The following is a 457,656-nucleotide window of genomic DNA, read 5'->3' as shown; positions in this document are numbered from 1 at the left end:
TACGCTCACTTCGTCCGCAGCCCGCACGCCCATGCCAAGGTCAAGGGCATCAATTCCACCGAGGCCATGAAGATGCCCGGCGTGATCGCGGTGCTGACCGGGCAGCAGATCGTCGACGACAAGGTCGGCAACCTGATCTGCGGCTGGGCGATCACCTCGAAGGACGGTTCGCCGATGAAAATGGGCGCGTGGCCGGCGATGGCGCCGGAGACCGTGCGCTTCGTCGGACAGGCGGTCGCAGTCGTGATCGCCGAGACCAAGAACCAGGCCAAGGACGCGGCCGAAGCCGTCGTCGTCGATTACGAAGAGCTTCCCGCGGCGGCCGACATCAAGGCTGCGATCAAGCCGGGCGCGCCGCAGCTGCATCCCGAGGCCCCCGGCAACATCGTCTATGACTGGCACCTCGGGGACGAAGCCGCGGTCAAGGATGCCTTCAGCAAAGCCGCCAATGTGGTGACGCTCGACCTCACCAACAACCGCCTGGTGCCGAATGCGATGGAGCCGCGTGCGGCGGTCGCGCATTACGACCAGGCCGAGGAGCACTACACGCTCTACACCACGTCGCAGAACCCGCACGTCGCCCGCCTCGTGCTGTCGGCGTTCTACAACATCGCGCCCGAGCACAAGCTGCGCGTGATCGCGCCCGACGTCGGCGGCGGCTTCGGCTCCAAGATCTACATCTATCCGGAAGAGATGGTGGCGCTGTGGGCCTCGAAGAAGGTTAACCGTCCGGTGAAGTGGACCGGCGACCGCTCGGAAGCCTTCCTCACCGACGCGCATGGCCGCGACCATGTCTCGAAGGCGGAGATGGCGTTCGACAAGGACAACAAGATCCTTGGCCTGCGGGTGAAGACCCACGCCAATTTCGGCGCCTATATGTCGCTGTTCTCCTCGGCGGTGCCGACCTATCTCTACGCGACGCTGCTGTCGGGCCAGTACGTGATCCCGGCGATCTATGCCGAGGTGATCGGCGTCTACACCAACACCACGCCGGTCGACGCCTATCGCGGCGCGGGCCGCCCCGAGGCGAGCTACCTGATCGAGCGCATGATGGAGACGGCGGCGCGGCAGTTGAAAGTCGATCCGGCCGAGCTGCGCAAGAAGAACTTCATTACTTCGTTCCCGTATCAGACGCCGGTCATCATGGCGTACGACATCGGCGACTTCCACGCCTCGCTCGACGCTGCGATGAAGGCGATCGACTATGCCGGCTTCCCGGCCCGCAAGGCCAAGGCGAAAGCTGATGGCAAGCTGCGCGGCATCGGCGTCTCCTGCTACATCGAGGCCTGCGGCATCGCGCCGTCGAAGGCGGTGGGCAGTCTCGGCGCCGGCGTCGGCCTGTGGGAATCGGCGGAGATCCGCGTCAACCCGGTCGGCACCATCGAGGTGCTCACCGGGTCGCACAGCCACGGCCAGGGTCACGAGACGACGTTCTGCCAGATCATCGCGGAGCGGCTCGGCGTGCCGATCAGCCAGGTCTCGATCGTCCATGGCGACACCGACAAGGTGCAGTTCGGCATGGGCACCTACGGCTCGCGCTCGCTCGCGGTCGGCGGCACCGCGATCGTGAAGGCGATGGAGAAGGTCGAGGCCAAGGCCAAGAAGATCGCGGCCCACGCGCTCGAGGCGTCCGAGAGCGACATCGTGATCGAGAATGGCGAGTTCAAGGTCACCGGCACCGACAAGTCGATCGCGCTGCCGATGGTCGCGCTCGCCGCCTACACCGCGCACAATCTGCCCGACGGCATGGAGCCCGGCCTGAAGGAGACGGCGTTCTACGACCCGACCAACTTCACCTTCCCGGCCGGCGCCTATATCTGCGAGCTCGAGGTCGATCCGGCTACCGGCAAGACCTCCTTCGTCAACTTCGTGGCAGCGGACGATTTCGGCCGGCTGATCAACCCGATGATCGTCGAAGGCCAGGTTCACGGCGGCCTTGCCCAGGGCATCGGCCAGGCGCTGCTGGAAGGCGTGGTCTATGACGGCACCGGTCAGCTCGTGACCGCGTCCTTCATGGATTACACCATGCCGCGCGCCGACGATCTGCCGTCGTTCCAGCTCTCCCACACCACGACGCTGTGTCCGGGCAACCCGCTCGGCGTCAAGGGCTGCGGCGAAGCCGGCGCGATCGGCGCCTCGGCTGCCGTGATCAACGCGATCACGGACGCCATCGGCAACAACAAGCTGGAAATGCCGGCGACGCCCGATCGCGTCTGGCACGCCATTCACGGTTGAGGGAGGAAGAGCCATGTACGAGACCAATTATCATCGCGCTTCCTCGGTCGCCGACGCTGCCGCAACCTTCGCCAAAGGCGCGGAATCAAAATTCCTCGCCGGCGGGCAAACCCTGCTTCCCGTGATGAAGCAGCGCCTCGCGGCGCCGTCGGACGTGATCGATCTCTCCAAGGTGCAGGAGTTGATCGGCATCGAGGTGTCGGGCGACACCGTCACCATCAAGGCCGCGACGCCGCATTACGACGTGGCGCAAAGCGAGGCGGTGCAGAAAGCGATCCCGGCGCTGGCGCATCTGGCGTCGGGGATCGGCGATCCGGCCGTGCGCTATCGCGGCACGATCGGCGGCTCGCTCGCCAACAACGATCCGGCGGCGGACTACCCGGCGGCGGTGCTGGCGCTCGGCGCGACGGTCAAGACCAACAAGCGCTCGATTGCGGCGGATGACTTCTTCAGGGGCCTGTTCTCGACGGCACTCGAAGACGGCGAGATCATCACGCAGGTCGCATTCCCGGTCCCGGCCAAGGCGGGCTACGCGAAATTCCCGAATCCGGCCTCGCGCTTCGCGCTGACCGGCGTGTTCGTCGCCAAGACCAAATCGGGCGATGTCCGCGTCGCTGCGACCGGCGCGTCGCAGAGCGGCGTGATGCGGGTCGGGCCGATCGAGCAGGCGCTGAAGGCGAACTGGGCGGCCTCGGCGCTCGACAGCGTGACCATCCCGGCGAGCGGCCTGCTTGCCGACATCCACGGCTCGGCGGATTACCGCGCCAACCTCGTGAAGGTGATGGGACAGCGGGCCATGACCGCCGCGGGCTGATCAAGCAGTGCGCTTTAGCGCCTAAACACAAGTCTGCAACGGCGCGCAGCGATGCGCGTCGTTCGCGTTTTTACCGGCCGCATGAGGCAAAAGGTGCTTGCCACATCGCGCATTCGGCGAGACAATTTAGCTAATCAGCTAATTAAAAATACCGTCAGACGGGCGGCTGGGGAAACGCAGGAAGTTCGGCGCCAAGTCGGTCGTAGCCCAGCCGCATAACACCACCCAACCAACGGAACAACAAACGTGCTCGACAAGCCTGCCTCCCAAACCGCCGCTCGCACCTCGGGCCCGCTCACCGGCTTCCGCATCGTCGAATTCGCCGGCATCGGTCCCGGCCCGTTCGCCTGTATGCTGCTCGCCGACATGGGTGCCGAGGTCATCACGCTGGATCGGGTCGGCGCGGGCAAGAATCTGAAGGCGGTCGCAACCCGCGGCCGCAAGGTCATCGAGCTCGATCTCAAGAACAAGGCGGCGATCGCGGAAGTGCTCGAGCTGCTCGGCCATGCCGATGCGCTGATCGAAGGCTTCCGCCCCGGCGTGATGGAGCGCCTCGGCCTCGGCCCCGATGTCGTGCTCGCGCGCAATCCAAAACTGGTCTACGGCCGCATGACCGGCTGGGGCCAGGAAGGCCCGCTGGCGAATGCCGCCGGCCACGACATCAACTACATCTCGATCACCGGCGCACTGGCTGCGATCGGCACCAAAGAGAAGCCGGTGCCGCCGCTCAATCTGGTCGGCGATTTCGGCGGCGGCGCGCTCTACCTTGTGGTCGGCGTGCTCGCAGCACTCCTGGAAGCGCAGAAGTCCGGCAAGGGCCAGGTGGTCGATACCGCGATGTGCGATGGCGCGGCCTCGCTGATGTCGATGTTCTACGACATGGCCGCGCAGGGCCGCTGGAGCGGCGGCCGCGATCAGAATTTCCTCGACGGCGGCGCGCATTTCTACGGCGTCTACGAATGCTCCTGCGGCAACTTCATCTCGATCGGCTCGATCGAGCCGCAGTTCTACGCACTGCTGCGCAAGCATGCCGGCCTGACCGACGCCGACTTCGACGCCCAGATGGACCGCAAGGCCTGGCCGGCGCTTAAGGCGAAGCTGGAGAAGGTGTTCAAGAGCAAGTCGCGCGCCGACTGGTGCACGATCATGGAAGGCACCGACATCTGCTTCGCGCCGATCCTCACCATGGAGGAAGCACCGAAGCATCCGCACATGGCAGCCCGCCACGTGTTCGTCGAACGCCACGGCGTCACCCAGCCCGCCCCCGCGCCGCGCTTCTCGCGCACGCCGTCGGCGATCCGCGAGCCGGAGCTTGCGAGCATTGGCGAGGTGACGAGCGCATGGAAGGCGGGGAAATAGTCTCGCCGTCATTGCGAGGAGCGAAGCGACGAAGCAATCCAGGTCTCCGCAAGCGGTGAGATGGATTGCTTCGCTTCGCTCGCAATGACGAGGTCATGCGGCTCGGTCGCCGCTACGCCGCGTGATCGACCTTGAGCACGCCGCGGCGGATCTGGTCTTCCTCGATCGATTCGAACAGCGCCTTGAAGTTGCCCTCGCCGAAACCATCGTCGCCCTTGCGCTGGATGAATTCGAAGAAGATCGGCCCGATCGCATTAGCCGAGAAGATCTGCAGCAGCACCTTGGTCTGGCCGCCCTCGACCACGCCTTCGCCGTCGATCAGGATGCCGTTGCTCCGCAACCGCGCGACGTCCTCGCCATGCTTCGGCAGGCGGGTGTCGATCCGCTCGAAATAGGTGTCGGGTGGCGACGGCATGAACGGCAGGCCGTCCGCGCGCAATCTCTCGACCGTTGCGTGGATATCGCGCGCGCCGCAGGCGATGTGCTGGATGCCCTCGCCGTGATAGGTGTTGAGATATTCCTCGATCTGCCCGGAATCGCCGGCGTCCTCGTTGATCGGAATCCGGATCTTGCCGTCCGGGCTGGTCAGCGCGCGCGAGAACAGGCCCGACGCGCGGCCCTCGATGTCGAAGAAGCGGATCTGGCGGAAGTTGAACAGCTTTGCGTAGAAGCCGGTCCAGACATCCATGCGGCCGCGATGGACGTTGTGGGTGAGGTGATCGATGTAATACAGGCCGGAGCCGGCGGGGCGCGGGTTGGCGGCGCCTAGCCACTCGAACTCGGCATCATAGGCCGAGCCCTTGGCGCCGTAGCGGTCGACGAAATACAGCAGGCTGCCGCCGATGCCCTTGATCGCCGGCACATCGAGCGTCTTCTGCGCCGACGATACCTCGGCGGGCTCGGCGCCCAGCGCGATCGCACGCTCATAGGCGCGCCTCGCATCGACCACGCGGAACGCCATCGACGGCGCGCAGGGGCCGTGTGCGGCGACGAAGTCGAAGCCGTGGCTGCCGGGCTCCTCGTTGACGAGATAGTTGATGTCACCCTGGCGATAGACCGTGATGGCCTTGGTCTTGTGCCTGGCCACCGCGACAAAGCCCATCAGCTTGAACAAAGCGTGCAGCTCGCCGGGATTGGGGTGGGCGTATTCGACGAACTCGAAGCCGTCGGTGCCCATCGGGTTCTCGGTGCTGATTTCGGCCGGCGGCGCATCGTGCGGAAACGGACCCATGGCGGCAACTCCCTGATTTGTCCGGGACCAGTTTCCGTCACTTGCGGCGCAACGTGCGTGCAAAATGGACCTCGATTTGCTAAATTCGCGCACGATCCGTGCATGGAATGGATACTTAGCGCATGCCACAAGTCGACGCTTTCGACCTCAAAATGCTCGCTGCCCTGCAAGACGACGGCCGGTTGACCAACCAGCAGCTGGCCGATTTGGTCGGCCTGTCGGCCTCACAATGCTCGCGGCGGCGGATGCGGCTGGAGGAGGAGAAGGTGATCGCCGGCTACCACGCCGACCTCTCCGGCGAGGCGCTCGGCTTCGGGCTGATCGCCTTCATCCACATCACGCTGGCGACCCACTCGCCCGACAACGCCAAGCGGTTTCGCGAACTGGTCAACCGCGTCGACGACATCCAGGAAGCCTACGCGGTGACGGGAGACGCCGACTACGTGCTCAAGGTGATGCTGCGCGACCTCAAGAGCCTGTCCGACATCGTCAACAACGTGCTGATGCCGCACCAGAGCGTGGCCCATGTTCGCTCCTCGATCGTGCTCGACCGCCTGAAGGAGAGCACCAAGCTGCCGCTGAAATCGCTGCAGGCGTGATCCGGCGCGAATCGAGGGAATTTCGTCATTCGCTTTCGCGACACGATTTGCGATCATTCCGCCAACACCCGGCTAGAGAGACGACCATGGCGCTGCAGCTGCGACCGAACTGCGAATATTGCGACAAGGACCTGCCGCCGAGCGCGCTCGACGCACGAATCTGTTCGTACGAATGCACGTTCTGCGCGGATTGCGCCGAGACCAGGCTCGGCAATGTCTGTCCGAACTGCGGCGGCGGCTTCGCGCCACGGCCGATCCGCCCGGCCAAGCCGTGGCGGCCGGGCGTCTGCACCGTGAACCAGCCGCCGTCGGACCAGCGGGTGCATCTGAAGTACAGCGTCGAGGACTGCGCGACGCATACGGCGCGCTTGCGGGATATCAGGCCGGAGGAGCGGTGAGCTTCAGCTCGTCATTGCGAGCAAAGCGACGAAGCAATCCATGGTTCCGCGTAAGTGGAGCGATGGATTGCTTCGTCGCTTTGCTCCTCGCAATGACGGAGACGATTTACTCCGCCGCCGCGATGGTGCCTTCGACTTCGCCGAACCCGACACGGTAGCCGTCGCCCTGGCACCAGCCGCGCATCACCAGCGAATCGCCGTTTTCGAGGAACGAGCGCGTGACCCCGCTGGCGAGCTCGACCGGCTCGGTGCCGTTCCAGCTGATTTCGAGCAGACTGCCGCGCTGGTGCTTTTCCAGGCCGGAGATCGTGCCGCTCCCTAGGAGATCGCCGACATTCATCGCGCAGCCGGACGAGGCGTGATGCACGAGCTGCTGCACCGACGACCAGTACATGTATTTGAAGTTGGTGCTGCAGATCGTCTTGGCCTCGTTCATCGCACCCGCACGGAGCGCGACATCGAGCTGCATGTCGTAATTGTTCGGCTGGGTCTGCTTCAGGTAAGCCAACGGCTCCGGCTCCTGCTTCGGACCCGGCATCCGGAACGGCTCCAGCGCCTCGCGCGTCACCACCCACGGCGAGATCGAGGTTGCGAACGCCTTGGCCTGGAACGGGCCGAGCGGCACATACTCCCATTGCTGGATGTCGCGCGCGCTCCAGTCGTTGAGGATGACGAAGCCGAAGATCATCTCCTCAGCCTGTTTCTCGGTCAGCATCTCACCCATCGCCGATGCCTGTCCAACGACGACCCCCATCTCCAACTCGAAGTCGAGCCGCTTGCAGGGACCGAAGCTCGGCACCTCGGCGCTCGGCGGCTTCAGCTGGCCGCGCGGACGCCTCACCTTGGTGCCGCTGACCACGACGGTCGAGGCGCGACCGTTGTAGCCGATCGGCATGTGCAGCCAGTTCGGCTGCAGCGCGTTGTCCTTGCCGCGGAACATGACGCCGACATTGGTGGCGTGCTCCTTCGACGAATAGAAATCGGTATAGCCTGCAACGGCGAACGGCATGTGCAGCCTGACGTCGGCCATCGGCACCAGCGCCCGCGCGCGCAATTCCCTGTTGTCGCGCAGCTCAGGATGATCCGAGCGCAGCAGTTCGCTGATCCGCGCCCGCGTCGCCGACCACACCTTCGGCCCGAGCGCCATGAAGGCGTTGAGCGACGGCTGCGAGAATACGCCGAGCGGCCCGACATCGAGCCGCGAGTCCTGTTCGAGCTCCCAGAGGTCGAGCACATAATCGCCGATCGCAACGCCGACGCGCGGCGCAAGCCCGTCCTTCGACGAGAACACGCCATAGGGCAGGTTCTGGATCGGGAAGTCGGAGCTGGGCGCGACGTCGATGAAGGAGCGTAGCTTGGGGTCGTTGGGGTAGGGCATGGTTTCCTGCCGAAATGATTGACGCACTCTATCTCTCGTCATTCCGGGATGCGCCGTAAGGCGCAGGCCCGGAATCCATCAGGCCACATGTCGCGCGGAGCAATGGATTCCGGGCTCATCGCTTCGCGATGCCCGGAATGACGAAGACTGAATTCTACGGCTTGTTCGGATCGAACTTCTTCTCGAGGCCCTTCCAGCAATCCGCGTAATCATCCTGCAACATCGATGAGGTCGCGGCGTGCTGCGTCACGCGTTGCGGGAAACGGGTCTCGAACATGAAGGCCATGGTGCCGGTCAGCTTGACCGGCTTCAGCTCGCCGTTGCTGGCGTGCTCGAACGCTTCGCGGTCGGGGCCGTGCGGCAGCATGCAATTGTGCAGGCTGATGCCGCCGGGCACAAAGCCCTGCGGCTTGGCGTCGTAGACGCCGTAGATCAGGCCCATGAACTCCGACATGATGTTCATGTGGTACCACGGCGGACGGAAGGTGTTGTCGGCCACCAGCCAGCGCTCCGGGAAGATCACGAAGTCGATGTTCGCGGTGCCGGCGGTCTCCGACGGCGAGGTCAGCACCGTGAAGATCGACGGGTCGGGATGATCGAAGGCGATCGCGCCGACCGGCGAGAAGGTGCGCAGATCGTATTTGTAGGGCGCGTAATTGCCGTGCCAGGCGACCACGTCGATCGGCGAATGCGGCAACGTCGTCTTGAACAGCGAGCCGCCCCACTTCACGTAGAGCTCGGTCGGCGTGTCCTTGTCCTCGTAGGCGGCGACCGGCGTCAGGAAGTCGCGCGAATTGGCCAGGCAATTGGCGCCGATCGGGCCGCGCTCCGGCAGCGTGAAGGCGCCGCCGTAATTCTCGCAGAGATAACCGCGCGCCGGTCCGCCTGGAATTTCCACGCGGAATTTGACGCCGCGCGGGATCACCACGATCTCGCCCGGCTCGGCATCGATGCGACCGAACTCGGTGACGAAGCGCAGCTTGCCCTGCTGCAGCACGAACAGCAGCTCGCCGTCGGCATTGTAGAAATGCTGATCGACCATCGATTTGGTGATGAGATAGACATGCGCCGCCATGCCGGCCTGCGTATTGGCATCGCCCGCCGTGGTCATGGTCTGCACGCCCTGCAGGAAGGTCATGTCCTGTTTCGGGATCGGCGCGGGATCCCAGCGCAGTTGCGCGATCGGCATGTCGTATTCGTGACACGGCGCGGTGCGCCACAGCCCGCTATCTGCCTTGGCGAAACGGCCGGAGTGCCGCACCGACGGCCGGATGCGATACAGCCACGAGCGCTCATTGGTGCCGCGCGGCGCAGTGAACGGGGAGCCGGACAGCTGCTCGGCATAGAGCCCGTAGGCGCAGCGCTGCGGCGAGTTGCGCCCCATCGGCAACGCGCCGGGCAAGGCCTCGGTCTCGAAGCTGTTGCCGAAGCCGGACATGTAGCCCGGGGTGACTTGCCCCGAGCTGCGCACGATCTGATCAGGCGAGGTATTGATGTTCATGTCTATCCTCCTCCTTGCAGGGCGGCCCACATCTCCTGGTCGCGCTTGTCGGTCCAGATCACGGGATCGTCGATCCCGGACGCTTCGTCATAGGCACGGGAAACGTTGAACGGCAGGCAGTGCTCGTAGATCGCGAAATCAGAGAATTTCGGATCCATCACCTCGCGGGTCGCCGCCATCGATTCCTTCAAGCTGCGGCCCTTGGCGACGGAAGACTCCGCCGCACCGTAAAGCGTGGTGACGAAATCGCGGGTCATCGCGATCGCATCGCGCCCGGTCTCGAGGCCCTTCAGCGCATCGCCGCGGCCCGGCGCGATCGCCTTCGGATTGAAGGCGCGGATCTCGTTCAGGGTCGTCGGCCATTCGCGCAGATGCGCATCGCCGCAATAGCAGGCCGAGTGGTATTCAATCAGATCGCCCGAGAACATCACCTCGGCATCCGGCACCCAGGCGACGATGTCGCCCGAGGTGTGGCCGGCGCCGAGCTGCATCAGCCGCACCTCGCGCTTGCCGAGATAGATCGACATCTCGCCCTCGAATGTCAGCGTCGGCCAGGTCAGGCCGGGAATGCTGGCGGCATCCTGAAACAGCCGCGGGAAGCGGCCATATTCGGAATCCCAGTCCTGCTGGCCGCGTTCCTCGATCAGCCGATAGGTCTCTTGCGAGGCGACGATGCCCTGCGCGTGATAGGCGGATGCGCCGAGCACGCGCACCGCGTGATAGTGCGACAGCACGACGTACTTGATCGGCTTGTCGGTGACGGTCTTGACCCGCTCGATCACCTTGTTGGCCATCGCCGGCGTCGCCTGCGCGTCGAACACCAGGCAGCCGTCCTCGCCGACGATCACGGCGGTGTTGGGATCGCCCTCGGCGGTGAAGGCGTAGAGATCGGTGCCTATCTCGGAGAAGGTCACCTTCTTCTCCGCGAGATCCGTGGTCGATGCGAAACCTTTGGCCATCAGTTCATTCCTGTCCGTTTGATCAGTGCTGTTGCTGTTGCTGTTGTTGTTGTTGCTGCTGGCTCGCGTCGAGAAGCCGCCGCTTGGCCAGCGCGATCGCCTCGCGCAGCACGTCGAGATCGCCGATATGGTTGGCGAGTACCAGAACCAGCGCGGCATCGAGATCGGCGCTCTGCGCGTCGGAGAGGCCGCGATGCGCCTCGACGATGGCGCGGAAGGCGTCGTCGGGCTTTGCGAAGTTCGAACTGGTCGACAGCGCCATGATGGATCCTCAGCTCACGCCGGTTGCACGCGCCAGCGCCGCATCGAGTACCGGCCGCGCGGCGTTGCGGAAGCGTGCCGCAACATAACCATCCGGCCGCAGCAGATAGGCGGTGCCGGGCGCAGCGTCGTAGCGCTTGCCGGCAAGGCCTTGCGCGTCGACCAGCCCGCCCTCGCCGCCGACCCGGATGGAGCCGACACCGTCGGGCACATCGACATCAGCGCCATTGCCAAACTCCAGCAGGGTGAAACGCGTTCCCTGCTTGATGAAAACGTCGGTCAGATAGCTCGAACCGCCGCCCTGCTCGGTCACCGGCGCGTCCAGCATGGAGGCGCCCGGCGGCGGGCCGCCGCGCCAGTCGTCACGATCGCCGCTCGACAGCGGCGTGTCATAGATCGACGGCACCGACAGCCGCCCGCCATTGACCATGCGCTTGCCGAACTCGGTATCCTTGGCGAGCGACAGCACCGCCTGGCGCAGCCGCGCCTCCTGTCGCGTCACCGGCGCCATGAAATCGGTCGAGCGGGTGGACTCGCGGATGTTCTCGTCCGCCGCGGCACTGCGCTCGATGTGGTAGGTCTCGAGCAAGCCTTCCGGCGACAGCCGGCGCAGCACGCGATCGAGCTTCCACGCCAGATTCTCGGCATCCTCCAGCCCTGAATTGGCGCCGCGCGCACCGAACGGCGAGACCTGATGCGCGGAATCGCCGGCGAAGATCACCCGGCCATGGATGAACTTGGCCATCCGGCGGCACTGGAACTTGTAGAGCGAGATCCATTCGAACTCGAACTTGTCATGCCCCAGCATGCGCTCGATCCGCGGCCGAACATTCTCGGGCTGCTTCTCGGCTATGGGATCGGCATCGGGATTGAGCTGCAGATCGATCCGCCAGATGTCGTCCGGCTGCTTGTGCAGCAGCGCCGAGCGTCCGGCATGGAACGGCGGATCGAACCAGAACCAGCGTTCGGTCGGAAACGCCGCGGTCATCTTGACGTCGGCGATCAGGAATTGGTCCTCGAACACCTGGCCTGCGAACTCCGCACCGACCATCTGCCGCAGCGACGAGCGGGCGCCGTCGCAGGCGACGACGAAGGAGGCGTGGACGTGATAAGCGCCTTCGGGCGTGGCGATGGTCAGCGCGACGCCGTCATTGCGGCTCTCCAGCGCGATCACCTTGTTGCGCCAACGCAGATCGATGTCGGGCAGCTGCTCGACCCGGTCGACCAGATAGGCCTCGGCGTAGAACTGCTGCAGATTGATGAAGGCCGGTCGCTTGTGGCCCTCTTCGGGAAGCAGATCGAACTGGTAGAGCTGCGAGGCGCCGTGAAAGATCTTGCCGACGCTCCACACCACGCCCTTCTCGACCATGCGGTCGCCGACACCGAGGCGATCCCAGAACTCCAGCGAGCGCTTCGAGAAGCAGATCGCGCGCGAGCCCTCGCCGATCCGGTCGGCATCGTCGAGCAGCACCACGCGCTGGCCGCGCTGGGCGAGATCGATCGCGAGCGACAATCCAACCGGCCCGGCGCCGACCACGACAACCGGATGCTCCGCGACGTTGGCGGCCGACCGGTCCTGGTCGGGGTGGCGGCGATAGCCGAACTGGGTTTTGGCCTCTGCCGTGTTGGCTGCCATTGCGTGACCCTGGATGTTCCCTTGTACCGGCCCTCGTCTATGGCTCAGGCTGCGGCTTGTGTGACTGGCTTGCGACAGGACCTTGCGGGTCGGCCGCGAGCTTGCTAAATTAGTCTCACTTGCAACTATCTTAAACCCCCAGTCGAGCCCGCCGTCAACTCAAATTGGAGGAATTTTTGGTCAGGACCTCTGCAAGCCAGCCTCCAGCCCGGGCGCAGAGCGCCGTGGAAGTGGACGCGCACGACGATGCCGCGCCGGCGAAGAAGCGCCTCGACCTCTTCCACTTCATGCCATTCCGCCTGAACCGGCTGGCGGCTGAGGTGAGTTCGGCGCTGTCGAGCGAATACCAAGCGCGCTACGGCCTCGACATTCCGGAGTGGCGCGTGCTCGCGACGCTCGGCTTCCGCAGCGATCCCTGCAGCGCGCAATACATCGCGCATTGCACGCGCACGCACAAATCCACCATCAGCCGCGCCGTCTCGGCGCTGATGGAGCGCGAGATCGTCGAGCGCGTCGAGAACGCCGACGACCGCCGCGAATTCCGCCTGCGGCTGACCAAAAAGGGCCAAGCGCTGTACGAGGAGTTGATCCCGCGCCTGTTGCGCAAGGAGCAGGAGATATTGTCCTGCCTCTCCGCACAGGAGCGCCGCGACCTCGGCCGCCTGCTCGGAAAGGTCGAGAGCAGCCTCGAGCTGGTGCAGACCAGTGAAGAGGCCGACGCGAAGGACGTGTATTAGGACCCCTACCGGTCATTCCGGGGCTCGCGAAGCGAGAACCCGGAATCCATTGAGCCGCGGTCAACGCGGCCTGATGGATTCCGGGCTCGTGCTTCGCACGCCCCGGAATGACAGACGGAGGGAGTTACGCCCCCTCGATATGCTTCGCGATAACAGGGAAGTAGTATTCCTTCGACCCCTTGTCGATCGCCTCCTGCAGCACCGTGCCGATCAGCTCCGCCCCGCGAATCCTGATGCCGGCGTCGGCGGCGAGCTCCAGCGCGTAGGACAGATCCTTCAGCGCATATTCGGTCGAGAAGGCGCGCTCCGGAAACACGCCGGGCACGATCGCCTTCATGCCGTGGTTACGCAGCGCAAAACTGTCGGCCGAGCCCTTCTTCGACAGGGTGTCCAGCAGCAACTTCGGATCGACGCCATTGTGCTTGGCCACCGCGACAGCCTCGGCCAGCGCGTTCACCGTCTCGAACAGCACCATGTTGTTGAGGATCTTGGTCACCTGCCCGGCGCCGACATCGCCGCAATGGGTGACGTCGGTGGCAAAGCAGCGAATTAAGGGCTCGATCGCGGCATAGAGGGCGGGCACCGCGCCGACCATCACGCTGAGCGTGCCATCCTGCGCCGCCTGCCGGGTGCGCGCGATCGGCGCATCGGCCCAGGCCGCGCCCTTGGCCTGCAATTGCGCGGCGAAGTCGCGGGTCTGGCTGACGGATGACGTGCCGAGATCGACCACGATCTGGCCGGCCCGTGCGTTCTTCAAAATGCCGTCTTCCTCGAACACCGCGCGCACGTGCCTGGCGCTCGGCAGGCAGAGGAACAGCACGTCGCTCTGCTTGATGACATCGGCGACCGACGTCGCGCCCTCCGCGCCGTCAGCGCGGAGCCGCTGCAACGGCTCAGTCGCGAGGTCGAACACCACGACGCGCTTGCCGCTCTTCTTGACCAGGTTGCGGCAAATCGGCTCACCCATCACGCCGAGGCCGATGAACCCGAGAGTCTTGTAGTCAGTCATATCGTTGCTTCTTTTCACGTTTCTTGACGCGTTGCAGATGCGCTTGTCACCTCGCGAACGATCGCGACGGCGCCAGATGCAGCGCGAACGCATCGACCTTGTCGCTGGCGCGCGGATAGATCTCGCTGACGATCGGATCGTGACCTGGGATGAAGCGGTCGGGATGCCCGGCGAGCCGCTCGACGATCTCCCAGCCCTGCACCATGTCGCCGACATTGTAGACGATCGGGAACGGGCTCTTCTTGTGCAGGTTCGCATAGTAGTGCGCGGCATCGGACGCCAGCACCACCGGACCGCGCGCGGTCTCGACCCGCACCACCTGCAAGCCGTCGGAATGGCCGCCGACGCGATGCACGGTGACGCCGGGCGCGATCTCGCCGTCGCCGGAATGGAAGGTGACGCGCTCGCCATAGACGTGCCGCACCATCTGGGTGACATGCTCGACCGAGAACGGATGACGCAGCATGCCGCTGCACATGCAGCGGCCGGTCGCGTAGCTCATCTCGCGTTCCTGCAGATGGAATTTGGCATTCGGGAAGCGATCCAGGTTGCCGGCGTGGTCATAGTGCAGATGGGTGACGATCACGTCGCGGATCGCATCGGCGCTGACGCCGAAACCGGCCAGCGCATCGACCGGGTTGAGCGTCAGCTTGCGGGCGCGCACCTTGGCCTCCTCGGCGTTGAAGCCGGTGTCGACGAGGATATCGCGGCCGTGGCCGCGGATCAGCCAGACGAAATAATCCAGATCCTGCGCCGTCGTGTCGTGCGGATCGGGGACTAGGAAGTTGAGGTGGGGCGTGCGCGGCGACATCGTCGCATAACGCAAGGCGTAGATCTCGTAGGCGTTTCCCATCGGTTTCGCTCTTGTTTGCAGCCTTGTTGAATGGTTTGCCGTCCCGACCACAAAGCCATCGCCCCGCGCAAAGGTCAAACCGCGCGTCGTGCGACGAGCGCATGACAGGGCCGCCAAGCCACTGTGAGTGCAATCACATTATCAACGCGCAGGAACCGGCACCATCCCATGATGGCGATGGCCGCCATGACCGCATGCTGTTGCACTGCGGCCTCCCTGCGGTCACCTCGATAAGCGATGCGGTCGCAAGCCGTTGACGGGAGTTCGGCCGTGGCTTGATAATGGATTTTCGTGAGAAGCGTTTTCGAGCGAAGTGGCTACCGGTTCGCGTTAAGAAAGCGCGTCAAAACAAGAATCTAGAGCCCTCGTTCCGATTTCCATCGGAACGGAAAAGGCTCTAGAGTTAAGGTCCCCGCGGCGCAGGCTGGAAACGGCGCCGTTTCATTGCAATGCCGCGATCTGGATTTGCCGCGATTATGAAAATCCGCCTTGCCTTGCTCGCCACGCTGATTTTTTCGATCGCGTCGTCCACCCTGTCGTTCGCCGCCGGCGACCGTTTCGCGCTGGTGATCGGCAACGCCAAATATCCCGACGCCGACGCGCCGCTGAAGGAGCCGGTCAACGACGCGCGCGACGTCGCCGATGAACTCAAGCGCGACGGCTTCACGGTCGAGGTCGGCGAGAACCTGACCGGCGACGGCATGCGCCGCGCCTTCGACCGGCTCTATGGCAAGATCAAGCCCGGCTCGGTCGCGCTGGTCTTCTTCTCGGGTTACGGCATCCAGTCGAACCGGCAGAGCTACATGATCCCGATCGATGCGCAGATCTGGGCCGAGGCCGACGTGCGCCGCGACGGCTTCAGCCTGGAGACCGTGCTCGGCGAGATCAACAGCCGCGGTGCCGGCGTCAAAATCGCCTTGATCGACGCCTCCCGGCGCAACCCGTTCGAGCGCCGCTTCCGCAGCTTCTCGGCCGGGCTTGCGCCGGTGATCGCGCCGAACGGGACGCTCGTGATGTACTCGGCGGCGCTGTCGTCGGTCGTCTCCGACAATGGCAGCGACCACAGCCTGTTCGTGCGGGAACTCCTGAAGGAGATCCGCACCCCGGACCTGATGGCCGAGGAAACGCTGAACCGCACCCGCGTCGGCGTCACGCGGGCCTCGCGGCAGGAACAGGTGCCGTGGATCTCGTCGTCACTGGCCGAGGATTTCTCGTTCATTCCAGGCGGCGCAGCCACTTCAAGCGGTGCGCCGGGAGCGGCGAGCACTGCACCCACCCCCGCCGCATCGCCGTCAACCGAGGTGGCCACGGCTCCGCCGGTCGCGCCACCACCGGCCCCGCCCGCCGCAACGCCGACGCCAGCACCGGCGCCTCCCGCGGCAACGACACCGACGCCGGCGCCGCCCAAGCCCCCCGTCGCGACCGCCCCGGCCTCACCGCCACCCGCACCGAAGGGCCCCGAGATCGCGCTGCCGCCACCCGCGCCTCCGCCGCCGGTGGTGATCCAGCCGACACCGGCGCCGAGCAATTCGCCCGTGCTTGCCGACGATCCGACCATCAAGAGTCTGAGCGAGAAGCTGGACAAGAACCCGGACGACGGCGCCGCGCTGTATCGCCGCGGCCAGGTCTATGCCAGCAAGGGCGCTTACGAGCTCGCGGTGAAGGACTTCACCAATTCGCTGCGGCTGAACCCGAAGGATGTCGAGGCCTATAACAACCGCTGCTGGGTCCGCACCGTGATCGGCGACCTGCAGGCAGCGCTGAAGGACTGCAACGAGGCGCTGCGGCTGCGCCCGAATTTCGTCGATGCGCTCGACAGCCGCGGCCTGATGAATCTCAAGGGCGGGCAGAACAAGAACGCCATCGCCGATTTCGACGCCGCGCTGAAGATCAATCCGCGGCTGACCTCGTCGCTCTACGGGCGTGGCCTCGCCAAGAAGCGCAACGGCGCGGTCGCGGAAGGCGATCTCGACATCGCAAACGCCAAGGCGATGGACCCCAACATCGTCAAGGAATTCGCCGACTACGGCGTGCAGTGACCAATCGATCGCTGCCCGGCCGGGCTCGAACCGCCGCTGCAATTGCGCGACTAATCAGAGGGTGCGTGCCGGGCCAATGCCGGGCGAACTGAAGAGTTGCATGGAACCGCGCAAGCCTGCGCAGGAGGGACCGAAATGTTCAAGCCGTCGGCAAAGGCCGCGATCCTTTCAATCATGACCGCCGGCGCCGTGCTGTCGTTCGGCATGGCGGCCGCCCGCGCCGGTGACGACGTCACCGAGGACCAGATCATCAAGGCGCTGACGCCCGAGAAGAAGCCGCTGACCCGCGGCCTCTCGGTCGGCCCGCAGACCACCTCGCCCGGGCTGAACGCCGACCAGGCCAAATTCGTGCAGAGCGTCCGCGGCCGCGCCACCCGCTCGCTGTCCTCGACCGAGCGCGAGGAGATCGCGACCATCGTCCAAGACAAGCCGAAGATCGATCTCGAGATCAACTTCGACTACAACTCCGCCGATATCAGCGCCAAGTCGCTGCCCTCGGTGCAGGCGCTCGGCCGCGCCCTCACCAATCCAGACCTGAAGGGTTCGACCTTCGTGGTCGCCGGCCACACCGACGCCGCTGGCGGCGAGGACTACAATCAGGGGCTCTCCGAGCGCCGCGCCGACGCCATCAAGCGCTATTTGGTCGACAAATACGGCATCAACGGCACCGATCTCGTCACCGTCGGCTATGGCAAGAGCAAGCTGAAGGACCCCAGCCACCCCATGGCGGACGTCAACCGCCGCGTCCAGGTCGTGAACGTGGAAAACAAGGACACCGCGTCCAAGTGAAACTCGTCCCAATGATCTGGATGTGATGGCCGGTGGCGTGGCCGCTTTTTGAGGTTACAATGCGCCCCGCACCCCGGCGGGGCGCATTTGCTTGAGGGCAGAAGCCCGGAGCAGCCCACCGGTGACCCGCCTCACATGACGTCGCATGCTCAAGCAACACAATGCGAGCGGATGAGACTTCGACAGGCAGACACGGCGTGACAAGCTCTGGATTGATCAGGCGATGAATTTTTCCCGATACCTCAAGCCTGCGCTCGGCACGGTGTTTTTCATCGCGCTGGTCATCGCCTATTACGCCTTCGAGCACCGCTCCCCCCCGCAAGAGAAGGAAACGCCGGGCCAGGCGCTGGTGGTGGTGACGAAGTCGACCAATGCCTGCTTCTCCGACATGGTCCGCGTCACCGGCTTCATCGTGCCGCGCCGCGAGGCGCAGGTGAATGTCGACCAGGACGGCTCCAAGGTCACCGACGTCCTGGTCCGCGAGGGCGATACCGTGACCGAGAACCAGGAACTGGCGCGGCTGACCCCGCCGCCGCAGCAGGCCGCCCAGGCCAATGCCAAGCCGATCGTGCTGCGCGCGCCGGCGGCCGGCCTGATCACCGAGGTGCGCACCGCGCCCGGCGCGCCGGCCTCGCCGCAGGCTCCCCCGATGTTCAAGATCTCGATCGGCAACGAGATCGAGCTCGACGCCGAGGTGCCGGGCTTCCAGCTCCTCAAGCTCAATCCCGGCGCCAATGTCCGGATCAGCCGCGATGACGCGCCCGACATGGTCGGCAAGGTCCGCCAGATCTCGCCGCAGGTCGATCGCACCACGCAACTCGGCCATGTCCGCATCACCATCAACAACAATCCGACGCTGAAGGTCGGCATGTTCGCGCGCGCCAACATCGACGCCAAGCGTTCCTGCGGCGTCGCGGTGCCGCGCACCGCGATCGACCGCCTGACCTTGCAGGTCGTCAAGGACAACACGGTGGAGACCCGCAGGGTGCGCGTCGGGCTGACCTCCGACACCTCGACCGAAATCCTTGAAGGCCTCGACGTCGGCGAAATCGTCGTGGCCGATGCTGGCACCTCGCTGCATGACGGCGACCAGATCAAGACCATGTTCGCCGACGAACTCGATCGCACGCGATCACGGTAATTCGGACACTCTAATGGCTTTGAACATCTCGGCATGGTCGATCCGGAACCCGCTTCCCTCGATCGTCTTCTCGATCATCCTGCTCGTGCTGGGCTGGGTCTCCTTCACCAAGCTCGCGGTGACGCGGCTGCCGAGCGCCGACATTCCGGTGATCTCGGTCGCGGTCTCGCAGTTCGGCGCAGCACCCTCGGAACTTGAATCGCAGGTCACCAAGACCATCGAGGACGGCGTCTCCGGCGTCGAAGGCGTGCGCCATATCTCCTCCTCGATCACCGACGGCCTGTCGGTGACCACGATCCAGTTCGCGCTGGAGACCAACACCGACCGCGCACTCAACGACGTCAAGGACGCGGTGACGCGGGTGCGCGCCAACCTGCCGCAGAACGTCACCGAGCCGCTGATCCAGCGCGTCGACGTGATCGGCCTGCCGATCGTGACCTATGCCGCGATCTCGCCCGGCAAGACGCCGGAGCAGCTCTCCTATTTCGTCGACGACGTGGTCAAACGCGCGTTGCAGGGCGTGCGCGGCGTCGCCCAGGTCGAGCGCATCGGCGGTGTCGAGCGCGAGATCCTGGTCTCGCTCGATCCCGACAAGCTGCAGGCGGTGGGGCTGACCGCGGTCAATGTCAGCCAGATGCTGCGCGGCACCAATGTCGACGTCGCCGGCGGCCGCGCCGAGATCGGCAAGAACGACCAGGCGATCCGGACGCTCGCCGGCGCCAAGACGCTGAACGAACTCGCCGGCACCATGATTCCGCTGTTCGGCGGCGGCGAAATCCGGCTCGACGATCTCGGCACCGTCACCGATACCATCGCCGACCGCCGCACCTTCGCCCGCTTCAACGGCGAACCTGTGGTGGCTCTCGGCATCAAGCGCTCCAAGGGCGCCAGCGACGTGGTGGTCGCGGCCGCGGTGCAGAAGCGGATCGACGCCCTGAAAATTGCCTATCCCGACGTCGACCTCAAATTGATCGACACCTCGGTCGAGTTCACCAAGGGCAATTACGAGGCCGCGATCTCGACCTTGTTCGAGGGCGCGATCCTCGCCGTCATCATCGTGCTATTGTTCCTGCGCGACATCAGAGCCACGATCATTGCCGCGGTCTCGCTGCCGCTGTCGATCTTCCCAGCATTCTGGGCGATGGACCTGCTCGGCTTCTCGCTCAATTTGGTCTCGTTCCTCGCCATCACGCTGTCGACCGGCATCCTGGTCGACGACGCCATCGTCGAGATCGAGAACATCGTCCGCCACATGCGGATGGGCAAGACGCCTTATCGTGCCGCGCTCGAAGCCGCGGACGAGATCGGCCTCGCGGTGATCGCGATCTCGCTGACCATCATCGCGATCTTCGCCCCTGCAAGCTTCATGTCCGGCATCGCCGGGCAGTTCTTCAAGCAGTTCGGCATCACGGTGTCGGTGCAGGTGCTCTTCTCGCTGCTCGCCGCGCGCTTCGTGACGCCGATGCTGGCGGCCTATTTCCTCAAGCACCATGACCACGATGATCCGCCGCCCGGCCGCATCCTGCGCAGCTATCACAGCCTGGTCACCTGGTCGGTGAAACACCATTACATCACCGTGCTGCTCGGCTTCGCGGTGTTCGCCGCCTCGATCTGGAGCATCACGCTGCTGCCGCAGGGCTTCCTGCCGGCACAGGACACCGCGCGCTCGCTGCTCGCGATGGAGCTGCCGCCCGGCTCGCAGCTCGCCTACACTGAGAAGGTCACCGAGGAAATCGTGGCGCGGCTGCGCAAGCGGCCCGAGGTGAGGAGCGTGTTCGTCGACGGCGGCCGGGTGCCGCCCGGCATCCAGGAGGTGCGGCGCGCCGCGCTGATCATCAACTACACGCCGAAGGCCGACCGCAGGATCACCCAGCGCGAGCTGGAGCTGTCGATCGGCAAGGAGCTCGATAACGTCCCCGACATCAGGTTCTGGTTTCTCGACGAGAACGGCCTGCGCGCGATCTCGCTGGTCGTGACCGGCACCGACAGCAATATCGTGAACAACGTCGCCAGCGAGCTGGCGACGCAGATGAAGCGGATCCCGATCATCGCCAACGTGATCTCGGAGACCGCGCTCGACCGGCCCGAGCTGCGCATCCGTCCGCGCGCCGAGCTCGCCGCTCGGCTCGGCGTCTCGACCGAGAGCCTGTCGCAGACCATCCGGGTCGCCACCATCGGCGACGTCGGCCCCGCGCTGGCGAAATTCGACGCCGGCGAGCGCCAGGTCCCGATCCGCGTCCAACTCGAGGACAATGCGCGCAGCGATTTGCAGATGCTGGAGCAGCTGCGGGTGCCGCTCGGCCAGCGCGGCGAACGCGGCGGCGTGCCGCTGTCCGTCGTCGCCGACATCCAGCTCGACCAGGGCCCGACCAGCATCAACCGCTACGACCGCGAGCGGCAGGCCACCGTCGCCGCCGACCTGGTCGGCAATGCCGCGCTCGGCGACGCCACCAAGCTGATCTACGACCTGCCGGTCATGAAGAGCCTGCCGAAGGGCGTCAAGGTCAGCCCGTCCGGCGACGCCGAGAGCCTCGCCGAGCTGTCCGACGGCTTCGCCACCGCGATCACCGCCGGGTTGATGATGGTCTATGCCGTGCTGGTGCTGCTGTTCGGCACCTTCCTGCAGCCGATCACCATCTTGTTCTCGCTGCCGCTCTCGATCGGCGGCGCGATCGGCGCGCTGCTGTTGACCGGCAAGCAGCTCACCACGCCGGTGTTGGATCGGCATCCTGATGCTGATGGGCATCGTCACCAAGAACGCCATCATGCTGGTGGAGTTCGCGGTCGAGGCGATCCGCGACGGCAAGGCGCGCGAGGACGCCATGATCGACGCCGGCATGAAGCGCGCCCGCCCGATCGTGATGACCACGATCGCGATGGCCGCCGGCATGATGCCGTCAGCGCTGGCGTTCGGCGCCGGTGGCGAATTCCGCTCGCCGATGGCGCTCGCGGTGATCGGGGGCCTGATCTTCTCGACCGTGCTGTCGCTGGTGTTCGTGCCGGCGATGTTCATGGTGATGGACGACATCGGCGGCCTGATCTGGCGCCTCGGCAAGCGGCTGGTGGTCTCGCATGCCGACCACGAGCTCACGCCGAGCGAGCCGAAGCCCGACGACACCAAGCGGCAGGGCGGCCCGCCGAGCATGATATCGCCGGCGGCGGAATGAGCTTGGGTTCGCGGCGCGGCTAATACAGCCGCGTGCGATAGGCCTCTTCCATCGCCTTCTCGGCGACCTCGACCTCAACGGCGGCGGTCTGCTCGGCGATGATCCGGCCGAGCGTCGGGAAACTGTTGCGCTCGACCTGGGCAGCGGGATTCCAGAGCTTCGAGCGCATCAGCGCCTTGCCGCAATGGAAATAGGTCTCGTCGACATGCACCTTGAGACCGATGATCGGCGTGACGTTCTGCACGGTCAGCGGCGTCAGGAGATCCGGCTCCTGCGAGATCTCGGCCCGCCCGTTGATGCGCAGCGTCTCGTTGATGCCGGGCACCATGAAGATCAACCCGACCCCGGGCGAGGCGATGATATTGCCGAACGTGTCGACCCGGTTGTTGCCGCGCCGGTCCGGGATCAGCAGCGTCTTGTCGTCGAGCACCGAGACGAAGCCCGGCGCATCGCCGCGCGGACTGGCGTCGGCATGGCCGTTGCCGTCGCTGGAGGCAATGATGAGGAACGGCGACAGCGCGATGAAGTCGCGGCAGAATTTGTCGAGATGATGGAGGACCTTCTTCTCGGCGAGCGGGCTGACCTGCCCGAAATGCCCACGAAGATCCTGCTGCGACTTGACCGGCGGCTTGCCGCCCGCGTTCTGGCTGCTCATTGCGAACTCCCGTTTATGGCCCGTCTATACCACGTCAGCGCGGGAATTGATGCCGGCCGCCAGGGAGCGCGCATTGGCCGCGGCCGCGAGGCTCAGCGGTGCCCGGAATGCAAAACCCCTGCGGTCAACGGGAAAGACCGCAGGGGTTTGCAGGTGGATGGCGTGAGGCCAGCAAGGCTGGGTGTCACCCCAAGGACCGGCACCGCAATGAAAGCGATAGCGGCCTCGTCATGCAAGCACGTCTTTTAGGCAGCAGTGCGTCAACATTCGCAGGCAAAGCGCGCGAGAGACTCGAATTCTCGCGCACGTTGCATGCGTTCCGCCGGGCTTCTCGTTCGTCGCGCTCCTTGCGCGAACCGATTATTCGCTTCGTTCGAAAACCGTTTCTAATCGTTGCGTGCGACTGCCGTCAGCTTGGTCATGTTGTGCAGCATGATCCGGCCGCGCTGCAGGTCGACGATGCCGTCCTTGCGCCAGGTCTGCAGTTGCCGGTTGACGCTCTCGCGCGCCGCGCCGACGAAGATGCCGAGCTGCTCCTGCGAGATGTGCACCTCGGAACCGAAATCCTCGGCCAGCGCACACAGCCGGCGTGCGAGGCGCACCGGCAACGGCTGCAGCACGGATTCCTCCATCCGCTCGCTCTGCCAGCGGATGCGCTGGCACAGCAATTCGATCAGCCGGACCGCGACCTTCGGCTCGCGCTCGAGGAAGCCCAGGAAATCCTCCCGCCGCAGCACGAACAATTCGGTCGGCTCGCCCGCGGTCGCGTCCGCAGTGCGATCCTGGCCGTCGAGCACGGCGACTTCGCCGAACAGGTCGCCGGATCCCATGAAGTTGAGTGTGAGCCGGCTGCCGTCGGACGCACCGGTTTCGATCCGCATCTGGCCGCGGCGGACCCCAAACAGGGCATCGCCGGGATCTCCCTTCTGGAACAGCACCTCGCCGGTGGTGAGCTGCTGGGTGTGGCAGAGGCCCGAAAGCCGCTGCAGCTCGTCCGCACCGAGATCGGCGAACATCGGATTCATCTTCAGAATGACCGCAAATTCGGCCTGTTTGTTCATTGTACTGCCTTCCAAATCAATCCGAGCAGTCCCCGCTGCCCGGTTAGCAAAAATCACCCTCATAAGAGTGTGTTTGAGGTCACATAAGTTCATGCTGGTAACGGATTATTTTTCCCGGCATTGGAGCGAGACCCCGTTTGCGGGGTAATCTCGTGTGAACGGCCGTGTCCTTGCGCGGCGGAACCCCTGCTTGCCCGGCCTGGAACGACGACATGAGAGCACTGAGACTTGCCGGGGCTGCCGTTGCGGCCGTGGTCGTGATCCTCGCGCTGGTGGCCGTGATCGGGATCCCCGCTTCTTTCGTCACGTCTGCGATCACCGAGCGGGTCGAGCGGGAGACCGGCTACCAACTCACCATCAATGGCGGCGCCAAGGTCTCCCTCTGGCCGACGATCAATCTGACGCTGAACGACGTCGTGTTGCAGGACCCGCGGGGCCGCGAGTCCAATAACCGGTTCGCGGCCACCCGTGTCGACGCGGAGATGACGCTGTCGAGCCTGTGGTCGGGCCGGCCCGAGATCACCGACCTCGCGATCGAGAAGCCGGTGGTGAACCTGCCGCTGCAGCGCGAGCGCACCCGCGACCATCATCCGCCGGCGAAGTCGTCTGCGTCCGACAATGGCGGCATCACGATCCGGCACGTCGGCGTCACCGGCGGCACGGTCGTGTTCTCCAGTGTGCGCGACCGCGTCGAGAGCCGGATCGAGGCGCTCAACGCCGACGCGACCATCGGCGACGATCGCAGGATCGTCGTCACCGCGAACGCCCGCGCGAGCGACAGGCCGCTGAAGTTCGAGCTCCGCGCCACCGCGCCGCAAGGATCGCTGGACCATCAGAGCGTGCCGACCGAATTCAACATCGAGGCACCGGGCCTGTTGCCGGCAGCGATCAAGGCCAACGCGGAAGCACGTCTGAACGGCACGGTCGTGATGTTCAACGGCGTCTCCGGCACGCTCGGCGATGGCGGCTTCACCGGCTGGGCGTCGGTCGATTTCGCCAGCAACAAGCCGCTGGTGAAGCTCGATCTCGACTTCCAGCGCATCTCGATTGCGGTGCCGCCGGGCCAGCCCGACGCGGCGCAGCCATTGGGCACCAACAGCTGGAGCAACGCGTCGATCGATCTCAACGGCCTCAATTACGTCGACGCGCAAGCGCGCATCTCGACGCCGGAGCTCGTGATCGGCGGCGGCCGCTTTACGCAGGCGGCGATCGATGCGTCGGTCGACAGCGGCGTGCTGAAGGGCAGGCTCAGCAACCTCGGCGCCTATGAGGGCACCGCCGATGGCGACGTCACGATCGACGCGCGAACCGCGAACCCAACCTACGCGCTGCGGCTCGATCTCGCCGGCGTGCGCGCGCTGCCGGTGCTCAAGAGCCTCGCCGAGTTCGACAAGCTCGACGGCAAGATGCAGGCCAAGCTCGCATTGACCTCGCAGGGCACGAGCGAGCGCGCCATCGTCGGCAATCTCGGCGGCACCGCCTTCGTCGTGTTCCAGGACGGCAAGATCCTCGGCCTCAACGTCGCGCAGATGATCCGCAACCTCACCACCAGCCCCCTGTCGGGCTGGCAGCAGGGTGAGGAATTGTCGACCGATCTCAGCCAGCTCTCGGCCTCGTTCAAGGTCGACAAGGGCCAGGCCGTCACCACCGATCTCAATCTGATCGGCCCGCTGATGAAGATGACCGGGGTCGGCACCATCGACCTCAACACCCGCCAGATCGGATTCCGCGTCGAGCCGCAACTCGTGATGACCACCGAGGGCCAGGGCCGCGCCGGCAATCCGGTCGGCCTCGGCATCCCCGTGATGCTCGAGGGCCCCTGGGTGAGCCCGCGGATCTATCCGGAGATGCAGGGCATCCTGGACAATCCCCAGGCCGCCTATGCCAAGCTCAAGGAGATGGGCAAGGGCCTGTTCGGCGCCAACGGCCAGGGTCTGAGCCAACAGGGCCTGAGCCAGGGGCTCAACGGGCTGACCAACCTGCTCAACGGCGCGCAGGGCGGCGGTGGCGCCGGCACCGGCCAGACTCCAGGCGCCGGCCAAGGCAACCCGCTCGGCGGGCAACTCGGCGACACCATCGGGAACCTGCTGCAGCAGGGCCTTTCCACCCTCAACCAGGGCAACGCCTCGCGCCCGAGCCGCAGCCTGGCCAGGCCCGAGGCGGACGCGCCGCCGGCCGCCGATCAGCCCGCGCCGCCGTCCCCGCCGCCCGGCGACACCGCCGAGCAGCACGACAATCCGGCGATGAAGGACGTGCTGCGTCAGCTGTTCAATCGCTGATAGTCCCGGATATCCCCCGCCATTATCCGCGGCTAACCATGCGACCCAAGGCTCCGCTCTCCCCGTCCGATCCGTGCTAAACAGCGCCCAACACAGTGGCGCACCCGACGGATCGGAGGGCACGGACGAGGCGGGATGAACGGGGCTGCGGACAACGGCAAGAACTGGTTCCTGCGCGGCGGCCTGTTCGCCAAATACGTCCTCGCGCTGGTCGGCCTCGTCGTGTTCGTGCTCGCGGTCAACGGCGCGCTCGAGACCTGGATCAGCTATCGCGGCATCAAGAGCACGCTGATCGATGCGATGAGCGAGAAGGCGGATGCCACCGCCAAGCGCATCGAGCAGGCGATCTCCGATCTCGAACGCCAGATCTCCTGGGTGACCCGCGCCTCCTCCAACACCATCGAGCTGCGCCGCGCCGACTATGCCCAGCTGCTCGGCCAGGTGCCGGCGGTGAGCCAGCTCACCTTGATCAGCAGCCAGGGCCAGGAGCTGCTGCGGCTGTCGCGCCAGACCGTCACGGTGAACTCCAACACCGACCTCTCCCGCGACCTCCGCTTCATCGAGACGGTCAGCCGCGGCACCGCCTACGCGCCGGCGTATTTCCGCGACGGGCGGCCCTTCATGTCGATCGGCGAGCAGCATTCCGGCTTCAATGCCGGCGTCACCGTGGCCGAGATCGACCTGCGCTTCCTCAACGACTATTTCGGCGACTCCCAGGTCGGCCGTCTCGCCTATGCCTATGTCGTCGACGCCAGGGGCCGCGTGCTGGCGTCCTCGTCGAAGGGCCCGGAGATCGGCAAGGACCTCGCCGCATTGCCGCAGGTCGCAGCCGTGCTGTCGCGCAACGGCAGGCCGCTCGCCTCCGGCAGGGATGTCGACGGCAACGCGGTGCTGACGACTGCGACCGCGGCGCCCGACCTCGGCTGGCACGTGTTCTACGAGCAGCCGACCGCGCAGGCGCTGTCTCCGATCCGCGACCAGCTGGTGCGCATTGCGCTCCTGATCGCGCTCGGCCTCGTGGTCGCGATCATCGCCGGCACGATCCTGGCGCGGCGCATGCTGGTGCCGATCACGGCACTGCGCACCGGTGCGCGGCGGCTCGGCGCCGGCGATTTCGGCCATCGCATCGAGGTGAAGACCGCGGATGAGCTGGAGGAGCTCGCGGGGCAATTCAACAGCATGGCCTCGCAACTCGCCGAGACCTATTCCGACCTCGAAGGCAAGGTGAAGGAGCGCACCCGCGACCTGGAGGAAGCCAACGCCACCGTGCGCGAGCAGGCCGACAAGCTGCGCGAGCAGACCGAGCAGCTCAAGGACTGGAACAGGTCGCTGGAGCAGCGGGTCGAGACCCAGCTCGGCGAGCTCGAGCGCGTCCGCAGGCTCGAGCGCTTCCTGGCGCCGCAGGTGGCGCAGCTGATCGCCTCGTCGGACAATCCCGAGGGCCTGCTCGACAGCCACCGCCGTGAGGTCACGGTGGTGTTCTGCGACCTGCGCGGCTTCACCGCCTTCACCGAGGCGACCGAGCCCGAGGAGGCGATGAACGTGCTGCGCGAATATCACGCGGCGCTCGGCAAGCTGATCTTCAAATACGAAGGCACGCTCGACAAATATGCCGGCGACGGCGTGATGATCCTGTTCAACGCGCCGATCCAGCTCGCCGACCACACCGCACGCGCGGTGAAGATGGCGGTGGAGATGCGCGACACCGTCGGCCCCTTGACCGAGAAGTGGCGCAACCGCGGTCATAGTCTTGGCTTCGGCATCGGCATTGCGCTCGGCTACGCCACGCTCGGCCAGGTCGGCTTCGAGCAGCGGCTGGAATACGCCGCGATCGGCAGCGTCACCAACCTCGCCTCCCGCCTGTGCGGCGAGGCCAAGGCCGGCCAGATCGTGGTCAGCCGCCGCGTCTACGGCATGGTCGAAGCGTACGTCGAAGGCCGCGCCATCGACGACCTCGTGCTGAAGGGCTTCAACCATCCGATTTTGGCGGCGGAGATTCTGCGCTGGAAGGGCGAGCCAAGCGCGGAGGCGGCGGCGGAATAGCCAAAGCTCTTTCCCAACGTCGTCCCGGGCACCCACATAAGTCCCGTCATCCTGAGGAGGCGCGAAGCGCCGTCTCGAAGGATGCACGGCCCCGATGCGGCCGCAGCCGGGCCGTCGACCCTTCGAGACGGCCGCTGCGCGGCCTCCTCAGGGTAACGGTTCAACAGCGCACATCGCTGCAACCCGTTTGTCCTGATTCAACTATCAAACAGCTGAGGGAAACACACCCCCGCAGCCTCGCGACGCCACCGCGCCCGAGTCATGCGATCAACCACCCTCATCGAAATCGGAGGGCGCAGGGAAGGCCGGGCGCCGATCGCACCCGCGGGTCCCGTGCAACAAAAAGCACGGGAGGTAGGACCACAGGTGTAACCGGAAACATCCGGCCTTCCCTGCGCAATGGTTTACGGCTTATACGTGCTCGCCCCGGTGAGACTTGGCTTGTTTGTCACCGTCTTCGCAACGCGCATTGCGCAATCGGAAAAGACACCTACCGCTAGGGCGTCAGGTCTGCACGACTTCGCCGTCCGCCGACCAGCGCGCGTCGTCGTTCGCGCCGCCAGCGTCCATCGCATCCCGCCGCACGTTCGTGACGATCGCGATACGCCCCTCTTGCCGGGCGGGATGGGGGAAGTTGTACAGGTGAGTTGGGGGAGATGTCAAGGGAAATTCCGAAAATCAGAACGATGGCTTCACCGTTCGATCTAATGAACACACGCTAGCCGGATCACGCCAAAAGCGACGTTGGGCGGGCTTGCCGCGGACATGCGATTCTGGCTTAACCGTTGCAAGACAATCATTCGTCGCAATTGATCTTGCCTCTAGGGAGTAAGGCATCGCAAATGTCCGACCAAGTTTCGGTTCAGCGCAAGGGTGGAAAGATATGGAGCCATTTGAGAAACAAATGGCTTGAAGAAACTCCTGAGGAGACAGTACGTCAAGAATATCTAGTTGCGACACTCATCAAGGAGTACGGCTTCACTCTAGAGCAGATGGCCGAAGAGCTTGAGGTCACCGGCCGAGGATCAAGGAAGATGAGTTCGCCAACCTACTCCATCAGTGTCATAACGTCATTCGCAATCGAGAAAAACTCGATCCTGCGGCGGCCTTCGATGAGATCGCCAAGATTCTATTTGTAAAGGTCTTCGTTGAACGCGAGCTGCGCGCGAACACCCCTAGATTATGATTGATATTGTCGCCAGTTTTGAAGTCGCCAATAAATCTACTTTCGACTGTAAACATCACCATCTCATAGGCGTTGGACACACGTATACGATCCTCGCAATCAAGCTCTATCCAAGGTAGAACACCAATTCCGTGGAAATGGAAGCGTCAGTTTTGCTCGGGTGCGACTGCCGGCCTTTAGAGAACGATCGGCTGGTCACGCGGTCTCGTAGAGCCGCATTCCAATCACCACCCCGTGACCCCCACCCCCTCCGCAATCACGATCCCTCCCCAACGCACCCCTCCTAGGAATAACCCATCCCCCACCTCGCTCGCGTCATGACGGGCGCGCGCGAACGCGCGCGCCTTGCGACAACAAGAACAAGCAGGATGGTTTGATGACGGGATTGGATGGGACGCCGGCTTCGGCGTCAGTGATGGCGCTGCACTGCTCGCTGGGATCGGGACGGCAATGGACCAAGCTTGCGGGCGCGCTCGGCGGTGTGCCGTTCATGGTGCCGGACATTTCCGGCTATGGCGTCGCGGCCTGCGCCCGTTCACGAGTCGCGATCACGATGCTGGTGTCGAGGCAAATCATTCGTCGACGAACACGTTCGTATCAGGCTCAACCGGCACCTCGTCCGGGATACCGTCGGGCAGAAAATCCCTCGCCCCAAGCGAGTCGAGTTCGGCCCAGAATCTGTCGAAGTCGATCGGCGGCTTTTTGATCGGCTCAAGGATCACCTTGTCGCCGACCTTGCTCACCCGGACTTCGGTGCCCTCAAAGCGAAGCTCTTTTGGCAGGCGCACAGCCTGGCTGCCGCCGTGCATGAACAGTTGGGCGGTTGCGGTTGCGCTCATGATCCGCCTCCGTGATCTTGAAGGGAGCCAATGATGTTCTCCCTGAGCAGCGTATTGACCAACGAGCTTAGCGATACCCCTTGTGCCGCGGCCTGCGCCGTCAGGTGATCCAGCAGGTCCGGCTCCAGATGGATTGGCGGCACGAGGCGCGCTCCTGCCCGGGAGAACTTGCCGCGCACGGCGTCCGAGAAATCATACTCATCTCTCATCGGATCGCAGGTCCTCGTGGTCACCGGGATGCATATCACGACCAGCGGCAACTGGGCTAAGCAAATGGTGCCGGTTCCGCGAAGCACTCCGAGCCCGCCGCCCGGTCGGCCCGATACGTTCCACGATAGACCGTGCCCCCTCACCCGGATCGCATTTCGCTCCGCTCCATGCGCTCCGGCCTCTCCCACAGGGGGGACGCGAACGGAGCGGGCGGTCGCGGCGTGACCTCTCTGCTGGCTGGCTTCCCGGCCATCTGCTAATCAGGGGCCGCACATTGCTGGGAATGATCCGCCGATGACGCCGCGATTTCCGTACCGCACCGCCCTCGCCGCCTCCGCGCTGCTGCTGCTCGCAGCTTCTCCCACATCAGCCGCCGACGAGCCCGACTCCGTGCCGAAGGGCGCGGCGGTCACGGTGCTGAAGGCGTCGAAATTCTGCTTCGGCAACATCGTCGAGGTCACAGGCATCGTGCTGCCGCGCGACGAGCAGCAGATCCGGCCGGATCGTTTCGGCTTGAAGGTGGCGGAGGTGAATGCCGATCCCGGCGACACCGTCACCGCGGGCCAGGTGCTGGCGAAACTGACCGATGGCACCAATACCAGCAATGTCACGGCGCCCGTGGCGGGCACGATCTCGGCCTCATCGGCGATCGTCGGCAGCCCGGCCTCCGGCAAGGACGCGCTGTTCTCGATCATCACCAGAAGCGAATACGATCTGGTCGGCATGGTGCCGACCCGCGACATCGCCAAGCTGAAGACCGAGCAGACCGCAAAGCTGCGGATCCTCGGCGCCGGCGACGTCGACGGCAAGGTGCGGCGGATCGCGCCGACCGTCGAGCCGAACAGCCAGCTCGGCCAGGTGTTCGTGGCGATCGGCGGCACCAGGCGGCTGCTGGTGAATTCGAGCGGGCGGGCGCAGATCAAGACCGGGCAGAGCTGCGGCGTCGCGGTGCCGCTGACCGCGATCCTCTACTCCACCGCCGGCACCGTGGTGCAGGTGGTGCGCGGCGGCCGCGTCGAGACGCGGCGGGTCGAGACCGGGTTGATGTCGGCGGGACAGGTCGAGATCCGCGACGGCATCCAGGAAGGCGACATCGTCGTGGCCCGCGCCGGCGCGCTGCTGCGCGAGGGCGACCCGGTGCGGCCGGTGGGGGCAGCCGCGGAGGCGAAGTGAGAGGGGCGAATAGCGAATGGCGAATGGGGAGTAGCGAATAGCGGTTTGTAGCCCGGATGGAGCCAACCGGGCGCGCGTTCGCGCGACCCGTTGGCTCCATCCGGGCTACGAGATGTCCCCTATTCGCTACTCCCCATTCGCTATTCGCGGCATCACCCGCCGAGCTTGATGTCTTCCAGCAGCGAGGACGATACGCTCGGCACCTGCTCGCCTTCGCTCGCGCGGGAGATCGCGACGCGGGTCTTGTTGAACGCGGTCTCGGCCCCGGCCTGGGCGTTGAGGTTTTGGATCAGCTCGGAGACCAGCACGCTGTTGGCGCCCTTTGAGTCGTCGGCGACCTTGCCCGGCGTCGCCGAGCTGAGAACGATGGTGTTCTCCGGCGGGCTGATCGGCGCGAGGCCGTGCGAGAAGGCGCGGAAGCGGCGCTCATAGGGATTGCGTCTGGAGGCATCGAGCACGACGAGCTTGGCCTTGGCGCCGCGCTCCTTCATCGCGTCGAGCACGGACTCGACGCTGACGCCGGTGCGCTTGACGTCGGCTTCCTTCCAGATCGTGGCATCGACCGGGATCATGTAGCTCTCGCGGCCCACCTGCACGCCGTAGCCGCCGAAGAACAGCATCACGACGGTGTCGGGGCGGATCTTGGCCTTCATGCGCTCGACCGCGCGGAACATGTCGTCCCTGGTCGCGTCCTCGACCACGTCGACGTCGAAGCCTTCGCGGCGCAGCGCCGACGACAGCGTGCGGGCATCGTTGATCGGCTGGGCCAGCGGCGCGGCGGCGTCCGGGTAATGGCCGTTGCCGATGATCAGCGCGAGGCGGGAGGTGCCGGCCGGAATGCTGCCGGTCAGCTCGCCGGTCACGGCCTTGTCGCCACCCTTGGCGACATCGAGGGTGCGCTTGTTGAGCGCGGCATGGGCACCGATCGCCAGCGACACCGTGCCGGCCACCGCCACGCAGACGGCGATGGTGCGACGGGAAATCTGAAGCTGCCTAAGGTTCATAGCGTTCCTAGTCCCAATCCTTGTCCCGAAGGCGCTCGAACGAAATCGCGCCAGTTAGTCGCGTCAGTGACGGTCAGGTTTAATGGGGTTGAGCTGTGTGTGCCGTCGATTGATCTCAATTTGCGGCGCCGCAACAAACATTCCCTTAACCCGGACGGCCGGCCGGGGCAACCCGGTTTGCTGCATGCTGCCGCCCGGCACAGGGCATTGACGCCGTTAAGATCCCGTTACGTGATCTCGGTCACATTTGTATTTTGCAGGGATTCATGTAGCTTTCCAAAGGCTTGCGAGTTTGGGGGAGGACCGGAGGAAACACCGTCCGGGGCGGCGGCGTTAACCGGTTCCTTGAGAAAGGGATTCATGAGCCTTCACGAGATCGCCGGGGCCGTGTGCCGGTCGCTGACCGCCAGGAAGGACGGCCCGTCGCTGTACGACGTCTGCGACCCCATCTTGCAGGTCTATCGCGGCGGCGACGCCCATCTCGGGAAGTTCTACCGGACCGCGCTCGGCAATCCGCCGCTGCGTACGCTGCTCCGCCGCACCGGCCTGCCCGCACTGAAGGACCCCGACCGCCTTGCCGGCCTGCGCGCGGCGTTGACCGCGGCGCGCGATAGCGAGGCGCCGGACTGGGCCGCGATCGGCGCCCCCGTCGCGGACCTGATGGACGGCATCGGCGTGCGCCACCCCGCCCCGCCGGCCGCGGCGGCGCCGGGCCGCCCGCCGGCAATGGCCGAGATCGACCGCGTGATCCGCAAGACCGGCGCGCATCTGCTCGCCTCGTTCGGCAGGAACGGCTTCATCCCGACCTATGCCGCCTTCAACCTGATCGGCGATCCCGACCTGGGCGGGCGCGAGATGCTGATGGCGCTGACCGGGCTGAACGCGCGCGGTTACAAGAACTCGACCCTGCTGTTCGGCCTGGCGCGGATCTTCATCGCGCATTCGCCGGCGCGCGCGCTGATCAACCCGGCCTGGCGCGGCATCGCCGAGCCGATGTGGGAGCCGGTGCAGATCCGCCACCGCTCGGCCTATTACGACGCGTTCTTCACCGAGGCGCTGCTCGGCTTCGTCGAGACCGGCCTGGCGTCACCGGTCGAGGCTGGCACGGCGCGGCGCGCGATCGCCGACATGGTGGACTTCTGCCTCAAGACCAGCGCCGAGGAGGTGCCGTCGCATGACGGTTCCACGGTGAAGGTGATCACCGCGCTGGCGCCGGGCCGGCATCCGCGCTTCTCGCGGTTCTTCGCCCAGATCAAGCAGGACCTCGGCTTCGGCATCTATGTGCCGGACTGCGACACCACGGCATGCTCGTTCTCGGCGGCGACCCAAGCCGGCTCCGACGATCCGATCCTCGCGCAGCCGCTGCTCGACTTCTACCGCGGCTACCAGGTGCGCGCGGGCGCCAACGAGCCTGTTGTCACCGTGCCGCTGAACGACAACATCGATTACGAGGGCGGCGTCGTCACCTGGATCGACAATCTCAAGGGCGAGCGGCCCTATGGCAACGACCTCGACCCGACGCTGAACCTCGATATTCTCGAGGTCTCGTTCCGCAACCTCGCCCGCTGGCAGATCATCGAGACGCCGCAGCGGCTGGAGACGGTGCATCGCATCATCGCCTTCCAGAGGAATCTGGTCGAGAGCGGCGCGTTCAGGAATCCGCGCTCGCATATTTATTATTTGCCGGAGCTCTATTCGGCCTATTTCGGCCGCTGCTATGCCGCCTTCATCGCGCTGCCGCTGGCGGCGCAGCGCATCATCGATCCCGGCAACGTGTTCGCGCTGATCCGCGCCCGCGTGCTCGGCTATGTCCAGAGCGAGCTGATCACCCATGAGATGAACCCGTTCGACGCCGCGCTGGCGCTGATGGCGCTGGCGCATCTTAACGCCGAGGTCTCGAGCTTCACGCCGGCGCTGCACTGCATCGTGCAGGGGCTCGGCGAGGGCGGCCGCAAGGGCCCCTACAGAGCCTATGAATGGAACAAGATGAAGACGCCGACGCGCATCCTGGTCGGCGGGCCCGAAGTGACATCGGCGTTCGTGCTGATGGCCCTGGCGCTGGCGCGGAAGCGAATGGCGGGCGAATAGCGAATGGCGAAGAAAGCCACCCCTTCCCTATTCGCAATTCGCCACTCACCATTCGCCCCTGGATGACGCGAAGTTGACACTGGCGGAAACACGACAGCACTGGCAGGGTTGCCCAATTGCCCGCACAATCGTTGGGCACTGACCGATCAACGCCAAAGCCCTTTGAACGACAAGAACCTGGCCGGGAACGCCGATGCTGAAGACGCTGCTCACTGCTGGCCTGCTGCTGTCGCTGCCGACGCTGGCTGTGGCGGCCGACATCACCGGCGTGCCGAAGATCCGCGACGGCGACCAGCTCATGATCGGCAGCGTCAAGATTCGGCTCGGCGGCATCGATGCGCCGTCGACCGACCAGCTCTGCCTCAACACCAAGGGTGAGCGCTGGACCTGCGGCGTCGCCGCGCGCGACGAGCTGATCAAGCATGCCGGCAACAAGAGCTGGACCTGCCACGCCCGCTCGGTCGACCGCCGCGGCCGCACCGTCGCGCGCTGCGAGGTCGATGGTGAGGACATCCAGAAGTGGATGGTCGCGAATGGTTGGGCGCTGGCCTACACCCGCGTCTCGCATGACTACGAGCCGGACGAGAAGGCCGCGCGCGAGGCAAAAGCCGGGATGTGGCAGGGCGCGTTCATCGCACCGTGGGACTGGCGCGTGCGCAACAAGAAGACCATCGTGCTCGGCGCGGTGAAGCCGCCGGAGGGCGCCAATGCGATCCTGCTCGCCTCCGCCTCCGGGCCGGTTGCGCCCTCGCCCGATTGCACCATCAAGGGCAACGTCAACCGCTCCGGCGAATGCATCTTTCATCAGCCGACCAGCCGCTGGTACGCCAAGATCGAGATGAAGATCTCAAAGGGCACGCGCTGGTTCTGCTCGGTCGAGGAAGCCGAGGCCGCCGGCTGTCGCGAGACACGGCGCTAGCGCGCGCGACGCAGTGATCCGGAAGCGTGTGCCGTGACCGACGTCGAGATCGATCCACCTTCCACGCAGCGGCGCAGCCGCCTCCGGCAAGCGCAGATGCTGCTGCTGTTCGTGCTGGTCATCTATCTGATCGCGGCCTATCTGGTGCTGCCGGCGCTGTGGACGCATTACGAGCACCAGAAGGGCCTTGCCAATCTGCCGATGGTGACGCGTACCGCGCAGGGCATTCCCGGCGATCCGATGAATGTCGGGCTGATCGGCGACACCAGGGACGTGGTCTGCGCCATGCACGAGGCCGGCTGGTTTCCGGCCGATCCGGTGACACTGAAATCCTCGATCGAGATCGTCGGAAGCGTGCTGCTCGATCGCCCCTACAAGGATGCGCCGGTGAGCAGCCTGTTCTATCTCGGCCGCCGCGAGGACCTCGCCTTCGAGCGGCCGGTCGGATCGAGCGCCGATCGCCGCAACCATGTCCGGTTCTGGCGCGTGCTCGACCAGGGTCAGGAGAAGCGCCCGGTGTGGCTCGGTGCCGCGACGCTCGACCGCAGCGTCGGCGTCAGCCATTACACCGGCGCGGTGACCCATCATATCGGACCCGACCTGGACGCCGAGCGTGCGCTGCTCGCCACCGACCTCGAGTCCGCCGGCATGGTCACCGCGAAATATCAGGTGACCGGCATCGGTCCGACCTTCAACGGCCGCAATGGCGGCGGCGATCTCTATTACACCGATGGCGAGATCTGGGTGCTGCGGCTGGTCGAGGCCTGCAATAAGAACCACGGCGCGGTCGCGCAGATCCCGAGTCCCGCCGCGACCGAATTCAAGGACCAGATCTGGCGCGCGGTCGTGGAGTCGATCGGCAAATAGGCCGCTGCTACCCGGTTTTGGAAATGCTGGATTGCTCCGTCCGGCTCGCAATCGAAGCCGCAATGGAATATTGTCCCCGCTCGACCCCTCACACGCATGATTTGCGTTGCTTTACCCAAAAGGAACAGGACGATGACCGTTCGCGCGGGCCGGGAATTTCTGGCCATCCCCGGGCCCACCACGATGCCCGATCAGGTGCTGCAGGCGATGCACCGCCCAGCGCTCGACATCTACTCCAGCGAGATGCTCGAACTGACCGACGGCCTGCTGCGCGATCTCTCGAACCTGTTCGCGACCAAAGGCAAGTCCTACATCTACATCGCCAACGGCCACGGCGCCTGGGAAGCCACGCTCTCCAACGTGCTGTCGCGCGGCGACAAGGTGCTGGTGCTCGAAAGCGGGCGCTTCGCGATCGGCTGGGGCCAGGCCGCGGCCGCGATGGGCGCCGATGTCGAGGTGCTGAAGGGCGACTGGCGCCGCGCGATCCGCCCGGCCGAGGTCGAGGAGCGGCTGCGGCGCGACAAGGAGCACGCGATCAAGGCGATCCTCGCGGTGCAGGTCGATACTGCCTCCGGCGCCTATAACGACATCGAGGCGATCGGCAGGGCGATCAAGGCCGCCGGCCATCCCGCACTGTTCATGGTCGACACCGTCGCCTCGCTCGGCTGCATGCCGTTCGAGATGGACAAATGGTATGTCGACGTCGCGATGTCTGGCTCGCAGAAGGGCCTGATGACGCCGCCCGGCCTCGGCTTCGTCGCCGCCAGCGACCGCGCCTGGGACGCGCACAAGAAGGCCGATCTGCGCACGCCCTATTGGGACTGGACCGAGCGCGAAGGCTCTGAGCACTACCGCAAATATGCCGGCACCGCGCCGGTGCATCTGTTGTTCGCCTTGCGCGAGGCGATCAACATGCTGCACGCCGAAGGCCTGGAGAACGCCTTCGAACGGCACCGCCTGCTCGGCGAAGCGGTGCGCCGCGCGGTTGCGGTCTGGGGCGAGGGCCAGGTGCTCGGCTTCAACATCGCCGAGCCCACCGAGCGCTCCAACACGGTGACGACGGTGACCGTGAAGGGCGCCGACCCCGCCGCGATCCAGCGCTACGCCAAGGAGAAATGCGGCGTGGTGCTCGGCACCGGCATCGGCGATCTGCAGGGCCAGGCCTTCCGCATCGCGCATATGGGCCACGTCAACGCGCCGATGATCCTCGGCACGCTCGGCGTCATCGAGGTCGCACTCACCGCGCTGAACATCCCGCACGGCAAGGCCGGCGCCGACGCCGCCATCCAATGGCTCGGCGAGAACGTGAAGGCGTAAGGCCAAGGGATCGATGACTCGCATCTCAAACCCGTCATCCTGAGGAGGCCGCGGAGCGGCCGTCTCGAAGGATCGACGGCCCGGCTGACGCCGCGAGCGAATCGGAGTACGCCGGGATATCCGGGCCGTGCATCCTTCGAGACGCGCGCAAGCGCGCGCTCCTCAGGATGACGGGACGTCTTTCACGATGTGACAAGAGGCATCCAACGCGTGCTTGCTACTTGGCCGTCGCGACGTATGCTTGATTCAAGCGTACGCGAGCCAGAACCAACGCCATGGGCATCTACGTCTACATGCTTCGCTGCGCCGACAACTGTCGGCAGTGCAACGGGCGACGATCTCACGCCGCGCATCGAACAGCACAATGCGGGTGCGTTCCCCGGCTACACCTACAATCGCCGGCCGGTGGTTCTCGTCTGGTCGGAGTATTTCGACCGTATCACCGACGGCATCGCTGCGGAGCGCCAGATCAAGGGCTGGAACCGGGCGAAGAAAGAAGCGCTGATCAAATCGGATTGGGACACAATCAGCCAACTGGCGCGTCGTCGCAGCGCAACTGCTTCCCCGTCATCCTGAGGAGGCCGCAGAGCGGCCGTCTCGAAGGATCGACGGCCACGCTCCCGCGGCGAGTGAATCGGAGTACGCCGGGATATCCGGGCCGTGCATCCTTCGAGACGCCGCGCGTTGCGCGGCTCCTCAGGATGACGGGCCGAGGGAGACGCAACAAGGCCTAGCCACGACTTATTGAGCAGGCACTTCCACTTTTCGGCGCCGCGGATTTCCGCTTTACTGCCGGCAACAGCCGGGCACTGATCCCTGCAGCACAATAAAATGGAGGGATCGCTTGGCATCGGTGGGATTGCGCGGCCTGGTCAAGCGGTTTGGATCGTTCGTCGCGGTTGATGACGTCTCGCTCAAGATTGATCACGGCCAGCTGGTCTGCCTGCTCGGGCCGTCCGGCTGCGGCAAGACCACGACGCTGCGGCTGATCGCGGGCTTCCTCGAACCATCGGACGGCGAGATCCGCGTCGGCGACCGCGTGGTGTCCTCGAAGGCCCGCACGCTGCCGCCCGAGCAGCGCAACATGTCGATGATCTTCCAGAGCTACGCGCTGTGGCCGCACATGACGGTGGCCGAGAACATCGTCTATGGTTTGCGACTGCGCAAACTGGATCGCGACAGCATCGCCAAGAAACTCGCCGCGATCCTGGCGACGACCAAGTTGGAACCGCTGGCGCAGCGCTATCCCGGCGAACTGTCCGGCGGCCAGCAGCAACGCGTCGCGCTGGCGCGTGCGCTGATCGTCGGCCCGGAGACGCTGCTGCTCGACGAGCCCCTGTCCAATCTCGACGCCAATCTGCGCGAGGAGATGCGGTTCGAAATCCGTCGCCTGCATGACCAATATCGCTACACCACCGTCTACGTCACCCACGACCAGTCCGAGGCGATGACGACGGCCGACCTGATCGCGGTGATGAATGCCGGCAAGATCGACCAGCTCGGCAGCCCCGAAGACATCTATGCGCGGCCGGAATCCGAATTCGTCGCGCGCTTCATCGGCGCCGCCAATGTGATCAGGGGTATCGCGCGCGACGCGACCCATGTCGAGTTCGCGGGTGCCGTGCTCGAGGTGGTCGGCGCAAAATTAACCGCTGGCCAGAGCGCGCCGATCGCGATCCGCCAGCATGAGATCCAGCTCTCGACGCGCCCGCCCGCCGCCGCGCCAAACACGCTCAAGGCCGTCGTGACACGCCAGGTCTATCTCGGCATGAACCGCGACACCATGGTGGAAACCGCTGACGGCACCTCGCTGCGGGTGACCACGCCGACGGAGACCGCCGTCGAGAAGGGCCGCGAGGTCTGGCTGACATTGCCTCCCGAGCGCTGCCGCGCGCTCAAGCGATAACAACAAGAAACGGGCGAGGCGATGCGCAGACCGCTTTCCACGCGCGATGTCCTAAAGGCTCTGCGGCACTTGCCGCCGGCACGGTGTTCGCCTCGCCGGCGCGTGCCGCCCAGGCCGAGGGCAATTACGTGACCGAAGAGAGCAAGACGCGCGATGCGCGGTTGTTTCGGGTGTGAGCCATGAGGTCGCGCCATACCCACCCTCGTCATTCCGGGGCGCGCGCAGCGCGAGCCCGGAATCCATTTCTGAGCTTGCGCCTGTGGCCCGATGGATTCCGGGCTCATCGCTTCGCGATGCCCCGGAATGACGGGGAGGGAGTCTTGACATGACGACCACCACCTCCCTATCCCCCAAACCCCGCATCGACTGGACACGTCCGGTGCTATGGCTGTTCGCCGCGGTGCTGATCCTCCTCATCCTGCTGCCGCTGTCCTGGCTCGCGGTATTCGCCTTCACCGACAAGAACCGGCATCCGACGCTTGCAAACTTCGTCACGCTGTTCAGCAATCCCGATTTCCTCGATCCGCTGCTGACCACCGCCGTCATCGCCACCGCCTCGGCGCTGATCTGCTGCATCGTCGCTGCGCCGCTGAGCTGGCTGGTGTCGCGCACCGACATGCCGGGCCGGCAGACCATCCGCGCGCTGGTGACGGCCTCGTTCGTGACGCCGCCGTTCCTCGGCGCGGTCGCCTGGGAATTGCTGGCGGCGCCGAATTCGGGGCTCCTGAACCAGCTCTACCGGCTGTTCGCCGGCGAAGACGCCGATGCGCTGTTCAACATCTACTCGATGACCGGGATCATCTTCGTGATCTCCTGCTACACCTTCCCGTTCGTATTCGTGCTGGTGGCCAATGCGCTCGACACCATGCCGGGCGAGCTGGAAGACGCCTCAGCGATCCTCGGCGGCAATGCCTGGACCACCGCGCGGCGGGTGACGATTCCGCTCGCGCTGCCTGCGCTGGTCGCAGGCGCACTGATCGCCTTCCTGCAGGCAATGACGCTGTTCGGCTCGCCCGCGATCCTGGCGCTGCCGGCCGGCTTCCACACCATGACCACCAAGATCTGGAGCCTGTTCCAGTATCCGCCGAAGCTCGAACTCGCGGCCGCCGCCGCGGTGCCGCTGCTGGTGCTGACCATCCTGCTGTTGCAGGGCCAGAAGGCGCTGCTCGGCCGCCGCGGCTATTCGGTGATCGGTGGCAAATATGGCGCGCCGCGACGCGTGGAACTGCGCGGCTGGCGCTGGGCCGCGCTCGGCTTCTGCCTGCTGGTGCTGCTCAATCCGGTCTTCCTGCCCTATCTCGCGCTGCTCAACGCCGCGTTCTCGCCGAACGCCACCACGCTGGTGACGCCGTCCACGGCGACGCTGCACAACATCGTCTTCGTGTTCACCGAACTGTCGTCGACCCAGCTCGCGCTGAAGAACACCGTCATTCTCGGCACCGCGACCGCGACCATGGGCACCATTCTTGCGCTGGTGATCGCCTATGTCACGACGCGCAGGGTGATCGCCGGCCACCGTGTGCTCGGCTTCCTCGCCACCGCGCCGGTCGCGGTGCCCGGCATCGTGCTCGGCGTCGGGCTGTTCCTGAGCTACACGCGACCGCCCTTCGTGCTCTACGGCACGCTGTGGATCCTGCTGCTGGCGTTCCTCACCATCAATCTGCCCTCGGCCTACCAGCAATTGCAGGCGGCATTCGCGACCATTCATCCCGAGCTCGAGGAAGCCAGCCGCATCCTCGGCGCGACGCGGCTGCAGGCGCTGCGCCAGATCACGGCGCCGCTGCTGCGCACCGGCGTGATCGCGACCTGGTGCTTCATCTTCATCGGCGTGATGCGGGAACTGTCGGCCGCGATCGTGCTGTTCACCTCGCAGACGAAGGTGCTGTCGGTCCTGATCTACGATCTCAACGAAGGCGGCGACCTCGCCGCGATCGCGGTGCTCGGCATCGCGATGCTGGTGATCACCTTCGCCGTGGTGCTGGCGGTGAACCGGATCCCGATGTCCGGCGGCAATGCGGGTGCTAAGCTGCCGAACGGGTAGTTCGATCCATCCACATCGTCATTGCGAGGAGCGAAGCGACGAAGCAATCCATCTATCCATTCGGGGAAGGATGGATTGCTTCGCTCCGCTCGCAATGACGGGGATGGAGCGCAGCAACCCAATGAGCCCCAACCATCTGGCAATCGCCACATTCATCCCGATATAGTGCGGAACCCCGCATTATGAGGATCGAGTGACCAAATCCGCCACCACGACACCGCCCCCCGTCGCGCCGCGCCGGCCGCATTCCTTCACCACCCACGGCATCACGGTGACCGACGACTACGCGTGGATCAAGGATCCGAAGTGGCAGGAGGTGCTGCGCGATCCCTCGATCCTCGATCCCGATATCCGGAATTATCTCGAAGCCGAGAACGGCTACACCGACAGCCTGCTCGGCCATACCGACGCGTTGCAGAAGCGACTGGTCAAGGAGATGCGCGGGCGGATCAAGGAGGATGATTCCAGCGTTCCGTCGCCGGACGGCCCGTTCGCCTATTTCAGGAAATTCCGCGAGGGCGGTCAGCACGAGCTGTACTGCCGCACGCCGCGCGACGGCGGCGAGGCGCATGTCGTGCTCGACGGCGACGCGCTGGCAAAGGACCACAAATACTTCAAGTTCGGCGGCAGCCGGCATTCCAACGACCACCGGCTGCATGCCTGGAGTGCCGACACCAAGGGCTCCGAGTATTTCTCGATCCGCGTGCGCGACTGGGCCACCGGCGGCGATCTCGACGACCTCGTCGAGGAGACCGACGGCGGCGTGGTCTGGGCCTCAGATTCCAAGAGCTTCTTCTACGTCAAGCTCGACGACAATCACCGGCCGATGCAGGTGTGGCGCCACAGGCTCGGCACCAGGCAGGCCGACGACACCCTGATCTATGAGGAGCAGGATCCCGGCTGGTTCACCCATCTGCACGAGAGCGCCAGCGGCCGCTTCTGCGTGATCGCCGGCGGTGATCACGAAACCTCGGAGCAGCGGCTGATCGACCTTTCCAATCCCGACGCACCGCCGCGCCTGGTCGCGGCGCGCGAGGACGGTGTGCAATATTCGATCGCCGACCGCGGCGACGAGCTGTTCATCCTGACCAATGCCGACGACGCCATCGACTTCAAGGTCGTCACCGCGCCGCTCGCCACGCCCGAGCGCGCCAACTGGCGCGACCTGATCCCTTATCGAGAAGGTGTTTATGTGCTCGACGTCGAGCTCTATGCCGGCCACATGGTGCGGCTGGAGCGCGCCAACGCGCTGCCGGCGATCATCATCCGCGACCTCAGGACGGGCGAGGAGCACGCCATCGCCTTCGACGAGGCGGCCTATTCGCTCGACACCATGGGCGGCTACGAGTTCGACACCACCAATCTGCGCTTTGCCTATTCGTCGATGACGACGCCGTCGGAGGTCTACGACTACGACATGGCGACGCGGACACGGGTGTTGCGCAAGCGCCAGGAGATTCCGTCCGGCCACAACCCGGCGGATTATGTCACCACGCGCATCATGGCGACCTCGCATGACGGCGCGCAGGTGCCGGTCTCGATCCTGCATCGCAAGGATTTCGTGCGCGACGGCAAGGCGCCGCTGCTGCTCTATGGCTACGGCTCCTACGGCATGGCGATGCCGGCGTCGTTTGCGGCGAACCGGCTGTCGCTGGTCGACCGCGGCTTCGTCTATGCGATCGCGCATATCCGCGGCGGCGCCGACAAGGGCTGGGGCTGGTATCTCGACGGCAAGCGCGAGAAGAAGACCAATACGTTCGACGATTTCGCCGCCGCCGGGCGGGCGCTGATCGCGGCGAAGTACACCGGCGAGAAACGCATCGTCGGCCATGGCGGCTCGGCGGGCGGCATGCTGATGGGCGCGGTCGCCAACCGCGCCGGCGAACTGTTTGCCGGTATCGTCGCCGAGGTGCCGTTCGTCGACGTGCTCAACACCATGCTCGACGACACGCTGCCGCTGACGCCGCCGGAATGGCCGGAATGGGGCAACCCGATCGAGAGCGAGACGGATTTCCGCACCATCCTGTCCTATTCGCCCTACGACAATGTCGCAGCGAAGGATTATCCGGCGATCCTGGCGATGGGCGGGCTCACCGACCCGCGCGTGACCTATTGGGAGCCGGCGAAATGGATCGCGCGGCTGCGCGCCACCATGCGCGGCGGCGGCCCGGTCTTGCTGCGCACCAACATGGGCGCCGGCCACGGCGGCGCCTCCGGCCGCTTCAACCGGCTCGACGAGGTCGCGATCGTCTACGCGTTCGCACTGTGGGCGGTGGGAATGGCTGAGAGGGCGGAGGTGTAACAAAGGTCCCTCCCATCGTCGTCCTGGCGAAGGCCAGGACCCATAACCACAGGGAGGAGTTTGGTGAAGACCGCCTGTTGCGTGCTGTGGTACCGCGACCTCCGCGCTCGATAGATCACGCGGTATGGGTCCCGGCCTTCGCCGGGACGACGGCGGAGGGTGCGGCGGCGTCTACCGTCCCTTCGCCTTCCGCCACGCCGCAAAATCCGTCAGCGTCTGCTCGTCGGTCGCGGGATAAAGACCGAAGATGCCGCGGCCGTTCTGGACCTGCTCGGTGACGAAATCCTCGAACGCGGTCATCTCGAAGGTCTCGGCCGCGATCTCGTCGGCGAGATGCGCCGGAATCACGATGACGCCGTCGCTGTCGCCGAGGATCACGTCGCCGGGAAACACCGGCGCGTCGCCGCAGCCGATCGGCACGTTGATCTCGATCGCCTGGTGCAGGGTCAGATTGGTCGGCGCGCTCGGGCGGTGATGAAACGCGGGGAAGCCGAGCCGCGCGATCTCGGCCGAATCGCGGAAGCCGCCATCGGTGACGACACCGGCACAGCCGCGCTTCATCAGCCGCGTCACCAGGATCGCGCCGGCAGAGGCTGCGCGCGCATCCTTGCGGCTGTCCATGACAAGCACCGCGCCCGGCGGGCAGTCTTCGATCGCCTTGCGCTGCGGATGCGCGCGGTCGCGGAACACCTCGATCGTATTGAGGTCTTCGCGCGCCGGCATGTAGCGCAGCGTGAAGGCCTCGCCGACCATGGTCGGCTGATCCGGACCGAGAGGGTGAACATCCTGGATCATCTGGATGCGCAAGCCGCGCTTGAACAGCGCGGTCGCGACGGTGGCGGTGGAGACGGATTTCAGCCTGTTGCGGGTGGCGTCGCTGAGTTTTGGCATGGGTGCTCCTTCGTCATTCCGGGGCGCGCGCAGCGCGAGCCCGGAATCCATCGAGCCGCATGCGCCGTGGAGAAATGGGTTCCGGGTTCATGCTTCGCATGCCCCGGAACGACGGTTCAGTAGATCGACGGCTCGCCGACCGGCTTGCCGAACCCGGTCTCGAGGAAATCGAAGTCGCAGCCCTCATTGGCCTGCTTGATGTGCTTGGAGAACATCCAGCCATAGCCGCGCTCGAAGCGCTTCTCCGGCTGCTTCCATTCGGCGCGGCGCCTGGCGAGTTCCGCCTCGGGCACATCGAGATTGATGATGCGGGCAGCGACGTCGAGCGTGATGCGGTCGCCGTTCTTCACCAGCGCGAGCGGGCCGCCGATATAGGATTCCGGCGAGACGTGCAGGATGCAGGCGCCATAGCTGGTGCCGCTCATCCGCGCATCCGACAGCCGCACCATGTCGCGCACGCCCTGCTTCACGAGCTTGGTCGGGATCGGCAGCATGCCCCATTCCGGCATCCCCGGGCCGCCCTGCGGCCCGGCATTGCGCAGGATCAGGACATGATCGGCCGTGACGTCGAGATCGGGATCGTCGACCGCCTGCTTCATCGACGGATAATCGTCGAACACCAGCGCCGGCCCGGTATGCTTGAGGAAGCGCGGATCGCAGGCGGACGGCTTGATGACGCAACCGTCGGGCGCGAGATTGCCCTTCAGCACCGCGAGCGCACCCTCCTTGTAGATCGGGTTCTCGACCGTCCGGATCACGTCGTCATTGTGGACCTCGGCGCCGTCGATGTTCTCGCCGAGCGTCTTGCCTGTGACGGTCATGCAATCGAGATGCAGATGCGGCTTGATCCGGTTCATCAGGCCGGGCAGTCCGCCGGCGTAGAAGAAATCCTCCATCAGATAGTGGTCGCCGCTCGGCCGCACATTGGCGATCACCGGCACCTTGCGGCTCGCGATCTCGAAATCATCGAGCGAGATGTCCTGGCCGGCGCGGCGCGCCTGCGCAATGAGGTGAATGATGGCGTTGGTCGAGCAGCCCATCGCCATCGCGACCGCGATCGCGTTCTCGAAGGCTTTGCGGCTCTGGACCTTCTGCGGGGTGAGATCCTCCCACACCATCTCGACGATGCGGCGGCCGGCCTCGGAGCTCATGCGGATGTGGTTGGCGTCGGCGGCGGGGATCGACGAAGCACCCGGCAGCGTCATGCCGATGGCTTCGGCGATCGCGGTCATGGTCGAGGCCGTGCCCATGGTCATGCAGGTGCCGTAGCTGCGGGCGATGCCGGCCTCCATGTCGACCCAGTCCTTGTCGGAGATCTTCCCCGCACGCCGCTCGTCCCAGTACTTCCAGGCATCCGAGCCGGAGCCGAGCGTCTTGCCCTTCCAGTTGCCGCGCAACATCGGCCCCGCCGGCAGATAGATCGCCGGCAGGTTCATGCTGGTAGCGCCGAGCAAGAGCCCTGGCGTGGTCTTGTCGCAGCCGCCCATCAGCACCACGCCGTCGACCGGATGGCCGCGCAGCAGCTCCTCGGCATCCATCGCCAGCATGTTGCGGTAGAGCATCGTGGTCGGCTTCAACAGCGATTCCGACAGCGACAGCGCCGGCAGCTCCAGCGGAAAGCCGCCGGCCATCAGCACGCCACGCTTGACGTCGTCGACCCGGCTCTTGAAGTGCATGTGGCAGGGCTGCGCGTCCGACCAGGTGTTGATGATCGCGATCACCGGCCGGTCGCGCCATTCCTCCGGCGCGTAGCCCATCTGCATCGCGCGCGAACGATGCCCGAAGGCTCTGAGATCGTCGGGCGCAAACCAGCGTGCGCTGCGCAATTGATCCGGGGTCTTGTTCTGTTTCGTCATCGCCATGTCTCGATGCCATGTGTCTCGACTGTGCTCGCGCGCGGTCACGGCGCGCGTAGGCCCTGCGCCACGCATATACAGGATTTCCGGAGGTGTCGTCCCGCGCCAGGCGCAGACGTGCCGTTCGCCGAACGTGCGCTGCACAAACTCGGCGATATGACAATCAGGGCAAAACCGGCTTGGGCTTACTTCTGCTGCGCCGTCATCACGATGCGAACCAGATCGGCGGCGTTGCGCGCACCGAGCTTCTTCATGATGTTGGCGCGGTGATCTTCGATCGTGCGCGGGCTGATGCCGAGATGGCGTCCCGCCTCCTTGTTGGAGGCGCCGGCGGTGAATTGCTCGAGCACCTCGCGCTCGCGGCGGGTCAGCGGCTCGCGGCCCGGGAAGTGCAGCGCGGCGATGCGCGAGGCCGAGGTCTCGGCCTGCCGCCTGGTGTAGGCGTCGATCGCCTCATTCAAGCGGCTGACGATCTCATTGCCGCGGAACGGCTTCTCGATGAAATCGAGCGCGCCGTTCTTGATGGCGCTGACCGCCATCTGAATGTCGCCCTGACCGGAGATCATGAAGATCGGCGCCGGGTAGTCCTCGCCGTGCAGCTCCCGCAGGATATCGAGGCCGGATTTGCCGGGAATGTGGACGTCGAGCAGGATGCAGGCCGGGGTCCGGCTGCGCGCCACCGCGAGCAGCGCTGCACCGTCCGCAAAGCAGATCACCTTGTAGCCGGCGGTCGACAGGACCACGGAAAGCGTCTCGCGGACGGCGGGATCGTCGTCGACTACAAAGATTTCCCCGCGAGGAGCGCCATTCTCAACCATATGCATCGTCCATCAGTGGTGAAGCGTGCTGCCAGTCTGCACAAGACCTAACTCGACCATCTCGATCAATGGACCCGTATTTGTACGGGACGTCCGCTTAACGCACAAGTAGCACCGCGTTCCCTAAAACCGGGGGCAGTGGAGAAACATGCATGGAAAATGCAGCGGTGGACGGCGTTGCAATGTGCCTGGACGAGGGCAGTGATCCCTACAATCTGATCGTGACCGAGCTGGTCGCGCTGATCGGCCACGTCCAGGCGAGCCTGCGGCTGATCGAAGCCGCGATGGCGCGCGAGGCCCTGCTGGCCGAGCAGGACGGTGCTGCCGATATCGTCGTCCTTGACGACGTCACCCCGCGCTATGTCGCAGCCTCGACCGCCCTAAAGGCCAGCGGCACCGGCCTTGGCGCGGCACTCGACCGGCTGCGCGATTCAGGCGTGCCGAGACGCCTCCTGAACTGATGCCGGGCCGGCCAGCGCCGCTTCGTGGCATCGCGTAAAGTCGTCCCCAAGCCCGGATCATGTCTTCTTGAGGGTCAGGCCTTGAGCGTCAGGCTCTGGCCCGCTCTTCGTCGGCGGCCGAGCGCCGCTTGCTCGGCTTGCCCTTGAGGAAGCTGATGTCCATCTCGGTGCCGTTGACGCGGACCAGCTCGCAGCGGCGATAGGCAAGCCCGGTCGAGGACAGCAGCAGGAAGAACTCCTTCAGATTGAGCCCCTGAATGGAACCCTCGACCGTCAGCGACGCGTCGTTGTCGGAGATGGCGTTGAGCTGGCAATCGCGCCGCCAGGTTCCGTCGATGGCCATGATGCAGACATCGACGCCCCGGCTGAAGGTGACCCGCTCAACGGATTTGCCGTCCTCGGTCATCGCTCAATATCCGACCGCCATGGCCGGCCTCGGCATCGCAAGCGCCGGGCGCACGCCGCTCGGGCGGTACAGGCCACGGCGCTCGGGTATCGGCTTGAACGTGTCGGTGAGACCGACCACGGTTTCGGCGGCGCCGAGCACCAGGAAGCCGTCGGCCTCCATCTGCCGGGCAAGGCGGTTGAAGATGTTGATCTTGGTGTCCTGGTCGAAATAGATCAGCACGTTGCGGCAGAAGATCACGTCGAAGGTGCCGAGCTGGGAGAAATCGTGCAGCAGATTGAGCTGACGATGCTGCACCATCGAGCGCAACTCCGCATTGATCTGCCAGAGCTCACCCGACTGCTTGAAGTATTTGACCAGCAGCTGGATCGGCAACCCGCGCTGCACCTCGAACTGGCTGTAGATGCCGGCCTTCGATTTCTCCAGCACCTCCTGCGACAGATCGGTCGCGATGATCTCGACCCGCCAGCCCGCGAGCGCGGCGCCCATCTCCTTCAGGCACATCGCAAGCGAATAGGGCTCCTGGCCGGTCGAACCGGCGGCGCACCAGATCCGGACGCTGCGGCGCGCGGCGCGCGCCTTCAGCACGTCGGGCATGATGGTGTCGCGGAAATGGTCGAACGGCACCTTGTCGCGGAAGAAGAAGGTCTCGTTGGTGGTCATGGCTTCGACCACCTGGACGGTGTGGGTGGACGAGCCGGCCCGGATCTTGGCGACCAGGTCGGGGATGCCGGACAGGCCGCTCTTGCGCGCCAGCGGCAACAGGCGGCTCTCGATCAGATACTGCTTGTCCGCAGACAGATCGAGACCGGAATGGTCTTTCAGGAGCTTACGCAGATACTCGTAGTCGGGGGGCGTCACGGGAGCCTCGCAAGGGCAAAGAGTGAAACTGGGTGTCAGGCTTCGGCCGACGCATCGAGCGCCAGCAGACCCACTTCCTGGAATTTCGCGATCACGATGTCCTTGTCGAACGGCTTCATGATGTACTCATTGGCGCCGGCATGCAGCGCGCGCGAGATATGGTCGATGCCGTTCTCGGTGGTGCAGAACACCACTTTCGGTGCGTCACCGCCGGGCATGCGGCGGAGCTGCACGAGGAATTCGAAGCCGTCCATCACCGGCATGTTCCAGTCGAGCAGCACGGCGTCCGGCAGGGCGCGCTTGCAGGCCTCGAGCGCGACCGCGCCGTCCTCGGCCTCGATGACGGTGAACTCCATTCCTTCGAGGATGCGGCGCGCGATCTTTCGCACCACACCGGAATCGTCGACGACAAGACATGTCTTCATGGGTTGGCCTCCTTTGTAGAATCCGCCGTCTGTGCGGCGGAGCGTTACGCTGCAGCAGCTGTTTTGGGCACCAGTTCGAGCACGCGATCGACATCGAGGACGACCATGAGCTGGCCGTCGAGGCGGTGGACGCCGCCGGCGAGCTTGGCCATGCGGGGATCGAGGTTGACCGGATTGTCCTCGCGGCCGTCATCGGGCAGCCGCAGCACCTCGCCGATCTGGTCGATCAGCAGGCCATAGGATTCGCCGCGCTGGTCGACGCCGACCGCCATCGGCGGCTGGCCGTCATCGGCCTTCGGCAGCCCGAGCCGGGCGCGCATGTCGACCACGGTGACGATGCGGCCGCGCAGGTTGAGCACGCCGGCGATCTCGCTGGACGACAGCGGCACCCGCGTCAGCCGCTCCGGCATGAACACGTCCTGGACGCGCGAGATCGGCAGTCCGAACAGCTGGCCGCCGATGACGGCGGTGACGTATTCGGCGACCGCGCCTTCAGTTGTCTCGGTCTTGCTGGTCATTGGTGTGTTTCCCTCAAGCGGCCCGCCGCATCTCGGCGGTCTGCTCTTTCAGCGCCGCGATCAGCCCGGGACGGTCGAATTTTGCCACGTAGTCGTGGAAGCCGGCCTGCCGGCCGCGCTCGATCGCCGCCGGAGACACCATCGCCGACAGCGCGATGATCGGCAGCTGGTTCAGATTGTGGTCAGATCGGATGTTCTCGGCGAACTCAAAACCGTTCATCTCGGGCATCTCGATATCGGTCAGCACGACGTCGAACGCCTGCCCCGAGCGCAGCGCGGCAAGGCCCTCCTGGGCATTCGGCGCGGTCCTGACCTTGTAGCCGGCGGCCTTCAAGACCGGCGCCAGCATGTTGCGGAAGAACGCCGAGTCGTCGACCAGCAGCACCGACTGTGCCGAGGCCGACGGGCGCATCTCCTTGCGCGAGAACCAGTCGGCGAACGCCATCGGCAGGAAGTGGCCGACGTCGATTACCTCGGTGGCCTGGCCCTTGATCACGGCCGAGCCCAGAATGCCGTCCTGGGAGCCGGCGACCTCGATATTGAGCCGCTCCTCGACGATGTCGATGATCTCGTCGACCACGAGCCCCATCGAGCGGCCGTCATCGGCGAACACCAGGATCGGCTGCGCGCCCTGGCTCTGCACCTCGACCCCGGCCATCTGCACCAGCGGCATCAGCTGCTCGCGGTACTGCACCATGTAGCGGCCGTTGCTGAGCTCGATCTTGTCGGTTGCGATCTCCTCCAGCCGCGTGACGAGGCCGAGCGGCACCGCCTTGGGCTGCGAGGAGCCGGCGCGGAACACCAGCAGCGAAGTCAGCTGCTCGCCGCTTGCGGCGTGGGCATTGGCGCTGTCGTCGGCCATGTCATGGGCCGAGGAACCGGAGGCGCCCAAGGCCTTGGCAATTCCGTTGGGGTCGATGATCATGATCACGGCGCCATCGCCCAAAATGGTGTTGCCGGAGAACATGTCGATGTGCCGCAGTTTGGTGGACATCGGCTTGACCACGATCTCCTCGGTGTGGAACACGCCGTCGACCACGATGCCGAAGGTCTGGCTGCCGACTTGCGTGACCACGATGAAGCCGTTCTCGGCATCTGACGTGGTGGCGCCGTCGTCGATCTTCAGCAGCTTCTTGAGATGGATCAGCGGCAAGAGCTTGTTGCGCAGCCGCAGGACCGCGGTGTCCTTGATCCGCTCGATGCGGTGCTCGGAGTTGGCGCGGGCCCGCACCAGCTCGACCACGGAGAGCTGCGGGATCGCAAAACGGTCGCCGCCGGCTTCGACGATCAGCGCGGAGACGATCGCCAAGGTCAGCGGGATCTTGATGGTAACACTGGCGCCCTCGCCGGCCACGCTCTTGATGTCGATGGTGCCGCCGATCTGGTCGATATTGGTGCGCACCACGTCCATGCCGACGCCGCGGCCGGACACCGAGGTCACCTGCGCCGCGGTCGAGAAGCCCGGCGCGAAGATGAACTTGTGGATCTGGGCTTCGGTCATCTTCTCGAGCTCGGCCTCGGTGACGAGGCCGTTCTGGAGCGCCTTGGCCTTGATCCGCTCGGTGTTGAGCCCTCTGCCATTGTCGGCGATGCAGATGATGATGTGGCCGCCTTCGTGATAGGCGGAGAGGCGAATGGTGCCCTGCTCCGGCTTGCCGGCGGCGAGGCGCTCGGCGGTGGTCTCCAGGCCGTGGTCGGCGGAGTTGCGCACCATGTGCGTCAAGGGATCCTTGATCAGGTCGAGCACCTGGCGGTCGAGCTCGGTGTCGGCGCCGTGCATCTCCAGCTCGATCTGCTTGCCGAGTTCGCCGGAGAGATCGCGGACGATGCGCGGCAGCTTCTGCCAGGCATTGCCGATCGGCTGCATCCGCGTCTTCATGACGCCCTCCTGCAGCTCGGCGGTGACGTTGGAGAGCCGCTGCAGCGGCACCTTGAACTCGGTGTCCTCGTTGCGCCTGCTAATCTCCAGCAGCTGGTTGCGGGTCAAGACCAGCTCGGAGACCATGGTCATCAGGTGTTCGAGGGTGTCGACATTGACCCGGATCGACTGGTTGGCGATCTTGTCGCCTTCCTGGACGTCGGTCTCGGCGGCCGCCTTGCGGGCCGGCTTCTTGGCGGCCTCGGCCGGCTCGGCGGCGGGTGCGGCGGCCACCGGCTTGGCGGCCGGCGCCGGTGCCGGTACGGGCGCAGTCACTTCGGTCTCGGTCTCGCGGAAGGCGCGCTCGAGCTCGTCGAGCGAGACCTCGCCCGGACGCAAGGGGCGCTCCAGCGTCTGCACCACCAGCGTGCCTTCGGCCATCGCCGCCTGCACCGACGGGGCGTCGACCACCGGCACGTCTTCTTCGGCGACATCAGCAGCCGCCATTGCGGCCATGCCGCGCTCGACCATGGCCTCGAGCTGATCGATCAAATCGCGGTCGTTGCCCTCAGGCTCGGCTTCGGTTGCCTCGAGCCCGGCCAGAATCTCCTTGATGCGGTCGATCGAGGACAGGATCAGCGTCACGGCTTCGGCCTTCACCGGCATGCCGTCGCGGAATTTGCCCATCAAGGTCTCGCCGGCATGCGCCAGCGCTTCCAGCCGCGGCAGTCCGAGGAAGCCGCAGGTCCCCTTGATGGTGTGCACAAGGCGGAAGATATTATCCAGGATCTTCGCGTTGTTCGGATCCTGCTCGAACTGCACCAGCTGGTTGTCGACCGTATCCAGGCTCTCGCTGCTCTCCGTCAGGAACTCGCGCAACAGATCGTCCATGAATAGGTCCCCTCAAGGTGCTACGGAACGCTCGCCTCGCATCGATAACTTGGCCGGCTTCACAGCGACGTTAATTTTGCCGTCCGTGCAAATACGGACGATGAAGCGCTTCAAGCGACGATGCACATCACGACCAATCTCACCGGACAGGCCCTTACCACCCCGACGGGAAAGAGCCCGTTCCACCGGTCATCGCAATTTGAATCAAATGGAATCACGGTCCCGCTAAGCCGAGCGAAACGTTTGCGGCGCCGACATTCGCCGGCATCAAACGCGATCGCCTGCTGGTTGAAGCCGGCGGGATGGTTAAGCGCGGCTAAAACAAAGGCGGCGGAGTTTCCTCCGCCGCCTCGATACCAGTTGTCTGTTGCGGCTACGCTTAGCGGAGCAGCTGCAGAACGCTCTGCTGCGACTGGTTGGCCAGCGCCAGCGCGGACACCGCGATCGACTGGCGGGTCGACAGCGCCTGGCTGTTGGCCGCTTCCTCGTTGGTGTCGGCCAGCGTCAGGTTCGACGAGCCGGTCTGCAGCACGTTGATCAGGTTCTTCGAGAAGTCCTGGCGGATCTGCACGATCGACAGGTTCGAACCGAGGGTCGAAGCCTGGGTGCGCAGCAGGCCGCTGGCGTTGTTCAGCGTCTTCAGCGTGGCATTGGCCGAGGCGTTGTCGATGAAGTCCGTGCCGGCCACCAGCTTGGTGAGGTTGAGGCCGGAGGCGTCGAAGGTCACGCCCTGGATCTTCAGCGTCGAGGAGCCCGTCTCGTTGAAGGTCAGCTTGAGCTGGTCGCCATTGAGCAGGTTGATGCCGTTGTACGACGCGTCCTGGGCAGTCGTGGTGATCTGATCCAGGATGTTGTTGTACTGGTTGACCAGGTTGGCGCGGTTGGCGAGCCCGTTCGGATCCTGCACCGGGGCGCTGCCCGCGAGGCCGTTGAACAGCTTGCCGGAGGCCGCTGCCGTGCCACCGATCGTGCCGATGGTCGCGGAGGCAGCATCGTTGGTGGTGCTGATGGTGAGCGCACCGCTGGCGCTGAGCGACGCCTGCAGGTTGTTGGCCGACAGGGCGTTGTTCAGGTCGTTGAGCGACTTCACCTGGCCCGCACCGCTGCCGAATGTGATGTTGGTGGCGGTGCCGTTACCGGTCGCACCGATCGTCAGCGTCAGGCCGTTGAGCGGCGACGGCGTTGCGACGGTGCGTGCCGTGGTTCCGGCGGTAAGACCGAAGGCAGCCAGTCCCGCGCCGGAGATGTTGAGATCCTGGTTGATGCCGGTGCTGATCTGGAGCGCGCCAGCCGACACGGTGGAGGCGGTGGTCGCACCGGTGATGCCGTCGATCGCGGTGAGCAGGTCGCCGACCGTCAGGGTGCTGCCCGCGCCGGTGCCGAGGGTCACGTTGCCGGCCGAGTCGGTCGTCGACGTGGTCTGCGAGGTCGAGAACGAGATCGTCTTGCCGTTGACGTTGATCACACCGGTCGGGGTCGCCGCCAGGGTATCGGAGTTGGTCGCACTCACGAGCTTGGTCGCAGCCGTGATCGGCGCGGGAGTCGTGAGATTGTTGTTGACGACCGAACCAGCGAGGGTGGCGCTGCTGTAGGTGGCGGTGCCGCGGATATCGTCGGTGGTGGCGCCGGTGATCACGGCGGTCGTCACCTGCGACTTCGCGGAATAGCCGACTGCAGCCTGCAGGGCCTGGTTGGCGACCGACTTGGCGCTGTCGACGAGCTTCTGCAGCGAGGTGATGCCGGTGTTGGCGGCCTGCAGCACCTGCACGCCGTTGCCGATGCCGTCCAGCAGGTTGTTGATGTCGCTGGCGCGGTTGTCGAGCGACTGCGCCGTGAAGAAGTTGGTCGGATTGTCGAGAGCGGTGTTGACCTTCTTGCCGGTGGACAAGCGGTTCTGCGTGGTGGCGAGCAGATCGGCCGTCGACTGCAGCGAAAGCAGATTTTGACGAACCGATGCCGAGAGGACGATGCCGGACATACTGATACCCTTCTGGATGAACACGATTGACGCGACGCCGTAAATTTCGCACGGCGACCGCTGCCACACTGGTCCGTCCGCGCTACCCGTTCGTTAAAGGGCTGCTCCGTACAAATACCCAGAATGGCCTTGCCGGTAATTCTACGGTGTGACGATGTAGCGTTGCGCGGAGCGGCGCATATCCGCCGCCGGATCCGCCTCGCGACGACGAATTTGTCCTCGCATTTGCGTAACTTGCAGAATCCCGGCGCCGCCGATCGGACGCGTCGAATGCCGCAATCGCAATCATGTCGATGCGTGATCGGACACGCATAAGAGTTAATGAAAATCAACAAATGCGAGACAATGCCGCAACCCTATCGTCCGCGACGCCTGTCGATCGAATCGACGACTGCCGCAGAGGCCGATGCGACGCGGACCGTCTGCCTCCTAGCGGGTATAAGGTTCGCGCCACAACCTCTGAGGTTCGCACCACAACCCTTGTGCAATTAAACAGGCAAGCTATGGTCGCTGACCACGCGCCAAGAGTAGGTGATGCGAGACCATAGTGCTCCCGCCCTCGGCAGGAGCTCCAATGTCTGCGGTATCGTCCCCGCCCAATCGTCTGTTGCAAGCACTTCCCTCCGCGGAGTACGCGCAACTTCATCCCTTTCTCGAAACGGTCGACCTCACCAAGGAAGCGGTACTCGCCGAAGCCGGGGCACCGGTGCAGCGGGTCTACTTCCCGCATGGCGGCCTGGTCTCGATGATGGTCAATCTGTCCGACGGGCAATCTGTTGAGATTGCAACCATCGGTCGCGACGGCATCGTCGGCGCATCCGCCGCCCTGCATGACCGGCCGCTGCTCGCCGACGCGATCGTCGTGGTGCCGGGCACGGCCTCGATGCTGAGAGCGGAGGACTTCCGCGAGGCGGCAGATCACAGCGCGGATTTCCGGACCCTGGTCGCGCTCTACGAGCAGGCGCTGATGGCGCAGACGCAGCAATCGGTGGCATGCAACGTCTCGCATCCGGTGGAAGCACGGCTGTCACGCTGGCTGCTGCGTGCGCGCGATCTGTGCGGCAGCGAGGCATTGCGGTTGACCCAAGAGATGCTGGCCCAGATGATCGGCGTGCGGCGCAACGCGGTTTCGATCGTCGCGCATGGGTTCCAGCAGGCCGGCATCTTGCGCTACAGCCGCGGTCATATCGAAATCACCGATATCGACGGTCTGCGGAAGGCCGCGTGTGAGTGCTATGCGGCCGTCAAGGCGCACGCCGAACAATTGATCGGACCGGACGATTCCGGCCGCGGATAACGCCGCCTGCGGCGATTGGCATGTTCCTTATGGAACCAAGATATGTTTCCATTGGAACCGAGACGTGCCAGAATAAGTTGCAAGGACGTCCAGCTGCACGCATCAGCCCTGGTGACCAGAGACAAGCTTTGCCGGCAGGCAGGAGGTTGCTTTGGATAAGGTTCCGCGATCACCCAACGGATTCCTGTCGTCGCTCTCCGCGAACGATTTCGAGCTGATCCGGCCGCATCTGCGGACCACCGAGCTCGCCACCGATTCGGTGCTGGTCGAGGCCGACGAGTTGCTCCAGCTGACATATATGCCGCACAAGGGCGTGATCTCGCTGGTGGTCAAGCTCGGCCGAGGCGAGCGCGTCCAGGTCGCCATGGTCGGCCGCGACAGCATCTATGGTGCATTCGCGGGGCTTGGTGAGGCGCCCACGCTGAGCAGCGCCGTGGCCCTGGTGCCGGGCGTGACCTCCACGATCGAGGTCAAAGCCTTGCGGGCCGCCGCCGCGGCGAGTCCGACGTTGCGCGCGATGCTGATTCGGCATGGTCTCGCCGTCTATGCCCAAATCCAGCAGACCGCCGGGTGCAACGCCGTGCACACTGTGGAATCAAGATTGGCGCGATGCCTGCTGCAAACCCGCGATCTCTCCGGCAGCAACAAGATCGTCCTGACGCAGGAGATGATGGCGCAGATGATCGGCGCGCGCCGCAACAGCGTGTCGCTGGTCGCCCATACTTTGCAGCAGGCGAATTTCATCCACTACAGCCGCGGGCACATCGAGATCACCAACGCGGATGGCCTGAGCCGGACCGCGTGCGAATGCTACGCCACGGTCAAGGCGCAGTATGCGGGACTGCTGAGTTGCCAGGAGGTCGGCGGTTAGGGCCCGAACCGACGCCCGAGCCGTACTTCTACGGCGTGCGATTTTCACCGTCGGATAACGCTGAATCCCCACAGTCGCATGGACGCACGGGGGAGCCGATGTTCACTTACGAGACGACCGACCGGAAGGAAGCCCGGCGCTTCCGCATGGCCCAGTTCAACGGCCGAACCGCCACCGTCCGGTCGGCCGGCGCGACCGTCACCGGACGCGTCCGCGCGATTGTCGAAAGCAAGTCGGGCGCGACCGCCGCATGGGTGGTCACGATCGTTCCGGAGGAGCCGAAAGCGGCTGCCGCACCCGTGCGGCTCGCGCCGCGCCTGTGCTTCGCCGCCAAAGACGATTTTTGAAAACGGGTTCGGACGAAACCGGATTCACCGCTCAGGCGGAATGCAACAAAGCCTTGCGGACCAGATCCGCGGTGTTGCGCGCACCGAGCTTGCGCATGGCCTCGGCGCGATGGCTCTCGAAGGTGCGCGGGCTGATGTTCATCCGCAACGCGCCCTGCTTGTTGGAATAGCCATCGCTGATCAGGCTGAGCACCTCACGCTCGCGCTTGGTCAATGGTTTGCGGCCGGCTTCCGGCGCGAACATGACGTCCGGCGACCGTGAGCCTGCCGGCTTGTCGTCGCCCTGCGGCTTGAGGTCGGTAACCGGAACGACATTCGGATAGAGACTGGAAATCTGCTTCAGCATCGCAGACACCCGCTCGGTCTGCTCGAGCGCGTTCTCGATCACCTGGCGCAGATAGACGCCGTTGCCGGGCGCGTGCGCGAATTGCTGGCTGTGCTGTTTGAGCTCGTTCATATAGAGCAGCAGCGCCGTCACGGGCCCGTTGAACTGCCGGACGATCGCGGCACCGGCGTCCGGGCTCGGCTGGGGTCGCGGTGCAGCAGCCCCCTGGAGTTCGGCCGACTGGGTCTCGAGCGTCGCAGTTCCACCCGTCCATGTCGGGAGGCGCGCCTCGGCTCGATTGTCATGTTGCGTCATAAGTATGGTTTACCGAAGGTGAACTTGTGGCTGCGTTAACACGGGACTCCGTAGAACTACGGGTGACGCAACTGTGACCTCGGGCCCCGACCGGTCGAGGAGGCGCAGATTACCGCTGATTTGGCAACGAATCTCGCATATTTGAGTCGAATTACAGTATTCTTACGGGATGCAGGGCGCCGCCCGATTCCCGGGCGGCTTCACAGATCGACATTGACCATTATCGTTTGGCCGCCGCGTTCCAGCGCGGCCAGTGCGGCCGTGCTGTCGCCGCCCCGCGGACCGGAGGTCACGGGCGCCGGAGCCGCAGGAATTTCTGCAGGAACCGCCCCGAAAGAACGAACCTGAGCCACCAATACGCCATTCGCCGGGTCGTCATCGATCATCCCTCTGGGCATCGGGATGGCCTCGCCTTACCGCACGCTTGAGCGCGCGCATATGAGCCGGTTCACATCGGCCCAAGGCGGCAAGAGAGCAGCGAGTGACCCGCCGGGAGCAGCGGACGGCCATCCGCTCAGGTGAATGTCAATTTACAGCCCCGGCACGCGCCGCGATGATCGCCGCCTCTCGACCAACAACAAAGGGTGCGGCCATGAAGCGAGGGCGAAACGGGCGACACGGGTCCTGGATGGCGATTGCGGCGCTCGCCGCTGCACTGATGGCCGGCGCCGGTGCGCAGGCCGAGACGCCGCCGACCATCAACGCTGCACCGACACCTGACAACGCCGTCATGGTCACCATCTTCTTCAAGCACGATCAGTCACGCCCGCTCAGCGAACTCAACGCGCAGCTCGAACGGCAGGGCTTCTACAAAGCGTTCCCGCCCGACGGCGTCGAGGTCGTCAGCTGGTATGTGATGATGGGTGTCGGCCAGGTGGTGACGCTGCGGCTGCCGGCCTCGCGGCTGCGCGAGGTCAACCGTGTCATCGAGAACAGTGCCTGGGGTGCCTATCACACCGAATTCTATCCGACCTACGACTACAAGGCGGTCGGGATCGGCAATCACGACAAGGCGAAGCAGTAACCGATCGGATCAGGAGCTGCGACCGCACGCCGGCTCCGCCGAGAACCGGCTCACCATTGTGGATTCGATCCGCCGCCTAGGCGTGGGCGCGCGAGCGTTGGCTCAGCCGCTTGGCCAGGATCCGCAAATCCTCGGCACGCCCGCTGCACAGCAGACGCGTGAATTCGTCGGAATCGATGGAGGCAGGCGGGACGTCGGCCGAGCCGCGTGGGTCGCGGCGTAGCCAGGTCAATCGGAAGAGACGCTTGAGCATCTTCATGGTTGTTAGCCCCGATGAGCGTCACTGTTAAATCGCGGTAATGAAATTTGGTTCCGCTCCTTGTGGTCGGCCGGCGCAAAAATTGGTTCAGCGCAATCAGGCGAGCAGTGCCTTGCGCTTTTGCACCCGCGCAATGGAGCGTTGCACCGCGGCCCGATCCAGTGATCCGTCCTGCACTGCACCCGCGACTGCGGCGGCGATGCCGGCCATCTCCCGCTCCTGGTCGAGCAGATTATTGCCGATGCAGATCATGTCGAGGCCGGCGGCGATCGCCTGCAGGCTGGCCGCGCCTGTGCCGAGCGCCTTCTGCAAGCCCTGCATCTGCATGTCGTCGGTGATCAGCAGCGTCTCGGGCAGGCGGTGGCGAAGCCGGCCGATCCCGGCCGGCGACAACGTCATCGGATGCTGCGCGTCCCACTGGCGGACGATGGCGTGGCTGACCAGCACCGCGTCGCCATGGATCTGCGGCGCCAGCGCATAGAACAGCTCCTCCTGCTCCGGCCGCAGCGCATCGGAAATATCCATGAACTCCAGATGGGAATCGACGCACGCGCCGCCGATGCCGGGGTAATGCTTCAGGCAAAGGCCCACGCCCGCCTGCCGCGCCGCGGCGTCGACCAGGCGGGCGTGGGCCGCCACCTCGGCGATATCGGACGAATAGGACCGCTTGATCTTGCCGATGTTGGGATTGTCAGGGTTGAAATCGACGTCGATGACCGGCGCGAAATTGTAGCGGATGCCGAGCCGGCGCAGCTCACCATAGCTTGCGGCCAGGATGGCCTGCTTATCCGACGTGGCGAGCCGGTTGAAATCCTTCGCGCTCGGCAGCGGCTGAAAGCCCGGCCCCTCCTTGAGCCGGCGCACCAGGCCGCCCTCCTGGTCGATGAAGACCAGCGGCTGTGACGGCAGGCCTGCGATCTCGGCGCAGAGCGATTGCAGCTGCGCGGGCGAGGCGATGTTGTTGTCGTATTGCCGGGTCTGGCAGGAGTAATCGAACAGGATCACGCCACCGAGCCCGAACTGCGCGGCGAATTCGGTCAGCCAGGACGGAATGATCTTGCCGTGGAAGCCGAGGATGAAGAGTTCGCCGACGGACATGGCCGCTCCACTCCGACAGGCATGGAATCAGCCCGTACCGACGGAATAGCACGCCGCAGGGGGTCAAGAATATGACGCAGGCCGCGGGACCGCTGCGTTCGCCGTGCTCGCATCCCTATGTTAAGAGACGCCGGCACGCCAGATGGCGCATGCCACAACACAAGAAAGTTTCGGAAACCGCCCATGACCGCACCTTACGTCCCGCAAATGGCCCTTTACCGGCAATGGCTGAAGCAGACCCGCGGGCTCGAATTTGCGGATTTCGAGGCGATGCGGCGCTGGTCGGTCACCGATATCGACGGCTTCTGGCAGAGTGTCTGGGATTATTTCGACCTGCGCTCGCCGACGCCGCACACTGCGGTGCTGGCCGACCGCAAGATGCCGGGCGCGGTGTGGTTTCCCGGCGCTTCGGTGAATTATGCCCGCCAGGTCTTCCGCCATGTCGGGCCGGCGCATGCCGCCGGGCTGCCGGCGCTGATCGCGAGCGGCGAGGACGGCAAGCTCACGGAGACCAGCTGGCCCGAGCTCAAGCGCAAATCGGCGGCGCTGGCGTTGCATCTGAAGGCCAAGGGCGTCCGCGCCGGCGACCGGGTCGCGGCGTACCTGCCGAACATCCCGGAGACGATCATCGCCTTCCTCGCGACGGCGAGCTTGGGGGCGATCTGGAGCGTCTGCGCGCCCGACATGGCGGCGCCCGCGGTGATCGACCGCTTCAAGCAGATCGAGCCGAAGGTGCTGATCGCCTGCGACGCCGTGATCTATGCGGGCAGGCGCCATGATCGGCAGGGTGTGATCGCAGAGCTGCGGCGCGCGCTGCCGACCGTGCAGCATGTCATCCTGCACAGCGACGACGCTGTACCGTCGGAAACACGATTGTCGTCGATCCTCGCCGACCAGAGCGCGGAGATCGATGCCTTCGAGCCGGAATGGCTGCCGTTCGATCATCCGCTCTGGATCGTGTATTCCTCGGGCACCACGGGATTGCCGAAGCCGATCCTGCACAGCCATGGCGGCATCATCGTCGTGGCGCTGCCGCTGTCGACGCTGCACAACGACGTCGGCTGCAGCTACCATCCGAATTCGTTCGGCGAACGCTTCCACTGGTACTCGTCGACCGGCTGGATCATGTGGAATTGCCAGGCCAACGGCCTGCTCAACGGCACCACCTGCTGCATCTTCGACGGCAGCCCCGGCGGCACCAAAGACAAGCCGGACTGGACCACGCTGTGGCGCTTCGTCGCCGATGCCAAGGCGACCTTCTTCGGCGCCGGCGCGGCGTTCTTCGCCAATTGCACCAAGGCGGAGATCGATCTGGCCGCTGTCGGCGACCTCTCGGCCCTGCGCACGCTCGGCTCGACCGGCTCGCCGCTTTCAGCCGATACCCAAGCCTGGTTCAACGAACGCTTCGCCGCGCTTGCGCAGCGCAACGGCAACGCCGCGCAGGCCGAGATGTGGTGGGCCAATATTTCCGGCGGCACCGATTTCGCCGGCGCCTTCATCGGCGGCAATCGCGAATTGCCGCAGACGCCGGGCATCATGCAATGCCGCCTGCTCGGCTGCGCGGTGGACGCGTTCGACGAGCAGGGCCGCGCCGTGATCGACGAGGTCGGCGAGCTGGTCTGCACCGAGCCGCTGCCCTCGATGCCGCTGCGGTTCTGGAACGATCCCGACAATGCGCGCTATCTGTCGAGCTATTTCGAAACCTACCCCGACAATTTCGACGGCTCAGGCCGCGGCCCGGTGTGGCGGCACGGCGACTGGCTGAAAATCAATCCCGACGGCTCCTGCGTGATCTACGGTCGCAGCGATGCCACCATCAACCGCCATGGCTTGCGGATGGGCACCAGCGAGCTCTATTCGGCGATCGAAGCGCTGCCGGAGGTGCTGGATTCGCTGGTCGTCGACCTCGAATATCTCGGCCGCGACAGCTACATGCCGCTGTTCGTGGTGCTGCGCGACGGCGTTGCGCTGGATGCCGCGATGAAGGCGAAGATCAACAAGGCGGTGGAAGCCGGGCTGTCGCGCCGCTTCCTGCCCAACGACATCTTCGCGGTGGCGGAAATTCCGCGCACGCTGTCCGGCAAGAAGCAGGAGCTGCCGGTCAAGAAACTCCTGCTCGGCCATGCGATCGAAAAGGTGATCAACCGCGACGCGATGGCCAATCCCGGATGCCTCGACTGGTATCTCGACTTCGCAAAGACCTATCTCAGCAAGCGGGCCGGCGCGGCGTAACGCCGGCACAGGCCAAATGTGTTCAGGATCTAACGACATGCCATCACCCAGCTACATCGACCCGCTCAACGGTAAGCTCTACCCGCTGGACGTGCCGCGCTGGTGCTCCGACGAGGGCAAGCCGTTGCTCGTCACGCCGCTGCCGGGCATTTCCCGCGACGACGTCGAGCGCGGGACGCGGTCGCTGTGGCGTTACCGCGCGGCGCTGCCGGTCGAGATCAGGCAGCCGATCACGATGGGCGAAGGCTGCACCCCGGCGGTCGAGAAGCAATGGGACGATCTGCGGCCGCATTTCAAGCTCGAATGGTTCAATCCGACCGCGAGCTTCAAGGATCGCGGCACCACGGTGATGCTGTCCTTGCTGCGCCAGCTCGGCGTCGACGCGGTGCTGGAAGACTCGTCCGGCAATGGCGGCGCGTCCGTGTCGGCCTATGGCGCCGCCGGCGGCATGCGGGTCAAGATCCTGGCGCCCGCCACGACGTCGCCGATGAAGGTCGCGCAGATGCACGCCTTCGGCGCCGAGGTGCAGCTGGTCGAAGGCCCGCGCGAGGAATCCGAGGCTGAAGCGATCCGGCAGTCGAAGCAGATCTTCTACTCCAGCCACAACTGGCAGCCGTTCTTCCTGCAAGGCACCAAGTCGCTGGCCTACGAGATCTGGGAAGATTTTGGCTTCACCGCGCCCGACAATGTCGTCATGCCGGTCGGCGCCGGCAGCAGCCTGCTCGGCTGCTATATCGGCTTCAAGGAATTGCTGGCGGCCGGACAGATCAAAAAGCTGCCGCGTCTGTTCGGGGCGCAGCCGCTCAACTGCTCGCCGGTCGATGCCAGCTTTGCCGCCGGCGTCGACACGCCGGTCGATCGCGCGGTCCACAAAACCATCGCCGAGGGCACCGCGATCAGGCATCCGCTGCGGCTGAAGCAGATGATCGCGGCGCTTACGGAGAGCGGCGGCGGCACCGTCGCCATACCCGAAGACGGCATCGTCGCCGCGTTGAAGCGGCTGGCCTTGACCGGCCTGTTCGTCGAGCCGACCTCGGCCACGGCGGCGGCCGCACTCGACATCCTGAAGGCGCGCGGTGCGATCCGGCCCGCGGAGCGCACCGTCGTCATCATCAGCGGCACCGGGATCAAGGCCGCCGGGTTGATCACGGAGCTGTTGGGCAGCTAGTCAGCCTGCAATCCTGCAACGACTGCGCGCGCCGGCGTGGCGTGCGCCCGCCCGATATTGTCGAGGAACTGCCGCACGCTTTCCTGCCAGGTAAATGTGAGCGCGTGGGCGCGGCATTTCTCGCGCGGCACATGCAGCGCGCCAAGCGCGGCGCGGCGTAGATCGTGATCGAGACACCCGCAGCCCGATTGACCGATCACGTCGAGCGGCCCCATCGCCGGATAGGCCGCAACCGGCACGCCGCTGGCCAGCGCCTCCAGGATCACCATGCCGAACGTATCGGTCAGGCTCGGAAAAACCATGACGTCGGCCGACGCATAGGCATCGGCGAGCGCCCGGCCGGTCCGCGTGCCGAGGAAGTGCGCGTGCGGAAACCGAGCTTGCAGGCTGCAGCGCAGCGGCCCATCTCCGACCACGACTTTCGAGCCAGGCAAATCGAGACCGAGAAACGCATCGAGGTTCTTCTCGACCGCGACGCGGCCGACATAGAGGAACACCGGCGCCGGGAAAGCCAGCGGCCGTTCCGCGCGGGGGCAGAACAGCTCGGCATCGACGCCGCGCGACCACGGCATCAGCTTGCGGAAGCCATGCGCCTTCAGCGCCTGCTCGAGCGACGGCGAGCCGACCATGACGCCGTCGCCGCCATTGTGGAAACGCCGCAACGCCGCGTAGCTCCACCGCAGCGGCACCGGCAGCCGTGCCGCGAGATATTCGGGAAAGCGGGTGTGATAGCTGGTGGTGAACGGATAGCCCCGCGTGCGGCAGACATGACGGGCGATCCAGCCGATCGGGCCTTCGGTCGCGATGTGCACCGAGTCCGGACGCGCGGCCGCGATCGCGCGCGCGATGCGCCCGATCGACGGCAACGCCAGCCGGATCTCCGGATAGCCGAGCATCGGCACGGTGCGGAAATCGGCCGGCGTGAGGAAGCTGATCTCGGCGCCGAGCGATGGCGCTTCGCTGGCAAGATATTCCAGCGAACGCACCACGCCATTGATCTGCGGATGCCAGGCGTCGGTCGCCACCAGCACGCGCATCAGGCGATCGCCTCCGATGCCGCGGCGACACGTTGACGCGCGTGCGAGCCTGGCTGCAAGCGAAACGGCAGCATCCTCATGCGCCCTCCTCCACCGGCAAGCGCGAGGGTAGCGCGAGCGGCTCCGCGAGAGGCCGCGGCGCGCGCGAGCGCCTGTAGAGGCGGAATCCGAATAACAGCCCGACCTCCACGGCGATCAGGACGACGACGACCCAGAAGCCGAGGCTGACCGGATCATGGCCGCTGCCGCGCAGCGCATAGCCCAGAGTGAGGAACGGCATGTTCCAGACCACCGTACCGATCGCCGTCGCCAGCACGAAGGCGCGCGGTTCCAGCCGCAGCACGCCGGCGGGCAGCGCCAGATAGATCCGGACGGTGGGCAGGGTCTGACCAATCAGCGTCACCCAGAAATGATTGCCGCGATAGGCGTCGGTGAGCTGCCGGTAGAGCGACGGCCGCAACAGCACGAATTTGCCAAAGCGTGTCACCAAGCCATCGATGCGCCGCGAGCCGAGCGTGCGGCCGAGCCCGTACCAGCCGATCGCGCCGACGACGGATCCGACGCTGGTCGCCAGGATCGTCATCGCGAGCGTCGTGCCGTCGGAGACGGTCAGCCCGAGCAGCATCAGCAGCACATAGGACGGCAACAGCGGAATGAACTTCTCGGCGATGGCGAGGCAGCCGACGCCCACCAGGCCAAAATGCAGGAACATCGCGATCGTGCTCGACGTGTCCATCGCGACCTCGATCAGGCGTGGGGGTGGCGGCGGCTGATCCGATAGACGGACGCCGGCGGCAGGTTGCGGAACGTCTGCCCGATGCAGCTCGCTTGCAGATCGAGGCGATCCAGGATCGCATCGGCGACCGGACAGCGCGGACCATAGGTGATCTGGTAGAACGCCCCGTCGGAGCGGAGATAGCCGAAGGCGCCATCGAGGATCGCCGTGACCTTTTCGGGCGGCATGATGAGAAGCCCGAGGCCGCTCACGACCGCACCGACCGGCGCTCCCTCGAACAGCCTCTCCCGCTTCAGCCACGCCGCATCCATCCAGAGCACCCGCGCACCGGGAAAGCGGCGCTGCAGCAGCGGGATGAATTCGGAGCCGTACTCGACCAGCGTCAGGTCCCGCTGCCTCACGCCACGGCGAAGCAAGGCTTGGGTAAAGACGCCCGTGCCGGGACCGAGCTCGATCACCGGACCGGTGTCAGCCGTGATCTCCTGCGCCATCAGCGACGCGACCGCCGGCCCGGACGGCGCGACCGCGGCAACACGCCGCGGATTGCGCATCCAGGCGCGGAAGAACGGCAGGATGTCAGCGGCCGACATGCTGAGGCTCCCGCGTGTTGAGCGCGATGCCGGTCGCGCGGCAGAGGTCGGTTGGCAAAATCATTTCAGGTGTCTTTCGCATTGCAGATGCCGGTAGCGCCGCCTCCGTCTCATGCGAAGCTTGCGTCAACCTGTCGCGAATCTGCGCACCCGAAAAATTTCGGTCGGCGACGCATTTGAGCTGACAAACACGCAAGGTTGCCGCAATGAACGAGACATAAAGCCGGCAGATCGATTGCCGAGGCGATGCAGGAATAGAGACGAATGCGGGTGCTGTTGGTGGAGGACCAGCCGGACATGGTCGCGGCGCTGCGTGCGGCCCTCGCGCGCCACGACATGCTGGTCGATCATGCGCCGGATCTCCTGGAAGCCGAGGCGATTGCCGCGGCGGGAAGCTACGACGCGATCGTGCTCGACCGGCAATTGCCCGACGGCGACGGGCTGACGCTGATCCCGAAATTGCGCGCGAGCGGCAACGCCGTGCCGGTGCTGGTGCTGACCGCCCGCGGCGAGCTCGCCGACCGCATCTCGGGCCTCGACAGCGGCGCCGACGATTATCTCGGCAAACCATTTGCGTTCGAGGAGCTGTTGGCGCGGTTGCGGGCGTTGCTGCGCCGGCCCGCCAATGTGCAGCAGCACGCCGTGCGGATCGGCCGCCTGTCGTTCGACTTCACCCATCGCGAGGCCAGCGTCGATGGCCGTGCCCTGGAGATGCCGCGCCGCGAGCGGCTGGTGCTCGAGGCGCTGATGCATCGGATGGGGCGGATGGTGCAGCGCTCCGCGCTGATGGAGGCGGTCTACGGCCTCGACGATGACGTGCAGCCCAACGCGCTGGACAGCCATGTGTCGCGTCTGCGCCGCAGGCTTGCCGAGGCCGACGCCGGCGTCACGATCAACGGCGTTCGCGGCCTCGGCTATGTGCTGCGGGAGACACCGTGAGCGTGCTGCGGCCGCGATCGCTCACCTGGCGCCTGGTCGGGCGCCTGGCGGGCCTGCAGGCGATCGCGTTGACCCTCCTGATTCTGCTGATCGGCGCCGCCGCGATCGGCCTGCTGCGCGCCGGGCTTTTGATCGGCGAGTACGAAGGCAGCACGCTCGATACGCTGCGCGACGCCGTGATGCGCGATGAATCCGGCGGCGTGATGCTGCGCCAGACGCCGGAACTGGCCGCATTGCGCGCCGAGCACGCCGACCTCTGGTTCATCGTCCGCGATGCCGAAGGACGCCAGATCTCCGAAGGCGCGGTGCCGGCGCAGTTCGCGCCGATCGCCTCAGCGCTCGATCATGTCAGCGAGGCGCGGCTCAAATGGAACGCGGCGGAGGCGATGCGGCCCGCGGCTCTCGTCAAATGGGTCGACACATCGGCCGGACGGATCCAGATCCTGACCGGCACGTACGGCCAGCTTTCGATGTGGCGCGCGCTGGAGAGCACGCCGCTGCTGTTCCTCAACATGATCCTGCCGATCGTCGTGCTGATGACGCTGGCGACGCTGGTCGCAACTCCGTTCGTGGTGCGGCGGGCCATGACCGGCCTCGCCCAGGTCGCGGCGCAGGCCGAGCGCATCGACATCGACCAGCGCGGCGTGCAACTGCCGCTCGACAACGTCCCGGTCGAGATCACGCCGCTGGTCAAGGCGATCAATGCCGCGCTCGACCGGCTCGACCGGGGTTACGAGCGTCATCGCCGCTTCCTGGCCGACGCCGCGCACGAGCTGCGCACGCCGATCGCGATCCTCTCGACACGCGTCGCTTCATTGCAAGCCGGTCCGGAGAAGACCCATCTGCTCGAAGACGCCACAAGGCTGAGCGTGATGGCCGGTCAGCTATTGGACCTGCAACGGCTCGACCAGCGCACCGACACGTTCGGCCCGGTCAATCTCGTCGGCGTCGCGCGGCAGGTCGTGCTCGACATCGCACCGCTCGCTTTCGCGGCGGGATATGACATGTCCTTTGAGCAGGACGACGACGCGGTCGTGGTGACCGGCGACCAGACCGCGCTTGAGCGCGCCCTCACCAATCTCGTGCAGAATGCCATCGACCACGGGCAGCGCCGCGGCACGATCCTGGTTCGGGTGACGACAGCCGCGCGGATCGAGGTCTGCGACGACGGCGACGGTGTCCCGCCCGACGCGCGCGAGCAGATCCTGGAGCCGTTCCGCCGGCTGCATCCGGGTGGACGCGGCGCCGGCCTGGGCCTCGATCTGGTGCAGACCATCATGCGCCTGCACGGCGGCCGCATCGAGGTCGATCAGGCGCCGTCCGGCGGCGCCTGCATGCGCCTGGTATTCCCCGAGCTGCGGGGTTGAGCTCATACGGCCGGCGGGTTCAGGCGCGCGAAGCCCTCCTGGATGCGATAGGGGTAATATGGATAGGCCGGCATCATCGCGCTCGCTTTGTCGAGACGCGCGATCTGGTCCGGCGAGAGCGACCATCCGACCGCGCCGAGATTGTCGCGCAGCTGCGCCTCATCGCGCGCACCGATGATGACGGATGAAACGCTGGGGCGCGTGAGCAGCCAGCGAAGCGCGACCTGCGGCACGCTGCGGCCGGTCTCGGCGGCGACCATGTCCAGCGCATCCACGATCGCGTAGAGCTTCTCGTCGTCGACCGCCGGCCCGAACTGCGCCGTCTCATGCAAACGGCTGTTCGCCGGCAATGGCTTGCCGCGCCGGATCCTGCCGGTGAGCCGGCCCCAGCCGAGCGGGCTCCAGACCAGCGCGCCGACGCCCTGATCGAGCGCGAGCGGCATCAGCTCGGATTCATAGTCGCGGCCGACCAGCGAATAATAGACCTGGTGCGCCACATAGCGCGGCCAGCCGTGCCGCTCGGCGATGGCGAGCGATTTCATCAAATGCCAACCGGAGAAATTCGAGGCGCCGACATAACGCAGCTTGCCGGCGCGCACCAGCGTATCGAGCGTCGACAGCACCTCGTCGACCGGCGTGAAGGCGTCGAAGGCATGCAGCTGCAGCAGGTCGATATAGTCGGTACCAAGCCGGCGCAGCGCAGCGTCGACCGCCGCGACCAGGCGATATCGCGACGTGCCGGCATCGAGCGGGCCGTCGCCCATCGGCAGGCCGGTCTTGGTCGAGATCAAAACCTTGTCGCGGCGGCCCTTGATCGCGGCACCGAGGATTTCTTCCGACGCGCCGTTCGAATAGACATCAGCGGTGTCGAACAGATTGACGCCGGCCTCGAGACAGATGTCGATCAGCCGCCGCGCCTCGCTGGCGTCGCTGCGGCCCCAGGCCGAGAACAACGGTCCCTGGCCGCCGAAGGTGCCGGTGCCGAAGCTAAGCACCGGTACTTTGAGGCCGGAGGTGCCGAGATTGCGGTATTCCATGGTCATACTCCTTGTGATGCGGCTCATTCGGCCGGGCACTGCGCGGCCAGCACGGCCGGCCGGTCGAGGCGCAGGCTCCACAGCGCGAGCAGCAGTCCGACCGCGGTAATGATTGCGGCGACCAGCGGCAACGCGCCGAGCCCGAGGCCGCGATCGATGGTGACGCCGCCGGCCCAGGCGCCGAGCGCGTTGCCGAGATTGAAGGCTGCGATGTTCAGGCTGGAGGCCAGCGTCCGCCCTTCCGCGCCGGCGGACTCGAGCACGCGCAGCTGCAACGGCGCGACGGTCGCAAATGACGCGATGCCGAGCACGAACAGCAACGCCACGGCCAATGCCTTGATCGAGACCACCGCCACCAGCACGACGAGCACGGCGGCGAGGCCGCCGAGCGACACCAGCAGTGCACGCGCAAGTCCCTTGTCCGCGAGCTTCCCGCCGGCGACGTTGCCGATCGCAAGTCCGGCGCCGAACACCAGCAGGATCGGCGACACCGCGGCGTCGGAAAATCCGGTGAGCCGGGTCAGGATCGGCTGCACATAGGTGAACACCGCGAACAGCCCGCCGAAGCCGAACACCGTCATGGCAAGCCCGAGCAGCACCTGCGGGCGACCGAGCACGGCGAGCTCCTCGCGCAGCGGCGCCGGCTTGTCGTTGGCGCCGACATGACCGGGGACCAGCACCGCCAGCACGATGAACGCGATCACGCCGATCGCCGCCACCGCCCAGAATGCCGCGCGCCAACCGAGCATCAGGCCGAACCAGGCGCCAAAGGGAACACCGAGCAGGGTCGCGACCGTGAGGCCGATGAACATCGTCGAGATTGCCGACGCGCGCTTGTCCTCCGGGACGAGGCTGGTCGCGACCACCGAGCCGACGCCGAAGAAGGTACCGTGTGCCAGCGAGGTGAGGATGCGCGCCGCCATCAGGAGTTCGTAGTTCGGCGCCAGCGCGCAGGCGGCATTGCCGAGCGTAAAGATCGCCATCAGTGCCAGCAGCACCGCCTTGCGCGGCATCCGCCGCGTCCCGAGCGTCAGGATCGGCGCGCCGACGAACACGCCGAGCGCATAGCCGGAGATCAATAGGCCCGCCGCGGAGACCGAGACGTGCATGTCGGCGGCGACCTGCAGCAACAGCCCCATGATGAGGAATTCGGTGGTGCCGATGCCAAAGGCACCGGCGGTCAGGGCAAGGACTGCGAGAGGCATGTGTCGCTCCGGAAGGTGAAGATTCCGCAATGCGAGATAGCGGTCCAGGCGGGGAAGGACTAGAATGGCCGCAATCCAATCATTTGTGACTTGAATTCAAGATGGCCCGAACAGATACCAACCGCTCCGGCGAGATGGACGTGTTCGTCCGCGTGGTCGATCTCGGCGGCTTCACCGCGGCCGCGAACAGCCTGCGCCTGACGCCGTCCGGCGTCAGCAAGCTGGTGTCCCGGCTGGAGACCCGGCTCGGCACGCGCCTGGTCAACCGCACCACCCGCAAGCTGCAACTGACAGAGGAAGGCCAGGCCTTCTATCAGCGCGCCCAGCGTATCCTCGCCGACATCGACGAGGCCGAGCGCGAGGCCGCCTCCTGCGTGCCGCGCGGACATCTCACCGTGAACAGCAACATCCCGTTCGGCATGCTGCATGTGATGCCGCTGCTGCCGCGCTTCATGCGGGAGCATCCCGACATCACCCTCGACCTCGTGCTGACCGACACGCTGGTCGATCTGATGCAGGCGCGCGCCGACGTCGCGATCCGCGCCGGCCCGCTCGGCGCCTCACGGCTGATCGCGCGCAAGCTCGGCACCAGCCGGATGGCGGTGGTCGCCGCGCCCTCCTATCTCGCCCGCTTCGGCATGCCGAAGACCCCGGCCGACCTCGCCGCCCATCGCCGCATCGGCTGGACTTTTCCGCGCAGCATCCGCGGCTGGCCGTTCCGCCGCGCCGAAAAGATCGACGAGGCGTTGCCGCCGCCGGTCGCCCGCGCCAGCGACGGCGAGGCCGCGCGCCAGTTGACGCTCGGCGGCATCGGGGTGGCACGATTGGCACTGTTCCACATCGGCCCCGATATCGAGGCCGGGCGGCTGGTGCCGGTGCTGCAAAATCTCAATCCCGGCGACCGCGAGGACATCCACGCGGTCTATGTCGGGCACGCCGGTCCGCTGCCGGCGCGGGTGCGCGCCTTCATCGACTTTCTTGCGCAACACATCAGGGTCGGTGATCCGGCGCTGCGGCGTGGCGCGGATGGCAAATGGAAGATCGTGGGCGACAAGTGAGCATCCGATGACAAGCGAAACCCCGATCTTGCAGACGGTCACCGAGACGATCCGCATTGCCGCGCGGCCGGAACAGGTATGGGACGCGATCATGGCCGCCAATGCGGGCGAGACATGGCGCAATGCGCATTTCAAGACCGACTGGCAGATCGGCGCCCCGATCGAGATCGAGGCGGAGATCGGGGCGAAGCGCTATCGCGACAAGGGACGCGTGCTCCATGTCGAGCCGCCAATGCAGCTCGCATACGCCTATTGGTCAAAGGTCTCCGGCCTGCCCGATGTTCCGCAATCCTATGCGACTGTCACGATGACGCTCGCAACTGAGGGCGATGAGACATTGCTGACCGTCACCCAGCAGGTGCCGCCGTCGCCGGTTCGCCGCGGGGACGGATGGGAAATCGGACCTGAGTCCGGCGCGAAGCATGTCGCCTTCTATTGGCGCATGACACTTCCCCGCCTGAAGCAGGCGGTCGAGGAAAGACGCGCTGCGGAGTAGCACGGTCTAGTCTTACTACATCACAGGCGCTTTCCGCTGGTCCTGCGAGGCTATGAACGAATCCAGCCGTCATTGCGAGCGAAGCGAAGCAATCCATCTGTCCGGAAACGCGGTTGGATGGATTGCTTCGTCGCTATCGCTCCTCGCAATGACGACGGAGCCAGAATCGTGACGCAGCAAGACTAGACCCGCTTCAGCAAAAAGAGCTGCGTGACATAAGGAAACACCACCTCGTCGGCCTGACCGAGGCCGGCCTCGCGCAGGATATCGTCGGTCTTTCCCCGAAGCGCCGCCTTCTCCGCAGCGGGAAGATTGGCGACATAGCTGGTCGATGCGACGCGCTCGAACACGTCCTGGCGCGCCATCCGGTGCGGATGGTCCTGCACGATCTCCTTCTCGAGCACGAAGCGGGGATCCTTCAAGATCCAGCGCCAGCGTCCCGACCGTTGCCGCGGCGTATCTCCCGCGTATTCTTCAATCATGACGGACAACGCGTCGACCCACGGCGCGCGGTCATCCCTGTTGTTCCAGACCAGCGCAAGCGTTCCGCCGGGACGCAAAAGGCGCGCGATCTCGGCGACCGACGCCTCATTGTCGAACCAGTGGAACGCCTGGGCGCAGGTGACCAGATCGACGCTGCCGGTGTCGAGATCGATCGCGTCGGCATGCGTGTTGATGACCTCCACCCGCGCCTCCTTGGCCAGCCTGGCCGACATTTCCGCGACGGGCTCGACTGCGACCAGACGCGCGGTGGTGGGGAGATGCTGAAGCAGCAGGCGGGTGAACTTGCCGGTTCCGGCACCGAGGTCGACAACACAACCCGCGGACTGCAGCGGCAGCGCGGCGATGATCTCCGCAGGGTAGCTGGGCCGCCCCGCCTCATAGGCGGCGACAGCGACGCTGTAATTCCTGGCCGTAGGGTTCAGTGTCATGTGAGCTTCTCCTGCGAGCCGGCAAATCTGGCTGACGGTATAGAACAGTGCCTGCGCAGAACTGGAAGAGCGCGTCGATTCAAAATTCGCCGAAGCTTCGTCACCTTTGCGTCAGCGCGAGGCACCTGGCGTTGCTGCTTCTCGAACAACTGCGCGCAGTTTGAATGATCTTGCTTCGGCAAGCAGCGCAACTTTGCACGCCTGTGTTGCATCAACATCGCAGTTCCAGGTTGCAAGTTACCCATGATTGAACCACAGTTCCTGAAAGCGGACGTGGTCTGTTGCGCTTGCGCGGGACAAGCCCGGTGCCTCTTCCGCACTGGTGCAGCCATGCAGCGATCGCGGGCAATTTTCATCACAGCTATCGTCTACGCCGTGATCGGCGCGGTCATCGCGGGCGGCGGCATCTGGCTCGCCGCACTGGGTGGATCGATCTTCTACGTCATTCTCGGCATCGGCATTCTCGCCACCGCCGCGTTGTTGCTGGCGCAGCGCCGTCAGGCGCTCTGGCTGTTTGCGATCGTGCTGGTCGGCACGCTGGCATGGGCGGTTGCCGAGGTACGATTCGACTGGTGGCCGCTCGCGGCGCGCGGCGACGTCATCTTCCCGATGGCACTCTGGCTGCTGACGCCGGTGATCGTTCGCGGGCTCTCGCGACACCAGCCGGTGTCCTACGGGCGCGCGACCGCGCCGCTCTGGATCGGCGTGGTGGCGGCAGCCGCCGTGCTCGTCGTCGGACTGCTGTCGAGCTATCACGACATCAACGGCACGATTACCGAGGCCGGCGCGGCCGTGCAGCAAAGCGAAGCCGACCCGCAGCCGGATGGCGACTGGCGCGCCTATGGACGCACGCAGTTCGGACAACGTTACTCGCCGCTGAAGCAGATCACGCCCGACAATGTCGGCAAGCTCAAGGTCGCCTGGACTTTCCGCACCGGCGACGTGGCAACGCCGGAGGATTCCGGCGAGACGACCTTCGAGGTCACCCCGATCAAGGTGCGCGACACGCTCTATCTCTGCTCGCAACACCAGGTGCTGTTCGCGCTCGATGCCAAGACCGGCACGGAACGCTGGCGCTACGACCCCAAGCTCGTGCACAACAAGACCTTCCAGCACATGACCTGTCGCGGCGTCTCCTATCACGAGACTGCGGCCGGTGCCGTCGACTCCGGCGGCAGCCCGGCGCCGGCCGAATGCCCGCGCCGGATCTTCCTGCCGGTCAATGACGGCCGCATGATCGCGCTCGATGCCGACAGCGGCAAGCTGTGCGACGGCTTTGCCGATCACGGCATCCTCGACCTCCAGCAGGGCATGGGAATCAAGACCGCCGGCTTCTTCGAGCCGACCTCACCGCCTGTGGTCAGCGACAAGATCCTGGTCGTGGCCGCCGCGGTGATCGACAATTACGCGGTCGAGGTGCCGTCGGGCGTGATCCGCGGCTTCGATGTCTACACCGGCAAGCTGGTGTGGGCCTGGGACTCCGCCGCGGCCGACGAGAACGCGCTGCCGTCGCCGACGCGGCATTACACCAACGGCTCGCCGAACTCCTGGATCACCGCCTCGTTCGATCCGAAACTGAACCTGGTCTACATCCCGACCGGCAACAACGGACCTGATATCTGGGGCGGCAATCGCGATGCGCTGGTCGAGCGCTATTCGAGCTCGATCGTCGCGCTCGACGTCAACACCGGCAAGCGCGCCTGGTCGTACCAGACCGTGCATCATGACCTCTGGGACATGGACGTGCCCTCGCAGCCGAGCCTGGTCGATGTGACGACGGCCAAGGGCGTCGTTCCCGCGATCATCCAGCCGACCAAGGTCGGCAACATCTTCGTGCTCGACCGCAGGACCGGCGAATTGATCGTGCCGGCGCCGGAACGTCCGGTACCGCAAGGCGCCGCGCCCGGCGACCGCAGCGCGCCGACGCAGCCGTTCTCCGAGCTGACCTTCCGCCCCGAGGCAAAGCTGACCGGCGCCGACATGTGGGGCGGCACGATCTTCGACCAGTTGCTGTGCCGGATCATGTTCCACCGCTTGCGCTACGAGGGCACGTTCACGCCGCCGTCGTTGCAGGGCACGCTGGTCTTCCCGGGCAATCTCGGCATGTTCGAATGGGGCGGCATCGCCGTCGATCCCGTCAGGCAGATCGCGATCGCCAATCCGATGTCGCTGCCGTTTGCGTCAAAGCTCATTCCGCGCGGCCCGCAGAATCCACCGGCGCCGACCGCGGAGAAGCCGGTCGGCAGCGAGGTCGGGGTGCAGCCGATGTACGGCACGCCGTTCGGCGTCGATATTTCGAGCTTCCTGTCGCCGCTCTCCGTGCCGTGCTACCGGCCGCCATGGGGCTCGATGGCTGCGATCGACCTGAAGACGATGAAGATCGTCTGGCAGCATCCCAACGGCACGATCCGGGACACCACGCCGCTGCCGCTTCCGTTCAAGCTGGGCGTGCCGATGCTGGGCGGGCCGATCACCACCGCGGGCGGCGTCGCGTTCTACACCGGGACCTACGAGTACACGATCCGGGCCTACGACGTGCGTGACGGCAAGGTGCTGTGGGAAGATCGCCTGCCCGCCGGCGCGCAATCGACGCCGATGAGCTACGAGGCCGACGGCAAGCAATACATCGTCACCGCGGCCGGCGGCCACGGCTCGTTCGGCACCAAGCGCGGCGACTACGTCATCGCCTACGCATTGGGGGATTGAATCGCTTCATCGGGGCCGGGCTCTCTTCTCCTTCCCCTAAAACGGGGAAGGTCGGGATGGGTCAACCACAGGCAACGGTGCAAGTGGAGAGAGCAGATCCCCACCCGCTTTGCTCTGGCGGGCAAAGCGACCTCCCCTTTCCAAAGGGCGGTGGAACTGGCCCAACTCGGATAGCGTCGGCAAGGGTTGGCAAGTCCGGCCAAAGCCGCTAAAGGTCCGCCCCCTTTCACATCATATTCCGAGCATGACATGTCGAGCGCCCCGCCCGCCGTCTCGATTGGCGTCGATTTTGGCACCAGCAACACCGTGGTCGCGCTGTCCGATGCCGACGGCCGCGTTGAGGCCATCCGCTTCGACCATGGCGGCCGCACGCATAGCGTCTATGTGTCGGCGCTGTGCTTCTGGGAGGAGCGGCCCGGCGCCGGCCTGCATCCGCGCGCCGAGGGCGGCCCGTGGGCGATCGAGCAATTCCTCGAAGGGCGCACGATCCATCGCTTCATTCAGTCGTTCAAGACGTTTGCGGCAAGCTCGGCCTTCAACACCACGCAGATATTCCGGCAGCGCTACAAGTTCGAGGACCTGCTGGCGGCGTTCCTGCGCACGCTGACGCGCCATGCCGGCGACGGGTTCGATCTGGGCGCACCGACCATCATGGTCGGCCGCCCGGTGAAGTTCGCCGGCGGCAATCCCAACGACGAGCTCGCGATGCAGCGCTATCGCGCCGCGTTCGAGCGGCTCGGTGCCGGCCATGCGCGCTATGTCTACGAGCCGGTCGGCGCGGCGTTCTCCTTTGCGCGCAGCCTCGACCACGACGCCACCGTGCTGGTCGCCGATTTCGGCGGCGGCACCAGCGATTTCTCCGTGATGCGGTTCTCGCGCAAGGGCGGCGTGCTGCGCGCCGAACCGCTGGGACATTCCGGCATCGGCATCGCCGGTGACACTTTCGACTACCGCATCGTCGACCACATCGTCTCGCCGCGGCTCGGCAAGGGCACCAACTACCGCTCGTTCGACAAGGTGCTGCCGATCCCCAATCACTATTATTCGAGCCTCGCGCGCTGGCACCAGCTCGCGATGATGCGGGGCAATGGCGATTTGCGCGAATTGCAGCAGCTGGCGCGCACCGCGCTCGATCCGGCGCCGCTGAACGATTTCATCACCATCGTCGACCACGATCTCGGCTTCGCGCTGTACCGCGCCGTCTCCGATACCAAAGTCGCGCTGTCGAGCCACGACCGCGTCGAGTTCCGCTTTGCCCGCGCCGGCATCGATATCGGCGCGACCGTGACGCGCGACGATTTCGAATCCTGGATCGCCGACGATATCGAGCGGCTGGGCGCGACCGTCGACGAGGCGCTGGCGAAATCCGGCATCACCGCGCGCGATGTCGAGAAGGTGTTCTTGACCGGAGGCACCTCGTTCGTGCCGGCGGTGCAGCGCCTGTTCGCCGAGCGTTTTGGCGCAGCGCGGCTGACCTCGTCAGATCAATTCGAGTCGATCGCCTATGGTCTCGCCTTGATCGGCCACACGCCTGATCCCGATCGCTGGACCTTCGCCGAAGCGGCGTGACGCTTCGCTTCGCGCCTTGATCCCGGCTCAATGCGGGATTACATCCATTCGATCATCAATCCCCGAGGATGCTTACGACCATGGATTTCACCCGGACCGCAATGCCCATCAGCCTTGCCCACGGGGATTTCCATGCCAGCATCGATCACGCTCTCCCATCTGACCCTGTCCGCGCCTGACGGCCGGGTTCTCCTTTCCAACATCGATCTCAGCTTCGGACCCGAGCGGACCGGTCTCGTCGGCCGCAACGGCGTCGGCAAGACGACGCTGCTCGGCCTGATCGCAGGCCGGCGCGCGCCACACTCCGGCGCGGTCTCGGTGCAGGGACGTGTCGCGATGCTGCATCAGACGGTTCAGGTGCAGCCGGACCAATGCGTCATCGATCTGTTCGACGCGCGCGATGCGCTCACTGCACTGCGCCGTGCCGAGCAGGGCCTTGCGAGCACCGAGGAGCTTGCGGAGCTCGACTGGACGCTCGATACGCGCATCGCGGCTGCGCTCGCGCAGGTCGGACTGAGCGACGTGCTCGACGCGCCGCTGTCGATGCTGTCGGGCGGACAGGCCACCCGGGCGCGCCTCGCCGCGCTGACTTTTGCAGAACCCGACTTTCTGCTGCTCGACGAACCCACCAACAATCTCGACCGCCCGGGACGCCAGGCGGTGATCGACCTGCTCGCCGGGTGGCGGCATGGCGCCATCATCGTCAGCCACGACCGCGCGCTGCTCGAGACCATGGATGCGATCGTCGAGCTGACCTCGCTTGAAGCCAGACGCTACGGGGGCAACTGGAGCCAGTACCGTGCGCGCAAGGCCGTCGAGCTGTCGGCCGCACGCCACGATCTGGCGGATGCCGAGAAGCGCGTCGCCGAGATCGACCGCAAGGCAAGGGAAACCTCCGAACGGCAAGCGCGCAAGGACGGCACCGGCGCGAAGAAGCGCGCCAAGGGCGACATCCCGCGGATCGCTGCCGGACTGCGCCGGGATCGCAGCGAAGACACCGGCGGCGAGAAGGTCCGCCTCGCCGAGCGCCGGCGGACCCAGGCGCTCGAACTGGCCGCCACGACGCGCCAGCGCATCGAGGTGCTGCAACCTTTCTCGGTGCAACTGCCGTCGACGCAGCTGCCGGCGGGCAGGATGGTACTGCGGATCGAGGCGGCCGACGCCGGCTACGCCGCGGACGCGCCGATCCTGCGTGATCTCACCTTCTCGATCTCAGGTCCGGAGCGCGTCGCGATCACCGGCCCCAACGGCGCCGGCAAGACGACGCTGCTCAGGCTCGTCAGCGGCGAGCTGGCGGCGACGCGCGGCAGCGTCGAGGTGATGACCCGCTTTGCGATGTTCGATCAGGCGGTCAGCCTGCTCGATGCACAGGCCCCGATCCTGGATAATTTCCGCCGCATCAATCCGGAGACGAACGAGAACGCGTGCCGCGCGGCGCTGGCGCGCTTCATGTTCCGCGCGGATGCTGCCTTGCAGATCGTTGCGAGCCTCAGCGGCGGCCAGCTGCTGCGTGCCGGCCTCGCCTGTGTGCTGGGCGGCCCAACGCCGCCGCCGCTGTTGATCCTCGACGAGCCGACCAATCATCTGGATATCGAATCGATGGAAGCGGTCGAGGCCGGGCTGCGCGCCTATGACGGCGCGCTGCTGGTCGTCAGCCACGACGAAGCCTTCCTGGATGCGATCGCGATCACCCGCAGGTTCGAGCTCGGCACCCATCCCCGCCGACGATAGACGAGCCTCCCACCAAAATGGCGAAAACAACCCCATGCAAAGGAGTCCGCGGCGGCCGCGACTGATGGACCGGCGCGCTTCGCTGCCCCAGTGCGCGATTTCCTCGAGACACGCGGCCGGTACCTGGACCAGAAACCCTGCAATCCCTCGACAAGCCGTTCGGCACGAGGCTGTCACCCATGTCTTAGGTACGATCGGTTACCTATGTGTCCGGGCTGGACAGGGCGAAGGGTGGCGGAGAGGGAGGGATTCGAACCCCCGATAGGCTTGCACCTATGCCGCATTTCGAGTGCGGTGCATTCAACCACTCTGCCACCTCTCCAGTGGCCCGGGTGATTTGCGCCACCCGCGGTCGGGGCGTGTTCTAGGCGAGGTTGGCGGGACAGACAAGGCGCTGCAATAATATTTCCGTCACCGGCGCGCCACTCCACCGAAATGCCGGAGCGGCGCAAGAACGTGCGCGGAAACAACGCGCTAGCAGGACGGCTCTGGTTCGATCGGCGTGCAAGCGAGCCAGAGGCAGCAGGAGCGGACCATGGAGCATGTGACGATTCGAGCCAATGGCGCGGCGTTCCACGTCGCGCGGACCGGGAGCGGCAGGCCGCTGTTGCTGCTGCACGGCTGGCCGGAGTTCTGGCTGACCTGGGAGCCTGTCATGGCGCGGCTGGCCGACCGCTACACCCTGATTGCGCCCGACCTGCGCGGCTTCGGCGACAGCGACAAGCCGCAGGGGCCTTACGGTCCAGATCAGCATACCGACGACATGCTGGCGCTGCTGGATGGGCTCGGGATCGACAGAGCCGGCGTGGTCGGCCACGACGTCGGCGGCGCCGTGATGCAGCCACTCGCCCGCAAGGCGCCCGAGCGAATCGCCGGGCTGTTCCTGTTCGATTTCGTCTATCCCGGCATCGGCACACGAATGGCCGCGCCGGACCGGCTGAACCACATCTGGTACCAGTCGTTCCACCAGATGGAGATGGCGCCCGCGCTGGTCGGCACGAGCCGCGAGAGCTGCCGCACTTACATCGGCCATTTCCTGCACAACTGGACCCACCGCAAGGCCGCGTTCGACGACGTGCTCGAGGATTTCGCCGACAATTTCTTCAAGCCGGGCAACCTCGCCGGCGGCTTCGCGCATTACCGCGCCTCACACGCGGGCCGCGTGAAGATGATGCAGGGCGAGGCGCCGGCGCTGCCGCCGATCAATGTCCCGACCTGCATCCGCTGGGCCGAGCACGACCCGCTGTTTCCTTACTCATGGACCGACCGGCTGGGCGAGACCTTCTCCAATCTGGATCTGGAGATGTTTCCCGATGTCGGGCATTTCCCGCATCGCGAGGACCCCGATCGCGCGGCCGCCGAGATCGCCGGCTTCTTCGCGCGGATCAATTGGAAGTGAGAGAAGTGGTGGGACCGCCAGGACGCGACAAAAACTGGCGGTCCCGTGCCGCTTTTCAGTATTGCAGGCCGGGAAGTGCGGCTTCGCCGGTCGGCGGGAGCGACACGGTCCACGGTAGCGGCCGGTGTCGAAACGGCAACGCGAAGCCGATCTTAACCTAACCGGTCAACCTTACCGGGCGTCATCGGCACGCAGTGGCGCGACCCGTTTGGCCGGGAGCGTCGCCTGCCCGGATTGCGCGGAGCCTGTCACCGGGCGCGCATTCGCGCGACCCGTTGGCTCCATCCAGGCTACAGGCTAGCCGATCGACCTTACGCGCGATCGCACGAGCACGCGCCGGCTCAGGCCTCGGCCTTCTTGGCTTTTTTGGCCTTTTTCTCGTTCTTGTCGTCGTCCTTGTCCTCGGCCTTCTCGCTTTTGCCGTTGTCCTTCCTGCGATTGGTGAAGCGGGCATTGCCAAGCCCGGTCCCGATGGTCAGCACGCCCCAGCGCGCGACATCCTGCATGAACGGGACTTCGGACAGCCCCTGCACCACGCCGTCATTGTGCATGACGATCGCGGCATCATGATCGCCGATCTGCGGGATCGCCTCGACCAGATTCGCCGGCAGGTTGAATTTGCTGCTCTCCCAATTGCCGGGCAGGTTCTGCGCGCCCTTCTCGATTCCGCCGTCCTCCTTGATGACGCCGGGACAGGCGATACCGATGAATGGCGCGAGCTTGAGATTTTCCTTCTCGGCGGCGGCGATCAAGTCCTTCAGCATCTTCACCAGCCGCTTCACCGCGCCCTCGCGCGTCGGCTCGTCGTCGGCGTGGCGCCACAGGTCCGACTTCCAGACCGCCGCCTTGGAGAGATCGGGCGCCTTCTTCCAGCGCGTCTCGACGACGCCGCAACGGATATTGGTGCCGCCGATATCGACGGCGAGCACGCCGTCATGGGCCTCGAAGATCCACGAGGGCGCCAGATGCAGCGTGCCAATCAGGCCGGCGTCATCGGGATGAAAGCGGATCGGCGCCAGGTCGACCTTGAAGTCTTCCGACTTCAGGATGATGTCGGTGCGCGCGATGGCGAGCTCGCCGAGCCTGGAGTCGCGGAAGCCGCCGCCAACCACGATGCGCTCGGTCTTGGCCCAGGCCTTGGTGTTGAGGAAGCGCCGCGTCACATAGGCGAGCTCCTGGGCGAACTCCTCGATGGCGCTGTGCACGACCGCGGAGGCCTCGGTGTCGTCGCCGACCAGCATCTCGTCGAGCTTCTTCTTGCTGATCTTGTCCGACGGCTCGTCGCCGAACGGATCCTCGCCGGATTTGCGCAGCGGCTTGCGCCAGCGGTCGAGGATCTTGCGGAACGCGCCCTTGGAGGCGCGATCGCCGAGAAAGCCCTCGTCGTCCTTCAGCTCGATGTTGAAACTGTCGATATCGACGGATGGCAGCCGCGCGGCACCGTGGTGCGCGATGCCCGTGGTCAGTCCAGCCTCTTCTGCCATTCGTCCTTGCCTGCCCGAGAGATTTCCTCCACTAACCGCCGGGAACTCAAATGGTTGCTCTCCGCGCGGCGGAGCCGCCGGCAGCGCCGAGAGCTCCGGTCAAGGTGGCGAATTCGGGCAAAAAGCACGCCAAACCCTTCATCTTTGGCCGGTTTTTGCCCTGCTTTACCTTGACTCTCGGTGGTTTGCGGCTATAAGTCCGCCCATCCGGCGCGGGGATTTCTCGCGCCGATTGTTTTTGTGCGGGCCATTTGGGAATTCATTCCCTTTCGCGCGAAACACATAACCCATAGCGACTGAACAAAAAGCCGACCCGGACCATCGGTCCGAGGCCGGAACCGAACACGAAGGAATCAAACGATGTTCGCAGTCATCAAAACCGGCGGCCGGCAGTACCGCGTCGTTCCGAATGATGTACTCGAGATTGGCAAGATCGCCGGCGACGTCGGCACGATCGTGCAGCTAGGCGAAGTTCTGGTGCTCGGCGGTGACACGCCGGTGCTGGGAACGCCCACCGTGGCAGGCGCCACCGTTGCGGCCGAAGTGCTGCAGCACAAGCGCGGCGCCAAGGTGATCGCGTTCAAGAAGCGTCGCCGCAAGAATTCACGCCGCAAGCGCGGCTATCGCGACGAGCTCACGGTGCTTCGCATCACCGAGATCCTCGCCGATAACGCCAAGCCGACCATCGGCCCGCGGCCGAAGAAGGAAAAGGTCGCAGCGCCCGCCGATGGCGAGGACGCAGCACCGAAGGCGGCCAAGAAGAAGGCGCCCGCCGCGAAGAAGGCTCCGGCCAAGAAGGCCGCGGCCAAGGCTTAAGAAGAAGTGATCGTCGCGCTCTCAGATGTGAAGCGTGACAAAATGTGAAATGATTCCGTCAAGGAATTGATCTAGAGATCAAAGCGAAGTCGGAGACGAGCTATGGCTCACAAAAAAGCAGGCGGTTCATCGCGCAACGGACGTGATTCCAAGGGCAAACGCCTTGGCATCAAGGCGTTCGGCGGCGAGCGCGTGATCCCCGGAAACATCATCGCGCGTCAGCGCGGCACCACCTGGCATCCCGGCCTTAATGTCGGCATGGGCACCGATCATACCCTCTTCGCCAAGATCGAGGGTCATGTCGAGTTCCGTGCCAAAGCCAACGGCCGCACATTCGTATCGGTTATCCCGATGGCGGAAGCGGCCGAGTAGACGGTGGACACATACGAGTCCGCCGGGTCCTGTTGAACCGGCGGAGTCGCAAAGGGCTCCAAGGGGAGGCGGGATGACCGGCCTCCCCTTTTTGTTGCGCGCGATCCGGTTCGACCGCGCGTGACGTTCCAAGCGTTGCGTAACGATTTTCGCATCACAGGAGCTCGACATGCTGCAGGACATCCCGACGCCGACCTTGCGTGAGGCAAGAGCTTGCGTCCTCGAGACCGAACGGCTGACATTGCGCAAGCCGACGCTCGCGGACGTAAAAGCCATCGCACGCCTCGCCAATGACCGCCGCATCGCGGAGAACACCCGCCGCCTGCCGCATCCCTATACCCAGGACGACGCCATCGATTTCGTGCGCGCGCTCGGCGCCGGCGGACGCGAGACCGTTTTCCTGATCGAGAACAATCACACGCCGATCGGCATGGTCGGCATCGACTGGCGCGAGGAGACATCGGCCGAACTCGGCTACTGGCTCGGCGTCGATTATTGGGGCCAGGGCTTCGGCACCGAGGCCGCGCGCGCCGTGATCGACTACTTCTTCGAGGAGTTCGATCTCGACCAGCTGATCGCAGGCGCCCGCGTCGTCAACCCGTCGTCGCGCAACATCCTCGAGAAGTGCGGCTTCCAGTGGAGCGGCGTCGAGCTGCACCGCTTCGAGGCGCTGGGCTCATCGAGCCCGGTCGACGCCTTCCGCCTGTCACGCGGCGTCTGGACCTCGCTGAAGAGCTGGAACAACTCGACCCGGCGCGAGAGCTGAACACCAGCACATTGCGTAGGGTGGGCAAAGCGCGAGCGTGCCCACCCTCACGAGCACGATCGCGCCACAGGTCGTCGCCCCCGCGAACTCAGGGGACCCATCACCACAAATGGTCGTTGCTCGGCCGAGCTGTGGCTCCAGCGCAGGTGGTGGTTATCGGTCCCTGCTTTCGCAGGGACGACAGCTATTATGCGGGGACGCTTTTGCCCGCCGCGCACCATTACGCCGGCGGATTCACCGCGGAGTCGGTGCGTCCGAGCTGCTGCTCGCGCACGAAGATGTAGAGGCCGGCCGCGATGATGATGGCGGCGCCGACGATAGTGGCCCAGGACGGCACGTCGCCGAACACCACGAAGCCGAAGATCACCGCCCAGACGATCATCGAATACTGATACGGCACCACCACGCTGGCCGGCGCGAGCTTCAGCGAGCGATTCACGCAGAGCAGCGCCGCAACCGAGATGATGCCGGCGGTGAAGAACAGCACCAGGCTGCCGGCCGACGGCGTCACCCAGCCGAACGGCGAGAGCACCAGGCCCAGGATGAAGGTGCCGCCGAATTGCGACGTCGCCAGCACGATATCGGGCGTCGCGCGCAGCGAGCGCGTGATCAGCATCAGCACCGCAAACGACAGGCTGCCGCCGAGCGCGATCATCGCCGGCCAGCTGATGGTCTGCGCCGATGGCCTGAGCGCGATCAGCACGCCGCAAAAGCCGACCAGGATCGCGGTCCAGCGTCGCCAGCCGATCTGCTCGCCGAGCACGAGGCCCGACATCGCGGTGACGAAGATCGGCCCGGCCAAATAGTAGGTGATGACGTCGGCGAGCGGCAGATAGACCGTCGCCAGGAAGAACGCCGCGACCTCCAGCGTCGACAGCGTGACCCGCAGCAATTGCAGCCACGGCCGCTCCAGATGCAGGAAATCCGCGCGCCGCTGCCACACGATCGGCAGCAGCACGAGCAGCGCCGCGCAGGCGCGCAGCCACAACAATTGCCCGACCGAATAGGTGGCGACGATGAATTTGCCCATCGCGTCGCCGAACGAGAACATGAAGATCGACAGCAACATCAAGCCGATGCCGGCGAGCCGCGCCGATCGATCGTCGTAGGAGGACAGTTTTGCGAACAGGCTCATGGAGGGATTCCCGGGTCGTCCGGTTTAAGAGCCGTGGATGCCCGGGACAAGCCCGGGCATGACGAATTGAACGGATTGCCGCACCCGCATCGCTGCGATACCGGTAGCCGATCCCGGCAACAAAAAGAGCAGGAAACGCCGCATGAGCGAGTTCGACCCCACCCAGCATCGCATGGTCCCCGCGCAGCGCTGGTTCGAGGATTTCGTGCTCGGCGAGCGCTTCGTGATCCCGAGCCGGACCCAGACGTCGGCGGTGTTTGCCGCGTTCCAGACCGCGAGCGGCGACACCCATCCGATCCATTACGACGTCGAATATTGCCGCAACCGCGGCATGCCCGATTTGCTGGCGCACGGCTTCCAAACCCTGGTGCACACCGCGCCCGGCGCGGGGCTGTTTCCCTATGTCGTCGAGGAGTCGCTGGTCGGCTTCCTGGAGCAGTCGAGCAGGTTCCTGAAGCCGGTCTATGCCGGCGACACCATCTACCCGGCGCTGGAGGTGATCGAGCTGTCGCCCGGCAAGACGACGGGCGTCGTGACCTTGCGCTCGACCGTGCACAACCAGCGCCGCGAGCTGGTGCTGGAGGGCACGCAGAAATTCCTGGTCCGGAGGCGGCCTGCATCGCCGCCAAAGCGTGGTGATTTTGGCTGAGTCGGGCCGCAAACTCGTTTCGCCTCTCCCGCTTGCGGGGAAGGCCGACGCGCGTAGCGCGGCGGGTGGGGGCTCTCTCCACGATGGGATTCGCGGCAATACCCCCACCCCAGCCCTCCCCGCAAGCGGGAGAGGGAGCGCAGGGTGTTAGCGGCGCCAGTTCAACCTGACTTCGTCACGCCTCAGGGCCGCAAAAAGGCCCGAAAATTAAGGCTTTTCGCTGAAGTCGGCGCGCTTGCGGGTTGCCGCAGGGACCGGCCTGCCTTAACTAGTACCGATCATGAAATTCCTCGATGAAGCAAAGGTCTATATTCGCTCGGGCGACGGCGGCAATGGCTGCGTTGCGTTCCGGCGCGAGAAGTTCATCGAGTTCGGCGGCCCCTCCGGCGGCAATGGCGGCCGCGGCGGCGACATCATCATCGAGTCCGTCGACGGGCTGAACACGCTGATCGACTACCGCTACCAGCAGCACTTCAAGGCGCCGAAGGGCGGCAATGGCATGGGCAAGGACCGCCATGGCGCCAACGGCAAGTCGATCGTGCTGAAAGTGCCGGTCGGCACCCAGGTGTTCGACGAGGATCGCGAGACCCTGCTGCACGACTTCACCGAGCTCGGCGAGACCTTCGTGCTGGCTAAGGGCGGCAATGGCGGCTTCGGCAATGCGCATTTCAAATCCTCCACCAACCGCGCGCCGCGCAACGCCAATCCCGGCGCGCCCGGCGAAGAGCGCTGGATCTGGCTGCGGCTGAAGCTGATCGCCGATGCCGGCCTGGTCGGCCTGCCCAATGCCGGCAAATCGACTTTCCTGTCGGCGGTGAGCGCGGCGCGGCCGAAGATCGCCGACTATCCCTTCACCACGCTGCATCCGCAGCTCGGCGTCGTGAACTACGGCGGCCGCGAATTCGTGCTCGCCGACATCCCCGGCCTGATCGAGGGCGCGCATGAAGGCGCCGGTCTCGGCGACCGCTTCCTCGGCCATGTCGAGCGCTGCCGCGTGCTGCTGCACCTGATCGATGCGACCTGCGAGCATGCCGGCAAGGCCTACAAGACGGTGCGCACCGAGCTCGAAGCCTATGCAGGGCAGCTCGCCGACAAGATCGAGATCGTCGCGCTCAACAAGATCGATGCTGTGATGCCCGACGAGCTGAAGAAGCAGAAGGACCGCCTCAAGCGGGCCGCGAAGAAGACGCCGCTGCTGCTGTCGGGTGCGACCGGTGAAGGCGTGCAGGATGCGCTGCGTGCGCTGGTCGACGTGATCGGCGAGGCGCCGGTGTCCAACAAGGCCAAGGGCGGCCAGGCGGAGCCGTGGGCGACGCCGCTGCCGCCGCAGGGCTGAGCGGCGCGAGCCGAACGCCCTTTGGACTTTCCATGCCACTCGTGGCGCCTCTTGCTTCCACCTTCCTGCCAGACCGAACCCATGAAACGCCCCGCGCTCAAGAACTTTCGCCGCATCGTCGTCAAGGTCGGCTCGTCGCTGCTGGTCGACTCGCAGGCCGGCGAGTTGCGCGCATCCTGGCTCGCCGCGCTGGTCGAGGACATCGCAAAACTCCACAAGCGCGGCTGCGAGGTCATGGTGGTGTCGTCGGGCTCGATCGCGCTCGGCCGCAGCCGGCTGAAGTTGCCGCGCGGCCCGCTGAAGCTCGAGGAGAGCCAGGCTGCCGCAGCGGTTGGCCAGATCGCGCTGGCGCGGATCTGGTCGGAGGTGCTCGGCCATCACGGCATCGGGGCCGGGCAGATCCTGGTCACGTTGCAGGACACCGAGGAGCGTCGCCGCTACCTCAATGCACGCTCGACCATCGCCAAGCTGCTGGAATGGGGCGCGGTGCCCGTGATCAACGAGAACGACACCGTCGCCACGACGGAAATCCGCTACGGCGACAATGACCGCCTCGCCGCCCGCGTCGCCACCATGGCGAGCGCGGATCTCTTGATCCTGCTGTCCGATATCGACGGCCTCTACACCGCGCCGCCGGCGCTCGATCCCGACGCCAGACTGATCCCGGTGGTCGAAAGCATCACTGCGGAGATCGAGGGGATGGCGGGCTCGGCCGGCTCCGAGCTGTCGCGCGGCGGCATGACCACCAAGATCGAGGCCGCGAAGATCGCGACCACTGCCGGCACCCACATGCTGATTGCCTCCGGCAAGATCGAGCATCCCTTGCAGGCGATCGCCGACGGCGGCCGCTGCACCTGGTTTCTCACTCCGGCCAATCCCGTCACCGCGCGCAAGCGCTGGATCGCGGGCTCGCTCGAGCCGAAGGGCACGCTGACCATCGATGCCGGTGCGGTGGCCGCGCTGCGCGCCGGCAAGAGCCTGCTGCCGGCCGGTGTTGTCAGGGTCGACGGCCAGTTCGCTCGCGGCGATGCCGTGGTGGTGCGCGGCCCCGACACCCACGAGATCGGCCGCGGCCTGGTCGCCTACGACGCCGAGAACGCAGAGAAGATCATGGGCCGCTCCTCGCCCGACGTGATGACCATTCTGGGCATCAGCGGCCGGTCCGAGATGATCCATCGCGACGACCTCGTGATCGGCCCAGCCGGCGCGATCCCGGCCAAATAGGCCATTGGGCAGGCATTGTGTGGGCCATCGGCCGAGCGCGGCGGCCGGCCGCCCATCTGCCATGCCGGTTCCGCGCCTCGCCACCCCTCAATTGCCATGCTAGAACATGGCCTTAGAGCATGATCCGGAAAAGTGGGCACCGGTTTTCCGAAGAGATCATGCTCAAACAAGAGCTGGGACTTCCATGAGCGCCCCCCCGAAGGCGATCGACGGCAACGCCGATCTCACCGTCCTGATGACCGACCTCGCCGCCAAGGCGCGCGCCGCCGCGCGCGTGCTGGCGCTGGCGCCGGCGGAGCAGAAGAACCGGGCGCTCACCGCGATCGAACGCGCCATCCGCGCAAATGCGCCGGCCATCCTTGCCGCCAATGCCGAGGACGTCGCCGAAGCCCGCGCGGGCGGCATGACCTCGGCCTTCGTCGACCGCCTGACCCTGACGCAGGCGCGCGTCGACGGCATGGCCGATGGCGTTGCGACCGTGCGCGAGATCATCGATCCGGTCGGCGCCGTCACCGAAAGCTGGCAGCGTCCGAACGGCATGACGATCGAGCGCGTCCGGGTGCCGCTCGGCGTCATCGGCGTGATCTTCGAGAGCCGTCCCAATGTCGCCGCCGACGCCGGCGTGCTGTGCCTGAAGTCCGGCAACGCGGTGATCCTGCGCGGCGGCTCCGACAGTTTCCGCTCCTGCCGCGCGATCCATGACTGCCTGGTGCAGGGCCTGCGTGAGGCCGGCTTGCCCGAGGCCGCGATCGCCCTGGTGCCGACCCGTGACCGCGCCGCCGTCGGCCTGATGCTGACCGGATTGAACGGCGGCATCGACGTCATCGTGCCGCGCGGCGGCAAGAGCCTGGTCGCGCGCGTCGAGGCCGAGGCGCGCGTGCCGGTGTTCGCGCATCTCGAGGGCGTCAACCACATCTATGTCGATGCCACTGCGAAGCTCGACATGGCCAAGTCGGTCGTGCTCAACGCCAAGATGCGCCGCCCCGGCGTCTGCGGCGCCGTCGAGACCCTGCTGATCGATCGCAACGCCGCCGCGACGAAACTGAAGCCGCTGGTCGCGCTGCTGCTCGACGCCGGCTGCGAGGTGCGCGGCGACGACGTCGTGCAGGGCGCCGACGCGAGGGTGAAGCCCGCGTCCGACGAGGACTGGAACACCGAATATGAGGACGCGATCATCTCGGCGAAGATCGTCGACGGCCTCGATCAAGCGATTGCGCATATTCAAAATCACGGCTCGCATCACACCGATGCGATCGTGACCGAGGATGCCGCTGCCGCGCAGCGTTTCCTCAACGAGGTCGATTCGGCGATCGTGCTGCATAACGCCTCGACCCAGTTCGCCGACGGCGGCGAGTTCGGCTTCGGCGCCGAGATCGGCATTGCCACCGGCAAATTCCACGCCCGCGGCCCGGTCGGCGCCGAGCAGTTGACCAGCTTCAAATACCGCGTCCACGGCACCGGGCAGACACGGCCGTGATCATTGTCGCACGCACACGGTAGATCCTTGCAGCAAGCTTCCACCGTGCCGTTGTCCGCAGCCCAGGCGCTTCCGTTCTATACCAACGGCATGCGCATCGGGCTGCTTGGCGGCTCGTTCAATCCGCCGCACGCCGCGCATCGCGCCATCAGCCTGTTCGCGCTGAAGCGCTTGCAACTCGATCGCGTGTGGTGGCTGCTGACGCCGGGCAATCCGCTGAAGAACCATGACGGCCTGCATGCGCTTGCCGAACGTGCCGAAGCGGCGCGCCGCGTCGCCGACGATCCGCGCATCGACATCAGCTGTCTCGAAGCTGTCATTGGCACCCGCTACACTGTCGACACGATCATCCACTTGCGCCGTCGTGTCTCCGGCGTGCACTTCGTATGGATCATGGGCGCTGACAATCTCGCGCAATTCCATCGCTGGAAGGATTGGCGGCGCATCGCGTCCGATGTGCCGATTGCCGTGATCGACCGGCCGCCCCAGAGCTTTCGCGCCCTTGCCGCACCGGCGGCGCAGGCGCTCTCGCGCTATCGCATGCCCGAAAATCAGGCGACACGGCTGGCCGACCAGCAGGCGCCGGCCTGGGTGTTCCTGACAGGAATGAAATCCAATCTGTCTTCGACCGGTCTGCGGAACCCGGACGGGAGCTGGAGAACGGCGTGAAGCGCAAAAGGGTTACTGGAATATTGAAACCATTAACCCCACATGCGTAGTATGGTGTGTGGGTGCCGAGGATTCGGCCCCCGCGATACAGTGAAAGGAAATGGTCCCTGGCCACATCTGTATTGTCAAAGTCTGTTTTACCCAAGGTTCCAAAGACTGCGCGTAAAACATCGACGAAAACCGCGGCCTTGCAGGCGCAACCGGACGCCGACAAACCGGATGCCAACAAGACGCTGAGCCTGATCCTCTCCCGCCTCGAGGACATGAAAGCGGAAGAGACGGTCACCATCGACCTCCGCGGCAAATCCGCATATTCCGACTACATGATCGTCACCACCGGCCGGGTGAACCGGCACGTTGGCGCGATCGCGGAAAATGTGACGAAGAGCCTCAAGGAAAACGGGGTCAAGAACATCCATGTCGAGGGCTTGCCCAATTGCGACTGGGTGCTGATCGATTCCGGCGAGGTGATCGTGCACGTGTTCAGGCCTGAGGTGCGCGAGTTCTACAATCTCGAACGGTTGTGGACTCAGAACCCGGCGGTCGCGGCGGTCTAAGGGGTGTCGAAGCCGATGCGAATCGGCTGCAGCGCAGATAGTTTGCGCTGATGCGCCTTGTCGTGATCTGCATCGGCCGCCTGAAGCAGGGCCCTGAACGGGAGCTCGCGGAGCGGTACCGCGAGCGCTTCGAGGATATCGGCCGCAAGCTCGGCTTTCGCGGCCTGGAGATTCATGAGATTGCGGAGAGCCGCGCGCGCGACACGGCTGCGCGGATCGCGGAAGAAGCTGCGGCGATCGCGGCGCTGCTGCCGGACAAGCACATGCTGGTCGCGCTCGACGAACGCGGCAAGAGCATCGACAGCGCAAGCTTCGCGCAGCAGCTCGGCCGCTGGCGCGACGAGGGACAGCCGCATACGGCTTTCGTGATCGGCGGCGCGGACGGACTTTCGCCGGAATTGCAGCGCAAGGCTTCGTTGCGAATTGCATTCGGCTCCGCGACCTGGCCGCATCAAATGGTCCGCGTCATGCTTCTGGAACAGATTTATCGGGCCGCAACCATTTTGGCCGGCCACCCCTATCATCGCGCGTAAGGCGCGGTGGCCGACAGTCGAAAGCGCTGAACGCACGCGAATGCAGCACAAGCGGGACACAGTTTCGTATTTCGGCACCGCGCGCCGCTGGCTGCCGGAGGCTTTGTCGGTCGCAATCTTCGCCGCTCAGCTGTCAGCAGCGCACGCGCAAACGACATCACCTGCGCAGCAACCCGCGCCGCCGGCGCAGCAGGCCGCAACGGCGGAGACCTCGCCCGACGCCATCAAGCAGCGCGAGCAGGAGCTCGAGGCCGCGCGCGAACAGCAGCGCAAGGCGGCCGAGCAGCAGGAGAAGCTGAAGGCCGACATCGCGGCGATCGGCCAGGACCGCAGCAAGCTCAATCAGGAGCTGATCGACATTGCCGGCCAGGTGCGTGGCGTCGAGACCCGGATCGCGGATGCCGAGGCACGCCTGCAGCCGCTCGACGGCCGCGAGCGCGAGATCCGCAGCTCGCTCGATTCACGCCGCTCCGACGTGATCGAGGTGCTGGCCGCGCTGCAACGCGCCGGACGGCGCACGCCGCCGGCGCTGCTGGTGCGGCCGGAGGACGCGCTGCAATCGCTGCGCACCGCGATGCTGCTCGGCGCCGTGGTGCCGGAGCTGCGGGTCCGCGCCGAGAAGCTTGCCGCCGACCTCGGCGAACTGGTCGCGCTGCGCAAGACCATCTCCGCCGAGCGCGATGCGCTGGCGGCCGACCGCGACAAGCTCAGAGAAGACCAGACCCGGCTTGCGGCGCTGGTCGACGAACGGCAACGGCAGCAGAGCGCGGCGGAAAAGGACATGGAGGCGGAAGGCGCGCGCGCCGTCGCGCTGGCCAAGCAGGCCGACAGCCTGCAGAGCCTGATCGCCAAGATGGAGCAGGACCTCAAGAGCGCGGCCAAGGCCGCCGCCACGGCGAGCCTCCAGGGGGCGCCGGCGACGGTTAACGGCAAGCCGAATCTGGGAGCCCTGAAGGATCCCGCCCGCATGAGCCCGGCGGTCGCCTTCGCCTCGGCCAAGGGCCTGTTCTCGTATCCCGTGAATGGCACCAAGATTCGCGAATTTGGCGGTTCCGATGGCGCGGGAGGCGTACAAAAAGGCATTTCTTTGGCGGCCAAGCCGGGCGCGCAGGTCACAACCCCGTGTGACGGCTGGGTAGTTTACGCTGGTCCTTTCCGCAGCTATGGACAACTCTTGATCCTCAATGCCGGGGGCGGGTATCATGTCCTGATCGCCGGGATGGAGCGTATTTCGGTAAACATCGGCCAGTTTGTACTGACGGGGGAGCCGGTTGCGACCATGGGGTCGACGTCCCAGGTTGCATCCATTCTCGCGACCAATGCGAGCCAGCCAGTGCTCTATGTCGAGTTCCGGAAAGACGGCACTCCAATCGATCCAGGTCCATGGTGGGCCGCAAATGAAGGCGAAAAGGTTCGCGGATGATGCGCAAGACTTCGGTAATTCTCCTGAGCGCCGCCACCGGCGCGGCCCTGACGCTTTTCGTCACGCAGCCCCGCGCTGTGCTGATGGGATCGAGCGCGCGCGCCGCGACGTCGGACACCTACCGCCAGCTCAATCTGTTCGGCGACGTGTTCGAGCGGGTGCGCAGCGACTATGTCGAGAAGCCGGATGATTCCAAGCTGGTCGAATCCGCGATCTCGGGCATGCTGTCCGGCCTCGATCCGCATTCGAGCTACATGGACGCCAAGAGCTTCCGCGACATGCAGGTGCAGACCCGCGGCGAATTCGGCGGCCTCGGCATCGAAGTCACGATGGAAGACGGCCTGATCAAAGTGGTCTCGCCGATCGACGACACTCCGGCCTCGAAGGCCGGCATCATGGCCAACGACATCATCACCACCCTCGACGACGAAGCCGTGCAGGGCCTGACCCTGAACCAGGCCGTCGAGAAGATGCGCGGTCCGGTCAACACCAAGATCAAGCTCAAGATCATCCGCAAGGGCCAGGACAATCCGATCGACGTCACGCTGGTGCGCGACAACATCCGCGTCCGCTCGGTGCGCGCGCGCGTCGAGGCCGACGACATCGCCTATATCCGCATCACCACCTTCAACGAGCAGACCACCGAAGGCCTGAAGAAGGAGGTCGCCAATCTGCAGGGCCAGATCGGCGACAAGCTGAAGGGCTATATCATCGACCTCAGAAACAACCCCGGCGGCCTGCTGGAAGAAGCGGTCACCGTGTCCGACTCCTTCCTGGAGCGTGGTGAGATCGTCTCGACCCGCGGCCGCAATGCCGAGGAAACCCAGCGCCGCGCCGCCCATCCGGGCGACCTGACCAAGGGCAAGCCGGTCATCGTGCTGATCAACGGCGGCTCGGCCTCGGCGTCTGAGATCGTCGCGGGCGCGCTGCAGGACCACAAGCGGGCAACGCTGGTCGGCACCCGTTCGTTCGGCAAGGGCTCGGTGCAGACCATCATCCCACTCGGCTCGGGCAACGGCGCACTGCGCCTGACCACCGCGCGCTATTACACGCCGTCGGGCAAGTCGATCCAGGCCAAGGGCATCGTGCCCGATATCGAGGTGCTGCAGGACGTGCCGGAAGAGCTGAAGGCGCGCACCGATACCAAGGGCGAGGCCTCGCTGCGCGGCCATCTGAAGAACGATGGCGACGAGAAGACCGGTTCGCAGTCCTACGTCCCGCCGGATGCCAAGGACGACAAGGCGCTGAAAATGGCCGACGATCTGCTGCACGGCATCAAGTCGACCTCGAACGCCACGCCGGCACCGGCCGGTGACAAGGCGCCCGGCGACAAGGCCGCGGCCGACAAGCCGGCCAACAAGTCCGCGAACTAATCCGATCCGATCGATTCGGTGAACAGGGCGGCCCTCGGGCCGCCCTTTCTGCTTTCGGATGTCCACCCGTAACCGTGCTTTGACGGGGCGGCCGGTGCGCGGGAATGCACCGCATCGTGCTATCGTTCGCGCTGTTGATTCGGGGAGGGTCATGGCAGAAGCGGCCGACGAACTGAGCACGCCGCTTGGGCAGAAGACCGTGGGCAGGACGCGCTGTATCCGCCTGCCATTCACGGCGATGCAGGCGCTCGCCGTGCTGCTGGGCCTCGTGCTGGTCGGCTTCGCCGGCGTCGCGCTGTTCAACGACAACCCGCTCGGCGGCGAGCCGATGGCCCGGATCGCGCTCCGCAATGCGCCGCCCGCAGCCGGCGACGACAAGCACGCCCCGGCCGCCCAGCCGGCCGAGCCGGCGGTCAAATCCGCCGCCAAGGCGCCGGCCGCATCGAGCGACGCCAGAACGGTCACCATCATCGACGGCTCCAGCGGCAAGCGCCAGGATGTCGTGATCGGCGCCGGCGATCCGGGGGACAAGGCCGATGGCGAGGCATCTCCGGTCGCGATGGCCGGGGTCGACCCGCGCCTGTTGGAAAAGTCGCGCTACGGCATGATCCCGATGGTCGCCGACGGCCTGAAGCCGTTCACGGTCTATGCGGCCGAGGCCGACCGTGCCAAGGCGGCCCGGATGCCCGTGGTTGCCATCGTGGTCGGCGGCCTCGGCGTCGGCGCCGCCAAGACCGCCGACGCCATCATGAAGCTGCCGCCGGCCGTGACGCTGGCCTTCACGCCCTATGGCGTCGACCCCGGCAAGCTTGCGGAACGCGCCCGCGCCCAGCGCCACGAGATCCTGCTGCAGATCCCGATGGAGCCGTTCGACTATCCCGACAACGATCCGGGCCCGCAGACCCTGCTGACCACCCTGGGCAGCGAGCAGAACCTCGACCGGCTCTATTGGCATCTGAGCCGCCTGCAGGGCTATGCCGGGATCGCCAATTTCATGGGGGCGCGGTTCGTCGCGACCGATCTCGTGATGCAGCCGATCGTGCGCGAAGCGGCCAAGCGCGGCCTGAGCTGGTTCGACGATGGTTCCACCCCGCGCAGCGTGGCGCAGACGCTCTCCGCGGGCCAGTCGCTGCCGTTTGCCAAGGCCGATTTCGCCATCGACGCGGTGCCGACGTCGGCAGAAATCGACCGCGCACTGGTCAAGCTGGAAACCATCGCCAAGGAACGCGGCACCGCCGTGGGCGTCGCCTCGGCGCTGCCGGTCTCGATCGAGCGGCTCGGCGCCTGGCTCAAGACACTGGACTCCAAGGGCATCATGCTTGTGCCATTGACAACGGCGATGCTGAAATCAAAATCGGGCTAGAAGATCAATCTGTTGGTGCGACTTGAGACCTTGCCGGGGGGCCGGGTCTGGTGGCGCCGGGAACTGGGCGAGGTAGCGGCAGCATGGCACGTTATGAAGACCTGCCCTATCGAACCTGCGTCGGCATCATGCTGCTGAATACCGCCGGGCTGGTCTTCATCGGACGCCGCGCCGGCGGCATCGAGCATGTCGACGACGCCCATGTCTGGCAGATGCCGCAAGGCGGCGTCGATCCCGGCGAGGATACGTTTCAGGCGGCCAAGCGCGAGCTTTACGAGGAGACCAGCGTCAAATCGGTGGAGAAGCTCGGCGAGGTCGCGGACTGGCTGATCTACGACATCCCGCGCACCGTCGCCGGGCGCGCCTGGAAGGGCCGCTATCGCGGCCAGCGGCAGAAGTGGTTCGCGTTGCGCTTCACCGGCAAGGACAACGAGATCAACGTCGCCAACCCCGGCGGCGGCCACAAGGCCGAGTTCATCACCTGGCGCTGGGAGCCGATGAAGAATCTGCCGGAGCTGATTGTGCCGTTCAAGCGGCCGGTCTATGAGCGCGTCGTGAAGGAATTTGCCGCGCTGGCAGCCAAATAGACCCACGACGCAGCGCCGAAATGTCATCAGATAAGCCCTATCGGCCCAATGTGGGCATTGCGCTGTTCAACGCGGCCGGACGCGTGCTGATCGGCCACCGGATCAAGGACGACGGTCCGGAGATCGTGCTGCCCGGCCTCGACTGGCAGATGCCGCAGGGCGGCATCGACGACGGCGAGGATCCGCGCCAGGCCGTGATGCGCGAATTGTGGGAAGAGACCGGAGCGGTCAGCGCCGATTATCTCGGCGAGACCGACTGGATGACCTACGAATTCCCCGCCTATGACGGTCCGGCCTCGCACCGGCTGGCGAAATTCCGCGGCCAGCGGCAGAAATGGTTTGCGCTGCGCTTCACCGGACAAGACGCCGAGATCGATCCGTTGACGCCGCGCAACGGCCAGCCCGCCGAGTTCGATCAATGGCGCTGGGAGCGGCTCGACCGTGTCGCCGATCTGGTGGTGCCGTTCCGCCGCGACGTCTATCGCACGGTCGCGACCTGGTTCGCCGAATTCGCCGGCTGATCCGGCGGCGGAATCCGCCGCGCATCGCCCGGCGTCATGCCGTAGGTCGCGCGGAACACGCGATAGAAGGTCGCGATGCTGTCGAAGCCGCAGGAGAATGCGATCTCGTCGATGCCGCGCTCCCGCGTGGCATAGAGCAGCCGCCTCGCCTCTTTCAACCTCGCCGCCGTCAGCGTCCGCGCGAACGACAGGCCGGTCGGCTCGAATAGCGCATGCACTTGCCGCAGCGAAATGCCGAGCTCGGCGGCAACAGTGGCCGGCGAGAGCGAGGTGCGATGCAGATCGCGCAACAGGATTTCGCGCGCGGCGTGGAGGTAGCCGGCATGCAGCGCGGCCCGGACCTCATCCTGGCGCGGCCGCACGCGCCCGCGCGCGAGCAGCGCCAGGCGCACCATATGCGTGACCTCGGCAGTGAACTGGCCGGCTTGCGCCGGATGCTGCGTCATGGCGCGGAACATGGCGCCGACCAGCCGGGTCAGGCCCGCGCCCCGCGTCAGCATGACCGGCGGGGCATCCTCGATCCGCGCACCAAGGGCGAGGTCGGCGGTGACGGGGATCTTGAGGCTGAAGAAGTGGAAGCCATCGGTCCGGTCGGGCGTCGACGCAAACGGAAGATTGGAGTGGCCGAACACCAGATCCCCGTTGTCCACCCACTGAACACGATCGCGGCCGATATTCAGATGACCGGGGCCGCGCACCTGCCAGGCGAGTTGCAGGCTGTTGCTCGGGACGCGCGCGATATCGGACGACGTGCGGCTGACGCGATAGGACGACGCCGACATTTCCGCCAGCACGGCATCGCCGATCGGCGTCGCGGAAAAGCGCCCGCGGAAGTCGGGCCGTTTGTCGCGCTCGAGCTCGATGGTGACCCCGAACAGGCTCTTGCCGCGCACGTCGCACCAATGCTCGAAGCGGTCTTGCGGGCGGAGCGCGTCGGTGGAGAAAGTCAGCACTTCAGAATGACCCGTTACGTGGGAGAGACGTCGCGATGCTGCGAGGCCAGTTCGTCATCGCGCCGCAGCTTGTCATGTGTGCGTGATCCCTGCTGTAAGCTGCCTCACATTCGGATCATGTTCTAGTCTTGCTGAGGCACGATTCCTTCTCTTTCGCTCGCAATGACGGCAGGATTCGTTCAGAGCCTTTCGTGACCAAAAACCTCCATTGACGCAGTAAGATTAGTTCGGGCCGACCGTGAACGGGCCGATCGCGATGACATGGCAATCGCTGTCGCGCTTGACGCAGTCCGCTAGCGCGGCGTTGACCGCGCTTTGCTCGTTCTCCGCTTTCAGGCCCAGTCCGGGCCGTCCCTGGGTGCCGACCGCGACCGCATTCCAGCCGGTCGTCGCATCGGCAAGCTTGCGCACGACATCGCCGCGCTCGTTCGGCATGATGACCGAGCTGTCGGCGGGCTTGAAGAAGCCGGTCACGCGCAATGTGGCCGGGATCGGCACCACAAAGACGTCGTCGACCGCGACGATCGTGCACGGCACGCCCGCGACCGCGCCGCAGGCCTGCAGGTTGCGACGCGCGGATTCCTCCAGTGAATCGATGCCCGAATTGAAGAAGTAGTGGCCGCCCGGGCCGAGCGCGATGGTTCGCGTCTTGCGTCCCGGCACGAACAGGCTTTCGAGCCTTGCCCTGGCCGGCTCGCGCAGCAGCGGAACGTCCTTGGTCGTATACGGCTTCTCAACCAGCGCATCGCGCTTGACCCATGGCAAGGGCGGCACCGGCGGCAGGCCGTGGCTATACACGATCGTATTGCCGACGGCGTACAACTCGCATTTGCGCGGCGAGCCTGCATTGTCGGCGCGCTTCTGGCACAGGTCGAGCGCGGCCGTCTTCGCCGCGTCCTCGCTCGGCTGCGCCACGCTCCAGCCGACGAAACCATTGATGTTGAGGGCAAGCGCCTTGGAATCGCCCGCGGGCAGATATTCGGTCGCGAGCCCGTTGCGGGTGCGATCGCTGACAAAGGGTGTCATGCCGGCGACGAGCTTGTCGCCCGATGTGATCGATGGCGGCGGCTCGGACACTGGCGCGGCCAATGTGGGTGCCGGTGGGGGTTTGACAGACGGCGCCGCCGATGGCGACGGCGACGGTGCGACCAATGGTGCCGGTGCAGCCGAGACCAGGGACCCGGGCGCCGGCGTCGAGCTTGTCACGACCGCAGGCTTCGCCGCCGACGTTTCCAGCTTGGTGTAATACAGGAAGCCGCCGACGCCGATGGCGGCCAGCAGCACCAGCGTGATTGCGGCGGGCCACATCCAGGCCGGTGCGGCCGCACGCGCGGCCTTGGCCGGCTTCTTGACCTGGGGCGTCGCGTAGCTGCCGTCCTCGCGCCGCATCGCCACCATGTAGGCGTGCACGGGGGTCGGAATGTTCTTCACTTCCTGCGCGCCGATGTCGGCGAATTGCACCGACAGCTTGTTGGCGACCTGCTCATGGACCGCGCGCGACACGCAGATGCCGCCGACCTCGGCGAGGCCCTCGAGCCTTGCTGCGATGTTGACGCCATCGCCGAGCAGATCGCCGTCGCGCTCGACCACGTCGCCGATCGTGATACCGATCCGGAACGCCATCTGCCGGCTCGGCGGATAGGCCATGTTGCGCGTGCGCAGGCTTTCCTGGATGTCGATCGCGCAGCGCACGGCTTCGACGGCGCTGGGAAATTCCGCCAGCACCGCGTCACCCGCGGTGTTGAAGATGCGGCCACCGCCCTTGGCAATGAAATCGTCGGTGACCTGGCGGTAGGACGCGAGCCGCCGCAGCGTCTCTTCCTCATCCTCGGCAACCAGTCGACTATAGCCTGCAATATCGGCTGCGAAGATCGCTGCGATCTTGCGCTTCATGAGCACCAGCCCCGGAACCCGAATGTGCCGGGCAGCATGCCGCCAGACGCTCGCGGGTGCAATAAACATTCAATGCCCGCCGGGGCGCGGCGAGCGTTGAATCGTTCAAGGCTTGATCGATGAAGGCAGAAAGTGTGAGCGATTTCACAAAGCCGCGCCCGACTTGAGCGCATGGCGCGATCACAGATCAGCAATCGCCTTAAAGGGCGATGTGATTAGGTTGAACCGTCATCGCGCCTTGGTTTGTTGTCTAAGCATGATCTTTTCGGAAAACCGCTTCGCACTTTTCCGGATCATGCTTTAGTGCATCGCCGTCGCGTTGAGCTCGTGCTGGATGCTCTTGAAGTGGTCAAGCCGCTCGATCGCGTGGTCGAGCTCGGTGCCCTCGTGCTCGGCAAGCTTCTCTTCCATCTCCTTGATGGTCTCCGCGAACTTGGCGCGGTCGAGCTCCGCAATCGCGGTCGCGACGTCGGCGAGCACGGTGAGGCCCTTGTCCGACACTTCGGCGAGACCGCCGAGCACGATCACCTTCTCCTTCTTGCCGGCGGTCGTGATCGTCAGGATGCCCGGACGAACCGTGGCGACGACAGGCGCGTGGCCGGCGAGCACACCGAAATCACCCTCAACGCCGGGGACGTCGACCTGATCGACCTCGCCGGAGAAGGCGAGCTTTTCGGGAGAGACGAGATCGAAGTGGAAGGTGGCCATGGAGCGCCCGTAGTTCAGACTGGTTTCGACTGGTGAGAGGCGAATAGCGAATGGCGAGTAGCGAATGCGCTCGTCACTCTTTCCCTATTCGCCGCTCCCTATTCGCTATTCGCTAACTCAGGCGGCTTCGGCCGCCAGCTTCTTGCCCTTCTCGACGGCTTCTTCGATGGTGCCGACCATGTAGAACGCCGCTTCCGGCAGGTGGTCGTACTTGCCCTCGCAGAGGTCGCGGAAGCCCTTGATGGTGTCGGCGAGGTCGACGAACTTGCCCGGCGAGCCGGTGAAGATTTCGGCGACGTGGAACGGCTGCGACAGGAAGCGCTCGACCTTGCGGGCGCGGGCGACCGTCAGCTTGTCCTCTTCCGACAGTTCGTCCATGCCGAGAATGGCGATGATGTCCTGCAGCGACTTGTAGCGCTGGAGGATCTGCTGGACCATACGTGCGGTGTTGTAGTGCTCGTCGCCGACCACCAGCGCCGACAGCATGCGCGAGGTCGAGTCGAGCGGGTCCACCGCCGGATAGATGCCCTTTTCCGAGATCGCGCGCGACAGCACCGTGGTGGCGTCCAGATGCGCGAACGAGGTGGCGGGCGCCGGATCGGTCAGGTCGTCGGCCGGCACGTAGATCGCCTGCACCGAGGTGATCGAGCCCTTCTGGGTGGTGGTGATGCGCTCCTGCAGCGCGCCCATGTCGGTCGCCAGCGTCGGCTGATAACCCACGGCGCTCGGGATGCGGCCGAGCAGCGCCGACACTTCCGAACCCGCCTGGGTGAAGCGGAAGATATTGTCGACGAAGAACAGCACGTCCTGGCCCTGGTCGCGGAAATGCTCGGCGACCGTCAGACCGGTCAGGCCGACCCGGGCGCGGGCGCCCGGCGGCTCGTTCATCTGGCCGAACACCAGCGCGCACTTCGATTTCACGCTCGGATCCGGATTGTGCGGATCGGCGTTGACCTTCGATTCGATGAACTCGTGATAGAGATCGTTGCCCTCGCGGGTACGCTCGCCGACGCCGGCGAACACCGAGTAACCGCCGTGCGCCTTCGCGACGTTGTTGATCAGCTCCTGAATCAGCACGGTCTTGCCGACGCCGGCGCCGCCGAACAGGCCGATCTTGCCGCCCTTGGCGTACGGAGCAAGCAGGTCGACGACCTTGATGCCGGTGACGAGGATTTCGGCCTCGGTGGACTGATCGGTGTAGGTCGGCGCTTCCTGGTGGATGGCGCGCACGCCGTCGGACTTGATCGGACCGGCTTCGTCGATCGGCTCGCCGATCACGTTGATGATGCGGCCGAGCGTGCCTTCGCCGACCGGCACCCGGATCGGTTCGCCGGTGTCGGTCACTTCCTGGCCGCGCACCAGACCTTCGGTGATGTCCATCGCGATGGTACGGACGGTCGATTCACCGAGATGCTGGGCGACTTCGAGCACCAGGCGGTTGCCGCCGTTCTTGGTCTCGAGCGCGTTCAGAATCGCCGGAAGGTGGCCTTCGAACTGCACGTCGACCACGGCGCCCGTGACCTGGGTAACGCGACCGATCGGATTGGCTGCTGTAGCCATGGACTGTTCTCCTTCGAAAATCTGCCTTAGACCGCCTCAGCGCCGGAGATGATCTCGATCAGCTCCTTCGTGATCTGGGCCTGACGGGTTCGGTTGTAAATCAGGGTTTGCTTGCGAATCATCTCGCCGGCATTGCGGGTCGCGCTGTCCATCGCGCTCATCTGCGCGCCATAGAACGAGGCGTTGTTTTCGAGCAGCGCGCGGAACACCTGCACCGCGAGGTTGCGCGGCAGCAGGCTGCCGAGGATCTGATCCTCTTCCGGCTCGTATTCATAGGACGTGGAGGGAGCCGCGCCCGCGGCGGGCGCGGCGACCTCGAGCGGGATGATCTGCTGCGCGGTCGGGATCTGCGCGATCACCGACTGGAAGCGCGAATAGAACAGCGTGCAGACGTCGAACTCGCCGGCCTCGAACCGCGCCAGCACCTTGTTGGCGATGTCCTCGGCGTTGGCGAAGCCGATCTGGCGCACCGAACGCAGGTCGAGATGCTCGACAATCCGCTTCTCGAAGGTCCGCCGCAGCTGCTCGTAGCCCTTGCGGCCGACACAGAAGAATTTGACGTCCTTGCCCTGCGCGAGCAGCGACTGCGCCCGCTCGCGCGCCAGGCGCACGATGGCCGAGTTGAAGGCGCCGGACAGGCCGCGCTCGCCGGTGCAGACCAGCAGCAGGTGAACCTGGTCGTTGCCGGTGCCGGCGAGCAGCGCCGGTGCGCCCGGCGTGCCATTGGCCGCGGCGGCGATGTTGGAGATTACCGCATCCATCTTGGTGGCATAGGGCCGCGCCGCTTCGGCGGCGTTCTGCGCGCGGCGCAGCTTCGAGGCTGCGACCATCTGCATGGCCTTGGTGATCTTCTGCGTCGCCTTGGTCGAGGCGATGCGGACCCGCATGTCTTTTAGTGACGCCATTCTTCGTTCACCCCGGCGATCCGACCACAATGGTCAGATCGCAAGCCTCCGTTCGTCACGCCCGGCGGCGAGCCGGGCGACGCCCCATTCGTTATGCAAACGTCTTGGCGAAGCCGTCGACCGCCGCCTTCAGCTTGGCGGCGCTGTCGTCGGACAGATCGCGGCTGTCGCGGATCGCGTTGAGGATGTCGACGTGCTTGCCGCGCAACAGCGACAGCAGGCCATCCTCGAACGCCTTCACCTTGTTGAGCGGCAGCGCATCGAGATAGCCGTTGGTGCCCGCCCAGATCACGCAGACCTGCTCTTCCATCTTCAGCGGCGAGAACTGCGGCTGCTTCAGGAGCTCGGTCAAGCGCGAACCGCGGTTGAGCAGGCGCTGGGTGGACGCGTCGAGGTCGGAGCCGAACTGCGCGAACGCCGCCATTTCACGATACTGCGCGAGCTCGCCCTTGATCTTGCCGGCGACCTTCTTGGTCGCCTTGGTCTGCGCCGACGAACCGACGCGCGACACCGACAGACCGACGTTCACCGCCGGGCGGATGCCCTGGAAGAACAGGTCGGTTTCCAGGAATATCTGACCGTCGGTGATCGAAATCACGTTGGTCGGGATGTAGGCCGACACGTCGTTGGCCTGGGTTTCGATGACCGGCAGCGCGGTCAGCGAGCCCAAACCGTGCTCCTTGTTGAGCTTGGCCGCGCGCTCGAGCAGGCGGGAATGCAGATAGAACACGTCGCCCGGATAGGCTTCGCGGCCCGGCGGGCGGCGCAGCAGCAGCGACATCTGGCGGTAGGCGACGGCCTGCTTGGACAGATCGTCATAGATGATCACGGCGTGCATGCCGTTGTCGCGGAAGTATTCGCCCATCGTGCAGCCGGTGAACGGCGCAATGTACTGCATCGGCGCCGGGTCGGACGCGGTCGCCGCAACGACGATCGAGTATTCCAGCGCGCCCTGCTCTTCGAGCACCTTGACGAACTGGGCAACGGTGGAGCGCTTCTGGCCGACCGCGACATAGACGCAGTACAGCTTCTGGCTCTCGTCCGGCTGGGCGTTGAGCGGCTTCTGGTTCAGGATGGTGTCGAGCGCGATCGCGGTCTTGCCGGTCTGACGGTCGCCGATGATCAGCTCGCGCTGGCCGCGGCCGATCGGGATCAGCGCATCGATCGCCTTCAGGCCGGTGGCCATCGGCTCGTTGACCGACTTGCGCGGAATGATGCCGGGCGCCTTGACGTCGACGCGCTTGCGTTCGGTGGCTTGGATCGGGCCCTTGCCGTCGATCGGATTGCCGAGCGCATCGACGACGCGGCCGAGCAGGCCCTTGCCGACCGGCGCGTCCACGATGGCGCGGGTGCGCTTGACGGTCTGGCCTTCCTTGATCTCGCGGTCGGCGCCGAAGATCACGACGCCGACGTTGTCGGTTTCGAGGTTGAGCGCCATGCCGCGCGTGCCGTTCTCGAACTCGACCATTTCACCGGCCTGGACGTTGTCGAGACCGTAGACGCGGGCGATACCGTCACCGACCGACAGCACCTGGCCAACTTCGGTGACCTCGGCTTCCTGGCCGAAATTCTTGATCTGGTCCTTGAGGATCGCAGAAATTTCTGCGGCGCGGATGTCCATCAGCCTGCCTCTTTCATCGCGTTCTTGATCGAATTGAGTTTGGTGCGAAGCGAACTATCCACCATCCGGCTGCCGAGCTTGACCACCAGGCCACCAATAATGGAGGGATCGACCTTCACGTTGAGCGCGACGTCCTTGCCCGTCACTGATTTCAGTGCGGTCTTCAGGGCGTCGAGATTCTTGTCACTGAGCTGCTCGGCGACGGTGACGTCCGCAGTCGCCTCGCCCTTGAACTTCGCCACCAGCGCGCGATAGGCGCGGATCACATCGGCAATTGCGAACAGCCGGCGGTTGGCGGTGAGCACCTTGAGGAATTTGGCCGACGTGCCGGCGATGCCAGCCTTGTCGAGCACCACGGTCAGCGCCTTCAGCTGGGCGTCCGCGGAAAACACCGGGCTGCGGACGAGGCGCTTCAGATCGGCGCTCTCGTTGAGCATGGCCTCGAATTTGTCGAGGTCGGCCCGGACTTGATCGACGGATTGCTCGTCGCGCGCCAACTCGAACAGGGCCGTTGCGTAACGACCGGACACTCCCGAAACGGACGGATCTTCAGCAGCCACGAGCTCGCTCTTTTTTGCTGTCAAATTCGCAAGGGAAAAACCGTCGCCACCAAAGCAGCGCCTAGCGATCCAAGCCCTTGGAATTCAAGCGGGACTTCGATTTTCGACCGGCACAGGACATGCCGGGACCGTTAAAATCGCGGCTTTGCTAACATAGCAATCGCGCAGGTGCAACATGACGGCATCGTGAGAGCCGCCTTGTCGCACGCGGTTTTCGGTGACCGCAGCCGACCGCAAATCGGGACGAATTCGGCCCGCGGAAAATCGACCCAGCGACGCCCGATTTACATCTCGCGAATTTGTTCCATCGAATTTTGCATGGGCCTAGGGCCGAGCGCGCAAGGAACCCGCGACAGCCGTGATTTCCATTTGGCGAATACTTACCGAAAACTTACCACTGCATCGATATTCAGTATTCGTAAGTATAACATCGGTTAAAAATTGATTAAAGCACAAGCTTAGGCAACTTCGATCGAGTACCCCAAGGCGGTAACAAGATATTTCAGCCGGAGACATTCGGGATTTACTGCCTAATTCGTGCCTCAATGCGAAACCAAACGGCCTAGGTCAACGAAGGGACGGGGGTTCCACTTGCCGCGTTAGCGGCAATACTGTCTGAGGGTCTTATCAATGCTGAATATCAAGAAAGCAGCGGGCAACGTCACCCGCTCGCGTACGGCGCTTGCGTTTGTAGCCGCAACTGTTCTGGTCGGGGGCAGCGTGACCGAGGCGTCCGCGAAGTCCCGGCACCACCATCATCGCCACCATCACCACCATGCCCGCGCCGAAGGCTCGTCCTGGCGCGACGCCAACGCATCGGTCCAGTCGTCCGGCGGCCACACGTTCTCGGGGATGGCCTCCTTCTACGGCAATGAATCGGGAAGCCGCACCGCTTCCGGCCAGCGCTTCAACCAGAACGCCATGACCGCGGCCCACCGCTCGCTGCCGTTCGGCACCAAGCTCCGCGTCACCCATGGCGGCCGCAGCGTCGTCGTCACCATCAACGATCGTGGCCCGTTCATCCGCGGCCGCGTGCTCGACCTCTCCACCGGCGCAGCCCGGGCCATCGGCCTGACCGGTGCCGGCGTCGGCCGCGTCACGGCCGAGGTCATCTAACGCTTTCAGTAAGCGTTGCGTTGCGTACCGGCCGCGAGGCCTGCCTCGCGCCAAAGGGCCTGCCGTCGCGAATGACGGCAGGCTTTTTTTCGTCATTCCGGGGCGCGCGAAGCGCGAGCCCGGAATCCATTTGTCACCAACGTTGCGGCCTGATGGATTCCGGGCTCGTCGCTTCGCGCCGCCCCGGAATGACGGCTGTGAGAACTACAAAAAGCTCTGTGGATCGACGTCGACCTCGAGCTTCAGATTGCCGGTGGTCTTCGGACCGGCCTCCAGCCATTCGCGCAGATATTGCGACAGGTCGACATTGCGCAGCGACTTCACCAGCAGGCGAAAGCGGTAGCGGCCCTTGATGACGGCAAGCGGCGCCTCGGCGGGGCCGAGCACCTGAATCCGTTCGTCGAGCGGCGCCACCGCGGCGAGCTTGCGGGCAAAGCCTTCCGCCGTCGGGCGGTCGCCGGCGGAGATGATCAGGCTGGCCAGCCGGCCGAACGGCGGATAGCCGGTGCGCTCGCGGATCTCGATCTCGCTGGCGTAGAACGCCTCGCGGTCGTTGGCGATCAGGGCCTTGATGACCGGATGCTCCGGCTGGTGGGTCTGCAGATAGCCGACGCCGCGGCCCTGCTCGCGGCCGGCGCGGCCGACCACCTGGTTCAAAAGCTGGAACGTCCGCTCGGCGGCGCGCGGATCGCCGTTGCTCAGGCCGAGATCGGCATCGATGACACCGACGAGGTTGAGCCGCGGGAAGTTGTGCCCCTTCGCCACCAGCTGGGTGCCGATGATGATATCGACGCGGCCCTCGGCGATCTCGTTGAGCTCGCTGCGCATGGTCTCGATCGAGGTGATCAGGTCGCTCGACAGCACCATGGTGCGGGCCTCGGGGAAGATGTGAGCTGCCTCCTCCTGCAAGCGTTCGACGCCGGGACCGACCGCGACCAGCGATTCCTCGGCCGCGCAATGCGGACAGATGTTCGGGCGCGGCATCGAGAAGCCGCAGTGATGGCAGACCAGCCGCTGGCGAAACCGATGGTCGACCAGCCAGGCGTCGCAGATCGTGCAGGCGAAGCGGTGGCCGCAGGCCCGGCACAGCGTCAGAGGCGCATAGCCGCGGCGGTTGAGGAACAGCAGCGCCTGCTCGCGGCGCTCGATCGCGTGACGAATCTGCTCGGCCAGAACCGGCGAGATGAAGCGGCCGCGCGGCGGCGGCGCGCGCCGCATGTCGATCGCCTCGATATGCGGCATGTGCTGGCCGCCGAACCGCGACGGCAGCGCCACGCGCTGGTAGCGCCCCTTGCGCGCATTGACCTCGCTCTCGACCGACGGCGTCGCCGACGCCAGCACGATCGGGATTTTGGCGATATGGGCGCGAACCACCGCCATGTCGCGCGCGTGATAATGCGCGCCGTCATCCTGCTTGTAGGCCTGGTCGTGCTCCTCATCAACGATGATGAGGCCGAGCTCGGCATAGGGCAGGAACAGCGCCGAGCGGGCGCCGACCACGACCGGCGCCTTGCCCTCCGAGATCGCGGCCCAGTTGCGCGCGCGGGTGCGCGGCGTCAGCTCGGAATGCCATTCCAGCGGCCGCACGCCGAAACGCTGCGCGAAGCGGTCGAGGAACTGGCCGGTCAGCGCGATTTCCGGCATCAGGATCAGGGTCTGCTTGCCGCGGCGGATATTCTCGGCGATCGCCTCGAAATAGACCTCGGTCTTGCCCGATCCGGTGACGCCGTCGAGCAGCGCGACATGAAAGCTGCCGCTCGCCGCAAGCGTCCGCAGCACGTCGACCGCGCTGCGTTGCTCGCGCGAGAAATCCGGCTGCGCATAGGAGGGATCCGGAACCGGCGGCGCGGCTGGCGGCGGGCATCGCCTCGACCGTCAGCGTGCCCTCATCGACCAGGCCGTCGATCACGCCGGAACTGACGCCGGCCTCCCGCGCCGCGTCCGACTTGCCGTGCAGCAAGCGGTCCGACAGCACCTCGATCAGGCGCCGCCGCGCCGGTGTCAGGCGCCGCGGCGGCTCGCCGACCAGTCGCACACCGAGGCGCATCCGCTCCGGCCCGAGATTGTCGCCCATCCGCAGCGTCATCCGCAGCACCATGCCGCGCGCCGATAGCGTGTAGGTGGAGACCCAGTCGACGAGCTGGCGCAGCTCCGCCTTCAGCGGCGGAACATCGAGCTTCTCGCTGACGTCCTTGAGCCGGTTGTGCAGCCGCGGATCGGGCCTGGCGTTCTCGGCCCAGACCACGGCTATGACCTCGCGCGGTCCGAGCGGAACCGAGATCACGTCGCCGGGCGCGAGCTCCATGCCGCGCGGCACGCGGTAGGAATAGGTCTGGTTCAGCGCGACAGGCACCAGCACGTCGACGACGCCTGTCGTCGATGCGGAGGCCAAGCTGGGGCGCGTGGTGTGATCCATGAAATCGGAGCTTTTGAATCCGGACTTTGCACCGGGCTAGCACCGTCGTGCGGTCTTAGCGATCGGTAAACGAAGGCAGTGCGATATAATCAGGAGATTCGTAGCGCCAATAGCCCCTAACAGATGGCCCGGACCGATCAGCCCATCGCACCGCTCGAGCTCGACTGCGCCGATCCATCGGTGACGCAGGAGATGATGCGATGGCTGTCGCATCTGCGCGCCGAGCGGCGGCTGTCGCCGAAGACGCTCGAGGCCTACGCCCGCGACGTCAGGCAATGCCTGGCCTTCCTGGCCGAGCACTGGGGCGCGCGCGTGACGCTTGCGGCATTTTCCGCGCTCGAGGCGAGCGACGTCCGCGCCTTCATGGCGATGCGCCGTGCCGACGAGATCGGCGGCCGATCGCTGATGCGGGCGCTGGCCGGCCTGCGCTCGTTCGGACGTTTCCTGGAGCGCGAAGGCAAGGGCAAGGTCGGCGCTCTCTCAGCGATCCGCGCGCCGAAGGTGGCGAAGAGCCTGCCGAAACCGATCCACATGGAAGCCGCGAAGCGCTTTGCCGACGCGGACGAGCGTGCCGGCGAGGAGCGCGAGACCTGGATCCTGGTGCGTGACGCCGCCGTGATGGCGCTGCTCTATGGCTCGGGCCTGCGCATCTCGGAGGCGCTGGGGCTGAAGCGCCGCGACGTGCCGAAGCCGGGCGAGGGCGACGTGCTGGTCGTGACCGGCAAGGGCAACAAGACCCGCATGGTGCCGGTGTTGCACAACGTGCTGCAACTGATCGCGGACTACGCGGCGATCTGCCCGCACCAGCTCAGCCCGACCGGGCCGATGTTCGTCGGTGCGCGCGGCGGCCCGTTGAGCCCGCGCATCATCCAGCTCACCATGGAGCGGCTGCGCGGAGCGCTCGGCCTGCCCGACAGCGCCACGCCGCATGCGCTGCGGCACTCCTTCGCCACCCATCTCTTGAGCCGCGGCGGCGATTTGCGTGCGATCCAGGAATTGCTCGGCCACGCATCGCTGTCGACCACGCAGATCTACACCGGCATCGACAGCGAGCGCCTGCTCGAAGTCTATCGCTCCGCGCACCCGCGAGGCTGATCGCATCGCTGTCAGCTCAAAGTCAGGCGCAGGCCTCGCCTGCCGATCCGCCGTTCATCTTGCGCCGTTCATCTTCGTTCATACGGCTGCCACATACCGCGCGGCCCTTGCCTTGTGCGCCGCATTCGGCAATCGTGGCGCGGTCTCATCCGGAGGGGAATCATGAGCGCACATGAAAGTATGGAGCACGCGGAGCATGCCGAGCATGCGTCGGGCGAGAACAGGAAGATCGCGCTCCTGATCGCCGTGATCGCGCTCTGCCTGGCGCTGTCCGAGACGCTCGGCAAGGGCGCCCAGACCGAATCGATCAGCAAGAATGTCGAGGCCTCCAACCTCTGGGCCTTCTTCCAGGCCAAGAGCATTCGCCGCACCGCGGTGCAGACCGCCGCCGAGCAGGGCAAGCTGAACCTCGCCACCACCACCGACGAGGCGGCCAAGGCCGCGCTGCAGAAGCAGATCGACGACTGGCAGAAGACCGCGGCGCGCTACCGCTCGGAGCCGGAGACCGGCGAGGGTTCGGAGCAACTCTCCGAGCGCGCCAAGCACGCCGAGCATGAGCGCGACGAGGCCACCGCGAAGTATCATCACTTCGAGCTTGCCTCCGCCGCCTTCCAGATCGCGATCGTGCTGGCATCCGCAACTATCATCACCGGCATCGCCGCGCTGGCCTGGGTATCCGGCCTGGTGACGCTCGCCGGCGTCCTGATGACCGTGCTCGGTCTATTCCAGCCGCACCTGCTGCCTTTGCATTGAGGCGGACGAATCCGCTCTGTAACCGTCATCCTGAGGAGCCGCGAAGCGGCGTCTCGAAGGATGAATCGGCCACCGGCCGGGCCGTTCATCCTTCGAGACGCGCGCAAAAGCGCGCTCCTCAGGATGACGGGATTGAGAGCTATGCTCAAAGCACCTTGCTGGTCTGGTGCACGCTTTTGCGGAAGCGTGCGATCAGGCGCAGCGTGCGTGCGGTCCAACCCTCGCCGTCGCCGGTGATCATCTCGCGGATGCGCCGCTTGACCGGCTCGACCAGCGCGGTGGCCTTGGCGCGCAGCGCCATCACGAAATTATAGAGCGCCTCGAACCAGGGCATCTCCAGCAGCTTCGACCGCGTCACGTCGAACAGGAAGGCCGTGACGCCGACGCCGACGATCTTGGCGAACAGGATCAGCGAGACCGCACTGAACCAGTATTGATTCGCCAAGAGCCAGAGCCCGACCAGCTTCAGCGGAAACAACGGGATCAGCGGCACGACGAAGACGATCAGCGTCATCGCCGGCGACAGCGAATCGACCCGGTCGGCGAGCCATTGCTTGAGCGCATGCAGCGGAATCCACGCCACCACGCGGGCCACGATCGGCTCGAGGTGATCCCACAGCCAGGCCTCGATCAGGAAAATGATCGCAAGCAGGACCCAGAACGGCTGAAGCAGGCGGCGCAACATCGCTATGATCTTGAAGCGCGATGAATCATCGCGCTTCAGCTCCTCGTTTGAGCATGATCCTCTCGGAAAACCGCTTCACACTTTTCCGGATCACGCTCCAGCCGGCTCGCGCCGGACGTTCGATCACATATGGATGGCGCGCTTGCCCACCGCAAGCGCAGCTTCCTTGATCGCCTCGGAGCGGGTCGGATGGGCGTGGCAGGTGCGCGCCAGATCTTCGGCCGAACCGCCGAATTCCATCAGAACGCAGGCTTCATGGATCATTTCGCCGGCCTCGATGCCGACAATGTGCACGCCGAGCACCCGGTCGGTCTTCGCATCTGCGAGAACCTTCACGAAGCCGTCGGTGGTCTGGTTGACCTTGGAGCGGCCGTTCGCGGTGAACGGGAATTTGCCGACGGTATAGGCGACGCCGGCCTGCTTGAGGTCTTCCTCGGTCTTGCCGACCGACGACACTTCCGGGGTGGTATACACAACACCTGGAATGACGTCGTAGTTCACATGGCCGGCCTGGCCCGCGATGATCTCGGCGCAGGCCACGCCCTCGTCTTCCGCCTTGTGCGCGAGCATCGGCCCGGCCACGACGTCGCCGATCGCGTAGATGCCCTTCACATTGGTCGAGAAGTGCTGATCGATCGCGACGCGGCCGCGATTGTCGAGCGCAACGCCGGCTTCCTTCAGCCCGAGACCCTCGGTGTACGGCACGCGGCCGATGCAGACCAGCACGACGTCGGCCTCGATGGTCTCCGCGGCACCGCCGGCGGCCGGCTCGACCTTGGCCTGCAACGTCTTGCCAGACGTGTCGACCGAGGTGACCTTGGCGCCGAGCTTGAACGCAAAGCCCTGCTTCTCAAGGATGCGCTGGAATTGCTTGGCCACTTCGCCGTCCATGCCGGGCAGGATGCGGTCGAGGAATTCCACCACGGTGACCTTGGCACCGAGACGGTGCCAGACCGAGCCAAGCTCGAGCCCGATCACGCCGGCGCCCACGATCAAGAGGCTGCCCGGCACCTTCTCCAGCGACAGCGCGCCGGTCGACGACACGATGCGCTTCTCGTCGATCTCGATGCCCTTCAGCCGCGCGATGTCCGAGCCGGTGGCGATCACGATGTTCTTGGTCTCGACGGTCTCGGCCTTGCCGTCGCCGGAGACCTCGACCTTGCCGGCACCGAGGATCTTGCCGGTGCCCTTGAGCACGTCGATCTTGTTCTTCTTCATCAGGAACTCGACGCCCTTGACGTTGCCGTCGATGCCCTGCTGCTTGAAGTTCATCATCGCCGGCAGATCGAGCTTCGGCGCCGGGACGCTGACGCCCATCTTGGCGAAGGAGTGCCCGGCTTCCTCGAACATCTCGGAGGCGTGCAGCAGCGCCTTCGAGGGCATGCAGCCGACGTTGAGGCAGGTGCCGCCCAGCGTCGCGTTCTTCTCGACGACGGCAACCTTCATGCCGAGCTGTGCCGCGCGGATCGCGCAGACATATCCGCCGGGTCCGGTGCCGATGACGACGAGATCGTAAGAAGCCATGATGGACGGTCCTGTAGCTAAACTCTGTGACAGTTACGCGGGCGCGATCTTGTTGGCAGACCGGCGCCCGCTCTTGAATGTGGCCTAGCGACCGCCCGACACGTCGAGGATCGCGCTGGTGACGTAGGACGCCTCGTCCGAGATCAGCCAGACGATGGCGTTGGCGATTTCGTCCGCGGTGCCGACGCGCTTCATCGGCACCAGATGGGCCAGCCGATGCGCGCGATCAGGCTCGCCGCCGGCTGCATGGATGTCGGTATCGATCAGACCGGGACGAATTCCGGCGACGCGGATGCCTTCATTGGCGACTTCGTAGCCGAGGCCGATCGTGAAGGAATCGATCGCGCCCTTGGAGGCGGCATAATCGACATAGGTGTTGGGCGCGCCGAGCTTGGCCGCGACCGAGGACAGGTTGACGATGACGCCGCCCTTGCCGCCATGTTTGGTCGACAGCCGCTTCACCGCCTCGCGCGCGCACAGGATGCTGCCGGTGACGTTCACCGCCATCATCTGCTGGATGCGCTCGGCCGACATCTCGTCGACGCGCACGCCGCTCTTGCCGACGATGCCGGCATTGTTGACCAGCGCACCGAGCGTGCCGAAGCCATCCGCAGCCTTGAACAGCGCCAGGATGTCCTGCTCGCTGCCGACGTCGCACTTCACCGCGATCGCCTTGCCGTTCTTCGCTTCGATCGCGGCGACAACCTCGTTGGCCGCGGCCTGGTTCGTGGCGTAGCCGACCACGACGCGATAGCCGCGCGCGGCGGCAGCAAGCGCGGTAGCGCGGCCGATGCCGCGGCTGCCGCCGGTGATGACAACGACCTTATCCGTCACATTGATCCCCGATCATGAGCACCCAACAAATCGCGACGCCCGAGCCGGTCGGGCGTCGCGCGCGAACGACCTCAGAGATCCAGCACCAGGCGGGCCGGATCTTCCAGGCTCTCCTTGACGCGCACCAGGAAGGTGACCGCTTCCTTGCCGTCGATCACGCGGTGATCGTAGGACAGCGCCAGATACATCATCGGGCGCACCTCGATCTTGCCGCCGACCACCATCGGCCGCTCCTGGATCTTGTGCATGCCGAGGATGCCGGACTGCGGCGCGTTGAGGATCGGCGTCGACATCAGCGAGCCGTAGATGCCGCCATTGGTGATGGTGAAGGTGCCGCCCTGCATCTCGTCGATCTTGAGCTGACCGTCGCGGGCGCGGCGGCCGAAGTCGGCGATCGACTTCTCGATCTCGGCGATCGACTTGTGGTCGCAGTCGCGCACGACAGGCACGACGAGGCCACGGTCGGTGCCGACAGCAACGCCGATGTGGTAGTAGTTCTTGTAGATCAGGTCGGAGCCGTCGATCTCGGCGTTGACGGCCGGAATGTCCTTCAGCCCCTGCACCACCGCCTTGGTGAAGAAGCCCATGAAGCCGAGCTTCGAGCCGTGCTTCTTCTCGAACGTGTCCTTGTAGAGCGCGCGCAGCTTCATCACCTCGGTCATGTCGACCTCGTTGAAGGTGGTCAGCATGGCGGCGGTGTTCTGCACGTCCTTGAGGCGGCGCGCGATGGTCTGGCGCAGCCGGGTCATCTTGACCCGCTCCTCGCGCGCGGCATCGTCGGCCGGCGAGGGCGCACGGACCTGCACGGCGGCCGCCGGCTGGTTGACCGGCGTTGGCGCCGAGGCGGCCTTCTCGATCGCAGCGAGCATGTCGCCCTTGGTGACGCGGCCGTCCTTGCCGGAGCCCGGAACGGTGGAGGCATCGACGCCGCTTTCGGCCGACAGCTTGCGCACCGACGGCGCCAGCGGCGCGTCCGCCGGCGGAGCCTTGGGCGCGGCAGGCGCCGCCGCGGGAGCGGCGGCAGCGGGCGCGGCGGCAGCGGGCGCGGCGGCCTTGGCGGGAGCGGCGGCAGCAGCAGCCGGCTTGGCGGCAACAGCGCCGTCATTGATCTGGCCGAGCAGCGCGCCCACGGCGACGGTCTCGCCATCCTTGGCGATGATCTCGCCGAGCGTGCCGGCGACCGGCGCAGGCACCTCGATGGTGACCTTGTCGGTCTCCAGCTCCACCAACGGCTCGTCCACTGCGACGGCCTCACCGGCCTTCTTGAACCAGCGGCCGATGGTGGCCTCGGTCACGGATTCGCCGAGCGTTGGAACGCGAATTTCAGTCATGGTCTTTTCCTCGATAACCTTGCGGTCGAAAAATTTATCCGGCCACCACCCGCCAAAGCGGACGACCCGGTCCTCCGTGACGACAGCACCTGTGCTGAATGACGCGGATACCGGATGCCCCGCCCCGGTGCGCACTTGCGCACAGGGCGGGGCATGGCTGCAGTGAAGATCGTTAGTTCAGTGCGTCGTCGAGCAGCGCCTTGAGCTGCGCCAGGTGTTTCGACATCAGACCGGTGGCGGTCGCTGCCGATGCCGGACGGCCGGCATAGCGCGGACGCTTGTTAGCTGCGTTGACCTGGTTCAGCACCCATTCCAGATAGGGCTCGATGAAGTGCCAGGAGCCCATGTTGCGGGGCTCTTCCTGGCACCAGACCATCTCCGCGTTCTTGAAGCGGCCGAACTCCTGCACCAGCGCCTTGAGCGGCACCGGGTAGAGCTGCTCGATGCGCATCAGATAGATGTCGTCGATGCCGCGCTTCTCGCGCTCCTCGTACAGGTCGTAATAGACCTTGCCGGAGCACAGCACGACGCGACGGATCTTGTCGTCCGGCACCAGCTTGATCTTCTCGTCCGGCAGCATCTGCGCGTCATCGTACAGGATGCGGTGGAACGTGGCGTTCTTGCCGAGTTCGTCGAGCCGCGACACCGCGCGTTTGTGGCGCAGCAGCGACTTCGGCGTCATCAGGATCAGCGGCTTGCGGATCTCGCGATGCAGCTGGCGCCGCAGCACGTGGAAGTAGTTCGCCGGCGTGGTCGGATTGACCACCTGCATATTGTCCTCGGCGCACATCTGCAGATAGCGCTCGAGGCGCGCGGAGGAATGCTCCGGTCCCTGCCCCTCATAGCCGTGCGGCAGCAGGCAGACGAGGCCCGACATGCGCAGCCATTTGCGTTCGCCGGAGGAGATGAACTGGTCGAACACCACCTGGGCGCCGTTGGCGAAGTCGCCGAACTGGGCTTCCCAGAGCGCCAGCGCATTCGGCTCGGCCAGCGAGTAGCCGTATTCGAAGCCGAGCACCGCCTCTTCCGACAGCAGCGAGTTGATGACCTCGTAATGGCCGGTGTCTTCGCCGCCGAGATGGTTGAACGGCGTGTAGCGGCTCTCGTCCTCCTGGTCGATCAGCACCGAATGGCGCTGCGAGAAGGTGCCGCGCTCGGAATCCTGGCCGGACAGCCGCACATGATGGCCTTCCTGCAGCAGCGTGCAGAACGCCAGCGCCTCGCCGGTCGCCCAGTCGATCCCGATCCCGCTGTCGATCGCCTTGGCGCGGTTGTCGAGGAAACGCTGGATGGTGCGGTGGACGCGGAAGCCGTCCGGCACCTTGGTGATCTTGCGGCCGATGTCCTTGAGTACGGCAACATCGACGCCGGTGACGCCGCGGCGGGCGTCTTCTTCCTGATCGGCCGACTTGAACCCGGCCCACTTGCCGTCGAGCCAGTCGGCCTTGTTCGGCTTGTAGCCCGAGCCGGCTTCGAGCTCGGCATCGAGCCGCGCGCGCCAGTCGGCCTTGGCCTTCTCGACCTCGCCGTCGGTCAACACGCCGTCAGCGACCAGCCGCTTGGCGTAGATTTCCAGCGTCGTCGGGTGCGCGGCGATCTTCTTGTACATCACCGGCTGGGTGAACGCGGGCTCGTCGCCCTCGTTGTGGCCGTGGCGCCGGTAGCAGAACATGTCGATCACGACCGGCTTGTGGAATTTCTGCCGGAACTCGATCGCGACCTTGGCCGCGAACACCACGGCCTCCGGATCGTCGCCGTTGACGTGGAAGATCGGCGCATCGATCATCTTCGCGACGTCGGACGGATAGGGCGACGAGCGCGAGTAGCGCGGATAGGTAGTGAAGCCGATCTGGTTGTTGACGATGAAGTGCAGCGAGCCGCCGGTGCGATAGCCCTTCAGGTCGGACAGGCTGAAGCACTCCGCCACCACGCCCTGGCCCGCGAACGCCGCGTCGCCATGCATCAAAAGCGGCAACACCGAGATGCGCATGTCCGGCGGATCGCCGTGCTGGTCCTGCTTGGCGCGCACCTTGCCCATCACGACCGGATCGACGATCTCGAGATGCGACGGATTTGCGGTCAGCGACAGATGGATGCTGTTGCCGTCGAACTCGCGGTCCGAGGAGGCGCCGAGGTGATACTTGACGTCGCCGGAGCCTTCGACCGAGTCCGGGTTGGCCGAGCCGCCCTTGAATTCATGGAACAGGGCGCGGTGCGGCTTGCCCATCACCTGGGTCAGCACGTTGAGGCGGCCGCGATGCGGCATGCCGACCACGATCTCCTTCACGCCGAGATTGCCGCCGCGCTTGATGATCTGCTCCAGCGCCGGGATCAGCGATTCGCCGCCGTCGAGGCCGAAGCGCTTGGTGCCGGTGAACTTGGTGTCGCAGAACTTCTCGAAGCCGTCGGCCTCGATCAGCTTGTTGAGGATCGCGCGGCGTCCCTCGGGCGTGAAGCTGATCTCCTTGTCCGGACCCTCGATGCGCTCCTGGATCCACGCCTTCTGCGCGGCATTGGAGATGTGCATGAACTCGACGCCGAGCGTCTGGCAGTAGGTGCGCTCGCAGATCTGCACGATCTCGCGCAGCGTGCCGTATTCGAGGCCGAGCACGTGATCGAGGAAGATCTTGCGGTCGAAGTCGGCTTCGGTGAAGCCGTAGGAGCGCGGATCGAGCTCCTCGCGATCGCGCGGCGCCTCGATGCCGAGCGGATCGAGCTTGGCGTGGAAATGGCCGCGCATGCGGTAGGCGCGGATCAGCATCAAGGCGCGAACCGAATCGCGGGTCGCCTGATGCACGTCGGCGTCGGAAAGCTCGGTGCCCTTGGCCTGCGCTTTCGCCGCAAGCTTGGTGCCGACCGCCTTCTCGACCTGGGCCCAGTTGCCGTCGAGCGCCGAGGTCAGCTCGTCGCGCGGCGTCACCGGCCAGTTGGCGCGGCCCCACGAGGCCCCCTCGGCGTTCTTCTGCACGTCGGCCGGGGCGTCCTTCAGGCTCTTGAAGAAATCCTGCCATTCGGCGTCGACCGAGGATGGGTCCTGCTCGTAACGGGCATAGAGGTCGTCGATGTAGGCGGCGTTGGTGCCCTGCAGGAATGAGGAGAGTGCAAAAGCGGCGTTCGCGTCTTGGCGAGACATGGGGCAGTCCTGGTGATTTTTTCGGTTCGCGCGTAGGAGACGGCGCTGATGCCGGTCTGGAAGTGCGCCGGCTGGATGGGATATCCTTTACCCTATCTAGGACGGATATTCCTGCCTAAAAGAACTAAGAAATGAATATATTTTCAATTCTTATCGAGCGGCCGCCGCGCCGTTAACATGCTCAAATAGATGTGGTTCCGGACGGAAATCCCGCCGGAACCATGTCGTGATCCAGGTAAGTTCCGCGTGGCGGCGGTTACTTCAGCATCTCGGCGAGCGTATGCCCGAGCCGCGCCGGCGACGGCGAAACCTTGATGCCGGCCGCTTCCATCGCCGCAGTCTTGGAACCGGCGTCGCCTTTGCCGCCCGAGATGATCGCGCCGGCATGGCCCATGCGGCGGCCGGGAGGTGCGGTGACACCGGCAATGAAGCCGACCATCGGCTTCTTGCGGCCGCGCTTGGCCTCGTCCTTGAGGAACTGGGCGGCATCCTCCTCGGCGGAACCGCCGATCTCGCCGATCATGACGATCGATTTGGTGTTCTCGTCGGCCAGGAACATTTCCAGCACGTCGATGAATTCGGTACCCTTGACCGGGTCGCCGCCGATGCCGACTGCGGTGGTCTGTCCGAGGCCTTCCTGGGTGGTCTGGAACACCGCCTCATAGGTCAGGGTGCCGGAGCGGGAGACGATGCCGACCGAGCCGGGCTTGAAGATGTTGGCCGGCATGATGCCGATCTTGCATTCGCCGGCGGTCATCACACCGGGGCAGTTCGGCCCGATCAGCCGCGACTTCGAGCCGGACAGCGAGCGCTTCACGCGCACCATGTCGAGCACCGGGATGCCCTCGGTGATGCAGACGATCAGCGGGATCTCGGCGTCGATCGCCTCGCAGATCGCGTCCGCCGCGCCGGGCGGCGGCACATAGACCACGCTGGCATCCGCGCCGGTCTTGGCGCGCGCCTCGGCGACGGTGTCGAACACCGGCAGATTGAGATGGGTCGAGCCGCCTTTGCCGGGCGCAACGCCGCCGACCATCTTGGTGCCGTAAGCGATCGCCGCTTCCGAATGGAACGTGCCGTTCTTGCCGGTGAAGCCCTGACAGATGACCTTGGTGTTCTTGTCGATCAGAATGGACATGGTTCGAGATGCTTTCGCGAGACAGCGGTGAAGGGTTTAGTGGATACGCCGGTACACGCCGGTGAGCACGTCGGCCCACCCTTCCGCGTCAGGCGAGAACTGGATCTTCATGGTGTAGGTGTTGTCGTCGACGACCTCGTAGACGTGACGGGCATTGCCGCGCAGCGAGCCGCGCACCAGGATCAGCGACTTGCCCGCCCAGCCGCCGGAGGCCGGCGACGGCGGGTAGTAGCCGAGCGAATCGTGCCAGAACAACCGGTAGGCGCGATCCTCGCGGTCGTAGGTGAAGACGCCGTGGGTGGCGAAGCTCTCCTTGCCGTCGCGGGTCTGCACGCTGTCCTGGATCAGGTAGAAGCCGTTGAGCGCGATGCGCGCAACGACATGCGAGGTGGCCGGACCGCCCGCGGTCCAGCGCGACGGATAGACCATCTCTTCGCCGTTCCACTCGCCCGCGAAGACCGCAAGCTTGCGGTGTTCATCCAGCGGCGTCGGGGCGTCGAGATGATCGGCCATCGTTAGCCTCCCTTGACGGCTTTCACGATCTTCTGCGCGGCGTCGTCGAGATTGTCGGCAGCCAGGACATTGAGACCGCTGTCGCGGATGATCTTCTTGCCGAGCTCGACATTGGTGCCTTCAAGACGCACCACCAGCGGCACCTTGAGGCCGACCTGCTTCACCGCGGCGACCACGCCCTCGGCGATCACGTCGCACTTCATGATGCCGCCGAAGATGTTGACCAGGATGCCCTTCACGTTCGGATCGGCGGTGATGATCTTGAAGGCGGCTGCGACCTTCTCGACGCTGGCGCCGCCGCCGACGTCGAGGAAGTTCGCCGGCTCCATGCCGTACAGCTTGATGATGTCCATCGTCGCCATGGCGAGGCCGGCGCCGTTGACCATGCAGCCGATCGTACCGTCGAGCGCGACGTAGTTGAGGTCGTATTTCGACGCCTCGATCTCCTTGGCGTCTTCCTCGGTCTCGTCGCGCAGCGCGACCACGTCCGGGTGGCGGTACAGCGCGTTGCTGTCGAACGACACCTTGGCGTCGAGCACGCGGAGCTGGCTCTGCTTGGTGACGACGAGCGGATTGATCTCGAGCATCGCCATATCCTTGGCGACGAAGGCATTATAGAGCTGGGCCGTCAGCTTCTCGGCCTGCTTGGCGAGATCGCCCTTCAGCTTCAGCGCCTCGGCGACGGTGCGGCCGTGGTGCGGCATGATCCCGGTGGCGGGATCGACCGAGAAGGAGATGATCTTTTCCGGGGTCGAATGCGCGACGTCCTCGATGTTGACGCCGCCTTCGGTCGACACCACGAAGGAGATTTCCGAGGTCTCGCGATTGACCAGGATCGAGAGGTAGAACTCCTTGTCGATGTCGGAGCCTTCCTCGATGTAGAGGCGGTTGACCTGCTTGCCGTGCGGGCCGGTCTGCACCGTGACCAGCGTCGCGCCCGAGCATCTGCTTGGCGAATTCGTCGACCTCGGCGACCGATTTGGCGATGCGGACGCCGCCCTTGTCGCCGGCGGATGCTTCCTTGAACTTGCCCTTGCCGCGGCCGCCGGCATGGATCTGGCTCTTCACCACCCAGATCGGGCCGGGGAGCTGCTTGGCCGCCGCGTCGGCGTCTTCCGGCTTCAGCACCGCGACGCCACGCGAGATCGGCACGCCGAATTCGTGCAGCAGTGCCTTGGCCTGGTATTCATGGATATTCATGGAAAGAGGCTCCCAAACCCTCGTGCGCCGAACTTCGCGTCAGACTTGACGCTGGCATACCATATACCAAAGCGCGCGCAACTACAAAATCCGCCGGAATTTCATCACCTTGCGCCCGACAGGCGATCGAAATCGCCTATCGGGCGATTGCCGAACGCGATTACTTGCCGAGCAGATCGGGCGCGATCTTCTTGCAGGCGTCGACCAGGCCCTGCACCGCGCCGACCGACTTGTCGAACGCTTCGCGGTCCTTGCCGGCAAGCTCGATCTCGACGACGCGCTCGACACCCTTGGAGCCGATCACGGTGGGCACGCCGACATACATGTCCTTCACGCCGTACTCGCCGTTGAGATAGGCGGCGCAGGGCAGCACGCGCTTCTTGTCCTTCAGATAGCTCTCGGCCATCGCGATCGCGGATGCGGCCGGCGCGTAGAAGGCCGAACCGGTCTTGAGCAGATTGACGATCTCGGCGCCGCCGTTGCGGGTGCGGTCGACGATCTCGTCGATGCGCGCCTGCGAGGTCCAGCCCATCTTGACGAGGTCGGGCAGCGGAATGCCGGCAACCGTCGAGTAGCGGGTCAGCGGCACCATGGTGTCGCCGTGGCCGCCGAGCACGAAGGCGGTGACGTCTTCGACCGAGACGTTGAATTCGTCGGCCAGGAAATAGCGGAAGCGCGCGGAGTCGAGCACGCCGGCCATGCCGACCACCTTCTTGTGCGGCAGGCCCGAGGCCTTCTGCAACGCCCAGACCATCGCGTCCAGCGGGTTGGTGATGCAGATGACGAAGGCGTCCGGCGCGTACTTCTTGATGCCGGCGCCGACCTGCTCCATGACCTTGAGGTTGATCGAGAGGAGATCGTCGCGGCTCATGCCGGGCTTGCGCGGCACGCCGGCGGTGACGATGCAGACCTTGGCGCCGTCGAGCGCTTCATAGGAATTGGCGCCGACCAGGTTGGAGTCGAAGCCGTCGACCGGCGACGACTGCGCGATGTCGAGTGCCTTGCCCTGCGGCACGCCCTCGGCGATATCGAACAGCACGACGTCTCCGAGCTCCTTGAGGCCGACGAGGTGCGCCAGCGTTCCGCCGATCTGTCCGGAGCCAATCAGTGCAATCTTGTCGCGTGCCATGGGAAATCAGTCCTTTGAACTGGTGCAGGAGGGAGGGAAGTCGGTTGCAAGGGTGGTTATCCCTTTCGAATGATCCATTCAAGTCGGCCTGCAAGTCGCGGGCCTGCCCCGATTGCGGACCCTGCCTGCAATTCGATCAGGCATGCCAGCAGCATCCTCCCGGAGACACGAAAAGTTGCTCCGAACCGGGCCACGCGCAAGAGCGAATTTCGAGCTGGATTTCAGGTCTCGACCAGCCCGGTCGTCGCGCCGCTTGCGGAAGAATCCTTCCGGCCGTGCGGCAGCGCCAAATAGGATTCCGAGCTCATTTCGATCAGGCGCGAGGCCGTGCGCTTGAACTCCATCGCCTCGACGCCGTCGTCGGCAAGGTACAGCGACACCGGATCGGCTGCCGCCGAGGCCATCAGCTTCACGGCATTGTCATAGAGCGTGTCGATCAGCGAGATGAAGCGCTTGGCGGCGTTGCGCTCGGCGTAGTCCATCACCGGAACGTGGTCGATCAGGATGGTGTGGTAGTCGTGCGCCAGCCTCAGATAGTCGGAGGCGGCAAGCGGCTTCTCGCAGATCTCGGCAAAGCTGAACCGCGCGACGCCGTGCGACGAGCACGGCACGTGCAGCACACGTCCCTTGATCGCGATGTCGCGCGCCTTGCACGGCGCATTGCCGGTCATCTTGCGCCAGGCCGCGTCGAGCTCGGCATCGGCGGCTTGATCCGCCGGCACCAGCCACATCTTGACGCCGAACAGTTTTTCCAGCCGGAAATCGGTGCGCGCATCGAGCCGCAGCACGTCCATATGGTCGGAGATCTGCGCGATGAACGGCAGGAACAGCGCGCGATTGAGGCCGCCCTTGTAGAGATCCTCAGGCGCGACGTTCGAGGTCGCGACCACGACGGTGCCGAGATCGAACAGCCTCGCGAACAGCCGCCCGAGGATCATCGCGTCCGCGATGTCGGTGACGTGGAATTCGTCGAAGCAGAGCAGCCAGGCCTCGTCGAAGATCGCCTGCGCGGTGAGCGCGATCACGTCGCCGTCTGCAATCTCGCCGCGCGCGATCTGCTGACGATAGCCGTAGATCCGCTCATGTGCCTCGGCCATGAATTCGTGGAAATGCGCGCGGCGCTTGTGCTCGACCGGGCTCTGCTGGAAGAACAGATCCATCAGCATGGTCTTGCCGCGGCCGACCTCGCCATGGACGTAGAGACCGCGCGGCGGCTTGTCGTCCTTGTCGCCGCCGAACAGCCGGCCGAACAGGCCCTGCTTGCGCTGCGGCTTGTAGCTCGCGAGCCGCTCCTCCAGCGCGCCGAACGCATCGGCAGCGCGGGCCTGCGCGGGATCAGCCTCGATCGCGCCGGAGGCGACCAGGGCTTTGTAGTGCTCGAGAAAGGAACTGGGCGAGGTGGACAGCATGGGCCCACCTTACGGCCCTACTGCGCGACAAATTGCAAGCCGTGAATTGTGCCATTGGGGTATGCAAGCGCGAACCCTTGCATACCACGGCCGGCCACACGGCCTTGCCAGGTGCCTGGCACCACGATCTGCGAGCCCTTACGCGCAGAGGTCGTAGGAATCCTCGACCACGTAAGGGCCGCCGCCTGTCGACGCGCGCGACGAGAACAGCACGAAGCGGTCCGCCATGAAGCTGCGGCTCGGGAAGTAGCCGCGCACCGACAGATAGTCCGCGACGTCCCGGCTCGATGCATCATGCAGACGCGCGAGCGTGACATGTGGCGTGAATTTCCTGCCCTCGGGATCGAGCCCCATCCGCTGCATCATCCGCTCGAGCTCGGCTTGCAGTTCGATCAACGGCCGGCTGGGCTCGACGGCGGCAACCACCGCGCGCGGCTTGCGTCCGCCGAAGCTCGACAGGCCCTGCAATTTGACCTCGAACGGTTTGCGGTTCACCCGAAACAGCATCGTCGCGATCTCGTTGGCCCAGAGGCCGTCGATATCGCCGATGAAGCGCAGGGTGACGTGATAATTTTCGGGATCGATCCAGCGAGCGCCGGGAAGGCCACCACGCAAGCTGGAGAGGGATTGGCCGATATCGGCCGGAATTTCCAGACCAGTGAACAGACGCGGCATCGCTTTAATCCTCGATGCTTGGCGCGGGTTTTGGGAGCCCGCACCCTGTAACAAGCCCGGCGACGAATCACCGATGCCTATTTGTACCCGAGATATGTGACTCTGCGAAGCATGACCCGTTAACAGCTCGTAAACCTACGGACCCGACACGGCGCACTGCCTGCGTTTCAACTGCGTTGCCCGGATAATGCGCCGAGAAGTGCCTCCACCGTGGGCAGGATATTCTTCACAACGATGTCCACACCTTCCGCCGTCGGATGCATGCCGTCGGCCTGGTTGAACTTCTGATTAGCAGCAACGCCATCGAGGAAGAACGGATAAAGCGGTACGCCGAGGGATTTCGCCAAATCCGGATAGATCGCGTTGAACTTCGCTGCATACTCACTGCCATAGTTCGGCGGCGCAAGCATGCCGCACAAGAGCACGGCAATCTTGCGCGCCTGCAACTTTGTGATGATGTCGGAGAGCGCGGCACGCGTCACCGCGGGATCGATGCCGCGCAGGGCATCATTGGCACCGAGTTCGACGATCACCGCATCGGTTCCATCGGCGACCGACCAGTCGAGCCGCTCGCGGCCGCCGGAGGCGGTATCGCCGGACACCCCCGCATTGGTCATATCGACCTTTATCCCCTTGGCTTCCAAGGCTTTTTGCAGCCGAACCGGAAATGCCGCCGGGCCCGGGAGACCGTAACCGGCGCTCAGGGAATCGCCCAGGACCACCATCTTGATCGGTTTCACGGAGCCTTGCGCCGGGCCTTTGTCGGCTCCGTCCCCAGATCCCGGCGTCTGCGCGCTTGCCGCCGTCATCAAGCCCATAAGCAACACGAGTATGTGCACGACAATTCTCAACCGGCCCTCGACCGCAGCTGCGGAAGTGCCATATGACCGAACCATGGACAGTCTCATCGCATCCTCTTCACTGACCGACGTCGAGCCGGACACCATTGCCGTCAGGAACGTCAATCTCTCGCTCGGCACCGGCGCGGCACGGGTTCATATCCTGAAAGATATCAGCCTTCGTGTGGCAGCGGGCGAGGCGATCGGCCTGATCGGCCCGTCGGGCTCGGGCAAGTCGACCTTGCTGATGGTGATGGCGGGGCTTGAACGTCCTGACAGCGGAGAAGTGGTCGTCGACGGCACCTCGTTCAATGCCCTCGATGAAGATGCGCTGGCGCGCTTCCGCGGCCGCCAGGTCGGCATCGTGTTCCAGTCGTTCCATCTGATCCCGACCATGACGGCGCTGGAGAATGTCGCGGTGCCGCTCGAACTTGCCGGCAATCCCGATGCGGCTGCGCGCGCCGCGCAGGAGCTGCAATCGGTCGGGCTCGGCGAACGGCTGCATCACTATCCGACGCAGCTCTCCGGCGGCGAGCAGCAGCGCGTCGCGATCGCGCGCGCGCTGGCGCCGGATCCCGCGATCCTGGTCGCCGACGAGCCGACCGGAAATCTCGACGAGGCGACGGGCAAGCAGATCGTCGATCTGCTGTTCACCAAGCACGCCGAGCGCGGCATGACGTTGGTGCTGGTGACGCATGACCTCGCGCTCGCGCAGCGCTGCGATCGCGTGGTGCGGCTGCGCTCCGGCCGCATCGACGGACAATCCGCCACATGAGCATTGCGTCCGACGTCGCGGTGCAAGTCCGTACCCAGGGCCGCGCGTCGTCGCTTGCCTTCCGTTATGCGCTGCGCGAACTGCGCGGCGGCCTGCGCGGGTTCTATGTCTTCATCGCCTGCATCGCGCTCGGCGTGATGGCGATCGCCGGTGTCGGCTCGGTCGCCGCGAGCCTCGGCGACGGCCTGTCGCGCGAGGGCCGCACGCTGCTCGGCGGCGACGTCGCGTTCTCGCTGATCTCGCGCGAGGCCAAGCCCGACGAAGTCGCGTATCTGCGCACCCGCGGCGAGGTCTCGGTTGCGGCCACGCTGCGCGCGATGGCCCGCAGTGGCGACGGCAAGCTGGCGCTGGTCGAGCTCAAGGCGGTCGACGGCAAATATCCGATGCTCGGCGAGCTGACGCTCGAGCCCGGCATGCCTATCGCCGATCTGCTCGCCGAGCGCGACGGCGTTTTTGGCGCGGCTGCCGATTCGACTTTGCTGGCGCGGCTCGACCTCAAGCTCGGCGACCGCGTCACCATCGGCAGCGCGACCTACCAGATCCGCAGCGTGGTGGCGGCCGAGCCCGACAAGCTCGCCGGCGGCGTCGGGCTCGGTCCGCGCTTCCTGATCAGCGAAGCCAGCCTGCGCGCCACCGACCTGCTGCAACCCGGCAGCCTGGTACGCTGGATCTACCGGGTGAAGCTGCCCGACGGCGCCAACGACGATCGCGCCACCACCGCGCTGATCGACGGCGCGCGGGCCGCGGCGCCGGAGGCCGGCTGGGAGGTCCGCAGCCGCAGCAACGCCTCGCCGCAGCTCGAACGCACCATCAACCGCTTCACCCAGTTCCTGACCCTGGTCGGCCTTGCCGCCCTGCTGGTCGGCGGCGTCGGCGTCGCCAACGCAGTGAAAAGCCATATCGACCGCCGCCGCGACGTGATCGCCTCGTTCAAGGCGCTCGGCGCCACCGGCCGCGACGTCTTCACGATCTACTGCACCCAGGTCGTGGTGCTGGCCGGAATCGGCTCGGTGATCGGGCTTGCGCTCGGCGCCGCGCTGCCTTTCGTCATCGTCGGCCTGTTCGGCAAGCTGCTGCCGCTGCCGGTGGTGCCGGCGCTGCATCCCGACGAGCTCGCGCTCTCCTTCATCTATGGCCAGCTCACTGCGCTGGCGTTCGGGCTGTGGCCGCTCGGCAGGGTCCACGACGTGCCGGTCGCCGCGCTGTTCCGGGAAACCGTCACCAGCGAGTGGCATCGCCCGCGCTGGAGCTATCTCGCGCTGATGGCCGTGGTGATCGCATTGCTGATCGGCGTTGCGATCGGGCTGGCCTATGACAAGCGGGTCGCCACCGTGTTCGTCGCCTCGTCGATCGCAGTGTTCCTGCTGCTGCGCGGCATCGCCGAGATCCTGATGGCGGTGGCGCGGCGGCTGCCGCGCAGCCGCATCACCATGCTGCGGCTCGCGATCGCCAACATCCACCGGCCGGGCGCGCTGACGCCTTCGGTCGTGCTGTCGCTTGGGCTCGGGCTCGCGGTGCTCGTCACCATCACCCAGATCGACGGCAATCTGCGCCGGCAATTCCTGGCCGCGCTGCCGGAGCGGGCGCCGTCGTTCTTCTTCATCGACATCCCCTCCACCGAGGCCGACCGCTTTGCCGCCTTCCTGGGTCAGATCGCCGCCGGCTCAACCGTCGAGGACGTGCCGATGCTGCGCGGGCGCATCGTCGCCGCGCGCGGCGTCAAGGCCGATCAGCTCAAGTCGTCGGTCGATTCGGAATGGGTGCTGCAAAGCGACCGCGGCCTCACCTATACCGGCGAGATTCCCAAGGGCTCGAAGATCGTCGAGGGCGAATGGTGGGGCCCGGACTACAGCGGACCTCCGCTGGTCTCGATGGAGAAGAAGATCGCCGACGGCCTCTCCCTGCAGATCGGCGACGAGGTCGTGGTCAACGTGCTCGGCCGCGACGTGCCGGCGAAGATCGCCAATCTGCGCAACATCGACTGGCAGGGCCTCGGCATCAACTTCGTGCTGGTGTTCTCGCCGAACGCCTTCAAGGGCGCGCCGCACAGCCACGTCGCCACCCTGACGGAGCCGCATGCAAGCTCGACCCAGGCGGGCGCTGACGACGATGCGCGCATCATCAAGCAGGTCGCCGATGCGTTTCCGATGGTGACGAGCGTGCGGGTCCGCGAGGCGCTGGAGACGGTCGGCAGCGTCGTCAGCAACCTCGTGCTGGCGATCCGCGGCGCCAGCGCCGTGACGCTGATCTCGGCGATCCTGGTGCTGGGCGGCGCGCTCGCGGCCGGGCACCGTCACCGGGTCTATGATGCCGTGATCCTCAAGACGCTCGGCGCGACGCGGCCGCGATTGCTCGGCGCTTACGCGCTGGAGTATCTGATGATCGGTTTTGCAACCGCGATCTTCGGCGTCATCGCCGGTTCGGTCGCGGCCTGGCTGATCGTGACGCGGCTGATGACGCTGAGCTTCATCTGGCAGGCCGGCAGCGCCGCGCTGGTCGTGCTCGCCGCGCTGGTCGTCACGGTCGGGCTTGGGCTGGCCGGCACGCTGCTCGCGCTGAACCAGAAACCGGCCTCGGTGCTGCGGAATTTGTGACAATATGTAGCGGCGAAAGCGCCGTTTTTGCCTATCATGCTAGGCCAGAGCGACATTCGGCCGCGCGTGGAAGCTTGCGTCGGATGTGTTAATTTCCCACATACCAAACGGGTCGGATGGCCGGCTGAATGACACGGAATTAATGTTCCGCAAACCGAGCCATCTGAGATAGATTTACGACCGGCGCCGCAAATCCCTTGCGCTCCACCGGGACCAACCACGGGAATTCGACCATGTCGGACCTAGACCGCAATTACGCTTCTCCTTTCGGCCGGGCCGCCGGGCGCATTGACGCTGCGGCCGTCGACGCCGGTCTGCGCGCCTACATGCTGCGCATCTACAACTACATGAGCATCGGCCTTGCCATCACCGGCCTGGCCGCGCTCGGCGTCTACATGGGCGCGGTGACCACCGACCAGTCGGCCGCGGTCGCCAAGTTCGGCAACGCCTATCTGACGCAGTTCGGCTACGCGATGTTCGTGAGCCCGCTGAAGTGGCTGTTCATCCTCGCTCCCTTGGCGATGGTGTTCGTCATCTCGGCCGGCATCAACCGCTTGCAGCCCGCGACCGCCCAGCTCCTGTTCTGGGTGTTCTCGGCGCTGATGGGCCTGTCGCTGTCGTCGATCTTCCTGGTGTACACGCACACCTCGATCGTGCGCGTGTTCTTCATCACCGCGGCGACGTTCGGTGCGCTGAGCCTGTACGGCTACACCACCAAGCGTGACATGAGCGGCATGGGCTCGTTCCTGTTCATGGGCCTGATCGGCATCATCATCGCGAGCCTGGTCAACCTGTTCCTGGCGAGCTCGGCGCTGCAGTTCATCGTCTCGGTGGTCGGCGTGCTGGTGTTCGCGGGCCTCACCGCCTGGGACACCCAGCGGCTGAAGAACGACTACATCTACGGTTACGCCTCGCAGGGTGGCGTGATGGCAGAGCGTGCGGCGATCACGGGTGCGCTGTCGCTCTACCTGAACTTCATCAACCTGTTCACGCTGCTCTTGCAGCTGCTCGGCCAGCGCGATTAACCACCTCGAGCAAGGCAACCGATCGAAGCCCCGGCCATCTGGCCGGGGCTTTTCTTTTCGGCGGGCCGAATGGCGTAGCCCGGATGGAGCGGAGCGCAATCCGGGACTCCTCCATCCGCGGTTACAACGGCCCCGGATTGCGCTCCGCTTCATCCGGGCTACGAAGCCGCGGCCTTGCCACGCCTACACCAGCGACAGCTTGCGGTCGATCGCGAGCAGCACACGTTCGAGTTCATGGCCACGGCGCAGGATCAGACCGGTCGCCGAAATCACGCTGTACATGCCTTGCTTGCGCGCCAGCCGGGGATCCTTCTCGATCCGGTAGATCGGCATTTCCGACGCACGCCGGAACACCGAGAACACGGCGCGGTCCTTCAGAAAGTCGATCGCGTAGTCGCGCCACTCGCCGTCGGCGACCATGCGGCCGTAGAGATTGAGGATGCGGTTGAGCTCAAGTCGATTGAATGTCACGCGGTTGGGCTGGGGGGTCGCGGCGACGGGACGCGCCGCGGCGCGACTCCCGCTCGGATCAGTGTCCTCCGAGATCAAACTCATCGAGCGCCTCCTGTCATCTCGGTGACGGCGGAACCCGAATGCCGTCCACCCTTCGGGATCGTCACGAGAGTGACATGATTGCGCTAAGCGATGGGCCCTGCAAGGGGCCATTCGCAACGCAACCAGGCCTTAACCACTATTGGACGCAACGGATTGTCCGAAAAACCAGAGAGTCACGGGAACGTTAGCGGAATCATATTGCTGCCCCACTTCCGCCAATCGCCCGCCCCGCTGCCTTGCGAAAATAAAATCCTGCGTTGGCCCGGTCCTTTCGGTTCCGGATTCCTCAGCCCCCAGCCCCCCGGGGCCGTCGGGATCGGGCCTGTTCGCAGGGGAGTCAAATCCCAACACTGGGCCAACGAAAGTTGGTCCTTTTTGTTTTTGGGACCTACGGCATAGCGCACGATCGAGACGCAGGCGCAAAGCCTCGCGTCCTTCCTTTCAGCACATCACTGGATGCACGTTCGCTGTCGCTCGGCTGCGCGACAAACCATGCGACGCAAGCGCGCCCCGTGAAGCTTAGTGAAGCGAGGTGAACGCGGCGCCGAGCATCGGGCCCGGCTTGTCGCGATTGCCGTCCTGGACGTACACCGCCGCGGCATCGACGCCCTCGCGCGTGATGTTCTCCAGCGGCACCGTCCAGCTCCCGGACGACCCGTTCCAGTCACCGACCTTGAGGAGGTTGCGCACCACATTGTGGTAGGTGATCTCGCGGCCGCGGTTCTCGCCGCGCGCGATCGAGATCGGCACCGACTTCGAGATCGAGCAGATCCAGACTTCGCCGCGCGATGCGGCGGGCGACTTCGATGCCGCGACCGACACGTTGATCTGCTTGCCGGTCAGCGTCATCGTCACCGGCACCGACATCACGCTGCCGCCCTTCTCGGTATCCTTGATCGCGCTCTCGATGCCGGCGCGATCGCTGCCGATCACATGCGCGGAGCCGTTGATCACGGCCTGCGGCGTGTAGACATCGCGATCGCCGCGCATATGCGAATAGGCCTTCTGACGCGCGCTGAACCGGGAGTCGGCCAGCGTATCCTTCCAGCCGAGATAGTCCCAGTAGTCGATCGGCATGCTGAGCGCGATGACGTTGGGGTCCTTCGCAAGATCACCGATGATCTTGTCCGCGGGCGGGCAGGACGAGCATCCCTGCGAGGTGAAGAGTTCGACGACAGCACGCGGATCGGCGTGAGCGGGGCGGATGATTGCGACGATCGCGCAGATACCGAGCGCACTGGACCATCGCGAGATAGAATTATAGGCCATCATCGCTGTCATACTGCGAACCAGTCGTGATGATTTCCATCCGTAATTGTACGGAGCATGAAGTCTGTCCCTGAACTTGCGTGCCCCAAAACGCGAGAAAGCGGCCTTTTCATAGGCCGCCTTCTTTTTGGTCGCTACTCACTAAGCGGTGAGCCACCGATCACAAATCCGCGTTGAGGCATGGTCCCTCGCGGCAAACGCGAGGGGTTTGCGCGGAGACCAGACTCCAACAAACGGCCCTTAGGCCGCGAGTTTGCGCAGCACGTAGTGCAGGATGCCGCCGTTGCGATAGTAATCGAGCTCGTCCAGCGTATCGATGCGGCAGAGCAGCGGGACATCCTTCTTGGCCCCGTCGGCGGAGACGATCTCGGCGGTCAGCGTCTGGCGCGGCTTGAGATCGCCCTGCAGGCCGCGGATCGTGACCTTCTCGTCGCCCTTGAGGCCGAGCGAGGACCACGACGTGCCGTCCTGGAAGGTGAGCGGCAGCACACCCATGCCGACCAGGTTGGAGCGGTGGATGCGCTCGAAGCTCTGGCAGATCACCGCACGCACGCCGAGCAGGCGGGTGCCCTTGGCGGCCCAGTCGCGCGACGAGCCGTTGCCGTACTCGGCGCCGGCGAACACCACCAGCGGCACGCCCTCGGCCTGATACTTCATCGCGGCGTCGTAGATCGACATCTGCTCGCCGTCCGGCCAGTGCTTGGTCAGGCCGCCTTCCGGAATATTGCCGTCGGCGCCCTTCAGCATGAAGTTCTTGATGCGGATGTTGGCGAAGGTGCCGCGCATCATCACTTCATGGTTGCCGCGCCGCGTGCCGTACTGGTTGAAGTCGGCGGGGCGCACCTGGTGCTCGCTGAGGAACTTGCCGGCGGGCGAGGTCAGCTTGATCGAACCGGCCGGCGAGATGTGGTCGGTGGTGATCTTATCGCCGAACATCGCCAGGATGCGGGCGTCGACCACGTCGGTGACCGGATCCGGCTGCTTCTTCATCCCTTCGAAATAGGGCGGGTTCTGCACATAGGTCGAACCCATGTTCCAGCGATAGGTCTCGCTTTCGGTGGTCTTGATCTTGCGCCAGTTGGTATCGCCCTTGAACACGTCGGCGTACTTCTTCTTGAAGATCGTCGCGGTGACGTACTTCTTCATGAAGGCGTTGATCTCCTTGGCGGTCGGCCAGATGTCCTTGAGGAACACCGGCTTGCCGTCCTTGCCGATGCCGATCGGCTCGACCGCGAGGTCCTTGGTCACGGTGCCGGCGAGCGCATGCGCGACCACCAGCGGCGGCGAGGCGAGGTAGTTCGCCTGCACGTCCGGCGAGACGCGGCCTTCGAAGTTGCGGTTGCCGGAGAGCACGGCGGCGGCGACGATGCCATTCTCGTTGATCGACTTCGAGATGTCTTCCGGCAGCGGCCCGGAATTGCCGATGCAGGTCGTGCAGCCGAAGCCGACCAGGTTGAAGCCGACCTTGTCGAGATCGGCCTGCAGGCCGGAATTGGCAAGATATTCCGCCACCACCTGGCTGCCCGGCGCGAGCGAGGTCTTCACCCACGGCTTGGCCTTCAGGCCCTTGGCGGCCGCCTTGCGCGCGAGCAGGCCGGCGCCGATCAGCACGCTCGGGTTCGAGGTGTTGGTGCAGGAGGTGATTGCGGCGATCACGACATCGCCATGGCCGAGATCGAAGTTGCGGCCCTCGACCGCGAAGCGCTTCGATTCACCCTCGGGCTTCTTGTACTCGTTGACCAGCGCGGTCGCGAAACCGGTCGACACCGCCGGCAGCGCGATCCGGCCTTCGGGGCGCTTCGGTCCGGCCATCGACGGCACGACGTCGGCGAGGTCGAGCGTCAGCGTGGTGGTGAATACCGGATCGGCCGACTTGGCGGTGCGGAACAGGCCCTGCGCCTTGGCGTAGGCCTGCACCAGCTTGACGCGATCAGCCTTGCGGCCGGAGGTCTTCAGGTAATCGATGGTCGCGGCATCGACCGGGAAGAAGCCGCAGGTCGCGCCATATTCGGGCGCCATGTTGCCGATGGTCGCCTTGTCCGCGACCGAGAGATAGTCGAGGCCGGGGCCGAAGAACTCGACGAACTTGCCGACCACGCCGAGCTTGCGCAGCATCTGGGTGACGGTCAGCACCAGGTCGGTCGCGGTGACGCCTTCCTTGAGCTGGCCCTTGAGCTTGAAGCCGACCACCTCGGGCAGCAGCATCGACAGCGGCTGGCCAAGCATGCAGGCTTCCGCCTCGATGCCGCCGACGCCCCAGCCGAGCACGGCGAGGCCGTTGACCATCGTGGTGTGCGAATCGGTGCCGACGAGCGAGTCCGGATAGGCGACCTCGAAGGTGCCGGTCTTCTTGCCGACCGTCATCTTCTCCTTCTTGGTCCACACCGTCTGCGCGAGATATTCGAGATTGACCTGGTGGCAGATGCCGGTGCCGGGCGGCACCACCGAGAAGTTCGAGAACGCCTTCTGGCCCCACTTCAGGAACTCGTAGCGCTCCTGGTTCTGCTTGTATTCCTCGGTGACGTTCTTCGCGAACGCCTTGTTGTCACCGAAGAAGTTGACGATCACCGAGTGATCGATCACGAGATCGACCGGCACCAGCGGGTTGATCTTCTCGGCATCGCCGCCGAGGTTCTGCATCGCGTTGCGCATCGCCGCGAGATCGACCACGGCCGGAACGCCGGTGAAGTCCTGCATCAGCACGCGCGCCGGACGGAATGCGATTTCATGCTCGAGCTGGCGCTTCTTCAGCCACTTCGACACCGCAACGATGTCGTCCTTCTTGACGGTGCGGCCGTCCTCGTTGCGCAGCAGGTTCTCCAGCAGAACCTTCATCGAATACGGCAGCTTCGAAATCCCCTTCAGTCCGTTCTTCTCTGCCTGGGGCAGGCTGTAATAGACGTAGGACTTGCCGCCGACCTTCATGGTCTTGCGGCATTTGAAGCTGTCGAGCGAGGTCATGCGAGGAATCCCAATTTTCAGTTATACCCGGCAGGGGTAACTACGAGGGTAACTAAACACCGGCGACCAACACGGGCCAAGGGATGGCCTGGATGGCTTGCGGCCGCCGATTGTGTGTGCTGCATCAAGTTCCGGGCTTATAGAACCTTTCTAGAAGCACCGCCACACCGACAAGCGTGCGACAGCGTTGCGCGACCCAAAAATTCTCACGCGGTAGCGAAAGATTTCAGAGGGCTGTGACAAGACAAACCATGCAGCTCTCCGGACGAAATCTGAAATGCGTGCGCGGCGGACGCGAGGTGTTTTCCGGCCTCGACCTGTCGGCTGCGGCCGGCGAGGCGCTCGCCATCACCGGCCCCAACGGCGCCGGCAAGACCTCGCTGCTGCGCGTGCTCGCCGGGCTCCTGGTTCCGGCCGAGGGTTCGGTCGCGCTCGAAGGCGGCGACGCCGAGCTCAGCCTGCCCGAGCAGGCCCACTATCTCGGCCACCGCGACGCCCTTAAGCCGGCGCTGAGTGTTGCGGAAAATCTTTCCTTCTGGCGGGAATTCCTCGGCGGCGAGACGCAGGATGCCGGCCGCTGCCTTGCCGCCGTGGCGCTCGACCACGCCGCGCATCTGCCGGCGGCGTATCTTTCCGCCGGCCAGCGCCGCCGCCTGTCGATCGCCCGCCTGCTCTCGGTGCGGCGGCCGGTCTGGCTGCTGGACGAGCCGACCTCGGCGCTCGATGCCGCCGGACAGACGCTGTTCGTCGGCCTGATGCGCGACCATCTCGCCAGCGGCGGTCTGATCGTCGCGGCGACCCATCTGCCGCTCGGCATCGATGCGCGCGACCTGCGGATGGGAGGCGCGACATGAACCCGCTGTACTTCTCAACGCTGAGCTCCGGTCTCTCCGTTCCCTCCCCCCTTGCGGGCGAGGGCATAGGCCGCCTTTGGCGGCCGTTGACTGAAAGGACGCCGAAGCAAAGCTTCGGCTATGGAGCGGGGTGCCACACGACGGACTCTATCGATGTGCGCTTCAACGACGCACGGCCGAGATTGCGAAAGCAGCACTCCCAACAATCCTCTCGCCCGGGGCCACCCCTCTCCCCCGCCCTCCCCCGCAAGGGGGGAGGGAGCGCAGCGAGTACGCGGCGAGATTTCGGGAGCTTCCTGCAGAGTGGATTTCTTACATGACCGCGCTGGGCGCATTGATCCGCCGCGATATCCGGATCGCGCTGCGTGTCGGCGGCGGTGCGCTGATCGGGGTGCTGTTCTTCCTCACCGTCACGGTGCTGATGCCGTTCGCGGTGGGGCCGGATTTGGCGCTGCTGTCGCGGCTCGGCCCTGCCATCCTCTGGCTCGGCGCACTGCTGGCGAGCCTGCTCACCCTCGACCGGCTGTTCACGGCCGACCACGAGGACGGCTCGCTCGACCTGATCGTGATGAGCCGGACGCCGCTGGAACTCGCCTGCGCGGCCAAAGCGCTGGCGCATTGGCTTGCCGCCGGCCTGCCGCTGATCATCGCAACCCCGGTGCTCGGCTTGCTGCTCAATCTCGACGGCACGGCGACGCTGGCGGTTGCCGCCACGCTGCTGGCGGGAACACCGGCGCTGACTTTCACTGGCATGATCGGCGCGGCCCTGGCGGTGACGCTGCATCGCGGCGGACTGCTGCTGGCGGTGCTGGTGCTGCCGCTGTCGATCCCGGTGCTGATCTTCGGCGTCGCGGCCTCGCAGGCGGCGCTCTCGGGTCCCCTCCCCTTTGAAACACCGTTCTCGATCCTGTGCGCGCTGTCGCTGGCGAGCCTCGTGATCGGCCCGTTTGCCGCTGCCGCGAGCCTCCGGCACGGGCTGGACTGATCAAATCTCGCCGAGGGGAATTCGGCCAATTGCCTCGTTCACAGCGGACGACTATCAGGGTGCCATGAAGCTGACCGAGACGCTGACCGACCTTGCCAATCCGACCAGGTTTCTGGCACTGACCGCGCGCATCCTGCCGTGGCTCGCCGGCGCGACCGCGCTGCTGCTCGCGATCGGGCTCTACCAGTCGGCGATGGCGCCCGACGACTATCAGCAGGGCGCCACGGTCAAGATCATGTTCATCCATGTCCCGAATGCGTGGCTGTCGATGTTCGTCTGGGGCGTCATGAGCGTGGCTGCGCTCGGCACCCTGGTGTGGCGCCATCCGCTGGCCGACGTCGCCGCGAAAGCCGCAGCCCCGATCGGCGCCGCCTTCACCTTCCTGGCGCTCGTCACCGGCTCGCTGTGGGGCCGGCCGATGTGGGGCACTTATTGGGAGTGGGATGCGCGGCTGACCTCGGTCTTGATCCTATTCCTGATGTATCTCGGCCTGATCGCGCTGTGGCGTGCGGTCGAAGACCCGTCGCGCGCGGCACGGGCGGCGGCGGTGCTAACCCTGGTCGGCGCCATCAACATTCCGATCATCAAATTCTCGGTCGATTGGTGGAACACGCTGCATCAGCCGGCCTCGGTGTTTCGCGCCGGCGGCCCGACCCTCGACAAGGCGTTCCTGTGGCCGCTTTTGGTGATGGCGATCGCGTTTTCACTGCTGTTCATCACGTTGCATCTGGCGGCGATGCGCAACGAGATCCTGCGCCGGCGCGTGCGCAGCCTGCAGATGATCCAGGCGAGCCGCGTCTCGTTCGCGAGCGAAGCAGGTGCCGGCTCGCGCGACGGAAGCGCGCCCAAGGGAGCGGCGTGACGCGATGTCGCTTGGTCCCTACGCCTCCTTCATCGTGACGTCTTATGCGCTGGTCGCAGCCGTCGTGCTGCTGTTGATCGTCTGGATCGTCGCCGACTATCGCCGCCAGCAGACCCGCCTCAGGGAGATCGAGGCCAGCGGCATCACCCGCCGCTCCGGCCGCAGCGCGGCGGACATCAGATGAGCGAGCAGGCGACCGACAGCCCGCCGCAAGCCCGCCGCCTGCTGGTGGTGCTACCGCTGCTGATCTTCCTGGGGCTGGCAGCCCTGTTCCTGCTGCGGCTCTACGGCGGCGATCCCTCGAAAATTCCGTCGGCGCTGATCGGCCGGCCGGCGCCGCAGACCGCGCTGCCGGCGCTCGACGGGCTGGTGAAGGACGGCGCACCGGTCCCCGGTCTCGATCCCGCCGCGTTCAAGGGCAAGGTCTCGGTCGTTAACGTCTGGGCGTCGTGGTGCGTGCCCTGCCATGACGAGGCCCCGCTGCTGACCGAGCTCGGCCGCGACAAGCGCTTCCAGATCATCGGCATCAACTACAAGGACTCGCCCGAGAACGCGCGACGCTTCCTCGGCCGCTACGGCAACCCGTTCGGCATCGTCGGTGTCGACGGCAACGGCCGCGCCTCGATCGAATGGGGCGTCTACGGCGTGCCCGAGACTTTCCTGGTCGGACGCGAGGGCACGATCGTCTACAAGCTGGTCGGGCCGGTCACCCCTGACAACGTCAACACCGTGCTGAAGGCCGAGATCGAGAAGGCGCTGCACGCCGGACAGTAAGCGCATCGTCATTCAGCGATGCTGTGAACCGCTGGTGAATGACGAGGAGAAATACCTGCGGCAAAATACTTCGTCGCATTTATCCGCGGTTCATTTCGCGGCCACGGCAACGCCACGAACGCAACCCCAACTCAGCAGCGTTGACATCAACGTTCCTCTGGAGGGGACATATGCGCAAGACCACGCTCGCTTCACTTCTCACCACCGCGCTCACGCTCGGCATGCTGACGGCGACGCCGTCGATGGCCCAGAGCGTTCAGCCGGCCACGCCCGCCACCAAGTCGGACGTCAACAAGATGGCTCCCGCGCCGAAGGCTGTGACGCCCGACGCCAAGACGACCGGGATGGCCAAGGACGACCTGCTCGACGTCAACAGCGCCACCGCCGACCAGCTCGACGCGCTGCCCGGCGTCGGCAAGACCTATTCGGCCGCGATCATCAAGGGCCGTCCCTACAAGGGCAAGGATGAACTGGTGCAGAAGCAGATCCTGCCGCAGGCGACCTACGACAAGATCAAGGACAAGATCATCGCCAAGCAGAAGAGCTGAACGCTGAACAGTTGATCTCCGAGACCTCGAACGCAGCGCGGCGCAATCGCCCGCGCTGCGTTTCGATCTACTTCCGCAGGTCGCCGGCGTCCGCTTCGCTGGTTTCCAGCGAGACCGGCTCGAGGTGATAGCGCTTGGTCAGCGGCATCTGCGCGATGGCGAAGATCATGGTCAGCGGCGTCACGCCGAACACCTTGAAGTTCACCCAGAAATCCGTGGTCTGGGTGCGCCAGACGATCTCGTTGAGAACAGCCATGCCGGCGAAGAACAGCGCCCAGCGCATGGTGAGGATGCGCCAGCCCTGCGGCGTCAAATTGAACATCTGGTCGAACATCACGGCGATGAAGGAGCGGCCGAACAGCAGCCCGCCGCCGAGCACCGCTGCGAACAGGCCGTAGATGATGGTCGGCTTGACCTTGATGAAGGTCTCGTCGTGCAGCACCAGCGTCAGGGTGCCGAACACCAGCACGATCGCGCCGGTCACCAGCGCCATGATCGGCACATGCCTGGTCACCACATAGGATGCGATCATCGCCGCGACGATCGCGACCATGAAAGCACCGGTCGCGACGAACAGATGGTACTTGGCGTTCGCCACGAAGAACACGAGCAGCGGCCCGAGTTCGGTCGCAAGCTTGAACAGCGGATGCGGCTGGGTCTTGTCCATCAATCTAGTTCTCGATCCCGGCAATCGCCTTGGCAAAATCCTTCGCCGTGAAGGGCGCGAGGTCCTCGACGCCTTCGCCGACGCCGATGAAATGCACCGGCAGTCTGTGCTTCTCCGATAGCGCGACCAGGATGCCGCCGCGCGCGGTGCCGTCAAGCTTGGTCATCACGAGGCCGGTCACGCCAGCCGTACGATGAAACGCCTCGACCTGCGACAGCGCATTTTGTCCCACCGTGGCGTCGAGCACGAGCAGCACCGCGTGCGGCGCCGAGGCATCGACCTTCTTGATCACGCGCACGACCTTCTCGAGCTCGTTCATCAACTCGGACTTGTTCTGCAGCCGGCCGGCAGTGTCGATCAAGAGCACGTCGCGCCCCTGCTCCTTGGCCGCGGTCAGCGCGCTGAAGGCAAGGCTCGCGGAATCGGAGCCCTGGGCACCGGCAATGACCGGCGACTTGGTGCGCTCGCCCCAGACCTTGAGCTGCTCGATCGCCGCGGCGCGGAAGGTGTCGCCGGCGGCGAGCATCACCTTGCGGCCCTCGGCGGCGAATTTCGCCGACAGCTTGCCGATCGTCGTGGTCTTGCCGGAGCCGTTGACCCCGACCACCAGGATGACGAACGGCTGCTTCGAGCCATCGATCTCGAGCGGCTTCGCCACCGGCGCCAGCACCTTCTCGACCTCGGTCGCAACCACGTCCTTGACCTCGTCGGCGGAGATCGCCTTGTCGTAGCGGCCCTTGCCGACCGCCTCCGCGATGCGGACCGCGACATCGGTCCCGAGATCGGCGCGCAGCAGCACATCCTCGATGTCATCGAGCATGGCCGAATCGAGCTTGCGCTTGGTGACGAGGTCGGCAACCGCGGTCCCGATCGAACTCGAGGTCCGCTTCAGGCCGCCTTTCAGCCGCTGCCACCAGCTCTGTTTGGGAGTTCCCGCAGTGGTATCGTTCATGGCGCGGACGTGTTAGCCGTTTCGGCTCACAAACGAAAGTCTCGACGAATTGATCGATGTTCACCAATTGACCGCGGAAGAAATCCTTGCGCGGGTGCTCCACCGCGACGGGCTGATGCTGGTGATCGACAAGCCGGCCGGCCTGCCGGTGCATCGCGGCCCCAAGGGCGGCCCCAATCTGGAGGCCTCGTTCGACGCGCTGCGGTTCGGGCTGCCACGACCGCCGGTGCTGGCGCATCGGCTCGACAAGGACACCTCCGGCTGCCTCGTCCTGGGACGCCACCGCAAGGCGACCGCCTCGCTCGGGCTGTTGTTCAAGCACAGCAAGATTGCGAAGACCTATTGGACCGTGGTCGAGGGCGGCCCCCACCGAGGACGAAGGCACCATCGACATGCCGCTCGGCCGGCTCAACGCCGAGCGCGGCTGGTGGCAGAAGCCGGACCCGGACGGCCAGAAGGCGATCACGAACTGGAAGGTGCTGGGGCGCGGCGATGGTCTCGCCTGGCTCGCGATGGAGCCGGTCACCGGCCGCACCCATCAGCTGCGGGTGCATTCCTCGGCGATGGGCTGGCCGATCGTCGGCGACAATATCTATGGCAACGGCCCGCGTTTCGGCGAGCCGACCCTGCATCTGCATTCCCGCGAGATCGGCATCCCGATCTCCCGCAACAAGGACCCGGTGCATGTCGTCGCGCCGGCGCCCGAACATATGCAGGCGCGGCTCAAGGCCTGCGGCTGGAACGGGCAATGACCACCGTGATTTTACGGACCATTATCCTTTACGGAACATTCAGCCCGATCCGCTAGTCCTGCAGGCGGCTTAGAAAAAGCGCGCCGCGACGGGCTCAGGACGAGCAATGCTGAATGATGGGCAAGCAATTGTCGACGAGGTCGAGGCTGCGATACGCGCCGGCTCCGCCGCGAAATGCATCACCACGGCCAAGCGCGTCACCAGCCTCTTCCTCGCATCCGCCGGCAGCTTCAACAGCGAGCAGGTCGAGCTGTTCGACAACGTGCTCGATCGCCTGGTGAAGACCATCGAGTTGCGCGCGCTCGCCGACATCAGCGCCCGGATGGCGCTCACCGACATCAGCGAGCAGCTCGCGCCGATCGCCCAGGCCCCGCCCGCGCTCATTCGCCGTCTCGCGAGCAATGAGGAGATCAGGATCGCCCGGCCGGTCCTGCAGGAATCCTCGCGGCTCGGCGCGGACGACCTGGTCGAGATCGCGCGGACCAAGAGCGAGCAGCATCTGCTCGCCGTCGCCGGCCGCTGGTGGTTGAAGGAAGTCGTCACCGACGCGCTGTTGGCCCGCAGCTTTGCCAGCGTCAGTCATCGTCTCGTCACCAATCCCGGCGCCAAGCTGTCGCCGGGCGGCTTTGCGGTCATCCTGGCGCAGGCCGAGCACGATCCCGTGCTCGCGGTGCAGACCGGCGTCCGCGCCGACCTGCCCTCGGAGCTCCGCCTTCAACTGCTGCGCGATGCAACCGAAGAGGTTCGCGGTCGTTTGCTGGAACGCGCCCCGCCCTATCTGTTCGAGGAGATCCGGAACGCGATCGCCGCGGTCGCAGCCGGCGTCGAGCGCGACATGTCGCAGGTGCGCGATTTCACCGCGGCGAAGCGCCACATCGCGAAGCTCAGGGATGGCGGCGATCTCAACGAGGCCGCCCTGCTCGGCTTCGCCAGACAGCGAAGATATGAGGAGACCATCGTTGCGCTGGCGGAGCTTGCGCCGTCGAGCATCGAGGTGATCCGCTCGCTGATGCAGAGCCTGCGCAGTGAAGGCCTGCTGGTACCGTGCCGCGCCGCGGGCCTGAGTTGGGAGACCACCGCCGCGGTGATGGAATGCCGCTACACGACCGGCTCCATGGGACTGGTCGAGCTCGCCAAAGCCAAGAGCCAGTTCACGAAACTGACCCGCGAAAATGCCGATCGCCTGCTGCGGTTCTGGCAAGTCCGCGGCGCACACCCTCCGAAGCCCGGCGGACGCGCGCATTGAAGGCGTCGCGCGCGAGGGCGCGACTTGATTTCGATTCAACCTGTCAGACAGGGTATTGGGTGTCATTACCCGAAAGCGGGTGATCCAGTATTCCAGAGACAGGGGTACCGAGCCGAGCGGCCGCGGCGCACTCGGAGACGGCAGCACCCCAGCATTCCGCGCCGTCGTACCGGAACGACGATGCGCGGAAGTGCAGCCGCAGTCACGACGTGATCAAAGGCGCGCGATGCAACCAAGTGTTGGTTTGCAGCTGGTCGAGGACGAAGCTCGCGACGTCGTCGCGCGATACGGTTCCGCCATGGAAGCCGGAGAGATCCGTCAGAGCGCGAACCGAACCACTGCCGGGCTTGTTGTTCAGGACGGAGGGAACGCACCAGAACCCAATCGAGGCCGCTGTCCCTGACAATGGCTTCCTGGCGGTTCTTGTCGGCGTACACGTTCTTCAGCAGCAGCGGGAAGATCGCCTTGTCGAACAGGAAGCCGCCGTGCCCGGCACTATCGCCGGCACCAATGCCCGTAATGAGAACCAAGCGAGACACCCGCTCGGCTTTCATCGCCTTGACGAGCGCACGTGTCGCGGTCGAGAGCAGCGTCACCTCGCCGAATGGGCTCGCCGGCGTGCCGAGCGCGCTGATCACGGCGTCCTGGTCCTTGAGCGCGGCGCGCAACACGGCTTCATCGCGAGCGTCTCCGATGACCAGCCTGGCACCTTCGAGATGACGCGCTTTGTCGGGCGATCGCACCAGTGCGGTGACCTCGTGACCGCGGGCTTGCGCCCGGCCGACGATCCGGCGTCCGGTGCCGCCGGTCGCGCCGAGCACCAGTATTTTCGAGGGGGAAGTCTTTGGGCTGTCGTTGATGGGATTGTTCATGGCTGCCTCCGTGGCTGACGGGACGCCTCCAGTGAGGCTGTCCCGCCGTTGAATGACTGGCGATGATCAGAGCTTGCCCTCCGCGAGCAGTTCGCGGGTCCGCTTCAGCGTCGAGAGCAGCGCGGCCTTGTAGCCCTTGTCGCCGTCGAACTGCGTCTGCTCGGCCTGCTCTTCCGGACCGAAGGGCTGCTTCCCGCGCAACCCGATGTAGCAATAGAACCGCAGCTGCAACGCGCCGGTCTCGTCCTCGAACACCTCGTTGACGATGGCGCCTTCGCGCGGGCCTGCGGCCTGGAAGAAGGTGACCTTCTTCTCGGGTTCGAAGACGACGATCTCGCGCAGGTCATCGCCGGCGATGGTCGCTTCACGCACAATGTGCGTCGCGCTTTCCTCCACGACTTCGCAGCGGGTGCAGAGATTGGGCGGCAGAAACAGCCGAGCGTCCATCGCCTTGCGAACCAGCCCGGTCCAGATCTGGGCGCGGGTCAGCGGAGTCACGTCCCCCGGATTCACCGGGACGGTGGCAGTCGAATGGATCATGGCCTCATCCTTGATTGTCGTGATGGGGTGGTGTCGCCGCCCTCAGGCGGCGGCCGTGATCTCGGCAACGAAGTCGCGATACGATCGCAGCGGCCGGCCGAGCAGCGTGGTCAGACGCTCGACGTCGCCAGCCTCGGGCAGCATCCCGTCCGTGAGGAAGCGCTCGCTCATCAACCGCATGTCGAACGCCATCCAGCTCGGCATGAACTGCCGGAGGTTCTTCTCGAAAGCGGCGGTATCGTCGCCGGGATAGGCGATCGTTCGACCGAGCACGTCCGACCAGATGGCGGCGGCCTTCGCGCCGGTCAGCGTGTCGGGACCGACCAGGTTGATCCGGTCGAGCGGCGTATTGGAGGCCTCGCGGCGGATGAGCTCGATGGCGGCGATCTCGCCGATGTCGCGCGCATCGATCATGGCGAGACCCTTGCTGCCGATCGGCATCGGGTAGACGCCATATCCGGTCACCACGTCCTTGATCGTGAGCTCGTTGCTCATGAAGTAAGCGGGGCGCAGGATCGTGGCGTTGAAGCCCATCTGCTCGATCATCCGCTCGATGCCGAACTTGCCGGCGAAGTGCGGCACATTCACGTAGACGTCGCTGTGGATCACCGAGAGATAGACGAGCCGCTCGACTCCCGCCTCGCGCGCCACGTTGAGCGCAATCAGCGCCTGGGTGAATTCGTCAGGCACCACGGCGTTGAGCAGAAACAGCGTCGAGATACCCGCGAATGCGCCGCGCAGCGAGTCGACGTCGAGCAGGTCGCCCTTCGCGGCGGCGACGCCGGCCGGGAGGCTTGCCTTGGCCGGGTCGCGCACCAGGGCGCGCACGTCGGCGCCGCGCTTGACGAGGTGTTCGACGACGCTGCGGCCGACCGTTCCGGTGGCACCGGTCACGAGGATGGTCATTGGGTCACTCCAGTTGGGGGTTGGTCAGCACCCCGGAAATTAGTGATCCACATTCGGATCGATAGACGCTATGTTTGGACAGACCGTCCCACTGGTGGAACACATGGATCTGCTCGCGCTCGCCGATTTCAATCTGGTCGCCCGCCACGGCGGGTTCGGAAAGGCCGCCCGGGCCTCCGGACGCCCGAAGGCCACCCTGTCCCGCCGGGTCTCCGAGCTGGAGAGCAGCCTCGACTTGCGCCTGTTCGAGCGGGGAACGCACGCATTGAAGCTCACCGAGGAGGGACGCGCGCTTCATGAACGGAGCGGCGCCTTGCTCGCGGAGCTCGACGAGACCGCCTCCGCGATCGCCTCCGGCGCGGACAAGCCGCGGGGCAGGTTGCGGATCAGTGCACCTTTGCTGTTTTCGCAGACCGCGATGGGCAAGCTGGCGGCCGCGTTCGCGCTGAAATATCCCGAGGTGCGGCTCGAGATCACCACGGAAGACCGCGCCGTCGACATGATCGAGGAAGGCTACGACCTCGTGATCCGGGTCAATCCGGACCCGGACGAAAGCCTCGTCGGACGGATATTTATGCGCGATCGGCTGGTGGTCGTGGCGAGCCCCGCTCTCGTCCGTCCGACGGCGGATGTCGCTGTTCCGACCGTGGCGCGCGGGGTAAGCGACCTGGACGCCAGCTGGGACGCGGTGGCGCAGGGACGCAATCTGCGGATCAAGACCAGACCGGCGCTTCGCCTGTCGTCTCTCATCATGGTCCGCGATGCGGTGCGCGCAGGCGTTGGCGCTGCGCGGCTTCCCATCTCGCTCGTCAGCCGTGACCTGGCCGCCGGCAAGCTCGTCCACTGGGGCGACGTCGACGGACCGGACATCGCGCTCTGGACGCTGTATCCCTCACGCCGGCTGTTGAGCGCTCGGGTCTCCGCATTCCTTGAGTTTCTGAAGCAAGCCTTCCCCTCGGGGACCCCCGAGGAGCTAGCGGCTTTCATCGACTGAACAGATGGTCATTACTCCTGATCGGTCGTGTCGCGGCGCACCCCGACGAGACGTGCACCGTCATGGCCGGTCACGGCGAGCCGGCGCACCATGCCCGCCACGTCATCGTCGATCGCGACCGGCAGGAAATGTTCGGTGCGGCCCTGCGTGTCGCTCTCGATCAGCACCTCGCGTACGGCGCCGATCTCCGCCGCAAGCCGCCGCGCCAGCGCGGCGTCGCCGGCCGCGCGCAGCCGCTTGGCGCGCTCCCGGATCGTGCCGCCTGGGACCTGCGGCATCCGTGCGGCGGGCGTGCCCGGACGTGGCGAATAGGGAAACACGTGCAGGAAGGTGAGATCGCATTCGTCGACCAGGTCGAGCGAGCGCGAAAACATCTCGTCGGACTCGGTCGGAAAGCCCGCGATGATGTCGGCGCCGAAGGCGATGTCCGGCCGCAGCCGGCGAACCTGCGCGCAGAAATCGATCGCGTCCTTTCGTGAATGCCGGCGCTTCATCCGCTTCAGGATCATGTCGTCGCCGGATTGCAGCGACAGATGCAGATGCGGCATCAGCCGTGCGTCGTTGGCGATGACATCGAGCAGATCACGATCGGCCTCGACCGAATCGATCGACGAGATGCGCAGCCGCTTCAGCTCCGGCACGTGGCGCAGGATCTGCCGGGTCAACTGGCCGAGCTTCGGCGCGCCAGGCAGGTCGGCGCCATAGCTCGTGAGATCGACGCCGGTCAGCACGATCTCGGCATGGCCGCGCTCGACCAGCGCACGGACCTGATCGACCACCGCGCCCATCGGCACCGAGCGCGAATTGCCGCGGCCATAGGGGATGATGCAGAAGGTGCAGCGATGGTCGCAGCCGTTCTGCACCTGCACGAACACCCGCGGCAGGCCGCGCGCAAAGCCGTCGAGCAGGTGCGGCGCCATTTCCGTCACCGCCATGATGTCGGCGACCGCGATCTTCTCGCTGGCGCCGAGATCGAACGCGGCGCGTGTCGCGCGCCAGGCGTCACCGCGCGTCTTCTCGTCATTGCCGACGACGCGGTCGACCTCGGCCATGTCGGCGAACATCCGGCTTTGCGTCTGCGCCGCGCAGCCGGTGACCACGATGCGCGCCGTGGGCCGCTCGCGCTTCAGCTTGCGGATCGACTGCCGGGCCTGCGCCACCGCCTCATTGGTGACGGCGCAGCTGTTGATGACGATGGTGTCGGAAAGTCCCGCCTGTTCCGCCTCGCGGCGGATCACCTCGGATTCGAATGCGTTGAGGCGGCAGCCAAAGGTGACGACGTCGACGCCCATAGTTCTTCGTTTGAGCATGATCTCTTCGGAAAACCGGTTTCCACTTTTCCGGATCATGCTCTAAGCGACGCTGGCGAACAGCGCCGGATCGAAGCGGCCCTCATATTCGAAATCGGCGGTGCCGGTCATCAGCACGTGATCGTCGCGCTCGCGCCACTCGATGCCGAGCTTGCCGCCAGGTAGCGTGATCTCGACGACCCGATTGGCGCGCTTCAGCCGCGCCGCGGCGACCGCCGTGGCGCAGGCCGCCGAGCCACAGGCCCTGGTGAGGCCGGCGCCGCGCTCCCAGGTGCGGATCGTGATGTGGTCGCGATCGACGATATGGGCGAGCGTGATGTTGGCTCGCTCCGGGAAGATCGGATGGTTCTCCAGCAGCGGGCCGAAACGTTCGAGGTCGTAAGCATTGACGTCATCGACCCAGAACACCGCATGCGGATTGCCCATCGAGACCACCGAGGGCGAATGCAGCACCGGATTGTCGATCGGCCCGACCTGCAGCTCGATGTAGCGGGTATCGCGAAATTCCTCAGCCAGCGGAATGTCCTGCCAGCCGAACTTCGGCGCGCCCATGTCGACGGTGTAAAGATCGGGCGCCGGGCCCTGCCAGCAATTGAGCAGCCCGGCGCGGGTCTGGAACGTCGCTGTGGTCTGGCCGGTCTTCTCGAAGATCCGCCGCACCACGCAGCGCATGCCGTTGCCGCAGGCCCCGGCCTCCGAGCCGTCATTGTTGTAGATCGTGATGTACGCTTCGGTACCGTCGAGCCGCGGCGGCTGCAGCACCATCAGCTGGTCATAGGGCGCCCCGGCCGGCAACGCCACCGCGCGCGCCTCCGCCGCCGAGACGACTGCCCGACCTGGTGCCTCTAAATCGCGCAGGTCGACGACGACGATCTCGTTGCCGATGCCGTTCATCTTGGCGAATGCGTGATTGGCGAGCGCGCTCATCGATTTTCCCAAATTCTGCCCGGTTATATGGCGAGTGAAGGCCAGTTAGCCAGCCTGAATAGCCCCATGACACATCTGTCATGGGACGAATGCAGAACTTGCGTGTTAGGACTAGCGCACCTCGCGGACCGCGCGCCGGGACAATCGAGCGGCCGTCTGAGGACGGGGATGGAGAAGACCGAATGAACCGTATCAACACGCTCCGCGCGGCCGTGCTCGCGCTGCTCCCTTTGACCGCTATCGCACTGGCAAGCCCGGCACCTGCCCAGTCCCCGGCGGCCTCGCCCGCCCCGGCGGCAAGCCCGAGCCCGATGCCCACCCCAGCGCCATCGGCAACGCCGGTGCCCCCGCCGGCCGAGACCAAGTCGCCCGCCGACAGCCCGGCCGCGTCGCAATCCCCCACACCGCCGCCGGCCGCCCCGGTGCAGACCGCCGATCCGTTCGGCGAGCCGTTCACGCTGGAGCCGAAGAAAGTTGTCATGCTGAAGGGCACGGCCAACTGGGATTCCGCGTTCGACGCATTGATCGAGGCGTTCAAGCAGCTCACCGCCCTGCTCGACAAGGATGGTGTCAAGGCCGCGGGCAATCCGATGATCGTCTACACCTCGACCGACGACACCGGCTTCACCTTCATCGCCGAAGTCCCGGTCGACCAGGACCTGAAGAACCTCGGCAAGAACATCAGCATGGGCAATTCGCCGGACGGCAAGGCGCTGAAATTCGTCCATCGCGGGTCCTACGACAACATGGACAACACCTATGAGGCGATCACCAATCACCTCGACGACAAGAAGCTCGAAGCCAAGGACACCTTCATCGAGGAATACATCACCGATCCCTTGAAGACCGCCGAAGACAAGCTTGTGATCAACGTCTACGTCCCCCTGAAGTGAGCCAGATGACCTATCGCCTCCCCCTCGGCCTTCCTTGCGCTGCCACCCTGATTGCGACCACGCTGCTGGCTGCGCCGGCATTCGCCGACAACGACTTTCCGCCGGCGATCTCGGTCACCGGCGAGGCGACCGTGTCGGCGGCGCCCGACCAGGCGCAACTCGACGCGGGCGTCACCACCGACGGCAAGACCGCACGCGAGGCCACCGAAGCCAACAATGTGACGATGGGCAAGGTGCTGGCGGCGCTGAAGGGCGCAGGGATCGCGGAGAAGGATTATCAGACCTCGCGGCTGTCGCTGCAGCCGCAATTCGCCAACCGCACGCCGTCGTCGACCAACGCGCCGCCCAGCATCGTCGGCTATCACGCCAGCAATCGCGTCACGATCCGGCTGAACGATGTCAGCAAGGTCGCCGGTGTGATCGACGTGCTGGTGGGTGCCGGCGCCAATGATATCGGCGGGCTGAACTTCTCGGTGACGCAGGCCTCGAAGCTGCTCGACGAAGCGCGTGAGAAGGCGGTCGCCGACGCCCGCCGCAAGGCGGAAATCTACGCCAAGGCCGCCGGTGTCACGCTCGGCGCGCCGTTGAACATCGCGGAGGTCGGCTCGGCGCCGGTGCCGGTGTTCCGTGCCAAGATGGCCACCGCAGGCTTTGCCGCACCGACGCCGGTGGCGCAGGGCGAGGAAACGCTGACGGTCAATGTCAGCGTCTCCTGGGCGATCAAGGAGAAGTAGAGCCACAGGCGTAGCCCGGATGGAGCGAAGCGCAATCCGGGGCCGATCTCTCCGCGGATAGTCCCCCCGGATTTCGCTTCGCTCCATCCGGGCTATTCTTCTGCTAGATCTCGAACACCTGCCCCGGCTTCAACGCGACGAATGTCTCCCGCGGCACTTTTGCCGCATCTAACGCCTCGCCCAGCGCGATCGCGGGCGCGTCGATCGCCTCGTCGGTCAACTGGAATGTGCCGTGGTGATGCGCCAGCGCTTGCGCCGCGCCGCAATCGGCCAGCGCCTTCACCGCATCCTCCGGGTTCATGTGCTGGTCCTGCATGAACCAGCGCGGCTCGTAGGCGCCGATCGGCAGGATTGCGAGCCGCAACGGGCCGTGCGCTTCGGCCACCCTGCGGAAATGCCCCCCGTCGCCATAGCCGGAATCGCCGACGATGTAGAGCTTGCCGGCCGGCGTCTCCAGCACAAAGCTCGCCCATAGCGCCTTGTTGCGATCGAACAGGCCGCGCGCCGACCAGTGCCGCGTCGGCACCAGCGTCACCGCAAGACCGCCTCCAAGCTCGACGCGCTGATGCCAGTCGAACGCCTCGGCCTTGATCGCAGCATCGGCCGCGCGCATCGTGACGTCGTTGCCGAGCGGCGTGATCACGCGCGGCGCAAAGGAAGCAGCGAGCTTCGACAACGTCGCGACGTCGAGATGGTCGTAGTGGCCGTGCGACACCAGCACGACGTCGATCTTAGGCAGCTTGTCGAACGCGATGCCGGGATCGTTGTGCCGCTTCGGACCGGCGAAGCTGAACGGCGAGGCGCGCAGCGACCACACCGGGTCGAACAGGATGTTGAGGCCCGCGGTCTGGATCAGCCAACTGGCATGACCGACGAAACAGAACCGGGCCTTGTCGCCATCGACCCGCGGCGGCGGCGTGTCGGCAAAGGGGCTCGGCGCCCATTCCGGCCACTCGGCGCGCTTGCGGCCGCCGCCGAACTGCCAGCGCAGCACCTCGCCAAGCGATTTCGGCGGCGATCCATCCGGATCGAAGAAATGCAGGCCGTCGAAATGATCGGAGACGGGGCCGTCATAGGTTTTCATCAGGGACATCCAGATCGAGGGCACGCCGAGCGCGGCGGCGGCTCCGGTCAAGGTTGCAAGCAGATGGGCAAGCGGGTTCCCAAACAGGAGGCAGGCTCCGGTTATATGGGTGGCCGCCGCGGATTCGGAACCAAGCCAGCAAATCGACGCAATTTCAGTATGTTAATGACTATGTTCGGCAACTCGCGGCGAAACTTTCCTTGACTTTGCCGCCCCGGCAGCGTTTAACGCCGCGACTTTCTCGGAAAGCTCCGTCTTTTCGACCCGCCCACTGGTCCCGGAGGCCAGAGGCCAACGCCCGACAGCGCGATGCGCCCTCGGGCGCGAAAGTGTTTGGACCATCGTCTTGGCACGCCGTCTTGGCACTGTGCCAAGGCGGACTATGTGGTCATCACCCGCGAAAGCGGGTGATCCAGTATTCCAGAGCAGCTCGGATTGAACCGAGAGGCCGCGGCGTACGGGATACCCCGCTTTCGCGGGCTATGACGGGAAGCGAATGTAGCGAGCGCCGACCGGCGCAACGAAGGACAACGGCATTGTTCGACAATCTGTCGGAACGGCTTGGTGGCATTCTCGATCGTCTGACGGGGCGCGGCGCGCTGACCGAAAAGGACGTCGATGCCGCGATGCGCGAGGTGCGCCGCGCGCTGCTCGAGGCCGACGTCGCGCTCGAGGTGGTCCGCAGCTTCATCGACCGGGTCCGCGAGCAGGCGATCGGCGCCACCGTCGTCAAGTCGGTGACCCCCGGCCAGATGGTGGTGAAGATCGTCCATGACGAGCTGGTCGCCACGCTCGGTTCCGACGGCCAGACCATCGATATCAATTCCGTGCCGCCGGTGCCGATCATGATGGTCGGCCTGCAAGGCTCCGGCAAGACCACCACCACCGCGAAGCTGGCCCGCCGCATGGTCCAGCGCGACAAGCGCAAGGTGCTGATGGCCTCGCTCGACGTCTACCGCCCCGCGGCGATGGAGCAGCTCGCGGTGCTCGGCCGCGACCTCGACATTCCGACCCTGCCGATCGTCGCCGGCCAGATGCCGCCACAGATCGCGCGGCGCGCGCTGGAAGCCGGCAAGCTCGGCGGCTACGACGTCGTGCTGCTCGACACCGCCGGCCGCACCACGCTCGACGAAGACATGATGAAGGAGGCGGCCGAGATCAAAGCCGCCGCCAACCCGCATGAAGTGCTGCTGGTCGCCGATAGTCTGACCGGCCAGGACGCGGTCAACCTCGCACGCTCGTTCGACGAGCGCGTCGGTCTCACCGGCATCGTGCTGACCCGCGTCGACGGCGACGGCCGCGGCGGCGCCGCGCTGTCGATGCGCGCGGTCACCGGCAAGCCGATCAAGCTGCTCGGCACCGGCGAAAAGACCGACGCGCTGGAAGACTTCCATCCCAACCGCATCGCCGGCCGCATCCTCGGCATGGGCGACGTCGTTTCGCTGGTCGAGAAGGCCGCTGCGAACATCGACGCCGAGAAGGCCGCGCGCACCGCCGAGCGCATGCGCAAGGGTCAGTTCGACCTCAACGACATGCGCGAGCAGCTGCAGCAGATGGCCAATATGGGCGGCATCGGCGGCCTGATGGGCATGATGCCCGGCATCTCCAAGATGAAGAACCAGATCGCGGCCGCCGGGATTGACGACAAGATCATCAAGCGCCAGGTCGCGATCATCGATTCGATGACGCGGCAGGAGCGCAAGAACCCGGACCTCCTGAAAGCCAGCCGCAAGAAGCGCATCGCGGCCGGCGCCGGCCAGAGCGTCGAGCACGTCAACAAGCTCCTGAAGATGCACCGGAACATGGCCGACATGATGAAGGCGATGGGAAGCGGCAAGCGCGGCCCGCTGGCCGGCATCGCACAGGCGATGGGCTTTGGCGGCGGCATGAAGCCGCCCTCGGCCGAGGAGATGAAGGCGCTGGCCGAGAAGATGCAGGGCGGCGCCGGCGGCGGTCTGCCCAATTTGCCGAAGGATTTGCCCGCAGGGCTGCGCGGCGGCCTGCCGAACGTGCCGGGCCTGACCGGGCTTTCCGGCAAGCCGATGCTGCCGGGGCTCGGCGGCTTCCCGGGCAAGAAGAAATGACCCTCTTTCGTCATTGCGAGGAACGAAGCGACGAAGCAATCCACGCCTCCATGTGCGGGGCTATGGATTGCTTCGCTGCGCTCGCAATGACGGCGTAACTGACCAACACAGACTTCAAACCAACACTTAAGGAGAACTAAATGTCCGTTGTTATCCGCCTCGCTCGCGCAGGCACCAAGAAGCGTCCGGTCTATCACGTCGTCGTCGCCGACTCGCGCTTCCCGCGCGATGGCCGCTTCATCGAGCGTCTCGGCCACTTCAACCCGCTGCTGCCGAAGGACAACGAGGCTCGCCTCAAGCTCGACATGGACAAGGTGAAGGCCTGGCTCGCCAAGGGCGCGCAGCCGTCGGATCGCGTGACCCGCTTCCTCGATGCCGCCGGGGTCAAGAAGCGCACGCCGCGCAACAACCCGGAGAAGGCCGTGCCGCGCAAGGAGCGCAAGGCGCAGGCCGAAGCCGCCGCCAAGGCATAAGCTGAACGGCTGCTGCGGTGGCTGCACCGGTCTGTGTCGCCCGTATCGGCGCTGCGCATGGCGTGCGCGGCGCCGTCCGGCTATGGACCTTCACCGAAGACCCGCTGGCCGTGAAGGATTACGGGCCGCTGATGACCAAGGACGGCACGCGCCAGTTCGAGGTCACGCATGCGCGCGAGGCCAAGGACCATCTGGTGGTGACGCTGAAGGGCGTCGCCACGCGCGATGATGCCGAGCGGCTGAACGGTCTCGAGCTCTACATTCCGCGCGACCGGCTGCCGGCCACCGACGACGGCGAGTACTACCACACCGATTTGATCGGGCTCGCCGCAGTGACGACCGCAGAGCAGCCGCTCGGCAAGGTGATCGCGATCCATAATTTCGGCGCCGGCGACATCATCGAGATCGCCCCGCCGCAGGGCGCGACGATGCTGCTGCCGTTCACCAATGCAGTGGTGCCGACGGTCGACATTGTCGGCGGCCGCGTCGTGATCGAGCTGCCGCAGGAAATCGACGGCGAAGATCCGTCGGCCGCCTGACCTGAAAATACTCTTCAGCCTGTCATCCGGCCCTGTTGCTCGAGCCAGTCGCAGAACACCGCGCTGTGCGGATCGTTGCTGCGGCCCGCCGGGAAGTAAGCGAAGTAGCTGCGCGCCGGCAGGCTGATATCCGGAAACGGCGTCACGAGGCGTCCCGCCGCGAGATCGTCCGCGATCAGCGCGGTCGGTCCCATCGCGACGCCGAGCCCATCGAGCGCGGCCTGGATCGTCAGATAGAAATGATCGAAGGTCAGCGCGGCCTTGGGCTCCAGCGCGGAATGCCCGGCCTCGGTGAGCCAGTCGCGCCACAGCCGCGGCATCGACGTGACATGCAGCAGCGTATGCCTCGCGAGATCCGCGACCTCATGCAGCGGCAGTTGCGCTGCCAGCGATGGACTGCACACCGGCAGTCGCCGCTCCGAGACCAGGAAACGCGACGAGAAGCCGTGAAACGTATCGGGCCCGCCGCGGATCACGACGTCGAAAGTGTCGGGCAGCGCATCCACCGGATCGTTCGACGTGCTCAGGCGCACCTCGATATCGGGATGCTCGGCGCGAAACCGGCTCATCCGCGGCAGCAGCCAGCGCAGGCTGAAAGTCGCGAGCGCATTGACCTGGAGCACCGCCACCGTCGCGTCGCTGCGTCGCGCGCGATGCTGCTGGACGGCCGCCGAGATCCGGTCGAGCGCCGGCGCGAATTCCGCCAGCAGCGCCGCGCCCGCCGGCGTCAGCACCACGCGCCGCACCGACCGCCGGAACAGCGCCGGCGCGCCCAGCCATTCCTCGAGCAGCCGGATCTGCTGGCTGACGGCGCCATGAGTCACGCTGAGCTCGGCGGCGGCTTCCTTGAAGCTGCCGAGCCGCGCGGCGGCTTCGAAGGCGCGCACCGCATTGAGCGGCGGCAGGCTGCGGCGGGGGACGAACATGAATTCCTCCATACCAGATTTTCTAACGCATCGCTGGATTATTACTGATTTGTGACAGCGGCTGATCGGGCGCATATTGCGCAGCAAGACACTCACATATCTCCACTTTTCGGAAGACTCCTCGAATGCAACGCCGTCCTGGCTTTAGATTTTCTCGATATAGGTGGCCGCAATGAGCGTAGCGGCGAAAGCCGGCACGCCCCGCCCCGACCGCGCCCGGGCGACGCGGACGCTGACGGTGACCGGGCTCAACCACGCCCTGCACGACGGCTACACCGATCTGATCTACGTGCTGCTGCCGATCTGGCAGGCCGAATTCGCGCTGGGCTACGGACTCCTGGCGCTGCTGCGCGGGCTCTATGCCGGCGCCATGGCGGGCTTGCAGATTCCGGTCGGGCGCATCGCGGAGCGGATCGACGGCAAGATCATCCTGATCGCCGGCACGGCGCTGTCGGCGCTCGGCTACATGTTCGCCGGATTGTCCGGCGGCGTCATCGGACTTGGCCTCGCGCTCGCATTGTCCGGCGCCGGCTCGAGCACGCAGCATCCGATCGCATCCGCCGCGGTGTCGCGCGCCTATGGCGCCGGCGCACGCGGGCCGCTCGGCATCTACAATTTCACCGGCGATCTCGGCAAGGCGGCGATCCCGGCGCTGACCTCGATCCTGCTCGTGATCATGTCATGGCGGCACACGCTGCTGGTGATCGCCCTGGCAGGCTTGCTGGTCGCGATCTGCATCGCGTTCTGGATGCCCTCGGTCGGCAAGGGCGCCGAGCACAAGGCCGCCGGGGCTTCACGCCACGACGGCGACGGCAGTGGTTTTCCCTGGCTGCTCGCGATCGGCATTCTCGACACCGCGGTGAGGATGGGTTTTCTCACCTTCCTGCCGTTCCTGTTGCGCGACAAGGGCGCCGCGCTGCCGACCAACGGCCTCGCGCTGGCGCTGGTCTTCATCGGCGGCGCCGCCGGAAAATTCACCTGTGGCTGGCTCGGCCAACGCGTCGGCACGCTGCGCACCGTGCTGATCACCGAAGGCGGCACGGCAGCGCTGATCGTGGCCGTGCTGCTGTTGCCGCTGGCGCCGGCCATCGTGCTGCTGCCGCTGCTCGGCGTGATGCTCAACGGCACCTCCTCGGTGCTCTACGGCACGGTGCCCGAGCTGACGCCGGAGCATCAGACCGAGCGCGCTTTCGCGCTGTTCTATACCGGGACCATCGGATCGGGCGCGATCGCGCCTGTCCTCTACGGCCTGCTCGGCGACGCGCTCGGCCCGACGCTTGCCACCACGGCAACCGCGCTCACGGCACTGGCGATCTGTCCGCTTGCAATGGTCCTCGCCCGGCATCTCGCCGACGAAGCGACGGCGTGACGCCGCACATGCCCAAGCCCGTAGCCCGGATGAAGCCAACGGGTCGCGCGAATGCGCGCCCGATGACAGGCTCCGCGCAATCCGGGACCGCTGCTTGTTGCTTGCGTGACCCCGGATTGCGCTTCGCTCCATCCGGGCTACTTAAGCATTGGTCTCACGGAGCATCCCAATGACAAGCACGCATAAGGCCTGGCGGCTGCACGCCCACAACGATCTTCGCTTCAAGGATGTCGCAACGCCCAAGCCCGCGCCCGATGGCGTCGTGGTGCGGATCGAGGCCGGCATGGTGCTGTCCTATACCAACAGACTGCTCTCCGGCGCGCTGCCCTACAGCCTGCCGCCGATGCCGTTCGTGCCGGGCACCAACGCGATCGCGCGCGTCGTCGCCACCGGCGACAACGTCACGCATGTGCAAAGCGGCGACCGCGTATTCCTCAGCCCGCATCTGCGCGGCGACGTGCCGGATCGCGATCCGCCGCAAATCCTGATCGGCCTCACCGCCACGGTGACGACGCCGGAGGCGCTGGCGTTGCAGGCGCGCTGGCGCGACGGCGTGTTCGCGGAGATCGCGCACTGGCCGGCCGCCTGCGTCACGCCGCTCGCCAATCTCGACGACCGACCCGCGACCGAGCTGATCGGGCTCGCCAAACTGATCGTGCCGTTCGGCGGCTTGCAACGCAGCGGCCTGCGCGGCGGCCAGACGATCATCGTCAACGGCGCCACCGGCTATTTCGGCTCGGGCGGCGTGATGCTCGCGGTCGCGATGGGCGCGGGCCGCGTCGTCGCCGTCGGACGCAAGCAGGCCGCGCTCGACCAGTTGCGCGACGCATTCGGCCCGCGCGTCATTCCTGCCCTCGTCACCGGCGATTCCACAGCCGACCTTCAGATCATCCGCCGCGCGGCCGGCGGCAGCGCCGATGTCGCGCTCGACCTGCTCGGCGCCGCCAGCAGCACGTCCACCACGCTGTCGTCGCTGCGCGCGCTCCGGCGCGGCGGCCGGATGGTGCTGATGGGCAGCGCCGAAGTGCCGCTCGAGCTCTCGTTCCGTGAGATGCTGGCCAACGACTGGGAGGTGGTCGGGCAGTTCATGTACGACCGCACCGCGCCGGGCCAACTCGCCGGCCTCGCCGCCGAAGGCCTGCTGGATCTGCGCAAGATCAGCGTCGCGGCCTTTGCGCTCGCCGACTTCCGCCGCGCGGTCGACGCCGCCGCGATGATGCAGAGCCTCGACCTCACGGCCGTGGTGCCGTAACCAGAGGCATGACACCGCAAGAGACCCCAGCCCAGACGGCACACTGGCGCGCCACCGTGCTGACCCTGTTCCCGGAGATGTTTCCGGGGCCGCTTGGCGTGAGCCTGGCCGGCAAGGCGCTGGCCACGGGCCTTTGGGCGCTGGAGGCGCGCGACATCCGGGCGTCGGCGACCGACAGGCATCGCAGCGTCGATGACACCCCGGCCGGCGGCGGCCCCGGCATGGTGCTGCGGGCCGATGTGCTGGCGGCAGCGATCGACGCCGCTGCCGTCGCACCTGACCGCCCGCGCCTGCTGATGAGCCCGCGCGGTCGGCCATTGAGCCAGGGCCAGGTCGCACAGCTTGCGGCCGGGCCCGGCCCCCTGATCGTCTGCGGGCGCTTCGAGGGTATCGACCAGCGGGTGATCGAGGCCAGAGGCCTCGAGGAGGTCTCGATCGGCGATTATGTGCTGTCCGGCGGCGAAATCGCCGCGATGGCGCTGATCGACGCCTGCGTCCGCCTGCTGCCGGGGGTGATGGGCAAATTGGCCTCGGGAACCGAGGAGAGTTTCTCCGAAGGACTACTGGAATACCCCCAATACACCCGTCCGCAGGAGTTCGAGGGCCGCCAGATCCCGGAAATCCTGATTTCCGGCGATCACGCCAAGGTCGCGGCCTGGCGGCTGGCCCAATCCGAGGCCCTGACGGCGGCCCGCAGGCCCGATCTCTGGGCCCGGAAGGCCGGCCAAAAAGCCGCTCCGCGCCGGACAAAAAACACGACAGACGGGTGACAAACCCTGCGCTTTGCCTTATAGGCACGGCCTAATCCGCACACGCGCAGGATAGATGGACGTTTGCGCAGCCCCCATACAGGCTGGGCGCGCCGCCGATGGAGATTTCGATGAACCTTATTCAGCAGCTCGAAAAAGAGCAGTTCGACAAGCTCGCCGCCACCAAGACCATTCCGGAATTCGGTCCCGGCGACACCGTCATCGTCAACGTGAAGGTTGTCGAAGGCGAGCGCACCCGCGTGCAGGCCTATGAAGGCGTTTGCATCGGCCGTTCCGGCCAGGGCCTCAACGAGAGCTTCACCGTGCGCAAGATCTCCTATGGCGAAGGCGTCGAGCGCGTCTTCCCGGTGATGTCGCCGATGATCGACTCGATCAAGGTCGTGCGTCGCGGTAAGGTGCGTCGCGCCAAGCTGTATTACCTGCGCAACCTGCGCGGCAAGTCGGCCCGCATCGTCGAGAAGCAGGACCGCCAGACCGCCGTCGGCGAGTAATCCATCCCGCAAGGGTTTTGACGAAAAGCGCGGGGCTGGCCCCGCGCTTTTTTGTTGCGGCATACCTATCTGATGGACAGGCCCGCGCATCGATCGATTGTCGCGGGCGCGAGCCCTGTGTTAGAAATTTAGAATGGTTCCGGATCAAGCAAGCCAGCGCTGCCCAAGTCAGATCTGCCAGCGCGTCGTGATCGACGATCGCTCGCGGCTGCCCGGCCGCTTCTTCGGGCGCTTTGCGACATCGGCAACGTCTGAGCTTAGACGCGCAGCGTAACGCTGCCTGGACGCTGTCGCCTGCTCGCGCGCTTGAGGCGCGCTCTACACCATTCACCACTGAATTTCTTCTGGAGCTGAAGCTCATGTCCAAACCGACCACGCTGTACGACAAGATCTGGAACGACCATCTGGTCCACGAGGCAGAGGACGGCACCTGCCTGCTCTACATCGATCGCCACCTGGTGCACGAAGTGACCTCGCCGCAGGCGTTCGAGGGGCTGCGCGCCGCCGGCCGCAAGGTGCACGCGCCCGAGAAGACGCTCGCCGTCGTCGACCACAACATCCCGACCACGGATCGCTCCAAGCCCAATCCCGACCCCGAGAGCATCGAGCAGATGCGGGTGATGGCGGAGAACGCCAAGGAATTCGGCATCGAATATTACAACGAGTTCGACAAGCGGCAGGGCATCGTCCACGTCATCGGCCCGGAGCAGGGTTTTACGCTGCCCGGCACCACCATCGTCTGTGGTGACAGCCACACCTCGACGCATGGCGCGTTCGGTGCGCTCGCGCACGGCATCGGCACCTCCGAGGTCGAGCACGTGCTGGCGACGCAGACGCTGATCCAGAAGAAGGCCAAGAACATGCGCGCGATCGTCGACGGCAAATTGCCCGAAGGCGTGACCGGCAAGGACATCATCCTGGCGATCATCGGCGAGATCGGCACCGCCGGCGGCACCGGCTACGTGCTGGAATATGCCGGCGAGGCGATCCGTGCCCTCAGCATGGAAGGCCGCATGACGGTCTGCAACATGTCGATCGAAGGCGGCGCGCGCGCCGGTCTCGTTGCACCCGACCAGAAGGCGTTCGACTTCCTGCGCGACCGTCCGAAGTCCCCGAAGGGCGCCGCCTGGGATGCCGCGATGCGCTACTGGGAGACGCTGCGCTCCGACGAGGGCGCGCATTTCGACCACGAGCTGCGGCTGGACGCTGCAAAACTGCCGCCGATTGTCACCTGGGGCACGAGCCCTGAGGACGTCATCTCGGTGACCGGCTTCGTGCCCGACCCCGACAAGATCGAGGACGAGGCCAAGCGGCTCTCCAAGCACCGCGCGCTGAAATACATGGGCCTGACCGCCGGCACCAAGATCACCGACATCAAGCTCGACCGCGTCTTCATCGGCTCCTGCACCAACGGCCGCATCGAGGATCTGCGCGCCGCCGCCAAGATCGCCGAGGGCAAGACCGTCAACGCCAACGTCAATGCGATGATCGTGCCGGGCTCGGGCATCGTGAAGGAGCAGGCGGAAGCCGAAGGCCTCGACAAGATCTTCGTCAAGGCCGGCTTCGAATGGCGCGAGCCGGGCTGCTCGATGTGCCTGGCGATGAACCCGGACAAGCTGAAGCCGGAAGAGCGCTGCGCCTCGACCTCGAACCGCAACTTCGAGGGCCGTCAGGGCTTCAAGGGCCGCACCCATCTGGTGTCGCCCGCGATGGCCGCGGCGGCCGCGATCGCCGGCCACTTCGTCGACGTCCGCGACTGGCGGTAAGGCAAGCACCAGATTCTTTTTGACGCGTTTTCTTCACGCGAACCGGGGCCACTTCGCTCGAAAACGCTATTGCTTCGCCTCAAGCTCGAGCCGTTTCGGAAACGGCTCGTTAACGGGACGCACGCACACTGCCTCCTTGCGAAAACAAGTCTTCGCAAGGAGCGCCTGCCGTGGCCGATAAACCCGAATTCGTCGACATGATCAGGGAGGCGACGCGGCAGAAGCGCCGCCGCGCTGCGCCACGCATCATCGATCCGCTTCCCGAGGTGAAGGAAACCTCGCGCCTCAGCCACTGGCCGCCGGACCGCTGGACGCAATGGCGGATGGAAAACCTGACGCCGTGGAAGATCAAACCCTGGAAGCTGAAGAACTGGGACTAGAGCCTTTCCCGTTCCGACAGAATCGGAACGGGGCTCTAGAATCTTGTGTTGGCGCGTTTTCCTCACGCGAACCGGTATCCACTTCGCTCGAAAACGCTCCAGCGCGCCCGCGACGCGGGGCGTCACCTAGGGCGCGTACTCATAAATTCGTCAGTTCCGCTTTTGAACAGTCCGCTCGGACCGATCAGTTCACTCCAACCAGCGCCTTACAGACCTCCCGGCTGGCCTCTTGGAATAATTTGACGGCACCTCCGGCCCGTCGCCCCTTCAAGGTGATTGAGGCTATCGGGGCGGAAGTATCGCCAAGATCGACGTTCAGCGCGCGCAGCCATGCGCTACTCGATCGCATTCTGAGTATCTGCATGGGCAATAGGGTTATAAACCGGCTGCTCGCCAACAGATTCAACCGCATGTAGATTGAGATCGTGGTGACGGTCGTTGGCGGAAGCGGCAGGTTATGTCGCCGAAACAGCTCGGCGCCGGTACGCCCCAAAAAAGTATCGGGTGGCGAGAGCGTCCATTGCTCTTGCATAATGTCTGCGAGCTTCAACTTCTTGCTCGATCGCAGCAGCGGATGCCGTCGCTCCGCCATCACCGCGAGGGAGGATTTAAACAGCACCTCCGCGGACAAATCGTCGGCAGCCGGCAACGGCGACCAGCGCGTTATGGCCAAATCAAGCATTCTCTGGCGCAAAGCGTGCTCCAGCGCATCCCGATCACCTATCGTGATATGATACCTGATGCCTGGATATCTGCGGACGAGATGTCCGATAATTTCTGTAACGATAGCGGTGACCGGCTCGGTTGTACCGATCGCAATGAGCCCTTGCGCCGGATCTGACCTTTGCACAATGTCGGTAACACCTAGCTTTATTTCGTCGAAGACGACGCGCGTCCTATCGACAAGAAGGCGACCGCACTCGGTGAGTTCAACTCCGCGCGAAGTGCGATCCAGCAGCGTAGCTCCGACGGCATGCTCCATATCGGTGATAGCTTTGGAAATCGCCGGCTGCGACAACCCGAGACGGCGAGACGCCTTGGCCATGCTACCGACCTCTGCGACGGTCTGCAGCGTATGCAGATCCTTGAGGCGCAGGCGCCGGCCGATGCTTTCGTGCCACTGCATGGGTATTCACCTCACGTTATAGCCCGATAGGAAAATGCGATTTCGGGTTATAGCGTTGTTGCTTCAGAATAGCGAGATGGAAAGCCGGCCGGATCATCTCATTGCTGTCCCAAGCACATGGAGAACGCCATGCAGCTTTACTCGCGTCGCGCCATACTGGCCGGATTTTCGGCTCTGGCTGTTCCGCTACCCGTTATTGCTGCCGACCAGCCGCTGAAGATCGTGTTTCCATTCGCGCCTGGTGGGTCGGGAGATTCGATCGCCCGGCTGTTTGCCGAGCAGCTTCATACCAGGTTCGGCAAGGTGGCGATTGTAGGGAACCTTGCTGGCGCTGGCGGGCGCATCGGCGCCCAGGCAGTCAAGAATGCCGCACCCGGAGAGGAGGCAGTGCTGTTTGCTTCCGCTTCGCAATTCACGCTTCAGCCGCATCTCTTCAGGAGCCTGGGATACGATGCAGACCGCGACTTTGTGCCCCTTTCGCAGGCGATGACGGTCGATCTGGCTCTGGCGGTCAGCGGGAAGCTGCCCATCCATTCAGCGCATGAGCTCATCGACTGGATCAAGGCCAATCCCGCACAGGCCGTGTACGGCTCGCCCGGAGCAGGTACAGCACCTCATTTCATCTGCGGCGAGTTTGGCCGGATCACAGGCCTTAACATGCGCCACACGCCGTACAAGGGTACGCCTGCTGCCCTCCCGGATGTGCTGGCCGGCCGGGTCCCGATGTATATGGCGTTTCTTTCTGAACTCCTGGAGCAACATGGGAGCGGTGGCATACGCATCATTGCCACCGCGGCCGCTGCGCGGTCTTCCTTCCTGCCCCAGACTGCAACTCTGAAGGAGAGCGGGATCGATATCGACGCGGCCGGGTGGTTCGCATTCTATGCGCCTGCCCATTCCTCGCGTCAGTTCGTTGAGCGCCTGGGAAAGGAGATCGTTGCAATCGCAAGCGATCCCGAAATGCGCGCAAAGATTCATGCCATGGGATGCGAGCCGACAGGAACGACATCGGACGAACTTAAACATATCCAGCGCACCGAGTTCGAACGCTGGGGACCGATCGTCAAGGCGTCGGGATTCCCGATCGAAGACTAGGGCGGCACATGACCACCAATCCACCCGAACGGTTGTTGGACCTTGTTCAATCGCACCGCGTGACCGCAGTGATCTATGTCGCTGCCCGGCTGGGGCTCGCCGAGTTGCTGCGCGACGGACCACGAACGGTCGACGAACTCGCGAGTCGAACCCACACGGACCGGGACGCGCTTGCGCGCTTGCTCGTCGCTCTCTCGACCGTCGGCATCTGCTCCCGCGTCGGCGAACGCCGCTACTTGCTAACCGAACTGGGGACGGGACTCGACGGTGCTGCGGGACGATCATTCAAGAACTGGGTCATTTTTGAAGGCTCCATGCTGACCAAGAGGTGGGATGGTCTCCTGGATTCGATCATGTCGGGCAAGACGGCTTCCCAGCTTCAGGACGTCGAGGACAATTTCGACTTGATGGCGCGCTCGCCAGAGCATGTGCGGATATTCAATGAAGCCATGACAGACCTGACACGGCTGGTCACGCACGATCTACTTGAGGCCTACGACTTTGGCGCGATCTCCCACTTGACGGATGTCGGAGGCGGCTCGGGGGAGCTCATGGGCGCGGTGGCGAGGGCATATCCAGCCATCAAAGGAACGGTCTTCGATCTGCCGAGGTGCGCCGACGCCGCCAATCAGTGCTTCGAGCGCCTCGGCATCTCCGACCGCGTCGGCTTCGTTGCAGGCGATTTCTTTCACGTGGTGCCTGCAGTGGCCGATGCGATCATCTTGAAAAGCATTATTCACGACTGGGATGATGAGCGCAGCCGCATCATTTTGGGAAACTGCCGCAAAGCACTTCCCCAAAAAGGCAGACTGCTATTAGTCGAACGTGCGATGCCGGAATTGCCCGGCACCGATGACGCGGGCAGGTCGTGCGCGATGAGCGATTTAAACATGCTGCGCGGACCAGGTGGACGGGAACGGACGGAAAGGGAATATTGTCGGCTCCTGACCGAGAGTGGCTTCCGTCCCATCGCGGTTCTCCGCGCCGGCCGCTTTAATCTGACCGAGTCGCGGCTTTGTTGAGACTTGGAAGTGGTTTACTTTGCTCGCTTCCAAGTCACATCGACATTCTCTCCGCTCGGAGGGCGAATGGTCAGTGTGAGTTGATCCCCAGTGATCGCAACGAAGCGCTTCTGATCTGAGCCGTTCCAGTTGGGAAAGGAGCTACCTTCAACATGGATTGCGATGCTACGGTCTGCTTCATTCACGGTGTACGTCCCGAAGTAGGTCTGGGTCCCATTAGCTGTTGTTTCATTCTCTTCCGGAGTACCGTGCCAAAGCGCATTGCTTTTGTATTTGGCGCGGTCTGGACGCATGACCGTGATGATGTACCGCCCACCTGCATCAAAAATGGCCATACCCGCTGGGTTCTCTCCGAATTGCCGTAAGGGGGTGCCATCATTTTTCTTCTGCTCCCAGGACGCCACGATCCATGTCCCGACGAGGCCTTCTTTCATCGATGGCTGCTGACCGGCGCTATTTGCATGCATGGACAGCCCGAAAGCCGCGACCATGCACGCTCCGAGAACTCTACGGTGCTTCCTCATGTCTCATCCGCCTTTCAAGTCGCCAAATTACAGGAATCTAGGCTTGTGAGGGACTGGTTTCCTCGGGTCATTTTCGACGCATTTGGCAGAAATTGAGAACTGGTTGATGTCCGCTCCTATCCATAAGCGCCGTACCAGGAGCGGGCCAGGATCGTTGCGCCTGGCCCGACTGCCGTGATTCAAACTCCTGAACTGGAGGCTCGAATCATGCGCTACTCGCGGACCATGAATGGAATGCCATCAAGCCGATGCTACCGAACAAGCCGCGTGGCGTTCGTCGGGTGAATGACAGACGGGTCCTGAATGGCATCTTCTGGGTCCTCCGATCAGGAGCACCTTGGCGTGATCTGCCAACGGCGTTTGGCCCATACACCACTTGCTACAACCGCTTCGTCAGGTGGCGGCGGTCCGGTGTTTGGGGCCGCATCATAGAAGCGCTTGCCGCTGCTCATGATGCCGCTGTTCAGATGATCGACACCATTGTCCGCGTGCATCAGCATGGAGCCTGCATCACTAGGAATCAGCGCCAATCGATGGGAAGGTCCCGCGGCGGGTTGACGAGCAAAATCCATGCGGTGGTCGATGGCAATGGTCTGCCAATAAGGCTGGCGCTGAGCCCGGGTGAAGCCCATGACGTTCGACTTGCCGGAAAACTGCTGTCTCGTCTACTGGGTCGTCATGGCATCGGCCGCAGATTTCGCCGCGGGCACGGTGCGCGGGCTCGCCAGCGACAGCGCTTCGGCGCGCTGCTGCGAAGTGATCGACAACGCGAAGACCGCAGCCGCCGCAACACCGAGCCGGCGCAGCAATCCACGCCGCTGATAGCTCTCCCTCATCACAGAACCTCCCTGACAACAGCAACGACAGCCGCGCAGCATCGCAGCCGGTCTCATTGCGTTGATTGCAGTCGCTCCCGGCATGACGCTAGAAACCGGCGAGTGAATGCGCCATGAACACGCACACCAAACGGTGCGGCGAAAAGTCCGGGAGGGAGTTCAGTGACCGTCTATGTGATCGTGCAACTGAAGATGACCGATCGCGCCGCCTATGATCGCTATCAGGCGCGCTTCTTCGACGTGTTCAGGAAGTTCAACGGACGACTGCTGTCGGCCGACGAACACCCTGCGGTGCTTGAAGGCAGCTGGGATCGCGACAAGCTGGTGCTGATGTCGTTCCCCGACGAAGCCGCCTTCCGCGCCTGGTCGGAATCACCCGACTACGTCGAAATCTCCAGGGATCGCAAAGCAGGCGCGCAGGGCATCGTGCTGCTCGCGAAGGGCTTCGCACCTTGATGCCGGCGGCCGGTTCCAGCGTGAACCCTTTGCTAAGGGTTGCTGGCTAGGGTTAACCGACAATCAATCAGAAAATTCAGGACTTCTTCCGTTTCCACGGCACGGCCGCCCAGGCCAGGCCGTGGCATCGTGTCCTCACATATGGCTGGTCGGCCGGGTGGGCCGATGGATTTCAGCAGCCTTATCGTGGGACCAGAAATGACCCTCAAGTTTCAGAATTTGCCGATCATCGCCAAGATCGCAGTGCCCGCGGCCATTGTCGCCCTGGTCGCGATCGGCATCGTTGTCGAGGCCTCGCTGGCTCTCAGCCATCTGGCGGTGACCGCCTCCGACCTCGTCGACGGCAACGCCCGCCGCGTCGAGTACAGCCTCGAGGCAGAGAGCAATTTCAACAGCGCAGCCGTGAGCGAGAAGAACGTCATCCTCTCTGCCTCCGACCGCAGGGCGACCGACTCCAATATCGAAGCCTACACCAAGGCGACGGACGCGACGCTCGCAGCCGTCGACCGCCTGGCGTCCGTGACGTCAGACGCCGCACAGCAACAGCTGATCGAGACGCTGCGCCGCGCGGTCAAGGACCGCCGCGAGGCAAGTGCCAAGGTGTTCGAGCTGGTGACCGCGGACAAGGTAGAGGACGCCTTCGCCTATTCGCGCAATGTCGCGGCCAAGCATCGCCAGACCGCGATGGAGGCGGTCGCCAGCCTGATATCAGCCAATGTGAAGGACATGCAGGCCGCGCGTGACCAGGGCGTCGCCTCCGCCGACCAGACCCGGCTCGTGCTGCTGTTCGGCGCCGCGGCCGGGCTGCTCTGTGGCTTCACCATCCTGGCCTGGATCGCATTCAGCCAGATCGCGCGGCCGCTGTCGCGCATGACGGAGGAGATGGCGAAGCTCGCCGAGGGTGATCTCGACATCACTGTTGCCGGCGACGACAGGAGCGACGAGGTCGGTGGTCTCGCCAAATCGCTGCGCGTATTCAAGGAGAATGCGATCACGGCGCGCCGCCTCGAAGCCGAGCAGCGCGAGGAGCAGTTGCACAAGGAGGCCCGGCAGCGCGCGGTCGAAGGTCACATCGCGACCTTCGACAACCAGATCTCCGAGGCGCTCAATGCCCTGACCGCGGCCTCGACCGAGATGCACGCCACGGCTGGCAGCATGTCGGCAACCGCGGAGGAAACCAGCCGGCAGGCGACCTTCGTCGCCACCGCCTCCAACGAGGCCTCGGCCAATGTCCAGACCGTTGCGGTTGCGACCGAGGAGCTGCACGCCTCGATCAGCGAGATCACGCGCCAGGTGACGCACGCGGCCGAGACGGCAAGAGCGGCGGTGGACGAGACCGACCGCACCAACGCGACCATCGAGAGCCTTGCCGCGGCGGCACAGCGGATCGGCGAAGTGGTCTCACTGATCCAGAACATCGCGTCACAGACCAATCTGCTGGCACTGAACGCAACGATCGAAGCCGCCCGCGCCGGCGATTCCGGAAAGGGCTTTGCGGTCGTCGCCAATGAGGTGAAGGCGCTCGCCACCCAGACCGCCAAGGCGACCGAGGACATCTCCTCGCAGATCGCCGCGATCCAGCAGGAAACCGGCCACGCTGTCGACGCGATCAGGACGATCGGCGGCACCATCGGGCGCATGAGCGAAATCGCGGCCGCAATCTCCGCGGCCGTCGAGCAGCAGAGCGCCGCAACCCGCGATATCGCGAAGAACATCCAGGAAGTCTCGCGAGGCACCAGCGAGGTGTCGGCAAATGTCGGCAGCGTCAACGAGGCCGCTACCGAAACCGGATCGGCGGCTACCCAGGTGCTGACGGCCGCCGACGATCTCAGTCATCAATCGGCAACGTTGCGCGGCAACGTCAATGCCTTCCTGGACAAGATCCGCGCGGCCTGACCGGGTCAGGCCGCATCAGTTCGCGAAGCGGCGCGCGCGGAGCCTCACCAGAACGGGCCGAACCCGAAGCCGAAGGTGAAGGGCGCCGGCGCAGCATACGGATACGGCCGATAGTCATACGGCCGCCCGTAATAATAGGAGTTGTACGGCCGATAGTAGGAATAGGGCTGGTAGTATGGCCGGTAACCGCGGTGATCGTGGCGGCGATGGGCGTGGCGATGATGGCGCTGCGCGCTGAAGTCGGTCGCCTGGCCCGCCTGCCGCTGCGGGGTCGCGGCCTGCGCCTTGCCTGAAGCCGCCGCGGTTGCCGATGCCGGCGCCGTCAATGCCAATGCACACGCGAGCGCCGCGACACCGATCCATCTCATCATGATCAACTCCTGCAGATTGCGATCAATCTCATCTGGCGCGCGCGAATCTGCCGGTTTGATGGCTGATAATGACGACAGGCCCGCTGCTCACGGGCCTGTGTCTCGACTGCGCTGATACGTCGCGCGATCAGCGGCGCCAATGGCGACGATGGCCCCAGCCACGGTGATGTCCGCGATGCCAGCCACGATGCCAGCCGCGACCATAGCGTACCTGCGTGGTCTGGCTCGCGTTGTCCTGAACCGTTGCGGCGGTGCCCGGCGTGGCGAGCGACATCGCGCTCGCGCGCTCGGCCGGCGCCGCCAAAACCAGCACGGCACCGACGGCCGCAAGCCCCAGAACCTTCATCACCTTCATGAGTTGTCTCCTTGATCCCTTGAGGTCACGTCTTGCAACGACGATTGGAGTTTCGAATCGACCCCCGTTGCCGCGACGCAGATCGCTAGCAGAATGCGGACGACGTGAATGGGAAGTGAATGACTGCGCCACGATCATGAATGCCGCTGGCGCGCACAGGTTCCGATTGACCGCGTCATTTTTCGCGCAGACGCGCGAAACCCGGCATAGACTATGGTCGTATCTCGCGTGCTCTCTGTTGCAGGAGATTGCCGTGACACAGACAGGCACACGCCGGCGGTTGCTTCGAGCCGGCGTTGCGACGTTCGTTGGTTCCATCACGCTGGCCGATGTCGCGCTCGCTTCGCAAGGACCAGGCGGCGGCATGGGAACGGCAAGCCATCTCACGCAATTGCTGATGGCAGTTGTGGTCTATGGAACGTCAGGTGTTGTCGCGGTTGCCGCGATGATCGGTGCGGCACGTCGGCGGGCGCGCAGCTAGCCTGGCCGCCAGAAGCAATTCATGCGCGGCGTGATCACCGTGCCGCTCGGCCGGTGCTCCTGCACATAGGTCGCGGTGCATTCGCGCACAGCGTTCGGACCGGGATTGTAGCGCGGGATCACATCCGGTTCCCAATGATCGGGCCGCGACCGGTAGACCGGCACGCGCCTCAGGCGGCGGCGCTCGGCGACGCGCTGATGCGCAACGGGTGCCGGCTCACCTATCCGCGCTTCGGCTGCCGCGCTCTGCGCGCGCGCCTCTCCTGCCGAGAGCGAGAACCCGACTGATGCCGCCAACAGCGCTGCCGCCACGATCCGTTTCATCACGCCACCCAAGCCCCAATCTTGAGCCCCTATTATTGGGCAGCACGGTCTCCCATCGCATCGCCAAGGTCAACTGCGCTGGCGTGGCCTGAGGCACTCGCGCTAAAGGAGTGGCATGTGGACCACAGAAAAAGCCCCCTCGCTCGCCGAGATGGAGGCCATGGCGCACGAGGTTTTCGAGCGCCTGCCCGCGACGTTCCGGGCCCTCTGCGAGGGCCTGATCATCCGTGTCGACGACTTCCCGACCGACGAGGTGCTCGACGAGATGCAGGCCGAAAGCGAGTTCGACCTGCTCGGCCTGTTTCACGGCATCGGCCTGCCGCAGCAGAGCCATGGCGACGTGGCCCGGCTGCCCAACCTGGTGTGGCTCTACCGCCGGCCGATCCTGGACTACTGGGCCGAGCACGACGAGACCCTGGGCCATATCGTCCGCCACGTGCTGATCCATGAGATTGGCCACCATTTCGGCCTCTCGGACGCCGATATGGAGGCGATTGAGGCCGATGCGGGCTAGCCCTGCAGAAATCGCCCTTTTACCGCTGTCACATTCGCGATAGATATCCGGCCCTACCCCCACTTTTGGCCCGGAAGAGCACCGATGGACAAGTTCACCACGCTGGAAGGCGTCGCGGCACCGCTGAAGATCATCAATGTCGACACCGACATGATCATTCCGAAGCAGTACCTCAAGACCATCAAGCGCACCGGCCTTGGCAAGGGGCTTTTTTCCGAGCAGCGCTACAAGGATGACGGCAGCGAGAACCCGGATTTCGTGCTCAACCAGCCCGCCTATCGCAGCGCGAAGGTGCTGGTCGCCGGCGACAATTTCGGCTGCGGCTCGAGCCGCGAGCACGCGCCTTGGGCGTTGCTCGACTTCGGTATCCGCTGCGTGATCTCGACCTCGTTCGGCGACATCTTCTACAACAACTGCTTCAAGAACGGCATCCTGCCGATCCGCGTGTCGCAGGAAGACCTCGACAAGCTGTTCGACGATGCCGAGCGCGGCGCCAACGCGACGCTGACCATCGACCTCCCCAACCAGGAGATCCGCGGTCCCGACGGCGGCAAGGTCAAGTTCGAGATCGACCCGTTCCGCAAGCACTGCCTGATCAACGGCCTCGACGACATCGGCCTGACGCTGGAAAAGAAAACGTCGATCGACAGCTACGAGGCCAAGCTTAGGGAACGTGCCTGGGCCTGAGGCTCGGCGTATCGTCGCGCCCCGGTGCCCTCAGGCGCCGGGGCTTTTCTTTGCCAAGTCGCTTTCTCACAAACCTGCTGATGACTGACGCGCATGCTGCCTGACATCGTCACCTTCTGGCACGGCTCGATGGACGCGCTGCGCCAGACCTGCCTGCGCTCGCAGCTGGCGGCAGGCCACAAGGTGACCGTCTACAGCTTCGATCCGATTCCCGGCCTGCCCGACGGCGTCGGCAACGCCGAGGCCGAAGCGGTGTTGCCGCACGCGTTCTCCGAGAAGCTGCGTCCGGCCGAGCGCGACGGCTCTTGGCGCGACTGGACCATCCTGCAATTCAGCGACTTCTTCCGGATGCGGCTGATGGCGCAGCGCGCCGGCGTCTGGCTCGACGCCGATGTGCTGTTACTCAAGCCGGTCGCGATCGACCCGGCCAAGCCCTATTTCGCCTGGGAACGGCCGCGGCAGCTCGGCAACTCCGTGCTGTATCTGCCGCCGGACGATCCGATCGTGCGCGCCTTCGAAGCGCTGATGAAACAGGACGAGCTGACGCCGGACTGGCTGGCGCTGCGTCACCGCCTGACATTTGCGATGCGCAAGCTGCGCGGCAAATCCCACCGCCTCTCCGACATCCGCATCGCGATCTACGGCCCCGCCGCGCTCACCGCGCTGGCGCGCCGCGAAGGCGAGTTGCAATACGCGCTGCCGAAGCAATCGTTCTACGCAGTGCATGCCGAGCCGAGACTGTTCTTCGAGCCGTCGGATTTTTCGAAGTACCTGAACGATCCCGCAATCATCGGCCTGCACATTTCGCCGAAAGGCCGCGGCAAGGAGGCGCCGATCCCGGGCAGCCTCTATGCGTGGGCGGCGGAGAAGTTTGCGGCGTGATGCAACTGCTGCACCCTCTCCCCTTGTGGGAGAGGGTGGCTTCGCGAAGCGACGCCGGGTGAAGGGTTCTCTCCACACGGGCGATTTCGCAAGCGGAGAGAACCCCTCATCCGGCGCTTCGCGCCACCTTCTCCCACAAGGGGAGAAGGGAAGAATCTTCGCTGAATCAATGTCCCATCGCCGCGATCGCGTCCGCGATCGCGATGGTGCGCTTCGCCATCTCGGCGTGCAGCCGCTCCACCATGCGGCCCTCGAGCTGGATCGCGCCGCGCGAGGCGTTTTCCGGCAGTTGGAAGGCGGCGATGATCTTGCGGGCCTCAGTGACCTCGGCCTCCGGCGGCGTGAAGATCGCGTTGCAGGCATCGATGTGACTCGGATGGATCAGCGTCTTGCCGTCGAAGCCGAGATCGCGGCCCTGCGCGCACTCCTCGGCGAAGCCGTCGACATTGCTGATGTCGCCATAGGGCCCATCGAGGATCTCGAGCCCATGCGCGCGGGTCGCCAGGATGCAATGCGTGATCATCGGGATCATCGCCGCGCGCCCCGGCCTCATCCGGATCCGGGTTTCGCGCGCAATGTCGTTCGGCCCGAACACGAAGCCGGCGAGCCGGGTCTCGGAATCCTTCGACGCGGCCGCGAGCTTGTCGGCATCGAGCACCGCGCGCGCGGTCTCGATCATGGCCCAGACCCGGATCGAGGCCGGGGCATTGATATCGCTCAGGCGATCGGCGACGGCGTTGAGATCGTCGACGGTGGAAATCTTGGGAACCAGGATGCCGTCCGGCTGCGCCTTGCCGGCCATCGCGATGTCGTCGACCCACCAGGGCGTGTCGAGCGCGTTGATGCGGATCAGCACCTCGCGCTTGCCAAAGCCTTTGGCGGCAACCGCCTTGGCGATCTGCTCGCGGGCCACCGCCTTGGCGTCGGGCGCAACGGAATCTTCCAGATCGAGGATGATGCCGTCGGCCGGCAGCGTGCGGGCCTTCTCCAGCGCCCGTGCATTCGATCCCGGCATGAACAACAGGCTGCGGCGCGGACGGGTCATCGGCATTCTCCTCGGGGCTTCGGCTCTGCCGGTCCAAGTTTTGGGCATCGGCCGGGAACCATTTCAACGCTGCCGTATCATTTCAGGCCGTACCCCGAAAGTCTTGTTCCCGTCACCGGCATGTGGTTAGCCAGAGGCCATGAAATTCTTTCCGAAGCAGTTGATCGACGGCTACCGGACCTTCGCGACCCAGCGGCTGCCGACTGAACAGTCGCGCTACAAGGACCTGTCGGAGCGCGGCCAGTCTCCCGAGACCATGGTGATCGGGTGCTGCGATTCCCGCGTCTCGCCGGAAGTGATCTTCGATGCCGGCCCCGGCGAATTGTTCGTGGTGCGCAACATCGCCAATCTGGTTCCGGTCTATCAGCCGGACAGCAACGCTCACGGCGTCTCGGCGGCGCTGGAATACGCCGTGACGGTGCTGAAGGTGAAGAACATCGTGGTGCTGGGCCATGCCCAGTGCGGCGGCATCCGCGCCTTCGTCGACAAGATCAAGCCGCTGACGCCGGGCGACTTCATCGGCAAATGGATGCAGATGTTCATCAAGCCGGGCGAGGTCGTCGAGCAGCGCGCGCATGAGAGCATGCAGGATTTCGTCACCCGCATCGAGAAGGCCGCGGTGTTCCGCTCGCTGGAGAATTTGATGACCTTCCCGTTCGTGCGCGAACGGGTCGAGAGCGGCGAGATGCAGTTGCACGGCGCCTATTTCGGCGTCGCCGAGGGCTCGCTGTTCGTGCTCGACAGGGTCGCGAAGGAATTCATCAGCGTGCGGGAAGCCCTTCAAAAGAGCGAATAGCGAATGGCGAGTGGCGAATAGGGAAGCCCTACTCGCCATTCGCTACGCACAATTCGCGAGCTTCATTCGTGATCGTTGCCCCAGCGATCGGAGATCGCGAGCAAGAGCGCCGAGATCACGAACACCAGGTGCACGGCGACCAACCAGGTCATCCGCGTCGCATCGAACGCGGAATCGATGTTCAGGAACGCTTCCAGCACATGGATCGCGGAGATCGCGACGATCGAGGCCAAAAGCTTCTGCTTCAGCCCGGCAAAATCGATCTTGGTGATCCAGATCGGCCAGTTCGGATTGCCCGACGTGTCGATGCGCGAGACGAAGTTCTCGTAGCCCGAGAACACCACGATCAGGATGAGATTGGCGACCAGCGTGACGTCGATCAGCGCCAGTGCATCGAGGATGACTTCGGTTGATTTGTAGCCGGACGCATGCAGCACGAACTCCCAGAGCATGCGCGCGAATTTCAGCAGCAGCACCGCCAGCGCCACGACCAAGCCGACATAGAACGGCGCCATCAGCCAGCGGCTGTTGAACAGCACATATTCGAAGCCGCGCATGAAGCGCGGCGTCGCGGGGTTGGATGGGACGGGAGCCGACTGTTCCGACATGGTTAGGCCCCCGTTGGTCCGCGCCGCTCAGGCCGCCTTCTGCTTCGCGGTGATCAGCTTGCGGTTGATCAGCACCTCGGCGATCTGCACGGCATTGAGCGCCGCGCCCTTGCGCAGATTGTCCGAGACGCACCAGAACGCCAGGCCGTTCTCCACCGTCGCGTCCTCGCGGATGCGGCTGATATAGGTGGCGTCCTCGCCGGCCGCCTCATAGGGCGTGACGTAGCCACCCGGCTCGTGCTTGTCGATCACCAGGCAGCCCGGCGCATTGCGCAGGATGTTGCGCGCCTCGTCCGCGGTGATCGGACTGGCGAACTCGACATTGACCGCTTCGGAGTGGCCGACAAAGACAGGCACGCGCACGCAGGTCGCGGTCAGCTTGATCTTGGGATCAAGGATCTTCTTGGTCTCCGCCATCATCTTCCACTCTTCCTTGGTGAAGCCGTCTTCCATGAAGACGTCGATCTGCGGAATGACGTTGAAGGCGATGCGCTTGGGAAACTTCTTATTGATCAGCTCGTCATTGGTGTAGACGGCCTTGGTCTGCGAGAACAATTCGTCCATCGCATCCTTGCCGGCGCCCGACACCGATTGATAGGTCGAGACCACGACGCGCGTGATCGTCGCCTTGTCGTGCAACGGCTTCAGCGCGACGACGAGCTGCGCGGTCGAGCAGTTCGGATTGGCGATGATGTTCTTCTTGGTGAAGCCGGCGGCGGCATCCGCGTTCACTTCCGGCACGATCAGCGGCACGTCCGGATCCATGCGCCAGGCCGACGAATTGTCGATCACGACCGCACCGGCCGCGCCGATCCTGGGCGACCATTCCTTGGAGACCGAGCCGCCGGCGGACATCAGGCAGATGTCGATGTCGGAGAAATCATAATGCTCGAGCGCCTTCACCTTCAGGGTGCGGTCGCCGTAGGAGACCTCGATGCCGACGCTGCGGCGCGAGGCCAGCACGACGACCTCGTCGGCGGGGAATTTGCGCTCGTCGAGAATGTTGAGCATTTCGCGCCCGACATTGCCGGTCGCACCGACCACCGCGACTTTGTAACCCATCGTTCACTCTCCGACGAAAAATGCCCGCTTCCCCGCTGTCAGCGGAAAGGGAAGAGGCAGCGCTTCTATGCGAGAAACCCGGTCAACACAACGTTGCGTAGCTTTGAGCGTTTTGATGCGTTTATTCCGGGCCGATCCGGCCGCACCCCATCATACGAGAATTCCGTCAGCGCTGACGAGCTTCGTCGACGAGGTGTACGCCACGCTCTCCGGGCTGTTCGCCTATGCCGCCGCGCTTGCGCTGTTCGCGGTCCTCGGCGTTTATCTATGGAAGCGGCTGCCTGATACAACGGCGATGGCGGCCCCCGCCGCCGGCTGGAGCATGGCTGCCCGCACGGCCCCCGGCTTTGCTGTGAGCAAGCTCGATCCACGAGATAAAACAGCAACTTACGAAATCTACCGGCACCCCGAGGGCGGCCGCAAGGACGTCTTCCGCTGGACCGATGCCGACGGTGCGCCGGCGGCCGAGCTGGAGATCTATCGCCCCGGCGGCGAGGCCCTGGGACCCGCGGTGACCGAGATCGCCGGCCGGCTCGACCCGGGCGGCAGTCGCGAGCTCGAGGCCGCCGGGATCGTCGACAGCAAGTTCGGCAGCGTCACCCTGCTGCGCCCGGCGCGGCAGGATGGCAGCCGCGCCTGCCTCGGCTTCCTCGAGCAGGCCGACGCGCCTGACCTGCGGATTTCCGGCTGGACCTGCCAGGGCGACAGCCTGCCGGCTCAGCGCGCCGCCGTCGTTTGCATGCTGAACCGCCTGACCCTTCTGGCCGCAGGCAATGACGCGCGGCTTGCCGCGCTGTTCGCCCATGCCGAACTGCGCCGCACCGACTGCGTTACCTCCGGCCCGCCGGCGCTCTCGGCCGACTGGGTCGTAGGCAGCCAGAACCCGCTGCTGCGCGGTGCGCTTTGATGGCGACACCGTGGCAAGGCACTGGTTTTCATGAAACTTTTGCGCTTGGACACGCATTATCTCGGCCGGTGTGGCGCAATTGACCTAGTGACGGCCTCCCCACCATGGCTACAATGTGTTCCAAGTGATTTTGGCTGATACGCCAGCCCCTGACGGGGGCCGTAATGACGAGGATGCGATGACCTTGAATTTCCCTGCCGCGAACAAGCTCGTGGTGTTGCTTGCCGCGGCTGCCGTCACCGCAACCGCCTTCGGAATGACCGCGGCCAGCGCGCAGCAGACCCCGAGCAAGCGCAAGCAGCAAGAGCAGTATGACCGCGACGGCCGCCGCTATTACGGCACGCAGGGCCCGAACCGGGTCTATCAGCAGGGCCCGCGTACCCGCGTCTACGTCACCACGCGCTCGTGGCTGGACGCCGGCACCGAAGTGCTGCCGGGCGACCGCAAGTTCAACGACTACGCCTATCCGCCTGATGTCGGTTATCCCTCGTTCGGACGCGAGAACAACAACCGCCCGATCGATCGCCAGCCGCTCAGTCCGCCGTCCGACCTCGGCGGCTATCCGCGGACCTTCCCGCTGTACTGAGAATTGGCGCACCGCCGATACGAAAATGCCCGGCTCCGGCCGGGCATTTTTTTGATCGCCGTCATTCCGGGGCTCGCCAACGGGTCGCGCGAACGCGCGCCCGATGACAGGCTCCGCGAGAGCCCGGAATCCATCAGGCCGCAGAGGCGCCGGTGAAATGGATTCCGGGCTCGTGCTTCGCACGCCCCGGAATGACGGGTGTCAAATTTATGCGTGCAGCTTCTGCAATTCCTTCAGGATCGCTTCGCCCATCTGCGCGGTGCTGACGGGCGTGGTGCCGGCCGACTTGATGTCGGCGGTGCGCAGGCCGGCGGCGAGCACGGCCGCGATCGCGGCGTCGACCTTGTCGGCGAGATCGCCCATGCCGAACGAATAGCGCAGCGCCATGCCGAACGAGGCGATCATCGCGATCGGATTGGCAAGACCCTTGCCCGCGATATCGGGCGCCGACCCGTGCACGGGTTCATACAGCGCCTTGCGCTCCTTGGTCTTGGCGTCCTCCTTGCCGAGCGAAGCCGACGGCAGCAGGCCAAGCGAGCCGGTCAGCATCGCCGCGATGTCCGACAGCATGTCGCCGAACAGATTGTCGGTGACGATGACGTCGAACTGCTTCGGCGTCTTGACCAGGTTCATGCCGCCGGAATCGGCGAGCTGATGCTCCAGCGTGATGTCCTTGTATTCGCGCGCGTGGACCTGGGTCATCACCTCGTTCCAGAGCACGCCCGACTTCATGACGTTGCGCTTCTCCATCGAGGTCACCTTGTTCTTGCGCTTGCGCGCCAGTTCGAAGGCGACGCGGCCGATGCGCTCGATCTCGAAGGTGTCGTAGACCTGGGTGTCGATCGCGCGCTTCTGGCCGTTGCCGAGATCGGTGATGGTCTTCGGCTCGCCGAAATAGACGCCGCCGGTGAGCTCGCGCACGATCATGATGTCGAGGCCCTCGACCACCTCGCGCTTGAGGCTCGAGGCATCGGCCAGCGCCGGGTAGCACACCGCCGGACGCAGATTGGCGAACAGGGCAAGATCCTTGCGCAGCCGCAGCAGGCCGGCCTCGGGACGCACCTCATAGGGCACAGAGTCCCACTTCGGACCGCCGACCGCGCCGAAGATCACGGCGTCGGCCGCATTGGCCTTGGCCATGTCGCCCTCGGAGATCGACACCTTGTGCGCGTCATAGGCGGAGCCGCCGACCAGGCCCTGCTCGGTCTCGAACTTGGCGATGCCCTGCGCATTCAGCCAGTCGATCAGGCGCTGCACCTCGGCCATCACTTCGGGGCCGATGCCGTCGCCGGGGAGGAGCAGCAGTTTGTGGGTCGCCATGGTCGTTACCTCATTCAATCGGGCATGCCCGCCATCGTCAGGCGCGAGTGCTAAAACGCCCCGCACCGATTGGCAAGGTACCCGGCAGAGGGCCAAAATGGGGCTTGAGCGAGCCAAACCGCGCCTCAAGAAGCCGACAAGACGGACCTCATGACCGCAGCCATCGTCTACGCCTTCGCCTCGGCCATTTTCCTCGGTGCCGGGGTGGTGCTGGCGCAGCTTGGGCTGCGCACCGTCGAGCCGCTGTCCGGCGCCGCGATCAGCGTGCCCTCCTTCACCCTGCTGTTCCTGGTGCTGTCGCCGCTGATCCTGCATGGCGAGCCGGTGGTCTGGCGAGCCTTGCCGATCTTCATGGCGATCGGCCTGTTCTTCCCGGCCTCGCTGACCTTGCTGACCTTCGCCTCGAACCGGGCGCTCGGGCCGGTCATCACCTCGACGCTCGGCAATCTGGCGCCGCTGTTTGCGGTCACCGCCGCGGTGGTGCTGCTGCACGAGCCGCTGCTGCCGCAGCAGCTCTTAGGCCTCGTCGTCGCGGTGGCCGGCGCGGCCATCATCACCGTGACCCGGCCGCGCGACCTCGGGCATTGGCGGAGCTGGGCGCTGCTGCTGCCGCTCGCAAGCGCGCTGGTGCGCGGCATCGTGCCGCCGATCGCCAAGCTCGGGCTTGCGATCTGGCCGAGCCCGCTATGGGCCTGCCTGGTCGGCTATGTGATGTCCTCGCTGGTGGTGCTCACCGTGCAGCGGATCCGCAAGGGCAGCTTCATGGTGCAGGCGCCGCGCGAGGGCCGGCTCTGGTTCATGCTCACCGGCATCAGCAACGGGCTCAGCGCGCTCAGCCTGTTCGCCGCGGTCGGCAACGGGCCGATCACGCTGGTAGCTCCGCTCGCCGCGATCTACCCGCTGGTCACCGTGGCGATGAGCGCCGTCATGCTCAAGCATGTCGAGATCACGCCACGGATCGTCGCCGGAACCCTGCTGACCGTGATCGGCGTCGCGCTGGTCCTGATCGCCTGATTGCCCGATACGCAAGACAGTGTTGCTGCCTCCGGCGCTGGGCAGGAGCGCCGCGGCCTGCCACAATGGCTGTATTGCCGGAGTGAATTGTGAGAGCCCCCGCCCCGTCCTACCCGCATCCCGCGCGGCTGATCCTGATTCTGTCGCTTGCACCGACCGTCGGTCTCGGCATCGGCCGTTTCGCCTATTCGCTGGTGCTGCCCGACATGCGCGAGCAGCTGGCCTGGTCGTATTCGGCCGCCGGCTTTATGAACACGATCAATGCCGCCGGCTATCTGGTCGGCGCATTGTTCGCCTCGCGCCTGATCCAGCGCTTCGGGCTCGCCGCATCGGTGCGCTGGTCGACGCTGGCCTGCGCGCTGTCGCTGGCGCTGTGCGCCATCTCGGGCAATTTCGCCGTGCTGAGCTTTGCCCGCCTGCTGGTCGGCTTCGCCGCCGCGATCGGCTTTGTCGGCGGCGGCGCGCTGGCGGCGACGATCGCGCAATCGCGCCCGGACCGCGCCAACTTCCTGCTCAGCCTGTTCTATGCCGGACCGGGCGTCGGCATCCTGGCATCGGGCCTGATCGCGCCGTTCGTGTTGCAGGGCTTTGGCGCCGGCTCGTGGTGGATCGTGTGGTGGGCGATGACCTTGCTCTCCGCAATCATGATCGTGCCGTTGTGGCTTGCGCCATTGCACGCCAATGCAATCGCCGGCGGCATCGTCCGCACCAAATTCGCCGTGATGCCGGTCCTGATCTACCTCGCCGCCTATTTCCTGTTCGGCGCCGGCTACATCGCCTACATGACCTTCATGATCGCCTATGTCCGCGACGGTGGCGGCGGCGCGGTGGCACAGAGTGCGTTCTGGAGCCTGATCGGCGTCAGCGCCTTCGTCACGCCATGGGTCTGGCGGCGGGTGCTGGCGCTCGACCGCGGCGGGCTCGCCACCACGATCATCCTCGGCGTCAACGCACTCGGCGCGGCGCTGCCGATCTTCGGCCATTCGCCGCTGCTGCTGGCGATCTCGGCGCTGGTGTTCGGCGTCGCGTTCTTCGCCGTGGTCGGCTCGACCACCGCGTTCGTGCGCCTCAACTACCCGGCTGAAGCCTGGCCGACCGCAATCGCGGCGATGACCATTGCCTTCGGCATCGGCCAGACGCTCGGGCCGATCGTGGTCGGCGCGATCACCGACGCGGTGGGCAGCCTGTCATTTGCGTTGAACGTCTCGGCCGCGATGCTTGTGGTGGGGGCGGTGCTGTCGGCGTTTCAGAGGAAGGTGGGGCGGTAGTCCTCCGTCGTCATTCCGGGGCTCGCTAAGCGAGAGCCCGGAATCCATCGTAACGCAACACATGCGGCCAAATGGATTCCAGGCTCGCGCCAAGAGGCGCGCCCCGGAATGACGAGGGGAGAGTTCAGCTTCCACTAAACGAATTATACCCCTGGTCTTCCCAGTAGCCGCCCTTGTAGTCGTTGGTGACTTCCATCGAGAGCACGTATTTCGGGTTCTTGAAGCCGAGTTTCGTGGGCACCCGGATCTTCATCGGGAAGCCGTAGGCGCGCGGCAGGATCTCGTCGCCGAACTTGAACGTCATCTGGGTCTGCGGGTGCAGCGCCGTGCGCATGTCCAGCGGCGAGTTGTAGCCGTCCTTGTCCGCGCACTGGAACCAGACATATTTGGCGCGGGTGTCGGCACCGACCAGCTTGAGGAAGTCGCGCAACGGCGTGCCGGTCCAGCTGCCGATTGCGCTCCAGCCCTCGACGCAGATATGCCGCGTCACCTGCTTGACCTGCGGCAGCTTGTACAATTCGTCGAGCGTCCACGACTTCTTGTTCTCGACCAGCCCGCGCACCTCGAGCTTCCAGTCGGCGCCCGCAATCTCAGGCGCATCGTCGAGATCGTAATAGGCATTGAACGGAAACGGCTTGGTGATCATGCTCTCGGGAAAGGTCGGAGCCAGCGCGTCCGGATTGAACATCCAGGCCTGCACTGCGTCGTTGAACTTGGAGACATGCTTCAGCAGTTCCTCCGCCGACGACGAATCGACCACGTCGCAGCCGGTCAACAGCGTCAGCGCGCCGAGGCTGGTGCCCGCCGTGATGAAGCGGCGGCGCGTCAGCTCCGGCATCGTCTTCACTGCGTCGCGCACGAGCAGCTTCTTGTCGACACCGGGGATCAGGAGCTTGCGGAGACGACCCATGACAATCCTCCTACAGCATGATCCGGAAAAGTGCGAAGCGGTTTTCCGAAAAGATCATGCTCAAACAATAAGAAGCTAAGGCGCGATGACGATTCATCGCGCTTTAGCGCCCGATAATCATGGCGCGCAGGCTCTTCGGCACCAGCAGCGCAAGCGCGACATGGATCACCAGGAAGGCGACGATCAGCGCCATGCAGGTGAAGTGAACATAACGGGCGAAATCGTAGCCGCCGAACAGCGAGACCAGCCAATGCAATTGCACCGGCTTCCACATCGACAGGCCGGACAGCACGATGACGACACCGACGATGATGATGCCGGCATAGAGCAGCTTCTGCACCGAATTGTACTTGCTGAGATCGTCATGCGACAGCTTGAAGGTCAGCGCCGCCCTAGTGTCGGCAATCACGCCGCCGGGAGTGATCGGCAGCAGTTTCTTGCGGAAGCGGCCGGTGGCGAAGCCGAGCGCCAGGTAGACCAGGCCGTTGATCATCAAGAGCCACATCGCGGCGAAATGCCAGAGCAGCGCGCCGCCGAGCCAGCCGCCGAGCGTGATGCTGCGCGAGAAACTGAAGCCAAACAGCGGCGAGGCGTTGTAGATCTGCCAGCCGGACATGATCATCAGGATCATCGCGACAGCGTTGATCCAGTGCACCATGCGGACCCAGACCGGCTGGATCACCTTCGCGGGCGTTGCGGTCTCTGCCTGGTGGTCGCTGACGGCAAGGCTCGTCATGGAAATTCTCTGCTCATGGTCGTTACCGGCTTATACGCCGGGAACCGGGGTTGCGTTACGGGGGCACGCCTCATCAGTTTGATATACGCCACCCGATCTGGTCACAAAAATGCGAGCCGGAGCGAGGCTCCGGCTCGCGATTTTTGAAAGCGCGCAGGGACTAAATCGGGGCCGCCGGGTGTTACGTCGCCGGCATCAGCACGGTGTCGACCACATGGATGACGCCGTTCGACTGGTTGACGTTGGAGATCGTCACCATCGAGGTGCCACCCTTGGCGTCGACGATCCAGACCTTGCCGTCCTGGTGCTTCACGGTCAGTTCCTCGCCCTCGGCAGTCTTCAGCTTCTTGCCGTCGGTGAGGTCGGAGGCCTCGAACTTGCCGGGCACCACATGGTAGGTGAGGATCTTGGTCAGCGTCGCCTTGTTCTCGGGCTTGACCAGATTGTCGACGGTTCCGGGCGGCAGCTTGCCGAACGCCGCATTGGTCGGCGCGAACACCGTGAACGGGCCCTTGCCTTCCAGCGTGCCGACCAGGCCCGCGGCCTTCACCGCAGCGACCAGAGTGGTGTGGTCCTTCGAATTGACGGCGTTCTGGACGATGTTCTTCGACGGGAACATCGCCGCGCCGCCGACCATCACGGTCTTCTCCTCGGCACGGACCGGCGCCACGACGGTGGCGGTGATCGCGATGGCACTGAAGGCGGCGGCAGCGAGAGTGGCAATACGCTTCGACATGGTTTCGTCTCCCGATGGGTAATCGAGCCGACGCATCCGCGCCGGCGATGAAGGGACAACAACGGCACGGATGGGTTTGATGAAAGCGCCGTCGTTGGCCTGAGCTACGGGAGGTTTTCGGCGCGGTTTCCGGAATAATTCTTTGTGATTCCTGAAACCAGCTGCGGCGCGCTGCGTACACGCGACGCGGTCGCGCATTCCATTCAGCGGAATGGACGGGTGCGATGCCGCGAGCAATTTGCTTGCCGCCACCGCGCGATTGGTTCAGCCTGAGCTTGCAGGCTGCTTCGCAGAGAGCGGCTGCGGGGAGTCAATCATGAGCAGCATCACGGCTGACGGCCATGCCATGCCTGCGGTGAACGATGCAGGCACCGACATCGGCCCGCTCGAGCAGCAACACCTGCAATACGCCAACTACCGCGCCGTCGCCGGCGGCACCGAGCTCACCAAAACCCATTGGCACATCGCCACCGCCAACGCGCTCGGCTGGGGCTTTGACGGCATGGACGGCGTGATCTTCGCGCTGATCTCGCCGATGGTGATCAAGGAATTCGCGCTGACCTTGCCGGAATATCGCTCCGGCATGCAGATCGCATTGTTCGTCGGCATCGCCGGGCTTTATTTCTGGCCGTGGCTCGCCGACCGCTACGGCCGCCGCACGCTGCTCGCGGTCAACATCGCGCTGTTCTCGCTGCTGATGCCGGTCGCGGCGATGTCGCCGACCTTCGCGGTGTTCGTGATCGCACGCTCGCTCTTGTTCTTTGCGCTCAACGGCGAATGGTCGCTCGGCTCGATGCTGGTGGCGGAGACCTGGCCGGCGCGGTTGCGTGGACGCGTCATCAGCATCACCCGCTCGGCCTGGTGCCTCGGCGCCACCTCCGCAGGCGCGATCACCGGGCTGATCGCCGCCAACTATGGCTGGCGCATCGCCGTGATGGTGCCCGGCGTGATCGCGCTGCTTGCGATCTATATCCGCTCCACCTGCCCGGAATCGCCCTATTGGGTGCGGTCACAGGACCGCAAGCGGCGCATCGCCGAGACACTGGCGCGCGGCGGCACGGTTAGCGACGACGACCGCACCTGGTTCGGCAAGGCCAAATCGGTCGGCATCCGCCAGGTCTTCATGCCCGACGTGCTGCCCTCGACATTGGTCGCGCTGTTCGTGGCCTGTGCCTCGACCTGCATCTACGGCACGGTCGGCGCCTGGATGCCGCTCTACCTCTCGACCGAGAAGCACTGGTCGACCACCGAATACAGCCTGTTCTATGTGTTCTACGGCCTGTGCGGCTTCGTCGGCCTGTGCCTGGTCGGCTGGCTGATCGACAAGATCGGCCGCCGCCGCACCTTCATCATTGCGTTGATCGAGGGCGCGGTCTTCATGACGCTCTGGGTCTATTCCGAGGACCGCGTGCTGCTGTGGACGTTCGGACTGCTTTGGTGCCTCGGCTTCCTCGGCTTCTGGGGCCCGAGCACGACGCTGACGGCGGAAATCTTCCCGACCCGGATCCGCGGCGCCGCCAACGGCGTGGTCTGGGCGATCGCCTATCTGGTCGGTTTCGTGCTGTTCCCCTTCGTCTCGATCGCGCTGCAGCAGCACACCGGCTCGTTCGCGCTGGCGTTCCTCTGCATCCCCGTGCTGATGCTCGCGATGGCGGTCGGCGTGGTCCTGTTCGTGCCGGAACATTCCGGGAAAGAGCTGAACGAGATCAGCGAGTGATCCGTCACGATTTGTAGCCCGGATGGAGCGCAGCGAAATCCGGGACAGCCTCTCCGCAAGAGACCGCCCCGGATTGCGCTTCGCTCCATCCGGACTACGACGTGACCGCCGCCTAATCCCGGTTCGCCGGCGTCTGGATGAACCCGCGATTATGCGTCGGGCTGATCAGGATCTCGTTCATGCAGACCCGCGCCGGCATGCTGGCGACGAAGGCGATGGTGCGGCCGCAATCCTCGGGCTGCAGCATCTTGGCCTGCTCGGCCTCGCTCGGCACCACCGGCCGCTGCTTCAGGATCGGGGTGGCGACCTCGCCCGGCGACAGGCAGCAGGCGCGCAGGCCGTTGACGCATTCGTCCATGTTGAAGGAATGGGTCAGCGCCAGCACCGCGTGCTTGGTGGTGGTGTAGGCCGGGCCCGGCATCTTCGAGATGTGGCGGCCGGCCCAGGAGGCGACGTTGATGATGCAGCCGTCCTGCTGCTTGCGCATGGTCGGCAGCACCGCGCGCATGCAATACAGCACGCCGTTGAGGTTGACCTCGACGAGCTTGTCCCAGCCTTCCAGTTCCATATCGGCCCAGCTGCGTTTCGGCACGTTGATGCCCGCGCTGTTGACCAAAAGATCGATGCGGCCGTGCCTGGCGACGATCGCCTCTGCCGCCTTGTTGACCTCGGCCTTGTTGCTGACGTCGAGCGGGATCGCCTCGGCCGTGCCGCCCTTTTTTGTGATGTTGGCCACGACGCGGTCGAGCTCTTGCTTGCGGCGGCCGGAGACCACCACCGTCCAGCCGTCCGCGGCCAGGAATTCCGCCCCGGATTCGCCGATTCCGGTGCCGCCGCCTGTGACCCAGGCCACGCGTTTCCCATGATTTGTCATGCAAACTGTCTCCGTTGCTTTCCGAAGGGCGTTTTTGCTAATCCAGCCGGACTCTTACCGGCTCTTTCGCCCCTCAGGGGATGTTGCATGAACACGACCGCCAACGCCAATCTGTTTTCCCGCCTGTTCGACGGCCTCGACGACCCCAACCGGCTCGCGATCGAGCAGCTCGACGACAGCCGCATCACCTATGGCGATTTGATCGCGCGGGCGGGCCAGATCGCGAATGTGCTGGTTGAGCGCGGCGTCAAGCCGGGCGACCGCGTCGCGGCGCAGACCGAGAAATCGGTGTCGGCGCTGGTGCTGTATCTCGCCACCGTGCGCGCCGGCGGTGTCTATTTGCCGCTCAACACCGCCTACACGCTGAACGAACTCGAATACTTCATCACGGACGCCGAGCCGGCGCTGGTGGTCTGCGACCCCGCCAAGCTCGAAGGCATCAGGGCAATCGCGGCCAAGGTCGGCGCCAGGGTCGAGACGCTCGATCCGACCGGCAAGGGCTCGCTGACCGAGGCCGCCGACAAAGCGGCGAAGGAATTCGCGACCGTCCCGCGGGCAAACAACGATCTCGCCGCGATCCTCTACACCTCGGGCACCACCGGCCGCTCCAAGGGGGCGATGCTCTCGCACGACAATCTGGCGTCGAACTCGTATTCGCTGGTCGATTACTGGCGCTTCACCGACAAGGACGTGCTGATCCACGCACTGCCGATCTATCACACCCACGGCCTGTTCGTGGCCAGCAACGTGACGCTGTTCGCGCGCGCCGCGATGATCTTCCTGCCGAAGTTCGATCCGGACCTGATCATCAAGCTGATGGCCCGCGCCACCGTGATGATGGGCGTGCCGACCTTCTACACCCGCCTGTTGCAGAACCCCGGCCTGAACAAGGACGCGACAAAGCACATGCGGCTGTTCATCTCGGGCTCCGCGCCGCTGCTCGCGGACACCCATCGCGAATGGTCTGCCCGCACCGGCCACGCCGTGCTCGAGCGCTACGGCATGACCGAGACCAACATGAACACGAGCAATCCCTATGACGGCGACCGCGTGCCCGGCGCGGTCGGCTTCGCGCTGCCCGGCGTCTCGGTGCGGGTCACCGATCCAGAGAGCGGCAAGGAGCTTCCTCGCGAGACCATCGGCATGATCGAGGTCAAGGGCCCGAACGTATTCCAGGGCTATTGGCGGATGCCGGAGAAGACCAAGGCCGAATTCCGCGGCGACGGCTTCTTCATCACCGGCGACCTCGGCAAGATCGACGACAAGGGCTACGTCCACATCCTCGGCCGCGGCAAGGATCTGGTGATCTCGGGCGGCTTCAACGTCTACCCGAAGGAGATCGAGAGCGAGATCGACGCCATGCCGGGCGTGGTCGAATCCGCCGTGATCGGCGTGCCGCATGCCGATTTCGGCGAAGGCGTCACCGCCGTGCTGGTTTGCAGCAAGGGCGCCGATGTCAGCGAAGCCTCGGTGCTGAAGGCGCTCGACGGCCGGCTGGCCAAGTTCAAGATGCCCAAGCGCGTCTTCGTGGTCGACGAATTGCCGCGCAACGCGATGGGCAAGGTGCAGAAGAATATCTTGCGGGATACGTATAAGGATATTTATTCGAAGTGATTTCCGTAGCCCGGATGAAGCGAAGCGAAATCCGGGAGCGGTCTATCCTCTGCAAGAATCCCGGATTGCGCTTCGCTCCATCCGGGCTACGCACCGCCCGACAGGCTGATCACGAATCGGCCGCCGACGATGAAGAGATAGGCCCCGAACGCCACCTCCAGCGCGCGCTTCGACAGCGCGTGCGCGACCTTGACGCCGAGCGGTGCGGTGACCAGCGTGGTCGGCATCACCAGGAGCGCGCCGATCAGCGAGACATAGCCGAGCGCAAACGGCAATTGCAGCGCGGCGACGTCGGGGAAGCGCGCGGCGGCGGGCCAGCCGGCATAGACGTAACCCAGCGCGCCGGGGATCGAGATCAAGACCGCGAGCGCGGACGAGGTCGCGACCGCCTGATGGATCGGCCGGCCGTAGAAGGTCATCAGCAGATTGGCGAACAGCCCGCCGCCGATGCCCATCAGAGTCGACAGCAGGCCGACGAAGAAGCCATAGATGCGCATCAGAAAACCCCTCGGCACGTCGTCGCCGAACTTCCAGGTCTCGCGCGCCAACAGCAGCCGCGCCGCCGCCGACCAGGCCACCATCACGAACACGATCTTGAACAGCCGCTCCGGCGCGAAGCGCGCGGTGACGCTGCCGGCGGCGACGCCGATCACGATCGGCAGCCACCAGCGCTTCAGGATCTCCATGTCGACCGCACCGCGGCGGTAATGGGCACGGAACGAGCTCAGCGAGGTCGGGATGATGATCGCGAGCGAGGTGCCGATGCAGAGCGGCATCCGAACTTCCAAGGGCACGCCGGCGAGGCGAAAGCATTCGTAGAACACCGGCACCAGGATCGCGCCGCCACCGATGCCGAACAGGCCGGCGAGGAAGCCGGACAGCGCGCCGACCGCGATTAGCAGCAGCGCAAGCTCGAGCAATTCCCTGGGATCGAGGCCGGCCATCATGTCCTTCATCTGTGTTCGGCGCGCGGCCGCAGCCGTGCCGTGGCGCCGCCTCGAGAGAGCAATAGCCGCTTTTCGGATTCGGGAGTATCTATGCTGTTGCGCAGGCTCTGTTGCGAAATGCGGAAGGATCGGGCTTGGACCAGCTTGCGGCAATGGCAGCCTTTGTCCGCGCGGTTGAGACCGGCAGCCTGTCGGCGGCGGCACGGTCGCTGCCGAGCTCGCTGACCTCGGTCAGCCGCCAGATCAGCGCGCTTGAAGAGCATTTCGGTACCCGCCTGTTGCTGCGCACCACCCGCCAGCTCGCGCTGACCGATGACGGCCGGATCCTCTATGAGCGGGCGAAATCGGTTCTCGGCGAGATCAAGGAGATCGAGGCGGCGCTGGCCCGCGATCCGCAGCAGCCGTCGGGCCGGATCAGGCTGAGCTCGCCGAGCCTGATCGGACGGCTCGTGATCGCGCCCTTGCTGGTCGAGTTTCTGCGCCGCTATCCGGCACTGTCGGTCGACCTGCTGTTGATCGATCGCGCCGTCGACATGATCGAGGAGGACATCCATCTGGCCATTCGGATCGGCCGGCTGCGCGACTCGCAGCTCGTCACCCGCAAGCTCACCGATCTGCAGATGATCGTGTGTGCATCACCGAATTATCTGGCCCGGCACGGCGAGCCGCGAACGCCGAGCGATCTTGCGACGCATGACTGCCTGGTGTTTTCCGATTCGCCTGGCAGCGCGGAGTGGCGCTTTGCCGATGGATCGAAGACGGGCCGCAAATTCCGCATATCCGGTCGGCTCTGGATGAATAGCCTCGACGCGCTGGTTGCTGCGGCGCGGGATGGTGCTGGCATCGTCCGTGTGCCGTCGTGGCAGGTACAGTCCGATCTCTTGAACGGCCGGCTGCAACGCCTGCTGATCGACCATGAGCCGGCGCCGACGCCGTTGCATTTGATGCTTCAGCCGGCGCGCCTCGCATCGCCTAAGATCAGGGCATTCGTCGATTATCTGGTGGAACAATGGGGCAGGATCGACGCCTTTCGGACGCCGGAAGGCGGCATCTGACCAGCCGGCGAACGGTCGTGAATATCCATTCACTTCTTAGTTCACTCGACCTTGCATCTGGTATACCACACTGCGGATCAATCAGAATTCGGCAACTCTAACAATGAACTTCGGTTCGAGCGAAGGCTATTTGGCCGTTGCGCGGGGTGAGTCTAGTCCGTAAATAGAACTCCTCTACCGCGTTCCCCGATGGGCCGGGCGCGGTCCCTCACATCATAAAGCCCGCCGATGACCGCCAGGATCGAACGACCGCTTTCACCCCATTTGCAGACCTACCGGTGGACGCTGACGATGGCGCTGTCCATCGTTCACCGTGCCACAGGTGTGGCACTCTATTTCGGCACCCTGCTGCTGGCCTGGTGGCTGATCGCCGCCGCCTCCGGCCCGACCGCCTATGCCAACGTCCAGGCCTTCACCGGCAGCGCGATCGGCAAGCTGATCGTGTTCGGCTATACATGGGCGCTGATGCACCATCTGTGCAGCGGCATCCGGCATTTCGTCTGGGACCTCGGCTACGGCTTCAAGGCCAATGAGCGCGAAGCCCTGACCTGGGGCGCGCTGGTCGCCGGCATCGCGCTGACCGTGCTGGTCTGGATCATTGCCTACGCGGTTGGAGGTGGACGATGAGCGGCCCCTCCTCGATGCGCACGCCGCTGGAACGCGTTCGCGGCCTCGGCTCGGCGCACACCGGCACCGGCGATTTCTGGCGCCAGCGCCTCACCGCGGTCGCGATGACGCTGCTGATCGTCCCCGTCATCGTCGTGATGATCATGCTGGTCGGCCGCAACCACGCCGGCGCGGCGCAGATCCTCGGCTCGATCCCGATCGCCATCATCCTCTTGCTCTTCATCGTCGCCAGCGTCTGGCACATGAAGATCGGCATGCAGGTCGTGATCGAGGACTACATCCACAACGAGAAGCTGAAGATCGCCAGCGTGATGGCGAACAACTTCTTCTGCGTCGCGGTCGCATTGGCCTCGATCTACGCAATCCTCAAATTGTCGTCGGGAGTTTGACCCATGGCCACTCAAGGTTTGGCCGCTGAAAGTAACGGCAAGGCCACCAACGGCAGTGGCCCTGCCAGCAATGGCAAGGCCTACCCGATCCAGGACCACACCTACGACGTCGTCGTGGTCGGCGCCGGCGGCGCCGGCCTGCGCGCGGTGGTCGGCTGCTCGGAAGCGGGCCTGCGCACGGCCTGCATCACCAAGGTATTTCCGACCCGCTCGCACACCGTTGCGGCGCAGGGCGGCATCTCGGCCTCGCTCGGCAACATGCATCCGGACGACTGGCGCTGGCACATGTACGACACCGTGAAGGGATCGGACTGGCTCGGCGACCAGGACGCGATCGAATACATGGTGCGCAACGCGCCCGACGCGGTCTACGAGCTCGAGCATTGGGGCGTGCCGTTCTCGCGCACCGAGGACGGCAAGATCTATCAGCGCCCGTTCGGCGGCATGACCATGGATTACGGCAAGGGCCAGGCGCAGCGCACCTGCGCCGCGGCCGACCGCACCGGCCACGCCATGCTGCACACGATGTATGGCCAGTCGCTGCGCCACTCGGCCGAGTTCTTCATCGAATTCTTCGCCATCGACCTGATCATGGACGACCAGGGCGTCTGCCGCGGCGTGATCGCGCTCAAGCTCGATGACGGCACGCTGCATCGCTTCCGCGCCCAGACCACGATTCTGGCGACCGGCGGCTATGGCCGCGCTTACGCCTCCTGCACCTCGGCGCACACCTGCACCGGCGACGGCGGCGGCATGGTGCTGCGCGCCGGCCTGCCGCTGCAGGATATGGAGTTTGTCCAGTTCCATCCGACCGGCATCTACGGCTCGGGCTGCCTCGTCACCGAAGGCGCCCGCGGCGAAGGCGGCTACCTCGTCAACTCCGAAGGCGAGCGCTTCATGGAGCGCTACGCGCCGTCGGCCAAGGACCTCGCCTCGCGCGACGTCGTCTCGCGTGCGATGACGATCGAGATCCGCGAAGGCCGCGGCGTCGGCAAGAAGAAGGACCACATCTTCCTGCACCTCGACCACCTCGATCCGAAGGTGCTGCATGAGCGGCTGCCGGGCATCTCCGAATCGGCGAGAATCTTCGCCAATGTCGACGTCACCCGCGAGCCGATTCCGATCGTGCCGACCGTGCACTACAACATGGGCGGCATTGCCACGAACTATCACGCCGAGGTGCTGACCAAGCGCAACGGCGACGACAACTCGGTGGTGCCGGGCCTGATGGCGATCGGCGAGGCCGCCTGCGTCTCGGTGCACGGCGCCAACCGCCTCGGCTCCAACTCGCTGATCGACCTCGTGGTGTTCGGCCGCGCCGCGGCGCTGCGCCTCGCCGACAAGCTGACGGCGAACGCCAAGCAGCCGGAACTGCCGAAGGACTCGGCCGACCGCGCGCTCGGCCGGCTCGACCACTTCCGTCACGCCTCCGGCGGCACGCCGACCGCGAAGCTGCGCGACAGCATGCAGCATGTGATGCAGAACAATTGCGCGGTGTTCCGCACCGGCGAGGTGCTGCAGGAAGGCCAGAACCTGATCCACAAGGTCTATGGCGGCGTCGGCGACATCTCGGTCTCGGACCGCTCGCTGGTGTGGAATTCCGACCTGGTCGAGACGCTGGAATTCGACAATCTGATCGTGCAGGCGGTCGTGACGATGGATTCGGCCGCGAACCGCACCGAGAGCCGCGGCGCACATGCGCGCGAGGATTTCTCGGCGCGCGACGACAAGAACTGGATGAAGCACACGCTGACCTGGATCGATCCGGCCGGCAAGACCACGATCGATTACCGTCCCGTCCACGACTACACGATGACCAACGATGTGCAGTACATCCCGCCGAAGGCGCGGGTTTACTGAGAACGAAGGCGAGCAAGCATGGTTGAATTCGCACTTCCGAAGAATTCGAAGATTTCCGGCGGCAAGACCTGGCCGAAGCCGGCCGGCGCCACCGAGACCCGCGAATTCCGGGTGTATCGCTGGAATCCGGACGACGGCAAGAATCCGAGTGTCGACACCTACTATGTCGACACCAATGATTGCGGTCCGATGGTGCTGGACGGTCTGATCTGGATCAAGAACCACATCGACCCGACGCTGACCTTCCGCCGCTCCTGCCGCGAGGGCGTCTGCGGTTCCTGCGCGATGAACATCGACGGCCAGAACACGCTGGCCTGCACCAAGTCGATGCACGATGTCGGCGCCGGCGGCGCGGTGAAAGTCAATCCGCTGCCGCACCAGCCGGTGGTCAAGGACCTGGTCCCCGACCTCACCAATTTCTACGCCCAGTATGCCTCGATCGAGCCGTGGCTGAAGACCACGACGCCGACGCCGCAGAAGGAGTGGAGGCAGAGCCACGAGGACCGCGAGAAGCTCGACGGTCTCTACGAGTGCATCCTGTGCGCCTGCTGCTCGACCTCGTGCCCGAGCTATTGGTGGAACAGCGAACGCTTCCTCGGCCCCGCCGCGCTGCTGCAGGCAACGCGCTGGGTCACCGATTCCCGCGACGAAGCGACCGGCGAGCGGCTCGACAATCTCGAGGATCCGTTCCGCCTCTATCGCTGCCACACCATCATGAACTGCGCCAAGGCGTGCCCGAAGGGTCTCAATCCCTCGGAAGCGATCGCCGAGCTCAAGTTCAAGATGGTCGAACGCCAGATCTGATCCGACACCGCCGCGGCTGGCGCTGGTATCAGTGGCCAGCCGCCGGCCGGATCAGGATATCCGCGCCGACCGCATCGGCGCCGGGCCGATCGAGGTCGAGCACGACGTCGACGATGCTGTGATCCTCCGGATCCATCGTGACGGTGAAGCCGAGATCGCGGCACATCCCGATCATGGTGGTGTTCTCGGTCAAGACCTGGCCGGACAGGCGCTTCAGTCCCTCCGACCGCGCATAGTGGATCAGGAGCTGCATCAGCGCCCAGCCGAGGCCTTTGCCCTTCAGATCGGACTGCAGCAGGATCGCGTATTCGGCGTTCTGGTACAGCGAATCCGAATGCAGCCGGACCGCGCCCATCATCTCGCCGGTCGCCGGATCGAGCGCCACGAAGGCCATCGCGCGCGCATAGTCGAGCTGGGTCAGGCGCGCGATGAAGGCGTGCGAGAATTCCTTCATCGCGTGGAAGAAGCGCAGCCTGAGATCCTCGGCGGTGACGCGCTTGAAGAAATCGGCGACCATCGGCTCGTCCTCGGGACGCATCGGACGCACCGTGACATGCGAGCCGTCGCGCAGCGCCAGCTCACCTTCCCACTGTGACGGATAGGGCCTGACCGCGAGCGAGCCTGGTGTGGCCGGCAAACAGCCGCGTCGGCTTGCGAATCGCCACCCGCGCATCGAGCGCCAGCACGCCGCTCTCGTCGGCCAGCATCGGATTGATATCGAGCTCGGCGACCTCGGGAATGTCGGCGGCCATCTGCGCCAGCTTGACCAGAGTGAGCGGCACCACGTCGGCCGGGACGGCCGGCACATCGCCATAGCCGCCGAGCAGCCGCGACACGCGGGTGCGCCCGATCAGTTCACGGGCGAGATTCATGTCGAGCGGCGGCAGCGCCAGCACCTTGTCGTTGATCACCTCGACCGCCGGACCGCCGCGGCCGAACACGATCACCGGGCCGAAGGTCGGATCGTCGGCGATGCCGAGGATCAGCTCGCGCGCCGCACGCCGCACGATCATCGGCTGGATCGTCACGCCTTGCAGCGTCGCGTCCGGCCGCGCGCTGCGTGCCCGTTCCATCACGGTCCTGACGGCCTCGACGACGCTGTCGCTGGTGCGCAGGTCGCGGATCACCCCGCCGACATCGGAGGCGTGCCGGATGTCGCGCGAAAACACCCTGACCACGATCGCGTGCCCCGCGGCGAGGAACGGCGCAGCCTTCGCGGCGGCGTCCTCGGCACTGTCGGCGACGAGGGTCGTCACGATCGGAATGCGATAGGCCTCGAACAGCGCGACGATCTCGGCCGGATCGAGCCAGGCGCGTCCCTCCGACAACGCCTTCACGACGACGTGCCGCGCCGCCGGGGTCTCGGGCGTGAACACCGATGCGACGCCGGGCGGCGTCGCGGCGAGCGCGGTGGAGGCCTCGCGGTAGCGCACCAGATACATGAAGGCGCGAACCGCATCATCCTCGGTCGGGAAATGCGGAATCCGCGCCGCCTCGAAGATCGCGCCGGTGCGCTCGTCGGCGCCGACCCAGGCCGCCAGCACCAGGGCCGCGACGGCGCTGCGCCTGGTCCTGCGGTCGCGCACGCACTGCGCCACCGCTTCGGCAATGCCCACGGCCGGCGCCACCGCGGTCTCGACATTGGCGACCAGCACCGCGTCGCTGTTGGCGTCATCGAGCAGGGCGTTGAGCGCCACCACGTAGCGGACGGCATCGGCATCGCCGGCGATGTCGACCGGATTGGCGCAGGACCAGCCCGGCGGCAGCATCTGGTCGAGCCGTTCGATGGTCTCCGTCGTCAGCGTCGCCGGAACGCCGCCGAGCTCGGCCAGCCGGTCGGTCGCGAGGATACCAAGGCCGCCGCCATTGGTCAGGATCGCAAGCCGGTTGCCGCGCGGCACGAAACCGCGGCCGAGCAGCTCGGCGCAATCGAACAGCTGGCGCAGGTCGTAGACCCGCAACATGCCCGCGCGGCGGAACGCGGCGTCATAGACCGCATCCGAGCCGGCCAGCGCGCCGGTGTGGGTCACGGCGGCCTTTGCGCCCGGCGCCATCCGCCCAGATTTGACGACGATGACCGGCTTCATGCGCGCCGCGGCACGCGCTGCCGACATGAACTTGCGCGCGTCCTTGACCGCTTCGAGATAGATCAGGATCGCGCTGGTGTGATCGTCGAGCGCGAAATAATCCAGGAGGTCGGCGACGTCGACGTCGAGCTGGTCGCCGATCGACGCGATGCCGGAGAAGCCAAGCCGCCGCTCCGCCGCCCATTCGATCATCGCCGACGCGACCGCGCCGGACTGCGAGATCAGCGCGACATGTCCGTCGGATGGCTGATGCGAGGCGAAGCTCGCATTGAGCTTGGCGCGCGGCACCATGATGCCGAGGCCATTCGGTCCGATCAGGCGCATGCCGTATCGCCGCGCGGCCTGGCCCGCGATCTCCGCGAGCGAACCCGCGCCGTGGCCGAGACCGGCCGACAGGATCGCCGCGCCGGCAACGCCGGCGTGAGCTGCCTCCGCGACGATCTCCGGGACCGCCGCGGCAGCCGCGCTGATGACAATGAGGTCAGGCACGAACGGCAGTGACGTCAGGTCGGGAACGGTCGGCTGCCCATCGACCTCGGCATAGTGCCGGTTGACGACGCCGAGCTTGCCGGCAAAGCCGCTCGCCTTGATGTTCCTGAGCACCGCCGCGCCGAGCGACGACGGGCGTGGACTGCCGCCGACCACCGCGATGCTTCGCGGCGCAAATACCCGCTCCAGGCCGTAGGTCGACATTGCATGGTCTCGCAGGGAGCGCGTGATGCGCTTCGGATGAACTCTACTTCCTCGTTCGACCCATTGTAACCGCTGCGACCTCTGGCCCGTATGACGGAACCCAATACGCCGTCTAATGGAGGCCCAGCGCCTGCGCCAGATTGAAGGTCAGGAAACTCGCGGCATAGGCCAGCACGAGCATGTAGAGGAACGTCACCACCATCCACTTCGCGCCGCCGGTCTCGCGGCGGATCACCGCGAGCGTCGAGGCGCATTGCGGGGCGAAGATGTACCAGACCAGCATCGACAGCGCGGTCGCCAGCGTCCATTTCTGCGCCAGCACCTGGCCGATCGCATCCGCCGCTTCCTTGCCGCCCTCGATCGAATAGACGGTGCCGAGCGCCGCGACCGCGACCTCGCGCGCCGCCATGCCCGGGATCAGCGCCACCGCGATCTGCCAGTTGAAGCCGATCGGCCGCAGCAGCGGCTCGAGCGTATGGCCGATCATCGCCGCGAAGCTGTAGTTGATCGCGGGCCCCTCGGCGCCGGCCGGCGCCTGCGGGAACGAGGCCAGGAACCAGATCAGCACCATCATCGAGAGGATCGTGGTGCCGGCGCGATACAGGAACATCTTGGCGCGATTGAGCACGCCGATCGCAATGCTCTTCAGCCGCGGCACCTTGTAGTCGGGCAATTCGAGCATGAACGGCGCCGGCGCATGGTCGCGCCACAGGAAGAATTTCGCGATCGCCGACACCGTCAGCGCGCTGATGATGCCCGCGGCATACAGCCCGAACATCACGAGGCCCTGCAGATTGACGAAGCCCCACAGCGTGGTTGCCGGAACGAACGCCGAGATGATCAGGGTGTAGACCGGAATCCGCGCCGAGCAGGTCATCAGCGGCGCGATCAGGATCGTGGTCAGGCGGTCGCGCCGGTTGTCGATCACCCGCGTCGCCATGATGCCGGGAATCGCGCAGGCGAAGCTCGACAGCAGCGGAATGAAGGCGCGGCCGTGCAGTCCGGCGCCGCCCATGATGCGATCCATCAGGAACGCGGCGCGCGCCATGTAGCCGAAGTCTTCCAAGAGCAGGATGAACAGGAAGATGATGATGATCTGCGGCAGGAACACGATGACGCTGCCGACGCCGGAGATCAGGCCGTTCTGCAGGAAGCTCTGCAACAGGCCCCAGCTTTCCGGCAGCAAATCATGGATCAATTGCCCGAGCGCCGAGAAGCCGTCCGACAGCAATTCCATCGCCGGCTGCGCCCAGGTGAACACCGCCTGGAACATCACGAACAGGATCACGGCCAGGACCACGAGACCCCAGACCGGATGCAGCACGACCGAATCGATCCGGCTGGTCAGCGTGTCCGGCTTGGTCGGCAGCGTCACCGCCGCCGCGATGATGCGGTCGGCCTCGCGCTGCGCGGCCTTGAGATCGGCGATCGTCGGCGTCGTCCACTCGCTGGCCGACGCCTCATGCGACCGCGCCAGGAATTCGTCGGTCCGCTTCAACAGCTCGTCGACGCCGCCCTTGCGCACCGCGACCGAGGTCACGATCGGCAAGCCCAGCTCCTGCGACATCCGATCGAGATCGATCGTGACGCCGCGGCGCCTCGCGATGTCGATCATGTTGAGCACCAGCATCATCGGCCGGCCGACGCGCTTCAGCTCGAGCACCAGCCGCAAGGTCAGCCGCAGATTGGTGGCGTCGGCGACGCAGAGCACCAGATCAGGCACCGCCTCGCCGTCGAAGCGACCGAGCACGATGTCGCGGGTGATCTCCTCGTCCGGGCTGCGGCCGCGCAGCGAATAGGTGCCGGGCAGATCGAGCACGGTGACGCTGCGGCCCTCCGGCGTGACGAAGCCGCCGGATTTGCGCTCGACCGTGACGCCCGGATAGTTGGCGACCTTCTGGCGGCTGCCGGTCAGGCTGTTGAACAGCGACGTCTTGCCGGTGTTCGGGGCACCGACCAGCGCCAGGCGCAGGGATGCGGTGGTCATTCGACGATCACGGCCATGGCTTCGCTCCGGCGCAGCGCAATCGTGATGTTGTCGACGCGCACCGCGATCGGATCCCGCCGGATCGTGCCTTCATGCAGGATTTCCACGCGCGCGCCTTCCACAAACCCCATCTCGACCAGGCGCTGCTCCAGCTCCTGCGGTGAAAGCGATGAGCCCGTCACGAGCGCATCGAGCCTGATGATCTTGCCGACAAAACCGCGATCCGCATGTCCGAGCCGGGTATCCGGGAAATTGCCGTGGGAGCTGTTTGGATCGCCTGTCATGCGGCCTGTTTTTCAGCAGGTAGTCACAGGGTCAAGCATTTGCCCGTGAGAGGTTTTAGAACTCCTAAAAACAGCGCCCCGGCACGCCATCCCGCCCGATTTTGCGCTTGACGGGCGGCGGTGTGCTAACGAGGTCGTGATGGCGCCGAGCAGCACCCGCCCTCCGCCGCGGATGTAAGCCGGCACGCACTTGATCGATCCCGGTTGGCCTCCGGTAACCTTGACTTGTCGCCGGGAGGCGAAGCAGCCCCAGCGCCGCGCGCCAGGACAGGGATTCGCTTCCTCCGGCGCAACGGTTTGCGTTAATGTTGCTGCGGAGCCGGAGCGCCCGTGCAGACCGCACACCGCAATTCGCTGAGACTGCTGCAATGGATGATGGCCGCCTCGCTGGCCCTTCCGCTGGCGCTGTTCGCGTTTGCCTCCGCGATGTCCTGGATCTCGACCAGCGACGCCGCCGACCAGGAGATCCAGCGCACGCTCGACGTCGCCCATGAGCACGCGCTCAAGGTGTTCGAGACCATCGACCGCGGCCTCGCCGAAGTCACCGAGGTGATCCGCGGCATGAGCGACGCCGACATCGCCGCACGCGAGAAGAGCCTGCACCAGCGGTTGCGCGCGGTCGCCGAGGCGCTGCCCCAGGTGAAATCGGTCTGGGTGTTCGATGCCAACGGCCGGGCCCTGGTCAACAGCCTGGTGGAGCCAGCCCCCGACGTCGATTTCTCGGACCGGGACTACTTCCGGATCCATGCCGAAGGCGACATCGGCACCTATATCGGCGAGGTGCTGACGCCGCGGCCGCCCTATCTGGGTGCCCGGTTCTTCAGCGTCGGCCGGCGCCGCAACAACGAGGACGGCAGCTTTGGCGGCGTGATCCAGGCCTCCGTGCTGCCGGAATATTTCGAGACTTTCTACGGCAAGATCGGCCGCGAGCCGGGCAGTTTCCTGGCGCTGATCCGGACCGACGGCGCGGTGCTGGCGCACTTTCCCGTCATCGACCACCCCACCCGGTTCGAGCCGAGCGGACCGCTCGGGCAGCAGCTCGTCGCCCATCCGCAGTCCGGGACCATGACGATTCAGTCGCCGGCCGACGGCATTGAGCGGCGCATGCGCTATGAGCGGCTGGCCGAATACCCGATCTATGTCAGTGCCGGCCTCGAAACCGCGGCGATCCGCTCGCGCTGGGTGTCGACCATGGCCCAGCACCTGGTCTTCGGCATTCCGGCCACCGCCCTGCTGTTCGGCCTGCTCGCGCTCGCCTACCGGCGCACCCAGCGCCTGGAGGAAGAGGCCAACCGGCGCATCGAGGCCGAGGAGGCGCTGCGCCATGGCCAGCGGCTGGAGGCGCTCGGGCAGCTCACCGGCGGCGTCGCGCATGACTTCAACAACCTGCTCACCGTGATCCGCGCCTCGGTCGACATGCTGCGGCGGCCGGACTTGCCGGAGCCGCGGCGGCAGCGCTACATCGATGCGATCTCCAATACCGTGAACCGCGCCGCCAAGCTGACCAACCAGCTGCTGGCATTCGCGCGCCGGCAAACCCTCAAGCCCGAGGTGTTCGACGCCAGCCAGAACGTCCGCACCCTGAGCGAGATGATCACCACCCTGATCGGCTCGCGGGTCGAGATCACCGCCCAGGTGCCGGACGAGACCTGCCTGGTCAATGCCGATGCCGGCCAGTTCGAGACCGCCATCATCAACATGGCAGTGAACGCGCGCGACGCCATGGACGGCGTCGGTCGGCTCACGATCGCAGTCCGCGTCGTGGACAAGCTGCCATCCACGACGAGCACTCCACCGGGCTCGCACGGCCATGTCGCCGTCACGGTAGCCGATACCGGCGTCGGCATTCCGCAGGAACTGTTCGGCCGTATCTTCGAGCCGTTCTACACCACCAAGGAGGTCGGCCACGGCACCGGCCTCGGCCTGTCGCAGGTGTTCGGCTTCGCCAAGCAATCCGGCGGCGAGGTCACCGTGACCAGCGAGGTCGGCAAGGGCTCGACGTTCACCTTGTATCTGCCGCGCGTCGTCGGCGGACCCGGCGCGCAATCGCCGCTCACCGAGGATGCGCCGTCGGTCGATCCGACCAGTGCGTCGGTGCTGATCGTCGAGGACAATGCCGAGGTCGGAAAATTCGCCGCCGATACGCTGACCCAGCTCGGCTGCACCTGCGTGCTGGTGGAGAACGCCACCCACGCGCTGGAGGAGCTCGCGGTCGACCCTGATCGCTTCGACCTGGTGTTCACCGATGTCGTGATGCCCGGCATGAGCGGCATCGAGCTTGCGGAGGAGATCCGCCGGCAGGGCCTCGATCTGCCGATCGTGCTCGCCTCCGGCTACAGCCAGGTGCTGTCGCAGCAGGGCAGCGGCGGCTTCGAGCTGCTGCAGAAGCCCTATTCGGCCGAGCAGCTCGCCCGCGTGCTGCACAAAGCCGCGCGCTCGCGCCGGCTGAAGCGGGACCAAGCGCCGGCGGGGTGAGGTGGTGACGTATCCCACAAACGCCGTCGTCCTGGCGAGGGCCAGAAGGCCATAACCACCGAACTCCGTGATGGACGGGACCGTGGCCCCAGCGTCGGACAACAATTGAAATTTGAGCTCATGGGTCCAGGCTTGCGCCAGGACGACGATGACTGTTCCCGATTCAAGGCGTCAAACGCACGGCTCAGCGTCGCATTCTCGCAACATCCGTCGGGTCAATCGGCTGCCCCTCGGAACCGCAATGGAACCTTCTGATTTCGCTCCCGTTGTCACGCGATGGCCAAGGCTAAGGCAAAATCCAGATCGTCGAAGGGGGCCTCGCCGGCCAAGGCCACCTCGCCCCGGAAAGCGAGCACAAGGCGTGCCGGCGCCGCAGACGGCAACGCCGCACCGAGCGGAGCGGACGACAAGGAGGCCGACGACAAATCGGAGCTCGTCGAGGTCGTCGCCGAAGACGGCGACCATGTCGAACCGCCGCCGCCGGAAATTCTCGAGCCCGATCCCGAATTGTCGCCCGAAGAGGCCGAACAGGCGCGCAAGGATTATCTGCTGACGCGGTTCTGGATCAGCGCGCGCGGCTATTGGGGCCGCAACGGCGATCGGCTGGCGTGGCTGTTCACGATCGGCCTGCTGCTGCTGATCGTCGCCAACGTCGCCGTGCAGTACGGCATCAATGTCTGGAATCGCGCGATCTTCGATGCGATCGAGAAGCGCGACTCGGCGTCAGTGTTCCATCTGACGGCCATCTTCTTCCCGCTTGCGATCGGCAGCGTGCTGTTGGGTGTCGCCCAGGTGTTCGGCCGCATGAGCATTCAGCGGCGCTGGCGCGCCTGGCTGACCAATGCCGTCGTGTCGCGCTGGCTGGCCAATGGGCGTTACTACCAGCTCAACCTCGTCGACGGCGATCACAAGAATCCGGAATACCGCATCGCCGAGGATCTGCGGATCGCAACCGACTCGCCGGTCGACTTCGTCGCGGGTGTGACGTCGGCGCTGCTGTCCGCCGTTACCTTCATCATCGTGCTCTGGACGATCGGCGGCGCGCTGACGGTGACGCTCGGCGGCTCGTCGATCAGCATCCCGGGCTTCCTGGTGATTGCCGCCATCATCTACGCCGCGATCGCGTCCGGCTCGATCACCGCGATCGGCCGCCGCTTCGTGCAGATATCCGAGGACAAGAACCAGGCGGAAGCCGAATTCCGCTACACGTTGACGCGCGTGCGCGAGAATGGCGAAAGCATCGCGCTGCTCGGCGGCGAAGCCGAAGAACGCGACGGCATCGACAGGACGTTCTCGAACGTATTGCGGCAATGGGCACGGCTCGCCGGACAGCACATGCGGACGACGCTGGTGTCGCAGGGATCGAATCTCATTGCGCCGGTAGTCCCCCTCTTGCTGTGCGCGCCGAAATTCCTCGATGGCAGCATGACGCTCGGCCAGGTGATGCAGGCGGCGTCCGCCTTCACCATCGTGCAGACTGCGTTCGGCTGGCTGGTCGACAATTATCCGCGGCTCGCCGACTGGAACGCATGCGCGCGCCGCATCGCCTCGCTGATGATGTCGCTCGACGGGCTCGAGCGCGCCGAGACCGGCGACGGCTTCGGTCGCATCAAGCGCGGCGAGACCGCGGGCGAGGCCATGCTGAGTCTCAACGATCTCTCGGTCACGCTCGACGACGGCACGGCCGTGGTCGGCGAAACCGAGGTCGACGTCGAGGCGGGCGAGCGGCTGCTGGTTGCCGGCGAATCCGGGACCGGAAAGAGCACGCTGGTGCGCGCCATCGCCGGCTTGTGGCCGTGGGGCGGCGGCAGTGTCGGCGTGCACGCGGACCGCCGCCTGTTCATGCTGCCGCAAAAACCCTACGTGCCGTCGGGCACGCTGCGGCGCGCGGTGGCCTATCCCGGTGCGGCGGAAGACTGGAATGTCGAAGAGATCGGCGAGGCCCTGCACAAGGTCGGCCTCGACCATCTCAAGGACAAGATCGAAGAGGATGCGCCGTGGGACCAGACGCTGTCCGGCGGCGAGAAGCAACGGCTCGCCTTTGCGCGCCTGCTGCTGCACAACCCCGACATCGTCGTGCTCGACGAGGCGACGTCGGCGCTCGACGAGAAGAGCCAGGACAAGATGATGGAGATGGTGACGACGGAGTTGCCAAAAGCGACCATCGTCAGCGTCGCCCATCGGGTCGAGCTCGAAGCGTTCCATAGCCGCAAGATCGTGCTGGAGCGCCGCAAGGGCGGCGCCAGACTGGTCAGCGACGTCGACCTGATTCCGCGCAAGGGCAAGCGACGGCTGCTGGGACGCTTCCTGCGGCAGCGCCAGGCATCGAGCAAGGCCGCATAACGGACGTTGGCGCTCCCGCCAAAACCGGCTATGCATGCCGCGCTTTTGACGAGGACCAGGCTTGATCCCCAGCAACGACATTTCGCCGGCGCCATTCGGCGCCTTTGCGCCCAATGCGGCGCAGGCCGCCATCATCCGGCTGGCGCACGGCTCTGGATTGAAGCGCGGCGCGTTCCGGCCCTGGCTGTCGCGGCTGGTCGATCTGTTCGGCGCAGGACCGCTCGATGTGAGCTATCAGGGCGCCTCGTTCCGCTTCTATCACCAGGCCAGCGCGACCGAGCGCGGCGCGCTGTTCAATCCCGATTACAATCTTGAAGAGCTCGCCTTCCTGCGCCGGCATGTCGGCGCCGGCGGCACCTTCGTCGATCTCGGCGCCAATGTCGGCACCTATGCGTTGGCGCTGGCGCGCGATGTCGGCGCCGATGGCAAGGTGATCGCGATCGAGCCGCATCCGGTGACGCATGCGCGGCTCAAATTCAACACGCAGGCCTCCAACTATCCGCAGGTGCGGCTGGTTGCAGCGGCCGCGGGTCCGAGCGACGGCGAGCTGATGATCGAGACCGACGGCGACAATCTCGGCGCCAGCCACATCGTCACCGGCACGCCGACCGGCAAGGCATACAAGGTGCCGTCGCTGCGGCTGCAACGCATCCTCGAGGAGGCCGGCGCAAGCAAAGTCGATGCGCTGAAGATCGACGTCGAGGGCTTCGAGGACCGCGTGCTGACCGGCTTCTTCCGCGACGCGCCGGAGCAGTTGTGGCCGCGCGCGGTGGTGATTGAGCATCTGTCGAAAGACGAATGGACTGACGACTGCATCGCCGACATGCACAGCCGCGGTTACGTCGATCAGGGCCGGACCCGCAGCAACACGCTGCTGGTGCGCGGTTGAGAAGCCGCTAGTTGCTCGCGGTGAGAAACGGGGAGATGGTGCGCGCAGCTCCATCCACGTCATTGCGAGCGACGCGAAGCAATCCATCGCACGGCAAGCTGAGGAATGGATTGCTCGTCGCTATCGCTTCTCGCAATGACGTCGGCGCCGAAGCGTCAATCCGCTCGGGGAGAGCGAATATCGAATCGACTACCTGACCGCCACAACAAGCGAGGCTCGCGATGATCGACCATATCGGCTTTTCGGTTTCCGACTATGAGCGCGCGAAAGCATTCTACCAGACCGCGCTGGCGCCGCTCGGCTACGGCTTGATCATGGAGGTGCCCGCTGAAGCGACCGGGCACGCGCCGGCGGCGGGCTTCGGCGCCAACGGCAAGCCGGACTTCTGGATCGGCGGCGAAGGCGCGATGAACAAGCCGGTGCATATCGCGATCACCGCCAAGGACCGCGCCACCGTCGACGCCTTCTACAAGGCTGCGATGGCGGCGGGCGGCCGCGACAACGGCGCGCCCGGCATTCGCGCGCATTATCACCCGACCTATTATGGCGCGTTCGTGCTCGATCCCGACGGCCATAATATCGAGGCGGTCTGCCACACGCCCGAATAGCGCCGCACAGGAACGGCTTGGCGCGCGTTCCGTTATCGCTTCGAACTGCGATGGAGCGATCAATGCGCGCGACGCGAGCCGGCATCGGCCACGACACCTCGATCTGATGCCGATCGAGCCTCCCGAGATTCCGCCGACGACGCCCGGCAATCCGAGCGAACCGCCGCCCGGAATTCCCCCCGGCAATCCGCAGCCGGAGGTTCCAGCACCGGTGCGCGAACCCGGCGAACCGCCGCGACCGGACGAGTTGCCGGGCAATACGCCCGACGAATCGCCGGTGCGCGGGCCACCCGGACCGACGGGCCCGCCGCCCGCGACAGATCGACCTGTCGGCCGATCAATCACGCGCGCGCCTTAGTTCCCAATCGCTGACAATCGTGTCCGGGCGTTTCTTATGAATGTCCAGTGAACAAGGGCACATGCAACCCGTTATAATGTCGAAATAAACTTCGCCGATGATTCGGTGCTCGCCACAATCCGGCCCAACGGCTGGCAATTCATCGTGTCGCCGAATTGTTCGGCTCTCACTTTCGCTCCTGCCCAGACTTTCCGCCCCGGGGACTCCGATACCATGACAAAGCTTCGTCTCGTGCTGCTCGCCACGACCGCGCTGACGGTGATGCAATTCGCAATCTCAGCGTCGCACGCACAAACTTCGCCGCTGGTCGTCGCACAGGCGCAGCCAAAGGAAGAGCTCGGCCCCGACGGAAAGCCGAAGCCAAAACCGGCGCCGGGCGCTCCCGCACATCCGGCACCGCCGGCCGCCGCGCCGCATCCGCAGGCGCCTCCCGCAGCCGCGCCGCCCGCCCATCCAGCTCCGCCGCCGGCCGCAGCGCCCGCGAGGCCGACCCCGCCCGCAGCGCCTGCGCGGCCCGAACCGCCCGCTGCCGCACCGGCAAAGCCGACACCGCCTCCGGCAGCCGCACCGCATCCCGCGCCGCCTCCGGCTCCCGCACGGCCGGAACCGCCCGCCGCGCGTCCGGCACCGCCGCCGGCAGCCGCGCCCGCACGGCCCGAACCACCTGCCGCAAAGCCGGCGACACCACCGCCTGCGGCCGCGCCCGGACGCCCCGAACCCCCTGCTGCGAAGCCGGCGACGCCGCCGCCCGCGGCTGCACCCGCGCATCCCACACCGACCCCGCCGCCGCCCGCCGCAGCACCGCAGCGGCCAGGCACGCCGTCGACGCCCGCACCGGGTGCAGCGCATACAACGCCAAGCCCGACGCCGGGGGCCGCAACGCCGGCACCGGGCGGCGCTGCTCCGGCAGCACGCCCCGGCACGCCGCCCGTAGCCGCAACACCGACGCCCGCAACGCCCCAAGCTCCGACAATGGCGCCTGCCGAACGCCGGCCCGGCGATCGCCCGGGCGGCGAACGTCCGGGTGGCACCAAGCAACCGCCGGGCACGACGTCGCCGGCAACGCCCGCACCGGGCGCGACACCGGCAGCACCGGGTGCCGCTGCTCCGGCAGCACGCCCCGGCACGCCGCCGGCAGCTGCAACGCCAACGCCGGCTGCACCTGCAACGCCGGGAGCTGCAACACCGACTCCGGGTCAGCAGGGACGTCCCGCCACACCGCCCGGAACGCCTGCGACCCCGGGAGCAGCGATGGGCGCCCCCGGCGCAGCGCCGGCACCCGCGCAGCAGGCCCGTCCGGGCGCTGCGCCCGGCTTGCCGCCGGCCCAGGGGGCCGCCATGGGCGCGCCCGCGGCACCGACCGTGGTGCCCGGCTCGGCCGCCGCAACGCCGCCGCCCGGCAAGGCGCAATACGCCCCGCCGACGGTTGCGCCGGCATTCCGGGCCGCACCTGCAGTCGCGGCACCGCTGCCGCCGCCGCCGCGCCATGACAACATCACACCGCTCGCGATCGGCGCCGCAGTCGGTGCAGGCGTGGTGGCCGGTGCCATCATCGGCGGGAGCATCGCGGACCTGCGCGGCCAGCGGCAGGAAGTCGTCGAAGACGGCCGCACCATCTACACCGAGCCGGACCGCGTCATCATCCGCGACCCGAGCGGCCAGGCCTATGTACGCGGCGACGACATCTATCGTTTCCGCTATGGCGCGCGCGACATCCGCACCGAGACGATCGGCGGCGAGACCCGCACCATCGTGGTCCGTCCCGACGGCAGCGAGATCATCACCGTGGTCGGCGCCGACGGCCAGATGCTGCGCCGAATCCGCAGGGATCCCGGCGGGCGCGAGCTCGTCATCATCGACAACAGCTATCGCGATCCGCGTGCGGTCGGCGGCTTCTATGTCGACGTACCGCCGCCCGTGGTCAACATTCCCTACGATCGCTACATCGTCGACGCTCAGGACGCGTCGCCCGACGTGATCTACGAGACCATGGAGGCACCGCCGGTGCAGCGGATCGATCGGCGCTACTCGCTCGAGGAGATCCGCTACAGCCCCAATGTCCGCATGCAGATGCCGTCGATCGACCTCAACACGATCAACTTCGATTCCGGATCGTGGACCATCCCGCCCGATCAGGCGGCGCGGCTGCAGGTGATCGCCGACGGCCTCAACCGGGCCATCCAGCGCAACCCGCGCGAGGTGTTCCTGATCGAAGGCCATACGGACGCGACCGGCAACGACACCGACAATCTGTCGCTGTCGGACCGCCGCGCGCAATCGGCCGCCGAGTTGCTGACGCAGCAGTTCGGCGTGCCGGCCGAAAACCTGACCTCGCAGGGTTACGGCTCGCAATATCTGAAGGAGCAGACTGACGGACCGAGCCGCATCAACCGGCGCGTCACGGTCCGCCGCATCACTCCGCTGCTCAACGGCGGCACCGCCTCCGCCGCGCCACCGCGCTGAGCCGGTGCGACATCACGAGACCAAAATGGCCGGGAGCGATCCCGGCCATTTTCGTTTTGGTCGTCGGATGAGCGGGCTCTTGCTTCACCTCGCCCCGCTTGCGGGGAGAGGTCGGAACGCATCGCGAGATGCGTTCCGGGTGAGGGGGTGCAGGTCTATCTACGCACACGACTCGTGGAGGGAGCCCTCACCCAACCCTCTACCCGCATCCGCCTTCGCCCGAAGGCGGGCTTCGGCGGACAAGAGAGCGGGGCGAGGGAGCACACCGTCAGCGCGGTGTTGTCAGTGACCTCACCGCGCCATCTGCGCCGGATCGTAGAAGAAGCGCTCCTCGATCAGCTCCTCGCCACGCCAGGTCTGCCAGGCGACCTCCTCCATGCGGCGGACCTTGCCGTCCTTGGCCGTGAACTCGAACCGCCAGCAGATCGCCGAGTGATCGCCGTCGACGAGCAGCGGCCCGAGCCGCGTGGTCGTCACGCTGCTGACCGCGGCCAGCACGGCGGCCTCGCGCGCCGCGAGAGCTTCACGACCGACGCGCCATTCGCCGTCGTTCTCCTGGGTGCGGGCATCGGCCGAGTAGAAATTCCTGATGGCGCCGACATGGTCGTTGGACTCGACCGCGTCAGCGAAGGCTTGCAGCGTCTTGAGCGAGGGCATGTGCCATCTCCATTTACCGACTGATGGTCGGTATTTATCGACTGCCAGTCGGTAAGTCAATTGGCTTGCGGCTGGAACTGGGTTAGACAGCATGATCCGGAAAAGTGTGACGCGGTTTTTCCGATAGATCATGCTCAGACAATAACGAACCATGGCAACCCAGGCCGAGCGGCGCGAGAAGACCAGAGCCTCGATCGTCAAGGCAGCGCGCCGCATTTTTGGCGAGCGCGGCTTTGCCGCGACGACGATGGACGACATCGCTGCCAGCGCGCGCGTCGCCAAGGGTGCGGTCTATCACCACTTCGCAACGAAAGAGGCGGTGTTCGAGGCGGTGTTCGAGCAAGTGTCGATCGACCTCGTCGCCGATCTCGACCGCATCTCGCGCGCCGAGAACGATCCACTCGCGGCGGTGGCGGCGGGCACGCAGGGCTATTTCGCGGCGTGCGCGAAGGGCCCGACCGGCCAGATCATCCTGCGCGACGGCCCCGCCGTGCTCGGCTGGGAACGCTGGCGCGAGATCGACGCCAAGCATTTCGGCGGAAAATTTCCGCGCGCGCTGGCGGCGGCGATGGAGGCCGGCGTGATCGCGAAGCAGCCGATCGAACCGCTGGCGCGGCTGTTGCTCGGCGCAGTGACGGAGGCGGCAGTCGCGGTGTCAGCGGGGCCCGATATCGGCAAGACCGGCACCGATTACGCGCGGGCGTTTCGTTCGCTCTTGGATGCGCTGAGGGTGAAGTAGCCGAACTCTCTCCCCGTCGTCCCGGCCGCGATCCATAACCACCGGGAGTTATCGTGGAAGCGAGCTGGGGCCACAACATGCTCAATAACCACGGCCTGTGGTTATGGGCCCCGGGTCGCGCTTCGCTTGCCCGGGACGACGAGGTGAGAGAGCGTGGCCTCAATCCTTGTCGCTCTCGAGCTGGAAGATCTGCGCGCCTTCGCCGCTCGAAATCAATCCGGTCTTGTTGTAGAGGCCGAGCTTGGCGCGGGTGTCCGAGATGTCGAGGTTGCGCATGGTCAGCTGGCCGATGCGGTCGGCCGGCGTGAAGGCGGCGTCCTCGACCTTCTCCATGCTGAGCCGCTCCGGCGCATAGGTCAGGTTCGGGCTCTCGGTGTTCATGATCGAATAATCGTTGCCGCGGCGCAGCTCGAGCGTCACCTCGCCGGTGACGGCGCGCGCCACCCAGCGCTGCGCGGTCTCGCGCAGCATCAAGGCCTGCGAATCGAACCAGCGGCCCTGGTACAGCAAGCGGCCGAGTCGCATGCCGCTGATGCGGTACTGCTCGATCGTGTCCTCGTTGTGGATGCCGGTGACCAGCCGTTCGTAGGCGATGTGCAGCAGCGCCATGCCGGGCGCCTCATAGATGCCGCGGCTCTTGGCCTCGATGATGCGGTTCTCGATCTGGTCGCTCATGCCGAGGCCATGGCGGCCACCGATCGCGTTGGCTTCCAGGAACAGCGCGACCGGATCGGCAAACGTCTTGCCGTTGAGCGCGACCGGCTGGCCTTCCTCGAACCGCACCACGACCTTCTCGGCCTTGACGTCGCAATCGGCGCGCCAGAACGGCACGCCCATGATCGGGTTGACGATGGTGATGCCGCTCGCAAGGCTTTCGAGATCCTTCGCCTCATGGGTCGCGCCGAGCAGGTTGCTGTCGGTCGAATAGGCCTTCTCCGCGCTCATCTTGTAGGCGAAGCCCTGCGCGGTCATGAACGCCGACATCTCGGCGCGGCCGCCGAGCTCGTCGATGAACTGCTGGTCGAGCCAGGGCTTGTAGATGCGCAGGCTCGGGTTGGTCAGCAGGCCGTAGCGGTAGAAGCGCTCGATGTCGTTGCCCTTGTAGGTCGAGCCGTCGCCCCAGATGTTGACGCCGTCCTCCTGCATCGCCGCGACCAGCATCGTGCCGGTCACCGCGCGGCCGAGCGGGGTGGTGTTGAAATAGGTAATGCCGCCGGTCGAGATGTGGAACGCACCGGACTGGATCGCGGCGATACCCTCATGGACAAGCTGGGTGCGGCAATCGACCAGGCGGGCCTTCTCGGCGCCGAAATCCATCGCCTTGCGCGGGATCGCGTCGTAGTCGGCCTCGTCGGGCTGGCCGAGATTGGCGGTGTAGGCGAACACCTTGGCGCCCTTCAGCTTCATCCAGAGCAGCGCCGCCGAGGTGTCGAGCCCGCCCGAGAACGCGATGCCGACTTTTTCGCCGGTGGGCAGGCTTTTCAGAATCGTACTCATGGAACGGTCCAATCGGTCGACATGGATCAGGTTTCAGGGCTGGCGATATCAAATTTCCGCAAGCGGAGCACGCCTTTAATCGGGCTCCAATCAGGCTTCGGGCCGGCTGGATGCAGCCTTGCCGCCCCGGCGCCAGCGCTGCATCCACCGGTAGCCGGGCATTGCAAGGCGCGTCAGCGCGGCATCGACCGCCTCGTCCGTCAGCCGGGTCGCTGCCCAGCGGTAGATCAGCGCGTAGAACAGCCAGACGGTGAAGAACGACACCAGGCCCGCGATCGCCACATCGGTGAAAAAGTGCCCGCCAAAGGCCATTCGAAGCCCACTGGTGACGATGCCGAACACGGTCGCCGCGGCAAAGGCCAGCGGCCGCCAGGCTGGCGGCGTCAGCGCCGCCGGCGCATAGGTCCAGAACGCGGTGGCGCCCTCGCCGGAGAAGAACGAGCAGTTGCGCGGGCAGCCGCCGCGCGGATCCCACCACGGCATGAATTGCAGGTCGCCGCCGAACTGCGTCACGACCACCGGGCGCGGCCGGCCCCAATAATTCTTGAAGGTGAAGTTGGTCAGCACGCCGGCCGAGAGCAGCATCGTGGTGAGCAGGAACACCGCGGCGCGGCCGGACATCAGCATCGGCCGATCGGGCCGAATGAATTTCCAGACGATGGTCACGAGCGCCGGTAGCACCAGTGCCCACGCGATCCACATCGCCGCATCGCGCGCAAAAGCGGCGATCGCGTCGAGCTTCAACGGAAAGGTTTTCTGCGCGGCGTCGTAAAACAGCGCGGCGAGCTTCAGATCGAGCTCGGGATAGAGCCCGAACAGGATGCCGATGATGAGCGCGAGCGCCAGGGCGATGAAAAGTCCGGTCCGGTTCATGGCGCGCGGTTTAGCCGAGGCGATGGGGTATGGGAAGCATCACGGCCGCGGCGATTGTGACGGCAATGGCGGGGGCGGCGGTAATGGACGGCGCGGCTCGCGCCAGGCACCGGCGCTGCGGCCGGCGATCAGCCAGTAGACCAGGCCCGCGACGATGCCGGCGCCGGTCATGATCTCCAGGTGCCGGCGTACGATGCCGTGGAACTGGATCGTATCGGGATCGAACGGGACCAGGCCGAGATAGCAGGCCGCGCCGACGATCGCGCCGCCGACCGCGTAAGCCAGCACGCTTCGGATGTAGAACGCCTCGGTGATCAGCACCACGATCAGCGCGGGCAGCAGCGCAAAGCCCGAGATGAAGATGAAGCCGAAGCCGAGCACGATATCGATCGCGCTCTGGTCGATCTGGCCGCCGAAATCGCTGATCTCGGGGTACAGCACCGCGACGACCACGATGATCCCTGCCACGAAGCAGGACATCAGGAAGCCGAACGCGACGACGAACAGGCGGCCGATCAGGGCCATGCTACCTCCCCGTCATTGCGAGCGGAGCGAAGCAATCCATCTCGCCACTTGCCGAGGCATGGATTGCTTCGTCGCTTCGCTCCTCGCAATGACGGATTGCATGGAGGCAGCACTTCTCAATCCGTCATTGCCATCGCGCGCAGCGCCTGGCGCTCGCGGGCGGAGAGCTTTTCGGTCTCCGACTTGAGCTGGCCGCAGGCGGCGAGGATGTCGCGGCCGCGCGGCGTGCGCACCGGCGAGGAATAGCCGGCATTGAAGATGTATTCGGAGAATTTCTCGATTTGCTCCCAGTCCGAGCATTCATAGGCGGTGCCCGGCCACGGATTGAACGGGATCAGGTTGATCTTGGCCGGAATGCCCTTCAGCAGCTTCACCAAGAGCCTGGCGTCATCGAGCGAATCGTTGATGCCCTTGAGCATCACATATTCGAAGGTGATGCGCCGCGCGTTGGACGCGCCGGGATAGTCGCGGCAGGCCTGCAACAATTCCTTGATCGGATATTTGCGATTCAGCGGCACCAGCTCGTTGCGCAATTCGTCGCGCACCGCGTGCAGCGAGATCGCGAGCATCACGCCGATCTCGTCACCCGTCCGCTTGATGTTCGGCACCACGCCCGAGGTCGACAGCGTGATGCGGCGGCGGGAAATGCCGATGCCCTCATTGTCGCCGACGATCAACAGCGCATCGCGCACCGCGTCGAAATTGTACAGCGGCTCGCCCATCCCCATCATCACGATGTTGGTGACGCGGCGGGTGCCGTCCTCGCGGTCGGCCCAGTCGTTGAGCCGGTCGCGCGCCACCATCACCTGGCCGACGATCTCGCCGGCGGTAAGGTTGCGCACCAGCCGCTGCGTGCCGGTGTGGCAGAACGCGCAATTCAGCGTGCAGCCGACCTGCGAGGACACACACAGCGTGCCGCGATCGGTCTCGGGGATATAGACGCACTCGACCTCGTGCGGCCGCTCGAGCTTGTCGCCGCTCGGCAGCCGCAGCAGCCATTTGCGGGTGCCGTCATTGGAGATCTGCTCGGCGACGACCTCGGGACGGTCGACGGTAAAATGCTTCTCGAGCTCGGCGCGCATGTCCTTCGAGACGTTGGTCATCTCGGCAAAGCTTTGAGCGCCGCGGAAATACATCCAGTTCCAGAGCTGCTGGGTGCGCATCTTGCGCTGACCCGCCTGCACGCCGATCTCGCCCAGGCGATCCGATATCTCGGCGCGCGACAGCCCGATCAGCGACGGCTTGGCCGGCGGCACATAGGTCTCGAGCGGAACCTTTTCGACCAGCGCGCTGGCGCCGGAGACTGCCTTGGTGGTCACGGTGTCGGTCATGAAACCTCAAATAGGCCTTCCAGCCGGTGCTGGAAAGCCGCCTAATACCTCAATTTTACGCCTTAAGTCGCGTCTCTAGCGCCGGCAGTCCTGGCCCACCCGGTCGAGCGCCTGCGCCAGGCCCTTCAGCGAGAAGGTATCGATCGTCTCGGTTCCCTTGGCCGAGACGGCTTTGACCGTCAGATCGGCCGATTTGCGCATGGCTTCCACCATCCGCTCCTCTTCGGCCGCATTCTTGATCCAGAGGCCGTCACCCTGCGTGTACATCGCATAGGTCCCGCCGCCGACCTGCAATGTCGATTCCGAGCCCGGCTTCACGGTGTAGCCGATCATGATCGAGACTTCGTTGACGACCTTCTCCGCCGGGCGGGTGGAGATGAAGGCATAGGCCGGATCGCGTGGCCGGTTCGCCGGATTGGTCTTCGACGACGCCGGCTTGGCGAGCGCGAAGCACACCTTCTTGCCGTTGGGCGCGGCGGTGTAGGCGCCCCAGGTCCCGAATTGCCCGATCAGCGTCGGCTCTGCGCCGCCGGCCGCAGCCGCGGCCGCCGAAGGCGACGGCTTGGCCGCGTCTTTCTTGGGCGCAGCCTGCGTCGGTGCGAGGGTGATGATCCCGCACAGACCACAAGCCGCCAATGATGTCAGAATCTGCCGCACAGCCAACTGGTTCCCCCATCATTGTGACTGCAAGATGGCCCGGCGATTCCCCCTCCGCCGGCCGGGATGGATAACCGGGAAACGCTTTTTTGGGAAGGCAGTTACAGTCGGATGCGCGTGCGGACCCAACGCCACCAGCGCACGTCTACTCTTCTCAGTGCACGCTCATTGTTTGCTGATGCGCATCAGCCCTTAGCAGTCCTTTTTCATCCGTTGGCACGCGCCGCGCGCTGGCTCTCCCACTGCGCATCGGTCCATTGCAGCAGGTCCTCGGCACCGGAACTGCGCAAATGCGAGCCGCCGTCCTGCACCACCATCTCGCCATTGATGTAGCCTGCCTGATCGGAGATCAGGAAGGTCGCGAGATTGGCGAGCTCGAAATGTTCGCCGGCGCGGCCGAGCGGATTGCGATGCGACCAGGTCTCGCCGCGCGCTTCGGGGCGGAGCTGGCCGGTCGCCCCTGGCGTCGGGAACGCACCCGGCGCGATCGCCACGGTGCGGATGCCCTTCGGACCCCATTCGACGGCGAGGCTCTTGGTCATCGCCAGCACCGCGGTCTTGGCCATCGACGACGGCACCGTGAACGCGCGGCCCGTGATGGTCGAGGTCGAGAGGATCGAGAGCACCACGCCCTTGTGCTTGCCGTCGATCCAGCGGCGGCCGGCGGCGAGCGTGCAATACATCGTGCCGTGCAGGGTCGGCGCGAGGATCGCGTCCGCCGCGCGGAATGACAAATGTTCGCTCTGCGCAATAAAGGTTGCGGCCGCATTGTTGACGAGCACGTCGATCGGCGCGTCCTGCCAGATCTGATCCATCATTGCTTCGACCGCACCGCCGTCGCGGATATCGCAGCGCGCGATGGAGACCTTGGCGCCGAGCTCGCTGCGGAATTTCGCGGCGGTTTCCTCCAGCAGCGCCTCGCGCCGGCCGCAGATGATCAATTCGGCGCCGAGTTCGGCAAAGCGTCGACCCATCGCAGCGCCGAGGCCGGAGCCGCCGCCGGTGATCAGGATGCGCTTTTTCGCTAGCAGGCCTTTTTCAAACATAGTTTGATCCCTCCGCACTGTATTGTCGCTCCGCCGCAAATCCGGCATGAAGCTTTCAGTCCTTTTTGCGTCCGAAACTCAGGTGTGTCCATGAAAGCCATCCTCTGCTCGCAATACTGTCAACCCGACGATCTCGTGCTGGCTGACGTGCCCGATCCGGTGGCGGGTCCCGGCGAAGCCGTGATCGCGATCAAGGCGGCGGCGCTGAATTTCTTCGACATCCTGATGATCCAGGGCAGGTACCAGATCAAGCCGCCATTCCCGTTCTCGCCGGCCGCCGAAGTCGCCGGCGAGATCGAGAGCGTCGGCGCCGGTGTCACCGATCTGAAGGTCGGCGACCGTGTCGTCGCATCCTGCGGCCACAACGGCGCGCGCGACAAGATCGCGCTGCCTGCGAATTCGATCGTGAAGATTCCCGACAATCTTGATTACGACCGCGCCGCCGGGATCATCATCATCTACGGCACCGCGCTGCATGCGCTGGAGGATCGCGCGAGCCCGAAACCGGGCGAGACGCTCGCGGTGTTAGGGGCTGCCGGCGGCACCGGCCTCGCCGCGTGCGAGCTCGGCAAGCTGATGGGCCTCAAGGTGATCGCATGCGCGTCGTCGGACGAGAAGCTCGCCTTCGCCAAGCAGCACGGCGCCGAGCTGACGCTGAACTACGCCAAGGAAGATCTGAAAGAGGGCCTGCGCAAGCTGACCGACGGCAAGGGCGCCGACATCGTGTTCGATCCGGTCGGCGGCGCCTATGCCGAAGCCGCGCTGCGCTCGACCGCATGGGAGGGGCGCTTCCTGGTGATCGGCTTTGCCGCCGGCGACATCCCGAAGATTCCGCTCAACCTCGCGCTGCTGAAGGGCTGCGATATCCGTGGCGTGTTCTGGGGCGCGTGGGCGCGGCAGAATCCGGAGAAGAACCGCAAGAACCTCGAGAAGCTCGTGCAGTGGACCGCGGAAGGCAAGATCTCCTCGCATGTCGACCGCACCTTCCCGCTGTCGCAGACCGCGGAAGCGTTGAAGGTGCTGGCCGGCCGCAAGGCAATGGGCAAGGTGATCCTGCATCCGGGCAGCTGAAGGCAACGCTGAACCGCAGGCTCCTAACTATCTCCGTCACCCTGGGGAGCGCCACCGGGTCCGCGCAAAGCGCGGCCCGATGACAGGCTCCGCGCGTCTCGAAGGGTCGACGGCCCGGACCGGGGCTGTCCATCCTTCGAGGCTCGCAAGAGCTCGCACCTCAGAGGGTGTGATTTTTTTGGGGTTTCAGCGAGCATTATAGCCGAAAGCCGGCGCGGTGTGATTCTCTGGCGATGATGGATTCGCGGGAGGTGATGTTGGCTGCCGATGAGTTGTTTGGGGACCTGCCGGAGCAGGCGAAGCCACCAGCCGAAGCGGGCTTGCCCGGCGCTCCGCGGCTGCGTGAGCCCCAGCGCGACCAGATTGCGCTGCGAGCGGTTGATATTGAGAGCCTGATCGGGGAAGACCATCCGGTGCGGCTGATCTGGTCTTATGTCGAAGAGCTTGATCTGAGTGAGTTGGAGGACCGGATCAAGGCTCGCGGCGATCGTCCCGGTCACCCCGCGACCTCGCCCCGGCTTTTGCTGGCGCTGTGGCTCTATGCCGCCAGCGAAGGCGTTGGCAGCGCGCGGGCGTTGGAGCGGCTGTGCGAGAGCCACGATGCCTATCGCTGGCTGTGCGGCGGGGTGTCGGTGAACTATCACCTGCTGGCAGACTTCCGGGTCGGCAACGCCGATCTGCTTGACCGACTGCTCAGTGAGCATCTGGCAGCGTTGGCAAAGGCCGGTCTCGTCGATCTGGAGACCTTGGCGCAGGATGGCATGCGGGTCCGGGCCAGCGCCGGGGCCGCCTCGTTCCGGCGCGAGGCGACGCTGGATAAGCATTTGGCGCAGGCTGAGGCCGTGGTGGAAGACCTCAAGCGCGAGGTCGACACACGCTCGGACGCCAGCAATAAGCGTGCCCGGGCAGCCAAGGAGCGGGCCGCGCGGGAACGCAGCGCGCGGGTGAAGGCGGCGCAGACGGCGCTCGCCGAGATCAAGCAGCAGCGCAAGGAGCGCGAAGAAAGTCGCGGCAACGGCAAGACGCCGAAGGAGCCGCGGGCCTCCACGACGGACGCCTATGCACGGGTCATGAAGATGGCGAACGGCGGCTTCCGCCCCGCCTACAACGTGCAGGTGACGAGCGTGGCCGGCGAGCAGATCGTCGTCGACACCAGAATTTGCAACATCGGATCCGATCGCGGCCTGATGCGCCCCATGCTGGAGCGGCAGCGTGCGCGGCCCGGAGGGTTGCCCAAGGACCATCTCGTCGATGGCGGCTTTGGCAGTGCCGAGGACATCGAATGGGCCTATGCCGAGGGCATCGATATCTTTTGTCCGCCCACTCAATCCAAGCACGGTACCGATCCCTATCTACCGCGGCGCGGCGACGGTCCGGGGGTGTTGGCCTGGCGTGCGCGAATGGCGAGCGAAGAGGGCAAGGCCCGATACAGGTCCCGGTCGATCTGCGAGTGCATCCATGCCCGCTGGCGCAATTGGGACCTGCGGCAATTGACCGTGCGCGGCATCGAAAAGGTCCGTGCCGTCGTGCTCTGGTACGCCCTCGTCAACAACATCCTGCAAGGCAACCGCCTCTCCAGAGCCTAAACAACGGGTCATCGCCGAACTCGAACTCAAACCTGCCAATTGCTGCGACGAACAGCCGCCAAAAACTCCGCAGGAGCCGAATCCGTCACAAGCTCTCAGGATGACGGGTTGAAAGTCTAGTAGCGCGGATGCAGCGAAGCGAAATCCGGGGTTGGACCATCCGCGATTAGAGCGGCCCCGGATTGCGCTTCGCTTCATCCGGGCTACGCCTGCGGCGCTACTCCTCTTCAGGCACGCCGCACTTCAACGCGGCGCGGGCGGCTTCGCGGTGCTCCGGCGTGATGTGGCTTGCCACCATGCGGATTGCGGTTGCAAGAACCGCGGCATCGTCGGTGAAGCCGAGCACCGGCAGCATGTCCGGGATGAAATCGAACGGCAGGATGAAATAGGCGATGGCGCCGAGCAGCGCCGCCTGGACATGGCGCGGCGTCTGCCGGTCGAAGGCGCAGTAATAGGCGGCCAGCAGGTCCTCGGCGAAGGGCAGGCGGGCGACCACTTTCTTGAACTTGATCCAGAAGCGGCGGCGCACGCTTTCGGGGTCCTGCGCCAGCCGGTCGGCAGGCCCAAATCCCACGCCATAGTCGCTCGATGCCATCGCAAGGGTTCCTCGCCGCCGCGAAAGTTCAGCGGCAGACGATTACGAATCTGGGGATGTCGGCCAGCCGGTGCAAGGTGGCCGATCCGCCGGCTCAATTGACCCCGAGCTGCCGTGCGATCGCGTTCATGGCCTTGGCGAGATCGATGTCGCGCTTGGTCACCCCTCCGACATCGTGGGTCGCCAGCACGACCTCGACCGTCTTGTAGACGTTCTTCCATTCAGGGTGATGGTCGCTCTTCTCGGCGACCAAAGCGGCGCGCGCCATGAAGCCGAATGCCTCGTTGAAGTCCTTGAACACGAAGGTCTTTGCGATCGCCTCGCGTCCGGCGGGCTCCGACCAGCCGGCCAGTTCCCAAAGCGCGGCCTTTCTTGCTTCCGCTGACAGCTTTTCGACCATGGGTACCCTCCCGTTTGGCCCGACCTTAGCCTAACGACCGGCCTCCGGGGCGGGATCCACGCCAAAATTAAGGCCGAAATCGCGTCCTATCGCCGCTGGTAACCATGACGCAGATGTAACATCTGTCCGTTCAGGAATTTGCTACAAATACAGGATGTATGCACGTTGGTAGTTTTACGAGATTGAGCCCCGACGTTTGTTTGCGAGATCGATGACAGACGGCTCCGCCAGCATATCGCCCAAGCCGCCGCGTTCGGCCAAGCGCCGGCTGATGTTCGTTTTGATCGCCGGCGCGCTCGCCATCATCGGCGCGACGGCTGCCGGATATTATTTCGCGGTGCGCCCGGTGACGCTGCGGATCGCGGTCGGCCCAGCGAACAGCGATGACGTCAAGGTCGTGCAGGCGCTGGCCCAGGCCTTCAACAACCAGCAGCACACCCAGGTCAAGCTCCGACCAGTGCAGACCGACGGCGCCACCGCCAGCGCGCAGACGCTGGCCGACGGCAAGGCCGATCTCGCCATCATCCGCGGCGACCTCGAAGTGCCGAAGAATGCGCAGGCGGTCGCGACGTTGCGCAAGAACGTCGTGGTGATGTGGGTGCCGCCCGCCAAGGGCAAGGTCCGGAAGTCTGCCAAAATCACCAAGATCGCGCAGCTTTCCGGCCGCAAGATCGGCGTCGTCGGACGCACCCCGGCCAATGTCAATTTGCTCAAGCTGATCCTGACGCAATATGGCGTCGACCCGATGAAGGTCGAGATCGTGCAATTCCCGGCCAATGAAGCGGCCGAGGCGATCAAGAACCTGAAGGCCGACGCCTATCTCGCGGTCGGCCCGGCCAACAGCAAGATCACGATCGACGCGATCACGGCGTCGGTCAAGGACGGCGGCGAGCCCACCTTCCTCGCGATCGACGCGTCGGAAGCGATCGCGCAAAACCATCCGGCCTATGAGGCTGCGGAAATCCCCGCCGGCTCGCTCGGCTCGGCCGACCGGCCGGACGACGAGGTGAAGACGATCAGCTTCTCGCATCACATCGTCGCACGAAAAGGCCTGTCGGACTCGACCGTCGCGGCCTTCACCCGGCAATTGTTCGCGATCCGGCAATCGCTCAAGAACGACTTCCCGCTCGCCGCCAAGATCGAAACCCCCGACACCGACAAGGACGCCACCATCCCGGTACATCCGGGCGCGGCCGCCTTCGTCGACGGCGAGGAGAAGACCTTCCTCGATCGCTACAGCGATTACATCTGGTGGAGCCTGATGGCATTCTCGGCGATGGGCTCCGCCGGCGCGTGGTTCGCCGGCTATCTCAAGCAGGACGAGCGCAACACCAACACCTCGCAGCGCGAACGCCTACTGGAGATGCTGAAGGCCGCGCGGCAAAGCGATTCGACCGAAGAGCTCGACCAGATGCAGGCCGAAGCCGACGACATCCTGCGCCACACGCTCGACTGCTTCGAGCATGGCGCCATCGAGGAAGGCACCCTGACCGCGTTCAACATCGCGCTAGAGCAGTTCCACAACGCGGTCGCCGACCGCAAGGCCCTGCTACTGAGCATGCCGCAGAATTTGCAACGGACTGCGACGCAGTTCAGGGCGGCGGGGACGGCGTAAGCCATCCACGTTCCTCGCGTGAGGGAATCACCGGCGGCAGGGTTCCCTCCCCCCTTGCGGGACCCGCAAGGGGGAGGGAGCCTGACAGGCGTGCTCACCTTACAAAGGCTGACTCCGATATCTTGCGCGCACCCCTGTAATCTCACCGTCATGGAATTTTTCTAGGTCTTGGCACGCCCGCGGCGCAGTGTCGCTGTGACCTTGAGGAGACCCCATGACGATCCGGTTCTCGCGAAATCTCACCCGCCGACGCTTTCTCTCGACGGCGGCTGCGGCCGGTGCCGGCGTGGTCGCGATGCCTTATCTGTCGCGCGCGGCGGATCGTCCCGTCATCACCCATGGCGTGCAGTCCGGCGATGTCGGCGTCGACAGCGGCGTGGTGTGGGCGCGGGCGGACCGGCCGTCGCAGATGATGGTCGAGGTCGCGACCACCGAATCGTTCAAGGACGCTCGCGCGCTGCCGCCGATCACGGCGCTGCCGGAGAGCGACTTCACCGCAAAGATGCTGCTGGAGAACCTGCCCTCCGGCCAGGACATCTTCTACCGCGTCCGCTTCCGCGACCTCGCCCATATCGACGTGGTCGGCGAGCCCGTGGTCGGCCGCTTCCGCACCGCGCCGAGCGACCGCCGCGACGTCTCCTTCGTATGGGGCGGCGACGTTGCCGGCCAGGGCTGGGGCATCAACCCCGACGACGGTGGCATGATCACCTTCGCCGCGATGAAGAAGCACAACCCGGATTTCCTGCTGCATTCCGGCGACACCATCTACGCCGACGGCGTGATCCCGTCCGAGGTGAAGCTCCCGGACGGCAAGATCTGGAAGAACATCACGATCCCGGAGAAGGCCAAGGTCGCCGAGACGCTCGACGAATACCGCGCCGCGCACAAATACAATTTCCTCGACTCCAATGTGCGCGCCTTCAATGCCGAGGTGCCGATCTTCGTGCAATGGGACGATCACGAGGTGACCAACAACTGGTCGCTGTCGAAGCAGCTGCCGGCGGCCTACAAGGAGCGCGACATCACGGTGCTCGCCGCGCGCGCGGCCAAGGCGTTCCACGAGATGTATCCGATGCGCGAGAGCATCGTCGAACCGGGCCGGGTCTATCGCACCCTGAGCTACGGCCCGCATCTCGACGTGTTCATGCTCGATGAGCGCAGCTATCGCGGCCCCAACGGTCCGAACCTGCAGGAGAGCTACGGTCCCGATGCCTATTTCATCGGGCCGGACCAGATGGCCTGGCTGAAGCGCGCGCTGCTCAACTCGCGCGCCACCTGGAAAGTGATCGCCTCCGACATGCCGCTGTCGTTGATCGTCTATGATGATGCGACCAACAAGAAGGGCTCGGAAGCGTTTGCGCAGGGCGACGGTCCGGCGCGCGGCCGCGAGCTCGAGATCGCCGACATCCTGCGCTTCATCAAGACCGCAGGGATCGTCAACACGGTGTGGCTGACCGCCGACGTGCACTACGCGGCCGCGCACTACTACAATCCGAACAAGGCCCAGTTCCAGGAGTTCGATCCGTTCTGGGAATTCGTCTCCGGCCCGCTGCATGCCGGCACGTTCGGCCCGAACGAGCTCGACAACACGTTTGGTCCCGAGGTGAGGTTCGTCAAGGCGCCGGGCGAAGCCAACCAGAACCTGCCGCCGTCGGCCGGCATGCAGTTCTTCGGCCACGTCAAGATCGACGGCAAGAGCGGGCAAATGACGGTGAGCCTGCGCGACCGCGTCGACGCCGAGCTGTGGGCGATCACGCTCGACCCGAAGCCGGTGTAGTCCGGCCGCAGCCGCGACGGAACCGGACACCCTGTCCCGCACGCTTTTGGCCAAACCAAGGGCGTCGCGATTGCCGGGGATGGACGCGACCCGCCCCTTCCGGTACCGATATCAGAGCCGTTATGCTGGGGGCCCGGAGGGGCGGAGCATGAGGCGCTGCGAATTCTTTCGCGTGCTCGGTGGTATCGTCGCGAGGTTTCGGTCTCGCCGCTTGTTGGTCGTTACGATCGCGGTGTTCGCACTGCTGCCGATCGGAGCCGGTGATGCCGGCTGGCTGCCCGATCTCTTCAAGAGCTCACCCAAACATGCCAAGTCGCCAAAGCGCGCGAAGGCAACCAGGCCGGCCAGATTGGCGAGGCACCGCGCCCCGCCCAAACACCGCGCCACGCGACTGGCCGCCCTTGGCCCAGTCACACTGCCGCTTTCAGGGCTCAAGCCGGCCGCACTCACATGCGATCCCGCGACATTCCGGATCGTGCTGGACGTCGGACATACCGCCGAATCGGAAGGTGCGATCAGCGCGCGGAATGTTGCCGAGTTCACCTTCAACCTGCGGCTTGCGAAGCTGATCGAGGAGAGATTGAAGGCCGAAGGTTTTGCCGAAACCAGGCTGCTGCTGACCGAGGGCAAGGCGCGACCCAGCCTGTTCAAGCGGGTCGCGAGCGCCAGCAATTTGCACGCCGATCTGCTGCTGTCGATCCACCATGACTCCGTGCCCAACAAGATGCTTGAGGACTGGGAATTCGAGGGCAAGAAAAGCCATTTCAGCGATCGCTTCAGCGGCTACTCGGTGTTCGTCTCCCGGGAGAATCCGGACTTCAGGACCAGCCTGCGGTTTGCCGAGCTGGTCGCTAAGGAATTGAAGGCTGGGGGGCTGCCCTATGCCGAGCAGTACAGCCTGCCCATCATGGGCAGCAACCAGCACCCGCTGCTGAACAAGGACACCGGCGTCTACAGCTATGACGAGCTGATCGTGCTGCGAAAGACCGCAATGCCCGCCGTGCTGCTGGAGGCCGGCTCGATCATCAACCGCGACGAAGAACTCGCAATGGACTCGCTCGAGCGCCGCAACATCATCGCCGGCGGCGTCGCGTCTGCCGCGAAGCAATTCTGCGAGCCGCGATGGAGCCTGCAAGGCCCACTCTGACGGGCCGCTGACGTCATTCCGGCTTGCCGGCCTTGATCTCCTTGAATTTGGCAAGCGCCTGTTCGAACTTGGCGTTGAACAGCCACATCGCATCGAGGATGTTGCGGAAGGTTGCGGAGGTTCGAGCCCGGTCGGCCCGGCCGAAAGCGAAGACGCTGTTGTTTCGCAGATATCCCATGATCCGGGGATCGGAGATCCTGTAACCTGTGAGGTTTCCCGATTTCAGCGCAGCTCTCGTCGGCGTCGGAATGATCTGGATCAATTCGAACAGCTTCATTTGATCGATCGGATCCGGCAGAGCCTTTGCGATCGCCGGGACCTGCGGGAAAATGTCCGCGTGCGCGTTCATCAGGCCGTCCCGCACCGCGGTCCAGTGATTGAACCTGCGATCGAGGTTGCCGGCCCGCGCCTCTTCCTTGTCGTCGCGGCGGCTCAGCGCCGGATCCAGCGCCGCGATCGATTCCTTGATCGCGGCCCACTTGTTTCGACCGTTGCGATCTTCGGACGGGCCGGTCTGCAGGCTGCCCTTGTAGGTGTTCGACCGCGCATTTCCCACGTTCTGCTTGCCGTTGGTCTCGGCAAAGAACAGCCCGAGGCTGATACGGCCGGCGGTCGCGGCGTCAGCGGCATCCAGTCCCCTGGCGCGCGCGATCACGGTCGCCAGATCGACCACGTCCTTGAACGGCGTCTCGGAGCTTTGCGCACCGGCGGGCGGCGCCTCCATGAGGTCGAACAGTTTTCTGTACTCCTCGAGCAGCGGCTCATTGTCGGCGTCGAAATAGGCCGGCGGAATTCCCAGTTTGTTGGGCCTTCCGATCCGCGACGGCAACGCATCGGTGAGATCCTTGTAGGCGCTCATCATCTCGACCCGGGCAAGATAGATCGCCTGGCCCGGCAGGTTGGGCAGCGGCTGCTTCGAGTCGATCTGCGCGCGGCGCTGGCGCAGGATCGAGACGAAGGTCTTCAGGGCATTGTCGTAGGCCTCGCTTGCGGCGGATTGCGCGCTCGACAATGCGGTCGGCTCAGCAACGGCTCGAGATACGAAGCCACCGCCGACGGCCGAGGCGAGCAGCAGGCCGATAGAGAGCGCTGCTGCACGCGCAGCGGCAGATGGGCTGATCGCCATGACGGCTTGCCTGTGCGTCGCCGAATCCTTGCGACCCGGATCGTAGACGACGAACGCTTCGACGGCGAGGCCGAAGCCGGCAATTCGTCAGAGCCCGTTGCGCAGCGCGGCCTCGAGCGTCTCGCTCGAACACGGCTTGGTCAGCCGCGGCTTGCCGGCGAGCGAGTCCGGCAGCCTGACATCGGCGCCATAACCCGTGATGAACGCGAACGGCACCTCCAGCGCATCGAGCCGCTCGGCGATCGCGAACGTCTTCTCGCCCCCGACCAGGCCGACGTCGAGCAGGGCGAAATCCGGCGGACGTTCAGCAATCAGTTCGAGCGCGCGCGCGACATTCGCGGCGGTCCGCACCGTGCGGACGCCGAAGCCCAGGATGGTGTCCTCGAAATAGAGCGCGATGATCGGATCGTCCTCGACGACCAGAACGTCGCCGGGCATGGCATTGGGAGCGCAGTCCATGGCTCGGTGTCCATTTCTTCAATGATGGATGAGAGGCCGGATCGATCCGGCCGGATGGCCCGCGACCGGCGCCCGAAGGCGCGCCGGCTGTTCCCAATATGAAACCCATCACATCGCGCGCGGTCGCGTCTGTTCACTAGTGAACATAAATACGGGAACTTTTTCAGTATGGTCCGCGTTGGGCTGGCAGGATTTTCCAATGATTACAAAACCGACTGATTTGGCCGGGGCGAACGACCGGCCGTTCAATAATCTTTTGCGCCGGCTCAATGCCGTCGACTACGAGCTGATCGCGCCGCATCTTGCGCTGGTCGAAGCTAATGCCGGCGATCTGCTCTATAATCCCGGCGACGATGTCCAGACCGTGCATTTCCCGTGCGGACCGAGCCTTGCGTCCTACATGGTGCCGAACGAAGACGGACGCGATGTCGAGACCATCCTGGTCGGCCGCGAGGGCGCAGTCGGCGGCATCGTCAGCCAGGGATTCCTGCCGGCCTATACCCGCATCACCGTCAAGTTCGGCGGACCCTTCGCGCGGCTGCCGATCAGCAAGCTCGACGCCGCCAAGCTGAAATCGATCTCGGTGCGCAACATCTTCGCGCGCTATGCCGACTGCATGCTGGCGCAGATCTTCCAGTCGACCGCCTGCAACGCGATCCACTCGATCGAGCAGCGCGCCGCGAAATGGATCATCTCGGCGATCGAGCGCACCAACGGCAACGGCGTGGTGCCGCTCACCCATGAGCAGCTCTCGACCCTGCTCGGCGTCGGTCGCAGCTACACCAGCCGGGTGATCCAGAACTTCAAGGCGGAGGGCGTGCTGGACACCCGCCGCGGCGCGATCGTGATCCGCGATCCGGACAAGCTCCGGCTGCGCTCCTGCCAATGCAACGAGGCGGTGAAGGATCACTTCGAGGAAGTGCTGCGCGGGGTCTATCCGAGCGAGGACAACCCGGCGAATTAGTCCCACTTACCTCTCCCCGCTCTTTGCGGGGAGAGGTCGGATCGCTCTGGCGATCCGGGTGAGGGGCGAGGCACACTGCTCAACAAGCTGCGAGGTGCTCGCCGGATGGATGCCCCTCACCCCAACCCTCTCCCCGTAAGAACAGGGAGAGGGAGCATAGCTATCGCAGGCCGCGAAAATCACGCTACACTCGCCTGATGAGCGGGGCTGAACTTCACGCCGTCTTCGACGTCGCTGCATGGTGCGCGGCGGCAGCCGCGATGTGGTGGCTGTCGCGCCAGCGCGGGCTGCAATTCGCCCGGCAATCGTTCGAGCTGCCCTACATCGCGGCGCTGGTGTTCGGTGCCGGCATCGGCGCCTACATCTTCGGCACGCTGAACCTGTGGTTCTCCGGCATGCCCGGCATCGCCCGCTCGGTCGAGGGCGCGCTGGCCGGCGGCATCGTCGCGATCGAGCTCTACAAATGGCTGCACGGCATGACGCTGCGCACCGGGGCGCGCTTCGCGCTGCCGCTTGCGATCGGCGTCGCGGTCGGCCGGCTCGGCTGCTATTTCGCGGGGCTCGAGGACTTCACCTACGGCACGCCGACCACGCTGCCCTGGGGCCATAATTTCGGCGACGGCGTGCTGCGCCATCCGGTGCAGCTCTATGAAAGCCTGGCGATGGCCGCGTTCGCGGTCTTCTATGTGTGGGCCGTATTGAACCGCAACGCCGCTGTCATCACCAATGGATTCTACCTCGTGCTGTTCTACTACGGGCTGCAGCGCTTCCTGTGGGAGTTCATCAAGCCCTATGGCGCACTGATCGGCCCGTTCTCGCTGTTCCACGTGCTATCGCTGTTTGTCATGATTTATGCCGCCGTCATGCTGGCGACGGCACCAGATGTGAGTTTGAAGCATGAACGCGCCGCTGCGTAAGGCACGCCCCTACATCTTCTGGGGCCAGACCCAGTCGCTCTGCGAAACCTGCCTGACCCTGGTGCCGACCAAGATCCAGATATCAGGCAACGAGGTCTGGTATGAGAAGCGTTGCAAGCAGCACGGCGTGCAGTCGACGCTGGTCTCGACTGATTCGGCCTATTGGCGGCTGTGCAAGGACTTCATCAAGCCGGGCGACCGGCCGCTCGCCTTCCAGCGCCACACCGAATTCGGCTGCCCCTATGATTGCGGGCTGTGCCCGGACCACGAGCAGCATTCCTGCCTGGCGCTGATCGAGATCACCGAGCACTGCAACCTGACCTGCCCGGTGTGCTTTGCGAATTCCTCGCCGGCACGCTCAAGCTTCACGCCGCTGGCGAAGATCGAGAAGATGCTGGACGCGCTGGTGGCAAGCGAGGGCGAACCTGATCTGGTGCAGATCTCCGGCGGCGAGCCGACGCTGCACCCGGACTTCTTCGCGATCCTGGATGCGGTGCGCGCCCGCCCGATCCGCCATGTCATGATCAACACCAACGGCCTCAGGATCGCACGCGAGCCCGATTTCGTGGCCAAGCTCGCCGAGAACAAGCGCGGGCTGGAGGTCTATCTGCAATTCGATTCGCTGAAGCGCGAGGCTCTGGTCAATCTGCGCGGCGCGGACTTGCGAAAAATCCGCCAGCAGGCGCTGGAGAATCTCGAGCGCGAAGGCATCTCGACCACGCTGGTCGCCACCATCAAGCGCGGCGTCAATGATGCCGAGATCGGCGACATCGTCCGCCATGCGCTGAGCTGGAAATGCGTCCGCGGCGTCACCTTGCAACCGGTGCAGGACGCCGGCCGCAACGAGGATTTCAACAAGGACACCGACCGCATCATGCTGTCGGAGATCCGAAAGCGGGTGATCGACACCGGGGTGTTCGGCGCCAACGACATGATCCCGCTGCCCTGCAACCCCGAGAGCATCTCGATCGGCTACGGTCTGCGCAACGGCGACAAGGTGCTGCCGCTGACCTCGCTGATCCCGCAGGATCAGCTGATCGCCGTGATGCCCAACACGATCAGTCCGGAGAAATATCCGGTGTTGCGGGAGAAGTTCGTCGATTTGTTCTCGCTGTCGTCGGGACCGCTCAACACAAGCGAGCGTGTTTGCGAGCTGCTGTGCTGCCTGCCGAGCTTCGAGGTGCCTGAGGGCCTCAGCTACGAGAACGTGTTCCGCGTCACCATCGTGCAATTCCTCGATCGCTTCAATTTCTGCGTCGGCAACGTCAAGCGAAGCTGCATCCACTTCGTCACCGAGAGCGGCGCGATCATCCCGTTCGACACCTACAACCTGTTCTACCGCAATGGGCTGATCGACGGCATCCGCGCCGCGCTGGCCGGGCAGACCTATCGCGAAACACGGCAGAGCGAGCAGGTGCCGCGATGAGCGAGGCCAATCCACCGCCGCTCCCGCCTGCGCCGCCGGAGCTGCCCTATCAATACGTCCCGCCGGCGCAGCCGCCACGCAGCGGCTGCGCGACCGCCTTTATGGCGCTGTTCGGGGTGTTCCTGCTGCTGCCCGGGCTCTGTGCCCTGCTGTTCGGGTTCGGCGGCATGAACTGGTCGCGGCCCGATCCCTCGATCTTCTTTCTGATCCTGCTCGGGCTGGCGGTCTGCTTTGCCGGCGTGATGCTGATCCGCGCCGCGATCAAGGGGAGCCCATGAGCAATCTGGACCAACCGTCGTCGACAGAACCGCCGCGGCAGGAACCACGGTTGCCGCCCGGCTGCATGATCTTCATGCTGATCGTGGGGGTGCTGCTGCTGATCCCGGGCGCCCTCTGCGTGGTCCTCAATGTCACTTTGGGTGGGTCAAACGACCCGCTCACGGGGGTCTCGGTGCTGGTTGCGTTTGTTGGACTCGGGCTGATCGTGTTCGCCCGGGCGCAGAAACGGGGCTGAATCGACCCAGAAAAGCCCCTTAAGGCCGGCTTCCGGAACCAAAATCAGCCCTCCAAACCACCAACAAATCATTGTTTTTTGGCGTTTTCTGACTATATTGCGCCGCAACGCGCAAGGTGCCCGGTCCTTAAGACCGGGCTTCCTTTTTGGGGTGATGCGTCCCCGTCAAATTTCTTGGGTATGAGCGTGATCCGGGCCCCGATGGGGCCACGCGAGCGAGCGGCCGGCCAAATCGGTCCGGCGAGATCGCGCATCTGACCATTGCACGACCAGAAGAAGAGCCATGAACCTTCGCAACGTCGCCATCATCGCCCACGTCGACCACGGCAAGACCACCCTCGTCGACCGCCTGCTGCAGCAATCCGGCACTTTCCGCGAGAACCAGAAGGTCACCGAACGCGCCATGGACTCCAACGACCTGGAGCGCGAGCGCGGCATCACCATTCTGGCCAAGGCCGCCTCGGTGCAGTGGAAGGACATTCGCGTCAACATCGTCGACACCCCAGGCCACGCCGATTTCGGCGGTGAGGTCGAGCGCATCCTCAACATGGTTGATGGCGCACTGGTGCTGGTCGACGCCGCCGAGGGTCCGCTGCCGCAGACCAAGTTCGTGGTGTCGAAGGCGCTCAAGATCGGCCTGAAGCCGATCGTCGTGATCAACAAGGTCGACCGTCCGGACGCCCGCCCGACCGAAGTCATCAACGAGGTGTTCGACCTGTTCGCGGCGCTCGATGCCTCTGAGGAGCAGCTCGACTTCCCGATCCTGTACGGGTCGGCCAAGCAGGGCTGGATGGCGGAGAGCCCGGAGGGCCCGAAGGACCTCGGCATGCAGCCGCTGTTCGACTTGATCGTGCGCCATGTCGAGCCGCCGAAGGTCGAGCAAGGTCCGTTCCGCATGATCGGCACCATCCTCGAGGCCAATCCCTATCTCGGCCGCATCATCACCGGGCGGATCTCCTCCGGCTCGATCAAGCCGAACCAGCAGGTCAAGGTGCTGGGCGCCGACGGCAAGCTGATCGAGAGCGGCCGCCTGACCAAGATCCTCGCCTTCCGCGGCCTCGAGCGCACCCCGCTCGAAGAGGCCGAGGCCGGCGACATCGTCGCGATCGCGGGCTTGACCAAGGGCACCGTCGCCGACACCTTCTGCGACCCCTCGGTCGAGACGCCGCTGCCGGCGCAGCCGATCGATCCGCCGACGGTCTCGATGTCGTTCATCGTCAACAACTCGCCGCTCGCCGGCACCGAAGGCGACAAGGTGACCTCGCGCATGATCCGCGACCGCCTGCTGCGCGAGGCCGAAGGCAATGTCGCGCTGCGCGTCGTCGAGGCCGCTGACAAGGATTCCATGGAAGTCTCCGGCCGCGGCGAATTGCAGCTCGCTATCCTGATCGAGACCATGCGCCGCGAGGGTTTCGAGCTCTCGGTGTCGCGCCCGCGCGTCGTGCTGCAGAAGGACGAGGCGACCGGCGGCTGGCAGGAGCCGATCGAGGAGGTCGTGATCGACGTCGACGAGGAGCATTCCGGCGTCGTCGTGCAGAAGATGAGCGAGCGCAAGGCCGAGATGATCGAGATGCGCCCGTCCGGCGGCAACCGCCTGCGGCTGGTGTTCTACGCGCCGACCCGCGGCCTGATCGGCTACCAGGGCGAACTGCTCACCGACACCCGCGGCACCGCGATCATGAACCGCATCTTCCACGGCTATGCCGCCTACAAGGGCGAGATCCAGGGCCGCCGCAACGGCGTCCTGATCTCCAACGACCAGGGCGAAGCGGTGGCCTATGCGATGTTCAAGCTGGAAGACCGCGGCCCGATGATGATCGAGCCGGGCTGGAAGGTCTACAAGGGCATGATCGTCGGCGAGCACACCCGCGACAATGATCTCGAGATCAACGTGCTGAAGGGCAAGCAGCTCACCAACATCCGCACCACCTCGAAGGACGAAGCGGTGCGCCTGACCCCGCCGATCCGCATGACCCTGGAAAAGGCGCTGGCCTATATCGAGGACGACGAGCTCGTCGAGGTGACGCCGAAGTCGATCCGGCTGCGCAAGAAGCACCTCGACCCGAACGACCGCAAGCGCGCCGAGAAGGCCAAGGAAGCGGTGGCGTAAGCGGTCCCACATAGAAACTGTCATGCCCCGGCTCGACCGGGGCATCCAGTACGCCGCGGCTCCTCAGTAAAATCACAGCTGCCTCTGGAATACTGGATCGCTCGCATACGCGGGTGATGACAGTCATGCGCGCGGCGGCTTCAGGCCTGGCGGCGAACGTGCTAGAGCCGGGACATGAGTTCTCTTCCCTCCACGGTCGATGTCGCCATCATCGGCGCCGGCGCTGCGGGCCTCGGCGCCGCGCATGCGCTGCAGGGCACCGGCCTGTCCAGCATCGTGCTGGAAGCCCGCGATCGCCTCGGCGGCCGCGCGCATACCATCCAGGCTGCGCCTGACGTGGTGTTCGACGTCGGCTGCGGCTGGCTGCACTCGGCCGACCAGAACAGCTTTGTCGGCATCGCCCAGCAACTCGGCTTCGAGCTCAACAAGGACCTGCCGCCGTGGCGCGAGCGCGCCTATGGCAAGGCGTTCCCGCAGGCCGACCGCGATGCGTTCACGCTCGCGCTCGACCAGTTCTACGATCGCCTCGAACAAGCCGCGCGCGACGGCAAGGATGGTTCCGCCGATCGCTATCTCGAACCCGGCAACCGCTGGAACCCGATGATCGATGCGATCTCGACCTATGTGAACGGCTGCGAGCTCGATCAGGTCTCGATCCTCGACGTCGACGCCTATGAAGACACCGACATCAATTGGCGGGTGCGGCGCGGCTATGGCGCTTTGGTCGCGGCCTACGGCGAACAGGTGCCGGTCGCACTGAACTGCGAGGTCCGGTTGATCGATCACACAGGCCCGCGCATCCGCATTGAGACCACGCGCGGCACGCTTGAGGCGGACAAGGTGATCGTCACCGTGCCGACCAATTTGATCGCCGACGAGGCGATCCGCTTCTCGCCCGCGCTCCCGGACAAGCGCGATGCCGCGCGCGGGCTGCCGCTCGGGCTCGCCGACAAGGTGACCTTGGCGCTCGCCGAACCCGAGGCGCTGCCGAAGGAAGGCAATCTGCGCGGCGCCACCATGCGCACAGAGATGGGCACCTATCACATCCGCCCGTTCGGCCAGCCCTGCATCGAAGGCTTCTTCGGCGGCCGCTTTGCGCAAGCGCTCGAAGATGCCGGCAACGGCGCCATCGCCGCGCACAGCATCGACGAGATCGTCTCCTTCCTCGGCAATGATTTCCGCCGCAAGCTGAAGCCGCTCAGCGAATCCCGCTGGGCCCACGACCGGTTCGCCCGCGGCTCCTACTCGCATGCGCTGCCCGGCTACGCCGACAAGCGCGCCGTGCTCGCCGCCCCGGTCGACGGCCGGCTGTTCTTTGCGGGAGAGGCGACGTCGCCGCATTTCTTCTCGACCGCGCATGGCGCACGGGATTCGGGGGAGCGGGCGGCGAAGGAAGTCCTGGCGGCTGTGCCGCGCAAATAGCCGCATCGTCATTGCGAGCGAAGCGAAGCAATCCATCGGGCGGCATAACGGAGGCATGGATTGCTTCGTCGCTTCGCTCCTCGCAATGACGGCAGATGTTACTCCAGCACCCTCGCCCGCATATCGGCGTCGGGGACAAAACACGTCTCGTATTTCCCGAAGATGCGATAGCGGTTGCGCGCGATGGTGCTGTACACTGCGTCGCGCAGCGGCTTGGGCACCGTAAACAGCGCGCGGGTCCAGCTCCAGCCAGGCAGATGGCTCAGTACCGTCAGCGCCGCGTCGGACTTCATCCAGGCGACGCCGCCATGGATCACGGCATTGGTGTCGGGATCGTCGGGGTCGATGCCGAAGGTTTTGGCGAGCCGCGTGCCGTAGGCGGACTGGATCGGCGTGAAGCGGAAGCGCCTCTCGGTATCGCGCGAGACGACGAAGCGGACCCAACGCGAGCAGAAGATGCAGACGCCGTCGTAGAGGATCACGTCGTCGTTGGGCCAGCTCTTCATCGGTTATCCAACGTCAGCAGCGCCACCAGCATCAGCACGATCGCGGGGCCGGTCTTCACCAGTGCGCCGAGCGGCTCGATCCAGAGATCGGGCGTCAGGATCGCCGATCCCGCCATGTAGCCGAGCGAGGCGACGATGCCGGCAACGAGGCCGAATGCCGCGGTGCGGCGGATCGCGATCAGCACGCCGATGCTCATGTCCATCAGGCTGGTCAGCACCGTCACCGGCCCGACCAGAGCGGGTGGAAAATGATGTGCGCTCAAAATCCCGGCGGCGGCGTCATAGGAGATGACAAGCGCGATGAAGCCGGACGCCACCCAGAACAGCACCAGGCTGGCGAAGATCAGCGCCTTGATCAGGAACAGCCGCGCAAACCATTTGTCCTGGATCGTCGCGGGACGCCCGCCGACGGCTTGCGCGATCGTCCTCGGCACGATGCCGGTCGCCTGCATCCAGGCTGAGGGATCGCCGGTGACGCCGCGGCGCAGCTCGGCGATCGCAGTGGTCCGCAGCGGCGGCATCCAGCCGAGGCGGCTGACGAGATCGCCGAGGCGAGCACCGAGATCAATCAAGAAGGACGGCGAGGCGATGCGGACATGCTTCGCCGTGCCGAACGTCCCTCGGAATTGGGCGATGACGCCGCCGAGCGAGACCGGCTGAGGCTGCATCAAGTCCCACGCCACCGATCGCACCGCTTCATCGCCGACGTCGCGCACTGCGAGCCAGGCGATCGTGGCCGCGATATCCTCGACCGCGACCGGCTGGAACGGCGTCGCCGCCTCATCGGCCGGCAACTCGACCGGCAGCGCCGCCAGCGCGCGCAGCATGGCGCTGCCGCCATAGGCCGATGGCGCGATGACAAAGCCCGGTCGCAGGATCGCGTGCGCGATCCCTGATGCCGCAATCAGCCGCTCGGCCTCGCGCTTGGTGGTGCTGAAGGCGGTGCGGTCCTGATCGGCCGTGCCGGGAATCGAAATATGCACGAGACGGATCGCGCGATGGCTGTCGCGGACTGCTTGCAGCAGCCGCGCGACGAAATCGCGATGCACCGCGCGCGTGTCACTGCCCGGCCCGTCCTGCAGCACGCCGAGGCAATTCACGACAACGTCGACCTCATGCGTGCGAACAAGCTGCGTCAGCGCCGCGGCATCCAGCGACATCACAGGCAGCTCGAGATCGGCCGCGCTCATCTTTTGCGCCGGCGTGAAATGCCGCGCGATCCCGATCACGTGAAAGCCGCGCGCCCTCAGATCGTGGGTGATGGCACGTCCGATCAGGCCCGACGCGCCGAGCACGAGGATGTTGTGTGATGCATCGTCACTCATAGAAGACGGATCATGCTTCAAAATGGTTTCGCGATCATCAGCCACAGGATGATCATCACCGAGCCGAAGCCGGGAATGCCGAACAGGAACCAGCGGCGAAACAACGCATGGTAGCGCGGCGGCAGCGGCAGACCTTTTTCGACGGCGGCCTGCGCGAGGTCGCGCATCTCCATCTGCATGAAGATGACGGGAATCCAGAACGCGCCGGCCAGGGCGTAGAGCGCAAGCGATACCAACAGCCAGCGTTCGGTGATCCCGGTTGCCGACAGCAGCATCAGCAGTCCGCCGCTCACCGGCTGCAGCAGCACGGCGCTCAGCGTGAAGATCATGTCTGCGATCACGACGGTCGCCGCCGTGCGTGCGATGAACGCTGCATCCTGCGTGCGATGCGCCGCCAGCATGAAGAAGGCGATGCCGGTCCCGGTGCCGAGGATCACGATGGCGCCGAGCACATGCAGATATTTGATCAGGAAGTAGAGCGTCATCGCAGTCCGCTCGGGCCGATTAATACCGCTGCTGCCTTAAGGCCGGCGCACGCGAAAATCCACTGCGGCGGCGCAGCGACCGCGCACGCGGGGTACCCACCTCGCGCCGGGATCGCGCGCCAAATCCTGCCGGCGAATCAGCCCCGAACGAGCATCTTTCAGCGCGACGGCAGTGTCATACTGCGCGCGCGATTCACGCTTTGCACAGGGCCGGGCCAGCGGTCGACCGCTTGAGCCCGGCATGTGTCCTTTTTCGGAACAAGTTTTCATCACACTGATGCAAAAAATCCACAGCTTAACCGATAATTAACGATGGACCTTGAAGGCGGCCCGCTGACTTGCTTTGATCGGATGCATGAGCACAACGCTGATCGAGGTCCGGCCGGCCAAAGCTGCAGACGCGGCTGCGGTGGCGTCTACCCATGACGAAGCCTGGCGCTCGGCGTATCAGGGAATCATCCCCGGCGCCGAACTCGAAAAGCTGATCAATCGCCGCGGCCCGCAATGGTGGGACAGCGCCATCCGCAAGGGCAGCCGCGTCAGCGTGCTGGTGTTCGGCGACCGCATCGCGGGCTACGCCAATTACGGCCGCAACCGCGCCCGCAGCCTGCACTTCGAAGGCGAGATCTACGAGCTCTATCTGCGGCCGGAATTCCAGGGCCTCGGCTTCGGCCGTCGCCTGTTTGCCTCCGCCCGCCGTGACCTCCTGCAGAGCGGCCTGAAGAGCATGGTGATCTGGGCGCTCTCGGATAACGAGCCGGCGACCGAGTTCTACCGCGCGCTGGGCGGACGGATGGTGGCGCGCTCCTCGGAGCGGTTCGGGCCGAAGTCGCTCGACAAGGTCGCTTTCGCCTGGGCGAACTGAAAATCATGCTTCTCTCGCAGCTGCAGCAAGGCTAAACCAGCCTGAGCGCTTGCGCGCGACGGCCAGCCCGGCTCCCAAGGCCGGGCCTGATGTTGTTCGCGGCCCGGCGGCGCCAACAAAAAATCACATCGTTTCTCAACTTCCAAAGGCCACGCGGAGCAATCCATGCGTATCGACGCCATATCGATCGGAAAAAATCCGCCCCACGACGTCAACGTCATCATCGAGGTTGCCGTCGGCGGCGAGCCCATCAAGTACGAGATGGACAAGGAGGCCGGCACGCTCGTGGTGGACCGCTTCCTGTACACGCCGATGCGCTATCCCGGCAATTACGGCTTCATCCCGCACACCCTGTCCGGCGACGGCGATCCCTGCGACGTGCTGATCGTCAACACCCGCGCGATCGTGCCGGGCGCGGTGATGAGTGTCCGTGTGGTCGGCGTGCTCTTGATGGAGGACGAGGCCGGCGGCGACGAGAAGATCATCGCGGTGCCGTCGTCGAAGCTGACCCAGCGCTACGACAAGGTGCATAATTACAGCGACCTGCCCGACATCACGCTGCAGCAGATCCAGCACTTCTTCGAGCACTACAAGGATCTCGAGAAGGGCAAGTGGGTGAAGGTGCTGCGCTGGGGCGACGCCGACGAAGCCCGCAAGCTGATCCTCGAAGGCATCGAGCGCGCGAAGAAGAAGTGACCTACCTCGCCCCGCTTGCGGGGAGAGGTCGGATCGCATCGACAGATGCGATCCGGGTGAGGGGGTACAGGTCCGTCCACCTTCAACACTCGTAGAGAGAGCCCCTCACCCCAACCCTCTCCCCGCAAGAGCGGGGCGAGGGAGCAACTCACACCGCCGGCGCCGGCAGGCCGGCAATCGCGCAGGCGGCGCGCAGCGTGTTGACCAGGAGGCACGCTACCGTCATCTGCCCGACGCCGCCGGGCACCGGCGTGATGGCACCGGCGACATCAAGCGCTTCCTGGAATGCGACGTCGCCGACCAGCTTCGGCTTGCCGCCGGGAACCGGAATCCGGTTGATGCCGACATCGACCACGGTCGCACCCGGCTTCAGCCAGTCGCCACGCACCATCTCGGGGCGGCCGACCGCGGCATAGACCAGATCGGCCTGGGCGCAGAGCTTTGGCAGATCGCGCGAGCGCGAATGCGCGATCGTCACCGTGGCGTTCTCGTTCAACAGCAGTTGCACCAGCGGACGGCCGACCAGATTGGAGCGGCCGATCACGATCGCGTTCATGCCCTCGAGCGAGGCGTGCACGCTCCTGGTCAGGATGATGCAGCCGAGCGGCGTGCAGGGCGACAGCGCCGCGAGGCCGCCGGCGAGCCGGCCGGCATTGTTCGGATGCAGACCATCGACATCCTTGGCCGGGTCGATCGCATTGATGATGGTCTCGGTGTGCAGTGCTTTCGGCAGCGGCAGCTGCACCAGGATGCCGTGGACCATGGGATCGCGGTTGAGCCGCGCGATCAGCGCCAGCAGATCGGCCTGCGAAACGTCCTCGGGCAGCTTGTGCTCGAACGACGCCATGCCGGCGGCCTGGGTCTGGGTGTGCTTGCTGCGCACATAGACTTCGCTCGCGGGATCGTGGCCGACCAGCACGACGGCGAGGCCCGGCGTGAGCGCATGGTCGCGCTTGACGCGGGCGACCTCGTCGGCGACGCGGGCGCGAAGCTCGGCGGCGATGGCTTTTCCGTCGATGATGCGGGCAGTCATGTCAGTCCTTCGTGTCTCGGTTCGGCCCGGCCGCAGTCAATTTCCTCAAGATGTCGCCGAGCTGCCGCGGATCGCCGTCGACCGCCACCTGCTTCAGCCGCGAGGTGGCGCCCGACAGCAGCTTCACCCTGGCCTTGGGCACGCCGAGCGCCTTGGCCAACAACTCGGTCACCGCCCGGTTGGCCTCGCCGCCCTCGGCGATGGCGCGGACCCGCACCTTCACCACCGAGCGGCCGTTGGCCAGCGTCTCGATCCCGTCGATGCCGTCGCGCCCCCCGCGCGGCGTCACGCGCAAGGCGATGCTGATGCCCTCGGTGGAATAGCGCCAAGGATCCATTGCCAAGGCTCCATCAGCAGAGGTCCATCGCCAAGGATCAGATCACGTTGGGATAGATGTAATAGGCGATCACCCGCTGGATGAACATGATGATCAGGATCACGATGATCGGCGAGATATCGAGACCGCCCAGATTCGGCATCACGTTGCGAATTGGCCGCAGCACCGGCTCGGTGATCCGGTAGAGGAACTCGGCCACCGCGGAGACGAACTGGTTGCGCGTATTGACCACGTTGAAGGCGACCAGCCAGGACAGGATGGCCGAGGCGATCAGGAGCCAGACATAGAGGTCGAGGACGATGATGACGATGTCGAGAACAGCGCGCATATGATGGGAGCTCGCGGGTGGGACGACCAGGTAAAGCGCAAACAAACCGGACTGAACCGCCAGCGCGCTTCTTGTTTGAGCAGGATCTTCTCGGAAAACCGCTACGTACTTTTCGCTAGCGCGGCCGACCGGGTCCGGATCATGCACTAAATATCGGTTCATCCCCCCGCAAACAAGGGAAGTTCCGGGCGGGAAAGGCCGAAAACCGCCGTTTCACCGTTCTTGACTTGGCCTTGGGTGGGACTGTAAATGGCGCCCGACTGACGGTCGGGATACTCAGCAACACCCGGCCGCGATGGGGCCATAGCTCAGCTGGGAGAGCGCGTCGTTCGCAATGACGAGGTCGGCGGTTCGATCCCGCCTGGCTCCACCAGCCTTCGCTCGCTTCGCGAGCTTCGGCTAGGCAAGCCCGGAAAGTCCATCGTAGCGAAGTGAGCGAAGGCTGCCACGCCCATAGCCCGAAGGGCGACGGCGGGCCGGTTTAGCAAACTCCGCCCTCGGTTCGTGCTAACCCCCTCACGTCCCCGTAAACCGCGGCGGCCGCTTCTCCACAAAGCTCGCGACGCCTTCCCGGAAATCATTGCCCTTCAGCGCGATCTGCATCTCGCGGTTGGCGTCGATGGTGGCTTCGGCGAGCGTCTGGAACGGCACGTCGTAGACTTGGCGCTTGATGACAGCGATCGCGCTCGGCGAGACGAAGTCGGCGAGGTCGCGGGCATAGGCATAGGTGTCCTCGCGCAGCTTGTCCGGCGCAGAGAGCCGGTTGACGAGACCGATGCGCAGCGCCTCCGCGGCCGACACCCGCCGCGCCGACATCAACAGGTCGAGCGCGTTGGCGTGACCGACGATGCGCGGCAGCATCCAGCTGATGCCGTGCTCGGCGATCAGGCCACGCCGCGCGAAAGCGGTGGTGAACACGGCGCTGTCGGCCGCGAAGCGCAGATCGCAATACAGCGCGTGGACCAGGCCGATGCCGGCAGTGGCGCCATTGAGCATCGCGATCACGGGCTTCTTGATCGCGGGGTAGTAGGCGTAGCGCGTCTGCCAGTCGGCGCGGCGGTTCATGTCGAACGGGATGCTCTCGCCGCGCCTGACCTCGTTGGGATCGATGCCCTGCAACGCTTCCATGTCGGCGCCGGCGCAGAAGCCTCGGCCCGCGCCGGTCAGTACGATGACGCGAACATTGTCGTCGTTGGCTGCCGCCTCCATCGCGTGGCGCACGTCGCGCTCCATGATCGCGGTCCACGCATTCATGCGGTCGGGACGATTGAGCGTGATGGTCGCGATCCGGTCGCTGACCTCATAGAGGATGTGCTGGTAGCCCACGGCGATCTCCCTGTGCCTTGTTGTTATTGATAGGCGCGGCGCCACGGCCTGCGCGCGGCAGGTAACACTAGCACATCCATCACGATGAAAAGGCGGCGCGAAATTCCGCGCTGCGGCTATTCCGCGGCCTGTAGCATCACCGGCTGCGGCACGCGCGCGATCCAGCCGTCGATGAAATGCGTCAGCCAGGCGCGCTCGGCGGCATCGTGAACGGCGCGCTCGGCGAAGTGCTGATGACGAGGCTGTGCCCCCGGCGAATCCATCCGTGCACACCCGCGCGCGGTCCAGCGATGCATCATCGCGTAGGTGACGTCGGGATGGAATTGCAGGCCGAACGCATTGCCGAACTGGAACGCCTGGACCGGGAAATCATCGCCCGCCGCGAGCAGGTCTGCGCCGGCCGGCAATTGAAAGCCCTCGCCATGCCAGTGATAGACGCGCGCCGGCCAGTCCGGGCAGAGTGCGCGCCCCGCTGCCGTCGGCCTGACCGGGTAATAGCCGACCTCGACACGACCTTGCGGATGCGGTGCGACCTTGGCGCCGAGCTGCCGCGCCAGCATCTGCCCACCGAGGCAGATGCCGAGGAACGGGCGCTGCTCGCGCAAGGGAACGGCGATCCAGTCGATCTCACGCCGCACATAGTCGTCGGGATCGTTGGCGCTCATCGGGCCGCCGAAGATCACGGCGCCGGCATGCGCCTCGAGCGTCTCGGGCAGCGCATCGCCGAAGCGCGGGCGGCGGATGTCGAGGGGGTAGCCCAGCGCACGCAGCGCGTTGCCGATCCGGCCGGGGGTCGACGTCTCCTGATGCAGCACGATCAGCACCGGCCGCAGCGGGGTCCGATCTGCGATCTGATCCTTGAGCGTGACCGCAGCCGGCCTTCGGCTTGCGAAGGGCACCACGACACGGGTTTGGTCAGACCGGAACGACATCGCCTCCGACTTGGCCTCGAACTTGAAGGTTTGGCCTCTGCTCAAAGTTTCGGCACGTAAGGCACGATCATAGCTAAGTGGTCGTTAACATCGTGTGAGTTTGCGCACACCCAGGCGAAGCAAATCGCGGGCCAGAAACAGGCTTTAACGGCGATGAATCGGCGCGTTAGCGCTTGCGGAGCTGGAAACCGCCGACCGCGGTCAGGATGAAGGAGCGCGGGAATAGCCGGAGCAGGAACGGCACCAGCTTGATGAAGGCGCCGGGCAGCACCGCGCGCTTGTTGGCCATCAGGCCGCGATAGGCCTGACGGGCGACCTCATCAGGCGCGACGTTGAGGATGGCCGAATCGAAGCCGGGGGCAAAGCCGGCGCGATCCTGGAATTCGGAGGGCACGGGACCCGGGCAAACCACGGTGACGCGCACGCCTTTCGGCGCCAGCTCGCAACGCAGCGCCTCGGAGAACGAGAGCACATAGGCCTTGCTGGCGTAGTACACAGCCATGCCGGGCCCCGGCAGGAATCCGGCGATCGAGCCGAGATTGAGGATGCCGCCGCGGTTGCGGATCAGCTGATCGGCAAAGCGCAGCGTCAGGTCGGTCAGCGCGCGGATATTGACGTTGATCACGTCGAGCTGTTCGGCACGATCGCGCTCGACGGCGAGGCCGAACAGGCCGAAACCGGCATTGTTGACGAGATATTCGACCTCGACCCCAGCCTCGGCCAGGGCCGCGGCGATCTTATCACCCGCATCGGTCTGCTGGAGGTCGCAGGGAATCACGATCGGCGCCGCGCCGGCCGCCGCACCTGGCTTGGCCCCGAGTTCGTCGGCGAGCGCCTTCAGGCGATCGGCGCGCCGTGCCACCAGCGCCACGCGGTGACCATTCGATGCAAACACGCGCGCCAGTTCGGTGCCTATGCCCGCCGATGCCCCGGTTATCAGCGTCACACGCTCAGCCACGTTCAAACTCTTACTGCAAATTCTAGTGAGGTCCCCAACGGCGCGACGAGAGCATAGGCATGCGGTGTGACGCAAGACGCGTATGGGCTTGTGGATAGTTGTGGACCGCCGATTTGGCGATGAAATCGCCAGATTTTCAGTCGTATCGCCCCACAATCGCTGCGGAAATTAAAGTTTCTTAAAGTTTCGTCATCCGCGAGGCCGGCGATGGTGCTTCCGCTTGCGCCTGCGACCGTGTCAGATCGCCGCGTCCGCGGTGCCCCATGGGCCCTTTGGCAGCGCTGCCTGCTTCTCGGCGACCCGGTGCTTGAGGTCGATGCGGTCGCGCGAGGAGATGCCGAGCAGATCGGCCGCGCGCCAGACCACATTGTCCTCGAACTCGCTGACCTGGCCGTCGGCATAGACCAGCTCCCACATCATCTCGACGATGCGCAGCCGTCCCTCCTCGTTCACCGAGCGCATGATCACACTGGTAAAGTGATAGAGATCTACGGCCTCACCCTCGACGCGCATGGCGGAGGTGATCAGCTTGTCGGCGGTGCCGGGATCGAGCTGGAAACGGCTCTCGATCAGGCTGTGCAGCTTGAGCTTTTCGGCAGGCGTCGGCTCGCCGTCGAGCGAGACGACGTGCACCAGTAGCGCTGTCGCCGCCAGGCGATAGTCGCCGTCATTGAACGCGCGATCGGCCTGAGCATCGGGGGAGACGATATCGGCAATGAATTGTCGGAGTCCGTCGAGCATCGCTCTCTCTGCGCAATGAAGAAGTCTTCGATCGGAGCATGATCCGTTCGGAAAACCGCTACATACTTTTCCGGATCGTGCTCCAAAACCTATATGGCGTGGAAACAAAACCGGTGCAATCGCGCAGGTTCCCGCCGCGGCATTACGTTTCGGCAATATGACCGATTCCTCCGTCATTGCGGGGAGCGTAGCGAGGAAGCAATCCATGCCACCGCATATGCTGAGGTATGGATTGCTTCGCTCCGCTCGCAATGACGGTGCGAGATTGAAATACTACGGTATCTCGTACACCACGAGCTTGTCAGCAATGCCGCGCAGCGCCGCTTCCTTCTGGATCGGCTTGATCGCCGCGCGATCGAGGATCCCTGCGACTTCAACCGATTCCATCACCGGCTGGGTCAGATGGATTTCCTGCGACGTCGACAGGCTCTGCACCCTGGCGGCGATATTCACGGTCTGGCCGAAATAATCCTGCCGCTCGTTCAGCGTCACCGCGAGGCACGGCCCCTCATGGATGCCGATCTTGACGATCAGGTCTTCCTTGCCGCGCTCGGTGTTGAGCTGCTTCATCGCCGCCCGCATGCGCAGGCCCGCCGACAGAGCGTGCTCGGGCCGAATGAAGGTCGCCATCACGGCATCGCCGATCGTCTTCACAACGGCGCCGCGCTCGGAGGCGATGATCTCAAGCAGCGCGTGGAAATGCGCGCGCACCAGATCGAATGCGGCGAGATCGCCGACCCGCTCGTAGAGCGCGGTCGAACCCTTCAGATCGGTGAACAGGAAGGTCAGCGCGGTGATCTTCAGCCGCTGATCGCCGGTGAGGTTGTCGGCCTTGAACACATCGCGGAAGGTCTGGTTCGACAGCATCCGCTTCGCGGTGAGGATCGGCTTGCGCTTGCCAAGCAGCTTGTGCAGCGGATCGCCGGCGATCCACACCGAGGGCAGCACGCGGACATCGGCGTGATTCTCCAGCGAAAGCCGCAGGGGCCCCGGCCGCATCGTCGAGGTGCCGGTCGGCGCATGCGACTTGTTGAACGCGATCGAGAACTGCTGACGCTCGGCAGTCGGCTCGCCCTCGACGGCAAAGAAATGCGCCGAATGCGTCACCGGCTCGAACACGATGACGAACTGATTGGGCAGGTTGAGCGACAGGATCGCCTTTTCGCCGGGCGGCAGCTCGAGCCCCTCCAGCGTCACCTCGTTGATCAGCGTCGACACTGAACTCTCGTCGAACTCGATCCCCGAACTCCAGAACATCTGCCGGAAGTATTCCCAGATCGGCAGCGTGTTCGGATCGTGCGCAGCGATGTGGCGAACCCGCGGGCTGACGGTGAAGGCAACCTCGACCAGCTCGTCGACCGAGGCCTCGTAGCCGGCGGCGCACAGCGCGCAATTATAGTCATCGTGACGCAGCGACTTCAGCGTGGTGTGGGCGTCGAGCACGCCGCCGCAGCCCGGGCACAGCACGTTCCAGCTCATGTCGAACAGGCCGAGCCGGGAGGCATGCAGGAAACCGGAGATCACCTTCTCCTCGTCGAGGCCGGTGCGCCGCGAAAAATCCAGAGCGTTGATGCGATTGAGCTCGCGATCGTGACCATCGGCAATCAATTGCTGCATGGCATCGACGACGGCCGGATCGGTCGTCTGCCTGAGGACTGCGAAATGCGCCTGCGTATCGCTCATGGTGAGCCCCTAGAGCAGATCCGGAAAAGTGGAGACCTGTTTTCCGAAAAGATCATGCTGAATCAAGAAATGAGCATTGCGACACTATCGCGCAAGATCAGCGCGGCTTGATCGTAAAGGCCGGCGAGCGGTTCGGCTGCGTCGTCACCACGCCGATCGGCAGCACCGGTTCCTTGTCCGCCAGCGCGACGCGGAACGCGCCGATGATCTTCGCAAGCGCGAGCGTCGCCTCGACCAGCGCAAAATGCGCGCCGATGCAGACCCGCGCGCCGACGCCGAACGGCAGATAGGCGAAGCGATCCGGCGGCGTCCCCGTCATGAAACGCTGCGGCACGAACGCATTCGGATCGCGCCACAGTCTTTCATGCCGGTGCAGCAGCCACGGCGCGATCAGAATTACGTCATGCTTCCTGACCGGCCGGCCCGCAATGATATCGGGACCACCGGCCGCACGCGCGATTAAAAACGCTGGCGGATAAAGCCGCATGGTCTCGTCGACCACCGCGCGGGTGAATTTCAGCCGCTCGATGTCGAGCGCGCCATTCGTCGCCACCCTCCTGACTTCTGCCGCCAGCTGCTCCTGGGTCTCGGGGTCGAGCGCCAGCAGATAGAGCGCCCAGAACAGCGCGGTCGCAGTCGTCTCATGGCCGGCCAGGATCATGGTCGCGACCTGGTCGCCGAGCTGGGCATCGGTGAAGGCCTCACCGGTTTCCGGGTCTCGCGCGGCGCCCATCAGATCGAACAGGTCGCGGGCCGGTGCATTGTCATCCTTGCCGGCGGCACGGCGCTCAGCCATCAGCTGACCGACGAACGCAGTCCAGCGCTTGCGGAAGCGGGCGCGCCGGAAGTCCTGCGGGGTCGGCCAACCCAGCGGGAGTATCAGGTCCAGCATGTGCGGCCGTGCCAGCGTGTCGCCATACTCCATCACGAAATCGCGCAGCGCGGCGCCGTGGCGATCCATGCCGAACGAGAACATGGTGCGGCCGGCGATCTCCAGCGTCATGCGCTGCATTACCTCGCGCAGATCGACCGGGCCACCGCTCGCGGCCGTCAGCTTGGCGATGGTCTCGTCGACCGCCGCGATCATGTAGGGCTCGAGCGTGGTCACCGCGCGCGGCGTGAATGCCGGCGCCAGGGTGCGGCGCTGATGCTTCCACGCGCGGCCTTCGGCGATCAGCAGTCCCTCGCCCAGCATCGGGCGCAGCACGCGAAGGCCGGCCGGCGTGCGGGTGTAATTCTCGTAATTGTCGACCAGCACGTGGCGGATCGCATCAGGGGCGTTGAGGATGAAGCTTGAGCGGCCGAGAAAATGGCCTTGCACGATGTCATCCTGATAGGCGCGCTGGCCCCAGGTCTCGATCGGCGAGTTGCGCATCACCCGCATCCGCTGAAGCCCGGTCATGTCGTCGGGCGCGCGCGGCGGGGCGGGCGGGACCAGGGGGCGCCGCGTGACCGTGATATCGTAGACTTCGGCTATGCTCATGGTCCTCGCTTCCTGCCTCACGCAACAGCCGATCCGGCCATGCGATCCCGGCGCCATGAAGGCGCGCGGACCCTTTATAGGTCTTGCACAAGACCTAATAAGTCAGCTCGGCAACTGCAATCCGGTTCTCCGATGCCGGCCAGGCCCGCATCACAATGCGCTCCATGTTGAAGATTGCGGCGAGCGGACGGCCGATCTCGGCCGCGGTGAGCCGCAATGTCGTCACCGCATCGGTCGGCACGCCCGATTTGATGTCGGCCGGCTCCTTGCCGTCGAACAGCACGACATCGCGCGGTAATCCGAAATAGCCGCGCGGCCGCGACATCAGCACGATCGCGCCCGCACCGGCATCGGCGGGGCCGAGCGGCCGCGCCGCGCGCAGATGCACGATCTCGGAGGAGCGCGGAAACGGCGAACGATAGATGTGGGTCGTCACCGCATCGGGCGAGGTCAGCACGAATTCGAGCGGCCAGGACGGATCGACCTGCGCCGGCCCCCAGCGGCCGTCGGCGCCGGTCTGCGAGCTGTGCAGCGGGCCGCCGATCCGCTCGCCGGTCTCCGCCGCCACATGATAGATGTCGACCGTGGCGCCCGGCACCGGGCGGTTGGTCGGCACGCCGCCGGTTGTGCCGGTGACGAGGCCGCTCAACCTCACCGGCTGCTCCGGTGCGATCTCGATCCGCGACGGCTCGTGCCCCGCGATGAACTTGTAGATTTCGCGAAAGGCGCGCGGATGATAGGCGGTCTCGCGATGATCGACCGCGCCGAGCACCAGATTGGTCGCGCCCTTCAGCGCCGGACCATCTGACGTGACGTTGGTCGGCGTACCCGGCTTGCCGATGAAGCGGCCATCGGCTTGCGCATATTTGTCGAGACCATCGCTGCGCAAGGTCAGGAATGCGGTGCCCGCGGTCACCTCGCTGTCGCCCTCATTCAGCCCGCGCAGGAACGGGCCGCGACCGTTGAACTCGTTGCCGAGGCCGTCGTCCGACCCATAGACGCCGTGATTGGGCGTGCCGCACAGCACCGCGTGGCTGACGTCGCCGCCGCCACCGTTCTTGATGAAGTTGCGGATCGCATTGCCGCCGCGGGAATTGCCGACCAGCGCGATCCGCGCGGCGCCGGTGTTCTGCTTCAGTTCCCTGACCGCCTCGGCGAGCGCGCGGCGCTGATCCTCGGTCGAGGAGCGTCCCGCCTGCTCGACCTTGTCATCGGCGCGCGCCAGCGGATCGGCGAAATTGATCGCGGCCATGCGCTCGCGCGGCACGCCGTTGGTTTCCATCCGCCACAGCGTCGTCAGCCAGAGCGCGGCGTGGTCGCCATTGCCGTGCACGAACAGGATCGGCGGCGGAATCTCGGCGGCGGACGCCGGCTGGGCCAGCGCCGGGGTGGCGAGGCGGCCGGCCATCAGCGACAGCGCGCCGGTCCCTTGCAAAAATCTCCGCCGCGACAGCGCCATCGGTCCCCTTCCCCAATCCTTCCTCAGGTCTTTCAGGGCTTTAGCTGTGACCTACATCAGCGAAATATACCGTAATCGCTGGACAGGACACGCGTTTGCCGGGCATCAGTTGATACAGCCGGAATCATTCAACAATTCATAGCAGGCCAACCGGAACCGGATATGACCGAACCGCGTGATCGCTCCGACAGTATCACTGCACCGTTGCGGCATTCAATCTTCCGGCGCATCTGGCTCGCCAGCCTGCTCTCCAATCTCGGCATCCTGATCCAGGGCGTCGGCGCCGCCTGGGCGATGACCCAGATGACCGCCGAGGCCGACAAGGTGGCGCTGGTGCAGACCGCGCTGATGCTGCCGGTCATGCTGATCTCGATGCCGGCCGGCGCCATCGCCGACATGCATGACCGCCGCGTTGTGGCGCTGGTGTCGCTCATGATCGCGCTGTCCGGCGCCACCACGCTGACGGTGCTGGCCTGGCTCAATCTGGTGACGCCGAACATCCTGCTCGCGCTGTGCTTCGTGGTCGGCAGCGGCATGGCGCTGTTCGGCCCGGCCTGGCAATCCTCGGTCAGCGAGCAGGTGCCGTCCGAGACGCTGCCCGCCGCGGTCGCGCTGAACGGCATCAGCTACAACATCGCGCGCAGCTTCGGTCCTGCGATCGGCGGCATCGTGGTGGCGTCCGCGGGCGCGGTGGCGGCATTCGCGGCCAACGCCGTGCTGTATCTGCCGCTGCTGGTCGTGCTGTTCCTGTGGCGGCGCGTCAGCGAGCCGTCGCGGCTGCCGCGCGAGCGGCTGAACCGCGCGATCGTCTCCGGCGTGCGCTACATCACCAATTCGCCGTCGATCAAGATCGTGCTGACCCGCACCATGGTGACCGGCATCATCGGCGGCTCGGTCTCGGCGCTGATGCCGCTGGTGGCGCGCGACCTGCTGCATGGCGGCGCGCAGACCTACGGCATCATGCTCGGCGCGTTCGGCATGGGCGCGGTGATCGGCGCGCTCAACATCAGCGAGATCCGCAGCCGGCTCAGCGGCGAGGCCGCGATCCGCGTCTGTGCGTTGACGATGGGGGCGGCGATCGCGGCCGTGGCCGTGAGCACGCAGCCGGTGATCACCGCGGCAGCCCTGGTGGTTGCCGGCGCGGTGTGGATGCTGGCGATCGCGCTGTTCAATATCGGCGTGCAGCTGTCGGCGCCGCGCTGGGTCGCCGGCCGGTCGCTGGCGGCCTTCCAGGCCTCGATCGCCGGCGGCATCGCGATCGGCAGCTGGTGCTGGGGCCGCATCACCGATCTCGGCGGCGTCGAGATGGCGCTGTTGATCTCGGCCGGCCTGATGCTGCTGTCGCCGGTGCTCGGCATCTGGCTCAGGATGCCGCCGATCGGCGCCCGCAACGAGGACGCCACCGATATGCTGGCCGATCCCGAGGTGCGGCTGCAACTGAGCGGGCGCAGCGGGCCGCTGGTGGTCGAGATCGAATACCGGGTGGCGCAGGACAAGGCCCGCGCCTTCCACAATGTGATGCAGGACGTGCAGCTGAGCCGCCAGCGCAACGGCGCCTATGGCTGGTCGATCGCGCGCGACATCGCCGATCCCGAATTGTGGACCGAGCGCTACCACTGCCCGACCTGGCTCGATTTCCTGCGCCAGCGCAATCGCGCCACCCAGATCGAGCGCGAATTGCATCAGAAGGCGGCCGACTTCCACATCGGTGCCGAACCGATCCGGGTGCGCCGGATGCTGGAGCGTCCGTTCGGCTCGGTGCGCTGGAAGGACGAGACCCCGGACCGCGCCGCCAAGGAGGTGATCCCGGTGGTGGCGACCGCGGCGGGGAGTAGTACGTAGTCTCGATCGTCGTCGTTCCGGGGCGCGCGAAGCGCGAGCCCGGAATCCATACTCACGATCGTGGTTATGGATTCCGGGCCCATCGCTGACGCGATGTCCCGGAATGACGACGGCTGGCGCTACTGCCCGTTATCGATAAGCGTCTGCTGGCAGGGCTTGCTGAGGCGGCTGCGATGCTCCTTCAGGCAGGCCAGCACGACCTGATCGCCCTCGCTGAGATGCGCACGGCAGAACCGCGACGCATCGCGTGAGCAGGCATCGCGTCCCTGCTGCTGTGCAGAGGCGGCCGACGCCAACAGAACGAATGGCACGACGGCGAGCAGAAATCGGGTCATGTCTCAAAGCCTCTAAAGAATGCACCGCCGGTTCTATAGTGTTTCAGCGCCGGGAAGAAGCTTGAAACGGCGGGCCGACCGGTCGGTTCCACCGCGCAAGATCACTCCGCGGCGGCCCGGCGCTGGGCGGCGAGATCGCGATCCAGCACGACGCGGCAGCCGCTGGTCAGCTGGGAGCGATTCCTGATCATGCAGGCGGTGATTTTGGGGATGTTCGGGATCTCTGCGCTGCACAGGCGGAACGCGTCGCCGGTGCACATCTGCTGCGCCTCGGCGCTGAACGCGAAGCCCGCGGTCGGCGACAACACGGACACGCTGGCCGCAACGGCCAACGCAACGCTGGCCCTGCGGACGGTAACCCGGCTCCTGAAGATGGTGGTCATGATCGGCTCCCATCGGCACCGCGAATGGCGGGGCCCGTTGTTCGATGGGTCCGATACTGCGCGGGCGCGAGCCAGCAGACTGTGATAGTCATCACGCAGGCGTAAGCCGCACTTTTTCTTGCCGTTCCGGCGCCCCGTTGGGATCGCGTTAAGACCTTGTTGGCATTAATCGCTCGTTACGGCTGTGGCGTATCCCTGAGTTCCGAGAGAGTGTGTAGCGATGCGTAGTGCGTTGGGCCTGATGCTGGCCAGTGTTGTAGCGGCGATCGTGATCGCCGGCGTGTGGTTCTGGACCTCCTCTCCGCGTGCCGACGCGGCACCTCCGCAGACCACGGCCGCAAGCCAGGCCGATCCGCTTCCCGCGGCGGCCAAGCAGGCCGCCAGGGACGATGTCGAGACGACCGCCGCGCTGTCGAAGCGCGCCGATGCCACCCAGGCAGCCGCCCCGGCCGCCGCCCCCGCAGCGGCGCCGATGCCGGCCCCGGTCGCAGCCGCGGCCACGCCCAAATGCAACAATCCAGACGCGCTCGGCATCAGCCGCACCGTCGTGGTCGACACCACGGGCGGCCCGGGCTTCGGCTTCCTGCAATACAAGCAGTACGACTTCCTGACCGACCATGAGGTCGTGCTGACCTTCGACGACGGTCCGTGGCCGACCACGCCCGCGGTGCTCAAGGCGCTGGCGGATGAGTGCACCAAGGCGGTGTTCTTCCCGATCGGCCTGCACACCACTTATCACCCGGATATCCTGCGCCAGGTCGCAGCCGCGGGCCACACCATCGGCGCCCACACCTGGTCGCATGCGCATCTGGCGGGCAAGAAGATCACCGAGCAGCAGGCCAAGGACGAGATCGAGAAGGGCTTTAGCGCGGTGAAGCTGGCGCTCGGCGCCAACCCCGCCCCGTTCTTCCGCTTCCCGGCGCTCGCGCATACGCCGGCCACCACGGCCTATCTCGGCACCCGCAACATCGCGATGTTCTCGGTCGACGTCGATTCCAACGACTTCAAGTCCAAGAACTCCGACGAGGTGATCAACAACGTGATGACCAAGCTCGACAAGGAGCACAAGGGCATCATCCTGATGCACGATCTGCAGAAGCACACCGCGCAGGCGCTGCCGACGCTGCTGCGCAAGCTGAAGGCGGGCGGCTACAAGGTGGTCTGGATGAAGGCCAAGACCCAGATCGAGACGCTGCCCGAATACGACGCGATGATGGCGAAGACCGAGAAGCCGGTCGCATCGGGCCGGCCGATCGGCAACGTCGTGCAGACCGTCGCGGACTAACGCAGCCAACGCATTCGACACGCTCAACGCAAGGCGCCCCCGGATCGGATCCGGGGGCGCTTTCGTTTTGCGGCCCTAGCCACCCTTCAAGGGAACGCGTGTCGCGCCCTGCGGTGGCTCCAGCCAAAACAAGCGAAACAACCCCATGCAAAGGAGCTGAAAGGTGCCAAGTTACCAGTAAATCCCGTGGCGACGCAGCTCGCCGATGATCCGGCCCTCGGTCCAGCGCCGGGCGTGGCGATGATGGCTCGACCGGTGCGCTCCTCCCGCTGCTCGCCTACCGCCGGGCGTCGGGCGCCGCTGACGGCTGGACGCTGGCCTGCTGCGCTGGCACTGCTGCACGGTCGGTTGGGCTTGCAGCCGCGTGGCGACCGACGCTGCGCGCTCGACATATCTTGGCGCCTCCGGCGGCTTCGGCGGTGCTTCGACGGCGGGCACCGCCGGCGCCTCACCGCTTATACGCGAGCCATAGACGTCATTGATTGAGCAGTTCAGGCGGTCCGTAACCCACCCGATCGAAACCTCGCCTTGCTCAACCTTCTTCGCAGCAACACTTAGTAGGTTCTCCGATACGCGCGGAATCTGAACATGATCACGGTTCGGCAAACCTAATGATTCAGCTCGTTTTTCAGGACCTCCGAAATTGTCACGCAAATGGTCCGCTAGCGATTTAGCTCCGCCGGATGGCAACAATTGTAAGTCTTCACACCGGCGCGCCGCCACCTCGAAGCTCACGCCATAAAAGCGCGAGAGATACAGTATCTCGATATCGCCAATTGCCGGATTTCTAATGCCGAGCGTTTTGCGAACCTGCTGTAGGAATTTTCCTACGCCTCCCGCCGGAAGCAGCAGGATCGAAGCAAAAGCATTTACAAAATGCTCGGCTTGCGACCGGTGTCTATGAAGACCTCCAATCTGCCCCGCGAGATCGAAGGTGACTGATCGATTTGCATTCTTGTGGTGGGTGATTAGGTGACCAATTTCGTGTGCCAGCGTAAACAGCATTCTTCCGCTGAAACGGGGCGATACGAATACGAACGGATAGCCGTCCGCGATAACTGAAGCTCCCTCGAAGCGGGAAGTCTCCAGCCTGCCCACTATCACACCTAAGTCAACAATTAGGCGAGGCAAATCGGTGAGCGGCTCGTCGGGCTTAGACGGCAGCAGCATCAATCGGAATTCATTAGCGAGCCTATCTGCCTCTTCATACGTTTCCTCCACGAAGCGGAACTGCGAGAGCCATTTCGGTGGCGTGTCGCGCGGTGGAAGCATTTTTAACGCGGCCTCCACAAAGCCGGCCGCAGCCTCCACGCCACGATCAGGTCTTGAAGAGACGGTTTGACGGAACAGCATCCCGAGTTCGCTTTTCGATGCGCCCTCTGACGCGAACGATCGAAGAGGAACCTTCAAGCCGCGCGATAGCGCGCGGAGGTCCGCCAAAGTAGGGTCTTCTCCATCCAAAAAGGCGCGGATACGATCCGATGACAATCGCGACTTGCTCGCTATCTCATCAGCCGATAGCGGCAACTGTCTTAGGAAGGTCGCTACTCTGGTCATGATCGCGTTAAGGCGGCAGGTCGGCGTCTTTTTAAACAGTATAGGATCGCTCATGTTCCCGCGTGCATTGGGATCAGTACCCGTGGCTGATATGTAAATGTAGCCCTTCACCGGTCGTCTCCGCGCGTCAAATTCTTTCTGATTGCCAAGTCGCCCTAAGGCTCTTTCGAACAGCCTCGAAGGGATTGCTGACGACGAGCTTGCGTCGCCCCCTTGAAGCAAACTTTTCGCCGCAATGTTCGCACGCGTGTTCCTTGTGAGGAAAGAATGCCAAATCACCTGTGTCGAAGTGCGGGCTCTCGCAGCGTGGGCACGTCAAGCTGACAACTTTGTCAGATAGATGTGGAAGCGCTTGCTGAGCCATGAAATATTGGACATGCGTTTCGGTAAGCTCGACTCCGTCAACCGCGACATGATCGAAGGTGTCGTCCACGACGATGGTCCCTTGTGAGTCATACAAATGGATATGCAAGCCTTCCTCTTCCGCACGCGTTGAAGTCCAAACCAGTGCGGGATTCGACGCCCAGATTTGCATGCCTCCCGGATACGAGGCCTGCTTTACGTCGAGATTGCGGGGCGCTCTCACGGGCGGGATATCATGCTGCACTCGCTTCAGGAGCGCGACTGGATTGGAAATCGACTTTTCCGAATCGTTGAAATGGCGTCCACAAGCTTGGCACATGTGCCTGCGGTGCGGCCTGAGGGCAAAATAGCCCGCGTCCAAGTGTGCCTCGTCGCAGTGAGGGCACCGCAGAAGTTTGACGTCGCGGTTGAGAAAGCGACTTAGATAAAAGCTTATCGCGGTGTCACCCGTGATAGTTGCCTGCTCGGTTGGCGAGAGCTTCACGATGACAGTGTCGAAGGTATCATCAACTTGCTTGCTGCCCTCCTTGGTTGCGCGGGCGTGAACGTGAATTCCCATCTCCGGTGGCATCGACGACGTATCGTAGACGGCTAGTACCGCTCCCCAAAGGGCAATGCCGCCCGGATGTTCAGATGCATCAAGCTCGATTACCTTGGGTGCCTTAGTCGCCTTGGCAACGCCAACACACTCAGGGAGACGCACGCCATGCGTACCCGTCGCGTTCGATTGGTGCGCTCGACACCAATAACGCGGCTTTCCGTTCCTCTGTTTTCCGACGTGCTCGATCAAGCAGCGGTCATCGCGGAGATGGGGCATGGAAAGGGCCTTGCTTTGTAACCCCTTAGAACATAAAGGGAACAATTTGTTCAGTTCCGCAACTAGAGGAAGAGCGCAACTCCTCAGCACTAAGATCGGTTGATATCGTCAGAGACTATTTGCTAGCGGCAGCGTACGCTTATGCCTTGTTCACTCAGCCTCGCTGAGGCGATATGCGCAAATCACGCGGCCAAAGATCGTCGCCATCAAGCAACATTAAGCTACTGATCTAATGTAGGAAATGCTGGTGCCGCAAGAGGGACTCGAACCCCCGACCCCGTCATTACGAATGACGTGCTCTACCAACTGAGCTATTGCGGCGAACCGTTCGGCAACGGCCTGACAGCGCGCACCTGATATCGGGCATGACCCCGATTGGCAAGATGACGCGGGTATTTAACCGCCCGGCGGTTATCTACCTACGAATTAGCTTCCCAAACGTGACAGAAATCCGCGCCAGCCGCCCGCCTGGGCTTTGGGCGGGCCGATTTGTTCCGCGAATTCGTCGACCGGGCCGTCCTCGTCGACCCCGGGGTCGTCGGGGGCGCGTACGATCGGGATCACGGCCGGGATCGGCGCTGGCGGTGCCTTGGGCAGGTCGGTCCGGGAGCGGAACAGGGGCGCCGGGGCCGGCGGCGCCGGTTCGGCGGCTGCTGGCGGCGGGGCCGGCTCCGGCGCGGCCGGGGCGGGCTCTGCCTCGATGGCCGCTGGCAGCGGGGCGTTATCCTGGGCGGTCGGCGCGGCCGGCTCCACTGGTTTGCTCTCGGCCGGCTTCACCTCGACCGGTTCAACCGGGTTGGCCGGCTCCGGCGGTTTGGCTGTCTCCGGCTCGCTGGCCAGCTCCTTGGCCAGTTCCCTGGGCGGCTCGACCCGGCGCGGCGCCAGCATCGCCTCCTCGAACGGCGAGGGCTCGATCGCATGGCCCTTGTCGGAGGGCAGCGCCGCGACCGGGGTCTGCCACTGGAAGGCATCGAGGCGGCCGGTGACCGGCGAGACCGGACGCCAGCGGTCGGAGACATAGCCGTCGGCGGTCCACACCGGATCATGCAGCGCGCGCACCGCGCGCAAGGTCCAGGCCCGCGCCCGGCCGCTGTCGCCATGCTCGGTGCGCTCGATCTCGGCCATCAGCAGCGCGACGCGCTGCGTCGGCGCTGCTGCGAACGGCTCCAGCGCCGCACGCGCCTTGGCGAACTCGGCCGCATCGATCGCCGCGCGCGCGATCGCCAGCGCGCCTTCGATATGGCCCGGCGTCTTCGCCGCCAACGTCTCGACCCGCACCAGGCGCTGGCGCGCGGAATCGCCGAGCCGAACATGCGAATAGGCGTCGGCGAGATCGGGATGCGGCTGCGTGAGCCACGCGGTCTCGACGATGCGCATCGCGCGGCGCACCTGATGCGCCTCGCTCTCGAACTTCGCGGCGAGCACGGCGGCCGGGATCAGCGTCGGCGCCAGCTTCACCGCCTCCATCGCACTCGCGCGCGACAGATCGCGATCGATGGTCTCGAATTCCAGCGCGCGCGCCGTCAGCAGCACGCCGCGCTGCCGCCGGTAGGTCGCCTTGTCGATCAATCCGGCGCTCTGGTTGTTGTCGATGATCGACAGCGCGCCGGCCCAATCGCCCTTGGCGCAGCAGAAGCCGAGCACCGCATGCGACGCCCATGACGACGACGGCGACAGCTTCAGCGCTTCCTCGGCGATCATCACGGCGGCCACCGGATCGTCGGCGCGCTGCGCTTCGATGAACAGGCCGCGCAGGCCGAGCAGCCGCGTGTCGGCGCGCTCGGCCATGGCGCGGAAGGCGCGCTGCGCGCCGTCGCGGTCGCCATCGAGCTGCGCCGATTGCGCGTGCAGCAGCAGCGCCAGCGGATCGCCTCCGGCATGGCGCCGCGCCAACTCGGCATGCGCACGCGCCGCCGATGAATCGCCATGTCCGACCGCGAGCAGGCCTTGCGTGATGGCGTGACGACCGCGTGCCTGGCGCCGCTCGCGGCTGCCGCGGCGGATGTGGCCCGGGATCTTCCACAGCGCGCGCAGGATCACACCGGCGACCATCGCAACGACAATGAGGAGGCCGAGCAGATACATCGGCTGCTTCGACGTCAGGCGGAAGCCGCCCCAATTCAGCACGAGATCGCCGGGCTGATCGGCCAACCAGGCCGCACCCGCTGCAGCGAGCGCGATCAGCAGCAGAAACAGAATGATCCGGATCATCAAGAACCCAATTGCAAGAAGCTATTGATTGACCGTGGCGAGCGCCGCCATGGCGTTGTCGGCAAATTTCCGCGACGCGTCGAGCGCGGCGCGGCGCGCGTCCACCTTGGCGAGCCAGGCCTGTGCCGCAGTGCGATCAGCCGGCGGCAGCGACTTCAATTCACGCTCGGTCAATGCGAGATCATTATGCACGGCGGCCGATGTCACGCGCGCGACGATGCTGCTGCGATCGGTGCCGGTGCCATCGGCGCGCTCGATGCGGATCAGCTTGGAGGCGCCGGCCTGCAGACGATCGACCAGGCCCGCATTCGCCGCCGCAGCGTCCGGCGCCGGCGGCGCGAGCTGCGGCACGATCTCGATCAGCTCACGGCACAGTGCGGCCGGGCTCGGTACACCTGATGTCGCAAACGTCTCGAGCGGCTTCAACACCCCGGCATCATCCGACATTGCCTTCGCGGCCTCCAGCGCTGACGCATAGGGGTCGCCATGACGAACCGCGCCATCGAGCAGCGATGCCGCGACCACGCGGCGCAGCGGCACATCGTCCGCCTTGGCCTCGGCCTTGGTGTCGGCGATCTTGCCGTCCTGTTTGGCGATCGCCGCACCCTGCGCCTTCAATGCGCCCTCGACCTTGTCGATGCGCGCGGTGATGCCGGAGATGTCGGCCGCAGCGCCGTCGCGCGGCGCGGCCGTGGCGTCATTGACCGCAGCGGCAAGCTTGTCGGATTGCGCTCGCGTTGCGGCGAGCTCGGAGCGCAGCGCGGCGATCGATTTGTCGAGCGCCTCGAGCCGCGCCGTTGTCGCGGGATCGGCGGCCGCAGCAGGCGGCCGGCTCGCCTTCGATTCCAACGCGCTGACGCGGGCGCCGAGTTCGTCGACCGCGGCGGCATTGGGCTGCGCCACCGGGAGCTGCTGCACCGTGGGCCAGCCGAGCAGCCAGCCGACCCCGATCACAAGGGCTGCCGCGACCGCGCCGGACAGCGGCGCCACCACCCAGGGCGATACCGGCCGCGCCGGCTCGGCATCCGGCGCCGCGGAAGCCGTCCCATGCTGCGGCTCCGTTTGAGGCGCGGCGTCGGCCTGGGGCTCCACCCCAAGGGCCGCGGCGTCAACGGACGGCCTTTCAGCTTCCTTGCCGGTGTCCTTGCCGGCTTCCTCGGCGCCCTCGGCATTCGGCGGTTCACTGGAGATATCGGTCGCCTGAAGATCGATGGTCGGCGGCGCGCGCTTGGGCCGGGAATCCGGCGAAGGTCCTGTGTCGTCGGGCCTTTCTTCAGCCATCGCAGAGGGTCCTCAAAACTATTGGCCGCACATTGTAGCAGAATCGGCGCCAGTTCTTAGAGCACGATCCGAAAAACCGAGCATTGCCTAACATCATGGTCAGACGAAAGAATTAATCCGGTCAGGGCCGCATCGTTCGCACCAGCGCCTCCAGCAGGGCAGCCTCATCCGGCCGTGCCGCCACCACCACCTTGGTCGCGCCGGCGTCATGCAGCACGGAGGCGACCGCCGCCGAGATGCAGCATTGCGGCAGAGCCAGCGCCGAGATCTCGATGCCGTCGGCCCTGACGGCGTCGAGGAACGCCTGCGCGCTGCGGCGGGAATAATGCAGCACCGCCGTGATCCGGTTCGCCATGAAGGCGTCGCTGACCTCCCTCGGGAAGGCGGCCACCGGCGCCATCCGGTAGGTGGTGTGGGTCACGATACTCAGCCCCTGTTCGCTGAGTTCGCCGGCGAGATCGCGCGACAGGTCGGCGCCGGCAAGATAGAGCAGCACGGCCGACGCCGCGAGTTCGCCGGCCTTGACCCGCGCCAGCACGAGATCGCGCAAGCTTGCCGCCTCGCCCTTGGCGACGATCACCTTGGCAAAACCCGTGGCGCGCGCGGCATCGGCGGTGTGCGCCCCGACCGCGAACAGCGGCAGACGCAACAACCGGCTGGCCGCGAGATCGAGCGCGCGCAGCGCATTGGCGCTGGTCAGGACGACGGCATCGTAATCCGCCTCATCGTCATGGAACGGCAGCGGCTCGAAGCGCAGCACCGGCGCCGCGACGGCCTCGAAGCCGCGCTGGCGCAGCGCCGCGAGCGTGGCGTCACTATCCGGATGCGGTCGTGTGACAAGGATGGTCACGGGGTCAGGTCTCCAGCCTCAGAAATTGGACCTTGCAAATTGGACCTTTGCAAATGGGCTTGGCCGACCAATTGCACTTTCAGACCTCGCAATGCTACCCCGGAGGGGACATTTTGATGGATATGATCCTGCCGGAAACCGGTTCCGGCCTGTCCGGATCATGCTGGTAGCACAAGGGCCGAAATTGGAACACGAACCACCGATGCTGGTGCTGGGGATCGAGACCACCTGCGATGAAACCGCAGCCGCCGTGGTCGAGCGCCAGGCTGACGGGCAGGCAAGGATCCTCTCCAACGTGGTGCGCTCGCAGACCGACGAGCACGCCCGCTTCGGCGGCGTGGTGCCGGAGATCGCGGCGCGCGCCCATGTCGACCTGCTCGACGGGATCGTCGACAGCGCGATGAAGCAGGCCGGCGTCGGCTACGGACAATTGTCGGCGGTCGCGGCCGCCGCCGGCCCCGGCCTGATCGGCGGCGTCATCGTCGGCCTCACCACCGCGAAGGCGATCGCGATGGTGCACGACACGCCGCTGATCGCGGTCAACCATCTCGAGGCGCACGCGCTGACGCCGCGGCTGACCTGCGCGCTGGCGTTTCCCTACTGCCTGTTCCTGGCATCCGGCGGCCACACCCAGATCGTCGCCGTGGTCGGCGTCGGCGACTATGTGCGGCTCGGCACCACGGTCGACGACGCGATGGGCGAGGCATTCGACAAGGTGGCGAAGATGCTGTCGCTGCCCTATCCCGGCGGACCGGAGGTCGAGCGTGCAGCGGCCGGCGGCGACCCGACGCGGTTTGCCTTTCCGCGCCCGATGCTCGGCCGGCCCGATGCCAATTTCTCGCTGTCGGGATTGAAGACCGCGGTGCGCAATGAAGCGAGCCGGCTGGAGCCATTGGAGCCGCAGGACGTCAGCGATCTCTGCGCGAGCTTCCAGGCTGCGGTGCTGGACGCGACCGCGGATCGGCTGACTGTCGGACTAAAACTGTTCCAGGAGCGGTTCGGCACGCCGCGCGCGCTGGTCGCGGCCGGTGGCGTTGCCGCCAACCATGCGATCCGCAGCGCGCTGCAGGAGGTCGCGGCGAAAGCGCAGACCACGCTGATCATCCCGCCGCCGGCGCTGTGCACCGACAACGGCGCGATGATCGCCTGGGCCGGCGCCGAGCGGATGGCGCTCGGCCTCACCGACACGATGGAAGCGCCGCCGCGCGCCCGCTGGCTGCTCGATGCCAACGCCAAGGCGCCGGCCGGCCACGCCAACAGCCGCGCCGGATATTGAACCGGGGGTTTTGATGCCCGCGCATAGCTCAGTCAGCGTGATCGGTGCCGGCGCCTGGGGCACGGCATTGGCCGAGGTCGCGGCACGCGCCGGCCGCAAGGTGACGCTGTATGCGCGCAATGCCGAACATGCCGCGCAGATCGAGGCGACGCGAGTCAATCCAAAGCTGGCCGGTGTCCCGCTTCATCCCGGCATCGTCGCGACGCCGGATATCGCTGCGGCGGCACGCGCGGACATCATCCTGGCCGTCACCCCGGCGCAGCATTTGCGCGCGGCAGTCGGGCACCTTGCGCCGCACCTCGCGCCTGAGACGCCGGTCATCGCCTGCGCCAAGGGCATCGAGCACGGCACGCATAAGTTCATGACCGAGGTGATCGCGGAGGCTGCGCCGCGGGCGGTGCCGGCGATCCTGTCGGGGCCGAGCTTTGCCGACGACGTCGCGCGCGGATTGCCGACGGCGGTGACGCTGGCCACAAAGGACGAAGCGCTCGCACGCGCGCTCGTCCAGGCGCTCGGCTCGGCGACCTTCCGGCCCTATCACACGACGGACGTGCGCGGCGTCGAGATCGGCGGCGCGGCCAAGAACGTGCTGGCGATCGCCGCCGGCATCGTCGTCGGCCGGAATCTCGGCGCCTCCGCGCTCGCCGCGCTGACCACGCGCGGCTTCAGCGAGCTCACGCGACTGGGCCGCGCCTGCGGCGCGCGCACCGAAACCCTCGCCGGCCTGTCCGGGCTCGGCGATCTCTTGCTCAGCTGCTCGACCGCGCAGTCGCGCAATTTCGCGCTCGGCCTTGCGCTCGGTCGCGGCGAGGCCGCGCCGGTCGGCAAGCTCGCCGAAGGCGCGTTCACCGCACCGGTGCTGTGCGAGCTCGCCGCGGCGCAGACGGTCGACATGCCGGTGTCGAACGCGGTCGCCGCGATCCTCGGCGAGCGGCTGACCATCGACGCCGCGATCGAGGGCCTGCTGACCCGACCATTCAAGGCCGAGTGACGCACGACACGGGTGCGCGAGGCGGTGCTTCACGATCCGCGCGCGCCGTACTAGCGTGGCGGCGAACCGTCGGATCCCGGTCTTAGCAGTCGAGCAATGGATCCCAAGGGAAAACACATGCGTCAACCGCAACGCGCCATCGTTCCGATCTGCATCGCATTCGCCCTCGCCGTCTCATCCGCCGCCCACGCCCAAACCGCCACCTCCTATGACGAGCTCGCCAAGAGCGAGGCGGCTGCCAATGCCGACAACGGCAAGCGGGTCGTGCCGCTCAAGTCGATCGGAAATCCCTCCGCCGACGTCTCTGCCGAAATGCAGGCGATGATCGGCACGCCCTACCCGCCGCATTTCAACGCCGACCCGAAGACATCAGCGGAATGGAAGGAGCTGATCGATCGCCGCGCCAAGCAGGCCATCGCGGGCATTCCGGCGATGAAGGCGAAGCTCGGCGTCAAGGTCGAGGAAACAAGGATCGCCGGCGTGCACTGCTACATCGTGACGCCGAACAAGATCGCGCTCGAGAACCGGCGGCGCCTGCTGATCCACGTCCATGGCGGCGGCTATGTGTTCGGCCCCGGCGAAGCGGCGCTGCCGGAAGCGATCATGATGGCCGGCTTCGGCGGCTACAAGGTGATCTCGGTCGACTACCGGATGCCGCCGGACTTCCCCTATCCGGCCGCGATGGACGACGCGATGGCGGTCTGGAAGGAGGTTTTGAAATCGCACGAGCGCCACCGGCTGGCGATCTTCGGCACCTCGACTGGCGGCGCGATGACGCTTGCGATGGTGCTGCGGGCGAGGGATGAGAAGCTGCCGCTGCCGGCCGCGATCGCGCCGGGCACGCCATGGTCCGACATCGACAAGATCGGCGACAGCTACGCGAGCAATGAGTGGGTCGACAATGTGCTGGTGACCTGGGACGGCTGGCTCGGCCGCGCGGCCAAGCTCTATGCCAACGGGGCCAGCCTGAAGAATCCCTACATCTCGCCGATCTATGGCGACTTCAGGGGCTTTCCGCCGACCATCCTGACCTCGGGCACGCGCGACCTGTTCCTCAGCAACACGGTTCGCACCCATCGCAAATTGCGACGCGCCGGCGTGATCGCCGATCTCAACGTCTATGAGGGGCAGTCCCACGCCCAGTACCAGATGAACATCGACGCGCCCGAGACCAGGGAGGCGTTCACCGACATCGCCAAATTCTTCGATCGGTATCTGAAGCAGTGAGTGCAGATGCCCGCGCTTGTCGCGGGCATCTGGCTGACTGTAGATTGCCGCGCGATGGGCGCTCGAGAACGGGATGAGTTGCGATGAATTACTGGCTGGTGAAATCCGAACCGTCGGTCTGGTCGTGGGACCAGCAGGTCGCCAAGGGCGCCAAGGGCGAGGCCTGGACCGGCGTGCGCAACTTCACGGCGCGGCAGAACCTGGTCAATATGAAGAAGGGCGACAAGGCGTTCTTCTATCATTCCAACGAGGGCAAGGAGATCGTCGGCATCGCCGAGGTCGTCAAGGAAGCCTATCCCGATCCGACCGACAAGACCGGCAAGTTCGTCTGCGTCGACATCAAGGCCGACAAGCCGCTGAAGACACCGGTGACGATGGCCGCGATCAAGGCCGACAAGAAGCTCGCCGATATGGCGCTGGTGAAATATTCGCGGCTCTCGGTGCAGCCGGTGACCGCGGAGGAGTGGAAGTACGTCTGCAAGATGGGCGGGCTGTGATCAACCCTCTCCCCTTGTGGGAGAGGGTGCGCTCGCGAAGCGAGTGCGGGTGAGGGGTCTGTCTCCGCGGAGAGAACCCCTCATCCGTCGCGGACTGCGTCCGCGCCACCTTCTCCCACAAGGGGAGAAGGGAAGTAGGACCTTACGCCCCCGCCGCCATCACCACCTGCGCCAGCAATTGCTCGCGCTTACTCTGGGTGCGGTAGCCGCCCATCGTCGCGGCGAAACGTTCGAGGATGCCGTCCTCGAAGGCGGTGACGATGGTGTCGTGGACGTAGCTCTTGCGGCAGATCGCCGGCGTGTTGGAAAGCTGGTCGGCAGCGGCGCGGATCGCATCCAGCACCTGGCGCTTGCGGCCGCGCTGGCTGGCGGCCGGCGTGATCCGCGACAGCGACTCCACCACGACGGCCGACGCCATCAGGGTGCGGAAATCCTTCAGCGAGATCTTGATGCCGGCGAGCTCGCGCAGGAACGCGTTCACCGCGGTGGTCGAGGCGGCGCGGACGACGCCGGAGCGGTCGTAATATTGGAACATGCGCTTGCCGGGAACGTCGCGCAGAATGCCGATGGCGCGCACCAGCTTGGCCGCGTCGCATTCCTTGCGCACCGCCTTGCCGCCCTTGGCCTTGAAGGTCAGCACCAGGCTGTCATCTTCCAGCGTGACGTTGGATTTCAGCAGCGTGGTGGCGCCACGGGTGCCGTTGAGACGGGCATAGGATTCGTTGCCGGGCCGGATCGCGGTGCGCGCGATCAGTTCGATCACCGCCGACAGCGCGAACTCGCGGGTCGGCTCGTCGCCGGACAGGAAAGCCGAAACCTTGCGCCGGATCTTCGGCAACGCCGCCACCAGCTTGCCCAGGCGATGCGCCTTGCGCTGCTCGCGGACCTTCTCCCAATCGGCGTGATAGCGATATTGCAGCCGGCCGGCCGCATCGAGGCCGACCGCCTGCAGATGCGTATTCGGATCGGTGGAGTAGCGCACCTGGCGATAGGCCGGCGGCATCGCCATCGCATGCAGCCGGCGGATGGTGCGGGCATCGCGGACGCGCGAGCCGTTGGCGCGAACGAACGAATAGGTCTTGCCGCGCTTGACGCGGCGGATCGTCAGCTCGTTCTGGTCGCCGAGCCGCAGGCCGAGATCGCGGGCCAGATCCTCAACCGAGGTCTTGATGGCGGCGGGGGCGTCGAGCTTGATCCTGGACGGCTTTGCCTGCGCCGGCTTGGGCCATTGGCCCAGCGCCTTCGCCAGGGCGACAGCGGGATCGGCGGACATGGGCCGCACAGCCGCGATGTTCTGCTGATCCATCATCTCAGTTAGACGCCTTGTTCCGTTGTTCTCCCGGTAATGCCGTTGCTTCGGGCTTCGTTCCGGTGGGGCCGTCCGGCCTCGGTTTCGCGATTTAGGGCGTCAGGGCTGACATTGCGAGTCGCGAATCGGTTATTTGAGGTCTCTAAATACCTTTCATGGGTGCCATTCGCCCGCTAACCTTGATTTTGGCCCCTCCGGATTGGGTCAAAATGGCGGGACCGCGGGCCGGGAACCCATCGGGACGGGCCCACCACGGACGATCTGCCGCGGCCGAACAGGTCAGAGATCGTACAACTTCTCGCGACGCTGCCGGATGCCGGGGGCATCGACCGACCGAACGGCTTACCCGCCGGCAGGCATGCCAGCCTTGCGACATGCGTCACCTCGACGCGTTCAGGCCGAGGGGGCCGGCATCGAAGCAACCAATTGTTGGTGCAGATCATCGCGGCGGCGGCCGATCGTTCGCTTCATCGCGCGTTATCAAGATCGGCACCGGCCCACTCGTCGTCGGACCCGGCATCGTTGCGATGGCTGAACCACGGTGCACAGAGCAACGTCACTACGACCAAGAGACCGGTGACCGGGAACGAACGATGGCGCATAGGTTTCCATCGTCAATGAGGCACGGTAAATCGGCCCATCACATGCAGAAGCTGGCGGCTTCGACCCATGGCTTCTGCGCGACGAAAGTGACAGTCCTTTTTCCTTGCCGGGCCGGAATGCGCCAACGCATAATCGCGGCAATGATCAAGACGGCTTGAACTTAAAAGACTTGCCGCCGCGTCGTTTGCGATCGGCAATGAGTGGAGGAAAGCGATGTCCGAGAAGATCTATGACGTGTCGGCCGACTGGGCCAAGCGCGCTTATGTCAACGACGCCAAATATCGCGAGATGTACGCGCAGTCGGTCAAGGACCCCAACGGCTTCTGGGGCGAGCACGGCAAGCGGATCGACTGGATCAAGCCCTTCAGCAAGGTCGAGAACGTCTCCTACGCGCCCGGCAACATCTCGATCAAATGGTTCGAGGACGGCGAGCTGAACGTCGCCTGGAATTGCATCGACCGCCATCTGGACAAGCGCGGCAACCAGACCGCGATCATCTGGGAAGGCGACGACCCTTCCGAATCCAAGCACATCACCTACCGCGAGCTGCACGACGAAGTCTGCAAGATGGCCAACATCCTGCGCACGCGGAACGTCGGCAAGGGCGACCGCGTCACGATCTATCTGCCGATGATTCCGGAGGCGGCCTACGCCATGCTGGCCTGCGCGCGGATCGGCGCCATCCACTCGGTGGTGTTCGGCGGCTTCTCGCCGGACAGCCTCGCCCAGCGCATCAAGGACTGCGACTCCAAGGTCGTGATCACCGCAGACGAAGGCCTGCGCGGCGGCAAGAAGGTGCCGCTGAAGGCCAATGTCGATGCCGCGATCGCCAAGACCGGCGGCGTCGACTGGGTCGTGGTGGTGAAGCGCACCGGCGGCAAGATCGAGATGAACCCGACGCGCGACCTCTGGTACCACGAGGCCGCCGAGATGGTGACCGACGAATGCCCGTGCGAGCCGATGAATGCGGAAGATCCGCTGTTCATCCTCTACACGTCAGGCTCGACCGGCACCCCGAAGGGCGTGCTGCACACCTCGGCCGGCTATCTCGTGTTCGCGTCGATGACGCATCAATACGTGTTCGACTATCACGACGGCGACATCTACTGGTGCACCGCCGACGTCGGCTGGGTCACCGGCCACAGCTACATCCTCTATGGGCCGCTCGCCAATGGCGCGACCACGCTGATGTTCGAGGGCGTGCCGAACTACCCGGACAATTCGCGGTTCTGGAACGTGGTCGACAAGCACAAGGTCAATATATTCTACACCGCGCCGACCGCGATCCGCGCGCTGATGCAGGGCGGCGACGAGCCGGTGACGAAGACCTCGCGCAAGTCGCTGCGCCTGCTCGGATCGGTCGGCGAGCCGATCAACCCGGAAGCCTGGGAGTGGTACTATCGCGTGGTCGGCGAGGAGCGCTGCCCGATCGTCGACACCTGGTGGCAGACCGAGACCGGCGGCATCCTGATCACGCCGCTGCCGGGCGCGACCAAGCTGAAGCCGGGATCCGCGACGCGGCCGTTCTTCGGCGTGGTGCCTGAAATCGTCGATGCCGACGGCAAGACGCTGGACGGCGAGACCTCGGGCAATCTCTGCATTGCCAAGTCGTGGCCGGGCCAGATGCGCACCGTCTATGGCGACCACGCCCGCTTCGAGCAGACCTACTTCTCGACCTACAAGAACAAGTATTTCACCGGCGACGGCTGCCGGCGCGATGCCGACGGCTATTACTGGATCACCGGCCGCGTCGACGACGTCATCAACGTGTCCGGCCACCGCATGGGCACCGCCGAGGTCGAGAGCTCGCTGGTCGCGCACGAGGCGGTCTCGGAAGCCGCCGTGGTCGGCTATCCGCACGACATCAAGGGCCAGGGCATCTACGCCTATGTCACGCTGATGAAGGGCACCGAGCCGACCGAGGCGCTGCGCAAGGAGCTCGTCGCCTGGGTCCGCAAGGATATCGGCCCGATCGCCTCGCCGGACCTCATTCAATTCGCCCCCGGCCTGCCGAAGACCCGCTCCGGCAAGATCATGCGCCGCATCCTGCGCAAGATCGCCGAGGACGAGCCGTCGAGCCTCGGCGACACCTCGACCCTGGCCGATCCGGCCGTGGTCGACGACCTCGTGCAGAACCGGCAGAACAAGAAGTAATCCGGCGACGACAATCTCGGGACATGGTGCAAGGGCCGCGCGCGATCACCGCCGCGGCCCTTCGCTTTTCATGCGATCGGGCGTCGATGGCCCTTCAAACGCTCTGGGATTGGGCATTTCACGGGATTGTCAGAGACGCGGCGCCATTGCGGCGCGTTTGTGGCCGGGTGTTGTTTTCAAGTCATTTACTTTGATCCGAAGTTTTCCTTTTCTCCCGCCATCTGGACGTGTCTCGCGGCCGGCGTGAAACCACCCGGTTAAGACACGCGGTTAATATTGCGTGCGTGAGACCGGCGGGCCCGGTTTTTTCAGGGCTCTGCATCTTCGTTTTTGGCTTCCTTGCGGGAGCTGTTGGGAAGTGGAGAGATTGATGTCGATGAAGTTTGCGGTGGCGCTGGCTGCCACCCTTGGTGCTGTTGTCGTGATGTCGCAGGCGGCCGAAGCGCGGCCGGAAATGGTCGGAATCCACGCCGACAATTATGAGCCGGGCACCATCGTGGTGAAGACCAACGAACGGCGGCTCTATCTCATTCTCGATTCCGGCCACGCGATGCGTTACCCGGTCGGCGTCGGCAAGTCCGGCAAGCAGTGGGCCGGCACCACCAAGATCGACGGCAAGTATCGCAACCCGGCCTGGTCGCCGCCCGCCGAAGTGAAGCGCGACAAGCCGAGCATCCCAGACGTGATCGCCGGCGGCTCGCCGCGTAACCCGATGGGCGTCGCCGCGATGACGCTCGCCGGCGGCGAATACGCGATCCACGGCACCAACGTGCCGGGCTCGGTCGGCGGCTTCGTCTCCTACGGCTGCATCCGCATGCTGAACACCGACATCACCGACCTCTATTCGCGCGTCTCGGTCGGCACCACGGTCGTCGTCACCCGCTGATCGCGAACAGTCCTTCGCTTGAAGAAAGCCGCGCATCTGCGCGGCTTTTGTTTTCTGCGCTGTGGCGTCCACGACGCTTAGCGCGCAAAATATCCGCACCAGCCGAAGCGGTGCCCGCCATTGTAGGCGCGGGCGTGACCGGCCGCGAGCATCGCGGCTGAGACGTTGTCGGTCTTCTTGGTTGCGACGTCAGCGACGACGCGCCCCTGATATTTGTCGGGACCGACATTGTAGATCGCAACATCGCCCTGGCCGAGCAGATCGCGCAGCGCCACCGTCGCGGCCTGCGCCATTTGCAGTTCGCGCGCACACGACGCCTTCAGCTCCGGCGCATCGATGCCGCGCAGGCGGACCCGGGTATAGAGATCGGGGCCCGGTGTGAGATGCACCCGCGCCTCGAACGTGTCGCCATCGATCGTCCGGATGACATCGACGGCATGGCGCGCATCAGGTGCGCCGGCGCGCTGCCGGATCATTTCGGCATCCCGCGACCGGTTCAACGACCAGTGCGACGGTAGCGGCATCCATTGAGGCACATATTGGCGGATCGGCAGCGTGCTGCCGACGGCGATGCCGAGCACGAAAACCCAAGGCAGCGCCGCCGAGACACGGCGGCCCCAAGGTGAGCGGCGGAAGGGCGGACGTCCCGTCCCACGATAAGGATTTATTCTCTCGTATGGGGACATATTCCCAGACTGGCCCGAGTCGGACCGTCAGGCAAGACCGCGCGAAAGACCCTCAAAAATCCGAGGCGATTCCCTTGGTCTCCCAATCGCCGTAACGCGTCGGTTCCGGTCCCTTCGGGCCCTGGAATTCCTTCGGCCGCGCGGCTGCGTTCTGCGCGGCTAACTCCTCGGCAGCCTTGCGCCGCGCCGCGGCCTCGGCGAGCGCACGCTGCGCGGCCGGCGTCAGCGGCTTGCGCGGCGCGGGTTCCGGCGGCGTCGGCATTGGCGATTTCTCAGACATGACAAGCCTTCTTGGCAAAACTCTCGGCCTGCGTACTTCGTATCTCCGTGCCGGCTCAGTGACGACATCACGATCAAGAAATCCGCAAGGCGATTCTTACATTTGGCATATTCGCATGCCAGAGGTGTCTTCGAGTTGATGGCATGAGCCGAACGTAACTCAGCACCTTCGAGATAACTCCGCTCCATGCCTCCTTCAAGATTTGCAGTTCCTGCCGAAGTCCCCGGTCTCGCGGCGCGCCGCATCGCAGCCGACATCCTCGACGGCGTGCTGCACAAGCACCGCACGCTGGACGATCAGCTCGACGGCGCCGGCGCGCATCCCGGCCTGAAATCGCTCGCCGATCGCGACCGCGCGTTGATGCGCCGGCTGGTCTCGACCATCCTGCGCAAGCTCGGCACGCTCGGCCATCTGCTGTCGCGCCTGCTCGACCGCGGCATCCCGACCGATGCGCCGCGCGCACAGAGCGCGCTGTTGATCGGCGCCGCACAGATCCTCTGGATGGACGTGCCCGATCACGCCGCGGTCGATCTGTCGGTGCGGCTGGTGCAGTCGGACCGGCGCGCTGCGAAATATGCCGGGCTGGTCAATGCCGTGCTGCGCCGCTGCGCACGCGAGGGCCAGGGGCTGATCGACGAGATCAGCACGCAGACGCTGGACCTGCCGCCATGGATGCTGGCGCGCTGGAACGCGCATTACGGCGAAGCCACCGCGCGCGAGATGGCGCTGGCGCTCGGCCACGAGCCGTCGCTCGACCTCACCGTGAAGTCGGACGCGCCGCAATGGGCGAGCCGCCTGCACGGCGAGACGCTGCCGACGGGAACCGTGCGCACGCTGCTGCAGGGTTCCGTCACGATGCTGCCAGGCTTTGCCGAAGGCCAATGGTGGGTGCAGGACGCCGCCGCGGCACTTCCGGTGCGGCTGTTCGGTGACATCAAGGACAAGGCAGTCGCCGATCTCTGCGCGGCGCCCGGCGGCAAGACCGCCCAGCTCGCGCTGGCCGGCGCGCAGGTCACCGCGATCGACCGCTCGCCGGCGCGCGTCGCGCGGCTGCGCGACAATCTCACCCGGCTGGCCTTGCAGGCCGAGACCGTCGTCGCCGACGCCGCCGAGTGGGGCGCTGACGCAGCAAGCTTCGACGGTATCCTGGTCGATGCGCCCTGCACCTCGACGGGAACCATCCGCCGCCATCCCGACGTCGCCTGGCTGCGCCTGGAAGCCGACATCGCCGCGCTGTCATCGCTACAGCAGCGGCTGCTGCAAAAGGCGATCCATCTGCTGAAGCCCGGCGGCACGCTGGTCTACTGCACCTGCTCGCTGGAGCCGGAGGAAGGCGAGCACGCGATTTCCGCGCTGCTGGCCGGCGAATCAGGCTTGCGCCGCGCGCCGGTCGAGAAGGGCGAGGTCGCCGGCCTCGACGACATCATTACCGCCGACGGCGATCTGCGCACTTTGCCCAGCCATTTGCCCAACGCCGACCCGCGGCTGGGCGGCCTGGACGGCTTTTACGCGGCCCGGCTGGTTAAGGCCTGATTTTAAACGTCGGTCTTCTAAGCTCCAGATGCTTCGTGAAGTGATTCGTGCGGTATCAAGAGGGTGTCTTGTCGATCAAGATGGTGTCTTGGCCGCGTTTCCGGATTAAATAAGGATTCGTTGAAAATTCCCTCCCCGCAAGGTTAGGCGTGTCGGTCGCTCAAAGCAGACGCATCTCGACGCTGATTGCTGGCCGCTTCGCCCGCAGCATGCTCGCGCGCGCCAGCGGCAGCACGGTCGCGCTGTCGCGGCTGTGGCCCGGCCGCACCGACCGGCTGATCATCGCTCCGCACGATCTGCGAACCGCCGACGCCACCCGCGCCGCCGAGATCTATGCCGGGCGATTCGTGTTCGCCGGCAAGATCGTCACCTGCCACGGCCGCTCGATCTTCGATCTCGAGCCGCCGTCGGAGGATTGGGAAGCCGCGCTGCTCGGCTTCGGCTGGCTGCGCCATCTGCGCGCCGCCGACACCGCGCTCACCCGCGCCAACGCCCGCTCGCTGGTCGACGACTGGATCTCCAACCAGGCCCGCCGACGGCCGCTGGAACGCCGCGCCGACGTGCGCGCGCGGCGCGTGATCTCGCTGCTGTCGCAGGCGCCCTTGGTGCTCGGCGACACCGATGGAAAATTCTACCGCAAATATCTGCGCGGGCTGGCGCGCGAGATCCGCTATCTGCGCCACGCCACGCTCGACAATGACGGCGTGCCGCGCCTGCAGGTCTTGATCGCGCTGTGCTACGCTTCGCTCTGCCTCGCCAACCAGGCGCGCAACATCAAATCCGCGACGCGCAGGCTGTCCGACGAATTGCAGCGCCAGATCCTGCCCGATGGCGGCCACATCTCGCGCAATCCCGGTGCGCTGGTCGAGCTCCTCAGCGATCTCCTGCCGCTGCGGCAGACCTTTGCCGCGCGGAACATCGCGCCGCCGCCGGCGCTGCTCAACGCGATCGACCGCATGATGCCAATGCTGCGCTTCTTCCGGCACGGCGACGGCAGCTTCGCGCTGTTCAACGGCATGTCGACCGCGCCGTCCGATCTGGTCGCGACGCTGCTCGCCTATGATGACACCCGCGGCGTGCCGATGGCGAGCATGCCGCACACCGGCTTCCAGCGGCTCGACGCCGGCAACACCACGTTGATCATCGACACCGGCCCGCCGCCGCCGGCGAGCGTCAGCCAGGATGCGCATGCCGGCTGCCTGTCGTTCGAGCTGTCCTCCGGGGTCAGCCGCATCGTCGTCAATTGCGGCATGCCCAGCACCGGCCGCGACAATTGGCGGCCGTTCGCACGCTCCACCGCGGCGCATTCGACCCTGACCTATCACGACACCTCGTCGTGCCAGTTCGTCGAGCTGTCGGCGATGAAGCGGCTGCTGCGCGGCGCGCCGATCACCAGCGGCCCGAGCAATGTCGAGAACTACCGCGAAGCCGTGCCCGACGGCGACGTGCTGACCGCCTCGCATGACGGCTATCTCTCCCGCTTCGGCGTGATTCACCGCCGCGTGCTGATGGTGTCGCAGGACGGCACAAGGCTCGAAGGCGAGGACCAGCTGACGCCGGCGCCGGGCGGCCGCATCAAAGGCAGCGAGGCCGATTTCGCGCTGCGCTTCCATTTGCACCCCTCGGTGAAGGCGAGCCGGCTGTCGGATGCCCGCGGCGTCATGCTGGTGCTGCCCAACCGCGACGTCTGGACCTTCGAGGCGATGGACGACAAGGTCGACCTCGAGGACAGCGTGTTCCTGGCCGGCAATGACGGCCCGCGCCGCACCTCCCAGATCGTGATCCGGCAGGACGCGCGGCACGCCGGCACGATCCGCTGGAGCTTCGTGCGCTCCTCGACCTCGGCCACCGCCACCAACGCCCGCCGCAACGCCCGCCGCGAGCCGGAACTGCCGCTGTAGGGCTGGTATCGGCAACGCGACTGACCCTAAACCCGTCACCCTGAGAGCTTGTGACGGATTCGGCTCCTGCGGAGTTTTTGGCGGCTGTTCGTCGCAGCAATTGGCAGGTTTGAGTTCGAGTTCGGCGATGACCCGTTGTTTAGGCTCTGGAGAGGCGGTTGCCTTGCAGGATGTTGTTGACGAGGGCGTACCAGAGCACGACGGCACGGACCTTTTCGATGCCGCGCACGGTCAATTGCCGCAGGTCCCAATTGCGCCAGCGGGCATGGATGCACTCGCAGATCGACCGGGACCTGTATCGGGCCTTGCCCTCTTTGCTCGCCATTCGCGCACGCCAGGCCAACACCCCCGGACCGTCGCCGCGCCGCGGTAGATAGGGATCGGTACCGTGCTTGGATTGAGTGGGCGGACAAAAGATATCGATGCCCTCGGCATAGGCCCATTCGATGTCCTCGGCACTGCCAAAGCCGCCATCGACGAGATGGTCCTTGGGCAACCCTCCGGGCCGCGCACGCTGCCGCTCCAGCATGGGACGCATCAGGCCGCGATCGGATCCGATGTTGCAAATTCTGGTGTCGACGACGATCTGCTCGCCGGCCACGCTCGTCACCTGCACGTTGTAGGCGGGGCGGAAGCCGCCGTTCGCCATCTTCATGACCCGTGCATAGGCGTCCGTCGTGGAGGCCCGCGGCTCCTTCGGCGTCTTGCCGTTGCCGCGACTTTCTTCGCGCTCCTTGCGCTGCTGCTTGATCTCGGCGAGCGCCGTCTGCGCCGCCTTCACCCGCGCGCTGCGTTCCCGCGCGGCCCGCTCCTTGGCTGCCCGGGCACGCTTATTGCTGGCGTCCGAGCGTGTGTCGACCTCGCGCTTGAGGTCTTCCACCACGGCCTCAGCCTGCGCCAAATGCTTATCCAGCGTCGCCTCGCGCCGGAACGAGGCCGCCCCGGCGCTGGCCCGGACCCGCATGCCATCCTGCGCCAAGGTCTCCAGATCGACGAGACCGGCCTTTGCCAACGCTGCCAGATGCTCACTGAGCAGTCGGTCAAGCAGATCGGCGTTGCCGACCCGGAAGTCCGCCAGCAGGTGATAGTTCACCGACACCCCGCCGCACAGCCAGCGATAGGCATCGTGGCTCTCGCACAGCCGCTCCAACGCCCGCGCGCTGCCAACGCCTTCGCTGGCGGCATAGAGCCACAGCGCCAGCAAAAGCCGGGGCGAGGTCGCGGGGTGACCGGGACGATCGCCGCGAGCCTTGATCCGGTCCTCCAACTCACTCAGATCAAGCTCTTCGACATAAGACCAGATCAGCCGCACCGGATGGTCTTCCCCGATCAGGCTCTCAATATCAACCGCTCGCAGCGCAATCTGGTCGCGCTGGGGCTCACGCAGCCGCGGAGCGCCGGGCAAGCCCGCTTCGGCTGGTGGCTTCGCCTGCTCCGGCAGGTCCCCAAACAACTCATCGGCAGCCAACATCACCTCCCGCGAATCCATCATCGCCAGAGAATCACACCGCGCCGGCTTTCGGCTACAATGTTCGCTGAAACCCCAAAAAAATCACACCCTCTGAGGAGCCGCGACGCGGCGTCTCGAAGGGTCGACGGCCACCAGCCGGGCCGATTCATTCTTCGAGACGCCGCTGAGCGGCTCCTCAGGATGACGGGGATGGTGTGGCGCGGGAAAATTTGGACTGAATCGCCGCCAATTTGCGGGGATTCGGTCCCACGGACCGGTTTCGTACCGCCCAAAACCATGCTACCCGGCTGCCTTAACAGCCAGGGAATTTCCGATATGACCGAGCAGCTTCGCCGCGTGACCCGCGCTCTGTTGTCCGTTTCCGACAAGACCGGACTGATCGATTTCGCCAGGGCGCTGGCCGACCAGGGCGTGGAGCTGGTCTCGACCGGCGGCACCGCCAAGGCGATCGCCGCGGCCGGGTTGAAGGTCAAGGACGTCTCCGAGCTGACCGGTTTTCCGGAGATGATGGACGGCCGGGTCAAGACGCTGCATCCGAAGGTGCATGGCGGCCTGCTCGCGATCCGCGACAACCAGGAGCATGCCTCCGCGATGGCCGCGCACGGCATCGCGCCGATCGACCTTCTGGTCGTCAACCTCTATCCGTTCGAGGCCACCGTCGACAAAGGCGCCGGCTTCGAGGAGTGCATCGAGAACATCGACATCGGCGGCCCCGCGATGATCCGCGCCGCGGCCAAGAACCATGACGACGTCGCCGTGGTGGTCGAGGCGAACGACTATCAGGCCGTGCTCGACGAGCTCGCCGCGCACAAGGGCGCGACCTCGCTCGGCCTGCGCCGCCGGCTCGCCGCCAAGGCCTATGCGCGCACCGCGGCCTATGACGCCGCGATCTCGAACTGGTTTGCCGTGCAGCTCGACACCAAGGCGCCGGACTTCCGCGCCTTCGGCGGCAAATTGATCCAGTCGCTGCGCTATGGCGAGAACCCGCACCAGACCGCGGCGTTCTACGCCACGCCGGAGAAGCGGCCGGGCGTTGCCACGGCACGCCAACTGCAGGGCAAGGAACTGTCCTACAACAACATCAACGACACCGACGCGGCCTATGAATGCGTCGGCGAGTTCGACCCGCAGCGCACCGCGGCCTGCGTGATCGTGAAACACGCCAATCCCTGCGGCGTCGCCGAGGGTCCCGATCTCGCCACCGCCTATGCCCGTGCGCTGGCCTGCGACTCGACCTCGGCCTATGGCGGCATCATCGCGGTCAACCGCACGCTCGATGCCGACGCCGCGCGCGCCATCATCGGCATCTTCACCGAAGTGATCATTGCGCCCGACGCCACCGAAGAGGCGATTTCGATCATCGCCGGCCGGCGCAATCTGCGCCTCCTGCTTGCCGGCGGGTTACCGAACGCACGCGCGACAGGCCTCACCGCCAAGACCGTTGCCGGCGGCCTCCTGGTGCAGAGCCGCGACAATGCCGTGATCGAGGACATGAACCTGAAGGTCGCGACCAAACGCGCGCCGACCGACGCCGAGCTGCGCGACCTCAAATTCGCCTTCCGGGTGGCAAAGCACGTCAAGTCGAACACCATCATCTACGCCAAGGATCTTGCGACCGTCGGCATCGGCGCCGGCCAGATGAGCCGGGTCGATTCCGCACGCATCGCCGCGCGCAAGGCGCTGGATGCGGCAGCCGAGCTGAAGCTCGCCGAACCCTTGACCAAGGGCTCGGTGGTCGCCTCGGACGCGTTCTTCCCGTTCGCCGACGGCATGCTGGCCTGCATCGAGGCCGGCGCCACCGCCGTGATCCAGCCCGGCGGCTCGATGCGCGACGACGAGGTGATCAAGGCCGCCGACGAGCACGGCATCGCCATGGTGTTCACCGGCGTGCGGCATTTTAGGCATTGATCTCGTAGCCCGGATGGAGCGAAGCGCAATCCGGGGTCTTTGATCCGCTGAGAGACCGTCCCGGATTTCGCTTCGCTCCATCCGGCTACGAGCTTCGCCGGGACGACGCCGGTGATTTACTCCCGCACCTTCGCCAGCAGCGCCAGCCCCACCACGAAGAACGCCACCAGCACTGCCATGCCCGCCTTCTGGCTCGCAGTCGCCGCGGTGATCGCGCCGATCAAGAGCGGCCCGATGAACGACGTCACCTTCCCGGTCAACGCGAACAAGCCGAAATACTGCGCGATGCGATCCCTGGGCGCGAGGCGGATCAGGAGCGAGCGCGAGGCCGCCTGCAACGGCGCGCCGGCGGCGCCGATCAGGCAACCCAGCACGATATAGGCGCGCTCGGCGGCGCCCGCGAACAAAGCACCGCCGGGCACCGGCGGCGCGACCGGGATGAACAGGATGGAATCCTTGTTCACGGTGAGGATCACGACGATCGCAAACAGCAGGATCACGAGACTGCCGGTGATCACGCGCTTCGGCCCGAACCGATCGTCGAGCTTGCCGCCGATCCAGCCGCCGAAGGTGCCAGCCACCGCCAGAATGATGCCGAAGGTGCCGATCCGGATCGTGTCCCAGCCGAACGTGCCGGCGGCATAGATGCCACCGAACGCGAACAGCGAGACCAGCCCGTCGGTGTAGATCATGTTGGCCAGCAGGAAGCGCGCCAGCGATGTCTGCTTCGGCAGCCCCGCAAATGATTCCCCGAGCTCGCGCAGGCCTTCACCGAGTGCCTCGCGCAGCGGGCGCTTCGCCGGATAGTCCGGCGTGAACAGGAACATCGGCGTCACGAAAATGATGAACCACAGCCCGGTCAGCGGTCCGGTGATGCGGTCGCCCTCATGCATGACCGGATCGAGATCGAACAGCGGCGTGAAGCCGAACAGCGTCTTGCCGGTCTCGGCATTGGCGGCGAGGAAGCCGAGCACCAGCACGAGGCTGAGGATGCCGCCGACATAGCCGGTGGCCCAGCCGGTGCCTGACAGGCGCCCGATCCTGTCGGGCGGCACGAGGGTCGGCATCATCGCATTGTTGAACACGGTCGCGAACTCGACGCCGACGCTCGCGATCGCATAGGCAAGCAGCAGCATCGGGACGATGTCCGGATTGCCGGGCTTGCCGATCCACATCGCGCTCGATCCGATCACGAGCAGCGCGCCGAAGGCCGCGATCCACGGCTTGCGCCGGCCGCTGGCGTCGGCGATCGCGCCCAACACCGGCGACAGCAACGCGATCGCCAGTCCCGCGGCCGCGGTGGCAAAGCCCCACAACGCCTGCCCGCTCGCCGCATCCGACGCGACGAAGCTTGCGAAATAGGGCGCGAACACGAAGGTCGTGATCAGCGTGAAATAAGGCTGCGCGGCCCAGTCGAAGAAGATCCAGCTGACGACGGCGGCGCGGCCCGGATAGACTTTTGTGGTGGCCTTCGTATCGCCGGCGCCCGTCTGCAATGTTGTCGTCATCGCGAAAGATATTCCCCAACTCGAACCACAGGCAGGCTTTTGCTGCTTCAATCCGCTCCCATATAGCATGAGCCGGTTTGACTGATACGGCGATGAACAGGGCAGGACATTTCGATGGCGCGGACAGCAATGATGTCGCGGCGGCTGTTTGCCGCTCTCCTGGTGACCGGCATCGCGACATCAGCCCTCGGCCAGGTTCAGCGCCACGCCTACGAGCCGTCAGCCACTGACACTGCCCGCAGCATTCGCGCCGAACACGGCATGGTGGTGGCGCAGGAGAAACTCGCGGCGCGGGTTGGCGCCGACATATTGCGGCAGGGCGGCAATGCGATCGATGCCGCGGTCGCCACCGGATTTGCGATGGCGGTGACCTATCCACGCGCCGGCAATATCGGCGGTGGTGGCTTCATGGTGATCCATCTCGCCGCAAGCAAAGAAGACGTCGCGATCGACTACCGCGAGACCGCGCCGCAGGCCGCAACGCGCGACATGTTCCTCAACGCCGAGGGCAAGCCCGATCCCGACAAGTCGCGCAACTCCGCGCTCGCGATCGGCGTGCCCGGCACGGTCGCAGGCCTCGCATTGGCGCTGGAGAAATACGGCTCCGGCAAGTTCACGCTGGCGCAGATCCTCAAGCCTGCGATCGATCTCGCGCGCGACGGCTTCGTCGTCACCGACGACACGTCGGACACGCTGAACGACATGTATCGCCGCATGTCGCGCTGGCCGAATTCGGCCAAGACGTTCTCGCACGCCGACGGCACGCCGCTGCGCGAGGGCGACCGCCTGATCCAGGGCGACCTCGCCGGCGTCTTGACCGCGATTGCCGAACAGGGCCCGCGCGGCTTCTACGAAGGTGCCGTCGCCGAGAAGCTCGTCAGCGGGATCAAGAACGCCGGCGGTATCTTCAGTGTCGAGGACCTGAAGTCCTATCAGCCTATCATCCGCACGCCGATCCGCGGCACCTATCGCGGCTACGACATCGTCTCGATGCCGCAGCCGTCCTCCGGCGGCGTCGTGCTGCTCGAGATCCTCAACATCCTCGAAGGCTTTCCGATGTCCGACATGAAGCAGGGCTCGGCGGCCTCGCTGCATGTGATGATCGAGGCGATGAAGCGGGCCTATGCCGATCGCGCCCGCTATCTCGGCGATCCCGCCTTCGTCGACGCGCCGACGCAATTGCTGGTCGACAAGGACTATGCCGCCAGGCAGCGCGCGACCATTGACCTCGCCCGCGCCACGCCCTGGACCGACGTACGCAACGCGAAGCAGCCGCACGAGGGCGACAACACCACGCATTATTCGGTGATCGATGCCAGCGGCAACGCCGTCAGCAACACCTACACGCTGAACTTCCCGTACGGCGTCGGCCTCGTCGCCGACGGCACCGGCGTGCTGCTCAACAACGAGCTCGACGATTTCACCGCCGCGCCCGGCGCCTCCAATGCGTTCGGCCTGGTCGGCTTCGAGGCCAATCTGCCGGGACCCGGCAAGCGCCCGCTGTCGTCGATGTCGCCGACCATCCTGCTGAAGGACGGCAAGCCTGTGCTGGTGACGGGCTCGCCCGGCGGCAGCCGCATCATCTCCGCGGTGACGCAGATCATCGTCGACGTGATCGACTACAAGATGGATATCGCGGCCGCGGTCGCCGCGCCCCGCATGCATCATCAATGGCTGCCCGACGAGGTCCGGATCGAGCGCGGCTTTCCCGATGAGGTGCTGACCGAGCTGCGCGCCAAGGGCCACAAGACGGTCGAACCGCTCGGCTACTCCTCCGCGAACTCGATCGCTGTCACGACCAGCGGTCTGCTCGGCGCGCCCGATCCGCGCACGCGCGGCGCGGAGGCCGCGGGATACTAAAACGCGGGGCTTTGCCCGGCCTGCTACATCGCGATAGATTGGCGGTCCGCGCAACTCCGGCCGCGGATCGCAAAGAGCCGGTGAATGATTTCTCCGGGGAACGCGCATGAGCACGGCTGAATCCAAATCAATCGAAGTCGCAGAGATCGAGGACACCAGCCTCCTCGCTTTCTATCGCGACATGAATTTGCAGGAGCGGCGCACGTTCTGGGCCTGCGCGTCCGGCTGGACGCTCGACGGCATGGATTTCATGATCTATCCGCTTGTCATCGGCACCATCATCACGCTGTGGAAGGTCGATGCCGGCACCGCCGGCCTCGCGGGCACCGTGACGCTGCTTGCCTCCGCCGTCGGCGGCTGGCTCGGCGGCTATCTGTCCGACCGGATCGGCCGGGTGAAGACGCTGCAGCTCACCATCATCTGGTTCTCGTTCTTCTCGCTGGTCTGCGCCGTGGTGCAGAATTTCGACCAGCTCCTGATCGCCCGCGCGCTGCTGGGCTTGGGCTTCGGCGGCGAATGGGCGGCCGGCGCGGTGCTGATCGGCGAGGCGATCCGGCCGCAATATCGCGGCCGCGCGGTCGGCTCGGTGCAGTCGGGCTGGGCGATCGGCTGGGGCCTTGCGGTGCTGGCGCAGGCGATCCTGTTCTCGGTGTTGCCTGCGGAAAACGCCTGGCGCTGGATGTTCGTGATCGGCGCGCTGCCAGCGCTGCTTGTCTTCTATCTGCGCCGCTATGTCACCGAGCCCGAAATCTCGGCCGCGACCATGGCGCAGGCGCAGGCTTCCGGCAGCGGACCCGCGGCCTTGTGGGAGATCTTCCACGGACCGATCCTGAAGACCACGCTGCTGGCCTCGCTGGTCGGCACCGGCATGCAGGGCGGCTATTACGCCATCACCTTCTGGGTGCCGCGCTTCCTCACCACCGAGCGCAAGCTTTCGGTCGTCGGCTCGACCGGCTATCTTGCGACCCTGATCATCGGCTCGTTCATCGGCTATCTCGTCGGCGCGTGGCTCGCCGACCGGATCGGCCGGCGCAACCTATTCCTGATCTTCTCGATCGGCGCCATCGCGGTGGTGCTGCTCTACACCCAGCTGCCGCTTTCGAATGAGGTGCTGTGGGTACTGGGCTTCCCGCTCGGCTTCTTCGCCTCAGGCTATTTCTCCGGCATGGGCGCGTTCCTGACTGAGCTCTATCCGACCCGGCTGCGCGGCTCCGGACAAGGCTTTTGCTACAATTTCGGCCGCGGCGTCGGCGCGCTGTTCCCGTTCCTGGTCGGCGCGCTCTCGACCACGACCACGCTCGCCAACGCGATTGCGATCTTCGCGGTGGCGGCCTACGGCGTGTTCTTCATCGCCGCCTACGCGCTGCCGGAAACGCGTGGGCGCGTGTTGCATGCGGATGGGTAGGACGTGAGGTGATGTGATGGCCATCCCGCTTGCTCCGCTTCGCCTCTCCCCTTGTGGGAGAGGCCGGATTGCATCGGCAGATGCAATCCGGGTGAGGGGTCGCGGTCTGTCCACGCAGTATGCCGTACGGAGAGATACCCCTCACCCCCAACCCTCTCCCACAAGGGGAGAGGGAGCCGTCGGTCCGTGCTTCCCTCACAGGAGGTTCTCATGACATCGCTCAAAGGCAGGACGCTGTTCATCTCGGGTGCGAGCCGCGGCATTGGGCTCGCGATCGCGCTGCGGGCGGCGCGTGACGGCGCCAATGTTGCGATCGCGGCGAAGACCGCGGAGCCGCATCCGAAGCTGAAGGGCACGATCTACACCGCCGCCGACGAGGTCCGCGCCGCCGGCGGCAAGGCGCTGCCGGTGATTTGCGACATCAGGGACGAGGCGCAGGTGATGACGGCGATCGAGCAGACCGTCGCCGAATTCGGCGGCATCGACGTCTGCGTCAACAACGCCAGCGCGATCAGCCTGACCAATTCGCAGGCGACCGACATGAAGCGCTACGATCTCATGATGGGGATCAACACCCGCGGCACGTTCATGGTGTCGAAATACTGCATTCCGCATCTGAAGAAGGCGGAGAATCCGCATATCCTGATGCTGTCGCCGCCGCTCGACATGAAGACGAAATGGTTCGAGCACTCGACCGCCTACACGATGGCGAAGTTCGGCATGAGCATGTGCGTGCTCGGGCTCGCCGGCGAATTGAAATCCGCCGCCGTCGCCGTCAATGCGCTGTGGCCGCGCACCACGATCGCGACCGCCGCGGTCGGCAATCTGCTCGGCGGCGATGCCATGATGCGCGCGAGTCGCACGCCGGAGATCATGGGCGATGCGGCCCATGCGATCATCACCCGGCCGTCGCGCGAATTCACCGGGCATTTCTGCATCGACGACAAGGTGCTCTATGCCAACGGTGTGCGCGACTTCGAGCGCTACCGCGTCGATCCTTCGGTGCCGCTGATGTCGGATTTCTTCGTGCCCGACGACGATGTGCCGCCGCCCGGGGTCACCGTGCAGGCGCTGCCCGCGCGCTAGAGCTTCTTGTCTTGACGCGTTTTCTTCACGCGAACCGGTATCCACTTCGCTCGAAAACGCTCTAAGCTACACCGCAGCCGCGTTCAGCTGCGTGCGCCAATGCCGCACGCGCTCCTTGAGCAGCGTGTCGCGCACATAGCCGAGCTCCTCGTCCTCGATCCGCTCCAGCGTGTCGAGCGTGAGATTGTCCGCGCCATGCGCCGCCCAGGCGCGCTGCAGCTCGGCATTCCGATGACCGCCGATTCGCAGCGTGAACCAGATCCGGTTGTGGATTTTTTGCAGATCGAGCGTTTGCCCCACCCAGACCTCGCCGGTCGCGCGGCAGCGGATCGCGAACACGCCGGCCATGCTCGCACGCTTCTTGTAGTCGGCGATGACCTGCTTGCGGTGCTCGGTCTTCATGGCGGCTCCTGTCGATTCGACACGCCATTTATATCCGGGCATTATTGACACCGCAATAATACCCGGATATAAATGGCGACATCGAAACCGGAGCCGCCGGCCATGACTGCGATTCTACCGGCCGACCTGGTACGGCCCGCCCTTTTCCAGCGCCCGCGCATAGGCCGGGCGGGCGTGGATGCGTTCGAGGAACGCAACGCACCGGGGATGGCCGTCCTCGAGCCCGCCGCGCGCGGCGGCCGCTTCGAGCGGAAAGCTCATCTGGATGTCGGCGCCGGAGAATTCGTGGCCGGCGAACCACTCGCTCTTGCCGAGCTCGCCTTCCCAATAGGCCATGTGCTGCTTGAGCTGCGGATTGACCAGGGTCGACAGCGCCGTGTTGGACACCTTGCGCACCAAGGGCCGCAGCAGCGCCGGCGCGCGCTTCGGCATCAGCGTGAACAACAGCTTGAGGAGCAGCGGGGTCATCGCCGAGCCCTCGGCATAGTGCAGCCAATAGGTGTAGCGCAGCCGCTCCGGCGTATCGGCCGGCGGGATCAGGCGGCCCTTGCCGTAGCTCGCGATGATGTATTCGAGGATCGCGCCGGATTCCGCGATGGTGTTGCCGTTGTCGGTGACGACGGGCGACTTGCCGAGCGGATGGATCGCGCGCAGCTCCTTCGGCGCCCGCATGTCCGGCTGCCGCTGGTAGCGCACGATTTCGTAGGGCACGCCCAATTCCTCGAGCAGCCACAGCACGCGCTGCGAACGGGAATTGTTGAGGTGATGAACCGTCAGCATGGGCGTCCTCTCGGGTGTCAGCGCAGTCGGGCCGCGCTTGGTGCCAGCCTGACACAGGAAAGTCGAGATGAATGCACGCGGATGGTCCCAAATTACCCGGGCAATATGTCGCGCAACCGAAGAGATCAGTTATGAACCCAGCCTATGTCGCCTTCGAAAACGAGCACTGCATCGCAGCCGGCGACCTCAGCGACGTTGCCTGCGCCGCCAAGCAGTTAATCGACCGGCGCAAGGACGCCGCGATCCTGGTGTTCAACGGCCGCACCTCGGCGCTGGTCGACATCGACTACCGGGGCTCGGTCGACGACGTGTTGGCCCGGCTGCCGAAGCTCGCGCCGCCGCCCAGCGAGGAGCCGGCGGCGCCGGCCGCGCCGCGCGGCCCGGGACGTCCCAAGCTTGGCGTCGTCGCGCGCGAGATCACGCTGCTGCCGCGGCACTGGGACTGGCTCGCGCAGCAGAAGGGCGGCGCCTCGGTTGCGATCCGCAAATTGATCGACGAGGCCCGGCGCTCGAGCGGCGACAAGGACCGCACGCGCGCAGCACAGGATGCCGCCTATCGCTTCATGACCACGATGGCCGGCAACCGGCCGAACTACGAAGAGGCGATCCGCGCCCTGTTCGCGCATGAGCGGCGTCGCTTTGCGACGCTGATCGCGGACTGGCCGGCCGACATCCGCGATCACGCGATCAGGCTCGCCCATAGCGATCAAGCGGACTAGCCCGCTCTCGCGCGACATGGTGGCCGCGCGGGTCGTGATTCGGCCTGCGCGCCGTCCTGGCAACTCAGATCTGGAAGTTCAACGTGTCCAAGCCCCCGTCCTTGCGCAAAGCCTTCCTGTCGTTCCTGGCGCCGATGCTGCTCAGCAACGTGCTGCAGTCGCTGTTCGGCACCATCAACGGCATCTATCTCGGCCAGATGATCGGCGTCGACGCGCTCGCGGCGGCGTCGGTGTTCTTCCCGGTGATGTTCTTCTTCATCTCCTTCGTGATCGGGCTGAGCGCCGGCGCCTCGGTCATGATCGGCCAGGCCTGGGGCGCCGGCGAGCCCGACCGCGTGAAGGCGGTCGCCGGCACCACCATGACCGTGACGCTGCTGCTGGCGCTGGCGATCGCGATATCAGGCGGCCTGTTTACCCGTCCGCTGCTGATCGCGCTGGCGACGCCGCCTGACGTCCTCGATGCCGCGGTGTCCTATGCGCGGATCATGATGATCGCGATGCCGGTGACGTTCGGATTCCTGCTGCTCACCGCGATGATGCGCGGCGTCGGCGACACCGTGACGCCGCTGCTGGCGTTGACGGTCTCGACCATCGTCGGCCTCGTCGTCACGCCGGCGTTGATCCACGGCTGGCTCGGCCTGCCCAGGCTCGGCGTCGCCAGCGCGGCGGTCGCCTCCGCGGTTTCGGGCGTGGTCACGCTGCTGTGGTTGCATGTCCATATGCTCAGGCACAAGCATGCGCTCGCCTTCGACGCCGCATTCCTGCGCGCGATGCGGCCGAACGGCGGCCTGCTGCGCATCGTGCTGCGGCTCGGCATTCCCACGGCGATCGGCATGGTTGTGGTCTCGCTCGCCGAATTGGTGCTGCTCGGCCTCGTCAACGGCTTCGGCTCCGACGCCACCGCGGCCTATGGCGCGGTCAACCAGGTGATCGGCTATGTGCAGTTTCCGGCAATCTCGATCGCGATATCGGTCTCGATCTTCGGCGCGCAGGCGATCGGCCGCGGCGAGCCCGCCCGCGTCGGCGCCATCGTCAGGACCGGCATCGAGATGAATCTCGCGCTGACCGGCGGACTCGTCCTGCTCGGCTATCTCTTTGCACGGCCGCTGATGGGCTTCTTCATCGTCGACGGCGCGGTGCTCGCACTGGCGCAGCAGCTTTTGTACATCGTGCTCTGGAGCATGGTGCTGTTCGGCATGGCGACCGTGTTCTCGGGCGCGATGCGCGCCGGCGGCACGGTGTGGATGCCGCTATTCATCTCGATCCTGGCGATCGCGCTGGTCGAGGTGCCGGTCGCGATCCTGCTCAGCCGCACCATCGGCATCAGCGGCATCTGGATCGCCTATCCCGCCACCTTCGCAACCATGTTCGTGCTGCAGATGGCCTATTACGCTCTGGTATGGCGCAAGCAGACCATCGAGCGGCTGATTTGACATCGCGCGCCGCGGCTCACATGATGAGTATCATATTCTCCGGATGGCGCCTGCCGCAGCAGGCTCATCCTGGAGAAATGCCCAACAAGCCGAGGGAGAGAGCGCCGTGAGCCAGAAACCGCAATTCCTGTTCGATTTCGGCAGCCCCAACGCCTTCCTCAGCCATGAGGCGATCCCCGCGATCGAACAGCGCACCGGCGTCAAGTTCGAGTATGTCCCGGTCCTGCTCGGCGGCATCTTCAAGGCCACCAACAACAAGTCGCCGGCCGAGACGCTGGCGGGCGTCAAGAACAAGCCCGAGTTCATGAAGATCGAGACCGAGCGCTTCCTCAAGCGCTTCAACGTCAAGCCCTACACCTGGAACCCGTTCTTTCCGGTCAACACACTGAACCTGATGCGCGCGGCGGTCGCGGCCCAGTTCGAGGGCGTGTTCGAGAAGTATGTCGAGGCCGCCTTCCATCACATGTGGGTCGAACCGAAGAAGATGGACGACCCGGAAGTCGCCGGCAAAGCGCTGGCGTCCTCCGGCCTCGATGCGGCAAAGCTGTTCGCCCGGGCGCAGGACGCCGACGTCAAGGGCAAGCTGATCGAATACACCCAATCCGCCGTCGAGCGTGGCGCGTTCGGCTCGCCGACCTTCTTCGTCGGCAAGGAGATCTTCTTCGGCAAGGAGCAGCTGCGCGAGGTCGAGGAAATGATCAAGGGAGCGAATGGCGAATAGCCAGTAGCGAATGGTGCGCCGGCATCTATATCTATTCGCTACTCCCCATTCGCTATTCGCCCGCGGGCAGCGAACAACAAAGAAGGACAAATTCCCATGCGCGTTCTCGTGGTCGGCGCCGGTGCGATCGGCGGTTATTTCGGCGGCCGGATGCTTCAGGCCGGCCGTGACGTCACCTTCCTGGTGCGCCCCCGCCGCGCCTCCGAGCTCGCCTCGGCCGGGCTTGTGATCAAAAGCCCGAACGGCGACGTCACGCTGACCAATCCGCCGACCGTGCAGGCCGACAAGCTCTCGGACAAGTTCGACGTCGTGCTGTTGAGCTGCAAGGCGTTCGATCTCGATGACGCGATCAAGTCGTTTGCGCCAGCGGTCGGCGACAACACCGCGATCATCCCGCTGCTCAACGGCATGCTGCATCTCGATGCGCTCGACAAGGCATTCGGCGCCCGGCATGTGCTCGGCGGCCTCTGCGCCATCGCGGCGACCCTGAACGAGAGGCGCGAGGTGGTGCAATTGCAGCCGATGCAGTCGCTGGGTTTCGGCGAACGCGCCGGCGGCATCTCGGATCGGGTGCGCGCGATTGCCGAGACGTTCTCCGCGATCAACGGTGCCAACGCCAGCGAGCACGTGATGCAGGACATGTGGGAGAAGTGGGTGTTCCTGGCGTCGCTCGCCGCCTCTACCAGCCTGATGCGGACCTCGGTCGGCAACATCCTGGCCGCGCCCGGCGGCAAGGAATTCCTGCTCGGCATCCTCGACGAATGCAGCGCGATCGCCGCCGACGCCGGCCATGAGCCGGGCGGTCCGTTCTTCCAGCGCACCCGTGGGCTGCTCACCACCGAGGGCTCGCCGATGACCGCATCGATGTTCCGCGACATCAAGGCGGGGCTTCCGGTCGAAGCCGACCACGTGATCGGCGACCTGATCGTGCGCGCCGACGCCGCCAAGATCCCGGTGCCGAAGCTGCGCACGGCGTATACGCATCTCAAGGCGTATGAGAAGCAGCGGAGCGCTTAAGTCCTGTAGCCCGGATGAAGCGAAGCGAAATCCGGGTACGGTCGTTCAACTGAGACAGCGGCCCCGGATTGCGCTTCGCTGCATCCGGGCTACGCACGTCCCCGTCGTTGCCGCTACAAATGCGCCAGGTAATGCGCGAGCGCGGTGATCTCTTCATCGCTCAGCGGATAGGCCACGTCGGCCATCACGGCTTGCGCACCGCCGGAGCGTTGTCCGGACTTGTAGTCGTGCAGCGCCTTGACGAGATATTCCTCGCGCTGGCCGGCGATGCGGGCGACCGCCTTGGTACCGGCAAAGGTATCGCCGTGACATGAGGCGCAGCGGCGGCCGGCGGCGGCCTGCTTGCCCTTCTCGGACAAGTCCGGATTGTCGTCCTTGCCGCCCTTGGGCGGCGTCAGCGAGGCGAAATAGGCGCCGAGATTGCGGATGTCCTCATTGCTGAGCTGCTCGACGATCGGCTGCATCTGCTCGTTCTTGCGCGCGCCGGCGCGGAAGAACACCAGCTGCCATTGAATATACTGGTCGAGCTGGCCGGCCAGCGAGGGAATGTTCTCGGTCTGCGAGATGCCGTTGTCGCCGTGGCAGCCGGCGCACATCTCGGCCTTCTCCTTGACGGCGGCATTGTCCGCGCCTTGGGCGGACGACGCCAGCAGGATGGCCGCTGACAGAATTCCAAGCGACGCATGACGCATTGTCAGTTTCTCCGGCTGTCATTGCCGGGCGCCTGTCCTCGACCCGATCGAGGATGCTCCGACAATCCATCTGGTTTGAAAGGGTTTCTTGTTTGGATGGCTGCCCGAACCAAGTCCGGGCATGACGGCTGGTTCCGTCATTTGATCGCAAGCGAGGCTGCGATTGCCTCATCGGCCACCGCAGCCCCGCATTGGCTCGACCGTTACTTCTTGTTGTAGCTGATGCGATAGATCGCACCGGCCCAATCGTCGGCGACGAGGATGGAGCCGTCCTTGTCGAGCAGGATATCGGCGGGACGGCCGAGATAGCCTTGGTCACCCTCGATCCAGCCGGAGGCGAAGATCTCCTGCTTGGCATTCTTGCCATCGGGGCTCGCAGTGATCTTCACGATGCGGCCACCCTGGTACTTGTGCCGGTTCCAGGAACCGTGCTCGGCGATCAGGATCGCGTTCTTGTAGTCGGCCGGGAATTGGCTGCCGGTATAGAACTTCATGCCGAGCGGAGCCACGTGTGCACCGAGATTGTACACCGGCGGGGTGAACTCCGAGCACTTGTGACCCATCGCAAACTTGGTGTCTGGCAAATTGCCCTGGTGGCAGTAGGGATAGCCGAAGTGCTCGCCGATCTTCGAGATCATGTTGAGCTTGTCGCTCGGCAGATCGTCGCTGATCCAGTCGCGGGCATTTTCGGTGAACCAGTACTTGCCGGTGCGCGGATCGACGTCGCCGCCGACCGAGTTGCGCACGCCAAGCGCCCAGATCTCCGCATTGCCGGTCTTCGGATCGACACGGCGGATCTGCGACACCGAGGTCGGCGGGATGCCGATGTTGAAGGGCGGTCCGAACGGAATGTAGAACCAGCCGTCCTTGTCGACGGCGATGTATTTCCAGCCATGCGCCGCGTAGGACGGCATGTCGTCATACACCACCTTGCCGCTGCCGAGATTGTCGAGATTGGCTTCGGCATTGTCGTACTTGATCAGCTTGTCGACCGCGATGACGTAGAGTGCGCCGTCCTTGAAGGCGAGGCCCGTCGGCATGTTGAGGCCCTTGAGGATGGTCTTGACCTCTTTCTTGCCGTTGTTGTCCTTGATCGCATAGACATTGCCGAGGCCGAACGAGCCGACGAACAGCGTGCCCTTGTCGCCCCATGCCATCTGGCGCGCCGCGAGCACGTTCGAGGCATAGACCTCGATCTTGAAGCCCGGCGGCAGCTTGATCTTCTTCATCATGCTGGCGAGTTCGGCGTCGGAGGCGCCGGTCGGCGGACCGGACGGCGGGGCAAGGCCCTTCTGCGCCTCGGTCTCATCGCCGAGGAACCAATCGTCCGGCGGATGGGTCCAGAATTCCTTGGTGCCCGATTCGTACTTCTTCAGCGCACGGTTCTTGTCTGTTTGTTGCTGCGCACTGGCGAAGGTGGTCCCCGCCAGCAGCGCTATCGCCGCGAACGCAAGTATTGATCGATTGAAAGCGGACTTCATCGCGTCACTCCCCTACGCAAGCCGTTGCAGCTTGCCTGTTATTGATTTTGAACGCCCTGAGAGATGATGGTGGCGGTCTGTGAGGTAGGTCAGACGGCAAAATGGTAGCACATCCATCGACGCTGAAAAGCGCATGCCGCGGTGTGCGCTGCGTCAAAACAAGGTGAGGCGAAAATTGAGACGAAATTTTCCCGCGCGCCCTGCCTGATAACAAGGCATTCTGCACCGCAACGTAATATCCGAATGAAGCTAACGCTCGCGATCGCCGCTAACGTGATGAAAGGCGCGCCAGGCCGAGCGCTTGCGCCTTGGCCTTCGACAGCGGCCTGAATAACACGCTGCGACTTTGTCCGCCGGAGATCGCCGCGACCTTGAAGCCGTCATCGGCGGCGATGATGTCGCCGGTCCGCAGCGTTATGTCGTCCTCGATCGGGATCGGCGACAGGCCGGTGGATGCGCTGGCGCTGCACGCGCATTGCGGCACGATCTCGCGCTGGAATCGGAATGCATTGGCGAGCTCCTTGTAGGTGTCGCCCGCTTCCGTCCTGGCGCTGTCGATATCGGAGCCGGAATACAGCTTCACCTCGGCGGCGGGACAGGCCGCCTCGCATGCCCTGAGATCCGCCGCCTCGCTGACGCGCGGCAGCGGGAAGAACCGGCCGTCGCAGGTCCGGACGCAGAACTGCTGTCGACCGCCCCAGTGCGACCGCGTCGTGATGTAGACCCGGGGCCGCGGCCGCCGTTCGGGCTCGAAGTCAGGCGCCGGCGTAAAGCCGGGCATGGCGGGAAAACTGGGTGCGGGCGTATATGCCGAATCGCTCGGCAACATCTGTGCCGGGGCCGGCGCGCATATCCAATTGCCGGCGAGCACGGCCAGCGCTGCAACAGATGCGCGCGCCACGCGGCGGTTCAACCCGGGATCTGGCGTCCAATTGATCGACATCATTCACTTGCGTGCCGCATCGGAGGACGACCGGCAGCCATTCCGACACCGACACAACCACAGATTTCTTTCAGTTTTGAGAATGCACCGTTCGGTCATTGACGAAGCCGGAACGGCCGTCGCCGGCCGCGGCATCTTGACCCCGAGACCGCGGCAATCACCAGAACCGCCGAGCAGCAAAAAGCCCGCACCAATGGGCGGGCCTTCATCAGACTGTCAGCTCGGTCAGCGAGATATTTTGGAGCGGGCGAAGGGGCTCGAACCCTCGACCCCGACCTTGGCAAGGTCGTGCTCTACCACTGAGCTACACCCGCATCCGAAATGGCGGCGATCGCTCGCCGGCAACGGCAGACCTATGCCAAAAGCCGTCTGTGAATGCAACACAAGAGCGCGGTCCGAACCTCACGAAATCGTCCGGTTTCCCTAAAAATTGACCCCAAATCGGCCGAAACCGACCGTGGCGACGATTTCTTTTTATGTTTCGGTCAGAACCGGCCCCAAAGCCATCTCATCGCGGAGCGATTCGAGCCGGCTCCCGACCGGCCAGCAGGCGCCAGGTCGCCGCGGCAAGCGGCGGCGTTCGATTTGGGCCGGGTCGTCAGGCTCACCCGATCGCCGATGGAACGGGACGGGCGGCAAGCGATTGAATTTTGTCTTCCGACCGCCATTTAGCCTGACAGAACGGCTGAACGTGCCGACCGGAGCGTGCTAGAACGCCCCGGATTTCCGACCTCAGAAGCAGGCGAGGACAACGTGACGATAATGGAGCAGGGCGGCCCCACGCCCCAGGCAGCGCCCGATCTGATCAAGGAGACGACGACCCAGACCTTCGTCAAGGACGTCATCGAGGAATCGCGCCGGCAGCCGGTGATGATCGACTTCTGGGCGCCGTGGTGCGGGCCCTGCCGTCAGCTGACGCCGATCCTGGAAAAGGCGGTCAAGAACGCCAAGGGCCGGGTCAAGCTGGTCAAGATGAACATCGACGAGCATCCGCAGATTCCGGGCCAGATGGGCATCCAGTCGATCCCGGCCGTGATCGCATTCGTCAACGGCCAGCCGGCCGATGGCTTCATGGGCGCGGTGCCGGAGAGCCAGGTCAACGCCTTCATCGAGAAGATCACCAAGGGCGTGCCCGCCGCCGGCGAGCCCAATCTCACCGATATCCTGGCCGAGGCCGAGGCCGTGCTGGCCGAGGGCGACGCCGCCCAGGCCGCTCAGATCTATGCCGAGGTGCTGGCGCACGACGCCACCAACATCGCGGCGCTGGCGGGTCTCGCCAAATGCTACATCACGTCGGGCGCGGTCGAGCAGGCCAAGCAGACGCTGGCGATGGTGCCGGAAACCAAGCGCAACGACGCCGCGGTGAAGGCGGTGCAGGCCGCGATCGATCTCGCCGAGCAGGCGCAGTCGGTCGGTCCGATCGCCGAGCTGGAACAGAAAGTCGCCGCAAACCCGCTCGATCATCAGGCCCGTTTCGATCTTGCGACCGCGCTCAATGCGATGAACAGGCGCACGGAGGCGACCGAGCAACTGCTCGCGATCGTCAAGCGCGACCGCAAGTGGAACGACGACGGCGCGCGCAAGCAGCTGGTGCAGTTCTTCGAGGCGTGGGGCGGCACCGATGAGGCAACCGTCGAGGGGCGCCGGCGATTGTCGACGATCCTGTTCTCGTAACGCACGCCCGTCACAGCAGCGGGACCGCAGATGCCGATCAATGCCGAATATCGCGGGCCCGGCGAGCTCCCGGAGATCATCCCGGTGTTCCCGCTGCCCGGTGCGCTGCTGTTGCCGCGCGGCCAGATGCCGCTCAACATCTTCGAGCCGCGCTATCTGGCGATGGTCGACGACGCGCTGCGCGACGGCCATCGCCTGATCGGGATGATCCAGCCCGATGTGGCGCATTCGCAGAAAGAGGCCAAGCCGGTGCTGTTCCGCATCGGCTGCGTCGGCCGCATCACCCAGCTCGCCGAATCCGGCGACGGCCGCTACATCCTCGAACTGACCGGCGTCGCACGCTTCAAGGTGGTCGAGGAATTGAACGTGCAGACGCCGTATCGGCAGTGCAAGGTCGACTTCTTCTCGTTCACCGGCGACTTCACCGCGCGCAAGGGCGAGGACGCGGTCGACCGCAAGGCACTGCTCGAGGTACTCGCCGATTTCCTGGAGGCCAACAATCTGAAGGTCGATTGGGAAGGCATCGAATCCGCGCCCAACGAGGCGCTGGTCAACGCGCTGGCGATGATGTCGCCCTATGGCCCGGCCGAGAAGCAGGCGATGCTCGAAGCCCCCGACCTGAAGACCCGCGCCGAGATCCTGATCGCGGTCACCGAGATGGACCTCGCCAAGAAGCGCACCTCGGGCGACCCGCCGGTGCAATAGCTACCGACCGGGATCAGACGTTTGTCGTTTGGATCGGTTCGGCCCGCGATCGCCTACCTCTACCAGCCGGGGCGAGGTGAACTTCCGTTGCCGCTTCAGTTAAGAGCGATTGCGAAGCTGCTTGCGTCCGGTGAACATCGCACGCACCAGGTTCTGCCGCTGCAGCAATCCCACCACGATGACGCCGAGCACGTGCAAGGCGACGAGGATGATGACCGCGTCGGAAGCATAGGCGTGGGTGTCTTCGACCCACCAGACGCCGAAGAAGGTCACGGTGACTTCCATTGCGCCGGTGATCGCGGATACCGCGAGCGTGAGCAGCAGCGCCACCAGCATCACGGTGCCCGCGGGATTGAGCCCGATATAGCGCCCGGTGATGCCGCGCCGGAGATTCCAGATGTAGCGTGGCGCCGCGCGCAGGCGAACGATGAGCTTGCCGAAACGCGCATAGCGCGTGCCGGCAAAGCCCCAGACCAGGCGAAACGCCAGCAGGCCGATCACGGCATAGCCCGCCAGCCGGTGCAGCCGGTCATGGACGTTGGGCGTCACCCACGCGACCAGGACGAGGATGGCGAGCGCCCAGTGCCAGAGCCGCAGCGGCAGGTCCCAGACCTGCACATGGGTCGCGCCGCGGGCGCCCGGCGCCGCCTCCGTCATCGCACTGGCTTCACTTCGCGATGGTGTGCTTCAGGCTGAGATCCTCCGGGCTGTAGAACAGCTCGTAGAGCTTGCCTTCCTTGACGCCGTACACTTCGTAGCAGGAGCCCTCGACCTTCGAGCGGCGCACCTCATATCCGGCCTCCTTGGCCTTGGCTTCGGCATCGGTTGCCGGCTTCCACGACGCCTTGTCGAGCTTGGTGCAGGTCTTGTAGCCGTCGGCGAACGCCGCCGATCCGGTCAGCCCAACAGCGCCCCCAAGCACACCGGCTGCCAGTGCAGCGCTCAAAATCGTTCGCACGCGCAATCTCCCCTCCGTTGACGATGATGCCCACGACGTCATCGCGCAGGGCACATCCGTGAACAATGCTGAGGCGATTGCCAAGTCAAGCAAGCGCGGCAGAGACCGGCTTTAGAGAAATTCTAACGATGGCGAAAACCGCTTTGCGCTCCAGCAATTTCGCTTTGACCGCGCGCTGCGGCCTAAAGCCTCATCCGCGCGTTTTCGAGCGACGTGGACACCGGTTCGCGTGAAGAAAACGCGCCAAAGCAAACATCTGGAGCCTCGTTCCGGTTCAATCGGGAAGGAAAGGCTCTGGCCCGCGCGAGCCATCGGTCAGGACGCGGCGCCCGCCATGGCGCGACGAACCGCGGGGCGTTCGGCTGCAGCCTGGGCCCGCCCACCGATCATCTGCGCGACCTTCTCGCTCTGCACCGGCGGGCTGAAGTGGAAGCCCTGCACTTCCACGCAGGCATCGGCGCGCAGGATGTCGAGCTGCTCCCTGGTTTCGACGCCTTCGGCCGTCGTCGTCTTGCCGAGGCTGACCGCGAAGCGAACGATCGCGCGCGCGATCCGGCGCGACTCGTCGGTTGCGCTTGAGAGTTCGGACACGAAGCTGCGGTCGATCTTGACCTTGTCGAACGGAAACTTCTGCAAAAAGCTCAGCGACGAATAGCCGGTGCCGAAATCATCGAGCGCAATCCGCACCCCGAGGTCGTGCAGCTGGCTCAGCGCCGCGAACACCGCTTCGGCGTCCTGGATGATGGCGGTTTCGGTGACTTCGAGCTCGAGCCGGTCGGGCGATATTCCCGCGCTCGCCAGCGCGTGGACGATCACCGGCACCAGCTCCGGGCTCCTGAACTGCACCGGCGACAGATTGATCGCGATCTTGAGATGGTCGGGCCATTTGGCGGCTTCCGCGCACGCGGTGCGCAGCACCCATTCGCCGAGCGGCACGATCAGGCCGGTCTCTTCCGCCAGCGGAATGAACTGCACCGGCGACACCATGCCGCGCTGCGGATGATGCCAGCGCAACAGCGCCTCGAAGCCGCAGGTCTCCCCGCTGGCGACATGGATGAACGGCTGATAGTGCAACTCGAACTCGCCGTTGGCGAGCGCACTGCGCATGTCGCGCTCGAGGCTGCGCCGGGCCTGCAGCAGCCGATCGAGCTCCGGCTCGAAGAAGCGGAACGAGCCGCGCCCGCCGCTCTTGGCCGAATAGAGCGCAAGGTCGGCGCTGCGCAGCACCTCGTCCGAATCGGTGCCGTCGCGCGGCGCGATCGCAATCCCGATGCTGGTGGTGGTGGTCACCCGATGATGGCCGAGATCGATCGGCTCGCTGAGCGCCTTTTTGATCTTCTCGGCGAGCAGGCCCGCTTCCGTAACCGGATCGGTGACATAGTCGATGACGGCGAACTCGTCACCGCCGAGCCGCGCGACCAGCGTGGTTTCGGCAACGCACCTGCGCAGCCGTCCGGCCACCAGTTTGAGCAGCGCGTCGCCTGCCGGATGCCCGAGCGTGTCATTGACTTCCTTGAAGCGATCGAGATCGAGCATCAGCACCGCAAGACTCGGTCCGCCGCACCGCGCGCCGGACAGCGCCTGCTCCATCCACTCCCTGAGCAGCACGCGGTTCGGCAGATCGGTCAGCGCGTCATGTTGCGCCATATGGGTGATCTTGGCCTCGGAGCGCCGCTGCTCGGTGACGTCGCGATGCGTCGCCACCCAGCCACCGCCGGGCATCGGCTGCCGCGTCACGCAGATCAGGCGGCCGTCGGCAAGCTCGTCGACCCGGCTGCTGATCTCGTCAGCCGGCAGTGCATTCAATGTCGCGAGCACCTGCGTCGCGGCACGGTCGCTGGTCTCGCCCTTGAGAATGCCGTTGGCGATCCGATGCGTGATGATCGCGCGATGCGCGGTGCCGGGCAGCAGCAGTTCGGGCGGCAGCCGGTACATCTTGGCATAGCGCTCGTTGCACACCACGAGGCGTTTCTCCGCATCGAACATGCAGAGGCCCTCGCCCATGTGGTTGATCGCCGTATCCAGCCGCAGCCGTTGTTCCTCCAGCTCCTTCTGCGACGCCTCGACCTGCTGGCGTGCCAGCGACAACTGGCTGATGATCTCCTCGAAGCGGCGGGTGCGAAGCGCGAGGCGCCGGTCCGCGAGCACGCCGACCAGGCTCATCCCGAGCACCGAGAGCGCGACGCCGGCGATCACGATGGCGAGGAAGGCAGGCGAGAGCGACAGCGCCGCCGGCGCCTGCAGCGGGTCTGGAACGATCCCGACCGCGCCCATCGCGGTGAAATGATGCGACACGATCGCAAGCGTCAGCAGCAGCGCCGCGACCAGCGTCATCCAGCGATCCTGATGGCGGACCGCGACCCCCAGTGCAGCGTAGCCGAACAACATGCCGAGCACGATGGATGCCGCCACGAGGTCAAGCGACCAGACCACGTGGCCCGGCACTTCCAGCGCCCACATTCCGAGATAGTGCATGCTGGCAATGCCGGCACCGATCACCGCGCCGCCGACCGGTGCGCGCCATGGACTGGTATCGCTGGCGGCGAGGCCGAGGCCGCCGGACGTCAGCGTCATCGCCGCGGCGAGCGAGAGCGCCGTCAGGACGATGCCGTAGCCGGTCGGCACGCCCGGCTCGTAGGCCAGCATGGCGATGAAATGCGTTGCCCAGATGCCGTAGCCGATCGCAGCGCCCGCGATCGCGATCCAGATCAGCCGCGTCCGCGCTTGCGACGCGATCGCGCGGTGGAAGATGTTGACGGCAACGATGCTGGCGACGAAGCACACCAGCCCGGCGAGCAGAACGAGCCGCCAGTCATGCTCACCTGAAAGACACGTCAAAACACGAAACATGCATCGGTCCATGGTTGTCCGCGCGGACAAGCTAGGCCGATTGAATTGTCTTCTCGATAATTTTCTGCAACTTTCAGTGGCATGGTTATCCGCGCGTAAGCCGATTCCGCACGGAAATTGATGGCTCCATAAATTTCGCACACGGCTGCAAATGCACGTCTGCAGGCATTGAGGGCAGCGCGCACTAGTAGCCGGCGGCGGCAAGCGCGACCACCGCGCTCATCGCCATCCAGCCGACATGGCGGAAGCGGGTCGCGATTGCATTTGCGAGCGCGGCGAAGCCGAACACGATGGCGAGCGTCGCCACGATCCAGTGCCGTGCCGCATCGGAGGCCATCGCGGGCGCGGCGATCAGCAACACGCCGCCGCCGATCCAGGCGACGGTGCCGGCCTGGTAGACCAGACGAAGCAGCAGGCGCAGCCGCGGCGGCTCGACGGTGGCGCGCGCGAAGATCTTGGTCTCGCCAAGGACTCCATGGATCAGGCTGACCAGGATGGCGATGACACCGGCGCCTTGCAGCAGAAGATCACGCATCGCGAAGGTCTCCATACAGCGCTGTATGGATGAGACACCGGACGCTGGCGCCTGTCAATACACTTGTGTATGGTTGTCGCCGACGGGGAACCATGACGGAACAGCTTTCAGCCAAGGATTGGCTCGACCAGGGCCTGAAGACGCTGGCGCGGCGCGGCTTCACGGCGCTGAAGGCCGAGCCGTTGGCTAAGGCGATGGGCGTCTCGCGCGGCAGCTTCTACTGGCATTTCGCCGACATCGGCGCCTACCAGGCGGCGATCCTCACTTATTGGCGCGAGGTCGCTGCCGAACGGGTGATCGCCGAGCTCGACACCATCCCGGAAGGCGGCGATGCGCTGGCACTGCTGCTGCGCCGGAGCTTCTCGGCGCGGCTGGCGCTGGAGCGCGCGGTGCGCAGCTGGGCCACCGCCGATGCCGCAGCACGCGCCGCCGTGCTCGCGGTCGACCAGCGCCGGATCGGCTATATCGAGACCCTGCTGCGGCAGGCCGGATTCCCCGACGAGGCGGCAGGCGGCCGCGCACAGATCCTCTATTGGGCCTTCATCGGCTACGCGGTGTCCGAGCAGACGCTGCCGAAAGCACGGCAGCAGGCCGCAATCGACCAGCTGTTGCGCATCGCCAGGCGCTGACAGCGCGCGCCGGGATGTGCTACAGGACGGCGAGCCGGAGACCACAATGAATTCGACTACTGACCATCTCGAGAGCACCGCCGACCCAAAACTGCTCGAAATCCTGGTGTGCCCGATCACCAAGGGGCCGCTGGAGTTCGATGCCGCGCGGCAGGAGCTGATCTCGCGCTCCGCCAAGCTCGCCTATCCGATCCGCGACGGCATCCCGATCATGCTGCCTGAAGAGGCCCGCAAGATCGACTAGTGTGCTGAATGCGAAGTTCGTGCGATCTCGCGGCAGCCACCTTCACGAACTTCGCATTCATAAAGCACACTAGAATCATAAGTCTGCTAGTGTCCTTATCGAATCTGAAGTTCGCTCCGAAGGTGCGGCAAATGATGCGAACTTCAGATTCGGGATACTAGATCATGATCCGGAAAAGTGTGAAGCGGTTTTCCAAAAAGCTCATGCTCCAGTAAGAGGACTGCATGCGCGCCCTCGTCACATGGCTGCTGCTGCTCGTCGCGCTGACGAGTGCGGCAGCCGACGAGAGCAGGCTGCGCGTCGGCCCGATCGATGCGGTGCTGACGGTCCCGCTCGACATCGCTAAGCCACCGGTGGCACTCTTGATCGCCGGCTCCGGCTCGACCGATCATGACGGCAACGGACCGCAGCTCAAGCCGGCGACCTTGAAGAAACTCTCCGAGCAGCTGGTCGCGCACGGCATCGCGACGCTGCGCTACGACAAGCGCGGTGCCGGCGAGTGGAAGAAGGAATTCGGCCGACCCGAGGATTTTCGCTTCAAGGACTTCGTCGGCGATGCCGCGGCGCTGATCGACTATCTGCGCGGCAGCGGTCGGTTCGCGCATGTCGCGGTGGTCGGCCACAGCGAAGGCGGCCTGGTCGCGATCCTCGCGGCGCAGCGCGTGCCGGTCGACCGGCTGGTGCTGCTCGCAACGGCGGCGCGCAAGCAGGGCGACCTGCTGAAGGCGCAGCTCGAGAAGCAGCTGCCGCCGGACAGATTCGCGCCGATCGGAAAAGCCATCGACGATATCATGGCCGGGCAGATCGTCGACCCGCCGCCGGCCGGGCTTGCGATCTCGCCGGCGCTGCAGCCCGCCATCGCATCGGCTTTTACCGAGGATCCGATCGAGCCGATGCGCAAGATCACCGGGCCGACGCTGATCATCGCAGGCGGCCGCGACCATCAGCTGGCACGGCTCGACTTCCTCGCGCTCACCACCGCCGACATCGCCGCCAAATCCTTATGGCTGCCGGACATGAATCACGTGTTGGTCGACGTCACCGACGCGGCGGATGATGTGGCGAGCTACAATGAGCCGGAACGGCCGCTCGACCCCGACCTGATCGACGCGGTCGCTACTTTCATTGCACCGAAGTGAGGCGATGCGCGCATCCGTAGCCTGGATGGAGCGCAGCGCAATCCGGGACGGTTCATCCGCGGAAAAATTCCCCGGATTTCGCTTCGCTGCATCCGGGCTACAGCGTCGAGCAATCGCTATAACGCCTCGCCCTTCAACAGCCGCGGCACCTCGCCTGACAGTCCCGCCGCCTGGCGGATGAACATGCTCTTCAGCGGCGGTGTCCGATCGACCAGGCTCAGCCCGATATCGCGCACGGTGCGCAGCAAGGTCGATTCATTGGAGAACAGGAAGTTCAGCGAGTTGGTCGCAACGCCCATCGCCATGGTGTCGAAGCGCCGCCAGCGCTGGTAGCGCTCGAGCACGTCGGCCTGACCGAGATCCATGCCGAGCCGCGCCGCGTCAACCACGACCTCGGCCAACGCGGCGACATCCTTCAGGCCCATGTTGAGGCCCTGCCCCGCGATCGGATGGATCACATGTGCGGCGTCGCCGATCAGCGCGAGGCGTTCGGCGATGAACGAGCGCGCGACGAAATAGCCGAGCGGGAAAGCGCGCGGCTTGTCGAGCGCCTTGATCTCGCCGAGATGCAAACCAAAACGCTGCTCGAGCTCGGCGTGGAATTCCTCTTCGCTCAGTGCCGTGATGCGCGCGGCATCCTTGCGCGTCTCGGTCCACACCAGCGACGAGCGGTTGCCGGTCAGCGGCAGGATCGCGAACGGGCCGGCGGGCAGGAAATGCTCCTCGGCGCGGCCATGATGCTCGCGCTCGTGCCCGACGGTGACGACGATGCCGGATTGGTCATAGTCCCAGCCATGGGTCGCAATGCCGGCGTGCTCGCGCAGCTTCGAGCGAGCGCCGTCGGCGGCGACCAGGAGGCTCGCATCGATCACGCCCCCATCGGCAAACGTGACGCTGACGCCGTCGGGCCGCGAGGCGAAGCTCGACACCGCAGTCGCGCGCAGCTCGACGCCCTCGGCCTCGGCACGCGCAGCCAGCGCATCGATCAGATAGCGGTTCTCGACCATATGGGCGAACGGCTCGCCGGGCTCGACATTGCCGGCGAAGGTCAGGAACACCGGGCGCGTCGCGTCCTCCAGCTTGGAGTCGGTCACCACCATGTCGGATATCGGCTGCGCGGTCGGCGCGACCTGGCCCCAGACCCCGAGGGTCTCGAACAGCCGCCGGCAGGCCGCCACGATGGCGGTGGCGCGCGGATCGCGGCTTGGACGCTGGCTCAGCGCCGGATCGGCCACGATGACCGGGACGTCCGGCCCGAGCCCCTGGCGCAGCGCCACCGCCAGCGCCAGCCCCGCAAACGCGCCCCCGCAGATCACGATACTTCGTTGTGCCGGCATGCCTTTTCCTTACGCGCCCGACGCCATCAGACTGTGCTTGCTACCTGATAATAGCTGGGCGAAACAGGGGGCAGAAACAAGCCCGATCGTCATTCCGGGGCTCGCGCAGCGAGAACCCGAAATCCATTAAGCCGCATCTTCGTGGACGAATGGATTCCGGGCTCTCGCTTCGCGAGCCCCGGAATGACGGATAGAGAGCATCACCGATGTCCAAAAGCCTGATCGACCTGCTGTCCATCCTCGATCTCGAGCAGCTCGAAGTGAATCTGTTCCGCGGCAACAGTCCGAAGACGAGCTGGCAGCGCGTGTTCGGCGGCCAGGTGATCGGCCAGGCGATGGTCGCGGCCTGCCGCACCGTCGAGGGGCGGCTGCCGCACTCGATCCATTGCTATTTCATCCTGCCCGGCGACCCGCAGATCCCGATCATCTACCAGGTCGAGCGGCTGCGCGACGGCAAGAGCTACTCGACCCGGCGCGTCACCGCGATCCAGCACGGCAACGCGATCTTCTCCATCATGGTCTCTTTCCATGCCGATGAAGCGACCAACTTCAATCATCAGGAGAAGATGCCCGACGTGCCGCCGCCGGAGAAGCTGACCGCGGAGGAAGTGTCGAAGCAGCCGATGTTCAAGGAGATGCCGGAGTTCATCCGCCGCTACTACGAGAGCGACCGGCCGATCGAGTTGCGCCCGGTCGAGCTCGGCCGCTATTTCGGCCAGCAGATCGACGACGGCCGCATCCATGTCTGGATCCGCACCGCGGCGAAATTGCCCGACGATCCGGCGCTGCATCTGTGCGCGCTGGCCTATGCCTCGGATTTCTCGCTGCTCGACGCGGTCATGGCGCGCTACGGCCGCACGCTGTTCGACAAGCGCATGATGCCGGCGAGCCTCGATCACGCGATGTGGTTTCACCGCCCGTTCCGCGCCGACGAATGGCTGCTTTATTCGCAGGATTCGCCGAGCGCACAGTCGGGCCGCGGCCTGACCCGTGGCCTGATCTTCAAGCCCGACGGCACGCTGGTGGCGTCCGTCGCGCAAGAAGGCTCGGTGCGCGAACGCAAGGCGTGATAAGGTCGGAACAGGCGCAACGCGTTTATCGCGAACGTCCTGCTCACAGAGCGAGCTTAGGCGCGCGGCCGCGGGCCTCGTTCAACAAGCGCGGTCTGCGACGCCATCCAACCCGATATCCAGCGATACACCCACGGAATCGGGATGACGAAAGAGGCGGCGATCGCCGACACGACTCCGCGCCAGAGAAATTCCAACCCGGTGCCATTGAATATCACCTCGCGCCGCGTACCCGCGATGTTTCGGCAGAACCATCGCGCCCAGGCGGCATAAACCCACGCCACGCCTATGATTGTGATGCTGGCGATGTTCGCAAGTAAGACCCATCCGAGACTGGCCCAGAACGAACCAGAGAATCTGAGTCCGAGCGGCTGTCCGTCGGACGAGATACCCGCGACCAGCCATTTGAGGAAAAGCCAGTTCAGCACGATGATGGCCGGAAAGATCGAGAAGTTGAGCCACTCGAAGCCGGTCACGACCGTCACGATCATGAGCACGATGACTCCAAACACCCCGAGAGCGACTGGCATCGCCGAGCCCATGAAGCCGAGATTCGGACGCTGCGGCACTTTCACGCACGGAACGAGCCATTTGAGATACCAAACCATTGCCCAAGGAAATGGGATCAAGAAGCTCATGCCGATCGCCAGCACGATGCTGCGCCAAGTGAAATCCCAAATTCCGAAATCGATCGACAGCGGTCCGCCGCTGTAGCTGCCCGACACCGTCACCTGCGGCGGATCACCCGGCATGAACGCTGCGGGCGGCGCGCCTACGCCGGGAACGAGGCCGGGAATCTCGCCCGCCTTCTGCCAGCCGGATAATCCCTCGGTCCAGACCAGCGTGTCCGCGCGTACCGTTCCCCGGACGATGAGATCGCGAAGCTCGGCTTCGGGAAAGGGACCTGTCTGCTGGCCTTCGGATGCATAAAACCAGGTTCGGTTCGACATTTTATTTCCGCAGTGGAAAGGCCAGTCAGTAAAGGCCACCCGGGCGATTCGCAAATCCGAGCGCACAAGTTGGCCGCGCCTTGACATGCGGCCTGACCTTCAAGCCTGGCGGCCTCAGTGGCCTGGGAAGGAATGGCGCGCGCGCACGCGGCTCTTGTCGAAAGCGCTCCGATCGATCACACCGCCGCACCGCGCTCGGTCAGCGCGAATTGCGAGACGAACCAGTTGGCGTACCAGCGCAGCACCCACGGAATCGGGATCAGGAAGGCGAAGCCGACCGTGAACACGATGGTTCGCCACAGCACCTCGAGCCCCGTCGCATTGAAGCTGACCTCTCGGCGCGTGCCGTCGATGTTGCGGCAGATCCAGCGCATCCATGCGGTCATCACCCAGGCCCAGCCGATGATGGTGATGGTCGAGATCACGATCGCGACGTACCAGCCGACATAGGCAAGCGGGCTGCCCGTGAACGAGATCGGCAGATCCTGGCCGCGCGAGGAGAGATGGCCGATGATCCAGCGGACGATCATCCAGCTCAGGAAGCCCTGCAGCAGCAGCGACAGCAGCGTGACGATATTGCTGTTGGCCGCGCCAGCATAGGTCAGCAGGCCGAGCACGATGAAGGCGTACCAGATGTCGAGCGGCCGCCCGGTGAAGGCGAGATGCGGCCGGCCCGGCACGCGGATATAGGGAATCGCAAAACGATAAAGCCCGGTCGCGGTCCACGGCGCGGGGATGACGAAGATCTGGCCGATGAACATCAGCAGGCTGCGGCCGAACAGGCCCCAGATCGGGAAGTCGGCCGACAGCGCCCCGCCGCTATAGTCTCCGGATGCGGTCACCTGGGACGCCGCCACCTGCGGCGGTCCGCCGGCCTGCGGGAATGCCGGCGGTGCGGCGACGGCGGCGCTCGGGACGAGGCCCGGAATCTCGCCGGCCTTCTGCCAGCCGGCCATGCCCTCGGTCCACACCAGGGTATCGGCCCCCACCATGCCACGGGTGATCAGGTCGCGGAGCTGGGCTTCAGGCAGGGGGCCCTTTTGCTGGCCTTCGGATGCATAAAACCAGTTTCGGTTGGACATTATCTTGGTTCCTCGGGGGCGCGCGCACGCACACGCGGTAGCAAAGCAAGCCAGCGGGGGGCGCCGGCCGGGCGGGAAAGCCACATTGTGGCGGACGGTTGTCGTCCCGTACAGTGACGGAGTTCACCCGTTGCGTACGTTTTCCGCTTCAACCTGCAACTTTTTTATGCCATTTGCCCAGAAAGCTGCCAGATTTGGCGGGCGCGAAATGCCGGGACGGCAAATTGCCGCGCCGGGGACAGGCGCACACGGAAAACCTCAAGGGAATGAAGGCCTGAACCATGAAACTCGTCGTCGCGATCATCAAACCGTTCAAGCTCGATGAGGTGCGCCAGGCGCTGACCGCGATCGGCGTCCACGGCATGACGGTGACCGAGGTGAAGGGCTATGGCCGCCAGAAGGGCCACACCGAAATCTATCGCGGCGCCGAATATGTCGTGAACTTCCTGCCCAAGCTTCGGATCGAGATCGCGGTCGATTCCAGCCTCGCCGAACAGGCGGTCAGCGTCATCACCCAGCACGCCCGCACCGGCCAGATCGGCGACGGCAAGATCTTCGTGACGCCGATCGACCACGCCTTGCGCATCCGCACCGGCGAGACCGACAACGACGCGCTCTGAATTTCACCACCGGCAACGATGCCGGCGCACGCCAGACATCCACACCAAGAAACGACCACACGCCGGGGAATGATGATGGGGGCACGGGCTCTTCGTGCAGCGATATCAGCTGCGCCGATCACTGCTGCAATGCTGCTCGCGTGGGCCACGCCGGCGTCAGCACAAGACTCTGCCAATTCCGGCATCAACGCCGCCGACACCGCCTGGATGATCGTCGCCACCGCGCTGGTGCTGATGATGACGATCCCGGGGCTCGCGCTGTTCTACTCCGGCATGGTGCGCAAGAAGAACGTGCTGGCGACGATGGCGCAGAGCCTCACGGCGGTCGCGATCATTTCGATTCTCTGGGTCGCGTTCGGCTATTCGCTGACGTTCGTGGGCAATGGTCCATGGCTCGGCTCGCTCGACAGCTGGTTCCTGGCGGGCATCACGATGGACAGCGTCAACCCGGCGGCGAAGACCATCCCGGAGGCGCTGTTCATGCTGTACCAGATGACGTTTGCGATCATCACGGTGGCGCTGGTCGCAGGCTCGGTCGCCGACCGCATGCGGTTCTCCGCCTATGTGCTGTTCTCGATCGGCTGGTTCATCTTCGCCTATGTGCCGCTGGCGCATTGGGTGTGGGGCGGCGGCTTCCTCGCTCAGGCGGGCGTGCTGGATTTCGCCGGCGGCCTCGTCGTGCATCTCTCCGCCGGCATCAGCGGCCTGGTGGCGGCCAAGGTGATGGGCAACCGGCACGGCTATGGCCATGATAATCTGTCGCCGTTCGACCTGTCGCTCGCCGTGGTCGGCACCGGCCTGCTCTGGGTCGGCTGGTTCGGCTTCAATGGCGGCTCGGCACTGGCGGCCAATTCGCGCGCGGTGTTGGCGATCACCGCGACCCATCTCGCGGCCTGCGCCGGCGCGCTGACCTGGGGCGCGATCGAATGGGCAACGCGGCGCAAGCCGTCGGTGCTCGGCATGATCTCGGGTGCGGTCGCAGGGCTCGGCACCATCACCCCGGCATCCGGTTTCGTCGCGCCGTGGCACGGCATCATCATCGGCATCATCGCCGGTCTGGTCTGCTTCTGGGCCTGCACCTGGCTGAAGCATCGCTTCCAGTATGACGATTCGCTCGACGTGTTCGGCGTCCACGGCATCGGCGGCCTGACCGGCACGCTGCTCGCCGGCATTTTCGCCACCGCGGCGATCGGCGGCGCCTCCGGCCTGCTCGAAGGCAACCCGCAGCAGCTGCTGATCCAGCTCTACGGCGTCGTCGTCACGCTGGTCTGGTGCGGCGGCGTCACCTTCGCGCTGCTCAAGCTGGTCTCTGCCTTCGTCCCGCTGCGGGTGTCGATGCAGCAGGAGCTCGAAGGTCTCGACATCTCGCAGCATGGCGAGGCGTTGCAGTAGCAGCCCAGCTCGGCTCATGGGGCGCCGCGAGGGCAAACTCGCAAAACAACCCCATGCAAAGGATCCGCGCGCCGCACGCGGATTGTTCGGGCTTGCGCAACACATAAGTGTATGCTTATGTGTCGGCATGATCGAAGTTGACATCTTCAAGGCGCTGGCCGATCCGACCCGGCGCAAGGTCTTCGAGAAGCTGGCCGGCGGCAGCCTGAACGCCAGCGCCTTGCGCGACGGATTGGAGATCAGCCAGCCGGCGATGTCGCAGCATCTGGCGGTGCTGCGCGCGGCCGGGCTGGTGCGCGAGCAGCGGCAGGGCCGCTTCGTGAACTACGAGGTCGACCCGGACGGCATCGCCAGCATCGGGACCTGGCTGGCGCGCTACCGCGCCTATTGGCCGAAGCGCATCGAAGCGCTCGCCGACCTGCTGAAGGACATGGATCAATGAGCGACGCAGTGAAGCCTGATCACGCCGACGCAGCTCTGGTGATGGAATACGAACTCGATGCGCCGCCCGAAAAGGTCTGGCGTGCCGTCACGATTCCGGCGCTACGCGAGCGCTGGCTGCCGGATTCCGATCTCGCCGGCGCCGAGCCTGAATCAACGATCACGGGCGAAGAGGTGCGTTACCGGCTGCGCGAGTCCGAGCCGCCGTTTCGCGAAAGCCATGTCACGTTCCGGATCGAGCCGAACGAGGCCGGCGGCACACGGTTTCGCATCATCCAGCAGGCCTGCGAGAGCAAACAGCCGCGCGCGGCCAACAGCAACAACCGCGCCCTGATGCGCGCGGCCTGATCCCAACTTCACCCGCTGAACGTCATCACCTGCAGACATGGAGGTCGCCGATGCGCGACATGATGCAACTCGTCCCCATGGTCGTCGAACAGTCGAGCCGCGGCGAACGCTCCTTCGACATCTATTCCAGGCTGCTGCGCGAGCGCATCATCTTCCTCAACGGCGAGGTCAATGATGCGATGTCCGGACTGGTCTGCGCCCAGTTGCTGTTCCTCGAGGCGGAGAACCCGCACAAGCCGATCAACCTCTACATCAACTCCTATGGCGGCGTGATCACCAGCGGGCTGGCGATGTACGACACCATGCAATTCATCAAGGCACCGGTGCATACGCTCTGCATGGGCACCGCGCGCTCGATGGGATCGTTCCTGCTGATGGCCGGCGAGCCCGGTCACCGCGCCGCGCTGCCCAACGCCAGCCTCCATGTGCATCAGCCGCTCGGCGGCTTCCAGGGCCAGGCCTCCGATATCCTGATCCACGCGACCGAGATGCAGGAGACCAAGCGGCGCATCACCCGGCTCTATGCGCAGCATTGCAAGCGCACCGAGGCGGACGTGGAGCGGACCCTGGACCGCGATCACTTCATGTCGGCGCAGCAGGCGCTCGAATGGGGGCTGATCGACAAGGTGTTTTCCGAACGCGACGCCGCCTAATCCCCCGGCAGCACCTTATTTAAATACCTTCGCCTGCACCGCTGCTGGGCAGAATTGTGTTCGGACCCTGTCTTGCTCACGAATTGATCCGGCCTGATTAGATTTTAGGCGCGACGGAATAGCGCAGCGGCACACCATTCCCGCAATGCGGGAAAATATCCGGATTCATAATCCATTAGCGAACTCCGGCCGGTTGGCACGGCATTTGATTCTAAGGGTCCCGGCTGTGCCCGCGTAGTGGAAGTCCTCCGCGTGGTGAACCTCAGTCGAAACTCCCGGTGTCCGTTCGCACCGGGCCCAAGCGGGGATTAGGACTCATGAAAATTGTTATGGCGATCATTAAGCCATTCAAGCTGGAAGAGGTCCGTGACGCCCTGACCGCCATTGGCGTTCACGGTCTCACGGTGACGGAAGTCAAAGGCTACGGCCGTCAGAAGGGCCACACGGAAATCTATCGCGGCGCCGAATATGCCGTGAGCTTCCTGCCCAAGATCAAGATCGAAGTCGCAGTCAACTCCGATCAGGTCGACAAGACCATCGACGCCATCACCTCCGCCGCCAAGACCGGACAGATCGGCGACGGCAAGATCTTCGTCATCAGCCTCGAGCACGCCGTGCGCATCCGCACCGGCGAGGCCGATGCCGCGGCCCTTTGATTTCGCGCTCAAACCTTAAGACCTCAGGAGTGAAATAACATGACGTTCAAGCGTCCCTATGGCGCGGGACTGGCGGCCCTTGCAGTCGGCCTGTTCGCCGCGACCGCCGCCTACGCCGAGCCAACCGTCAACAAGGGCGACAACGCCTGGATGCTGACCTCGACGGTGCTGGTGCTGTTGATGACCATCCCGGGCCTCGCGCTGTTCTATGGCGGCCTCGTCCGCTCAAAGAACATGCTCTCGGTGCTGGCGCAGGTTTTCTACACGGTCTGCCTCGTCACCGTGCTCTGGGCTCTCTACGGCTACAGCCTCGCTTTCACCGGCGGCTCCGACTTCATCGGCGGCTTCTCCAAGGCCTTCCTGATGGGCGTCACGCCGGACTCGAAGGCTGCGACCTTCTCGGTCGACGCCAACATCTCCGAACTCGTCTATATGTGCTTCCAGATGACCTTTGCGGCGATCACGCCGGCCCTCATCGTCGGCGCCTTCGCCGAGCGCATGAAGTTCGCGGCGATCGCGCTGTTCATCCCGCTCTGGGTGACGCTGATCTACTTCCCGATCGCGCACATGGTCTGGTACTGGCCGGGCCCGGACGCGATCCAGGATGCCGCCAAGGCGCTTGCCGCTGCGGCTGACGGTGCGGCGAAGACCGCGGCACAGGCCAAGCTCGACGAGATCAACGCCGATGCCGGCTGGATCTTCAAGAAGGGTGCAATCGACTTCGCCGGCGGCACCGTCGTGCACATCAACGCGGGCATCGCCGGCCTGGTCGGCGCGCTCCTGATCGGCAAGCGCACCGGCTACGGCAAGGAGCTGATGGCTCCGCACTCGCTGACCATGACCATGATCGGCGCCTCGCTGCTCTGGGTCGGCTGGTTCGGCTTCAACGCCGGTTCGAACCTCGAAGCCAATGGCGGCGCTGCGCTCGCCATGACCAACTCCTTCGTGGCGACGGCCGCGGCGGCGCTGGCCTGGATGTTCGCGGAATGGATCATCAAGGGCCATCCCTCGCTGCTTGGCGCGCTCTCGGGCGCGGTCGCGGGCCTCGTCGCGGTGACGCCGGCGGCCGGCTATGCCGGTCCGATGGGCGCCATCGTGCTCGGCCTCGTGGTCGGCGTGGTCTGCCTGTTCTTCTGCACGGTCGTGAAGAACGCGCTCGGCTATGACGACTCGCTCGACGTGTTCGGCGTCCACTGCGTTGGCGGCATCGTCGGCGCGCTCGGCACCGGCATCCTGGTCAACCCGGCGCTCGGTGGCGCCGGCATCATCGACTACACCGCGATCCCGCCGAAGGTCGCCGATTACGACTTCGCGGCGCAGATGATCTCGCAAGTTTGGGGCGTCTGCACCACGCTGGTGTGGTCGGGCATCGGTTCGGCGATCCTCTACAAGATCGTCGACGTGATCGTCGGCCTGCGCGCCAACGTCGAGACCGAGCGTGAAGGCCTCGACATCACCGAGCACACGGAGCGCGCCTACAACATGTAGAATTAACGGCCCTTGAGGGCCGTTAATTCGGGGGTTCTCCCGGGGCGCGACCTCCCCAAGCGGTCGTTCCCAGAACTACGGTCCGGGCACATACCCGGCAATGTCCGGGCCGTTGAGGGGCTCCAGCGCAAGTTGGAGCCCCTTTCTTTTTTCTCCGGCTTGAGAAAATAATGTCGGAATTACCTGCCATTGTGGAATGACAGGCTACGAACAACGAAACTGACAACAAAAGCGGGAGGACGTCATGAAGGTGCAGGGCAGGTGCTACTGCGGCAACGTGCGCTACGAGGCCGAGGGCGAACCGATGATGGCGGCGCAATGCCTGTGCCGCGAATGCCAGTACATCACCGGCGGCGGCCCGAACATGTTCATGGCGATGCCGACCACCGGCTTCAAATACACCGCAAGCCAGCCCAAGCAGTTCACCCGCAAGGATCTCGAGCGCGCGGTGACGCGCGAGTTCTGCCCGGAATGCGGCACCCATCTGGTGACCAAGGTGCCGGGCCTGCCCGCCACCATCCTGAAGGTCGGCACCTTCGACGATCCCAGCGTGTTCACCCCGCAGATGACGATCTACACCTGCGACAAGCAGACCTTCCACCACATTCCCGACGGCAAGCCGTCGTTCGAGAAGCTGCCGGCGCGGTAGTCGTCACACATCGGGTGCGTAGCCCGGATCAAGCGCGGCGCAATCCGGGAGAGCCTCCCCGCGTAAAGACCGGCCCCGGATTTCGCTTCGCTTCATCCGGGCTACGCCGTCGCGCAAATAGCGTTTGAGGATTTCGGCAAGCGACAGCGACGTGAGGCTCTCCTGACGGCGCGGCGGTGGATCATGTCTCGGTGCAATTTTGGGTTCGATTTTTTGCGGTCGACGCTGATATCACGCGCCTGCCCATCGCGGGCGCCGCCGATGGTTAATCGCGTCTTAACCTCGCCCTATCTATGGTGATTTGATCGGTTTACGGTCGGCGCCCCACTCCTCCGACCGCAGTGAAAGTGCTGGCATTTCAATCATGGCAATGACCGCCTCATCCGGCTTGGCGCAGGGCGCCGCCGATGCCGCATCCGCCGGCCAGGCCGAGCGTTCTCCATTCGTGCGTACCACCGAGCTGCTGGCGCCGTACCAACCGGCTAAGCCATTGATTGCGCTATCGGTCGGCGAGCCGCAGCACCCGGTGCCCGATTTCGTCGGGCCGGTGCTCGCCAAGCACACCGCCGAGTTCGGCCGCTACCCGATGGCCAAGGGCATCGAGCCGTTCCGCCGCGCGGCCGCGACCTGGCTCTCCAGCCGGTTCCAATTGCCGCGTCCGATCGATCCGGAGAGCGAGGTGCTGGTGCTGAACGGCAGCCGCGAGGGGCTGTTCTTTGCCGCGATCACGGCGGCACGCTACGTCTCGCCGCGCAAGGGCCGCCCCGCGGTCCTGATGCCGAACCCGTTCTATCCGGCCTACGGCGCCGGCGCGCGCGCCGCCGGTTGCGAGCAGATCCATCTGCCGACCACGCTCGCCAACGGTTTCCTGCCCGATCTCGATGCGATCGACGAGGCGACGTGGGCGCGCACAGTGGCGTTCTTCATTGCCTCGCCGGCCAATCCGCAGGGCTCGGTCGCCTCACGCGCCTATTTCACGCGGCTGAAGCAGCTCGCCGATCGCCACGGCTTCATGATCCTCTCCGACGAGTGCTATTCGGAGATCTACACCCGCGAGGCACCGGGCAGCATGCTGGAATGCGCCGGCCCCGACTTCACCAACGTGGTCGCGTTCCAGTCGCTGTCGAAACGCTCGAACCTGCCGGGCATGCGCGTCGGCTTCGCCGCGGGCGACCGGAGATTTCTCGCCACATTCCTCGAGCTGCGCAATGTCGCCGCACCGCAGGTGCCGGTGCCGCTGCAACATGTCGCGGTCGCCGCCTACAGCGACGAGGCGCATGTCGAGGAGAACCGCAGGCTCTATCGCATCAAGTTCGATTTCGCCGACCAGATCCTCGGCAACCGCTACGGCTACAAGCGTCCCGCCGGCGGCTTCTGCGTCTGGCTCGACGTCTCCGATCGCGGCGGCGACGAGGAGACGACGGTCAGACTGTATCGCGATGCCGGCGTTCGCGTGATTCCCGGCAGCTATCTGGCGCGCCAGCAGAGCGACGGTTCCAATCCGGGCGCGGGCTATATCCGCCTTGCGCTGGTCTCCGACAGTGAATCAACGGCCGAGGCGATGCATCGCCTGGTCGAAACCCTGGGTTAATCGCGAAGCGCGAAGATTGAGTATGCCTGCGATCGAACGTGTCATCCCCCTGGTCGGCCATCTGCCGCTCTCGTTGCGCGAGGCGCTGGCGCGGCGGCTGCGCGAACTCACCGGGCTCGGCCTGATCGCGCTGTCGGGCGCGATCACCGCTGCGCTGATGACCTGGTCGGTGCAGGATCCGTCACTGAGCCACGCCACCTCCCGCGCGATCCGCAACGTGCTCGGCTATCCCGGCGCGATCGGCGCCGATCTCCTGATGCAGATCCTCGGGCTCGGCGCCATCATGCTGCTGCTGCCGGTCGCAGTGTGGGGCTGGCGGATGTTGACGCATCGGCCGTTCGACCGCGAGGCACTGCGGCTTGGCTGCTGGATCCTGTGCACGGTGATCGCGGCCGGCTTTGCCAGCTGCTGGCCGCACAACACCGCATGGCCGCTGCCGACCGGGCTCGGCGGCGTGGTTGGCGACGCCTTGCTGCGCGCACCGGCCGTGGTGTTCGGGCCGCCCGGCTTCATCTACCGCGTCGTGCTCGGCTTGATCCTGTTCGTCGCGATGGCTGCCTGCTTCCTGTTCGCCTGCGGCTGGGGCGCCAAGGAGCAGGACGAGGAGCTGACGCCGATCTCCGACGACGACGAGCCCTTCGTCGAGGAGGAAGACAACGACCGCAGCTCGGTCTCGCTGGGCTGGCTGTTCCACGCGCTGATGAGCGCGAAAGCGCGGCTCGGCTGGCTGTTCGCCACCGCCTATAAATCGCTGGTGTCGAGCGGCACGCAGGGCCGCAGCGCGGCGTTCGAGCGCCAGGAGCCCAATATCGGCGGCGGCCGCGCGGCGCCCTCGATCGCACCGGCGCGTGGCGATCACGGCGAGGACGAAGACGAGGCCGAGGCTTTCGACGACGAGGAAGAAGAGGACGACGACGAGGAGGAAGCTCCCGCCGCCCGCGCGCCGCGCAAGAAGGCCGAGCCGAAGCCGAAGAAGAAGAATTCCGACAAGTTCGAGCTGCCGTCGGTCTCGGTGCTCAGCGCGCCCAAGGCGAGCGATCGCCAGCCGCTGAGCAAGGCCGAGCTGGAGAACAATTCGCGCGCGCTGGAAGGCGTGCTGCAGGATTTCGGCGTGCGCGGCGAGATCGTCAAGGCCAATCCGGGCCCGGTGGTCACGCTGTACGAGCTCGAGCCCGCGCCCGGCATCAAATCGTCACGCGTGATCGGACTGTCCGACGACATCGCCCGCTCGATGAGCGCGCTGTCGGCCCGCGTCGCCGTGGTCGCCGGTCGCAACGCGATCGGCATCGAGCTGCCGAACGCGCATCGCGAGAAGGTCTATCTGCGCGAGCTTCTGGTCGCGAAGGAGAGCACCGAGTCGGTGGCGAAACTGCCGCTGTGCCTCGGCAAGACGATCGGCGGCGATCCCGTCATCATCGACCTCGCGCGCACGCCGCATATGCTGATCGCCGGCACCACCGGCTCCGGCAAATCGGTCGCGATCAACACCATGATCCTGAGCCTGGTCTATCGGCTGCGGCCGGACCAGTGCCGCCTGATCATGGTCGATCCGAAGATGCTCGAACTCTCCGTCTATGACGGCATCCCGCATCTCTTGACGCCCGTCGTCACCGACCCGAAGAAGGCGGTGGTCGCGCTGAAATGGGCCGTGCGCGAGATGGAAGAGCGCTACAAGCGGATGGCCAAGCTCGGCGTCCGCAACATCGACGGCTACAATGCACGCCTGGTCGAAGCCAAGGCCAAGGGCGAAGAGCTGACGCGCACCGTGCATACCGGCTTCGACAAGGAGACCGGCAAGGCGATCTACGAGGAAGAGAAGCTCGACCTCGAGCCGCTGCCCTACATCGTCATCATCGTCGACGAGATGGCCGACCTGATGATGGTCGCCGGCAAGGACATCGAAGGCGCGGTCCAGCGCCTGGCGCAGATGGCCCGCGCCGCCGGCCTGCATGTGATCCTCGCCACACAGCGCCCGTCGGTCGACGTCATCACCGGCACGATCAAGGCCAACTTCCCGACCCGCATCGCCTTCCAGGTGACGTCGAAGATCGACAGCCGCACCATCCTCGGCGAGATGGGCGCCGAGCAGCTGCTCGGCCAGGGCGACATGCTCTACATGGCAGGCGGCGGCCGCATCAGCCGCGTGCACGGCCCGTTCGCCTCCGACGAGGAAGTCGAGAAGGTGGTGCGTCACCTCAAGACGCAAGGCGCCCCGGAATATCTCGAAGCCGTCACCGCGGAAGAGCCGACCGACGAGGACGGCGCCGTGTTCGATGCCACCGGCATGGGTGGCGACGGCGCCGGCGATCTGTTCACGCAGGCGGTTGCGATCGTCAAGCGCGACCGCAAGGCATCGACCTCCTACATCCAGCGCCGGCTGCAAATCGGCTATAACCGCGCCGCCTCGCTGATGGAGCGGATGGAACTTGAGGGCATCGTGGGACCGGCGAATCACGCCGGAAAGCGCGAAATCCTGGTCGGGGAGGAAGAAGGCCAGTTCTGATCGGGGATGATCATCACGGAAAAACCATATCTCCCTCGGAAGAGGCGGGATAAAATCCGGCCAAGCGGGACGAGCGTCGAACAGAGACCTGACATATCTGATGGCAAAACACCTCATTGACCGCGGCAGGCGCACTGCGCTGGCTGTTCTCGTCACCGCCGCGATCGCCGGCGCCGCGACGGCGCAGAATGCGCCGACGACGCCGAAACCCGCACCCAAGTCAGCGGCGAAGAAGGACGCCGGCGCGCAGAGCAATGCGGACAAGGGCCCGACCACCACGGGCGCAACCCAGCCGCCGCCGGATCCGGTGATTCCCGATCCGCGTCGCAACGTGCCCGCGAACATCTTCCAGACCTTCGACGCCAACCAGAAGGCGCAGGCCGCCAAGGTCTCGGCCTATCTGTCGTCGCTGCAGACGCTGGTCGGGAATTTCGTCCAGGTCGGCCCCGACGGCACCAAGACCAAGGGCGATTTCTACATCCAGAAGCCCGGCAAGCTGCGCTTCGAATATGACAATCCGAGCACCATCGAGGTGATCGCCGACGGCTCGTCGGTCGCGGTGCGCGACCGCAGGCTCGCCACCCAGGACGTCTATCCGCTGTCGCAGACCCCGCTGCGCTATCTGCTGTCGGACCGCATCGATCTGATGAAGGACACCAACGTCATCAGCGTCACCGCCGACGACGTGTTCATCAGCATCACGATCGAGGAGAAGCAGGCGCTGGTCGGCACCAGCCGCTTCCTGCTGATGATCGGCGCCAAGGACGGCAAGCTCAAGCAGTGGACCGTCACCGACCCGCAGGGCTACGACACGACCGTTGCGGTCTACAATCTCGACGCGACACAGAAGCCCGATCCGGGCCTGTTCAAGATCGACTTCACGACCTATCCGGGGTCTTCGCCGGGGTAGCCATCCTTCTCCCTCGCCCGCTCTTGCGGGGAGAGGGTTGGGGTGAGGGGCTGTCTTAGCATGTTCGAAAGACGTGAGTACGTGGTGAGTCCCTCTCACCCGGATCACATTGCGCTTCGCTCCATGCGATCCGACCTCTGCCCGCAAGCGGGGCGAGGTAAGAGTCCTCCTGTGGACAATTGAAATCCGCATCGAGAACCGTGCTAAGACGCCGTTCTCATGCGGTTCTCCATCACCACCTGGAACATCAACTCGGTGCGCCTGCGCATCGACATCGTCGCCAAATTCCTGAAAAGCGCGCGGCCGGATGTGCTGTGCCTGCAGGAGACCAAGTGCATCGACGATGCGTTTCCGCTGAAGCGCTTCAAGCGGCTCGGCTATGAGCACGTCGCGCTGAACGGGCAGAAGGGCTATCACGGCGTCGCCATCGTGTCGCGGCTGCCGTTCGAGACGACCGACATCCGGACGTTCTGCGACAAGATCGATTCGCGGCACATCTCAGTTTCCTTCGGGGAGAAGGCGCAGCTCGCAAAGCCGCTGGTGCTGCATAATTTCTACGTGCCGGCCGGCGGCGACATTCCCGATCCCGCGCTCAATCCGAAGTTCGAGCACAAGCTGCAATTCCTCGACGAGATGAAGGCGTGCGAGCCGCTGCATCCGCGCGGCGACGACCGCCACATCCTGGTCGGCGACCTCAACGTCGCGCCGCACGAGAATGACGTTTGGTCGCACAAGCAGTTGCTGAAGGTGGTTTCGCACACGCCGGTCGAGACCGAGAAGCTGCTCGCAGCCCAAGCGCATGGCGAATGGTTCGACATCGCGCGCGAACGAATCCCGCTGTCGGAAAAGGTCTACACCTGGTGGAGCTACCGCGCCGCGGACTGGACCGTCGGCGACCGCGGTCGCCGGCTCGACCACATCTGGGTCTCGCGCGCGCTGAAGGATCAGGTCAGCGATTTCAAGATCACCCGCGACGCCCGCAGCTGGGAGCGTCCGTCGGATCATGTGCCGGTGACCGCGGTGATGGAGGTTTGACGCCGCATCAACGCGAAGCTTGTCCTCCGTCATCCTGAGGAGCCGCGAAGCGGCGTCTCGAAGGATGCACGGCCCGGCTCGTGGCCGTCGACCCTTCGAGACGCGCGCAAGAGCGCGCTCCTCAGAGGGTGTGATTTTTTTGGGGTTTCAGCGAGCATTATAGCCGAAAGCCGGCGCGGTGTGATTCTCTGGCGATGATGGATTCGCGGGAGGTGATGTTGGCTGCCGATGAGTTGTTTGGGGACCTGCCGGAGCAGGCGAAGCCACCAGTCGAAGCGGGCTTGCCCGGCGCTCCGCGGCTGCGTGAGCCCCAGCGCGACCAGATTGCGCTGCGAGCGGTTGATATTGAGAGCCTGATCGGGGAAGACCATCCGGTGCGGCTGATCTGGTCTTATGTCGAAGAGCTTGATCTGAGTGAGTTGGAGGACCGGATCAAGGCTCGCGGCGATCGTCCCGGTCACCCCGCGACCTCGCCCCGGCTTTTGCTGGCGCTGTGGCTCTATGCCGCCAGCGAAGGCGTTGGCAGCGCGCGGGCGTTGGAGCGGCTGTGCGAGAGCCACGATGCCTATCGCTGGCTGTGCGGCGGGGTGTCGGTGAACTATCACCTGCTGGCGGACTTCCGGGTCGGCAACGCCGATCTGCTTGACCGACTGCTCAGTGAGCATCTGGCAGCGTTGGCAAAGGCCGGTCTCGTCGATCTGGAGACCTTGGCGCAGGATGGCATGCGGGTCCGGGCCAGCGCCGGGGCGGCCTCGTTCCGGCGCGAGGCGACGCTGGATAAGCATTTGGCGCAGGCTGAGGCCGTGGTGGAAGACCTCAAGCGCGAGGTCGACACACGCTCGGACGCCAGCAATAAGCGTGCCCGGGCAGCCAAGGAGCGGGCCGCGCGGGAACGCAGCGCGCGGGTGAAGGCGGCGCAGACGGCGCTCGCCGAGATCAAGCAGCAGCGCAAGGAGCGCGAAGAAAGTCGCGGCAACGGCAAGACGCCGAAGGAGCCGCGGGCCTCCACGACGGACGCCTATGCACGGGTCATGAAGATGGCGAACGGCGGCTTCCGCCCCGCCTACAACGTGCAGGTGACGAGCGTGGCCGGGGAGCAGATCGTCGTCGACACCAGAATTTGCAACATCGGATCCGATCGCGGCCTGATGCGTCCCATGCTGGAGCGGCAGCGTGCGCGGCCCGGAGGGTTGCCCAAGGACCATCTCGTCGATGGCGGCTTTGGCAGTGCCGAGGACATCGAATGGGCCTATGCCGAGGGCATCGATATCTTTTGTCCGCCCACTCAATCCAAGCACGGTACCGATCCCTATCTACCGCGGCGCGGCGACGGTCCGGGGGTGTTGGCCTGGCGTGCGCGAATGGCGAGCGAAGAGGGCAAGGCCCGATACAGGTCCCGGTCGATCTGCGAGTGCATCCATGCCCGCTGGCGCAATTGGGACCTGCGGCAATTGACCGTGCGCGGCATCGAAAAGGTCCGTGCCGTCGTGCTCTGGTACGCCCTCGTCAACAACATCCTGCAAGGCAACCGCCTCTCCAGAGCCTAAACAACGGGTCATCGCCGAACTCGAACTCAAACCTGCCAATTGCTGCGACGAACAGCCGCCAAAAACTCCGCAGGAGCCGAATCCGTCACAAGCTCTCAGGGTGACGGGTCAATGAGCGGCAGCTACGTACTCAGCTTCCCGCCTGCCATCAGAATATCGCTGGCGAGCTGGCTGGTGCGCAGCGCGAGTTCGTCGCGCAGGCGGCGGGCGGCGGCGGGATCGCTTTCCAGCACGCGCTGGAACAGGCTGCGCGCGACGCGGATCACCGAGCCGCGCTCCAGCGCGGTCGCGGTCGACGGCCGCTTCATCGCGACGATCAATGCGAGCTCGCCGATCAGTGCGCCGGGACCGGCGATGATCTCGGCGCCGCCTTCCTCGACGCGGAAGGTGCCGCGCTGCACGACATAGCCGGCGTCCGCCGTGTCGCCGGTCTTGAACAGCACTTCGCCTGCGTTGAAGTCGCGTTGCTCGGAGCCGATCGCCAGCATGCGCAAGGAACTGTCGCCCAACAGACGCATCGTCGGGACCCGCTCGAGCAGGGCTACGTCATCATCGATCGACATTCAGGTCCGGTAACCGCGGTGCGCCTCGATTTCACGAATCGTTGAGCGCGAAGCGTATCACGGCACCAGCTTGTAGCCACCGGCTTCCGTGACCAGGATTTCCGGGTTGGCGGCGTCCTTCTCGATCTTCTGGCGGAGGCGGTAAATGTGGGTTTCCAGCGTGTGGGTGGTGACGCCGGAATTGTAGCCCCAGACTTCCTGGAGCAGGGTCTCGCGCGACACCGGCATCTGGCCGGCGCGGTAGAGGAAGCGCAGGATCGCGGTTTCCTTCTCGGTCAGCCGCACCTTGCGGGCATTGGCGCCGGTCAGCATCTTCGAGCCGGGCCGGAACGAGTAGGGGCCGACCGAGAACACCGCGTCCTCGCTGGCCTCGTGCTGGCGCAGCTGGGCTCGGATCCGGGCCAGCAGCACCGCGAAGCGGAACGGTTTTGCCACGTAGTCGTTGGCGCCGCTTTCCAGCCCCAGGATGGTGTCGGAATCAGTGTCATGGCCGGTCAGCATGATGATCGGGGCCTTGAAGCCGCCCTTGCGCAGGCTGCGGACCACTTCGCGGCCGTCGGTGTCGGGCAGGCCGACATCCATCAGGACCAGATCGGGGGAATTGGCTTTGGCGGCAGTGGCGCCCTTGGCGCCGGTGTCGACCGCGGAGGCTTCGAATTCCTCGTGCAGGGACAGCTGCTCGACCAGCGTATCGCGCAGATCGGTATCGTCATCCACGATCAAGATCTTGCGGGCATTGGCCATTGGTACAATCCTTCGGGGGCGGGGCGGTCAGAAGCGGAGGGCGCTTAGGGCCGTAACATCGGCTAGATATGTGCTCAGGTAGGCGATTGTTACCGATTCACAAGGCAACGCAGTCTACCTCAAATCCGGCGGGGCAGGACGTGAATGTCCTGTAATGCCGGGAGATAGAATGTCTGGGGCGTTCAAGGCAAGTTCATTTTTGAACGATTCTTAAGGGAAGGTCAGCCATTTCAATCACTTATATGACAGCCAAACGTGATCGCCCGCTCTCCGCCATCGAGGTCCGGGCGGCCGCCGGCGATCCGCGCCGCGGCTGGCTGACGGCCGATGGCTGGACGATTCCCGTGGCGCTTGGACGCGGCGGAATCCTCGCCAACAAGCGCGAGGGCGACGGCGGCACGCCGCGCGGCATCTTCCATCCAAGGCAATTGTGGTGGCGCGCCGATCGGCACCGGCGCCCGTTGACCTTGCTGCCGACGCGGCCGATCCGCCGCGAGGACGCCTGGTGCGAGGATCCCGCCGACCGCCATTACAACCAGCCGATCCGGCTCGACCGCGAGCAGGCCGGCGACCGCCTGACCCGCGAGGATCATCTTTACGACTTCATCGTCGAGATCGATCACAACGCCGCGCCGCGTATCGCCGGCCGCGGCAGCGCCGTGTTCCTGCATCTGGCGCGGCCGAATTTTTCGCCGACCGCGGGCTGCGTCTCGATGACCAAGGCGTCGATGCTGCGGCTGTTGCGGCGGATGTCGCCAAAGACAAAGATCGTGATCGGGTAGATCCACCCTCTCCTGTCATTGCGAGCGAAGCGAAGCAATCCATCGCCCCGCAAATGCGGAAGCATGGATTGCTTCGTCGCTATCGCTCCTCGCAATGACGGGGCTGAGAGCTTTATGATATGGCAAGACCAATGCAGTTGGGACTTCAACCATGCTCGACAACAACCAGATCGCCGCCGCCGCAAAAGTCCTGAGCGAGCACTGGCGCGCGGGAACGAAACTCGGCGCGCTCGATAGCGCCATACGGCCGCGCGATCGCGCCGAGGGCTATGCGGTGCAGGCCCAGCTGGGAAAGACCTCGCGCGAAAAACTGTTCGGCTGGAAGATCGCGGCGACCAGCGCGGCCGGCCAGAAGCACATCAATGTCGCGGGGCCGCTGGCCGGACGCATCCTCGCCGAGACGGTGCTACCGGATGGCGGCACCGCGTCGATGACCGGCAACGAGATGCGGGTCGGCGAGCCGGAATACGCCTTCCGCATGGCGCACGATCTCGCGCCGCGCGCGACGCCCTACGGCGTGCAGGACGTTTTGGACGCAGTCGGCACGCTGCATCCGGCGATCGAGATTCCGGATTCGCGGTTCGCCGATTTCGTCTCCGCCGGCGAGGCCCAGCTGATCGCCGACAATGCCTGCGCGCATCTGTTCGTGCTCGGAGCAGCAACGTCAGCCGACTGGCGTGCGATCGACCTGGTCGAAGAGCGCCCGACCATCACGCTGCGCGGCGAGCGTTACATCGGTCACGGCAGGAACGTGCTCGGCGATCCCCGTGTCGCGCTCACCTGGTGCGCCAACGAGCTGCGCGCACTTGGGCTGACGTTGCGGGCAGGGGAGGTGGTCACCACAGGCACCTGCCATCCGCCACTGCCGATCGCCGCGGGTGATGCGTTCGCTGCCGATTTCGGCGCGATCGGCAAGGTGTCGGTGAAGTTCGCGTAGGCAGCGCACGCGCCGCACATACCGCTGTCGTCCCTGCCTGGTGCGCAATTGCGTACCAGGCAGGGACAACATCTCATTTGGGGTCACCATCGGGCTGAGACCGCTGGTCAGTGATGATCGCCAACACCGTCATCCTGAGGTGCGAGCGGAGCGAGCCTCGAAGGATGCACGGCCCGGCCGGTGGCCGTCGATCCTTCGAGACGCAGCTTCGCGGCTCCTCAGGATGACGAGTTTACGGACCAAGCGAACGCCGCAACGCCACTACGCGTGCGGCACCGTACGCGTGCCGAAGATCGCTGAGCCCACCCGCACATGGGTCGCACCCATCGCGATCGCCACCGCGAAATCGGCGCTCATGCCCATCGAGAGATTCTTCAAGCCGTTGCGCGCGGCGATCTTGGCGCAGAGTGCGAAATGCGGCGCCGGCGCCTGGTCGACCGGCGGGATGCACATCAGTCCTGAAATCTGCAGGCCATATGTCTCGCGACACGCCGCGATGAAGGTATCCGCGTCCTGCGGCGAGACGCCGGCTTTCTGCGGCTCCTCGCCGGTGTTGATCTGGACGAACAGGTCCGGGTGTTTCCCTTGATTTTTGATTTCCTTGGCTAACGCTTCGCAAATGCTGGCGCGGTCGACCGAATGGATCGCATCGAACAGCGCGACGGCCTCCTTGGCCTTGTTCGACTGCAACGGCCCGATCAGGTGAAGCTTCAGTCCCGGATGAGCCTGGATTAACTTCGGCCATTTGCCCTTGGCTTCCTGCACGCGATTTTCGCCAAATACGCGCTGTCCGGCGCCGACAATCGGTAAAATTGCGTCGGCCGCGAATGTCTTCGACACCGCGATCAAGGTCACCGAGGCGCGGTCGCGCCGCGCTTCCTTGCAGGCGTGCGCGATCTCCTGCTCCACGGCGGCGAGACCATGTGGTGAATCAGCCGATAACGGCGCGGTCGGGCTTTGGGTCATGCTTGTGCCGTTCTCTGACAGATGCCGGGGTTGGCTCGAATTTTACCAAATTCGGGAAAGGCTTTTTGAAGCCCTGCATTCTACCTTGGCGCACGGGCAAGGGACTAGAATGTCGGGCGTCACTTTCAACCGCAACCGGATCAAACTCAAGAAGGTTCTGGGCATTCGCGCCCGGCTGGCCTTGCTTGCGCTGATGCTGGTCGCGCCCCTGATGCTCGATCGGATCCGCACGCTGGAGAATTTCCGCACCTCGCAGATCGCGCAGGCCGCGGCCGGCTACGCCAACCTCACCGCGCACGCCGCCGAAACCCAGCGCGAAGTGGTCTCCTCGGTCGAGACCATGCTGAAATCCGCCGCCTATATCCGCGCCTCCGGCGGCATCGCGCAGAGCTGTGAGGTGCTGCGCGCCAGCCTGCCGACCGTGCTGCCCTGGATCCGCAGCATCATGTTCGTCTCGAGGGACGGGCTGGTGCAGTGCTCGACCCTCAACGTCCAGGTCGGCCTCAATGTCGGCGACCGCGAATATTTCAAGAAAGCGCAGGACAATCGTGGCTTCGTGTTCAGCGATTACCTGCGCGGTCGGACCAACGGCCGTCCCATGATGATGGCGGCCTATCCGGTGGCCGCGATCAATCCGGAGCAGGATGCCGTCGTCGTCGCCGGCATCAACATCGACTGGCTGTCGCAGATCATGGCCAATCTCGGCGGCCAGCCCGGCATGTCGGCGGTCCTCGTCGACTCGACCGGCGTCGTGATCGCAGCACCCGCGGATCATGCCAGCCTGATCGGCCGCTCGCTCGACACCATCCCGTTGATGGCGGCGATTGCCGAGAAGGCGCTGAGCTACGACGAACCATCAGGCTCGGTGTCATTCACCGCATCCGACGGCGCCCAGCGCACGCTGAGCTTTGCGCGCATCGCCGGCACGCAGTCACGGCTGATCGTCAGCATGGACGAGGCCAAGGTGACGGCGGCGATCAACCGCGAGATCCGCACCGCCTATCTGCAGCTCGGCTTCGTCTGCCTGTTCGTGCTGTTGGGTGCGCTGGTCGGCGCGGAGCGGCTTGTCATCCATCCGATCGAGCTGATGACCAGCATGGCGCGACGGTTCGGCGAAGGCGACTGGTCGGCGCGCGTCGCCAAGCATAAGCTGCCGGCGGAATTCGTGCCGCTGGCGCGCGCCTTCAACGCGATGGCGGCACAGCTCAGCCAGCGCGAGCGCGAGCTCGTCGCCTCCAACGACCGTCTCACCGTGATGGCCTCGATCGACGCGCTGTCCGGCCTCGCCAACCGCCGTGGCTTCCAAAGCCGGCTCGATTTCGAGTGGATGCGGGCACAGCAATATGAGTGCGAGCTGTCGCTGATGATGATCGATGTCGATCACTTCAAGCTCTACAACGACACCTACGGCCATCCCGAAGGCGACGCCTGCCTGACCCGGATCGGCGAAACGCTGGCCGGAATCGCCGCCGACACGATGGGCTTTGCCGGCCGCTATGGCGGCGAGGAATTCTGCCTGCTGCTGCCGAATACCGACGCCGCGCATGCGCTCGCGATCGGCGAGACGGTGCGTACCGCGGTCCTTGGCCTCGCCGTACCGCATGCGCCGTCGAGCCATTGCGTCGTCACCGTCAGCGTCGGCGTCGCGACCACAAAGCCGAACGAGACCCAGCGCCCCGGCGATCTGATCGAAGCCGCCGACGCCGCCCTCTACGCCGCCAAGCGCCGCGGCCGCAACGCCGTGATCGAGCACGGCTTCCTGCAGACGCTCGATGAAGCCGGGATGGCGCTGGCGAGCTAGCGCATCGCCCCGTGCAGGCGGGGCAGCATCACGAGTTCATCCCTCCCGCAGCCAAGAAAATGACGCTCGTGCTCTCATCGACACGCAGCGCGATCGTACCCATTTTGTAGTCCGGATGCCGCCCGTGACCCGTTCCCGGTGCGTCACTGCTATTAGGTCAATGATGCTGCCCGATAGCCCCAATTTGCGAAGTTGCCCGCGCACTTCTACTCACCATCGTGCGGCCATGCTTTGGTCAAAACTGCGTTGAGTGCTTGGCGGGAACATCGACGTCATGACAACGCGATTCTTTGGTGACACTGGATCAGGGGACAGGTCACCACAGCATTCTTGAGGCGCCCTCGGCAAAGGCTTGCGATGGAAAGGGCAACGTTCGACAAAGCCAGGGTCCTCGCTTTTGGCGACGCGCGGAGCATTGCGACCTACGCGGTCGAAATCCTGCTCATTGCCGCGATTTATGGCGGCCTCGCCGAGGCCGCGCGGTTGCTTCCCGCGATCAATCCAACCGCGACACCGCTGTGGCCACCGACCGGGCTTGCGCTCGCGCTGGTCCTGCTGCGCGGCTACCGGGTCTGGCCGGCAATCCTGCTGGGGGCCGTTTCTCCTTACCTTATGGCCGACCGATCGCTCCTGGAGTTTGCCGCCGCCGGGATCGGCAGCCTGCTTGCGGCATGTGCCGGAACTTGGCTGATCGACCGTTGGTCGAACGGCCGCCAGACCTTTGCCACGCCTGTCGGTGTCGTGAAGTTTGCAATCATTTGCTTCGCGCCGACCGCGATCATCAGTTCGACCATCGCGTTGACCGGCTTCGCACTCGCCAACGAATCGAGCTTTTCCGATTCCGTCGTTGCCGGGGTGACCTGGTGGCTTGCCGACGCTGCCGCAGCCTTGGCGATTGCTCCGGTCATCGTGCTCTGGGCGACGATGCCCTTACGCATTCCTTCCAAATGGAGGCTGCTGGAATCGATCGTTGTCCCGGCTCTCGCTGCTATCATCGGGATCGTTGCTTACAGCCCGCTCATTGGTAGCGACCTCGTCAGCACCGACCTCGACGTGTCGCTGCCGCACCGGAGCCTGCTGGGCTTTCTGGTCGTACTCCCCTTGATCTGGGCCGGCCTGCGCGGTGATCGATGCACCGCGTCGACGGCTGCGTTCTTTTTTATCGGAATGGCCGTGTGGGGGTTCTCGGCGGGAAATGATCCATTTCCGAGAACGGATCCGAGTAGCGCGCTGTTATCCTTGCTCGTGCTCTCGATCACCGTATCGGCAGCTCCCCTTGCCCTGGCAGCGGCAATCGCGACGCGACAGACCACGGAAGCCGATCTGCTTTCTGTTCGGGACCAACTGAACGGTCAGCTTGAACGGAAGGCCCTGGCGCTCGACAGCATCAGGCGGCACTTCCAAACCCTTATCGAAGGCGTCGTCGACTATGCGATCTTTGCGCTTGATCGAGAGGGACACGTCACGAGCTGGAACAGCACAGCTCAAAAGATCATCGGCTACAGCTCGGAAGAAATCATCGGCAAGCATTTTGGAATATTTTATCGGCCGGACGAACGCCGCGCGGGTTCGCCGGCACACGCGCTGGAGACGGCAATCGAAAGGGGCAAGTACGACGTCGAGGGTTGGCGCATCAGAAAGAATGGGACGCCATTCTTCATCACGGGCTCCGTTTCGTCGAGCCATGACGACGCAGGACATCTGATCGGCTTCATCAGCATCCTGCGCGACGCAACCGAGCGTCGCGACGCGGAGGAGAAGCTGGTTCAGGCCCGCGAACAGCTCGCGATGTCGCAGAAGATGGAGGCGATCGGCAAGCTGACCGGCGGCATTGCGCACGACTTCAACAATCTATTGATGATCATCGGCGGCAGCGCCCAGATCTTCACGCGCCTGCTCGATCCGAAACTGCCCAAAGCCATCGAAGCCATCCAGACCGCGGCGAAACGCGGCGAGAGCCTCACGCGCCAATTATTGACCTTCTCCCGTCATCAGCATCTCAGCCCGACGGTCGTTGATCTCAATGCGTCCATCAAGAACATGCGGACCATGATCGAGAGCTCACTGCGTGGCAACATCGTGTACAACGAGAACGTCGGGGAGGGCACAGCGTCGGTCAAGGTGGACCTCGCCGAGCTGGAGCTTGCGATCGTCAACATCGCCGTCAATGCGCGCGATGCAATGCCGAACGGCGGCACGTTCACCCTGTCCGTCCATGCGGTGACCGCGAACCAGGAAACCGGCGGCGATCGCCGCGCAAAGGCGTTCTTTGCGATAGCGCTCAGCGATACCGGCACCGGCATTCCGCCACATCTCCTGTCCAAGATGTTCGATCCGTTCTTCACGACCAAGGAAGTCGGCAAGGGGACCGGGCTCGGTCTGTCCCAGGTCTATGGTTTCGCCCACCAGGCGGGCGGAACGGTGACGGCAGATAGCAAGGTTGGTCAGGGAACGACGATTACAATCTACCTGCCGTCCAGTGCAGACGAGCAAACCGCCAGCAAGGACCTCGCCGCCGCCAGAGCAAGACCGAGGCAGCCGCAGCGGCAGACGGTCCTCGTTGTCGACGACAGCCCCGAAGTGGCTGACGTGACATCCTCGCTGTTCGAGCATCTGGGTTATGAAACGATCTATCGGGATTCGGCCGAAGCGGCGCTAAAACTGCTCGATGCCGGCACAAGAATCGATCTCGTCTTCAGCGATATCGTCATGCCCGGAACCATCGATGGCGTCGGGCTCGCGAGAGAAGTGCGGGCGCGCTACCCGGGTTTGCCGATCGCGCTGACAACCGGCTACAGCGATGCTGCGAATGCGGCTCCGCCAAGCCTGAAAATACTCCGCAAGCCGTTCGACACCGAGGCACTGAGAGATTTCATCCAGGATCTCGCGCCTCCGAGATCGGCGCGCTCATCCGTCGTACCTTTGGCGTCAAACACGACCGACGCGTTGCGCAGACATTGACCGGTCGCGCCCCACATAGCGCTGTCATCGCCCGGCTCGACCGGGCGATCCAATATTCCGGAGGCGGCCGTAACTGAGCCGATGGGCCGCGGCGTACTGGGTCACCCGGTCAAGCCGGGTGACGACACCCAGCAGGTTCCTGACGGGGTGCCCAACCCAGCCAACCCCCAACGCACTCCGACGGCGAGCCATGAGTATTTGCCAGCCCCCAAGCCGTTGACCCCATGGGCGTTTTTGTGGCCTAGTCCGCCGTCCCCGGATGGGACCCGAAAATCACCCGAAGCCACCCCGAATTCCTGCGATTTCATGACCGCCGAACGCTACAACGCCCGTGAATCCGAGCCCCGCTGGCAAGCCATTTGGGACGAAAAGGCGATCTTCGCCTCCAAGAACGACGATCCGCGGCCGAAATACTACGTGCTCGAGATGTTTCCCTACCCGTCGGGGCGCATCCATATCGGCCATGTCCGCAATTACACGCTGGGCGACGTGCTGGCGCGATTCATGCGCGCCAAGGGCTTCAACGTGCTGCACCCGATGGGCTGGGATGCGTTCGGCCTGCCGGCGGAGAATGCCGCGATCGAGCGCAAGGTGGCGCCGAAGGCCTGGACCTACGACAACATCGCCGCGATGAAGAAGCAGCTCAAGTCGATCGGGCTGTCGCTCGACTGGAGCAGAGAGTTCGCGACCTGCGACCCCAGCTACTACAAGCATCAGCAGAAGATGTTTTTGGACATGCTGGCTGCCGGCCTCGCCGAGCGCGAGAAGCGCAAGCTGAACTGGGACCCGGTCGACATGACCGTACTCGCCAACGAGCAGGTGATCGACGGCCGCGGCTGGCGCTCGGGCGCCGTTGTTGAACAACGGGAAATGAGCCAGTGGGTGTTCAAGATCACCAAGTACTCGCAGGAGCTCCTGGACGCGCTGGATGGTCTCGACCGCTGGCCCGACAAGGTGCGTCTGATGCAGCGCAACTGGATCGGACGCTCCGAGGGCCTGTTGATCCGCTTCGCGCTGGATCCGGCGACCACGCCGGCGGGCGAGAGTGAGCTGAAGATCTTCACCACGCGGCCGGACACGCTGTTCGGCGCCAAGTTCATGGCGATCTCGGCGGATCATCCGTTGGCGCAGGCGGCTGCGGCGAAGAACCCCAAGCTCGCCGAGTTCATCGCCGACATCAAGAAGATCGGCACCGCGCAGTCGATCATCGACACCGCCGAGAAGCAGGGTTTCGACACCGGCATCAAGGCGGTGCATCCGTTCGACCCGAACTGGAAGCTGCCGGTCTATGTCGCCAACTTCGTGCTGATGGAATACGGCACCGGTGCGATCTTCGGCTGCCCGGCCCACGACCAGCGCGACCTCGACTTCGTCAACAAGTACAATCTCGGCAACACGCCGGTGGTCTGCCCCGAAGGCCAGGACCCAAAGACGTTCGTCATTACTGACGTCGCCTATGACGGCGACGGCCGGATGATCAATTCGCGCTTCCTCGACGGCATGACGATCGACGAGGCCAAGGAAGACGTCGCGAAACGCCTGGAAAGCGAAGTCCGCGGCAATGCGCCGGTCGGCGAGCGGCAGGTGAATTTCCGGCTGCGCGACTGGGGCATTTCACGGCAGCGCTATTGGGGCTGCCCGATCCCGGTGATCCACTGCCCGACCTGCGACGTGGTGCCGGTGCCCGACGACCAGCTGCCGGTGACGCTGCCGGAGGATGTCTCGTTCGACAGGCCGGGCAACGCGCTCGATCACCATCCGACCTGGAAGCACGTCAGCTGCCCGAAGTGCGGGGCTAAGGCGGTGCGCGAAACCGACACGATGGACACCTTCGTGGACTCGTCCTGGTACTTCGCGCGCTTCACCGATCCCTGGAACAAGGATGCGCCGACCACGCTTGCGGTCGCCAACCGGATGATGCCGGTCGACCAGTACATCGGCGGCGTCGAGCACGCGATCCTGCATCTGCTGTACAGCCGCTTCTTCACCCGCGCGATGAAGGCGACCGGCCACATCGACATGTCGGAGCCGTTCGCCGGCATGTTCACCCAGGGCATGGTGGTGCACGAGACCTACCAGAAGGCCGATGGCGCCTGGGTCACCCCGGCCGAGGTGAAGATCGAGGTTGATGGTAACGCCCGCCGCGCGGTGCTGCTGGCGACCGGCGAGGACATCGAGATCGGCCCGATCGAGAAGATGTCGAAGTCGAAGAAGAACACCGTCGACCCCGACGACATCATCGCAAGCTACGGCGCCGACGTGGCGCGCTGGTTCATGCTGTCGGACTCGCCGCCGGATCGCGACGTGATCTGGAGCGACGAGCGCGTGCAGGGCGCCGCCCGCTTCGTGCAGCGGCTGTGGCGGCTGGTCAACGAATCGGCCGAGATCGCCAAGCTGGCACCGGCGGCGCGACCGGGCACCTTCGGGCCCGAAGCGCTGGCGCTGCGCAAGGCCGCCCATGGCGCGCTCGACAAGGTGTCGTCCGGAATCGAGCGGCTGCATTTCAACGTGTGTCTCGCCCATATCCGCGAATTCGCCAACGCGCTGGCCGAGGTGCTGGCGAAAGGCGACACGCCGGCGCCGGACGTCGCCTGGGCGGTCAAGGAAGCCGCGGCCATCCTGGTCCAGCTGTTCTCGCCGATGATGCCGCATCTGGCGGAGGAGTGCTGGATGGTTCTGGGCCAGCAAGGGCTGGTTTCCGAGGCCGATTGGCCGCAAATCGAACGCGATTTGTTGGTCGAAGACAGCGTGACCCTGGTCGTTCAGGTCAACGGTAAAAAGCGAGGTGATGTTACCGTGCCACGGACGGCGCAAAATGCGGATATAGAGGCTGCCGTTTTGGCGCTCGATGCGGTAAAAGCCGCACTGGGCGGCAAACCCGTCCGCAAGGTGATCGTGGTGCCCATGAGGATCGTCAATGTTGTCGGCTAGGATTGGGATCGCCGCCCGGCTTGTAGCCGTGGCCGCCTTGGCCGCGCTGACGGCCGGATGCTTCCAGCCGATGTATGCCGAGCGCACCCTCGACGGTCAGTCGTCCGCCCTGCGCGAAAAGCTGCTGGGCGTCGAGGTTCCGCCGGTCGACAAGCCGAACGCCTCGCGCGAGGCCCGGGTCGGCGTCGAGGTTCGCAACGCCCTCGCCTTCAAGCTCTACGGCAATGCCACCGGCGCGCCGCCGACGCACCGGCTGGTGTTGCGCTTCACCACCAGCCGCTCCTCGCTGATGATCGACCCGACCACCGCGCTGCCGACCAGCGAGAACTATGGCATCGACGCCCAGTTCAACCTGGTCGAGATCGCATCAAACAAGTCGGTCATGACCGGCACCACGTTCTCGCGCGTGTCCTATGACATGCCGGGCTCCTACCAGCGCTATGCCCGCGCCCGCGCCTTCCGCGATGCCGAGGACCGCGCCGCGCAGGAGATCGCCGACAACATCCAGACCCGGCTCGCCTCGTTCTTCTCCAGCGGAACCTGAGGCACCGACGTCATTCCGGGGCACGCCAGCGGCGCGAACCCGGAATCTCGATCCATCATCTCCAGATTCCGGGTTCGCCTCTGACGAGGCGCCCCGGAATGACAGCACAAGGCTAGATGGTCGCACTTCGCGGAAAAGAGATCGACACCTTCCTCGCCCGGCCTGATGCCGGCCGACCGATCATCCTGCTTTACGGCCCGGACCTGGGCCTGGTGCGCGAGCGCGCCGACGCGCTGATGGCCTCGGCCGTCGACGATCCCAACGATCCGTTTTCGCTGGTGCGGCTCGACGGCGACGAGCTCGCCGCCGAACCGTCGCGGCTGGTCGACGAAGCGATGACGGTGCCGCTGTTCGGCGGCCGCCGCGCCATCCGCGTCCGCGCCGGCTCGCGCAATTTTTCGAGCGGCGTCGAGACGCTGACCGGGACCACAGCCCTGAAGGATTGCCGCATCGTGATCGAGGCCGGCGAGCTCCGGCCGGAATCGCCGCTGCGCAAGATCTGCGAGCGGGCCAAGAACGCGGTGGCGATCGGCTGCTATCCCGACACCGAACGCGACTTGACCAAGCTGATCGAGGATGAGCTGCGGCTGTCGAACCTGCGGCTCGCGAACGATGCCCGCGCGGTGCTGATGTCGCTGCTCGGCGGCGACCGCATGGCTTCGCGCAACGAGCTGCGCAAGCTCGCGCTGTACGCGCACGGTAAGGGCGAGATCACGCTCGACGACGTCATGACCGTGGTCTCCGACGCCTCCGAGCTGAAGCTCGATCCGATCGTCGACGGCGCGTTCGCCGGCAATGCCGCGCTGGTCGAGAGCGAGTTCACCAAGGCGATGGTCGCCGGCACCTATCCCGGCGTGATCATCTCGGCCGCACAGCGCCAGGCCGCATGGCTGCACAAATCGGCGCTGGCGATCGCGGACGGCACGCCGGCATCGGCCGTGCTCGAAGGCGGTTTCCCGCGGCTGCATTTCTCGCGCAAGCCGGCGGTCGAGATCGCGCTGCGCAATTTCACGCCGCCGCGGCTGGTGAACATCATCGACCAGCTCGCCACCGCCGCGCTCGACATGCGCAAGCAGGCCCCCCTCGCCGCCGTGATCGCACAGCGTGCGCTGCTGGCCATCGCGGTGAATGCGAAACGGCGGGGGTAGCCGAATTTTCCCGCCTCGTCATTGCGAGGAGCGAACGCGACGAAGCAATCCATTGCACAGCATATGCCGCACCATGGATTGCTTCGCTTCGCTCGCAATGACGGAAAGAGCCCTACGAACTAACCGCCCTCGAGCCGCCGCACCACCTCGTCGAGCTGCTCGAGGTTGCGGTAGTTGATCTGGACGGTGCCGCCGGGATCGCGGTGGCTGACGGTGACGGCGAGGCCGAGCGCATCGCTGACGCGCTTCTCCAGCGCCAGCGTGTCGGCGTCCTTGTCGACCTTGGGCGCGCTGCCCGCTCGCACCTTCTGCGGCTTGCGCTCCGGCACGCCCTCCTCATGCGCCAGCGCCTCGGCCTGGCGGACGTTGAGACCCTCGGCGACGATGCGCTTCGCGGTGGTGAGCGGATCCGGCACGCCGATCAGCGCGCGGGCGTGGCCGGCGGACAGATCGCCCTTCGAGATCAGCGCCTGCACCTCGGCCGGCAGCTTGGTCAGCCGCATCATGTTGGCGACGTGGCTGCGGCTCTTGCCGACGATCTTGGCGATGTCTTCCTGGCTGCGCTTGAACTCGTCGGCGAGCGAATGGTAGCCCAGAGCCTCTTCCATCGCGTTAAGATCTTCGCGCTGCACGTTCTCGATGATCATGATCTCGAGCGCGTCGGAATCAGAGACCTCGACCGGCACGATCGGCACTTCATGCAGGCCGGCCAGCTGCGAGGCGCGCCAGCGGCGTTCGCCGGCGATGATCTCAAAGCGGTCCTGCGCGCCCTTGATCGCGCGCACCACGATCGGCTGGATAACGCCGCGCGCCTTGATCGAATCGGCGAGCTCGCCGAGCTCGGCATCGGCGAAGCTCCGCCGCGGATTGCGCGGGTTGGGCTTGAGGAATTCGATCGGCACCTTGCGCTGGTTGCGCGGCCGCTCGACATGCGCGGCCGCCTCGCCGCCGACGTCTCCGATCAGGCTTGCCAGCCCGCGCCCCAGTCGCGAACGCGCTTCATCGGCCATTGTTGCGAGCTCCCTTGGATTCACGCGCAGTACTCCAGACTTGAATTTCAGAATCGTAGGATGGGTAGAGCGCAGCGAAACCCATCACTCTCGTTGCGTGCCGCGATGGGTATCGCTTCGCTCCACCCATCCTACGCATCGCTGTCAATGCGCGCGCAGCTCGCGCTCACGCTGGATCACTTCCGTGGCGAGCTTGAGATACGCATCGCTGCCGGCGCATTTCAGATCGTAGACCAAGACCGGCTTGCCGTAGGACGGCGCTTCCGAGATGCGCACATTGCGCGGGATCATGGTGTCGTACACCTTGTTGCCCATGAACTGGCGCACGTCGGCAACCACCTGGTTGGAGAGGTTGTTGCGCGAGTCGAACATGGTCAGCACGATGCCGTGGATCGACAGCGTCGGATTGAGCGTCGAACGCACCTGCTCCACGGTCTGCAGCAATTGCGACAGACCTTCGAGCGCAAAGAACTCGCATTGCAGCGGCACCAGGATCGCGTCCGACGCGGCCATCGCATTCACGGTCAGCAGATTGAGCGAGGGCGGGCAGTCGATCAGCACATAGGTGTAGTCCGAGTCGGGCGAGACGTTGTTGTTCAGCCCGGCGATCGCATCGCGCAGCCGGAAGGCGCGGCCCGGCGTGGTGCCGAGCTCGAGCTCGAGACCGGAGAGATCCATGGTGGAGGCAGCGATATGCAGCCGCGGCACCGCGGTCGCGACCACCGCATCGCGCAGTGGCGCTTCGCCGATCAAGACGTCGTAGGTCGAGCAGTTGCGGCTGCGGCGATCGATGCCGAGGCCGGTCGAGGCGTTGCCCTGCGGATCGAGATCGACGATCAGGACGCGCTCGCCGATCGCGGCGAGTGCGGTACCAAGATTAATCGCTGTGGTTGTTTTGCCGACGCCGCCCTTCTGGTTGGCGAGCGACAGGATGCGCGGCTGGCCGGGCGGCTGCGACGTCCTATCTTCTTGATAAACCTCGTCCATCACAGTCATACCAAAATACCGTTTACTCTCGCGGAGTCCCCTTTAGCGCCGCTCGATTGATCCGAGTTCGACGATCCAGCCTTGTCCGCCGGTCCGGCTGGAGTGTAGCTTTGGCTCAATATTCCAATATTTAGTGGCCTCGGTCAATTCGGCCTCTACATCTTGACCCTTCAAAAACAGCGCCTTGGCGCCCTTTTTGACCCACGGCTCGGCAAAGCCGATCAGTTGATGTAACGGAGCCAGCGCCCGCGCGGTGACGCAATCGATCGGGCCGGCGATTCTATCCACAGTATCCCCGATGTCAGCCAGATGCACCGTCCCGGGAGATGCCGTGACGCGAATCGCCTCGCGCAAGAATGCGGCCTTCTTGGCGATTCGTTCAACCAGATGGATAGATGCGCCCGGCGTCTCGGCCAGAGTGCAGGCGAGCACGACGCCCGGGAAGCCGCCGCCGCTGCCGAGATCGACCCAGGACTTTGCCGCCGGCGCGAGGCTCAGGAGCTGCAGCGAATCGGAGATGTGGCGGGTCCAGAGGTTGGGCAGCGTCGAAGGCGCAACGAGATTGGTCTTGGCCTGCCATTCCAGGAGGAGCGCGACGTAGCGATCGAGCCGCGCCTCTGTTTCACGTGAAACAGGAGTTAGCGAGAGCGCCGCCGCCTTGTCCTTAGGGGAGACGGTAAGTTCGGCGGATTGTGGAGCTGGAGCCATTCTCGGAAACGCCGGTCGAGCTCGCCGTTGCGGGCGAAGCGAAGCAATCCATCGTGCCACCCGCGGAAGCGATGGATTGCTTCGTCGCTTCCGCTCCTCGCCATGACGAGGCCGCCCGTTTCACGTGAAACGTCAGGCGCTCGCCTTGGCTGATTTTCGCCGCGCCTCGCGCCGCAGATAGGCGGCCAGAATGCCCAGCGCCGCTGGCGTCATGCCATCGATCCGGCCCGCCTGCCCGACCGTCCGCGGCTGCGCTTTCTGCAGCTTGGCGCGCGCCTCGTTCGAGAGACCGGGCACGTCGGCATATTCGACATCGGTCAGGACCAGCCCCTCGTCGCGCCGGAAGGCGTCGACATCAGCGGTCTGGCGCTTCAGATAGACGTCGTACTTGGCATCGATCTCGAGATGCACCGCGATTGCGGGGTCAATCGCCGACAGCTCCGGCCAGATCGCCTGGACCATTGACCACTCGATCTCCGGATAAGCCAGCAATTCAAAGGCGGAGCGGCGATGGCCGTCGCGATTGAGCGCGAGGCCGTGCTTGGCGGCTTCATTCGGCGTGATCGCGAGCGACTTCGCCATGGTCTTGGCCGCGTCCAGTGCCGCCATCTTGATCCGGTGGCGCTCCGCGCGGGCCGATCCGACGCCTCCGAGCGCGATGCCCTTGTCGGTCAGCCGCTGATCGGCATTGTCGGCCCGCAGGGTCAGCCGATACTCGGCGCGCGAGGTGAACATGCGGTAGGGCTCGGTGATCCCGCGGGTCACGAGGTCGTCGATCATCACGCCGAGATAGCCGTCAGCGCGGTCGAACACGATCGGATCGGCATCGCCAGCAAGCAGTGCGGCGTTGAGCCCGGCGACGATGCCCTGCCCCGCCGCTTCCTCATAGCCCGTGGTGCCGTTGATCTGACCGGCCAGGAAAAGCCCGCGCAGACGCTTGGTCTGCAAGGTCGGATCCAGCTCCCTGGGATCGACATGGTCATATTCGATCGCATAGCCCGGCCGGACCATCTTCACCCGCTCGAGGCCCGGAATACTGGCCAAGATCGCGAGCTGGACCTCCTCTGGGAGTGAGGTCGAGATACCGTTCGGGTAGACCGTGGTGTCGTCGAGCCCTTCCGGCTCAAGGAAGATTTGGTGGCCGTCGCGGTCACCGAAACGGACGATCTTGTCCTCGATCGAGGGACAATAGCGGGGTCCGGAGCTCTTGATCTGGCCAGAATACATCGGCGAGCGATGCACATTGGCCCGGATCACCTCATGGGTGGCCGGTGTGGTCCGGGTGATGCCGCACTGGATCTGCGGGGTCGTGATCCGGTCGGTCATGACCGAAAACGGCTCCGGAGGCTCGTCTCCGGGCTGCATTTCGACCGCGGACCAGTCGATCGTGCTGCCGTCCAGGCGCGGCGGCGTCCCGGTCTTGAGCCGGCCGAGCACAAAGCCCGCCCGCTCGAACGAGTTGGACAGGCCCATGGCCGGTGCCTCACCGACCCGGCCCGCCGGCCAGTTCTTCTCGCCCAGATGGATCAAACCACGAAGGAAGGTGCCGGTCGTGATCACAACCGCACCGGCAGCTAGCTGACGGCCGTCACCCAGACGAATGCCGGTCACGCGGCCATCGACCACGATCAACTCATCCGCCTCGCCCTCAATGACGCGGAGGTTCGCGGTCTCAGTGATGGCGGCCTGCATTGCCGCCGCATAGAGCTTGCGATCGGCCTGGGCCCGCGGGCCACGGACCGCCGGACCCTTGCGGCGGTTGAGCATGCGGAACTGGATGCCGCCGGCATCGGCGACCCGGCCCATCAAACCATCCAGCGCGTCGACTTCGCGGACCAGATGGCCCTTGCCGAGGCCACCGATGGCGGGATTGCAGGACATTGCGCCGATGGTCGCAAAACGATGGGTCACCAGGGCGGTGTTCGCGCCCATCCGGGCGGACGCGCTCGCGGCCTCGCAGCCGGCGTGGCCGCCGCCGATGACGATGACGTCGAATGAGTCTGCCCTGAAAGTCATGGCGGGACTTCTATCGTGGAGTGATGAAAGGCGGAAGAACGAAGTAGGGTCTGCCTAAAGGGGAGACCGACCATTCAAGACGAATATGGACCGGTTCTTCTCGCTCGCAATGCCGGACTGTGGCTGTTTCACGTGAAACGGGAGAGTTCCTTAAACAGCTCGAAACCATGTTTCACGTGAAACAGCTGCGTGTCGGCTCACTTCCCGACGCAGAACTCGCGGAAGATGACGTCCAAGATGTCCTCGACGTCGACCCGGCCGAGCAGACGGCCGAGTGACATTGCCGCCCTGCGGAGTTCCTCCGCCGCCAGCTCCTCGCCCCGCCCGACCACCTCGATACTGCGCCGAAGCGACTCGACCGTCTCCTCAAGCAATCCGCGTTGCCGGGTCCGGCTGATCAAGCCGCCCTCGCTGGTCGCGAAATAGTCGTGCGCAAAGCCGACCAGCGCGGCAATCAGTTCGGAGAGGCCGTCGCCGCGGGCCGCCGAGATCCGGAATTCGGGATAATTGCCACCTTCGCCCGCCGGAGTCCTGACCAAGTCGATCTTGTTTCGCACCAGCCAGGTCGGCGTGGTGCCACCCTGCCCAATCTTCGCGCCGCCGCTGTCGGCGAGCCACAGCACGAGATCGGCTTCGGCGGCACGAACCCGAGCGCGGCGGACACCCTCCTGCTCCACAGGATCGCTGGTCTCGCGGATCCCGGCGGTGTCGATCACCGTGACGGGATAGCCGTCGAGATCGAGCTGCACCTCGATCACGTCGCGGGTCGTGCCGGCATGCGGTGAAACGATCGCGACCTCGCGCTTCGCGAGCTGATTGATCAGGGTCGATTTGCCGACATTCGGCGGACCGGCGATCGCGACCACCAGGCCGTCGCGCAGCCGTTCGCTTTGCCCCTGCCCCGCAAGCACCTGCTTGATCTCGTCGTGCAACGCCCGGACCTTCTCGAGCGCCGGCGCGATCAGCTCCGCCGGCACATCGCCTTCATCGGAGAAATCGATGCCGGCCTCGATCAGCGCCGACGCCGCGATGATCCGCTCGCGCCAGTCACGCGCACGATCGCCGAGTAACCCCTTCAGCTGGCGCAGCGCCTGGCGCCGCTGGCGGTCGGTGTCGGCGTGAATCAGATCGTCGAGACCTTCGGCCTCGGTCAGGTCGAGCTTGCCGTTCTCGAATGCCCGCCGGGTGAACTCGCCCGGTTCGGCCGGCCGCACATTCTCGAACGCCGCGATGGCGTCGAACATCGCCGACAGCACCGCACGTCCGCCATGGACATGAAACTCGGCCACGTCTTCGCCGGTGGCGCTCGCCGAGCCGGGGAACCACAACACGACAGCATCGTCGATCGGCTGATGGTTTGAATCATGGAGCAACGCGCGGGTCGCCTTCCGCGGCGTCGGCATCTTGCCCGCCAGTCCTTCAATGACCGATGCGGCCATTGGGCCAGACAGCCTGACAATGGCGATCGCACTCGGCGGACGTCCGGAGGACAATGCGAAGATGGTCTGATCGCGCGGATGCATCGCCTATCTTCCAAAGCAAACCGGCAAAGGCAATGCCTTCCACCTCGCACACCTGAGCACAATGCTGCAGTGCAGTATGTCGATAATCAGATACAGCAACCGCGCAGCAATCTTGCTGCAAAAAAGAGTGAGTCTGCCTATGACGCAGGATTATAATTCTGAATTACATCAATAAGTTAAACGAAAATTCCACGAGCGCCGCCAGCCTAATTCGTGTTGCACTTTGCTGCAGCAAATCCGCAGCATGAAAAAGGCGCCCCGTTTGTGCGGAGCGCCCTATTCGTTTCGGCCTCGCTATTTGTCCGCGGCCTCAGGTGTTCATGGAATCGAAGAATTCCGAATTGCTCTTCGTGTTCCGGAGCTTGTCGAGCAGGAAGTCGATCGCGTCCATGGTGCCCATCGGATTGAGGATGCGGCGTAGGACATACATCTTCTTCAGCACCTGCGGATCGGTGATCAGCTCCTCCTTGCGGGTACCGGAGCGGGCGATGTCGATCGCCGGGAAGGTCCGTTTGTCCGAGACCTTGCGGTCGAGGATCAGTTCGGAGTTACCGGTGCCCTTGAACTCTTCGAAGATGACTTCGTCCATGCGGCTGCCGGTATCGACCAGCGCGGTCGCGATGATGGTCAGCGAACCTCCCTCCTCGATGTTACGCGCGGCACCGAAGAAGCGCTTCGGGCGCTGCAACGCGTTGGCGTCGACACCGCCGGTCAGCACCTTGCCGGATGACGGCACGACGGTGTTGTAGGCGCGGCCGAGGCGGGTGATCGAATCCAGCAGGATCACGACGTCGCGGCCGTGCTCGACCAGGCGCTTGGCCTTCTCGATCACCATCTCGGCAACCTGGACGTGACGCACGGCAGGCTCGTCGAAGGTCGACGACACCACCTCACCCTTCACCGAGCGCTGCATGTCCGTGACTTCTTCCGGACGCTCGTCGATCAGCAGCACGATCAGATAGCAGTCGGGATGATTGGCGGTGATCGAGTGCGCGATGTTCTGCATCAGCACCGTCTTGCCGGTGCGCGGCGGCGCCACGATCAGCGCGCGCTGGCCCTTGCCGATGGGCGCGACGATATCGATCACGCGGGCAGACAGGTCTTTCTTGGTGGAATCCTCAAGCTCCATGCGGAAACGCTGATTCGGAAACAGCGGCGTGAGGTTGTCGAAATTGACCTTGTGCTTCGACTTTTCCGGATCTTCGAAATTGAGTGTATTGACCTTCAGCAGCGCGAAATAGCGTTCGCCTTCCTTCGGGCTGCGAATATGGCCTTCGATCGTATCGCCGGTGCGCAGGCCGAAACGGCGGATCTGCGACGGCGAAACGTAGATGTCGTCGGGGCCCGGCAAATAGTTCGCGTCGGGCGAACGAAGAAAGCCGAAGCCGTCGGACAGCACCTCGACAACGCCTTCACCGATAATGTCGGTCTCGGCGATCGCGAGCTGCTTGAGAATTGCGAACATCAGCTCCTGCTTGCGCATGGTGCTGGCATTCTCGACCCCATTCTCTTCCGCGAACGAGACGAGCTCGGCCGGCGTTTTCGATTTGAGGTCCTGGAGTTTGATTTCCCGCATCGGGGTCGTCCTGTGAGGAAGTAAGTAGGGAAGGGTGCGAGGTGGCTCTGGAAAAAGCGGACGCCATAGGAAGGTCCGCAGGTCTCAGCCAGGAAAGTGCCGTTTGGGCTTTCAAACCTGATGCGGCGCCGGCCCGAAAAGAACCGGAACGCGACCACATCCGCCTGCGTGGGGTGGGATAAAACCTATATAGAAAATCGATCCGTCCTTCGCAAGAAGGAGTGAAGCATGCGTCTTGGGCATCGCAAAGTCTAGAACGGCTTCACGACCACCATGATGACGATCAGGATCATCAAAACTGTCGGCACCTCGTTGATAATACGATAAAATTTCTGGCTTCGCTGATTCCGGTCGGCGGCGAAATCCTTCACGCAGCGAGACAAAAAGCCGTGGATACCCGACATGATCAGCACCAGCGTAAATTTGACGTGAAACCAGCCGGAAAGGTACCAGTGTCCGGCCCAGACCAGATAAAGCCCGGCGAGCCAGGTCACGATCATCGCGGGATTGATGATCGCTTTCAAAAGTCGGCGCTCCATGACCTTGAAGGTCTCGGATTGCTTCGAGCCGGCCTCGGCCTCGCAATGATAGACGAACAGCCGCGGCAGATAGAGCATGCCCGCCATCCAGGAGATGACGGCAATGATGTGCAGCGCCTTGATCCAGTCATACAACATCGCAGCGATGCCTTTCAGGGAACAGCTCGGCAGGGAACAGTCGGACCGCCTCGGCGTCGCGGACAAAGCTCCGCAAGCGAGGGACGGATACATATCCGCACACACGGCTCTCCTAAACCTAATTAATTTTAGAATCTAAGGTTTGAGTCTTAATGGCGGTGAATTTGACTCATGCAATGCGGTCCAGCGGCTTTCGCGGGCTTGTTCACATCCCTCAACATTCCGGCAGGCGAGGGCGGATATCCGGAATCCGCCGCTCGGCTCAATCGGTTGCGCAGCTCTGTGGCCAGCTTATGAAGAGACAAATCCACATCGGTTCACTATCATCCTGGCCATGATGCCGACTTATCCTTTCACGGGGTGCTGTGAAGAAAGGGATGAGATATTCACGGGCCGGGCGGCGGACCCGGATTCTTGTCCTCGACCTCCACAGGGATTCACAGGATAGACAGGGGCTCTGGTGCCGACGACTTCCAACTATTTCCACCTCCATCTGGTGTCCGACTCGACCGGCGAGACGCTGATAACAGTGGCGCGCGCGGTCGCCGCGCAATACGCCAACGTGACCGCGGTCGAGCATGTCTATCCGCTGGTGCGCAGCCAGAAGCAGCTCGACCGGGTGCTCGACGAGATCGAGGAATCGCCCGGCATCGTGCTGTTCACGCTGCTGGAGAAGGACCTGGTCGGCCGGCTCGAGGGTAAGTGCAAGGAAATCAACGTGCCGAGCCTGTCGATCATCGGGCCGGTGATGCAATTGTTCGAGGCGTATCTGGGCGCCGCGACGACCGGTCGCGTCGGTGCGCAGCACGTGCTGAACGCGGAATATTTCAGCCGGATCGACGCGCTGAACTACACGATGATCCATGACGACGGTCAGCATGTCGAAGGCCTCGAGGACGCCGATATCGTCCTGGTGGGCGTGTCCCGGACCTCGAAGACGCCGACCTCGATCTATCTTGCCAACCGCGGCATCAGGACTGCGAATGTGCCGCTGGTGCCTGGCATTCCCTTGCCGCACCAGCTCGAGACCTTGAAGAAGCCGCTCGTGGTCAGCCTGCATGCGACGCCGGAACGATTGATCCAGGTCCGGCAGAACCGCCTGCTCACCATGGGCGACCGCGACAACGACACCTACATCGACAAGCAGGCGGTGGCCGACGAGGTCGCGTTTGCCCGGCGCCTCAGCGCGAAGTTCAATTGGGCCCTGCTCGACGTGACGCGTCGCTCGATCGAGGAGACGGCGGCCGCGATCATGAAGCTCTACAACGACCGCCAGCGCGCCCGGCCGTCGGAATGATCGCCGCGTCATGAGCATCTGGCGCGGACCACAGAAACTCATTCTGGCATCGCAAAGCCGGGCGCGAAGGATGCTGCTGGAAAACGCCGGCCTCGATTGCGAGGCGCTGCCGGCGGATATCGACGAGCGCGCGGTGCAGAAGAATTCCGGCCTCTCCGCGCCCGGCGAGATCGCTTCGCTTTTGGCGCGCGAGAAGGCGCTGTTCATATCCAGGCATAAGCCCGCTCAATACGTGGTCGGCGCAGATCAAACGCTGGCGCTTGGCCAGCGGATGTTCAGCAAGCCGGCCGGCCGCGCACAGGCTGCCGAGCAGCTCGGTCTGCTTGCCGGACAAACCCACGAACTGCATTCCGCCGTCGCGGTCGCGCGTGACGGGAAAGTCTTATTCAACGACGTCAGCGTGGCTCGCATGACCATGCGGCGGCTCGCCGCCGGCGAAATCGAGGCCTATCTCGACCAGGCCGGCCAGGCGGTGACGACCAGCGTCGGCGCCTACCAGCTCGAGGGCCTCGGCGTGCACCTGTTCGAGCGGATCGAAGGCGACCATTTCACGATCCTCGGCCTGCCGCTATTGTCACTGCTCGCATTCCTGCGCCGCGAGAAGCTGCTCGCGGTGTGAGATGCGAAGGCGAGGCGACGAGATACTGAACCGATGTTGATGACATGTTGATTGTTGGACTGACCGGCTCGATCGGGATGGGGAAATCCACCACGGCCAAATTGTTCATGGAGGCCGGCGTGCCGGTGTACGATGCCGATGCGGCCGTGCATCAGCTCTACGAGGGTGAAGCCGCACCGGCGATAGAGGCCGCGTTTCCCGGCACCACTACGGGCGGCAAGGTCGATCGCGCCAAGCTGTCGGCGCGCGTGGTGCACGATCCCGCGGCGATGAAGCAGCTTGAGCAGATCGTGCATCCGATGCTCGGCGCATCGCGGCAGAAATTCTTCGCCGACGCGGAAGCCGCAGGCAATCCGATCGTCATTCTCGACATCCCGCTGCTGTTCGAGACCGGCGGCGAGAAGCGTGTCGATGCCGTCGTCGTCGTCACCACCTCGCCGGAACTGCAGCGCGAACGCGTGCTGGCCCGCGGCACCATGGATGCGGCGAAACTCGACGCCATCATCGCCAAGCAGATGCCGGATGCCGAAAAGCGCAAGCGCGCCGATTTCATAGTGGATACCTCGCACGGACTTGATCCGGTGCGGGCGCGCATCCGCGACATTCTGGCCGAGGTTGTTAAGATGCCGAAGCGGCGCGTCTGATTCGCCGTCTTCCGGATTCCCTCACGTCATGCGCGAAATCGTTCTCGATACCGAAACCACTGGCCTCGATCCGCTGCGCGGCGACCGGCTGGTCGAGATCGGCTGCGTCGAGATCTTCAACCGCATGCCGACCGGGCTGACCTACCACGTCTACATCAATCCCGAGCGCGACATGCCGTTGGAAGCGTTCAACGTCCATGGGCTGTCGACCGAGTTCCTGGCGTCCAAGCCGCTGTTCACCGAAGTGGTCGATGAGTTCCTGGCCTTCATCGGCGACACGCCGTTGGTGATCCACAACGCCTCGTTCGACATCAGCTTCATCAATGCCGAGCTCGACCGCATCAAGCGGAAGGCGATCCCGAAGGATCGGCTGGTCGATACGCTGCTGCTGGCGCGGCGCAAGCATCCCGGCGTGTCGAATCGGCTCGATGATCTCTGCTCGCGCTATCAGATCGACAATTCCAGACGCACCAAGCACGGCGCCTTGCTCGACGCCGAGCTGCTGGCCGAGGTCTATATCGATCTGATCGGGGCGCGGCAGTCGCAGCTCATCCTGGCGTCCGAAACATCGGATGCGCGCGCCGGCAGCTATGGTGATACGCCGCGCCGGCAGCGCGAGACGGCCCTGGTGGCGCGGGTCAGCGACGCGGATCGCGAAGCCCACCGGGCGTTCGTCGCCACGCTCGGCGACAAGCCGATCTGGAACGACTATTTGCCGCCGCCGGCGCCTGCCGAAGCCCCGGCGGCTTAAATCTTACCCGTCATCCTGAGGAGCCGCGCAGCGGCGTCTCGAAGGATGAATCGGCCCGGCTGGTGGCCGTCGATCCTTCGAGACGCCTGCTTCGCAGGCTCCTCAGGATGACGGCTCACAGGTCCGGGTGACGCTATCTCGAACTGCGGTTCAGCTCGGCTTGACGCCGGAGGCGGCCTGAGCGGCGGCCTGGCGCTCCATGTTCTGGCGGTAGAGGCCGACGAAATCGACCGGATCGAGCAGCAAGGGCGGGAAGCCGCCGTCGCGGACCGAGGTTGCGACGATCTCGCGCGCGAACGGGAACAGCAGTCGCGGGCACTCGATCATGACCAGCGGGTGCAGGTTCTCCTTCGGCACGTTCACGATCCGGAAGACGCCGGCATAGGCGAGGTCGAAGCTGAACATCACCTTGCCCGCGGTCTCGGCCTTGCCCTCGATCGAGAGGATCACCTCGTACTCGTTCTCCGACAGGTTGTTGGCGGAGACGTTGATCTGGATGTTGATCGCCGGCTGTTGCTGCTGCTGGCCGAGCGAGGCCGGCGCATTCGGGTTCTCGAACGACAGGTCCTTGGTGTACTGCGCCAGAACGTTGAGCTGGGGAGCGGCCTGTTCGACGGGCGCGCCGTTGCCATTGGTCATGAAAATGTCTCCTGGAGCGGCGCTCGGGACAGGATGTCCGACGGCACGCGTTAAGGTGTTGGGAATGCCGATTCCGGGCGAGTGGCTATCATAGGCCCGGCTCGGTCCACAAGGACGACGAGCAAGCGCGAGGCGGTGCGGCTGCGGCCAAAGCTTTGGCGATCGGCGCGCGAGCGCTACTCCGCCCAACCTCTTAACAGCTTCCTAAATTATTGAAGATGCGCGATTTCCGGGAAGGAACGGGTTTCCCCCCGGGGTTAAAACGCGCTACACTTGCCCGTGCCAAAAAGCGCCATTGGCCGGGCATAGTTTCGTGCCTACATGCTGCGGACTCACTCGGCGATGTAATCTCTGCCGTTCCCGACCGGGAACGCTTTGATGCCCGGCCCGTTGCCGGCAGAGACCAGAAAGCGAATTCGACGTGGATATCTACACCATCATCTTCCTGGCGCTGGCCGTGTTTATCTTCCTGCGCCTGCGCAGCGTTCTCGGGCAGCGCACGGGAAGCGAGCGACCGCCATATGATCGTGCAGCACCTAACGTCCTGCAGCGCGGCCAGGATAACAACGTCGTGCCGATCCCGGGATCGGTGATCGATCAGCCGGCCCCGGCCGCAACAGCCGAGCCGGTCGAGCCCACGGAGCGCTGGAAGGGCATCGCCGAGCCCGGGACGCCGCTGGCGCAGGGTCTCGACGCGGTGGCCGCCCAGGACTCCTCGTTCGACCCGCGACATTTCCTCTCAGGCGCCCGCTCGGCCTATGAGATGATCGTGCTGGCTTTCGCCAATGGCGACCGCCGCGCGCTGCGCGACCTGCTGTCGAGCGAGGTCTATGAGAGCTTCGAGGCCGCGATCAAGGATCGCGAGAAGCACGAGCAGAAGACCGAGACCCGGTTTGTCTCGATTGACAAGGCCGAGATCGTCAGCGCGGAGACGCGCGATCGCTCGATCCAGCTCACCGTCCGCTTCGTGTCGCAGATGATCTCGGTCACGCGCGACAAGGCCGGAACCATCGTCGACGGCAGCCCGGACAAGGTCGCCGACATCACCGACATCTGGACATTCGCCCGCGACTCGACTTCCCGCGATCCGAACTGGAAGCTGGTTGGCACTGGAAGCGCTCACTAAACATCTCAGCTACGGGCGCCTCGCGATCGCGTGCTGTGCGCTCGCTGTCCTGTGCTCCACGGCGGCGATCGCCGCGCGCTACAGGACGAGCCGGCACGCTGCGCCACGGCACGAGCAATCCCACCCGATACCCTATCCCAATCTGGAATTGCCGCTGCAGGTCAGCGGCAGCCAGTATGAGCCGCTGACCTGGCCCAATGTCTCCGGCTGGAACGACGACGATCATCTCGCCGCCTACAACGCGTTTCGTGCCAGCTGCAAGCCGATCGCGGCGCAACAGGGGGCGCCCGCAGACTCAAAGGCGCTGGGAAGCTCGCTGCGGGATCCCTGCCGGATCGCCAAGGGGCTCGTGCTCAGCGACGGCGGCAAGGCGAAGGAATTCTTCGAGCAGAATTTCGTGCCGCTGCGCATCTCGCGGCTCGGTGAGGAGGCCGGTTTCGTCACCGGTTATTACGAGCCGGTGCTCGACGGCTCGCGGACCCAGACCGACGTCTACAATGTTCCGGTCTATCGCCGGCCGTCCAACCTGTTCGTGCGCGGCAAGACGCAAGCTTCCGTCGGCCTGCCCAACAGCGGCCCGGTGTATCGCAAGATCGGCCGGCGCAAGCTCGTGCCCTATTACGACCGCGCCCAGATCGAGGACGGCGCGATCGCCGGCCGCGGGCTCGAGATCTGCTGGCTGAAGAGCCAGACCGATCTGTTGTTCGCCCAGATCCAGGGCTCGGCGCGGATCAAGCTCGAGGACGGCACCACGCTGCGCATCAATTACGATGCGCATAATGGCTATCCCTATACGCCGGTCGGACGCGTCCTGATCGACCGCGGCATCATCCCGAAGGAGCAGATGTCGATGCAGAAGATCAGGGAATGGATGGAGCAGAACCCCGACGGCGCCAACGAGGTGCGGCGGCAGAACCGCGCTTACGTGTTCTTCCGCGAGGTGCCGCTGTCCGACAAGGACGAGGCTGTCGGCGCGCAGGGCGTGCCGCTGACGCCGGGCCGCTCGATCGCGGTCGACAAGGCGCTGCATGTCTACGGCACGCCGTTCTTCATCGCCGGCGAACTGCCGATCGACTCGGAACAGTCGAAGACGCCGTTCCACCGGCTGATGATCGCGCAGGATACGGGATCTGCGATCGTCGGCCCGGCGCGCGCCGATCTCTATTTCGGGGCCGGCGCCGATGCCGGAAAGGTCTCGGGCCGGCTGCGGCACAATATGCAGTTCGTGATGCTGGTGCCGAGGGGTCTCGATCCGGTCGCGCGCGGCCACAAGCTGCCGATCCCGGAGGAGCGGCCATCGGCCCGGATCGCAAAGCTGTTTCCGCAGACCGATCCGCTGAAGGACAAGGCGGCGGCGAAGCCTGCGGATGTGCCGACGTCCGGTATTGCCAAGAGCACGGCGAAAGACGCCGGCACTAGCGTCGCCAAGAAGCCGGCCGCGAGGGATGCCGCGCCCGCAGCGCCTCAGGCGTCGACCCCTGTCGCGCAGGCGGCGCCTGTGGCAGAACCGGTGCCGTTGCCGGTCGCCCGGCCCGACATTCCGCAGCAACCGGAGAAGCGGCGCTACAGGCGCTATCGCCATCACCGCGAGCAATGAAACGACCCGCGCCGATCCCCGATCTGTCCGTTCCGTCGCGACGGAAACGTGCGCTGAGCGAGGAGGAGCGTGCGCTCTGGGAGACCGTGGCCAAGCAGGTCAAGCCGCTGCGCAAGAAGCCGGCCGCTCCGAAGGCTCCTGCCGCGACCTCCGAGTCCGCCGCCCATCACGCGCCAGCAAAGCCTATCCCGGTCAAGCCAGTCACGTCAGTCAAGCCCGCGCCGGCGCCGCGTCCGCAGATGCCGCCGCTTGCACCGATCGGCCGCCGCGATCGCACAAAACTGTCGCGCGGCCGGCAGGAGATCGATGCGCGGCTCGATCTGCACGGCATGACGCAGATGCGGGCGCATCGGGTGCTGTTCGCCTTCCTGCAGCGCGCGCACTCCGATGGGCTCACCTTCGTGCTCGTGATTACGGGCAAGGGCAAGGTCGGGGGACTGGATTCCGATCGCGGCGTGTTGCGCCGCCAGGTGCCGGAATGGCTCAGCCTGCCGGAATTCCGTTCGCTGGTCGTCGGCTTCGAGGAAGCGCATATCGGCCATGGCGGCGAGGGCGCACTCTACGTGCGCGTCCGGCGCGCACGCTGAGCATGATCCGGAAAAGTTTGCAGCGGTTTTCCGATAAAGATCATGCTCAAAACTAAAATGGTCGTACGATCCCGACGCGCGGGATCAGCGTGATGATCCAGCCGAGGATTGTCGTCTTGCGATCGTCCGCCGGGACCACCGGCACGTCCTTCGACGCCGGCAGCATCTTCACGGCGTGCAGCATCAGGAACATGCAGACCGCCCAGTTCGAGATCCAGCGCGAATAGTCGAACACGGTCGCGAACATCACGACATAGCCGGTGCTGATCATCATCAGTGCGGCGAACACGATCCGGCGATGCAGCCCACTCGCGAGCGCCTCGATCAGCCGCGCGAAATAGCGCCACAGCGGCGTGTGCAGCCAGATCAGCAGCGCGAACACCGGCACGCCCAGGATATTCGAGGGCATCCGCGCCCAGGTATCGGCGAACTCCTTCGACAGCGGCTGGTACCAGATGTATCCGAACTGAAGCAGATCGGTGCGTGACGGATCGGCCATCCGGCTCTGCAGATGGCGGATGAATTCGTCATAGGGTACGTCGACCGTGCCCGCGAACTGCGCGACCAGAAACAGGATGCCGACGGCCGCGAGCGAGCCGATGCCCAAAATGATGTTTCGCGGCGTCGCGCCTTGCACGAGGTAGAAGCGCAGCACCACGATCGCTGCGATGGTCGGCACATACATCAGGACGAAGATGTGGTGGACCAGGATCAGCACGATCGAGAACAGCGCCGCAATCAGCACGTAGATGACCGAGCGTGCCGGGATCAGCAACAGCACGATCGCCAATGCACAGCCATAAATGTCGAAATGGCCGAGCGTGTGCATGAAGTTCTTCAGGAAGAACGGCGAGCTCGCGATGAAGACGAACAGCGGCCAATGTGTATCGTTAAAGCCGAATGTGCGCTGAAACAGCTTGATGAACAGTCCGAGCGTCAGCAGCCAGATCGCGCCGGCCATCCCGAACACCAGCCACACCGGCACCTTGTCGGTGAACAGCGAAACGATGGCGCCAACCAGCGCGCGCTTGGTGAAGCCGTAGTGATAGTCGACGAGGAGATGGATGTAGGGGACGAAGGGCGGCAGCGCGATCTTGTGCAGGAACACCCCGACCAGCACGGCCGCATTGACGGCCAGCATCAAGCGCCAGGGGTTTTGCCAGATTTGCAGACTCATCGGTCGCCCACTCTCGTCGTTCCGGGCAAGCGAAGCGCGACCCGGGACCCATAACCACCGAAGGAAGTTCTAAGGGGAATGTCGGCCCGAGTCTTGGTCACCGCGGGGATCGGTGGTTATGGGTTCCGGCCTTCGCCGGGACGACGATCTTAGCTGCTACGCCTACAAGATAAACCGGCTCAGATCGGCGTTCTTGGCGAGGTCGCCGACATGCTTGGTCACGTAGTCGGCGTCGACCTGGATGGTCTCGCCATGGCGGTCGGGGGCGGTGAAGGAGATGTCGTCCAGCACCCGCTCCATCACGGTCTGGAGCCGCCGCGCGCCGATGTTCTCGACGGTGGAATTGACCGCGACCGCAACGTCGGCCAGCGCGTCGATCGCGCCGTCGGTGATGTCGAGCGTCACGCCCTCGGTCTTCATCAGCGCCACATATTGCTTGATCAGCGACGCCTCCGGCTCGGTCAGGATCCGGCGCATGTCGTCGCGGGTCAGCGCCTGCAGCTCGACGCGGATCGGCAGGCGGCCTTGCAATTCGGGCAGCAGGTCCGACGGCTTGGCGATATGGAAGGCGCCCGAGGCGATGAACAGAATGTGGTCGGTCTTGACCGCGCCGTGCTTGGTCGAGACCGTGGTGCCTTCGATCAGCGGCAGCAAATCGCGCTGCACGCCCTCGCGGGAGACGTCACCGCCGGCGCGGTTCTCGCGCACGCAGATCTTGTCGATCTCGTCGAGGAAGACGATGCCGTTGTTCTCGACCGCGCTGATCGCCTCCTGCACCAGCTGATCGGTGTCGAGCAGCTTGTCGGATTCCTCGTTGACGAGGATCTCGTGCGAGCCTTCCACGGTCAGCCGGCGCGTCTTGCTGCGGCCGCCCATCTTGCCGAAGATGTCGCCGAGCGAGATCGCGCCCATCTGGGCGCCGGGCATGCCGGGGATTTCGAACATTGGCATGCCGCTATTGCCGGACTGCGTCTCGATCTCGATTTCCTTGTCGTTGAGCTCGCCGGCGCGCAGCTTCTTGCGGAACGACTCGCGCGTCGCGGGGCTCGATCCGGGGCCGACCAGCGCATCCAGCACCCGCTCCTCGGCGGCGAGCTGGGCACGGGCCTGGACGTCCTTGCGCTTGCGCTCGCGGGTCTGCGCGATCGCGACTTCGACGAGATCGCGGACGATCTGCTCGACGTCGCGGCCGACATAGCCGACCTCGGTGAACTTGGTGGCTTCGACCTTGAGGAACGGCGCGCCGGCGAGCTTGGCCAGCCGCCGCGCGATCTCGGTCTTGCCGACGCCGGTCGGCCCGATCATGAGGATGTTCTTGGGCAGAACCTCCTCGCGCAGGGAACCGGCAAGCTGCAGCCGGCGCCAGCGGTTGCGCAGCGCGATTGACACGGCGCGCTTGGCGTCGGCCTGGCCAACGATGAAGCGGTCAAGCTCGGAAACGATTTCACGGGGGGAGAAGTCGGTCATTGGCTCTAGCTAGGTTGAAATCGCGCTCTCGGCAAGCGGCAGGCTGCTGCCAGGCATGATCCGGAAAGGTGGGCACCGGTTTTCCGGCAAATCATGCCCTAAAGGATCGGCGGCCCGGCCTGCCACTGCCTGATCGCCTCGAACGGATGGATCAGCATGATGATATTCAGTGTCAGATTGTCGCGAATGTGGAGCAGCATCACGATTTCGAACACAACGCCGAGCCCGATCGTTGCCGCGATTGCAAGCTTGCGCGCCAGCAGGAAGCCGAGAACCATCGCCAGCGTATCCGACACCGAATTGACGATGGTGTCGCCATAATAATCGAGCGAGATCGTGCCGGCGCGATAGCGCTCGATGATCCAGTTGGAGTTCTCGACGAGCTCCCAGCTGCCCTCGATCAGCATCGCGACAATCAGCCGCCCCGGCCAGGCGAGCCGCGGCAGCAGGAGGAAAGTCAGCCCATAAAGCAGCAGGCCGTGCACGATGTGCGACAGCGTATACCAGTCGGCGATGTGCTGCGAATTCTCCGAGCTCTGAACCGTCCCGTGCCAAAGCTTGACATAGCCGCAGGCGCAGATCGGCAAGCGACCCATCGCGTACAGCAGGGCTGCTTGCAGCGCGAGCAGCGCGGCCGCGATCGCGGACCATTGCCACGCTGAAACGCCGGCTGCGGATTTGGGTGCGGGTGTCATTCGTCACGGATCATCAGCAGCGCCCGCCCGTCGGGCGTATCGACCATTCCGGCCTCTCGAAAGCCTGCTTTCGCATAGGCGCGCACCGCCCGTGCATTGGCCGGATCGGGATCGGTGACGATGCGCGGCGCGCCCTGCGCCAGCCGTTGCTCGGCAAAGGCACGGATCAGCGCCGAGCCGTGGCCGCCAGCCACCATGTCCGGTTCGCCGATGAAGAGATCGATGCCGCGAGTCCCCTCCGGCTGGGCGCCGAAGCCGGCATTCCAGGCCGTCAGGTCGTAGCACTGGATGTAGCCGAAATCGGACGCATCGGTTGCGACGATGAACTGATCCATTGCGGGCTCGTTGAGGTCACCACTCACGAGCGCGTATTGCTCGGCCGGATCGCCCCACCATTCCCGGACATGCGGCAACGCCAGCCAGCGCTTGATCTGCGGCAGATCGGCCGTCGTCATGGCGCGGAAATGATAGGGGGCGGCCACGCTCAGCCGCCGATCGTCTCGATCGTCACGTTGCGGTTGGTGTAGACGCAGATATCGGCGGCGATATCCAGGGCGCGGCGGACGATGGTCTCGGCATCCTTGTCGGTATCGACCAGTGCGCGGGCCGCGGCGAGGGCGTAATTGCCGCCGGAGCCGATCGCCATGACGCCGGATTCGGGCTCAAGCACGTCGCCAGTGCCGGTCAGCACCAGGGAGACGTCCTTGTCGGCTACGATCATCATGGCCTCCAGCCGGCGCAGATAGCGGTCGGTCCGCCAGTCCTTGGCGAGCTCGACGGCCGCCCGGGTCAGCTGCCCCGGATATTGCTCCAGCTTGCTTTCCAGTCGCTCAAACAGGGTGAAGGCGTCGGCGGTGGCGCCGGCGAAACCGCCGATCACGTCGCCCTTGCCGATCCGGCGAACCTTCCTGGCGTTGGCCTTGATCACGGTCTGGCCGATCGAGACCTGGCCGTCGCCGCCGATCACCACCTTGCCGCCCTTGCGGACCGTGCAGATCGTGGTGCCATGCCAAACCGGCAGCTCATTTTGGGATGCTTGCATAGGTTACCTCTCTTCCGGGCAGATTTAGGCGGTCGGGCAGGGGGTTACAATCGGGCGATTTGACAAGGAATTTAGGTCACCATGGCCCGAAGTTGGGCCATTTCGGGGTCATCCCGCAGTAGCGAAGGTGACATCAGCCTGTTAAAAGACCGGCGTTTTCGGCACGGGAAAGCTTAATCTTCATGCGCACGGCAACCATCAAGCGCAAGACCAAGGAGACCGACATCGAGGTGACGGTCAACCTCGACGGAGCGGGCGTATCCACGGTTTCGACCGGGATCGGCTTCTTCGATCATATGCTCGACCTCCTGGCCCGGCATTCGCGCATCGACATCACGGTGAAGGCGGATGGCGACCTCCATGTCGATTACCACCACACCACCGAAGACGTCGGTATCGCGCTCGGGCAGGCCGTCAAGCAGGCGCTCGGCAACATGGCCGGCATCACCCGCTACGCCTCGATCCACATGCCGATGGACGAGACGCTGTCGCGCGTCGTGATCGATATTTCCGGCCGCCCGGTGCTGGTGTTCAAGGTCGATTTCCCGCGCGACAAGATCGGCGAGTTCGACACCGAGCTGGTGCGCGAATGGTTCAACGCCTTCGCGATGAACGCCGGCGTGACTCTCCACGTCGAGACCCTATATGGCGAGAACAGCCATCATATCGCCGAATCCTGCTTCAAGGGCTTGGCGAGGGCGCTGCGGACCGCGATTGCGATCGATCCGCGCGCCCAGGGCGAAGTGCCCTCGACCAAGGGTCAGCTCGGCGGCTGATCCCGGGAGCATGATCCGGAAACGGCCGTAACCGGTTTTCCGAAAGATCGTACTCTCAATAAGATTCCATCGTCGGCGGAGCGTTCGATGCCGGTCTATACAGTGCATGCCCCCGTGGCCAGCGGCGCCGATCTCGCGGCGGCCGACAAGTTCGTCTTCGTGCGCGACGGTTTCCGGTTCTGGGCCGCGGTTGCCGGCGTGGTGTGGCTGGCCTGGAACAGGCTCTGGCTGGCGCTGATCGGCTGGCTCGTCGTCACCTTCGTGATCGACTACGCGCTGACAAGGCTTGGTATCGGCCGCGGCGCGATCTTTCTCGTCGACCTGGTGCTGATGGTGCTGCTCGGGCTCGAGGCCGCGACCCTGCAGCGCTGGACGCTGTCGCGGCGCAAATGGCGCCAGATCGACATCGTGGTCGCTGACAATGCGGATGCCGCCGAGCGCCGCTTCTTCGAGCGCTGGACCGCGCGGCATCGTGGCGTCGTCAATGACCAGCGCTCGGTCGATCGCGGCGGCCCGCCGCCGACCCGGGACGTCCCCGGTCAATCATTCTCAAAGCCCCCACCGATGCCGCAGGGCGGCATCATCGGATTGTTTCCAGAGCCAGGAGGATCACGATGACCGTTGCAATCATCGACTATGGCTCCGGCAATCTGCATTCGGCGGCCAAGGCTTTCGAGCGCGCCGCGCGCAGCATGGAGGATCCGCAAGCCATCAAGGTGACGCGCGATCCCGACGCGGTGTACCGCGCCGATCGGATCGTGCTGCCGGGTGTCGGCGCGTTCGCCGATTGCCGCCGCGGCGTCGACGCGGTCGACGGCATGCTGGAAGCGCTCACCGAGGCGGTGCGGGTCAAGGCGCGGCCGTTCTTCGGCATTTGCGTCGGCATGCAGCTGATGGCGACGCGCGGCAAGGAGCACGTCATCACCGAGGGCTTTGACTGGATCGGCGGCGATGTCGTCAAGATCGAGCCGCGCGACGAGGGCCTGAAGGTCCCGCACATGGGCTGGAATACGCTCGACATGGTGCGCGAGCACCCGGTGCTGGAGCGGCTGCCGCTCGGGCCGAAGGGGCGTCACGCCTATTTCGTGCACTCCTATCACCTCGACGCCGCCAACGAGGCGGACGTGCTGGCGCGCGCCGACTATGGCGGGCCGGTGACCGCGATCGTGGCCAAGGACACCGCTGTCGGTACCCAGTTTCATCCCGAGAAGAGCCAGCGCTTCGGCCTCGCCCTGATCTCCAATTTCTTGAAGTGGAAGCCGTGATCCTTTTTCCAGCGGTTGATCTGAAGAACGGCCAGTGCGTGCGCCTGGAGCAAGGCGACATGGCGCGCGCCACCGTGTTCAATCTCGATCCGGCGGCGCAGGCGGCAAGCTTCGCCGCACAGGGTTTCGAATATCTCCACGTCGTCGATCTCGACGGCGCCTTCGCCGGCAAGCCGATGAATGCGCATGCGGTCGAGGCGATGCTGAAGGCCGTCAACATGCCGGTGCAGCTCGGCGGCGGCATCCGCGACCTCACAACCATCGAGGCCTGGCTCGACAAGGGCATCACGCGCGTCATCATCGGCACCGCGGCGGTGCGCGATCCCGAGCTCGTGAAGGGCGCGGCGAAAAAATTCCCAGGCCGGGTGGCGGTGGGCCTCGATGCGCGCGACGGCAAGGTCGCGGTCGAGGGCTGGGCCGAGACCTCGCATGTGACCGCGCTCGAGATCGCGCAGCGCTTCGAGGACGCCGGCGTCGCCGCGATCATCTTTACCGACATCGCCCGCGATGGCCTGCTCAAGGGCCTCAACCTCGATGCCACCATCGGCCTCGCCGACCGCATCTCGATTCCGGTGATCGCCTCCGGCGGCTTCGCCTCGATCGACGACGTCAAGGCGCTGCTGGAGCCGCGCGCCAAAAAGCTCGCCGGCGCGATCGTCGGCCGCGCGCTCTATGACGGGCGGCTCGATCCCGCCGCCGCCCTCAAGCTGATCCGCAGCGCATCCTAGGAGGAGATCATGTTCAAGGTTCGCGTGATCCCCTGTCTCGACGTCAAGGACGGGCGCGTGGTCAAGGGTGTCAACTTCGTCGATCTGCGCGACGCCGGCGATCCGGTCGAAGCCGCGATCGCCTATGACGCCGCCGGCGCCGACGAGCTCACCTTCCTCGACATCACCGCCACCCATGAAAACCGCGGCATCATGCTCGACGTGGTGCGGCGAACGGCCGAGGCCTGCTTCATGCCGCTGACGGTCGGCGGCGGCGTCCGCACCGTCGACGACATCAAGACGCTGCTGCGCTCCGGCGCCGACAAGGTCTCGATCAATTCGGCGGCGGTCAGCCGGCGCGAATTCGTCAAGGAAGCCGCCGAGAAGTATGGCGAGCAATGCGTCGTGGTCGCGATCGACGCCAAGCGGGTCAAGCGCGCCGGCGGCTCGGACCGCTGGGAGATCTTCACCCATGGTGGACGTAATGCCACCGGCATCGATGCCATCGAATATGCCCAGGAGGTCGTCGCGCTCGGCGCCGGTGAAATCCTGCTGACCTCGATGGACCGGGACGGCACGCGGCAAGGGTTCGACCTGCGGCTGACCCGGGCGATCGCGGACAGTGTCCCCGTACCGGTCGTCGCGTCCGGCGGCGTCGGCAATCTCGATCATCTGGTCGACGGCGTTCGCGAGGGGCACGCCACCGGCGTGCTCGCAGCCTCGATCTTCCACTTCGGGGAATTTACCATCCGCCAGGCCAAGGATCACATGGTGCGTGCCGGCCTGCCGATGCGCCTCGATCCCTAGAGCATGGTCTGGCAACAGAGTGGTCTGGGACTCCTTGTCACAAAAATGCTAAGTCCCCACCTAGGGGATGGCACCGTCTGGTGCTGTTGTGCATGCTTGAGTTGAGTTGATGTCGCGTTTCACGGTCCACGATTTGGCCGCCACCATCGACGCCCGTGCTGCAACGGGCGGCGAGGCGTCCTACACCCGCAAGCTGCTCGACAAGGGCGCAGAGCACTGCGCCAAGAAACTGGGTGAGGAAGCGGTCGAGACCGTGATCGCTGCGGTCGAGAATGATCGCGATCATCTCATCGCGGAAAGTGCTGATCTCGTGTTTCACCTGCTGGTCCTGTTGAAATCACGCGGCGTGAGACTGGAGGACGTCGAGGCCGCGCTGGAGAAGCGCACCGCGATGTCGGGACTGGAAGAGAAGGCGTCGCGCAAGCGCGACTAGCGCAAATGATCGAGCGCATCGAGAAGGGCGGCCTCATGGACATCCGGGCACCAGATCAGCAGTACAACCCCTACCGCGTCTTCACGCGCCAGCAATGGTCGCATCTGCGCGACGATACGCCGATGACGCTCGAGCCGGGCGAATTCGACCGCCTGCGTTCGATGCACGACCGCCTCGATTTGCAGGAGGTCGAGGACATTTACCTTCCGCTGTCGCGGCTGCTCTCCATCTATGTCGATGCGACCCAGCGGCTGTATTACTCGCAGCGCCAGTTCCTTAATATCCGCGATCGCAAGATGCCCTACATTATCGGCGTCGCCGGCTCGGTTGCGGTCGGCAAGTCGACCACCGCCCGCGTGCTGCAGGCGCTGCTGGCGCGCTGGTCTCCGCGGCCGAAGGTCGATCTGATCACGACCGACGGTTTCCTGTTTCCCAATGCCGTGCTCGAGCGGCAGGGCATCATGCAGAAGAAGGGCTTTCCGGAGAGCTACGATCTGCCGACGCTGTTGTCGTTCCTCAGCGACATCAAGGCGGGACGGCGTCGCGTGCGCGCCCCTGTCTATTCGCATCTGACCTATGACATCGTGCCGAACAAATGGGTCGAGATCGATCAGCCCGACATCCTGATTGTCGAGGGTGTCAACGTGCTGCAGACCGGGCGGCTGCCGCGTGACGGCAAGGCGGTGCCGTTCGTCTCCGATTTCTTCGATTTCTCGGTCTATATCGACGCCGATGAGGCTGTGCTGCGGCAGTGGTACATCACGCGCTTCCTGGCGCTGCGAGACACCGCATTCACCGATCCGAGGTCCTACTTCCACCGCTACGCGCCATTGTCGGACGAGGAAGCGACCGCGACCGCGATCGCGATCTGGGAGCGCACCAACCTCGCCAATCTCGAGGACAACATCCTGCCGACCCGCCCGCGCGCGACGCTGATCCTGAAGAAGGGCGCCGACCACGTGGTGCAGACGGTGGCGCTGCGGCGGCTGTAGGTATCGCCGCATCTCAGCGAACGGGCCACATCACGGCTGTCGTCCCCGCGAAAGCGGGGACCCATAACCACAGGTGTACGTCACTTTGCAAGGCTGTGGCCGCAGCGGAACACAAAACCAAGTTCGGTGGTTATGGGTCCCTGCTTTCGCAGGGACGACACTGAGTTTGTGGTGACTACGCCGCGATATGCCGCGCGGCGGCGAGGCCCGCGAGCGCTTCTTCCAGCTTCTCGCGGTCGAGCGGCTTGATCAGGAAGCCATCCATGCCGGCCTCGAAACAGGCATAGCGGTCTTCCACCAGCGTATTGGCGGTCAGCGCCAGGATCGGGGTCCGGCGGATGGACTGCCCGGTCTCATGGCTGCGGATCTGTTTGGTGGTCTCGATGCCGTTGAGGCGCGGCATCTGGATGTCCATCAGCACGAGGTCGTACGGCGTGCCGGCCGACGTCGCCGAGAGCCAGGATTCCATCGCCTGTTCGCCATTGGTGGTGATGACCACGTTGTGGCCGAGCCGGGTGAGCAGCGAACGCATCAGCAGCGCGTTGATCTCATTGTCCTCGGCGACCAGGATGGAGAGAGCCCTGTCCGCCGTCGCGCCTGCCGCCGCAGTGGGTGCGGTTTCCGCGGCCGCCTCGATTGCGGGGCCTGGTGTCGGCATCGCGAGGCTGGGAGCCGCGATTTCGGGCTGCGCGGTCAGGCGTGCGGCGAGCGAGGCTGCGCGCAGCGGCTTGACCAGATAGCCGGTGAACATCGCGGTCTCGGCGGCCGAAAGCTCCTGCCGCGTCGCCGGCGTGAACATCACGATGCGATGGGTTGCATGGATGCGGGCGGCGTTGGCGAACGCCTCCATCGCCGCGGTGCCGAGCGTGTGGTCGATCAGCGCCGCGTGCCAGCTCCGTTCCGGCAGCAACGCCTCGGCGACATCGGCATCCGACACGATGCAGGTCTGCGCGCCCCAGCGCTGCAGCCGCCGCGAAATCAGCGAGACCTCGATGCTCTGCGGTGCCACCAGCATGATCGACTGGCCGGCGAGATCGGGTGCGGTGAAGCTGTTGGCTTCGGCGGTGTCGGCGGCGGCCAGCGGGATCGAGACCTCGAAGGTCGAGCCTGCGCCCGGCGTGCTCGCCAGCGTGATGCGGCCGCCCATGCGCTTGACGATGCGGTCGCTGATCGAAAGCCCGAGGCCGGTGCCGCCATAGCTGCGCGCGATGCGGTCGTCGGCCTGCTCGAACTCCCGGAAGATGCGCTGCTGCGCCTCCGGGGCGATGCCGATGCCGCTGTCGCGGACCAGGAAGCTGATCTCGTGCGGCCAGAGGCCGGGCTCGACGATCAGCGCCACGCCGCCGCTCGCGGTGAACTTGATGGCGTTGCCGGCGAGATTGAGCAGCACCTGGCGCAGCCGCGCGGCATCGCCGGCCACTTGCATCGGCAGCCGCTCGTCGACATAGGCAGCGATCTCGATGCCCTTGGTCTGCGCGCGCGGCGCCAGCAGCTCGGTGATATCCTCGATCAGGCCGGACAGCGCGAAGGGGCGGTGCTCGAGGTCGATCTTGCCGGCCTCGATCTTGGAATAGTCGAGCAGCTCCTCGATCAGCGTGAGCAGCGCGTCGCCGGATGTCTTGACCGCCTTGACGTAGGTCGTCTGCTCCGGCGTCAGCTGGGTATCCATCAGCAGTCCGCTCATGCCGATGATGCCGTTCAGCGGCGTGCGGATCTCGTGGCTGGCCATCGCCAGGAAGCGCGACTTGGCACGGTTGGCGGCGTCGGCCTGATCGCGGGCCTCAGTCAGCGCGCGCTCGCTCTCGGTGCGGTCGGTGACGTCGCGGCCGACGCTCTGCATCTCCGCCGGCGCGCCGGCATCGTTGCGCACGAGGCCCTCGCGCCAGGCGATCCAACGCGGCCCGAGCGGTCCCGCGACCTTCTGGTCGTAGACACGGGTGCCGCTGGGCTCGAGCGCGGTCTCGCCCTGCTCCAGCACTGTCAGCGTGGCGGTGCTGTCGATCAGATTGTCGCGCGAGACCTGCGCCAGTTCGCAATAGGCGTCGTTGGCGTAGGTGATCCGTCCTTCGAGGTCGCGCAGCACGATCAAATCGCCCTGCGCCTCGAACAGCTTGCCGGCCCGCTGTTCGGCCTCTTGGAGTTCCCAGTTGCGGTCGGCCATCGCCTCGTTGTGCATGGCGACGGTGCGCAACCGCTTGCGCATCAGCCTGAGGCGGATGCCGAGCGTCACGATCCACAGACAGGCCAGCGCGAACAGGAAGCTGACCCCGATCGCGAATGAATTGGGATCGTAGCCGCTGTGCGGCGAGAGGGCGCCCGAGATGAACCCGAACGCGCCGCCGAACGCGACCGAGAAGATCGTGAACGAGCGGACGATCGTCGCGACCCAGGAATGGCGGCGCAGGAAGCGGCGAAAGCGTAACTTGATCCGGAAGAAACGCCCCATCAATGGTGGCCCTGAAATAGCTTTGATCCGGCAATGACGATGCGTCGGCCACCTTGCAAAGTGCTTGAGCTTGATGGCCGTTTCGCGTTGCCCTCGGAACAGGGTTAGCGCGAGGTTAACTCCGCCATGACCCGGCCGTGAAAGCGCGTGTCGGGTTTGACCGATGCCGCCTCCAGGCGGCGATGTCCGCCGCGGGCACTGACGATCAGCGCCGCGGCATCGCGCGCCGAAAACGTCCTGGACTGCACGAAGACGCGGTAATCGGACGGCCCATCGTCACGGGACAGATAGATCACCGGACCGTTTGCCGACGGATCGCTCGAAATCCCGATCAGCTGCGGCGTGACGTTGCTCTCGCACGCCCCGGCCTCGGCGTCGTCGATGTCGTCGATCACGGTGAAGTCGGCGGTGTCTGCGCTGTCGGCAATCTGGACCCGGACGGTGGCATGGCTCGGATCGTCGGTGAAGCTGACGTGAAGCTGCGCCTGCCACGGCACCGCTGCGATCTGAATCGTGGCGCCGCCGACATCGATGCAGGGCCGGGGGCCCGGCAGGAATTCAGCGCGGGCAAATATCGCGGCCACGGCAAGCGGCACCACCGAGGCCAGAATCTTCATACGCAACATGACACAACTCGCTCGACCCAAGCGCCCGCGGATCGCGGTGCTTATGGTTTGCGGAGCGTAAATGAGAGTGGTTACTGCGGCGTTGACGCGACGAGCGTCGGTTGCAAAACCCGAGGCGTCACGCCGCGCGCCGCAAATCGTCGGCCAATGCACGATAGGATAGCGCCTCGGCAAGGTGCAGCCGGCCGATCGTATCAGTGCCGTCGAGATCGGCGAGCGTGCGCGCCACGCGCAGCACGCGGTGATAGCCGCGCGCGGTGAGATGCATGGTGTCGGCGGCCTCGCGCAGCAGCTTCTGGCCATGCGCGTCAGGCTGCGCGATGGTTTCGAGCAGCGAGCTCGGCGCTTCCGCATTGGTGCGGACATGTGGCATGCCGGCCGCCGCGTAACGCGCAAGCTGGATGTCGCGGGCTGCCGCAACGCGTCGGGCGACCTCGGCCGATCCCTCCGCCGGCGGCGGCAGGATCAAATCCGCCGCGGTCACGGCCGGCACCTCGATCCTGAGATCGATGCGATCCATCAGCGGGCCGGAGATCCGCATCTGGTAGTCGGCGGTGTGCAGCGGTCGAGCCGGCCGCGCTTGCAGGAATAGCCGGGCTCATAGGCGTGGCCGCAGCGGCACGGGTTCATCGCGGCGACCAGCATGAAGCGCGCCGGATAGGTGACGCGGTGGTTGGCCCGGCTGACCGAGACCTCGCCGTTCTCGAGCGGCTGGCGCAGCGAATCCAGCACGCGCGGATCGAACTCCGGCAGCTCGTCGAGGAACAGCACGCCTTGATGCGCCAGCGAGATCTCGCCCGGCCTGGCGCGCATGCCGCCGCCGGTCAGCGCGGCCATGCTGGCGGAATGATGCGGGCTGCGGAACGGGCGCCGCGCGGTCAGCGCGCCGTCGCGGATCTCGCCGGCCACCGAGGCGATCATCGAGACTTCGAGCAATTCCGATGGCGACAGCGGCGGCAGGATCGACGGCAGCCGCGCCGCCAGCATCGACTTGCCGGCGCCGGGCGACCCGATCATCAATAAATGATGTCCGCCGGCGGCCGCGATCTCGAGCGCGCGCTTGGCGCTTTCCTGGCCCTTGATGTCGCGCAAATCGAGCAGCGCTTCCTCGCGCGCCTCGTTCTGGTCTTGCACTTTCGGCTGCGGGCGCGACAGAACCTGGGTGCCCTTGAAATGATTGGCGATCTGGATCAGCGACTGCGCCGCGATGATCTGGATGTCCGGGCTCGCCCAAGCGGCTTCCGAGCCGCAGGCGGCCGGGCAGATCAATCCCTCGTCGCGCGAATTGGCGCCGATCGCCGCCGGCAGCACACCCGCAACGGCTGCGATCGAGCCGTCGAGCCCGAGCTCGCCGAGCACGGTGAAGCCGCTCAGTGCGTCCGGCGGAATCGCCCCGATCGCGGCCATCAGGCCGAGCGCGATCGGCAGGTCGTAATGGCTGCCTTCCTTGGGCAGGTCGGCCGGTGCGAGATTGACGGTGATGCGGCGGGCGGGCAGCGCCAGCCCGGAGGCGATCAGCGCCGCACGCACCCGCTCGCGCGCCTCGGACACCGCCTTGTCGGGCAGGCCGACGATCGCGAATGCCGGCAGCCCCGGCGCGACCTGGACCTGCACGTCGACCGCGCGGGCCTCGATCCCCTCGAATGCGACGGTGGAAACCCGCTGAACCATGCTGCCTCTGTCTTCCGCCACCCAAGGTAGCGGAGCGGGCCGCCAAGCGCAAGAACATTAAGAGAACATCCGGGGGCGACGCGCGCCGTCCCCGGATGATCAGCTGGTCACAGCGTCATCTGCATCGGCTCGGGATAATAATGGAAGCCCTCGCCGGCCTTGGCGACGTGGCCATAGCCCGGCCAGGCGAAGTGATAGGACATGACGGCCGTCTTGTTCGCGGCCAGCATCTCCAGCATCTTGACCCGCGAGGCCGCCGCCTGCTTCGGATCGGTGTCGTAGGAGAATTCCATCCGCGGCCGCTCCAGCAGCAGCACCGCGTGATGCGAGAGATCGCCGAGGAAGGCGAAGGATTTGCCGCCCGAGCTTACCATGAAGATGGTGTGGCCCACGGTGTGGCCGGGGGCTGCGAGCGCGGTCACGCCGGGCAGGAATTCCTGGCCGTCCTTGAAGAACACGATGCGGTCGCGCACCGGCAGCAGGTTCTTGCGGGCGTGCACGACAAAGTCCTTCAACGGACTTCCCATCTTGCCTTCGTCGGTCCAGAAATCGAGGTCGCTTTGCGCGATGTAGTACTGCGCATTCGGGAATAGCGGCTTGTCGTCGGCGCCGACGATGCCGCCGATATGATCGATATGCGCGTGCGACAGCACGACGGCATCGATGTCTTCCGGCTTGATGCCGGCTTCCTGCATGCTCTTCTGCTGCCGGCCGGTGGTCGGACCGAACGCCTTCGAGGTACCCATGCCGGTATCGAACAGGATCAGCCTGTCGCCCATGTTGACGATCGGCGAATTCTGCTCGAGCACGACATTGTCGGGCGAGAGGAAGTTGTCGGAGAGCATCTTCTTGACTTCTTCCTTCGGCACGCCCGTGAATGTGCCCGAGGGATCGCCGAGCGGAAGGGGCCCGTCGGAGACGACGGTCACTTCGGCGTCGCCGAGTTCGAAGCGGTGCCAATAGGGAGTCTGTGTGCCGAGTTTCGGCGCGCGCGCCTGTGCGGTGCCGCCGAGCAGTGTGCTGGCGCCGAGACCGGCACCGAGCGCGAGCAAGGATCGTCGTGAGACATTGAGCGTCATAACGTCTTCCTCCCAATTTTTATGAATTTGTCGCGTTGTGCCCGCGCGCTGACCCGCCGCTTGACCTGACGCAGGCAAGAGGATGCTGCCCGCGCCCGCGCAAGCTGGCAAGTAGAATAAGGCGAACGCTGGCGCGACCGAGCCCTGGCTAAAGCGCGATGATATCGGGATCAATCGTCAGCGCGCTTTAGCTCATTGTTTGAGCATGATCTTTTTCGGAAAACCGCTTCGCACTTTTCCGGATCATGCTTCTAGATTTCAGCCAACCTGTGCGGCGCACAAAGAAGGACGATTATTTCGCGGCGCGCTTCTTCTCGATGGTATCCCAGATCATCGCCGCGACATCGGGGCCGTTGAGCCGCTGAATGGCGCGGATGCCGGTCGGCGAAGTGACGTTGATCTCGGTCAAATTGCCGTCGATCACGTCGAGGCCGACGAACATCAGACCAAGCTCGCGCAACGCGGGCCCGACAGTGGCGCAGATTTCGCGCTCGCGATCCGACAGCTCGGTCGCCTTGGCCGCGCCGCCGCGCACCATGTTGGAACGCAGATCGTCCGCCGCCGGCACGCGGTTGACGGCGCCGGCGAATTCGCCGTCGACCAGGATGATGCGCTTGTCGCCATGCTTCACCTCGGGAAGGAAGCGCTGGATCACCCAGGGTTCCTTGAAGGTGACCGAGAACATGTCGAACAGCGAACCGAAATTCATGTCCTGCGGCATCACGCGGAACACGGCGGCGCCGCCATGGCCATGCAACGGTTTCATGACGACGGCGCCGTGCTGGTCGCGGAAGGCGTTGATCTCGTCGAGGTCGCGCGAGATCAGGGTCGGCGGCATCAGCTGCGGGAAGTTCATCACGAACATTTTTTCCGGCGCGTTGCGCACGCTGGCCGGATTGTTGACGACCAGCGTCTTCGGATGGATCCGCTCGAGGAAATGCGTCGAGGTGATGTAGGCGAGGTCGAATGGCGGGTCCTGGCGCAGCAACACGACGTCGAAGCCGTTGAGCGCCTCGCGCTTCGGCTCGCCCAGCGTGAAGTGATCGCCGACCTCGTCGCGCACGGTGAGCGGCTGTACCGGTGCCACCAGCTCCTCGCCGCGCAGCGACAACTTGTCGGGCGTGTAGTAGGAAATGCCGTGGCCGCGCTTTTGCGCCTCGAGCAGCAGCGCAAAGGTCGAATCGCCGCGGATATTGATGCGCGCGATGGGATCCATCTGGACGGCGATCTTCAATGTCATAGGTGTGTCCCGCGAGGTCTTGAGGGTAAATTCTATGGGCTTGCGTCGAATGCCGCTAACAGATGGCGCGGCAGGCTCTTCGGCGCAATCAGCACGGCGTCGAATCTGAGGTCAAATTCGGCGTGTTCGGGATGCGCCATCAGCCACGCCTGGGCGGCATTGATGATGCGCAGCTGCTGGCGCGGCGTCACCGCATAGGCGGCGTCGTCGAGGCTGGCGCGGGCCTTGACCTCGACGAAGGCCAGCAAATTGCGCCGGCGCACCACCAGGTCGATCTCGCCATAGGGCGTGCGGAAGCGCCGCGCCAGGATGCGATAGCCCTTGGCGATCAGAAGCGCCGCGGCACGGCTCTCGGCCGAGATGCCGGTGCGGAATGCGGCGACGCGCTCGGGCGAGGCGCTGTCAGTCTTGGCGCTATCAGTCTTGGCCTCAGTCTTGGCGTTATCAGGCTTGGCCATCGCCGTCCCCGATGGTCTTCGCAAGCTCGAGCGCGCGGGCGTAGACCTCGCGGCGCGGCCGGCCCGACAGCTCGACCGCGTGCGCCACCGCATCCTTGACGCTGCCGCGGGCGAGCTGCGCGCGCAGGAGATCGTCGAGCGAAGTCTCGTCCATCACCCCGGCATCGTCGGCCGGCGGCCCGATCACCAGCACGAACTCGCCCCGGGTCTCCAGCGCATCCACGCCTGCCGCGAGCTCTGCGACCGGCGCGCGCTTGACCTCCTCGTGCAGCTTGGTCAGCTCGCGGCAGATCGCGGCATCACGTCCGGCCATGATTGCAGCCAGGTCGCGCAGCGTGTCCTGCACGCGATTGCCTGACTCGAACATCACCAGCGTGGCGTCGATCCGGGCAAGCTCAGTGAGCCGCGCGCGCCGCGCGTGCTCCTTGGTCGGCAGAAATCCCTCGAAGAAGAACCGGTCGGTCGGCAGCGCCGCCACCGACAGCGCCGTCAGCACCGACGATGGCCCGGGCACCGCGATGACGGCATGGCCGGCGGCGCAGACCTCGCGCACCAGCTTGAAGCCGGGGTCTGAGATCAGCGGCGTGCCGGCGTCGGAGACCAGCGCGATCGCGGCGCCCTGCGCCAGCCGTTCCAGGATCTTGGGCCGGGCCTGGGCCGCATTGTGCTCGTGGTAGAGCGCAAGCTCCGCCGTGATCGCGTAACGCTCGGTCAGCCGGCGCGTAATCCTGGTGTCCTCGCAGGCGATGACGTCGACGCCGGCCAGCGTCTCCAGCGCGCGCAGGGTGATGTCGGCGAGATTGCCGATCGGCGTCGCGACCAGATGGAGCCCGGGCCTGGCCCTGGGCGCGGGCAACTGCTGGCCGCCGATCGAAAAGCTTCTGGCCGCAACGCCTGCCGTGGCATCCGAATGGTGGAGGGAACTGGCTTTTGCGCGCATAATGCCAATCTAGAGGGACGGCGACGCTTCCGCCATCCGCAAACGGCGGCGGAGAGGCCGTTGCCAGGGAAGGAAATGAAGGCCGCGGCAACGGCGCCGCGCGGCCATAATCCTTTTGTTTTAGTTAACTATTCGCCGACAATATGCCCAAATCCCCCCGCCTCATCAGAGTTGGATGGAGTCCTGGCCGATCCTGGTCGGTCAAGAGAAGAGAGACGATGGCAGGCCCGCATCCCCGCAACTCCTCGCCGTCGGGCACGACCCGGCGAACCGCGCTTGGTCTGCTCGTGGGCGCGCCGTTGCTGACGGCCTGTTCCGGTATCCAGCAGAGCTTGAGCCAGTTCTCCAGCGGCAGCCCGGACGCCGGTCCTGCCGGCCCGCAGCAGCAGCCGCAGGCGGTTGGCACCGGCCAGGTCAAAATTGGATTGATTCTGCCACTGTCGGCGGCCGGCAATGCCGGGCTCGCCGCGCAGTCGATGCGCAATGCCGCCGAAATGGCGCTGGCGGAATTCCAGAACCCGAACATCCAGCTTCTGATCAAGGATGATGGCGGCAGCCCGCAGGGCGCGTCGCAGGGTGCCCAGCAGGCGCTGGCCGAAGGCGCCGAGATCATTCTGGGACCGCTGTTCGCGGGCTCGGTGCCGGCCGTCGCGCAACTGACCCGGCCGCGCGGCACTTCGGTGATCGCCTTCTCGACCGATTCGAGCGTGGCCGGCCGCGGCGTCTATCTGCTGAGCTTCCTGCCGGAGTCCGACATCAACCGCATCGTCGACTATTCGGCCGGAATCGGAAAACGCTCGTTCGCCGCGATGGTGCCGGACAACGCCTACGGCAATGTGGTCGAGGCCGCATTCAAGCAGGCGGTCGGCCGCAAGAACGGCCGCGTCGTCGCCTTCGAGAAGTATGGTGCCGACCGCGCAACGCCGGCGCGGACCGTGGCGCAGGCGCTTGGCCAGGCCGATGCGCTGCTGATCGCCGATGACGGCGATTCGGTGGTCGCGACCGCCGATGCGCTGACCGCGGCAGGCGCCAATCTGCGCAACATCCAGCTGCTCGGCACCGGGCTGTGGGACAATCCGCGGGTGTTCGCGAGCCCCGTCCTGCAAGGCGGCCTCTATGCCGCGCCCGATCCGTCCGGCTTCCGCAGCTTCGCCGGCCGTTACCGCACCAAATATGGCGGCGAGCCGGTACGCACTGCAACGCTGGCCTATGACGCCGTGGCGCTGATGGCGGCGCTGGCGCGCACCCAGGGCGCGCAGCGCTTTGCGCCGGAGACGCTGACCAACCCGTCGGGCTTTGCCGGTATCGACGGCCTGTTCCGCTTCCGCTCCGACGGCACCAATGAGCGGGGCCTTGCGGTCATGAAGGTGGCGTCCGGCGGGAGCACGCCGGTCGCAGGCTCGCCGAAGAGCTTTGGCGCCTAGATCGGTCGGGCACTGGCCTGAAATCGCCTTGAAGCGCCCGCCAGCTCCTTTGCATGGGGTTGTTTTCGATATTTAGGCGGCGAGATCCGCCACAACGGCGTCGAGCACCGGGAATCCCGCCTTCGTCACGCGCAGCCGTCCGTCGGCATCGACGGCGATCGCGCCCTCCTCGCGCAGCAGGGCGATCCGGTGCGGATCGAGCTTTCGGCCGGAGAGTTGCGCATAGCGTTTGGGATCGATGCCCTCGGCGAGCCGCAGCCCCATCAGCAGGAATTCGTCGGCGCGTTCTTCGCTGTTGAGGCTGTCGTCGCTGACGACGCCATGCCCGCGCTCCTCGACATTCAATAGCCAGGCCTCGGGACGCCGCTCGGTCGCGGTCGCGTGCCTGATGCCATCGATGTCGAGCCGGCCATGCGCGCCGGGGCCGATGCCGGCATATTCCTCGCCGCGCCAGTAGACGAGGTTGTGCTTGCACTCCGCCCCGGTGCGGGCGTGGTTGGAGATTTCGTAGGCCGGCAATCCCTCGCGGGCGCAGACCTCCTGCGTCACGTCGTAGAGCGCGCGCGCGGTCGCTTCATCCGGGGTCTGCAATTTGCCGGCGGCATGCAGCCCGAAGAACGGCGTGCCTTCCTCGATGGTGAGCTGATACAGCGACAGATGCTCGGCCGCTTCCGAGATCGCCTGCTTCAATTCGTCGGCCCACATCCGCGGCGTCTGGTCGGGGCGGGCATAGATCAGATCGAACGAATAGCGGTCGAATGCGGAGCGCGCGATCGCAACCGCGTCGAGCGCTTCGCGCGCGCTGTGCAGGCGGCCCAATGCTTTGAGCGACGCATCATCCAGCGCCTGCACGCCGAGCGAGACGCGGTTGACGCCGGCTGTGCGATAGCCGCGAAAGCGCGTCGCCTCGACGCTGGTCGGATTGGCCTCCAGCGTGACCTCGACGTCGCGCGAGACCTGCCAGTGCTTGCCGATCGCATCGAGCACGGCACCGACCGTCTGCGGCTGCATCAACGACGGCGTGCCACCGCCGAGGAAGATCGAGCTGACCTCGCGTCCCGGCACCCGCGCGGCCGTGGTCTCGATCTCGCGGGCGAAGGCGCGCACGAAGCGCGCCTCGTCGACCGGCGCATGCCGCACATGGCTGTTGAAATCGCAATACGGGCATTTCGACAGGCAGAACGGCCAGTGCACGTAGACGCCGAAGGCTTCTCGGTCAGCGTGGCTCAAGGCAGATCTCCGCGAGCTTCACGAAGGCGCGGGCGCGGTGCGACAGGCCGAGCCCGAGCGGCGGCAGGCCGTGCTTCTCGATGCTGGTCATCTCGCCAAAGGTTCGCGTGTAGCCGTCCGGCAGGAATGCCGGATCATAGCCGAAGCCGGCGGTGCCGCGCGGCGGCCAAACCAGAGTTCCATCGACGCGGGCCTCGACCTCTTCGAGGTGATTGTCCGGCCAGGCCACGCACAGTGCGGAGACGAAATGCGCTCTTCGGCGCGCGGGCGCGGTGGCGCCGCGCTCCTGCAACAGCCGCTCGATCCGCGTCATCGCCGCCATGAAGTCCTTGCCCTCGCCGGCCCAGCGCGCCGAGTAGATCCCGGGCGCGCCATCGAGCGCATCGACCACGAGGCCGGAATCGTCGGCGAAGGCCGGCAGTCCGGTCGCCTTGGCCGCCGCGATCGACTTGATCGCGGCATTGGCGCGAAAACTGTCGCCGGTCTCCTCGGGCTCGGCGAGGCCGAGCTCGCCGGCCGACACCGCCTCCACGCCGTGCGGTGCCAGCAATTCCCGCATCTCGGCAAGCTTGCCGGGATTATGGGTGGCGATCACGAGCCTTCCGGTGATTCGGCGATGCATGGCCAATCTGACTACGCCACCGCGATCTTTTGCAAGTCGACCAGACGCGCGACACCTTTGCGCGCCAGCGCCATCAGGGCCAGGAATTCGTCCTGGGTGAACGGCGTCTTCTCCGCGGTGCCCTGCACCTCGATGATGCGACCGTCGCCGGTCATGACGAAATTGGCGTCGGTTTCGGCCTCGGAATCCTCGGCATAGTCGAGATCGAGCACCGGCGTGCCTTGGTAGATGCCGCAGGAGATCGCCGCCACATTGTCGCGCAACACGTTGCTCTTCAGCATGTTACGGGTCTTCATCCAGTTGATGCAGTCGGCCAGTGCCACCCAGGCACCGGTGATCGAGGCGGTGCGGGTGCCGCCATCGGCCTGGATGACGTCGCAATCGACCGTGATCTGGCGCTCGCCCAGCGCCTCGAGATCGATGGCGGCGCGCAGCGAGCGGCCGATCAGCCGCTGGATCTCGACGGTGCGGCCGCCCTGCTTGCCGGCGGAGGCCTCGCGGCGGGTGCGTTCCAGGGTGGCGCGCGGCAGCATGCCGTATTCGGCGGTGACCCAGCCACGGCCCTGGCCCTTCAACCACGGCGGCAAGCGCTCTTCCAGAGTGGCGGTCACCAGCACATGGGTGTCGCCGAACTTCACCATGCAGGAACCCTCGGCATATTTGACGACGCCGCGTTCCAGCGACACGGGACGCAGTTCATCGGGCGCACGGCGGCTTGGCCGCATGAAATCCTCCAAAAATCCGAGAGAAATGGCTGCGCTGCTTGTAGGAGGGGGAAGGGGCAGCGGCAAGGGTTTTGGCAGGGGTTTCGGCCCCAAAAGGGTCCGGTACGAGAGGGCCGATTGCATGCTTGTCACCGGCCCTCGGGATCGACAAATTAGGCAGCAATTGTGAGGGACTGGAGTGTGACTCACCACGATCCGATCGGCCTGATCGCGCCGCATGCCGGGCTTGCCCAGCTCAACGAGCGTTCGCGCGACATTTTTCGTCAAATCGTCGAAAGCTACCTCGCGACCGGCGAGCCGGTCGGCTCGCGCAACATCTCGCGCCTGATCGCGTTACCGCTGTCGCCGGCCTCGGTCCGCAATGTGATGTCGGATCTCGAGCAGCTCGGCCTGATCTATGCGCCGCACACCTCGGCGGGCCGGTTGCCGACCGAACTCGGCCTGCGTTTCTTCGTCGACGCCCTGATGCAGGTCGGCGACCTCACCGAGGCCGAGCGCCAATCGATCCAGACCCAGCTGGCCGCGGTCGGCCGGGCGCAGTCCGTCGAGGCCGCGCTTGGCGAAGCGCTGACGCGGCTGTCGGGGCTGACCCGTGCCGCCGCCGTGGTACTGACGCAGAAGTCGAATGCGCGCCTGAAGCACATCGAATTCGTCCGGCTGGAACCGGAGAAGGCGCTGGTCGTGCTGGTCGGCGAAGACGGCCAGGTCGAGAACCGGGTGCTGGCGCTGCCGCCGGGTGTTCCATCCTCGGCACTGACGGAGGCGACCAATTTCCTCAATGCGCGGATCCGCGGCCGCACGCTGGCTGAGGCGCGGCTCGAGCTCGAGACCGCATTGACGCAGAACCGCGCCGAGCTCGATCAGCTCACGCAAAAGGTGGTCGCGGCCGGCATCGCAAGCTGGTCCGGCGGCGAGAGCGAGGACCGTCAGCTGATCGTGCGCGGTCATGCCAATCTGCTCGAGGATCTGCATGCGTTGGACGATCTCGAGCGCATCAAGTCGCTGTTCGACGATCTCGAAACCAAGCGCGGCGTGATCGATCTGCTCGGACGCGCCGAGCGCGGCGAGGGCGTGCGGATCTTCATCGGCTCGGAGAACAAGCTATTCTCGCTGTCAGGTTCCTCGACCATCATCGCGCCCTATGGCGATGCCCAGGGCCGGATCGTCGGCGTGCTCGGCGTGATCGGGCCGACGCGGCTGAACTATGCGCGGGTGATCCCGACCGTCGATTACGCGGCGCGCATCGTCAGCAAGATGCTGGGCGGCTGATCGAAGCGGATTTCGCTTTCATTTGACGGGTTTTGTTCGCCGAGGTCGGAAGTCCCTGTTCCCGAAACCGGTATGTTGCGCTTGATTTTCGCCGCCTAAAGCACGATATCCCGGGCAGCAATCCCCAAGATTTGAACCGACGCGAGTTTTCGAGAAGGCACGCCATGACCGATCCGAACCGGGCCAACGACAACACCGAGAATTCGGCGCCGACGGGTGAGCCCGTGGTCTCGAAGCCCTACATCATGCCGGACGATCCCGAGGTCGGGTCGGCGGAGGCGCTGGCCAAGGAACTCGCCGAGGCGAAGGATCGCACGCTGCGCACGCTGGCCGAGATGGAGAATCTCCGGCAGCGCACGCGACGCGAGGTGGCCGACGCCAAGACCTATGGCATCACTGGCTTTGCCCGCGATGTGCTCGATATCGCCGACAATCTGCAGCGCGCGCTCGATGCGGTGCCGGCCGAGACCAAGGAAACCGCCGATCCCGGCCTGAAGGCACTGCTCGAAGGCGTCGAGCTGACCGAGCGTTCGCTGCTCAACGCGCTGGAAAAGAACGGCGTGAAGAAGTTCGATCCGATCGGCGAGAAGTTCGATCCGAACTTCCAGCAGGCGATGTTCGAGGTGCCTGATGCGTCGGTGCCGTCGGGCACCGTGGTGCAGGTCGTGCAGGCCGGCTACATGATCGGCGAGCGCATCCTGCGTCCGGCGCTGGTCGGCGTCTCCAAGGGCGGTGCCAAGCCCGCCCCGAGCGCCGACATCACGGTCTGAGCCGCAGGACTTCTGCGCCTTACGCGATATCCGACGACTGGATGCGCTTGACGCCGGCCTTGGCCATGTCGTCCCAGGCCTTGGCCAGCGATCCCTGCGTGTCGATGCCGCGGCAGGCGTCCTCCACCACGTAGGTTTCGAAGCCGGCCTTGCGCGCATCGAGCGCGGTCCATGCCACGCAGAAATCGGTGGCAAGCCCGGCCACGAAGAGCCGCTCGACGTTGCGTGCCTTCAGATAGGCGGCGAGCCCCGTTGTGGTCTTGCCGTCAGCCTCGGTGAAGGCGGAGTAGCTGTCGACGTCCTTGTGAAAGCCCTTGCGGATGATCAGCTCGGCCTGCGGGATCGCGAGCTCCTTCGACAGCGAGGCGCCGTCGGTGCCCTGCACGCAGTGGTCGGGCCACAGCACCTGCTTGCCATAGGCGAGGTCGATGACCTCGAACGGTTTCTTGCCTTCATGGACCGAGGCAAACGAGACGTGTCCGGGCGTGTGCCAGTCCTGCGTCATCACCACATTGGCAAAGCTCTTGGCGATCCTGTTGATGACCGGCACCACCTGCTCGCCGTCCTTCACCGCGAGGCTGCCGCCGGGCAGGAAGCAGTTCTGGACGTCGATCACGAGCAGTGCAGAGCCGTCGTCGGGCTTGATCGCAGCCGCCCAGAGGCTCTTGGGAACCAGGCTCGCGAGCGCCATCGCGCCAAGGCCTGCAACGATCCGTCGTCGATCCAACATCGTGCCCCTCCTCGCTTTGTGTGATTACAGCGCGAGGAGGCTAGTTCCGTTCGGCGACCTGCGGAAGTCCGAATCTTCGCGAAGACCGGATCAGCCGCGCGGCTGGATGCCGTCGCGCACCGCGCGGAAGCGCGGGAAGGCGGTCTCCCAGTCGGTGCGCGGCGAGCTGCCGATGACGCGCATCGACGTTTGCGCGCCGAACCGCAGCCACTGCACGATGGTCACCGGGGTGTTGTCCTTGCCGCTGACGGCGTCGATCCGGGTCTCGAAGCCGGGCTGGCCGTCGATCCGGATCGGCTCGGACATGGTGATCCGCCCGTCGCGCACGCCGGGGATCGTGGTGGCGATCTGCTGGGCGAAACGGCCGCGATCGTCTGGCGTGGCCGGGGCCGAGCCGATGATGCCGAGCAGCATGAACGGCTTGGTCTCGAGACCCTTCTCGTCGCCGTCGGCGATCAATAGCGCCGCGCCCGGCGCCAACATGCGGACATTCTTGAAACCTGAGAGTTCGCTGACCTTGAACGGCATCATGCCGAGCTGCTCGTCGACCGGCACCTCATTGCGGATCTGGGCGGTGGCGAACATCTGCCGCACCGCGTCGTCGGTGTAGATCTTGCTCGCATTCTCCGGCACCTGCACCGCGACATAGCCGGAGAAGGTCGGCCCCGGCAGGATCATGGAATAGCGCCGCACATTGCTGGCGCCGTCGCGCGCGCTCTCCACGGTGTAATAGGCGAGGCCGGCCGGCGTCTCGAGGCTTTCGGGCTTGATGTTTCCGGTGCCGGCGGGGTTGGTCTTGAAAGCGGTCACGACCTCGTTGTAGGCGTCCGCGGGCAGGTCGGCGATCAGGACCTTGACGCCCTGGTCTTCGGTCTCGAAGCCGATGAACGACTTGGCGCGGACGAGGCCCACCAGTGGTTTCATCCCGACATGTGCGCCCGGCGGAAACACCACGTCGGCGGCAGAGCCACGACAGGTGGCGGCAATCAGCAAGGCAACCGCAACGAGAACTCGAAAAGGCGTCATGGGGAATCTACCGGTTTTGCTTGAGGGCCGCGCAACGGGGCCGGTGCAGGGCTGGATGGCCTCTTTCAGTCGGACCGCTTTTAGCGGTTTTGATGACCCTGCAACAGGCCACCAAATCTCCGCTCCGGGCCCGCAGGCCCGATTCCATGGGCTTTTCGCCCTGATCGGCAGGCACTTTCCAGTTTCCCGACGTTTCCAAGAATGGAGGCCAGCGGCCAAACGGCGCGCCCTCGACCCGTGCGCGGCTCTCGCATACGACGTTTGTGAGCGTTCACTCAACAGCGCAGACGTCGCGTTACGGAGATTCGCGGCCGATGGCGGGGGCATCATTGCCGATTTGTTAACTTGGCCGGCGGTTGCCTCGGGCCTTGAACCGCCGCCGCAGCCGGGCTGACACAATCTTTCAAACGTCAGTCTTTTCAGGCTTCAACGTTGCGTCCAGTCCTTGCGGGCAGGACCCTCTCTCCTATATCAGGCTCACCGTCGCAATATCGCGAGTATGTGAACGTCTGGGGGTTCGGTACGGAGCGCCGTCAGGGCCCAACCAACCTGCCGTAGCAAAGAGGATATCAAAACCATGGGTAAGGTCATTGGGATCGACCTCGGCACCACGAATTCGTGCGTCGCCGTAATGGATGGCAAGAACGCCAAGGTGATCGAGAATGCCGAGGGCATGCGAACGACGCCGTCGATCGTTGCTTTCACTGACGATGGCGAGCGCCTCGTCGGCCAGCCGGCGAAGCGCCAGGCGGTGACCAATCCCGAGCGTACGTTCTTCGCGGTGAAGCGCCTGATCGGCCGCCGCTACGACGACCCGATGGTCGAGAAGGACAAGAAGCTCGTCCCCTACAAGATCGTCAAGGCATCGAACGGCGACGCCTGGGTCGAAGCCGATGGCAAGACCTATTCGCCCTCGCAGGTCTCGGCCTTCATCCTGCAGAAGATGAAGGAGACCGCTGAGGCGCATCTCGGCCAGAAGGTCGATCAGGCCGTCATCACGGTTCCCGCTTATTTCAACGACGCGCAGCGTCAGGCCACCAAGGATGCCGGCAAGATCGCCGGCCTCGAAGTGCTGCGCATCATCAACGAGCCGACCGCAGCCGCGCTCGCCTACGGTCTCGACAAGTCGAAGTCCGGCACGATCGCCGTGTACGACCTCGGCGGCGGCACCTTCGACGTCTCGATCCTCGAGATCGGCGACGGCGTGTTCGAGGTGAAGTCGACCAACGGCGACACCTTCCTCGGCGGTGAAGATTTCGACATGCGCCTGGTCGGCTATCTCGCCGACGAGTTCCAGAAGGAGCAGGGCATCAACCTGCGCAACGACAAGCTCGCTTTGCAGCGCCTGAAGGAAGCTGCGGAGAAGGCCAAGATCGAGCTGTCGTCGACCACGCAGACCGAAATCAACCTGCCGTTCATCACGGCGGACCAGACCGGTCCGAAGCATCTGACGATGAAGCTGACCCGCGCCAAGTTCGAGGCGCTGGTGGCCGACCTCGTCGAGAAAACCATCGAGCCGTGCCGCAAGGCGCTGAAGGATGCCGGCCTGACCGCCGGTGAGATCGGCGAAGTGGTGCTGGTCGGCGGCATGACCCGCATGCCGAAGATCCAGGAAGTCGTGAAGCAGTTCTTCGGCAAGGAGCCGCACAAGGGCGTCAATCCCGACGAAGTCGTCGCGATCGGTGCTGCGATCCAGGCAGGCGTGCTGCAGGGCGACGTCAAGGACGTGCTGCTGCTCGACGTGACCCCGCTGTCGCTGGGCATCGAGACGCTGGGCGGCGTGTTCACCCGCATCATCGACCGCAACACCACGATCCCGACCAAGAAGAGCCAGGTGTTCTCGACCGCCGAAGACAATCAGGGCGCCGTCACCATCCGGGTCTTCCAGGGCGAGCGCGAGATGGCGGCCGACAACAAGATGCTCGGCCAGTTCGACCTGATGGGCATTCCGCCGGCTCCGCGCGGCATGCCGCAGATCGAGGTGACCTTCGACATCGACGCCAACGGCATCGTCAACGTCTCGGCCAAGGACAAGGCGACCGGCAAGGAACAGCAGATCCGGATCCAGGCATCCGGCGGTCTGTCCGAAGCCGACATCGACAAGATGGTCAAGGACGCCGAGGCCAACGCGGCCGAGGACAAGAAGCGCCGCGAAGCCGTCGACGCCAAGAACCATGCCGACGGCCTGGTTCATTCGACCGAGAAGGCTCTGGCCGAACACGGCTCGAAGATCCCGGACACCGATCGTCGGGCGATCGAGGACGCCGTCAGCGATCTCAAGGAAGCGCTGAAGGGCGATGACGCCGAGGCGATCAAGGCCAAGACCAACACCTTGGCGCAGGCTTCGATGAAGCTCGGCGAAGCCATGTACAAGCAGCAGGCCGAGGCCGATGCGGCCAAGGACGCTGCCAAGGATGACGTTGTCGACGCGGAGTTCACCGAGGTCGACGACGACAAGAACAGCAAGAAGTCTGCCTAAGCGGATTTGCGATCATGACCCTCACACCAATGAGCACGCCAGGCGTCTCGGAGGAGTGGGGGTCATTTTTCTTTAAGGCGATCGCTGCATCTTCGAGACAGCCGCAATCCTTGCAGGCGCAGTTCTTGCAGACCTGGTCCTGGGCGATGGCCACGAACTTCGGACGGAATTGAAGGATGTCGACCAAGCGCTGCTACTACGAGACTCTCGAGGTCGATCGGAACGCGGACGAGACCAAGCTGAAATCGGCTTTCCGCAAGCTCGCAATGAAGTGGCATCCGGACAGGAATCCTGGCGACGCCACCAGCGAGGTCCGGTTCAAGGAAATCAACGAAGCCTACGAGGTGCTGAAGGACGGCGACAAGCGCGCCGCCTATGACCGCTTCGGCCACGCCGCCTTCGAACAGGGCATGGGTGGCGGCGGCCCCGGCTTCGGCGCCGGCTTCGCTTCATCCTTCTCCGACATCTTCGAGGATCTGTTCGGCATGGCCGGGCAGCGCCGCAGCGGCGGCCGCGAACGCGGCGCCGATCTGCGCTACAACATGGAGATCACGCTCGAGGAGGCCTTCCAGGGCAAGACCGCGCAGATCGAGATCCCGGTCTCGGTCACCTGCGAATCCTGCTCGGGCACCGGCGCCAAGGCCGGCACCAAGCCGAAGACCTGCTCGCATTGCGGCGGCGCCGGCCGGATCCGGCAGGCCCAGGGCTTCTTCACGCTGGAGCGGACCTGCCCCGGCTGTCAGGGCCGCGGCCAGATGATCGAGGACGCCTGCGCGTCCTGCGCCGGCTCCGGCCGGGTGACGCGCGAGCGCACGCTGTCGGTCAACATTCCACCGGGAGTCGAAGACGGCACCCGCATCCGTCTCGCCGGCGAAGGCGAAGCCGGCGTCCGCGGCGGACCGCCCGGCGACCTCTACATCTTCCTGTCGCTGACCACGCACCAGTTCTTCCAACGTGATGGCGCCGACCTGCACTGCCGCGTGCCGATCTCGATGGTGACCGCAGCGCTCGGCGGCGAATTCGAGGTGCCGACCATCGACAAGGGCAAGACCAAGGTGAAGGTGCCGGCTGGCACCCAGTCGAGCCGACGATTCCGCATTGCATCAAAAGGCATGCCGGTGCTGCGCTCGCGCCAGACCGGTGACATGTATGTCCAGGTCGTGGTCGAAACCCCGCAGAATCTGACCAAGAAGCAGCAGGAATTGCTGATGGAGTTCGAAAAACTGTCGTCCGGCGCAACCCAGCCGGAGGCTGCGGGTTTCTTCTCTAAGGTCAAGGACTTCTTCGGAAGCCGCTCCGCCTAGCCGCAGTCGTTCTGCTTGACCGTAACGGCTTCGATCTATACGTGTTTATGACTGTTTTCTGACAACCGCTCGATTGTGCGGTCCCCGCCTGGTAGCGACATGCCTTTGCAATCGTCCGTGCGTGCGTCGAAGAAGCCCCTCCGTCTCGACGACGAGGTTCGTTTTCTCCGTTCATGGATCGAGAAGCCGCTGCACATGGGCGCGGTGATGCCGTCCGGCCGGCTGCTTGCGCGCACCATGGCGCAATATGTCGATGCTGATGCGGAAGGGCCGGTTGTCGAGCTTGGACCCGGCACCGGTGCGATCACCAACGCGCTGATCGAGCACGGCGTTGACCAGAAGCGACTCGTGCTGGTCGAATACAATCCCGGCTTCTGCGCGCTGCTGCGCGAACGCTATCCGCAGGCCAAGGTGGTCCAGGGTGACGCCTACAGGCTGCGCGATACGCTGTGGGACGTGATGAAGTCTCCGGCCTCTGCCGTGGTCTCCGGCCTGCCGCTGGTCACCAAGCCGATGCTGACCCGCCTGAAGCTGATCCGTGACGCCTTCCTCGCGCTCGCGCCCGGCGCGCCCTTCGTCCAGTTCACCTATTCGGTGGCGCCCCCGATTCCGAAGTCACTGCCGGGCGTATCCACGGAGGCCTCCGAGCGGATCTGGATGAACCTTCCGCCCGCGCGGGTCTGGGTGTATCGCAAGGGCTGACGCGTAGTCCGCAAAAGTGGGTACCGGTTTTGCGCATGGAATACGCGTAGAATCTTAGCTAAGAGCATTTTCAAGGAAAATGCTCGCCGGCGCCGTCGCGCCGGGTGCACCTTCCACCTGCGATTTCGAAATGTCCGCGCTGAAAATCCTCGTGATCCCGGGATCGCTGCGATCAGGCTCGCTCAATGCGAAGCTGGCGGCTGTGCTGGCGCATGAATTGGCGCAGCTGGGCGCCGACGTCAGTCGCATCTCGCTCGGCGATTTTCCGTTGCCGATCTATGACGGCGACCTGCAGGTCAAATCGGGCGTGCCGCAGCATGCCGTCAATCTGAAGCGGATGATCGGCGCCCATCATGGCGTGCTGATCGTGACGCCCGAATATAATTCCTCGGTGCCGGCGCTGGTGAAGAACACCATCGACTGGGTCAGCCGCGTGCAGGATCCGCAGGAAGCCCGCGGCCAGGTGTTCCACGGCCGGGCCTTCGCGATCGCAGCCGCATCCGGCAACCGGCTCGGCGGCACGCGCGCATTGGCGGCGCTGCGCCTGATCCTGTCGGCGTGCCACGCCACCGTGATCCCGAACCAGCTCGCGCTGTCATTCGCCGAGCAGGCCTATGACGATATGGATCGTCTGAAGCACCAGGGCGATATCGACGCGATGCGCGCGCTGGTGCGGCAGCTGATCGACCATTCTCAACGCATGATGTGAGGTGACATGCAGCCAGCCAAGATCGCACCCAGAGACCGGTTGATTGCGGCGCTCGATTTGCCGTCGGTCGCTGCGGCCGAGACGATGATCGACAGGCTCGGCGACAGCGTCACCTTCTACAAGATCGGCTATCAGCTCGGTTACGCCGGCGGCCTTACGCTCGCAAAGCAGCTTACCGGCAGCGGCAAGAAGGTCTTCCTTGACCTGAAGATGCACGACATCGGCAACACGGTCGCGCGCGGCGTCGAAAGCGTCGCCGGTCTCGGCGCAACCTTCCTCACCGTGCATGCCTATCCGCAGACCATGAAGGCCGCGGTCGAGGCCCGTGCCGGCTCCAGCCTGAAAATCCTCGCGGTGACGGTGCTGACCTCCTACGACGACGCAGACCTTCATGCCGCAGGCTATCGCCTCAGTGTCTCCGAGCTGGTCGAGGCGCGCGCCAGGCAGGCCCAGGCACTCGGCGTCGACGGCCTCGTCAGCTCGCCCGAGGAAGCCGCCGCGCTGCGAAAGATCGTCGGCGCGCAGATGAATCTGGTAACCCCGGGCATCCGCCCGGCGGGCTCGGCGACCGGCGACCAGAAGCGCATCATGACGCCGGCCCGCGCCATTGCCGCCGGTGCCGACTATCTGGTGGTCGGCCGTCCGGTGATGGAAGCCGCCGATCCGAAGGCGGCCGCCGAAGCCATTCACGGCGAGATCGCCCAGGCGCTCGCCTGAACCAACAACAAGGGAGAACAGAGATGGCCAAGGGATACTGGATCGGACGTGTCGACGTTCACAATGACGAGGGCTACAAGCCCTACGCGATCGCCAACCTTGCGATCTTCAAGAAGTTCGGCGGCCGCTACGTGGTGCGCGGCGGCCAGCTCAATTGCGTCGAGGGCCAGAGCCGCTCGCGCAACGTCGTGATCGAATTCCCCGACTATGCGACCGCGATGGCCTGCTACAATTCGCCGGAATACCAGGCCAACATCAAGGTGCGGCAGCCGCATTCGGTTGCCGACCTCATCATCATCGAGGGCTATGACGGCCCGCAGCCCTGATCGGGGCCAGCCGGTTCGGTTGCCGGAACAGCCCTGGCTCGCTATATCGCCTGGAGAGGTGAGCCATGGCTGACATGCGTTTGATTGTTGCGGGAGCTGGCGGTCGAATGGGCCGTACGCTGACGCGGGTGATTTCCGAAACCCCGGGGGCGGTGCTGGTCGGCGCCCTGGAAGCGCCGGGCTCGGAGCTGCTCGGCAAGGATGCCGGGATGCTCGCCGGCCTGCCCGCCAACGACGTCAAGCTGTCGGCCGACCTGTGGTCGATGTCGGCGGCCGCCGACGGCATCCTGGATTTCACCGTGCCGGCCGCGACCATCGCCAATGTCGCGATCGCGGCCGAGCGCGGCCTTGTCCATGTCATCGGTACCACCGGCCTGTCGCCGTCCGACGATGCCGTGATCCGCAGCGTCACCGATCGCGCCATCGTGGTGAAGTCGGGCAATATGAGCCTCGGCGTCAATCTGCTCGCCGCGCTGGTCAAGCGCGTCGCGCAGTCGCTCGACCAGAGCTTTGACATCGAAATTCTCGAACTGCATCACAAATCCAAGATCGACGCGCCGTCGGGCACGGCCCTGATGCTCGGCGAAGCCGCCGCCGCCGGCCGCAAGATCGCGCTCGATCAGCATTCGGCGCGCGGCCGCGATGGCCTGACCGGCGCGCGGCGTGCGGGCGATATCGGCTTTGCCTCGTTGCGCGGCGGCACCGCGGCCGGCGATCACAGCGTGATCTTCGCCGGGCCCTCGGAGCGCATCACGCTGTCACACCATGCCGAGGATCGCGCGCTGTTCGCGCAGGGTGCGCTGAAGGCGGCGCTGTGGGCGCATGGCAAGAAGCCCGCCATGTATTCGATGTCCGATGTCCTCGGCCTGAGCGACTGAGACCGCTCGACGAGATCAAATCCAGCCAAGCGAAAACGGAATCTGAAATGAGTGATCGTCTTCTTGTGCTCGTTCGTCACGGCCAGAGTGAATGGAATCTGAAGAATCTGTTCACCGGATGGAAGGACCCCGATCTCACCGAGCAGGGCATCGCCGAGGCCAACGACGCCGGCCGCAAGCTGAAGGCGCAGGGCCTGTCGTTCGATGTCGCCTTCACCTCCGATCTCACCCGCGCGCAGCACACGCTGAAGCTGATGCTGGAGCAGATCGGCCAGACCGGACTGCCGACGACGAAGAATCTCGCGCTCAACGAACGCGATTACGGCGATCTCTCCGGCCTCAACAAGGACGACGCCCGCAAGAAGTGGGGCGAGGATCAGGTCCTGATCTGGCGCCGTTCCTACGACGTGCCGCCGCCCGGCGGCGAAAGCCTGAAGGACACGCTGGCGCGCACGCTGCCCTATTACGTCCAGGAGATCCTGCCCGGTGTGCTGCGCGGCCAGCGCACCCTGATCGCCGCCCACGGCAATTCGCTGCGCGCGCTGATCATGGTGCTGGAGAAGCTGACCCCGGAGCAGATCCTCAAGCGCGAGCTCGCGACCGGCGCGCCGGTGGTCTATCGGCTCAACGCCGATTCGACCGTTGCATCGAAGGTCGATCTGGCGGGGTAGGCATCGTGTGATCCGTCATCCTGAGGAGCGCGAAGCGCGTCTCGACGGATGAATCGGCCCCGCTCGTGGCCGTCGACCCTTCGAGACGCGCGCAAGAGCGCGCTCTTCAAGGTGACGGTGAAAGAGCGGGTCCGCATTAATGCAATCCGACCTGGCCGGCTTCCCAGCCGAGCATCGCCTGCTTGCGGGTGACGCCCCAGTGATAGCCAGTCAGCGCACCGCTCTTGCCGAGTGCGCGATGGCAGGGCACCACAAACGACACCGGGTTGCGGCCGACCGCGGCGCCGACGGCGCGCGAGGCCTTTGGATTGCTGATCTTGCAAGCAATGTCGGAATAGCTCACCGCGCGGCCCATCGGGATCTTGAGCAGCGTCTCCCAGACCCGCACCTCGAAGTCGGTGCCGATCAGCACGACGCGCAGCGGCTGGTCCGCCCGCCACAGCTTCGTGTCGAACACGCGCTGGGCCAATGCGGTGGTGCCGTCGGTGTCCTCGACATAAGTCGCGTTCGGCCAGCGCCGCTTCATGTCGGCGAACGCGGTCTGCTCGCCGCCGGAATCGGCGAAGGCCAGTCCCGCGAGTCCGCGATCGGTTGCGATCACGATCGCGGTGCCGAACGGCGACGGGTGGAAGCCGTAGCGCAGGGTCATGCCGCCGCCGCCGGTCTTCCATTCGCCCGGCGACATCGCCTCGTGGGTGACGAACAGATCGTGCAGCCGTCCCGGGCCCGAGAGACCGGAGTCGAGTGCCGCGTCGAGCACGCTGGCGGAATCGCGCAACAGGTTCTTGGCGTGATCGAGCGTCAGCGCCTGCATGAAAGCCTTCGGCGTCAGCCCGGCCCAGCGGCGGAACAGATGGTGCAGTTCATCCGGCGTGACGGCGGCGGCATCGGCCATCGCTTCGATGGTCGGCTGCGTGCGCCAATGCTCCGAGATGAACGCGATGGCGCGCCGCACCGAGTCGTAGTCGCGCAGGGCGGCGCTCTGAAAGCCCGGCTTGGCCAGGCGCTGGTCATGTATCGCGAGTGTCATCATGGTGTCTGATTTAGGAGCCATGGCGCGTCCAAACCACCCGATTTCCGACAAGCACGATCCGGAGGAGTGGGACCGGTTTTCCGGCAAGATCATGCTCAAAAATGAGCTCGATCAAGCAATTGGATTGTAGGTGGGCCCGCGTTTCGCGGTATTCAATGCGGCAGTCAAGGCTTTGGAAAAGCTCGCCTTTTCGTCTGGGCTCAAGAAACTGCCGACGCTGACCCGGCGGCCCCGGGACACCAGGTAAAGCCGCTCGATGCCGAACTCCTCATGCGCGATCTGCTCGAACCGGACCCAGAGCGGATTGAGCACCCATTCCGCGACATGGCCGCGGTGGCTGACCCGGCGGATCCTCAGTTCCGACGGCGTCACGGTGATCTCCTCGCTCGCCTTGGCGGTACGAAAATTGACCTTGAACGCCCAGTAGATCACCAGCACGTCGAGGCCGAAGAAACCGAAGATCGGCCAGGCGCCGAGCCACCAGAACACCACACCGGCGATGAAGCTGATCACGGTGACGAGCGACATCAGCACGATGAAGCCGGTGCGGTTCAGCGAGCGGTGCGGCGTCAGCAGCGCCGAGAACAGCTTGGGCTCCCCCTCAAGCGCATCCGCCTCGAGGTCATTGGTCCCGAGGTCATCGCCCGGATCAAAGTCGTTGCCTGCGGTCATGACGTATCAGTATATCCCGTTCATGGCCAAAATCATCCGCTCACAACGCGTCAGCACGCCAAGCGTTCGGTCCGCGCCCAAGAAGAAGGCCGCGAAAGCGGCAAAGCCGCTGTCCAAACGCGCGGCAAAGAAGCCGGCGACCAAGGCCGCCAGGAAGGTCGCCAAGCCAAAGCCATGGACGGCGGAGGAGGTCTACGAGGTCTTCGACCGGTTCCGCAAAGCCAATCCGGAGCCGAAGGGCGAGCTCGAACATCTCAACCCCTACACGCTGCTGGTTGCGGTGGTGCTGTCGGCGCAGGCGACCGATGCCGGCGTCAACAAGGCAACCCGGCCGCTGTTTGAGGTCGCCGACACGCCGGAGAAGATGGTTGAGCTCGGCGAAGACAGGCTGCGCGACTACATCAAGACCATCGGGCTCTATCGCAACAAGGCCAGGAATGTCATCGCGCTGTCCGAAAAGCTGATTGCCGAATTCGGCAGCGAGGTGCCGCGCACCCGCGCCGAAATCGAATCATTGCCCGGTGCCGGCCGCAAGACCGCGAATGTCGTGCTCAACATGGCGTTCGGTGAGCGCACGATGGCGGTCGACACCCATGTCTTTCGCGTCGGCAACCGCACCGGTCTGGCGCCCGGCAAGACGCCGCTCGAGGTCGAGCTCGGGTTGGAGAAGGTGATCCCGACCGAGTTCATGCTGCACGCCCATCACTGGCTGATCCTGCATGGCCGTTATACCTGCCTCGCCCGCGGGCCGCGCTGCGAAGTATGTCTGATCAATGATCTCTGCCGGTGGCCGGAGAAGACCGTCTGAGCATTGACGGCTCCTGGCCGCCTTTGATCACGCGCGCATGTGCCGCCTGGCTTCGTGAAGAATGTGATGCGCAGGATCGGTCTGGAGTCGACCTCACCGCGCCGATCACCGCATCGAGATTCCCTGACGCCGGTCCGGCTCGATCAATTCGCGGCGCGGGCCTGACAGCCGCTTGTACATGTGCACCATGAAGGCCATGCCGAACAATGGCGTCGCCAGATTGACGATCGGGATCGAGACGAAGGCCGCGATGAACAGGCCGGCGGTGAACACGGTCGCCGCATTCTCCTTGCGCATCGCCTTGGCGTCATCAGGCGAGCGGAACCGCATCGCCACGAGCTCGAAATATTCGCGGCCGAGCAGCCACGCGGTCGCGATGAAGAAGATGATGAAGCCCGCGCCCGCGAACAGCACGAACGGCAGGGCGACCAGATAGACCAGGATGGTCAGCAGCGCCGTCTTGATACCCTCGATGGTCGCGAGCGTGACCGGCAGCGCCACGCCGGGATGGTCGGCCGGATAATGCTCGCGCTCGACATGGTCGGCGACATCGTCGACGAACAGGCTGGCCACCAGCGAGGTGATCGCGGGCATCAGGAAGATGCCACCGAGCACGACGCCGAGGCCGGCCGAGATCGAGATGATCCAGGACAGCACATGCAGCGTGGAATGGAAATTGGGGCCGAGCATGCCTTCTGCCCAGACCTCGCCGGCATCGGCAAGCCAGCTCAGCAGCCGCTGCAATCCGATTGCCAGCACGGTGATCAGCACCAGCGCAAGCCCGATCGAGCGCCACAGGATGCTGCGCATCGGCGGCGACAGGATTTGCGAAAGCGCCTTGACGGCGGCGTCGAACACGACCGGGTTACCTCTGGCAAGTGGACGTGCGAGAGGTAGCCACCCATTATGGCTTCGGCAAGTGCCGAAAGGTTCTAGGCGTCGAGCGGCTTGCCGCGGACGTGGGGTCCCCAGACACCAATGGCAATGATCACGATCACCATCGCGGCGGTGATCAGGCCGAACACCCCGATGACGCCGGCCTCCTTCAACATGAACGCCACGATGAAGCCGGAGAAGGTCGCGCTGAGCCGGCTCATCGAATAGACGAGGGCCGCCGCGCGGGCCCGGATCGCGGTCGGGAACACCTCGGTCTGGTAGGCATGATAGGCGTAGGACAGCGTCATGTTGGCGCCGGTCACCAGCACGCCGCTCGCAATCAGCAGCACCGGTTCGGTGAGCTGCGCGAAGGCGAGGCCGAACACCGAGATCGCTGCGGCCGCGCCGCAAATGATCCATTTGCGTTCGAGGCGGTCGGCGAAGGTTGCGGCCAGCAGCGGCGCCAGCGGATAGGCGACCGCGATGATGAAGGAATATTGCAGGCTCTTGGTGACGTTGATGCCCTTCTCGACCAGCAGCGCCGGAACCCAGTTGGAGAAGCCGTAGACGCCGAACGCCTGGCACAGGTTGAAGATCATGAAGAGCACGACGAGCGAAGCATAAGGCGGCCGGAACAGGTCGGCATAGCCGGTTTCGATCGCCGCGCGTGCCGGCATGGTCGTAGCCGTTGAGGCAGGTCGCGGTGTCGTGGTGCCTGATGCGGCCTCGAGGGTCCGCATGATTTTTTCGGCCTCGGCTGCACGGCCGTGGCGGGCAAGCCAGAGTGGGCTTTCCGGCACGTAGAGCCGCAGGACCCAGATGATCATGCTGGCGGCGGCGCCGATCAGCACCACCCAGCGCCAGCCGTCGATGCCGTGGGGCGAGAGCGGCACCAGCCACCACGACAGTGCGGCGACGATCGGGACTGCCGACAGCATCACCGCCTGGTTGATCGCAAACGCCCGGCCGCGCATCCAGCTCGGCACCAGCTCGGTGATGTAGGCATCGATGGTGATGACCTCGATGCCGATCCCGATTCCGGCGATGAAGCGCCATAGCAGCAGGCCGCCCGGTGTGGTCTGGCACGCCATGATCACCGACGCCGCGCTGTAGAACAGCAGCGAATATGTGAAGACGGCCTTGCGCCCGTAGTGATCGGCGAGAAAGCCGAGGCAGAAGGTGCCGATGAACAGGCCGGCAAAGGTCGCCGCGACGAAGGCGCCGATCCCGGAAAAGCCGAAGAAGGCCTGCGTCGTCGTGGTCATCAGCCCGCTGCGGGCGAGGCCCGGCGCGATGTAACCTGTGAAGAACAGGTCGTAGATCTCAAAGCAGCCGCCGAGCGAGAGCAGGATCACCAGCCGCCAGACATAACCGGACGCAGGCAGCGCCTCGAGCCGTCGCGAGATCTCGTCGGGCCTGCTTGTCGTCGTGGCAAGATCGATCGCAGAGCCGACATCGACGGCGCTCATTCCGCTCCTCCCCAGGTGCGCTGGCGGCAGCCTTTCTTGGGAAGGCGTACCGGTTCGGCCATGTTTGGCAGCCGGGAGCCAGAAATCCAGACGAACATATCGAAGGGATCGTTCGATATTTTCGATGGGGCTATCCGACACGCGCGATTCTAGATCAGAAGCGTCGCCTCCCAGTCGCCACGGCCCACCTGGTCTGCGATCAGGGCGCGGATCAGCCGGCACATTTCCTCCATGACGTAGGTCATCGGGCGGTTGCGCAAGCGGCAGAGATAAAGCGTGCGGGTCAGCTTCGGTTCGACCACCTCGCGGGCGACCAGCAGCCGGGCCTTCAACGGCTCCTTGACGAAATGCGTCGTCGCGATCGTGCAGCCGAGGCCCGCGGTCAACGCGCCGATCATACCGCTGGTGGAATTGAGGTGCATGATTGCGTTGGCTTCCAGCCGCTTCAGCGGCACCGGATCGTCCAGCAGCGCACGCGCCGACAGCCCATGCCGCAACAGGATCAGCGGCAGCTGCGCGACCTCCTCGAAGCTGATTGGTGCCTTCTTGCCGATCAGCTTCTCGGTGCCGACGCAGAACATCTGCTCCTCCAGCACGGGCTCGGCGATCAGGTCCTTTTCCGAGGGCGGGTTGTAGACCAGCGCGAGATCGACCTCGGAGCTCATCAGATGCAGCAGCGTCGCACCCGACAGGCTCTCGGTCAGCGACAGCTTCAGGTTGGGATATTTCGTCAGCACGGTCCGCATCAGCGGCACGCCGATCGCCTTCATCGCCGAATTGGCCATGCCGATCGAGATGTCGCCGGCGATCGCGCTGCCGCCGTCCTTGATCTCGCGCTCGGCCGCCGCCATCGCGCGCAGGATGATGCGGGCATGTTCATAGAGCCGCTCGCCCGCCGCGGTCGGTTCCATGCCGCGCGGCTTGCGCTCGAACAGCGGCGTGGCGAATTCCGCTTCCAGATTGGCGATGTGGTGGCTGAGCGCGGATTGCGCGACATTGGCCTGATCTGCGGCCCGCGACAGGTTGCGCTGCTCGTAGACCGCGATGAAGTAACGAAGCTGGCGCGAATCCATGCTGGCTCAGCGTTCTAGAACGACGAATGCACTATTCGACAGATTATATTTTTCAGATAGCGTGCGGAAGCCTAACCTGCGCCAAACCACTCAAAACGAGCGCAACGAGCACGGAGAAACCGATGACCGGGAGCGGACTGCCGCTGGAAGGCGTGAGGGTCGTCGAGATGACCCACATGGTGATGGGGCCGACCTGCGGCATGATCCTGGCGCAGCTCGGCGCCGAGGTGATCAAGGTCGAACCCCCCGCAGGTGACAAGACCCGCTCGCTCGGCGGCATGGGCGTCTCGTTCTTCCCGCTGTTCAACCGTGGCAAGCGCAGCGTCGTGCTCGATCTCGCCAAGGCGGACGATCGCGACACGATGCACCAGCTGCTCGCCGGCGCCGACGTGTTTCTGGAGAATTTTCGCGACGGCCAGCTCGACAAGCAGGGGCTCGGCGCAGATGAGTTGCGTGCGAAATATCCGCACCTGATCATCGCCGGCCACAAGGGCTTTCTCTCCGGACCTTACGATCATCGCCCGGCGCTCGACGAGGTCGTGCAGATGATGTCGGGACTCGCAACGATGACCGGCACGCGCGACAAGCCGCAGCGCGTCGGCTCTTCCGCCAACGACATCATGGGCGGCATGTTCGGGGTGATCTCGATCCTTGCCGCGCTCTACCAGAAGCGGGGCGGCAACGGGAACGGCGCCGACATCCGCATCGGTCTGTTCGAGAACTGCCTGTTCCTGGTCGCCCAGCACATGGTCGAGTACGAGATGACCGGGCGCAAGCCGCGCTCGATGCCGGAGCGCGAGCATGCCTGGCCGATCTACGACATCTTCGACGCCGCCGGCGGCGACCGCATCTTCATCGGCGTCGTCACCGAAGGCCATTGGCAGAACTTCTGCCGCGAGTTCGGTCTGGCGGAGCTCGCCGACGATCCGACGCTGCGCTCCACCACCGACCGCATCATGGCGCGCGACCGGATCCTTCCGCGCGTGGCCGAGGTAATCAAAGGCTGGAACGTGGCCGACCTTTCCGCGCGGCTCGACGCGCTCAATATCTGTTTCTCGCCGATCAACCGGCCCGAGGATCTGCTCAGGGATCCGCATGTGCTGCGGCCCGGCGGACTGGTCAACAATGTCAACGCCGACGGCAAGCCGTTCCGCGTCCCCGCGCTGCCGGTTGAGTGGAACGGCCACAATATCGGCGAAGGCCTGACAGTGCCGGTGCTCGGCGTCGATACCGATGCGGTGCGCGCCGAGCTCGCCCAACGGAAGATCTCATCAACCGGAAACGCCGCGTGAGGCTGACATGACCCGTGTCCACGATATCTATCCCAACGACAGAGTGAGCCTGCGCGAGGTCGGTCTGCGCGACGGCCTGCAACTGGTGAAGACGTTCCCATCGACCGAGGCGAAGCAGCGCTGGGTGCGCGACGAATATGCCGCCGGCGTCCGGCATTTCGAAGTCGGCTCGTTCCTGCCGGCGAAAACCTTCCCGCAATTCGTCGATGTCCGCGACGTCGTCGCCACAATCGCATCGCTGCCCGGCGCGCATGGCGTCGCGCTGGCGCTGAACGAGCGCGGCGTCAACGAGGCGCTGGCGTCTGGCGTCGCCGAGATCGCCTCGGTAGTGTCGGCGACGGAGGAGCATAGCCAGGCCAATGCCAACCGCTCGCGCGAGTCGGCGATCGAGAACATCAAGCGCCTCTGCGAGCTGCGTGACGCATCTGCGCACAAGCCGCTGGTCAATGCCGCGATCTCGATGGGGCTGGGCTGCTCGATCGTCGGCGCGGTCGATCCGAAGGAGGTGCTGCGCCTCACCGAGGAGCTCTACGAGGTCGGGGTCGACATGGTCGCGATCGCCGATACCGTCGGCTATGCCGGGCCGAAGGCGGTCGGCGAATTGACACGCGGCGCGGTGAAGATCGCCGGCTCCAGGCCGGTCTGCGTGCATTTGCACGACACCCGCGGCATGGGCATCGCGAACGCGTCCGCTGCGCTCGATGAAGGTGCCCGCGTGCTCGACGGCTCGCTTGGCGGCCTCGGCGGCTGCCCGTTCGCGCCGGGCGCGACCGGCAATGTCGTGTTCGAAGACCTCGTCTTCCTGTGCGAGAGCAAGGGATTTCCGACCGGCATCGATCTCGATCGCCTGGTCGAGGTGCGCGCGATCCTGAAATCAGAGATGCCGAACGAGCAGCTCTATGGCGGCCTCGCCCGCGCCGGCCTGCCGCGCGGCACCAGGGCGGCGTAAGGAGACCCGTAGCCCGGATGGAGCGAAGCGCAATCCGGGACGCTTCGTTCGCGGGCGCAAGATCCCGGATTGCGCTACGCTTCATCCGGGCTACGAAACAATGCAGCCTCAATCATGCGTGTGCCCATGACCCCGCTTGCGCGGCTTCTTGTCTGGGACGGTCGGGATCATCACGACGCGGCCGTAGCGCACGCCGCGCTCAGCGATGATGTGGTCGGCGAGATGGCGAACCTCGCCGCTCGGGCCTTTCAGCGCCGTCACCTCCATGCAGCTGTCGTCGTCGAGATGGACATGCAGTGTCGCCAGCGACAGGTTGTGATGGCCGTGGAAATTCTGCACCAGCCGCTTCGACAGATCGCGCGCGGCGTGGTCGTAGACATAGACCAGCGCCGCGACGCATTGGCCTGACGGCGCTTCCTCCGTGCTCTGCTGCAGACCGGCGCGCGCGAGGTCGCGGATGATCTCGGAGCGGTTCTGATAGCCGCGCGCCTCGGCGGCGGCGTCGATCTCCGCGAGCAGATCATCCTCGATGGTGATGGTGATGCGTTGCATGGACTATCCGTGTTGCTGAGCATCAGTATGATATTTTTCTTGTAACATCATACTGTGCTTGCTAGCGTTCGCTGGCCGGGATTGGTTGGACTGGTGCGGTCGTCGCGTGACTGTAACAGGTATCATGCGGGGGCATGGGCGTTGCGTCGTACTGCATGGCGGATATTTCCGGCCGCCGCATCCATTGCCGCATTCGCACCGGTCGCCGAGGCGCAGACACTTGCTGCGGCACCCGGGCAACTCCCACCGGTGACGGTGACGCCGCCCGATCAGGCGCCGCCGAAGCGCGCCAAGCCGTCGCAGCGTCCGCGTCATGTCGCCGCGAGCGGCCGCAAGCCCGCCGCGGCGCAGCCGAGCCAGGCCAATTCTGCAAGCAATGGAATCACCGGCGGATCCGCAACGGTGTCTTCCAGCCTGCAACCGACCGCCGCCAGCGCGCGGCAGATCGGCGGCGACGAAGTGAATGCGCGGCCGGTCTCGCGGGTCGGCGAAGTGCTGGAGGTGGTGCCAGGCCTGATCGTCACCCAGCATTCCGGCGAAGGCAAAGCCAACCAGTATTTTCTGCGTGGCTTCAACCTCGACCACGGCACCGATCTCGCGATCACCGTCGACGGCATGCCAGTCAACATGCCGACCCATGGCCACGGCCAGGGCTATGCCGACATCAACTTCCTGATCCCGGAGCTGATCCAGTCGATCGACGTCCGCAAGGGTCCGTACTACGCCGACAAGGGCGACTTCGCGTCCGCCGGCGCGGTCGACATCAATTATCTCGATCGGCTTTCGAAGAACATCGTGGAGCTGACCGCCGGCAGCTTCGGCTACCAGCGCGCGATGGCCGCAGGCTCGACCAAGGTCGGAGACGGCACGCTGCTCGCCGCCTTCGAGGCCAACAAGTACGATGGCCCGTGGGACGTGCCCGACGATATCCGCAAGCTCAACGGCGTCCTGCGCTACAGCCAGGGCACCGCAACCGACGGCTTCTCGCTGACTGCGATGGCCTACTCCAACGGCTGGAATTCGACTGACCAGGTCGCACAGCGCGCCATCGATCAGGGATTGATCGGCCGTTACGGCTCACTCGATCCGACCGATGGCGGCACCTCGAGCCGCTTCAGCCTGTCCGGCAGCTGGGCGCAGTCGAGCGACTACGGGCAGACCAAGCTCAACGCCTATGTGATCCGCTCGTCGCTGCAGCTTTACAACGACTTCACCTATTTTCTCGACGACCCGGTCAATGGCGATCAGTTCAGCCAGATCGACCGACGCACCGTCTATGGCTTCGATGCCAGCCACGCCGCCAATGTCCGCATCGCCGGCATCGAGACCCAGACCCGGTTCGGGGTGCAGGCGCGCTACGACGACATCAATGTCGGTCTGTTCAAGACGGCGCAGCGCGAGATCCTGTCCACCGTGCGCAACGACCAGGTGCAGGAAGGCAGCCTCGCGCTGTGGGCCGATACAACGGCGCGCTGGACCGACTGGCTGCGTACCACGGTCGGCGTCCGAGAGGATTATTTTGCCGGGCATGTGCTGAGTGACACGCCGCAGAATTCCGGCAACGCGCAGGCGGCGATGACGAGCCCGAAGGCAGGAATTGTGCTCGGCCCGTGGGCCAAGACCGAGTTCTACGGCAATGCCGGCTTCGGGCTGCATTCCAATGATATCAGGGGCGCGACCATCACGGTCGATCCCAACGACAAGGTCACGCCGCTCGATCGCGTGCCGTTACTGGTGCGCTCGAAAGGCGCCGAGCTCGGCATCCGCACCCGGGCGATCGACGGTCTCACCTCGTCGCTTGCCGTGTTCGTGCTCGACTTCGATTCCGAGCTGCTGTTCGTCGGCGATGCCGGCACCACCGAGCCGAGCCGGCCGAGCCGGCGGCTCGGCGTCGAGTGGACCACCCAGTACAAACTGTTGCCGTGGATGAGCCTCGATTTCGACCTCGCCTATACCCGCGCCCGCTTCACCGACGATGATCCGGTCGGCAATTTCATTCCGGGCGCACCCAGCTGGGTCGCCAGCGGCGGCGTCAGCTTCGGCCATGACACCGGTTGGTTCGGCAGCCTGCGCGCCCGCTATTTCGGCCCACGTCCGCTGATCGAGGACGACAGCGTCCGTTCGCTGTCATCGTTCATCGTCAACGCCCGTGCCGGCTACAAATTCGACAACGGGATGCGGTTGCAGCTCGATGTGCTCAATCTCTTCGACGCCCAGACCAACCAGATCGAATACTATTATATGTCGCGGCTGCCCGGCGAACCGATCGACGGCGTCGTCGACCGTCATGTGCATCCCGCCGAGCCGCTCGCCGTCCGCCTGACGCTGGCGGCAACGTTCTGATCAGTCGTACACGCGGCGGCTCGAGCTGAAATCCTCGACATCGGGGTGTACGGCGGGTGCTTCGCGATATGGCGGCACAATCAGCATCACCACCCGCCGGGTCTGGCCCGGTCTGTCCAGCAACGTCGCCTGAGCATCGAACTCAGAGCGAATGACGTCCGTTGCGCGCAACGTGGTACGCGCCATCCAGCTCAGGCAATCCGGCTGGTCGACGAAGCACAGCGCGGCCCAGCCGCGGTCGAGCGTGGTCTTGCGCGGCAAGCCCCAGGTGTACTGATAGGCAAACGGCCGGGCATAGAACGGATGATCCGGACTGTAGAAGGCCGCAGCGAAGGCGAGCGCGTCGTCGCCGCTGACGGCGGCGAGCGGCGTCCCGGCCGCATCGTGCCATCGCGCGGTCAGCTCCGCTGCGACCGCGTGATAGAAGCCGCGGCCTTCGCCATAACCGTGGATGTTGCGGTAGAGCGCATGAAGCGGGGCGCCGACGACGGCTGCGAGAACGGCGATCCCTGCCACCATGACCGTCAGGTTGACCGTGTAGAAGTGCTCGATCGGATAGCTCGTCGTGCACACGATCAGGACGATGAACAGGAACAGGCCCTGCACCGCCCAGAGCGAAGGCAGGTCGGTGCCGACCGCGAGCGAAACGATCGCCGGAAACAGGATGGTCCCGATAGCGACCAGCAGCAGCAAACGGAGCCCGGGGCTCATCGTCCTGAAATCCCCCGGCAGCCGCACCAGCCGCCGGCCGGCGATGAACACCCAGGTGATTGCCGCGATCGAGCTGGCCCCGATCAGCCCCATGATGAAGTACGAGACTTCCCACAGCGCGGCGACACGATCGGCGCCGGCGTGCGCGAGCGCATAATCGAACGTGGTCGCGCCGGTCGTGGCGAGCCAGTGCAGATGCGGGCCGAGCACGAGTATTCCGGTCAGCGTCGAGATCCAGGGCGAGGCCGACAGCAGATAGCGGCGGCGACCCGGATGCAGCACGGCAGCGAACGCGAAGCTCGCGATCAGGAAGATCGAATAATATTTGCCGAGCATGGCGAATGCGCAGGCTGCACCGGCCGCAATCGCCCAGCCGGGCTGCCTTGGCGCCTCGAATGCGCGCAGGAAGCAATAGGTCGCCAGCGGCCATGCGGCCAGCAGTACCGTGTTGGCGTTGAAGCGCTGGGCGTGGAATTGATAGACCGGCAGCAACATCGCCAGCAGCAACACGATCACCCGCTTCTCGCCGCGGACGAAGCGGCGCGAGATCAGGTCGACCGCCCACAGCGCCACGGCTGCGTTGACCATCGCCATCAATTGCAACGACCAATCGATCAGCGGGAAGACTGCCGTCCATCCCCGCGCGATCCAGCCCATCAACGGCGGATGCTTGGGGTACCCCCAAGCGAGATGACGGCCGAGCGTCCAGGTCTCGAGCACGTCCGGATGCAGTCCGGCGCCGAGATAGGCGATGACGAGATACGCGGTCCAGATCGCGATAAAGAAGGCGAGCAGCAGCGGGATCGACCATCCGGCCTCGATCCCTTCAAGCCACTTGATGAACGGACGGCGCCACCGCGCCGGGTCTTTCTCCGACGCGACAGCCATCGCCGAGAAATCGATCAACGAAAACACCGTAAAACTACCGAATGAGGCAAAACAGAAGCGCGTGCACTCTAAAGCATGATCCGGAAAAGTGCGAAGCGGTTTTCCGAAAAGATCATGCTCAAACAAGGGCCTAAAGTGCGATGACGATTTGATCCAATCTCATCGCGCTTTTAATGATGCAGCCGCGAGAACTCAACGACGAAGCCGAGTGCCAAGACGGATTCAAGATCATGGTTGACGCGGCCGACGCCCGACAGGTTGAGCCAGCCAGCGGCACGCGTCATGCCGCCGCGGTCGTCATTTCCGCAACCGGAAGCGCCGTCTCTTCGTCAATCGCTTCAGGAACAAGCGGCGGCGATCCTGGAAACACACCGAATGCGCCGGCTACCTCCTGGAGCGGCTTCTGCTTGTCGGCCCAGTGCAGGGCCGTGTAGTCGAAACCGTGCACGATGGTGGGTTTGACGACTTCGAAATAGGGCGAGATGTCGAAGTCGCGCGGCATGTAGAGCGAGGAGTCGCGGATATGCAGGATCTCGCGGCGCGCCTTGCGGCTGGCGGCCCGCGTGATCTTGGGCAGGATCGGATAGCGCACGGCGTCGAACGCCTGTGCGATCAATGCCGAGCAGATGATCTTGGTCGGATCGCCGGAGCCGAACGCGATCATGCGGCGGCGCCAGCGCTGCGGGATCGGCAGCGGAAACAGATAGCGCGCGAGATCGACGATGTTCTTGGTGTCGTAGCCGAAGCCGATGCGATTGATGGCATAGCGGCACACCGTGGTGCGGTCCTCGAACGACAGTCCAACCGGACGGCAGAGGCGGGTATGATAGGCCAGATATTTCGATAGCGGCGCGGAGGTCACGCCTTCGCCGATATTGGCCTCGATCAGCACATGCTGCTCACCGTCAGGCTCGAACGCACCGTCGATCGGTCCGACGAACAGCGCGGCATGGGACCAGGTCGATTGCGTGAGGTACTTGATGATGCCGGAAATGCGGTTGTTGCCTTCGACCAGCAGCACATCGCCGGGCTGCATGATGCTCCGCAGATGGTCCGGATCGCTCGGCGTGAACGGTTCGTAACCGGGGACCTCCTTCTGCAGGTACCCCGCAATCCATTTACCGACGGTATCGAGCATTACGCCCATGGATTCCCCCCAGCGGTTCTACGACCGCTTCGTTCGACTTAATCATGGTCGTAAGCCGTTGCAATTTGGTTCATGCCTGCAACCGATCAATCATGATTGATTTACCATGAGTGTTGCTGCGGTCGGTGAGATGCGGCACAGTTCGCGAAGCGTTCCCATTCCCTGCAAGTCTCCGGAAACCATGCCAGAAGCTAAGTCATGACAGTGACCCGCCGCGATTTCCTGTCGGCGACCGCAGGACTGGCGCTGGTGCCGGTGCTGGGCAGCCGGGCCGTTGCTGCGCCGCCGCCGCGCGAGGCCGACATCGTCGTGATTGGCGCCGGTGCCGCAGGCATCGCCGCAGCGCGGCGGATCGCCGCCGCAAACCGCAAGGTGATCGTGCTGGAGGCGTCCGGCCAGGTCGGTGGTCGCTGCCAGACCGATCCGTCGACCTTCGGCGTGCCGTTCGACCGCGGCGCGCGCTGGATGCACAATCCCGAGACCAATCCGATGATCCGGCTGGCGCGGTCCGCCGGCCTCGACATCGTCACGGCGCCCGCGGGCCAGAAGATTCGCATCGGGCGCCGCTACGCCCGTCCCGGCGAGACCGAGGAATTTCTGGCGGCGCTGGTCCGTGCCAATCGCGCCATCGACGACGCCTCGCGCAAGGCCGATATCGCCTGTGCCGCGGCGATGCCGAAGGATCTCGGCGATTGGGCCGGCACCGCGGAATTCCTGCTCGGCGCCAATTTCAGCGGCAAGGATCTGAAGGACCTCTCCGCCGTCGATAAGGTGCGTGCGCAGGATCGCAACACCGCGATCGCCTGCCGGCAAGGGCTCGGTGCGCTGATCGCAAAGCTCGGCGAGGGACTGCCGCTCGTGTTGTCGACGCCGGCGCAGCGTATCCTGTGGAGCAATCGCGACGTGATGGTCGAGACGCCATCTGGCAAGATCACCGCGCGCGCCGCCATCGTCACGGTGTCGAGCAACGTGCTCGCGGGCGGCAATATCAAGTTCGCGCCCGAACTGCCGAAGCGCGCGCTGGACGCCGCCGCCAAGCTGACCCTCGGCAGCTACGATCGCATCGCATTGCAGATCCCCGGCAATCCGCTCGGGCTGTCGCGCGATGACGTCATCATCGAGCAGAGCAATTCGACCAGGACTGCGCTGCTCTACGGCAATATCGCAGGCTCCTCGCTGTGCACGATCGACGTCGCCGGCTCGTTCGGCCGCGATTTGTCCGCGCAGGGCGAGCAAGCGATGTCGGCGTTCGCGGTGGAATGGCTGACCAGGCTCTACGGCAGCGAGGTCGGCGGTGCCGTGAAGCAGACCAGCGTGACGCGCTGGAATGCACAGCCCTTCATTCAAGGCGCGATGTCGGCGGCGGCACCCGGCGCGCAATTCTCGCGCAAAATCCTCGCCGAGCCGATCGGCGCGATGTATCTCGCGGGAGAAGCCACGCACGAGACCCTGTGGGGCACCGTCGACGGCGCCTGGGAAAGCGGCGAGCGCGCTGCCGACGCCGCGCTACGCAGGATCGGCGGGGCCAGGGATGCGACGCCGGAGCCGGCAGCGCCGGCGGCAAAACAGCGAAAGCGCGCGCCGCACCGGTCCGCGGGACCAATGAATTGATGGTCGGAGAGATCAGGCATCGCGGGCTGCGATGGGTTGATCCTCGATTCAAGATGCCAAGCACGCGGTATCATCACCCGCGAAGGCAGGTGATCCAGTATTCCAGAGACGCCTGTGCTTGAATTGAGGGGCCACGGCGTACTGGATCGCCGGTCAGACCGGGAGCGATGACAGCGTATGTGGGACGCGAGTTCTGCCTCTCGTTGCGCGCCGGCGAATGACGAGTTGAGGGAGTTCGCGCCGCCTCACACCGGCAATCTCAGCTCCATCAAATCCTTCGCCACCACGATTCGGCCCTTGAAATTCGTCTTCACGTCGCGGGTCCAGTCGTCGTCGGTGACTTGAGGATCGTCGCCGGGGACGAAGTGGCTGAGCACCAGCATCTTGACGCCGGCGGCGGCGGCGATGCGTCCGACGTCTTCGGTCGAAGTGTGACTATCGAGCAGATGCTTCTTCAGCGTCGCGCCGTTCTTGGTCTTTGCCACCAGCCGGTCGACCGCGGGGACATAGAGACACTCGTGCACCAGCACGTCGGCACCCCCAGCAAACTCGGCGAGCTTCGGATTGTAGGCGGTGTCGCTGGAGAACACGATCACACCGTCCGGTGTCTCGAACTTGTAGGCGAAATTGTCCGTGATCGGCGGATGCGGCGTGCGGAAGGCGGTGACGGTGACATCAGGCGTCTTCAGCACCACGCCGTCGTCGGTGATGTCCTTCGCGATTAGCAATTTGCGCGGGTCGGGCCGGCCTTCGTCCTCGATCCGGGTCTCGACATCGAACTTGTTCAGCTCCCAATATTCCTTGGTCATCGCCTCGATGCCCTTGGGACCGAACGAATGGATCGGCGTCGAGAGGCCGGCCGCCCAGGCGTTGTAGACCAGATTGCCGTATTCCAGATTGTGATCGGAATGGTGGTGGCTGACGAGAATGTACTTCACTGACGGGATCGGCACGCCGGCGCGGACCAGCTGGCGGCTGACGCCCATGCCGCAATCAATGACAAACGGTGTGTCGTTGACGACGACGAGGTTGGCGGGATTGGAGGCGCCATTGCCGACGCGCGGCCCGCCCTTGGTGCCGAGGAACACGATGCGGGTGAGCGGTTTTGCATCTTGCGCGCGCACGCCGGGCGCCGCGAGCACGGCGGCGCCGCCGAGCGCCAGTTTCAATGCATTGCGCCGATCGATCATCGGTTCCTCCCTGAAGTCTTTGAGGCGACCCTAGCCGCCGCGCAGGATGCCATCAAGCGCCGGCAGGCCGACGATGACGGCGGCGGCGATCAGCGCGTAGCAGATCGCGCGAAACACCTGCTCGCTCGCCTTGCCGAACAGCGAGGCGCCGAACCAAACGCCGATGCCATAAACCGGACCCACGATCAGCGAGAACTTGATCGATTCGATCGTGATCAGCCCGGTGAACCAGTAGCTCACCAGCGAGAAGAAATCCGAGGCCCCGAAGAACAGCACGATGTTGGCGCGCGAGATCACCGACGAGATCGGGCGGCCCAGCCAGTAGGCGACGATCGGTGGGCCGCCAGTCTGCGCGAGACCGCTACAGAAGCCGGAGAGGCCGCCGACGCCGATCGAAAGCGCGGCGTGATCCTTGCCGTGGTAGCGCCAGCCCGACAGCAGCAGCACCAGCAACGCTGCGACGAAACAGGAGATGATCCAGCGCGTGGTCACCGGCTCGAGCACGGTCAGGAAATAGGTGCCGATGGGCACGCCGACCAGCGCGCCGGCGACCATCACCGCGGTGGCCTTGCGGTCGGCGTGAGTCCAGGCGTTCGGCAGCAGCGGCGTGGCGGCCACGAAATCGATCACAAGCAGCAGCGCCGCCACCAGCCGCGGCGCAGCGACGCTGCTCGCGAGCGGCATGAAGATCAGCGCCGAGCCGAAGCCGGAGAAGCCGCGCGCCGTACCCGACACGAACGCGATCGCGCAGATTACGAGGGCGATGCTGCTCGACACGTCGGATGGGATGAGGCTGAAGGAGGTCATGCGGTGGGAATAACGTTCAACTAGCTAGGCGGCGAATGAACTGATGTCTTGATACAAAGCACTCGCAATTCAAACCCGTCATCCTGAGGCGCGAGCGGAGCGAGCCTCGAAGGATGAATCGGCCACAGACGGGGCCGTCGACCCTTCGAGACGGCCGCTACGCGGCCTCCTCAGGGTGACGGTGATGGATTCCCCGCAAGCGGCGAGTCTCAAGGCAGCCGCCGCGCCGGCGTCACGCCCGCAGCGTGCCGCCGGTCTTCTTGGTCACCTCGGTGACGACCTTGGCCGCGACAGCGTCGATCTCCTGGTCGGTCATCGTCTTCTCACGCGGCTGAATCGTCACCGCGATCGCGATCGATTTCTTGCCGGGATCGATGCCCTTGCCTTCATAGACGTCGAACACGGTGACATCCGTGATCAGCTTCTTGTCGACACCCTGCGCCGCGCGGACGATATCGCCGGCCTTGACGCCGCGATCGACGATGAAGGCGAAGTCGCGCGACACCGGCTGGAATGCCGATAGCTCCAGCACCGGCTTGGCGCGCGTCGCCCGCTGCTTGCCTTGCGGGATGCGCTCGAGGATCACCTCGAACACGATCATCGGGCCGTCGGCGCCGAGGGCCTCGGCCGCACGCGGGTGCAGCTCGCCGAAATATCCGAGCACGTTCTGCGGGCCGATCTGGATGGTGCCGGAACGTCCCGGATGCAGCCACGCCGGGCCGCCGGGAACGATCTGCAGCGCCTGCATCGGCGCGCCGGCCGCGGCCAGCACGGCGAAGGCGTCGGCCTTGGCATCCATTGCGTCCGCCGCAGCCGCGCCGGTCCAGTGCCGCCCGATTCCCTTCGACGAGGCATAGCCATGGCGCACGCCGGAAGCGGCCACCAGCTGGTCTTCCGGCTTGTCGCCGCGGAACACCTGGCCGACCTCGAACAGCGCGACATCGGGAGTGCCGCGGTTGATGTTGGCCTGAGTGGCGGCAACCAGGCCAGGCAGCAGGCTCGGCCGCATGTCGGAGAGATCGGCTGCGATCGGGTTGGCGAGCACGAGCTCGCTCTGGCCGCCGCCGAACAGCTTTGCCGCGTCATTGGTGATGAACGACCAGGTCACGGCCTCCACCATGCCGCGGACGCCGAGTGCGCGCTTGGCGCGGCGGGTGCGCAGCTGCATCGGCGTCAGCACCGGCTTGCGCGGCTCCTCGCCGCGATCGAACGGCGTCATCGGTACCTTGTCGACGCCGACGATGCGCACGATCTCCTCGACGATGTCGGCCTTGCCCTGCACGTCGGTGCGCCAGGATGGGATCGCGATCTTCACGACCGGGCCGTTGCCGGCCAGCATGAAGCCGAGCCGGGTCAGGATCAGCTTGACCTCGACCAGCGGCACCTCGATGCCGGCGAGCCGCTTCACCTCGGTGAGCGGGAAGTCGATGACGCGATCCTCGCCGAACTGCTTGCCGACCACGACGTTCTCGGACGGCGTGCCGCCGCAGAGATCCAGCACCAGCTTGGTCGCGAGCTCGAGCCCGGGCACCATGAAGGCCGGATCGACGCCGCGCTCGAATCGGTAGCGCGCATCCGAATTGATGCCGAGCTTGCGGCCGGTCTGCGCGATGTTGATCTCGTTCCACAGCGCCGATTCGATCAGCACATCGGTGGTGTTGTCGTCGCAGCCCGAGGCCTCGCCGCCCATGATGCCGGCGAGCGATTCGACGCCGTGCTCGTCCGCGATCACGCAGATGTTGCTGTCGAGCGTGTAGGTGCGGCCGTCGAGCGCAAGCAGCGTCTCGCCATCCTTGGCGCGGCGGACGGTGAGGTCGCCCTGCACCTTCTTGGCGTCGAACACGTGCAGCGGGCGGGCGCGGTCGTAGGTCATGAAGTTGGTGATGTCGACCAGCGCGTTGATCGGGCGCAGGCCGATCGAGGTCAGCCGCTTCTGCAGCCATTCCGGCGACGGACCGTTCTTGACGCCGCGTACCAGCCGCAGCGCGAAGCCCGGACACAGCGCGGCGTCTTCAACCTTGACCTGAACCGGGCAGGGGAATTCGCCCTTGATCGGCCTGATGCCGGGATCCTTGAATTTGCCCATGTCGGCTGCGGCGAGATCGCGCGCGATGCCGTGCACACCGGTGCAGTCCTGCCGGTTCGGCGTCAGATTGATCTCGATCGTGGGATCGCCGAGGCCGGCCCAGTCGGCATAGCCCTTGCCGAGCGGCGCGTCGGCCGGCAACTCCATGATGCCGTCGTGGTCTTCCGAGATCTGCAACTCGGCCGCCGAGCACAGCATGCCGCGGCTCTCGACGCCGCGGATCGTGCCGACGCCGAGCGTGATGTTCTTGCCGGGAATGTAGGTGCCAGGCGGCGAGAACACGCTGACCAGCCCGGCACGCGCGTTCGGCGCGCCGCACACCACCTGCACCGGCTCAGCCCCGTCGCCGGTATCGACCATGCAGACGCGCAGCCGGTCGGCGTTCGGATGCTGCTCGGCCGAGATCACGCGCGCGATCGTGAACGGCGCGAGCTGTTTCGCCTTGTCCTCGATGTTCTCGACCTCGAGCCCGATCATGGTGAGCTTGTCGGCGAGCTTGTCGAGCGGCTCGTCGGTCTCGAGATGTTCCTTCAGCCAGGAGAGGGTGAACTTCACGGCTGCATGCCTCGGTTCTTGTTGGTGTTGATTAGCGTGCTTGCGACGGCGGTATGGCTCCCTCCCCCCTCGCGGGGGAGGGTTGGGGAGAGGGGTACGCCGCTTGCTCGAAACGATGTTGTGCTGTGGCTAGCGTGAGCGACATCCAAGGAAAAAGGACTCGCGGAGATGTACAGGGCGACGACTGCGTTCAGTGCCCGCGGCCACCCCTCTCCCTGACCCTCCCCCGCAAGGGGGGAGGGAACGGAGAGCGTGTTCGCAATGTCGTTTGCGCTCACCGACATCACGTACTCAATCCCCCCGCGATGGTCGGGATGTCGAGCGGCTTGAAGCCGTAATGGTCGAGCCAGCGGATGTCGTTCTCGAACAACTGGCGGAGATCGGCGATGCCGTATTTCAGCATCGCGATGCGATCGATGCCCATGCCCCAGGCAAAACCCTGGTAGACGTCGGGATCGATGCCGCAGGCGCGCAGCACGTTCGGGTGCACCATGCCGCAGCCAAGGATCTCCATCCAGTCCTCGCCCTCGCCGAAGCGAATCTCGCCCTTGTCGCGGCGACACTGGATGTCGACCTCGAGCGACGGCTCGGTGAACGGGAAGAACGACGGCCGGAACCGCATGTTGATGTGGTCGACCTCGAAGAACGCCTTGCAGAACTCGTGCAGGATCCATTTGAGGTGGCCGAGATGCGAGGCCTTGTCGATCACGAGACCCTCGACCTGGTGGAATTGCGGCGTGTGCGTCGCATCGGAGTCGATGCGATAGGTGCGGCCCGGACAGATCACGCGGATCGGCGGTGTCTTACTCAGCATCGTGCGCACCTGCACCGGCGAGGTGTGGGTCCGCAGCAGCATGCGCGAGCCATCTTCCTTCGGGTTGAAGAAGAAGGTGTCGTGCATTTCGCGGGCGGGATGGCCTTCGGGGAAGTTCAACTTGGTGAAGTTGTAGTCGTCGGTCTCGATGTCGGGACCTTCGGCGACCGCAAAGCCCATGTCGGCGAAGATCGTGGTGAGCTCGTCCCAGACCTGGCTCAGCGGATGGATGCGGCCGGTCTCCGCCGGCGTCTCGCGCAGCGGCAGCGTGACATCGATGGTCTCCGCGGCGAGGCGTGCATCGAGCGCGGCCGCTTTCAGCACGTCGCGCCTGGCCGCGAGTGCCTGCGTCACCGCATCCTTCGCAAGGTTGATCTTGGCGCCTTCGGTCTTGCGCTCCTCCGGCGACATCTTGCCGAGGGTGGCGAGCAAGGCCGAGATCGAGCCCTTCTTGCCGAGCGCTGCGACGCGCACTGCCTCCAGGGCGGCCTCGTCACCGGCCGAGGCGATCTGGTCGAGGATGGATGTTTCGAGCGTTGCGAGGTCGGACACGGTCAATTCCTGCTTGAGCGGAGCATGATCTGGAGGGAAGAACCGGAAGCGGTCCGGGACCCGACTTGCGGACCATGCGGGAAAATTCGGCTGGGTTGTCGCCGCCCGAAGGCCGTAACGTCAAGCAAAAAGCCGGTCATTTCGGGCTTATGGCCGGCTGCATTGAACCCCCCGCGCTGGCCGCGCTACCCAAGGGGGAGTTCAAGGAGACCCACGCGATGTTGCTGCGATCCTGCCTGGCCGTGCCGGCGGTCCTGTTGATGCTCGGAACGGCGCAGGCCGCGACCGAGGAATGCCCCGCCAAATCGACCCAGATGGACGACATCATCGCGGAGCTCGAGAAGGCGCCGAGCTGCAACCGCGCGATGAAGGTCTTCGAGGCGTGCGAATATGGAGCCAGCGGGGACGTCCAGTTCGGCGAGGTGGTCGAGAAGAAATGCGAGGGGGACTTCCTGTCCGGCCTCGGAGCGTCGCAGAAGAAGGCCTATGCCGGCCAGCTCAGGCGCTGCGACCACAAATACGACAACGAAAGCGGCACCATGTACCGCTCGTTCACCGCGTTCTGCCGGGCGATCGTCGCCCAGCGCTATTCGCAGAAGGCGCTGAAAGCGGGCCTCAAGGCCCGCTAGAATCAGGCCGCCAGCGCCGCCTTGGCCTTCTCGGCGATCGCCTGGAACGCAACCGGCTCGTGGATCGCAAGATCCGACAGCACCTTGCGGTCGACCACGACGCCCGACTTGGACAGGCCGTTGATGAACACGCTGTAGGTCATGCCGAACGGACGGACCGCGGCGTTGATGCGCTGGATCCAGAGCGCGCGGAAGGTGCGCTTCTTGCGCTTGCGGTCGCGGAAGGCGTACTGGCCGGCCTTTTCGACGGCCTGCTTGGCGACGCGGATGGTGTTCTTGCGGCGGCCGTAATAGCCCTTGGCGGCCTTGTAGACTTTCTTGTGCTTGGCGTGAGCGGTCACACCGCGTTTGACGCGAGACATGACGGAAATCCTTGATCTGGAAGAGGTGACGGGGCGCCGCGCTGGCGCGGCGAGGGTTCAAGCGGATCGGAGCGATCAGGCGTTCGGCAAGAAGTACTTCTTGACGTTGTCGCCGTCGGTCTTGAACAGCACGCGGGTGCCGCGGAGCTGACGGATCTGCTTCTTCGTCCGCTTGATCATGCCGTGGCGCTTGCCGCGCTGGGCGTGCATCACTTTGCCAGTGGCAGTCACCTTGAAGCGCTTTTTAGCGCCCGACTTGGTCTTCAACTTGGGCATTTAGCTCTCCTGTCGCACAGCACGAAAATCGCCCCGAGAGGCGTCCGGCCGGCTAAAATGCTCGTTAGAGCGTTGAAAGTGCTAGGGTTTTTTCCGAATTGAAAGAACCTGCACTGGACGTCGCCACGGCAGCCCTTGATCAGCCGGGCGGCGAAGGCCCGGCTTATGACAGAGGATCGGCGGTTTTGCAACGTTTGAGACAGCCAAACGGGCGGGAACCGGGTAGCCCGGATGGAGCGAAGCGCAATCCGGGGCAGCTGTCGCCGCGGATCGACTTTCCCGGATTTCGCTGCGCTTCATCCGGGCTACGGGCTTCGAAATAGAAACGGCCCGCCAGGTCGCCTGACGGGCCGTTTCACAGAGCCTACAAACCAATTCGAACTAGCGCGGTGCCAGCACCATCACGACCTGGCGGCCTTCGAACTTCGCGTCCTGCTCGACCTTGGCGAACTCGGCCACGTCGGCCTTCACCTTGTCCAGCAGCTTGGTGCCGATCTCCTGGTGCGCCATCTCACGACCGCGGTAGCGCAAGGTGATCTTGACCTTGTCGCCTTCCTCGAAGAAGCGCTGCATCGCGCGCATCTTCACGTCATAGTCGTGATCGTCGATCATCGGGCGGAGCTTGATCTCCTTGATCTCGACGACCTTCTGCTTCTTGCGGGCCTCGGCGGCCTTCTTCTGCGCGGAATATTTGTACTTGCCGTAGTCCATGATCTTGCAGACCGGAGGACTGACATTCGGCGAAATCTCGACGAGGTCCATGCCGGCTTCCATGGCCATCTTGATGGCAACCATGGTCTCGACGGTGCCCTTGTTGACACCATCGGCATCGATCAGCTGGATCTGCGCGTTGCGAATCTCATCATTGGTGCGCGGCCCGTCTTTGGCGACTGTGGGCGGGGCTCTATTGGGACGGCGAATGGGTAACTCTCCAAAGTTGTGAAAGGGAAGGCGGATATTTTGAAGCAAGACGCTGCACCGGGCAAGCGAACTCGCTCCTTTAAGCGGCAAAACCGCCAATTGCGAGGCATTTTGGCCACGCCCGGCACATATAGCGGGTGCATGCGCTCCGCAAGGCGTCGCGTGCTGCCGTTGACCGCTGCCGCGCGACGATTGAAAACCAGATCTCTGACACGCGAGTGACCGAACCATGAGCCAAACCGCCGCAACCGGACAGGAACCCGCCTTCATCGAGGTCGGCGAGGGCAGTGCGGCGCGCCGGATCGCGGTGCGCGCCCGCGCCGGCCGCGGCCCGGGCAGCACAAATGGTGCGCCAGGCAGCACAAATGGTGCGCCGGGCCTATTCTGGCTCGGCGGCTTCAAGTCCGACATGTCCGGCACCAAGGCGATCGCGCTCGATGCATGGGCCGCCGAGCACGGCCGCAGCTCGGTCCGGTTCGACTATTCCGGCCACGGCGAATCCGGCGGCGAATTCGTCGACGGCACCATTGGCCGCTGGCTCGAGGAGAGTCTGGCTGTGTTCTCGCAGTTCTGCCGCGGGCCGCAGGTCGTGATCGGTTCCTCGATGGGCGGCTGGATGGCGCTGCTGCTGGCGCGCGAGATCGCAAGGCGCGGCAAGGAGAAGCTCGCCGGTCTGGTGCTGATCGCGCCGGCGCCCGATTTCACCGAGGAATTGATGTGGAAGGGCTTCTCGCCGGAGATCCGCGCCGAGATCGAGACCAAGGGCATGTGGCTCAGGCCGTCGGAATATGGCGACGGCTCGCCCTATCCGATCACCCGCAATTTGATCGCGGAGGGCCGCAACCACCTGCTGCTCGGAAGCCAAATCGATGTCGGCTGCCCGGTGCGCATCCTGCAAGGCGCGCTGGACCCCGACGTGCCGTGGAAGCACGCCTTCGCGCTGGTGCACCGGCTGCCCGCCGAGGACGTGGTGCTGACCATGATCCAGGACGGCGACCACCGCCTGTCGCGCCCGCAGGACATCGCGCGCATCATCGCGGCGGTGGCGGAGATCGGCTAAGCGCTTTCATCTTGCACGACGTCATCATCCGCGAAAGCGGATGATCCAGTACGCTGTGGCCTCTCGATCTAAGGCAACCGCTCTGGAATACTGGATGCCCCGCCTGCGCGGGGCATGACAGAGTGGCTGGGAGCAACGCCAATGGACACGACAACGATGCTGCGCGCGTTCTGCGACGCGGTCGAGCAGCGCAACGGCAAGGCCTTTGCCGATCTTTTCACCGAGGACGGCGTCTATCACGACGTGTTCTACGGCGCGTTCGCGGGCCATGCCAAAATCGCCGAGATGATCGACGACTGGTTCTACCGCACCGCGACCGATTTCCGCTGGGTGATGCACGATCCCGTCAGCGACGGCACGACGCTCTACGCGCGCTACACGTTCAGCTACCGCTCGATCCTGCCGGAAGCCAAGGGCGCACGGGCGATGTTCGAGGGTGTCGCGATCATGCGGCTGCGCGACGGCAAGATCATGGAGTATCACGAGGTCGCCAACACCGCGCCCGCCTTCGTCGACCTGAACTTCGCGCCGGAGCGGATTGCGAAGATCGTCGCCAAGCAGGGCGCAGCGCTGAGGGCACGGCCGGAGATGCAACGGCATTTGGCTTGAGCTGCGCGACGGACTTCTCTGTCGTCATTCCGGGATGCGCCGTCAGGCGCAGGCCCGGCATCCATCGGGCCGCAACGCTGGTAGAGGAATGGATTCCGGGCTCGCGCTGCGGGCGCCCCGGAATGACTACGGTGGGAATCTACGGCGGCGGCGGGTTGGTCATCGGCTTGCGCTGGGCGAGCGCCGCCACGGTCGACGTGCCGATCGGACCCTTCTCGTCATAGAGCCAGCATTCGCCGATCGCGATGCCGTCGGTGGCGTGGTGATTGACGACCTCGAAGCCGATCCAGTTGGTCACCGGCAAACGATGCAGATAGATCGTGACGTCGCTGTTGATGTAGCCGAGGCCCTGGTCGCCGGCGTTCGCGAAGGGGCTGGCGAAGTCAGCGCCGGTGGCGACATGGACGAACGGCGTCATCTTCACACCGGCGACGAGCTCGCGCACCTCGCTCATCCAGAGCCTCCGTTCGCCGAGCGAGCCCATATGGCCCGTGATCGGCCGCGTCTCCCATTTGCCGTTCATGCCGAGCCTCGGATCGGCCGGCTTCGGGATGTCAGCCGGCGCCGGCACCTGCCAGTTCGGCGGCGACCACACATTGCCGGGAGCATTTTCCGTCCTACGCAACAATTGGCAGGAGGCGCGCGCCATGATGGTGCCGCCGGAGACAAACTCGGCCTCGACCATCTTGATGCGCATGCCGTCGCGGACGAGCTTTGTCGTCACCTCGATCGGCGTCGTGATGTTGGGCAGCCGGAACATGTCGACGGTCAGTCGCGCGGGCACGAACTCGTCGGAGCCGTGGCGCTCCTCGATGACGAAGCCGAGCAGGCCGATCACGACACGGCCGTGCAGGGATTCCGGACTCCACGGTCCGTTGGCAACTGACGTCGGCATGAAGCCGTCGCCGTGCCGGGTGAAGAAGGGCTGGTTTGTCATGGCGTGCGACCATGACGGGAACGGGTTACGAAAATCAAGGGTTTCTCCCGTCATTGCGAGGAGCGAAAGCGACGAAGCAATCCATGCGTCCGCGTCCGCCGCGCGATGGATTGCTTCGCTTCGCTCGCAATGACGGGGATGGAGCGATGCGCACCGGCCACCGGTGACTGCATGCGTTCACACAACGTTGGCCGCGCGCCACTCCTGCTGCACGGTGATGTCGGGCTCACCGCCGGCCCGTGACGCCAGCGCTGCGAACGCGTCACGCGCGAGCAACTGCGCCAGCGCCCACACCGCGGCACCCCGCACCAGCGGACTGGCATCGTCGAGCAGGCGTCGCGCTTCGCCGGCAAGGTTGGGGTCGCCGGAGTTGCCGATCGCGATCAGCACATTGCGGATGAAGCGGTCGCGGCCGATGCGCTTGACCGGCGATTTCGTGAACAGCGCGCGAAACGCGGCATCGTCGAGCCGCACGAGATCGGCGAGCGCTGGTGCGCGCAACCCATCGCGCGCGGCAAGCTTCTGCTCGCGGCCTTGTTGCGCGAACTTGTTCCACGGGCACACCGCGAGGCAATCGTCGCAGCCATAGATGCGGTTGCCGATGGCCTTGCGGAATTCGTGCGGGATCGGGCCCTTGTTCTCGATCGTCAGATACGAGATGCAGCGCCGCGCATCGAGCCTGTAGGGGGCCGGAAACGCCGCGGTCGGGCAGATGTCCTGGCAGGCACGGCAGCTGCCGCAATGATCGGCTTCGCCTTCGTCACACGGCAGCTCGGTCGCGGAATAGATCGCGCCGAGGAACAGCCAGGAGCCGAATTCGCGCGACACCAGATTGGTGTGCTTGCCCTGCCAGCCGATCCCGGCGGCCTGCGCCAGCGGCTTCTCCATGACGGCGGCGGTGTCGACGAACACCTTCACCTCGTCGCCGGTCTCGGCGGCGAGCCAGCGCGCCAGAATCTTCAGCCGCTTCTTGATGACGTCGTGATAATCGTCGCCCTGCGCATAGACCGAGATCGCACCATGCGAGCGGCGCGCGAGAATATCGAGCGGATCATCAGCGGGCCCGTAATTGACGCCGAGCATGATGATCGAACGCACGCCGCCCCACAGCACGCGCGGGTCGGCGCGCCGTTCCGGATTGGCTGCGAGCCAGTCCATGTCGCCATGGCCGCCGGAGCCGAGGAATTCCAAAAAATATCTTCCGGCTGCACTGGTCGCATCAGGCGCGGTGAAGCCAATGGCATCGAAGCCCAGCGCATGTGCCTCGCGCCGAAGTGCCGCCTTGAGGTCGGGCGGAGAGAGCGTGACTGCCGGGTTCAGAAGTCGAGGTCCACATAGGTGCGCGACGCCGGCACCCCCGCCAGCCATTCGCTGAGCAGCGGGCGGAACGACGGGCGGGACTTCACCCGCGCGTACCACGCCTTTGCCGCGTCGTCCTCGCTCCATGGCACGTCGCCCAGATAGTCGATCGCCGAGAGATGCGCCGCGGCGGCGAGATCCGCGTAGGTCAGGCGGTCGCCGGCGAGATAGTTCCGCGTCTTCGCCAGCCAGCCGATATAGCTCAGATGATAGCGCACATTGACCTTGGCGGCGCGCATGATGTCGGGCGCCGGCGGGCCGCCGCCATTGTCCTCGCTCATGAAGCGCTTGTAGATCCGCTCGGTCACCAGCGGGTTGGAGGCTTCCTCGAAGAATTTCTCGTTGAACCACGCCATCAGCCGGCGCACCTCGACGCGCTCGGCCGACGAGGTCGGCAACAGCCGCCGCTCGCCGGCATCCAGCCCATGCGTCTCGTCGACATATTCGGCGATAACAGGCGCACCCGGAATCGGCGGAAAGCCCTCGGCGATCAGGACCGGCGTGGTGGCCGCCGGATTGAGCGCGAGGTACGCCTCGCGCCGCTCCCACACCCGTTCCTCCACCAGACGCAGATCGAGGCCGTACTCGCCGAGCACGAGGCGAATGAAGCGCGAATGCGGACAGAACGGATGGTGATACAGCGTGTACATGAGGCCCTTGGTAGATTCACGGCGATTAAGAAACCATCAACCTGTGCGGTCCGGACCTGTGCCTTGGCCAGACCGGCTCCGGTCGTCTCTATGTCGCGTCAGCACACGAACCGGTAGCCACCCCCGCAGATGGTGCGGGTCACAAAAACGCTATAGCTCAGCAAATCGGCCGGGTAACCCATTGTTTGACGATTTTTTGCGATTGCGGCCAATGTGCGAATAAGCGAGAAGAATCCCGTTTTCCACACAGGACAGGCCACATCATGATGACGGATATGCTGCGGGCGGTGATTCTCGGCATCGTGGAGGGCGTCACCGAGTTCCTGCCGGTCTCGTCCACGGGCCACCTGCTGCTCGCAGAACGTTTCTTCAATCTCGGCGAAGGCAATTTCTGGAAGAGCTTCGCGATCCTGATTCAGCTCGGCGCGATTCTGGCGATCCTCGTGCTCTACTTCACCAAACTGTGGCGCGTCGCGCTCGGCATGTTCTCCAATCCCGACGACCGCCGCTTCGTGATCGGCGTGCTGGTGGCGTTCCTGCCGGCGGTCGTGATCGGCCTGATCGCCGGCAAGTACATCAAGGAATTCCTGTTCAATCCGTGGGTGGTCTGTTTCACGCTGATCGTCGGCGGCGCCGTGCTGCTCTGGGTCGATCAGCTCGACCTCAAGATCTATGAGGACGATGCGACTCGGTTCCCGCTGCTGATGTATTTCTGGATCGGCGTTGCGCAGTGTCTGGCGATGATCCCCGGCGTGTCGCGCTCCGGCGCCAGCATCGTCGCTGCAATGCTGCTCGGCGCCGACAAGCGCTCGGCCGCCGAGTTCTCGTTCTTCCTTGCGATCCCGACCATGGTCGGTGCGTTCGCCTATGATTTCTACAAGAACCGCGGCGACTTCACCTCCGACAATCTCAGCGTGATCGCGGTCGGCTTCGTGGTGTCGTTCATCACCGCGATGATCGTGGTGCGGGCATTCCTGAATTTCGTCACCCGGCGCGGCTTCTCCTTCTTTGCCTGGTGGCGCGTGATCGTCGGCACGCTCGGCCTGATCGCGCTGGCGATGGGACGGTAAAGACTCCCACAGGCACCATCCATCACCGTCACCCTGATGAGGCCGCAAAGCGGCCGTCTCGAAGGGTCGACGGCCCGACTGTGGCCGATTCATCCTTCGGGGCTTGCCCAGCGGCGCAATTGCGCCGCAAGGGTCGCACCTCAGGATGACGGCGAGGGTTTGGGGCGGGCCCCTACGCGCTCTTCTTCTGGAACTGGCCGGTCGCGCGGAAGCGCCAGAGATATTGCGGGGCGACCGCTTCCATCGAATCCGGCGTGATGCCGAGCCCGGCAAATGTGAGCCCGGAGCCCGGCGGCCTTGGCGGTGTCTGACACCACATTGTCCGACCGCAGCATCGCGACCTGGTCCGGCGTCAGCGTGAACGGGCCGGGCGCGAATTGCAGGACATAGGATTGCAGCCTGGCGAGGCCGAACGGCAGCGGCGCCAGCATGCGGTCGCGCTGGGTGATCTGGAGGATGATCTCCATCACCTCGCGCATGGTCAGCACTTCCGGCCCGCCGAGCTCGTAAGTGGCGCCGCCCTTCGCCTTGCCGTCCACGGCATCGGCCACCGCGTCGGCGACATCGGCGACATAGGCCGGCTGCAACTTGTTGGCCCCGCCGCCGACCAGCGGCAGCACCGGCGACATCCGGGCCAGCGCCGCAAAGCGGTTGGTGAACTGATCCTCGGGCCCGAACATCAGCGACGGCCGCATGATGGTGGCCTGTGGTGCGGCCGCCAGCACCGCCTGCTCGCCTTCCGCCTTGGCGCGGTAATAGCCGGAGGCCGAGTCCTTATCGGCGCCGATGGCGGAAACATGGACTATCCGGGCTCCGGCAGCGGCCGCCGCCTGGGCGATTGCCTCGGCGCCCTTCACCTGCACGGCATCAAAGCTCTGTCCGCCGCCCTCGGCCAGGATGCCGACCAGATTGATGGCGATGTGCGAATCACGCAACGCCGCCTCGACCGAGGCCGGGTAGCGCACATTGGCCTGGACGGCATGAATCTGCCCGACGCGGCCGAGCGGCTGCAGATGGAACGCCAGTTCAGGCCGCCGCACCGCGACTCGCACGCGGTAATCGCGCTTGCAGAGCGCTCGGACCACGTTCCGTCCCAGAAAACCCGATCCGCCGAAGACCGTGACGAGCGTTTCCAGGTTCGATGCCATGAGGTCCATTCCTGCCGGATTCGAGAGCGATTGAGCGCATTTAGCGCCTCTCGCGATACGCCATCAGCCCAATCCTGTACAGGCTATTTGAATTTTCGATCGCGAATTTGACAAGCGCGTAACCGATCCTTACTAAGCCGCTCCACATGCCCAGGTGGCGGAATTGGTAGACGCGCTGGCTTCAGGTGCCAGTGGCTTAACGGCCGTGAAGGTTCGAGTCCTTTCCTGGGCACCATCGCTCTTCTAAGAGCGTGAAATCCAAAGCAAATTAGCAAAATCAACGGCTTGCCCGCTCCTCAGTGGTACAAGAGAGTGGTACAATGCCGTTAGCTATGTCGCGTCCGTGGAAGCATCCCAAAACTGGAATCTATCAGCTCCGGAAAGCCGTTCCGGACGATCTGCGCAAGATCGTCGGCAGGCGCGAGGAGAAGGTAAGCCTTAAAACCCGCGATCCGGTGGAGGCTAAACAGCGGTTTGCGATGGCCCTTGCCGAGCTCGAGGTTCGCTGGGCGAACCTACGTGCCGGACCGAAGCCCCTGACGGAGCGCGAGGCGCACCAATTGGCAATCGCCGAGCATGATCGATGGATCGAGCAGTACGGCGATAATCCGAGCCGACAGACGAAATGGGACGTCAGATTGGGCGATTGGCTGTTTGGAGCCCGGGGAAGTGAACCTTTGGTCCAGCCGGGATCGCTCCGATCGGACTCCAGTCAAGAACTGCTCAAGGTCCGCCTTATGGAGCAGGACTGTTTAGAAGCAGCAAACAGCTATCTTACCGCCCACGGAATCTTCGCCGATTGGCAAAATCAACAAACCATGGCCAGGGCAATCGGCGCGGCCATACAGCGCGCGTGCCTGATTTTGGCTAAGCTGGCGAGAGGTGAAGGCGATTACTCGCCCCATTCTCAGCCAATTCCATTCCCGCAGAGGAACGCTGCGGCAGAACGAGGAAAGTCAGCTTCAGAGCCTAGCGCCTCGAACGGGTCGCTATCGGCGTTGGTTGAGGATTGGTGGAAGGAGGCGAAGGCCGCCGGTCGCAAGCAGAGTACCTATGAAAGCTATCAGAAGACGATGATGAAGCTCGTGGCCTTCTTGAAGCATGACGAGGCGGGCCGCGTGACGCCAGAGGACATCGTTCGCTTCAAGGATCACCGGCTGCAGGGCGGGGCGAGTGCGAAGACCGTAAAGGATAGTGACTTAGCCGGCCTGAAGACTGTATTTGGCTGGGCGGTCATGAACCGCCGCATGCACTCCAATCCTGCCGAAGGACTTACCATCAAGGTCGGCAAGTCGCGCAAACTCAGATCAAAGGGATTTTACGACCGAGAGGCATCTGCCATTCTCAAGCACGCTCGGAATGCTGCTGCAGGGAGGGCTGCTCCCAAGCTGGCGTTGGCGAAACGGTGGGTGCCGTGGTTGTGTGCCTTCACGGGAGCGCGGGTAGGCGAGATGCTTCAGCTTCGCAGAGAGGACGTTCGCCGTGAAGGCGAAGCTTGGGTCGTGCACGTGACCCCCGAGGCGGGCCCCGTGAAGACTGACGAAGCGAGAGACGTGGTGCTGCATCGGCAAATCATCGACGAAGGTTTCCCGGCGTTCTACGAGAGGTCATCGGGAGGTTATCTATTCATTGACCCCAAGCCCGGCGAGCTCGGCGTTCGCAGGGCGGTGAAGACAGCGAGAAATAAGGTCAACGCCTTCGTGCGTGAGGTGGTGAAGGATCCGAACGTTGATCCGAGCCATGGCTGGCGCCATCGTTTTAAGACTATCGGCATTGAGCAAGAGGTGGCCATGCGTGTGCTTGATGCCATACAGGGGCACGCTCCGCGCAATGCGTCTGAGGATTACGGGGACGTAACCATTGCTGCGAAGGCAAAGGCCGTCGACCGGTTCCCAAACATAGACGTCGATTGAAGGCTGTGGCCATTCCTCCGAGGGCCCGAACACGGTGTGTCCCGTCGTGGACCGCCGCACGCCTTGAAGGAGCCCTTGCATCGGATCCAATGGCCGAAGGAAACGTACAAGTGGCGGGCACCATCCAACAAAGATCGAGTTTGCTCGATCCATCATTCCTGGCCAGATTTCAACCAAACCATCTCAGACCCCAGGCTCCTGGCGGACGCCATTCTCGCTCGGTCTAAGTCATTGGTGTAATTGATAGACCTGTGGCTTCGGGACACATTTGCCAATGAGCACCCTTGTTCACCTAAGGTTCTACTGTCATAGATAAACAACCACTCTGGGGGAGGCCCGCCGATGATCAACAGCTCCAACGCGCTGTCCGATTCGTCTCACAGCAGCATTCAAGCGCCTGCCCGCAATTGCGCACAAGCACAGTTCCGGCCAGCCTAAGGCCAGCCCATCCTAAAACATGACTACCGCCCCGTTCCATTGCACTTAGGCTGGGGCGAGTTTCTCAAACGCTTGGAGATCGCCTTGAAGAGGCCCGCTGTTCAAGACACTAGTGATGAACTGGAAGGCGAAGAGGAATTTGAACTGGAGGCACAGGAAGAGCCGACAGCTACCCAGCAGCCCACCAAAAAACAAAAAACTAAGAGGGGCAAAAAGCGAAAAGCCCCGGACGAACCGGCCCAAATTGTCAGCTACCGATATCCGGACAAGCGGGTCAATAATCCAGAAGTGGGTATGGTCCATCCGGAGAATGATCCGGATCAGCCGGAGACAGTTTGGCGCTACGACCCACACATTGATCCCGCGTTGCAATTCGATAGTGTGCGCAGCCGCGTCGAGGCTCTCATCGACGATGCGCTGGCGGGTGGCGATTCGGCGCGTATGCGCGAAGCGCTCGCGGAATTGAGGCGCCTGCAGACGCCCTATCTCAACTGGACAGGCAAAGCCGAGCGCACGAGTTTCGAGGTCGATACTGTCTCCCTGCATGTCCATGAGCGTATTGACCCAGCAAGTATTCTGGCCGCGGTCAGACGCCGATCGAAAGGTGAAAAGGCTGGCCAAGAAAGAGCGTTGCAACCAAGCTTGTTTGATGCGCCGTTCGAAAGCTTGCCGCTTCGTCAAGCCGTCGACTTCTATAAGCACGAGAAGAATTGGTCCAACCGTTTGATCGCGGGCGACTCCTTGCTCGTCATGAATTCTCTCCTGAAGAAGGAGAGCATGGCCGGCCAGGTTCAGATGATTTACATCGACCCGCCCTACGGCATCAAATACGGCTCGAACTTCCAACCGTTCACGAACAAGCGGGATGTGAAAGACGGCGCTGACGCCGACCTCACCCAAGAGCCGGAGATGATCAAGGCCTTCCGGGACACCTGGGAGCTCGGAATCCACTCATACCTAACATACCTGCGTGACCGGCTACTCTTAGCTAAAGACCTGCTGCATGACTCGGGCAGCATCTTTGTTCAAATTTCCGATGAGAACCTCCATCTGGTGCGAGCCATCATGGACGAGGTTTTCTCGGCAAGAAGCTTTGTCGCTCTAATTCCCTTCAAGAAAACCGGAGGACAAAGCTCCAGTGCTCTGCCGACGGTGAATGACTATATCATCTGGTACTGTAAGAATCCTGGTGCAATTAAGTACCGTCAGTTGCTCTTGGACAAGGTCCCCGGGGAAACAGGCGCAACGAACTACACGTGGGTCGAATTAGCGAGCGGACAAAGGCGCCCGATTCGGGAAGAAGAGGCAGATGCGCTGCCAAACGGTAGCGAGGTGTTCCAAGCATATCCCTTGTTTTCAGAGGGCACCTCCCCGAGTGACGAACCGTTGAGCTGGCGAGGCGCCATCTATGAGCCCTCCGCCAACTCCCATTGGAAAACTACAGCACTGGGTCTGAGCCGCCTCGAAAAGGCAGATCGACTGCTGGCACAAGGCAAAACTCTGCGAATGGTGAACTACCATCGCGACTACCCAGTGACGCCCCTGACCAATCTCTGGCTGGATACCCAGATAAGCGGGTTCAATGAGCAGCGTTTGTACGTTGTTCAAACGCTTCCGCTCGTGATTGAGCGATGCCTTTTGATGACGACCGATCCGGGTGATTTGGTTTTCGACCCGACATGTGGCTCCGGTACAACAGCCTTCGTCGCCGAGAAGTGGGGGCGCCGCTGGATAACGTGCGATACATCCCGCATCGCGGTCGCTCTAGCGAAACAGCGACTGGTCACCTCGAGCTTTGATTATTTCGCGCTTCGTTATCCATACGAAGGCTTAAAGGGCGGCTTCATCTATAAGACAGCCCCTCACGTGACCTTGGGATCAATCGCGAGCAACCCTGACATAGACGCCATTTACGACGCGATGCACCCTGCCATCGAGAAATCTCTCGAGGAACTCAACTCTTCTCTGAGTGAATTGAAGAGCATTGAGAGTGCTAGCGGCCGCCGCGTCAATTTCAGACATGGCGATCGGCTTTTGGAGTGGGAAGTTCCGTTTGATTATCCTGACAATTGGCCCGCGAGCGCTCTGAAGCAGTTTGACGCATTTCAAGCGGCGCGCGCTTCATTGAAAAAGAAAATGGAGGAAGCCATAGCTGCCCACGCGCAGCCGGAGACGCGTTACGATCGCCCAGAAAAAGAGCCCAACAAGTATCGGATAACTGGCCCCTTTACTGTCGAGGCCGTTCCGAGCCCAACTGTTGTTGATCTATCGCATGCGCCGACCAGTCATCCATCCGACAGTTCTATAAGCCGTTCCGGCGAAACATCTCGTCAGAGTTCTTGGCGAGAAGAGCTAATCAAGACCGGCATACGCGGCAAAGGCGGCCAGAAATTGCAATTTGCTGAGCTGGAGCCAATACCTGGACTCAGAAACCTGCATGCAAGCGGCACTCTTGCAGAGTCCGGGGATCGTGTGGTTGTGAGCTTTGGACCGGAACATGCAGCTCTGGAACAGCGGCAGGTCGAATTGGCATTGAAGGATGCGGAGAAGCTGCGCCCCTCCCCCAAGTTCGTAATCTTTAGCGCTTTTACGTTCGACCCGGAGGCCGCAAAGGACATCGACGAGATCAATTGGCCAGGCGTGACTATGCTTCGAATCCAGATGAATACCGACCTGCTGACCGCGGATCTGAAGAAGGCGCGCTCCAGCAATGAGAGTTTCTGGCTAATGGGTCAGCCCGATGTCGAAGTGCGGGCGATGTCGGACGGGCGCTGGCAAGTAGAGGTTCACGGCTTCGACTATTTCGACACCAAGAAAGGCGAGCTGGTATCGGGCGGAAAGAACAAGATTGCGATGTGGTCACTGGATCCAGATTACGACCAGCGCTCCTTATTTCCCCACCAGTTGTTCTTTCCTATTGCCGGTAAAAAGGATGGCTGGCGTCGCCTGAAGAAGACGCTCCGCGCAGAGCTCGATGAAGATCTGTTAGAAGAGTTTCACGGAACAGTCTCCCTCCCCTTCGAGGCCGGCGAAAATCAGTGCATCGCTGTCAAGATCGTCGACGATCGGGGCATCGAGTCGCTAAAAGTCATCCCGCTCAACAGGTGAGAAAGAGCGCGTGACCAAGCCCAAGTCCCTTATCATAAACTCACCTTTTGTGAGCCCGCAGCAGCACTGGATGCCGATCACCGGCGGCCTTGAGATTAAGCCTTGGCGTCGGCCCGCAGGCTATGAGATCTTCGACATCCGGAACAACACCCGGCGATTCGTCGAGCTCAATCTCGTCAACACGATCCGAGGGCGGGTCGACCAATGGCGGTTGGCCAGCTATCCCGGTATCACTGCGGTGACGCGCCGTCTGCTTGAGCATTGGCACGATCCTACAGCACGGCAGCATCCCTTCTATTTCTGTCAATTGGAGGCAATCGAAACCCTCATCTGGTGGGTTGAGGCCGCGGCGGAATACCGTCAGGGCATTTATTTGCCGGGGGATGGCGGTCCCTGGGAGCGCATCTGCAACAAGATGGCGACCGGAAGCGGCAAGACGACCGTGATGGCGATGATCATCACATGGCAGGCCCTGAATGCGCTGACCTATCCCAAGCGCAACAAGGATTTTAGCAGGGCAGTTTTCATTGTCGCTCCTGGGCTGACAGTGAAGGACCGCTTGCGCGTGCTCCAAACTGGTGAGCCGGCCAACTACTACGACGAATTTTCGCTTTGCCCATCAGAGGCGCTACGCCAGAAGCTAAATCTGGCTGATATCCTGATCGAGAACTGGCACACCTTGATGCCACTCAAGGATGCCAAGCGCTCCGTCGTGAAGAAGGGCGCCGAGAGCGACGAAGCGTTCACCCGCCGTGTTTTAGGGAAGCTCGCGAGCTCGAAGGACATCGTCGTCATCAACGACGAGGCCCATCATGCCTATCGGAAGCCGGCCGAGGTCAAGATCAGCAAGAAGGAGGCCGAAGAGCAGGGGCTCGATCTGGAAGAGGCCACGCGATGGATCGAGGGGCTCGACCGCATCCACAATACGAGGCGGATCATGCGCTGCTTCGACCTCTCGGCAACGCCTTTCGCACCGACAGGCAAGAACACGACAGAGAATGCACTCTTTGAGTGGATCGTCTCAGATTTTGGTCTCAATGACGCGATCGAGGCGGGTCTGGTGAAGACGCCGCGGGTGGTCGTACGTGACGATGCACTTCCGGATGCCCGCACGCTGCGCTCCAAGTTATATCATATCTATCGCGATCCCTCTGTGTCCGAAGATCTCAACCGGAAGGCCATGCCGGAAGAGCCGCTGCCTAAGTTAGTTCAGGACGCCTACACGCTGTTGGCAGCTGATTGGCGCGACACGCGTCAGGAGTGGATCACCGCCGGCTTCACGCCGCCGGTGATGTTGACCGTGTGTAACAGGACGGAAACCGCTGCTCGCATCGAGAACTATCTTAATAAAGGAGACGCACATTGGCCTGACCTGCATTCGCCGGTCCAGACTTTGCGGGTTGATTCCAAGGTCCTTGAGAAGGCGGAGATTGGCGAAACCTCAGGGGCCGACAAGGGATACGAGGCGAGATTGGCCGCCATCGTCGAAGGCAGCGGCCTGCCAGACACCAAGAAGGCCAGGCTCTCCGAGCTGAAGAAGGAAGAGCTCCTTCGCGAAATCGTCGATACCGTCGGCAAGCGCGGTGGTGCGGGCCAGAACTTGCAGAGTGTGATCTCTGTGGCCATGCTTTCCGAAGGTTGGGACGCCAAGACGGTGACCCACATCATGGGTCTACGGGCGTTCACCTCCCAATTGCTGTGCGAGCAGGTAATTGGCCGCGGCTTGCGACGCGTCACCTATGACACGGACGAGAATGGGCTGTTTAGGCCGGAGTATGTAAACGTGTTCGGCGTGCCCCTTTCTATTGCCGAAGAGATCGGCGGCGCCGGCGAAGCCCCCCCTCCGCCGCGACCAAGCACTCAGATCGAAGTTTTGCCGGAGCGAAGCCACCTTGAAATCAGATGGCCCAATGTGCTGCGCGTGGAGACGGTCGTAAACCCCACTTTGACGGTCCAATGGGATCGAGTTGAGATCCTTCGTTTGGATCCCGCGACGACGCCAATATCGGCTGATCTGGCGCCCGCCCTCGGTGGCGCCGCCGACCTTAGCAAGGTTCAAGCCATCGATCTGGAGAAACTTCCCGAAGGATTTCGCCTGCAGAGGTTGATCTTCCAGGCTGCACGGAAGGCATTCGCCGTGCTTCAGAGCGGCTTCAGGGGCAATGAAGACTTCTTGGCTTTCCAGCTGATCCAGTTGGTCGAAGGCTTCCTAAAGTCGGACCGGCTCGAGATCCCGTCATTGTTTCATCAGGACCCGCTCCGAAAACGAATACTCTTCGCGCTGAATATTGATTTGATCGTGCAGCATCTGTTGCGGTTTGTGACCCAGCAGAACACGACGAAGCTTGAGCCGATTTATGACGAGGAGAACCCTATCGGCTCAACGGCGCAGATGCGCACCTGGTACACGACTAAGCCCAACAACCCGACCCTGAGGTCGCACATCAGTCACGTAGTCGGCGACTCCGCCTGGGAGCAATATGCGGCCAATATCTTCGATACACGCAGCGGCATCGATGCTTACGCCAAGAACGATCACCTCGGCTTTCAAGTCCACTACCTCTGGGCGGGCTCGCGTCGACGCTTTATTCCCGACTTCTTGGTTAAGCTTGGCAACGGCAAGACATTAATCTTGGAAATCAAAGGCGAAGATAGTCCACAGGACAAGGCGAAGCGTGATGCCCTCGGCGAATGGGTGGGAGCCGTAAACGCAGCTGGCGGATTCGGTAGTTGGTGTTGGGATGTGGCTTTCCAGCCTTCGCAAGTTCAAGACATCTTAGCTCGTCATTTGGCAGCCAATCTCGCTACAACGACGGTTTAATCCTAAAAGAATACTTTGAAGGTGAGGCAATGCTCAAGACTACGGCGCTGAACCTAACTGGCACCTTTTATCCCAACTACAAAGAGGCTAACGCGTCGTTCAATCCGGACACCTTCACGTGCGCCGAAGAGACCGTCAAAGAGCTTCTATCATCGACAACGACGTCCGATCATCCCGGAATGCTCTTAGGTAAGGTTCAGAGCGGGAAAACAAGAACTTTCATCAGCATACTCGCACTCGCTTTCGACAACGACTTCGATATCGCCGTCATCCTGAGTAAGAATTCGCGTGCATTGATCGAGCAGACGTACAAGCGCCTACGGAGCGAGTTCGCGGCTTTTGTCGAGGATGGCGATTTGGAAATCTACGACATCATGCATGCCCCGGAGAAGTTCGGGAAATTTGAGCTCGAATCAAAACTGGTTTTCGTAGCCAAGAAGCAAACCGACAACTTAGACCGCCTTATCGCTCTGTTCCGTGAAAATCCTGCAATGGCAGGTAAACGGATGCTGATCGTTGACGACGAGGCCGACAGCGCATCGATCGGCTATGCGAAAAAGGCGGGATTGGTCGAAGCCCGGAAGATCGCACTCCAGATCAGCGAACTGCGCTCGGCAATTCAGCAATCCTCGTTCCTTCAAGTTACAGCAACTCCGTATTCACTTTATCTCCAGCCAACGGAAATCGAGGTGATCAACGTCACCGAGTTCAAACCCACTCGACCCGCTTTCACGAAACTGGTTCCTGTACCGTCGGACTACGTGGGTGGCGAGGTCTATTTTGGCGAGTCGTCCAGGAGCGAAACAGACACGCTCGAGAGTCTTATCCACCATACCGTTGACCATCGTGAGTTTGACCGCCTGAAGAAGCAAGACGGGCGGTCATTCAGTTTGGATGAAGTGCTGACAACGCGAAATCTCGCTGGTTATCGCACCGCGATTGTCACATTTATCGTGGGCGGCACAATCCGGCGCCTTACCGGCAAGATCGAGGGCGGGAAAGACAAGAAGCTACGCTATTCATTCTTGTTACATTCCGAAGCCGGCCGAGACGCTCACAATTGGCAGGAGAAGCTAACGAAAAAGATCGTGTCAGAACTTGAGACGGCAGCCGTCAAGAAGACGAAGATCTTTTCGGATTTAGTGACCGCCGCATATGAAGATCTCGCCAAGTCGCTTCGCCTGGATCGGAAGCCCGTCCCCTCCCTGACCGAGGTATTGTCGGCAACTGCGGTTGCGCTGCAAGATGAGCACATCACTATTACGAAGGTCAATTCGGACGATGACGTCGCTGCCCTTCTTGACGATACAGGCCAACTGAAGTTGCGCAGCCCGCTCAACATATTCCTCGGAGGGCAAGTCCTCGATCGCGGCGTGACGCTAGCGAATTTGATTGGCTTCTACTACGGCCGACGGCCCAACAAGTTTCAGCAGGACACCGTGCTGCAGCACTCACGAATGTACGGCTACCGAAGGCCGGACTTGGCTGTAACGCGCTTCTATACCTCAAAAGCTATCAGGCATGCGATGGCGCAGATGGAGGAGTTCGATGCCTCATTGCGGGCAACAGTGGAGGCTGGCGGCGACCGCGCCATCCAGTTCATTCGTAAAGCGGCAAACGGCACAATTGTGCCATGCAGCCCAAACAAGATCCTCGTGGCGACCACGCAGACACTGCGCCCTCACAAGCGTATGCTCCCAATTGGCTTTCAAAGCGGCTATCGCACTGGCACCAACGGCATCGGAAAAGCAATACAGGCCCTTGACGAGCGGATCGAAAAGTTGTGCGGCTTCAATTCGGCCAAACCGACGCTGGTCAACCTGGACGTTGCCATCGATTTGCTAAACCGGATCGAGCCTACGCTCGAATTTCCCGAAGATGATGCTCCTCCCTTCGACTGGGACGCTGCAAGAGCTGCTCTTACTCACCTCTCGCATCAGGCAGCAAAGCCTGCGGATCGAGGCAAAGTTCTTCTATGGGCGGCCACTGGCCGTAACTCGGCGCGGCTCGCAAGCGAGAGCTCCCATGCGACCTACATCGAAACCCCCGATTCGGAGCGGACCGAGGGGCAGCTCGCGAAAACGTACGCTGTTAGCCAGCCCATTCTCTTTCTGCTCCGACAGAACGGCACCGAAGAACAAGGCTGGCGAGGAACGCCATTCTATTGGCCTGTGGTGAGGGCTCAGAGCCAAACACCTGTGGCGATCTATACGGCTGAGACGATCAATTAGATCCATGTTAGGGGGGATGGTGCCAAAGCGAAACGCGACGAAGCGCAAGCCTATAGTTGGGCGAAAGACGAGCGTAACGATTCAAGGATTCAAATGCCGAAGGGGAGAGAAAATGCTGGCAGGGCACCCCTATCGGCTGGTCAATGCTTACACCAAGCGTGTATTCGTTGGCTCCCTGATCGGAACGATTAACAAAGGAAAGGTGAGGCTCGCAATATTCAGCGTGCCCAAACGGTAGGTCAGTGCGGACCTTACGGTGCGGCGCCAGCGCTGCGTTAGTTGGCGGGCAACCGCTCTTGCCGCGACTCGGAGCCTTCGACCTGAGCGTTGGCTGCCTTTAACTTAAGTGTGCGTTGATGGCGCGGGATCGTCCAGCGAGGAAATTCGCGCGCCTGTTGCCAAAAACTATTACGGTGAACGGATGCAATTAGTCCCGTCCTTATCGAACGCGTCTCGCTCCATCCTCTAGGGACCGCGCGGTCTTGTCGCCTGAGGCGATCGTCTCCGCGTTCATCTCCCGCAGCACGATTTTGCCAGTCACCGCCAAGCCCGGCGTCAGTGACAGATTGATACCCCGGCCGTCTTCGTGTTTCCAGCCTGCGCCAACTTTGGTCCAGTAAGCGCTCGAGCCTTCTTGGCTCACAACAAACGCTTCGTAGCCCGGTTTTGTCTTGGACGAGGCCATGCTGCAACTCCAATGGTCAATGAATGGGAGTGATTTCGTCGGGCGGGCAACTAGGCTCGACCGTACGGTTAAGGTTGAGTTCGCAGAACGGCACGCTACTCCAGACCTGGAGCCGTCGGCCGTTCATCTGTTTGCGTTGGCTGGAGGGCACCTTCATGACTTGCCCCTGTGCTTAGTGCCACGCCGTCTCGGATTCGGTGGTGCGCGGTCTCGCGCCTGATTCGACGAGGGCGGAACAATGTTGCGCCAATGCTAGAGGCGGAGCCTCCCACCCAGCCTTCGCTGCCCCGCGGAGGTGCCGCTCCGCCAAACTGACAAGCGTTGTTCTGCGTTGTGGCAAATCCCCTTGACTGTCGTCCGAAAACGTGAGATTAGGCTGCGGAACAACGGAGAACAACATGGTTAGCCCCTCTCGCGCCTCTAAGACCCGTTCCAACCGGCCTGGCTGGAGCGTCACTTTTCGGCACCCCATGCGAACCGACAGCCGCGGCCAGCGCGGACTGAAGATTCGTCGTGGCCTCGGCACGGCCGACGACGCCGAAGCTGATCGCCTTGTCGCGCAACTCAACGAGTTGCTTGAGGACGAAAGCTGGTGGAGCGGCGATCGGCGGGCCGAAGCGGAACGGAAGTTCAGCCCGGTCGTCGTTTCGACGTTCTTCGACGGCATTGAAGCGGGCTCTGTGGACTCGCAGGGTCGCCGCACCCAAGTCATTCCGCTACCAAGTCGAGAGGATGGCTATAGCCACATTCTGTTTCTTGGTACGACTGGAGCGGGAAAAACCACGCTTCTACGGCATGTGATCGGATCTGATCCGATCGAGGATCGATTCCCGTCCACATCGACTGCCAAGACAACAACGGCTGACATTGAGATCATTACGGCACCTGGGTCGTTTCGGGCTGCAGTAACTTTCATGCCCGAACACGAGGTGCGGGCGCACATCGAGGAGTGTCTCGAAGAAGCTTGCCTCGAAGCCGTCCAAACCCATTCAGACGCAAAAATCATGGGTGCGTTCTTGCAGCACCGCGAGCAGCGCTTCCGGCTGTCATACGTATTGGGTTCTTGGACAGAGCGCTCCGAGGCCGACGATTCGGAATTTGCATTTGAAGATGAGGAGGAGTTGGAGGCGGAGATCGACGCTGGCGAGATCGTAGGGCCGGAGGAGCGATCCCGGAATTCCGCTCGGCTTCGAGAGTACCATGGAAGGATCAAAGCACTCGCCGCGGAAGTGGAGAAGGGGGTGACAGAAGTACTGGGTCCTCTCCACGATCAAAAGACAGCGGACGACCGCGCTGCTTGGCTTGAGCTTTTCGGGAATGAAGCCTTCACTCGGAAGGAGTTCTCGGAAATTGCTCTCGACGTCATGGACGAGATCTCAGATCGATTTTCGATACTAAGTGCTGGTGCACTCGATCGGGGGACGAGTGGTTGGCCGATCCTTTGGTCGTACGAAAACGAGGAGCGGGGCGACTTTCTTTCCCATGTTCGTTGGTTCTCCAGCAATCATCACAAGCAATTCGGACGCCTGCTCACCCCCCTTGTCGATGGAATCCGTGTCCAAGGACCTCTATATCCGAGCGCCGCGGAATTGAACAAGGCAGGCAAATTGGTGCTGCTTGACGGCCAGGGGCTTGGCCATACAGCGACTACTGCCTCATCCGTCTCGACCAGAATCAGTCAGCGATTTGATTCGGTCGACATGATCTTGTTGGTCGACAATGCTCAGCAACCGATGCAAGCCGCGCCTCTTGCGCTCTTGAGGGCAGTCGGTAGCGCAGGTTTTGCCGACAAGCTGGCAATTGCTTTCACCCACTTCGACCAAGTGAAAGGGGCCAATCTCGGGTCGTTTGAGCAGAAACGAGAGCACGTGGCGGCTTCCGTCGCAAACGCAATTGCAAGCCTGCGCGACATCGTGGGGGCTGGCGTCGCCGGAGCGTTGGACAGGCAGATCGAGCATCAATCGGTCTTTCTCGGCGGACTAGATCGGCCGACCGAGAAGATCCCGGTCGGCTATCAGCGAGAGCTGGGCCGTTTGATCGAAGTCATGCAGAGAGCGGCTGCACCAGCAGAGCCTATTGAGATCGCTCCTCAATACGAGTTCAAGGGATTGGAGATCGCAATGCATGATGCCATTGATGCATTCCGAGATCCCTGGAGGGCCCGCCTTGGGCTTGCCTACCACGATGCCGTTGCGAAGGAGCATTGGACGCGCGTCAAGGCGCTCAGTAGACGGCTAGCCAATGGCTGGGCCGACGAATACGACAACCTCACGCCTGTGGCAGATCTTCTCGCACGACTGCAGGAGGAGGCCTCGAAGTGGCTTGACCGGCCGGCGGGATGGACTCGGCCCCCGAAGGACGAAGATGAACGTGAAGCGGCTTTGGATGTCATCCGACGTGCTGTCTTCGCCCGATTGTATGAACTCACGAGGCGTCGTCTTAGAGACGATCAAGTTGCGACGTGGAGGGTAGCCTACGATCACAGTGGGACCGGTTCGGCTACGCGTCGTGCAAAAACAATTGACGACATTCACGGAACCGCAGCACCCAACATTAGCGCTGCGATGAGCCAGGATGCGCGTGAATTTCTAACTAGGCTCTACGTGATCCTTCGTGAGGCGATCGAGGAAGCGGGAGGGATAGTTCTTCCCGTTGCTGCCTAAGCAACTAATGCTCGCGGCCGCTCCGCTAGTGCGAACGGCGGGGTGCCTTGCGCCGGTTGCGCTAATAGGTCGCCAGCAATTGCGCCGTCATCCCTTCACGTCCAACGAATAATCGACGATTTCGGAGCTACTGAGCTGAGCGGACAAAGTCGAGCAGCCTGCGGAACTGCCGGTCACGCCTGCTAGGTAGTAGGAGCGCTCCATCTATTAGGGCGGGAAGAGCTTTAGTACCGAGGGCTCGTGCGGTCGAGACGGCTCCGCAGCCGTATCGCCGCTGAGTCAGGCTCTCGAACCATTGGACGATTGCAATTCGCCATGGATATATCATGATGGTAGCAAAGGGTTGGAGGGATCAATGCTGGGACCAGCGGTTACGCACCTTTCGGTGCGCGTGCCATGGCAGGATACGCGCTGGGACGGACGGCTTTGTTTAGATCCCTCCAACAATCAATCTTGCGTCGTTCTGAAAGCGATCGCGGAAAATCGGAGCGACGCCAAGGAGACCGGCCTTCGCGGGCAATGGATGGCCGATCTTGCCTTAGAGGATAAGCCGGCCTGCTTCAAAGAGCGTGCGACCTTTCTGTCGGACCGGGAGGTCACGCTCCAAGTCAGACTCGACTACGCTGAGTGGAGTGACGCGCACAAGCATATTCAGCGCACCCCAGTACGAGTGCCAGCTTATGGCGCGACGTTGGTTCCATTTCGCTGGCTACTGCGGGAGAATGCCTACGATATCGCGGATGAATTTGGGCTCGACGTGAGCGAAGACCGCGAGCCAACCGATCCCCCTTTTCTTGCCAATACTGACTGGGTGCAAAATCACGATAATCAGCAAGCTTTGCTTGATGCATTTGCCGCCCGCTGTGTCGAGAGTGAATCGCTCATCTTCTTCTACGCCAAGCGCACGCCCCTGGCAGATGATGACCGCCGAGTGATCGTCGCGGTGGGACTTCTCTCTCACAAAGGAAAGGTCCAGCAGTACGACTATGACCGGCGTGCACCTAAGGAACATCTTCGCGCGATGATGTGGGAGCGGCCGATTCAGCATTCCATCCGGCCGAACAAGGACAACCCCGGCCATTTTGTCGGTGGCATCGTAATGCCCTATCACGCGATTCTAGAACGCGCTGCTTCCGATGTGTCGCTGGATACCGCGTCGTTCCTCGCCTGCGCGCCAGACGAAGCTCGCGCGCAGTTTTCATATGCATCGGAGCATGTTACACACGGCGCCGCGATCACGTCGCTAATCGCGTGCAAGGCCGCGCTTGAGCGCGCGTCGAAGGTGCTTACGGGACCTTGGCCTCAGCAGATCGCTTGGATCGACGAGCAGATCAATCGGCTTTGGAAGCTGAGCGGCCCTTGTCCAGGCCTTGGCAGCGCGTTGTCTGCCTTGGAGGATGGCTTCAACGGCACCTTATTCGCACTAGCCTTGTCCGCGACGCTCTCCGAAACCGACGATCCGTGGGAGGTTACGGACAAAGTGTTCCGCAAGGAGCTTGTACCTCCGTCAGGAGCTCCAAAGCTTTCCACTATGCTCCGCAAGCGCTGGGAGCATCTTCACAAGAAGGAGCCTAAGCGCGCAGCGCTATTGCGGCTGCTTTCCCGCTTTGAGCTGACCCGCGATCAAGCGGCGCGATGGTTCGAGCTGAAGGATGAGACCGAGGCCATCCTCGAGAATCCCTATCTTCTCTACGAGCGCGACCGGACCCAAATTGATCCGATCGGCCTTTGGACGATTGACCGCGGCCTCTTCTCGGATCACGAGGTATTCAAGCGTCATCCCTTGCCGAAGGAATGCAAGATTGATGCAGAGGAACCTGACGATCCGCGCCGATTGCGGGCGGTGGGCGTGATGATCCTGGAGGCGTCGGCTCAGAATGGCGGGCACACGCTGCTCAGTGCGAATGCGATCCACGACGTCGCCAAAGAATTGCCTGCCACCCGGCCAGTGCCGCTGGATGGCACCGCGATGGACATCTGTGAGGATGATTTCAGCGACGAGATTGTCGTCATCTCAATCCCGACGCTCGGCGGGACAGCGGCGCAGCTAAAGAGATATTCCTCGTATGGCACAGTCATTCGCCGCGCGTTGGACGACAGGCTCGCTGCGAAGGCTAATCCAGCCAAGATCGACTGGCGCGCGAAACTAGATGAGGCGTTTGGGCCAATTCCAAAGGGCGACAAGGAGGAAGAGAAAGCGCGCAAGGAGAAGGCTTTCGCGCTGGACGTAATGGCCAGCAACCGGCTCTCGGTCTTGATCGGTGCGGCTGGCACCGGCAAGACAACGGTGCTTCGCCATCTCTTGGAGCAACGCAAGATCGTGGGATCGGGTATCGCACTGCTTGCCCCGACCGGCAAAGCGCGTGTTCGACTCGGTCAGCAAACCGGCTTGCCCAATCAGACCCAGACCCTCGCTCAGTTTCTAAGGCAATATCGTAGATACGACGGAGATACGGGGCGCTATTTCGCAAGCAAAGCGGCACCCCAAGCTGACGGGGTGACGACCTGCATTGTCGATGAGGCATCGATGCTGACGGAGGATCAGCTTGCGGCGCTCGTCGATGCTCTCCCGGTAGCGGCGCGGCTGATTTTCGTGGGCGATCCACGGCAGCTCCCGCCCATTGGGGCCGGACGCCCATTCGTCGATCTAATTTCTTACCTGGAGCGTGAACACGACCAAAAAGGAGTGGCGGAACTGACGGTGCGCCGTCGTCACGCCTCCGCCAAGGCGTCCGCAGCTGGAATGCGCGATCTTGCTTGTGCGGACGTGCAGCTTGCGGATTTGTTCTCGGGCCGGGACCTCCCGCCTGGGGAGGACGAAATTCTGGAGCGGGTTCTTACAGGAAAGTTCGACGAACGTTTGCGTGCGGTAAGCTGGAACACGCCAACTGACTTGCGGAATGTGCTGGATCAGGTGCTCATCGAGGAGCTCGGTCTGTCCAAGGACAAGATTGAGAACGCGCTCAGTGTCTCGCTCGGGGGGCGTGAGCAGGATGGGTATGTCTATTTCGGTCCCGGGCCGCAAATCAGCAAGTGCGAAGAGTGGCAAATTCTCACGCCGCATCGGAGCCAGTCGAGCGGTTCGCTCGACCTCAACCGTCACATCAAGACGCGGTTTCGCGGCGGAGTTCTCAGCTTCGCTCGAAGCTCCAATGAAGGACCGCCCTATTACCTCAAATACCGCATGATCGTGCCGCGCGGTCCCGAACAGATCACCTATGGCGACAAGGTCATTTGCGTCCGCAATCACGATCATCAAGGCTATCGTTTCAAGACGGAGGAGCGGTCCAAAGGCTATATTGCGAATGGCGAGATCGGCGTGGTCGTTGGCGACGCCTTCAAGGGGACTAAGCGTCCGCGACGGACAAACGTCCAGTTCGCCTCACAACCTGATCTTACCTATGGGTTCAGTGCTGGTTACTTCAGCGAGGAAGCGTCCCCGATCCTTGAACTCGCCTATGCCGTGACGGTTCACAAGGCTCAGGGCAGTGAGTTCGGCAAGGTGCTCCTTGTGCTGCCGGAGCGCAGTCGCCTCTTGTCGCGGGAGATGCTGTACACCGCTCTGACGCGGCAGTTAGATCGCGTCGTCATTCTCCATCAGGGCGGCTTGGCCCATCTTCGCGCCTACCGGTCGCCATTCTTTTCCGAAGTTGCGCGCCGCGTGACGAACCTTTTTGCGGCACCCAGCATGATCGAGGCCCCGCCGCCGCCCGGGCTCACGGTGGGACCCGTCGGCCGGACCTTCCTTGAGGAGAAGCTCATTCATCGCAGCGCACGCGGCGACCTCGTAAGTTCAAAATCCGAATTGGTGATTGCGGACCTGCTGTTCGAGGCTGAAAAGAAGTACGGCATCCGATATTTCTTCGAGCGCGCGGTCGTCGGCACGGACGGGGAAACGCGCTGGCCGGATTTCTCGATCGAGGATCGCAACGGCGATACTTGGTACTGGGAGCATTGCGGGATGCTGGGGCAGGAAGACTATGACGATCGCTGGAGGAAAAAGCTCGCTTTCTATAAGCGCAACGACGTGACGCCTTGGAGCAAATCGAGCCCAAAGGGCCGGCTGATCGTGACGGAAGACGGTCCAAGCAAAGGGCTGGACAGCAAGGCAATTCGCGAATTGATCGACGGGTGTTGGGGAAGATGAAGGCCGCGCTCGCACGGCATCCACTTCACGGCGCGTGGTGGCGATGAGATGGAGCAGATGTACCTGTCGGGTGGCGCCAGGCCATCTTTGTCCGTTCATTGAGGTATGGTCTCGTTCAAATGGATTTGCTTGCCGTCACTTCCGCGTCCAGTCGTCACCGGATAGAGCGCGCATGCGCTTGGCTGGAGGCTCGGGAGCGAGATGAGGAACTCGTCGTCGTCGGCGCCACGGTCGACGCCGCCAACGAACTCGTGCGCCAAGTTGCGTCTCGAAGGGGCGCGGCGTTCGGTTGGCATCGAATCAGTCTTTTGCAACTCGTGTCGGTCGTCGCGGCTCAAGAGCTCGCGCGCCGCGGAGTGGTACCCCTCACCAAAATTGGCGCGGACGCGATTACCACGCGGCTGATCCATCGTTTGAAGGTCGAGCGCAAGCTGGGCCGGTATGCTTCCGTTAGCCACACGCCCGGCTTTCCGCGAGCGATAGCCGGTGTGATAGCGGAGTTGCGTTCCGCCGGCATCCGTTCCGGCGAGCTCGATGTCGTCGCTCCAGATTTTGGACCGATCGTTCGCGAGTATGAGCGGGAATTGGCGGAAGGTGGCTTTATCGATTGGTCCGGCACTCTCGCGCTGGCGACGGGTTGCGATCGCCCGACGGGTTAGGCATCGGCTCGTCGGGCTGCCGACCCTGCTGCTCGACGTCGCGGTACGGACCGAGGCGGAATTCGGATTCCTTTCCGCATTTATCTCTGCGGCGCGGGCAACGCTAGCAACGGTACCTGCAGGTGATATGGAAACTCTGAATTGCTTTCGTGACCGATTGGGCTTCGAAACCTGCGATCTGGATCAGGCTGTCGAGAAACCAAAGGATGCTCTCGGGCGCCTTCAACGTCATCTCTTCAAGGAGCAAGAGAAGCCGCCGGAGATCGAGGGTAGCGATGAGATAGAGATATTCTCGGCGCCAGGAGAGGGACGGGAATCCGTCGAGATCGCGCGCCGCATTATATCGCTTGCTCGGGACGGTCGCCCGTTCGATCGGATGGCCGTGCTGTTGCGGTCGGCCGATCTCTATCGTTCGCATCTCGCGGAGGCGTTTTCGCGGTCGGGTATCCCCGTTCACTTTGCGCGCGGGACAGTGAGGCCGGACCCCGCAGGGCGCGCCTTTTGCTGTTTGCTCGATTGTGCCGCCGAAGGCCTTTCGGCGCAAAAATTCGCCGAATACCTTTCGCTCGGCCAAGTGCCCGATGCGGTCGCGGGTGCGCCTCCCGATGCGCCGCTCCGGGGTGATTTGTGGGTCGCGCCTGACGTCGAGACCACTCCCGTCTCGACGATGGCTGTTGCAGGCGACTCAACAAAGGCCCCGGTGCAAAGCCTGGACGTCTCGGAACCTTCGGACGGGCCCGTGCGCGAAGGGTATCTCCGGGCACCGCGGCGATGGGAACGGTTGCTTGTCGAAGCCGCGGTGATAGGTGGAAGTGATCGTTGGCGGAGGCGACTTGACGGCTTTGCTAACGATTTGCGCCGCAGACTCGAGGCGACGGAAGCACAGGAGGACGCGCAAGCCGCCGCAATCTCCCGTGATTTGAACGACCTCACGGCGTTTTCCGGCTTCGCTCTTCCGCTCATCGATGAACTTGAAAGTCTGCCGATCTCCGCGACTTGGCGAGAATGGCTCGACCGTTTGAGCACGCTTGCGGCTCGAAGCCTTAGGCGCCCGCAGCGCGTGTTTGCGGCGCTGGCTGAGCTCGAGCCGTTGGCGCCGGTAGGCCCGGTGTCTTTGGACGAGATCCTTGCTGTCCTACGAAGCCTTCTGTTGGAGACGGCTGAGCCGCCGTCCCCTCAGCGGTACGGAAAGCTCTTCGTCGGAACCATCGAATCGGCTCGAGGACTGAGCTTCGAGGCGGTTTTCGTCCCGGGCCTTGCGGAGAAGATGTTTCCTAAGAAGATCGTCGAGGAGCCCATCCTGCTCGACGTCGTCCGCGCGCAGCTCGGCAAGAGTCTAGCGACCAATCAGTCACGACTTGACCAGGAGCGGCTTGCGCTGGCACTCGCCGTGGGTGCTGCTGAACGGCGCTTGTTCTTCTCCTATCCACGTATCGACCTCGACCAATCGCGTCCGCGGGTTCCCTCGTTCTACGCGCTGGAAGCTGTGAGGTCGGCGGAAGGAAGGCTGCCGGATTTCGCGGAACTCACACGCCGAGCTGAGACCGTAGCTGGGAGCCGGCTCGGTTGGCCGGCACCCGACGATCCGAACGAAGCCATCGATGACGCGGAGCATGATCTCGCCGTCCTCGGCGGCCTGATGAGTCTGACGGACGGCGGCGCTGGTCGCGCGCGCTATCTCTTGAGGGTCAATTCGCATCTCGCGCGTGCCTTGCGCAACCGCTATCAACGTTGGAATCGAGGTTGGACCGTCGCTGACGGGTTACTCAGTCCCTCGGCCGAAGTTCGATCGCTGATGGCCAAGCACGCGCTCGATGCTCGTGGCTATTCGCCGACCGCGCTGCAGACCTTCTCGCGCTGCCCATACAGCTTCTTTCTTCATGCCATCCACAGAATCGCACCTCGTGACATCGCGGTTGCGATCGACGATCTGGATCCTCTCCACCGTGGCTCCATGATCCACGATGTCCAGTTTGCCCTGTTTGCCCGCTTAACGGCAGAGAATCTATTGCCGGTACGTCCGGGCAACCTCGAGCGGGCGAGAGTCCTGCTTGAAGAAGTCATAGTGGCGGTAACCGATCGCTACGAAGACGAGCTGGCGCCGGCCATCGATCAGGTCTGGAACAATGCTGTGACTGAAATTCGCGCCGATCTCCGTGAGTGGCTGCGACGGATGAGCGAGGACACGTCGGGCTTCGTTCCAAAGCATTTCGAACTCTCATTTGGCCTGACTCGCCGTGCCGACCACGGCGAAGCAGATCCTAGATCGGTTTCGAGCGCCGTTCTGCTGGATTGTGGCATCCAATTGCGCGGTTCGATCGATCTTGTGGAGCGCCATCCGAGCGGGTTGCTCAGGGTCATCGATCACAAGACGGGAAAAAACACCGGGGCAAGCCACCCGGTCATCGAAGGCGGGCAGTCGTTGCAGCCCGTCTTGTACGCGCTCGCTGCGGAGAAGTTGTTCGACGGTGATAAGGTTTCCGAAGGGCGCCTGTATTTCTGCACGTCAATAGGTCAGTTCTCCGAGCAAGTCGTCGCCCTCGATCAGCGCGCGCGCGATGCTGCCCTCGACGTCGCGAGCGTCATCGGACAGGCCATAGAAAGGCCTTTCCTTCCGGCGGCGCCAGGAAAAGGGCAGTGCGGGGATTGTAACTATCGGACCGTTTGCGGACCCTATGAGGAAATCCGTTCGGCACGAAAGCCTCAAGGCGATCTAGAAATGTTGCAGGCGCTGAGGGCTTGGCAGTGACAGAACTAGTCGATGCCAGCGCGCGAGCTCGGATCCTCTGCGACTACGAATCGACCCTTTTTGTCGAAGCTGCGGCGGGTACCGGGAAGACGACGGCCTTGGTCGGCAGGATCGTCGGCCTGATCCGCAGCGGAAAAGGGACTTTAGCTCGCATCGTCGCAGTGACGTTTACAGAAAAAGCCGCGGGCGAAATGAAGCTACGCCTTCGACTCGAGCTCGAAAAAGCGCGGCTCCACGCTGATCAGGCGGAGCGGAATCGTCTCGATAAGGCACTCGAAGAGCTCGAGCTCGCACATATCGGGACAATCCATGCGTTCTGCGGGGACCTCCTGGGCGAGCGCCCAGTGGAAGCCGGCGTCGATCCTGCCTTTAGGATGCTCGATGACGCAGCGGCCGAGGCAGTCGCGGATCAGGCGTTCGAACGATGGCTGCAAAGGATCCTAGCAGACCCTCCCGAGGGACCGAGGAGAATTCTTCGCAGGAGATCCGGCGGTGAGCCTCCGCACGAGCAGCTTCGAAAGGCAATGCACGTGCTGTGCGATCACCGTGATTTCGCTCAGGCCTGGCGGCGGGACCCGTTCGATCGCCAGGGAGCGATCGACGTGTTGATCGACGAGTTGGCGGAGGTTGGCGAGCTGGCTTCCTTGAGCTCTTGGCCGGACGATTATCTCGCTCGCAACCTGACGGAAATCGCTTCATTCGTCAAAGAGGCAACTCGTCTCGAGGCCGTCCGCGGCCGCGATTACGATGGCCTCGAAGCGGATCTACGCGACCTCGCGACAAACCGACGACGAGTCAAGGGTTGGGATCACAAGGGAGCGCCAAGAACAACATTCGGCTCCCTGTCTCGTACCGATGTCCTGGCGCGCCGAGACCGTGTGCGGTCTAACCTCAAAACGTTCGTAGCGGCCAGCGATGCCGACCTTGCTCCGCTGGTGCATGATGCATTGCAGGTGGCCATCGCTGAGTATGAGGTACTGAAGTCGAAGTCGGGTTCGCTCGACTTCCTGGACTTACTTATCAAGATGCGTGACCTCGTCCGCGACAATGAAGGTGTCCGAAAGGAGCTGCAGGCTCGCTTCACTCACTTTTTCGTCGACGAGTTCCAGGACACCGACCCGCTTCAGGCCGAGATTTTGTTGCTGCTTGCTGCCGACGGTCACACGACAGCAGATTGGCGGGCCGTCCAAACGGTCCCAGGGAAGCTATTCATTGTCGGCGATCCGAAGCAATCCATCTACCGCTTTCGGCGAGCGGACGTCGCGTTGTACGCAGAAATCAAGGGGCTTTTGCTGGGCGCCGGTGCTGAAATCCTGTATCTGACGACCAGCTTTCGATCAACGCCTTCCATTCAGGCTTTCATCAACTCGGCCTTCGCGCCCGCGATCGCGGCGGATGAGGAAGCAGAAGGATACGTTGCGCTCGAACGAGCGCGCGACGAGGTGAGCGGCCGCCCAACGATTGTTGCATTGCCTACACCGCGACCATACGGCGATTATGGTAAAGTGACAGAGTGGAGCATCAACGAGTCCTTGCCGTGCGCCGTAGGAGCGTACGTCGATTGGTTGATCAATGAAAGCGGGTGGACGGTCGAAGAAGCGGGCCAACAGGTCGCGATCCGCCCTCGACATATTGCCATTCTATTTCGCCGCTTCCGCAATTACCGGGCGGACGTTACGCGACCATACGTGCGCGAACTAGAAGCCAGGCGTATACCTCATGTGCTGGTGGGCGGCCGGTCGTTCCATGATCGTGAGGAGGTCATTGCGCTACGGAACGCCGCGACTGCGATCGAATGGCCTGACGATGAGCTTGAAGTCTTTGCGACACTACGTGGACCCCTGTTCGCCTTAAGCGATGAGGCGCTTCTTCTCTATCGCCAATGGATCAACGATGAGGGCGGGGTCCAATTTCGACGTCTCGATCCAATGCGTGTTGCCGATCGCTCCACTCTCAGCCCGTCGGCTTTGGAAGTGGCCGACGCGCTTGATCTCCTTCGGCAGCTTCACTTGGGGCGCAACAGCCGGCCGATCGCCGAAACGTTGACAAATCTCCTGCAAGCAGTCCGAGCACAGGCCGGGATTGCTCTTTGGCAGAACGGCGAACAGGCGCTTGCGAACTGTCAACGATTGATAGACACGGCTCGACGGTTCGAAAGAATCGCCTCCTCTTTCCGCGCGTTCGTCGAGAGTATCGATGCCGATGCCGAGCGGGATAAGGTCGACGAAGCGCCTGTCGTTGAAGAGGGGACCGAGGGCGTCCGGATCATGACCGTCTTCAAGGCTAAGGGATTGGAGTTCCCTATAGTGATCCTTGGAGATCCGACCTGCCCCGCTTCCCGTGACCGCCCCGGCCGACACATTGATACCAGCCGTTCTATCTGGTTAGAGCAAATCTGTGGGGCATGCCCGGTCGAACTTTTGGAAGCGAGTGAACTTGAGCTCAAGCGTGATCGAGCCGAGGCTGTGCGTGTTGCTTACGTGGCGGCGACGCGAGCCCGCGATCTTCTAGTCGTCCCGACCTGCGGTGATCAAGCGATCGAGGGATGGTTCGAAGTCCTCAATCCCCTTCTGTATCCGGTGGATGCCGCGTGTCGGCGATCGGTGCCTGCGGCTGGATGCCCAGCTTTCGGAGAAGAGAGCGTTCTCGACCGGGGTCCAAAGGGGAAGCCGCCACTTTCGGGATCGGTGAGACCGGGCCTGCATTTGCGGCAGCCCGGTAACGTGCCGGTCACGTGGTGGGACCCCAGTCTACTCAAGCTCCAGACCGAAGAATTGGCACCGCTTCGGCATCAGCGGCTTTTGGAGCTAGATCCTGGCGAGACCGCTGCGACTGACAGTGTTCTTAGACATGATGTGTGGCAGGCTCAACGCCAAGCGATTTTAGAGGCAGCGTCCGTACCGACTTTGAAGAGCCGGACGGTTACTTCGGCGGCCCAGGATCTCAAAGAAGAAGCGCTGAGTATCGAGCCCGTCGAGGTGCATGTCGTGGCACGAGATGGCGTTCATCGTCCTGGTGGGCGACGCTTTGGAACACTTGTTCACGCTGTGCTGTCGTTAATCGACCTGCGGGCCTCGATTGATGATGCAGCGGCGACCGCTGATGTTCAGGGCAAGATGATCGGAGCGACGGAAGAGGAGATTGAATCTGCCGTCGCGGCTGTTCGTCGCGCCAAGATGCATCCTGTATTGCAGCGGGCTGCGAAGGCCGCCAGCATAGGACGACTGCGCCGCGAGATCCCAGTAATGCTGATGCAGGATAATGCCCTGATCGAGGGAGTGGTCGATCTCGCGTTTTGGGAGGAGTTACCCGATTTCACGGGATGGACCGTGGTAGATTTCAAGACCGATCGGGAGCTCGACGAGGGTCGTGATCGTTATGTTCGGCAAGTGCAATTGTATTCAAAAGCGGTGAGTGCGTCCACGACATTACGCGCTCGCGGGCTTTTGCTTGTTATCTGATCCCGAGTAACCAGCTTCCTCAGGGAGATCTATTTGTCCTCTAGAGATTTCGTCGAAAGGAATTTCAACGGTGCCGTATTGCCTTTCGCGAAGACCGCCGAAGTCAGCGCGCGTCCATAGACTGCACCAGTATCGATATTGAGCCTGTTGCAGCGTAGCTCAGGTGAACCACTTGAGATCGGCGTGTGACCATGTACAACGAGCCGGCCATAGTCGGTATCGCTTGAGAGAAATGGTTCTCTGATCCAAAGCAGATCACGCGGTCGCTGCTGATCTAGCGGTCTGGCCGGGTGCACACCGGCGTGCGCGAAATATCTCTGTCCGTCATCGTGGGAGAGAGGCAGCGAACGAATCCAGTCGATGTGCCCCGTGGGAAGTTCGTTCGGGCTCATCGCTCTATAGCTCTTCAGAGTGGAATCAGCTCCGTTCTGTCGCCAAACGAGCTCCGCGTCTTCGCCCTCTAACGCGGCAAGGAGGAGGTCCTCGTGATTGCCCCGGAGGCAGATGATCTCATCCGGGGACCATCTCTGCAAGTCCATGAGGAATTCGACGACGCCCCGGCTATCTGGCCCTCGATCGATATAGTCGCCTAGGAAGACGAGCTTTGACCTTCCTGCGCCTGCGTCCTCCTCGATGAGCCGGACAAGTTCCCGGAGTTGGTCCGCGCACCCATGGACGTCTCCAATCGCGTAGGTCTTGCTCAATCGGGAGCTCCGGGAAAGCCATGAGGTTGGCTGGGACAACCCTCTATGCCGAGCCGCCAATCTTCGCAATTATCCAAAGAGCCAAGATTTCGGCTCTGGGATTGGGCGCCGGTCGTGCAGCAGAATAGCCCCCTTGATGATGCGAACCAGAGTCCAAATCGTCCACCACAGCACGATGAGGAATCCGATGTAGACGTAAAGGAGGGCGAAGCCCACGACGAAATAAAGGAGCCCAATCCAGAACGTACGAATTTGGAATTGGAAGTGACTCAGCCAAACGCCACTGGCGGTGGTCGCCTTCACATGAGCGATGATGAGGCCGACGACGGTGGTTATGACTGTAAAAAAGCCAAGCGCGTAAAGGGCGTAGACGGCAAAAGCGTAGCCTCGGTCATTGCTCGGGTGAGACTGATGAATAGACGGTTCAGCGGAATCGGTCATCGTTGGCAGCTCTTGGTGCGATATCGGTGGATTTCCACAGGCCTCAGTTACGCTTCTGCCGCTCGGCCAAGATGAGGTAGCCGCCGGCTGCCGTGACCAGGAGAGCCATGAAGACGACCGCGGCCCGATCCTGCGGGCCGTAGCCAAGAAGCCAGAGGAGCACGCCGCCTCCGATCAATAGGCACAACGGCCACCATCGCTTCATCAGGTTGTTCATTTGCTTCCTCAGAATGTAAGCTCGGACATGTGAGATTCAGCCAAAGCTTCGGCTAGTTGTGTCCATGAATACCGATTTTATCGGTATCTGAAAAGTCGGTTTATGTCTCTAGCCCCCTCCGGGAGGCTGGATGCCAAAGACGGTCACGTCGCCGATTCAGAAGAAGCTCGCAGCCATGCTGGTCGAGCTTAGGAAGGACGCTGGCTTGCGTCAGGTTGATGTCGCGGAAAAACTCGGCGTCTATCAGTCGTGGGTGACGCACATGGAGTCCGGTCAGCGGCGGATCGACGTGGTGGAGCTGATTGAGCTTGGCCGAATCATTGGTTTTGATCCGGCTGAGGTTGTCCGGAAGCTGAGCAAACGATGAAGGGATCAGATTGGAAAGAAAAGAGCCCCCTTCCGGGGCTCTTTGAGCTTCGCACATGCGGTATCCGCGGGCTACGTCCCGTTTTCGAAAGCTCTCACGTGACGGTACCCCTAGCCGCTGCTCTGGGGAGACTCGCACGACGCATCAACGGTGGTTCGGTCAGGTGCGTTTGTCTTCGCTTCTGGAGCCTTGCCAAGCGCGTACGCCGCTATCAGTGATAGTAAGCTTGCTCGATACGCTTATGGAGAATTATCCCATCGATTAGCGCGAGCGCGCGCAGGTGATACGAATTGGGTCCAGCGCCGAAACAGGCGGCCAAATACACGTAAATGGCTTGCTCCTTCCTTCTCCAGCGCAGGCTCTTTAGAAGAGTTGCTGCCAAGCTATCAAGATCGTCATCAGTATAGTCGGCTCGTCGGAACACATCGGGGTCGTGAGGAGACAGTGATGTGATATCGAACACGTGTGACTCTTGGTAATAGATGTACCCCTCCACACTCCAAAGATCCTCCCACTGGCTTCTGATCTGCCTGCCGGCCGCACCTGCTTCTGGCGTGTTTACTGAGAGAGCCAGCGAGACGTGCGTTTCGTTGTAGGGATCGATAGCTCCCAGTTCGAGTAGAGCTTTCGCTCGCTTTTCCGAAGACATCATGTGTGCGATCTGAGCGAGATGCTTCGGGGGTCCTAATTTCGTTGCCATAGGTGTACTCGAAATATGGGTGGTCTTTGGCAATATAGAGCGGCGGGACGATGAAGGAGGGAGGGTGCGGGCGCAATAGCGGCCTAAGTTCCGCTAGTAATACATCTGACCAAGTCGTTCGACCGGATCGACGGTTCATCCGCCTGCGTTTCGCGAAGACCGCGGCTCTCCCCTTTGACCACGCCAATGTCGAGATGAAGCTGTTCTTGCGTAACTATTCGAAATCGGCGTGTGAAGAGCCAGGATGGCTTGTTCGAAGAATTGGGCGCTGATCATCCATCGGTAAGATCGCCCGTTGATGATGCCGTCCATTGTCACGAGGGCTTCCGACGGAGGCGAGAAATGGCAGTTATACCACGGGGGCATCTGGTTGATTGCGAAGCGTGGTGTGGAGCCATGCACGCTTCCGTGGTGATGTAAAGAAAAGAGCCCCCGAAAGGGGCTCTTTGAGCTTCGCACCTTGCAGGTCATCAGGCTACGTCAGGTTTCCAAGGCCCTTCACGTGACGGTACCCCTCGCCGCTGTTCTAGGGAGAGTCGCACGAAGCGTCGACCTTGCTTCGTCTGATCCCTTTCAATGTTTACTTCAAGGCAACGAGCTCATCACTCCATGAGATCAATGCGAGCAACTGCATAGGCGGCTGCCAGCCGAGTTCAAGACTTCGACGGGTCTCTTGGCTGCGCTAGGCGTCTTGTGATCTTGCCTTACGCCTTTTTTTGAGGCCGAATGCTCGCAGAAGATCGGGGCCAAGCTGTTCGCCTGTGTCTGCAATGAACCGGTCAATCTGCTGTTGAGTCAGCGATGGGGTGTGTGACAGGGCCTCAGCGACTCGCCGAATGGAGCGAGCCATGATTCCCACTATTTGCATCGTGTCGACCCGAAGATAGTGAATTGTCTCTTCTCGGGTGCGATAACCTATCCAGGTTGCAAGTCGAAGAATTTGCCTTCTGTCGTGCCGGTCGCTTTTGTCGTCATGATGGAAACCAAGTACTTCTTTCTCGGCCTCGCGACCGGCCATGATCGCTCGGATGTGAGCTCTCCAAGCTGTCCACTCGCTCTCAGCGCGGTCCTTTAGATCGCCACCGGCGTCGCAAAGTCGGCGATGCATCTGCATAGGTGTTTCCCCAAAGACTACATGCCCCAGCGATTTGCTATTTGCAGTTACGGTCACGACATTCACAGGGATTCCGAGTGCGCGAGCTACAACGGCATGTCCAGCTTCATGGTAGGCCGTACGTATTTGACCGAGCTCGGCTGGGACTTCAAGACGCGACTCTTCGATCAGTCGCCGTATCATGTCCGACCGGCTCGTTTCATTCAGTTGTGCTTGGCTATCAATCCATTCGAGGAGTGCTGTTGGAAGTTCTAGCTTGATGCTTTGGTTACGTCTCGGCGCGCTAGCTGCGCGGTCCGGCTTCCTGTTTGCTAGCGTTCATCTTGCGGCTTCATCCAGCGGCGATCGCGAAAGTAGAGGTCGGTGCGTCATGAAGACCGGTGAGAGAATGTGACGATAGGGCTCCCAGCCATCAACCAAACGCCATGTCGATATAGCCTGCAACGTGCAGCTGTTAAAGCTCCACGACTTTATGCATCTAAGTTCGATGGGACGGTCTACATAGACAAAGGACTACTTAAGCCAGGCGAAGCGCTCGAACGCCGCATATGAGGGCGATTGGCGGAGCGTGAGCCCCGCCCAGCTCAACGCGGCAGAGCGGGCCGCATTTGTTGAATCTCGGCGGACGGTACACTTCTTCAGGGGCGGATTGAGTCCAGCTGAAGCTGCCTGGAGGCCTCGAGTTCCGAGAACGGCACGGCTCATTAATCGACGCGGTTAGATCCCGGGCTGATCCTGGTCGTGGCATCGCTAAATGACGCGCAGAACGCTCGGCCTGATCAGGAGTTGTTTCAGCTTATTACGCGTGCTTCGCCTCGATCACACTGAACCTTCCGGCCGGGAGGACCGATTTGACCGTGAAGCCGGACCTTTTAAGCAGATGCCTATATTCCTGCTCAGTCCGCTCCTTGCCGCCGGGTCCACGAAACATATTTAGATCGCTCATGGCGTGAGCACGATGCTCAGCGCAAAGCTCGGCATCCACAATGAACCTATCCAGAGCCTCTGGAAGCGGTGCCCGGAATGGCGTCGACAGGGAAGGTTGCGTGTGGGTGGCGCCGGGGGAAGGAGGCAGTGAGGGGAGGATAGGAAGGTAGGTGGAGGGTAGGTGAGGGGTGAATGGCCGTGGGTTAGAGGGTGGGTGACGGTAGGTGGCGGTGGGGGTAAAAAATATACTGACGCGACAGCATCTCGTGCCGCTGATTTTTGCGCAATGGTCTTAGCGAAACGGTCGCGGGCCTCGGAGCGTCACCGATCAAGCTGTACCATCAGCCGCCTTGTCGGGGCGCATACGAATGAAGACCGGATGACGGAACTTGCCCTGGTTTGTCAGCTCCATGCAGGTGACTTCGATGACCTGGCCGACTAGTCGCCCGGCGTTGGCTTCAGCCCATAGGACTTCGCGCTCGCTGTCCGTAAAGCCCGCGCCCACGGCACCTCGAGCTGTTGTGACGAAGCCGAGCCGACCGCGGTGTTTGCCAGTCCCTTCTGAAGAGTCGAGAACACAAACATCAAAGGTTTCGAACGGCTTGACTTTGACCCAGTCGGAGCCATTCCGGAGGACAACCCCCTCATAACCGAGTTCATTGGCTCGGTCTAACAATGCGCGAATGTCCGTCGGCGTGGGGTTCGTTATGGTGCCCCAATGGAGGCGGGGATCGAGTGGGGAGAGGCCGTACAGGTGCTGTCGCGTGATTGAGGGCGTGTCTTGTCTGAGGCACTTGGTCCGGGTAGCTCGAATTGTGTCGCGGAAATTGTTGACGAATACCTCGCAATCTCTCGGTTGACCATCACGCCAACGAGGGAGGTTATGCAAGGGCTTGGACGATCTGCTTACCCAGCCAAGCTCGTCTTGCCAAATCGCGCGGACGCCATCCAGCTTCAATGAGACCACCCAATCGCCGGCCAAGGCCTTTCCGTTCCATGAACGCGGATTGTTAGTCGTCACGGCAGTCAAGGTCCCTCGCGAAGATGTTGGCTCTCGCGAATTCGACGGAGGGATCGTTATGTTGCGCTCGCGCGATCTATCATCGAAAGCCGCAGCGCGCCGGTTGGGGGACCAACGCGGATCTAGACGAATGACGGCCCGGAAGGGCGGTCAATACAGGAGGCGGTAAGCTGGGCATACGAACTGCCTGTATGTGAAACGGTCCGAAACGGTGATCGGCGGAAATAAGTCATGCGCACTAGCGAAAATGAACTCGCCGACAATCGATTTCGTGAGATGTCCCCGTAGGCGTTCTGCCAAGTTCCTTTCCTGAAGGACTTCATCTGACAGTCGGAGAGTTCAGGCCATTCGCCCAGCATTTCACCAAGGAACGGTAGCCAGTTTCTACCGTCTCTCACACTGTTGGGTGTCTTGTTTGACGGTGGGGCAGGGGAAGGGAGAGGGCTGGGTAAGGGTGGGTCGGCGGGTGAGTGGCGGTCGGTGGCGGTGGGGGTAAGAAAATATAGTCGTTGCGTTTGCGTTAGCGGCCGCATTTTTTTGCGTGGTTGGTGGAGCGAACGATCGAGGAGGACGATGATGGGCGGCACGTAGGGCGAGGGCCATGTATCGTCTCAGTGTCCGAGGTAATCACAAGCGCAAGGGCCGACCTTTTGACTGTCGATCGGTGACGAATTTACGCCGCATTTGGGACACTTGTCGTCGCAACCGCAGGACCACGCCTCCTCCCATGCGGTACCGCAATTTGCGCACGCGTAACTGTTGATGAAGGCGGGTTGGCAGTGGGACTCGTGGTCCCACTGATGTTCACAGCGCTTGCGCCTCTTACGCAACAATGCGGCCCTTGGCTCGCGCTTCCGCAGCGTATGCTGAGATCGGCTTGTCCGCGGTGAAATGAAGGTCTCGTTCCACGGGAAGACCTAGCCGGCCTCTGACTTGCTTGATTTCGGCAAGGCTCACATACCCCAGCTCAGGAGAATTGAGGCCCAGGTCGCAGAGACCAAATAGGCGGTCTACTTCGTCTGGGTCACATTCAGTGATCAGCCAGGTTGCGGCCGCATCAGGTGTGAACAGCTTAACCACCGGAAAATGGTCACGTTCGTCAGCCAATGCGTTGACTAAGAGCCGAACCCGATCTTCGACCGTGAGCAGATCGATCTCAACCATCGAGGCTGGCTCCAGGTGCGGGAACGACTGGACCGGTGGTGCCGCTGTCAGTTTGCGGCGCTCGCTTCCTCTGGCCGCCTGCTCTGCCATCGTTTGGCACCGCCTGCGACGTGCTGGCCGCGACGTCTGGACTGAGCCTCGGTGCGAGGACGTTAAGAGCCGCATCATAGATCCGCTGGAAGTTGCAGTAGCGCTGCCAGAGGCGGTCGGCCGTGTCCCTGTCGCCGGCGACATCAATCGCGTCGATGAATGCTTCGAGCGTGAAGTGGTGAAAAGGGACCTGCGATGGGTCAGCAGGATTCAGCGGAAGGAGTTCGTTCGCGTAGACGCGGAAGGCTGCTTGGACGCGCCGGTTTAGGCTCGGCCCGATTCCGACGAAGCAGGCTCCGGGCACCGCTCCGTTTCGGACGGCCAGTTGTGCGGTCATGTGTTCGCGAGTGAGCTGCTCGCAGGGTCCGGAGCGGAGGATTGGACTATCAGGGTCTTTGTAGAGACCGACCTCGCGAAGCGCTTCGAGCTGCCTGGGTTTCCACGGCTTAGTGGCATGATCCAAGCTTTCGGTGTATTTCAGCTCAAGGTAGATCACGCCCCTCCCTTGATCGGGCGTCTTGACGAACACTGCTGCGTCGAACGCCGAACGGTCGCTCAGGTATTTGTCGCTTCTGCGCCCGGGCGAATGCTCGAAAATGATTCGGTCCACAGAGTGAACGAAGTCGGGCAGGAGTTGTTTGAAAACTCGGCCGGCAAGTTTGAGGTTCAGCGCAAGAGGCCCAATGCAATTCAGAGTTGCGGGCATCGACGAAACACTGTTCATAAGGAGGCGGTCTTCATCGACCGCCGCGTCTTCCTCCCTAAGAAGAAGCAGGTCCCTCAGAGCGAGGAGGTGAATGTCCGGGTTTAGGAAGTTCCGGCCCTCTTCCGCAGCATCCGCACGAAGATAAGAGGCAAGATGCGAGCTGGGCTCGCCGTCCGTCATCGCGTTCGGGATATCGTTATCGCGCATCCATAGAATCTGGAGCATACGCGCGGCCCGCCGGAATCGGGAATCGATCTCGCAAGTCCCTCCGAACTGCTGGAGCAGGCGTTCAGGCACCCATGGTGTGCGCGCGAGCTGTTGAAATCTCGATCTCCGCCCACGGGTCCCGGATGAAGCAGGGGGCGGGATCGTCGGATTTGTGTTCGTCAAGGTGTCTCTCTCTTTGTTGTGGCCGTTGTGGCGAGAGAGATTCGACTAGAAGACGACGATGTTGACGAATAGGAGAGTATGTTGCCAGGCGCGCCGAGCGATACGAGCTTAAGGTTGCTGGAGGACCTTCACTCCATCTCCGTCCATTACTTTGCTGATGTCGATAGCTTCGGGCTTTGCCTCCTCGGCCACAGCTTGGTTGTCCAGAGCGGCCAGTATTCTCCAAAGCCGGTCCAATTCCGAGCCTTGATCGGGTGACGAATGCGGAGAAGGTGCGTTAGTCGATTTCCGGCGGCGCGGCCTGGTACTGTGGGTTGTTCCTTGCTCGAAATTGGTGAGGATCGTGAAGAGCCAGCTCGCCTGGTTGTCGGTGACGAAAGCTCGATCCCGATAGAGCTCGATTTTACGAAGTATGTTCTGCAGGAATCCCGCCTCTTTCGAACTAAGGCGTCCGTCGTGGAGGGCAGTCGTGACGCGTTGTTCCAGCCTCTTAAAGCCGTTGCCGATGATCATGCGATGCGCTCCAATGGTTCTATTAGAAGTGGTTTGCGATATAGAAGCTCGGAGCCGCGCCGCTGATGTCCCAATCACCGTGGGCGGGACGGTAATTAACCGAGGGTGTACGGAATTCTGAGATTTCGGATACGCGTCCCTGCGGCTTCTCGAAACCTGGTGGACGTCGGAGGGAGGTTTCTGTGCCTGAAGGGCACAGCTTCGCCTGCGAGGGCGAAGCTGCTGTCGATGGGAGCCCGAAACCCGGAGCCACGCCGTCGGTCAGTCTTCGGATAAGCGCACCCTGTTACGGGTAGGCCGGGGTCAGCCGGTCGGCCTTTACGCGCCGCTTCATCTGGCGGGGCTATTGCGCAACACATCCGTCAATTGCGCAACAGCTGCAGGTCGGGAGTTACCGGAGCCTGCTCCTGCTTTCGACTTTCGCCGAATGCTTTTGTCGATGCCTTTCGACGTTTCACCGCTCGATCTCCACGACCTGGATAGCCGGAAGTGCGGGGCCCATGGGGGGCTGCTATGTTCCGCTGCCTTTTCGCGCAGCGATCATGGCGACTTCGAAAGAATCTGTTTCTCAGTTGAATGGCTTGTGCTGAGCGAAGCGCTGCGCCACCGATCGTTTGTCTGCCGAGAATCCTTTGACCGCCGGGATGGCATGCCCCTGTCACATGGTTGCCGCCTTCATCTGGCGGTAAAGTCGACCGAGCGTCACGTTAGATTTGCCTGTCGAGATATTGGCCATGCCGACACCCCCGGCGGTGGGCCTCGAGTACGAGTGTGGTGCGGCGGCCGTCGTCCTCCGGGGTGGACGACGGTCATTCCGGCCAAGACGGCGACGTCGCGCCATAAACGGGGGTCAGTTCGGTTCGAGCCAACGTCTTTTAAACCATTGAAATCACGACATTTTATGCGCTAGTGGTCCGCTGCTGCTTGGCCTTGCAAGGATGCAAAGGTAGCCGTTTCTCATTTTAAATTGGCTACCCCCCGTTCTTACTGAACCCACTTGAGGCAAAGCGTCGTCCGTGAGTGACGACGACAGCAGGCGTGGCGAGTTTCCAAAGCAAATCGGCTGGAAGGGCTCGTTCGCGTCGGCAAGGCCGCTGAGTCTTGCAGCGACGCCGTTCTGTGTCTTCGCCGTCTCACACAAATCAGGGGTTTTCAGTCCGCCCCGAAAGCGCGGGCTGCGAGGCGCCTGACTGACCTCACCAGTCGGCCGCGTGGCCGAAGCATCGAACTTATAAGGAAGCAGTCACTATGAAGTCCGAAGTAACAGCCGACGATGGCCATCACGATCAGCCAGGCCAAAGTCTAGAACTGGCTCTCAGTCCGGACAGCGGTTCTCCAGACACGCAGCAGGCAGCGGAAGCCTTGGAGGATGTGCAGAGCTATGTTTGCGACTATCTCGATCGTCATCAAATCGAGGTGCAATATGACGGGTCGCTAACAGTAGCCGGCGCTTTGTTGTGTGCAGACGCCCCCCATATGGCAATCGAATATCTCCAGACCGAGATTCTGACCTCTTCCCATCTTCTGGACGACATGGCTTTGGATCGCGATCGTCGGGGCGTGAAGACCAAGAAAGGCCTGGTCAAGGCTGCTCTTCAGAAGGAACTCCGCCGTCGCCGCAAGGAGCGCCGCAATTCCATCCTGCTTCCGCTTATGCGCCCAGTTCCGGAAGCGATTGCTTTGGCAGCCGAGCCCGAATGGACTCGCCTCGGACAGCTCTTCGACATGCCCGTCCAACTGGCTTGCGACTGCATTCGCCATTTTATCTGGCAAGTCAAATCGAAAAGCCTGGGTCGGCGGGTTGTGCATCATCTGATGCCAGTTATTTTCAGCCCTCAACAAGGCTCCGGAAAGACGACGTTTGTTCGCGCGCTGATCCGCCCTCTCAAAGACCTTGCAAGCGCCGATGCCCTTATCTCGGATTTCGCCGACCACCGCAGCGGCGACATCTATGGTTTTCCGGTCGTTGTCGTTGACGACATGGAGCAGTTGCCGAAGGAAACTGTGCCGATCCTGAAGAGTCTGATCACTTCTGAGCGCATTGTTCGCCGTCGGTTGCACACGTCCCAAGCAACCAGCACGCGGCAAAAGGCCACTCTGATTGGTACGGCGAACAGGCCTATTCATGAACTTGTTGAGGATGAGACCGGTCACCGCAGGTTTGCAATGATGCCGTTTCGCAACGGTAATGTTGCCAAAGGCGGTGAGAAGGTAATTTGGGAAATCGTATCCAGCCTCAACTACGAAATGTTGTGGCAATCCGTCGATGCCTATGCGGCGAGCCCGATTCTCCAATCCCTGGAAGAGCTGCATTTGCACCAGACCCGTGATCGACCGCTCCCGAAGCTCCTCGCGTGGTTGTTCTCTCTCGACACGAACTCGGAAAAGATCAAGCGCATTTCCGTTTCTGGCGGCGTCCGCGCTGACAAGCTCCGAGACCTCTACGTCATGGAGACTGGTGACGTGCTCTCGAAGCAAAAGTTTTCCGACGCCATGCTCTTGCACATGAAAGACAGCCGGGCGCCTTTCTCCGAGAAGCACAAGAAGGAGATCGGAGCACTCTATCGCGTGCGGCAACAGCGTCCGACGCTCACGCTGGCTGATTACCGCACCGTTGAGATTGAGAAGCCAAACCCGCAACCGGCCGCTGCGCTGCCGGAAATATCGGCAATCTTCAATTCATCAGTGGCATCAGCTTCGTCAGCTTCGTCAGGTTCATCAGCTTCGTCAGGCAAGGTCGAGGCAATCAGCGTTGGCGAGGGGGTATCCTTGTCGCCCGCGGACGGAGAAGTGCGGTGAGTTGGGAGCAGAAGTATCGGCCGCAACGTTTCAGCGAGGTTCGCGGCCAGGACCACGCCGTTCGGCTGCTCTCCGCGTTGTCCGCCAAAAGGACTCTCGGCCGACATCTTCTCCTTTATGGGGCCGTGGGATCGGGAAAGACGAGCCTCGCCCAGCTATTTTCAAGAGCTCTCAATTGCACCGCCGCAGAACGTGACGGCTCGCCTTGCGGGCGCTGTGACAATTGCTGTCAGCCCGGGCGCTATCACTTCGAGGTCGATGTGCCCGGTCGATCGGACGAAGACTTGGTGGGTTGGGCGAGGACTCTTGTTCAGTCTCATAGTGATAGCCGAGTCAGGGTGCTATTTTTCGACGAAGCTCATGCCTTGTCAAAAGCGTCCCAAAACGGGCTTCTCAAGCTCATCGAAGACAGTCCCGCCGCGGTGAAGTTCTTCTTTGCGACGAGCGAAGCGCAGATGTTGAACGCAGCGCTGGTGTCGCGTTTGACGGAGTTGAGCATCCATGCGCTGACGCCGAAGGTTGCCTATGACCTTCTAGAGTATATCGCCGGGCGGGAACGGATTGCGTACGAGCCGGAAGCGCTCCATCTTCTCATCGCGGCAAAGCCGCCCTATGCACGAGATCTCACCATTGCGCTGCAACAGCTCCACGATCGCGGCGGTCGGATTGACGTCGATCTCGTTAAGAATGTCTATGATCTCAGCGTCTGTGACCATATTCGGGACTACTGCATGGCCCTGGCTTGTGGTGATCGGGACCTGCAGGCAAATGCGCTCCGCAAGTGGCCGGCGCAGCCGCCGGAGAAAGTCAGATGGATCCGGCTTTTCCTTGCAACGACCTACTATAATGACGTTCTCGGTCATCTGCTGCCGATAGACCCCCTCGTACAGAGCATGGTCGCCGTTCGGCGCGACTTTGTCACGCGGCTGTGCGTGCGCTTCGATCTGGCAGATCAGCGCAAAGCTGAACCTCTTATGCGGCGGATGCTCGAATTCTGGTCGCAGCCGTTACCTCAGGATGATGACTCGGCCGAACTGAAGTTGCTGCTGTTCGAAGCCTTTGTAGGCTCTGACTTGACACCTGCGATCAAGACGCCCCGGCAACGGAACCGCCAAGATGCCGAGCGCCCAAAGAGGTCTCCGCCTGGCGCGGACACGCTTGGTAAGAAGAATTCACGGGCCACGTCGCCGTACATCGAGACCGAGGAAATCCGGCAAGTCATCAATCGTGCGAGCTTCTTCGTGCAGCATCATGGCGTGCCGATGAATGTGGTGTTTCGCATCCTTGTTCAAAGCGAGGTAGGCGACTTGGAAAGGCTTGGCGCCGAGGCGATTGGCAGCTTCTGCCTTGAACTCGAATCACAGATGGGCTCACAAGGTTCTAATTTTGCCGCCATCTCCGTTATTGAGCGGGACGGTGGTCAGATCGTCGGGCGGGTGATAGCCCACATCGATGGTGCTCAAATTGGAAGCCTTGAGGGCTTCCGCGCTTCCTGCGCGCACCGCTTCGGCCATATCGTACGCGTGTCGACGTGCGAGGGCGCCGAGCCAATGGCGTTCCATTGGCAAAACGTTCGCGAACTCTGCGCCGGTATCAACAAGTTTGATGGTGACGGGTCAGGTCCGAAAGACTTACGCCAGCTATTGCGCATACCTAGGGCGCTATGGAGGTCCCCAGGACCATTCTCGTATCCTCGGACAATATTTTCAGGGGACCTGAGTGACCGGGCGATCGCTGAAGCATGCAAATACGGGATGGCTCCGCTTTCGGCATTTGATGCAAGGCAGTGGCATTGGATCTACCAAGGGTGGGAACTCCGCGAGTTTCAAGATCGCGGCTCTGAGATAGCCCAGCGACGGCAAGAGGTAGCCGCAATCGAAGGCCATGGGCGTCCTGATCCTTTACAGCTTGAGCGGTTGTCGGACGTCCTGCACCTTTGGCAGCGCATGACCCCGGAGCAGCGGGTGCGCCGGTGGCGAGGATGGTGGTGATGCTTGATGTCGAGTGGTTGCTTTCTCCGGCCCCGTTCAGCGGTGTGCTGCTATACAGCTATCGAAGCGGCGTGCTGAGGCCGGCTGTTTTACGGCACCTGCGTGAGATTGCGCGGCAAATGGGCGGTTGAGGTCGCCTCGTACGATGCCGCCACGCTCGAAAACATGTGGTCCGTACAGGCGACCCTATTTGACGAATTGAGGATCTGCGATCTGACCGGTGCGAGGACACAATGCACCGTCGACGGACTGCTGTCGTTGGCGGTCGATGGGCCGGCAGCCCCGACCGTGATAATGGCTCCAGCCTCGTCGAAACCGCTACGAAGAGGCGCGAAATTCCTCCACATCGAGGAGCCCCGCGTGACAAGCGCAAACCTTGCGAAAGTCGTACGATACTTGGCATCGACGTCTGACCTGGCGAGCCTGGATCTTGCGTACAGACAGGACCCCCTACGCCGACATCTTCGGCGCTGGATCGGGGAGCGAGGGCATGCCGGACTGCCCGAAGTCATGCAAGAATTTGATCATGCGGTCGTGCAATATTCTAATCCCGGTTCAAGTGAACAGGATGTTGGGAGTGGTAGCTTCGCATTTGCCGGCCGCTCGTACCTGATGAACTCTTTGCAGCGCTTCCTCGCTTTGGACGAGGCGTTCGCGCTTTCGCAGCTGCTCATGGCTCTGGCGATAAGAAAAGAGAGGGAGGCGAAAGATGCGGAGCTTGTCGAAAAGCTTCTAAAGGCGTCGGTCCGAGTGCGAGAGATCAGCTGTTGTGGCGGCCCCGGTTCGGCCGGACGCAAGAGCGTCTTGAGATCGGCAATCATTGGAAGAGAAGTGTCACTGCTTTGGAGTGCGTTGCTGCTATCATGGTCCCTTGCTTGCACGTCAAATCAAACCGACCCAGCTCAAATGGCGTTTCTCGTCGAGTTCGATCATTTTTGCCGTGACTTTAAGCGACGACTGCAGGACCTCGCAGCCGACCCTCTCGATAGCTGTTGGACACGTATCCGAGAAGCCTTTCGCGCAATATCCGTCATTGACGATACCGAACGACCCGATCCCAGGAAGGAACTACTCCGTTCCATTTCGCGTGAAACGTCCTGTCGACCAGCATACCCGTGGATCGAGAAGCTCCGTCGAACGGCCGCCGGCGCGCAAAGCCACCGACCTAAGGGTGCATCGAACTCGCCGTTTGTAGATCGGGAGAGCCCGAATACGGAGCTTGCATCTCTTTCGGACGTGATGGGACAAAAGCACATCCTTCAGGAGTTGCGGGATCGATTTCAGAGCGGGCGGCACGATCGTCCTTTGTTGCTCGCAGGCCCCGATGGTAGTGGGAAAAGGACGATCGGACGTCTTTATGCCAAAGCGCTGCTCTGTGAAGGAGATCGTGCGGAACTGCGGCCGTGCGGTAGCTGTCCATCATGCACGACGTTCAAGGGAGGAGGAAATTTCGGGTACTTTGAACTCGACGTTTCTCACGATGAAGGCCTGTCTCATGTCAATCAAGTAATTCGTAATCTTCGCTATGTTCCCATAACCGATCGCCGCGTCGTTTTAATCACGAAAGCCGATCATTCGTCCGAAGCGATCAACGCAGCGCTGAAGACTTTGGAGCGCGGCGCAGAGGCGACGAGCTTCATCTTGCTGGCTGAAGACGAGCGGAGGGTCGAGGCGGCAGCTCGATCCCGAAGTGCTGTTCTCAGAGTTCGTCCCCTGCCTGAAGACGATGTGCGAGTACTGGCTCAGCGTTGGCTCGCGTCGAATCAGGTTGAAAACGCTGTCATCGAATTGATCGTCAAGAGCGCGCGCGGTCTTCCTGGCTCGGTGCTGAAGCTCTGTCAAGAAGTCGCGGAAGCATCTGCGTCGACGTTGGAGCAGGCGAAAGTGCTCTTCGGGTTTAGCTGGGGCGTGCAGATCTTGCGATATTGGCAGGAGCTGTTGAACGATGAGTTCAAATCAGCGCAAGCCATGGATTGCTTGAGCGGGATGACAGCTGATGATGCGATCTATCGCTTGCGAGCCGGGCTGCGCCAGCTTCTGGCAAGAGCCGCGATATACGAGCCGGCGTTTCTCGGCTTGGAGGCTGACTTGCGTAAATTGACAGATCGCCTCGACCGAGATGCCGCAAGGCTCGGTCCAACGTGGGTCGCGTTGTGCGATGAACTGGCGCGGCATTGGTTCGACGACGCAATTATCGACCACGAGGACATCATTGATGTGACCTTGAAAACTCGCCAGCTGCTGAACGCCGCAAGCGAGCAGACCTTGGCCAGGCAGTTCACGTCTTTGGCGTAAGCTTCTTGCTGCGTTTGGAATCGTTCCTCCATATGTCCCCAATCCGATTGATGAGTTGGACCTCCGATATCTGTCGCTCCATCAGCGCCGACGCTCTTTTCCAGTCCGGAGGTCCGTGCTGATCTTCTCTCTGCTTCTTTTCGAGTGTCGACTTGTCTTGCCCGTATGCGGAGAAGAAGCCATCCAGCTGTAGCGCCTTAATCACTGCGCATGAAAATTCGATGCCCGGGCCAGAGTAGCGAGGAAGATTGGCCTTGACGCCTCTTGCGTCACGGTCGTCGCGACGCTTCAGGTAACCAAGTGTATCATCAATTGAATTTACGTTGAATCGCCTATCAAAGGCGTATTCGTAGATTCCAGCGATTCGTCGGACAGCGATCGTATCTGGGCCGATGCCGCCACCTTTTCGGAAGTGTGGAACGACCTCGTCACGAATGTACACCTCTCTCTTTGAACCTGCACTTCCGATCCAGGTGTAATACTCACCCGGGTCGACACGATCGAACTGCTCTATCATGTCACACAGGTGGTTCAGCAATCTTTCAAAATCGCTGAGCGGAGCTACCGTGTGTTCCAAGATGTCATGCGGTGCGACGTAGCGATTGGGCTCATCCGGGTTTGTCGATTGTGTCGATTTGACGTAGAGGTCAAGGGCAGCAACGCTTAAAAGTTTGTTCATCCAGTACAACTCGTCGTCGCCGATTCTTCGCCGAAGCGAAGAAACGTCTCGCAAGAGCGGCCGTAATGTTTTGTCCAGCTTGGTGCGCGTATTCATCGACGAAAGTCGATGTTCTGTATGCACAACGAGAACTAGCTGGCGGAACAGATCGGCAATTCGCGGCCACTTGTCGCGGGCGACCTCCTGCGGATCACGCATGGTCGCAAGGACTTCATCTACCGTGCTCTCCGAGATGCTCGGTTCGAAAGGATTCTGGGTTTCGGACATGTTGCCGTGTTATTTGGATGTATCTCCGAGTAGCACACTGTTCGCCGACACGGCAAACACCTATCGGAAGAGCGCGCCTGCTGCCCTCAGCCCACGCCACGACCTCGCCTCCAGGGTATGCCCGCACGCTGTTCGCTGCCCTACTCAAGTTGCGGGACTCGAAGGCGTGCCGGCGGCCGCGATGGCAACAAGCTGGCCTACTCGCGCGCACGCCGCAGCATGGCTTGCAGTCGCTCTTTCCTTTTCCCACCGGTCTTCCTCAACTCGCGAACGTTTCTCGAGAGCCCCAATCTCGGCCTGGATGGCCGCGGCCCTGTTCGCATGCTCGCGCTGGGCCTTGTCTAGCGCAGCTTGCGCTTTGGCCTTCGCCCTCTCTCGCCGCTCGCGATCCCTTTCTCGCGCGGCCTCTTCTCGCCGGCGCTCGGCTTCGCGGCGTTTCTGCTCCTTCTCGAAATCGGCCACGACCTTTCGGGCTTCTCGTTCGCTGATTTTGGGAGCGACTCGCTTTGCGGGCTTTGTCCGAACTCTTGCGCGCCGACCGCGATTCTCGCCGGATCCCAGGTCGGACGGGGCTTCGGAGTGTTTGGCGAAGCGACCGTTCGATCCCGCCGGGCGCTTGAGCACCACGCCTGGCTTCGACATCGTTGCGGCGACCACGTCGGGGTCTTCCGTCTCCTTGGCGGCACCCTGATGAAAGAGATTGCTGCCAGCTCCCCAGGCCTGGAGCGCAGCCTTCATCGACGGCGCCGCGATTGCGAGATCGTAGAAGCCCAGCGACGTCTGAAATGTCTTGAGCTTCCTCGCCATGGTTGTCGGCAGCCCAGCGGATTCTCCTAGCGCCGGCGCGCGACCCAGGTACCGAGTAGGAACGCGACGAACAGCGATGATAATGGGGCCTGCACCGTCACCCTGCGCAGCCGCTCGGCCCAGCGCAGCGCCGCCTCGTTTGAGGGCTGGCGCAGCGACCTTCGCGTCTCGGCGGACTCCGTCTGGCCGCGCGGCTGCGGTGCGCCGATGGCGTCCTGATCATCGACCAGGCCAGAGGCTTCGGTCATCGCGGAAGCTTCTTTCATATCCATGCGGTCCTCCTATCCCGACCTCAGGCTGACTTCCGCTGCGGCTTGGCCGCCGGCTTCTTCGCCGCCGTCTCCTTCGGCTTCTTGCCTTCAATCGGCATCAGCATCTCTTTCTGCCCGCTCGACGCCTTGCGCGGTTTCTTGGCTGGCTTTGCGGCCTTCGCCGGCGCTGCCTCCTTGCCGACGGATCGGCGCAACGCCTCCATCAGGTCGACCACGTTGGTCGATGCGGGCCGTTCTTTCGGCGTAATTGGCTTGCCCGCGCGCTTCTGGTTGATCAGCTCGATCAGCGCGGATTCGTAGTGGTCCTCGAATTTCTCGGGATCGAAGCGTCCCGCCTTCTGGTTCACGATGTGCCTGGCGAGATCGAGCATGTCCTTCGTCACTTTGACGTCCTGGATCTCGTCGAAATATTCCTGTTCGCTGCGCACCTCGTAGGGATAGCGGAGCAGCGTGCCGACAAGACCCTTGTCGAGCGGTTCGAGCGCGATGATGTGCTCGCGGTTGGTCAGCACCACCCGGCCGATTGCGACCTTATCCATCTCGCGGATGGTTTCGCGGATCACCGCGAAAGCGTCGTGACCCACCTTTCCGTCCGGGCGCAGGTAGTAGGGGCGGATCAGGTAGCGCGGATCGATGCCGGACTTGTCGACGAATTCGTCGATCTCGATGGTGCGTGTGGACTCGAGAGCGATTTCCTCGAGCTCATCTTTGGTGACCTCGATGTACTGGCCTTTGTCGAGCTCGTAGCCCTTGACGATGTCCTCGTTCGGCACCTCGTCACCGGTGTCGGCGTCGACCTTCATATACTTGATGCGGTGGCCGGTCTGGCGGTTGAGCTGGTTGAACGAGATCTTCTCGCTCTCGGAGGTGGCCGGATAGAGCCCGACCGGACAGGTCACCAGGGACAGACGCAGGAAGCCTTTCCAGTTGGCACGGGGGGCCATGTACGCAGAACTCCGGTTCGAGACGGCCTGGATTCAAGACGAACGGCAGACCATGGTTCCGACAGCGCCCGCCCGCCATACGGCCCCAATTTTTCGGATCGGACTCGACTCTGTTGTTCTTGTTATGTTCTAATTGATTATGTCCAATCGACCCGCGAGCTGGCGCATGCCGACACCCAAGCAAATGGATAAGATGGCAGCTCTCGTCCGCAACAACGTGCCTCGGGAGCGAGGATTGGCTCCGGACGATGATCTGCCGCAGGAATACTGGGAGGCCCTTCTCGCTGACCCCCACGCCGATGCCAAGCCGGCAAGCCCGTCCCCTGGGACGCTGCGGCTGAGCCAAATTCCTCAACATATTCTGAGGGTGGGCTGCCGCCGCTGCGCCAGGGTCGTCGAGATCCAGAAGGCAGATGCCGCTCGTCTCTACGGTCCGGACGCGCTCTGGAAGGATGTCGGGCAGCGGCTGTTGGACAATACCTGCACCCAGCGCACCGGCCGCCATGAGGAAGACGGCTGTTGGCCTGCGTTCGAGTAGTCGCCCGCGCGTCCGGAACTGGATGCTGCCATGGCACCAAAACATCACCCGACGCCCCTCTCCGGAGGAGACCGCAAGGCGCTCACCAAGGAGCTCGGCCGGGCACGCGCGATGACGACGATCCTCGCAGGACAGGCCGCCGAAGCCCGGGCCAAAGGCGAAGCTCTCATTCGTCAGGCCGACAAGCTGCTCTGCGAATCGTGGAACGAGCGCATGTGGGCAGATGGCGGGCCCATTGACCCATCACCGATGGTCGACCAGGCCATCAACGGGGGCTTCGCCTCACTCGAGATCGAATGCTCGCGCTGCAAGACGAAACGGGACGTCGACTTGACGGCGCTGCGTCATCCGCCGACGACATTTGTCCACGACTTGGCCAGCCGGCTCCGCTGTAGCAATGTGCTAAGGCCGGGCGTCGGCCGGCTGCCACTCTGCTGCAACTGATGTCGCGGCGCCCTGCATCGTTCAGACTATTTGAACGATAAGTCCGAAGATGGACTACTTCCCTAAACGGCTATTGAGCTCCGAAGATGAGCGTAGACGGCCATTCGGTCTTCGTTCAAAGGACACGGGGGATGCAATGACGGCAGAATTTCTACGGCAAGCTCCGAAGGGGGATGAGTGTTCTTTCGACATTGATGACCTCATCAGAGCTCGTCGGGCAAAGCGTGGCTTCACAAACAAACCTGTTCCGATCGAAGTCGTCAGAGATATCCTCTCGATCGCCAGGTTCGCCCCGAGCTCGAGCAACACTCAACCGTGGAAATGCTACGTATTGACCGGGAAAGCCCGGGAGCGCGTAGTTGCTGCCGCGGTGAAAAATTTCAATGACAACCACGACAAACTGACTCCGGAATATCCATTTTTTCCGGAACCACTTCACGAGCCCCATTTGTCGGTCTTCACCAAGTTTCGTGGTCAACTAGGCGACGCGCAGGGGGTAGAAAGAAGCGACAAGGAAAGCCGCCGCCGCGATGTAGCGAGACAGTTTATGTTCTTTGGCGCGCCTGTCGGTCTTATTTTCACGATGGACCGGAAACTGGTCCCCGCAAGCTTCATCTGCTACGGCGCCTTCCTCCAAACGGTAATGTTGGCGGCTCAGGGCCGAGGGCTTGACACGCTTCCTCAACAGATTTGGTCGTTGCAATATCAAGTGCTGCGCAAGGAGCTTGGCATTCCTGAAAGCGATATGGTCGTGTGCGGCATGTGCATTGGCTACGCGGACAACGGCCTTCCCGAGAACAACATGGCGCTTGATAAGTTCGGGCCGGAGAAGTTCGCAACGTTCCTCGACGTCTAGACTTCCCTGTGCTGGGTACGGATTATCTTGAAGGGGCCGTTCCTTCGATAAGCGGTACCCAGCCATCGGTCGATCAGCCAGGGACACGTAGGCGAAAACTGCAGTGTCGGCTATCGTGTAGCCATTACCAACTAGCCAGTCTCGATTTCCAATCCAGTTCTCGAGTTTTTGTAAAGCGCTGTATCCGTCCTTTTGCCGGTAGGCGATTTCGCCTGCCATCTGGGGTGCTTGGCCGCGAAGATTGTAAACACGTGGATATGCGATGGCCTTTTGAAGATCGGCTTGTTCGAAAAACAGCCAGCTGAGCACCTCCGTGCGCGCATGCCGGTCGCCCGGAAGAAAACGCGTTCCTTCTGCCAAATGCATCAATATGGCGCCGGACTCCACGATGGGGCGACCATCCTCCAACACCAATGTCGGGACTCTCGAGAACCGGCTAATTTTTTCGAAATCCGGTTGTTGAGTATCGCCTCGGACCAAGTCCAGAGTAATTCTCTCGTACTCAAGGTTCAGCTGAGAAAGCAGAATTCGGACCTTCCAGCAGTTTCCAGATAGCAGGCTATCGTAAAGACGAAACATGGCTTACTCCGGCGAATGGCTTGCTCCGATGGGCCTCGAGTTCGAGACAGAATACGAGCCACTGGTGTCGAGAGACAAGCAAGGGGTGTGCCTGTTGAGGTCAGAATGGCGGGTGTCTAGAATAGCCTAAATCGTTTTGCGTATCTAAAAGTGCGAGCCGCAGCTTTGTCAGCCTGAGGTAACATCAATCATCTTGCGTCATGCTTGATCTCAAGGATGTCTTCTATTTTGTCCAGGTTGTTGACAGAGGGGGCTTTACCTCTGCGAGTAGATCGTTGGGCTTGCCGAAATCCACCTTGAGCCATCGGATAAGAGAACTCGAGGGCGCTTTGGGCGTGACGTTACTCAACAGAACGTCGCGCCGTTTCGGTATGACCGAAGTAGGGACGCAGTTCTATCATTACGCTCAGACATTGCTGCAGACAGCCGAGGTCGCGGAGGAGGCGGTGCGCCAGAGGGCAACCGAGCCCAGCGGCGTCATCAGAATGACGACGGCCGTCGAAATCGCTCAGTTCGCATTGAAGGACCTGATACCGATATTTCTCAAGAAGTATCCGAAAGTTCAGATCGTGGAGATCACTACGGATGCCCTCGTCGATATCGTCGCCGACGGGTTCGACCTTGCTTTGCGGGGCCATACCGCCCCGTTGCAGAATTCATCCCTGGTCCAGCGGGCCATCGCACGCGCACCGTGGTACTTGTTCGCCGGACCCGGATATTTGGACGCTAGAGGTGCTCCAGCGACTCCTGAGGAAATTGCTCAGCACGATACAATCTCAATTGCAAGGACGAGTTCATCGAACCTGGTGCTGACTGGACCGAACGGCCGCAGGTGCATCGTGCAGACGGCCCCTCGCTTTCAGAGCAACAATCTCGTTGCGCTAAAGGAATCAGCATGTGCCAACCTGGGCATTGCCGCATTGCCGGGATACATTTGCCGAGACGAAATTGCGGCGGGAAAGCTAAAGCAGATATTGCCGCGCTGGATTGCGGCAGATGCGCGAGTCTCGGCCCTTATCCCATATAAGCGGGGCCTTCTTCCTGCGGTAAGGGCCTTGGTCGATTTCTTAGCGTCGGAGATACCGCGCGTGACCGCATTCGAGCCTGCGCCGGCGGAAGACATGCACGCCAAAGCGTCGAGCAAGCGATCGACCTGAGGGTTTGCCGCTACGTCCAACAAATTGAACGCTACGTCCTTCGCTGAGTATCTTCATCTCCCTCAATAGCGCTGCCATCCTTCGCGATGGGTAGAGACGCCGCTTCAGCGGCCTGTGATCGCGAGGGTTTAAGATGAACAAGATGACTATCGGCGGCGTCAACAACCAGGTATTCGTGGCCGCAAATCTCGGCAGGATTGAGCACTTCTATTCAACGCTTCTAGGCCTGCCAGTCGTAAAGCGGACCGTCCATCATTTGGATCCGCGACTGCCGGTCATTACTTTTGGATTTCAGGCGTTCAAGGGCGAGCAGAAGCGCGGTCACACGATCAGCTACATCGAGTGGAATCCGATCTTCTACATGATGCCGCAAACTGGATTCGTGGATCCAAAAACGGCCGTCGCTGGGGTTACGTCGCCGCGGGTTGGAGACCCAAAGGGGCGTTGGGGGGCCGGTACGAACCATCATCTGGCTCTCCACGTTCCAACAAGAAACGGCCTCTTGAAATGGAAGCGGAGACTCACCGACATGGGTGTCCACGTTACGGGGCCCTACAACCGTAACTACTTTCACGCGATCTACCTCCGTGATCCCGATGGCGCGATCATCGAAATCGCGACCACAGAACCTGGGTTCGGGCACGATGAAGCGGTTCTCGGGTCTGGGTTCCGGTCTCAGCCGAAGGAGAACCTTATTGGCGGTCGCGACGAGGTTCTAACGGCGGCCGAAACTTGGCCCCGTGCCGTCCCGTCAATCACGGATGACTTTGCGCTACGCGGTTTCCACCACATCACGTCGATCTCGTCGAACGCCGAGCGGACCGAAAAGTTCTTCGTCGAGACCGTCGGGCTTCGATTGATCAAAAAGACCGACTATTTGGATGAGCGCGGAGGTACGCACTATTACTACGCATGCGACGAAGACCTCTCGCCTGGCTCGGTCTTGACCTTCTTTGGGCTGCCTGGGTATTCCGCCGGACATTTGGGCACAGGATTATCGCATCACTTTTCCTTGGAAGTGGAGAACGACGCGGCCCTTGCTCATGAGCAGGAACGCCTAAAACGGGCTGACGTGAAGGTGTCGGACGTTTATGACTGCCTCTACAACAAATTGTTCTACTTCCGGGATCCGGATGGGCACATTTGTGCCCTTTCTACGCCAACTCAGCTGACGATCGATGAGCCCGTTGAAGAACTCGGGACCAAGCTCTGCCTAGCGCCGGATTTGGAAGATCGCCGCATTGAGATAGAGCGAAATATGGCATTGCGCCCAGCTCCTGTACCGCTTCCTCAGAATTGAAGGAGCCGGCACAGTGCTGAAGTCAGCCCCGCCTCGCTCCGAACGTGTAATCAGCGGGGGGATCCTGCGGTGCTTACCGCAGGAAACCCTGCGGTGGGGGCTGGGAATCGTCGATGCGGCCCTTCGGGAGCTGGCTGACGACGGCCTAGAGCGGCCGATGATTTTTACGGTTGAGCCGCTGCTGCGCTCAACCGATCGGCTCATTCTTCCGCATCTTCACGACGTCTCTGGTATCATCTCCGATTTTCCGCCTCATGCGCCCGATACAGCGATCGAAAGTGCGCTTGACCGGTGCATCATAGCGGGCGCCCGCTCGATCATCGCCTATGGAGGCGGCTCGGTTTTGGATGCCGCCAAGGCCGTTTCTCATTTTCATTCTCTTCGTCAGGGGCGCCATCTTCCGATAGTCGCTCTGCCGACCACTCTCTCCGGATCCGAGTTCTCTCACTATTTCGGTGTCACGGAAACGTCAGGGGCGCGACCATTCAAGAGAAGCTACGCCGAGCGCGACACAGTTCCGAAGATTGTGCTGATGGATCCCAGCTTGCTCATCAACACACCCCGGGCGTTGCTCTTGTCGTCTGCCGTCAAGGGGCTGGATCATGCCATCGAAGGCATGCGACTAGTCGACGTCGACCACCCGCACGCTATCATGGCCGCGGCAGGCGCATGCAGGTTTTTTGACGTATTGGAGCAGTGGCCAACCGATCTGGAAACCGGCGAGGCCGTTCAACGAGGAGCGGTTCATCTCGACGCTTTGCTTCAGCTGCAGCTGGCCGCGTGGCAATGCTATTTCTATCCGGCATCCGTCATCTACGGGCTCAGTCATCGAATCGGACATATCTTGGGTGGGACGTTCGGATTTCCGCATAGCGTCACGTCATGCATAACGCTCGGGCCCGTCATCCGAAATTGTGAAGCGCGGTATGGCAATAAGCTTCGGGTGTTCAATTCGCCAGGAGAACCTAATCCAGGGCCGGCACTCGCCACCAGAATAGAGAGTCTTGTGGCGCACCTCGGGCTACCAAGTCGGCTGCGATCATTTGAGATGGGGCTATCGGCGCTTCCGGAGATCGCTGATCTCCTGCGAGCGAATTATCAGAGCGAAGTCGCCGATCTTGGAGAAGACGCCGATCGAAAGCTGGATGCCCTGCTAAGAAGCCTGTGGTGAGCGAGGATGACATCGCCATCCATCGCCGAGATGCTCGCTGCGATCAAAGCGGGCGTAACAACGTCTCGTCAGCTCGTAAAAACGGCTCTCGAAAACGCAAAGCGTTGCGCATCTGAGTTGAATGCATTTGCAGCCATAGATGAAAACGCAATAGCCCTCGCAAGCGAGAGCGACCGGCGATACGCAACAGGGTTGGCAAGAGATCTTGAGGGTATCCCGATCGCCGTAAAGGACATCATCGATACCGCCGGTATCGAGACCCGCTATGGATCGGCCGCTTACATCGGCAACGTGCCGAGAGCCGACGCGAGAGTGGTCCGCCATCTGCGGAATGCTGGCGCGATCATTCTTGGTAAGACGACCACACACGAATTTGCCTGGGGCGTCACCACATCAAGCGACGCGTTTGGTAATACGCTCAATCCAACCGATCCAAGGCGAATTCCAGGAGGATCGAGCGGGGGATCGGCCGCTGCAGTTGCTTACGGGGCCGTCCCGGCTGCCATCGGCACGGACACCGGAGGATCGGTTCGAATCCCAGCCGCACTGTGCGGGGTAGTGGGGCTAAAACCGACGTACGGCGTTCTCTCGACCGAGGGAGTGTTTCCACTTGCTCCCACGCTCGATCATGTAGGCCTCATTTGCCGAAAGACCGAAGATCTCATCATCCTAGCTCGCGCACTAGGCATGAACGTATTGCAGGATGATTCCTGGCGCGACGCCAAGGTGAAGCGAACGATTGGCATACTTGAAATGCCAAGCGACGTTCCAGTGGACACGGCCATTTCGAATGATCTTTCAGCAATCGTTGAAAGGTTGCGTCGTGATCATAACATCGTCGACGTCAAGATACGCCTCGACGAGGCCTATTCGATTTTTGCTAACCTGGTGCTGGCTGAGGCGGGTATGGTACATTTCTCGCGGAGTTCCTCAGAAATTATTGGCGAAAGCTACGGTAGAGAGACGGTTGCCAGACTTGATCGGGCGCGCATGCTCAGCATCGACGATTTCGTGAGAGCTCAGGAGGCAAGGCGCAGATTTTCGTCGAAGATTGCCTCCCTTTTTGAGGAAATTGAGCTTCTCATTTTGCCTACGTGCCCCTGTACCGCACCCCTGATAGGAGCGGACGATGTTCGGATTGGAGCGTGGCGCGGTGACGTCCGCAAAGCGCTCATGACTTACACGGCACCTTTCAACCTTGTTGGATATCCTGCCGTGACTCTACCGTTGCCGCGAAGTGCCGGCGTCCTGCCGGCGGGCCTGCAGATCGTGGGCCGTAGAGGAAGGGATCGCGATGTCATCAATGCCGCGGTGCAGTTCCAGAGGCTGGTCTTTGAGCTCAGCCGCAACAATGCAATTAGTTAGACCCGGCTCACCGCTGGCGGACGATCGATGTCTCTGCGCGGCGAAATAATCGATGCCAACTACTGAGGTCGAACGCACATGCCGGGCTTCGGCTCTCCGATAAACTCAACGCCAGCCCCTTCGAGCTCCCGGCGGATCTTTTCGACCGTCTCGAACTTGGGGGTTGATAGCACCCATCATTCTTTCAATCCGGCGGATGGTTACGATGCCGACGCCGGCTGCAATGGCCAATTGAAGCTGCTGCCATCCCACAAGACAACGCGCGGCCTTGATTTGGCGTACCAGAATGAGCATTCGCTCACTCCGTGCCTGCTATCGGTTCTGCCATTGCAGGAACGCGGATCCGCGCGGGTTGGAGGGAAGCGGCCGTCACGGTTGCTTCCCCCCAAACTGTGGCGATCTTGAAAGCTCACTCCTTGGCTTTGCCCACGGGGCAGCCCGCTGGGGGGTTGCCGATGAACGTCCTGGCCGAAAAGAGTTCCGGGAATGGAATCTCTTCGAGAGTCGGCGTCAGCCACTCAATTCCGGAGACGCCGAAGTAGGCCTTACGAGATCCCAGGGTACGTCGGGTCAGCATTAGGTGGCGATATTTCCAGGTCGTGAACTCCTCGGCAATATCGGCAAGTGTCTCACCCAAGTTCTTGATCTCAGGTCGCTCATCGTACCCAATTTGCCAAGCACGCTCGACCTCGGGGCTCGGCTTGTACGGCTGAGCGAAATCACGCTCAAACTGAGCTCGAGGAATGGGAAGCTTTTCACGATGCAGGAATGCCAGCACGTCGTCGTAGACGCTCGGAGCGTTAAGGGCTTCATTCAGTTGCTGCCATCTGCGCGGCTGCGGCTTAAAGTGCTCCAGATGTTCCGCTTGTTTGATTCCGAACAGATAGACCATATGGCGGTAGGTCCAACCTTGGAGAGCAGTGTCGCGCCCTAATG

The 457,656-nt window shown here is 64.3% G+C and carries 403 protein-coding genes, 5 tRNA genes and 11 pseudogenes (2 of these 419 cut by a window edge); 220 read left to right on the top strand and 199 right to left on the bottom strand.

Annotated elements, in window-relative coordinates; translation table 11 throughout:
* From ACVINW_RS12760 to ACVINW_RS12750, 3 genes are all read left to right on the top strand, one after another.
* Positions 1-2,235: the 3' portion of a xanthine dehydrogenase family protein molybdopterin-binding subunit gene (locus tag ACVINW_RS12760; RefSeq protein ID WP_456751612.1), read on the top strand. It extends 105 nt beyond the left edge of the window; the window shows 2,235 of its 2,340 coding nt (coding positions 106-2,340); its start codon lies off the left edge, out of view; the stop codon is at positions 2,233-2,235.
* 13 nt (positions 2,236-2,248) lie between these two features.
* Entirely contained in the window at positions 2,249-3,049 is an 801-nt protein-coding gene (locus ACVINW_RS12755) for an FAD binding domain-containing protein (protein ID WP_456751611.1), read from the top strand.
* A 246-nt stretch (positions 3,050-3,295) separates the two neighbouring features.
* Positions 3,296-4,408, top strand: coding sequence for a CaiB/BaiF CoA transferase family protein (locus ACVINW_RS12750; RefSeq protein ID WP_456751610.1), 1,113 nt, complete (start codon positions 3,296-3,298; stop codon positions 4,406-4,408).
* Between the two features lie 112 nt (positions 4,409-4,520).
* Here the strand turns inward: ACVINW_RS12750 and hppD are convergent, their stop codons facing one another.
* Positions 4,521-5,639, bottom strand: coding sequence for a 4-hydroxyphenylpyruvate dioxygenase (gene hppD, locus ACVINW_RS12745; RefSeq protein ID WP_456751609.1), 1,119 nt, complete (start codon positions 5,637-5,639; stop codon positions 4,521-4,523).
* Between the two features lie 122 nt (positions 5,640-5,761).
* On the opposite strand from hppD, the gene ACVINW_RS12740 reads away from it, so the two are divergent.
* Positions 5,762-6,238 carry an Lrp/AsnC family transcriptional regulator gene (locus tag ACVINW_RS12740; RefSeq protein ID WP_456751608.1) on the top strand — a complete coding sequence of 159 codons (477 nt, stop codon included), beginning with the start codon at positions 5,762-5,764 and terminating at the stop codon, positions 6,236-6,238.
* Between the two features lie 86 nt (positions 6,239-6,324).
* On the top strand, positions 6,325-6,636 hold the full coding sequence (locus tag ACVINW_RS12735) for a DUF1272 domain-containing protein (protein WP_456751607.1): 312 nt from the start codon (positions 6,325-6,327) through the stop codon (positions 6,634-6,636).
* 106 nt (positions 6,637-6,742) lie between these two features.
* On the opposite strand, the gene fahA is transcribed toward ACVINW_RS12735, so the two are convergent.
* The 5 genes from fahA to ACVINW_RS12710 form a co-directional block, all read right to left on the bottom strand.
* Entirely contained in the window at positions 6,743-8,014 is a 1,272-nt protein-coding gene (gene fahA / locus ACVINW_RS12730) for a fumarylacetoacetase (protein WP_456751606.1), read from the bottom strand.
* A 154-nt stretch (positions 8,015-8,168) separates the two neighbouring features.
* Positions 8,169-9,515: a homogentisate 1,2-dioxygenase gene (gene hmgA, locus ACVINW_RS12725; RefSeq protein WP_456751605.1), complete on the bottom strand. Its 1,347-nt coding sequence runs from the start codon at positions 9,513-9,515 to the stop codon at positions 8,169-8,171.
* 2 nt (positions 9,516-9,517) lie between these two features.
* Positions 9,518-10,474 carry an MBL fold metallo-hydrolase gene (locus tag ACVINW_RS12720; protein ID WP_456751604.1) on the bottom strand — a complete coding sequence of 319 codons (957 nt, stop codon included), beginning with the start codon at positions 10,472-10,474 and terminating at the stop codon, positions 9,518-9,520.
* Positions 10,475-10,496: 22 nt separating this feature from the next.
* Positions 10,497-10,736: a DUF2783 domain-containing protein gene (locus ACVINW_RS12715; RefSeq protein ID WP_456751603.1), complete on the bottom strand. Its 240-nt coding sequence runs from the start codon at positions 10,734-10,736 to the stop codon at positions 10,497-10,499.
* Between the two features lie 9 nt (positions 10,737-10,745).
* Entirely contained in the window at positions 10,746-12,371 is a 1,626-nt protein-coding gene (locus ACVINW_RS12710; protein WP_456751602.1) for an FAD-dependent oxidoreductase, read from the bottom strand.
* A 287-nt stretch (positions 12,372-12,658) separates the two neighbouring features.
* Here ACVINW_RS12710 and ACVINW_RS12705 point away from each other — a divergent pair, with 287 nt between their 5' ends.
* The gene (locus ACVINW_RS12705) at positions 12,659-13,108 is read left to right on the top strand and encodes a MarR family winged helix-turn-helix transcriptional regulator (protein WP_249137848.1); all 450 of its coding nucleotides are present in this window, start codon (positions 12,659-12,661) and stop codon (positions 13,106-13,108) included.
* Between the two features lie 124 nt (positions 13,109-13,232).
* Here ACVINW_RS12705 and ACVINW_RS12700 read toward each other — a convergent pair whose 3' ends face one another.
* Both ACVINW_RS12700 and ACVINW_RS12695 read right to left on the bottom strand, forming a co-directional pair.
* Positions 13,233-14,117 carry an NAD(P)-dependent oxidoreductase gene (locus ACVINW_RS12700; RefSeq protein ID WP_456751601.1) on the bottom strand — a complete coding sequence of 295 codons (885 nt, stop codon included), beginning with the start codon at positions 14,115-14,117 and terminating at the stop codon, positions 13,233-13,235.
* 46 nt (positions 14,118-14,163) lie between these two features.
* Positions 14,164-14,970, bottom strand: coding sequence for an N-acyl homoserine lactonase family protein (locus ACVINW_RS12695; protein WP_456751600.1), 807 nt, complete (start codon positions 14,968-14,970; stop codon positions 14,164-14,166).
* 476 nt (positions 14,971-15,446) lie between these two features.
* Here ACVINW_RS12695 and ACVINW_RS12690 point away from each other — a divergent pair, with 476 nt between their 5' ends.
* The 4 genes and pseudogenes from ACVINW_RS12690 to ACVINW_RS12675 all read left to right on the top strand — a co-directional run bounded on the left by ACVINW_RS12690 (position 15,447) and on the right by ACVINW_RS12675 (position 22,106).
* Positions 15,447-17,009: a caspase family protein gene (locus ACVINW_RS12690; protein WP_456751599.1), complete on the top strand. Its 1,563-nt coding sequence runs from the start codon at positions 15,447-15,449 to the stop codon at positions 17,007-17,009.
* A 135-nt stretch (positions 17,010-17,144) separates the two neighbouring features.
* Positions 17,145-17,798, top strand: a complete 654-nt coding sequence (locus ACVINW_RS12685; RefSeq protein ID WP_456751598.1) for an OmpA family protein — start codon at positions 17,145-17,147, stop codon at positions 17,796-17,798.
* 223 nt (positions 17,799-18,021) lie between these two features.
* Positions 18,022-18,939, top strand: coding sequence for an efflux RND transporter periplasmic adaptor subunit (locus ACVINW_RS12680; RefSeq protein WP_456751597.1), 918 nt, complete (start codon positions 18,022-18,024; stop codon positions 18,937-18,939).
* A gap of 13 nt (positions 18,940-18,952) precedes the next feature.
* A pseudogene (locus ACVINW_RS12675) lies at positions 18,953-22,106 on the top strand (efflux RND transporter permease subunit).
* 19 nt (positions 22,107-22,125) lie between these two features.
* Here ACVINW_RS12675 and ACVINW_RS12670 read toward each other — a convergent pair.
* Positions 22,126-22,761 (bottom strand): pyridoxamine 5'-phosphate oxidase family protein, encoded by a 636-nt coding sequence (locus ACVINW_RS12670; protein ID WP_456751596.1) that lies wholly within the window; start codon positions 22,759-22,761, stop codon positions 22,126-22,128.
* 386 nt (positions 22,762-23,147) lie between these two features.
* Positions 23,148-23,822 (bottom strand): Crp/Fnr family transcriptional regulator, encoded by a 675-nt coding sequence (locus ACVINW_RS12665; protein ID WP_456751595.1) that lies wholly within the window; start codon positions 23,820-23,822, stop codon positions 23,148-23,150.
* 212 nt (positions 23,823-24,034) lie between these two features.
* On the opposite strand from ACVINW_RS12665, the gene ACVINW_RS12660 reads away from it, so the two are divergent.
* On the top strand, positions 24,035-26,101 hold the full coding sequence (locus ACVINW_RS12660; protein WP_456751594.1) for an AsmA family protein: 2,067 nt from the start codon (positions 24,035-24,037) through the stop codon (positions 26,099-26,101).
* A 135-nt stretch (positions 26,102-26,236) separates the two neighbouring features.
* The gene (locus ACVINW_RS12655) at positions 26,237-28,144 is read left to right on the top strand and encodes an adenylate/guanylate cyclase domain-containing protein (RefSeq protein ID WP_456751593.1); all 1,908 of its coding nucleotides are present in this window, start codon (positions 26,237-26,239) and stop codon (positions 28,142-28,144) included.
* Positions 28,145-29,902: 1,758 nt separating this feature from the next.
* Here ACVINW_RS12655 and ACVINW_RS12650 read toward each other — a convergent pair.
* Together ACVINW_RS12650 and ACVINW_RS12645 are read right to left on the bottom strand one after the other, a co-directional pair.
* On the bottom strand, positions 29,903-30,169 hold the full coding sequence (locus ACVINW_RS12650; protein WP_456751592.1) for an antitoxin: 267 nt from the start codon (positions 30,167-30,169) through the stop codon (positions 29,903-29,905).
* Positions 30,166-30,378, bottom strand: coding sequence for a hypothetical protein (locus ACVINW_RS12645; RefSeq protein WP_456751591.1), 213 nt, complete (start codon positions 30,376-30,378; stop codon positions 30,166-30,168). Before ACVINW_RS12645 ends, ACVINW_RS12650 begins: the two co-directional genes overlap by 4 nt.
* A 295-nt stretch (positions 30,379-30,673) precedes the next feature.
* Between ACVINW_RS12645 and ACVINW_RS12640 the strand changes: the two genes are divergently transcribed.
* Positions 30,674-31,552: an efflux RND transporter periplasmic adaptor subunit gene (locus ACVINW_RS12640; protein WP_456751590.1), complete on the top strand. Its 879-nt coding sequence runs from the start codon at positions 30,674-30,676 to the stop codon at positions 31,550-31,552.
* A gap of 152 nt (positions 31,553-31,704) precedes the next feature.
* Here the strand turns inward: ACVINW_RS12640 and ACVINW_RS12635 are convergent, their stop codons facing one another.
* Positions 31,705-32,556, bottom strand: a complete 852-nt coding sequence (locus ACVINW_RS12635; protein ID WP_456751589.1) for a caspase family protein — start codon at positions 32,554-32,556, stop codon at positions 31,705-31,707.
* Positions 32,557-32,916: 360 nt separating this feature from the next.
* Here ACVINW_RS12635 and ACVINW_RS12630 point away from each other — a divergent pair, with 360 nt between their 5' ends.
* From ACVINW_RS12630 to ACVINW_RS12595, 8 genes and pseudogenes are all read left to right on the top strand, one after another.
* Complete coding sequence (locus tag ACVINW_RS12630) at positions 32,917-34,644, top strand: hypothetical protein (protein WP_456751588.1); 1,728 nt, start codon at positions 32,917-32,919, stop codon at positions 34,642-34,644.
* A gap of 193 nt (positions 34,645-34,837) precedes the next feature.
* Complete coding sequence (locus ACVINW_RS12625) at positions 34,838-35,563, top strand: thermonuclease family protein (RefSeq protein ID WP_456751587.1); 726 nt, start codon at positions 34,838-34,840, stop codon at positions 35,561-35,563.
* Between the two features lie 33 nt (positions 35,564-35,596).
* On the top strand, positions 35,597-36,430 hold the full coding sequence (locus ACVINW_RS12620) for an LssY C-terminal domain-containing protein (protein ID WP_456751586.1): 834 nt from the start codon (positions 35,597-35,599) through the stop codon (positions 36,428-36,430).
* A gap of 132 nt (positions 36,431-36,562) precedes the next feature.
* Positions 36,563-37,747 (top strand): pyridoxal-phosphate-dependent aminotransferase family protein, encoded by a 1,185-nt coding sequence (locus ACVINW_RS12615; protein ID WP_456751585.1) that lies wholly within the window; start codon positions 36,563-36,565, stop codon positions 37,745-37,747.
* Between the two features lie 275 nt (positions 37,748-38,022).
* A pseudogene (locus tag ACVINW_RS12610) lies at positions 38,023-38,323 on the top strand (GIY-YIG nuclease family protein).
* 277 nt (positions 38,324-38,600) lie between these two features.
* Complete coding sequence (locus ACVINW_RS12605; protein ID WP_456756382.1) at positions 38,601-39,653, top strand: ABC transporter ATP-binding protein; 1,053 nt, start codon at positions 38,601-38,603, stop codon at positions 39,651-39,653.
* A 325-nt stretch (positions 39,654-39,978) separates the two neighbouring features.
* On the top strand, positions 39,979-41,694 hold the full coding sequence (locus ACVINW_RS12600) for an ABC transporter permease (RefSeq protein ID WP_456751584.1): 1,716 nt from the start codon (positions 39,979-39,981) through the stop codon (positions 41,692-41,694).
* A gap of 193 nt (positions 41,695-41,887) precedes the next feature.
* Complete coding sequence (locus ACVINW_RS12595) at positions 41,888-43,996, top strand: S9 family peptidase (protein ID WP_456751583.1); 2,109 nt, start codon at positions 41,888-41,890, stop codon at positions 43,994-43,996.
* Positions 43,997-44,167: 171 nt separating this feature from the next.
* Here the strand turns inward: ACVINW_RS12595 and ACVINW_RS12590 are convergent, their stop codons facing one another.
* The 3 genes from ACVINW_RS12590 to ACVINW_RS12580 all read right to left on the bottom strand — a co-directional run bounded on the left by ACVINW_RS12590 (position 44,168) and on the right by ACVINW_RS12580 (position 47,561).
* Positions 44,168-44,887 (bottom strand): ribonuclease activity regulator RraA, encoded by a 720-nt coding sequence (locus ACVINW_RS12590; protein WP_456751582.1) that lies wholly within the window; start codon positions 44,885-44,887, stop codon positions 44,168-44,170.
* Positions 44,888-45,003: 116 nt separating this feature from the next.
* On the bottom strand, positions 45,004-46,743 hold the full coding sequence (gene araD / locus ACVINW_RS12585; protein ID WP_456751581.1) for an L-arabinonate dehydratase: 1,740 nt from the start codon (positions 46,741-46,743) through the stop codon (positions 45,004-45,006).
* A 185-nt stretch (positions 46,744-46,928) separates the two neighbouring features.
* Positions 46,929-47,561, bottom strand: coding sequence for a response regulator transcription factor (locus ACVINW_RS12580; RefSeq protein ID WP_456751580.1), 633 nt, complete (start codon positions 47,559-47,561; stop codon positions 46,929-46,931).
* A 152-nt stretch (positions 47,562-47,713) separates the two neighbouring features.
* Here ACVINW_RS12580 and ACVINW_RS12575 point away from each other — a divergent pair, with 152 nt between their 5' ends.
* Positions 47,714-48,022: a hypothetical protein gene (locus ACVINW_RS12575; RefSeq protein WP_456751579.1), complete on the top strand. Its 309-nt coding sequence runs from the start codon at positions 47,714-47,716 to the stop codon at positions 48,020-48,022.
* 88 nt (positions 48,023-48,110) lie between these two features.
* Here ACVINW_RS12575 and ACVINW_RS12570 read toward each other — a convergent pair whose 3' ends face one another.
* From ACVINW_RS12570 to ACVINW_RS12545, 6 genes are all read right to left on the bottom strand, one after another.
* A complete protein-coding gene (locus ACVINW_RS12570; RefSeq protein WP_212023244.1) occupies positions 48,111-48,428 on the bottom strand; it encodes a PilZ domain-containing protein in 318 nt (105 codons plus the stop codon).
* A 3-nt stretch (positions 48,429-48,431) separates the two neighbouring features.
* Positions 48,432-49,289: a CheR family methyltransferase gene (locus tag ACVINW_RS12565; RefSeq protein ID WP_456751578.1), complete on the bottom strand. Its 858-nt coding sequence runs from the start codon at positions 49,287-49,289 to the stop codon at positions 48,432-48,434.
* 35 nt (positions 49,290-49,324) lie between these two features.
* Entirely contained in the window at positions 49,325-49,714 is a 390-nt protein-coding gene (locus tag ACVINW_RS12560) for a response regulator (protein WP_456751577.1), read from the bottom strand.
* A 44-nt stretch (positions 49,715-49,758) separates the two neighbouring features.
* On the bottom strand, positions 49,759-50,232 hold the full coding sequence (locus ACVINW_RS12555) for a chemotaxis protein CheW (protein WP_456751576.1): 474 nt from the start codon (positions 50,230-50,232) through the stop codon (positions 49,759-49,761).
* Positions 50,233-50,245: 13 nt separating this feature from the next.
* Entirely contained in the window at positions 50,246-52,981 is a 2,736-nt protein-coding gene (locus ACVINW_RS12550; RefSeq protein ID WP_456751575.1) for a hybrid sensor histidine kinase/response regulator, read from the bottom strand.
* A 379-nt stretch (positions 52,982-53,360) separates the two neighbouring features.
* The gene (locus tag ACVINW_RS12545) at positions 53,361-54,959 is read right to left on the bottom strand and encodes a flagellin N-terminal helical domain-containing protein (protein ID WP_456751574.1); all 1,599 of its coding nucleotides are present in this window, start codon (positions 54,957-54,959) and stop codon (positions 53,361-53,363) included.
* Between the two features lie 607 nt (positions 54,960-55,566).
* On the opposite strand from ACVINW_RS12545, the gene ACVINW_RS12540 reads away from it, so the two are divergent.
* The 3 genes from ACVINW_RS12540 to ACVINW_RS12530 all read left to right on the top strand — a co-directional run bounded on the left by ACVINW_RS12540 (position 55,567) and on the right by ACVINW_RS12530 (position 57,474).
* Positions 55,567-56,256 (top strand): Crp/Fnr family transcriptional regulator, encoded by a 690-nt coding sequence (locus ACVINW_RS12540; protein ID WP_456756381.1) that lies wholly within the window; start codon positions 55,567-55,569, stop codon positions 56,254-56,256.
* Positions 56,257-56,407: 151 nt separating this feature from the next.
* A complete protein-coding gene (locus ACVINW_RS12535) occupies positions 56,408-57,127 on the top strand; it encodes a Crp/Fnr family transcriptional regulator (protein ID WP_456751573.1) in 720 nt (239 codons plus the stop codon).
* Between the two features lie 98 nt (positions 57,128-57,225).
* Positions 57,226-57,474, top strand: coding sequence for a hypothetical protein (locus tag ACVINW_RS12530; RefSeq protein ID WP_456751572.1), 249 nt, complete (start codon positions 57,226-57,228; stop codon positions 57,472-57,474).
* A gap of 31 nt (positions 57,475-57,505) precedes the next feature.
* Here the strand turns inward: ACVINW_RS12530 and ACVINW_RS12525 are convergent, their stop codons facing one another.
* Together ACVINW_RS12525 and ACVINW_RS12520 are read right to left on the bottom strand one after the other, a co-directional pair.
* The gene (locus ACVINW_RS12525) at positions 57,506-58,114 is read right to left on the bottom strand and encodes a response regulator transcription factor (RefSeq protein WP_456751571.1); all 609 of its coding nucleotides are present in this window, start codon (positions 58,112-58,114) and stop codon (positions 57,506-57,508) included.
* Between the two features lie 200 nt (positions 58,115-58,314).
* Positions 58,315-58,500: a hypothetical protein gene (locus ACVINW_RS12520; protein WP_456751570.1), complete on the bottom strand. Its 186-nt coding sequence runs from the start codon at positions 58,498-58,500 to the stop codon at positions 58,315-58,317.
* A 242-nt stretch (positions 58,501-58,742) separates the two neighbouring features.
* On the opposite strand from ACVINW_RS12520, the gene ACVINW_RS12515 reads away from it, so the two are divergent.
* Entirely contained in the window at positions 58,743-59,138 is a 396-nt protein-coding gene (locus ACVINW_RS12515) for a hypothetical protein (RefSeq protein WP_456751569.1), read from the top strand.
* A 76-nt stretch (positions 59,139-59,214) separates the two neighbouring features.
* On the opposite strand, the gene ACVINW_RS12510 is transcribed toward ACVINW_RS12515, so the two are convergent.
* Both ACVINW_RS12510 and ACVINW_RS12505 read right to left on the bottom strand, forming a co-directional pair.
* Complete coding sequence (locus tag ACVINW_RS12510) at positions 59,215-59,397, bottom strand: hypothetical protein (protein WP_456751568.1); 183 nt, start codon at positions 59,395-59,397, stop codon at positions 59,215-59,217.
* 96 nt (positions 59,398-59,493) lie between these two features.
* Positions 59,494-60,495, bottom strand: coding sequence for a glycoside hydrolase family 3 N-terminal domain-containing protein (locus ACVINW_RS12505; RefSeq protein WP_456751567.1), 1,002 nt, complete (start codon positions 60,493-60,495; stop codon positions 59,494-59,496).
* 117 nt (positions 60,496-60,612) lie between these two features.
* Here ACVINW_RS12505 and ACVINW_RS12500 point away from each other — a divergent pair, with 117 nt between their 5' ends.
* The gene (locus ACVINW_RS12500) at positions 60,613-62,727 is read left to right on the top strand and encodes an acetoacetate--CoA ligase (RefSeq protein WP_456751566.1); all 2,115 of its coding nucleotides are present in this window, start codon (positions 60,613-60,615) and stop codon (positions 62,725-62,727) included.
* Between the two features lie 37 nt (positions 62,728-62,764).
* Positions 62,765-63,895: a threonine synthase gene (locus ACVINW_RS12495; RefSeq protein ID WP_456751565.1), complete on the top strand. Its 1,131-nt coding sequence runs from the start codon at positions 62,765-62,767 to the stop codon at positions 63,893-63,895.
* Here ACVINW_RS12495 and ACVINW_RS12490 read toward each other — a convergent pair.
* The 3 genes from ACVINW_RS12490 to ACVINW_RS12480 all read right to left on the bottom strand — a co-directional run bounded on the left by ACVINW_RS12490 (position 63,892) and on the right by ACVINW_RS12480 (position 66,258).
* Positions 63,892-64,932 (bottom strand): glycosyltransferase family 4 protein, encoded by a 1,041-nt coding sequence (locus ACVINW_RS12490; protein WP_456751564.1) that lies wholly within the window; start codon positions 64,930-64,932, stop codon positions 63,892-63,894. The two genes, ACVINW_RS12495 and ACVINW_RS12490, sit on opposite strands and share 4 nt — an antisense overlap.
* A 76-nt stretch (positions 64,933-65,008) precedes the next feature.
* Positions 65,009-65,668 (bottom strand): DedA family protein, encoded by a 660-nt coding sequence (locus ACVINW_RS12485; RefSeq protein ID WP_456751563.1) that lies wholly within the window; start codon positions 65,666-65,668, stop codon positions 65,009-65,011.
* A gap of 11 nt (positions 65,669-65,679) precedes the next feature.
* Positions 65,680-66,258, bottom strand: a complete 579-nt coding sequence (locus ACVINW_RS12480) for a class I SAM-dependent methyltransferase (protein WP_456751562.1) — start codon at positions 66,256-66,258, stop codon at positions 65,680-65,682.
* A 264-nt stretch (positions 66,259-66,522) separates the two neighbouring features.
* Between ACVINW_RS12480 and ACVINW_RS12475 the strand changes: the two genes are divergently transcribed.
* Both ACVINW_RS12475 and ACVINW_RS12470 read left to right on the top strand, forming a co-directional pair.
* Positions 66,523-67,197 (top strand): response regulator transcription factor, encoded by a 675-nt coding sequence (locus tag ACVINW_RS12475; protein WP_456751561.1) that lies wholly within the window; start codon positions 66,523-66,525, stop codon positions 67,195-67,197.
* Between the two features lie 5 nt (positions 67,198-67,202).
* Complete coding sequence (locus ACVINW_RS12470) at positions 67,203-68,564, top strand: sensor histidine kinase (protein ID WP_456756380.1); 1,362 nt, start codon at positions 67,203-67,205, stop codon at positions 68,562-68,564.
* A 2-nt stretch (positions 68,565-68,566) separates the two neighbouring features.
* Here the strand turns inward: ACVINW_RS12470 and ACVINW_RS12465 are convergent, their stop codons facing one another.
* Together ACVINW_RS12465 and ACVINW_RS12460 are read right to left on the bottom strand one after the other, a co-directional pair.
* Positions 68,567-69,601, bottom strand: a complete 1,035-nt coding sequence (locus ACVINW_RS12465) for an aldo/keto reductase (RefSeq protein ID WP_456751560.1) — start codon at positions 69,599-69,601, stop codon at positions 68,567-68,569.
* A gap of 23 nt (positions 69,602-69,624) precedes the next feature.
* On the bottom strand, positions 69,625-70,806 hold the full coding sequence (locus ACVINW_RS12460) for an MFS transporter (protein WP_456751559.1): 1,182 nt from the start codon (positions 70,804-70,806) through the stop codon (positions 69,625-69,627).
* A gap of 101 nt (positions 70,807-70,907) precedes the next feature.
* On the opposite strand from ACVINW_RS12460, the gene ACVINW_RS12455 reads away from it, so the two are divergent.
* Positions 70,908-71,864, top strand: coding sequence for a LysR family transcriptional regulator (locus tag ACVINW_RS12455; RefSeq protein WP_456751558.1), 957 nt, complete (start codon positions 70,908-70,910; stop codon positions 71,862-71,864).
* Positions 71,865-71,871: 7 nt separating this feature from the next.
* Positions 71,872-72,360, top strand: coding sequence for an SRPBCC domain-containing protein (locus tag ACVINW_RS12450; RefSeq protein WP_456751557.1), 489 nt, complete (start codon positions 71,872-71,874; stop codon positions 72,358-72,360).
* Between the two features lie 182 nt (positions 72,361-72,542).
* Here the strand turns inward: ACVINW_RS12450 and ACVINW_RS12445 are convergent, their stop codons facing one another.
* Entirely contained in the window at positions 72,543-73,292 is a 750-nt protein-coding gene (locus ACVINW_RS12445) for a class I SAM-dependent methyltransferase (RefSeq protein ID WP_456751556.1), read from the bottom strand.
* A 330-nt stretch (positions 73,293-73,622) separates the two neighbouring features.
* Between ACVINW_RS12445 and ACVINW_RS12440 the strand changes: the two genes are divergently transcribed.
* The 3 genes from ACVINW_RS12440 (at position 73,623) to ACVINW_RS12430 (ending at position 79,298) form a co-directional block, all read left to right on the top strand.
* Entirely contained in the window at positions 73,623-75,998 is a 2,376-nt protein-coding gene (locus tag ACVINW_RS12440; RefSeq protein ID WP_456751555.1) for a glucose/quinate/shikimate family membrane-bound PQQ-dependent dehydrogenase, read from the top strand.
* A gap of 249 nt (positions 75,999-76,247) precedes the next feature.
* Positions 76,248-77,567, top strand: coding sequence for an Hsp70 family protein (locus tag ACVINW_RS12435; RefSeq protein ID WP_456751554.1), 1,320 nt, complete (start codon positions 76,248-76,250; stop codon positions 77,565-77,567).
* Positions 77,568-77,699: 132 nt separating this feature from the next.
* The gene (locus ACVINW_RS12430; protein WP_456751553.1) at positions 77,700-79,298 is read left to right on the top strand and encodes an ABC-F family ATP-binding cassette domain-containing protein; all 1,599 of its coding nucleotides are present in this window, start codon (positions 77,700-77,702) and stop codon (positions 79,296-79,298) included.
* Between the two features lie 232 nt (positions 79,299-79,530).
* Here ACVINW_RS12430 and ACVINW_RS12425 read toward each other — a convergent pair.
* Positions 79,531-79,620: transfer RNA gene (locus tag ACVINW_RS12425), tRNA-Ser, on the bottom strand.
* A gap of 213 nt (positions 79,621-79,833) precedes the next feature.
* On the opposite strand from ACVINW_RS12425, the gene ACVINW_RS12420 reads away from it, so the two are divergent.
* Positions 79,834-80,697 (top strand): alpha/beta fold hydrolase, encoded by an 864-nt coding sequence (locus ACVINW_RS12420; RefSeq protein ID WP_456751552.1) that lies wholly within the window; start codon positions 79,834-79,836, stop codon positions 80,695-80,697.
* A gap of 341 nt (positions 80,698-81,038) precedes the next feature.
* On the opposite strand, the gene ACVINW_RS12415 is transcribed toward ACVINW_RS12420, so the two are convergent.
* A complete protein-coding gene (locus ACVINW_RS12415) occupies positions 81,039-82,181 on the bottom strand; it encodes an ROK family protein (RefSeq protein WP_456751551.1) in 1,143 nt (380 codons plus the stop codon).
* 360 nt (positions 82,182-82,541) lie between these two features.
* Here ACVINW_RS12415 and rplU point away from each other — a divergent pair, with 360 nt between their 5' ends.
* The 3 genes from rplU (at position 82,542) to ACVINW_RS12400 (ending at position 84,135) form a co-directional block, all read left to right on the top strand.
* Positions 82,542-82,997 (top strand): 50S ribosomal protein L21, encoded by a 456-nt coding sequence (rplU, locus tag ACVINW_RS12410; RefSeq protein WP_456751550.1) that lies wholly within the window; start codon positions 82,542-82,544, stop codon positions 82,995-82,997.
* A gap of 102 nt (positions 82,998-83,099) precedes the next feature.
* A complete protein-coding gene (gene rpmA / locus ACVINW_RS12405; RefSeq protein ID WP_028336337.1) occupies positions 83,100-83,369 on the top strand; it encodes a 50S ribosomal protein L27 in 270 nt (89 codons plus the stop codon).
* 169 nt (positions 83,370-83,538) lie between these two features.
* A complete protein-coding gene (locus ACVINW_RS12400; protein WP_456751549.1) occupies positions 83,539-84,135 on the top strand; it encodes a GNAT family N-acetyltransferase in 597 nt (198 codons plus the stop codon).
* Positions 84,136-84,355: 220 nt separating this feature from the next.
* Here the strand turns inward: ACVINW_RS12400 and ACVINW_RS12395 are convergent, their stop codons facing one another.
* The gene (locus ACVINW_RS12395) at positions 84,356-85,270 is read right to left on the bottom strand and encodes a DMT family transporter (RefSeq protein WP_456751548.1); all 915 of its coding nucleotides are present in this window, start codon (positions 85,268-85,270) and stop codon (positions 84,356-84,358) included.
* Positions 85,271-85,412: 142 nt separating this feature from the next.
* Here ACVINW_RS12395 and ACVINW_RS12390 point away from each other — a divergent pair, with 142 nt between their 5' ends.
* The 12 genes from ACVINW_RS12390 (at position 85,413) to ACVINW_RS12335 (ending at position 96,982) form a co-directional block, all read left to right on the top strand.
* On the top strand, positions 85,413-85,919 hold the full coding sequence (locus ACVINW_RS12390; protein ID WP_456751547.1) for a MaoC family dehydratase: 507 nt from the start codon (positions 85,413-85,415) through the stop codon (positions 85,917-85,919).
* Between the two features lie 280 nt (positions 85,920-86,199).
* Positions 86,200-87,255, top strand: a complete 1,056-nt coding sequence (gene obgE / locus ACVINW_RS12385) for a GTPase ObgE (RefSeq protein ID WP_456751546.1) — start codon at positions 86,200-86,202, stop codon at positions 87,253-87,255.
* An 81-nt stretch (positions 87,256-87,336) separates the two neighbouring features.
* Entirely contained in the window at positions 87,337-88,479 is a 1,143-nt protein-coding gene (gene proB / locus ACVINW_RS12380) for a glutamate 5-kinase (protein WP_456751545.1), read from the top strand.
* Between the two features lie 184 nt (positions 88,480-88,663).
* Positions 88,664-89,956, top strand: coding sequence for a glutamate-5-semialdehyde dehydrogenase (locus tag ACVINW_RS12375; protein WP_456751544.1), 1,293 nt, complete (start codon positions 88,664-88,666; stop codon positions 89,954-89,956).
* A gap of 45 nt (positions 89,957-90,001) precedes the next feature.
* Complete coding sequence (locus tag ACVINW_RS12370; RefSeq protein ID WP_456756379.1) at positions 90,002-90,625, top strand: nicotinate-nucleotide adenylyltransferase; 624 nt, start codon at positions 90,002-90,004, stop codon at positions 90,623-90,625.
* 188 nt (positions 90,626-90,813) lie between these two features.
* The gene (rsfS, locus tag ACVINW_RS12365) at positions 90,814-91,182 is read left to right on the top strand and encodes a ribosome silencing factor (RefSeq protein WP_016847840.1); all 369 of its coding nucleotides are present in this window, start codon (positions 90,814-90,816) and stop codon (positions 91,180-91,182) included.
* A 50-nt stretch (positions 91,183-91,232) separates the two neighbouring features.
* Positions 91,233-91,715 carry a 23S rRNA (pseudouridine(1915)-N(3))-methyltransferase RlmH gene (gene rlmH, locus ACVINW_RS12360; protein ID WP_456751543.1) on the top strand — a complete coding sequence of 161 codons (483 nt, stop codon included), beginning with the start codon at positions 91,233-91,235 and terminating at the stop codon, positions 91,713-91,715.
* 40 nt (positions 91,716-91,755) lie between these two features.
* Entirely contained in the window at positions 91,756-93,138 is a 1,383-nt protein-coding gene (locus ACVINW_RS12355; protein WP_456751542.1) for a murein hydrolase activator EnvC family protein, read from the top strand.
* The gene (locus ACVINW_RS12350) at positions 93,135-94,511 is read left to right on the top strand and encodes a S41 family peptidase (protein WP_456751541.1); all 1,377 of its coding nucleotides are present in this window, start codon (positions 93,135-93,137) and stop codon (positions 94,509-94,511) included. Before ACVINW_RS12355 ends, ACVINW_RS12350 begins: the two co-directional genes overlap by 4 nt.
* Positions 94,512-94,662: 151 nt before the next feature.
* Positions 94,663-95,874, top strand: a complete 1,212-nt coding sequence (locus ACVINW_RS12345; RefSeq protein WP_456751540.1) for a divergent polysaccharide deacetylase family protein — start codon at positions 94,663-94,665, stop codon at positions 95,872-95,874.
* A gap of 83 nt (positions 95,875-95,957) precedes the next feature.
* A complete protein-coding gene (locus ACVINW_RS12340; protein WP_456751539.1) occupies positions 95,958-96,461 on the top strand; it encodes an RNA pyrophosphohydrolase in 504 nt (167 codons plus the stop codon).
* A gap of 20 nt (positions 96,462-96,481) precedes the next feature.
* Positions 96,482-96,982, top strand: coding sequence for an RNA pyrophosphohydrolase (locus tag ACVINW_RS12335; RefSeq protein ID WP_456751538.1), 501 nt, complete (start codon positions 96,482-96,484; stop codon positions 96,980-96,982).
* Here the strand turns inward: ACVINW_RS12335 and ACVINW_RS12330 are convergent.
* From ACVINW_RS12330 to ACVINW_RS12300, 7 genes are all read right to left on the bottom strand, one after another.
* The gene (locus ACVINW_RS12330; RefSeq protein WP_456751537.1) at positions 96,940-97,935 is read right to left on the bottom strand and encodes an AraC family transcriptional regulator; all 996 of its coding nucleotides are present in this window, start codon (positions 97,933-97,935) and stop codon (positions 96,940-96,942) included. The two genes, ACVINW_RS12335 and ACVINW_RS12330, sit on opposite strands and share 43 nt — an antisense overlap.
* 222 nt (positions 97,936-98,157) lie before the next feature.
* Positions 98,158-99,828 (bottom strand): adenylate/guanylate cyclase domain-containing protein, encoded by a 1,671-nt coding sequence (locus tag ACVINW_RS12325; protein ID WP_456751536.1) that lies wholly within the window; start codon positions 99,826-99,828, stop codon positions 98,158-98,160.
* Positions 99,829-100,128: 300 nt separating this feature from the next.
* Positions 100,129-100,536: a F0F1 ATP synthase subunit epsilon gene (locus tag ACVINW_RS12320; RefSeq protein WP_456751535.1), complete on the bottom strand. Its 408-nt coding sequence runs from the start codon at positions 100,534-100,536 to the stop codon at positions 100,129-100,131.
* Positions 100,537-100,653: 117 nt separating this feature from the next.
* Complete coding sequence (gene atpD / locus ACVINW_RS12315) at positions 100,654-102,096, bottom strand: F0F1 ATP synthase subunit beta (protein WP_456751534.1); 1,443 nt, start codon at positions 102,094-102,096, stop codon at positions 100,654-100,656.
* 26 nt (positions 102,097-102,122) lie between these two features.
* Positions 102,123-103,001, bottom strand: coding sequence for a F0F1 ATP synthase subunit gamma (locus tag ACVINW_RS12310; RefSeq protein WP_456751533.1), 879 nt, complete (start codon positions 102,999-103,001; stop codon positions 102,123-102,125).
* A gap of 91 nt (positions 103,002-103,092) precedes the next feature.
* Positions 103,093-104,622, bottom strand: coding sequence for a F0F1 ATP synthase subunit alpha (gene atpA / locus ACVINW_RS12305; RefSeq protein ID WP_456751532.1), 1,530 nt, complete (start codon positions 104,620-104,622; stop codon positions 103,093-103,095).
* A complete protein-coding gene (locus ACVINW_RS12300; protein ID WP_456751531.1) occupies positions 104,622-105,182 on the bottom strand; it encodes a F0F1 ATP synthase subunit delta in 561 nt (186 codons plus the stop codon). The genes atpA and ACVINW_RS12300 overlap by 1 nt, the downstream gene beginning before the upstream one ends.
* A 630-nt stretch (positions 105,183-105,812) precedes the next feature.
* Here ACVINW_RS12300 and ACVINW_RS12295 point away from each other — a divergent pair.
* Positions 105,813-106,298: a septal ring lytic transglycosylase RlpA family protein gene (locus ACVINW_RS12295; protein ID WP_456751530.1), complete on the top strand. Its 486-nt coding sequence runs from the start codon at positions 105,813-105,815 to the stop codon at positions 106,296-106,298.
* Between the two features lie 204 nt (positions 106,299-106,502).
* Here ACVINW_RS12295 and ACVINW_RS12290 read toward each other — a convergent pair.
* A pseudogene (locus tag ACVINW_RS12290) lies at positions 106,503-108,714 on the bottom strand (primosomal protein N').
* A gap of 123 nt (positions 108,715-108,837) precedes the next feature.
* On the opposite strand from ACVINW_RS12290, the gene ACVINW_RS12285 reads away from it, so the two are divergent.
* Together ACVINW_RS12285 and ACVINW_RS12280 are read left to right on the top strand one after the other, a co-directional pair.
* Positions 108,838-109,809, top strand: coding sequence for a tyrosine recombinase XerC (locus ACVINW_RS12285; protein ID WP_456751529.1), 972 nt, complete (start codon positions 108,838-108,840; stop codon positions 109,807-109,809).
* 162 nt (positions 109,810-109,971) lie between these two features.
* A complete protein-coding gene (locus ACVINW_RS12280) occupies positions 109,972-110,562 on the top strand; it encodes a DUF4337 domain-containing protein (protein WP_456751528.1) in 591 nt (196 codons plus the stop codon).
* Between the two features lie 145 nt (positions 110,563-110,707).
* Here the strand turns inward: ACVINW_RS12280 and ACVINW_RS12275 are convergent, their stop codons facing one another.
* The 12 genes and pseudogenes from ACVINW_RS12275 to ACVINW_RS12220 form a co-directional block, all read right to left on the bottom strand.
* Positions 110,708-111,247, bottom strand: coding sequence for a hypothetical protein (locus ACVINW_RS12275; RefSeq protein WP_456751527.1), 540 nt, complete (start codon positions 111,245-111,247; stop codon positions 110,708-110,710).
* A 123-nt stretch (positions 111,248-111,370) separates the two neighbouring features.
* The gene (lpdA, locus tag ACVINW_RS12270; RefSeq protein ID WP_456751526.1) at positions 111,371-112,771 is read right to left on the bottom strand and encodes a dihydrolipoyl dehydrogenase; all 1,401 of its coding nucleotides are present in this window, start codon (positions 112,769-112,771) and stop codon (positions 111,371-111,373) included.
* Positions 112,772-112,855: 84 nt separating this feature from the next.
* Positions 112,856-113,605, bottom strand: coding sequence for an SDR family oxidoreductase (locus tag ACVINW_RS12265; RefSeq protein ID WP_456751525.1), 750 nt, complete (start codon positions 113,603-113,605; stop codon positions 112,856-112,858).
* 71 nt (positions 113,606-113,676) lie between these two features.
* Entirely contained in the window at positions 113,677-114,936 is a 1,260-nt protein-coding gene (gene odhB / locus ACVINW_RS12260) for a 2-oxoglutarate dehydrogenase complex dihydrolipoyllysine-residue succinyltransferase (protein ID WP_456751524.1), read from the bottom strand.
* Positions 114,937-115,108: 172 nt separating this feature from the next.
* Complete coding sequence (locus ACVINW_RS12255) at positions 115,109-118,069, bottom strand: 2-oxoglutarate dehydrogenase E1 component (RefSeq protein WP_456751523.1); 2,961 nt, start codon at positions 118,067-118,069, stop codon at positions 115,109-115,111.
* Between the two features lie 256 nt (positions 118,070-118,325).
* The gene (sucD, locus tag ACVINW_RS12250) at positions 118,326-119,207 is read right to left on the bottom strand and encodes a succinate--CoA ligase subunit alpha (protein WP_456751522.1); all 882 of its coding nucleotides are present in this window, start codon (positions 119,205-119,207) and stop codon (positions 118,326-118,328) included.
* A 36-nt stretch (positions 119,208-119,243) separates the two neighbouring features.
* Complete coding sequence (locus ACVINW_RS12245; RefSeq protein WP_456751521.1) at positions 119,244-119,720, bottom strand: DUF1579 family protein; 477 nt, start codon at positions 119,718-119,720, stop codon at positions 119,244-119,246.
* Between the two features lie 2 nt (positions 119,721-119,722).
* A pseudogene (gene sucC / locus ACVINW_RS12240) lies at positions 119,723-120,920 on the bottom strand (ADP-forming succinate--CoA ligase subunit beta).
* Positions 120,921-121,080: 160 nt separating this feature from the next.
* Positions 121,081-122,049, bottom strand: a complete 969-nt coding sequence (mdh, locus tag ACVINW_RS12235) for a malate dehydrogenase (protein WP_021078790.1) — start codon at positions 122,047-122,049, stop codon at positions 121,081-121,083.
* Between the two features lie 221 nt (positions 122,050-122,270).
* A complete protein-coding gene (gene zapE, locus ACVINW_RS12230; RefSeq protein WP_456751520.1) occupies positions 122,271-123,458 on the bottom strand; it encodes a cell division protein ZapE in 1,188 nt (395 codons plus the stop codon).
* Between the two features lie 138 nt (positions 123,459-123,596).
* Positions 123,597-124,133 carry an RNA 2',3'-cyclic phosphodiesterase gene (gene thpR / locus ACVINW_RS12225; RefSeq protein WP_456751519.1) on the bottom strand — a complete coding sequence of 179 codons (537 nt, stop codon included), beginning with the start codon at positions 124,131-124,133 and terminating at the stop codon, positions 123,597-123,599.
* Positions 124,134-124,300: 167 nt separating this feature from the next.
* A complete protein-coding gene (locus ACVINW_RS12220; protein WP_456756378.1) occupies positions 124,301-124,972 on the bottom strand; it encodes an arylesterase in 672 nt (223 codons plus the stop codon).
* A 55-nt stretch (positions 124,973-125,027) separates the two neighbouring features.
* Here ACVINW_RS12220 and ACVINW_RS12215 point away from each other — a divergent pair, with 55 nt between their 5' ends.
* The 3 genes from ACVINW_RS12215 (at position 125,028) to ACVINW_RS12205 (ending at position 129,366) form a co-directional block, all read left to right on the top strand.
* Complete coding sequence (locus tag ACVINW_RS12215) at positions 125,028-125,747, top strand: ABC transporter ATP-binding protein (protein WP_456751518.1); 720 nt, start codon at positions 125,028-125,030, stop codon at positions 125,745-125,747.
* On the top strand, positions 125,744-128,341 hold the full coding sequence (locus tag ACVINW_RS12210; protein WP_456751517.1) for an ABC transporter permease: 2,598 nt from the start codon (positions 125,744-125,746) through the stop codon (positions 128,339-128,341). The genes ACVINW_RS12215 and ACVINW_RS12210 overlap by 4 nt, the downstream gene beginning before the upstream one ends.
* A gap of 233 nt (positions 128,342-128,574) precedes the next feature.
* On the top strand, positions 128,575-129,366 hold the full coding sequence (locus ACVINW_RS12205) for a Bax inhibitor-1/YccA family protein (protein WP_021078796.1): 792 nt from the start codon (positions 128,575-128,577) through the stop codon (positions 129,364-129,366).
* Positions 129,367-129,549: 183 nt separating this feature from the next.
* Here the strand turns inward: ACVINW_RS12205 and ACVINW_RS12200 are convergent, their stop codons facing one another.
* The 3 genes from ACVINW_RS12200 to acnA all read right to left on the bottom strand — a co-directional run bounded on the left by ACVINW_RS12200 (position 129,550) and on the right by acnA (position 134,151).
* Positions 129,550-129,921: a DUF2794 domain-containing protein gene (locus ACVINW_RS12200; RefSeq protein WP_456751516.1), complete on the bottom strand. Its 372-nt coding sequence runs from the start codon at positions 129,919-129,921 to the stop codon at positions 129,550-129,552.
* A gap of 519 nt (positions 129,922-130,440) precedes the next feature.
* Positions 130,441-131,202, bottom strand: a complete 762-nt coding sequence (locus tag ACVINW_RS12195) for a DUF1223 domain-containing protein (RefSeq protein ID WP_456751515.1) — start codon at positions 131,200-131,202, stop codon at positions 130,441-130,443.
* 228 nt (positions 131,203-131,430) lie between these two features.
* Positions 131,431-134,151: an aconitate hydratase AcnA gene (gene acnA, locus ACVINW_RS12190; RefSeq protein WP_456751514.1), complete on the bottom strand. Its 2,721-nt coding sequence runs from the start codon at positions 134,149-134,151 to the stop codon at positions 131,431-131,433.
* A 251-nt stretch (positions 134,152-134,402) separates the two neighbouring features.
* Between acnA and ccmA the strand changes: the two genes are divergently transcribed.
* The 6 genes from ccmA to ACVINW_RS12160 all read left to right on the top strand — a co-directional run bounded on the left by ccmA (position 134,403) and on the right by ACVINW_RS12160 (position 138,174).
* Positions 134,403-135,005, top strand: a complete 603-nt coding sequence (gene ccmA / locus ACVINW_RS12185; RefSeq protein WP_456751513.1) for a heme ABC exporter ATP-binding protein CcmA — start codon at positions 134,403-134,405, stop codon at positions 135,003-135,005.
* Between the two features lie 316 nt (positions 135,006-135,321).
* Positions 135,322-135,990, top strand: a complete 669-nt coding sequence (ccmB, locus tag ACVINW_RS12180; RefSeq protein WP_456751512.1) for a heme exporter protein CcmB — start codon at positions 135,322-135,324, stop codon at positions 135,988-135,990.
* 64 nt (positions 135,991-136,054) lie between these two features.
* Positions 136,055-136,852, top strand: coding sequence for a heme ABC transporter permease (locus ACVINW_RS12175; protein WP_456751511.1), 798 nt, complete (start codon positions 136,055-136,057; stop codon positions 136,850-136,852).
* Between the two features lie 4 nt (positions 136,853-136,856).
* A complete protein-coding gene (gene ccmD, locus ACVINW_RS12170; RefSeq protein WP_456751510.1) occupies positions 136,857-137,036 on the top strand; it encodes a heme exporter protein CcmD in 180 nt (59 codons plus the stop codon).
* Positions 137,033-137,626, top strand: a complete 594-nt coding sequence (locus ACVINW_RS12165) for a DsbE family thiol:disulfide interchange protein (protein WP_456751509.1) — start codon at positions 137,033-137,035, stop codon at positions 137,624-137,626. Before ccmD ends, ACVINW_RS12165 begins: the two co-directional genes overlap by 4 nt.
* A 170-nt stretch (positions 137,627-137,796) precedes the next feature.
* Positions 137,797-138,174: a ComEA family DNA-binding protein gene (locus tag ACVINW_RS12160; protein ID WP_456751508.1), complete on the top strand. Its 378-nt coding sequence runs from the start codon at positions 137,797-137,799 to the stop codon at positions 138,172-138,174.
* Between the two features lie 67 nt (positions 138,175-138,241).
* Here ACVINW_RS12160 and ACVINW_RS12155 read toward each other — a convergent pair whose 3' ends face one another.
* A complete protein-coding gene (locus tag ACVINW_RS12155) occupies positions 138,242-138,841 on the bottom strand; it encodes a septation protein A (RefSeq protein ID WP_456751507.1) in 600 nt (199 codons plus the stop codon).
* A gap of 4 nt (positions 138,842-138,845) precedes the next feature.
* Positions 138,846-139,793 carry a signal recognition particle-docking protein FtsY gene (gene ftsY / locus ACVINW_RS12150; RefSeq protein ID WP_456751506.1) on the bottom strand — a complete coding sequence of 316 codons (948 nt, stop codon included), beginning with the start codon at positions 139,791-139,793 and terminating at the stop codon, positions 138,846-138,848.
* Positions 139,794-139,842: 49 nt separating this feature from the next.
* Here ftsY and ACVINW_RS12145 point away from each other — a divergent pair.
* Both ACVINW_RS12145 and ACVINW_RS12140 read left to right on the top strand, forming a co-directional pair.
* A pseudogene (locus tag ACVINW_RS12145) lies at positions 139,843-140,545 on the top strand (RluA family pseudouridine synthase).
* A gap of 106 nt (positions 140,546-140,651) precedes the next feature.
* On the top strand, positions 140,652-141,791 hold the full coding sequence (locus tag ACVINW_RS12140; RefSeq protein WP_456751505.1) for a DUF2336 domain-containing protein: 1,140 nt from the start codon (positions 140,652-140,654) through the stop codon (positions 141,789-141,791).
* Positions 141,792-141,993: 202 nt separating this feature from the next.
* On the opposite strand, the pseudogene ACVINW_RS12135 reads toward ACVINW_RS12140, so the two are convergent.
* The 3 genes and pseudogenes from ACVINW_RS12135 to ACVINW_RS12125 form a co-directional block, all read right to left on the bottom strand.
* A pseudogene (locus ACVINW_RS12135) lies at positions 141,994-142,663 on the bottom strand (NAD(P)-dependent oxidoreductase).
* Between the two features lie 66 nt (positions 142,664-142,729).
* On the bottom strand, positions 142,730-143,203 hold the full coding sequence (locus tag ACVINW_RS12130; RefSeq protein ID WP_456751504.1) for an SRPBCC family protein: 474 nt from the start codon (positions 143,201-143,203) through the stop codon (positions 142,730-142,732).
* A gap of 42 nt (positions 143,204-143,245) precedes the next feature.
* Complete coding sequence (locus tag ACVINW_RS12125; RefSeq protein WP_456751503.1) at positions 143,246-144,109, bottom strand: SDR family oxidoreductase; 864 nt, start codon at positions 144,107-144,109, stop codon at positions 143,246-143,248.
* Between the two features lie 103 nt (positions 144,110-144,212).
* Between ACVINW_RS12125 and ACVINW_RS12120 the strand changes: the two genes are divergently transcribed.
* The gene (locus ACVINW_RS12120; RefSeq protein WP_456751502.1) at positions 144,213-145,103 is read left to right on the top strand and encodes a LysR family transcriptional regulator; all 891 of its coding nucleotides are present in this window, start codon (positions 144,213-144,215) and stop codon (positions 145,101-145,103) included.
* A gap of 11 nt (positions 145,104-145,114) precedes the next feature.
* Here the strand turns inward: ACVINW_RS12120 and mtaB are convergent, their stop codons facing one another.
* Together mtaB and dapF are read right to left on the bottom strand one after the other, a co-directional pair.
* The gene (gene mtaB, locus ACVINW_RS12115) at positions 145,115-146,395 is read right to left on the bottom strand and encodes a tRNA (N(6)-L-threonylcarbamoyladenosine(37)-C(2))-methylthiotransferase MtaB (RefSeq protein ID WP_456756377.1); all 1,281 of its coding nucleotides are present in this window, start codon (positions 146,393-146,395) and stop codon (positions 145,115-145,117) included.
* A gap of 60 nt (positions 146,396-146,455) precedes the next feature.
* Positions 146,456-147,340 (bottom strand): diaminopimelate epimerase, encoded by an 885-nt coding sequence (gene dapF / locus ACVINW_RS12110; protein ID WP_456751501.1) that lies wholly within the window; start codon positions 147,338-147,340, stop codon positions 146,456-146,458.
* A 182-nt stretch (positions 147,341-147,522) separates the two neighbouring features.
* Between dapF and ACVINW_RS12105 the strand changes: the two genes are divergently transcribed.
* Together ACVINW_RS12105 and ACVINW_RS12100 are read left to right on the top strand one after the other, a co-directional pair.
* The gene (locus ACVINW_RS12105; protein ID WP_456751500.1) at positions 147,523-148,233 is read left to right on the top strand and encodes a GyrI-like domain-containing protein; all 711 of its coding nucleotides are present in this window, start codon (positions 147,523-147,525) and stop codon (positions 148,231-148,233) included.
* A 5-nt stretch (positions 148,234-148,238) separates the two neighbouring features.
* Positions 148,239-148,967, top strand: a complete 729-nt coding sequence (locus ACVINW_RS12100; RefSeq protein WP_456751499.1) for an SIMPL domain-containing protein — start codon at positions 148,239-148,241, stop codon at positions 148,965-148,967.
* Positions 148,968-149,070: 103 nt separating this feature from the next.
* Here ACVINW_RS12100 and ACVINW_RS12095 read toward each other — a convergent pair whose 3' ends face one another.
* Positions 149,071-150,060: an MBL fold metallo-hydrolase gene (locus ACVINW_RS12095; protein ID WP_456756376.1), complete on the bottom strand. Its 990-nt coding sequence runs from the start codon at positions 150,058-150,060 to the stop codon at positions 149,071-149,073.
* Between the two features lie 527 nt (positions 150,061-150,587).
* Here ACVINW_RS12095 and ffh point away from each other — a divergent pair.
* The 3 genes from ffh (at position 150,588) to rimM (ending at position 153,147) form a co-directional block, all read left to right on the top strand.
* Entirely contained in the window at positions 150,588-152,135 is a 1,548-nt protein-coding gene (gene ffh, locus ACVINW_RS12090; protein WP_456751498.1) for a signal recognition particle protein, read from the top strand.
* 140 nt (positions 152,136-152,275) lie between these two features.
* On the top strand, positions 152,276-152,608 hold the full coding sequence (rpsP, locus tag ACVINW_RS12085) for a 30S ribosomal protein S16 (RefSeq protein ID WP_139480006.1): 333 nt from the start codon (positions 152,276-152,278) through the stop codon (positions 152,606-152,608).
* Positions 152,609-152,625: 17 nt separating this feature from the next.
* Positions 152,626-153,147: a ribosome maturation factor RimM gene (rimM, locus tag ACVINW_RS12080; RefSeq protein WP_456751497.1), complete on the top strand. Its 522-nt coding sequence runs from the start codon at positions 152,626-152,628 to the stop codon at positions 153,145-153,147.
* 14 nt (positions 153,148-153,161) lie between these two features.
* On the opposite strand, the gene gcvA is transcribed toward rimM, so the two are convergent.
* Positions 153,162-154,073, bottom strand: coding sequence for a transcriptional regulator GcvA (gene gcvA, locus ACVINW_RS12075; protein WP_456751496.1), 912 nt, complete (start codon positions 154,071-154,073; stop codon positions 153,162-153,164).
* Positions 154,074-154,245: 172 nt separating this feature from the next.
* On the opposite strand from gcvA, the gene ACVINW_RS12070 reads away from it, so the two are divergent.
* From ACVINW_RS12070 to ACVINW_RS12045, 6 genes are all read left to right on the top strand, one after another.
* Positions 154,246-155,442, top strand: a complete 1,197-nt coding sequence (locus ACVINW_RS12070) for an MFS transporter (RefSeq protein WP_456751495.1) — start codon at positions 154,246-154,248, stop codon at positions 155,440-155,442.
* A 169-nt stretch (positions 155,443-155,611) separates the two neighbouring features.
* The gene (locus ACVINW_RS12065; protein ID WP_456751494.1) at positions 155,612-156,694 is read left to right on the top strand and encodes a zinc-binding dehydrogenase; all 1,083 of its coding nucleotides are present in this window, start codon (positions 155,612-155,614) and stop codon (positions 156,692-156,694) included.
* Between the two features lie 8 nt (positions 156,695-156,702).
* Entirely contained in the window at positions 156,703-157,464 is a 762-nt protein-coding gene (trmD, locus tag ACVINW_RS12060; protein WP_456751493.1) for a tRNA (guanosine(37)-N1)-methyltransferase TrmD, read from the top strand.
* A gap of 110 nt (positions 157,465-157,574) precedes the next feature.
* Positions 157,575-157,955: a 50S ribosomal protein L19 gene (gene rplS / locus ACVINW_RS12055; RefSeq protein WP_021078824.1), complete on the top strand. Its 381-nt coding sequence runs from the start codon at positions 157,575-157,577 to the stop codon at positions 157,953-157,955.
* A gap of 359 nt (positions 157,956-158,314) precedes the next feature.
* The gene (gene leuC, locus ACVINW_RS12050; protein ID WP_456751492.1) at positions 158,315-159,721 is read left to right on the top strand and encodes a 3-isopropylmalate dehydratase large subunit; all 1,407 of its coding nucleotides are present in this window, start codon (positions 158,315-158,317) and stop codon (positions 159,719-159,721) included.
* Positions 159,722-159,891: 170 nt separating this feature from the next.
* Positions 159,892-160,101 (top strand): hypothetical protein, encoded by a 210-nt coding sequence (locus ACVINW_RS12045; protein ID WP_456751491.1) that lies wholly within the window; start codon positions 159,892-159,894, stop codon positions 160,099-160,101.
* A 184-nt stretch (positions 160,102-160,285) separates the two neighbouring features.
* Here the strand turns inward: ACVINW_RS12045 and ACVINW_RS12040 are convergent, their stop codons facing one another.
* The gene (locus ACVINW_RS12040) at positions 160,286-161,227 is read right to left on the bottom strand and encodes a LysR family transcriptional regulator (RefSeq protein WP_456751490.1); all 942 of its coding nucleotides are present in this window, start codon (positions 161,225-161,227) and stop codon (positions 160,286-160,288) included.
* A gap of 129 nt (positions 161,228-161,356) precedes the next feature.
* Here ACVINW_RS12040 and ACVINW_RS12035 point away from each other — a divergent pair, with 129 nt between their 5' ends.
* Both ACVINW_RS12035 and ACVINW_RS12030 read left to right on the top strand, forming a co-directional pair.
* Positions 161,357-162,322, top strand: a complete 966-nt coding sequence (locus tag ACVINW_RS12035; RefSeq protein WP_456751489.1) for a tripartite tricarboxylate transporter substrate-binding protein — start codon at positions 161,357-161,359, stop codon at positions 162,320-162,322.
* Positions 162,323-162,330: 8 nt separating this feature from the next.
* Positions 162,331-163,344 carry a methyltransferase gene (locus ACVINW_RS12030; protein ID WP_456751488.1) on the top strand — a complete coding sequence of 338 codons (1,014 nt, stop codon included), beginning with the start codon at positions 162,331-162,333 and terminating at the stop codon, positions 163,342-163,344.
* 14 nt (positions 163,345-163,358) lie between these two features.
* Here ACVINW_RS12030 and ACVINW_RS12025 read toward each other — a convergent pair whose 3' ends face one another.
* Positions 163,359-163,835 (bottom strand): lipocalin-like domain-containing protein, encoded by a 477-nt coding sequence (locus tag ACVINW_RS12025; protein ID WP_456751487.1) that lies wholly within the window; start codon positions 163,833-163,835, stop codon positions 163,359-163,361.
* Between the two features lie 281 nt (positions 163,836-164,116).
* On the opposite strand from ACVINW_RS12025, the gene ACVINW_RS12020 reads away from it, so the two are divergent.
* The 3 genes from ACVINW_RS12020 to ACVINW_RS12010 all read left to right on the top strand — a co-directional run bounded on the left by ACVINW_RS12020 (position 164,117) and on the right by ACVINW_RS12010 (position 167,056).
* Entirely contained in the window at positions 164,117-164,821 is a 705-nt protein-coding gene (locus ACVINW_RS12020) for an IS5 family transposase (protein WP_456751486.1), read from the top strand.
* A 45-nt stretch (positions 164,822-164,866) separates the two neighbouring features.
* On the top strand, positions 164,867-165,160 hold the full coding sequence (locus ACVINW_RS12015; protein WP_456751485.1) for a DUF1330 domain-containing protein: 294 nt from the start codon (positions 164,867-164,869) through the stop codon (positions 165,158-165,160).
* A gap of 198 nt (positions 165,161-165,358) precedes the next feature.
* Entirely contained in the window at positions 165,359-167,056 is a 1,698-nt protein-coding gene (locus tag ACVINW_RS12010; protein ID WP_456751484.1) for a methyl-accepting chemotaxis protein, read from the top strand.
* A 44-nt stretch (positions 167,057-167,100) separates the two neighbouring features.
* Here ACVINW_RS12010 and ACVINW_RS12005 read toward each other — a convergent pair whose 3' ends face one another.
* Both ACVINW_RS12005 and ACVINW_RS12000 read right to left on the bottom strand, forming a co-directional pair.
* A complete protein-coding gene (locus ACVINW_RS12005) occupies positions 167,101-167,427 on the bottom strand; it encodes a hypothetical protein (protein WP_456751483.1) in 327 nt (108 codons plus the stop codon).
* 127 nt (positions 167,428-167,554) lie between these two features.
* Complete coding sequence (locus tag ACVINW_RS12000; protein ID WP_456751482.1) at positions 167,555-167,782, bottom strand: hypothetical protein; 228 nt, start codon at positions 167,780-167,782, stop codon at positions 167,555-167,557.
* 253 nt (positions 167,783-168,035) lie between these two features.
* On the opposite strand from ACVINW_RS12000, the gene ACVINW_RS11995 reads away from it, so the two are divergent.
* Positions 168,036-168,263: a hypothetical protein gene (locus ACVINW_RS11995; RefSeq protein WP_456751481.1), complete on the top strand. Its 228-nt coding sequence runs from the start codon at positions 168,036-168,038 to the stop codon at positions 168,261-168,263.
* On the opposite strand, the gene ACVINW_RS11990 is transcribed toward ACVINW_RS11995, so the two are convergent.
* Positions 168,260-168,586: a hypothetical protein gene (locus ACVINW_RS11990; RefSeq protein WP_456751480.1), complete on the bottom strand. Its 327-nt coding sequence runs from the start codon at positions 168,584-168,586 to the stop codon at positions 168,260-168,262. The two genes, ACVINW_RS11995 and ACVINW_RS11990, sit on opposite strands and share 4 nt — an antisense overlap.
* Positions 168,587-168,701: 115 nt before the next feature.
* On the opposite strand from ACVINW_RS11990, the gene ACVINW_RS11985 reads away from it, so the two are divergent.
* From ACVINW_RS11985 to ACVINW_RS11975, 3 genes are all read left to right on the top strand, one after another.
* Positions 168,702-169,100 carry a metallopeptidase family protein gene (locus ACVINW_RS11985; RefSeq protein ID WP_456751479.1) on the top strand — a complete coding sequence of 133 codons (399 nt, stop codon included), beginning with the start codon at positions 168,702-168,704 and terminating at the stop codon, positions 169,098-169,100.
* 84 nt (positions 169,101-169,184) lie between these two features.
* The gene (gene leuD / locus ACVINW_RS11980; RefSeq protein WP_456751478.1) at positions 169,185-169,787 is read left to right on the top strand and encodes a 3-isopropylmalate dehydratase small subunit; all 603 of its coding nucleotides are present in this window, start codon (positions 169,185-169,187) and stop codon (positions 169,785-169,787) included.
* Between the two features lie 93 nt (positions 169,788-169,880).
* On the top strand, positions 169,881-170,669 hold the full coding sequence (locus ACVINW_RS11975) for a hypothetical protein (protein WP_456751477.1): 789 nt from the start codon (positions 169,881-169,883) through the stop codon (positions 170,667-170,669).
* Between the two features lie 166 nt (positions 170,670-170,835).
* Here the strand turns inward: ACVINW_RS11975 and ACVINW_RS11970 are convergent, their stop codons facing one another.
* Positions 170,836-171,714, bottom strand: a complete 879-nt coding sequence (locus ACVINW_RS11970) for an HpcH/HpaI aldolase/citrate lyase family protein (protein WP_456751476.1) — start codon at positions 171,712-171,714, stop codon at positions 170,836-170,838.
* Positions 171,715-171,853: 139 nt separating this feature from the next.
* On the opposite strand from ACVINW_RS11970, the gene ACVINW_RS11965 reads away from it, so the two are divergent.
* Positions 171,854-172,510 carry a carbonic anhydrase gene (locus tag ACVINW_RS11965; RefSeq protein ID WP_456751475.1) on the top strand — a complete coding sequence of 219 codons (657 nt, stop codon included), beginning with the start codon at positions 171,854-171,856 and terminating at the stop codon, positions 172,508-172,510.
* A 62-nt stretch (positions 172,511-172,572) separates the two neighbouring features.
* Here the strand turns inward: ACVINW_RS11965 and ACVINW_RS11960 are convergent, their stop codons facing one another.
* Positions 172,573-173,118, bottom strand: coding sequence for a TIGR00645 family protein (locus tag ACVINW_RS11960; protein WP_456751474.1), 546 nt, complete (start codon positions 173,116-173,118; stop codon positions 172,573-172,575).
* A gap of 27 nt (positions 173,119-173,145) precedes the next feature.
* Entirely contained in the window at positions 173,146-174,180 is a 1,035-nt protein-coding gene (locus ACVINW_RS11955) for an aspartate-semialdehyde dehydrogenase (protein ID WP_456751473.1), read from the bottom strand.
* A 115-nt stretch (positions 174,181-174,295) separates the two neighbouring features.
* On the opposite strand from ACVINW_RS11955, the gene ACVINW_RS11950 reads away from it, so the two are divergent.
* Both ACVINW_RS11950 and ACVINW_RS11945 read left to right on the top strand, forming a co-directional pair.
* Positions 174,296-175,087, top strand: coding sequence for a hypothetical protein (locus ACVINW_RS11950; protein ID WP_456751472.1), 792 nt, complete (start codon positions 174,296-174,298; stop codon positions 175,085-175,087).
* Between the two features lie 178 nt (positions 175,088-175,265).
* The gene (locus ACVINW_RS11945) at positions 175,266-175,673 is read left to right on the top strand and encodes a hypothetical protein (RefSeq protein WP_456751471.1); all 408 of its coding nucleotides are present in this window, start codon (positions 175,266-175,268) and stop codon (positions 175,671-175,673) included.
* Positions 175,674-175,880: 207 nt separating this feature from the next.
* Here the strand turns inward: ACVINW_RS11945 and leuB are convergent, their stop codons facing one another.
* Complete coding sequence (leuB, locus tag ACVINW_RS11940; RefSeq protein ID WP_456751470.1) at positions 175,881-176,993, bottom strand: 3-isopropylmalate dehydrogenase; 1,113 nt, start codon at positions 176,991-176,993, stop codon at positions 175,881-175,883.
* Between the two features lie 150 nt (positions 176,994-177,143).
* Here leuB and ACVINW_RS11935 point away from each other — a divergent pair, with 150 nt between their 5' ends.
* Together ACVINW_RS11935 and ACVINW_RS11930 are read left to right on the top strand one after the other, a co-directional pair.
* Positions 177,144-178,007 carry an EamA family transporter gene (locus tag ACVINW_RS11935; RefSeq protein WP_456751469.1) on the top strand — a complete coding sequence of 288 codons (864 nt, stop codon included), beginning with the start codon at positions 177,144-177,146 and terminating at the stop codon, positions 178,005-178,007.
* A gap of 89 nt (positions 178,008-178,096) precedes the next feature.
* The gene (locus ACVINW_RS11930) at positions 178,097-179,275 is read left to right on the top strand and encodes a YbfB/YjiJ family MFS transporter (RefSeq protein ID WP_456751468.1); all 1,179 of its coding nucleotides are present in this window, start codon (positions 178,097-178,099) and stop codon (positions 179,273-179,275) included.
* 124 nt (positions 179,276-179,399) lie between these two features.
* Here ACVINW_RS11930 and ACVINW_RS11925 read toward each other — a convergent pair whose 3' ends face one another.
* The 3 genes from ACVINW_RS11925 to ACVINW_RS11915 form a co-directional block, all read right to left on the bottom strand.
* A complete protein-coding gene (locus ACVINW_RS11925) occupies positions 179,400-180,185 on the bottom strand; it encodes a molybdopterin-binding protein (protein ID WP_456751467.1) in 786 nt (261 codons plus the stop codon).
* Positions 180,186-180,288: 103 nt separating this feature from the next.
* Positions 180,289-180,921 carry a cytochrome b/b6 domain-containing protein gene (locus ACVINW_RS11920; RefSeq protein ID WP_456751466.1) on the bottom strand — a complete coding sequence of 211 codons (633 nt, stop codon included), beginning with the start codon at positions 180,919-180,921 and terminating at the stop codon, positions 180,289-180,291.
* Between the two features lie 181 nt (positions 180,922-181,102).
* Positions 181,103-181,657, bottom strand: coding sequence for a fasciclin domain-containing protein (locus ACVINW_RS11915; protein WP_456751465.1), 555 nt, complete (start codon positions 181,655-181,657; stop codon positions 181,103-181,105).
* 316 nt (positions 181,658-181,973) lie between these two features.
* Between ACVINW_RS11915 and ACVINW_RS11910 the strand changes: the two genes are divergently transcribed.
* Positions 181,974-183,374, top strand: a complete 1,401-nt coding sequence (locus ACVINW_RS11910) for an MFS transporter (protein WP_456751464.1) — start codon at positions 181,974-181,976, stop codon at positions 183,372-183,374.
* Positions 183,375-183,486: 112 nt separating this feature from the next.
* On the opposite strand, the gene ACVINW_RS11905 is transcribed toward ACVINW_RS11910, so the two are convergent.
* Complete coding sequence (locus ACVINW_RS11905; RefSeq protein WP_456751463.1) at positions 183,487-184,248, bottom strand: SDR family oxidoreductase; 762 nt, start codon at positions 184,246-184,248, stop codon at positions 183,487-183,489.
* A gap of 87 nt (positions 184,249-184,335) precedes the next feature.
* On the opposite strand from ACVINW_RS11905, the gene ACVINW_RS11900 reads away from it, so the two are divergent.
* The gene (locus ACVINW_RS11900) at positions 184,336-185,862 is read left to right on the top strand and encodes a malonate--CoA ligase (protein ID WP_456751462.1); all 1,527 of its coding nucleotides are present in this window, start codon (positions 184,336-184,338) and stop codon (positions 185,860-185,862) included.
* Positions 185,863-185,948: 86 nt separating this feature from the next.
* Here the strand turns inward: ACVINW_RS11900 and ACVINW_RS11895 are convergent, their stop codons facing one another.
* A complete protein-coding gene (locus tag ACVINW_RS11895) occupies positions 185,949-186,809 on the bottom strand; it encodes a sulfite exporter TauE/SafE family protein (protein ID WP_456756375.1) in 861 nt (286 codons plus the stop codon).
* A 152-nt stretch (positions 186,810-186,961) separates the two neighbouring features.
* Here ACVINW_RS11895 and ACVINW_RS11890 point away from each other — a divergent pair, with 152 nt between their 5' ends.
* The 5 genes from ACVINW_RS11890 to ACVINW_RS11870 all read left to right on the top strand — a co-directional run bounded on the left by ACVINW_RS11890 (position 186,962) and on the right by ACVINW_RS11870 (position 191,544).
* Positions 186,962-187,864 (top strand): LysR family transcriptional regulator, encoded by a 903-nt coding sequence (locus tag ACVINW_RS11890; protein WP_456751461.1) that lies wholly within the window; start codon positions 186,962-186,964, stop codon positions 187,862-187,864.
* A gap of 228 nt (positions 187,865-188,092) precedes the next feature.
* Positions 188,093-188,491, top strand: a complete 399-nt coding sequence (gene sdhC, locus ACVINW_RS11885; protein ID WP_050402512.1) for a succinate dehydrogenase, cytochrome b556 subunit — start codon at positions 188,093-188,095, stop codon at positions 188,489-188,491.
* A gap of 14 nt (positions 188,492-188,505) precedes the next feature.
* A complete protein-coding gene (gene sdhD / locus ACVINW_RS11880; protein WP_456756374.1) occupies positions 188,506-188,880 on the top strand; it encodes a succinate dehydrogenase, hydrophobic membrane anchor protein in 375 nt (124 codons plus the stop codon).
* Positions 188,881-188,898: 18 nt separating this feature from the next.
* On the top strand, positions 188,899-190,740 hold the full coding sequence (gene sdhA, locus ACVINW_RS11875; protein ID WP_456756373.1) for a succinate dehydrogenase flavoprotein subunit: 1,842 nt from the start codon (positions 188,899-188,901) through the stop codon (positions 190,738-190,740).
* Positions 190,741-190,758: 18 nt separating this feature from the next.
* Positions 190,759-191,544, top strand: coding sequence for a succinate dehydrogenase iron-sulfur subunit (locus ACVINW_RS11870; RefSeq protein WP_021078861.1), 786 nt, complete (start codon positions 190,759-190,761; stop codon positions 191,542-191,544).
* A gap of 28 nt (positions 191,545-191,572) precedes the next feature.
* Here ACVINW_RS11870 and ACVINW_RS11865 read toward each other — a convergent pair.
* From ACVINW_RS11865 to ACVINW_RS11855, 3 genes and pseudogenes are all read right to left on the bottom strand, one after another.
* Positions 191,573-194,324 (bottom strand): annotated as a pseudogene (locus tag ACVINW_RS11865) (bifunctional acetate--CoA ligase family protein/GNAT family N-acetyltransferase).
* Positions 194,325-194,436: 112 nt separating this feature from the next.
* Positions 194,437-196,311: a ferrous iron transporter B gene (gene feoB / locus ACVINW_RS11860; RefSeq protein WP_456751460.1), complete on the bottom strand. Its 1,875-nt coding sequence runs from the start codon at positions 196,309-196,311 to the stop codon at positions 194,437-194,439.
* A complete protein-coding gene (locus tag ACVINW_RS11855; protein ID WP_456751459.1) occupies positions 196,308-196,595 on the bottom strand; it encodes a FeoA family protein in 288 nt (95 codons plus the stop codon). Before ACVINW_RS11855 ends, feoB begins: the two co-directional genes overlap by 4 nt.
* A gap of 330 nt (positions 196,596-196,925) precedes the next feature.
* Between ACVINW_RS11855 and ACVINW_RS11850 the strand changes: the two genes are divergently transcribed.
* From ACVINW_RS11850 to ACVINW_RS11825, 6 genes are all read left to right on the top strand, one after another.
* A complete protein-coding gene (locus ACVINW_RS11850; protein ID WP_456751458.1) occupies positions 196,926-199,070 on the top strand; it encodes an ATP-binding protein in 2,145 nt (714 codons plus the stop codon).
* Between the two features lie 276 nt (positions 199,071-199,346).
* Entirely contained in the window at positions 199,347-201,413 is a 2,067-nt protein-coding gene (locus ACVINW_RS11845; RefSeq protein ID WP_456751457.1) for an ABC transporter ATP-binding protein/permease, read from the top strand.
* A 61-nt stretch (positions 201,414-201,474) separates the two neighbouring features.
* Positions 201,475-202,302: an FkbM family methyltransferase gene (locus ACVINW_RS11840; RefSeq protein ID WP_456751456.1), complete on the top strand. Its 828-nt coding sequence runs from the start codon at positions 201,475-201,477 to the stop codon at positions 202,300-202,302.
* Positions 202,303-202,523: 221 nt separating this feature from the next.
* Positions 202,524-202,910: a VOC family protein gene (locus ACVINW_RS11835; protein WP_456751455.1), complete on the top strand. Its 387-nt coding sequence runs from the start codon at positions 202,524-202,526 to the stop codon at positions 202,908-202,910.
* Between the two features lie 106 nt (positions 202,911-203,016).
* Entirely contained in the window at positions 203,017-203,268 is a 252-nt protein-coding gene (locus tag ACVINW_RS11830; protein ID WP_456751454.1) for a hypothetical protein, read from the top strand.
* Positions 203,269-203,481: 213 nt separating this feature from the next.
* On the top strand, positions 203,482-205,731 hold the full coding sequence (locus tag ACVINW_RS11825) for an OmpA family protein (RefSeq protein ID WP_456751453.1): 2,250 nt from the start codon (positions 203,482-203,484) through the stop codon (positions 205,729-205,731).
* Positions 205,732-206,022: 291 nt separating this feature from the next.
* Here the strand turns inward: ACVINW_RS11825 and ACVINW_RS11820 are convergent, their stop codons facing one another.
* Positions 206,023-206,388 (bottom strand): nuclear transport factor 2 family protein, encoded by a 366-nt coding sequence (locus ACVINW_RS11820; protein ID WP_456751452.1) that lies wholly within the window; start codon positions 206,386-206,388, stop codon positions 206,023-206,025.
* Between the two features lie 151 nt (positions 206,389-206,539).
* Between ACVINW_RS11820 and ACVINW_RS11815 the strand changes: the two genes are divergently transcribed.
* Entirely contained in the window at positions 206,540-207,127 is a 588-nt protein-coding gene (locus ACVINW_RS11815) for a TetR/AcrR family transcriptional regulator (RefSeq protein WP_456751451.1), read from the top strand.
* A gap of 159 nt (positions 207,128-207,286) precedes the next feature.
* On the opposite strand, the gene argG is transcribed toward ACVINW_RS11815, so the two are convergent.
* The 6 genes from argG to ACVINW_RS11785 form a co-directional block, all read right to left on the bottom strand.
* The gene (gene argG, locus ACVINW_RS11810; RefSeq protein WP_456751450.1) at positions 207,287-208,624 is read right to left on the bottom strand and encodes an argininosuccinate synthase; all 1,338 of its coding nucleotides are present in this window, start codon (positions 208,622-208,624) and stop codon (positions 207,287-207,289) included.
* A gap of 90 nt (positions 208,625-208,714) precedes the next feature.
* A complete protein-coding gene (locus tag ACVINW_RS11805; protein WP_456751449.1) occupies positions 208,715-209,497 on the bottom strand; it encodes a phosphatase PAP2 family protein in 783 nt (260 codons plus the stop codon).
* A gap of 39 nt (positions 209,498-209,536) precedes the next feature.
* Entirely contained in the window at positions 209,537-210,022 is a 486-nt protein-coding gene (locus ACVINW_RS11800) for a hypothetical protein (protein ID WP_456751448.1), read from the bottom strand.
* A 116-nt stretch (positions 210,023-210,138) separates the two neighbouring features.
* On the bottom strand, positions 210,139-211,353 hold the full coding sequence (rlmN, locus tag ACVINW_RS11795; protein ID WP_456751447.1) for a 23S rRNA (adenine(2503)-C(2))-methyltransferase RlmN: 1,215 nt from the start codon (positions 211,351-211,353) through the stop codon (positions 210,139-210,141).
* A 75-nt stretch (positions 211,354-211,428) separates the two neighbouring features.
* The gene (locus ACVINW_RS11790) at positions 211,429-212,010 is read right to left on the bottom strand and encodes an invasion associated locus B family protein (RefSeq protein WP_456751446.1); all 582 of its coding nucleotides are present in this window, start codon (positions 212,008-212,010) and stop codon (positions 211,429-211,431) included.
* Between the two features lie 206 nt (positions 212,011-212,216).
* Positions 212,217-213,056, bottom strand: coding sequence for an SDR family oxidoreductase (locus ACVINW_RS11785; protein ID WP_456751445.1), 840 nt, complete (start codon positions 213,054-213,056; stop codon positions 212,217-212,219).
* 90 nt (positions 213,057-213,146) lie between these two features.
* On the opposite strand from ACVINW_RS11785, the gene ACVINW_RS11780 reads away from it, so the two are divergent.
* Together ACVINW_RS11780 and ACVINW_RS11775 are read left to right on the top strand one after the other, a co-directional pair.
* Complete coding sequence (locus ACVINW_RS11780; protein ID WP_456751444.1) at positions 213,147-214,127, top strand: NADPH:quinone oxidoreductase family protein; 981 nt, start codon at positions 213,147-213,149, stop codon at positions 214,125-214,127.
* Positions 214,128-214,381: 254 nt separating this feature from the next.
* On the top strand, positions 214,382-215,713 hold the full coding sequence (locus ACVINW_RS11775) for an IS1182 family transposase (RefSeq protein ID WP_456756372.1): 1,332 nt from the start codon (positions 214,382-214,384) through the stop codon (positions 215,711-215,713).
* A gap of 217 nt (positions 215,714-215,930) precedes the next feature.
* Here the strand turns inward: ACVINW_RS11775 and ACVINW_RS11770 are convergent, their stop codons facing one another.
* Positions 215,931-216,308, bottom strand: a complete 378-nt coding sequence (locus tag ACVINW_RS11770; protein WP_456751443.1) for a YkvA family protein — start codon at positions 216,306-216,308, stop codon at positions 215,931-215,933.
* A 94-nt stretch (positions 216,309-216,402) separates the two neighbouring features.
* Entirely contained in the window at positions 216,403-216,708 is a 306-nt protein-coding gene (locus tag ACVINW_RS11765; protein ID WP_456751442.1) for a 4a-hydroxytetrahydrobiopterin dehydratase, read from the bottom strand.
* A 211-nt stretch (positions 216,709-216,919) separates the two neighbouring features.
* Between ACVINW_RS11765 and ACVINW_RS11760 the strand changes: the two genes are divergently transcribed.
* The 3 genes from ACVINW_RS11760 to ACVINW_RS11750 all read left to right on the top strand — a co-directional run bounded on the left by ACVINW_RS11760 (position 216,920) and on the right by ACVINW_RS11750 (position 221,247).
* Positions 216,920-218,323, top strand: a complete 1,404-nt coding sequence (locus ACVINW_RS11760) for a TAXI family TRAP transporter solute-binding subunit (RefSeq protein WP_456751441.1) — start codon at positions 216,920-216,922, stop codon at positions 218,321-218,323.
* Between the two features lie 214 nt (positions 218,324-218,537).
* The gene (locus ACVINW_RS11755) at positions 218,538-220,100 is read left to right on the top strand and encodes an alkaline phosphatase D family protein (protein ID WP_456751440.1); all 1,563 of its coding nucleotides are present in this window, start codon (positions 218,538-218,540) and stop codon (positions 220,098-220,100) included.
* 79 nt (positions 220,101-220,179) lie between these two features.
* Positions 220,180-221,247 carry an N-acetylmuramoyl-L-alanine amidase gene (locus tag ACVINW_RS11750; protein ID WP_456751439.1) on the top strand — a complete coding sequence of 356 codons (1,068 nt, stop codon included), beginning with the start codon at positions 220,180-220,182 and terminating at the stop codon, positions 221,245-221,247.
* 13 nt (positions 221,248-221,260) lie between these two features.
* Here the strand turns inward: ACVINW_RS11750 and ACVINW_RS11745 are convergent, their stop codons facing one another.
* Positions 221,261-222,373, bottom strand: a complete 1,113-nt coding sequence (locus ACVINW_RS11745; protein WP_456751438.1) for a hypothetical protein — start codon at positions 222,371-222,373, stop codon at positions 221,261-221,263.
* A gap of 87 nt (positions 222,374-222,460) precedes the next feature.
* Positions 222,461-222,832 (bottom strand): response regulator, encoded by a 372-nt coding sequence (locus ACVINW_RS11740; protein ID WP_456751437.1) that lies wholly within the window; start codon positions 222,830-222,832, stop codon positions 222,461-222,463.
* Between the two features lie 199 nt (positions 222,833-223,031).
* Here ACVINW_RS11740 and ACVINW_RS11735 point away from each other — a divergent pair, with 199 nt between their 5' ends.
* The 7 genes from ACVINW_RS11735 (at position 223,032) to ACVINW_RS11705 (ending at position 230,185) form a co-directional block, all read left to right on the top strand.
* Entirely contained in the window at positions 223,032-223,796 is a 765-nt protein-coding gene (locus ACVINW_RS11735) for a Crp/Fnr family transcriptional regulator (RefSeq protein ID WP_456751436.1), read from the top strand.
* A gap of 197 nt (positions 223,797-223,993) precedes the next feature.
* The gene (locus ACVINW_RS11730; RefSeq protein WP_456751435.1) at positions 223,994-224,713 is read left to right on the top strand and encodes a prolipoprotein diacylglyceryl transferase; all 720 of its coding nucleotides are present in this window, start codon (positions 223,994-223,996) and stop codon (positions 224,711-224,713) included.
* On the top strand, positions 224,694-226,139 hold the full coding sequence (locus ACVINW_RS11725; RefSeq protein ID WP_456751434.1) for a radical SAM protein: 1,446 nt from the start codon (positions 224,694-224,696) through the stop codon (positions 226,137-226,139). The genes ACVINW_RS11730 and ACVINW_RS11725 overlap by 20 nt, the downstream gene beginning before the upstream one ends.
* Positions 226,136-226,417, top strand: a complete 282-nt coding sequence (locus ACVINW_RS11720; protein ID WP_456751433.1) for a hypothetical protein — start codon at positions 226,136-226,138, stop codon at positions 226,415-226,417. Before ACVINW_RS11725 ends, ACVINW_RS11720 begins: the two co-directional genes overlap by 4 nt.
* On the top strand, positions 226,414-226,653 hold the full coding sequence (locus ACVINW_RS11715; RefSeq protein WP_456751432.1) for a hypothetical protein: 240 nt from the start codon (positions 226,414-226,416) through the stop codon (positions 226,651-226,653). Before ACVINW_RS11720 ends, ACVINW_RS11715 begins: the two co-directional genes overlap by 4 nt.
* A gap of 283 nt (positions 226,654-226,936) precedes the next feature.
* Positions 226,937-228,763 (top strand): translational GTPase TypA, encoded by a 1,827-nt coding sequence (gene typA / locus ACVINW_RS11710; protein WP_456751431.1) that lies wholly within the window; start codon positions 226,937-226,939, stop codon positions 228,761-228,763.
* Positions 228,764-228,937: 174 nt separating this feature from the next.
* Entirely contained in the window at positions 228,938-230,185 is a 1,248-nt protein-coding gene (locus tag ACVINW_RS11705) for a flavin monoamine oxidase family protein (protein ID WP_456751430.1), read from the top strand.
* A gap of 98 nt (positions 230,186-230,283) precedes the next feature.
* Here the strand turns inward: ACVINW_RS11705 and ACVINW_RS11700 are convergent, their stop codons facing one another.
* From ACVINW_RS11700 to ACVINW_RS11690, 3 genes are read right to left on the bottom strand one after another with little or no spacing between them, the layout of a single operon-like run.
* Entirely contained in the window at positions 230,284-230,691 is a 408-nt protein-coding gene (locus tag ACVINW_RS11700; RefSeq protein WP_456751429.1) for a thiol-disulfide oxidoreductase DCC family protein, read from the bottom strand.
* The gene (locus ACVINW_RS11695; RefSeq protein ID WP_456751428.1) at positions 230,688-232,016 is read right to left on the bottom strand and encodes an SDR family oxidoreductase; all 1,329 of its coding nucleotides are present in this window, start codon (positions 232,014-232,016) and stop codon (positions 230,688-230,690) included. The genes ACVINW_RS11700 and ACVINW_RS11695 overlap by 4 nt, the downstream gene beginning before the upstream one ends.
* Positions 232,017-232,033: 17 nt before the next feature.
* Positions 232,034-232,501, bottom strand: a complete 468-nt coding sequence (locus ACVINW_RS11690; protein ID WP_456751427.1) for a DUF2269 family protein — start codon at positions 232,499-232,501, stop codon at positions 232,034-232,036.
* A 355-nt stretch (positions 232,502-232,856) separates the two neighbouring features.
* On the opposite strand from ACVINW_RS11690, the gene ACVINW_RS11685 reads away from it, so the two are divergent.
* Entirely contained in the window at positions 232,857-233,366 is a 510-nt protein-coding gene (locus ACVINW_RS11685) for a GNAT family N-acetyltransferase (protein ID WP_106326641.1), read from the top strand.
* A 165-nt stretch (positions 233,367-233,531) separates the two neighbouring features.
* Entirely contained in the window at positions 233,532-234,062 is a 531-nt protein-coding gene (gene ppa, locus ACVINW_RS11680) for an inorganic diphosphatase (protein WP_021078233.1), read from the top strand.
* Positions 234,063-234,210: 148 nt separating this feature from the next.
* Here ppa and folD read toward each other — a convergent pair whose 3' ends face one another.
* The 3 genes from folD to ACVINW_RS11665 are packed head-to-tail and all read right to left on the bottom strand — an operon-like array spanning position 234,211 to position 235,760.
* Positions 234,211-235,095 carry a bifunctional methylenetetrahydrofolate dehydrogenase/methenyltetrahydrofolate cyclohydrolase FolD gene (gene folD / locus ACVINW_RS11675; RefSeq protein WP_456751426.1) on the bottom strand — a complete coding sequence of 295 codons (885 nt, stop codon included), beginning with the start codon at positions 235,093-235,095 and terminating at the stop codon, positions 234,211-234,213.
* A gap of 1 nt (position 235,096) precedes the next feature.
* Positions 235,097-235,432 carry a DUF167 domain-containing protein gene (locus tag ACVINW_RS11670; protein WP_456751425.1) on the bottom strand — a complete coding sequence of 112 codons (336 nt, stop codon included), beginning with the start codon at positions 235,430-235,432 and terminating at the stop codon, positions 235,097-235,099.
* Positions 235,433-235,469: 37 nt separating this feature from the next.
* Entirely contained in the window at positions 235,470-235,760 is a 291-nt protein-coding gene (locus ACVINW_RS11665; RefSeq protein ID WP_021078230.1) for a YggT family protein, read from the bottom strand.
* A gap of 297 nt (positions 235,761-236,057) precedes the next feature.
* Here ACVINW_RS11665 and ACVINW_RS11660 point away from each other — a divergent pair.
* A tRNA-Ala gene (locus ACVINW_RS11660) sits at positions 236,058-236,133 on the top strand.
* A 143-nt stretch (positions 236,134-236,276) separates the two neighbouring features.
* On the opposite strand, the gene ACVINW_RS11655 is transcribed toward ACVINW_RS11660, so the two are convergent.
* From ACVINW_RS11655 to ACVINW_RS11625, 7 genes are all read right to left on the bottom strand, one after another.
* Positions 236,277-237,086: an enoyl-CoA hydratase gene (locus tag ACVINW_RS11655; protein ID WP_456751424.1), complete on the bottom strand. Its 810-nt coding sequence runs from the start codon at positions 237,084-237,086 to the stop codon at positions 236,277-236,279.
* A gap of 116 nt (positions 237,087-237,202) precedes the next feature.
* Complete coding sequence (locus tag ACVINW_RS11650; RefSeq protein ID WP_456756371.1) at positions 237,203-238,018, bottom strand: glutamine amidotransferase; 816 nt, start codon at positions 238,016-238,018, stop codon at positions 237,203-237,205.
* 166 nt (positions 238,019-238,184) lie between these two features.
* Positions 238,185-238,976 (bottom strand): SDR family NAD(P)-dependent oxidoreductase, encoded by a 792-nt coding sequence (locus ACVINW_RS11645; RefSeq protein ID WP_456751423.1) that lies wholly within the window; start codon positions 238,974-238,976, stop codon positions 238,185-238,187.
* A gap of 237 nt (positions 238,977-239,213) precedes the next feature.
* On the bottom strand, positions 239,214-239,717 hold the full coding sequence (locus ACVINW_RS11640) for a tellurite resistance TerB family protein (RefSeq protein ID WP_456751422.1): 504 nt from the start codon (positions 239,715-239,717) through the stop codon (positions 239,214-239,216).
* A 273-nt stretch (positions 239,718-239,990) separates the two neighbouring features.
* On the bottom strand, positions 239,991-241,400 hold the full coding sequence (locus ACVINW_RS11635; RefSeq protein WP_456751421.1) for a DUF5939 domain-containing protein: 1,410 nt from the start codon (positions 241,398-241,400) through the stop codon (positions 239,991-239,993).
* A gap of 97 nt (positions 241,401-241,497) precedes the next feature.
* The gene (locus ACVINW_RS11630) at positions 241,498-242,883 is read right to left on the bottom strand and encodes a cytochrome P450 (RefSeq protein ID WP_456751420.1); all 1,386 of its coding nucleotides are present in this window, start codon (positions 242,881-242,883) and stop codon (positions 241,498-241,500) included.
* Positions 242,884-242,977: 94 nt separating this feature from the next.
* Positions 242,978-244,342 (bottom strand): hydrolase, encoded by a 1,365-nt coding sequence (locus tag ACVINW_RS11625; RefSeq protein WP_456751419.1) that lies wholly within the window; start codon positions 244,340-244,342, stop codon positions 242,978-242,980.
* A gap of 162 nt (positions 244,343-244,504) precedes the next feature.
* Here ACVINW_RS11625 and ACVINW_RS11620 point away from each other — a divergent pair, with 162 nt between their 5' ends.
* The gene (locus ACVINW_RS11620; RefSeq protein WP_456751418.1) at positions 244,505-246,184 is read left to right on the top strand and encodes an MFS transporter; all 1,680 of its coding nucleotides are present in this window, start codon (positions 244,505-244,507) and stop codon (positions 246,182-246,184) included.
* A 119-nt stretch (positions 246,185-246,303) separates the two neighbouring features.
* On the opposite strand, the gene ACVINW_RS11615 is transcribed toward ACVINW_RS11620, so the two are convergent.
* Both ACVINW_RS11615 and ACVINW_RS11610 read right to left on the bottom strand, forming a co-directional pair.
* Complete coding sequence (locus ACVINW_RS11615; RefSeq protein WP_456751417.1) at positions 246,304-246,519, bottom strand: cysteine rich repeat-containing protein; 216 nt, start codon at positions 246,517-246,519, stop codon at positions 246,304-246,306.
* Positions 246,520-246,620: 101 nt separating this feature from the next.
* Positions 246,621-246,902 carry a hypothetical protein gene (locus ACVINW_RS11610; protein ID WP_456751416.1) on the bottom strand — a complete coding sequence of 94 codons (282 nt, stop codon included), beginning with the start codon at positions 246,900-246,902 and terminating at the stop codon, positions 246,621-246,623.
* A 220-nt stretch (positions 246,903-247,122) separates the two neighbouring features.
* On the opposite strand from ACVINW_RS11610, the gene ACVINW_RS11605 reads away from it, so the two are divergent.
* Positions 247,123-248,187, top strand: a complete 1,065-nt coding sequence (locus tag ACVINW_RS11605) for a polysaccharide deacetylase family protein (protein WP_456751415.1) — start codon at positions 247,123-247,125, stop codon at positions 248,185-248,187.
* 171 nt (positions 248,188-248,358) lie between these two features.
* Here ACVINW_RS11605 and ACVINW_RS11600 read toward each other — a convergent pair whose 3' ends face one another.
* The 6 genes from ACVINW_RS11600 to ACVINW_RS11575 all read right to left on the bottom strand — a co-directional run bounded on the left by ACVINW_RS11600 (position 248,359) and on the right by ACVINW_RS11575 (position 255,266).
* Positions 248,359-249,855 carry an ImmA/IrrE family metallo-endopeptidase gene (locus ACVINW_RS11600; protein ID WP_456751414.1) on the bottom strand — a complete coding sequence of 499 codons (1,497 nt, stop codon included), beginning with the start codon at positions 249,853-249,855 and terminating at the stop codon, positions 248,359-248,361.
* Between the two features lie 16 nt (positions 249,856-249,871).
* Positions 249,872-250,897, bottom strand: coding sequence for a hypothetical protein (locus ACVINW_RS11595; protein WP_456751413.1), 1,026 nt, complete (start codon positions 250,895-250,897; stop codon positions 249,872-249,874).
* 272 nt (positions 250,898-251,169) lie between these two features.
* Positions 251,170-251,245: transfer RNA gene (locus tag ACVINW_RS11590), tRNA-Thr, on the bottom strand.
* Positions 251,246-251,350: 105 nt separating this feature from the next.
* Positions 251,351-253,135, bottom strand: coding sequence for a heme biosynthesis HemY N-terminal domain-containing protein (locus tag ACVINW_RS11585; protein ID WP_456751412.1), 1,785 nt, complete (start codon positions 253,133-253,135; stop codon positions 251,351-251,353).
* A gap of 21 nt (positions 253,136-253,156) precedes the next feature.
* On the bottom strand, positions 253,157-254,416 hold the full coding sequence (locus ACVINW_RS11580; protein ID WP_456751411.1) for a COG4223 family protein: 1,260 nt from the start codon (positions 254,414-254,416) through the stop codon (positions 253,157-253,159).
* 121 nt (positions 254,417-254,537) lie between these two features.
* Positions 254,538-255,266, bottom strand: a complete 729-nt coding sequence (locus ACVINW_RS11575; protein ID WP_456751410.1) for a uroporphyrinogen-III synthase — start codon at positions 255,264-255,266, stop codon at positions 254,538-254,540.
* Positions 255,267-255,468: 202 nt separating this feature from the next.
* Here ACVINW_RS11575 and tsaD point away from each other — a divergent pair, with 202 nt between their 5' ends.
* The 4 genes from tsaD to ACVINW_RS11555 all read left to right on the top strand — a co-directional run bounded on the left by tsaD (position 255,469) and on the right by ACVINW_RS11555 (position 259,257).
* Positions 255,469-256,542 (top strand): tRNA (adenosine(37)-N6)-threonylcarbamoyltransferase complex transferase subunit TsaD, encoded by a 1,074-nt coding sequence (gene tsaD, locus ACVINW_RS11570; RefSeq protein WP_456751409.1) that lies wholly within the window; start codon positions 255,469-255,471, stop codon positions 256,540-256,542.
* A 13-nt stretch (positions 256,543-256,555) separates the two neighbouring features.
* Complete coding sequence (locus ACVINW_RS11565; protein WP_456751408.1) at positions 256,556-257,533, top strand: NAD(P)H-dependent glycerol-3-phosphate dehydrogenase; 978 nt, start codon at positions 256,556-256,558, stop codon at positions 257,531-257,533.
* A gap of 117 nt (positions 257,534-257,650) precedes the next feature.
* A complete protein-coding gene (locus ACVINW_RS11560; RefSeq protein WP_456751407.1) occupies positions 257,651-258,760 on the top strand; it encodes an alpha/beta hydrolase in 1,110 nt (369 codons plus the stop codon).
* Positions 258,761-258,843: 83 nt separating this feature from the next.
* On the top strand, positions 258,844-259,257 hold the full coding sequence (locus ACVINW_RS11555) for an EVE domain-containing protein (RefSeq protein WP_456751406.1): 414 nt from the start codon (positions 258,844-258,846) through the stop codon (positions 259,255-259,257).
* A 142-nt stretch (positions 259,258-259,399) separates the two neighbouring features.
* Here the strand turns inward: ACVINW_RS11555 and ACVINW_RS11550 are convergent, their stop codons facing one another.
* Entirely contained in the window at positions 259,400-260,566 is a 1,167-nt protein-coding gene (locus ACVINW_RS11550; RefSeq protein ID WP_456751405.1) for a DNA topoisomerase IB, read from the bottom strand.
* A gap of 816 nt (positions 260,567-261,382) precedes the next feature.
* On the opposite strand from ACVINW_RS11550, the gene acs reads away from it, so the two are divergent.
* Both acs and ACVINW_RS11540 read left to right on the top strand, forming a co-directional pair.
* Positions 261,383-263,323, top strand: a complete 1,941-nt coding sequence (gene acs, locus ACVINW_RS11545; RefSeq protein WP_456751404.1) for an acetate--CoA ligase — start codon at positions 261,383-261,385, stop codon at positions 263,321-263,323.
* Positions 263,324-263,693: 370 nt separating this feature from the next.
* Complete coding sequence (locus ACVINW_RS11540) at positions 263,694-264,209, top strand: L,D-transpeptidase (RefSeq protein WP_456751403.1); 516 nt, start codon at positions 263,694-263,696, stop codon at positions 264,207-264,209.
* 77 nt (positions 264,210-264,286) lie between these two features.
* On the opposite strand, the gene ACVINW_RS11535 is transcribed toward ACVINW_RS11540, so the two are convergent.
* Both ACVINW_RS11535 and ACVINW_RS11530 read right to left on the bottom strand, forming a co-directional pair.
* Positions 264,287-264,895, bottom strand: coding sequence for a thermonuclease family protein (locus ACVINW_RS11535; protein WP_456751402.1), 609 nt, complete (start codon positions 264,893-264,895; stop codon positions 264,287-264,289).
* Between the two features lie 52 nt (positions 264,896-264,947).
* Positions 264,948-265,175, bottom strand: coding sequence for a DUF1674 domain-containing protein (locus ACVINW_RS11530; RefSeq protein ID WP_456751401.1), 228 nt, complete (start codon positions 265,173-265,175; stop codon positions 264,948-264,950).
* A gap of 186 nt (positions 265,176-265,361) precedes the next feature.
* Between ACVINW_RS11530 and ACVINW_RS11525 the strand changes: the two genes are divergently transcribed.
* Together ACVINW_RS11525 and ACVINW_RS11520 are read left to right on the top strand one after the other, a co-directional pair.
* The gene (locus tag ACVINW_RS11525; RefSeq protein ID WP_456751400.1) at positions 265,362-266,708 is read left to right on the top strand and encodes an RsmB/NOP family class I SAM-dependent RNA methyltransferase; all 1,347 of its coding nucleotides are present in this window, start codon (positions 265,362-265,364) and stop codon (positions 266,706-266,708) included.
* A gap of 149 nt (positions 266,709-266,857) precedes the next feature.
* Entirely contained in the window at positions 266,858-268,609 is a 1,752-nt protein-coding gene (locus ACVINW_RS11520) for a heparinase II/III family protein (RefSeq protein WP_456751399.1), read from the top strand.
* A gap of 139 nt (positions 268,610-268,748) precedes the next feature.
* Here ACVINW_RS11520 and ACVINW_RS11515 read toward each other — a convergent pair whose 3' ends face one another.
* Positions 268,749-270,080, bottom strand: coding sequence for an IS1182 family transposase (locus ACVINW_RS11515; RefSeq protein WP_456756370.1), 1,332 nt, complete (start codon positions 270,078-270,080; stop codon positions 268,749-268,751).
* Positions 270,081-270,395: 315 nt separating this feature from the next.
* Between ACVINW_RS11515 and purH the strand changes: the two genes are divergently transcribed.
* Positions 270,396-271,988 (top strand): bifunctional phosphoribosylaminoimidazolecarboxamide formyltransferase/IMP cyclohydrolase, encoded by a 1,593-nt coding sequence (gene purH / locus ACVINW_RS11510; protein ID WP_456751398.1) that lies wholly within the window; start codon positions 270,396-270,398, stop codon positions 271,986-271,988.
* Between the two features lie 116 nt (positions 271,989-272,104).
* Here the strand turns inward: purH and ACVINW_RS11505 are convergent, their stop codons facing one another.
* Positions 272,105-273,496 (bottom strand): MFS transporter, encoded by a 1,392-nt coding sequence (locus ACVINW_RS11505; protein WP_456751397.1) that lies wholly within the window; start codon positions 273,494-273,496, stop codon positions 272,105-272,107.
* A 114-nt stretch (positions 273,497-273,610) separates the two neighbouring features.
* Here ACVINW_RS11505 and ggt point away from each other — a divergent pair, with 114 nt between their 5' ends.
* The 3 genes from ggt (at position 273,611) to ACVINW_RS11490 (ending at position 277,847) form a co-directional block, all read left to right on the top strand.
* Positions 273,611-275,356, top strand: a complete 1,746-nt coding sequence (gene ggt / locus ACVINW_RS11500) for a gamma-glutamyltransferase (RefSeq protein WP_456751396.1) — start codon at positions 273,611-273,613, stop codon at positions 275,354-275,356.
* Positions 275,357-275,462: 106 nt separating this feature from the next.
* A complete protein-coding gene (locus tag ACVINW_RS11495; RefSeq protein WP_456751395.1) occupies positions 275,463-276,761 on the top strand; it encodes an MFS transporter in 1,299 nt (432 codons plus the stop codon).
* A gap of 210 nt (positions 276,762-276,971) precedes the next feature.
* Positions 276,972-277,847 carry an SDR family oxidoreductase gene (locus ACVINW_RS11490; RefSeq protein ID WP_456751394.1) on the top strand — a complete coding sequence of 292 codons (876 nt, stop codon included), beginning with the start codon at positions 276,972-276,974 and terminating at the stop codon, positions 277,845-277,847.
* Positions 277,848-277,913: 66 nt separating this feature from the next.
* Here the strand turns inward: ACVINW_RS11490 and ACVINW_RS11485 are convergent, their stop codons facing one another.
* Both ACVINW_RS11485 and ACVINW_RS11480 read right to left on the bottom strand, forming a co-directional pair.
* Entirely contained in the window at positions 277,914-278,249 is a 336-nt protein-coding gene (locus ACVINW_RS11485) for a GIY-YIG nuclease family protein (protein WP_456751393.1), read from the bottom strand.
* Between the two features lie 114 nt (positions 278,250-278,363).
* Positions 278,364-279,029, bottom strand: coding sequence for a glutathione S-transferase family protein (locus tag ACVINW_RS11480; protein ID WP_456751392.1), 666 nt, complete (start codon positions 279,027-279,029; stop codon positions 278,364-278,366).
* A gap of 131 nt (positions 279,030-279,160) precedes the next feature.
* Between ACVINW_RS11480 and ACVINW_RS11475 the strand changes: the two genes are divergently transcribed.
* The 4 genes from ACVINW_RS11475 (at position 279,161) to panE (ending at position 282,919) form a co-directional block, all read left to right on the top strand.
* Positions 279,161-279,748, top strand: a complete 588-nt coding sequence (locus ACVINW_RS11475) for a DUF2239 family protein (protein WP_456751391.1) — start codon at positions 279,161-279,163, stop codon at positions 279,746-279,748.
* A gap of 134 nt (positions 279,749-279,882) precedes the next feature.
* On the top strand, positions 279,883-281,181 hold the full coding sequence (locus ACVINW_RS11470) for an MATE family efflux transporter (RefSeq protein WP_456756369.1): 1,299 nt from the start codon (positions 279,883-279,885) through the stop codon (positions 281,179-281,181).
* Between the two features lie 106 nt (positions 281,182-281,287).
* Positions 281,288-281,902, top strand: a complete 615-nt coding sequence (locus ACVINW_RS11465) for a DsbA family protein (RefSeq protein ID WP_456751390.1) — start codon at positions 281,288-281,290, stop codon at positions 281,900-281,902.
* A 96-nt stretch (positions 281,903-281,998) separates the two neighbouring features.
* The gene (gene panE / locus ACVINW_RS11460; RefSeq protein WP_456751389.1) at positions 281,999-282,919 is read left to right on the top strand and encodes a 2-dehydropantoate 2-reductase; all 921 of its coding nucleotides are present in this window, start codon (positions 281,999-282,001) and stop codon (positions 282,917-282,919) included.
* A gap of 113 nt (positions 282,920-283,032) precedes the next feature.
* Here the strand turns inward: panE and ACVINW_RS11455 are convergent, their stop codons facing one another.
* The 4 genes from ACVINW_RS11455 to ACVINW_RS11440 form a co-directional block, all read right to left on the bottom strand.
* Positions 283,033-283,611, bottom strand: a complete 579-nt coding sequence (locus ACVINW_RS11455; protein ID WP_456751388.1) for a c-type cytochrome — start codon at positions 283,609-283,611, stop codon at positions 283,033-283,035.
* A 203-nt stretch (positions 283,612-283,814) separates the two neighbouring features.
* Positions 283,815-285,092, bottom strand: a complete 1,278-nt coding sequence (locus ACVINW_RS11450) for a PQQ-dependent sugar dehydrogenase (RefSeq protein WP_456751387.1) — start codon at positions 285,090-285,092, stop codon at positions 283,815-283,817.
* A 268-nt stretch (positions 285,093-285,360) separates the two neighbouring features.
* Positions 285,361-285,873: a DUF2865 domain-containing protein gene (locus ACVINW_RS11445; RefSeq protein ID WP_456751386.1), complete on the bottom strand. Its 513-nt coding sequence runs from the start codon at positions 285,871-285,873 to the stop codon at positions 285,361-285,363.
* 401 nt (positions 285,874-286,274) lie between these two features.
* Positions 286,275-286,349: transfer RNA gene (locus ACVINW_RS11440), tRNA-Gly, on the bottom strand.
* A gap of 439 nt (positions 286,350-286,788) precedes the next feature.
* Here ACVINW_RS11440 and trxA point away from each other — a divergent pair.
* The gene (gene trxA / locus ACVINW_RS11435; protein ID WP_456751385.1) at positions 286,789-287,709 is read left to right on the top strand and encodes a thioredoxin; all 921 of its coding nucleotides are present in this window, start codon (positions 286,789-286,791) and stop codon (positions 287,707-287,709) included.
* A gap of 30 nt (positions 287,710-287,739) precedes the next feature.
* Positions 287,740-288,414: an LON peptidase substrate-binding domain-containing protein gene (locus ACVINW_RS11430; protein ID WP_456751384.1), complete on the top strand. Its 675-nt coding sequence runs from the start codon at positions 287,740-287,742 to the stop codon at positions 288,412-288,414.
* Between the two features lie 99 nt (positions 288,415-288,513).
* On the opposite strand, the gene ACVINW_RS11425 is transcribed toward ACVINW_RS11430, so the two are convergent.
* The 4 genes from ACVINW_RS11425 to ACVINW_RS11410 all read right to left on the bottom strand — a co-directional run bounded on the left by ACVINW_RS11425 (position 288,514) and on the right by ACVINW_RS11410 (position 292,757).
* The gene (locus tag ACVINW_RS11425) at positions 288,514-289,071 is read right to left on the bottom strand and encodes a cytochrome b/b6 domain-containing protein (protein WP_456751383.1); all 558 of its coding nucleotides are present in this window, start codon (positions 289,069-289,071) and stop codon (positions 288,514-288,516) included.
* A gap of 10 nt (positions 289,072-289,081) precedes the next feature.
* Positions 289,082-289,372 (bottom strand): PepSY domain-containing protein, encoded by a 291-nt coding sequence (locus ACVINW_RS11420; protein WP_456751382.1) that lies wholly within the window; start codon positions 289,370-289,372, stop codon positions 289,082-289,084.
* A 315-nt stretch (positions 289,373-289,687) separates the two neighbouring features.
* A complete protein-coding gene (locus ACVINW_RS11415; protein WP_456751381.1) occupies positions 289,688-292,222 on the bottom strand; it encodes a bifunctional diguanylate cyclase/phosphodiesterase in 2,535 nt (844 codons plus the stop codon).
* A 184-nt stretch (positions 292,223-292,406) separates the two neighbouring features.
* Positions 292,407-292,757 carry a hypothetical protein gene (locus ACVINW_RS11410; RefSeq protein WP_456751380.1) on the bottom strand — a complete coding sequence of 117 codons (351 nt, stop codon included), beginning with the start codon at positions 292,755-292,757 and terminating at the stop codon, positions 292,407-292,409.
* Between the two features lie 92 nt (positions 292,758-292,849).
* On the opposite strand from ACVINW_RS11410, the gene ACVINW_RS11405 reads away from it, so the two are divergent.
* The 3 genes from ACVINW_RS11405 to ACVINW_RS11395 all read left to right on the top strand — a co-directional run bounded on the left by ACVINW_RS11405 (position 292,850) and on the right by ACVINW_RS11395 (position 294,769).
* Positions 292,850-293,386 carry a TetR/AcrR family transcriptional regulator gene (locus tag ACVINW_RS11405; protein ID WP_456751379.1) on the top strand — a complete coding sequence of 179 codons (537 nt, stop codon included), beginning with the start codon at positions 292,850-292,852 and terminating at the stop codon, positions 293,384-293,386.
* 46 nt (positions 293,387-293,432) lie between these two features.
* Positions 293,433-293,630 (top strand): Trm112 family protein, encoded by a 198-nt coding sequence (locus ACVINW_RS11400; protein ID WP_018269337.1) that lies wholly within the window; start codon positions 293,433-293,435, stop codon positions 293,628-293,630.
* 224 nt (positions 293,631-293,854) lie between these two features.
* A complete protein-coding gene (locus ACVINW_RS11395) occupies positions 293,855-294,769 on the top strand; it encodes an alpha/beta hydrolase family protein (RefSeq protein WP_456751378.1) in 915 nt (304 codons plus the stop codon).
* A gap of 116 nt (positions 294,770-294,885) precedes the next feature.
* On the opposite strand, the gene ACVINW_RS11390 is transcribed toward ACVINW_RS11395, so the two are convergent.
* Positions 294,886-296,106: a ubiquinone biosynthesis hydroxylase gene (locus tag ACVINW_RS11390; protein ID WP_456751377.1), complete on the bottom strand. Its 1,221-nt coding sequence runs from the start codon at positions 296,104-296,106 to the stop codon at positions 294,886-294,888.
* Between the two features lie 206 nt (positions 296,107-296,312).
* Here ACVINW_RS11390 and tesB point away from each other — a divergent pair, with 206 nt between their 5' ends.
* Entirely contained in the window at positions 296,313-297,176 is an 864-nt protein-coding gene (tesB, locus tag ACVINW_RS11385) for an acyl-CoA thioesterase II (protein WP_456751376.1), read from the top strand.
* Positions 297,177-297,232: 56 nt separating this feature from the next.
* Here tesB and ACVINW_RS11380 read toward each other — a convergent pair whose 3' ends face one another.
* Both ACVINW_RS11380 and ACVINW_RS11375 read right to left on the bottom strand, forming a co-directional pair.
* Positions 297,233-298,126, bottom strand: a complete 894-nt coding sequence (locus ACVINW_RS11380; RefSeq protein WP_456751375.1) for a DUF4339 domain-containing protein — start codon at positions 298,124-298,126, stop codon at positions 297,233-297,235.
* 176 nt (positions 298,127-298,302) lie between these two features.
* On the bottom strand, positions 298,303-299,208 hold the full coding sequence (locus tag ACVINW_RS11375; RefSeq protein ID WP_456751374.1) for a DUF4339 domain-containing protein: 906 nt from the start codon (positions 299,206-299,208) through the stop codon (positions 298,303-298,305).
* A gap of 281 nt (positions 299,209-299,489) precedes the next feature.
* Between ACVINW_RS11375 and ACVINW_RS11370 the strand changes: the two genes are divergently transcribed.
* The 13 genes from ACVINW_RS11370 (at position 299,490) to ACVINW_RS11310 (ending at position 313,041) form a co-directional block, all read left to right on the top strand.
* Positions 299,490-299,828: a P-II family nitrogen regulator gene (locus ACVINW_RS11370; protein ID WP_021082522.1), complete on the top strand. Its 339-nt coding sequence runs from the start codon at positions 299,490-299,492 to the stop codon at positions 299,826-299,828.
* A gap of 75 nt (positions 299,829-299,903) precedes the next feature.
* Positions 299,904-301,220: an ammonium transporter gene (locus ACVINW_RS11365; RefSeq protein ID WP_456751373.1), complete on the top strand. Its 1,317-nt coding sequence runs from the start codon at positions 299,904-299,906 to the stop codon at positions 301,218-301,220.
* A 127-nt stretch (positions 301,221-301,347) separates the two neighbouring features.
* Complete coding sequence (locus ACVINW_RS11360; RefSeq protein WP_456751372.1) at positions 301,348-301,662, top strand: ArsR/SmtB family transcription factor; 315 nt, start codon at positions 301,348-301,350, stop codon at positions 301,660-301,662.
* A complete protein-coding gene (locus ACVINW_RS11355; RefSeq protein WP_456751371.1) occupies positions 301,659-302,009 on the top strand; it encodes an SRPBCC family protein in 351 nt (116 codons plus the stop codon). The genes ACVINW_RS11360 and ACVINW_RS11355 overlap by 4 nt, the downstream gene beginning before the upstream one ends.
* Positions 302,010-302,059: 50 nt before the next feature.
* The gene (locus ACVINW_RS11350; RefSeq protein ID WP_456751370.1) at positions 302,060-302,662 is read left to right on the top strand and encodes an ATP-dependent Clp protease proteolytic subunit; all 603 of its coding nucleotides are present in this window, start codon (positions 302,060-302,062) and stop codon (positions 302,660-302,662) included.
* 317 nt (positions 302,663-302,979) lie between these two features.
* Positions 302,980-303,318 carry a P-II family nitrogen regulator gene (locus ACVINW_RS11345; protein WP_024583097.1) on the top strand — a complete coding sequence of 113 codons (339 nt, stop codon included), beginning with the start codon at positions 302,980-302,982 and terminating at the stop codon, positions 303,316-303,318.
* A 39-nt stretch (positions 303,319-303,357) separates the two neighbouring features.
* A complete protein-coding gene (locus ACVINW_RS11340; protein ID WP_456751369.1) occupies positions 303,358-304,806 on the top strand; it encodes an ammonium transporter in 1,449 nt (482 codons plus the stop codon).
* Between the two features lie 244 nt (positions 304,807-305,050).
* Positions 305,051-305,455 carry a GFA family protein gene (locus ACVINW_RS11335; RefSeq protein WP_456751368.1) on the top strand — a complete coding sequence of 135 codons (405 nt, stop codon included), beginning with the start codon at positions 305,051-305,053 and terminating at the stop codon, positions 305,453-305,455.
* A gap of 364 nt (positions 305,456-305,819) precedes the next feature.
* The gene (locus tag ACVINW_RS11330; protein ID WP_456751367.1) at positions 305,820-307,046 is read left to right on the top strand and encodes an aminotransferase class I/II-fold pyridoxal phosphate-dependent enzyme; all 1,227 of its coding nucleotides are present in this window, start codon (positions 305,820-305,822) and stop codon (positions 307,044-307,046) included.
* A 16-nt stretch (positions 307,047-307,062) separates the two neighbouring features.
* Positions 307,063-309,549 (top strand): DNA translocase FtsK, encoded by a 2,487-nt coding sequence (locus ACVINW_RS11325; RefSeq protein ID WP_456751366.1) that lies wholly within the window; start codon positions 307,063-307,065, stop codon positions 309,547-309,549.
* A 100-nt stretch (positions 309,550-309,649) separates the two neighbouring features.
* Positions 309,650-310,459, top strand: a complete 810-nt coding sequence (locus ACVINW_RS11320; RefSeq protein WP_456751365.1) for an outer membrane lipoprotein carrier protein LolA — start codon at positions 309,650-309,652, stop codon at positions 310,457-310,459.
* A gap of 219 nt (positions 310,460-310,678) precedes the next feature.
* A complete protein-coding gene (locus ACVINW_RS11315; RefSeq protein WP_456751364.1) occupies positions 310,679-311,494 on the top strand; it encodes an exodeoxyribonuclease III in 816 nt (271 codons plus the stop codon).
* A 215-nt stretch (positions 311,495-311,709) separates the two neighbouring features.
* Entirely contained in the window at positions 311,710-313,041 is a 1,332-nt protein-coding gene (locus tag ACVINW_RS11310) for an IS1182 family transposase (protein ID WP_456756305.1), read from the top strand.
* Between the two features lie 122 nt (positions 313,042-313,163).
* Here the strand turns inward: ACVINW_RS11310 and ACVINW_RS11305 are convergent, their stop codons facing one another.
* Complete coding sequence (locus ACVINW_RS11305) at positions 313,164-313,604, bottom strand: Crp/Fnr family transcriptional regulator (RefSeq protein WP_050627983.1); 441 nt, start codon at positions 313,602-313,604, stop codon at positions 313,164-313,166.
* 57 nt (positions 313,605-313,661) lie between these two features.
* The gene (locus ACVINW_RS11300; RefSeq protein WP_016841446.1) at positions 313,662-314,348 is read right to left on the bottom strand and encodes a response regulator transcription factor; all 687 of its coding nucleotides are present in this window, start codon (positions 314,346-314,348) and stop codon (positions 313,662-313,664) included.
* Between the two features lie 242 nt (positions 314,349-314,590).
* Here ACVINW_RS11300 and ACVINW_RS11295 point away from each other — a divergent pair, with 242 nt between their 5' ends.
* The gene (locus ACVINW_RS11295; protein ID WP_456751363.1) at positions 314,591-315,130 is read left to right on the top strand and encodes a L,D-transpeptidase family protein; all 540 of its coding nucleotides are present in this window, start codon (positions 314,591-314,593) and stop codon (positions 315,128-315,130) included.
* 151 nt (positions 315,131-315,281) lie between these two features.
* Positions 315,282-316,067 carry a 2-keto-4-pentenoate hydratase gene (locus tag ACVINW_RS11290; protein WP_456751362.1) on the top strand — a complete coding sequence of 262 codons (786 nt, stop codon included), beginning with the start codon at positions 315,282-315,284 and terminating at the stop codon, positions 316,065-316,067.
* Positions 316,068-316,328: 261 nt separating this feature from the next.
* On the opposite strand, the gene ACVINW_RS11285 is transcribed toward ACVINW_RS11290, so the two are convergent.
* Entirely contained in the window at positions 316,329-317,033 is a 705-nt protein-coding gene (locus ACVINW_RS11285) for a YggS family pyridoxal phosphate-dependent enzyme (protein ID WP_456751361.1), read from the bottom strand.
* A gap of 109 nt (positions 317,034-317,142) precedes the next feature.
* On the opposite strand from ACVINW_RS11285, the gene ACVINW_RS11280 reads away from it, so the two are divergent.
* From ACVINW_RS11280 to holA, 5 genes are all read left to right on the top strand, one after another.
* Positions 317,143-318,834 carry a sensor domain-containing diguanylate cyclase gene (locus ACVINW_RS11280; RefSeq protein ID WP_456751360.1) on the top strand — a complete coding sequence of 564 codons (1,692 nt, stop codon included), beginning with the start codon at positions 317,143-317,145 and terminating at the stop codon, positions 318,832-318,834.
* A gap of 357 nt (positions 318,835-319,191) precedes the next feature.
* On the top strand, positions 319,192-321,795 hold the full coding sequence (locus ACVINW_RS11275; protein ID WP_456751359.1) for an MASE1 domain-containing protein: 2,604 nt from the start codon (positions 319,192-319,194) through the stop codon (positions 321,793-321,795).
* Between the two features lie 306 nt (positions 321,796-322,101).
* Positions 322,102-324,726: a leucine--tRNA ligase gene (gene leuS / locus ACVINW_RS11270; RefSeq protein WP_456751358.1), complete on the top strand. Its 2,625-nt coding sequence runs from the start codon at positions 322,102-322,104 to the stop codon at positions 324,724-324,726.
* Positions 324,713-325,270 carry an LPS assembly lipoprotein LptE gene (gene lptE, locus ACVINW_RS11265; protein ID WP_456751357.1) on the top strand — a complete coding sequence of 186 codons (558 nt, stop codon included), beginning with the start codon at positions 324,713-324,715 and terminating at the stop codon, positions 325,268-325,270. Before leuS ends, lptE begins: the two co-directional genes overlap by 14 nt.
* 116 nt (positions 325,271-325,386) lie before the next feature.
* A complete protein-coding gene (gene holA, locus ACVINW_RS11260; RefSeq protein WP_456751356.1) occupies positions 325,387-326,418 on the top strand; it encodes a DNA polymerase III subunit delta in 1,032 nt (343 codons plus the stop codon).
* A gap of 119 nt (positions 326,419-326,537) precedes the next feature.
* On the opposite strand, the gene ACVINW_RS11255 is transcribed toward holA, so the two are convergent.
* From ACVINW_RS11255 to hemJ, 7 genes are all read right to left on the bottom strand, one after another.
* Entirely contained in the window at positions 326,538-327,428 is an 891-nt protein-coding gene (locus ACVINW_RS11255) for a ParB/RepB/Spo0J family partition protein (protein WP_456751355.1), read from the bottom strand.
* 144 nt (positions 327,429-327,572) lie between these two features.
* Positions 327,573-328,424 carry a ParA family protein gene (locus ACVINW_RS11250; RefSeq protein ID WP_456751354.1) on the bottom strand — a complete coding sequence of 284 codons (852 nt, stop codon included), beginning with the start codon at positions 328,422-328,424 and terminating at the stop codon, positions 327,573-327,575.
* 33 nt (positions 328,425-328,457) lie between these two features.
* Positions 328,458-329,123 (bottom strand): 16S rRNA (guanine(527)-N(7))-methyltransferase RsmG, encoded by a 666-nt coding sequence (gene rsmG, locus ACVINW_RS11245; RefSeq protein ID WP_456751353.1) that lies wholly within the window; start codon positions 329,121-329,123, stop codon positions 328,458-328,460.
* Between the two features lie 132 nt (positions 329,124-329,255).
* The gene (gene mnmG, locus ACVINW_RS11240; protein ID WP_456751352.1) at positions 329,256-331,139 is read right to left on the bottom strand and encodes a tRNA uridine-5-carboxymethylaminomethyl(34) synthesis enzyme MnmG; all 1,884 of its coding nucleotides are present in this window, start codon (positions 331,137-331,139) and stop codon (positions 329,256-329,258) included.
* A 197-nt stretch (positions 331,140-331,336) separates the two neighbouring features.
* Positions 331,337-332,662, bottom strand: a complete 1,326-nt coding sequence (gene mnmE / locus ACVINW_RS11235; RefSeq protein ID WP_456751351.1) for a tRNA uridine-5-carboxymethylaminomethyl(34) synthesis GTPase MnmE — start codon at positions 332,660-332,662, stop codon at positions 331,337-331,339.
* 310 nt (positions 332,663-332,972) lie between these two features.
* Positions 332,973-334,238, bottom strand: a complete 1,266-nt coding sequence (rho, locus tag ACVINW_RS11230; protein WP_021078151.1) for a transcription termination factor Rho — start codon at positions 334,236-334,238, stop codon at positions 332,973-332,975.
* A gap of 251 nt (positions 334,239-334,489) precedes the next feature.
* Complete coding sequence (gene hemJ, locus ACVINW_RS11225) at positions 334,490-334,912, bottom strand: protoporphyrinogen oxidase HemJ (RefSeq protein ID WP_456756368.1); 423 nt, start codon at positions 334,910-334,912, stop codon at positions 334,490-334,492.
* Between the two features lie 463 nt (positions 334,913-335,375).
* On the opposite strand from hemJ, the gene ACVINW_RS11220 reads away from it, so the two are divergent.
* From ACVINW_RS11220 to dnaQ, 4 genes are read left to right on the top strand one after another with little or no spacing between them, the layout of a single operon-like run.
* Complete coding sequence (locus tag ACVINW_RS11220) at positions 335,376-336,212, top strand: pyruvate, water dikinase regulatory protein (protein WP_456751350.1); 837 nt, start codon at positions 335,376-335,378, stop codon at positions 336,210-336,212.
* Between the two features lie 10 nt (positions 336,213-336,222).
* Positions 336,223-336,831, top strand: coding sequence for a Maf family protein (locus ACVINW_RS11215; protein WP_456751349.1), 609 nt, complete (start codon positions 336,223-336,225; stop codon positions 336,829-336,831).
* A gap of 44 nt (positions 336,832-336,875) precedes the next feature.
* Complete coding sequence (gene coaE / locus ACVINW_RS11210) at positions 336,876-337,475, top strand: dephospho-CoA kinase (protein ID WP_456751348.1); 600 nt, start codon at positions 336,876-336,878, stop codon at positions 337,473-337,475.
* A gap of 28 nt (positions 337,476-337,503) precedes the next feature.
* Positions 337,504-338,226, top strand: coding sequence for a DNA polymerase III subunit epsilon (gene dnaQ / locus ACVINW_RS11205; RefSeq protein ID WP_456751347.1), 723 nt, complete (start codon positions 337,504-337,506; stop codon positions 338,224-338,226).
* Positions 338,227-338,376: 150 nt separating this feature from the next.
* Here dnaQ and secB read toward each other — a convergent pair whose 3' ends face one another.
* Complete coding sequence (gene secB, locus ACVINW_RS11200) at positions 338,377-338,865, bottom strand: protein-export chaperone SecB (protein WP_456751346.1); 489 nt, start codon at positions 338,863-338,865, stop codon at positions 338,377-338,379.
* Between the two features lie 421 nt (positions 338,866-339,286).
* Between secB and ACVINW_RS11195 the strand changes: the two genes are divergently transcribed.
* From ACVINW_RS11195 to ACVINW_RS11185, 3 genes are read left to right on the top strand one after another with little or no spacing between them, the layout of a single operon-like run.
* On the top strand, positions 339,287-339,991 hold the full coding sequence (locus ACVINW_RS11195) for a Tim44/TimA family putative adaptor protein (protein WP_456751345.1): 705 nt from the start codon (positions 339,287-339,289) through the stop codon (positions 339,989-339,991).
* Complete coding sequence (gene mltA, locus ACVINW_RS11190; RefSeq protein WP_456751344.1) at positions 339,969-341,588, top strand: murein transglycosylase A; 1,620 nt, start codon at positions 339,969-339,971, stop codon at positions 341,586-341,588. The genes ACVINW_RS11195 and mltA overlap by 23 nt, the downstream gene beginning before the upstream one ends.
* Positions 341,585-342,175, top strand: coding sequence for a Smr/MutS family protein (locus ACVINW_RS11185; protein WP_456751343.1), 591 nt, complete (start codon positions 341,585-341,587; stop codon positions 342,173-342,175). Before mltA ends, ACVINW_RS11185 begins: the two co-directional genes overlap by 4 nt.
* A gap of 52 nt (positions 342,176-342,227) precedes the next feature.
* On the opposite strand, the gene ACVINW_RS11180 is transcribed toward ACVINW_RS11185, so the two are convergent.
* The 5 genes from ACVINW_RS11180 to hslV all read right to left on the bottom strand — a co-directional run bounded on the left by ACVINW_RS11180 (position 342,228) and on the right by hslV (position 346,556).
* Positions 342,228-343,352, bottom strand: a complete 1,125-nt coding sequence (locus ACVINW_RS11180; RefSeq protein WP_456751342.1) for a hypothetical protein — start codon at positions 343,350-343,352, stop codon at positions 342,228-342,230.
* Positions 343,353-343,514: 162 nt separating this feature from the next.
* On the bottom strand, positions 343,515-344,819 hold the full coding sequence (gene hslU / locus ACVINW_RS11175) for an ATP-dependent protease ATPase subunit HslU (RefSeq protein ID WP_456751341.1): 1,305 nt from the start codon (positions 344,817-344,819) through the stop codon (positions 343,515-343,517).
* A 98-nt stretch (positions 344,820-344,917) separates the two neighbouring features.
* The gene (locus tag ACVINW_RS11170; RefSeq protein ID WP_456751340.1) at positions 344,918-345,514 is read right to left on the bottom strand and encodes a DUF2585 domain-containing protein; all 597 of its coding nucleotides are present in this window, start codon (positions 345,512-345,514) and stop codon (positions 344,918-344,920) included.
* Positions 345,511-345,996, bottom strand: a complete 486-nt coding sequence (locus tag ACVINW_RS11165) for a GNAT family N-acetyltransferase (RefSeq protein ID WP_456751339.1) — start codon at positions 345,994-345,996, stop codon at positions 345,511-345,513. The genes ACVINW_RS11170 and ACVINW_RS11165 overlap by 4 nt, the downstream gene beginning before the upstream one ends.
* A 2-nt stretch (positions 345,997-345,998) precedes the next feature.
* The gene (gene hslV / locus ACVINW_RS11160; RefSeq protein WP_244068959.1) at positions 345,999-346,556 is read right to left on the bottom strand and encodes an ATP-dependent protease subunit HslV; all 558 of its coding nucleotides are present in this window, start codon (positions 346,554-346,556) and stop codon (positions 345,999-346,001) included.
* Between the two features lie 182 nt (positions 346,557-346,738).
* Here hslV and hisB point away from each other — a divergent pair, with 182 nt between their 5' ends.
* The 7 genes from hisB to coaA all read left to right on the top strand — a co-directional run bounded on the left by hisB (position 346,739) and on the right by coaA (position 351,536).
* Positions 346,739-347,332, top strand: coding sequence for an imidazoleglycerol-phosphate dehydratase HisB (gene hisB / locus ACVINW_RS11155; RefSeq protein WP_456751338.1), 594 nt, complete (start codon positions 346,739-346,741; stop codon positions 347,330-347,332).
* An 87-nt stretch (positions 347,333-347,419) separates the two neighbouring features.
* Positions 347,420-347,950 (top strand): DUF2628 domain-containing protein, encoded by a 531-nt coding sequence (locus tag ACVINW_RS11150; protein ID WP_456751337.1) that lies wholly within the window; start codon positions 347,420-347,422, stop codon positions 347,948-347,950.
* Positions 347,947-348,597, top strand: a complete 651-nt coding sequence (hisH, locus tag ACVINW_RS11145; protein ID WP_456751336.1) for an imidazole glycerol phosphate synthase subunit HisH — start codon at positions 347,947-347,949, stop codon at positions 348,595-348,597. The genes ACVINW_RS11150 and hisH overlap by 4 nt, the downstream gene beginning before the upstream one ends.
* Positions 348,594-349,325, top strand: a complete 732-nt coding sequence (hisA, locus tag ACVINW_RS11140) for a 1-(5-phosphoribosyl)-5-[(5-phosphoribosylamino)methylideneamino]imidazole-4-carboxamide isomerase (protein ID WP_456751335.1) — start codon at positions 348,594-348,596, stop codon at positions 349,323-349,325. Before hisH ends, hisA begins: the two co-directional genes overlap by 4 nt.
* Before the next feature lie 9 nt (positions 349,326-349,334).
* Positions 349,335-350,111, top strand: coding sequence for an imidazole glycerol phosphate synthase subunit HisF (hisF, locus tag ACVINW_RS11135; protein WP_456751334.1), 777 nt, complete (start codon positions 349,335-349,337; stop codon positions 350,109-350,111).
* 109 nt (positions 350,112-350,220) lie between these two features.
* Positions 350,221-350,544 (top strand): phosphoribosyl-ATP diphosphatase, encoded by a 324-nt coding sequence (locus tag ACVINW_RS11130; RefSeq protein ID WP_456751333.1) that lies wholly within the window; start codon positions 350,221-350,223, stop codon positions 350,542-350,544.
* Positions 350,545-350,579: 35 nt separating this feature from the next.
* Complete coding sequence (coaA, locus tag ACVINW_RS11125) at positions 350,580-351,536, top strand: type I pantothenate kinase (protein WP_456756367.1); 957 nt, start codon at positions 350,580-350,582, stop codon at positions 351,534-351,536.
* Between the two features lie 175 nt (positions 351,537-351,711).
* Here coaA and ACVINW_RS11120 read toward each other — a convergent pair whose 3' ends face one another.
* The 7 genes and pseudogenes from ACVINW_RS11120 to rsmI all read right to left on the bottom strand — a co-directional run bounded on the left by ACVINW_RS11120 (position 351,712) and on the right by rsmI (position 359,996).
* Complete coding sequence (locus ACVINW_RS11120) at positions 351,712-353,982, bottom strand: response regulator (protein WP_456751332.1); 2,271 nt, start codon at positions 353,980-353,982, stop codon at positions 351,712-351,714.
* Between the two features lie 104 nt (positions 353,983-354,086).
* Entirely contained in the window at positions 354,087-354,608 is a 522-nt protein-coding gene (locus tag ACVINW_RS11115) for a hypothetical protein (protein ID WP_456751331.1), read from the bottom strand.
* A gap of 118 nt (positions 354,609-354,726) precedes the next feature.
* Positions 354,727-356,279 (bottom strand): annotated as a pseudogene (locus ACVINW_RS11110) (YifB family Mg chelatase-like AAA ATPase).
* 107 nt (positions 356,280-356,386) lie between these two features.
* Entirely contained in the window at positions 356,387-357,358 is a 972-nt protein-coding gene (locus tag ACVINW_RS11105; protein WP_456751330.1) for an MBL fold metallo-hydrolase, read from the bottom strand.
* Positions 357,359-357,650: 292 nt separating this feature from the next.
* Positions 357,651-358,598, bottom strand: coding sequence for a glutathione synthase (gshB, locus tag ACVINW_RS11100; protein WP_456751329.1), 948 nt, complete (start codon positions 358,596-358,598; stop codon positions 357,651-357,653).
* A 32-nt stretch (positions 358,599-358,630) separates the two neighbouring features.
* Entirely contained in the window at positions 358,631-359,056 is a 426-nt protein-coding gene (locus ACVINW_RS11095; RefSeq protein ID WP_456751328.1) for a YraN family protein, read from the bottom strand.
* Complete coding sequence (gene rsmI / locus ACVINW_RS11090; protein WP_456751327.1) at positions 359,043-359,996, bottom strand: 16S rRNA (cytidine(1402)-2'-O)-methyltransferase; 954 nt, start codon at positions 359,994-359,996, stop codon at positions 359,043-359,045. The genes ACVINW_RS11095 and rsmI overlap by 14 nt, the downstream gene beginning before the upstream one ends.
* Positions 359,997-360,214: 218 nt before the next feature.
* Here rsmI and ACVINW_RS11085 point away from each other — a divergent pair, with 218 nt between their 5' ends.
* Positions 360,215-361,420, top strand: coding sequence for a penicillin-binding protein activator (locus ACVINW_RS11085; RefSeq protein WP_456751326.1), 1,206 nt, complete (start codon positions 360,215-360,217; stop codon positions 361,418-361,420).
* Positions 361,421-361,492: 72 nt separating this feature from the next.
* On the opposite strand, the gene hemW is transcribed toward ACVINW_RS11085, so the two are convergent.
* The 3 genes from hemW to rph are packed head-to-tail and all read right to left on the bottom strand — an operon-like array spanning position 361,493 to position 363,997.
* Positions 361,493-362,650: a radical SAM family heme chaperone HemW gene (hemW, locus tag ACVINW_RS11080; protein WP_456751325.1), complete on the bottom strand. Its 1,158-nt coding sequence runs from the start codon at positions 362,648-362,650 to the stop codon at positions 361,493-361,495.
* Positions 362,637-363,272: an RdgB/HAM1 family non-canonical purine NTP pyrophosphatase gene (gene rdgB, locus ACVINW_RS11075; protein WP_456751324.1), complete on the bottom strand. Its 636-nt coding sequence runs from the start codon at positions 363,270-363,272 to the stop codon at positions 362,637-362,639. Before rdgB ends, hemW begins: the two co-directional genes overlap by 14 nt.
* An 11-nt stretch (positions 363,273-363,283) precedes the next feature.
* Entirely contained in the window at positions 363,284-363,997 is a 714-nt protein-coding gene (gene rph, locus ACVINW_RS11070) for a ribonuclease PH (RefSeq protein WP_456751323.1), read from the bottom strand.
* Between the two features lie 180 nt (positions 363,998-364,177).
* On the opposite strand from rph, the gene hrcA reads away from it, so the two are divergent.
* On the top strand, positions 364,178-365,266 hold the full coding sequence (hrcA, locus tag ACVINW_RS11065; RefSeq protein ID WP_021078184.1) for a heat-inducible transcriptional repressor HrcA: 1,089 nt from the start codon (positions 364,178-364,180) through the stop codon (positions 365,264-365,266).
* A gap of 164 nt (positions 365,267-365,430) precedes the next feature.
* Positions 365,431-366,036, top strand: a complete 606-nt coding sequence (gene grpE, locus ACVINW_RS11060) for a nucleotide exchange factor GrpE (protein ID WP_456751322.1) — start codon at positions 365,431-365,433, stop codon at positions 366,034-366,036.
* Between the two features lie 19 nt (positions 366,037-366,055).
* Here grpE and pncA read toward each other — a convergent pair whose 3' ends face one another.
* Both pncA and ACVINW_RS11050 read right to left on the bottom strand, forming a co-directional pair.
* Positions 366,056-366,766: a bifunctional nicotinamidase/pyrazinamidase gene (gene pncA / locus ACVINW_RS11055; RefSeq protein ID WP_456751321.1), complete on the bottom strand. Its 711-nt coding sequence runs from the start codon at positions 366,764-366,766 to the stop codon at positions 366,056-366,058.
* Between the two features lie 90 nt (positions 366,767-366,856).
* A complete protein-coding gene (locus ACVINW_RS11050) occupies positions 366,857-367,792 on the bottom strand; it encodes a hypothetical protein (RefSeq protein WP_456751320.1) in 936 nt (311 codons plus the stop codon).
* A 577-nt stretch (positions 367,793-368,369) separates the two neighbouring features.
* Between ACVINW_RS11050 and dnaK the strand changes: the two genes are divergently transcribed.
* From dnaK to ACVINW_RS11010, 8 genes are all read left to right on the top strand, one after another.
* The gene (gene dnaK / locus ACVINW_RS11045) at positions 368,370-370,271 is read left to right on the top strand and encodes a molecular chaperone DnaK (RefSeq protein WP_456751319.1); all 1,902 of its coding nucleotides are present in this window, start codon (positions 368,370-368,372) and stop codon (positions 370,269-370,271) included.
* Between the two features lie 176 nt (positions 370,272-370,447).
* Positions 370,448-371,575, top strand: a complete 1,128-nt coding sequence (gene dnaJ / locus ACVINW_RS11040; RefSeq protein WP_456751318.1) for a molecular chaperone DnaJ — start codon at positions 370,448-370,450, stop codon at positions 371,573-371,575.
* A gap of 99 nt (positions 371,576-371,674) precedes the next feature.
* Complete coding sequence (locus ACVINW_RS11035; RefSeq protein WP_021078192.1) at positions 371,675-372,277, top strand: class I SAM-dependent methyltransferase; 603 nt, start codon at positions 371,675-371,677, stop codon at positions 372,275-372,277.
* A gap of 130 nt (positions 372,278-372,407) precedes the next feature.
* Positions 372,408-372,986, top strand: a complete 579-nt coding sequence (locus tag ACVINW_RS11030) for an NADPH-dependent FMN reductase (protein WP_456751317.1) — start codon at positions 372,408-372,410, stop codon at positions 372,984-372,986.
* A gap of 6 nt (positions 372,987-372,992) precedes the next feature.
* Complete coding sequence (gene pyrF, locus ACVINW_RS11025) at positions 372,993-373,703, top strand: orotidine-5'-phosphate decarboxylase (protein ID WP_456751316.1); 711 nt, start codon at positions 372,993-372,995, stop codon at positions 373,701-373,703.
* Between the two features lie 23 nt (positions 373,704-373,726).
* The gene (locus ACVINW_RS11020) at positions 373,727-374,029 is read left to right on the top strand and encodes a DUF1330 domain-containing protein (protein ID WP_456751315.1); all 303 of its coding nucleotides are present in this window, start codon (positions 373,727-373,729) and stop codon (positions 374,027-374,029) included.
* A 65-nt stretch (positions 374,030-374,094) separates the two neighbouring features.
* Positions 374,095-374,907 carry a 4-hydroxy-tetrahydrodipicolinate reductase gene (gene dapB, locus ACVINW_RS11015; protein WP_456751314.1) on the top strand — a complete coding sequence of 271 codons (813 nt, stop codon included), beginning with the start codon at positions 374,095-374,097 and terminating at the stop codon, positions 374,905-374,907.
* Positions 374,908-374,954: 47 nt separating this feature from the next.
* Positions 374,955-375,578, top strand: coding sequence for a 2,3-bisphosphoglycerate-dependent phosphoglycerate mutase (locus ACVINW_RS11010; RefSeq protein WP_456751313.1), 624 nt, complete (start codon positions 374,955-374,957; stop codon positions 375,576-375,578).
* Between the two features lie 136 nt (positions 375,579-375,714).
* On the opposite strand, the gene ACVINW_RS11005 is transcribed toward ACVINW_RS11010, so the two are convergent.
* Positions 375,715-376,611, bottom strand: coding sequence for a methylated-DNA--[protein]-cysteine S-methyltransferase (locus tag ACVINW_RS11005; protein WP_456756366.1), 897 nt, complete (start codon positions 376,609-376,611; stop codon positions 375,715-375,717).
* Between ACVINW_RS11005 and ACVINW_RS11000 the strand changes: the two genes are divergently transcribed.
* On the top strand, positions 376,610-376,741 hold the full coding sequence (locus tag ACVINW_RS11000) for a hypothetical protein (protein WP_456756605.1): 132 nt from the start codon (positions 376,610-376,612) through the stop codon (positions 376,739-376,741). The genes ACVINW_RS11005 and ACVINW_RS11000 overlap by 2 nt on opposite strands.
* Here the strand turns inward: ACVINW_RS11000 and ACVINW_RS10995 are convergent.
* Positions 376,723-377,283: a DUF2244 domain-containing protein gene (locus ACVINW_RS10995; protein WP_456751312.1), complete on the bottom strand. Its 561-nt coding sequence runs from the start codon at positions 377,281-377,283 to the stop codon at positions 376,723-376,725. The genes ACVINW_RS11000 and ACVINW_RS10995 overlap by 19 nt on opposite strands.
* Before the next feature lie 22 nt (positions 377,284-377,305).
* Between ACVINW_RS10995 and nth the strand changes: the two genes are divergently transcribed.
* Positions 377,306-378,091 carry an endonuclease III gene (gene nth, locus ACVINW_RS10990; protein WP_456751311.1) on the top strand — a complete coding sequence of 262 codons (786 nt, stop codon included), beginning with the start codon at positions 377,306-377,308 and terminating at the stop codon, positions 378,089-378,091.
* A gap of 105 nt (positions 378,092-378,196) precedes the next feature.
* Here the strand turns inward: nth and ACVINW_RS10985 are convergent, their stop codons facing one another.
* The 3 genes from ACVINW_RS10985 to ACVINW_RS10975 form a co-directional block, all read right to left on the bottom strand.
* Entirely contained in the window at positions 378,197-378,949 is a 753-nt protein-coding gene (locus tag ACVINW_RS10985) for a sulfate transporter family protein (protein ID WP_456751310.1), read from the bottom strand.
* A 74-nt stretch (positions 378,950-379,023) separates the two neighbouring features.
* Complete coding sequence (locus tag ACVINW_RS10980; protein WP_456751309.1) at positions 379,024-380,436, bottom strand: MFS transporter; 1,413 nt, start codon at positions 380,434-380,436, stop codon at positions 379,024-379,026.
* Positions 380,437-380,585: 149 nt separating this feature from the next.
* Positions 380,586-381,509: a LysR family transcriptional regulator gene (locus ACVINW_RS10975; protein ID WP_456751308.1), complete on the bottom strand. Its 924-nt coding sequence runs from the start codon at positions 381,507-381,509 to the stop codon at positions 380,586-380,588.
* Between the two features lie 122 nt (positions 381,510-381,631).
* Here ACVINW_RS10975 and ACVINW_RS10970 point away from each other — a divergent pair, with 122 nt between their 5' ends.
* Both ACVINW_RS10970 and ACVINW_RS10965 read left to right on the top strand, forming a co-directional pair.
* On the top strand, positions 381,632-382,801 hold the full coding sequence (locus ACVINW_RS10970; protein WP_456751307.1) for a CaiB/BaiF CoA transferase family protein: 1,170 nt from the start codon (positions 381,632-381,634) through the stop codon (positions 382,799-382,801).
* Positions 382,802-382,808: 7 nt separating this feature from the next.
* Entirely contained in the window at positions 382,809-383,750 is a 942-nt protein-coding gene (locus ACVINW_RS10965) for a hydroxymethylglutaryl-CoA lyase (protein ID WP_456751306.1), read from the top strand.
* Between the two features lie 108 nt (positions 383,751-383,858).
* Here ACVINW_RS10965 and nikR read toward each other — a convergent pair whose 3' ends face one another.
* Entirely contained in the window at positions 383,859-384,302 is a 444-nt protein-coding gene (nikR, locus tag ACVINW_RS10960) for a nickel-responsive transcriptional regulator NikR (protein WP_456751305.1), read from the bottom strand.
* 141 nt (positions 384,303-384,443) lie between these two features.
* Here nikR and ACVINW_RS10955 point away from each other — a divergent pair, with 141 nt between their 5' ends.
* On the top strand, positions 384,444-386,645 hold the full coding sequence (locus ACVINW_RS10955) for a TonB-dependent receptor domain-containing protein (protein WP_456751304.1): 2,202 nt from the start codon (positions 384,444-384,446) through the stop codon (positions 386,643-386,645).
* Here the strand turns inward: ACVINW_RS10955 and ACVINW_RS10950 are convergent, their stop codons facing one another.
* Both ACVINW_RS10950 and ACVINW_RS10945 read right to left on the bottom strand, forming a co-directional pair.
* Positions 386,646-388,244 (bottom strand): glycosyltransferase family 39 protein, encoded by a 1,599-nt coding sequence (locus tag ACVINW_RS10950; RefSeq protein ID WP_456751303.1) that lies wholly within the window; start codon positions 388,242-388,244, stop codon positions 386,646-386,648.
* A 280-nt stretch (positions 388,245-388,524) separates the two neighbouring features.
* Positions 388,525-389,391, bottom strand: a complete 867-nt coding sequence (locus tag ACVINW_RS10945; protein ID WP_456751302.1) for a YiiX/YebB-like N1pC/P60 family cysteine hydrolase — start codon at positions 389,389-389,391, stop codon at positions 388,525-388,527.
* Between the two features lie 198 nt (positions 389,392-389,589).
* Between ACVINW_RS10945 and ACVINW_RS10940 the strand changes: the two genes are divergently transcribed.
* Positions 389,590-391,002, top strand: a complete 1,413-nt coding sequence (locus ACVINW_RS10940) for a flavin monoamine oxidase family protein (RefSeq protein WP_456751301.1) — start codon at positions 389,590-389,592, stop codon at positions 391,000-391,002.
* Positions 391,003-391,247: 245 nt separating this feature from the next.
* Here ACVINW_RS10940 and ACVINW_RS10935 read toward each other — a convergent pair whose 3' ends face one another.
* The 4 genes from ACVINW_RS10935 to pheS form a co-directional block, all read right to left on the bottom strand.
* Positions 391,248-392,192: an MBL fold metallo-hydrolase gene (locus ACVINW_RS10935; protein ID WP_456751300.1), complete on the bottom strand. Its 945-nt coding sequence runs from the start codon at positions 392,190-392,192 to the stop codon at positions 391,248-391,250.
* A gap of 30 nt (positions 392,193-392,222) precedes the next feature.
* The gene (locus ACVINW_RS10930; protein ID WP_456751299.1) at positions 392,223-392,999 is read right to left on the bottom strand and encodes a sulfite exporter TauE/SafE family protein; all 777 of its coding nucleotides are present in this window, start codon (positions 392,997-392,999) and stop codon (positions 392,223-392,225) included.
* A 232-nt stretch (positions 393,000-393,231) separates the two neighbouring features.
* On the bottom strand, positions 393,232-395,640 hold the full coding sequence (gene pheT, locus ACVINW_RS10925) for a phenylalanine--tRNA ligase subunit beta (protein ID WP_456751298.1): 2,409 nt from the start codon (positions 395,638-395,640) through the stop codon (positions 393,232-393,234).
* A gap of 283 nt (positions 395,641-395,923) precedes the next feature.
* Entirely contained in the window at positions 395,924-397,006 is a 1,083-nt protein-coding gene (gene pheS / locus ACVINW_RS10920) for a phenylalanine--tRNA ligase subunit alpha (RefSeq protein WP_456751297.1), read from the bottom strand.
* Positions 397,007-397,224: 218 nt separating this feature from the next.
* Between pheS and ACVINW_RS10915 the strand changes: the two genes are divergently transcribed.
* On the top strand, positions 397,225-397,635 hold the full coding sequence (locus ACVINW_RS10915; RefSeq protein WP_456751296.1) for a hypothetical protein: 411 nt from the start codon (positions 397,225-397,227) through the stop codon (positions 397,633-397,635).
* A gap of 2 nt (positions 397,636-397,637) precedes the next feature.
* Here ACVINW_RS10915 and rplT read toward each other — a convergent pair whose 3' ends face one another.
* From rplT to infC, 3 genes are all read right to left on the bottom strand, one after another.
* On the bottom strand, positions 397,638-397,997 hold the full coding sequence (gene rplT, locus ACVINW_RS10910; protein WP_018269297.1) for a 50S ribosomal protein L20: 360 nt from the start codon (positions 397,995-397,997) through the stop codon (positions 397,638-397,640).
* Positions 397,998-398,072: 75 nt separating this feature from the next.
* Positions 398,073-398,273 carry a 50S ribosomal protein L35 gene (gene rpmI, locus ACVINW_RS10905; protein ID WP_008539890.1) on the bottom strand — a complete coding sequence of 67 codons (201 nt, stop codon included), beginning with the start codon at positions 398,271-398,273 and terminating at the stop codon, positions 398,073-398,075.
* A gap of 381 nt (positions 398,274-398,654) precedes the next feature.
* Positions 398,655-399,194 carry a translation initiation factor IF-3 gene (gene infC / locus ACVINW_RS10900; RefSeq protein WP_024584293.1) on the bottom strand — a complete coding sequence of 180 codons (540 nt, stop codon included), beginning with the start codon at positions 399,192-399,194 and terminating at the stop codon, positions 398,655-398,657.
* A 229-nt stretch (positions 399,195-399,423) separates the two neighbouring features.
* Between infC and ACVINW_RS10895 the strand changes: the two genes are divergently transcribed.
* Together ACVINW_RS10895 and ACVINW_RS10890 are read left to right on the top strand one after the other, a co-directional pair.
* Positions 399,424-400,254 carry an alpha/beta hydrolase gene (locus ACVINW_RS10895; RefSeq protein WP_456751295.1) on the top strand — a complete coding sequence of 277 codons (831 nt, stop codon included), beginning with the start codon at positions 399,424-399,426 and terminating at the stop codon, positions 400,252-400,254.
* Positions 400,255-400,395: 141 nt separating this feature from the next.
* On the top strand, positions 400,396-400,863 hold the full coding sequence (locus tag ACVINW_RS10890; protein WP_456751294.1) for a nuclear transport factor 2 family protein: 468 nt from the start codon (positions 400,396-400,398) through the stop codon (positions 400,861-400,863).
* 139 nt (positions 400,864-401,002) lie between these two features.
* Here the strand turns inward: ACVINW_RS10890 and ACVINW_RS10885 are convergent, their stop codons facing one another.
* From ACVINW_RS10885 to ACVINW_RS10875, 3 genes are all read right to left on the bottom strand, one after another.
* The gene (locus ACVINW_RS10885) at positions 401,003-401,800 is read right to left on the bottom strand and encodes an acyl-CoA thioesterase domain-containing protein (RefSeq protein ID WP_456751293.1); all 798 of its coding nucleotides are present in this window, start codon (positions 401,798-401,800) and stop codon (positions 401,003-401,005) included.
* Between the two features lie 177 nt (positions 401,801-401,977).
* Entirely contained in the window at positions 401,978-403,168 is a 1,191-nt protein-coding gene (gene queG / locus ACVINW_RS10880) for a tRNA epoxyqueuosine(34) reductase QueG (protein WP_456751292.1), read from the bottom strand.
* A complete protein-coding gene (locus ACVINW_RS10875; protein WP_456751291.1) occupies positions 403,117-403,809 on the bottom strand; it encodes a glutathione S-transferase family protein in 693 nt (230 codons plus the stop codon). The genes queG and ACVINW_RS10875 overlap by 52 nt, the downstream gene beginning before the upstream one ends.
* Before the next feature lie 263 nt (positions 403,810-404,072).
* On the opposite strand from ACVINW_RS10875, the gene ACVINW_RS10870 reads away from it, so the two are divergent.
* A complete protein-coding gene (locus tag ACVINW_RS10870; RefSeq protein WP_456751290.1) occupies positions 404,073-404,879 on the top strand; it encodes an undecaprenyl-diphosphate phosphatase in 807 nt (268 codons plus the stop codon).
* A 172-nt stretch (positions 404,880-405,051) separates the two neighbouring features.
* Here ACVINW_RS10870 and ACVINW_RS10865 read toward each other — a convergent pair.
* Positions 405,052-406,027, bottom strand: a pseudogene (locus tag ACVINW_RS10865) (complex I NDUFA9 subunit family protein).
* A gap of 148 nt (positions 406,028-406,175) precedes the next feature.
* Here ACVINW_RS10865 and ACVINW_RS10860 point away from each other — a divergent pair.
* The 5 genes from ACVINW_RS10860 to ACVINW_RS10840 all read left to right on the top strand — a co-directional run bounded on the left by ACVINW_RS10860 (position 406,176) and on the right by ACVINW_RS10840 (position 416,538).
* Positions 406,176-406,262 (top strand) — tRNA-Leu (locus ACVINW_RS10860).
* 85 nt (positions 406,263-406,347) lie between these two features.
* Positions 406,348-407,940 (top strand): DUF6538 domain-containing protein, encoded by a 1,593-nt coding sequence (locus tag ACVINW_RS10855; RefSeq protein WP_456751289.1) that lies wholly within the window; start codon positions 406,348-406,350, stop codon positions 407,938-407,940.
* 522 nt (positions 407,941-408,462) lie between these two features.
* Positions 408,463-411,486: a site-specific DNA-methyltransferase gene (locus ACVINW_RS10850; RefSeq protein WP_456751288.1), complete on the top strand. Its 3,024-nt coding sequence runs from the start codon at positions 408,463-408,465 to the stop codon at positions 411,484-411,486.
* Between the two features lie 10 nt (positions 411,487-411,496).
* Positions 411,497-414,307: a BPTD_3080 family restriction endonuclease gene (locus tag ACVINW_RS10845; protein WP_456751287.1), complete on the top strand. Its 2,811-nt coding sequence runs from the start codon at positions 411,497-411,499 to the stop codon at positions 414,305-414,307.
* Between the two features lie 29 nt (positions 414,308-414,336).
* On the top strand, positions 414,337-416,538 hold the full coding sequence (locus ACVINW_RS10840; protein WP_456751286.1) for a DEAD/DEAH box helicase family protein: 2,202 nt from the start codon (positions 414,337-414,339) through the stop codon (positions 416,536-416,538).
* Between the two features lie 439 nt (positions 416,539-416,977).
* On the opposite strand, the gene ACVINW_RS10835 is transcribed toward ACVINW_RS10840, so the two are convergent.
* Entirely contained in the window at positions 416,978-417,223 is a 246-nt protein-coding gene (locus ACVINW_RS10835) for a hypothetical protein (RefSeq protein WP_456751285.1), read from the bottom strand.
* A gap of 398 nt (positions 417,224-417,621) precedes the next feature.
* Here ACVINW_RS10835 and ACVINW_RS10830 point away from each other — a divergent pair, with 398 nt between their 5' ends.
* From ACVINW_RS10830 to ACVINW_RS10810, 5 genes are all read left to right on the top strand, one after another.
* A complete protein-coding gene (locus tag ACVINW_RS10830) occupies positions 417,622-419,886 on the top strand; it encodes a hypothetical protein (protein ID WP_456751284.1) in 2,265 nt (754 codons plus the stop codon).
* A gap of 355 nt (positions 419,887-420,241) precedes the next feature.
* Positions 420,242-424,033 carry an AAA family ATPase gene (locus ACVINW_RS10825; RefSeq protein ID WP_456751283.1) on the top strand — a complete coding sequence of 1,264 codons (3,792 nt, stop codon included), beginning with the start codon at positions 420,242-420,244 and terminating at the stop codon, positions 424,031-424,033.
* Positions 424,034-424,152: 119 nt separating this feature from the next.
* Positions 424,153-424,692, top strand: a complete 540-nt coding sequence (locus ACVINW_RS10820) for a hypothetical protein (protein WP_456751282.1) — start codon at positions 424,153-424,155, stop codon at positions 424,690-424,692.
* Positions 424,628-427,441, top strand: coding sequence for a PD-(D/E)XK nuclease family protein (locus ACVINW_RS10815; RefSeq protein ID WP_456751281.1), 2,814 nt, complete (start codon positions 424,628-424,630; stop codon positions 427,439-427,441). The genes ACVINW_RS10820 and ACVINW_RS10815 overlap by 65 nt, the downstream gene beginning before the upstream one ends.
* Positions 427,438-430,902, top strand: a complete 3,465-nt coding sequence (locus ACVINW_RS10810) for a UvrD-helicase domain-containing protein (protein WP_456756365.1) — start codon at positions 427,438-427,440, stop codon at positions 430,900-430,902. Before ACVINW_RS10815 ends, ACVINW_RS10810 begins: the two co-directional genes overlap by 4 nt.
* 29 nt (positions 430,903-430,931) lie before the next feature.
* Here ACVINW_RS10810 and ACVINW_RS10805 read toward each other — a convergent pair whose 3' ends face one another.
* The 3 genes from ACVINW_RS10805 to ACVINW_RS10795 all read right to left on the bottom strand — a co-directional run bounded on the left by ACVINW_RS10805 (position 430,932) and on the right by ACVINW_RS10795 (position 432,264).
* The gene (locus tag ACVINW_RS10805; protein WP_456751280.1) at positions 430,932-431,606 is read right to left on the bottom strand and encodes a metallophosphoesterase family protein; all 675 of its coding nucleotides are present in this window, start codon (positions 431,604-431,606) and stop codon (positions 430,932-430,934) included.
* 69 nt (positions 431,607-431,675) lie between these two features.
* Positions 431,676-432,047: a DUF4870 family protein gene (locus ACVINW_RS10800; protein ID WP_456751279.1), complete on the bottom strand. Its 372-nt coding sequence runs from the start codon at positions 432,045-432,047 to the stop codon at positions 431,676-431,678.
* A gap of 43 nt (positions 432,048-432,090) precedes the next feature.
* On the bottom strand, positions 432,091-432,264 hold the full coding sequence (locus ACVINW_RS10795; protein WP_456751278.1) for a hypothetical protein: 174 nt from the start codon (positions 432,262-432,264) through the stop codon (positions 432,091-432,093).
* A 130-nt stretch (positions 432,265-432,394) separates the two neighbouring features.
* On the opposite strand from ACVINW_RS10795, the gene ACVINW_RS10790 reads away from it, so the two are divergent.
* Complete coding sequence (locus ACVINW_RS10790) at positions 432,395-432,631, top strand: helix-turn-helix domain-containing protein (RefSeq protein ID WP_456751277.1); 237 nt, start codon at positions 432,395-432,397, stop codon at positions 432,629-432,631.
* A gap of 211 nt (positions 432,632-432,842) precedes the next feature.
* On the opposite strand, the gene ACVINW_RS10785 is transcribed toward ACVINW_RS10790, so the two are convergent.
* The 7 genes from ACVINW_RS10785 to ACVINW_RS10755 form a co-directional block, all read right to left on the bottom strand.
* On the bottom strand, positions 432,843-433,283 hold the full coding sequence (locus ACVINW_RS10785) for a hypothetical protein (RefSeq protein ID WP_456751276.1): 441 nt from the start codon (positions 433,281-433,283) through the stop codon (positions 432,843-432,845).
* 730 nt (positions 433,284-434,013) lie between these two features.
* Positions 434,014-434,511 (bottom strand): hypothetical protein, encoded by a 498-nt coding sequence (locus ACVINW_RS10780; RefSeq protein ID WP_456751275.1) that lies wholly within the window; start codon positions 434,509-434,511, stop codon positions 434,014-434,016.
* A gap of 733 nt (positions 434,512-435,244) precedes the next feature.
* Positions 435,245-435,430, bottom strand: coding sequence for a methyltransferase (locus ACVINW_RS10775; protein ID WP_456751274.1), 186 nt, complete (start codon positions 435,428-435,430; stop codon positions 435,245-435,247).
* Between the two features lie 270 nt (positions 435,431-435,700).
* The gene (locus ACVINW_RS10770) at positions 435,701-436,393 is read right to left on the bottom strand and encodes a hypothetical protein (RefSeq protein WP_456756364.1); all 693 of its coding nucleotides are present in this window, start codon (positions 436,391-436,393) and stop codon (positions 435,701-435,703) included.
* An 822-nt stretch (positions 436,394-437,215) separates the two neighbouring features.
* Positions 437,216-437,557 carry a DUF2958 domain-containing protein gene (locus tag ACVINW_RS10765; RefSeq protein ID WP_456751273.1) on the bottom strand — a complete coding sequence of 114 codons (342 nt, stop codon included), beginning with the start codon at positions 437,555-437,557 and terminating at the stop codon, positions 437,216-437,218.
* Positions 437,550-438,650 carry a PGN_0703 family putative restriction endonuclease gene (locus tag ACVINW_RS10760; protein ID WP_456751272.1) on the bottom strand — a complete coding sequence of 367 codons (1,101 nt, stop codon included), beginning with the start codon at positions 438,648-438,650 and terminating at the stop codon, positions 437,550-437,552. Before ACVINW_RS10760 ends, ACVINW_RS10765 begins: the two co-directional genes overlap by 8 nt.
* Before the next feature lie 201 nt (positions 438,651-438,851).
* Complete coding sequence (locus ACVINW_RS10755) at positions 438,852-439,256, bottom strand: hypothetical protein (RefSeq protein ID WP_456751271.1); 405 nt, start codon at positions 439,254-439,256, stop codon at positions 438,852-438,854.
* Positions 439,257-440,504: 1,248 nt separating this feature from the next.
* Between ACVINW_RS10755 and ACVINW_RS10750 the strand changes: the two genes are divergently transcribed.
* The 3 genes from ACVINW_RS10750 to ACVINW_RS10740 all read left to right on the top strand — a co-directional run bounded on the left by ACVINW_RS10750 (position 440,505) and on the right by ACVINW_RS10740 (position 446,341).
* The gene (locus tag ACVINW_RS10750; RefSeq protein ID WP_456751270.1) at positions 440,505-442,055 is read left to right on the top strand and encodes a primase-helicase family protein; all 1,551 of its coding nucleotides are present in this window, start codon (positions 440,505-440,507) and stop codon (positions 442,053-442,055) included.
* A complete protein-coding gene (locus ACVINW_RS10745; RefSeq protein ID WP_456751269.1) occupies positions 442,052-444,046 on the top strand; it encodes an AAA family ATPase in 1,995 nt (664 codons plus the stop codon). The genes ACVINW_RS10750 and ACVINW_RS10745 overlap by 4 nt, the downstream gene beginning before the upstream one ends.
* A gap of 510 nt (positions 444,047-444,556) precedes the next feature.
* Positions 444,557-446,341 (top strand): hypothetical protein, encoded by a 1,785-nt coding sequence (locus ACVINW_RS10740; protein ID WP_456751268.1) that lies wholly within the window; start codon positions 444,557-444,559, stop codon positions 446,339-446,341.
* Here ACVINW_RS10740 and ACVINW_RS10735 read toward each other — a convergent pair.
* From ACVINW_RS10735 to ku, 4 genes are all read right to left on the bottom strand, one after another.
* A complete protein-coding gene (locus ACVINW_RS10735) occupies positions 446,325-447,287 on the bottom strand; it encodes a hypothetical protein (protein WP_456751267.1) in 963 nt (320 codons plus the stop codon). The genes ACVINW_RS10740 and ACVINW_RS10735 overlap by 17 nt on opposite strands.
* A gap of 144 nt (positions 447,288-447,431) precedes the next feature.
* Entirely contained in the window at positions 447,432-448,094 is a 663-nt protein-coding gene (locus ACVINW_RS10730; protein WP_456751266.1) for a cell envelope biogenesis protein TolA, read from the bottom strand.
* Between the two features lie 26 nt (positions 448,095-448,120).
* Positions 448,121-448,366, bottom strand: coding sequence for a hypothetical protein (locus ACVINW_RS10725; RefSeq protein WP_456751265.1), 246 nt, complete (start codon positions 448,364-448,366; stop codon positions 448,121-448,123).
* 20 nt (positions 448,367-448,386) lie between these two features.
* Positions 448,387-449,310 (bottom strand): non-homologous end joining protein Ku, encoded by a 924-nt coding sequence (gene ku / locus ACVINW_RS10720; protein ID WP_456751264.1) that lies wholly within the window; start codon positions 449,308-449,310, stop codon positions 448,387-448,389.
* A gap of 139 nt (positions 449,311-449,449) precedes the next feature.
* Here ku and ACVINW_RS10715 point away from each other — a divergent pair, with 139 nt between their 5' ends.
* The 3 genes and pseudogenes from ACVINW_RS10715 to ACVINW_RS10705 all read left to right on the top strand — a co-directional run bounded on the left by ACVINW_RS10715 (position 449,450) and on the right by ACVINW_RS10705 (position 451,148).
* Positions 449,450-449,848, top strand: a complete 399-nt coding sequence (locus tag ACVINW_RS10715) for a hypothetical protein (protein WP_456751263.1) — start codon at positions 449,450-449,452, stop codon at positions 449,846-449,848.
* Between the two features lie 30 nt (positions 449,849-449,878).
* Positions 449,879-450,333: pseudogene (locus tag ACVINW_RS10710) on the top strand (hypothetical protein).
* Positions 450,334-450,428: 95 nt separating this feature from the next.
* The gene (locus ACVINW_RS10705) at positions 450,429-451,148 is read left to right on the top strand and encodes a nitroreductase (protein ID WP_456751262.1); all 720 of its coding nucleotides are present in this window, start codon (positions 450,429-450,431) and stop codon (positions 451,146-451,148) included.
* A gap of 93 nt (positions 451,149-451,241) precedes the next feature.
* Here ACVINW_RS10705 and ACVINW_RS10700 read toward each other — a convergent pair.
* A pseudogene (locus ACVINW_RS10700) lies at positions 451,242-451,727 on the bottom strand (glutathione S-transferase family protein); the annotation flags it as partial.
* Positions 451,728-451,927: 200 nt separating this feature from the next.
* Here ACVINW_RS10700 and ACVINW_RS10695 point away from each other — a divergent pair.
* The 4 genes from ACVINW_RS10695 to ACVINW_RS10680 all read left to right on the top strand — a co-directional run bounded on the left by ACVINW_RS10695 (position 451,928) and on the right by ACVINW_RS10680 (position 456,720).
* Positions 451,928-452,884, top strand: a complete 957-nt coding sequence (locus tag ACVINW_RS10695) for a LysR substrate-binding domain-containing protein (protein ID WP_456751261.1) — start codon at positions 451,928-451,930, stop codon at positions 452,882-452,884.
* 133 nt (positions 452,885-453,017) lie between these two features.
* Positions 453,018-454,184, top strand: a complete 1,167-nt coding sequence (locus ACVINW_RS10690) for a VOC family protein (protein WP_456751260.1) — start codon at positions 453,018-453,020, stop codon at positions 454,182-454,184.
* A 13-nt stretch (positions 454,185-454,197) separates the two neighbouring features.
* Entirely contained in the window at positions 454,198-455,355 is a 1,158-nt protein-coding gene (locus ACVINW_RS10685) for an iron-containing alcohol dehydrogenase (RefSeq protein WP_456751259.1), read from the top strand.
* A gap of 6 nt (positions 455,356-455,361) precedes the next feature.
* Entirely contained in the window at positions 455,362-456,720 is a 1,359-nt protein-coding gene (locus ACVINW_RS10680) for an amidase (RefSeq protein ID WP_456751258.1), read from the top strand.
* Between the two features lie 105 nt (positions 456,721-456,825).
* On the opposite strand, the gene ACVINW_RS10675 is transcribed toward ACVINW_RS10680, so the two are convergent.
* Together ACVINW_RS10675 and ACVINW_RS10670 are read right to left on the bottom strand one after the other, a co-directional pair.
* Positions 456,826-457,014, bottom strand: a complete 189-nt coding sequence (locus tag ACVINW_RS10675; RefSeq protein WP_456751257.1) for a helix-turn-helix domain-containing protein — start codon at positions 457,012-457,014, stop codon at positions 456,826-456,828.
* A 115-nt stretch (positions 457,015-457,129) separates the two neighbouring features.
* A protein-coding gene (locus ACVINW_RS10670) for a tryptophan 2,3-dioxygenase (RefSeq protein ID WP_456751256.1) crosses the window boundary here: on the bottom strand, positions 457,130-457,656 show its 3' portion. Its footprint extends 337 nt past the window's final position; only the last 527 of its 864 coding nucleotides appear in the window; its start codon lies beyond the right edge, outside the window; the stop codon is at positions 457,130-457,132.

Source organism: Bradyrhizobium sp. USDA 4461 (assembly GCF_054055655.1).
Note: the sequence above shows the minus strand (reverse complement) of the source record. Positions and strands in the feature narration are given on the sequence as shown.

Coding starts and splice junctions, on each gene's coding strand:
- ACVINW_RS12155 (WP_456751507.1), bottom strand. CDS start 138,841: ATGGACAAGACCCAGCCGCATCCGCTGTTCAAGCTTGCGACCGAACTC.
- zapE (WP_456751520.1), bottom strand. CDS start 123,458: ATGCTGTCCACCTCGCCCAGTTCCTTTCTCGAGCACTACAAAGCCCTG.
- ACVINW_RS11895 (WP_456756375.1), bottom strand. CDS start 186,809: ATGATGGCCGGCCTCGATCCCAGGGAATTGCTCGAGCTTGCGCTGCTG.
- ACVINW_RS11430 (WP_456751384.1), top strand. CDS start 287,740: ATGCCGATCAATGCCGAATATCGCGGGCCCGGCGAGCTCCCGGAGATC.
- ACVINW_RS12415 (WP_456751551.1), bottom strand. CDS start 82,181: ATGGCAGAAGAGGCTGGACTGACCACGGGCATCGCGCACCACGGTGCC.
- ACVINW_RS11380 (WP_456751375.1), bottom strand. CDS start 298,126: ATGTCGAACCGAACCTGGTTTTATGCATCCGAAGGCCAGCAGACAGGT.
- ACVINW_RS11315 (WP_456751364.1), top strand. CDS start 310,679: ATGCGGTTCTCCATCACCACCTGGAACATCAACTCGGTGCGCCTGCGC.
- ACVINW_RS12450 (WP_456751557.1), top strand. CDS start 71,872: ATGACAAGCGAAACCCCGATCTTGCAGACGGTCACCGAGACGATCCGC.
- dapB (WP_456751314.1), top strand. CDS start 374,095: ATGGCTGACATGCGTTTGATTGTTGCGGGAGCTGGCGGTCGAATGGGC.
- ACVINW_RS11985 (WP_456751479.1), top strand. CDS start 168,702: ATGTGGACCACAGAAAAAGCCCCCTCGCTCGCCGAGATGGAGGCCATG.
- ACVINW_RS12200 (WP_456751516.1), bottom strand. CDS start 129,921: ATGAGTTTGATCTCGGAGGACACTGATCCGAGCGGGAGTCGCGCCGCG.
- ACVINW_RS12455 (WP_456751558.1), top strand. CDS start 70,908: ATGGCCCGAACAGATACCAACCGCTCCGGCGAGATGGACGTGTTCGTC.
- ACVINW_RS12685 (WP_456751598.1), top strand. CDS start 17,145: ATGTTCAAGCCGTCGGCAAAGGCCGCGATCCTTTCAATCATGACCGCC.
- ACVINW_RS10965 (WP_456751306.1), top strand. CDS start 382,809: ATGACCCGTGTCCACGATATCTATCCCAACGACAGAGTGAGCCTGCGC.
- mdh (WP_021078790.1), bottom strand. CDS start 122,049: ATGGCACGCGACAAGATTGCACTGATTGGCTCCGGACAGATCGGCGGA.
- ACVINW_RS12630 (WP_456751588.1), top strand. CDS start 32,917: ATGAGCCTTCACGAGATCGCCGGGGCCGTGTGCCGGTCGCTGACCGCC.
- ACVINW_RS11825 (WP_456751453.1), top strand. CDS start 203,482: ATGACAAAGCTTCGTCTCGTGCTGCTCGCCACGACCGCGCTGACGGTG.
- ACVINW_RS12715 (WP_456751603.1), bottom strand. CDS start 10,736: ATGGCGCTGTCGACCAGTTCGAACTTCGCAAAGCCCGACGACGCCTTC.
- odhB (WP_456751524.1), bottom strand. CDS start 114,936: ATGACTGAAATTCGCGTTCCAACGCTCGGCGAATCCGTGACCGAGGCC.
- ACVINW_RS12755 (WP_456751611.1), top strand. CDS start 2,249: ATGTACGAGACCAATTATCATCGCGCTTCCTCGGTCGCCGACGCTGCC.
- ACVINW_RS12670 (WP_456751596.1), bottom strand. CDS start 22,761: ATGAGCAGCCAGAACGCGGGCGGCAAGCCGCCGGTCAAGTCGCAGCAG.
- ACVINW_RS12120 (WP_456751502.1), top strand. CDS start 144,213: ATGGATCTGCTCGCGCTCGCCGATTTCAATCTGGTCGCCCGCCACGGC.
- ACVINW_RS11180 (WP_456751342.1), bottom strand. CDS start 343,352: ATGAGTCTGCAAATCTGGCAAAACCCCTGGCGCTTGATGCTGGCCGTC.
- ACVINW_RS12065 (WP_456751494.1), top strand. CDS start 155,612: ATGACAAGCACGCATAAGGCCTGGCGGCTGCACGCCCACAACGATCTT.
- grpE (WP_456751322.1), top strand. CDS start 365,431: ATGACCGATCCGAACCGGGCCAACGACAACACCGAGAATTCGGCGCCG.
- ACVINW_RS11495 (WP_456751395.1), top strand. CDS start 275,463: ATGAGCACGGCTGAATCCAAATCAATCGAAGTCGCAGAGATCGAGGAC.
- ACVINW_RS11805 (WP_456751449.1), bottom strand. CDS start 209,497: ATGAACCGGACCGGACTTTTCATCGCCCTGGCGCTCGCGCTCATCATC.
- ACVINW_RS12215 (WP_456751518.1), top strand. CDS start 125,028: ATGGACAGTCTCATCGCATCCTCTTCACTGACCGACGTCGAGCCGGAC.
- ACVINW_RS11815 (WP_456751451.1), top strand. CDS start 206,540: ATGGCAACCCAGGCCGAGCGGCGCGAGAAGACCAGAGCCTCGATCGTC.
- ACVINW_RS12615 (WP_456751585.1), top strand. CDS start 36,563: ATGACCGTTCGCGCGGGCCGGGAATTTCTGGCCATCCCCGGGCCCACC.
- ccmD (WP_456751510.1), top strand. CDS start 136,857: ATGTCGCTTGGTCCCTACGCCTCCTTCATCGTGACGTCTTATGCGCTG.
- ACVINW_RS12035 (WP_456751489.1), top strand. CDS start 161,357: ATGCAGCTTTACTCGCGTCGCGCCATACTGGCCGGATTTTCGGCTCTG.
- ACVINW_RS11360 (WP_456751372.1), top strand. CDS start 301,348: ATGATCGAAGTTGACATCTTCAAGGCGCTGGCCGATCCGACCCGGCGC.
- nth (WP_456751311.1), top strand. CDS start 377,306: ATGGCCAAAATCATCCGCTCACAACGCGTCAGCACGCCAAGCGTTCGG.
- ACVINW_RS12310 (WP_456751533.1), bottom strand. CDS start 103,001: ATGGCGTCACTAAAAGACATGCGGGTCCGCATCGCCTCGACCAAGGCG.
- ACVINW_RS11760 (WP_456751441.1), top strand. CDS start 216,920: ATGACAGACGGCTCCGCCAGCATATCGCCCAAGCCGCCGCGTTCGGCC.
- ACVINW_RS12430 (WP_456751553.1), top strand. CDS start 77,700: ATGCCAGCATCGATCACGCTCTCCCATCTGACCCTGTCCGCGCCTGAC.
- ACVINW_RS11870 (WP_021078861.1), top strand. CDS start 190,759: ATGGTTGAATTCGCACTTCCGAAGAATTCGAAGATTTCCGGCGGCAAG.
- ACVINW_RS12575 (WP_456751579.1), top strand. CDS start 47,714: ATGGAAAATGCAGCGGTGGACGGCGTTGCAATGTGCCTGGACGAGGGC.
- ACVINW_RS12095 (WP_456756376.1), bottom strand. CDS start 150,060: ATGTCCCTGATGAAAACCTATGACGGCCCCGTCTCCGATCATTTCGAC.
- leuC (WP_456751492.1), top strand. CDS start 158,315: ATGTCCAAACCGACCACGCTGTACGACAAGATCTGGAACGACCATCTG.
- ACVINW_RS10970 (WP_456751307.1), top strand. CDS start 381,632: ATGACCGGGAGCGGACTGCCGCTGGAAGGCGTGAGGGTCGTCGAGATG.
- ACVINW_RS11485 (WP_456751393.1), bottom strand. CDS start 278,249: ATGAAGACCGAGCACCGCAAGCAGGTCATCGCCGACTACAAGAAGCGT.
- purH (WP_456751398.1), top strand. CDS start 270,396: ATGACCGAGCAGCTTCGCCGCGTGACCCGCGCTCTGTTGTCCGTTTCC.
- coaE (WP_456751348.1), top strand. CDS start 336,876: ATGTTGATTGTTGGACTGACCGGCTCGATCGGGATGGGGAAATCCACC.
- ACVINW_RS12480 (WP_456751562.1), bottom strand. CDS start 66,258: ATGTCGGCCGCTGACATCCTGCCGTTCTTCCGCGCCTGGATGCGCAAT.
- ACVINW_RS11750 (WP_456751439.1), top strand. CDS start 220,180: ATGGACGCGACCCGCCCCTTCCGGTACCGATATCAGAGCCGTTATGCT.
- ACVINW_RS11610 (WP_456751416.1), bottom strand. CDS start 246,902: ATGACCACCATCTTCAGGAGCCGGGTTACCGTCCGCAGGGCCAGCGTT.
- ACVINW_RS11505 (WP_456751397.1), bottom strand. CDS start 273,496: ATGACGACAACATTGCAGACGGGCGCCGGCGATACGAAGGCCACCACA.
- ACVINW_RS12025 (WP_456751487.1), bottom strand. CDS start 163,835: ATGGTCGCGGCTTTCGGGCTGTCCATGCATGCAAATAGCGCCGGTCAG.
- ACVINW_RS12280 (WP_456751528.1), top strand. CDS start 109,972: ATGAGCGCACATGAAAGTATGGAGCACGCGGAGCATGCCGAGCATGCG.
- ACVINW_RS10750 (WP_456751270.1), top strand. CDS start 440,505: ATGAAGTCCGAAGTAACAGCCGACGATGGCCATCACGATCAGCCAGGC.
- ACVINW_RS11910 (WP_456751464.1), top strand. CDS start 181,974: ATGAGCAGCATCACGGCTGACGGCCATGCCATGCCTGCGGTGAACGAT.
- ACVINW_RS12285 (WP_456751529.1), top strand. CDS start 108,838: ATGGCCCGGACCGATCAGCCCATCGCACCGCTCGAGCTCGACTGCGCC.
- ACVINW_RS11555 (WP_456751406.1), top strand. CDS start 258,844: ATGAATTACTGGCTGGTGAAATCCGAACCGTCGGTCTGGTCGTGGGAC.
- ACVINW_RS11920 (WP_456751466.1), bottom strand. CDS start 180,921: ATGACGAGCCTTGCCGTCAGCGACCACCAGGCAGAGACCGCAACGCCC.
- ACVINW_RS11000 (WP_456756605.1), top strand. CDS start 376,610: ATGGTGTCTGATTTAGGAGCCATGGCGCGTCCAAACCACCCGATTTCC.
- mtaB (WP_456756377.1), bottom strand. CDS start 146,395: ATGGGCGTCGACGTCGTCACCTTTGGCTGCCGCCTCAACGCATTCGAA.
- ACVINW_RS12020 (WP_456751486.1), top strand. CDS start 164,117: ATGCTACCGAACAAGCCGCGTGGCGTTCGTCGGGTGAATGACAGACGG.
- ACVINW_RS11405 (WP_456751379.1), top strand. CDS start 292,850: ATGACGGAACAGCTTTCAGCCAAGGATTGGCTCGACCAGGGCCTGAAG.
- ACVINW_RS10945 (WP_456751302.1), bottom strand. CDS start 389,391: ATGGGCGTAATGCTCGATACCGTCGGTAAATGGATTGCGGGGTACCTG.
- ACVINW_RS11030 (WP_456751317.1), top strand. CDS start 372,408: ATGTCCGCGCTGAAAATCCTCGTGATCCCGGGATCGCTGCGATCAGGC.
- tesB (WP_456751376.1), top strand. CDS start 296,313: ATGTCCAAAAGCCTGATCGACCTGCTGTCCATCCTCGATCTCGAGCAG.
- leuS (WP_456751358.1), top strand. CDS start 322,102: ATGACCGCCGAACGCTACAACGCCCGTGAATCCGAGCCCCGCTGGCAA.
- ACVINW_RS11915 (WP_456751465.1), bottom strand. CDS start 181,657: ATGTCGAAGCGTATTGCCACTCTCGCTGCCGCCGCCTTCAGTGCCATC.
- ACVINW_RS11530 (WP_456751401.1), bottom strand. CDS start 265,175: ATGTCTGAGAAATCGCCAATGCCGACGCCGCCGGAACCCGCGCCGCGC.
- ACVINW_RS12555 (WP_456751576.1), bottom strand. CDS start 50,232: ATGACCAGCAAGACCGAGACAACTGAAGGCGCGGTCGCCGAATACGTC.
- ACVINW_RS11355 (WP_456751371.1), top strand. CDS start 301,659: ATGAGCGACGCAGTGAAGCCTGATCACGCCGACGCAGCTCTGGTGATG.
- ACVINW_RS12680 (WP_456751597.1), top strand. CDS start 18,022: ATGAATTTTTCCCGATACCTCAAGCCTGCGCTCGGCACGGTGTTTTTC.
- ACVINW_RS12485 (WP_456751563.1), bottom strand. CDS start 65,668: ATGGACACGTCGAGCACGATCGCGATGTTCCTGCATTTTGGCCTGGTG.
- sdhD (WP_456756374.1), top strand. CDS start 188,506: ATGCGCACGCCGCTGGAACGCGTTCGCGGCCTCGGCTCGGCGCACACC.
- ACVINW_RS12400 (WP_456751549.1), top strand. CDS start 83,539: ATGCTGCAGGACATCCCGACGCCGACCTTGCGTGAGGCAAGAGCTTGC.
- ACVINW_RS10825 (WP_456751283.1), top strand. CDS start 420,242: ATGCTGGGACCAGCGGTTACGCACCTTTCGGTGCGCGTGCCATGGCAG.
- ACVINW_RS11035 (WP_021078192.1), top strand. CDS start 371,675: ATGCCTTTGCAATCGTCCGTGCGTGCGTCGAAGAAGCCCCTCCGTCTC.
- ACVINW_RS11950 (WP_456751472.1), top strand. CDS start 174,296: ATGCGTTTATTCCGGGCCGATCCGGCCGCACCCCATCATACGAGAATT.
- ftsY (WP_456751506.1), bottom strand. CDS start 139,793: ATGAACGATACCACTGCGGGAACTCCCAAACAGAGCTGGTGGCAGCGG.
- ACVINW_RS11310 (WP_456756305.1), top strand. CDS start 311,710: ATGTTGGCTGCCGATGAGTTGTTTGGGGACCTGCCGGAGCAGGCGAAG.
- ACVINW_RS12660 (WP_456751594.1), top strand. CDS start 24,035: ATGAGAGCACTGAGACTTGCCGGGGCTGCCGTTGCGGCCGTGGTCGTG.
- ACVINW_RS11585 (WP_456751412.1), bottom strand. CDS start 253,135: ATGATCCGGATCATTCTGTTTCTGCTGCTGATCGCGCTCGCTGCAGCG.
- hisB (WP_456751338.1), top strand. CDS start 346,739: ATGCGCACGGCAACCATCAAGCGCAAGACCAAGGAGACCGACATCGAG.
- ACVINW_RS10980 (WP_456751309.1), bottom strand. CDS start 380,436: ATGAGCGCCGTCGATGTCGGCTCTGCGATCGATCTTGCCACGACGACA.
- ACVINW_RS11400 (WP_018269337.1), top strand. CDS start 293,433: ATGAATTCGACTACTGACCATCTCGAGAGCACCGCCGACCCAAAACTG.
- dapF (WP_456751501.1), bottom strand. CDS start 147,340: ATGAGCGCGCTCGCCAATCACGCATTCGCCAAGATGAACGGCATCGGC.
- ACVINW_RS10875 (WP_456751291.1), bottom strand. CDS start 403,809: ATGTACACGCTGTATCACCATCCGTTCTGTCCGCATTCGCGCTTCATT.
- ACVINW_RS10930 (WP_456751299.1), bottom strand. CDS start 392,999: ATGACCTCCTTCAGCCTCATCCCATCCGACGTGTCGAGCAGCATCGCC.
- ACVINW_RS11185 (WP_456751343.1), top strand. CDS start 341,585: ATGAAACGACCCGCGCCGATCCCCGATCTGTCCGTTCCGTCGCGACGG.
- ACVINW_RS10735 (WP_456751267.1), bottom strand. CDS start 447,287: ATGTCCGAAACCCAGAATCCTTTCGAACCGAGCATCTCGGAGAGCACG.
- ACVINW_RS12165 (WP_456751509.1), top strand. CDS start 137,033: ATGAGCGAGCAGGCGACCGACAGCCCGCCGCAAGCCCGCCGCCTGCTG.
- ACVINW_RS12640 (WP_456751590.1), top strand. CDS start 30,674: ATGACGCCGCGATTTCCGTACCGCACCGCCCTCGCCGCCTCCGCGCTG.
- ACVINW_RS11730 (WP_456751435.1), top strand. CDS start 223,994: ATGAGCGGGGCTGAACTTCACGCCGTCTTCGACGTCGCTGCATGGTGC.
- ACVINW_RS11475 (WP_456751391.1), top strand. CDS start 279,161: ATGAACCCAGCCTATGTCGCCTTCGAAAACGAGCACTGCATCGCAGCC.
- ACVINW_RS11490 (WP_456751394.1), top strand. CDS start 276,972: ATGACATCGCTCAAAGGCAGGACGCTGTTCATCTCGGGTGCGAGCCGC.
- gshB (WP_456751329.1), bottom strand. CDS start 358,598: ATGACATTGAAGATCGCCGTCCAGATGGATCCCATCGCGCGCATCAAT.
- ACVINW_RS12655 (WP_456751593.1), top strand. CDS start 26,237: ATGAACGGGGCTGCGGACAACGGCAAGAACTGGTTCCTGCGCGGCGGC.
- ggt (WP_456751396.1), top strand. CDS start 273,611: ATGGCGCGGACAGCAATGATGTCGCGGCGGCTGTTTGCCGCTCTCCTG.
- ACVINW_RS11715 (WP_456751432.1), top strand. CDS start 226,414: ATGAGCAATCTGGACCAACCGTCGTCGACAGAACCGCCGCGGCAGGAA.
- hslV (WP_244068959.1), bottom strand. CDS start 346,556: ATGCAAGCATCCCAAAATGAGCTGCCGGTTTGGCATGGCACCACGATC.
- ACVINW_RS11395 (WP_456751378.1), top strand. CDS start 293,855: ATGCGCGCCCTCGTCACATGGCTGCTGCTGCTCGTCGCGCTGACGAGT.
- hppD (WP_456751609.1), bottom strand. CDS start 5,639: ATGGGTCCGTTTCCGCACGATGCGCCGCCGGCCGAAATCAGCACCGAG.
- ACVINW_RS11345 (WP_024583097.1), top strand. CDS start 302,980: ATGAAAATTGTTATGGCGATCATTAAGCCATTCAAGCTGGAAGAGGTC.
- ACVINW_RS12530 (WP_456751572.1), top strand. CDS start 57,226: ATGTTCACTTACGAGACGACCGACCGGAAGGAAGCCCGGCGCTTCCGC.
- ccmA (WP_456751513.1), top strand. CDS start 134,403: ATGCAGCTCTCCGGACGAAATCTGAAATGCGTGCGCGGCGGACGCGAG.
- ACVINW_RS12500 (WP_456751566.1), top strand. CDS start 60,613: ATGTTAAGAGACGCCGGCACGCCAGATGGCGCATGCCACAACACAAGA.
- ACVINW_RS12005 (WP_456751483.1), bottom strand. CDS start 167,427: ATGATGAGATGGATCGGTGTCGCGGCGCTCGCGTGTGCATTGGCATTG.
- ACVINW_RS11115 (WP_456751331.1), bottom strand. CDS start 354,608: ATGTTGCGTATGAAGATTCTGGCCTCGGTGGTGCCGCTTGCCGTGGCC.
- ACVINW_RS12100 (WP_456751499.1), top strand. CDS start 148,239: ATGACCTATCGCCTCCCCCTCGGCCTTCCTTGCGCTGCCACCCTGATT.
- ACVINW_RS12335 (WP_456751538.1), top strand. CDS start 96,482: ATGTCATCAGATAAGCCCTATCGGCCCAATGTGGGCATTGCGCTGTTC.
- ACVINW_RS12460 (WP_456751559.1), bottom strand. CDS start 70,806: ATGCCTCTCGCAGTCCTTGCCCTGACCGCCGGTGCCTTTGGCATCGGC.
- ACVINW_RS11605 (WP_456751415.1), top strand. CDS start 247,123: ATGCGTAGTGCGTTGGGCCTGATGCTGGCCAGTGTTGTAGCGGCGATC.
- ACVINW_RS12720 (WP_456751604.1), bottom strand. CDS start 10,474: ATGGCCAAAGGTTTCGCATCGACCACGGATCTCGCGGAGAAGAAGGTG.
- ACVINW_RS12570 (WP_212023244.1), bottom strand. CDS start 48,428: ATGACCGAGGACGGCAAATCCGTTGAGCGGGTCACCTTCAGCCGGGGC.
- ACVINW_RS10885 (WP_456751293.1), bottom strand. CDS start 401,800: ATGACAAACCAGCCCTTCTTCACCCGGCACGGCGACGGCTTCATGCCG.
- ACVINW_RS12010 (WP_456751484.1), top strand. CDS start 165,359: ATGACCCTCAAGTTTCAGAATTTGCCGATCATCGCCAAGATCGCAGTG.
- nikR (WP_456751305.1), bottom strand. CDS start 384,302: ATGCAACGCATCACCATCACCATCGAGGATGATCTGCTCGCGGAGATC.
- lpdA (WP_456751526.1), bottom strand. CDS start 112,771: ATGGCTTCTTACGATCTCGTCGTCATCGGCACCGGACCCGGCGGATAT.
- ACVINW_RS11905 (WP_456751463.1), bottom strand. CDS start 184,248: ATGACAAATCATGGGAAACGCGTGGCCTGGGTCACAGGCGGCGGCACC.
- trmD (WP_456751493.1), top strand. CDS start 156,703: ATGACACCGCAAGAGACCCCAGCCCAGACGGCACACTGGCGCGCCACC.
- ACVINW_RS12350 (WP_456751541.1), top strand. CDS start 93,135: ATGATGCGCAAGACTTCGGTAATTCTCCTGAGCGCCGCCACCGGCGCG.
- ACVINW_RS11970 (WP_456751476.1), bottom strand. CDS start 171,714: ATGACCCGTCCGCGCCGCAGCCTGTTGTTCATGCCGGGATCGAATGCA.
- ccmB (WP_456751512.1), top strand. CDS start 135,322: ATGACCGCGCTGGGCGCATTGATCCGCCGCGATATCCGGATCGCGCTG.
- ACVINW_RS11085 (WP_456751326.1), top strand. CDS start 360,215: ATGGCAGGCCCGCATCCCCGCAACTCCTCGCCGTCGGGCACGACCCGG.
- ACVINW_RS11215 (WP_456751349.1), top strand. CDS start 336,223: ATGAGCATCTGGCGCGGACCACAGAAACTCATTCTGGCATCGCAAAGC.
- ACVINW_RS11615 (WP_456751417.1), bottom strand. CDS start 246,519: ATGACCCGATTTCTGCTCGCCGTCGTGCCATTCGTTCTGTTGGCGTCG.
- ACVINW_RS11690 (WP_456751427.1), bottom strand. CDS start 232,501: ATGACGCTCTACTTCCTGATCAAATATCTGCATGTGCTCGGCGCCATC.
- gcvA (WP_456751496.1), bottom strand. CDS start 154,073: ATGTTCGTCCCCCGCCGCAGCCTGCCGCCGCTCAATGCGGTGCGCGCC.
- ACVINW_RS10870 (WP_456751290.1), top strand. CDS start 404,073: ATGATGACGGATATGCTGCGGGCGGTGATTCTCGGCATCGTGGAGGGC.
- ACVINW_RS11990 (WP_456751480.1), bottom strand. CDS start 168,586: ATGAAACGGATCGTGGCGGCAGCGCTGTTGGCGGCATCAGTCGGGTTC.
- ACVINW_RS11170 (WP_456751340.1), bottom strand. CDS start 345,514: ATGACACCCGCACCCAAATCCGCAGCCGGCGTTTCAGCGTGGCAATGG.
- dnaQ (WP_456751347.1), top strand. CDS start 337,504: ATGCGCGAAATCGTTCTCGATACCGAAACCACTGGCCTCGATCCGCTG.
- ACVINW_RS12510 (WP_456751568.1), bottom strand. CDS start 59,397: ATGAAGATGCTCAAGCGTCTCTTCCGATTGACCTGGCTACGCCGCGAC.
- ACVINW_RS12525 (WP_456751571.1), bottom strand. CDS start 58,114: ATGACGCAACATGACAATCGAGCCGAGGCGCGCCTCCCGACATGGACG.
- ACVINW_RS11745 (WP_456751438.1), bottom strand. CDS start 222,373: ATGGCGATCAGCCCATCTGCCGCTGCGCGTGCAGCAGCGCTCTCTATC.
- ACVINW_RS11050 (WP_456751320.1), bottom strand. CDS start 367,792: ATGACGCCTTTTCGAGTTCTCGTTGCGGTTGCCTTGCTGATTGCCGCC.
- sucD (WP_456751522.1), bottom strand. CDS start 119,207: ATGTCCATTCTGATCGACAAGAACACCAAGGTCATCTGTCAGGGCTTC.
- ACVINW_RS11540 (WP_456751403.1), top strand. CDS start 263,694: ATGTCGATGAAGTTTGCGGTGGCGCTGGCTGCCACCCTTGGTGCTGTT.
- lptE (WP_456751357.1), top strand. CDS start 324,713: ATGTTGTCGGCTAGGATTGGGATCGCCGCCCGGCTTGTAGCCGTGGCC.
- ACVINW_RS12520 (WP_456751570.1), bottom strand. CDS start 58,500: ATGATCGATGACGACCCGGCGAATGGCGTATTGGTGGCTCAGGTTCGT.
- atpA (WP_456751532.1), bottom strand. CDS start 104,622: ATGGACATCCGCGCCGCAGAAATTTCTGCGATCCTCAAGGACCAGATC.
- ACVINW_RS10830 (WP_456751284.1), top strand. CDS start 417,622: ATGGTTAGCCCCTCTCGCGCCTCTAAGACCCGTTCCAACCGGCCTGGC.
- ACVINW_RS12600 (WP_456751584.1), top strand. CDS start 39,979: ATGACGACCACCACCTCCCTATCCCCCAAACCCCGCATCGACTGGACA.
- ACVINW_RS11725 (WP_456751434.1), top strand. CDS start 224,694: ATGAACGCGCCGCTGCGTAAGGCACGCCCCTACATCTTCTGGGGCCAG.
- ACVINW_RS11320 (WP_456751365.1), top strand. CDS start 309,650: ATGGCAAAACACCTCATTGACCGCGGCAGGCGCACTGCGCTGGCTGTT.
- ACVINW_RS11635 (WP_456751421.1), bottom strand. CDS start 241,400: ATGAGCGATACGCAGGCGCATTTCGCAGTCCTCAGGCAGACGACCGAT.
- ACVINW_RS12550 (WP_456751575.1), bottom strand. CDS start 52,981: ATGGACGATCTGTTGCGCGAGTTCCTGACGGAGAGCAGCGAGAGCCTG.
- ACVINW_RS11095 (WP_456751328.1), bottom strand. CDS start 359,056: ATGGCCAAGCCTGATAACGCCAAGACTGAGGCCAAGACTGATAGCGCC.
- typA (WP_456751431.1), top strand. CDS start 226,937: ATGAACCTTCGCAACGTCGCCATCATCGCCCACGTCGACCACGGCAAG.
- ACVINW_RS11835 (WP_456751455.1), top strand. CDS start 202,524: ATGATCGACCATATCGGCTTTTCGGTTTCCGACTATGAGCGCGCGAAA.
- ACVINW_RS11275 (WP_456751359.1), top strand. CDS start 319,192: ATGGAAAGGGCAACGTTCGACAAAGCCAGGGTCCTCGCTTTTGGCGAC.
- ACVINW_RS12040 (WP_456751490.1), bottom strand. CDS start 161,227: ATGCAGTGGCACGAAAGCATCGGCCGGCGCCTGCGCCTCAAGGATCTG.
- holA (WP_456751356.1), top strand. CDS start 325,387: ATGGTCGCACTTCGCGGAAAAGAGATCGACACCTTCCTCGCCCGGCCT.
- ACVINW_RS12175 (WP_456751511.1), top strand. CDS start 136,055: ATGAAGCTGACCGAGACGCTGACCGACCTTGCCAATCCGACCAGGTTT.
- ACVINW_RS10840 (WP_456751286.1), top strand. CDS start 414,337: ATGCTCAAGACTACGGCGCTGAACCTAACTGGCACCTTTTATCCCAAC.
- ACVINW_RS11535 (WP_456751402.1), bottom strand. CDS start 264,895: ATGTCCCCATACGAGAGAATAAATCCTTATCGTGGGACGGGACGTCCG.
- ACVINW_RS12000 (WP_456751482.1), bottom strand. CDS start 167,782: ATGAAGGTGATGAAGGTTCTGGGGCTTGCGGCCGTCGGTGCCGTGCTG.
- ACVINW_RS12645 (WP_456751591.1), bottom strand. CDS start 30,378: ATGAGAGATGAGTATGATTTCTCGGACGCCGTGCGCGGCAAGTTCTCC.
- ACVINW_RS11560 (WP_456751407.1), top strand. CDS start 257,651: ATGCGTCAACCGCAACGCGCCATCGTTCCGATCTGCATCGCATTCGCC.
- ACVINW_RS12690 (WP_456751599.1), top strand. CDS start 15,447: ATGAAAATCCGCCTTGCCTTGCTCGCCACGCTGATTTTTTCGATCGCG.
- ACVINW_RS12580 (WP_456751580.1), bottom strand. CDS start 47,561: ATGGTTGAGAATGGCGCTCCTCGCGGGGAAATCTTTGTAGTCGACGAC.
- pyrF (WP_456751316.1), top strand. CDS start 372,993: ATGCAGCCAGCCAAGATCGCACCCAGAGACCGGTTGATTGCGGCGCTC.
- ACVINW_RS11785 (WP_456751445.1), bottom strand. CDS start 213,056: ATGTTTGAAAAAGGCCTGCTAGCGAAAAAGCGCATCCTGATCACCGGC.
- ACVINW_RS11305 (WP_050627983.1), bottom strand. CDS start 313,604: ATGTCGATCGATGATGACGTAGCCCTGCTCGAGCGGGTCCCGACGATG.
- ACVINW_RS10935 (WP_456751300.1), bottom strand. CDS start 392,192: ATGATCGATCGGCGCAATGCATTGAAACTGGCGCTCGGCGGCGCCGCC.
- hslU (WP_456751341.1), bottom strand. CDS start 344,819: ATGACCGACTTCTCCCCCCGTGAAATCGTTTCCGAGCTTGACCGCTTC.
- ACVINW_RS10695 (WP_456751261.1), top strand. CDS start 451,928: ATGCTTGATCTCAAGGATGTCTTCTATTTTGTCCAGGTTGTTGACAGA.
- dnaJ (WP_456751318.1), top strand. CDS start 370,448: ATGTCGACCAAGCGCTGCTACTACGAGACTCTCGAGGTCGATCGGAAC.
- ACVINW_RS12295 (WP_456751530.1), top strand. CDS start 105,813: ATGCTGAATATCAAGAAAGCAGCGGGCAACGTCACCCGCTCGCGTACG.
- secB (WP_456751346.1), bottom strand. CDS start 338,865: ATGACCAATGGCAACGGCGCGCCCGTCGAACAGGCCGCTCCCCAGCTC.
- rph (WP_456751323.1), bottom strand. CDS start 363,997: ATGCGGCCAAGCCGCCGTGCGCCCGATGAACTGCGTCCCGTGTCGCTG.
- ACVINW_RS11890 (WP_456751461.1), top strand. CDS start 186,962: ATGGCAGCCTTTGTCCGCGCGGTTGAGACCGGCAGCCTGTCGGCGGCG.
- ACVINW_RS10895 (WP_456751295.1), top strand. CDS start 399,424: ATGAGCCAAACCGCCGCAACCGGACAGGAACCCGCCTTCATCGAGGTC.
- ACVINW_RS11370 (WP_021082522.1), top strand. CDS start 299,490: ATGAAACTCGTCGTCGCGATCATCAAACCGTTCAAGCTCGATGAGGTG.
- ACVINW_RS10715 (WP_456751263.1), top strand. CDS start 449,450: ATGTCCAATCGACCCGCGAGCTGGCGCATGCCGACACCCAAGCAAATG.
- ACVINW_RS12245 (WP_456751521.1), bottom strand. CDS start 119,720: ATGGCCGATCATCTCGACGCCCCGACGCCGCTGGATGAACACCGCAAG.
- ACVINW_RS11740 (WP_456751437.1), bottom strand. CDS start 222,832: ATGGACTGCGCTCCCAATGCCATGCCCGGCGACGTTCTGGTCGTCGAG.
- folD (WP_456751426.1), bottom strand. CDS start 235,095: ATGACTGCCCGCATCATCGACGGAAAAGCCATCGCCGCCGAGCTTCGC.
- ACVINW_RS11855 (WP_456751459.1), bottom strand. CDS start 196,595: ATGACAGGCGATCCAAACAGCTCCCACGGCAATTTCCCGGATACCCGG.
- ACVINW_RS12420 (WP_456751552.1), top strand. CDS start 79,834: ATGGAGCATGTGACGATTCGAGCCAATGGCGCGGCGTTCCACGTCGCG.
- ACVINW_RS12105 (WP_456751500.1), top strand. CDS start 147,523: ATGAACCGTATCAACACGCTCCGCGCGGCCGTGCTCGCGCTGCTCCCT.
- ACVINW_RS11640 (WP_456751422.1), bottom strand. CDS start 239,717: ATGCTCGACGGACTCCGACAATTCATTGCCGATATCGTCTCCCCCGAT.
- leuB (WP_456751470.1), bottom strand. CDS start 176,993: ATGGCGACCCACAAACTGCTGCTCCTCCCCGGCGACGGCATCGGCCCC.
- hmgA (WP_456751605.1), bottom strand. CDS start 9,515: ATGAACATCAATACCTCGCCTGATCAGATCGTGCGCAGCTCGGGGCAA.
- ACVINW_RS11105 (WP_456751330.1), bottom strand. CDS start 357,358: ATGACGCTCAATGTCTCACGACGATCCTTGCTCGCGCTCGGTGCCGGT.
- rho (WP_021078151.1), bottom strand. CDS start 334,238: ATGCGGGAAATCAAACTCCAGGACCTCAAATCGAAAACGCCGGCCGAG.
- ACVINW_RS10940 (WP_456751301.1), top strand. CDS start 389,590: ATGACAGTGACCCGCCGCGATTTCCTGTCGGCGACCGCAGGACTGGCG.
- ACVINW_RS11670 (WP_456751425.1), bottom strand. CDS start 235,432: ATGGATCCTTGGCGCTATTCCACCGAGGGCATCAGCATCGCCTTGCGC.
- ACVINW_RS10820 (WP_456751282.1), top strand. CDS start 424,153: ATGGATTTGCTTGCCGTCACTTCCGCGTCCAGTCGTCACCGGATAGAG.
- ACVINW_RS11455 (WP_456751388.1), bottom strand. CDS start 283,611: ATGCGTCATGCGTCGCTTGGAATTCTGTCAGCGGCCATCCTGCTGGCG.
- ACVINW_RS11480 (WP_456751392.1), bottom strand. CDS start 279,029: ATGCTGACGGTTCATCACCTCAACAATTCCCGTTCGCAGCGCGTGCTG.
- ACVINW_RS12445 (WP_456751556.1), bottom strand. CDS start 73,292: ATGACACTGAACCCTACGGCCAGGAATTACAGCGTCGCTGTCGCCGCC.
- dnaK (WP_456751319.1), top strand. CDS start 368,370: ATGGGTAAGGTCATTGGGATCGACCTCGGCACCACGAATTCGTGCGTC.
- ACVINW_RS12505 (WP_456751567.1), bottom strand. CDS start 60,495: ATGTCCGTCGGCGAACTCTTCATCCTCGGCTTCCACGGCAAGATCATT.
- ACVINW_RS11705 (WP_456751430.1), top strand. CDS start 228,938: ATGAGTTCTCTTCCCTCCACGGTCGATGTCGCCATCATCGGCGCCGGC.
- ACVINW_RS10725 (WP_456751265.1), bottom strand. CDS start 448,366: ATGGATATGAAAGAAGCTTCCGCGATGACCGAAGCCTCTGGCCTGGTC.
- ACVINW_RS12515 (WP_456751569.1), top strand. CDS start 58,743: ATGGCGATTGCGGCGCTCGCCGCTGCACTGATGGCCGGCGCCGGTGCG.
- ACVINW_RS10995 (WP_456751312.1), bottom strand. CDS start 377,283: ATGACCGCAGGCAACGACTTTGATCCGGGCGATGACCTCGGGACCAAT.
- ACVINW_RS10950 (WP_456751303.1), bottom strand. CDS start 388,244: ATGGCTGTCGCGTCGGAGAAAGACCCGGCGCGGTGGCGCCGTCCGTTC.
- ACVINW_RS12735 (WP_456751607.1), top strand. CDS start 6,325: ATGGCGCTGCAGCTGCGACCGAACTGCGAATATTGCGACAAGGACCTG.
- ACVINW_RS11820 (WP_456751452.1), bottom strand. CDS start 206,388: ATGCCCTCGCTCAAGACGCTGCAAGCCTTCGCTGACGCGGTCGAGTCC.
- ACVINW_RS10755 (WP_456751271.1), bottom strand. CDS start 439,256: ATGATCATCGGCAACGGCTTTAAGAGGCTGGAACAACGCGTCACGACT.
- ACVINW_RS11280 (WP_456751360.1), top strand. CDS start 317,143: ATGTCGGGCGTCACTTTCAACCGCAACCGGATCAAACTCAAGAAGGTT.
- ACVINW_RS11010 (WP_456751313.1), top strand. CDS start 374,955: ATGAGTGATCGTCTTCTTGTGCTCGTTCGTCACGGCCAGAGTGAATGG.
- ACVINW_RS11550 (WP_456751405.1), bottom strand. CDS start 260,566: ATGATGGATCAGCAGAACATCGCGGCTGTGCGGCCCATGTCCGCCGAT.
- ACVINW_RS12375 (WP_456751544.1), top strand. CDS start 88,664: ATGAGCGCCCCCCCGAAGGCGATCGACGGCAACGCCGATCTCACCGTC.
- ACVINW_RS12435 (WP_456751554.1), top strand. CDS start 76,248: ATGTCGAGCGCCCCGCCCGCCGTCTCGATTGGCGTCGATTTTGGCACC.
- ACVINW_RS11130 (WP_456751333.1), top strand. CDS start 350,221: ATGTCGCGTTTCACGGTCCACGATTTGGCCGCCACCATCGACGCCCGT.
- ACVINW_RS11425 (WP_456751383.1), bottom strand. CDS start 289,071: ATGACGGAGGCGGCGCCGGGCGCCCGCGGCGCGACCCATGTGCAGGTC.
- rdgB (WP_456751324.1), bottom strand. CDS start 363,272: ATGCATCGCCGAATCACCGGAAGGCTCGTGATCGCCACCCATAATCCC.
- ACVINW_RS11735 (WP_456751436.1), top strand. CDS start 223,032: ATGATTACAAAACCGACTGATTTGGCCGGGGCGAACGACCGGCCGTTC.
- rpmA (WP_028336337.1), top strand. CDS start 83,100: ATGGCTCACAAAAAAGCAGGCGGTTCATCGCGCAACGGACGTGATTCC.
- mnmE (WP_456751351.1), bottom strand. CDS start 332,662: ATGCATCCGCGCGATCAGACCATCTTCGCATTGTCCTCCGGACGTCCG.
- ACVINW_RS11290 (WP_456751362.1), top strand. CDS start 315,282: ATGCTCGACAACAACCAGATCGCCGCCGCCGCAAAAGTCCTGAGCGAG.
- ACVINW_RS10795 (WP_456751278.1), bottom strand. CDS start 432,264: ATGAACAACCTGATGAAGCGATGGTGGCCGTTGTGCCTATTGATCGGA.
- thpR (WP_456751519.1), bottom strand. CDS start 124,133: ATGCCGCGTCTGTTCACTGGTCTGGAAATTCCGGCCGATATCGGCCAA.
- ACVINW_RS12665 (WP_456751595.1), bottom strand. CDS start 23,822: ATGAACAAACAGGCCGAATTTGCGGTCATTCTGAAGATGAATCCGATG.
- ACVINW_RS11150 (WP_456751337.1), top strand. CDS start 347,420: ATGCCGGTCTATACAGTGCATGCCCCCGTGGCCAGCGGCGCCGATCTC.
- ACVINW_RS11695 (WP_456751428.1), bottom strand. CDS start 232,016: ATGAGTGACGATGCATCACACAACATCCTCGTGCTCGGCGCGTCGGGC.
- ACVINW_RS11975 (WP_456751477.1), top strand. CDS start 169,881: ATGCTGCCTGACATCGTCACCTTCTGGCACGGCTCGATGGACGCGCTG.
- mnmG (WP_456751352.1), bottom strand. CDS start 331,139: ATGACTTTCAGGGCAGACTCATTCGACGTCATCGTCATCGGCGGCGGC.
- ACVINW_RS12325 (WP_456751536.1), bottom strand. CDS start 99,828: ATGAAGCGCAAGATCGCAGCGATCTTCGCAGCCGATATTGCAGGCTAT.
- ACVINW_RS10690 (WP_456751260.1), top strand. CDS start 453,018: ATGAACAAGATGACTATCGGCGGCGTCAACAACCAGGTATTCGTGGCC.
- ACVINW_RS10765 (WP_456751273.1), bottom strand. CDS start 437,557: ATGGTTGAGATCGATCTGCTCACGGTCGAAGATCGGGTTCGGCTCTTA.
- ACVINW_RS11340 (WP_456751369.1), top strand. CDS start 303,358: ATGACGTTCAAGCGTCCCTATGGCGCGGGACTGGCGGCCCTTGCAGTC.
- ACVINW_RS12210 (WP_456751517.1), top strand. CDS start 125,744: ATGAGCATTGCGTCCGACGTCGCGGTGCAAGTCCGTACCCAGGGCCGC.
- ACVINW_RS10835 (WP_456751285.1), bottom strand. CDS start 417,223: ATGGCCTCGTCCAAGACAAAACCGGGCTACGAAGCGTTTGTTGTGAGC.
- ACVINW_RS11330 (WP_456751367.1), top strand. CDS start 305,820: ATGGCAATGACCGCCTCATCCGGCTTGGCGCAGGGCGCCGCCGATGCC.
- ACVINW_RS11410 (WP_456751380.1), bottom strand. CDS start 292,757: ATGCGTGATCTTCTGCTGCAAGGCGCCGGTGTCATCGCCATCCTGGTC.
- rplT (WP_018269297.1), bottom strand. CDS start 397,997: ATGTCTCGCGTCAAACGCGGTGTGACCGCTCACGCCAAGCACAAGAAA.
- ACVINW_RS11700 (WP_456751429.1), bottom strand. CDS start 230,691: ATGAAGAGCTGGCCCAACGACGACGTGATCCTCTACGACGGCGTCTGC.
- ACVINW_RS10790 (WP_456751277.1), top strand. CDS start 432,395: ATGCCAAAGACGGTCACGTCGCCGATTCAGAAGAAGCTCGCAGCCATG.
- ACVINW_RS12695 (WP_456751600.1), bottom strand. CDS start 14,970: ATGGGAAACGCCTACGAGATCTACGCCTTGCGTTATGCGACGATGTCG.
- ACVINW_RS12205 (WP_021078796.1), top strand. CDS start 128,575: ATGTCGGACCTAGACCGCAATTACGCTTCTCCTTTCGGCCGGGCCGCC.
- ACVINW_RS12475 (WP_456751561.1), top strand. CDS start 66,523: ATGCGGGTGCTGTTGGTGGAGGACCAGCCGGACATGGTCGCGGCGCTG.
- ACVINW_RS12320 (WP_456751535.1), bottom strand. CDS start 100,536: ATGGCCACCTTCCACTTCGATCTCGTCTCTCCCGAAAAGCTCGCCTTC.
- ACVINW_RS11300 (WP_016841446.1), bottom strand. CDS start 314,348: ATGGCCAATGCCCGCAAGATCTTGATCGTGGATGACGATACCGATCTG.
- ACVINW_RS10785 (WP_456751276.1), bottom strand. CDS start 433,283: ATGATGTCTTCGGAAAAGCGAGCGAAAGCTCTACTCGAACTGGGAGCT.
- ACVINW_RS10730 (WP_456751266.1), bottom strand. CDS start 448,094: ATGGCGAGGAAGCTCAAGACATTTCAGACGTCGCTGGGCTTCTACGAT.
- ACVINW_RS12700 (WP_456751601.1), bottom strand. CDS start 14,117: ATGACTGACTACAAGACTCTCGGGTTCATCGGCCTCGGCGTGATGGGT.
- ACVINW_RS11800 (WP_456751448.1), bottom strand. CDS start 210,022: ATGGCCCTGATCGGCCGCCTGTTCGTCGTCGCGTTCGGCTTCCTGATG.
- ACVINW_RS12255 (WP_456751523.1), bottom strand. CDS start 118,069: ATGTCTCGCCAAGACGCGAACGCCGCTTTTGCACTCTCCTCATTCCTG.
- ACVINW_RS11630 (WP_456751420.1), bottom strand. CDS start 242,883: ATGAGCATAGCCGAAGTCTACGATATCACGGTCACGCGGCGCCCCCTG.
- ACVINW_RS12140 (WP_456751505.1), top strand. CDS start 140,652: ATGCTGAATGATGGGCAAGCAATTGTCGACGAGGTCGAGGCTGCGATA.
- rplS (WP_021078824.1), top strand. CDS start 157,575: ATGAACCTTATTCAGCAGCTCGAAAAAGAGCAGTTCGACAAGCTCGCC.
- ACVINW_RS10740 (WP_456751268.1), top strand. CDS start 444,557: ATGCAAGAATTTGATCATGCGGTCGTGCAATATTCTAATCCCGGTTCA.
- ACVINW_RS12275 (WP_456751527.1), bottom strand. CDS start 111,247: ATGTTGCGCCGCCTGCTTCAGCCGTTCTGGGTCCTGCTTGCGATCATT.
- sdhC (WP_050402512.1), top strand. CDS start 188,093: ATGACCGCCAGGATCGAACGACCGCTTTCACCCCATTTGCAGACCTAC.
- ACVINW_RS11250 (WP_456751354.1), bottom strand. CDS start 328,424: ATGACTGTGATGGACGAGGTTTATCAAGAAGATAGGACGTCGCAGCCG.
- ACVINW_RS11955 (WP_456751473.1), bottom strand. CDS start 174,180: ATGGGTTACAAAGTCGCGGTGGTCGGTGCGACCGGCAATGTCGGGCGC.
- tsaD (WP_456751409.1), top strand. CDS start 255,469: ATGCTGGTGCTGGGGATCGAGACCACCTGCGATGAAACCGCAGCCGCC.
- ACVINW_RS10800 (WP_456751279.1), bottom strand. CDS start 432,047: ATGACCGATTCCGCTGAACCGTCTATTCATCAGTCTCACCCGAGCAAT.
- ACVINW_RS12070 (WP_456751495.1), top strand. CDS start 154,246: ATGAGCGTAGCGGCGAAAGCCGGCACGCCCCGCCCCGACCGCGCCCGG.
- leuD (WP_456751478.1), top strand. CDS start 169,185: ATGGACAAGTTCACCACGCTGGAAGGCGTCGCGGCACCGCTGAAGATC.
- ACVINW_RS11580 (WP_456751411.1), bottom strand. CDS start 254,416: ATGGCTGAAGAAAGGCCCGACGACACAGGACCTTCGCCGGATTCCCGG.
- ACVINW_RS11960 (WP_456751474.1), bottom strand. CDS start 173,118: ATGTCGGAACAGTCGGCTCCCGTCCCATCCAACCCCGCGACGCCGCGC.
- ACVINW_RS12625 (WP_456751587.1), top strand. CDS start 34,838: ATGCTGAAGACGCTGCTCACTGCTGGCCTGCTGCTGTCGCTGCCGACG.
- rlmH (WP_456751543.1), top strand. CDS start 91,233: ATGCGCCTTGTCGTGATCTGCATCGGCCGCCTGAAGCAGGGCCCTGAA.
- rlmN (WP_456751447.1), bottom strand. CDS start 211,353: ATGACCGACACCGTGACCACCAAGGCAGTCTCCGGCGCCAGCGCGCTG.
- ACVINW_RS12635 (WP_456751589.1), bottom strand. CDS start 32,556: ATGAACCTTAGGCAGCTTCAGATTTCCCGTCGCACCATCGCCGTCTGC.
- ACVINW_RS12490 (WP_456751564.1), bottom strand. CDS start 64,932: ATGCGCGTGCTGGTGGCGACCGACGCCTGGCATCCGCAGATCAATGGC.
- ACVINW_RS11295 (WP_456751363.1), top strand. CDS start 314,591: ATGACAGCCAAACGTGATCGCCCGCTCTCCGCCATCGAGGTCCGGGCG.
- ACVINW_RS10975 (WP_456751308.1), bottom strand. CDS start 381,509: ATGGATTCGCGCCAGCTTCGTTACTTCATCGCGGTCTACGAGCAGCGC.
- ACVINW_RS11765 (WP_456751442.1), bottom strand. CDS start 216,708: ATGGTCGAAAAGCTGTCAGCGGAAGCAAGAAAGGCCGCGCTTTGGGAA.
- ACVINW_RS11525 (WP_456751400.1), top strand. CDS start 265,362: ATGCCTCCTTCAAGATTTGCAGTTCCTGCCGAAGTCCCCGGTCTCGCG.
- ACVINW_RS12710 (WP_456751602.1), bottom strand. CDS start 12,371: ATGGCAGCCAACACGGCAGAGGCCAAAACCCAGTTCGGCTATCGCCGC.
- ACVINW_RS12345 (WP_456751540.1), top strand. CDS start 94,663: ATGGCAGAAGCGGCCGACGAACTGAGCACGCCGCTTGGGCAGAAGACC.
- panE (WP_456751389.1), top strand. CDS start 281,999: ATGCGCGTTCTCGTGGTCGGCGCCGGTGCGATCGGCGGTTATTTCGGC.
- ACVINW_RS12395 (WP_456751548.1), bottom strand. CDS start 85,270: ATGAGCCTGTTCGCAAAACTGTCCTCCTACGACGATCGATCGGCGCGG.
- ACVINW_RS11845 (WP_456751457.1), top strand. CDS start 199,347: ATGGCCAAGGCTAAGGCAAAATCCAGATCGTCGAAGGGGGCCTCGCCG.
- ACVINW_RS11830 (WP_456751454.1), top strand. CDS start 203,017: ATGCCGATCGAGCCTCCCGAGATTCCGCCGACGACGCCCGGCAATCCG.
- hisH (WP_456751336.1), top strand. CDS start 347,947: ATGACCGTTGCAATCATCGACTATGGCTCCGGCAATCTGCATTCGGCG.
- pncA (WP_456751321.1), bottom strand. CDS start 366,766: ATGTTGGATCGACGACGGATCGTTGCAGGCCTTGGCGCGATGGCGCTC.
- ACVINW_RS11755 (WP_456751440.1), top strand. CDS start 218,538: ATGACGATCCGGTTCTCGCGAAATCTCACCCGCCGACGCTTTCTCTCG.
- ACVINW_RS11925 (WP_456751467.1), bottom strand. CDS start 180,185: ATGGGTCGTCTCCGCAAGCTCCTGATCCCCGGTGTCGACAAGAAGCTG.
- ACVINW_RS11685 (WP_106326641.1), top strand. CDS start 232,857: ATGAGCACAACGCTGATCGAGGTCCGGCCGGCCAAAGCTGCAGACGCG.
- ACVINW_RS11470 (WP_456756369.1), top strand. CDS start 279,883: ATGCTGCTCAGCAACGTGCTGCAGTCGCTGTTCGGCACCATCAACGGC.
- ACVINW_RS11450 (WP_456751387.1), bottom strand. CDS start 285,092: ATGAAGTCCGCTTTCAATCGATCAATACTTGCGTTCGCGGCGATAGCG.
- ACVINW_RS12030 (WP_456751488.1), top strand. CDS start 162,331: ATGACCACCAATCCACCCGAACGGTTGTTGGACCTTGTTCAATCGCAC.
- ACVINW_RS12590 (WP_456751582.1), bottom strand. CDS start 44,887: ATGCCAAAACTCAGCGACGCCACCCGCAACAGGCTGAAATCCGTCTCC.
- ACVINW_RS11720 (WP_456751433.1), top strand. CDS start 226,136: ATGAGCGAGGCCAATCCACCGCCGCTCCCGCCTGCGCCGCCGGAGCTG.
- obgE (WP_456751546.1), top strand. CDS start 86,200: ATGAAATTCCTCGATGAAGCAAAGGTCTATATTCGCTCGGGCGACGGC.
- ACVINW_RS11775 (WP_456756372.1), top strand. CDS start 214,382: ATGTTGGCTGCCGATGAGTTGTTTGGGGACCTGCCGGAGCAGGCGAAG.
- rsmI (WP_456751327.1), bottom strand. CDS start 359,996: ATGCGCGCAAAAGCCAGTTCCCTCCACCATTCGGATGCCACGGCAGGC.
- ACVINW_RS11620 (WP_456751418.1), top strand. CDS start 244,505: ATGACCGAACCGCGTGATCGCTCCGACAGTATCACTGCACCGTTGCGG.
- ACVINW_RS12125 (WP_456751503.1), bottom strand. CDS start 144,109: ATGACCATCCTCGTGACCGGTGCCACCGGAACGGTCGGCCGCAGCGTC.
- ACVINW_RS11350 (WP_456751370.1), top strand. CDS start 302,060: ATGCGCGACATGATGCAACTCGTCCCCATGGTCGTCGAACAGTCGAGC.
- ACVINW_RS12560 (WP_456751577.1), bottom strand. CDS start 49,714: ATGAAGACATGTCTTGTCGTCGACGATTCCGGTGTGGTGCGAAAGATC.
- atpD (WP_456751534.1), bottom strand. CDS start 102,096: ATGGCTACAGCAGCCAATCCGATCGGTCGCGTTACCCAGGTCACGGGC.
- rpmI (WP_008539890.1), bottom strand. CDS start 398,273: ATGCCCAAGTTGAAGACCAAGTCGGGCGCTAAAAAGCGCTTCAAGGTG.
- ACVINW_RS10705 (WP_456751262.1), top strand. CDS start 450,429: ATGACGGCAGAATTTCTACGGCAAGCTCCGAAGGGGGATGAGTGTTCT.
- hisF (WP_456751334.1), top strand. CDS start 349,335: ATGTTCAAGGTTCGCGTGATCCCCTGTCTCGACGTCAAGGACGGGCGC.
- ACVINW_RS11945 (WP_456751471.1), top strand. CDS start 175,266: ATGACCTTGAATTTCCCTGCCGCGAACAAGCTCGTGGTGTTGCTTGCC.
- ACVINW_RS11020 (WP_456751315.1), top strand. CDS start 373,727: ATGGCCAAGGGATACTGGATCGGACGTGTCGACGTTCACAATGACGAG.
- ACVINW_RS11390 (WP_456751377.1), bottom strand. CDS start 296,106: ATGCCGGCACAACGAAGTATCGTGATCTGCGGGGGCGCGTTTGCGGGG.
- ACVINW_RS10855 (WP_456751289.1), top strand. CDS start 406,348: ATGCCGTTAGCTATGTCGCGTCCGTGGAAGCATCCCAAAACTGGAATC.
- ACVINW_RS12195 (WP_456751515.1), bottom strand. CDS start 131,202: ATGACAGCGATGATGGCCTATAATTCTATCTCGCGATGGTCCAGTGCG.
- ACVINW_RS12340 (WP_456751539.1), top strand. CDS start 95,958: ATGGCACGTTATGAAGACCTGCCCTATCGAACCTGCGTCGGCATCATG.
- araD (WP_456751581.1), bottom strand. CDS start 46,743: ATGACGAAACAGAACAAGACCCCGGATCAATTGCGCAGCGCACGCTGG.
- acnA (WP_456751514.1), bottom strand. CDS start 134,151: ATGACCTCGCTCGACAGCTTCAAATGCCGCAAGACCATGAAGGTCGGC.
- ACVINW_RS12440 (WP_456751555.1), top strand. CDS start 73,623: ATGCAGCGATCGCGGGCAATTTTCATCACAGCTATCGTCTACGCCGTG.
- ACVINW_RS12465 (WP_456751560.1), bottom strand. CDS start 69,601: ATGGAATACCGCAATCTCGGCACCTCCGGCCTCAAAGTACCGGTGCTT.
- ACVINW_RS11770 (WP_456751443.1), bottom strand. CDS start 216,308: ATGGCATCGAGCGACTATGGCGTGGGATTTGGGCCTGCCGACCGGCTG.
- ku (WP_456751264.1), bottom strand. CDS start 449,310: ATGGCCCCCCGTGCCAACTGGAAAGGCTTCCTGCGTCTGTCCCTGGTG.
- ACVINW_RS12355 (WP_456751542.1), top strand. CDS start 91,756: ATGCAGCACAAGCGGGACACAGTTTCGTATTTCGGCACCGCGCGCCGC.
- ACVINW_RS11375 (WP_456751374.1), bottom strand. CDS start 299,208: ATGTCCAACCGAAACTGGTTTTATGCATCCGAAGGCCAGCAAAAGGGC.
- ACVINW_RS11005 (WP_456756366.1), bottom strand. CDS start 376,611: ATGATGACACTCGCGATACATGACCAGCGCCTGGCCAAGCCGGGCTTT.
- ACVINW_RS11965 (WP_456751475.1), top strand. CDS start 171,854: ATGAAATTCTTTCCGAAGCAGTTGATCGACGGCTACCGGACCTTCGCG.
- ACVINW_RS12740 (WP_456751608.1), top strand. CDS start 5,762: ATGCCACAAGTCGACGCTTTCGACCTCAAAATGCTCGCTGCCCTGCAA.
- ACVINW_RS12160 (WP_456751508.1), top strand. CDS start 137,797: ATGCGCAAGACCACGCTCGCTTCACTTCTCACCACCGCGCTCACGCTC.
- ACVINW_RS11285 (WP_456751361.1), bottom strand. CDS start 317,033: ATGACCCAAAGCCCGACCGCGCCGTTATCGGCTGATTCACCACATGGT.
- ACVINW_RS11120 (WP_456751332.1), bottom strand. CDS start 353,982: ATGGGGCGTTTCTTCCGGATCAAGTTACGCTTTCGCCGCTTCCTGCGC.
- feoB (WP_456751460.1), bottom strand. CDS start 196,311: ATGACCACCGCATCCCTGCGCCTGGCGCTGGTCGGTGCCCCGAACACC.
- ACVINW_RS11515 (WP_456756370.1), bottom strand. CDS start 270,080: ATGTTGGCTGCCGATGAGTTGTTTGGGGACCTGCCGGAGCAGGCGAAG.
- ACVINW_RS11565 (WP_456751408.1), top strand. CDS start 256,556: ATGCCCGCGCATAGCTCAGTCAGCGTGATCGGTGCCGGCGCCTGGGGC.
- ppa (WP_021078233.1), top strand. CDS start 233,532: ATGCGTATCGACGCCATATCGATCGGAAAAAATCCGCCCCACGACGTC.
- coaA (WP_456756367.1), top strand. CDS start 350,580: ATGGACATCCGGGCACCAGATCAGCAGTACAACCCCTACCGCGTCTTC.
- acs (WP_456751404.1), top strand. CDS start 261,383: ATGTCCGAGAAGATCTATGACGTGTCGGCCGACTGGGCCAAGCGCGCT.
- ACVINW_RS11255 (WP_456751355.1), bottom strand. CDS start 327,428: ATGGCCGATGAAGCGCGTTCGCGACTGGGGCGCGGGCTGGCAAGCCTG.
- ACVINW_RS11415 (WP_456751381.1), bottom strand. CDS start 292,222: ATGTTTCGTGTTTTGACGTGTCTTTCAGGTGAGCATGACTGGCGGCTC.
- rpsP (WP_139480006.1), top strand. CDS start 152,276: ATGTCCGTTGTTATCCGCCTCGCTCGCGCAGGCACCAAGAAGCGTCCG.
- ACVINW_RS11935 (WP_456751469.1), top strand. CDS start 177,144: ATGACCGCAGCCATCGTCTACGCCTTCGCCTCGGCCATTTTCCTCGGT.
- ACVINW_RS11900 (WP_456751462.1), top strand. CDS start 184,336: ATGAACACGACCGCCAACGCCAATCTGTTTTCCCGCCTGTTCGACGGC.
- ACVINW_RS11335 (WP_456751368.1), top strand. CDS start 305,051: ATGAAGGTGCAGGGCAGGTGCTACTGCGGCAACGTGCGCTACGAGGCC.
- ACVINW_RS10915 (WP_456751296.1), top strand. CDS start 397,225: ATGTTGCTGCGATCCTGCCTGGCCGTGCCGGCGGTCCTGTTGATGCTC.
- ACVINW_RS11780 (WP_456751444.1), top strand. CDS start 213,147: ATGAAAGCCATCCTCTGCTCGCAATACTGTCAACCCGACGATCTCGTG.
- ACVINW_RS11365 (WP_456751373.1), top strand. CDS start 299,904: ATGGGGGCACGGGCTCTTCGTGCAGCGATATCAGCTGCGCCGATCACT.
- ACVINW_RS12705 (WP_249137848.1), top strand. CDS start 12,659: ATGCCATTCCGCCTGAACCGGCTGGCGGCTGAGGTGAGTTCGGCGCTG.
- ACVINW_RS10680 (WP_456751258.1), top strand. CDS start 455,362: ATGACATCGCCATCCATCGCCGAGATGCTCGCTGCGATCAAAGCGGGC.
- proB (WP_456751545.1), top strand. CDS start 87,337: ATGAAACGCCCCGCGCTCAAGAACTTTCGCCGCATCGTCGTCAAGGTC.
- rsmG (WP_456751353.1), bottom strand. CDS start 329,123: ATGGCTCCAGCTCCACAATCCGCCGAACTTACCGTCTCCCCTAAGGAC.
- ACVINW_RS12130 (WP_456751504.1), bottom strand. CDS start 143,203: ATGATCCATTCGACTGCCACCGTCCCGGTGAATCCGGGGGACGTGACT.
- argG (WP_456751450.1), bottom strand. CDS start 208,624: ATGAGTACGATTCTGAAAAGCCTGCCCACCGGCGAAAAAGTCGGCATC.
- ACVINW_RS12495 (WP_456751565.1), top strand. CDS start 62,765: ATGCCATCACCCAGCTACATCGACCCGCTCAACGGTAAGCTCTACCCG.
- ACVINW_RS12650 (WP_456751592.1), bottom strand. CDS start 30,169: ATGAGCGCAACCGCAACCGCCCAACTGTTCATGCACGGCGGCAGCCAG.
- ACVINW_RS11445 (WP_456751386.1), bottom strand. CDS start 285,873: ATGCCCGGCTTTACGCCGGCGCCTGACTTCGAGCCCGAACGGCGGCCG.
- ACVINW_RS10890 (WP_456751294.1), top strand. CDS start 400,396: ATGGACACGACAACGATGCTGCGCGCGTTCTGCGACGCGGTCGAGCAG.
- ACVINW_RS10675 (WP_456751257.1), bottom strand. CDS start 457,014: ATGCTCATTCTGGTACGCCAAATCAAGGCCGCGCGTTGTCTTGTGGGA.
- ACVINW_RS12545 (WP_456751574.1), bottom strand. CDS start 54,959: ATGTCCGGCATCGTCCTCTCGGCATCGGTTCGTCAAAATCTGCTTTCG.
- queG (WP_456751292.1), bottom strand. CDS start 403,168: ATGGCTGGCGGGGGTGCCGGCGTCGCGCACCTATGTGGACCTCGACTT.
- ACVINW_RS11625 (WP_456751419.1), bottom strand. CDS start 244,342: ATGGCGCTGTCGCGGCGGAGATTTTTGCAAGGGACCGGCGCGCTGTCG.
- rplU (WP_456751550.1), top strand. CDS start 82,542: ATGTTCGCAGTCATCAAAACCGGCGGCCGGCAGTACCGCGTCGTTCCG.
- ACVINW_RS11665 (WP_021078230.1), bottom strand. CDS start 235,760: ATGCGCGCTGTTCTCGACATCGTCATCATCGTCCTCGACCTCTATGTC.
- fahA (WP_456751606.1), bottom strand. CDS start 8,014: ATGCCCTACCCCAACGACCCCAAGCTACGCTCCTTCATCGACGTCGCG.
- ACVINW_RS11650 (WP_456756371.1), bottom strand. CDS start 238,018: ATGTCGTTCCGGTCTGACCAAACCCGTGTCGTGGTGCCCTTCGCAAGC.
- ACVINW_RS12390 (WP_456751547.1), top strand. CDS start 85,413: ATGAGCGAGTTCGACCCCACCCAGCATCGCATGGTCCCCGCGCAGCGC.